The organism is Massilia aurea (assembly GCF_024753205.1).
GTDB lineage: Bacteria > Pseudomonadota > Gammaproteobacteria > Burkholderiales > Burkholderiaceae_D > Telluria > Telluria aurea.
Map to the genome: position 1 here is coordinate 400554 of NZ_JANUGZ010000002.1, position 461373 is coordinate 861926.

Consider the following 461373-nt stretch of genomic DNA (forward strand, 5'->3'; position numbering starts at 1 on the left):
CGGGCCTTGGCCTGCTCGCCTGCTGGCGCGGACCGGTCGAACAGAAGCCGCTACGCATCGGCGCCCAGATCGTGCTGCTGACCTATTGCCTGATCGCGGTGGAAGCCGGCATGCGGCACGTTGCGCCTGTCGTTGGCCAAACGGCAGGCGTGAGCAGCAGCGGTAGCGTCAGCAGCGCTGATGACGAGTCCGTGCCCGCCGCCGATGCCCGCGTGCTGCGCTACCGGGAACAAATCGCACGCAGCACCGAAGAACGCGTCGTGCTGACGCAGGGCAGCTATCCGGATGCAGTAGCGATGCGGTTCAGGCAGCTGGACGAACGCATGGTGGACGAAATCGGGTTCTCGGTATTGCTGGTGGGCGTGTTCCTGATCGGCGTCTGGTTCGTGCGATCGGGTGTGATCGCACGCGCACCCGATCACAAGCCGCTGTTCCGACGGCTGGCAATCGTCGGCATCCCACTGGGCGTCGGACTTGGCCTGCTTGGCAGCCTGATCGCGACGGGCCGGCCGCCTGGGGTCGACGATGGTGGCCATGATCTCGCCCACGCCCTGCTGTCGCTCGGCAGCTTGCCCGCTGCGCTTGGCTATATTGGCGCAGTCATGCTGATGTTGCACAGCCGTAGCGCGCTGGCACGGATCCGCCTCCTGGCACCGTTCGGACGCATGGCACTGAGCAATTACCTGATGCAATCGCTCGTGTTCTCACTGTTGTTTTATGTCCACGGAATGGGACTCTGGGGCATCGGGCGGACAGCGCAAATGGGCATTGCGCTGGGATTGTGCGCGCTACAGATCGGCCTGAGCCACTGGTGGCTGGCACGTTACCAGTACGGCCCGGTCGAATGGCTCTGGCGCGCGCTGACATATCTGAGCTGGCCTCCAATGCGCATGAAAAGCCGGGGTCAGGTCTGACATTCGGACACGATCTCGACAGTCAGGTAGGTCAGGTAGTCGAGTAGTCGGAAATAGCTGGCTTCGCGTCACGCATGAAAAGCCGGGGTCAGGTCTGACATTCGGACACGATCTCGACAGTCAGGTAGTCAGGTAGTCAGGTAGTCGGGTAGTCGGAAATAGCTGGCATCGCGTCATGCTAACAATGGGGCAAGACACCGTTAGAAGTGGCTAAAGCTGAGGTCGTGTCCGAATGTCAGACCTGACCCCGGCTGTGGTGTGCGAAAGCGGTCAAATGCAAAACGGCTCCCGAAGGAGCCGTTTTTTAATCCGCTGATACAGAATCAGGCATAGGTGCGCAGGCGCAGTGAAAAATCCTGCAACGCCTTGATGCCCGACGCCTCGGCGCGGTTGCACCAGTCCTGCAACTGATGCAGCAACTGATCGCGGGTGTGGTGCGAACGTTCCCAGATCGCGCCCAGTTCCACGCGCATCGTGTGCATAGTCTCCAGCGCCTTGCTGTGCTGGAACAGCTCGACCAGCTGCTCTTTCTGCGACAGCTCCAGCTTGGCCGGCTCGCGCTGCATCAACTTGCGTGAGCTTTTCAGGAAACGCGTTTCCAGGCCACTGGCATGCTTGCGCTGCTCGAATTCTTCATGGAACGCGTGACGCACCGATTTCGCATATTTCGCCATCACGTCGTAGCGGTTGGCGATGACCGATTGCAGCGTGTCGAAGTCGGCCTGCTCCTTGTTCTTGGCCAGTTTCGGCTTCGGCGCCACTTTCTTGACCTTGGCCAGTCCAATCATTTCAAGCATGCGGATATAGCCCCAGCCCAGGTCGAACTCGTACCACTTGCTCGACAGCTTGGCAGACGTGGCATACGTGTGGTGATTGTTGTGCAGCTCTTCGCCGCCAATCAGGATGCCCCACGGGAAGATATTGGTCGCGGCATCGCTGCAATCGAAATTGCGGTAGCCCCACCAGTGGCCAAGACCATTGATGATGCCGGCAGCGGTGATCGGAATCCACATCATCTGCACGGCCCAGACCGACAAACCGATGATGCCGAACAGCGCAACGTTGATTACAAGCATCGCGACGATACCCATCATGCTGCGGCCGGTATAGACGTGACGCTCGATCCAGTCGTCCGGGGTGCCATGGCCATACTTGTCCATGGTTTCCTGAACCTTGCTCTCGGCACGGTACAGCTCGGCGCCTTCGAACAGCACCTTGCGGATGCCGCGCGTTTGCGGGCTGTGCGGATCTTCTTCGGTGTCGCACTTGGCGTGGTGCTTGCGGTGGATCGACGCCCACTCTTTCGTGACCTGACCGGTGGTCAACCACAGCCAGAAGCGGAAGAAGTGACTTGGAATCGGGTGCAGTTCAAGCGAGCGGTGCGCTTGATGGCGGTGCAGGTACACAGTGACGCTGATGATGGTGATGTGCGTGACCACCAGCGTGTACAGCACGACTTCCCATGCCGAAAAATCCAGCAGGCCGGTCGACAAGAACGACAGCACAGCGTGCAAAGTGTCGTTAAAGAAATTCATTCAGTCTCCAATGCAGGGCTTGTATGACGTCGATCAGGAAGATCGCACATGCATAACCCTTGCATTTTACGTGTTTCTACTGCCGCACGGCAGCAGCACGTCTTCAATTTTTGCCTAAATCCGCGCCAGTCTGTTTTACGCCACCTTCGGTAGCGTCTGACGCACCCTCCGGGATGCGCGCCATCATCGACGTGATGTGCGCGTCGAGCAGGCGCGTGTCCATCGAAGGATGGCCGAGCTTGATGGCGCCCGTGTGCACCAGCGCGTAAATCTTGCGGTTGACTTCCGAGATCGGCCCGCCCTGCCCGTTTTCCGGATCGCCCAGGAAGAACCCGACCTCCAGCTCATAGCCATCGGCGACAAACGCCGTCAGCAGCACGTTCGGCGCCGGCGTCTCCAGGACGCGGTCAACGCCTTTCGGTTGCTCTTCCAGCAACGGCATCACGACCGCTAGATCGCTGTCATACGACACGACCAGCTTGGTGACGGCGCGCACGTTCTTGTTCGTCACCGACTGGTTCAGCACCACGCCGGTGATCAGCATTTCGTTCGGCAACAGGGTCTGCGTACCGTCGGCGCTACGCAACACCGTGTAGCGCGTATTGATGCGCGAAACCTTGCCGGAATACTTGTCGAGCGTGATCGGATCGCCAATCGCCAGGCTGCGCTCGAACAGGATGATGAAACCGGACACATAATTACTGGCAATGCGCTGCATGCCCAGACCGAGACCCACACCAAGTGCGCCGCCAAACACCGACAGCACGGTCAGGTCGAGGCCCGCCAGCGACAGGCTGAACAATACAGCGACGAGGATCAGCGCAGCACGGCCCACGCGCGCCAACGCGACGCGCAGCGACGAGTGCATGCGCTCGACATGCATCAGCCGTTCTTCGAGCGCAGCGCCCGCCCACAGCGCCACGATCATCAGCACGACGATCGAGACGATGCCCTGCAACAGGTCGAGCAGCGAGGTTTTCTTGGCCCCGACCGGCAACATGGTCGTCTCGAGCGCACGCAACACGTCCGGCAGGATGCCGGTCAGGTGCAGCGCCACGATGATCCAGGCCGTAAAGGCAAACACGCGTTCGAACGTCTGCAACGCCTCGCCCACCTGGCCACGGCGCGCAAACGCGCGGCGCAGCAGGTAAAAGAAGGTGCGGATGACCGCCAGCGACACGAACAGCGGCAGCGCTACGCGCAGCAGGTTCACGGTCTGGAAGTGTTCCAGGATGACCTTGCTCAGCGACAGCAACGCGACCGTCAACAGCGGCCCAAGCACACGGGCAACGCCGCCCAACCCGACTCGCATCAAGCGGCCCTGTTCGTCGCGGTTCTTGAGCAGCGAGCGCCCGATCAACCCTGCCAACCCCCAGCCCGCCGCCACGCAGACGACAAGGGCAATCGCCTGCCACAACAGGGCCGGGTTGCGGATGTCGACAATCATGACATTCCAGAGGTCGGACAAGGGCATCGCAGGGTTCCTTATTCTTCGTCGGTCGCCGTCACGTCGGCGTCAACATCAGCATCTGCCTTGACTGGTGCTGCCTTGACCAGCGCCTTGCGTTGCAGCACGGCGGCGAAGAAGCCGTCGGTCTGGTGCTTGTGCGGCAAGAGCTTGAGGTACTTGTCCATTTCGAGCGGAATCTTTTGCTCGGCCAGCACTTGGCTCATCGGCACCAGATCGAAGTCCGGGTGCGTTGCCAGGAAACCTTCGACGATGACGTCGTTTTCTTCATTCAGCAGGCTGCAGGTGGCGTACACGAGGCGGCCACCGTTCTTGACCAGGCGCGCAGCACCGTCCAGGATCGCGGCTTGCTTTTCCTGCATCTCGGCAATCGCGCCCAGTTGCTGGCGCCATTTGACGTCCGGATTGCGGCGCAAGGTACCCAGGCCCGAGCATGGCGCATCGACCAGCACACGGTCGATCTTGCCGGCCAGGCGCTTGACCTTGGCATCGCGCTCGTGCGCGATGAGCACCGGATGCACGTTCGACAAACCGCTGCGCGCCATGCGTGGCTTGAGTTTGGCCAGGCGCTTTTCGGACACGTCGAATGCGTACAGGCGACCGGTGTTGCGCATCAGCGCGCCCAGTGCCAGCGTCTTGCCGCCGGCGCCGGCGCAGAAGTCGACCACCATCTCGCCGCGGCGTGCGCCGACGATCTGCGACAGCACCTGGCTACCCTCGTCCTGCACTTCGATCGCGCCTTCCTTGAACAGCGGCAGATTCTGCAGCGCAGGCTTTTGCTTGACGCGCAGACCCAGCGGCGCATACGGCATCGGCTCGGCGACGATCGGCGCTTCGAGCAGCGTGGCGATCACGGCGTCGCGCTCGGCCTTGATCGAATTGACGCGCAGGTCGAGCGGTGCCGGCGTGTTGAGCACGGCGGCCAGTTCCAGAGCTTCGGCTTCGCCGAACTGGGCCACCAGCTTGTCGTACAGCCATTGCGGCAGGTTGGCTTGCACCGGACCTGGCAACAACGTGCGATCAACTTCCTTGATACGGGTCAGGAAGTGGGTTTCATCTTCGGTAAGGCCACCGATCGAATCGATGCCAGCCGTTTCGGCCAGACCCAGCAGCGCCAGGCGGCGCATCGATGGCGTGCTGCCATGGCCGGCGAAATCGGTGAAGAACGACTTGTTACGCAGCACCGAATACACGGCTTCGGCAATCACGCCACGCTCACGGCCGCCAAAACGCGGATTGTCTTTGAAGAAACGCGACAGGGTGACGTCGGCTGGGGAGGTAAAACGGAGAATCTCGCGCAGGACTTCTTCGGTCTTGGCGACGATCGCTGGAGGCAATCTCATGTAAATCCTTGGGTTGTAAACTGCTTACTTAAAACAATGCGTTTTAAATACTAATGGCGTCAAAGCCAGGCTCGACGATGCGCACCGCACCGTTCTCGACGACCAGACGGTCTTCAACGAACAGGCGCACCGCGCGCGGATAAAGCTTGTGTTCTTCGACCAGCAGGCGGGTAGCCAGCGTGGCTTCGGTATCGCCCGGCAGCACGGGAATGCGTGCTTGCAGGACAGCCGGGCCGTGATCGAGTTCGGCCGTGACAAAATGGACCGTCGCGCCATGCTCGACGCAACCGGCGTCGAGCGCCTGCTGGTGCGTGTGCAACCCCGGAAACAGCGGCAACAGCGACGGGTGGATATTGAGCATCCGGCCTGCATAATGCTCGACGAACGGCGCCGTCAGGATGCGCATGAAACCGGCCAGCACGACCAGGTCGGGCTCGAAGACGTCGATGGTTTCCTGCAGCTTGGCGTCGAATTCGGCGCGGGTGGCGAACGACTTGCTCGGCACCACCGCAGTGGGAATGCCGCGCGCCTGCGCAAACGCCAGGCCACCGGCTTCAGGTTTATTGCTGATGACGGCGGCGATACGGGCTGGCCAACCTTCGGCATCAAGCGCTCGCACGACCGCTTCCATATTGCTTCCGCGGCCCGAAATCAGGATCACGATATTTTTCATAGGCGGCATTGTACCGTAACGACGGGCACCAAATGCTGCCTGAAATGACGACCTTGACCCTCGCTCAGGCGGTCGGCGGCACCGTCGCGAACGAGTAGAACACGCGGAACGGCACCTTCTTTTCGGCCCAGAATTCGGCCGCATCGCGAAATACGTCCAGCAGGTTTTCGCGCGCTTCCTTGTCGAACTTCTGGGCGCTTGGCAGCTGCTCCAGCACCACGATGAAGCCCGGCTGCGGGCCCGCTTCGTGGACGGTTTCGGTCAGGCATTTACGCAGCGCGTCGAAGTTCTTGCTACACGGCTTGGGGAAATAAAATTGTTCGCCGATGCGGGCGCAGACTTGTTGTTTGGTGAGCGTGTTGGCGCAATGTGCGTACAGAAAATGATGTCCGAGTTGCCCCGCCTCCTGTTGCAGATCGCCAACGTTAAACGCGCGGATCGCTTGCACAATATTCGGCGCCACTCTCATCAACAAACTCATTTTTTCCTCAAGTTGACCTGTCAATAACGCGCCATCGCGCAACCTGTCGCGACGCCATGGGGCGTTGCTGCCGCTTACCTCGCTGTCGTTGCTATACGCCAATAAGTCCATGATTTGTGTAAGGGTAACGTTTTGTGGTATTGGAAGCAACCCAAATGTGCATTGCGAATAGTCATTTGTAAGAATCGGTATGCGCGTGCCTGCCGCAAAAACAGGGCGGATCGGGCTGATTCATTCTGGCGTGCTTCAACCGCCTGGCAATCCGCTGTTACATTTTGTTGCCATGGAGACTCGATGCTTTTTTACGATCGGCGTACTATCAAGACTTGAGCGCATTCTGTATTTATTGTCTTAACCAACGTCGCACCATTCAACGAGGACCATCATGAAATTCCAAGCCAAACTGATCATCGCAGCCCTGGGTGTGGCCACCCTGCCGCTGGCGCAGGCTGCCGACTTTGAAGATTTCGGCCGGGTGGTGCGCGTCGAGCCGCGTCTCGAACAAGTCCGTACGCCGCGCCAGGAATGCCGTACCGAATACGTGCAAGTGCCCGTGCAGCAAGAACGCAATGCGGGCGGCACGATCGTCGGCGGTATCGCCGGCGCCCTGCTCGGCAGCCAGATCGGCGGGGGCAACGGTAAAGTTGCCGCGTCGGCCGCCGGCGCTATCGCTGGCGCCATGGTGGGCGATCGCGTCCAGAACAACGGCCGCCAGGGCAGCAGCGTGCAGGAGCAAGCGGTGCAGCAATGCCGCACCGTGGAAGCGGTCGAATCGCGCACTGCCGGCTACAACGTCACTTATGAATACCGTGGTCAGAATTACACGTCGCTGATGCGCAATGACCCGGGCAACCGCGTGCGCCTGCGCGTATCGGTCCAGCCACTGGACAGCTACGACGACGGCCAGGCCTACAGCCAGTATCAGCGCTAAGATTCGTCATTCAGGAACGACAACGCGGCCCCGGTGGCCGCGTTGTCGTATGCAGGGTGCGGATCGTGGACCGAGCTTGCGCTGCGGGAACGCAACCGCCGATAATAGGGCGATTCCATCAGGCAGTCTTATGCTCATCAAACGCAAATCCATCGAACAGGCCGAATCGTCGCGCCGCCCTTCCCGCAAACCCAAGTACGCGCCCGTCACGCTATCCGAACAGGAGGGCGTGCGCTATCTGCATTTCGGCACCGAATGGGTCCAGGGCGCCATGCGCATCCGCAAGCCCGACTGGCCGGAACTCGAGTACGCGCAGCAGATGATGGCCTGGATGCTGTTCATCGAGTCGCCACGCGCCATCGTCCAGCTCGGCCTGGGCGCGGCGACGATGACCAAGTTCTGCTACCGCCAGTTTCCCGAGGCAACCGTCACCGCCATCGAACTGAACCCGTCGGTGATCGCCATCTGCAATTCGATGTTCAAGCTGCCGGGCCTGGACGAGCGCCTGACCGTGCTCGAGATGGATGCGCTGGACTTCGTCGAAGACGCGGAACACCACAACACGTTCGACGTGTTCCAATGCGACCTCTACGACGCCACCGCGCGCGGCCCGGTGCTCGACACCCCCGAGTTCTACGTCGCCTGCGCCAATTGCCTGACCGACGACGGCATCATGACCGTCAACTTGTTTGGCGACCACCCGAGCTTTGCCAAAAACCTCAAGGCCATGAAGTTCGCCTTCGACCACGTGCTGTGCCTGCCCGAGGTGCACGATGGTAATGTGGTCGCGCTGTGCTTCAAGACCCGCCCCAAGCTCGACCAGACCGCACTGACCGCGCGCGCGGCGCAGATCACCCTCCAGACCAAGCTGCCCGCCGCGTCCTGGGTCAAGGGATTGTTCACCACCGATTGATTTGCCAAGGGCCACCGTGAACGCCATCCCGCAAAAACCAGCCAGTCTGCGCAAGCTCGACCTGCAATCGATTTTTTCGTGGCTGCTGGCCGACGGGATCGTCACGAAGGACAACGTCAAGGCTCAATTCGCCCAGGCCCAGGGCATTCTCAAGAATGCGCCAGGCTCGATGCACCCGCTCACGGCGGTGGCGCAATGCAAGCTGGTTTCCGAACTGCCCCCCAATCGCCTGCTCACGCTGGACGTGCTGACCGAATGGTGCGCCGCCAAGGTCGGCCTGCCCTTCATCCGCATCGATCCGCTCAAGATCGATTTTACGAAAGTGGCCGATGTGATGTCAGCCGGCTACGCGGCGCGCTTCAATATTCTGCCGGTGGAAATGACGGCGACGACGCTCGTGGTGGCCACGGCCGATCCGGCGCTGACCGAATGGGAAGCCGAAATCGCGAAAGTTGCCCGGCGCCGCATTGAACTGGTGCTGGCCAACCCGCTCGACATCGCCCAGTACATTTCGCAATTTTTCGCGCTGGCCAAATCGATCCGCGACGCCAACCGCAGCAGCGGGCAAGACGTCGCGATGCGCAACAACTTCGAGCAGCTGGTCGAAATGGGCAAGGCGAACAAGCAATTCGACGCCAATGACCAGCACATCGTCAATATCGTCGACTGGCTGTGGGGTTACGCCTTCGAGCAGCGCGCCTCGGACATTCACCTGGAACCCAAACGTGAATTTGCTGTCGTACGGTTTCGCATCGACGGCGTACTGCACCAGGTCTACCAGGTGCCTGCCGTCGTCATGATTGCGATGACGGCGCGGATCAAATTGCTGGGGCGAATGGACGTCATTGAAAAACGCCGCCCGCAAGATGGCCGCATCAAAACCCGCACCGCCGGCGGCCAGGAGGTCGAATTGCGCTTGTCGACGATGCCCACCGCGTTCGGGGAAAAGCTCGTGATGCGTATTTTCGACCCTGAAGTCGTCGTCAAGACATTGCCCGAGCTGGGCTTTCCGGCTGACGACGCCCTGCGCTGGGATCGCCTGACCAAGCGCCCGCACGGCATCATCCTCGTGACCGGCCCGACCGGCTCGGGCAAGACGACCACGCTGTACACGACGCTCAAGGCGCTGGCGACAAGCGAAGTCAATGTCTGCACGGTGGAAGACCCGATCGAGATGGTCGAACCGGCCTTCAACCAGATGCAGGTGCAGCCGGGGATCGATTTGTCGTTCGCCGATGGCGTGCGCTCGCTGATGCGCCAGGACCCGGACATCATCATGGTCGGCGAGATCCGCGACCTGCCGACGGCCGAGATGGCAATCCAGGCCGCGCTGACCGGGCACCTGGTGTTCTCGACGCTGCACACGAACGACGCCCCATCGGCGGTGATGCGCCTGATCGAACTGGGCGTACCGGATTATCTGCTCGAGGCGACATTGATCGGCGTGATGGCCCAGCGCTTGGTGCGCACGCTCTGCCCTGCCTGCAAGACGCCCGGTGGCGAGTTGAACGACGATGTGTGGGACAGCGTTGGCGGTGCGTGGAAGATTCCCAAGCCGGCGGTTGTGTACCGGCCCATTGGTTGCCCAGAATGCCGGCAGACCGGGTATCGGGGGCGGACCGGGATTTATGAGTTGTTGAGCGTGAGTGAGGGGTTTGGCAAGCTGATGCGGGGTGCGGGCGATCTGGTGGCGCTGCGCCAGCAGAGTGTTCTCGATGGCATGAAGCCGCTGCGCATTGCCGGCGCCATGAAGGTGGTCGAAGGCGTGACCACGGCGGACGAGGTGCTGAAGGTGACGTCGGCGTTGTCTTGACTAGTTCTTCGCAGAAATTTATGCGACAGGCCTAGCGCGATGCCGGATCGCCGGCTATAATGCTGCCTCCTTGGGTCGTTAGCTCAGCTGGTAGAGCAGCGGACTTTTAATCCGTTGGTCGCAGGTTCGAATCCCGCACGGCCTACCAAGATATCGCAGAGAAGCCCACGAATTTACGTTCGTGGGCTTTTTTGTTTCTGGTCGCTCTCTGGTCGCAGAGAAATCAGTCCTTCGCCCGTCCCTCCCAAACGGTAAGCTGCCCCGCCACCACGATCAAGCCTGATCCCAGCGAAATGAGGCGCCTTAGCTTGCGTAGAGATCCTCATGCAATTTACTATTCCTCAGCGCCATAAGCACCACTAGGAACGCATCCAAGAAGTCTTGCACGAACGTGAGGAGCCCCTGACATGGCTGCACAGGGAGGTAGGCGTTAATCACATTGGCACATTCGATAGCGCGGAAACGATGCGAAAGCCTTGGGCTTATCTAGAAGAATTCGGCTGGAAACGGGTCTCGGCGAGATCGTTCGCAAAGACTCGCATCCTACTTCATAGTGGAAGCTCAGACGGAAAGACCTATTGGAGCACCCACAGCAAAGGCCATCGCAAGCGCATGCACCACGTGAACCGCAGTTCGATGCCCCACTTCCGCTACAACGACTCGTCAGACGAAAACACTGGCGGACCAGGTGAGTCTCTCTCACACCGGCTATTCAAAGAAGCCATTGCTGCTACCGCGCAAACACGCCTAAGCCTGGGTAAATTCGGTAACCATCGAATCTTCGTTACCGTTAGCGAAATCGAAACGGCAATCAAGCATTCAGAAACAAACCTACTACAGCGACATAATCCTGTGGTTTGAGTTGAATACAGATCTCGCGTTCAAATGGGGCGGCAACGTTCACGTCGAGGTGTTCAATACGCATTTGGTCGGTCCCAGAAAGCATGAGCACGTTAGAGACCTGCGAATAGCCATGATCGAGATCCCGATCCATGAGAAGCTAGCCTATGAGTACACGGAAGAGGAAACGACCGATGAACGCGAAACCGCCTATATCGAGCGGATCAAGACTTGGCTTGAAGGCGAAAAAGGGTTCCTTGCCGGCACAGTGCTCAGCGACCCATGCTCGCTCGGGTATCTGGAAAGAGAGCTGAAACAGAGAACATCCGAGCTTGCCCAGTCTGAACGGAAGCGCTTTGAGTTGGAAGCGAACGTCGCGACCCTGTCCGACGCACTACTTGAGAAAGACCAGGCTGTCAAAAAGTCAAATTTCCTTCTCGATGCCACAAAGGAGAGATTGAACGCTTTCGAAACACAGGCCAAGCAGTCTAAGGCAGAATCAGCACAGTTTAAGAAGCAGTTGGAAGAACTGATACCCGAATTGAAAGATTATCGTGATAAGGACAACGCATGGATGGTTGATACGAGGTGGGTTATGGTGATGATTGCAGGAACCGTGCTCGCTGCCATACTTCTGAATGCGTGGCTTGGATAACGCCGGAACTGGACTATGGTTTTTATTAATGAAGCCGACTCGTCCCGACTGGCAGGTGTGCAGGTATAAGTGGCTCGTCGCCACGATCTGCGTGAAGAAGCAAGGCCAGAGGCGCAGCCAGCGCGGCGCCTGCCATGCCACGCTTACGTGATCAGTAAGAATTCGGTGTCGCCGATGTTTTCGCTTAGTTCTTCGCGCCAGTAGTGAGGGACATTCACTGCACGCCATGACACTCCCTGCGGCGGGGCCCGGCGATTCGCGTGGAATCGCCCACGCATGGTGACGACAACGCTGCCCGGATGGGGCCACCCAGTATCCGAGATCGAGACAATCCAGTTGCCAGCCGCGAGCTCCTTGATCAGAGCGCTGCGCAGTCCGGCGGGCAGGCGCCATGCCAGGTTAAGCCAGCCGCGCTCATCCGTTGGTCCCCCTTGTTCCAGCAGGGCGATCATGGCTGAACGTTCCTTGACAAGGCGCGAGGGCTGCCAAGCGTCTGGCGGCGTACAGTCGAAAATCTGGGAATCGCCTACGCTTTTGTTTTTCCACATACGAGTTCCGCCACTGTCGATGTGTTCTCGGTCGAATTCTGCCCCGCAATCGGTCACGTTATCCATTTGCTTGATAGCGCAAAGATAGCATCTCAATCAGTTTTACTACTGACGACCTTACTTCATGGTGAACCGGTGTGCAGGTGTGCAAATGTGGGCACTTTTCATCAAGCACAGTCTGACTCGCGCGCTGCGCAAAGAAAAATGCCGTCTGGTCGCTCTCTGGTCGGGACCACGTCCAATAACGTCCGGGATTGTCCATCACCGTCAAGGTTTGGGCAATTCGCAGGAGACGTTGCCGATCAGCGATAGCTCTGACGGGTAAAGGACATACCGGGCGGGACGATTTACGATCGCCCAACGAAGCCGGTACAATAGCGTCCGGTTCAGGCACTTTTAATCCGTTGGTCGCAAGTTCGAATCCCGCACGGCCTACCAAGAATTATCGAAAGCCCACGAATTTCGGTTCGTGGGCTTTTTGCGTTTTGGTCACGCTTTGGTTGCTTTGGATAACGTCTGGCCTCGCCAAGTTCCAAGTAACCTGGATGCCCTTCGGGTAAGCCGATCCGCATGAGCCTCTGTTAGTACTGTTTCGCAGCTCCTGTCGCGTCTTCTTACTGCAGGCATCGGCGTAAATTCCCTAAATAAACACTGTGCAAAAATCCGATGCCCGTAGGCCATGGGGGTTTGCCTATGCGTGACCCAAATTGGGCAATCCATCGTCAGGTCAGAACATCTCTGTATCTAAATCATTGTCAAAATTACGGCTACCGTGGCCTATATAAAAAAACCTGACGTCAATGGGATAAGAACACCTTTCCGAGCCACTCAGCCGAAGATAATAATTAATTAATACGACGGATAAGCATGCGCAGGTTTTAACAATCATGCAATTTTCTATGCAAAATGGCTCATGCAGGATTATGCCAGGCGAACTTTAACGCCTCTCCTACCTGGGAAAATTAGAAATATATCCATGTAGACTTTTATATTTCCATAAAAAAATCACAAAATATCACTTGATCAAAATCTGGATTGGCTCACCCGCAGCGCTCATAGAATTCATTTATCAGAACTTAGTAAGCGATTTAGAAAAAGAAGATATCTGAAAGTTGCCAAACGTTAATCGATGCATTTAATCGAGAAAATGACATTACTTTCTGTGATGATATTGAATATTATCGGTTAGAATCCGGCGGATTCCATTTTGCAAAAAAAATATGCCAAAATATTCCGCAGCCATTGTTCTGATCGTCATGAGCCTTCCTTTGGTCGCCTGCAAACCCAAAGCATCCTCGCCAAACTCAGACGCCTCAGCTACCACAGTGACCTCATCGCAAGGTTCGAATGGCACGACTGCCGCACCGGTTACCAGCGGCGCACCAGCATCCCAGGCACAATTCGATATCGAAAAAGTCCCAGTCAGCAGCGGTGTAATGCCACCCTTCCCGTATCTCGAATATCCTTCAGGTCTCAGTGAGGAGGGACGCTTTACCAACAAGGCGAATTTTGACTCGCTCCATGTAGTCGTTGGTAAGCAACTCAGGAAAGTGGAAGGTCGTGTCGAATCCCACAAGTTTTACCTCAGTGATGTCAACATGAGCGAAGCGGAAGCGCGACGAAACTACGAAAACCTGATCGCACAGATGGGCGGTGTGAAGGTCAACAGTGCGACACCTTCCGAACTGGCTCCCGCCTTAAGCGCGGAGAATACGGCAAACGAGCAGAAAACCCGCTTCGCGGACCTGGGTATGACCTACGACGTTTATCTGGTACGGAAACCCGACCAGCTAGTGTGGATCGTGCTCATGTCGGGCAGAAGCGCTGTCAGCACACTCGTCGTAGCCGAACAGCCATTCAAGCAGACGATCGCCTTTGTCACGGCCGATGCAATGCAAAGCCAACTGGCTTCGGCCGGCCACGTCGCCCTATATATCAACTTCGATACGGACAAGGCCGCCATTCGCCCGGACGGCCGGCCGGCTGTAGACGAGATCGCCAAACTCCTGGAGAAGGACCCTTCCCTCAAGCTGACCATCGAAGGCCATACGGATAATGTTGGCGATCCGGCCCACAACAAGGCGTTGTCACAGCAGCGAGCGGACGCCGTGATGGGATCACTGCTTGCCGGGGGCATTGCCAAGGACCGCCTCAGTGCCGTGGGTCTGGGCGATGCCAAGCCCGTGGCTGATAACCAGGACGATACGGGACGTGCCAAAAACCGACGCGTCGAACTGGTCAAACGTACCTGATGCGCGGGCAGACAAACTGCCCCCATCCATTCCAGAAGCTCTTCATCAAAGGAACGACATGAAACACGGATTGAAACTCGCCGGCATGATCGCTGCCATCGCCCTGCATCTTCCCGCCCACGCAGATGAGAAGTTGGACATGCTGAAGAAAGTGAACATCGATGGATGCATGAGTGTTATCCAGATAGACAAAGATGCGCCCAAGGATCCCAAGCTGGCGAAGCCTTATTGCACTTGTGTCTATGAGACCCACTTCAACAACTTCACCAAGCCAGAACTTAACAGCATGTTTCTGGGTACGCCGGCGCCCCCGAACATGGACAAGAATGTGCAGATCCGCCTTCAGGCAGCCATCAAGGAGTGCCGCAAGAAAATCGGCGCCTGATCGTCGCAGTGTTCCGCCACACTGCGGGCCCGCAGCATCGACGCCTGGCAGGCCGATGTCGCACGGGATGACGTCATAGGATCACTACCGCGTCGCCGCCAAGCTGCCTGCCAAAATTTGTTGTTGCAATGAGGGCGTTACGAGAAATCGTGACGCCTTTTTTGTTTTGGCTCGTCCGATTTTCACAACGCTTCCACCATGCCGTGGTAGGGCCTCAGGGCTCGGCATACCCACCTTGGCTACTACGCGGCGCAACGTCGCACGGCCTTGCGTCTCGTCAGAGAGTTCCTGCAACTCAATAACTACAGTCAGAAATTCGTCGTACGTTCAAGCGCGCTTAGGTCACCATGCGCGCATCCCGACGTCAACAATCCGCAGCTCAACCGATGAGCGAGACGATGACTGACTTGCACGCCCTGCTGGACGCCCACCAGAACACCCGCCTGCTGCGCATGGCGTTCCCGGAGAACGACGGCCCACAAGCCACGCTGATGGTGAACCAATTCGTCGGCACGGAATACGTGTCGCGCGACTTCGCCTACACGGTGGAACTCCTGAGCGACGACGCCAGGATCGAACGCGAGGCGATCCACGGCAAGCTGCTGTGCATCTCACTCGTACAGGCTGACGGGAGCCTGCGTCCCTTCACCGGTTATGTGAGTTCGTTCAAACTGGTCAAGACGGACGGCGGCGTCGCGTTCTACGAAGCCGTCCTGCGGCCATGGCTGGCGTATACGCGCCTGCGCCGCAACAACCGCTTGTTCCATAGGCAAAGCGTGCGCCAGCAAACGGAACGGATCTTTGCCGGCTACGGCAGCCTGCCGGACTATGACTGGAAGGTCGCCGGTGAGCAGCCGCAGTTCACGATGGCCACGCAGTGGGACGAGACCGATCACAACTACCTGTGCCGGCGCTGGGAAGCCGCCGGCTACAGCTATTGGTACGAGCATACGGGCGACGGTCACGTGCTGAAGGTCTGCGACGACACGCGCACCGCAGACCCGATCGACGGGCCGTCGCCCGGCATCCGCTTTCATGGCGCCGGTGGCGCAGTCGAAGAGGACGCGTTCAGCGACTGGAGTGCCTTGCGCCAGTGGGCGTCCGGCCAAGCGACGGTGAGCGGCTTCGACTTCAAGCATCCCTACCCGGTCCACGCCGGTACCGTCACCATTGCCCAGCAGGGCGATGTACCGAAACTCGAGGTGCACAGCTACGAGGGGCATTACGGCTTCCTGCACCACCCGGGCGCCTCCCGGCTTTCACGGTTGCGCATGGAGGAAATCGAAGCCCGCGGCGAGCTGTACGAAGCACGCGGCAATAATCGGCGCGTCGCCGCCGGCAGGTGGTTCAAGCTGCTTGACCATTTCAGTGAAAGCGAAGACAGCGAATTCCTGATTCTGGAAGTGCATCACGAAGCTAGCAACAACTATTTGCAAGGCAAGAATGTACTTGCCGAGTACAAGAATCGCGTGCTTTGCCAGAGCAAGACCGTGCCTTGGTTTCCGGGACGCGGCTTCAACAGCACGACGACCAGGCTGCTGGCCCTGCAGACCGCCATCGTGGTCGGCCCGGAAGGCCAAAGCAGCCTGAATGTCGACCAGTACGGCCGTATCCAGGTCAGGTTTCACTGGGACCGGGACGAAACCAGCAGTTGCTGGGTACGGGTAGGCAGCAACTGGGCCGGCGGCGAAAAGGGCCTGGCCAGCCATCCGCGGGTCGGCTCGGAAGTCATCGTGCAATGGCTCGACGGCAATCCCGATCACCCGATCGTGACTGGCTCCGTCTACAACCAGAACACTATGCCGCCGTGGAAGCTGCCCGGACAGCGGGCGTTGACGGGGATCAGAAGCCGCGAGCTGACCACCAGCGGTGGCAACTCGCCTGGCGGGCGCAGCAACCATGTGGTGCTGGACGACACAGAAGGACAGATCCAAGCGCAGATCAAAAGCGACCATCTGGCCAGCCAGCTCAGCCTGGGCCATATCAACCGCATCGACGATAACGCCGGCCGCAAGGGCCCACGTGGCCAGGGATTCGAGCTGCGCACCGATGGCCATGGCGCGCTGCGCGCACAGCAAGGCCTCTTGATCAGCACCGAAGCCCGGCCCAACGCCCGCGCCCATATCACCGACATGGCCGAGACGCTGGCACATATGGCGCAGGGCCAGGCATTGCACGACAGCCTGTCGCAGGTCGCGCAGCAGGCGCAGGCGCATCAGCCGGGCGACCAGGACCAGGTCGCCGCCGCTCTGAAATTGCAGGTCGACGCCGTCAAGGGCCAGGGCGGCCAGCCTGCACAAGGTGAATTCCCGGAATTTCAGGCGCCTCACCTGGTTTTGGCAAGCCCCGCCGGCATCGAAACCAGTACGCAGGGTTCCACGCATCTGATGAGCATGGAGCACACCGCGCTGACCAGTGGCGGCCATGCCAGCCTGAGCGCAGGCAAAAGCCTTCTCGTCAGCGTCAAGGAAGCGGTGCGCATGTTCGCCTACAAGGCCGGCATGAAACTGGTGGCGGCGGGCGCCGACATCGACATCACTGCCCTGAAGGACAGCGTCAACATCCTGGCCAAGCTCAACATCACCCATACCGCCAACCGGATCACAATCACGGCGAAAGAAGAAGTGGTGATCAACGGCGGAACCAGCTTCAGCCGCTGGAACGCGTCCGGCATCGTCCATGGCACAAGCGGCGTCTGGCGCCAGCATGCGGCGCAGCACAACCTCGATCCTGGCAAGAGCGAAGGCACGCCGGCGTTGCCGCAGACAGTGAAGCTGCCGCTGGGGCAGCTCGACCTGCTTCACCGGTATGTGAACCAGGAAGGCAGCAAGAAGCAAGGCGTCGGGCAAGGCGAATACACCGTCGTCGACGCCGAAGGTGGCGTCCACCAGGGGACGCTCGATAGCGAGGGCATTGCCAGCGTGGCCGGTCTGCCGATGGGAATGGCCACCGTCAGCTATGGGAGGGACCCGCGCGACCCGTGGGACGAAGGCAGCTACTTCGGTGAAGGAACCGAATGGCCGGTCGCGGCGCAGTCCGAGGCGGGCGCCGACACGGCGACGGGTAGTCCAGAGGACACAGCCGACAAATCAGGCGCGGTCGCGCAGCTAGCAAAGCAAGGGGCGAGCGCGGTGCAGTCGTTGAAACAGGGCGGCGCGCAAGCGTTGCTGGCGCAGGCCGGCCAGGCAGCCGTGGCCCATGTTGCGGGCAAGCTCCCGGGCGGCGTGGCGGCCATCGGGTTGCCCGGATCACTGCCGCGCATTGGCGCCGACGTCGTGACCGCGGCCCTGAAAAAGTCCTTTCAATAGAGGGCCACCATGACCGAACCCGCGCAAGCCTCGTCCAAGCCCGCCCAACGCGCGCCAGAAGTTGCGGTGGCGCCACTCGACACCATCGACCAGCAAGACGTCAGTGCCGGCGCTGCCGCCTTCGACAAATGGCTGCGCAAGTTCAGCCACGATTACATCACGCTGGAGCGCTTGATCACCGTGGCCGGCAGCTTGCCGGTGATTGGCAACATCATGGCGTTGATCGACGCCGTCATGGACATCGTGGGGGTGATCCAGAAGCTCATCAACAAGAAAGAAATCGAATTCCTGCAGTGGGTCAGCCTGGGTATCAACCTGATCGGCGTGGTCCCAATACCGCCTGCCATGAGCGCGGCGCGCATGACCCTGCGGCCGACACTGCATCTGGTCCGGCAAAAGCTGGCATCGGGTGTCAAGGATCTCGGCAGCGCGCTGATCGAGGTGCTGATCGTGCACCTCAATGCCAAGCTGGCCGGCGAGATCGACACCTTTGTCGATAAAGCGATGGACAAGCTGCCCAGCATTCTGAGTGAATGCGCCACTACTGCTGACGGCGTTGCCGATGACCTGATCAAGGTTCTCAATAGCTGTATCGGCAAGGAACCGCTGTTCGACGTGGCCACCCCTGCGGACGTGGAGACGAGGCTGCACGACCCCAAGGCAACGAGCAGCTGGCGGCGCATGCTTGGCGCACTTGGCCAGGAGTACAAAAAGAGCGCCAACTATATTGTTGCCGTGGCAGCTCGTCACCTGCCGCAAAGCGCCCTAGAGGGCGTGAGCGGCATGGTCAACCACCTGACCGACTTCAAGCCGATGTTTCGCGGCAAGCTCGCGGCACTGGCCGACGAACAGGCGAAGATGAGCATCCGCTGGATACTGATGCGGCTGCGCGATGCGGTTAAAAAGCACAAGAAGCGCTATCCGGCACTGGTCCCGTCAAGCAAGGGCGCGCAGCACCAGAAGGACAATCCCGGCCACGAACTGGGCGCCACCGGCAGACAAGTTCCGGCCAAGGGTGACGCCAATGCCTGCAAGCTGTGCCCGGCAAAAGGCGGCACCGCGCACTCGATCAGCTTTGCCACGGGCGCCGAAACCTTCACGCATACCGACTTCGTACTCGATGCGCCGCTTCCCATCGAATGGAGCCGCACCTACCGCAGCCAGCTGACCGCCTATGACCACGGCCATCTCGGCGCGCGCTGGCTCACCCCGTACAGCACGCGCATCGACGTGATTGGCCAGGGCAAGAGCACCGCCCTGCTCTATCACGCCGCCGATGGTCGCAGTCACCGCTACCCGTGCCTTGACATCGGCCAGCGGCACCACGATCCGGTCGAGCTGATCACGCTCACCCGCATCAGTGTCTCCCTGCTCGCCCTTGACTTCGGCAAGCCCCTGCCAGAAGGCGAAGCCAGCGCCTGGCGTGAAACGTACGAGCTGGTCGACACCGTACGCGCCAAGGCCGCCGAGATGGGCAAACAGCATTTCAGACTGATCGCGCTGCATGCCCGCGACGGCGCCGCCCTCGGCCTGCGCTACGACCACGTCGTTGCCCATGGTCCCCATGCCGGCGAAGCGGTGCTCAGCGACATCATCAGCAAGCAAGGCGAGGCCATCGTTGCCCATGCCGGCACCCAAATCGACGCCAATAGCGGCCGCATCCGCGCCCTGTGGGAGATCCGGGACGGCAAGCTGGTGTGCCAGCTCGCCGCCTACGACTATGACGACGAGCACAGCGACCTGGTCCGTGCCCAGGACGACAACGGCGCTACTTGGCAGTACGGGTACGACCGTCATCTCATTACCCGCTACACCGACCGGACCGGGCGCGGCATGAACCTCGCCTACGATACCAGCATCGACAGCGGCGCCAATGCGAAGGCGATCCGCGAATGGGCTGACGATGGCAGCTTCGACACCCGGCTAGAGTGGGACAAGAACATTCGCCTGGCCTACGTCACCGATGCGCTTGGTCAAGAGAGCCGCTACTACTATGACATCGCCGGCTACACCTACCGCATCGTGTACCCGGACGAAGGCGAGGAATGGTTCTATCGCGACGCCGCCAAGAACGTCGTACGCCACATCGACACCGACGGCAGCAGCGAGCATTACCGTTTCGATGCCCATGGCAATCTGCTTACGCATACGCGCGCTGACGGCAGCCAGGTCCACTTCGAGTATGACAACCAGCACCGCGTTACCGGCATCCGCGATGGCGAAGGTGGCACCTGGAAGCGTGACTACAATGTCCAGGGCCATCTGGTTGAAGAGACAGACCCGCGTGGGAACAAGACGCAGTATGCGTACGACAAGCGCGGCCAACCCATCGAGATCCTTGACGCCAAGGGTGGCATCTCGAAACTCACGTACACTCCGGACGGCGGACTCGCCAGCCATACCGACTGTTCCGGACACAGCAGCCATTGGGAATACGACGACCGCAAGCGCTTGATCAAGCGCATCGACGCCGCCGGTAACGTTACCCGCTACCGCTACACACCTCTTAGCGCCGACACGCTGGCGCAAGCCCGCAATGACGGCAGCGACCGGGGCAACCATCCCGGACAGCTCGAAGCCGTCATCTACCCGGACGGCAAGCAAGAGCAGCTGCTCCATGACGCCGAAGGCCGGCTGCTCGCACACACTGACGCGCTCGCCCGCACCACCACCTACCGCTACACCGCAGCCGGATTGATCGCCAGGCGCATCGACGCCCTTGGACACGGCCTGCACTACAGCTGGGATGCGCTAGGTCGCCTGGCCGCGCTGGAAAACGAAAATGGCAGCGTCTACCGCTTCCGGTATGACCCGGTCGGCCGCCTGTTGCAGGAACAAGGTTTTGACGGCAAGGTCACCGAGTACCGTTACGACGACGATAGCGGCGTGCTGATGGAGACCGTCGACGCCGGCGTGACCACGCGCCTCGACTTTGACGCCATGGGCCGGCTCGTGCAACGCCGGGCCGCGGCCCCCGGCCAGCCGGAGCAAACCGAAACCTTTGCCTACAACGCCAACGGCCAACTGGCCGAAGCACAGAACGAACACGCCAGGCTGCAATGGTTCTACGACCTCGCCGGCAACCTGACGCGCGAGCACCAGCACTACCAGGGGCCGTTCCATCCAGATAAAGGTACCGCAGTCTGGCACCACCAGCATGACGAATTGAACGGCCGCATCGGCACGGTCCGTCCCGATGGCCACCGCACCGAATGGCTGACCTACGGCGCTGGCCACGTGCACGGCCTGCTGCTCGACGGGCAAGAGTTGGTGGCCTTCGAGCGCGACGCGTTGTACCAGGAAACCAGCCGCACCCAGGCCAACGGCCTGCGGCAAACGATGAAATATGACCTGGCTGGCCGCCTGATCGAACAGCAGCTCGGCCCCATCGCCCAGGTCGGCCAGAAGGATCGGTTGTTCTACCCCGATACGTACCGTCCCGACGTTCAGGTCGGCATGCGCGCCGCAATCGTCCGCCGCTACCGTTATGACCCGTCCGGCCAACTTGCCAGCGTCGAAGACAACCGGCGCGGCCACATTGAATACCGCTATGACCCGGTTGGACGACTGCTGGCGGCAAACAGTGTAATGGGCTACGAAACCTTCGCTTTTGATCCAGCGGGGAACATACAGGTACCCGATACCGCGCAGCAGGGGCCCATTTCCCAACGCGCCCCGTTACCGAAACTGCTCGACAACCTGCTCAAGGAATATGCGGGCGTTAGTTATCGCTACGACAAACGCGGCAACCTGGTGGAACGCATGCAGCACGGCAAGCGGTCCGAGTATGCATGGGATGCGTTCAACCGGATGACCCGCGCCACGACGTCGCAAGGCGTCACCACCTTTGCCTACGATCCGTTGGGGCGGCGCATTGCCAAACACAGCCAGGCACTGGATGGTGGTGCTCTCCGGGAGCCAACTCGGACGATGTATGGCTGGGATGGCGATACGCTGGCGCTGGAAAGCAGTATGTGGGGGGGCCATGCTGCGGGCGAACGGACCGTCCACTATGTGTACGAGCGCGATAGTTTCGTGCCGCTGGTGCAGGCGACTCGAAGCCACGCTCTACGGCTCGTACCCAGCACCGATGTCCAGGCGCTGATCGTTGGGAACTATGGTAAGTACGATATCGAGCTTGATCCGCTGTGGAACGGGGAGCTTGAAAAGGAAGCTGAGCCGTTTGGCAAAGACGAGATCGCATTTTATCAATGCGATCATCTGGGCACTCCGCAGGAGTTGACCGATTACGAAGGCAAGGTAGCGTGGTCGGCACAATACAAGGCTTGGGGACAAGCAAAGGAAGCGATCAGCAAGGCTGCACGCAGATCTGGGATGCGAAATCTCATCCGGTTTCAAGGGCAGTACTTGGATGACGAGACAGGGCTGCATTACAACCGACACAGGTATTAGGATCCCTATACGACAAGGTACCTTACGCAAGACCCTATTGGGCTTCGCGGCAGTGAGAATTTTTATGTATACACGTCTAGTTCAACTGGCTGGGTAGATCCGTTAGGACTCGCTACATGCGCAGGGATGCCAATCAAGAACAACTCTGTAAGGAAGCTTTTAAAAACACGAGGACTATCCAAAAAGCAGCAGCAGGAGGTAGTAGGTAGCTTTGATGGACAAATCTATGCTACCAATGGACACGCGGGAGACAATTTTATAGTTACTGAATCTAGCGTAGGAGATGCATCAGGAGTATTTGTAACACGATGCTCAGGCGGAGCGACACCAGCAGAAAGACGCAAAAACCTTGCGCTTCCACCAAACAATACAGCAGTATTCGAAAGTCCTGTTACGCTGACTCGCGATCAACTTCTACTTGAAGGAGAAGTAGCGCCTCAGCCAAACTGGGGACCTGACAAAATCGGTGGAGGCTGGCAAGTTGTAACGGCAGGAGGAAAATATACAGGAGCAGTGAAACGATGAAAAATTTTTTAGATCTGATTAACAAAATTATCAGCGATTTGAATCAAGCTGGATTTAATAAAGATGCCAATGATTTACAGGAACTCGCCAACCTAGCATTAGATAAAAATCTCTCAACAGATATTCGCAAGGATGCGCTCAAGAAGATAGATTCTCGCTGTCATGTAAAGTGGCTTGGAGATTATTACCTACCCCACCTATCGCAGAAGGATTGGTGGGATAGCCTTGAAAGGCTTAGCAAATCAACAAAAAAAATATGCATTTAATTTAAATTGAATTATCGGTGAAAAAATTAGGCTACCTTGACGAGTTAGTTATTAATAAAGTGATGAATTTTGGGTAATTTAAACCAATGACCGAGAGAAAGTTTTGATTTTACAATGTTTAGATAAGCTTCATGCAATCAACTTCATTTTTCGACCTATCGTTGAGAAAGACACGATCAATTGGTTAACTGCATAAAACCCGAGTTCGCTGCTGTAGTTACTAAAATATTAGTTCGCTGATAAAATCGATCAACGTTTGCTTTCATTTTCATTCCGATCTACACACGGTCGGCCTCTCACTTACGATCCGATCGGATCGCTGGAGAGAATCAGCGGAAATTTGTAATCTTTTGATCCGATCCAGCGTACACAAGGCCATGCAACTGTTGAGCCGATTCTTCACTATACAAAGCAAGGGGATTAGGTCTGCCATTGGGACCACGGGGTCGACTTCGCCAGCAACGGACGGTTCGCGCATTGCATATAGCTAAGCAGAGTCTGTTCGAGATCATATCTTCTGTCGACTCGGTTTTGTTGTAATAGTTCTTGATGCGGCCATTGAAAAGTCCCACCATGCCCCTGGTTTGTCGATGTCTCGGAGGCGCTAGTCGATGCTCGATAGTCGTACTTGTGCGAACCCGGTACAAGACATGATCAGCGCTCGGATTCTTGCCTTTCGTGGAAATGGGTTCGTAAACTCTGATCCGTCATCGAGCAATATATTGGAAATCTTGATAGGCAAAGCCAGAGGCCGCAAAAAATCGAAGCCGCTCTTGTTGGTCATATCGCTATAAATGTGCATGAACATCTAACGAACGATGCGGTCAATGACCATGAAAAGATAATGACATAAAACTTCATCTGGCGTATCTGGAAGGTACTTGGGAACCGATAAAATGGCCCCATACTATAAATACGAAGTCACCAAACCGATTTCCGTGGATTCTGACCCTGCAATACCGTGGCTCGACGAGGTTGGGATGGCTCCTCAATATAAAACAGAAAAATCAGTAGAGCAGTGAATTGCCTCAGGATGCTTAAGGAGAAGCTAATGATTATCGAGCTACCGCAATTAGAATTTGAAAATTCGAATTCAGATTCCTTATCAACTAATTCATTATTCTGCATTCTTCGAGAGTTTCTTGACAAGCAGGGAATAAATAGAATTGAATATGCTCTTGGCAGCCAAATGACTGCCGGTCTTGGCGAATTAGTTATTAATAAAATGAAAGATTTTTGGGTGGTTTACACTACCGAACGAGGAAAGAACTTCGATGTTGCAATATTCTCAAATGAGTTTCATGCAGTGAACTACTTTATTTTTAGACTTACCGGTGAGAAAGAGACGATCGATTGGTCAACTACATGAAAAATGAGTTCTTACTGTAGTTATTTAAAGTCTACGGTCTAAAATTTTAGTTCGTTGATAAGGTCGAGCAGTGACTTACCTGCTGCTTGCCAAGGGATTTCAATTTACCCTGACTAACGGGTGTGCGTCGACATTTAGAACGCGAGATATAAAAGCTTCAGGGCTGCAACAAATCACATCTGTAAAATATGAAAATAACGCTTTCCCTAATTTTTTTAATTGGAATTTTCACGGAAAAAGCGAATTCTGAACCGATGTTTCAGATACCCTCTCCTTCCGTTGTTTTTATAGATGGGAACGCGATGAGAGCATTAAAAATTGCCTATGACGATTTTGTAAAAAGTGGGAAAGCCATCCGTGAATTTACCATCACCATATCTGAAAAACTGAAGAAAACAAAAATGGCTCGAATGAAATCTTCAGCGTGATGTTCATGGGAAAACTCTCACAGGAAAAAGAGGGCTTGGTACCGCGAATCGTGTCCCCGGTTCGGTAACCTACTTTATATCTAAAGAGGAATGGAAAATTATTAAAGAGCAAGGGATTAGGTAGGTGCCACGCTGTAAGCGCAGCGCGGTCAGACACAATATATATTGAGCAAACATTGCTAGCTGCCAAGTATCTCCTGTTCACAAACGCTTTTTACGAATAATTCGGGCTTGGAGTGTTGCAAGTCTTTGAGTAAGTGAATTGACGTTCTCGTGCCAAGGCGTACCGTGAAATGTGGTAGTTATAAATTTTGAGGTAGCTAAGCAGAGTTTGTTAAAGGTCATCTATCCTGGCGAATCCGATTTGTTGTGCTAGCTCGCTGATACGGCAATTGAACAGTCCAACCATGCCGTTGGATGCGGACTGCGACCAAGTCTTGGCATCGATCCAGAAAAAATTTGGCTGTCATTGAGACGCACATATGAAATATATAAAAACTACTAAAAAAACAGGAGTATCGCAATTTCTGGTTAATGAAAACATTAATTTAAATGATTTTAGATCACTAATTAAAGAACTTGCATCAAAATTAAAATCCAATGTCGAATGGATCGCGATGCCAGAAGCAGAGATCGGTAAAATCAAACTAAGTGATGGGGAAATCTACGCAAAACTGGATTTTGAATACGGGTTGGAGCTTGTTTGCGATGGACTTATAAATTATGAGATTATGCAAATTGAGGCAGTTTTATCGAATAAATAAAAAGTTGCAACTTCTTAGGGAGGATATCCTGATAATGAGCCCAGACTGTAGAATAATTTGGTTCCTCAAGACGAACCGTTCAACGGGTATAATAGAAAAGCCTAAAGCATAGTGCAGTAAAATGTCTGGGGGAAGATGCTACTATGACAAAGAAAAATTTGACAATCATAGACATGAATTACTTCGCCGGAACGGCGTTACCAGTTTCGGACCGGACGTTCTACCAATGCGTAAATTGCTGGAGCATTCTAAGATCAAACCCTTCGAATAATGAATACTGCACCTGCGGAAATGTTTCTATTGATATTGATGCTGGAAGGGCTGGAGCTAGAAACGAAAATTTGCTCCGAGTGTTACAAATTGCGATTGCAGACTGATTAGAATTAATATGCACACTAATTGAGGCGGAGAATGTTCCCTGGCCAACCAAACCCGCTGTGCGCGCGAAAAAATATAGTATCTAACCAGAAGCAAAGGCCCGATATAAAAAGTGATAAGTTAGTTGTGATATTTATTCCAGTGCGCAAAGGAATGATGGAGGAGATGAAGACCTTCTATGGTGATGTTCTTAGCTTTACTATCTACGGTAGTGAATTTCTCGTGAACAACATAGCGAATATCCGTGGCCAGTTGCAGTATTCAGAAATCAAGATAGATATAGCCAAGAACTCTCTATTTCAGTTCAATATCGAAAGTGATTTCCCAGAATATTGCATATCGCTCCGCCAGCAAGGAGTATTTTTTAATCTTTTAGCGATGACGCCGGGCGGATACATGGCAGAAATAATGGACCCTTGCAATAACACAATATTAATTGGATGTGACAGTTTTGAAAATAATCGCAATGTTGACATTTCTGATTGGAATGAGTATCGAAGATATTAGTTGGAATACGTTAGGCCATGCAATCACAGACTCAATACCATTGACGGAAAATCTCTGGTCATCTGGGATGGCACTCTCGATTGCCAAGGAAAATACTGCTTACGGCGTGCTATTTCAGAACAGCATCGAAATGGAATGAAACAAACCACTGCGAAGATGGAACATTGACGGATTCAGTGCAGCTGATGCAGCTTCTAAAAATCTGGTCACTATAAAAATATACTTGACGATTAAATATTTATCTATTTATAAACTACTGGCAGAATAACTAGTCAACAACCCCAAAATTTCGCACCTGCGCAACACGTCGACGTTGACTCAAATAATTAGCTACTATGCCACGCGCAAGGAATCGAACCGCGTTTCGATTATCGTGGCACCATGTATTCGGCATCGATAGCGATCAGCGCTTTACATCCAGGCGCATATGCAAAAATATTAAGTGGGTATTTTTTAATCCGAATAAATCGTTTTTCGCTGTCATATGGTAAATATTATTCCAGGAATAATTATGCTTCTTGTCAGTTTGCATTTGAAAGATTGCGGAATTTTTATAGACTCCCGACCTATAATATTTGGAAAAAAATTTTTCCCAAATGCCATTGAAAATCTTTGTTCAACTAAAATTCACCAAGACAAGTTTAGGATACGTTATAAATTCTTACAGAAATTCAATATTTGTGGAAATTTTGCGGATGGCGTGATCGATGTTGAAGAAGACTGTTCAATTGTTTTCACGTTCTTATTCGATTTGATCGAGTTTTTCGATTGCAGCATTCTCCAATCAAAAATAGTAAAAAAATGCGAAAGTTTTGCGGGCGTAAAGTTCATAAGTAACCATCCAAGTTCTGCCTCGCTTGATTCTTGTGACTGGGGGCACGTCACGTTTTTCTATGATGCGAAACAAGGGGATCTAAGCTTGGAAATTAAATTTTATCAACGAATTTAGAATCTTAGAAAAATTAGGCGAAGCTAATACTGAACATGCTAAGCAATTTTCATAATTAATTTTCACAATTCTCAGGCGAAGTCGCCGAATTGCTAGTCGAATTAATCCCAAGACTGGGGCAACGAAAGCGATTTTCAGGAGGTAGGCGACGTGAACCTAGTAGAAATCACACGTGGGCATCTTTGGGTGAAAGTTGAAGGAAAGAGCATCACTATATATGGCGAAGCGTTTTTAAGGGGATACGGATCTCCCGACTTCGTGCTTTATCAGAACAGCATCGAAAAGTGGGATGTGCCAGACGACAAAGAAAATTTGACTCTCATTGAGAAAAAGCAGCTGATTCAATTTCTTAAAGAGGAATTCTCTCGCAGAAAAATGGTTCTGAAAATTGAATAGTAAGTTTATCTTCAACCGGAATCGTCCATTAGCAGTCTAAATCAGCAAGAGTCTACAGGTGAAGCTCATTCCTATCCCTACAGACTCGACTACACATGAACCCCTCTATAGCAGATCGCTATTTATGGCTAGGTAATTTTTTTAGAGCGCGTCTCATCTGAATTTTCGCCATGAAAACTTCTCTAGAATTAGTTATTAAGCGAACGTAACCACGCGCGTCTAGTTAGCGAATAAGACAGGGTCACCTGCTCCTCACGCATGCCCGCCACCCGCTGTCGCACAACGTCCACACCCACCACCTCCTGAACATCGCGAACTCAGCCTTTACTGCTAAAGTCTCGCATCTTTACAACCATCGCTCCCCGTGAAAGCCATAACAAAACTCTTCGAACTCGGTTACGTGTTCATCGTCATCCTGTTCTTCGCCTGCGGCATCGGCCTCGTCGTGCTGGCTGGCGTCGAAATCTGGTCTGCCCTCAGCCCTTCCGCCGATACCGTTGCGCGTGAACGTTTCGACCTCATTCTCGAATGCATCGGCATGCTGACCATCGCCGTTGCTGCTCTCGGCCTTGGCCAGACCGTGCTGGAAGAAGAAATCCAGCGCGAAGCCAACATCAGCTCGCCTACCCGCGTACGTCGCTTCCTGTCGCGCTTCCTGATCGTGGTCGTCGTGTCCCTGTCGGTCGAGTGCCTGATCGGGGTGTTCCAGTTCGTCCATGGCAGCCCGGAATACTTGCCGCACGCTGCGTCGATCGGTATTGCCGCCGCCGCCCTGCTTGCCACTTGGGGCATGTTCGTCCGGATGAACGTCAGCGCCGAAGAACTCGAGCCGCACGCCATGCACGATGTGCAGGCTGAAGACAAGGTCATCGAAGGCGAAGATGTCTCGGAAGAAGGCGAACAACACGCGCAGGAACAGGGCGACGAGTACCACGCTGACATAGACAAAAAGAAAGAATGAGCGGAAGCACTTGGTAAATCTGCCAAGTGCCGCTATAATCTCGTCTTCTTCGGGTCGTTAGCTCAGCTGGTAGAGCAGCGGACTTTTAATCCGTTGGTCGCAGGTTCGAATCCCGCACGGCCTACCAAAGATTCATCGACAACGCCAACCTTCGGGTTGGCGTTGTCGTTTTCGTTGTTCTTTTACTGCGCGCCCCATGCCCCAGACCATTGCCAGCGCCGTCCACCACGAACTGATCATCAAGAAAAGCCGCTTCATCGCGTGCGTGCAGCCGATGGCTGACCGTGCTGGCGCGCAACAGGTCGTGGCGGCGCTGCGTGCGCAGCATCCTGGCGCGGCGCATGTGTGCTGGGCATTGCTTGCCGGCGGCCAGTCGGCGGCGGTCGATGATGGCGAGCCGAGTGGCACAGCCGGGCGGCCGATGTTCGATGTGCTGCGCCACCAGGATCTCGATGGCGTGCTGGCCACGGTGGTGCGCTACTTTGGCGGCGTCAAGCTTGGCGCAGGCGGCCTCGTGCGGGCTTACACCGACAGCGTCGCGCAGGCGCTGCTCGGCGCGCCGAAGATCCCGATCATCAAGCTGCGCCAGCTACGCTGCAGTGCGCCGTATGCGATGGAAGGGATGCTGCGGCGCGAGCTCGACTCCGCCGGCGCCATGCTCGATGAGGTAGCGCATGGCGACGACGTGCAGTTCACGTTCAGCCTGCCGGCAAGCGACGCTGACGGCATCCGCGCGCGGCTGGGCGACGTGGGCCATGGCCGCATCGTGTGGCCACCGGACGACGACGAATTACTGCCCGCTTGAGGCGGCCCATTCGGGCGCCCTATACCTGTCATCACGACTCGTGAGCGGACGTTTAATCGTGCAGCCGGTATAGTGACAGACCCAGCCGCAAATTCCTCCGTCGGCAGGGATCATTTTCCACCGCAGTACAACCACCTCCCCTGTGATCAAGAAAAGCCTACTCCCCCTCGCCCTTGGCGGCTTCGGCATTGGCATGACCGAATTCGTCATGATGGGCATCCTGCCCGATATCGCCCGTGGTCTGCAGATCACGATTCCGCAAGCCGGTTACCTCATCACCGCCTATGCACTTGGTGTCGTGGTCGGCGCGCCGACCCTCGTCACGATTGTCGCCGGCCGTCCGCCACGCACCGTGCTGATCTGGTTCATGCTGATGTTTGCCGTATTCAATGCCATGTCGGCGTTCGCGCCGAACTTCGAGACGATGATGGCGTCGCGCTTCCTGGCCGGCTTGCCGCATGGCGCCTTCTTTGGCGTGGGCGCGGTCGTGGCCAGCCGCCTAGCCGAGCCGGGCAAGACGGCGGCGGCGATGGCCATGATGTTTACCGGCCTGACGCTGGCCAATGTGCTGGGCGTGCCGCTCGGCACCTGGATCGGCCATGCGTTTGACTGGCGCATGGTGTTCCTGATCGTTGCGGTCATTGGCTTGCTGACCATGTGGAGCCTGTACCAGTGGGTGCCGCCGATCGAGCCAAGCAAACGTACGGGCCTGATGCAGGACCTGCGCATCTTCCGGCATCTGGATCTGTGGCTGGCCCTGGGCATCGTCTCGATCGGTACCGGCGGCTTCTTCGCGTGGTTCAGCTATATCGCGCCGCTGCTGACCGATGTCACGGGCTTCAGCACGGGTGCGCTGCCGCTGATCATGACGGCGGTCGGTGTGGGCATGACGGTCGGCGTGCAGTTTGGCGGCTATCTGGCCGACAAGTTCCATCCGCTGCCCGCCCTGTTGATCCTCATGGTGTCGATGGTGGTACTGCTGCTGTGCAATGGCCTGATGGCCGAGTCGAAGATCGCAATGGTCGTGCTGGCCTTCCTGACCGGCGCCAATGCGCTTGCGATTGGCCCACCGGTTCAGGTGCTCCTGATCGAGCATTCGCGCGAAGCCGAGATGCTGGGCTCGTCGCTGGGCCAGGCAGGTTTCAATGTCGGCAATGCGCTGGGCGCCTTGCTGGGCGGGATTCCGCTGACGCTGGGTTTTGCCTACACCGCGCCGCAGTGGGTCGCGGCGGCGATGGCGTTGTGCGGTGTGGTCTTGACGGCATTGATGCTGACACGTCGCCGCTGGAAGGCGCGCGAGTTGGCCCGGACGGTCGAGCGCATGCTGGCCGAGGCACAGCCGGCGACGTCGCCGCCAGCGTAACAGGCAGCTCGATTCAGGCGCAGGCTGCGCGCAGGCGGCGCCTGCGCGAGGCGCCAGCGCCGGCGACACCAACCGCGCCGGCCAGCATCAACGCCAGCGTGCCCGGCTCGGACACCTCGGTTGGCGGCATGTTCTTGACGAGCTCGAAGCCCGCCACATCGACCGGCTTGAAGTAATGGTTCGAGTTCACCTGGACGTTCGAGTTCCAGGTATCGGCAACCACCTGACCATTGATTACGCCCCAGCCATTTTCGACGGTGGCATACGGCGCCAGCACGCTGCCGATGATGCCATTGACGTTGATGGTTTCGGCTTCGTAGAAGTTGAACAGCACGTTGTAGCCGCTCAGTGGATCGAAGCCGATATTGCCGCCATTGAAGCCGCCCTGCTTGCCGCTGATATTGAAGATCAGCGTCTGGCCTGCACTGAGTCCGCTCAGCTTCCAGTTGTCGCCGCCGTTGAAAAAGTCGGCATTCACATTGAATACGTCGACACCGCCCTTGCCGCTGCCAGTGACCTTGTTGGCACTGTACTCGCGCGTGACCGTGCCGGTGGATGCGACGGTGCTCAGGCCGCTGGCGATGTCCTTGAACTGCTGGGCTGCAATGGCAAAGTCGACCGGGCTGACGTTGGTAGCTGGCGTCTGCGCGGCATTGTTCAGGATGGTCGTGCCACCGGCGTAGGTCTTGCCGTTGCTGATCGCGCCATTTTGCAGGAACAGGTTGCCGCCTGCAGCCAGCGCGTAGCTGCCATACGCAGCCTTGCCGTTCTGGTTGACTGCGTAACTGGCGATCGAGACGTTGCCGCCCGAAACGATGGCGCCTTCGACGTCGCTTGAATTGGCGGTGAAATTACCAGCAGTGAAGACATTTGCGCCGCCCATCACCGAACCGATATCGAGCACACCGGCGTGTGCACCCGTCATTGCCAGTAACGCCGTCAGACATACGCCAAGCTTGATCACAATAGTTCCATGTAGAAATTAGTAATGATCAATAGTATCATTACCAACATCGTATTTACATGGAAAATCGGATCACACTAACGAGACACCGCCCATTGCGCGTGCGGTCTCGGCCGCCTCTTCCAGGATCTCGGCCAGCGTGGCTTCATCGAACACGAAGTCGATCGCGTTTTCGCCATGCGGCGGCAATGGCTCGCGCCGGCTGTCGAGTGGCGATGGCACCGGCGCATATTGATTGGCCATCAGCAGCGTATCGAGCAAGGTGGCGGGTGGCATATTGAGCCAGCCGCCGCGCATATCGGCGATGGCATCGGAAACGGCCGGTGGAATCGACAGCTTCTTCATCACTTCGGCGCTGACCACGTCCTCGCACAGTGCGCCCCAGTTGTCGGCATCGTCGTCGAGCAGGCCGGGAAATTCATCGGCCCGCGCCAGCAGGTAGAAAGCGCCCACCTCGTGCACGATGCCGGCAAACAATGCGGTATCAGGATTGACGCCCGTCACGCGGCGCGCCAGCGAATAGGCGATCGCGGCCATGTGGGTCGTGTGCTCCCACAATTGTTCGGCCTTGGCGCGCAGCTGTGGATCGTTGATGCGATTGCCGAACTGGCGCACCACCAGGCTCGCGACCAGCGCCTGCAGGCGGCGGTAGCCAATGCGCGTCACGGCGGTGCGGACATTGGTCACGGGCACCGAGCCACCGCCGCCGAATGCGGCGGTGTTGGCGAGGGCAACCGTGCGCGCCGCCAGCTGTGGTTCGGCCAGCACCAGCCTGATGGCCTCATCGATATGGCAATCGGGATTGTCGAGCGCCTGCTGCAGACGCAGCACGGCGTTGACGCTGGTGGGGAACGTGATTTCGCCGCGAACAGCTTGCGCGGCGATATATCCAAAGGCTTCGAGTTTATTCACCGGGCGATTATAGCGCCCGCCCCCTGCCCCGCCGGGCGTGTCTGCATCCCCCATGCCTGGCGCGTGCCAACTGTGGCGTCAAGACCACACGTACGCCGGATACAAAAACGTCGTCCGCGGAACCAGTCCGGGGACGACGTTTTCATGACAGGCACCAGCCGCAGTGAGGTGCGGCCAGACGCGGGTCAGGAATTACTTGGCCTTGTTGGCGTCGCGTGCTGCATCGCGGGTCGACTTGGCTTGCATTTCGCACTTGTCTTCTGCATCGCCTTTCAGGGCGTCGCATTTTTCGTCAGCCAGGTCGTACTCGGCTTCGATGACGTTACCGCGGGCTTTCATCACGTTGTTGCCGGTGTTGTCGAACTTCATCGCTGCATCGTGCTCGGCCTTTGCGCGCATCAGCTTGGCTTCATCTTCGCAGATGTCTTCTGCGTTGCCGCTCATGGCATCGCACTTGTCTTTGGCGACTTTGTAGTCGGCCTTGGCCTTGTCCATGGCCGTTTTGTGCGCGGCCTTGTTGACGGTCTGGGCGGCTGCAGGTGCGATACCAACGGCGGCGAAGGCAGCGGCGGTGATCAAGGTGGCGATGAACGATTTCATGGTGAAGTCCCTTATTAGGTTGTTGGTGTAGCCATTAAACGTCATCCCTGTAAATCACTCTGTGCGACACCGTACACTTGCAAAAAAATCAATTAAGCAGCTGCGGTTGATAGCTTGATGCCTTCGTTGCAGCGTGTGCACCGGCGGGCGCACCGTCGTTCAGCCGGAAGATGCTCACCAGCTGCGCCAGGCGCTGCGATTCATCCTCTAGCGTGGCCGCTGAGCCACTGGCCTGCTGCACCAGCGCCGCATTCTGGCGCGTGGCTTCGTCGATCTGCGCGATGGCGCCATTGACCTGCTCAATGCCGGCGTTCTGCTCGACCGTTGCATGGCTGATCTCGGCCATGATATCGGTCACGCGTTTGACGCCCGTGACGATTTCGCCCATGGTTTCGCCAGCGCGGTCGACCAGTACGGCGCCCGCGTCCACACGTTCGACCGAGCTGCCGATCAGCACCTTGATTTCCTTCGCCGCTGCAGCCGAGCGCTGCGCCAGATTGCCCACCTCGGTGGCGACCACGGCAAAGCCACGGCCCTGCTCGCCCGCGCGCGCCGCTTCGACGGCCGCATTGAGCGCCAGGATATTCGTCTGGAACGCGATGCCATCGATGACGCCGATGATGTCCACGATCTTTTTCGACGATTCATTGATCGACGCCATCGTGTCGACCACTTGCGCGACAACCTCGCCGCCGCGCAGCGCCACAGCCGATGCCGACTCGGCAAGACTGTTGGCCTGACGTGCATTCTCGGCGTTCTGGCGCACGATGCCAGTCAGTTGGGTGACCGACGTGGCAGTGGCGTGCAGCGTGCCGGTCTGGCGTTCGGTACGGCTGGACAGGTCGCGGTTGCCGTCGGCGATTTCGGTGGACACGGCGCTGATGGCCAGCGTGCCGTTGCGCACTTGCGAGACGATGCGTACCAGGCTGTCACGCATGCCCTGCATCGCAAACAGCAGGCTCGTGTTGTCGCCCGGACGGGTGACGATTGCCACGCCCAGGTCACCACCGGCGATCGCCGAGGCGATCGACGCCGCGTAATCCGGCTGGCCGCCCAGTTGGCGCAGCAGGCCACGGGCCGTGTACCAGGCCGCCAGCGAACCGGCGGCAATCGCGCCCAGGCACAGCAGCGCCATCCAGCCGACGAAGCCCTTGGCCATCGCGCGTGCATCGGCAGCCGCTTCGTTATTCAGTTTTTCTTCCAGGTCGATCAGGCGGTTGATGCTGGCGAGCCAACCGGTAAATGCCGGTGCGGCCGATTGCGACAGCAGCGCGGCGGCCTCGGGGCCCTGGCCGGCGGCGTGCAGCGCGACCACACGCTCGATCAGCGGCTTGGTGAGGTTTTCCTGCGCCTTGATGGCGGCCAGCGCGTCCTTCTCTTCGGGGAGCATGTCGGTGCGCTCGGCGAACAGGGCGTCCAGCGGGCCGGCCGAACGCGCGTAGTTGTCGTCCAGCGTCTTGATCAGCGCGATGGGCGTCGCAGCGCCGGCCGGGTCGGCCGCCAGCACCACATCGCGCAAGGCGATCGCGCGGTCGTGCACGCTGCCGCGGAAATTGATCGCGTAGCGCTGTTTGACGCTGTTCACATCGTTGATGTAATTCAGGACGTTTTCGATGCGCCCCACGCGGCTCGCGCCCAGCGCAACCAGGACAATCATCAGCAAAAAGACGACGCCATAGCCGAAAGCCAGCCGGGCGCCGATCGTGAGGTTCTTGTTTTTCATGGGAGGGGTCGAGATCAGTGGGTCGCAAAGAAAACTGTCTGTTTTCTTTCAGCGAGCGCAAATATATCACCCGATATTGCCCATTGGAATCAAATATGAATCGTGTGCACCATTACGCAACACTTGCCCGTGGTCGGTCGTGACAACCACGGGTCGTCACGTCTCAGCGCACGGTGGCCAGTGCCGCGCCCTGCTCCCAGCCACCACCCAGGGCACGTGCCACCGCCACCGTTGCCAGCAGGCGCTGGGTGCGGATCTGCGCCGCAGCGCGATCGGCAGCCAGCGTGCTGCGCTGGGCGTCGGTCACGTCCAGGTAGGTCGAGACGCCGCGGTCGTAGCGCGCCTGCGCCACCAGCAGCGCGCGCGCCGCCGCCTGTTGCGATTGCGCCTGCACATCGCCCTGCTTCTGGCGCTGCTCGACGTCCGACAGCGCATCTTCCACTTCGCGCAGCGCCGTCAGCAGGCGCGTGTCGTGGTTCGCGCGCGCCTCGTTGTAGCGCGCCTGCGCCAGCGCCAGGTTGGCGCGGTTGCGGCCACCGTCGAAGATCGGCAGCGACAGCGCCAGCGGCCCGGCCGAGAACTGGCGCGCACCGCCGCTGGTCAGGTCGTTCAGGCTTTGCGACGCATAGCCGAAATTCCCGGTCAGCGACAGCGCCGGATAAAACGCGCCTTCGGCCACGCCGATCTGCGCATTGGCCGCCTTCAGCTGGGCCACGCTGGCCGCCAGGTCAGGGCGCTGGCCCACGAGGCTGGCCGGCAGGCCCACCGGAATCGATGGCGGCTGCGGCAATGCGCCCGCCGCCGTCTCGGGCAGCAGCGGCGCCGTGGGCGACGCGCCCACCAGGGTGGCCAGCGCGTGTTCGACCAGGTTGCGCTGACGCTGGACTTCGTGCAGGTCGGCTTCGGCGTTGGCACGCTCGATGCGGGTGCGCGACACATCAAGCTCGTTCGACAGGCCGGCATTGAAGCGCGCTTCGATCAGATCCTGCGACTCGCGACGCGTGGCCAGCGCGTCGCGCAGGATCGCCAGCTCGGCGTCCAGCCCGCGCAACTGCCAGTAGTTCGACGCCACCTGGCCCGAGAGCATCAGCAGCACGCCGTCACGGTCGATCTGCGCGGCCAGTGCCTGCGCGTCGCTCGCTTCGACGATGCGGCGCACGCGGCCCCACAGGTCGAGTTCATACGAGAACGATGCAGCCACGCTGTAGTTGTTGCCTTCGATCGAACGGCCACCGAGGGCCAGGCCCTGCGACGTTTCGCTCGACGTGCGGGCATTCGACACGCCCGCGCCCAACGATACCGACGGCAGCTGCCCGGCGCGTACGACGCCCAGTTGCGCCTGTGCCTGCAACAGGCGTTGGGCTGCCGCTTCGACGCCCGGGTTGTCGCGCAAGGCGCGGGTCTCCAGCGTATCGAGCGTCGCGTCGCCAAATACCTGCCACCAGGTGGCCGGCAGGCGCGCGCCGTTCGTGCTGGCGTCGACGTGGCGGAATGCTGCATCGGCGGGCGCCGGCGGCGCCTTGAAATCCGGGCCCAGCGTGGTGCAGCCGGCGAACAGGGTGCTGATGGCGATCGCAAGGACGCCGTTAAGTACAGGCTTGAACATGGTTTGTCTTTTCAATTGAATGCGGGTTCAGTGGCCACCGCCGCCACCGCCGGGCGACTTGACCTTGTCGGCCATCCAGATCGCCGCGATGCAGCCGAGCAGGATCATGCCGATGATCCAGAAGCCGTCGTTGTAGGCCATCACATACGATTCACGCCGCACGATGCGGTCGACCACGCCCAGCGCCTGGTTGGCCGCAGCCGCCGGGTCGATGCCCTTGGCGATGAAGGCCTGGGTCAGCATGTCGAGCCGCTCCTGCGTGGCCGGCGCATAGGTCGAGACGGCCTCGCCCAGGCGCGCCGAGTGAAAGTGTTCGCGGTTGGTCAGCGTGGTGGCCAGCAGCGCGATGCCGACCGAGCCACCGAGATTGCGCGTCATGTTGAACAGGCTCGAGGCCGAGCCCATTTCGCGCGGCGGCAGGCCGGACATGGCGAAGTTCGACAGCGTCAGCATCACGAACGGCTGGCCGATGGCGCGCACGACCTGCGTCCACATCAGCTGGTCGTAGCCGGTGGTCGCATCCATGTACGAATTCATGATGCACGAGATGCCAAACATGAAGAGGCCAAAGCTGCACAGGATGCGGTTGTCCACTTTCGAGGACAGCTTGGCCGCGAACGGCATCACCAGCAGTTGCGGCAGGCCGACCCAGGCGATCACTTCACCGATCTGCATCGGCGTGTAGCCGGCGATCTGACCCAGGTACAGCGGCAGCAGGTAGGCCGAGCCATACAGGCCCATGCCGATCACCGCCGACAGCGTGGTCGCCACCAGGAAGTTGCGCTGGCCGTACAGCGCCAGGTTCACGAACGGATCGGGGCGCGTAAAACTGAGCGCAATCCAGCCCAGGATACCCGTCAGCGAGAGCGCGGCGAAGGTCACGATGAAGCTCGAATCGAACCAGTCCTTCGAATTGCCTTCTTCGAGGAAGATCGTCAGGCAGGCCAGGCCCATGGCCATCAGCCCGATGCCGAGCCAGTCGGCCTTGATCAGCGTGCGGACGTTGGACTTCTCGGCATCCATCCCCCACATCATGCCGGCGATGAGCAGCACGCCCGGCACCCAGTTGATGTAGAAGACCGACGGCCAGCCATACAGCTCGGTCAGATACCCGCCCAGCGTCGGGCCCATGGCCGGCGCAAGCGTTGCGGTCAGGCCGAAGATGGCCATGCCGGTGGCGCGCTTGGAGGGCGGCAAGCGCGTCATCACGAGCATCATCGCCATCGGGATCAGTGCGCCGCCGGTGAAACCCTGCAGCATGCGAAACACGATCATGCTATCCAGGCTCCAGGCCGCGCCACACAGCGTCGAGAACACGAGGAACAGTGCAGTGGTGCCCATCATGTAGTTGCGCAACCCGAAGGCGCGCGTGAACAGCGCCGTCATCGGGATCACGACGATCTCGGCGCACAGGTAGGCGGTGGAGATCCACGAGCCTTCTTCCTGCGTGGCCGACAGCGTCCCGAGGATATCGCGCAGCGACGAATTGGTGATCTGGATGTCGAGCACCGCCATGAAGGCGCCCAGCATGCCGGCGGCGATCGCGACCCAGGTGCGCAGGTCCACCGCAGCGCCATTCGCGGGTGCGCCCGGCATGCTGCTACCCATCGCGCCCGACGGGGCTGATTTGCTCAAGCTGGTCATGGTGTGCTTAGCGCGCGGCTGCGGTCTGCGTCGGTTTCACGTCCTGGTTCAGCCTGACCTCGGCCACCACCGACATGCCCGGCACCAGGCGGCCCGCGTACTTCTTGACGTCCTGCGGATCGAGCGTGATCTTGACCGGCACGCGCTGGACGATCTTGGTGAAGTTACCGGTCGCGTTATCGGCCGGCAGCAGCGCGAACTGGTTGCCCGACGCCGGCGAGAAGCTGTCCACGCGGCCAACCAGGTGATGGTCGGGCAGCGCATCGACTTCCAGGCTCACGGCCTGGCCCGGCGCAAGGCCGCCCAGCTGCGTTTCCTTGAAGTTGGCGACGACCCAGACGTTGTCTTCGACCACGGCCAGCATGGCCTGCCCCGGCTGCACGCGCGCGCCGACTTCGACGCTGCGCCGGCCGATGCGGCCCGCCACCGGCGCCACGATGCTGTTATAGGCCAGTTGCTGGCGCGCGTCCTTCAGCTGCGCCTGCAGCACCTTGATTTCGGCCTTGAGCACGTCGCGGCCCGCTTCGGCGGCGCCGATCTGTGCCTGCGCTGCGGCGGCATTGTCGCGGCGCGCGGCCACATCGGCCACGGCGCCGGCACGCGCTGCACTCGACGCATCGACTTCGGATTTCGACACGGCTTTCATCGTGTCGTTATATAGCTGGCCGAAACGCTCGGCGTCCTGGCGGGCGCGCAGCAACTGGGCTTCGGCCTGACGCACCTGAGCGCCGGCGGCGCCGGCCTGGGCGCGCACCTGCAGCAGCTGGGCGTCGGACTGCTTGACCTGCTGCTCCATGCTGGCGATCTGCGCCTGGATCTGCTCGACGCGCACGGACTGGTCAGCCGGATCGAGCAGCGCCAGCACGTCGCCTGCCTTGACCATCTGATTGTCTTCGACCAGCACTTTTGTCACCACACCTGCCACGCGCGACGAGACCTGGTGCATGCGCCCGGTCACGTAGGCGTTTTCGGTTTCCACGAAATGGCTGCTGCGATACCACATGCGCCCGCCGGCGCCGATGGCCAGCAGGGCAATCACGCCGACCACGATCAGCACGCGCTTGTTGGGCGGCTTCTTGCCGGCGGGGGCGCCCGCCTTCGGTTGCGCTGCACTCGCCTGCCCTGCCGTGATGTCGTTCTCTGCCATGGTGCTGCTCCGAAATGAAATGAAATGGATTCGTCGCATTATTCGCCATCAATACAACGAAGTCAAGAAATGAAACGGTTGCATTTCATTTTATTTTGCTCTAGAGTCCAGCGTATGAACACAGCACCGACCTGCACCAAATCCGCCGGGCGTCCCAAGGCAGCCGATATCGAAACACGGAATCAGAAACTGATCGAGGCCGCCGGCCGCCTGTTCCGGAAAAACGGCTACACGCGCACCAGCCTGGAATCGATCGCGCGCGAAGCGCGGGTTGCCGTGCGCACCATCTATGTGAAGTTCGGCGGCAAGGCCGGCTTGCTCAAGGCCGTGCTCGCCTCGCGGCGCGAGCGCCTGTTTGCCAAGCGCAATATGGAGCTCGATCCACGTCCGCTGCGCACGATCCTCGATGAATTCGCGCGCGATTTCTACGCCCTGCTGGTGGAGCCCGATGCCCTTGCACTGCAGCGCGTGGTGATCGCCGAGGCAGGCACCAATCCCGAACTGGCGGAAGCGTTTTATGAAGGCGGACCGCGCATGACGCGCGAGATGCTGGCGCGCTTTTTCGCGCGCCCCGATATACGCCTGCAGCTACGCGACGACGTGCCGTCATCCATCATCCTGACGCACCTGATCGGCTGCATCAACGGCGACCCGGTCGGGCGCTTTCTGTTCCCTGATGCCGAACCGTCGGGCGAGGAAGCGCGGCGCCAGCTGGCAGCGCGCATGGAACTGTTTTATAGCAGCGTGCTCAAACCTGGCTGAACTTTCAGCATATAGCCTGGTGGAAAGTTCGGTGTGCCATCGTACCGACTATTACCAATAAACTGTGTCATTATGTAAATGTTCACAACAGGTGTCGTGAATTCAAATAAGAGCGGTGTGACCGCGAGGAGGAAACATGAGCAAGTCGTCCAGATATGAATGGCGTGATCAGGCAGCTGCCCTGCAAGAGCGTATGAAGAGTTTTATCGAAAATCCGGGTGATGACCAGCTGGAAGCGGTCATCGCTGACATGCGTACCTACGCAGCAGCCGCCAAGAATGGCGCAATCGATATTCCGGAGCGTTTCGTCAGCTTCGCCTGAAGCCTGCGATACATCTCCATCCATGCCGCCCGGTGCAAACCTGGCGGCATTTTTTTTGTGCGCCGCCGTCAAACGGCCGACAGCGGAACTGGCCGGCCCTGCTCTTCGACCTCGTGCACGCGGGTCAGGAAGTGCATCTTGTGTGGCGCGCGGTGACGTTCGTGGAGTACACGCGTGACCACCTCGACGCGGCGCGGTCGCAGGGCAAGCTGGCATGGATCGGCTACGCCGCCACCGCCCGGTATGGCATCGGCCAGTTGCTGCGCCAACGGCTGGGCCACGGTGCCGGTGATGACGGTGGCTGCGCCATGAAGCACCGTGTGGAGTTCGAATGCGTGCGATTGCGGCAGCACGTATACGGTGCCGATGTATTCATTGCTGTACTCGTCCATATGCCCTCCGGCATGTTGCGAGAAAGGCGGCGACGCTGCTACCGCCACATCAATACATCTTAGACCTTTGGCGGCGTGCTGCAAGCGGCGCGCATGCTGCGCACGCCCAAAAAAAACCGGGACCATCACGGTCCCGGTTTCGCTTGCCACGTTGCCGGTCAGCGCTTGCGCGGTGGCGGCAAATCGGTGCAGACACCTTCATACGCCTCGGCTGCCATGCCGATCGACTCGCCCAGCGTTGGGTGCGGGTGGATCGTCTTGCCGATATCCACGCCATCGGCGCCCATCTCGATCGCCAGCGCGATCTCGCCGATCATGTCGCCGGCGTGCGTGCCGACGATCGTGCCGCCGATGATGCGGTGCGTTTCAGCGTCGAACAGCAGCTTGGTGAAGCCCTCGTCGCGGCCATTGGCCACGGCGCGCCCGCTGGCGTTCCACGGGAAGTGACCCTTCTCGACCTTGATGCCCTGCTGCTTGGCTTCGTCTTCGGTCAGGCCCACCCATGCCACTTCGGGATCGGTGTACGCTACCGATGGAATGACCTTAGCGTCGAAGTGCGTCTTCTTCTCGAAGGCCGCCTCGGCCGCCACGTGCGCTTCGTGCACCGCCTTGTGCGCCAGCATCGGCTGGCCCACCAGGTCGCCGATGGCGAAGATGTGCGGCACGTTGGTGCGCATCTGGCTGTCCACGGCGATGAAGCCGCGATCGCTCACCAATACGCCGGCCTTGTCGGCAGCAACCTTCTTGCCGTTCGGGCTGCGGCCCACGGCCACCAGGACCAGGTCGTACAGCTGCGGTTCCGGTGCAGCTGTACCCGCTTCGGCTGATTCGAACGTGACCTTGATCCCTTCCGGCAGCGCTTCCACGCCAACGGTCTTCGTCTTGAGCATGATATTGTCGAAGCGGTGCGCGTTGTACTTCTGCCAGACCTTGACGGCCTCGCGGTCCGCGCCCTGCATCAGGCCATCCATCATCTCGACCACGTCGATGCGCGCACCCAACGTCGAATACACGGTCGCCATTTCCAGGCCGATGATGCCGCCACCGATGACGAGCATCTTCTTCGGCACCTGGCGCAATTCCAGCGCGCCCGTCGAATCGACGATGCGCGGGTCTTCCGGCACGAACGGCAGCTTGACCACCGACGAACCGGCTGCGATCACGGCCTTCTTGAAAGCGATGACCTTCTTGCCGCCATCGGCTGCCGTGACTTCGATGTGGTTCGGGCTCAGGAATGCGCCCACGCCCTGCACCGTGTTTACCTTGCGCGCCTTGGCCATGAAGGCCAGGCCGCCGGTCATCTTCTTGATCACGCCATCCTTGTAGCCGCGCAGCTTGTCGATGTCGACTTCTGGCTTGGCAAACGCCACGCCCAGGTCGGCCATGTGCGCCGTTTCATCCATGACGGAGGCCACGTGCAGCAGCGCCTTCGACGGGATGCAGCCCACGTTCAGGCACACGCCGCCCAGCGTTGCGTACTTTTCGACCAGCACGGTGTTCATGCCCAGGTCGGCCGCGCGGAACGCAGCGGAGTAGCCGCCGGGACCGGCGCCCAGCACCATCATGTCGCACTCGATGTCGACCTGGCCGCTGTAGCTCGATGCGGCCGGCGCCGGCGCTGCGCCCAACTGGGCTGCCGGCGCCGGATGGGCCGGTGCGTACGAATCCGTTGGGCCCGTGGCCGCCGTTGGTGCGACGGCTTGCGCGCCGATCTGCGCGGCCGGCTTGGCATCGGCTGGCTTGGACTCGGCCGGCTTGGCCTCGGCTGGCTTGGCTTCGGCGGCAGGGCTGGCTGCGCCCTCTTCCACCGTCAGCAGCAGCGTGCCTTCGTTGATCTTGTCGCCGACCTTGACCGTGATCGACTGGACCACGCCCGCGTGCGTCGACGGGATTTCCATGCTGGCCTTGTCCGATTCAACGGTGACCAGCGACTGGTCGACCTTGATCGTGTCGCCGGCCTTGACCATCAACTCGATGACTTCGACGTCCTTGAAGTCACCGATATTCGGGACTTTCACTTCAACAGTGCTCATCAGTGCGCTCCAATCACAGAAGGGTCTTGCGCAGGTCCGCCAGCACTTCGCCCAGGTAGGCGGAGAAGCGCGCGGCGCCGGCGCCGTCGATCACGCGGTGATCGTACGACAGCGACATCGGCAGCATCAGGCGCGGCTGGAAGGTCGAACCGTCCCACACAGGCTTCATCGCCGACTTGGACAGGCCCAGAATCGCCAGTTCAGGTGCGTTGATGATCGGGGTGAACGCAGTACCACCAATACCGCCCAGCGACGAGATGGTGAACGTTGCGCCCTGCATCGCGGTTGGCGGCAGCTTGCCGTCGCGCGCCTGGGCCGACAGTTCGCCCATTTCAGTAGCGATCTGCGAGATGGTCTTCTTGTCCGCATCTTTCACGACAGGGACCACGAGGCCGTTCGGCGTGTCGGCCGCGAAGCCGATGTTGTAGTACTGCTTGGTGATCAGGGCTGCGCCATCGCCCGACAGCGACGCGTTAAATTGCGGGAATTTTTTCAGCGCGGCGACGCTCGCCTTGATGACGAAGGCCAGCATGGTCAGCTTGACCGCCGACTTCTGCTTGGCCAGCGACACGTTGGTATCGACGCGGAACTGCTCCAGGTCGGTCACGTCGGCTTCGTCGAAGTGCGTCACGTGCGGGATCATGACCCAGTTGCGATGCAGGTTCGGACCCGAGATCTTCTTGATGCGCGACAGCGGCACCGTTTCGGTCGGACCCAACTTGGAGAAGTCCAGCGATGGCCAGGCCAGCAGATCCAGACCGACGCCACTGCCGCCGGCTTTTGCCGGTGCTGCAGCAGGTGGCGCTGCCATCACGCCCTTGACGAAGTTCTGCACGTCCTGCTGGGTGATGCGGCCTTTCGGACCGCTGCCCGGCACACGGCCCAGGTCCACGCCCAGTTCGCGCGCGAACTTGCGGATCGATGGCGAAGCGTGGGCTTTCGAACCGGTCACGCCTGGTGCGGCTGGTGCTGGTGCGGCGGCTGGTGCAGGTGCTGCGGCTGGTGCCGGCGCAGGTGCAGCAGCAGCAGGTACCGGTGCAGCAGCGGCTGGCGCAGGCGCGGCTGCAGGTGCGGCAGCCGGTGCGCCGCCAGTCGCTTCCACGACCAGCACGAGCGAATCCTTGGCCACCTTGTCGCCAACCTTGACCTTGATTTCCTTGACCACGCCGGCATGGCTCGACGGGATCTCCATGCTGGCCTTGTCCGATTCGACGGTCAGCAGCGACTGGTCGACCTTGATCGTGTCGCCCACCTTGACCATCAGTTCGATGACTTCGACTTCTTTGAAATCGCCGATGTCCGGTACGGTCACGTCGACCAGGCCGCCGGATGCAGCGGGTGCAGCAGCTGGCACTTCGGCAGCCGCCGGCGCAGGGGCAGCCGGTGCAGCAGCAGGTGCAGCTTCGGCAGCCGGAGCGGCAGCAGGTGCGTCAGCCGCGCCGCCCGCTTCTTCGAGCAGCAGCACGAGCGAACCTTCGGCAACCTTGTCGCCGACATTAATCTTGATTTCCTTGACCACGCCGGCATGGCTCGACGGGATCTCCATGCTGGCCTTGTCCGACTCGACGGTCACCAGGGACTGGTCCACCTTGATGGTGTCGCCCGGCTTGACCATCAGCTCGATCACTTCCACTTCCTTGAAGTCGCCGATATCAGGGACTTTGACTTCCACAATGCTCATAGTGTTAGCTCCGTTATTTTTTGAGTTAGCGTCCGAGCCGTCGTTCCAGCGAAGGCTGGAACCCAAGTTTGCCTGCATCCAGGCGAGCGCGAATGAATCGGCTGTACAAAGGACTTGGGTTCCCGCCTGCGCGGGAACGACGGTTCATGAGCATTACTGGGTCACCGGATTCGGCTTGTTCTGGTCGATGCCGTACTTGGCGATCGCCTGCGACACGATGGCGCGGTCGATCTTGCCTTCGTCGGCCAGTGCGCGCAGCGAAGCCACCGTGATGTAGTAGCGGTTCACTTCGAAGAACTCGCGCAGCTTGACGCGCGAATCCGAGCGGCCAAAGCCGTCCGTGCCCAGCACTTTATAGGTGCGGTCCTTCGGCATGAAGCCGCGGATCTGCTCGGCGAACATGCGCATATAGTCGGTCGTCGCGACGATCGGGCCGCTGGTAGCGCCCAGCATCTCGGTCACGTACGGCACGCGCTGTGGCAGTTCGGGGTTGACCATGTTCCAGCGTTCGCAATCGTTGCCGTCACGTGCCAGCAGGGTCAGCGACGGTGCCGACCACACGTCTGCATCGACGTTCCAGTCGTTCTTGAGCAGTTCTGCTGCAAACATCGACTCGCGCAGGATGGTGCCGCAACCGATCAGCTGGACGCGTTGTGCATTGTCCTTGCCGCCTTCTTGCAGCAGGTACAGGCCCTTGAGAATGCCCTCTTCCTGACCAGGCTTCAGGCCCGGCTGCGGGTAGTTCTCGTTCATGATGGTGATGTAGTAGAACACGTCTTCCTGTTCTTCCACCATGCGGCGCAGACCGTCCTGAATGATGACCGCGACTTCGTGACCGAAGGTCGGATCGTACGGCAGGCAGTTCGGCACGGTTGCGGCGATGATGTGGCTATGGCCGTCTTCGTGCTGCAGGCCTTCGCCGTTGAGCGTCGTGCGGCCGGCGGTGCCGCCCATCAGGAAGCCGCGGGCACGGATGTCGCCCGCCAGCCAGACCAGGTCGCCCACGCGCTGCATGCCGAACATCGAGTAGAACGTGTAGAACGGGATCATCGTGCGGTTGTTCGACGAGTACGACGTCGCTGCAGCGATCCACGAGCTCATGCCGCCCGCTTCGTTGATACCCTCTTGCAGGATCTGGCCTGCCTTGTCTTCGCGGTAGTACATCACCTGGTCGCGGTCGACCGGCTCGTACAACTGGCCCTGCTGGTTGAAGATGCCGATCTGACGGAACAGGCCTTCCATGCCGAAGGTACGCGATTCGTCGACCAGGATCGGCACGATACGCTGGCCGATGCTTTCGTCCTTCAACAGGCTCGTAATCACGCGCACATACGCCTGGGTCGACGAAATTTCGCGGCCTTCAGGAGTTGGCTCGAGCACGCCCTTGAACGACGCCAGTGCCGGCACCGTCAGCTTTTCGTCCGACTTTTCACGGCGCTGTGGCAGGTAGCCGCCCAGCGCTTTGCGGCGCTCGTGCAGGTACACCATTTCGGGCGCATCGTCGGCCGGCTTGAAGAACGGGATGTCGGCCAGCTGGTCGTCGGGAATCGCGATATTGAAGCGGTCGCGCATGTCGCGGATCGCCTGGTCGTCGAGCTTCTTGGTCTGGTGCGCGGTGTTGCGCGCCTCGCCCGACTTGCCCATGCCGAAGCCCTTGACGGTCTTCACCAAGAGGACGGTTGGCGTGCCCTTGTTTTCCTGCGCGTTCTTGAATGCGGCGTAGATCTTGTGCGGATCGTGGCCGCCGCGGGTCAGACGCCAGATGTCGTCGTCGCTCATCTTCGACACCATCTCGAGCAGCGCCGGATCCTTGCCGAAGAAGTGCTTGCGCACGTAGGCGCCGTCCTTGGCCTTGTAGTTCTGGTATTCGCCGTCGACCGATTCCATCATCACGCGCTGCAGGATGCCGTCCTTGTCCTGGGCCAGCAGCGGATCCCACTGCGAGCCCCATATGACCTTGACGACATTCCAGCCGGCGCCGCGGAAGTCGGCTTCGAGTTCCTGGATGATCTTGCCGTTGCCGCGCACCGGACCGTCCAGGCGCTGCAGGTTGCAGTTGACGACCATGACCAGGTTGTCGAGCTGCTCGCGTGCGGCCATGCCGATCGCGCCCATCGATTCCGGCTCGTCCATCTCGCCGTCGCCGCAGAAGACCCAGACCTTGCGGTTGTCGGTCTTGGCGATGCCGCGTGCGTGCAGGTACTTCAGGAAGCGCGCCTGATAGATCGCCATCAGTGGGCCAAGGCCCATCGACACGGTCGGGAACTGCCAGAAGTCCGGCATCAGTTTCGGGTGCGGGTACGACGACAGGCCCTTGCCGTCGACTTCACGGCGGAAGTTGAGCAGCTGTTCTTCGGTCAGGCGGCCTTCGAGGAAGGCGCGTGCGTAGATGCCTGGGGACGAGTGGCCCTGGATGTACAGCAGGTCGCCGCCGTGGTCTTCGGTCGGGGCGTGCCAGAAGTGGTTGAAGCCCGTGCCCAGCATATTGGCGAGCGAAGCGAACGACGAGATGTGGCCACCGAGGTCGCCGTCAGCGCGGTTGGCCTTGACCACCATCGCCATCGCGTTCCAGCGCATCCACGAGCGCAGGCGCTCTTCGTATTCGAGGTTGCCGGGCGAGTTCTGGTTCAGGTGCGCGGGAATCGTGTTGACGTACGCGGTATTGCTCGAGAACGGGACGTGCGCGCCGCGACGGCGCGCCAGGTCCACCAGGCGCTCCATCAGGTAATGGGCGCGTTCCGTTCCTTCATGTTCGATCACCGCCTCCAGCGCATCGAGCCATTCCTTGGTCTCGATTGCATCCGGATCGTTGGCGGTTTGCGAGGTCAACTGGTCGAGTTGAGCTGCCATGTCATGCGTCTCCTAGTGTGGTACGCCCCATCCGATCCCTGCGCAGGCTGGCGGCGGTTGATGAAATTCGAACTATCTTTTAGCTAAACCATCAGATTCTAACAGTGGACTTCCCCATTTTCAAACTATGATATTCGATTTCATAATGTGAAAACCTATGCTGCGACTGCACAATTTGTATAGGGAAATGTTGAACTTCCTGCCACCAATCATCGTATACCGAAGCGTCTGAAACACGGCAGAAAAGGGTATTTTCAGCTATCCGGAACGGGCGACAGCGAACGGCAACCCAGGCGCGGGCCGTATAATTCTGTTTTTGCCCAGGACGAGCCTCCCACCATGCCAGCCCAACACATCGACGGAATCCTTCTTTCCCAACAACTGCGCACCGACATCGCCGCGCGCACTGCCAAGCTCACCGCAGCCGGCAAGCAGCCCGGCCTGGCCGTGATCCTGGTCGGGGAAGATCCCGCCAGCCAGGTCTATGTGCGCAACAAGGTCAAGGCCTGCGGTGACGTCGGTTTCCACTCGGTGCTCGAAAAATACGACGCCGACCTGAGCGAAGCTGCCCTCCTTGATCGCATTGCAGCATTGAACACCGATCCGGCCATCCACGGCATCCTCGTGCAAATGCCGCTGCCGAAGCACATCGACCCCAATAAAGTCATCGAAGCGATTTCGACGGCCAAGGACGTCGACGGCTACTCGGTGCTGTCGGCCGGTGAACTGATGACGGGCCTGGAAGGCTTCCGTCCATGCACCCCGTACGGCTGCATGAAGCTGATCGAAACCACGGGTGTCGACCTGCGCGGCAAGCACGCTGTGGTCATTGGCCGCAGCAACACCGTCGGTAAACCAATGGCCATGCTGCTCTTGCAAGCCAATGCCACCGTGACCATATGTCATAGCGCGACCGCGGATCTGGGCTACCACACCCGCCAGGCCGATGTCGTGGTGGCCGCCGTCGGCCGCCGCAATACCCTGACCGCCGATATGGTCAAGCCGGGCGCGATCGTGATCGACGTGGGCATGAACCGCGACGACGCGGGCAAGCTGTGCGGCGACGTCGATTTTGCCGGCGTGCGTGAAGTGGCTGGCCACATCACCCCGGTACCGGGCGGTGTGGGCCCCATGACGATCACGATGCTGCTGCAAAACACGGTGGAATCAGCGGAACGCGAACTGAAGAATCAACGCTAACGAATCTGGAAGGACTATTGATGACGAACGAAACGAGCAATCCCCTCCTCGACTTTTCCGACTTGCCGCGCTTTGACGCGATCAAGCCCGAACACGTCACGTCCGCCATCGACAGTCTGATCGCCGAGGCGAACGCCGTCGTGGCGCAGCTCGAGGCGCCGCTGGATGAGGTTACCTGGGCCACGCTGGCCCCGCTCGACGAGGTCAGCGAACGCCTGGGCCGCGCCTGGGGCGTGGTCGGCCACCTGAACCACGTGGTCGACACGCCCGAGCTGCGCGCCACCTACAACGAGAACCAGCCGAAGGTCGTCGAGTTCTCCACCGCGCTGAGCCAGAACGAGGCGCTGTTTACCAAGTACAAGCAGTTGCGCGAAAGCGCCGGTTTCGAGGCGCTGAGCGACACCCGCAAGCGCATCGTCGAAAACGCGCTGCGCGACTTCCGCCTGGGCGGCGCCGAGCTGGCCGCCGACAAGAAAGAACGTTTCGCCGAGATTCAGGAACAGCAGTCGCAACTGTCGACGCGCTTTTCGGAAAACGTGCTCGACGCCACCAACGACTACAAGCTCGTGGTCGACAGCGAAGCCGAACTGGCCGGCCTGCCGGACGACGTGAAGGCCGCTGCGAAAGCCGCTGCCGAACGCGATGGCAAGACCGGCTGGCTGTTCACGCTGCACTTCCCGTCGTACTTCCCGATCCTGCAGTTCAGTACCAACCGCGCGCTGCGCGAAACGATCTACCGCGCCACCGCGACCAAGGCGTCCGACGCCGGCATCATGTTTACCGATGTCGCGAAGTGGGACAACTCGTCGAACATCGTCAAGTTGCTGCAACTGCGCAATGAAGAGGCGAAGATGCTCGACTACGGCAGCTTTGCCGATGTCTCGCTGGTGGCCAAGATGGCGCAAAGCCCGCAGCACGTGATCGAATTCCTCGAAGACCTGGCGCGCCGCGCCCGCCCGTATGCCGAGAAAGACCTGGCCGAGCTGCGCGCGTTTGCGCGCGACGAGCTGGCAATCGACGACCTGCAATCGTGGGACGTGGCCTTCGCCTCCGAAAAGCTGCGCGAGCAGCGTTACGCGTTCTCGGCCCAGGAAGTGAAGGAATACTTCCCCGAGCCGAAAGTGGTCGCCGGTTTGTTCGGCGTGATCCAGGAGCTGTTCGGCGTGACCGTGCGCCCGGACGACGCGCCAACCTGGCACCCGGACGTGCGCTTCTTCCGCATCGAGCGTGACGGTCAGCTGGTCGGCCAGTTCTATCTGGACCTTTATGCGCGCGCCGGCAAGGCGCAGGGCGCGTGGATGAACGATGCGCGCGGCCGCCGCCTGCTCCACGGCGGCACCGTGCAAACGCCAGTGGCATACCTGGTCTGCAATTTCACGCCGCCGGCAATGAAAGATGGCGTGCTGCAGCCGTCGCTGTTCACGCACGACGAAGTAACCACACTGTTCCACGAATTCGGCCACGGCCTGCACCATATGCTGACCGAAGTCGAAGAACTGTCGGTGTCGGGCATCTCGGGCGTTGAATGGGATGCGGTGGAACTGCCATCGCAGTTCATGGAAAACTTCTGCTGGGAGTGGGACAAGCTGCAGCAGATGACGGCGCATGTCAAAACCGGCGAGCCGCTGCCGCGCGCGCTGTTCGACAAGATAACGGCCGCAAAGAACTTCCAATCCGGGATGCAGACGCTGCGCCAGGTCGAGTTCTCGCTGATCGACATGCACCTGCACTACGATTTCGACGCGCACAATGGGCAAGTCCAGGCGCTGATCGATGACGTGCGCCGCAACTTCGCGGTCATCACGCCGCCGTCGTTCAACCGCTTCCTGCATTCGTTCAGCCACATCTTCGCGGGCGGCTACGCGGCCGGTTACTACAGCTACAAGTGGGCCGAGGTGCTATCGGCCGACGCTTATGCGGCATTCGAAGAAGCGGTCGAAGGTGGCGGCGCCGATCTGTTTGAAACGGGCCGGCGCTTCCAGCGCGAGATTCTGGCAGTGGGCGGTTCGCGCCCGGCGCTCGATTCATTCAAGGCCTTCCGCGGTCGCGAGCCCTCGATCGATGCCTTGCTGCGCCATAGCGGCATGAATGCCTGACCAATTGGATCGACCCTGTCGGGAGTGCAAGCGCACTCCCGATTTTCCATAAGCGCCCATGACCCGCATCGACTTTCATACCAATATCCCGGATAAGCTGGCCTATGCCTGCCGCCTTGCGCGCAAGGCATATGGCGCGCGCGCCAAAATCGTCGTGCTGGCCGATAGCCCCGAACAAGCCGACGCCTTGAATGCCGCCATGTGGACCGTGTCGGATACTGATTTCATTCCGCACGTGATGGCCGGCGACCCTCTGGCGGCGCAAACGCCGATCGTGATTACCGATAATGAAGACAGCGAACTGCCGCACCACGATATGCTCGTGAACCTGACGCGCCGCAGGCCGCGCAACTTCACGCAATTTGCGCGTGTGTTTGAAATTATCTCGATCGATGAAGAAGATGCCGCCGAAGGCCGCAAACGCTATATCGCGTATAAAAAAGAATCCTATCCGCTGACCCACTTCGTTGCAGGACAATCATGAGCCACGATCCCGCTTTCGATGCCAGTATTCCCGTGTTGACCGAAGTATTCGCGGAACCAACCGCGCCGGGCACGCCGCTGGCGCAGCCGGCACCGGTGGTCGAAGCAGAGACCCCGCCGCCGCCTGCGCCCGTGGTGGCCGCGCTTGAGGATGCGCCAGAAGCGCTGGAACGGCGCGCCGTCGATCATTGGAGCGGCGAGCAATGGAGCGTGATGGAGCGCCGCGTTACCGAGCGCATCCTGCAGCAATTGCAGGGCCGGATCGATTTCGTGCTCGAACAGCGCCTGCGCGACGGTATTGCCGAAGCCGTCGACAAAGCAATGACCAGTTTCTCGGCCGATATTCGTAACAGCCTCGGCGATACGCTGAACGATGTCGTGACACGCGCAGTTTCACAAGAAATTGCACACATCAGAATGCTGGAAAAATAAACCCGCACCACATGCCGTTCTGCCTTCCGTTTGATTCGAAATTAACCCCGCGCACGATTGTCATTCCAAATTGGCGATTCAATAGTAAAATCCCTGCGCGGCTCTTCGAAACGAATCGAATCACCTAATCAAGGAAGAAACAAAATGGCAAACATCAATCTGTCGGGTTATAACCTCGCCGAACTGAAAGGTCTTCAATTCGATATAGAAAAGGAGATCAAAAACCGCCAGCAGCAAGACGTCAAGAAAGCGCGTGAGCAAATTCTCGAGATCGCCCAGAATATGGGCATCTCGGTCGAGGAACTGCTGGCCAAGGGCGGCAGCACCAAAGCCAAGAAGGCGGGCGGCGGCGCGAAAGTCAATCCGCAATATCACAACCCGGCTGACAATACCCAGACCTGGACCGGCCGTGGCCGTCAACCAAAGTGGGTTGTCGACGCACTGGGCAAGGGCAAGTCGCTGGACGACCTGCGCATCTAAGCCTCGTAGTACCACGCAAGACCTGCACGCCGCCGTGACCTTCGTCCGGCGGCGTTCGCATTTCCGCCCGGCCCATCCATTCACGTGTTTCGGCTAAGATTGCAACTTCAGCAATCAGCCGGTCGTCGTCGTGAAACGCACTCCCCTCATCGCAGCACTCGCCGGCGCCGCCATCCTGGCCGTCGGCACCGTCTTCTGGTTCACTGACCGGGTCGAACCCCACAGCGGCGCCACCCCGGTACTGACCGCCCCGGTCGCCAAAACCCAGCCATTCTGGCCTGCCCGCGTGCACCTGCTGGCAGGCGACGGCCAGGACGGCGTGCTCGATGGCGCAGCACCCGCCAGCCGCTTCAGCGATCCCTACGGCGTGGCCATTGGCCCGCGCGGCGCAATCTATGTCGCCGACGGGGGCGAAGCCAACCGCATCCGCGTCGTCCGGCCCGATGGCGCGGTCTCGACGCTGGCCGGTGGCAAGGAAGGCTTTGTCGATGGCCTGGGTGCGGCCGCCGCGTTCAACACGCCGTCCGCCATCGCGCTCGACCACCTGGGCAATCTGTACGTAGCCGACACGGGCAACCATGCGATCCGCCGCATCGCGCCGGGTGGCGCCGTGACGACGCTGGCCGGCAACGGCAGTCCTGGCTATGTGGATGGCATCGGCCGCGCCGCCCAGTTCAACGGCCCGGTCGGGATCGCGGTGGATGACGCCGGCATCGTCTACGTGGCCGACACCTACAACGACCGCATCCGCCGCATCGCCCCGGATGGCACGGTGACCACGCTGGCCGGCACTGGCAAGCCGAACCTGTTCGACGGCCCTGGCACGGCCGCCGCCTTCGATACCCCGAGCGCGCTGGCCGTCGACCACGACGGCAACCTGTACATCGCCGACACCGGCAACAACGCGGTGCGCCGCCTGCGCCCCGACGGCACGGTCGACACGCTCGCGCTGCCGCCCGAGGCCGAGCGCCGGCCTGCGCTACGCCGTCCGGTGGGCCTGGCCGTCACACGCGACGGCTACCTGTACATCGTTGCCAGTGCCGGCGGACGCATCCTGCAGATGACGCCAACGGGTGAATTCCGCCCGCTGGAGGACACTGACCACCCGCTCGAGCCGAACGGTTTCGGCAGCGACGGCACCGTGCAGCTCAACGGCCCGCGCGGCATCGCGGTTGCGCGCGACGGCAGCCTGGTGGTGGCCGACGCCAACGCCCATCGCCTGCACCGCATCGCGCCGCCGCGCGCAGGCGAAGCCGCGCCCGTGCTGGCGTGCCCGCCGCTGCAACGGCGCACGGAACCGATGCCCTGGCCGCTTGGCCCGCAAGACACGGTCCATGAAGTCGTGGGCGTGATGGGCGAAGTGCGCGGCACGTATGGCGGCGACAGCCGCGACCATTTCCACGCGGGCCTGGACGTACGCGGCGACGTCGGCGCAACCGTGCTGGCGATCCTGCCGACCAAGGTGACCGATCCGTATGCCAATTGGGGATTCAACAACCTCGGCGAAGGCATGAGCGTGGGGCCGCTGTCGTACATTCACATGCGCGTGGGACGCGATCCCCAAGGCCGTGCGCTCGATCCGCGCTTCCAGATCCAGCGCGAAGAAACCGCCAATGGCAAACCCAATGGCAAGGCCGTGCGCGTGCGGGTGCCGCGCGGCACCCGCTTTGCCGTCGGCGACAAGCTCGGCACGCTCAATGCGCTGTCGCACGTGCACCTCGATTACTACCAGGGCGGATCGCTCGTCAATGCGCTCACACTGCCGTTCATCGGCTTCGTCGACACGGTGACGCCGACGATCTCGCGCATCGCGCTGTACGACACTGCCGGCAAACGCATCACGGCGAGCAAGGGCCAGCCCCTGCGCCTGGAGCGCACACTGGGCGAGCTGCAGATCGTCGTGAATGCCTATGACCAGGTGGACGGCAACCTGGCGCGGCGCAAGCTGGGCCTGTACAAGCTGGGCTACCAGGTGCTGCGCGCCGATGGCACGCCACTGCCCGGCTTCGAGCAGCCCGTCATCACGCAGGTCTACGACCGCCTGCCGCGCAATCCTGACGCCGTGAAAGCGGTGTATGCACCGACCAGCGGCATCACGGTCTACGGCAGCGCATCGACCCAGTTCGACTATGCGCTGAACAACCGCCTGCGCGATGGCAGGATCGAGACGGGCAGCTGGCGCATCGCCGACCTGGCGCCGGGCGAGTACCTGCTGCGCATCCACGCCGCTGACTATGCGGGCCAGGTGGCGCAGAACGGCCGCGACCTGGCGTTCGTGATCGAGTAGAGCGCCTGGCAGCGAGCCGCGCATGGCTGGTGGGCGTGCAGAAATTCGTGCAGGGCGTGGACGTGATTTACCGGATCGGCAAGTAGGCCAGCCTGCCTTGCCGTGCGCCATGTCACGCGCCTGTCATCGAGACGTGAACGGATGAGTGCTCAGGCGTATGATGGACTCATCCACTGTCCACGAGAGGCACCAGCATGAGCAAGCACCATAAAACGAAGCACCTGACGCCCGAGGTCGCGGCGGTCGCGACGCCCGATCTGACGCAGGCAATCACAATCACAGAGGCAACCGAGACGACCGAGGCGACCGAGGCAGCCGACGAACCGCAAACGGACCAGCCGCTGCCAGCAGAGCCGGCCCCCGACGTCAAAGAAGCGCCGATCGGCGCGGTCAAGGCCGAACCGGTCCACCTGCGCGGGCGCATGACGCTCGAAGACGCGTTCCAGGCCATTGGCCTCAATTGTGTGGCGCAGATCGAAGCGAACGTGCCGGGCGTGCTGAAACAGCATGTCGAGAGCCTGCACCAGATGCGCGTGGGCCTGCGCCGCCTGCGCGCGCTGCTGGCGATGTTCGAGGAACTGGCGCCGCCGCCGGTGCCGCTGCATGCAAGCATCGAGTGGCTGTCCGGCGAACTCGGTCCTGCGCGCGACTGGGATGTGCTGGCCGATTCCACCATCAAGCGCGTGCCGGGCATCGATGCGCACGCGCTGCGCCAGGCCGCGCACGACCGCGCCACGGGCCACCACGCGCAGATCCTGCACGTGCTGCGCGATGCGCGCTATACCGAATTGATGGCGCAACTGAAGGACTGGCTGGGCGAGCGCCGCTGGCAGCCTGAAGGCGGCCTGCCGAAAGATTCGCCGCTGCTCGAACGCGCCGCGAAAAGCGCCCTGCCCCTGCTGCGCACGGCCGAGAAGCGCCTGGCCAAGCGCATCGACGGGCTGGATGAATCGGATGCACCGGGCCGTCACCGTGTGCGCATCGCGGCCAAAAAGGCGCGCTATGCGGCGGAATTCTTCCGCGACCTGCTGCCGGCGCAGCGCGTCAAACGCTACCTCGGGCATCTCGAAAAGCTGCAGGATCGCCTGGGCGCGCTGAATGATCTCGCCGTGGCTGACCAGTTGCTCGAAGAACTCAAGGGTGGCAGCAGCCAGGTCGCCAAGCAGGCGGCCTATGTGCGTGGGTATATCGCGGCAACCGGGCAAGCCGATGCGCAGGGGCTGTCGAAGGTGCTGGCCGACGTTGCCAAACGCCGCATCACGCGCTGATTTGCACCGGCGAGGCTGAAAAGAAAAAGGCCCGGGATTCACCCCGGGCCAGACTACAGAGTTACTTCACGTCGAAGCGGTCCAGCTCCATCACCTTGGTCCAGGCCGCCACGAAGTCCTTCGCGAACTTCTGGCCGGCGTCGGCGCTGGCATACACCTCCGAGATCGAACGCAGCTGCGCATTCGAGCCGAACACCAGGTCCACGCGTGACGCCGTCCACTTCTTCTCGCCGGTCTTGCGATCGCGGCCTTCGAAGCGTTCGACGCCCTGGCCAGGCCGCGTGGCAGGACGCCATTCGGTGGCCATGTCGAGCAGGTTGACGAAGAAGTCGTTCGTCAACGCGCCCTTCTGCTGCGTGAGCACACCATCGGCGCTGCCGCCCGTATTGGCGCCCAGAACACGCAGACCACCCACCAGCACTGCCATTTCCGGCGCCGTCAGCGTCAGCAACTGGGCGCGATCGATCATCAACGATTCAGCCGGGATGCTGTACAGGGCTTTCTCGAAGTTGCGGAAGGCATCCGCGACCGGTTCCATCGCATGGAACGATTCCACGTCGGTCTGCTCCTGCGACGCATCGGTGCGGCCCGGCGTGAACGGCACGGTGATGTCGTGGCCCGCCGCCTTGGCTGCCGCCTCGACGCCTGCATTGCCGGCCAGGACGATCAGGTCAGCCAGCGAGACCTGCTTGCCGCCCGTCTGCGCCCCGTTGAACTCGCCCTGGATGCTTTCGAGCTGCGCCAGCACGCGGCCCAGCTGTTCCGGCTCGTTGGCGGCCCAGTCCTTTTGCGGGACCAGGCGGATGCGGGCACCGTTGGCGCCGCCGCGCTTGTCCGAACCACGGAAGCTTGCGGCCGAGGCCCACGCCGTCGACACCAGCTCGCCGATGGCCAGGCCGGATGCCAGCACCTTCTCTTTCAGTGCTTTCGCATCGGCGTCGTCAATCGCCGCGCCTTGGGCGGCCGGCACCGGATCCTGCCAGATCAGCACTTCGGCCGGGACTTCCGGGCCGAGGTAGCGGGCACGCGGACCCATGTCGCGGTGGGTCAGCTTGAACCAGGCGCGGGCAAAGGCGTCCGCAAACTGGTCCGGGTTTTCCAGGAAGCGACGCGAAATCGCCTCGTAGGCCGGGTCCATGCGCAGGGCCAGGTCGGACGTCAGCATCGTCGGACGGTGACGCTTGGCGGCGTCATACGCATCCGGCACGGTGGCATCGGCGTCCTTGGCAATCCACTGGTGGCCGCCTGCCGGGCTTTTCGTCAGTTCCCACTCGTGGCCGAACAGGTACGTGAAGTAGTCGTGGCCCCATTGGGTTGGCGTGCTGGTCCAGGTGACTTCGAGGCCGCTGGTGATCGTGTCCGGGCCCTTGCCGCTGCCGAAGCTGTTCTGCCAGCCGAAGCCCTGGGCATGCAGGCCGGCCGCTTCCGGCTCTTCCTTGACGTGCTCGGACGGACCGGCGCCGTGGGTCTTGCCGAAGGTGTGGCCGCCGGCGATCAGCGCCACGGTTTCTTCGTCGTTCATGGCCATGCGGCCGAACGTGTCGCGGATGTCGCGCGCCGATGCGACCGGGTCGGGCTTGCCGTCCGGGCCTTCCGGGTTCACGTAGATCAGGCCCATCTGCACTGCCGCCAGCGGGTTTTCGAGGTCGCGCGAATGGGTGATCTCGCTGTCATCGTCCTTGTCGATGACACCGCGGCCTTCGACGCCGGGCGAACCCACCGTGTAGCGCTCGTCGCTGCCCAGCCACTTGTTCTCGCGGCCCCAGTACACGTCGAGATCGGGTTCCCACACGTCCTGGCGACCGCCGGCAAAGCCGAAGGTCTTGAAGCCCATCGTTTCGAGGGCGACGTTACCGGTCAGGATGATCAGGTCGGCCCACGAGATTTTCTCGCCGTACTTCTGCTTGACCGGCCAGATCAGCCGGCGTGCCTTGTCGAGGCTGACGTTGTCGGGCCAGCTGTTCAGGGGCGCGAAGCGCTGCTGGCCGCGGCCGGCGCCGCCGCGGCCGTCGCCGATGCGGTAGGTGCCGGCGCTGTGCCATGCCATGCGCACGAACAGGCCGCCGTAGTGACCGAAGTCAGCCGGCCACCAGTCCTGGGAATCCGTCATCACCTTGGCCAGGTCGGCCTTCACTGCCTCGAGGTCGAGGCTGTTGAAGGCAGCGCGGTAATCGAAGTCGCCACCCATCGGGTCGGACTTGGCCGAATGCTGTGCCAGCAGATCGAGACGCAGCGCCTTTGGCCACCAGTCGCGATTGGTCGTACCGGTGCCGGCTGCGCCGCTGAACGGGCACTTGGCCGGGATATTGTCCACACTCATTTGTTTCTCCTGTCTGATCGGTAAGATTTGACAAATTATAGAAAAACTTCGTGTACTCGTGGATTGGCAATGTTGATGGGTGCGATAGCGGATGTCGTACGGCCGGATGCAGCGCGCATCTTTGACCCGCTCCAATTTTCCAATCGGCAACATTACATCGACAACCGCTTTGTGGCGCGCTATCGTTCTTTCTTTCCAATAAGAAAGAAATCTTATCATGTCGATCAATCAACTCGTGTACGTCAGCCAGGCCACCCGCAAGATGTCCCCTAGCGACCTGGCAGGAATCCAGGACACGGCGAAGAATAACAATGCCCCACTCGACGTGACCGGAAGTTTGTTCTACAACGGCGGCTGGTTCCTCCAGGTGCTGGAGGGTCCGGTAGAAACGCTCGACAAGCTGTACCACAAGATCGAACTCGATCCGCGCCACAAGAATTCGCGCGTTCTCTATAACGAACCAGCCAAGTTTCGCACATTCCCGCGCTGGAGCATGAACATGATCAACCTGAATGATCGTCAGGCCGACAAATACGATGAACTGGTCGAGGTGCTGGAAGCTGCGCAAGCCAACCGGCGCATCGGCTCGGCCGCCCCGGCAGTGGCTTTACTGAAGATGTTTGCGAGCTGAGACTGCGCCGGCGCTCTACCAGCGGTCGAGCGTGACGAAGTCACCCAGCGTCCCCCGCTGGGCCCAGCCTTCCAGTTCGAGCATCGGCTTCGGATAGAACTCCGCCACATGCCCCAGGCACAGGATCGCCACCGGCTTGGCGCCTTCCGGTATTCCGAGCAAGGCCGCGAGCTGGTCGGGGTCGAACAGCGACACCCACCCCATTCCCACCCCTTCGGCACGCGCGGCCAGCCACATGTTCTGGATCGCGCAGGACACCGAGGCCAGGTCCATCTCGGGCAGCGTGCGGCGCCCGAACACGTGGCGCTCGCGCCCGTCCATCAGCGCCACGACCAGTACCTCGCCGCATTCACGCAGTCCCTCTACCTTCAGGCGCATGAATTCGGCGCCGCGCTCGCCCAGAGCATCGGCAGTGGCCTCGCGCTCCGCTTCAACGAGCGCGCAGATCTGTTCACGCAATGGCGTTGACGCGATGCGGATGAAGCGCCACGGCTGCATCATGCCGACGCTGGGCGCCTGGTGCGCCGCCGTCAGCAGGCGCAGCAGCACCGCCTCGTCGATCGCGCCGGGGATGAAGTGGCGCACATCGCGCCGCTCGGCGATGGCGCGGTAGACGCCCTCGATCTGGGCGTCGTCGAAGCGGTGCGCCATCGGCGTCACGCCTCTGCGCCCGCCTGGTGGAACACCAGGTCTTCCACGCGTTCGCCCTTGCACAGGTGCTGGTCGATGATGCGGTCCATATTGTCTAGCGTGACGTTGTAGTACCAGGTGCCGTCCGGCTGGACGCAGACGATCGGCCCGCCCTTGCAGGCCGCGAAGCAGCTCACCCGGCTGCGCTTGACGCGCAGCGGGCCGCCATCCAGGCCGCTGGCCTTGAACTTCTCGCCCAGGCTGTCGAACAACGCCTGTGCAGCGCCATCGGCATTGCAGCGAGGGCCGGTGCACACGAGCAGGTGGCGGCGGTAGACGCCGATGGTGGGCTTGACGACCTGGCGGGGCGTATCGGGTACGGGGGAATCGAGGGTGGTCATGCTTTGGTCAGGTGGCAAAGGCGGGAGAATAGCCGGCGATCTTACACCACGCGCCCTGCGGATCGCCCATAAAAAAGCGCGCCTTGCTCACGCAGGCGCGCTTCATGACGTGCAGCAGCCGGATGGCTTATTTCGTTGCGAGCACCCACTTGACCAGCGAGCGCGCTTCGGCTTCGCTGACCTGCGGATTGGCCGGCATCGGGATCGGGCCCCAGGTGCCTGAGCCGCCCTTGAGCACCTTCTGCACCAGCTTGTCTTCGGCGCCCTTCTGGCCCGCGTATTTTTCGGCGACGTCCTTGTAGGCCGGGCCAACCAGCTTGGTGGCCGACGTGTGGCAGGCCATGCAATTCTTGGCCTTGGCCAGGTCGGCCTGGGCCAGGGCGCTGCCGGATGCAAACGCCGACAGCACGACACACAACAACAGGGACCGCTTCATGGAATTCTCCGGATTAGTGATTGAGTGAATTTTACCGGCAATCCCCTGGGCCATCTGCAAGCGATACACTCTGTAACGCGATCACCACATTTGCTCATACGGTGTAACAGGAAACTGTTAAATTTGCCCATGAGCATCATTTACGCCGTAAGATGTGTGGCTACAAGGAGTTTTTACCATGCCCCTGATCCTGTTGATCGCCCTGCTTGCCGCCCTACGCGGCTTCGAAGTCTGGCGTTTTGCCGACCTGTCCTGGTGGTACATCATCGGCCTGATGGTGGTCGCCTTCATCTGGTTCGAGTACATCGAAAAGGCGCTGGGCCTGGACAAGCGCAAGGCGCACGACGTCGATGAACAGCGCCGCAGCGACCGCGTGAAAAAGTCGCTGGAAAAACGCCGCTGACCAGACCCCGGCGCTGTCGTCGTTGTGCTGTGATACATTGGACAACTCACCGAGCCCTGTCCATTCACACTTCCATCAATGCATCCCGAACTGCGCCAGCTCCGCCATTTCGTCGCCGTGGCTGAAGAGCTGCATTTCGGCCGCGCCGCGCAGCGCCTGCACATGACGCAGCCGCCGCTCTCGCAAAGCATCGCCAATCTCGAAGACCTGCTCGGCGCGCCGCTGTTTTTGCGCAACCGCCGCATGGTCGGCCTGACAGCGGCCGGCAGCGCGCTGCTGCCCGAAGCACGCCGCATCCTCGACGAGGCTGGCGCGCTGCCCGAACTGGTGCGGCGCGCGGCCAGCGGCGAGGCGGGCCGCCTGGCGCTGTCGTTTGTCTCCACGGCCGGCCTGGGCATGCTGCCCGACGTGCTGCGCCGCTACCGCGCCGCGTTCCCGGGCGTGCGCCTGGTGCTGCACGAGGCGACGTCCGACGTGCAATTCGACGACCTGCTGTCCGGCCGCATCGATGCCGGCTTCGTGATCCCGCTGCAGCCGGGCGCGCCGGCCGGCATGGCCGATCCTGCGCTCGACTACCGCAAGCTGCTCGACGAACCCTTGGTGCTGTGCGCGCCCAGCGGACTGGCGGCGCTGGCCGCACCGGGGCCGGTGTGGCTGCGCGACCTGCCCCCGCTGCCGCTGGTGATCTTCCCGCGCACGGTGGCGCCCAGCCTGCACGATGCGATCCTCGCGTGCTATCGCGCCGCCGGCGTGCTGCCCACGATCGGGCAGGAGGCAATCCAGATGCAGACCATCGTCAGCCTGGTTTCCGGCGGCATGGGCTTGGCACTTGTGCCACAATCCGTCTCGAACCTGATGCGCCCCGGCGTAGAATACCGTGCCCTGCGCGACGCCGCGCCGCTGGCCGAAACGGGCCTGGCATGGCGGCGCGATAACGATTCGCCCGTCCTCAAGGGCTTCCTGGACCTATTGAAGAAAGACTGATTATGCTGATTCATCCGCAGCCGGACCCGATCGCGCTCGCGCTCGGGCCGGTGCAAATCCACTGGTATGGCCTGATGTACGTGGTCGCCTTTGCCCTATTCATCATGCTGGGCCGCGTGCGCATCCGCATGCCGCACGTGGCGGTGCAGGGCTGGACCAAGGATGATCTGGACGACATGCTGTTCTACGGGATGCTCGGCGTGATCCTCGGCGGCCGCCTGGGCGAAGTGCTGTTCTACCAGCCGCTGTACTACCTGGCGCACCCGCTCGAGATCTTCATGATCTGGCGCGGCGGCATGTCGTTCCATGGTGGCTTCCTGGGTGTGCTGATCGCGATGGCGCTGTGGGCCCGCAAGCGCCGCCGCAACATCCTCGACGTCTACGACTTCATCGCGCCGCTCGTGCCGCTGGGGTATGCCGCCGGCCGCATGGGTAACTTCATCAACGCCGAACTGCCGGGCCGTCTGGCCGATCCGAGCCTGCCGTGGGCCATGCTGTGGCCGGGCGTGACCGGCCCGCGCCATCCGTCGCCGCTGTACCAGGCGCTGATCGACGGCGTGCTGGTCTTCATCATCCTGTGGCTGTTCGCACGCAAGGCGCGTCCGCGCCTGGCCGTGGGCGCCATGTTCACGCTGCTGTATGGCTGCGCGCGCTTCTTCACCGAATGGTTCCGCGTGCCGGATTGGGAAACCACCGTATTCGGCTTGCCGATCACGTCGGGCCAGGTATTGTCGCTGCCGATGATCGTTGGCGCGCTGGCCATGCTGGCGTGGGCGTATCGCAAAGCGCCGGCGCGCCCCGTGACGGCATAAGTACCCCCTGGGTGGGCGAACGCACAGAGCGCCCACCCTTGCTGCATCCACAATGGGCCTCCCCGACACGGAGTCCCGATGGTAAAAATCCGGCGCAAACGACATATCGGCTGGTGGCTGCTGCTCGCAGCCGTCATCGTCGCCAGCGGCATCGCGTTTGCCATCATGTGGCGTCCCGCACTGGCGCCGCAGTCCACACAACCATCCTTCGACACCACCCGCATCGGGCGCGGCGCCAACCTGGCGCGCCTTGGCATGTGCGCCTCGTGCCACACGCCGGATCTGTCGCGGCCCTTCGCCGGCGGCAAGCCGATGAACACCCCGTTCGGCACGGTCCACAGCACCAACATCACCCCCGACGCCACGACCGGCATCGGCGCCTGGAGCGAAGCAGCCTTCACGCGCGCGATGCGCGAAGGCGTCGCACGCGACGGCCACCTGCTCTATCCCGCCTTCCCGTACAACCACTATGTACGCATGACGGACGGCGACATCCAGGATTTATACGCCTACTTCATGACCCGCCCCGCGATCGTGGCGCCGGCGCGCGAGAACCGGATGACGTTCCCGTTCGGGTTCCGCCCGCTGGTCGCGTTCTGGAATGTGCTGTACCTGGACGATGCGCCATGGCAGCCGGTCGCCGGGCAATCGGCCGAATGGAACCGCGGCGCGTACCTGGCCGACGCGGTTGCACACTGCGCCGCCTGCCACACGCCGCGCACGCTGCTGGGCGGCCCCGATCTGAAGAAGCAGCTTGGCGGCGGCGAAGCCGATGACTGGTACGCGCCAGCGCTGAATCAGGATTCGCCCTCGCCCCTGCCGTGGACGCGCGACCAGCTGCACGCATATCTGCGCACCGGCGTCGCGCACGACCATGCGATGGCGGCCGGGCCGATGCAGGATGTGGTCACGCACCTGGCGCAAGCCGACGAGCGCGATGTGGCGGCGCTGGCCGCCTGGACCCACAGCCAGCTGGCCAAGGCGCCGCCGCGCGCAACGCCGGCGCAGCAGGCCGGCCCGCTGCCCAAACCGGGCAACGACGACCCCGACCTGCAGCGCATGACGCTCGGCTACGCCGTGTATGCAAATTCGTGCGCACGCTGCCACGACGCCGGGCGCGACGCAAGTTCCGGCACCGCGCTGCCGCTGCAAAAAGCGATCGCGCTATACGACCCCGATCCGCGCGACCTGATTCACATCACGCTGGATGGCATCACGCCGCCCGATGGCGAGCCGTCGCGCTTCATGCCGGCCTTTAAAACGATCCTGACCGACGAACAGACCGGCGCCCTCGCGGCCTACCTGCGCAAATATGGCGCGAACCAACCCGTGTGGCCCGATCTGGACAAGGCCGTGCGCAAAGCGAGCAAAGAATGACGACCTACCGCCTGCAGGTAAACGGCAAGGTGCACGCCGTCGACCAGGATGCCGACACCCCGCTGCTGTACGTGCTGCGCAACGACCTGGAACTCAATGGCGCCAAGTTCGGCTGCGGCCTGGGCCAGTGCGGTTCGTGCACGGTGCTGCTGGACGGGAAGCCGGCGATGTCGTGTATGGTGCCAGTGTCCGTCGTCGGCCAGCGGCCGGTGCGCACGGTCGAAGGCCTGGGCAATGCCACCACCCCGGGCGTACTGCAGCAAGCGTTCATCGACGAGCAGGCCGCCCAGTGCGGCTACTGCATCGCTGGCATGCTGATGCAGGCCACGGCGCTGCTCGAAAGGACGCCGGCGCCGACCGACGCCCAGATCCGCGCCCACATGTCGCCGAACCTGTGCCGCTGCGGCACGCACATGCGCATCCTGCGCGCCGTGCGGCGCGCCGCCAATACGCTGGCAGCGAAGGGCAAGCCATGACGATCGATACCGGCCGCCGCGCATTTCTCGCTGGCGGCGGCGCCCTGACGCTGTCGTTTGCGATGCCGGCAAGCGCCTTTGCCGCCCCGGGCGAACTGCCCAAGAGCCTGGACAAGTCGCCATGGCTCGACGCCTGGATCCGCATCGAGGCCAATGAACGCATCACGGTATTTACCGGCAAGGCCGAACTGGGCCAAGGCATCAAGACTGCGCTGCTGCAGGTAGTGGCCGACGAACTGCGCCTGGCCCCTGGCCGCCTGCAGCTCGTCACCGCCGACACGGCGCGTACGCCGGACGAAGGCATCACCGCCGGCAGCAACTCGATGAAGGACAGCGGCACGGCGCTGCGCCATGCGGCCGGCCAGGTACGCATGCGCCTGGGCGAACTGGCCGCAACGCGGCTTGGCGTGCCCGCAAGCACCCTGGCGCTCAAGGATGGCGCGTTCAGTGCGGGCGGCCGGCGCGTCACGTTCGGCCAGCTGGTCACCGGCCAGGAACTGCACCTGCGCGCCACACCGACGCCGGCGCCACCCCCGCCAGGTCCGCGCACGGCAATCGGCAAGTCGGTGCCGCGCGTCGATATCCCGGCCAAGGTCACGGGTGGCGCGGCGTACGTGCAGGACCTGCGGCTGCCGCAGATGGTGCATGCGCGGATCGTGCGGCCACCGTCGCAGGCCGCGCGGCTGATCGCTGTCGATGTCGCCGCGATCGAACGCCTGCCGGGCGTGCTCAAGGTGGTGCAGGACGGGCGCTTTCTCGCCGTGATCGCCGAGGGCGAGTACCGCGCCGTGAAGGCAGCGACCGCGCTGGCGCGGGCCACGCGCTGGGAGACGCCGGCGTCGCTGCCGGTGCATCCCGACGTGAATACATTCATCCGCGCCCAGCCCGCCGAGGCGCTGCCGATCCTGGCGCGGGGCGCAGCAGGATCGGCCGGCCGCAAGTTCGCCGCGCGTTACACGCGCCCGTTCCAGCTGCACGCGTCGATTGGCCCCTCGTGCGCTGTGGCGCAGCTGGTCGATGGCCGCTACACGGTCTGGACCCACGCACAGGGCGTCTACCCGCTGCGCACGGCCCTGGCCGAACTGATCGCCGTGAACGAAGACACGATCCGCTGCATCCACGTCGAGGGGTCGGGCTGCTATGGCCACAACGGCGCCGACGATGTCGCGGCCGACGCCATCCTGCTCGCGCGCGCCCTGCCCGGCCGGCCCGTGCGCGTACAGTGGATGCGTGAAGAAGAACACGCGTGGGAGCCGTTCGGCGCGGCGATGGTGGTGCAGGTGGCCGCTACGCTCGACAGCACCGGCCGCATCGCCGACTGGCAGCACGACGTCTTCACGCCGCCGCACAACACGCGCCCCGGCAAGGCCGGCAATCTGCTGGCGGCCACCCACTTGGCGCGCCCGTTTGCGCCACCGGTCGCCAAGCCGGCACCGCAACCTGAAGGCAGTGGCGACCGCAATGCGATCCCCTATTACGTGCTGCCCAATGCGCGCGTGGTGCACCACTTCCAGCCAAAGCCGGTCCTGCGCTCGTCGGCGCTGCGCGGCCTGGGCGCCTACTGCAATGTGTTTGCCATCGAAAGCTTCATGGACGAACTGGCGCGCGCCGCGAACAGCGACCCGGTCGCGTTCCGGCTGCGGCATCTGGACGATCCACGCGCGCTCGACGTGGTCAAGCTTGCGGCAGCAAAGTTCGGCTGGGATGGCTACCGGCGCCCTGCCCGGCGCGGGCGTGGCTTCGCGTTTGCACGCTATAAAAACCTGGCGTCGTACTGCGCTATTGCGGTGGAAGTCGAGGTGGCGCGCGAAACAGGCCTGGTGCGCATCACGCGCGCGGTGAGCGCCGTCGATTGCGGCGAGATCGTCAGCCCGGACGGCGTGCGCAACCAGATCGAGGGCGGCATCATCCAGTCGGCCAGCTGGACCCTGCTGGAACAGGTGCGCTTCGACGCGTCGCGCGTCCTGACGGTGGACTGGGCGTCGTACCCGATCCTGCGCTTTGCCCAGGCGCCGGAACAGATCGACGTGCACCTGATCGACCGTCCCGGCCAGCCGTTTTTGGGCACCGGCGAAGCAGCGCAGGGCCCGGCTGCGGCAGCCATCGCGAATGCGGTGTTCGACGCCTGCGGCCTGCGCATGCGCGACCTGCCACTGGACCGGGCACGAATGCGCAAAGCGTAGGTGCAGCCTAGTTAAAAGCCTTCCAGAACATGTAGGCGGCCAGCGCGCACAGGATCACGCTGAAGATGCGCTGCAACTGCCGCACCGGCATCTTGTGCGCGGTACGCGCGCCAAGCGGCGCCATGGACACGCTGGCCAGCACGATGATCGCCAGCGCCGGCAGATAGATGAAGCCCAGCGACCAGGGTGGCAAACCGGGTTCGCCCCAGCCGAAATAGACATTCGACAGGGTGCCCATCAGCGCAACCGGAAAGCCGATCGCCGCGCTGGTGGCCACGGCATTATGAATGCGTACATTACAGCGCGTCATGAACGGCACCGAGACGAAGGCGCCACCCGCACCCACGAGCCCCGCCAGGATGCCGATCACGCTGCCCGCTGCAAACATGCCCGGTTTGCCGGGCAGCTCGCGCGCCGCCGCCGGTTTTTTCCCGATCAGCATCTGGATCGCCGAGTAAGCCACGAAACAGCCGAAAAAGAAGGCCAGCACCGGGGTGTTCATCTGCTTGCCGATCCAGGGCCCGATCCACGCACCGAGCAGGATGCCGGGCGTGAACAGGCGTACGACATGCCACAGCACCGCGCCGTGCTTGTGATGCGCACGCACCGACGACAACGAGGTAAAGAAGATGGTGCCCAATGAGGTGGCGATCGCCATGTGCACCACGAGTTCTTCGGGGAAGCCGCGCGCCGTGAAGATCATCGTGATGAACGGCACGAGGATCATGCCGCCACCGACGCCAAGCAGGCCGGCCACGAAGCCCCCGAATGCGCCCATTGCCAGCAGGGCCAGGATCAACAGCGGATCGAATGCGGGCGCCATCATCAAGCCCCCTTGCCGCGCACCAGCGCAACGATGGCCGTGTACTGGGCTTTCGTAACGGGCGAGATCGACAGCCGGCTACCCTTCTGCAGCAGCACCATGTCGTCCAGCGCGGGAACCGTGCGCAGTTCGGCCAGCGGCACGAAGCGGCCCGCTTCGACTGCCTTGACGTCGACCGATACCCAGCGCGGGGTCTCCGGCGTGGCCTTCGGATCGTGGTAATGGCTGGCGGTGTCGAACTGGGAGGCGTCCGGGTATGGGCCACTGACGATTTCGGCGATGCCTGCCACCCCCGGCAGCTTGCCGCCCGAGTGGTAGAACAGCACACCGTCGCCGACGGCCATGGCGTCGCGCATGAAGTTGCGCGCCTGGTAGTTGCGCACGCCAAACCAGGCCACGGTGGCGCCGGGGGCGGCCAGAACGTCGTCGAAACTGACTTCGTCGGGCTCGGATTTCATCAACCAATAGCGCATCGCGCTGTTCTCCCTGCCAGCACACGATGCACCGGAAGCATCAGTGAACGCGCACATAAAAAAAGCGGCTGCGTACCGAGTGCGCAACCGCTTGTATGTTTAGTCCCCGCCTGTGCCGTTTTTGCCGGCATCCTGAACCACAACGGTTCAAGGCGGTCACGGTCAGATCAATTTCGGGTTCGTCGGACTAGCGACGCTCACACCCATCGAACTTGTTCCACGACCTATGCGTAAGAATGGTTCAAGGAATATATGGCAAATCTCGAACACCGCAGGGCAGGAACAAGTTTACTCCTTTGACCAGCCCTGTCAAACGGATTCGGCCTTTCAGGCCAGATTTTCCTGGTCAGCCAGGACGCGGTCCAGCACCGTATGCATCGACTCGAGTTTTTGCTTGACCTCGAGGATCGACATGTCCGACAGCGGTCCCTGCGGCGACTTCACCGACAGGAATTCGGCAGCCACGCTCAGCGCCGCCATCACGGCGATGCGGTCGGTGCCCTTGACCTTGCCCGAATCGCGCAGCTGGCACATCTTGCCATCGAGGTAGCTCACCGCTTCGCGCAGCGTGCGCTGTTCGCCGTCGCGGCATGCCAGGCGGTAGGACTGGCCCATGATATGGACGTCGAGATGGATCATAGTGCCCCCTGACGGTGCGTGTGGGCGAGCTGAGGCGACACCGATGCATCGGAATCAGGCGGCGCCTCCTGGAGGGGCGCGTCTGTGCCAGGTTCTTCTTCGGCATCCGACGCATCCGGCGGCTTCGGCAATTCGTCGAGCAGCGCTTCAACGCGGCGCTGCGCCTCGATCAGGCGTTCCTTGAACGCGAGATTTTCTGCACTGAGCAAGGTATTGGCCTGGCGCAGCAGGTAATTCTCGGCGCGCAATGACTGGGTCAGTTGCGCAAGCCGGTCGATTTTGTCTGAAAGGTCTTGGAATTCGGAAATCATCCGACACTATAGGATCGAGTTGCTTTTTCCGTCAACCGGTGCTCATTGCCGTGCGGCAGTAATAGCAGACTAGCGTGCGGCGTCAATCTGGTCAGCGGTGTACGCTGCCGGCCTTCCGTCATTCCACGAGCGGCGGACAAACTGCGGCAAACATTGCGAATATGCCAATGTCATCATTGCGCTATATCACATGTTTAAAATGATTTCACCATCATGCGCCTTGAAAAGGCAGGTTATCGTCCCTATAATTAGCACTCGTTAGCTGAGAGTGCTAACAACTCTTTGCAGACCGGCGCAGCATTCACAAGCTTGCTGCGACGGTGTCAAAAACGCCAGTTAAACCATTGAATATTAAGGAGTTTTGCATGAACCTTCGCCCTCTGCACGATCGCGTAATCGTGAAGCGTCTCGACCAGGAAACCAAAACTGCGTCCGGCCTGATCATCCCTGATGCCGCGGCAGAGAAGCCGGACCAAGGCGAAGTTCTCGCCGTTGGTAACGGTAAAGTGCAAGATAACGGCCAGCTCCGCCCTCTGGAAGTGAAAGTCGGCGATCGCGTGCTGTTCTCCAAGTATGGCGCTCAGACCGTCAAGATCGATGGCCAGGAACTGCTGGTGCTGCGCGAAGAAGAAATCCTCGCGATCGTCGCACTGTAATTTCTGACCCCATTCACGAACATTTCGGAGAAACAACAAATGGCAGCTAAAGAAGTAGTATTCGGCGACGCAGCGCGCGCCAAGATGGTCGAAGGCGTCAACATCCTCGCCAATGCAGTCAAAGTCACCCTGGGCCCGAAAGGCCGTAACGTCGTGCTCGAGCGCTCGTTCGGCGCGCCGACCGTCACCAAGGATGGTGTCTCGGTCGCAAAAGAAATCGAACTGAAAGACAAGCTGCAGAACATGGGCGCGCAGATGGTCAAGGAAGTTGCTTCCAAGACCAGCGACAACGCCGGTGACGGCACCACCACCGCGACCGTGCTGGCACAAGCCATCGTGCGCGAAGGCATGAAGTTCGTTGCCGCCGGCATGAACCCGATGGACCTGAAGCGCGGCATCGACAAGGCAGTTGCTGCCACCGTCGAAGAACTGCGCAAGATCGCCAAGCCAACCACCACCACCAAAGAGATCGCACAAGTCGGCGCCATTTCGGCCAACTCGGAAACCTCGATCGGTGAGCGCATCGCTGAAGCGATGGAAAAAGTGGGCAAGGAAGGCGTCATCACCGTGGAAGACGGCAAGTCGCTGAACGACGAGCTGGACATCGTGGAAGGCATGCAGTTCGACCGCGGCTACCTGTCGCCGTACTTCATCAACAACCCGGACAAGCAAGTCGCTGTGCACGAAAATCCATTCGTCCTGCTGTGCGACAAGAAAATCTCGAACATCCGTGACCTGCTGCCGGTACTGGAACAAGTCGCGAAAGCTGGCCGTCCACTGGTCATCGTCGCTGAAGACATCGACGGCGAAGCGCTGGCGACCCTGGTCGTCAACAACATCCGCGGCATCCTGAAGACCGTCGCTGTCAAGGCCCCGGGCTTTGGCGACCGTCGCAAGGCCATGCTGGAAGACATCGCTGTCCTGACCGGCGGCCAGGTCATCGCTGAAGAAGTCGGCCTGACGCTCGAAAAGGTCACGCTGGAAGAGCTGGGCCAGGCCAAGCGCATCGAAGTCGGCAAGGAAAACACCATCATCATCGACGGCGCCGGCCAGGCTGAATCGATCGAAGGCCGCGTCAAGATGATCCGCGCCCAGATCGAAGAAGCAACCTCGGACTACGACCGCGAAAAACTGCAAGAGCGCGTGGCCAAACTGGCCGGCGGCGTTGCCGTGATCCGCGTCGGTGCAGCTACCGAAGTCGAGATGAAAGAAAAGAAAGCACGCGTCGAAGATGCACTGCACGCTACCCGCGCTGCCGTGGAAGAAGGCATCGTTGCCGGCGGCGGCGTGGCCCTGCTGCGCGCTCGTGCCAACATCACCGTCAAGGGCGACAACCCTGACCAGGACGCTGGTATCAAGATCGTCCTGCGCGCAATGGAAGAGCCACTGCGCATGATCGTCCAGAACGCCGGCGAAGAGCCATCGGTCGTCGTTGCAGCAGTGTTGGCCGGCACCGGCAACTACGGCTACAACGCAGCCAACGGCACCTACGGCGACATGGTCGAAATGGGCGTGCTGGATCCAGCCAAGGTCACCCGTTCGGCACTGCAGAATGCAGCGTCGATCGCCGGCCTGATGCTGACCACCGACTGCATGGTCTCGGAACTGTCGGAAGACAAGCCAGCCGGCGGCATGGGTGGTATGGGCGGCATGGGCGGTATGGGTGGTATGGACGGCATGATGTAATTGCCGGGGCAGTCCGGGCGAAGCGCGCTGCATGCTTCGCCCATACTACCCACGATAAAAAACCCGCGAGGTTCACACCTCGCGGGTTTTTTGTTGTCTGCGTTTTTTGCGTCTCAGCGGGCGCGCGGGCCCTTGCGACGCAGCCACAGCAGCGCGGCCAGTGCGATGCCGCCGAGCCACAGCGTGCCTGGTTCAGGCACTTCGGTTGGCGCGAGCGGGTCGACCACGGTATTGCCCGGCGGCGTCGGGGCGGCTGGCGTGGCCGGCGTGGCAGGAAGCGTGACCGGCGTATCGGCACCAGTGCCTGGCGTTGGCAGTGACGGCGTGGCAGGGGCTGGCAGATCGGCACCGCTACCGTCCGGTACGGCGACCGGGAGCGGATCCGGGCTGTCGCCAGCACCGACTGTCGGGCTGTCGCCTTCCGGCACCGCTGGTGCCGGCACGTCAATGACGGTGTCGTCGTTGTCGATGATACGGCTGGCGGGGCTCAGCACGCCGCCACGGTAGATCGGTGCGTTATACCAGTCCGGCATGCCAGGCGCCTGACCCGCGCGGGACGGCGTCGGCGCCGGTGTCGTATTTGCCAGCGTCAGCAAGCCGGCGCCGTTCGGGAAGCCGGTCACGTCGTAACGCTGCCCCACCGCTTCGCCGTTGGGCAGGTCATCCATGCCCACGGGCAGCACGCCGCCCTCTTCACCGGGCACACCAGCCATGTCGGATGGGGCGCCGACAGCGAGCACGGTATCAAGCTCGGCTTCGCTTGGTCCATGGGGTTCGACCGGATACTGCGGCACGTCCGAGATGCGGTTGGCACAGCGGGCGCGGATCTCGTGCTCGCCGTCGGTCAGGAGGGTCTCGCCCTGCTCGAGCATGACCTTCTTCGAGGTCCAGTAGATCTGGTCGTTCTTGCGGTACGAGACATACACCGCGCGCGGCGCCGTCACCGTCACGGCGCGCGCATTGTCGACATTGAAGGTTGCGTAGTGCGCCGCTACGAGCCGGTCGGTTCGCAAGATCTGCGCCAGTTCGACCTTGTCCGCTACGCCACCCGGCACGACCGAATGGCGGTAGATACGACGCGCCGTGGCTGCCTGCTGCGCTGTTGGCGCAGTCGGGCTCAACGCATGCGCCGGCGCTGCGGTGGCCGCTGCCACGTTCGATGCCTGCCCGAACGTCGGCCAGCCCATCGACGGCGATGGCAACACAATGCCGGCCACACCAGCGGCAACGCCCAGCACGGCAAGCGCCATCAGGCGTTTTTCGCGGTGCAAGCTGCGTTCGAGACGACGTTGATAAGTAGCGCGGGTGTCCATTGCGGTGTACCGACTGGTAGGAGTGATCCTACAGAATATCATTACTTGCACTAACTAAATCAAATGCCACCACGAAACACATGAGGAGCGTGGTGTAAACCACGAAAGCATTTCCATGCGGAAATAATAACGTTTGTATGGACGCTGTGAACGCATCATTTGCCGCTAAAACAGGCATGGTTTAGTATGGCCGTCTCGTCTCACGGAACCTGCCATGTCCCCACGCCCCGCTGCCTTCCCTGCCCTGCGCACGATCCTCGCCGCGCTTGCCGTGTGCTGCGCGGTCGCTGCCTGCCAGCGCGCCGACCGGCCGGCGCCCTCACCCGCCCCGGCGCCGGCCATACCCGCCGCCCAGGCGCCTGCGCAGAGCAAGGAACAGGCAATGGCCGCATTGCTGGCACTACCGGAACTGAAGGCCTGGTCGGCGCAGATCGAACGGCGCACGGACGGCAAGGCGCACGGCGCCGTGGTTGAGGACAACCCGACGCCGCGCGAAGTGAATGGCAAGACCTACTACCAGCTGAGTTTTGTCGAGAACCGCGCGCAGGACGCGCGGCGGCAAGAGAGCTTTCTGGTCGCACAGGACGGCAGCGAGATCCTGGTCGAGGATACCGAGTCCGACACCCTGCTGAGCCTGCAGGAATGGCGCCGCACGATCGCGCGCGTCAACCTGAAAAGCGCAGATTAACTATCAAGGTGCGAGATCAGCAGCCGGCGCGGATCCTGGCCCGGCGCCGGTCCATGCTGGCCATCGACCGAGATCCCGACAGCCATGATGTCGATCAGCAGCAATTGCAGAATGCGCGAAATCATCGACAGGAAACTCGTGCTGTCCTCGGCGTGATCGACCGCCAGGCACACACTGGCCTTGCGCGCCAGCGGCGACTGGCTGTTGCTGATCGCAATGACGTCGGCGCCAGCTGCGCGCGCGATGTCCACCGCCTCCAGCAGTTCGGGCAAGCCACCTGAATTCGACACCGCAATCACCACGTCGCCCGGCCCCAGTAATTCGGCGGCCAGCGTGAACAGGTGCGCGTCGCCATACAGCGCAGTAGGGATGCGAAAGCGGAAGAACTTGTGCTGGCCGTCCAGCGCCACCGCGCGCGAATTGCCCATCGCGTAAAACTCGACCCGCTTGGCGCGGCTGACCATCTCGATCGCACGGTCCAGCGAGCGCACGTCGAGCTGGTCGCGAAAACGCAGGATCGCCGACACCGTATTGTCGATCACCTTGGCCGACAGATCGTGCGTGCTGTCGCTCAGGCGCACCTGGCTGTGGCGCACGGGGATCGAGCCGGTCAGGCTGCTGGCGAACTTGAGCTTGAAATCGGCCAGGCCCTGGAAGCCCAGCGAGCGGCAAAACCGGATCACGGTCGGCTGGCTCACGTCGGCCAGGCGCGCGATCTCGGCGATCGGTTCATTGAGCACCATGCGCGGCTGGTCGATCACGAGACTGGCCACGCGCCCTTCGGCGGGCGAGAGCTCATGGCGCAGCTGCGTGATGCGCTCCATCAGCGTGTTGGCGCCGCTGCGCCCGCGCAGGTGTTCGGCCAGGATGGTGGCCACGCCATGGAAGGCGGGGTTCGGCGTCGTGATCACCCAGGTCGGAATGTCGGCCAGGTAGTCCGAGAAGCGGCCCTTGGCTTCGAAGCGCGCGCGAAACGGCGAGCTGGCAAACCACTCGCCCAGGCGCGGCACGATGCCCCCGCCGATGTACACGCCGCCAAACGCGCCGAGCGTGACGGCCAGATTGGCTGCCGCGCCGCCCAGCATGCCGCAGAAGCATTCGAGCGTTTCCAGGCACAGCGCATCGTTCTGTTCCAGCGCGCCGGCCACGATCGTCGCGGCCGTGCGCGGCGCGGCATCGACGCCATTGCGGTCGGCCAGCGCGCGGTAGATCACTTCCATCCCGGGCCCGGAAATCAGGCGCTCGTTCGACACGTGCGGCCACTCGCGCCACGCGTATTGCAGGATCGCGAATTCGCGCTCGTCGAACGGCGCGAAGTTCACGTGCCCGCCCTCGCTGCCCAGCGTGACGAAACCGTCGGCGGTCGGAATGCCGCCCGAGACGCCCAGGCCCGTGCCCGGCCCCAGCACGCCGATGACGGCGCCCGGCACCGCCTTGCCCGGGCCGACCTGCATCAGGTCGTCGCGCGCAAAATTGGGCAAGGCCGTGGCCAGCGCCGTGAAGTCATTGACGATCAACAGCGTGGCCAGGCCCAGCTCGCGCCGCACCGCATCGGTGGAAAACTCCCACGCGCGGTTGGTCATGCGCACATAGTCGCCGCTGATCGGATTGGCCACCGCAAAGGCGCCGTGGTGCAACGTGACGTCCTGGTGGTCGAGCAGATAATGGCGCAGCAGCGGCACGATGCCGGCGAAGTCGTCGCAGCGCAGCACTGCCACGTCGCGAAACACGCCGGGCGCGCATTGCAGCGCGAAGCGCGCATGCGTGGCGCCAATGTCCGCGAGCAGGCGCGGGCCATCGGCAAACGCCGTGCGCGCGAATTTCTCGGGCTGCGCGCCGGCCATCAGCGCTTCGCCGCCACGGTGCCGAACCAGGCGCCGAAAGGCGCCAGCGTGACGCGGCCCTGCTGCGCGCTCCCCTGCAGACCATCGACCGGCATCTGCGCCACGCCGTCGGTTGCCGGCCAGTCGAAGCTGACTTCCTCACCCGACAGGTTGAACGCGGCCAGCACGCTGTCATGCCCGGCCAGGTCGCGACGCAGGGCCAGGACCGGCTCGGGCGCATCGAAGAACGCGATCTCGCCGCGCGTGAGTTGTGGCAGGCTGCGGCGCAGGGCGATGAAGCGGCGCTGGAAGTTCAGCATCGAGTCATGGTCGCGGTCCTGCAGGTCGACGGCCGCCTTGACGTGCGCGGCGTCCACCGGCAGCCATGGCTGGCCGTCGGTAAAGCCCGCATGCGGAGCGTCGGCGACCCAAGGCATCGGTGTGCGGCAGCCATCGCGGCCCTTGAACTCGGGCCAGAAGGTCTTGCCGTACGGGTCCTGCAGCAGTTCGTACGGCACATCGGCCTCGGTCAGGCCAAGTTCATCGCCCTGGTACAGGCATGGCGTGCCCTTGAGCGAGAGCTGCATCGCCAGCACCAGCTTGGTGAAACCAGGGGCCGGGTTGACGCCGCCCCAGCGCGTGGCCACGCGGATCGCATCGTGGTTACCGACCGACCAGGACGCCCAGCCATCCTTGACGCGCTCGTTGAATTCCTCGACCTGGCGGCGCACGTGCGCGGCCGTGAAGACCGGCGTGAGCAGGTTGAAGCTGTAGGCCATGTGCAGCTTGTTGCCGCCTTCGGTGTATTCGCTCATCTGGGCCAGCGCGTCGTCCGAGCTGATTTCGCCGATCGACACGGCGCCGAATTCATTGAGTTGCGCGCGCACGCGCTCGAGGAACGCGATGTTCTCGGGCTGCGTCTTGTCGTACAGGTGCGCCTGCATGCCGTACGGGTTCACGTCCGTCACGGTCGACGTGTCGCGCACCAGCGCCGGCGGGTTGCTGCGCAGCTGGCGGTCGTGGAAGTGGAACACGCACGCATCCATGCGCACGCCATCCACGCCGCGCTCGAGCCAGAAACGCTGCGCATCGAGGTGCGCCTGCTGCACCAGCGGGTTGTGGAAGTTCAGCTGCGGCTGGCTCACCAGGAAGTTATGCAGGTAGTACTGCTTGCGGCGGGTGTCCCATTGCCACGACGAGCCGCCGAACACCGACAGCCAGTTGTTGGGCGGGTTGCCGTCCGGGAGCGGGTCGGCCCACACATACCAGTCCGACTTCGGATTATCGCGGCTGGCGCGGCTTTCGACGAACCATTTGTGCGTGTCGGCCGTGTGCGACATGACCTGGTCGATCATGATCTTCAGGCCCAGGCTGTGCGCCTTGGCGACCATGCGATCGAAATCGGCCAGGTCGCCGAACAGCGGATCGACGTCACAATAGTCTTCGATGTCGTAGCCAAAATCGGCCATTGGCGACTTGAAGAACGGCGACAGCCAGACGATGTCCACGCCCAGGCTCGCGATGTAGTCGAGCTTTTCGGTCACGCCGTTCAGGTCGCCGACCCCGTCACCGTTCGTGTCGAGGAAGCTGCGCGGGTACACCTGATAGATGATGGCTTCGCGCCACCAGTTCGGGTTGTCGGTCGTCGAGATCTGGGTCATTGGCTGGTCCGGGCGGATACATGATGTGGAATTCTAGGCAATATACATCAGGCGAACCTTCTTGACAATTCCGGCCAGTCAGCAATAAATCACATTTAGTCTTTTGATTTCAATGACTTGAGATGTTATAGGCGATTGTGCCAATTCTTCATCCGTACCTAAACTACGTATGCATGTTGCCACTTTGTTTCTAGTTTGTTTCACGACAATTTTTATGTTGCAAAGAGAGGCGTCCCCGTCATAGCATCGCGTCTGTTTGCCAATTCAAGGAAGCGGTTCGATGACAACTCTCGCAAAACCAGGCACCGGGCGCATGCCCCGGCAAATCCCCTACATCATTGCCAATGAGGGGTGCGAACGCTTCAGTTTCTACGGGATGCGCAACATCCTGACGCCCTTCCTGATTACGACGCTCTTGATGTTCTTGCCGGAAGATATGCGCACCGGCGAAGCCAAGCACGTGTTCCACACCTTCGTCATCGGCGTCTATTTCTTCCCGCTGCTGGGCGGCTGGCTGGCCGACCGCTACTTCGGCAAGTACAACACGGTGTTCTGGCTCAGTCTCGTGTACTGCCTGGGTCACGCCTGCCTGGCCATGTTCGAGGACAACGTCAACGGCTTCTACTTCGGCCTGTTCCTGATCGCGCTCGGCTCGGGCGGCATCAAGCCCCTGGTGGCCAGTTTTGTGGGCGACCAGTTCGACCACACCAACAAGGACAAGGCGAAAGTCGTCTTCGACGCCTTCTACTGGATCATCAATTTCGGTTCGTTCTTCGCCTCGCTCCTGATGCCGCTGCTACTGCGCGACTACGGTCCGGCCTGGGCCTTCGGCGTGCCCGGCATCCTGATGTTCATCGCGACCATGGTGTTCTGGAGCGGCAAAAAGAAGTACGTGCACGTGCCGCCAGCGCCAGCCAATCCGCACTCGTTCATGCGCGTGGCAAAAAGCGCGCTGCTGGCCAGGCAGCCCGGCCAGGGCCGTCCGGGCCTGAACCTGGCCTTGCTGGGCGCCGCCGGCGCATTGGCGTCGCTGGCCATGGCCGCGCAATGGGGTTTCGTGATCGCCGCCTGTACCGCCCTGGTGCTGTTGATGGCCTTTGGCGGCATGGGCACGTCGATGCAGCTGGACCGCGCACGCGGCCTGCATCCGGACGACGCCGTGGACGGCGTGCGCGCCGTGCTGCGCATCCTGATCGTGTTCGCGCTCGTCACCCCGTTCTGGTCGCTGTTCGACCAGAAGGCCTCGACCTGGATCGTGCAGGCCAACACGATGACCACGCAGGTGAACCTCCTGGGCTGGACCTTCGACGTGATCCCGGCCCAGATGCAGGCGTTGAATCCCCTGCTCGTGATGCTGCTCATCCCGATCAACAACATCGCCCTGTTCCCGCTGATGCGCAAGATGGGCGTGGAGCCCACGCCACTGCGCCGCATGACGGCCGGTATCGCACTGTCGGCTGCGGCCTGGATCGTCGTGGGCAATCTGCAGGTGGCGCTCGACGCCGGCGACGCCGTCTCGATCGCATGGCAGATCGCGCCGTACGCGCTGCTGACGCTCGGTGAAGTGCTGGTCTCGGCCACGGGTCTTGAATTCGCGTACAGCCAGGCGCCAGCCTCGATGAAGGGCGTGATCATGGCCCTGTGGTACCTGGCTGTCACGGTCGGCAACCTGTGGGTGCTGATCGTCAATGCCAGCGTCAAGAATGAATCGGTGATCGCGTATATCGAAGGCTCGGGCGTCGGAGTGATGGCGTTCCAGATGTACTTCTTTGCCGCGTTCGCGCTGCTGTCGGCGGCGGCATTCGGCTGGTATGCGACGCGCTATCGCATGGTCGACCACTATCGCACCAGCGTCGCGGGGTAAGCGGTCCATGAAACGTCACCTTGTCCTGCTTGCAGCATCGCTGTCCTCCAGCGCGTATGCTGCTGTTCCTCTCGCCACCTGCGACAGCCCGGCCTTCCAGGAGGTGCTCAGCGCCTCGGCCACCAAACTCGATGCGCGCGCCGTCTGGCTTGACCGCCGCCTCGTGCGCTGGCCCGGCGCCTCTGGCGATGGCGTATACCGCCTGTACCACTCCCCTGTCGGCGGCATCCAGGCCACGGCGGGCAGCAAGGTCGCCGGCAGCGCCGGTTCGATCACGCTGGCCGTCTCGCGCGTCGCGGTGCCGCAAGCCGCCGCCACGCGCTTCAAATGGGTCGCCAGCGGCCCGACCCTGAGCGTGCAGGAAGCCGACCTGGCGCGCCTGCCTGCCTTGCACCGCGAACAGCTGGTGCTGGTCCACGAAAGCCCCGACGGCACCGTGCGCGACGCAACCCGCGTGCAAGCGGCCGGCGCGCTCGACGACCTGTATGCGGCAGCCGAACGCATCCCGGACCTGGGCGCGACGCCAGCCGGCAACCAGACCGCCTTCAAGCTGTGGGCGCCGACCGCGCGCGATGTGGCGGTGTGCACGTATGACAGCGCAACGGGCCGCGCCAACGCCGTGCTGCCGATGGCACTGGACGCACGCACCGGCGCCTGGGCTGCCAGCGTCCCGCGCGATTTGTCCGGCACCTATTACAAGTACGCGGTCGATGTCGTCGCCGATGGCGCCGGGCTGGTACGCAACCTGGTGACCGACCCGTATTCGGTCAGCCTGAATGCGGACTCCAAACGCAGCTACATCGCCGACCTGGATGCGCCGAACCTGAAGCCGGCCGGCTGGGACGCCACGCAGCCACCGGCCACGGTCAAGGCGCAGACCGACATGGTCATCTACGAGCTGCATGTGCGCGACTTCTCGCTGATCGACCAGACGGTGCCGCCGACCAAACGCGGCAAGTACGGCGCGTTTGGCGAAGCCAATTCCAACGGCATGCGGCACCTGCGCGCGCTGGCACAGGCCGGCCTGACCGACATCCACCTGCTGCCCGTGTACGACATCGGCAGCATCCCTGAAGTCGCGTGCGCGCAGCCCGCCCCTGCCGGCGCGCCGGATGGCGAGAGCCAGCAGGCGCTGGTCGTCAAGACCGCGCACACCGATTGCTTCAACTGGGGCTACGACCCGCAGCACTTCAACGCCGTCGAAGGCAGTTACGCGAGCGACCCGCAGGACGGCGCGCGCCGTATCGTCGAGTTCCGCCAGATGGTCATGGACCTGCACAAGGCCGGCCTGCGCGTGGGCACCGACGTCGTCTACAACCACACCTTCATCGCCGGCCAGGAAGAAAAATCGATCCTCGACCGCGTGGTGCCGGGCTACTACCATCGCCTGAACGCCATGGGCGGCATCGAAGCGTCGACCTGCTGCTTCAACACGGCGACCGAGAACACGATGATGGCCAAGCTGATGATCGATTCGTCGGTCCTGTGGACGCGCCAGTACAAGATCGATTCGTTCCGCTTCGACCTGATGGGCCACCAGCCGCGCGAGGCGATGGTGCGCCTGCAGCAGGCCGTCGACGCGGCGGCGGGCCGCCACGTGCAGCTGATCGGCGAAGGCTGGAACTTCGGTGAAGTGGCCGACGGCGCGCGCTTCGTGCAGGCCTCGCAGCTATCGCTGAACGGCACCGGCATCGGCACCTTCAGCGACCGCGCGCGCGACGCCGTGCGCGGCGGTTCGCCCGGTGATTCGGGCACGCCGGTCATCAAGCAGCAAGGCTATATCAATGGTCTGGTGTACGACGCGAACGCCCTTGGTGGCGATGCAAAAAAGGCTGACCTGCTGCGCGCCGCGGACCTGATCCGCGTCGGCCTGGCCGGCTCGGTGCGCACGTATCCGATGCAAGGATTCGATGGCCAGGTGCGCCAGTTGCAGGCGATGGTCTACGGCGGCAACCAGCCGGCCGGCTACGCGAGCGAGCCGGGTGAAGCGGTCAACTACGTCGAGAACCACGACAACCAGACCCTGTACGACATCAACGTGCTCAAGCTGCCGGTGGCAACGAGCAGCGCGGAGCGCGCGCGGGTTCAGGTGCTGGGGATGGCGATCAATGCGTTCAGCCAGGGCGTGGCGTATTACCACGCCGGCATCGACACGCTGCGCTCGAAATCGCTGGACCGCAACAGCTTCAATTCGGGCGACTGGTTCAACCGCATCGACTGGACCTACCAGGACAACTTCTTCGGTACCGGCCTGCCACCGGCGCCGGACAATGCGAAGGACTGGCCGCTGTTCAAGCCGTTGCTGGCCAATGCCGCGATGAAGCCCACGCCCGCCGACATCGCATTCGCGCGCGACGCCTTCCGCGACCTGCTGCGCATCCGCGCCAGCAGCACGCTGCTGCGCCTGCGCACGGCCGACGACATCAACACGCGCCTGCGCTTCTTCAATACGGGGCCGCGGCAGGAACCGACCGTGCTGGCCGCCTGGCTCGATGGCAAAGGCTATCCGGGTGCGGGCTTTGCCGGTATGGGGTATCTGGTGAACGTCGACAAGCGGGCGCACACGATCAAGGACGCCACGCTGCGCGGCAAGCGCCTGAAGCTGCATCCGGTGCACAGCGCACCTGGCGCGGCCGACAAGCGCGCGCTCAAGGCGCGCTTCGACAGCGCCAGCGGCACCTTCACGGTGCCGGCGCGCACGGCCGTGGTGTTTGTCGACATGTGAAAACGCGATTCTCGCGACGGCGCGCTGCTGACCTGAAGACCGTCATTCCAGCGAAGGCTGGAATCCAGGTCTGTTGCGGGCCGCTGTCGATGTTGCGGCAAAGGTGCTGAACTTGGGTTCCAGCCTTCGCTGGAACGACGTTGTCAGGCCAGCACGGACGCTTGCTCCGGCGCCGCCACCATCGCCAGCCGCGCAATCGCAAACGTATTGCGCCCCTTGTCCTTGGCTTCATACAAGGCGCTGTCGGCCAGCTCGCTGATCGTCAGCGCCGTCACGCCCGGTGCGTCGGCCAGCGCAATGCCGATTGTCGCGCTGACGGAAATCGGCTGGGAGCCGACCATGAACGGCGCTTCCATGACCTGCATGATCTTCTTGGCCACCAGCTCGACGTCGCGCGGCGAATTGACTTCGTCGAGCAGCACCGTGAATTCGTCGCCGGCCAGACGCGCCACCATGTCGGAGCTGCGCACCACCTTGCGCACGCGCCGCGCAAATTCGACCAGCACCATGTCGCCCACTGCGTGGCCGTAGGTGTCGTTGATCCGCTTGAAGAAATCGATGTCGAGATAGAACAGCGCAAAGGCGCGCTCGCGCTGCGGCGCACGTTCGACGGCTGCCTGCAGCGCCAGCTCGAACTGGCGCCGGTTCGGGATGCCGGTCAGCGCATCGGTGTGAGCCAGCGCGTGCAGGTTCCGTTCGTGCATGCGCGCAGCAGTGGCATCGGTCGTCAGGATATACACGCCCACCACCTCGCCGTCGCGCAGATGCGGCAGGAAAGTCGAGTGGACGATGCGGATGTGCTTCTTGCGCACGATGTCATGCTCGCACTGCGATGCCTTGCCCAGCCAGGCGTCGTCCAGCGCTTCCTTCTGCTGCAGATAGAAATCTTCGCCAAAGGCTTCGACCATGGTCTGGCCGACGACCTGATCGGACGCCTTGCCGAGCCACGACTGGTGCACTGCATTGGCGAACATGTAGCGGTGATCCTGGTCGAGGTGCGCGATCAGGACCGGCAGGTTGTCGGTAATCGTGCGCAGGCGCTCTTCGCTGTCAGCCAGGCGGTCGCGCGATGCTTTCAGTTCGGTGATGTCCTTCATCGCCACGACCGCGCCGAGGGTCTTGCCCTGGGCGCTGCGCAGCGGACGGCCGCTGGCCAGCAACGTGTACGGCGCGCGGCCGGCCGGTGCGACGACCATCGCGCCGTCGCGCACGACTTCGCCCTTGAGTGCGCGCACCAGCGGCACGTCGTCCATCGCCATCGGGGTCTGGCCATCGCCGTGGTACAGCGAGTAGAACAGCGGCCATTCCGATGGCGCGATGGCCTTCAGGTCGTGACCATGCAGGGCGCGCGCCGTGCGGTTGAACAGTGTCAGGTTGCCGACGGCGTCGCAGGCGACCACGCCGACATCGATCGATTCGAGCACCGCGTCGAGCAGTTCCTGTTTTTCTTCCAGCTGCTGCTGGGTGCGGATGCGCTCCGAGATGTCATTGACGAAGGCGCCGATGTAACGCGCGCCGTTCCATTCGTGGGCCGCCACCGTCATCTGGATCGTGATCTGGCGCCCGCTCTGGGTCAGCGCCGGCAGTTCGACGTTCTGGTTCAGGTACGGGCCGGCGCCGGTATCGAGCAGGCGGCGGATGTTCGCGTCATGCGCTTCGCGCTGCTGCGCCGGCATGACCAGATCGGACAACTGGCGGCCGCGCGCGTACTCGCCCGACCAGCCGAAGATGCGCTCAGCCGACGTGTTCCACGCCACCACCACGCCGTTGCTGTCAGCGCCAATGAAGCCGCTGAACGACGAATCGATGATCGTGCGGTTCCAGGCTTCGCTCTCGCGCAGCAGCGCTTCGGCCGCTTCGCGCTGCGTCACTTCGCGCGACAGTTGCTCGACCTTGTCTTCCAGTTCGGAGGTGCGAGCGACGATGCGCGCTTCCAGATCGGTATTGAGCGACTTGAGCGCCTGCTCGGCGAGCATGCGCGCGGTGACCGCCTTCAGGTGATTGATTTCGACTTCGACCAGCCCGGCCAGGTCGGCCAGCACCTGGCGCTGCTCCTGGTTCAGGCGGCGCGGGGCGCGGTCGATGATGCACAGCGTGCCCACGGCTTCGCCATCGCTGTAGACCGGCTGTCCGGCGTAGAAGCGGATATGCGGCTCACCGGTGACCAGCGGGTTTTCGGCAAAGCGGGGATCCTGCGCCGCGTCTTCGATCACGAGCAGCGCGCGCGCCTGCACCGCGTGGCTGCAGAACGACAGCGAGCGCGGGGTTTCCGACATGTCCAGGCCATGGTGCGACTTGAACCACTGCCGCTCCGCATCGATCAGCGACACCAGCGCGATGGGCACGTCGAACGTCATGGCGGCCAGGCGGGTAAAGCGGTCGAAGCGGGTCTCGGCAGGGGTGTCGAGAATCTGCAGTTCGGCCAGCGCAGCAAGGCGGGCCTGTTCAATTAACATTTGGCTGACGATGATAAAACCTCTTCCATGGTCCGGAACGAAGACGACAAGGCAGGACGGCCCTGTCGACACGGCGCCGGGAATTGGGGGAGCCACATGAAATGGTAGCACGCAGTGCCGTGCGGAAACTACACGTTCCGTCCCGTGCGTCGCGTAGCGTTGACGTTTTTTTGACAACTTTTAGCGATACATCGGTACAAAAGCACGCGCACAAGCCATTCTTGACCCGATGCCGCCCATTCTCGTCAGCGTGCATGACACGCGCGTGACATGTGCGTGAATGCCCTGTCAGATATCCAGGTGCGAGATCAGCAGCCGGCGCGCATCGATGTCGCCCTGATGGTCCGGACTGCCCTCCCCTTGCGCGCCCAGGGAAATCCCGACCGACATGATGTCGATGAGAAGCAGTTGCAGGATGCGCGAAATCATCGACAAAAAGCTCGTGCTGTCTTCGCTGTGATCCACCGCGAGGCACACGGAGGCCTTCTTTGCCAGCAGCGAGCGGCTGGCCGTGATCGCAATGATGTCAGCGCCGCGTGCGCGCGCCGTGTCGACTGCCTCGAGCAGCTCGGGCAACTGGCCGCCGGTGGAAATGGCGATCACAACGTCGCCAGGCCCCAGCAAACCGGCCGCAAGATTGAGCAGGTGTGAATCGCCATAGGATGCCGCCGGAATGCGAAAGCGGAAGAACTTGTGCTGGCCGTCGAGCGCCACAGCACGCGCATTGCCCAGTGCGTAGAACTCGACCCGGCGCGCGCGCCGCAGCAGCTCGATGGCGCGGTCGATCGCGTGGACGTCGAGCGCATCGCGAAACTTCAGGATCGCGGAGACCGTGTTGTCGATCACTTTGGCCGACAGGTCATGCGTGCTGTCGGTCATGCGCACCTGGCTGTGGCGCACGGGGATCGTGCCGGTCAGGCTGCCGGCGAACTTGAGCTTGAATTCAGCCAGGCCCTGGAAGCCCAGCGAGCGGCAGAAGCGGATCACGGTCGGCTGGCTCACGTCGGCCAGGCGCGCGATCTCGGCGATCGGCTCGGACAGCATCTTGCGCGGATGCTCGATCACGAGCGCGGCCACGCGCTGCTCGGCCGGCGAGAGCTCGTGCAGCAGTTGCTGCACACGGTCGGTGAGCGTGTTGGCGCCGCTGCGCCCGCGCAGGTGCTCGGACAGGATCGCCGAAACGCCGTACAGCGCCGGGTTGGGCGTCATGATGATGTAGGTCGGAATCTGCGCGATGTAGTCTCGAAAACGCCCCTTGGCTTCGAAGCGCGCACGAAATGGCGACTGCGCGAACCAGGCGCCCATGCGCGGCACGATGCCGCCCCCGATGAACATGCCGCCAAACGCGCCCAGCGTCACGGCCAGGTTCGCGGCTGCGCTGCCCAGCATGCCGGCGAAGGTCTCCAGCACTTCGAGGCACAGCGCGTCGTGGGCATCGAGCGCCGCGCTGACGATGTCGGCGGTGCTGCGCGCTGGCGCCGCGACGCCGTTGCGTTCGGCCAGCGCGCGGTAGATCAGTTCGATGCCGGGGCCGGAAATCAGGCGTTCGTTCGACACGTGCTTCCACTCGCGCCACGCGTACTGCAGGATCGCAAATTCGCGCTCGTCGCTCGGCGCGAAGTTGACGTGGCCACCCTCGCTGCCGAGCGTGACGAAACCGTCGATGGTCGGGATCACGCCCGAAACGCCAAGGCCCGTACCTGGCCCCAGCACGCCCGACACGGCATGCGTCTGCGGCGCGCCGCCGCCGATCTGCAGCAGGTCCTTCGGCTGAAAGCCCGGCAGCGCCATCGCCAGCGCGGTGAAGTCGTTGACGATCAACAGCGTCGACAGGCCCAGCGCGCGGCGCACGGCATCGGTCGAGAACTGCCAGTCGCGGTTGGTCATGCGGATGAAATCGCCGCTGATCGGATTGGCCAGCGCAAAGGCCGCGTGGTGAATGCGCCCGCCCGGATGCTGCTCGAGGTAGGCGTGCAGCAGCGGGATGATGCCGTCGAAGTCGTCGCAGCGCAGTACGGCGACCTGGCCCAGCACGCCGGGCGCGGTCTCCAGGCCCAGGCGCGCATGGGTAGCGCCGATGTCGGCCAGCAGGCGCGGGCCGTCGGCAAAGGCTGCGCGCGGGGGTTTGCTTTTTGGATCAGGGTCTTCCGTCATACCACAAGGATACCATTGACCCAATGACAAGAGAATGGGCCCTGGTCAGCGCACGAGTCCCTTGAGCAGCGCCTTGTGGAACTGTACCGGGTCCTGCATCTGCGGCGCGTGCCCCATCTCGGGGAACGTCACCAGCACCGAGCCCGGGATTGCTTTGCGCGTGGTCTCGGCCAGCACCTTGTAGTTGCCCAGTGTTGGGCGCACGTCAGCGGGCGCGGCGTCCTTGCCGATCGCGGTCGTGTCCTTCAAGCCCATCAGCAGGAAGGTCGGCGTTTTGATCAGCGGGAATTCATGCACCACGGGCTGCGTGTAGATCATGTCGTAGATGAGCGCCGAATTCCAGGCCACGAGCTCCTTGCCCTTGCCACGGTACATCCCGGCCAGCATCTGCACCCACACTTCGTATTCCGGCTTCCACTGACCGTTGTAATAGGTCGTGCGCTCGTACTCGCGCACGCGCTCGGCCGACAGTTTCAGCTCGCGCTCATACCACTGATCGACACCCAGCGATGGCACGCCCAGGTTCTTCCAGTCTTCCAGGCCGATCGGGTTGATCATCACCAGCTGGTCTGTCAGTTCGGGATACATCAGCGCGTAACGCGTGGCCAGCATGCCGCCAGTCGAGTGACCGATGATGATCGCCTTTTTCACGCCGATCGAGGCCAGGAGCTTGCGCGTGTTGTCGGCCAGTTGCTGGAACGTGTACTGGTAGTGCTGCGGCTTGGTGGACTTGCAAAAGCCGATCTGGTCGGGCACCACGACGCGGTAGCCGGCGTCGCTCAGTGCCTTCGTGGTGCCGGCCCAAGTCGCGCCGCAGAAGTTCTTGCCGTGCATGAGGACGACGGTGCGGCCGTTCGGGCTGGCCGGCTTGACGTCCATATAGGTCATCTGCAGATCGACGCGCTGCGACGTGAAACGGTATTGCTGCGTCGGTGCAGGGTAGGCGAATTCTTCGAGTTCGGCGCCGTAGACTGGCGCGGCGGCCGATTGTGCCTGCGCCGGGGCCAGCGCGAGGGCAAGACTCAGGCCCGCGATGGCGCGGGCGATGTGCGTAAAGTAGGACATGAAGGCGGGCAGACTGGCAGCCGGAGAGTTAACGGAACGGCCAGTCTACCCCGGAACCCGGTCAGTCCTGCGCGATCAGCGCCACCTGTGCGGCCGTTGCGAACCGCACCTTGCCGTCCTTGACCACGGCGGTGTTGCCGGTGTACCAGTCGCGGACCGTGGCGCCGTCGTTGAAGACGCCGCCCACCGAAATCGCCACCGGCTGCTGCGTCGACAGGCCCAGCGCGACGACCACGCGGTCGCTCACGCCATTTTGTTCCCACGTGCGCTTGAACGTGTACGGGCTCGATCCGATCATCTGGTGCTTGCCGGCGCCGACGGCCGGATGCGCGGCGCGGAAGCGCCCCAGGCGCGCCCAGTGGGCGCGGATATCGGCCACGCGGTGCAGGCCGCGTTCGGCGTTTGACGCCAGCTCGTCCCAGTTCATGAAGGTGCGCAGATTGGCGTCGCCCTCGGCGCCATCGAACTTCAGGACACGCGCCGTTTCGTCGCCGTAGTAGATCTGCGCCGCGCCGGGCGCCAGCAGCAGCTTGTTGGCCGACTCGAACGGCTTCTGGCGCAGCGGATCGAACGGGCTGCTGTCGTCGTGCGAGCTGATGTAGTTCAGCACCGAGAAGCCTTTCATGTCGCCATGCAGGATGGTCGAGTATTCCGAGAACACCTGTTCGTACGGGCGCTTGGCGTCGCTGCGCAGGCTGAAACTGATCATGCTGTCGAAGCCCTGGTCCAGGTAGTCGACGAATTCGCCGCCACCCAGATCGAACTTGCGCGCGTGCTTGATCTCGTAGTTATAGACCTCGGACACCATCCAGAACGGCTTCTGGTCGAGGGTCTTGGCCGGGTTGGCGCGCTTCCAGTCCGCCAGCGCCAGGCTGGCTTCTTGTTTCAGTTCCTTCCACAGGCCAGGCTCGGTGTGCTTGACGGTATCGGCGCGGAAGCCGTCGATACCGAACTTGCGCACCCAGTCGGCATGCCATTTCATCAGGTAGTAGCGTGGTGCGCGCGGGTAGCCGGTGCGCTTGAAGAACGCGTCGAGCTCCTTCACCTCACGCTCGTAGCGCCCTTCCTTCTTCCACTTGGCCACCAGGTGCGGCGGCAGGTCGACCGGCTTGTCGCTACCGGTCAAGAAGTCCGGCAGGTTCGCCACCAGTGTGCAATCGACCGTCGTGCGCGCATCCTTGTAGGTGCAGGTCGGACCCGTGCGCACCCACGACGCCGGCCAGACTTTATCCTGCGGCGTGACGGGGCCGGTGTGGTTCATCACCACGTCGAACACGATGCGGATGCCATTGGCGTGCGCCGTGTCGACCAGCGTGCGCAGTTCGTCCTCGGTGCCAAACGCAGCGTCGAGCGCCGTGAAGTCCTTGGCCCAGTAGCCGTGGAAGGCGTAGCTCTTGCCGGTGCCTTCATCGGTCGCGCCGTGGATCTGTTCGATCACGGGCGTCAGCCAGATCGCGTTCACGCCCAGGTCGGTGAAATACCCTTCCTTGATCTTGGCCGTGATGCCGGCGATGTCGCCGCCCATGAAACCGCGCAGTGGCGCTGCGTCGTCCTTGCGCCCGTAAGCCTTGTCGTTGGCCGGGTTGCCGTTGTTGAAGCGGTCCGTCAGCAAAAAGTAGACGGTCGCATTCTCCCAGACGAACGGCTTGGCGGCGGGCGCCGGGCCGGGCAACTGGGCGCTGGCAGAGGCCATCGCACCAAAGGCGAGCAGCATGGCGGAAGCAAGGACGGGTAGTTTCATGCGGGGTTCCTGTGTGGTGAAGGGGTCAGGTGACGACCGTGGGTTCGCTGCGGCCGGTGCGCTGGCGCAGATCGGACAGGCTCTCGGCCAGATCGATCAGGCCTTGCAGCGCGGCCTGCGTATCGAGGTTGTGGTGCGCCGGATCGGCTTCGTAGCGTTCGAGGTAGACCCGCACGGTGGCGCCTTCGGTGCCGGTGCCGGACAGGCGGAACACGATGCGGGAGCCGTCCGCCATGATGATGCGGATGCCCTGCTTGGTAGAGACCGAGCCGTCGACCGGGTCGGTATAGGCAAAGTCGTCGGCCAGCGCGATCTGGTGGCCGGCCAGCGTCTGCCCTGCCAGCTCGGGCAGGCGCGCACGCAGCGCGTCCATCATGGCGCCGGCAGCGCCGGCATCCACGGCTTCGTAGTCGTGGCGCGAATAGTAATTGCGGCCGAAGCGCGCCCAGTGCGCTGCCAGCAGCTGTTCGACCGTCTGGCCGCGCACGGCCAGCAGATTGAGCCAGAACAGCACGGCCCACACGCCGTCTTTTTCGCGGATGTGGAACGAGCCGGTGCCATAGCTCTCTTCGCCGCACAGCGTGACGAGACCAGCGTCCATCAGGTTGCCGAAGTACTTCCAGCCGGTAGGCGTCTCGAAGCAGGCGATGCCCAGCGCTTCGGCCACGCGGTCGGCCGCCATCGACGTGGGCATCGAACGGGCGATGCCTTTGATGCCGCCCGCGTAACCCGGCGCCACGGTAGCGTTGGCCGCGATGATGGCCAGGCTGTCCGATGGCGTGACGGCGATGCCGCGCCCGACGATCATGTTGCGGTCGCCGTCGCCGTCCGAGGCGGCGCCGAAGTCCGGCGCGTCGGGCGCGGCCATCGCCGCGATCAGCTCGGCAGCGTTGACAGGATTCGGGTCGGGGTGCCCGCCGCCGAAGTCTTCACTCGGCACGCCATTGACGACCGTGCCGGCCGGTGCCCCGAGGATGCCTTCGAGGATCGTGGTGGCATACGGGCCGGCCACTGCGTGCATCGCGTCAAAGCGCATCCGGAAGCCGCTCGCGAACAGGCCGCGGATTGCGTCGAAATCGAACAGGCCCCCCATCAACTCGGCGTAGTCGGCCACCGGGTCGATCACCTCGATCAGCATGTTTTCGAGACGCGTGGTGCCCAGCACGTCGAGGTCGACGGCCGGCGCGTCGCTGATGCGGTACTGCGTGATCGTCTGCGTGTGCGCGAAGATGGCGTCGGTGATTTTCTCGGGCGCCGGGCCGCCATTGTCGATGTTGTACTTGATGCCGAAGTCGCCGTCCGGGCCGCCCGGATTGTGGCTGGCCGAGAGCACGATGCCGCCCTGGGCGCCGTGCTTGCGGATCACGCAGCTGACGGCCGGCGTGGACAGGATGCCGCCCTGCCCCACCAGCACGCGCTCGACGCCGTGCGCCGCCGCCATGCGCAGGATGGTCTGGATCGCGTCGCGGTTGAAGTAGCGGCCATCGCCGCCGACGACCAGGTGACGGCAGGCGCCTTCGCCCAGCGTCAGGAAGATCGACTCGACAAAGTTTTCAAGGTAGCCGGGTTGCTGGAACTCGGTCACTTTCTTGCGCAGGCCCGAGGTGCCGGGCCGCTGGCCGGCGAACGGGGTGGTCGCGACGGTCTGGATGGTCATGCTTTACTCCTGTCAATGTAAGCGTTCACAACACCGCCGGACAGAGCCGGACAATGTTGATAAAACGTTACGATACGACAGACGCCGGATTCACGGCGCGCACACGCGTACCGTGCGCGCCTGGCGCCCCAGCAGTTACACGGCAGCGCGTACCGGCGCCGCCTTGTCCGTCACCAAGAGGGTCAACAGTGCGGCGATGAGCATGCAGACGCCGCCCAGCACGAGCGTGAGCACCGCGTGGCCATCGAACAGGTGCTTGGTCACGAAACCCAGCAGCAGGCCGCTGACGATCTGCGGAATCACGACGAAGAAGTTGAACAAGCCCATGAAGTAGCCCATGCGCTTGGCGGGCAGCGAGCCAGCCAGGATCGCGTACGGCATCGTCAGGATCGACGCCCAGGCAATGCCGATACCGATCATCGGCACCACCAGCATGTTCTTGTCGGTGATGAGGAATACGCTGGCCAGGCTCAGGCCGCCAATGGTCAGGCACGTCGCATGGACGACCTTGCGGCTGGTCATGCGGGCAAACACGGGCAGGATGAACGCGGCCAGCGCCGACACGCCGCTGTACACAGCGAACATGATGCCGACCCAGCTGCCGGCGTCCTGGTAAGCGGTCGACTGCGCGTCGGTGGTGCCATAGACGCTGTCGGCAATGGCGGTGCCGGTGTAGATCCACATCGCGAACAGCGCGATCCAGGTGAAGAACTGCACGAACGCCAGTTGCACCATCGTGCGCGGCATCTTGCCAAAGCCGCCGAAGATCTCGGCGATGGCCACGCCCACGCTGCGCGAGGCGGCGCGTTCCTTGTTGAACGCTTCCATGTCGGGCGGCGGCAGCTCGTCGGCGGACACCACGGTCCAGGTCACGGCAAGGAAGAACACGAGGCCACCAGCATAGAACGAGTAGCGCACGGTGTCGGGGATCACGCCGCCGATGACGGCGTTCGACACGCCCATGCTTTCAAAGAACGTTGGCAGGAGCGATGCGATGACCGCGCCGCAACCGATGAAGAAGGTCTGCATCGCATAGCCGGCGGTCTGCTGCGACGGATCGAGCTTGTCACCGACAAACGCGCGGAATGGCTCCATCGACACGTTGATCGCGGCGTCCATCATCCACAGCACGGCTACGGCCATCCACAGCGCGGTGGAGTTGGGCATCAGGAACAAGGCAATGGCAGCCAGCACCGCGCCGATGAAGAAGAACGGCCGGCGGCGGCCCCACTTCGGGTGCCAGGTGTTGTCGCTCAGGTAGCCAACGATCGGCTGGATCAAGAGGCCAGTAACGGGCGCAGCGAGCCAGTACAGGGAAAAGTTTTCGGGGTCGGCGCCGAGCGTGGCGAAGATGCGGCTGGTATTCGCGTTCTGCAGTGCAAAGCCGAACTGGATGCCGAAGAAACCGAAGCTCATGTTCCACAGCTGCCAGAACGACAGGCGTGGTTTGAGCACGGTCGATTGCATATCCATGTGTGTCCCCAATCTGGCCCGACACGGGAGCGGGCGCTGTTATGTGAATGCGCGGCGCACTGGTGGTGCGCGCCGTTGATGCAAAGGCGTGCCGGAACAGACAACAGTCCTGCCAGCGTATCTGTAGCAAAATAACATGGGGTTATCGGGGTGTCAATCGTGGAGATCTCATAGTGAGATCAGGACTATACCCACAGAGCATGTGGCGTTTTGTAGTCAAACAACATCAGCAAGCGCGCTCGTTATTTGACGTGCAGATGCAAAAACGTCGCTCCTGCTTGCGCGGGAACGACGTTTTTCAGCCTACGGTGAAACGATCAGTCCTTGCTACCCTCGCCCTTGCGATGCGGCTTCTTGCCCGGCATCGGCTTGTCGGTCACGCGGCGGTCGGCGCCGCTCTTCGTGAACGGCTTCTTGGCGCCGGCGGCTGGCACGGCTGGCGTTTCGCCGTCACGCGTGATCGACAGCTGGCGGCCGGCGACCCAGATCGACTTGAGCTGCGTGAACAGCTCGGCCGGCATGTCCGATGGCAGGTCGAGCGTCGAGTAATCGTCATAGATCTCGATGCGGCCGATCTGCTTCGACGGGATATTTGCTTCGTTGGCGATTGCGCCGACGATATTGCCCGGCTTGGCGCCGTGGGCAAAGCCCACTTCGATGCGGAACGTTGCCATGCCTGGCTCAGGGTCACGCATGACGCGCTCTTTCTTGAAGCCTGGCTCGCGCGCAGGGCGCGCTGGGCGCTCTTCCCAGTCACCGCGCGGCTCGCGTGGCGCACGCTCGTGGCTGCCGCCAAATTCGCGCTGCGACGGCATGCTCTCGGGACGCACGTCGCGGTCAGGCTTGGTCAGCAGCAGCGGCTCGTCGCCACGTGCCATCTTGGCCAGGGCGGCGGCGATGTCGATCGCCGGCACGTTGTCGTCGCGCTCGACGTCTTCGATCAGGGCGCGGAAGACTTCGAGGTTGCCTTCGGCCAGCGTGGCGCGGATCTGGTCCTTGAAGCGCGTCATGCGCACTTCGTTGACGGCCTTGACGGTCGGCAGTTCGAGTGGCGACACCGGCTGGCGGGTCGTGCGCTCGATCAGCTTGAGCAGGCTGCGCTCGCGCGGCGTGATGAACAGGATCGCTTCGCCGCTACGGCCCGCACGGCCGGTACGGCCGATGCGGTGGGTGTAGCTCTCAGGGTCCGACGGCACGTCGTAGTTGATGACGTGGCTGATGCGCTCGACGTCCAGGCCGCGTGCGGCAACGTCGGTCGCGACCAGGATGTCGATCTTGCCCTTCTTGAGGTTATCGATCGTGCGCTCGCGCTGCTGCTGGGCGATGTCGCCGTTGATCGCAGCAGCCGAGAAACCGCGCGCCTGCAGCTTGGTTGCCAGTTCTTCGGTACCCAGCTTGGTGCGCGCGAAAATGATCATGCCGTCGAAGGCTTCGGCTTCGAGGATGCGGGTGAGCGCGTCGAGCTTGTGCATGCCGGCCACCAGCCAGTAGCGCTGGCGGATATTGTCGGCGGTGCCGGTCTTGGCCGCGACCGTGATCTCTTGCGGCTCGCGCAGGTAGGTCTTGGCGATGCGCTTGATCGCTGGCGGCATGGTGGCCGAGAACAGCGTGGTCTGGCGCGTGGCCGGGGTCTTTTGCAGGATCTGCTCGACGTCGTCGATGAAGCCCATGCGCAGCATTTCATCGGCTTCGTCCAGCACGAGGGTCGTCAGCTTCGACAGGTCGAGCGAGCCCTTCTGGATGTGATCGATGACGCGCCCTGGCGTACCGACCACGACGTGCACGCCGCGGCGCAGCGACGACAGTTGCGGGCCATAGCTCTGGCCGCCGTAGATCGGCAGCACATGGAAGCCCTTGATGTGGGCCGCGTAGCTCTGGAATGCTTCGGCGACCTGGATCGCCAGTTCGCGCGTCGGCGCCAGCACCAGCGCTTGCGGCGCGGTCTGCTTGACGTCGATGTTCGACAGGATTGGCAGTGCGAAGGCGGCGGTTTTACCGGTACCGGTCTGCGCTTGTCCCAGCACGTCGCGCCCTTCCAGCAACAGGGGAATGGTGGCTGCCTGGATCGGCGACGGCGTTTCGTATCCGACGTCTTTCAATGCTTTCAGGACAGGCGCCGAAAGATTGAGGTCGGAAAACGATGGGATTGGGGTGTCTGACATAGAGGAAGTTGCTCTTATTAAGTAAGTACGAATGCGACAGTTTACACCGTTGCTTCGTTGGGGGCGCTAAATACAATGGACCGGGCGGCCGAAACCACAGAATCCGAACAATGAAAAATGCCCTTGCAGGCACACCTGCAAGGGCATTGGCGATCGCGACAGCGCCCCGTTGGGTGGCGCCACCTTCGCTTGATACCGGATTACAGCTTGTAGTTCAGGCCGAACAGCATCTGGCGGCCATACTTGGCATAGCCGCGCGGACGGTCTTCGGTACCAGCGTAGCTGCGGAAGGCGGTGTCGGTCAGGTTGTTGACCTGGAACAGCACAGACAGACCTTCGACTTGCTTGAAGTCATAACCCAATTGCAGGTCGACTACTTTATCAGCTTTTACGTAAGTCAGCTCGGTTGCACCACCAATTCCGCCGATTTCACCCACATAATCGCTGCGATAACGCTGGCTGATACGTGCCGAGAAGCCATCTTTCTCGTAATACGCCGTCACGTTGAACACGCGCTTCGACAGGCCCGGCAGCGGAATCGCGACATTGCCGAAGCGCTGGTCGAGAATCGAGATCTCGCTGTTGGTGAACGACGCGTTGGCGGTGATGCCGAAACCGTCGAGCATCGGGTGGATCATGTCCAGCGGGGTCGATGCCGCAAACTCCAGACCGCGCAGACTACCGCCCTCGCCGTTACGCGGCTGGGTGATGGTACCGATGTTGGTCAGGGCGCCCTGCAGGTTGAACTCCGAGAAGTCACGCGGCACGGTCACGCTGTAAATGTACGAAGACAGATCCTTGTAGAAACCAGCCGCCGAGATATAGCCCTTGTTGCCGAAGTACTTTTCATACGACAGGTCGACCTGCTTGGCGCGCCATGGATCGAGCTGCGCATTGCCGCCGTTGCCGTACGGGGTGCCGGTGGTCTGGGCGGTCAGGCCTACTTCCAGCGCCGCGTTCAGCTGGTTCAGCTTGGCGCGGGCCAGCGTCTTGCCGGCGCCAAAGCGCAGGAATTGCTGGTCAGGCAGGCTCCATGCCAGGTTGATGCTTGGCAGGTAGTCGGTGTACTTCTTGCCGTCGGTCAGTGGCACCAGGTCGGCGAACGGCCAGGCGCGCAGCGTGTTCGCGGTCGAGCTCTGGTCGGTTTCGATGACTTGCATGCCGATATTGCCGCGCAGTGGCATCGACATCAGTTCGGTGTCGATGTTCAGCTTGGCGTAACCGGTTTTGACCTTCTCTTCGATCGTCCAGTTCTTGGTCGCGCCCCATGGCACCAGCACGGCTGGCGTGAATGGGCCGAAGTTGTTGGCCAGCACGCCGTCGATGTCCCAGCTCAGGCTGTTCTGCAGGCCGTACAGCGCTTGCGAATCGTTCAGCACATTGGCGCCAAAGGTGCCGTTGCCGATCTTCGAGAAGCCCGTTTCCAGGTGCGCCTTTTCTTTTTCGCGCTTCGAGTAATTAAAGCCCAGTTCCAGGCTGTTGAAGTACGCGTTGTCGAACTTGCGCTCGATGCTCGTGCGGAACGAGGTCATCTTGTCGGTCATGTTCGGGGCGTTGACATAGCCTTCGCCGAACTGGCCGCCAATGGCGATCTGCGACGGATCGTCGTAGGTGCCCGACAGGCCCAGCACAGGAATCGTGCCACCGTTGTAGCTGTAGTTCAGCGTCTGGCGCGCAGCGCGGCCGGCGTTGATCTCGATCAGCTGTTCCTTGTGGTCAGCCTTCGAGCGGCTGATGTCGACGATACCGACCCAGTCGCCCGTCGTGTAGCGGTTGTTCCAGCCGAAGGCGGTCAGCTTGTCGTCGCGCGTCAGGCGGTTGTTGCGCACCACCGGATTGACGTTGTTGGCGGCGCCACTGATCATCGTGCCGTTCACGACGGTCGGGTTCGAGAAACTGACTTGCCCGTCGTCCTTGAGCGGCATTTCGATGCCGCGACGGATTTCTTCCTGGTCGAAACGCGAGTGGTAGACGTCGAAGGTCGAGCTGAAGTTGCGGTTAGGACGCCATTCGAGCACACCCATCAGGCCGTCGCGCACCTGGTTGCCGGTCGTGGCAATCGCCTTCATGCCCTTTGGCACTTTGACGGTCGAGCCTGGCACGACATTGGTGTCGTCCACCCAGTCCCACGTTTCGAACTGTTCGCCGACGTTCGGCTTGTCCTGACGGGCGTAGCCGATGGCCACACCGATCGTGCGGTTGGCAAACTGGTCGATGTACGACGCGCTGACGCGGCTGCCGGTGTCCGGCGAGCCGGCGCTGATTTCGCCTTTGGAATTCTTTTCGCCGCGCACATTGACGGTGACGACGCGTTCGCGCAGCGACAGCGGCTTGATGGTTTGCAGGTCGACCGTGCCCGACAGGCCCTGGCCGATCACGGCGGCGTCGCCGGTCTTATACACGGTGACGGCGCTGATCAGTTCGGATGGGTACTGGTCGTATTCGACGGTACGGTCCGAGCTGGTGGTGACTTGTTCGCGGCCGTTGAGCAGCGCGGTCGACAGGTCGCCCGAGGTGCCGCGGATGCTGATCGACTGGGCCTGGCCGTTGACGCGCTGCGCCGACAGACCTGGCAGGCGGGCCAGCGATTCGGCGATCGACACGTCCGGCAGCTTGCCGATGTCTTCCGACGAAATGGCTTCGACGATGCCGGTCGATTCGCGCTTGACGGCAATCGCGTCTTCGATGGCGCGGCGGATACCGGTCACGGTCACGGTGGTGACCGGTGCATCGCTGATGGCGGTGTCAGTCGTCGTGGCGGTTTGCGCCTGCGCGCTGCCGGCCATGATGGTGACAAAGATGGCGCACCCGGCGGCCACTGGGCTCAGCTGGAATGCGGAACGCTTGTTGGCGAAAGTTTTCATGATCTCCTCAGAACGACGTAATTTCCCTAGAGCAGCTTTCGACCGCCATGTTCGGGACTTTGTTATGACACGCCTCAACATCAACGCTCGGCGGGATTCTGTATTAAAACTAGATGCACTGTCAACGGGAGTAGGTTTCAAACGAACTCAGGTCTCAGCAAGTGAATATAGTCAATAAAAACAGTGACTTGCCAACTGATGAGCACCACGCGCGTGGTTTTTCACGCGTGTAGTCGTGCTACAAACACTCTAAAAAGCAACAATTTATGCTCAATTGCACCGAATCAGTGCGCAGGATGTAGTAAAACAATCAGGCCCTGAAACCCAGCTTGTAACTTCACTACGTGAATTTTGTATTTTTACAACAGACGAAAAAAATCCCCGGCAGCCTTTCGGCTGTCGGGGATCGCTTGATGTGGTCTGGAGGCTGCTACACAGCCTCGCCAGTCATCAGAACTTGTAGTTGGCGCCGAACTGGTAGGTGCGGCCGTAGTCGACGCGACGGGTGATCGAATCGCTGCTGTTCGTGTACTCCTGGTACGGCGCGTTGTTCCAGTTGTTGGCCTGGGCAAACACCGACAAGCCCTTGGCAAAGCCCGACTGGATTTCATACGACAGCTGGAAGTCGACGATCGTCTCGCCCTTTACGAACGTGTACTGCAGCGTGTCCGAGAAGTCCGGCGACTGGCCCAGGAAGTCCGAACGCTTGCGCGCTGCGGCAGCGATCTGGAAGCCGTACTTTTCGTAGTACACGCGCAGGTTGCTGACCTTGCGCGACAGGCCCGGCAGCGGGATCGACTGCGCCGACGTCTGCACATTGCCAAAGCCCAGGGCCGGGATATCGATCGCCGAGCTGGTGAACGAGTGGTTGGCCATGATGCCGAAGCCGTCCAGCCACTCGCTCGCCATGTTCAGCGGAATATTCACTGCCAGCTCGTAGCCCTTGATGCTGCCACCGTTACCGTTTTCAGGACGGTTCAGCACGCCAACGGTCGAGCCGGCGAAGTCGCCGGTGGTCGGCAGCGGCGTGGTCGAGGTCGTCCATGGCGCGAAGTCGTATTCCGACGGCGTGCGCAGGATGAACGTGTCGAGCTTCTTGTAGAACACGGCCGCGCTGACATAGCCCTTCTTCGCGAAGTACTTTTCGTACGACAGGTCGAACGCCTTGGCCTTGAACGGCTTGAGCCCCGGGTTGCCGCCGCCACCGCTGATGAACGGGTTGGTCACGCCGGTGTTCACGCCAAAGCCGATGCCGCCGCGCAGGTCGTCCAGGTTCGGACGCGACAGCACTTGCGCCAGACCCATGCGCAGCACCTGGTCATTCTTGAGGTCGAACGACAGGTTCAGGCTTGGCAGCACGTCCCAGTAGCTGACGCTGTCGACAACGCGCACGGCCGGGCACGCATCGGCCGTTTCGCCGGTGCAGTTGCCGCTGTTGTAGCCGCCGCCCGTCTGCTTCGTGTGCACGAACTGCGTTCCGACGTTGCCGCGGTATTCGAAGCCGAACAGCTCGCCGTTCAGGTCGCCCATCAGGTAAGCGGTCTGGACCGTTTCCTTGACATCCCAGAACTTGGTCAGGATGTCGGCGTTGACCTTCGTGGCCAGCTGGTACACGGTGCCGAGCGAGCCGGACGGATTCCACGTGGCGATCGGAAGACCGGTGGTGCCGGCAACGCCGGTACCCGTGCCCGGCATCGTCTGCGCAGCGAACTGGGCGCCGCCCAGGATCTCGAGACGGCCTTCTTCGCCGCTGCGCGCTTTTTCGCGGTCGGTGAAGTTGTAGCCGAACTGCACGGCCGACATTGGGCCCCACTCCACCGGACGCTTGGCGTTCAGGCGGATCGCCTTGAGCGTGTCTTCCACGTACGGCTGGGCCAGGTAACCGGCTTGCGGCAGGATGTTGGTGGCGGTGCCCGACCAGCCGTTCACGTCGGTCAGTTGCGCAACCGCGCGGTCCGAATAGTTCAGGCCAGTGCGCCAGGCGACGTCGGTGAAATTGCCGCCGTTAAAACCGGTCCACGAGATCGTGTCCAGCGGATTTGCATTGCCCGGCAGGCCGGCGGTGGTTTCGTAGCGCGCGCTCAGCTTGGTCGCTTTCGACCAGGTGATGTCGGCGCTGGTGCTCCAGTCACCCAGCTTGAGCTCGTTCTTCCAGCCGACCGTCTTCAGGTCGTCTTCCGACGTCTCGACGTGGTTACGCACCACGCCCTTGTAGTTGGTCAGCGTGCCGCTGGTGGCGACACCGTTCTGCACGACGACGTTCTGCAGCACGCCGGCCGGGTCATACAGGCCCGACGTGTTCGAGCCGACCGCGCCTTCGAAACCGCTGCGCTTCAGGCCAGTCTCACCGGCCGAATAGAACAGGTCGAGGGTCGAGCGGAAATCGCGGTTCGGACGGAACTGCAGCGACATGAAGGCGCCGTCACGCTTGTGCGACGTCGATTCGGTATCCGCAGTAAAGCCCAGTGGCACCAGGACATTCTGGCCGTTGAACGGCAGGGCTGCCGTGTTGCCGCCCCAGGCGTCGAACTTGCGCTGCTCGCCGCCGGTTTCGTCGTACGACGTGATGCCCAGTGCGATGCCAAACTTGCGGTCGGCGAACTGGTCGATGTACGAGAACGAGACGCGGTCGCCGCTGCCTTCTTCGGCAGTGCGCACACCCAGGCGGCTGCGCTTGTAGTTGGCGGCAATAACGCGCTTGCCGAAGTCCAGCGGCTGCACGGTTTTCAGGTCGATCGTCGCGGCCAGGCCCTGGCCGATGACGCTGGCGTCCGGCGTCTTGTAGATCACGACGCCGCCCATCAGCTCGGACGGGAACAGGTCGAATTCAGGATTGCGGGCATTGCCGGTCGAGGCCATTTCGCGGCCGTTGAGCAGCGTGCCGTTGAAGCTTGGCGACAGGCCGCGCACCGAGATTTCCGATGCACGTCCCGAACCGCGGCTACGCTGGGCAGTCACGCCCGGCAGGCGCGCGATCGATTCGGCAACCGACGTGTCCGGCAATTTGCCGATGTCTTCGGCCGAGATCGCTTCAACGATCGAATTCGAATTGCGCTTGATGGAGATGGCCGCTTCGATACCGGTACGGATACCGGTCACGGTCACTTTCGACACGGCGCTGTTCGGGAACGCGGTGGGTGCGGCGGCCGGCGCTTCTGCCGGCGTTTGCACCGTGGCGGCTGCCACGGGGGTGTTCGGTGCGACGGGGGTGGCTTCTTCGCTGCCCGAGGCTTGCGCATACGCGTTACCTGCCAGGACCGACAGCAGCACGGCGCAACCGGCGGCGAACGGGTTCAACGGGAATGCAAAAGTGGCTGCAGTACGGCGGCGGGCCTGGGTGGCCCGGGTGGCGGTGGCGTTCATGTGTCTCCTCGGTTTTTCTTAACTGCCCGTTACGACTCTGTACTAAAACTAGAGCCTGAATGGGCAGCAATGTGTGGCGAGGATCATGGCACGCTTTGCATGGCAACAACATTGTGCACGTTGTACTTGAGCTACACATTTAGAGGGTTTTCAGGCCCTCCAAACAACTTTCGCATCGAATCTGAAGACAATCTGAAGGTTCACCCATCACGCGACTATGTAGTCGGGATGAAATCGAATGCGCCCCGCATGATTGTTGGGCCGCAGGGTTTATAGTAACCTTCCATCAACACAACAATTACCGGCCCCGCGTTCCACCGTTGACATGCCGACCTTGTAGTTCAACTACGTCAGCAGTATCACGACTGGCACCAGCCCCAGAACTCATGAGACAACTCCTCGCCACCATCGTGCTCGGCAGCGCTTCGCTTGCCGCCTTCGCCCAGGCCCCCGCCATCGACCGCATGGAGCCGCCATTCTGGTGGGCCGGCATGCACGACAACAAAGTCCAGCTGATGGTCCATGGCGAGGCGATTGGCGACCTGACGCCGACGCTGACCTACCCCGGCGCGCGCATTGCGTCCGTCACGCGCACACCGAACCGCAACTACCTGTTCATCGACCTCGTGCTCGATGCGAAGGTGGCGCCCGGCACGTTCGACATCACGTTCAGCGGCGCCGGCCGCACGACCACACACGCCTACCGCCTGCTGGCACGCGACGCAGGTTCCGCGACGCGCCAGGGCTTTTCCAGCAAGGACGCGATCTACCAGATCATGCCGGACCGCTTCGCCAATGGCGACCCGTCCAACGACAACGTCGCCGGCATGCTCGACAAGGCCGACCGCAAGGGCGGCCTGGGCCGCCACGGTGGCGACATCCAGGGCGCGATCAACCATCTCGACTACATCGCGGACATGGGCTTCACGCAGCTGTGGCCGACGCCGCTCATCGAAAACAATATGCCGGGCTACTCGTACCACGGCTATGCGGCCACGGACCTGTACAAGATCGACCCGCGCTACGGCAGCAACGAAGACTTCGTGCGCCTGTCGACCGAAGCGAAGAAGCGCGGCATCGGCATCATCCAGGACGTGGTGCTGTCGCACATCGGTTCGCATCACTGGTGGATGAAGGATGTGCCGGCGCCGGACTGGATCAACTACAACGACAAGTTCGTCCCGACCCAGCACTATCACACGGCGGTGCAGGACCCGTACGGCTCAAAAGAAGACGCCGACAACTTCACGCGCGGCTGGTTCGTCAAGAGCATGCCCGACCTGAACCAGTCCAATCCGCTGCTGGCCAACTACATCATCCAGAACAACATCTGGTGGATTGAATACGCGAAGCTCTCGGGCCTGCGCATCGACACCTTCGGCTATTCGGACAGCGCGTTTTTGTCGGAGTACACGCGCCGCATCATGGCCGAATACCCGAACCTGAACCTGGTCGGCGAAGAGTGGAACACGAAGGTGCCGGTCGTGGCGCGCTGGCAGCGTGGCAAGGACAACTTCGATGGCTACCGTGCCTACATGCCGAGCATGATGGACTTCCCGGTAGCCGAGGCGATGCGCACTGCGCTGGCGGATAAAAAAGGCGGCAATGTGTTCTCGGACGTGTACGAGACGCTGTCGCTCGACTACCTGTATCCCGAGCCAGGCAACCTGGTGCTGTTCGCTGACAACCACGACATGTCGCGCATCTACAGCGTCGCCGGCGAAGACTTCGACAAGTACAAGATGGCGATGGTGTTCATGATGACGGCGCCGCGCATCCCGCAGTTCTACGTGGGCGACGAGCTGCTGTTTACCAGCCCGACGAAAGACCGCGACGACGCCAGCTACCGCATCCCGTTCCCGGGCGGCTGGGCCGGCGACAAGGTCAATGCCTTCACCGGCACGGGCCTGAAGGACAAGCCGCGCGCGGCGCAGGTGTTCGTACGCAAGCTGGCCAACTGGCGCAAGGGCCAGCCGGTGATCCACAGCGGCCGCATGATGCATTACGGGCCGCAGAACAATACCTACGTCTACTTCCGCTACAACGCGGACAAGAAGGTGCTGGTCGCGTTCAACAACAACGCGAAAGAAATGGCACTTGATGTCGACCGTTTCCGCGAAATGCTCACGGGCGTGACCAGCGGCGTGGATGTCCTGACCGGCAAGACGTTCGACCTGCGCTCGACGCTGACCCTGCCCCCACGTGCTTCGGTGATTCTGGAGCTGGAGACGCCGCGATGATGCGCAGCGCCATCGCACTGGCCGCCCTCCTCGCCTGCGGCGCCGCCCACGCGCAGTCAGATGCCGCGTTGTTCGTGCGCGGCGCGTTCAATGGCTGGGGGACGGCCGATGCGCTGGCGCCCAAGGGCAAGGGGATCTACCAGGCCGACATCGCCGTCGCGCCGGGCAACCACGCCTTCAAACTCGGCAGCAGCGACTGGGCTGCCGAGTGGGTGATTGATCCGGACAAGAGCGTCAATGTGGCGCCCGACACCGCGTACCAGCTCGAACGCCTGTCCGGACCCGAGACGTTCCTGTTCGTGCGCACCTCCGGCACTTACCGCTTCACGCTGGACGCGAGCGATCCGGCCAAACCTGCCCTGAAGGTCACGCGCCTTCCCGATGCCGACCGTGCCAACGCGCCCGATCCGCATGCGGGCCACGCTGCCGTCGCCACGCAAGCCTGGCCAACGTGGGACGGCAAGACCGAGACGGTGCGCTACTCGACGCCGGATGCACAGTCGCCGCTACGCCAGTACGTCCAGTCGAGCACGATGAGCCTGCGCGATCCCGGTCCGCAGCATGTCGCCTACGCCGAGCAGGAAGGCTTGCCGCGCGTCCGCACCGGCAACCTCGCCTTCGACGCGCTGTTCGCGCTGGCCGGCACCGAGATGCGCCTCAATTCGGTCAGCCAGATCAAGGACGGCAACTACAACGGCGGCAACGCCATCGATTGCGACTGCTTCTCCACCGGCGAGAAGTGGGCGTATGTGTGGACGCGCGACCTGTCGTATGCGGCCGACCTGGGCCTGGCCCTGCTCGACCCGCAGCGTGTGCGCAATTCGCTCGACTTCAAACTCTCTGGCTGGCGCGCCGGCGTCACGCCGGTGGCGCAGATTCCTGCCACGGCGGACGGCCTGCAGATCGTGCAGGACACCGGCAGCGGCGGCAGCTGGCCGGTCAGCACCGACCGCCTGACGTGGGCCTTCGCAGCCGAAGAAACGCTGCGCACGCTGCCGGCTGCCGAGCGCGCGCCGTTCGCCAGCAAGGCCTTGAAGGCACTGTCGAACACGCTCGAGATCGATCGCGTGGCGGCGTTTGACGCGGCCACGGGCCTGTACACGGGCGAAGAATCGTTCCTCGACTGGCGCGACCAGACCTACGCCGCGTGGATGCCGGGCGACCTGGCGTCGATGGCCAGCTCGAAGGCGCTGTCGACCAACGTTGTCATCTTCCAGGCGCTCAAGCTGGCGGCGCAACTGGCGCGCGAACAGCGTGATCCGACGAACACCGCGCGCTACACGCGCTGGGCCTCGGAGCTGAAACGCGCAATCAACAAGGAACTCTGGCTGGCCGATGAAGGCATGTACAGCAGCCTCACCGCCGGCCACCTGGACGGCGCGCCGCTGCACAAGTTCGACTGGCTCGGCCAGGCGCTGGCGATTGTCAGCGGCGTGGCCGACGACAGGCAGACGGCGTCGATCCTGGCGCGCTATCCGCATGGCCCGATGGGCGCGCCCGTGATCTGGCCGCAGCAGATCGGCGCGCCGGTGTACCACAACCGCGCCATCTGGCCCTTCGTCACCGCGTACGGCTTGCGCGCCGCGGTGCATGGCAAGAACGCGGCGGTGGCCGACGCCGCCTACGCAACGCTGATGCGCGGCGCAGCGGTGAATCTGTCGAACATGGAAAACCTCGAATGGTTGTCGGGCCAGCCGCTGCTGCTCGACGAGAAGACCCCGGCGCTGAGCGGCCCCGTGATCAACTCGCGCCGCCAGTTATGGTCGGTCGGCGGGTATCTGGGCATGGTGATCGACAATGTGTTCGGCGTGACCGTGCAGGACGACGGCATCGCGCTGCGCCCGTTCGTGACGGCCAAGCTGCGGCGCGAGACCTTTGGCGCGACGAACGAGATTGCCTTGCACGACCTGCGCCTGCACGGCAAGCGCATCGACGTGGTGCTGCGCCTGCCGCCAGTGGCCGAGGGCGATGGCTATCACCGGGTCGAGCGCATTCTGTTGAATGGCAAGCAGGTCAGGGACATGCTGCTGTCCAGCGATTTGCAAGCCGAGAACCGCATCGAGATCGTGCTGGGCAAACTCGTCGCCGGGGCGCAAGGCATCCGCCGCGTCCAGGCCAATCCGTATGAAGAATCGTCCGTCACGTTCGGTCCGCGCGAACCGGTGATCGAGGCGCTGACGCGTGCATCGTCCGGCGCCGTGGGGTTGACGATCGGCGCGAATGGCAATGCGGGGAATGTGACCTACCGCGTCTACCGCGACGGCAAACTGGTGGCCGACAAGCTGCCGGCCGGCGCCTGGACCGACGACAAGGCCGGTGTGGCGTCGTGCTATGCGGTAGAGGCGCGCTTTGCCGACAGCGGCAATGTCAGTCACCACAGCCAGCCGCGCTGCATCGACGGGGTCGCTGGTGCTGGCATCGACATTGGCGTGACCGACCCGCGCGTGACGTCGAACCTGACGGCCACGGCGCCGGATGCGCGCTTTTCACTACCCGCGATCCGCGACTGGGGCCGGCCGCAAGACCGCTTCGCCGTGGATGGAATTCGGGTTGAAAGCGCAGGCGACTACCGGGTCCAGGTGCGCTATCACAATGGCGCGAACCAGGTGAATCTGGGGATCAGTGGCGGTGTGAAGTGGCTGGCATTGAAGAACAGCGCGGGCAAGGTCGTGGCCCAGGGCGTGATCCAGTTGCCGCATGCGCCGCTGTTCAAGGGCGCGACGCCAACCGTATATTCGACGCCGCTGGCCGCGCGCCTGACGGCCGGCAGCTACCGCCTGGAGATGACGGACTTCTACAATATGAGCTACCTGGAGAGCAACCGGACCTTCACGGGTGCCGGTGGCGCCGAACCGGCCAACCGGTTCGACATCCATGGCGTGCGCTTGCTGCGGGTGAAGTAAGCCGACTGGCTCAGGCAGCGTCGCCAGGTGTGGCAGCGGCTGCCTGTGGCGGGGCCAGCAGCAGCTTGAGGCGCCCTTCCAGCACCCGGAACTCGAACGGCGTCGCCATCTTGCTGACCTCGCCATCGACGGCGACCTTCAGGCGCTTGCGCCCGTATAGCGACGGCGTGCGCACGGTCATGCGTTTGAACGAAAACGCCACGACGTCGTCGGCGCCACCCAGCTTGCCAAGTGCACCGCGCACCAGCAGGCCCAGCAGCCCAAGTTTACCCATCGGCTTGGGCGCCAGCGCCGCCAGCTGGCCATCCTCGACCGCATCGGTCAACTGTTCCATGCCGACCTGCTCCATCTGCAGGCGATTGTTCCCCACGAACAGCGTCGTCGTGCGCAAACGCTGCTCTTTACCATCGAGCTCGAGCCGGATCTGCAGGTGGCGATGCGCCCGTAGCGTCATCTTGATGGCCGACAGAAACGCGACCACGCGGCTGCGTCCGAACTCGCGCTTGTCGTGCTCGCGTTCTTCGAGCAGCGCCGGATACAGGCCGACACTCGCATTAACCAGGAAGATCTTGTCGTTGAGCATGCCTACCTGCACTGGCTTGATCTCGCCGCGCAGCAGCGCATGCACAGCCTCGGCCAGGTCTTCCGGAATCCCGTGGGTGCGCCCGAAGTAGTTGAAGGTGCCTTGCGGCAGCACGCCAAACGCGCACCCGGCCAGCACCGCCTGGTGCGCGACCGTGTTGATGGTGCCATCGCCGCCAGCGGCCACCAGCACGCCCCCGCTGGCGACGGCCTTGGCCGCCATGTCCTTCGCGATCTGTTCGATGCGCTCGGGCTCGTCCACTACTTCCAGATGGCACACGCGGCCACCGGCGTCCATGACCTCGTTGATCGTGGAGATGCGCATCTCGGTTTCGGAATGACCCGATCCCGCGTTCAGAACAATGAAGAAAGGAGCGTCAGGTAGCAACTCGGTGGCTGGCATCGCAAGGTCGATTCGGTAAGAGTGGTTGATCGAGAATGCAGCCATCGTATCACCGGCATTGAAGCCGCTGGGTGCGTTACACAACGCTCGCGTGCAGGGGCCAGGACCCTGAGCGCAGGATGCGAAGCATGAGCGAATTTCATCGTTGGATGAGATAACATCACTTTTATTCAATCGACTGGCTGGTCATAATCGACGGACCGGGCACACACAGGTGTGCTCTCAATCCCGGAGCAGCTGGCTATGATGAATGAAGATTTTACGTTTGCGATCAAGACCGTTCGGTTCGATGAACATTACCGTCCGGCCGATGGCACGCGGATCACGACCAATTTCGCGAACCTGGCCCGGGGAGAACATCGGCAGGACAATTTGCGCAAGGCCCTAAACATGATGGACGCGCGTTTCAATGCGCTGGCCCAGGCGGACAATCCCAGGGGCGATCGTTACGCCCTCGAACTCGACATCGTGTCGGTCGAGATGGCGTTGTCGGCCGAAGGCGGTGGTGATGCGTTCCCGCTGATCGAAATCCTGAAAACCACGATCGTCGATCGCGAGACCAATCAGCGCATCGAAGGCATCGCGGGAAATAATTTTTCCTCGTATGTGCGCGATTATGATTTCAGCGTCCTGCTGTCGGACCACAACAAGGACCGGCAGGAATTTGGCGTCCCGGAGAACTTTGGCGACCTGCACGGAAAGCTGTTCCAGTGCTTCATCGCGTCGGCGGCGTACAAGGAACATTTCGGCAAGCCGCCGGTGATCTGCCTGAGTATTTCAACCAACAAGACGTACCACCGCGCCGACCGTCAGCATCCTGTACTGGGCGTGGAATACGTCCAGGATGAACCTTCCCTGACCGATCAATACTTCAGCAAAATGGGATTGAAGGTGCGCTACTTCATGCCGCCCAATAGCGTTGCGCCACTGGCCTTCTATTTTGTCGGCGATCTGCTGGGCGACTACACCGATCTGGAACTGACAGGCACGGTCAGCACGATGGAGGCGTTCCAGAAGATCTACCGGCCCGAGATCTATAACGCCAATGCTTCGGCAGCGAAACACTTTCAGCCGAAATTGAAACACCAGGATTATTCACTGACGCAGATCGTGTACGACCGGGAAGAGCGCAGCCAGCTCGCCGTCAAGCAGGGGAAATTTGCTGAAGAACATTTCATCAAGCCATACCAGCCAATCCTCGAGCGCTGGGCAGCCAGCTACACCTTCTGAAGACCAAACACGCAAAGCGATCTGACATGAAAAAATTATTGCCCACTTCAACCGCCGGCAGCCTGCCAAAACCCGCCTGGCTCGCAGAACCAGAGACCCTTTGGTCGCCGTGGAAATTACAGAACGAAGAACTGGTCGAGGGCAAACAGGATGCATTGCGCTTGTCGCTCGAAGACCAGCAGCAGACGGGCATCGATATCGTCAGCGATGGCGAGCAGACCCGCCAGCACTTCGTCACGACCTTTATCGAACACCTGAGCGGTGTCGACTTCGAAAAGCGCGAGACGGTCAGGATCCGCAATCGTTACGATGCCAGCGTCCCGACCGTGGTTGGGGCCGTGAGTCGCCCAAAGCCGGTATTCGTCGACGATGCCAAATTTTTGCGCCAGCAAACGAACAAGCCGATCAAATGGGCCCTGCCCGGCCCGATGACCATGATCGACACGCTCTATGATAGCCACTATAAAAGCCGTGAAAAGCTGGCCTGGGAATTCGCAAAAATCCTGAACCAGGAAGCGCGCGAGCTGGAAGCAGCCGGTGTCGACATCATCCAGTTCGACGAACCGGCCTTCAATGTGTTTTTCGATGAGGTCAATGACTGGGGCATTGCCACGCTGGAACGGGCCATCGAAGGCCTCAAATGCGAGACCGCGGTCCACATTTGCTATGGCTACGGCATCAAAGCCAATACGGACTGGAAAAAGACGCTGGGCTCGGAGTGGCGCCAGTACGAATCCATCTTCCCGCAGCTGCAAAAATCGAACATCGATATCGTCTCGCTGGAATGCCACAACTCGCATGTTCCGATGGATTTGCTGGAACTTATTCGCGGCAAGAAAGTAATGGTTGGCGCGATTGACGTGGCCAGCAATATTATCGAAACGCCGGAAGAAGTTGCCAATACCTTGCGCAAGGCACTGAAGTTCGTCGACGCCGACAAGCTGTGCCCTTGCACCAATTGCGGAATGGCGCCGTTGTCGCGGCACGTAGCGAAAGCCAAGCTGGCTGCGCTGAACGCAGGCGCAGAGATCATTCGGCGGGAACTGTCAGCCTGATCCAGGTAACGTTGCAGGGCCATGCAGGCCGAGTGTAGACAGTGCAATCCTACATTCGCGCCAGCTTCGGGACTATTCGTGCGCCGCAGATACCTGACTATCATGAGGCCATATTTCATGACGAGGAGATCAGCATGGCCATGCAAAATAAAGACAATGACGTCAACGCACATCGTGATCAGCAGCGTATGGGTGACGGCACAGGCAACGACGACACCGCAAGCGAGCCGGCCGCAACTGAAGACGACCAGCAGGCCGCGATGCCGCCAAGTGAGACTGACGACGACCAGTACGACCAGGGGACCGTGAAGCGAGAAAGCTGAGCGTCGTTCTTCAGATGGAGGCGGCCAGATAGCCGCTACCAGATGCCTGTAACAGCATCCGTATCACCCGCCACCCACACGGCGCGTCGTCAGCTGTCGGCCAGTGATCCGGATCCTGCAGCAACTGATACATCACGTAAGCATCGATATAGCCCAGGCGCTTGTGGCGAAACGCCTTGGTCAGTGTGCCGACCATCGAAACCCATAGTTTCTTCCGCAGTCCGATAGCCGGCCCATTCATGCTGACCACTCCGCCCATGCAATGCCGGGGTTCCAATCGGGGTCAGGTCTGACATTCAGACACGAGCTCAACGATAGGTCTATCCGCAACACTCCTTTTGCTTACCCAGAGTTTAGTGTTGCGTCGATCGGTTGAATCCGAGGCCAAACACAGACATTGGGATTATTGTATCGGGTTGCCAAGATTGAAAATGCTACGAATGACCGGTTTCTGCCCGAGAGACACATGCAACCGCATCCGCAGCACCCTTCACCCGCCCGGCGCGTCGTCAGCCGTCGGCCAGTGATCCGGATCCTGCAGCAACTGGTACATCACGTACGCATCGATATAGCCCAGGCGCTTGTGGCGAAACGCCTTGGGCAGCGTGCCGACAATGGAAAACCCGAGCTTCTTCCACAGACCGATGGCCGGCCCATTGGTGCTGACCACATGGTTGAATTGCATCGCCAGATAGCCGCGGCTGCGCGCTTCATTCAAGCTGTGCTGCCCCATCGCGCGGCCCACGCCTGCCCCCTGCGCCGCCGGATTGACCATGTACGAGGCATTGGCCACGTGGTGGCCGCGCCCGACCTGGTTCGGCACCAGGCGGTACATGCCCAGCACGCGGCCGCCCGGGCTCACCGCGACAAAACTGCCCACGCCCTCGCCCAGCCAGTAGTGGTAACCGGCTTCGCGGGACGTCGCCGTGCTGAAGACATAGGTTTCACCCGCCTCGATATGGGCGCAAAAAATAGCCCAGATCGACTCGAAATCGGATTCGAGCGCAGGGCGGATAACAAGGTCTTTCACAACAATCTACGGGAGTGCCAGGACAGGGCGGTCCGCTATTTTGCCTGAAAGTACACGAATTATCACGCGCTATATTGACAGTTTAGCCACGGCCGAGGCGGAAGTCGGCGCTGCCTGGCCGGCCCTGCAGATGCAGGCGGCTGGCGGCCGCTGGCGCTTCGGCCACGACCTGGCCGCGCCGCAACACGAGGCGGCGCGGAGCGCGCAGGCGGATCGCTTCCACCGTCGAGCCGGCATCGAGGATCACCAGATCGGCGTGACAGCCCGGCGCCAGGCCGTAGCCGTCGAGCCCGAGGATGCGCGCGGGCGTCTCGGTGATGGCGGTAAAGCACGACTGCATCGCTTCGAGGCCCGTCATCTGCGCCACGTGCAGGCCCATGTGCGCCACCTCGAGCATGTCGCCCGAGCCCATGCCGTACCACGGATCGAGCACGCAATCGTGGCCGAAGGCGACATCGACGCCCGCTGCCATCAGCTCGGGCACGCGCGTCATGCCGCGCCGCTTCGGGTAGGTGTCGTTGCGACCCTGCAGCGTAATGTTGATGAGTGGATTGGCGATCGCTGCCACGCCACTCTCGGCGATCAGCGGAATCAGCTTGCTCACATAATAATTGTCCATCGAATGCATCGACGTCAGATGCGAGCCGGCCACCCTGCCCTGCAGCCCCAGGCGCTGCGTTTCATATGCCAGGGTTTCGATGTGGCGCGACATCGGATCGTCGCTCTCGTCGCAGTGCATGTCCACGCGCAAGCCCCGCTCGGCCGCGAATTCGCACAGCAGGCGGACGGATTCGGCGCCCTGCGCCATCGTGCGCTCGAAGTGAGGAATGCCGCCGACGACGTCGACGCCCATGTCGATCGAGCGCTTCAGGTTCTCGAACGCGTTGGCGCTGCGCAGCAGGCCGTCTTGCGGGAACGCGACCAGTTGCAGGTCGAGATACGGCGCCACACGGCGTTTGACTTCCAGCAGCGCTTCGACCGCCAGCAGCCGGTCGTCGCAGACGTCAACGTGGGTGCGGATCGCTAGCAGGCCGCGGGCCACCGCCCAGTCGCAATAACGCAACGCGCGCTCGATCAGCGCATCCTGGCTCAGCTGCGGTTTCAGCTCGCCCCACAGCGCGATGCCTTCCAGCAAGGTGCCGCTCTGGTTGACGCGCGGCAGGCCGTAGCTCAGCGTGGCATCCATATGGAAGTGTGCATCGACGAACGGCGGGCTGACCAGGTCGCCGGCGGCGTCGATCTCGCGTACGCCCCGTGCTGCCAGTTGCGGCGCCAGCGCCGCGATGCGGCCGTCCAGAATGCCGATGTCGATGCCGGTGCGGCCATCGGGCAGCGTGGTATTGCGGATCACGAGGTCCATGGTGACTCCATTGAGTGGTTGTCCGATTGTAGCAACTGTGGCACAACCGTATGGCAATGCTGCAACGCAATATCATCCTCGCCGAATAAGCGACCGACGTTCATTGCACCGGCCAACAATCGTGGGTACACTGACTTTATTGCAGCGCGCCATACTTGATAGATAGGAAACTTCATGACCTCACTCTCCGAGCAGTTGTCCGCAGCACCCAACAATTACTTGACTGCACCGATGAACGCTCAGCTCACGGTGCTCAATGCACTGGCCACTCAGGCAATCGACAGCGCCAGCCGCATCACGGCGCTGAATCTGACCACGTCCCAGGAAGTCCTCGAGCGCTCGGCGCAGACCGCCCGCCAGCTGATCGGCGCGCGCGATGCGCGTGACCTCGCCGTGCTGCGCAGCCATGCCGAAGAACAGGTGCACAGCCTGTTTGCGTATAGCCGCGAATTGCTCGGTATCGCTGTCGGCGCCCAGCCATTCCTGCTGCGCAGCGCAACGCCTGCACCTGCCCCAGCGCCGGTAACGGCGCCGGTCGCCGAGATGGCGCCGGTCGCCGACATGGCGCAGGCCGTCGTCGATGCCGGCAAGGCCACCGCCGACACCGTACAGGCAGCGGCCGAGCGCACGCTCGATGCGGTTGCAGCGGCGCCGTTGCCAGAACCCGTCGCCGTCGCTCCGGCGCCGGTTGCCGAAGCGCCCGAGCCGGAAGTCGAAGCAGCGCCACAGGCAGAGGCGGCGCCCCAGCCTGCCCCGACCATCGACGCCGTGGCCAGCGTGCTGCAGGAACCAGCACCCGATGAGGTGGCACTGGATGTACTGTCCAGCCCTGCGGCGGCCAAGCCCACGCTGATCGCCCAGGCTGCCGGCAACGGCGCCGTCATGGCCGCGACGCCACCGGCGCCAGCGGCCGCGACGATCGAGCGACGCGACCCGGACGCCCCTGCCACGGCGGCCACCCCACGCCGGCGCCGCAAGTAGCACTGGGAAGGCGCCATCGCCAGAGCGCAGCAGACAACGGCCCCAACCACGGTGCCGCGCTGCGCCAACTAGGCAAAACGACTACACTAGCGGGCTCTGGCCCGCTTTTTTTTCGGGCGCAACCGCAAGGAATTCGAATGAGTTTGTCCAGGCTGATCGGCGGCTTCGTGCGCCGTCATTGGCAATCCTATGCCTCGTCGGCCGTGATGCTCGTCGGCGTCGCGATCTGTACGGTTCTCATCCCCCGCAAGGTCGGCGCACTGGTCGACGCGCTCGCCAACAACCGCCTTGGCGAGCAGGACCTCCTGCTCGGCATCGCCCAGGTTCTCGGCCTGGGCGTGGCCATCTACGTGCTGCGCGTGTGCTGGCGCATCCGCCTGTATTCGGCCGCTTACCAGCTCGGCGTCGAGCTGCGCACGCGCCTGTATGCGCGCCTGGCCGCGCAAGGCCCCGCCTTCTATCAGCGCCAGCGCACCGGCGACCTGATGGCGCTGGCCACCAACGACATCGACGCCATCGAAATGGCCGCCGGCGAAGCCCTGCTGGCCGCGTTCGACGGCACGCTCACGCTGGTGATGGTCCTCGGGATCATGACGCTGGGCGTGGACTGGCGCCTGGCGCTCGTCGCGCTGTTGCCGTTCCCGCTGATGGGGCTCGCGTTCTGGTACATCTCGACCCACATCCAGAAGGCCGAGGGGGATGCGCTTAAAGGTTTCTCGAAGCTGAACGACCATGTGCAAGAGTCGCTGTCGGGCGTGCGCACGCTGCGCGCCCTGGGCCTCGAAGCGCGCAGCAGCACCCAGTTCGGCGTGCTGACCGCCAACGCGGCCGAGGCCAGCCTCACCGCGCAGAAATGGGAAGCAGCCTACGAGCCCGCCGTTGGCCTTGCACTGACTGCCGCCACCGGCCTGACGCTGGGCCTGGGCGGCTACCTGGTCTGGCAGAACGAGCTGACGGTCGGCGCGCTGACCAGCTTCACGATGTACCTGGGCCAGCTGATCTGGCCCATGTTCGCCGCCGGCTGGGTGGTCACGCTGATCGAACGGGGCCGCGCCGGCATGGCGCGCCTGCAGCCGCTGCTCGAGGCACCGCTGTCGGTCGAAGACGCCGGCACGATCGACCAGGTGGGCCAGGGCCCGCTGGTACTCGAAGGCGTCACGTTTACGTATGGCGTGAACGGTGCCAGTAAAGACGGCGCAGCCGCTGACGACACGGCGCAGGCGCCCGCCCTCTCCGGCGTGTCCGTCACGCTCGAACCCGGCCAGACGCTGGGTCTCGTCGGCCCGACCGGCTCGGGCAAATCGACGCTGCTGCGCGTGCTGCTGCGCCAGGCGACGCCGCAACAGGGCCAGGTGCGCTGGGCCGGGCAGCCGCTCGATGCCTATCGCCTGAGCGCCCTGCGGGGCGCCACCAGCTGGGTGCCGCAAGAGTCATTTTTGTTTTCGTCCACGATTGCCGAGAACATCGCGCTGGCCCGACCCGACGCCTCGCGCGCCGAGATCGAAGACGCGGCGCGCATGGCCGCCATCCACGATGACATCCTGCGCTTCCCGTATGGCTATGACACACCGGTCGGCGAAAAAGGCATCACGCTCTCGGGCGGCCAGCGCCAGCGCGTCGCGATTGCCCGTGCGCTGCTGGCCGATAATCCGCTGCTGCTGCTGGACGACGCGCTGTCGGCGGTGGACACCGGCACCGAAACGCGCATCCTCGAACACCTGGCCGAACTGCGCCGGGCACGGCCCGAACGCGCCGCCATCATCGCCAGCCACCGCCTGTCGGCAGTGGTCGGGGCCGACCACATCGTGGTGCTGCGCGCCGGGCGCGTGATCGAAGCCGGCACGCACGACGAACTCTTGCTGCTGGATGGCTGGTATGCCAGCCAGTGGCGCTATCAACAACTGGAGGCCAGCCTTGACGCAACCTGAAGCAACGCTGGACACAGCCGACGCATCCACCACCACGCCGCCGCCCACGACCGATAACAGCCTGGAACGCGGCGTGATGCGCGACCAGGCCAAGTTGGCCACGCGCCTGCTGCGCCGCGCCGCCGCGCCCGAACAGCGCCACCTGATCATCGCCACGCTGTGGCTGATCCTGGCGGCGGCCTTCGAAGTGGTCGGCCCGCTGCTGGGCAAGGCGCTGATCGACGACCACCTGCTGCCGCGCCATCTCGACTGGCCGCAGATGGCCCTGCTGCTGGGCGGCCTGGTCGTCACCGGCTGGGTCTCGAGCTGGGTGCGCTACCTGCAGCTGATCCGCCTGTCCGGCGTGGCGATGCGCTCGGTGCAGCGCCTGCGCGAATGGGTCTATGGCCACGTGCTGCGCCTGCCGATGGCCTTCTTCGACCGCGCCATCACCGGTCAGCTGGTCAGCCGCGTGACGAACGACACCGAGGCCGTCAAGACGCTCTATATCCAGGTCCTGTACGTCATGCTCGACAACTCGATCGTCCTGATCGGCACGATGGTCGCGATGGCCTGGCTCGACTGGCGCCTGATGCTGATCGTGCTGTTGCTGGTGCCGGCGGTGGTCGGCATCGTCTGGCTGTACCAGCGCCTGTCGGCGCCGGCAGTCACCCGTGCGCGCGCCCTGCGCAGCGACATCAATGCGCAGATGGCCGAGTCGATCGGCGGCATGACCGTCCTTCAGGCCAGCAATGCCGAGCTGCGCTTCGGCGAACGCTTCCTCGTCACCAACCGCACCCACTACACGGCGCGTCTGGCCGAGCTGCGCGCCAACGCCTTCCTGCTGCGTCCTGCGCTAGATCTGCTCAACGTGGCCCTGCTGGCGCTGGTGATCTTCGCGTTCGGCCAGCGCGAGATCGGCGCGGTCGAAGTGGGCGTGCTGTACGCGTTCGTCAGCTACATCGCGCGCGTCGTCGAGCCGCTCATCCAGATCACGATGCAGTTCAGCGGCCTGCAGCAGGCGGTGGTCGCGGCCGCGCGCGTGAACACGCTGCTCGACGAAGCCGGCGCGCCCGAACATGACGTGGACCGCATCCACGGTCAGAATGCGTTCTCGCCCGACGCACCGGCAGTGAGCGTGCGCAATGTCGAATTTGCGTATGTGCCCGGCCAGCCGGTGCTGCACGACCTGTCGCTGGACGTCCCGCAAGGCGCGTTCTTCGGCATCGTCGGCCACACGGGCAGCGGCAAGTCGACGCTGCTGTCGCTGCTGCTGCGCTACTACGTCGTCGAACAGGGCAGCATCGACATCGGCGGCGTGCCGCTGGCGAAGATCGGCAACGAGCGCTTCCGCAACGAAGTGGGCCTGGTGCCGCAAGACCCGTTCATCCTGGCCGCCAGCGCGCGCGAAAACATCGACATGGGGCGCGGCCTGCCGCTCGAACGCCTGATGGATGCGGCGCGCGCGGCGCATGCGCACGATTTCATCAACGCGCTCGAACAGGGTTACGACACGCAGCTGGGCGAAGGCGGCTCGCGCCTGTCGTCGGGCCAGAAGCAGCTGATCGCCATTGCCCGCGCACTGGCAGGCGAGCCGCGCATCCTGCTGCTCGACGAAGCGACGTCGCGCATCGACAGCGCCACCGAACAGGTGGTGCAACAGGCACTCGAAGAACTGCGCGGCAAGGTGACCATCATCGCCATCGCGCACCGCCTGTCGACGATCCGCGACGCCGACCGCATCATCGTGCTCAACCACGGCCGGATCACCGAAGCCGGGCCGCACGAAGAACTGATGCGCATCGAGGGCGGCCTGTACCAGCGCCTGTATCTGCTGCAGCAAATCGCCCTCTAGGACGGCATGCACCGACTGTGCGTCCGATTTGCCCGCCCCGGCTTATGATGACGGTTCATCATCACTGCGCGCGATCATGACCTTACAACCGGCTGCAGTTCCGTCGTTCAACCAGCCGGGCCGCATGGCCCGGCGGCTGCGCGAGCACGACTGGAGCGTCTCGACGCTGGGGCCGCGCGCCACCTGGCCGCACAGCCTGAACCTGGCCCTGAACATCTGCCTCGACTCGCATTTCCCGATCGCGGTCTGGTGGGGGCCCGACCTGATCCAGTTCTACAACGATGCCTACCAGCCGATCATCGGCGACGACAAGGACGTCACGGGCTTCGGCGGGCCGGCCTTCGACTCATGGCAGGAAATCTGGGACACCATCGGCCCCATGGTCGAGCAAGTCATGCAACAGGGCGAAGCCGTCCGGGGCGAGGATCTGCCGCTCTGGATCCGCCGTAATGGCGTGCTGGGCCTCGCGCATTTCACGTTTTCGTACAGCCCGATTCGCGACGACAGCGGCGCCGTGCTCGGCATGTTCACGGCGGCCGTCGAAACCACGGCGCGCATGGACCTCGAACGGCGCCAGGCGTTTCGCCTGAAGCTGGCGCAGGACCTGCGCCAGATGCCGGGCCCGGACGCCGCGATGCAGGCGGCCAGCCTGGCGCTGAGCGACTACCTGGGGGCGCCGTTCGTGCGCCTGGGCGCCATCGACGCGGCCACGCGCTGCCTGGTCCTCGAACCGGCCACGCCGGACGGCGCCGCGCTGACGATTGCGCTGGACGGCCCGCTCGCCGCCTGGCACACGGCGCTCGATGCCGGTGCGCCCGTGCGGCTCGACGACCTGCGCGATCAGGCGCCCCTGCCCGGCATCGCCTCGCTGCTGATCCTGCCGGCCATCGAGGATGGCAGCGTCGGCACGGTGCTGGCCGTCGGCAAACATGCGCCGTACCGCTGGACCGATGGCGACGTGCTGTCGGCCCGCGAAAGCCTGGACCAGATCGAGGGCGTGCTTAGTCGCCTGCGCGCCGAGCAGCTCGTGCGCCAGAACCTTGCCACCGAAATCGAACGCCTGCGCCACATGTTCGACCAGGCGCCCAGCTTCCTGGCCGTCACGCAGGGTCCGCAGCACGTGTTCGACCTGGCCAATGCGGCCTTCGGGTCCCTGGTGGGCGAGCGCGACATCCTCGGCCTGCCAGTGCGCGCCGCACTGCCCGAGCTCGGGGGCCAGGGTTTCTTCGACCTGCTCGACGAGGTGTATGCAACGGGCGTGCCGTTCATCAGCCGGGGCACGCCAATCAAGCTTCAGCGCACGCCGGACGCACCGCTCGACGAACTGATGGTCGATTTCATCTACCAGCCGGTGCTGGATGCCGAAGGCACCGTCTCCGGCATCCTGATCGAAGGCACCGACGTCTCGATGCAGTACAGCGCCCAGGCCGAACTGGTGCGCGAGCGCGACCTGAGCCAGCACGTTTTGTCGAGCATGAAGGAAGGCTTTGCCATTGTCAGCAGCGACCTGACGGTGCGCCAGGTGAACGACGAAGGCGTGCGGCTGGCGCAGCGCCCGCGCGAGGCGATTGTCGGCATGCCGGCCGGCGCGGTCTGGCCCTGGCTTGATGGCGACGCGACCGACGCGCTGTCCGGGCGCGTGCTGGCCAGGCACGCCGCCGAGATCCGGGACGTGCCGTTCGCGTGGCCGGACGGGCGCCAGGCGTGGATGGAGCTGCGTATCTACCCGTCGCTCGACGACAGCATGGCGCTGTTCTTCCGCGACATCACCGAGCGCAAGGTGGCGCAGCGCCAGCTGCGCGACGCCGACAAGCGCAAGGACGAATTTCTGGCCATGCTCGCGCACGAGCTGCGCAATCCCCTCGCCCCGATCGGCGCCGCGGCCGACCTGCTGCGCATGGCGCAACTCGATGAAGCGCGCCTGCGCCAGACGAGCGGCATCATCACCCGGCAGGTCAGGCACATGACAAGCCTGATCAACGACCTGATGGACGTCTCGCGCGTCACGCGCGGCCTGATCACGCTGGAGCACGACATCCTCGACGCGAAAGCGCTGATTGCCGATGCCGTCGAGCAGACCAGGCCCCTGATTGCCGCGCGCCGGCACAGCCTGGACGTGCACACGCCGCACGAACCGGCCTTCGTGCGGGGCGACCAGAAGCGCCTCGTACAGGTGCTGGCCAACCTGCTGGGCAATGCGGCCAAGTACACGCCGGAAGGGGGCGAGATTGCCGTGTCGCTGGAGGTACGCGGGGCGCTCGTGCGCTTCACAGTGCGCGACAACGGTATCGGCATGGCGCCGTCACTGATTGCCAGTGTGTTCGAACTGTTCATGCAGGGGGAACGCACGTCGGACCGCTCGCAGGGCGGTCTGGGCATCGGCCTGGCCCTGGTGCACAGCCTGGTCGAGCTGCATGGCGGCGCCGTGTCGGCGCACAGCGCAGGTCTGGGCCAGGGCAGCGAATTCACGGTCGTGCTGCCGGCCGTGGCGAGCGATGTCGATGCGCTGCCCGCGCCGGCGCACCGGTTGCCGGCGCCCACCGGACCGCGCCTGCGCATCATGGTCGTGGACGACAATGTCGATGCGGCGCAGATGCTGTCGATGTTCCTCGAGGCGGCCGGGCACGACGTGGTCACCGAACACAGTCCGTATGCGGCGCTCGAACGCGCGCGGGTCGACACGGTCGATGTGTTCCTGCTCGATATCGGGCTGCCCGACATGGACGGCTACGAACTGGCGCAGCGCCTGCGCCAGCGCGCCGGTGGCGCAGGCGCTACCTTCATCGCGATCACCGGCTACGGGCAGGAGTCTGACCGCGGCTCAAGCATGAACGCGGGCTTTTCGTACCACTTCGTCAAGCCGGTCGACACGCTGGAACTGGCGCGCCTGCTGGCGACGCTGGCTGAAAAGCCGGCCAGGTTCAAGGCCGGCTCCAGTTGATGCAACCGCCAGGCGCGCCCGCCCCGCTCACCAGCAGCGCGCCGTGCCGGTACAGGGTCAGGTGATCCCGGGTCGGGATGGCCATCACGACCACGCCCATCGCGCGGTCGCTCCAGACCAGGCGTCCGTCGACGGCGTCGAGCGCGGCGAATACCTCACGCGGTCCGGCGCCCGGATGAAACACGACCGTGGTGAGGTTCTGGCCGGGTGGCGGCACCAGCGCCCAGCCACCGAGGGCCGCGCTGCCGGCGGCCAGCAGCACCAGGCCGGCCACCGAACCGCGTGCGCCCGTGCCACCAGCGCCCGGCCGGCGCAGCCAGCGCAGGCCCAGCACCAGTGGCGCGATGCCGAACACGACGAGCCAGGCCAGGTCCCACAGCAGCGGATCGGGACTGTCGACGCGGATGCGGTGGATGCCCAGCAGCCAGTGCGACAGCAGCGCATCGATTGCATGCCATGACCCGAAGCCGGCCAGCATGGCGCCCGCCAGTGGCCGGCCCCAGTGCATCGCGCCGCGCCGCTGCGCGCGCCACAGGCCCGCCAGCCCCACGATCGCGACCACGTACATCAGCAGGTGGAAGTAACCGTCCCACAGCACCTGCAGGCGCAAATCGTCCATCCCGGGCACGAGACTGAACAGATGATGCCATTGCAGGATCTGGTGCAGCAGGATGCCGTCGAAAAACCCACCCAGGGCAAAGCCCAGCGTACCGCCCCACCTGACCCACGGTGATTTCCACATGACCGACCTCTACCGGGTTAATTGTCCGGCCAGTATAGGTCGATGGTTCGGCGGCGCACGCACGCTTGCCTGCGCCACGTGGGACACTTGGAAACGATGTCGCTGTGTCATTTTCAGAACATTTCACGACAAACTGAATTTCTTCTTTGCAACAGCAATATAATATTTCAAACCAACTTCCGCCGGCCTACTCCCGGTGCGACGAAAACCACGGCATGTTCGCTATCCTGCATCGCGCCCTGTTGCGCTCCCGCTTCAACGCCGTGGCCTTGTCACTGTGCGTTGCGTCGGCCTGCGCGCTGGCCAGCGACAGCCCGGCGCTCGACGCGCGCTTGGCCGAGATTCGGGAAGCCAACCGCATCGTTCCCGAACGCGCCCTGCCAATGCTCGAAGCCATCGAAGACGAGGCGCGCGTTGCACCGCTGCCGCAGCGAATCGAATTCCTGAACCAGATGGCCTCGGCCCGCCACGGCATCGGCCAGCATGCCCAGGCCGTCGCGCTGGCCAACGAGCTCATTGCGCTGGGCCGCCAGCACGATCACACCGGCGCGCTGGCCAAGGGTCTGCTGATGCAAGGGTATTCCGCGTTCGCCCAGCACCGTCCGGGCGAAGCACACCGCCTGATCTGGGAAGCCGAAAAACTGGCCAACACCACGAACGATATCGACCTGCGCGTGCGCGCCGCGATTTCGTCGGGTGAATCGTATGCCGAGGAAGGCAATCTGCCGCGCGCCCTGCAGGGCCTGCAGGGCGCTGCTGCGCTGGCGCGTTCGAACGGCGATCCGGTCCATATCGTGATGGCGCTGTACTCCCTGGCGCGCCTGTACACCCAGATGCGCGAACCCGAAAAAGGCTTCGACGTGCTGGACGAGGCCTACGCCGCTGCGGCCAGTGCCAACTCGCCCGGACGCACGGTGCTGCTCAAGCGGATCGAATATGGCCTGGCAATGGACACCGGCCAGAACGAGCGCGCCCTGCGCGCGCTGCAGGACGGCCTCGCGCTCGAGCGCAAGATCGGCGCCACCAGCCGCATCGCCGGCACCCTGGTCAACCTGTCGGACTGGTATCTGAAGATGGGCGACTACCGCAACGCCGTCGTCTACGCGCAGCAGGCGCTCGACGCGCTGAAAACCCTGAACGATCGGCGGCTCGACGCAATCGCGCACCTGAACCTGGGCCAGGCCTTTCTGGCCACCGGCCGCCTCGTCGAGGGCAAGCGCCATATCGAGACCGGCATTGCCGGCTTCGAGGAAATGGGCGACAAGCCCGAACTGCAAACGGCACTGGTGGAATACGGCGTGGCGCTCGAGCGCGTGGGCGACCTGCCAGGGGCCCTGAAGGCCTACCACCGCGAGCGCACGCTGTCGAACGAACTGTTCGAAAAGCGCCGCCAGCAGGCCATGCTCGAGCTGCAGGAGAAGTACGAGGCCGAACGCAAGCAGCGCCAGATCGAACTGCTGCGCAGCGAGAACACGATCAAATCGGCCGAACTCGACAACCGCCGCCTGCAACAGCGGGTGTGGTGGCTGGTGCTCGCCGTGATCGCGCTGGCGGCCATCGTGGTGGGGCTGTTGTACCGCAAGGTGCGCCACGCGAACGCGCAGCTGCACGCCAAGAACTTCGAGCTGAAGCAGCAGAGCGTGCGCGACCCGCTCACGGGCCTGTACAACCGCCGCCACTTCCTCGAGTACATGCGCGCGCTGCCCCAAGCGACGCCGTCAGCGGCCGGGGCGGACGGCGTCGGCGCGCTGTTCCTGCTGGACGTCGACCACTTCAAGCACATCAACGACACCCACGGCCACGCGGCCGGCGACACGGTGCTGACCACGATCTCGGCCAGCCTGGCCGAGATCCTGCGCGAGACCGACATGATCGTGCGCTGGGGCGGCGAAGAGTTTCTGGCCTTCCTGCCCTCGGTGCCGCGCCACCGGATGGACGAAGTGGCCGCGCGCATCCTGGGCGGCATCAACGCCACCGTCATCGATCATGCCGGCGTTGAGATTACCGTGACCGTGTCGATTGGCTTCGCGCCGTTCCCGCTTGCCATCGGCAAGCAGGCGATGGCCTGGGAGCGCGTAGTCAACCTGGTGGACATGGCCCTGTACATGGCCAAATCGCATGGCCGCAACCGCGCTTACGGCGTGCGCGGGTTCGCCGATGGCGAACGTGTGAACCTGGATGTGATCGAGCAGAACCTGGAGCACGCGTGGCGCTCGGGCCAGGTCGACATGGCCATCGTGTACGGCGATCCGGACATGCCGCGCGCCGCCAGCGCTTAAGTCGGCGCGGGCGATTTCCGGGTTCAGCGCGAAGGATCGGCCAGCGGGTGGTCGCGCCGGCCGGCATCGATGCGCGCCTTGACTTCGCGCGTGCGCGCGTCCTCGCCCCAGCGTTTGGTAAACGTGGCCAGGCGGGTACGCGCCTGTTCGAAGCTGCCCGTATTCAGCAGGCGCTCAATGGCATTGTTCGCGGTAGTCCACGCGGCGCGGCGCTGCCCGGCGCGCGTGCAGGCCGCGGCCGCCGTATTGAGCGCACTTTGCACCTGGCGCAGCTGCTCGGGCGTCGCACGCGTCTTGCGCAGCGCAATCAACTCGTCCTGCGCGTCCTCCGGCTTGCACTCCTTGGCCAGGGCGACGGCCGACGCCATGCGGCGCTCGATGCGGGCCGCGGTCGGCTTGGTCAGCATCCAGGCCAGCCACAGAAGGCCTAGGCCAATGAGCCACCAGCGCAGGCGGATCGGTTTGCGCGTCGGAGCAGCCGGGCGTGGTGCGGGATTGGCGCGCACGGGTGGCACCGGCGGCGCTGGTGGTGCCGGCGCCGGAATCGGCTTCGGCGCTGGCGGCGGTTGAACGACTGGTGCCGCGATGACCGGCGCTGGCGGCACGGGCGGCGCGGGTGGCGCGGGTGTTACGGGGAGTACGGGAAGCACGGGCTGCATCACGACCGGCGGCGCCGGCACGGCGCTGAGCGGCCGCTGCGCCGTTCCGCACCACGGACAAAAATCGACCGGCTGTGGAAACGCGCGGCCGCAGCCGGGATTGATGCAGGAATCGTTGTGTGCCATGGTGCCCCGTATTTCGCTGTTGCCGTACATGCCGAAAAACGGCCTGCCAACCGCTGTCTTGATCGTGATGGAAGGCCGCATGATAGCGCCCCGCACGGCCACGCGTCGCGCTGTTTGCCCGGTAGCGCCGCCTGCTCCCCCACGGTGCAACGGAACGTATAATGGCCGCTTCCCTCTTCCTTTCTGTGCGCCGATGACCGCTGCCGCCCCCATTCTTTCCGACGACGACCTGCCCGCCACCGTGGTGGACGCCGCGACCGCGCATCTGGCAGCGGTGCTGTCGATCGCCCTCGAACACGGCCCGGCGCACAAGGCGCTGGTCGTGTACGACACGCGCACGCCGCTGGCGCGCGCCCTGCTCGCGGGCTACCGGTGCAATCTGCCCGACGCCGCTTTTGTGGACTTCGACAGCGTGACGCCCGATGCGGTGCTGGCGGCGTTTCGTTCGATGGCCGCGCACGACCTGGTGGTGCTGGTCCAGTCGACCAACTTCCGGCTCGACGGTTTTCGCATCCGCGTCGAGCTGTTCAAGCTCGATTTAAAAGTGATCGAGCACGTGCACCTGTCGCGCATGCCCGGCATCCAGGGCGAACACTATGTCAATGCGCTGGCCTACGACCCCGCCTACTTCCGCGGCACCGGGCGTGCGCTCAAGGCGCTGATCGACAGCGCGCCGCATGGCCGCGTGATCGGCGGCGGCGAGACACTCACGTTCGCCTCGCCGTTCGAAGCGGCCAAACTGAATATCGGCGACTACAGCGAGATGAACAATGTCGGCGGCCAGTTCCCGATCGGCGAAGTATTCACCGAAGCGCAAGACCTCGAAGCCGTGCATGGCCGGGTCCAGATCCACGTGTTCGGCGATACCAGCTACCGCTCGAACCATCCCGACGTACCGGTCACCTTGATCATCGAAGCGGGTCGCGTGACCGGCACCGAGAACGCCACACCCGCCTTCGAGCAGGTGCTCGAGAACATCCGCCTCGAGGAAGGCGAAGTGTGGGTGCGCGAGCTGGGGTTCGGGCTGAACCGCGCCTTCACGCGCGACTTGCGGGTGGACGATATCGGGACGTATGAGCGCATGTGCGGCATCCACCTGTCGCTCGGCGCCAAGCACGGCGTGTACACGAAGCCGGGCTTCAAGCGCAAGGATGCGCGCTTTCACATCGACGTGTTCGCGGTCACCGATGCGGTGTTTCTGGGCGACGTGCAGGTATATGCCGATGGACGCTGGCTGGCCTGAGCCGGACCACGCCGGCCTGCCGGTGGTATGATTTCGACCTCATTCACCGAGCTACCATGATGCCAGACACCGTCCCCCAGCATGTCAGGGAAATCCAGGCCATTGCCGCCGTACCGCGCGTACTCGAAACCGTGGCGACCATGACCGGGCTGGGGTTCATCTGCATCGCGCACGTCACCGACACCACCTGGACCACCTGCGCCGTGCACGACGAGCTCGGGTTCGGCCTGCAGGCAGGCGACCCGCTGGACGTCACCACGACGCTGTGCCAAGAAGTGCGCGCGACGCGCCAGCCGATCGTCATCGACAGCGTGCGTGACAGCGATTCGTACCGCGACCACCACACGCCGCGCCTGTACGGGTTCCAGAGCTATTTTTCGATTCCGATCTTCCGTCCCGACGGCGACTACTTCGGCACGCTGTGCGGCCTCGATCCCGAGCCGGCGGCGCTGAGCGAGGGCGCCACGGTGTCGGCGCTGACGCTGTTCGCCGAACTCATTTCGCGCCAGCTCGAAACCGAGCGCTCGCTGCGCGCTACCCGCTCGGACCTGCTGTCCGAACGCGAAACGGCCGAACTGCGCGAACAGTTCATCGCGGTACTGGGGCATGACCTGCGCACGCCGCTCAGCGCCATCCTGACCGGCGCCGAACTGCTCAAGCGCCGCAGCACCGATCCGGCCACCGACAAGATCGTCGAACGCGTGCGCAGCAGCGCCATGCGCATGGCCGGCCTGGTCGACAACGTGGTCGATTTCACGCGCGGGCGCATGGGCTCTGGCCTCGCGCTCGAACTGTGCCAGAACGCCGACGTCCACCTGATGCTCGACCAGGTGGTCGACGAGCTGCGCGGCGTGTACCCCGACCGCGTGATCCGGTCCGACATCGCGCGTGACATCGCGCTGCGCAGCGACCCGCAGCGGCTCGCCCAACTGCTGTCGAATCTGCTCAAGAATGCGCTGCTGCATGGCGACAGCGGGGAACCGATCCACGTCGAAGCGCGCATCGACGGCGCCAGTTTCGTGCTCGCCGTGAGCAACGCCGGCCCCGATCTGAGCCAGGCCGTCATCGCCCAGCTGTTCAAGCCCTACTGGCGCGCCACCTCGCGCGCCGGCGACGAAGGCCTGGGACTGGGCCTGTACATCGTCGACCAGATCGCGCGCGGCCACGACGGCGCGATCGGCGTCACGTCAACGGACGGGCGCATCACGTTCACCTTCAGCATGCCGGCGGCATAGCTTTCTTTCGGTCCTTGCCGGCCTGACTGCGGGTGCCCATACTGTTTGCCATTTGTGCAACCATGTCTGGAGAAGAAGATGCGTTCTGCCCTGCCCCGCCGCCACTCCCATGTTGTGTATCTCGCCGCCTGCATCGCAATGCTGGCCGCTGCCGGCGCACACGCCGATGACAGCGCCGACGACAGCGCCGCCATCGCCCGCATCGAGTCCGGCCTGCGCCCGGAAGTCGCCCTGGCCGATGTGCCGGTAGCGCCCCTGGCCTTGACCGACGAAATGAAACGGCTGAACGTGCCGGGCGTGAGCGTGGCCGTGATCAAGGACGGCAAGGTGGCCTGGACGCGCGGCTATGGCGTGGCCTGGACCGGCGGACCGGCCGTCACGCCGCAAACGCTGTTCCAGGCCGCCTCGCTCAGCAAATCCGTGTCGGCCATGGCAGCGCTGCGCATGGTCGAACAGGGCAAGCTCAATCTGGACGCAGGCATCGACCAGGCGCTCACTAGCTGGACGCTGCCGAAGGGTGACGGCATGCCGAGCCTGCGCCAGCTGCTGTCGCACACCGGTGGCATGAGCGTCTCGGGCTTTCCCGGTTACGCGGCCGGCAAGAGCGTGCCGACGCTGCAGCAGGTGCTCGATGGCGCCAGCCCCGCCAACACGAAGGCGATCCGTGTCAACGCCGCCCCGGGATCGGCATTCCGCTACTCGGGCGGCGGCTACACCGTGGTGCAGCAGGCGATGATCGATCGCGCCGGCCAGCCATTTGACGCGACCATGCAGACGCTCGTGCTGGCGCCGCTGGGCATGACCGCCAGCACCTATGCCCAGCCACTGCCGCCAGAGCTGGCGCCCAACGCCGCGCGGCCGCATGACGAGGACGGCAAGCCGTTCCCCGGCGGCGCTTACACCTATCCCGAGCAGGCTGCCGCCGGCCTGTGGACCACGCCGCACGACCTGGCGCGCTTCGCGATCGCGATCCAGCAGGGCGCGGCCGGGGCGACGGGCGGCGTACTCACGCCCGCCATGGCGCGCACGATGCTCCAGCCAGTGAAGAACGACTATGCGCTCGGCTGGCAGATACAGGACCACGGCAAGGGCTTCAGCCACGGTGGCAGCAACCAGGGCTTCAAGGCGGTGATCTACGCTTCCGTCGCTGACGGCAGCGGCGCGGTCATCCTGACCAATGGCGACAATGGCATCGACGTGGCGGCAGGTCTGATGCGCGCCATCGCCTACGAGTACAAATGGGACACCAACCAGACCAAACTGCGCAAGGCCGTCGCGCTCGCGCCGGAAACGCGGCGCACACTGGTGGGCCGCTACCAGCTCGACGCCGTGACGGACTTCGAGATCGCCGAGCGCAAGGGTGAGCTGGTGCTCAGGCAGCGCGGCGGCCAGTGGGAACCGCTGTACGCCGAATCGGACAAGGTTTTGTTCGTATTGTCACGCGACCTCGAACTGCACCGCTACGACGCCGACTTTGGCAAGATCGTGCAGGGCACGTGGGCGCGGGGGTATGCGCGCGTGACAAACATGTACTGAACCATGGAATAAGCATGCAGGCGCCGCCATTGGTGTGGCGCGCGCCACATGTATCCGGATTTTTACAAATACGTTAAGCAATTGACGGATATCAACGATAGAATTCCTGTCATATTTCCAACAACAAATCCAGGGGAATCATGTTTCGTTTGCCAATCGGCGTAGCAGCTCTATGCCTCGCAGCATCATCGTTTGCCGCAGCACCGTTCGACGACAAGTTCCGCCAGCTCGATGAGCTGCTGCCGACCCCAGGCACGATCCGCACCGCCTCCGGCGCCCCGGGCCACGCCTACTGGCAGCAACGCGCCGATTACACGATCCGCACCACGCTCGATGAAGCCAAACGCGCGCTCTCCGGCGCCGGCACGGTCACCTACCACAACAATTCCCCGGATACCCTCAAATACCTGTGGGTGCAGCTCGACCAGAACATCTACAAGACCGATTCGGATGCGCGCCAGAGCGCCATCCTGCCGTCGCGCGATGCGTGGGCCAACGGCACCCAGACCACCGGCCTGAAATACGATGCCCTGCGCACCGTGCTCGAGGGGCGCACCTTCCCGGGCGGTTTCGACATCCTGGCAGTCAAGGATGCGAGTGGTCGCCCGCTGCCGTACACCATCAACAAGACGATGATGCGGATCGACCTGCCGCAGCCACTCAAACCGGGCGCGAAGGTGACCTTCGGCATCGACTGGCGCTACAACATCAATGAGCAGAAGGTGCTGGGCGGGCGCGCCGGCTACGAAACCTTCGACGACAAGAACGACCTGTTCGAAGTCGCCCAGTGGTTCCCGCGCATGGCCGCCTACTACGACGTGTACGGCTGGCAGCACAAGCAGTTCCTGGGCTCGGGCGAATTCACGCTGGAGTTTGGCGACTACGACGTGCGCATCACGGTGCCGGGCGACCACATCGTCGCTTCCACCGGCGAGCTGCAAAATCCGGGCGAGGTCCTGACGGCCGCCCAGCGCGATCGCCTGCAACAGGCGAAGACGGCGAAAAAGCCGGTCATCATCGTGACCCAGGCCGAAGCCGAAGCGGCCGAGAAGGTGCGTAGCACGGCCATGAAGACCTGGCACTTCAAGGCGAAGAACGTGCGTGACTTCGCGTTCGCGTCGAGCCGCAAGTTCATCTGGGATGCGCAGGCGGTCAAGAGCGGCAAGCAGGACGTGCTGGCGATGTCGTACTACCCGAAGGAAGGCAATCCGCTGTGGGAGAAGTACTCGACCCAGGCGATCATCCACACCATCGAGCAATACAACAAGTACTCGTTCGACTACCCGTACCCGACCGCGATCTCGGTCAACGGTCCGGTGGGCGGCATGGAATACCCGATGATTTCGTTTAACGGTCCGCGGCCGAGCAAGGACAAGAAGACCGGCGAACTGACGTACTCGCAGCGCACCAAGTATGGCCTGATCGGCGTGATCATCCACGAAGTGGGCCACAACTACTTCCCGATGATCGTCAACTCGGACGAGCGCCAGTGGACCTGGATGGACGAAGGCCTGAACTCGTTCGTGCAGTTCCTGGCGCAGGAAGCCTGGGAAGCCAACTGGCCGGGCGGCCGCGGCGACCCGCGCGCCATCACCACCTACATGAAGAGCACGAATCAGGTGCCGATCATGACCAACTCGGAATCGGTTCTGCAGTTCGGTAACAACGCCTATGCCAAGCCGGCCACCGCGCTGAACGTGCTGCGCGAGACGGTGCTGGGCCGCGAGCTGTTCGACTTCGCGTTCAAGGAATACGCCGAGCGCTGGAAGTTCAAGCGCCCGACACCGGCCGACTTCTTCCGCACGATGGAAGACGCGTCGGGCACGGACCTCGACTGGTTCTGGCGCGGCTGGTTCTACACCACCGATGCGGTGGACGTGAGCGTCGACGGCATCACCGAGTACACGGTGTCTTCCAAGGACCCTGAAGTCGAGAAAGCCATGGCGCGCGCACGCCGCGCCGCCGAGCCGGTGTCGATCACGGACCAGCGCAACAAGGGCATGCCACGCCGCGTCGATGCGCACCCGGAACTGAAGGACTTCTACAACGAGAACGACGAGTTCACCGTCACCAACAAGGACCGCAACAAGTTCGCGGAGACGACGGCCGAGCTGGAAGACTGGGAAAAGGCGCTGCTCAAGGAAGGCAAGCACCTGACGCTGGTCGACTTCTCGAACGTGGGCGGCCTGGTCACGCCACTGATCGTGGAACTGACGCTGAAGAACGGCCAGAAAACCATCGAGCGCATCCCGGCCGAGGTGTGGCGTTATTCGCCGACGAAGATCACGAAGCTGTTCGTCACCGATGAACCGATCGTCGGCCTGACGCAGGACCCGAACTGGGAAACGGCCGACGTCGACGTCAGCAACAACAGCTGGCCACGCAAGGCGACGCCGTCGCGTCTCGAACTGTTCAAGACCGAACGCGATCCGAACAACCTGATGCGCGACTTCAATTCGAAGCTCAAGACGAAGGATGCGCAAGGCACGCCGGCGCCGGAGGCGGCGCCAACGCCAGCGGAATAACGCAGCATCCGGCTGGTTCATTACCCGGGCGGAGCGATCCGCCCGATGTCATTTTTTGGGTACCACGATCATGAAACTCCCCCACCTGCACGCGGCCTTCGCGACCCTCACCCTCGGCGTTGCGATGACTGCCGGCGCGGCCGGTCCGGCCTTCGATGACAAGTTCCGCCAGCTGGACGAGCTGCTGCCGACACCCGGCGTCACGCGCAACGCGGCCGGTGCGCCGGGCCACGCTTACTGGCAGCAGCACGCCGACTACAAGCTGCGCGTCACGCTCGATGAAGCCAGTCGTGCGATCAGCGGCGCCGGCACGGTCACGTACCACAACAACTCGCCCGACACGCTGTCGTACCTGTGGGTGCAGCTGGACCAGAACATGTTCCGCAGCGACTCGGACAACCGCAAGATCACGACGCTGCCGTCGCGCAGCGCGTGGCAGGCCAGGGGCAACGATGGCGTGAAGTTCGATGCGCTGCGCTTCACGCTGGAGGCAGGCAAGTTCGCCGGCGGCATCGACATTCAGAGCGTAACCGGCAGCGACGGCCGCGCGCTGGCGCACACGATCAACAAGACGATGATGCGGATCGACCTGCCGCAGCCATTAAAACCAGGTGCAAAGGTGTCGTTCAACGTGGCCTGGCGCTTCAACATCCCCGAGACGAACGTGCTGGGCCGACGCATGGGCTTCGAGCGCTTCAAGGATGGCAACGACATCTACGAAATCGCGCAGTGGTTCCCGCGCATGGCCGCCTACTACGACGCGGCCGGCTGGCAGAACGCGCAATACCTGGGCGACGGCGAATTCACGCTGGAATTTGGCGACTACGATGTGGCGATCACGGTGCCGAGCGACCACATTGTGGCCGCCACGGGCGAGCTGCAGAACGCGGGCGACGTCCTGACCAGCGCCCAGCGCGGTCGCCTGCAGCAAGCGAAAACCGCGGGCAAGCCCGTGATGATCGTGTCGCAGGCCGAAGCGCAGGCGACCGAAAAGGGCCGCGCCACCGGCAACCGCACCTGGCGCTTCAACGCCAAGAACGTGCGCGACTTCGCGTTCGCGTCGAGCCGCAAATTCATCTGGGATGCGCAGGGCATCAAGAGCGGCAAGCAGGATGTGATGGCGATGTCGTACTACCCGGCCGAAGCCAATCCGCTGTGGGAAAAATACTCGACGCCGGCCGTGATCCACACGATCGAGCAGTACAACAAGTACTCGTTCGACTACCCGTATCCGGTGGCGATCTCGGTCAACGGCCCGGTGGGCGGCATGGAATACCCGATGCTGTCGTTTAACGGCCGCCGCCCCGTCAAGGACGCGAAGACGGGCGCGCTGACCTACTCGCAGGCCGCCAAGTATGGCCTGATCAGCGTGATCATCCACGAGGTGGGCCACAACTACTTCCCGATGATCGTCAATTCGGACGAGCGCCAGTGGACCTGGATGGACGAAGGGATGAACAGCTTCCTGCAGTTTTTGGCCGAGCAGGCGTGGGAAGAGAACTACCCGGCGCGCCGTGGCGAGCCGCGCGACATCGTCGACTACATGCGCAGCACGAACCAGGCACCGATCATGACGAATGCCGAGTCGACGCTGCAGCGCGGCGCCAACGCCTACGCCAAGCCGGCCACCGCATTCAACATCCTGCGCGAGACAGTGCTGGGACGCGAGCTGTTCGACTTCGCATTCAAGGAATACGCCGAGCGCTGGAAGTTCAAGCGCCCCACCCCGGCTGACTTCTTCCGCACGATGGAAGATGCATCAGGCACGGACCTCGACTGGTTCTGGCGCGGCTGGTTCTACACGACCGACGCGGTGGACATCAGCGTCGACGGCATCAGCGAATACACGGTGTCGTCGAAGGACCCGGAAGTCGAAAAAGCCTGGCAGCGCGCGCGCCGCGCCGCCGAACCGGTGTCGGTAACCGACCAGCGCAACCAGGGTATGCCGCGCCGCGTCGATGCGCACCCGGAGCTGAAGGACTTCTACAACGAACACGACGAATTCACCGTCACCAACAAGGACCGCAACACCTTCGCCGAAACGACGGCCGGGCTGGAAGACTGGGAAAAGGCACTGCTTAAGGAAGGCAAGCACCTGACGCTGGTCGACTTTTCCAATCGCGGCGGCCTGGTGATGCCGCTGATTGTGGAGCTGACCTTCAAGAGCGGCAAAAAATCGATCGAGCGCATTCCGGCCGAAGTGTGGCGCTATTCGCCCAAAAAGATCACGAAGCTGTTCGTCACCGACGAACCGATCGTCGGCCTGACGCAGGACCCGTACTGGGAAACGGCCGACATCGATGTCAGCAACAATAGCTGGCCACGCAAGGTGACGCCGTCGCGCCTGGAGCTGTTCAAGACCGAGCGCGATCCGAACAACCTGATGCGCGACGCGGCCACGCCGTTGAAAGCGGCACCAAAGGCAGCCCAATGAACGTGCGCGGATTGAAATCGCTGCTCCTGGCGCTGCTGCTGTGCGCCAGCACTGCGGCCAGCGCGCACCGCTTCCACTTCGGCATGACCGACATCTCGTACAACGCGCGCACCGAGAGCACGGAAATCGTCCACACCTACACGGCGCACGATATCGACGCGCTGCTGCTCAATCTGTACGGGCGCCAGTTCGACCTGAGCGACGTGGAAGACCAGGCGGTGCTGCGCACCTACATCGAGCGCCACTTCTGGCTCGCCGACAAGAACGGCAAGAAGCTGCCCGTGACCTGGGTCGGCATGACGGCCGATGCGCAAAGCGTCGTGATCTACCAGGAGCTGGCCGCCACCCCGCTGTCGGCAGCGGCCGTGATCCGCCAGGGCGTCCTGGTCGACTTCATGGCCGAACAGGTCAACACCGTGAACCTCAACGAAGGCGGCGCCGTGCGTTCGCTGACCTTCATGCGCCAGACGCTCGAACAGCCTGCGCGCTGAACCCTTACTCTGAAATTGCCATGCTGCTTCGTCCGATGCCTCTTCGCCCAATCGCGTGCGTGCTCGCCGCGCTGTTCGCCTCATCACATGTCCATGCCGATGATTTCCAGCTCCAGCGCGTGCTGGTCGAAGGCGCCCGCGCCAGCCAGCTCGGCATCGCCGATTCGGCCGGCGCCGGCAGCGCCGGTGCGAAGGACCTGGCCGGGCGCATCGCGTACCGGCCGGGCGAGCTGCTCGAAGTCACGCCCGGTCTGATCGCCAGCCAGCACAGCGGCGAAGGCAAGGCCAACCAGTTCTACCTGCGCGGCTTCAATCTCGACCACGGCACCGACCTGGCCACCTGGGTCGACGGCATGCCCGTCAACCAGCGCAGCCACGCGCACGGCCAGGGCTGGACCGACCTGAATTTTTTGATCCCCGAACTGGTGGGCCGGCTCGATTACCGCAAGGGTCCGTACTCGGCGCGCGAAGGCGATTTCTCGTCGGCCGGCGTCGCCTCGCTCAGCTATGCCAATCGCCTGGTGAAAAGCATCGCGTCCGCGACGGTCGGCCAGGACGGCTACGCCCGCACGATGCTGGCCGGTTCGCCCGAGGTTGCCGGCGGCAGTCTGCTGTACGCGCTGGAGCTGATGAAGAACGACGGCCCATGGACGCGCCCCGACGGCTACCGCAAGGTCAACGCCGTGCTGCGCTACAGCCAGGGTTACGCCAACAATGGCTGGAACGTCACCGCGATGAGCTACAGCGGCCACTGGAATTCGACCGACCAGATTCCGCTGCGGGCCGTCGAGGATGGCCGCATCGGCCGCTTCAACCTCATCGACGACAGCGATGGCGGCAAAGCGCGCCGCCAGAGCATCTCGGGTATCTGGCGCAGCACGGACACCGATTCGGCCTCGAAAGTGAGCGCCTACGTGATCCGCAACGAGCTCGAACTGTTCTCGAACTTCACCTACTTCTTGAACGATCCGGTGAACGGCGACCAGTTCGCCCAGCCCGACCGGCGCGTGACGACGGGCCTGGACGCAACTCACACCTGGCACATGCACCGCAGCGACACGCTGTCGTCCGACCTGATGGTGGGCGCGCAACTCCAGAACGACAATATTTACAACGGCCTGTACGACACCCGCAGGCGCGCACGCATCGCCACCACGCGCGAAGACCACATCGTCGAGACGAGCGGCGCGGTGTTCGTCGAGAATGCCACGCGCTGGAGCGATGCGCTGCGCACGGTCGTTGGTGTGCGCGCGAATAACTACCGCTTCCGCGTCGATGGCGACCGGCCTGAAAACGCCGGCAAGGCGCACGACACCCTGGTCACGCCGACGCTGAACATCGCCTACGGCCCGTGGGCCTCGACCGAGCTGTATGCCAACTACGGCCACGGCTTTCACAGCAACGATGCGCGCGGCACGGTCGCCACGGTCGATCCGAAAACGCTCGATGCGGTGGATCGCACGCCAGGCCTCGTGCGTTCGCGCGGCGTGGAGTTCGGCCTGCGCACCGAAGCGATCCCGAAGATGCAGATGTCGCTGGCCGTGTACCGCCTCGACTTCGATTCCGAGCTGACCTATATCGGCGACGCCGGCAACACCGAGGCGGGCGATCCGAGCCGCCGCTACGGCATCGAGTTTTCGAACTACTACCGGCCCTACAAATGGCTGTCGGTCGACTTCGACGCCGCCTGGGCCCGCGCGCGCTCGCTGGGCAACCGGATCCCGGGCGCCATCGAAGGCGTCGCGCAACTGGGCGTGACGGTCGACCGCAGCGGCCCGTGGTCGGGTTCCCTGCGCCTGCGCTGGTTCGGCCCGCGCCCGCTCATCGAGGACGACAGCGTGCGCTCGAAGGCGAGCGTGACGCTCAACGGGCGCGTGGGTTACCAGCTGGCGAAGGACCTGCAGCTGGAACTCGAAGCGTTTAACCTGACGAACCGGCGCGCCTCGGCGATCGACTACTTCTATGAGTCGCAACTGGCGGGCGAATCGGCGCCGGTGGCGGACGTGCACTTTCACCCGATCGAACCGCGCTCGCTGCGCCTGACCCTGGTCAAGACCTGGTGAGGTCTGGCCCGGCGCGGGTGAAAGTGCTAGGCTAGAGGGATGACCACACCGCCCCTGCCCTATCTCGATCCGTCGCACCTGACGGCCGCACTGCGCGACACCGGCTACGCCCTGCTGCGCCCTGACGACGTTGCGCTGCTGGCCGGCTGCAGCCTGCAGGAGCTCGCCACGCTGGTACCGAGCTGGGACCGGCTCGAACTCGACGACTACCTGAAGGATGGCGGGCGCTATCGGCGCCGGCGCCACTCGTGCTTCATCGACGATGGCGCCAGCCTGGTGCAGACGCCGCACCGGGCGCACTGGCAGCCGGTCGAGTACAACGCGCTGCACGGCGGCATGCACCGCCTGTTCGCGCCGATGGAAACGGCGACCGTCGCCAACCCGGCCTGGGAACGCCTGCTGCGCGCGCTCGGCGCGGCCTGTTCGGCGGTGACGCCGGTACAACCGTGGTTTGTCGAAGCGCACCAGTTCAGGATAGATACGGCGGACGGCATCGGCCGCCCGACACCCGAAGGCGCGCACCGCGACGGCGTGAACTTTGTGGCCGTGATCATGATTGGCCGCCACGGCATCAAGGGCGGGGAGACGCGCGTGTTCGACGCCGACGGCCCCGCTGGTCAGCGCTTCACGATGACCGAACCGTGGACGCTGCTGTTGCTGGACGACGCCGCCGTGATCCACGAATCGACACCGATCCAGCCGCTGGGCGAGCATGGTTACCGGGATACGCTGGTGCTGACCTGGCGCGCCGGGTCATTCCAGGGCGAAAACGTCTAAGCCGACCAAAAAAAACGCCCGCAGAACCTGATGGTTGGCGGGCGGCAAATCCAATTTTCGGAGAAAACTGGAGGAGACAGTTCCAATATATCTCTTTTTATTGTGCAGTGCAATACGGTAGATCTACTGTTGTAAATTTGTAGAACGCCCTGCCAAACCGCCCATTTTTCCGCACTGCACTATTTGTAATGACACCCGTGCAGCCCTGCCGGGGGCGTCACATTTGCTACACTCAGTTGCTTGCCGGAGCGCCGGATTGCCGGATTGCTGGACCAGGCCGCGATCACCCAGACACCATGAAAACCATTCGACATCCACGTGCCCTTGCCATCGCCCTCGGGGCTGCGTCGCTGTGCGCCGTCATTGCGCTGGCGACGATCAACCGCGCCGACGCCAAGGAAGAAAAGGCCGCGCCGCGCCCTGCCCTGAGCGTCACCACCACCCGTCCCGCTACCGCCAGCCTGCCAATCAGCCTGACTGCCAACGGCAGTATCGCCGCCTGGCAGGACGCAGTCATCGGCAGCGAATCGAACGGACTGCGCCTGAACGAGGTGCGCGTCAATGTCGGCGACGTGGTCAGGAAGGGCCAGGTGCTGGCCGTGTTCGCGGATGAAACCGTGCGCGCCGATATCGAGGGCGCGCGCGCCGCGCTGCTCGAAGCGAAGGCCAATGCCCTGGAATCCAAGGCGAATGCCGACCGCGCACGGGCACTGGAAAGCTCTGGTGCCCTCAGCGCCCAGCAGGTCACGCAATACGTGACGGGCGAGCAGACTGGCGCCGCGCGCGTCCAGTCGGCCCAGGCCACGCTGACGCAGCAGCAGCTGCGCCTGAAGTACACGCAAGTGACGGCGCCCGACAGCGGCGTGATCTCGGCGCGCGGCGCCACCGTTGGCGCCGTCGTCGGCGTGGGCACCGAACTGTTTCGCATGATCCGCCAGGGCCGCCTTGAGTGGCGCGCCGAAGTGACGGCACAGGACCTGGGCCGCATCAAGGCGGGCACGCGCGCCATCGTGCGCGGCGCGAGCGGCCTCGAAGTCACCGGCAAGGTGCGCGTCGTGGCGCCGTCGGTCGATCCGCAGACCCGGCTTGCGCTGGTCTATGTCGACCTGCCGCCGGCGCTGTCGGGCGACATGCCGCTCAAGGCCGGCATGTTTGCCAGCGGCCGGTTCGAACTGGGCACGTCGAACGCCCTGACCGTACCGCAGCAGTCGATCGCGGTGCGCGACGGCTTCAGTTATGTGTACCGCCTGAATGCGGACAGCCGCGTGAGCCAGCTGAAGGTCACCACGGGCCGCCGCCTGGGCGACCGGGTCGAGATTGTCGGCGGCCTGGCGGCCGACGCGCCCATTGTCGTCACCGGCGCCGGGTTCCTCAATGACGGCGACCTGGTACGCAATATTGCCGCGCCCGCAGCCGCGCCGGGACCTGTACCAGCAAAGGCTGCACGATGAATTTCTCCGCCCTGTCGATCCGCAATCCGATCCCGGCGATCATGCTGTTCGTCCTGCTCACCGTGGCGGGGCTGATGGCCTTCAATGCCAGCAAGGTGCAGGACTTCCCCGACATCGAACTGCCGATCGTGACCGTCACCGCCGTCCTGGACGGCGCCGCCCCGGCGCAGCTGGAAACCGAAGTCGCGCGCAAGATCGAGGACTCGGTCGCCACCCTGCAGGGCATCAAGAACATCTACACGCGCGTGCTCGACGGCGTGGCCACCGTCACGGTCGAATTCATCCTCGAGCGCGATTCGGCCGAAGCCGTCAACGACGTGCGCGACGCGGTCTCGCGCGTGCGCGCCGACATGCCAGCCGAGCTGCGTGAACCGACCGTGACCAAGGCCGCCACCGCCGGGCGCGTCGTCTCCACCTTCACGATCGCCGCGGCTGAAGGCTCGGGCCTGGACGACCAGGACCTGAGCTGGTTCGTCGACAACGACGTCGCCAAGCGCATGCTGGGCGTGCCGGGCCTCGGTGAAATCCGGCGCGTGGGCGGCGTGACGCGCGAGATGCGGGTGGAGCTCGACGACCAGAAGATGGCGGCGCTGCGCGTCTCGGCGCTCGACATCTCGCGCCAGCTGCGCAATGTGCAGCGCGAAGCGCCGGGTGGCCGGGGCGATGTCAGCGGCGTCGAGCAATCGGTGCGCACGCTGGCCACCGTCGGCACCGCGCAGGCGCTGGCCGCGATGGAGATCCCGCTGCCGGACGGGCGCCACGTGCGCCTGGACCAGGTAGCGCGCGTGCTCGACACTGTGGAAGAGCCGCGCGCGCTGGCCGAGCAGGATGGCCGCCGCGTCGTCGCCTTCGAAGTGTTCCGCACACGCGGGGCCGGCGAGATCGATGTCGCCACCGGCGCGCGCGCCGCGATGGAACAGCTCAAGAAAGAAAACCCGAAGCTGATCGTCAATGAAGTGATCGACAACTCGGTGTCGGTCGACGAGAACTTCGACGCCTCGATGCACATGCTGTACGAAGGCGCGCTGCTGGCGGTGCTGGTCGTGTGGTGGTTCCTGCGCGACTGGCGCGCGACGCTGATCGCTGCGGCCGCCCTGCCGCTGTCGGTGATTCCGGCCTTCCTGGGCCAGTACCTGTTTGGCTACACGCTCAATATGGTCACGCTGCTGTCGCTGGCCCTTGTGATCGGCGTGCTGGTCGACGATGCGATCGTCGAGATCGAAAACATTTCGCGCCACCTCCACATGGGCAAGTCGCCGATGCAGGCCTCGCTCGAAGCGGCCGACGAAATCGGGATGGCGGTCATCGCCACCACGTTCGCGCTCGTGGCCGTGTTCCTGCCGACCGCCTTCATGGGCGGCATCCCGGGCAAATTCTTCAAGCAGTTCGGCTGGACCGCCGTGCTGGCGATCCTGGCGTCGCTCCTGGTGGCGCGCCTGCTCACGCCGATGATGTGCGCGTACCTGCTCAAGGCGCCGAAGAACGCCGGCGTGGCCGGTCACGAGCCGCAGGACGGCGCGATCATGCGGCGCTACCTGGCCGTGATGCAGTGGTGCCTGCGCCGCCGTGGCCTGACGATGCTGGGCGCGGCCGTGTTCTTCGCGGGCTCGCTGGCGCTGGTGCCGCTGCTGCCGACCGGCTTCATGCCGCCGGCCGACCGCTCGCAGACGCAGGTCAATGTCGAACTGGCGCCGGGCGCCACGCTGGCCCAGACCCGCGCCGTGGCCGAGCAGGTGCGCCTGGAACTGATGAAGGTCGAAGGCGTGACAAGCATCTTCAGTTCGATAGGTGGCGGCTCGAGCGGTGACGCGTTTTCGCCCGGCGCCGCTGCCGAAGCGCGGCGCGCGGTGCTGACCGTGAAAACGGTGGACCGGAGTGACCGCGACGTGAAGCTGGGCGTGATCGAAAACACGATCCGCGAACGCGTGGCCGCCATTCCCGGCGCGCGCTTCACGGTCGGCATTCCCGACGCCGGCACCAAGATGCAGCTGGTGCTGCGCAGCGAAGACGCCAATGCGCTGAGCACCGCGGCGCGCCAGGCCGAGCGTGAACTGCGCGGCCTCCCCGGCATTGGCAACGTCAGTTCGAGCGCCTCGCTGGTGCGCCCTGAAATCATCGTGCGCCCCGACTTTGCCCGCGCGGCCGACCAGGGCGTGACGGCGGCGGCGATTGGCGAGACGGTGCGCGTGGCCACCGCCGGCGATTATGAACAGTCGCTGGCCAAGATGAACCTGGACGAGCGCCAGGTGCCGATCCGCGTGAAACTGCCGGATGCCGTGCGGGCCGACCTGGCGGCGATCGGGCGCCTGACGGTGCCCGGCAAGAACGGACCGGTGCTGCTCTCGACCGTGGCCGACATCACGATGGAAAGCGGCCCGGCGCAGATCAACCGCCTGAACCGCACCCGCAACGTCACGCTCGACGTCGAGCTGTCGGGCCGCTCGCTCGGCGAAGTCAATACCGCGGCGCGCGCGCTGCCCGTGTTCCAGTCGCTGCCGTCGTCGGTGACGATCGCGGAGCTGGGCGACGCCCAGGAAATGCAGGCGCTGTTTGCCAGCTTCGGCCTGGCGATGCTGATCGGCGTGCTGTGCATCTACGGCGTGCTGGTGCTGCTGTTCTCGGACTTCATGCAGCCGGTGACGATCCTGGCCGCGCTGCCGCTGTCGATCGGCGGCGCCTTCGTGGCGCTGCTCGTCACGAGCAATGCGCTGTCGATGCCAACAATGATCGGCCTGATCATGCTGATGGGGATCGTGACCAAGAACTCGATCCTGCTGGTCGATTACGCGATCCTGGCGCGCCAGGCAGGCATGAACCGCTTCGACGCGCTGGTCGACGCCTGCCACAAGCGCAGCCGGCCGATCGTGATGACGACCATCGCGATGGGCGCCGGCATGCTGCCGCTGGCGCTTGGGTTCTCGGGTGATCCGAGCTTCCGCTCGCCGATGGCGGTGGCCGTCATCGGTGGCCTGATCACGTCGACGTTACTCAGCCTGCTGGTGGTGCCGGCCGTGTTCACGTATGTCGACGATTTCGAGAATTGGCTCAAGCGCACCGGGCGCAAGATGCGGCGCCAGCCGGCGCGGGCCGTCGAGGTGGACAACAGCCCGGCCTGAACGCAGCGTCGTCTCAGCGAGGTTCTTCGACGCCGGCAGCCTGCAGCAGTTGCCAGAGCGCGAAGACCTTCGCGCCATCGTTGGCCGGGCAGTGCAGCAACAGCGCTGCCCTGCTGTGTTCATCCATCGCATCGACAATCCGCCCGATCAGCGCCGCATCGTCGTCACCCACGATGGCCAGCGGATGCGCCCAGCGCGGGCGGCCCGGTTCGCGGCCGAACAACCACACCGGCAGCACGCCCAGCAATAGCAGCGGGCACGCGACGGGAATCAGATAGGTCCACCAGGGCGACCACAGCGCGCCGACCACGCCGGTGAGCGCCAGACTGGCCACGATGGTCGCGCCGTATAGCTGCGCGCCGCAGCGCTCGAGCCAGTCCGGCGGATAGGCCCTTGCCAACCGGTGCACCACGCCCTGCAGCCGGACATGGTCGCCGCGGGACAGGGCTCGCCGGGCAGGATCGACGACGGTGCGGAGCATGCTCATGATGGCCTGCCCTGCAGGGTGGCGATCAGCGCCACGACGATCGTGCACGCGATCCAGATCGACCACAGCGTATGCGTCATGAAATGCGCGCCGCGCAGTTGCTGCAGATAGCCGACCGTGGCACCGGCGCCGATCGCCAGCAAGGCGGCGGCGCGCGCCCGCGATGGCCGCGCCGGCAGCCAGCAGACGGCCAGCGCCACCAGCCACAGGGCGCTCGACGCATGGCCGGCAGGCAGGCACTGGCCCGGCAGCGTGTCGGCCGGGAACGCGCCGAACAGGCGCACATAGGGCTGCTCGCCGCCATAGCGCAGCAGATCCCATGGGCAGTGCGATGCGCTCAGGTGTTTCAGGGTACTGGTCACGGCCGGCACCAGGATGGCGGCCAGCGCAACGATGCGCAGCTGCACGCGGCCAAGAGCGCCCAGCGCGGCGCGGGGCCGCCAAGCGTCGACCAGTGCGTAGCCGACGACGCCCACGGCAAGCAGCATCAGGAGCTGCTTGACGATCACGTGGTTGAACGTGACGGTCAGCCACGTATCGCGCCAGGGAAAGACGCGGCGCTCTACGTCGAACACGGCATCGGCCAGCACCAGGTCGAGATCCGTATAGCGGCCCAGCCACAGGATGGTCAGCGCGCCCGCCGCCAGCATCATGGCCAGGCGCCGCAGGGCGTGCGCCGACAGCAGCGGCGCATGCAGCCCAGGCTCGGCCCGCATCTGGTGAAGCTCACGCATTTCAAGCATCTCACGCATTTCATGCATGTCACGCTCCCCGCACGCACGCATGGAACAGGTCCAGGCGCGGATTGAGCACGGCCGTGTTCACGTCGAGCATGCCGAGCACCGAGTGGAACACATTGTCATGCGACAGCGGTTCGTTGCGCCGCGCGGCCAGGCAGCGCCGGTCGATGCGGAACCGCTCGCTGAAGCTGTCGGACATCCACAGCATCATCGGCACCTCGGTCTGCTCGCGCGGCGCGAACATGTACGGCGCGCCGTGCAGGTACACGTTGTTTTCGCCGAGCGACTCGCCATGGTCCGAGAAGTACAGCATGGCCGTATCGGCGTCCTGCGCGGTGGCAATCGCGCGCAAGCCGTCGATGGTCTTGCTCAGGAAGTAGTCGGTGTACAGGATCGTGTTGTCATAGGCGGCCCGGATCGAATCGCGCGAGCACGTGTCGAAGTCATTGCTCGCGCACACCGGACCGAAGCGGCCGAACCCTTGCGGGTAGCGGCTGGCATACGCCGGGCCGTGGCTGCCCTTCTGGTGCAGCACCACGACCAGGTCCTTGCTGCTGTTGGAGAGCAAGTCCGGCAAGCCATCGAGCAGGCGCTCGTCGTAGCATTCGTCGCCGCTGCAGTGCACATTCCTGCCGTCGGGCCGCGACAGGTCCTCGTACCCGACGCGGTTGCAGACGCCCTTGCAGCCCGAATTGTTATCGCGCCACAGCACGGCGAAACCCGCATGCGTCAGCACGTCGAGCAGGCCTTCCTGGCTTGCTGCTTTGGACTGGCTGTAATCGTTGCGCCCGAACGCGGAAAACACGCACGGCACCGATACCGCAGTCGCCGTGCCACATGAACTGACACGCGAGAAATTGATTAAACCAGCTTGCCGCGCCAGCAGCGGATTGGTCTCGCGCGCATACCCATCCAATGAAAAATTCGCCGCGCGCGCCGTCTCGCCCACGACGATCACCGTCAACGTTTTGCGGTGATGGCCGGCCCAGGCAGCGCCCTTCACGGCATCGCGGCCCAGTGGTGCGACCACGATCTGGGCTGCCCAGCGGCTGCGCAGATACCCATCCACGGCCTGGATGAAATTGGTGGGCGTAAGCAGGAAGCGCAGTTCGCGGTGCTCGTGCAACGTCGGCGCCAGGCTCTTGAACAGCAGCGCCAGCAGGACAAACGCCAGCAGCAGCGAGCCGCCCGCATTGCTGCTGCGCTTGAGCAGCCCTTTCACGCCACTGGGAAACTGGATATTGGCGCGGGCGATCCACAGCGATGGCAGCACGCCCAGCAAGCCGATCCTGGCGGCCATCTGCCAGCTGATCAGTTCGGTCGCTTCACGGGTATCGGTCTCGAACACATTCTGGATCATCGCCTTGTCGATGACGATGCCGTAGGCGGCGATGAAGTAGCCTGCCGCGGACGCCACCAGCACGAGGGCGATCAGCACCGGCTTGGCGAGGTAGCGAAAGCTGGCCAGCGTCAGGCAGGCATTGAAGAACAGGACGACAATCAGGAACGTACCGGTAAGCGTGGGCAGGCTGGCCAGCGATATGCCACCGGTCGCACGAACCAGCACGCTCCAGAAGGTGACGTTGCCCAGGCTGGCCAGCAACAGCGCCACGACCAGCACAAGCAGCGATGCATCGATCCGTCTTGTAAACAGTTTATCCATTTCACACCCTAGTCAACATTGCAGCAACCATCGCTGCAGTGCTTCAAGGATAGAAAGGATGATGGCAAGCCACCGTCAACGCGGCGTTAGGATGGCGTGAACGTCACAGGAAAAATGATCGTGAAGCGGCTGCCGCCGCTCGGACGGTTTTCGTACACGAGCGATGCACCCAGGTATTCGCAGATGCGCTTGACCAGCGACAGGCCCAGCCCGGTGCCGGCCGAGCCGCTCGACGGAATCGGGCGTGCGCCCTCGCCCAGCGTCTGCCGTACCGCGTCGGGCAAGCCGCGCCCCGTGTCTTCGACCGTGATGCGCCCCGGTTCGATGACGACCGTTACCTCGCCCTGTTCGGTGTACTGGCAGGCGTTGCGAATCAGGTTGGCGATGGCTGACACGCACAGTTCGGCAGGCGCGCAAATGCGAAACGCGGCATCGCCGACACAGCGCAGCGTGACGGGCCGGCCGGTCACCATGGCCTGGTAGCGCTCGGTTTCGCGGCGCGCAATCTCGTTGACCGAGACGGGCGAAAACAGGGCGAGCTGGGGTGCGCGCGCCAGCACCAGCAGCACCGTCACGCACTCCGTCGCTTCCTGCGCCGCCCGGTAAATGCGCTGCGCCGGCGCCTGCACCGCGGGGCTCCTGCCGTTTTCGACGAGGATCTCGGCCGCGCCCATGATGACGGTCAGCGGTGTGCGCAGCTCGTGGCTGACGTCGCCCGTAAACAGGCGTTCACGGTCAAGGTATTCGCGCAACTCACGCGTATGCGCGGCCAGTGCGCGCGCCAGGGTTCCCAGCTCGTCGGCCCGTTCGGTATGCGGCAAGGCAAATGCACCCTGCCCCACCGCGTCGGCCAGTTCGCGCAGCGGCGTGACGATGCGCCTGCCGACAAAGCGGCCAAGAAACAACGCCAGTGTGACGAAGCCGGCAAAAAAGGCAGCGAACATCGAGTACACCAGTATCTCGATCTCTTCGTAATCGCTTTCATGGTCGACCACCACATACGGCCCCCGTTCGTCGGCGCCGGCCAGCACATGCAGGCCGATGCCATCGACCTCGGCCTCGGACACGCCGGCCGGCAGCGCGCGCAGCGAGAGCGGGATATCGTCGCCCCGGTGAAAGCGCAGGCCGGCCGGCAGGTCGGCCGGCAGCCCGGCGGCAGCCCTGGGGCGCGCCCACTTTTCGACTTCGGCCAGGCGCTCGTCGACCAGGTGGACTTCGATGCCCTCGACCACCAGCGCGGCCAGCACCGCGAAGAACAGCGACAGAACGACGCCGAACAGGATGAAGGCGCCGACGATCGGCCGGCTGAGCGAACTAGCCGGGCGCATCGGGCATCGCCAGTTTGTAGCCGACGCCGGCGATGGTATGGATCAGGGGTGAGGCAAACGGCTTGTCGACCGCCTGGCGCAGCGCATGGATGTGCGTGCGCAGCGCATCGCTCTCGGGGCGGTCTTCGCCCCAGACCGCCTGCTCGAGCGCCTCGCGCGGCACGATGCGAGGCGCCGCCGCCATCAGGCAGCGCAGCAGGACGTACCCGGTCTTGGTCAGCACGATCCTGACGCCGTCACGCGAAGCCTGTTGCTGGTCGGGATCGAATACGAGCGGGCCGAAACGCAGGACGCGGCTGAATGCATGCTGCCCACCGGCACGGCGCGCCAGCGCTTTCAGGCGCACGTCGAGTTCGACCAGGGAAAACGGCTTGACCAGATAGTCGTCGGCGCCGCTGTCGAAGCCCTGCACCTTGTCCTGCAGGCTGTCGCGCGCCGTCAGCATCAGCACCGGCGTCGCGCTGCTCAGATCGGTGCGCAGCTTCTGGCACAGCTCCAGGCCGCTCAAGCCGGGCAGCATGACGTCGAGGATGATGACGTCGTAGTTGTTTTCGGACGCCAGCGCCAGGCCGCCATAGCCGTTGCGCGCCGAATCGACGGCGTAGCCCTTCGGCTCCAGGAACCCGTACAGGTTGGCCAGGATGTCCGGGTTGTCTTCGACGATGAGGATGCGCATGCTGGTCATTGTAAGGTGAATCGGTCGCCGTTTTCAGCGCGGGCGATAGCGCTGCTCGCGGTACAGGATCGACGGCAGGATCACGTGCGCCATCGCCTTGTCGACCTGCGCCTGGGTCGGGCTGCCGCTGCCCGGGCTGAAATGCCCGCTGGCGGCGTCGTACCGGCCCGCCAGCGGCGATTGGCCGGGCCGCAGTACGGTGGCCGAGGTGCCTTCGAGGTAGGCAAAATAATCGTTGAACTGGATCAGCGCGCGGCCCGGCGTCGTGCTGTCTTTCGCGAGATCGCGCCCGATCATCGGGTGCGTGCTCGACACACCCAGCAGCGACAGCAGCGTCGGCGCCAGGTCGATCTGGCTGGCGATGGTCGCAATGCGCCTGGGCTCGATGTCCGCGCCCAGGATCAGGCCCGGGATGTGGAATTTCTTGATCGGCACGAGGCTGTCGCCATACACGCGGTTGTCGTGGTCGGCGACGATCAGGAACACCGTGTCTTTCCAGTAGGCCTGTTGTTTGGCTGCGCGGATGAACTTGCCCAGCGCGTAGTCGGCATACTTGACCGCGTTGTTGACGGTTTGCTTGTCGCCGTCATGGAGCGCGATTTTACCGTCCGGGAATTCGAACGGCTCGTGGTTCGACGACGTGAAGATCAGGCTGAAGAATGGCTTGTTCGCGGCGTGCAGGGTATTGAGGCGCTCAAGCGACTTGTCGAACAGGTCTTCATCCGATGCGCCCCAGCTGGCGACGAACTTCGGTTTCATGTCGCCGATGTCGACGATCTTCTGGAAGCCATTACCGGTGAAGAAGCTGCGCATATTGTCGAAGTGCGCCTCGCCGCCATAGACGAATTCGGTGTGGTAGCCCTGGTCGCCCAGGCCGGCCGCGAGCGTATAGAAATTCTGCTGCGACAGCGACAGCTTGACCGTACTGCGCGCGGGCGTGGGCGCATAACCGGCAACCACCGCCTCGATGCCGCGCACCGAGCGGGTGCCAGTGGCGTACAACTGCTCGAACCACCAGCCCTCGCCCTTGAGTTTTTCGAGCTCCGGCGTGACGGCCAGCCCGCCCAGCGACTCGACGAACGTCGCGCCCAGGCTTTCCTGCAGCACGATGACAAGATTGAGTGGCTTGGCGCGCGTGACGGCCGCGCTCTGGTAGTGCCGCGTCGGCTGCTCAGGGTTGGCGAACTGATAATCGCGCAGCCATGGCGCCGCCTTCACTTCGGCAAACACCTTCGCGCGCGGGAAGTCGCCATAGATATCGGACGACTTGGCCTCGTTGTCCATCGAGCGCATCGCGTCGAGCACCGACCATGCCGAATTGATGACGAGCGAATTGACCATCGCATCGCCCGTCAGCGCGAACATGGCCGGATTGGCGGGCCGGTGACCGGTGGTCGAGCGGATCTGCATGAACACGAGCAGGCACAGGACGGGCCACGCCAGCAGCATCCTGCGGCCCGGCCACATCGGCATGCTGGCGGAGGCGCTTTTCAGCAGGCGCACCAGCGCGACACCCACGAGCACGGTGACCGCGCAGCCCAGCATCACCGCCGTGCGGAAACCGTGCCACAGCGTGGAAAAGACTTCCCGCGGATTGTTCAGGTATTCGATGAACAGGCGGTTGGGGCGCACGTCGTACTGCATGATGAATTGCGGCGACGCGACTTCCATGAACAGGATGAAGATCAAGGCCAGCATCGTCCAGCCCAGCGTGAAGCGTTGCCACAGGCGGGCCGTACGGCGATAAGCCAGCAGCGGCGCGGCCAGCAATGGAATGGCCAGGCAATAGCCAAGCAGAATCAGATCGGCGCGCACGCCCTGCACGATGATGTCCAGCACGGCGCCGGTGGCATGCACGCGCTCCCATTGCCAAGCCAGCATTGCCAGCCGAAAGCCCGAGAGCAGCACGAGGCCAATAAGCAGCATCTGCACCAGCGGTGCGAAGGGGCCGGCGATGCGCGTGCTGCGTGCCAGCCAGGAAGATGCAGGGCGTGTCTGGGCGGTGGCCGCCCGGTGCAGGTAGAGCTCGTCAGTCTTCATGAATCCGTCGGATGGGCCGGGCCATGCGCTGCCCGACGATGAATCGATCACGCGGACCTGAATCCAACGCGCTTTCTGATGCGGTATGGATGCTAGATTGCCCACCGTCATCGTCACGTTAATCAGACGTTAAGAAAGCGTTAAAGCTCAGAATGAAAAAAGCCCGGCCAGCAGATGCTGGTCGGGCTTTCGATCGGCACATCGATGATGCGCCGGAATCAATCCACAGTACTAGACCGTGGAATTAATCGCGGTACGAGTTGTAGTCTTTGCGGTAGTCGTTGCGATAATCGTCACGATAGTCGCTACGGTCGCTCGAGCCGCCCAGCAGCTTGGCCAGGATGAAGCCGACGCCGACTGCAGCCAGCAGTGCGCTGCCTGGGTTGTTCTTGACGTATTCCTTGCCCTGTGCCGACAGATCCGAGTACTTCTCGGTGATCTGGGTCGAACGGTCGCCGAATTTTTCTTGCGCGGTGCTGATCAGGCCAGTGACCTTTTCGACGCCTGCGTGTGCTTTCGAAGCGATGTTGTCGACGACTGGCTGAGCAGCTTGCGCTGCCTTGTCGATGGCGCCGTGTGCTTTCTCAGGCGTGATCGACGACATTGCTGCCTTGATGCCACCAGCGGCGTTTGCTGCGGTGTCGCTGATCGACGATGCGGTCGACGAAGTCGACGAGGTCGATGGCGTCGATGGGGTCGACGACGAACCGGTGGTCGAACCCGACGTGTTGCCGGCGCCGGTGCTGGCGCTGCTGCCGCTGTTGCCCAGACCGCTGTTGCCGGTCACGGTGCTCGTGCCCAGCGAACCGGTGCCCGAACCTGGGTTCGAACCTGCGTTGGTTGCGTTGATGCCTTTACCTTCGGTAGACTTTTGATTATCCATGATGTAACCCTCATAAAATAGTGATCAACGCGGAGTAGAACGAAATTCGACTAGCACCACATCTTTGATTGAATAAGTCCGATACAACAAGCGGGAACGATCTTGTACTGCGCTACATCAACATCGGTTCGACCCGGCGTCTCTGTATATTTTCTTTGCGTCCCATCCCGGTTGGCCGCCTTGCGGCAACTTTCCGAGTCGCAGTATCGGATTCACTGCGTCGCGATACAAAAAATACAATGGGCACCCTGCGCAGACCGTGCGCTGACTAACAGAACCATCACATCGGTTCATAAAGCGGTCATTTTGGGTGATTTAGGCGCACTTTACGGCAGCTGGCAGTACCATACGCCCCCTCATCACAGACAGGAACGCCTGACATGGCAGTAGAGAAGGACCCGGGCGCCGCGCGCCTGCCACCGCTGCGGCGCACGGACGTGGCGCAGGCAGAACAGGATGCGGCAGCACGCGCGCAGCGCGATGCGCAGGTGCGTGGGGTGGACTCGATTCCGGCGATGCGCGAAGCCATCAAAGAGGCGGCGCGGACGCTGCCCCCGTTCACGCACGTGCCACGCCTTGCGCGCCTCGATGCGGCGGCATTCCGCACGCATGCGCTGGCCGGCATGCCGTTTCTGGTGACGGACGTGGTCGGGCGCTGGCCGATCGTGCAGCTGGACATCGCCACCTTGCGCGCCCAGTACGGCCACCTGCCCGTGCGTGCGCGCGTGGGCGACTACGTGCACACCGCGTTCGCGCCGGACCGGGCCATGCAGGACATGCTGCTGCGCGACTATCTGGATTTGTCCACGCCGCCCGAATCGGGATTGCCGCCGTATGTAGGCAACCTGGCGCTGCGCGAACTGAACCGGCTGTGCCACTGGCCGGCATACTTTGACAAGATGGGGCCGCCCCGCTTCTGGATCGGCCCGGCGCGCACGATCACGCCGCTGCACTGCGACTACGACGACAATATCTTCGCTCAGATCCGCGGCGTGAAGCGGATCTTCCTGGCGCCGCCCCATCACGATGCGTTCTTGTATGCGCGGGAAGCCAATCCGCTGCTGTTCGGGTCACCCGTCGACCCCGAAGCGCTGGACGACGGGCGCTTTCCGCTGGCGCGCCAGGCGGCGCTAGTAGAGGTGATCGTCCGGCCGGGCGACATGCTGTATGTGCCGGCCGGCTGGTACCACCAGGTGCGGGCGCTGGAGTTTTCGCTGTCGTCGAACCGCTGGGCGCGTGGGCTGCCGCTGGCGCTGGCGCTAGCGGACCAGCAGCCCGGCTAGGCGGCCTTCTTCGGTCGTTCGACTGCCGGCTCGGCCGCCTTTTCCTCGCCCAGCTTCAAAAACTGCGTGGAAGGCCGGCCATCGGCATTGTGCTGCACGATGCGCTCGGGCCGGCCCTTCGCATCGAGCCAGACCTGGCCGATGCCGGAACCGTTCCACAGGCGCTCGCCGTGCTTGCGCTGATCGGGCAGGTGCGGCGTGATCGACATCGCGCGCCGCTTGGTGAACCAGTTCAGCGGCGAGCGCGGCGAATACAGCCAGCGATTGAGGCGGTCGAGCCAGTTGAGCAGATCTTCGGGGAATTCGTTCTTGAAGCCGCTACTGGTGATCTGCCAGATGTGCGGCGGCCGGGTGTCGTCGCGCACCTCGACGTCATAGGCGAACGAATAGTGCACGTCGCCCGACAGGATCACGTAGTTGCCCGGTGTGCGCGAGTGGCGGAAGATATTCAGCAGGCTGCGGGCCGCGCCGCGGTGCGCCATCCAATTCTCGGCGTCGACGGTCAGGGCCTGGCCCATCAGCGTGGCGATCTTCTGCACCACCTCGATCAGCTTCACGCCGAACATCGGCGCCGCCGACACGATCACTGCCGCCGTCTCATCGAGCAGTTCATGCTGGAATTCGGTCAGCGATTCCCAGTCCATCAGGCCGGACGGATGGCTCGGCCGGCGCTGGTTGCGCCAGCGCCGCGTGCGGGTGTCGAGCACGATGACAGCCGGCTGCGTGCGCAGCATGTAATCCCACTGGCGGAACGTCAGCAGCCGCTCGATCAGCGCGCCATGCGGTTCGGGTTCGAGGCGGTTCCTGTCGTCGGGCCCGGCCGCCATCGCGGCCATGTCGTCCAGCACCTCGCCGAAGACGTCGGGCCGGTTGCCCCAGCCCTGGCACAGCATGTAGGCCACCAGCGCATTGCCCATGATGCGGCGCGAGAAAGGATGGCCGTAGGCGGTCTTTTCCCACTTGTACGACAGGTTCCAGTCATCGGTGACGTCATGATCGTCGAAGATCATCAAGGTCTGCACGTGCGCCATCAGGCGCGCGGCGCGCGGCAATTCGTCGCAGAATCCGTGAATGATGCCGGCTTCCTCGTGCCAGCGCTCCTGGTGCTTGGGGTCAAGCTCGGGCATCGCGATCTCGCCAATCACCTGCCACGGCACCGGCGACCAGACCAGCAGGTACATGGCCAGTACTTCGCCCAGCGTCATCAGGTGGTTGTCGGCGTTGGCCGTCGTGAAGATCGGCTTTTCCACGCCGCCGAAGAACTTCTCGCGCAGCGCCTCGCTCGACTTATGGGCCGGCAGCAGGCGCTGGCGGCCATAGTAACCGTCGGGATGGGCGTACAACTCGTCGCTGTCGGCGACGACAGCGCCTTCGACGCATTCGCCGAACAGACCCAGACGCTCGATCAGCGCATGGGTCGCGCCCAGCATCGGACCGGCCACGTCGTCGGCATACACCTGATCGCCGGCCAGTAGCAGCATCGACGGCCGCTCGCCGGCCTGATCCACGTGTCCGGCAATCAGATCGTCGCCCCGCGCCAGGCCGTCGCGCGACGGGTGATGCGGCTTGCGGCACGAGCCATACAGGATGTTGTCGGAGCGGCTGCGCAGCACCATGTTCGGCCTCGCGGCGCCTTCGTGCACCAGATGCGGTGCCCACGCCGCGATGCCCTGTTCGACGCCTTCGACATCCGTCAGCAACAGGTCGTAGTCGATCAGCGTGTCCTGCGGCAGTGGCTCGGGCAGCGTGAAATCGATAAAGTGAATGTGCGCATCGCGCCCGATCGGAATGATGCGGCACGAATTCTCGTCCACCACCAGCTGCTGCTTATTGCCGCCATGTGGTTCCAGCACCAGGGTGAAGGACAACGGCGTGCTGCCGACCAGCCAAAGGACAAGACGGCCAGGTTCGAGGCGGCGCAACAGGGGACCGACGAGGACGGATGGGAGGCCGTTGGGGGTGTGTATGTGGATCACGCGGACGACGGCAGGCTGTGAAAAAAGTCGGGTCAGTGTAACAGAGCCATCTGGAAATCAAAGTTGCTTATCCATGCGCGCTGGCGTGCACGATCACGTCAGATACGTTGTCGGAAAGATTAAGGGGGTTGTAAATTCTGCTTGCACGGCGCGCAGACTACGATAGAATAAATGAGAATCATTATCATCTGATGAGGAGCACTGCCCTCCTCTGCCATTCTCTGTGCCAAAGGATTTGCCATGTGCGACAAACATGCTTCGACCGTACCCTGCTCCAACGATGGCGCGCAGAGCTCGCGCCGGCGGCGCGTCTGGGAGTTGTCGCATGCGTCGCATTGTCCGCTGGTGGGCGTGGGGTTGCCGTTGAATGGCTTGCGCAAGCTGGTCGAGAAGGTGACCGGTGGGAAGGTGCTGCATGATGATTACGATATTCACGTCGGCACCGTCAGCGAATGCGCATTGCGCACGCCTGTCGCCGATGCGGTTCAGAAAGAGCTTGAACGTCGCTATGCGCAGCATATCCAGCGCTTCCGCGCGGCCAAGACCACCGAGCAGGTCGAGGCCATGTGGGCGGCGGCTGTTGCTGCCGGCGATGTGGCTGGCGCATTCTGGGCTGGCCTGTCGCATCCCCGCTGCACGGTAGCGCTCGAAGAGAAGATGTGCCGCGATATCCACATGGTGCAGCACCAGGCCGGCGCCTGCGCCCGCGCCGATCTCAACAAGTTCAATGCAATCGTTGCCGACAATTCCCGTCTCGAACGCGAGGTCGTTCGCCTGCAGGAACGCTGCAACACGCTGGCGCACGAAAAATCACTCGATGCCGAGCGCCACGAGCAGCTCCTGATGACGGCGCGCGCCGCCACCATTGCCCGGGATGGCGATGTCGCCACCCTGCGCGCCGAGCTGGCGCGTCTGCAAGCCAGCATCCCCGAGCTCGACACCCGCGAGCGCATGGCCGAACGCATCGCGCAACTGGAAGCGCGCGAGCAAGCCCTGCGCGCGCAGGTTGTTGAATTGAAGACATTGCGTGCGGTTGTGCCGGATACCGAGCCGGCCCCCGCAGCGGCAGCGGAACCTGTTGCCGTGCCCGTTGCGATGCCGGTACGGCTGCACAACCGCGCCGTGCTGTGCGTGGGCGGCCGCAGCAGCAGCGTGCCGATCTATCGCACGATGATCGAGCGCGTCGGCGCCCAGTTCGCGCACCACGACGGCGGCCTGGAAGACAGCAGCAGCCAGCTCGATGCCAGCCTGGCCGCGGCCGACCTGGTGATTTGCCAGACCGGCTGCATCAGCCACAGCGCCTACTGGCGCGTGAAGGACCATTGCAAGCGCCATGGCAAGCGCTGCGTGTTCGTCGACAATCCGAGCGTGTCGAGCCTGGCGCGCGGGTTGCAGGAAGCCGCGACTGAAGAGACCCAGGCTAGTTAACGGCATACGTCGCTAATCTATTGCGCGCTCACAACCCTTGTTGCTGTCGTTAGTAAAGAATAACCGATGCACTCAACCCATCGGAGACAGCACATGGCACTCGACGCATATCTACAAATTGACGGCATCAAAGGGGAGTCGGCTGATTCAGCGCACCAAGGCTGGATTGAAATCGCCTCGACTCACTGGGGCGTAACGCAACCCAGAGTCACCAGCGTGTCGACCGCAGGGGGCCACACGGCCGGGCACTGCGAGCATCGCACCCTGTCGCTCACCAAACTGGCCGACCTCGCCTCGCCGGTCCTCATGCAGCACTGCTCGATGGGCAAGACCATCCCAAAGGCCAAGCTGGAGTTCATGCGTGCCGATAGCGACGGCAAGCCTGTGAAGTACTACCAGGTCGAACTGGAGAACGTGCTGCTGTCCCATATGGACCAGGTGATGCATGATGGTGGCCTGCTTCAGGATGAGATCGGGCTATGCTTCTCCAAGGTCAAGTGGACCTACGTCCAGCAGAAGATCGGCGGGGGAGCCAGCGGTAGTACGTCAGGGGGTTGGGATCTCGCCGCCAAAAAGTGTGCATGAGGCCGGACCATGCCGATACCCATTCAACCAAGGGATCAACTTGGCCACTTCATGCTCCCGCAAGCGCCGGAAGAAGCAGGTTACTACGTGTATGGCAATATCAAAGGCGTGCCCGGCACTGGTCATCTGGCCCAATATGCCCACCCGAATATGCTGACCGTTATATTTCAGGTTGAACGCGAGTGGCAGGCAATCGATGACCGAAAATTTGGCATCGGGAACATCAGTGTGGCGGGTGGACTCAGGTTCGACCATGCCACGCACATGAAGGGCATCGACATGGATATCCGCCCGGTCCGCAAAGACAAGCTGGTCGGTCAGGCCGCGCGGTGCTCGTACCGGGACGCGATCTACGATCAGCCAGCTACGATCAAACTGGTCAGCCTGTTTTTGCGACACCCCCTCGTCAAGCTCATCTACTTTAACGACGCCAAAGTACGCGAGGTGTGCGGTCCGCTTGTAAAGCCATGGCGTGACCATGATGATCATCTTCACATCGGACTTTGGGAGCGGCCATGAACATTCGCCTGGCGTGTCTTGCCGGAGCCGTTGTGCTGGCTTCAGTCGCCTCTGCTGGCGATAGCAAGAGCCAAAGCCGGTACCTGGCCAAACCGCTCACCGGAGATTTTTACATGTACGGCGGCAGCCTTGGCGACTCCACCCCTCCGACGGAGAAGGACAGAAAATTATCGTTGATGGTGACAGGGCCGCTTGCCAGGGATTTGTTCGACCATCTTGGCCCCGACATCAAGGACGCCTGTGGCGCCGGACCCGATCAGCGGCAACGTGGCAAAGGCGATCTTAGCTGCATCTGGACGAAAATCGAAGGGTACTCGTGCTACGTCGGCCTTGATGTTCGGACAGGAAAAAGCATGCGAGGGCTGACTTGCTGACCGATTGGTTACACGATCAGACGAAGTGCAGGGAAAAGAAAAAAGGGTTACCAGCCGAAGCCTGTAACCCTTTTTTCTGACTAACTAATTTTGGTGCCGCTGACCGGAATCGAACTGGTGACCTTCGCATTACGAATGCGCTGCTCTACCGACTGAGCTACAGCGGCGAAACCTGTGCTTCGCCTTCCATCGTGCCCGACAAACAAGCCGTCGCTCACGAAAGAGCCGTATTCTAGCAAACAAACCGGCAACCTTGCTAGTGTGTATCGCATCACTTTCGCAAGATTTCCGGTTTGCCTAATTTATCAGCACGCCATCAGGCCCGCCATCAGGCCGCGTGATAGCCCGTAACAACATCCACTTCTTCCTTCGAACCCAAAAACACCGGCACGCGCTGGTGCAGCTTGGTCGGCTGGATATCGAGGATGCGGCTCTGGCCGTCGGTGGCGGCGCCGCCGGCCTGCTCGACGATCATCGCCATCGGATTGGCTTCGTACATCAGGCGCAGCTTGCCTGGCATGCTGGTGTCGCGCAGGTCGGCCGGGTACATGAAGACGCCGCCGCGGGTCAGGATGCGGTGCACGTCGGCCACCATCGAGGCGACCCAGCGCATATTGAAGTCCTTGCCGCGCGGGCCGGTGGAGCCTGCCAGCAGCTCGTCGACGTAACGCTGGACCGGCGGGTGCCAGTGGCGCTGGTTCGACATATTGATCGCGAATTCCTTGGTCGCTGCCGGAATCTGCATATCGCTCTGGGTCAGCACCCACGAACCCTGCTCGCGGTCGAGCGTGAAGCAGTGCACGCCATTGCCGGTCGTGAGCACCAGCATCGTCTGCGGGCCGTACACCGCGTAACCGGCGGCCACCTGCGTGCTGCCTGGTTGAAGGAAGTCCTGCTCGGTCGGGTCCTGCATGCCTTCCGGCGCTTTGAGCACCGAGAAGATCGTGCCGATCGACACGTTGACGTCGATGTTCGACGAGCCGTCCAGCGGATCGAACAGCAGCAGGAACTCGCCCTTCGGATAGCGGCTCGGGATCTGGCGGATGGTTTCCATTTCTTCGGACGCCATCGCGGCCAGGTGACCGCCCCACTCGTTGGCTTCGAGCAGGATCTCGTTGGAGATCACGTCGAGCTTTTTCTGCACTTCGCCCTGGATGTTTTCAGTGTCGGCACTGCCGAGCACTTCGCCCAGCGCGCCCTTGCTCACCGAATAGCTGATGCGCTTGCAGGCGCGGGCCACGACTTCGATCAGCAGGCGCAACTCCGCATTGATGCTCTGGTGCTGGCGTTGTTCTTCCACCAGGTACTGCGTCAAACTTACGCGTTTCATGGGTTCCTCAGGTTGTGTTGAATGTGTTTAGTTGGCCAGCGCCTTGCCGACGATCTCGCGCACGTCGTTCGACAGCTTGACCTGCCCCGCCACCTTCTGCAAGGCTTCGCGCATCTGCCACTGCAGGGCGGGCGCGTAACGGCGCCAGCGGTCCATCGCGCGCGCCAGGCGGCTGGCCACTTGCGGGTTCAGTGCATCGAGTGCGATGACTTGTTCGGCCCAGAAGGCGTAGCCGCTGCCGTCCGGCGCGTGGAACTGTACCGGATTGTTCACGCAGAACATCGCCACCAGGCTGCGCGCGCGGTTCGGGTTGCGCAGCGTGAAGGCCGGATGCGTCATCAGCGCGCGCACGGCGGCCAGGTCGGTGGCTGGGCTTGAGGCCTGCATCGCGAACCATTTGTCCACGACCAGCGCCTCGTTCTGGAATTCGTCATAGAACACGGCCAGCGCATCGGCCGCCTGCGGCACGCGCGCGGCGACCAGGGCAGAAAGCGCTGCGGCGCGGTCGGTCATGTTGTCGGCTTCATCGAACTGGCGCTGCGCCAACGCGACGCTGGCGGCGTCCGGCGCGGCGTTCAGGTAGGCCAGCGCCAGGTTCTTCAGGGCGCGCTTGCCGGCCGAGGCGGCGTCCGGGCTGTAGGGGCCGGGCGTGGCGTTGGCTTCGTACTGCGCCATGAGCTCGCTGCGCAGGCGCGCGCCGAGGTCGGCGCGCACGAACTGGCGCGCGATGTGCACGGCCAGCGGATCGACGCACTCGAGCTGCTCGGCCACCATCGATTCGGATGGCAGCGTCAGGCACTGCTCGCGGAAGGCCGGATCGAGCGTCTCGTCGACCAGGATCTTGCGCAGCGCCTCGATGAAGGTCTCGTCCAGGTTCAGGCTGGCGGCGGCATCGTCCTTGGCGCCCGCTTCACCGGTGAGTTTCAGCAGGCGCTCCATGGCCAGGCGCTGGCCCGCTTCCCAGCGGTTGACCGGATCGCTGTCATGGCTGAACAGGTGCAGCAGGTCGGCATCGGTGTAGCCGCCCTGCAGGATGACCGGCGCCGAAAAGTCGCGCAGCACCGAGGCCACCGGCTGCCCGGTCACGCCCGTGAAGACGAAGGTCTGCTCGGCTTCGGTCAGTTCGAGCACGGCAGTCGTGCCGCGCTGCTGGCCATCGACAACGAGCGGCATGTCGGCGCCGGCGGCATCGAGCAGGCCAACGGCCACCGGGATGTGGAATGGCAGTTTTTCGGGCTGGCCGGGCGTGGCCGGGCACGACTGGAACAGCGTGAGCGTGTAGGTCTGGGCGGCTTCGTCCCAGCGGCCTTCGAAGCGCAGCACCGGCGTGCCGGCCTGGCTGTACCAGCGCTCGAATTGCCCCAGTTCGCGGTTGTTGGCGTCGGCCATCGCGCGGCGGAAATCGTCGCACTCGACGGCTTGCTCGTCATGGCGCGCGAAGTACAGGTCCATGCCCTTGCGGAAACCGTCGACGCCGAACAGCGTCTGGTACATGCGCACGACTTCGGCGCCTTTTTCATACACCGTCACGGTGTAGAAATTGTTGATCTCGACAAACGAGTCGGGCCGTACCGGGTGCGCCATCGGGCCCGCATCTTCCGGGAACTGGGCCTGGCGCAGCGTGCGCACCTGGTCGATGCGGGTGACGGCGCGCCCGGTGGCGGTGCCGATCATGTCGGCCGTGAATTCCTGGTCGCGGAACACCGTCAGGCCTTCTTTGAGCGACAGCTGGAACCAGTCGCGGCAGGTCACGCGGTTGCCGGTCCAGTTGTGGAAGTATTCGTGCGCCACTACGGCCTCGATGCCCTGGAAGTCGATGTCGGTCGCCACGCGCGGGTTGGCCAGCACGAACTTGGTGTTGAAGATGTTCAGGCCCTTGTTTTCCATCGCACCCATGTTGAAGTCGCTCGTGGCGACGATCATGAAGCGGTCCAGATCAAGCTCAAGCCCGTATTTTTCTTCGTCCCAGCGGATGCTGTGCTTGAGCGACTGCATCGCGTAATCGGTCTTGTCCAGGTTGCCGTCCTCGACCCACACCTGCAGCAGTGCGTCACGGCCATCGGCCAGGCGGAAGGTTTCTTCCTGGCAGACCAGTTGCGCGGCGACCAGGGCAAACAGGTACGACGGTTTCTTGAATGGGTCTTCCCACAGTGCATAGTGGCGGCCATCGTCCAGATCGCCTTCTTCGATCAGGTTGCCGTTGGACAGCAGCACCGGATAGCGGGCCTTGTCGGCGCGCAGCATCACGGTGAACTTGGCCATCACGTCCGGACGGTCCGGGAAGAACGTGATGCGGCGGAAGCCCTCGGCTTCGCACTGCGTGAAGAAGTTGCCATTGGACACGTACAAGCCGCTCAGCGTCGTGTTTTTATCCGGTGCACACAGCGACTCGATCTCGAGCACCACCTCGTCCGGCGCCGAGCGGATCGTCAGCAGGTTGTTGGCCAGCGTGTAGTCGCGCTTGCCCAGCAGCTTGCCATTGAGGCGCAGCGCGACCAGCTCGATGTCTTCGCCGTGCAGTTCGATGCCGCGCGTGGTAGCGGCCGGGTTGCGCCGCAGCGTCAGGCGGCTGGCCACGACGGTACGCGCCGGGTCCAGGTCGAAGCCCAGTTCGACGGTATCCACCAGATAGCTGGGCGGGGTATAGTCCTTGCGGAAGATGGTCTGGGGCGTATCGGTGCGCATGGTGGGCTCGGGCTGACACAGTGGATGAGGGGCTTATTTTACCAACAAGCTTTTGGATCGCCGCCGACGAATTGCCATGTATCGCTTTGTATGCACGGTAACCGGGTGTAAAAGTGGCTCCCCTGAATCTCAACAAGGGGTAATCTTGAAGATCGGGGAAAGACCGACAAGACAAACGGGAGATTTGCATGAAACGCTTCATCACCATCGCTCTGGGTACCGCGTTCGCGTTGCTGCTGGGCGGCTGCGCGACGAGCATCCGCAGCGATGTCACCACGTTCCACCAATGGCCGGCGCAGATTGCCGACAAGACCTATGTGTTTGAAGTGCCGTCGCCGCAGGACGATACGCTCGAGTGGCGCAGTTACCAGGACCTGGTGCGCGGCCAGCTGGCGCGCCAGGGCTTCCGCGATGCCAACGGCGCCACGCCGGCGCTGACCGTGGCGATGCGCTTTACCACCACCGAAGTACCGGTGCGCGTGATCGAACCGTTGATGACGCCGTATTTCTATCCGAGCGCGCGCTTCGGCTACGGCGGCTACCGCGGTGGCTTCAACCGCCGCTACTGGGGCGGCTGGTACAGCCCGTTCTACGACCCTTTCTGGGGCCCATATCCGTCGTATCAGACGTCGATCGAGAACCAGTACCGGCGCGAGCTGCAGGTGGCAATCAAGTCGTCACGCGACGGCAAGCGCCTGTTCGAAGTGACCGTGCATAACACGAGCCGCAATATGTCGACACCCGAAGTCATGCCTGCGCTGGTGCAAAGCGCGTTCGAAGGCTTCCCTGGCCAGTCGGGCGTGGCGCGCCGCGTAGTGGTGACGAAGGAACCGGGCGCCTGACCATGCCTTGAAGAGGGACCCGAAAGCCAGGCAACACTGCCTGGCTTTTTTTACGTCCGTCGATTTACCGCTAACTGAAATACGCCTCCGACCCGAACGTGATCGCCACGACCAGCAGCAAGGCCAGCACCAGCACGATCAACAGCCGCCCGAACTTCGGCGTGCCATCGCCCGTTGGCCGCGATGGCGGCGTGAACGGCGCCTCGTCGCGGGTGTCCCTCATGGCAGCAGCACCGTTGAGCCGGTGGTGCGGCGCGATTCCAGCGCGCGGTGCGCGTCGGCCGCTTGCGCCAGCGGGAAGGTCTGGTTGACGTTGATGATCACCTTGCCGCTCGTGACCATCTCGAACAGCTCGGCCGACATCGCCTCGGCTTCCTGCTGATTGGTCATGTAGTCGAACAGGGTCGGGCGCGTGATGTACAGCGAACCGCGTTTGGCCAGCTCGCCAGGCGTGAACGGTTCCACGGCGCCCGAGGCATTGCCGAAGCTGACCATCAGGCCGCGACGCTGCAGGCAGTCGAGCGACGCCGCAAACGTGTCCTTGCCCACCGAGTCGTAGACCACCGGCACGCCGGCCCCGCCCGTGATCTCTTTCACACGCGCGACGATGTCCTCGTCGTTGTAGTTGATGACGTGCGCGGCGCCATGCGCCAGCGCCAGTTCGCCCTTCTCTTTCGAGCCGACGGTGCCGATCAGTTGCACGCCAAGGGCGCGCGCCCACTGGCAGGCGATCAGGCCCACGCCACCGGCCGCAGCGTGGAACAGGATCGTCTGACCGGCCTGCAGTGGGTAGGTCGAGCGAAACAGGTATTGCACCGTCAGGCCCTGCAGCATCATGGCCGCCGCCGTCTCGAACGAGATCGCGTCAGGGAGCTTGACGACGACCGCGGCCGGCATCACGCGCAGGTCGGCGTAGGCGCCGTTGGGCCCGCCCGCGTACGCCACGCGGTCGCCCGGCTGCACGTTGGTCACGCCCTCGCCCACCGCCTCGACCACGCCCGCGCCTTCCTTGCCCAGGCCGCCGGGCAAGGGCTGCGGGTACAGGCCGGTGCGAAAATACACGTCGATGAAGTTCAGGCCGATCGCGTGCTGGCGCAGCAGGATCTCGCCCGGGCCGGGCGCGCCCACGTCGACATCGACATACTCCATGACCTCGGGACCGCCATTGGCGGCGATGCGGATTGCTTTGGCGTGCATAAGTTCTCCTTTGTGTGCACCAAGAATACCGTATTCGTGCTCGCCGGCGGCGAAAGCACCAGCACGCCAGACTGTTGTTTCCATGCCGATTCGCGCCCCCTGCTTGCAGGCCCTTGGACCTTTTTGCAAGGGGGCGCTATGCTAGAATGTCGGCCACTCTTGCATACCGTCTAAGGAATTCTCGACATGGCTGGACACAGCAAATGGGCCAATATCAAGCACAAAAAGGCCGCAACTGACGCCAAGCGCGGCAAGATCTGGACGCGCCTGATCAAGGAAATCACCGTCGCCGCGCGCATGGGCGGCAGCGACATCCCGTCCAATCCGCGCCTGCGCCTGGCAGTCGAGAAGGCGGCCGATGCGAATATGCCGAAAGACAACGTCACGCGCGCCATCCAGCGCGGTTCGGGCGAGCTCGAAGGCGTGAACTACGAAGAAGTGCGCTACGAAGGCTACGGCATCGGCGGCGCGGCGATCATCGTCGAGTGCCTGACCGACAACCGCGTGCGCACCGTGGCTGAAGTACGCCACGCGTTCAGCAAGAACGGCGGCAATATGGGCACCGAAGGTTCGGTCGCGTTCATGTTCCAGCACACGGGCCAGTTCCTGTTCGCGCCGGGCGTCGACGAAGACAAGCTGATGGAAGCGGCGCTCGAAGCCGGCGCCGACGATGTCGCGGCCGACGATGAAGGCGGCTTCGAAGTGCTGTGCGATCCGCACGCCTTCGCGTCGGTGAAAGAAGCGCTCGAAGCGGCTGGCTTCAAGGCCGAAGTGGCCGAAGTCATCATGAAACCCGCCACCGAAACGGTGTTCACGGGCGACGACGCGATCAAGATGCAGAAGCTGCTCGATGCACTGGAAAACCTGGACGACGTCCAGGAAGTGTTCACCAACGCCGTGATCGACGAATAACCTGGTAGGCAATATGAAAATTCTCGTAGTCGGCTCGGGCGGCCGCGAACACGCTCTGGCGTGGAAACTGGCCCAATCAGAACGCGTGCAGACGGTGTTCGTCGCTCCCGGCAACGGTGGCACCGAGCTCGACACGCGCCTGGTGACGGTCGACCTGCACGAGCCGCAGGCGCTGGCCGACTTCGTCGTGGCCGAGCACATCGCGCTGACGCTGGTAGGCCCTGAAGTACCGCTGGCCGCCGGCATCGTCAACCTGTTCCGCTCGCGCGGCCTGAAGATCTTCGGCCCTACCCGCGAAGCCGCGCAGCTCGAGAGCTCGAAGGATTTCGCCAAGTCGTTCATGCAGCGTTACGGCATCCCGACCGCGAAGTACGAGACCTTCTCGGACGCCGCTGCAGCCCACGCCTACATCGACGCCAATGGCGCCCCGATCGTCATCAAGGCCGACGGCCTGGCGGCCGGCAAGGGCGTCGTCGTGGCGATGACGCTCGACGAAGCGCATGGCGCGGTCGAGCACATGCTGGCCGATAACGCCTTTGGCGACGCCGGCGCGCGCATCGTCATCGAAGAATTCCTGGCCGGCGAAGAAGCCAGCTTCATCGTCATGTGTGACGGCAAGAACGTGCTGGCACTGGCCACGAGCCAGGACCACAAGCGCCTGAAGGACCACGATCAGGGCCCGAACACGGGCGGCATGGGTGCGTATTCGCCGGCGCCGATCGTCACGCCGTCGATGCATGCGCGCGTGATGCGCGAAATCATCAACCCGACTATCCAGGGCATGGCGCGCGACGGCATCCCGTTCACGGGCTTCCTGTACGCCGGCCTGATGATCGATGCCGACGGCAATCCGCGCACGCTGGAATTCAACTGCCGCATGGGCGACCCGGAAACCCAGCCGATCATGGCACGCCTGAAAAGCGACTTCGCTACGGTGCTCGAGCACGCCTGCAATGGCACGCTCGACACGGTCGAACTGGAATGGGACCGCCGCACCGCCGTGGGCGTCGTGATGGCCGCTGCCGGCTATCCCGACAGTCCGCGCAAGGGCGACGTGATCGACGGCATTCCGCCCGAAGCGCCGGAATGCGTCACCTTCCACGCCGGCACGCGCGTCGTGGGCGGCACGCTGCAGGCCAGTGGCGGCCGGGTGCTATGCGTCGTGGGTCTGGGCGACAGCGTCAAGATGGCGCAGAAGCGTGCCTACGAAACGGTCGAGAATATCCACTTCAATGGCGCGCAGTACCGGCGTGATATTGGCTGGCGCGGGATCAAGTAAGCGGGGTTGAACTTGGGTTCCCGCCTACGCGGGAACGACGGACTAACAGCCGCCTTGAATATCACGTCAGCATGTTTGCACGTCGTTCCCGCGCAGGCGGGAACCCAAGCCACGCCGACCAGCCTCAGGCGCCAACCGCCTTACAACGAACCACCACGTGCGCAGGTGTACAATCTGCGCTCATTTCATTTCCCGACCGCGATCGTTCCATGCCTTCCCTCCATAGCGCAGCCATCAAGGCCTGGTTGCTCGACCTCCAGGCGCGTATCGTCCAGGACCTCGAACAGGTCGATGGCAAGCCGTTCCTGCGCGATGCGTGGGAGCGGCCCGAAGGTGGCGGCGGCATCTCGCGCCTGATCGAAGAAGGCAATGTGTTCGAACGCGGCGGCGTGAACTTCTCGCACGTGATGGGCGCTGCCCTGCCCCCGTCGGCCAGCGCCGTGCGCCCTGAACTGGCGGGCCGCGCCTGGGAAGCGATGGGTGTGTCGCTGGTGCTGCATCCGCGCAATCCATACGCGCCGACGGTGCACATGAACGTGCGGTTTTTCGAAGCGACCGCAGCCGGCGAAGAGCCGGTCTGGTGGTTCGGCGGCGGCATGGACCTCACGCCGTATTACGGCGATGAGGCCGATGCACGCCACTTCCACCAGAGCTGCCACGACGCGCTGGCGCCGTTTGGCCCGACGCTGCACCCGCGCTTCAAGAACTGGTGCGACGAGTATTTTTATCTGAAGCACCGCAAGGAAGCGCGCGGCGTGGGCGGCATCTTTTTCGATGACCTGAACGAACTGGGTTTCGAGCAGTCGTGCGCGCTGATGCAAAGCGTCGGCAACAGCTTCACCACGGCCTACCTGCCGATCCTGGCGCGCCACAAGGACCGCCCGTACGGCGAGCGCGAGCGCGATTTCCAGGCCTACCGGCGCGGCCGCTATGTCGAATTCAACCTGGTGTGGGACCGCGGCACGCTGTTCGGCCTGCAGTCGGGTGGGCGCACCGAGGCGATCCTGATGTCGATGCCGCCGATCGTGAAGTGGCGCTACGACTGGCACCCCGAGCCGGGCAGCCCGGAAGCGCGCCTGACGACCGACTTTTTGCCGCACCGGGACTGGCTCGCGCCGTGACGGCCTGCATCGCCGTGCTGGGCGGCAGCTTCGATCCGGTGCACCTCGGCCACGTCGCGCTGGGCCAATTGTTTTGCGGCTTGCTGCAGGCGGACGAATTGCGCATCCTGCCTGCCGGCCGCCCCTGGCAAAAGAACGGCATGGAAGCCGGTGACGCACATCGCATCGCGATGCTCGAACTGGCGTTCAGGCCACTGAACAACGACAAGCTGAACGTCGTGTTCGACCTGCAGGAAATTGAACGCATGACGCCAACTTACACGGTCGAGACCCTGCGCGCGCTGCGCCGGGAACTCGGCCCGCAGGCATCGATCGTATTCCTGATGGGCGCCGACCAGCTGCGCAATCTGGATACCTGGAATGAATGGCGCGAACTGTTCGCGCTGGCCAACCTGGGTGTGGCCACGCGCCCGGGTTACGACCTGGCGCAAGAAACCTTGCCACCACCGGTGGCACAAGAATTGTCGACGCGCCTTGCGACGCCCGACACCGTGCGCGCAAGCAGCCACGGAAAAGTTTGCCTCGCACCGACGCTGGACGTCGACATTTCGTCAAGCCGCATTCGTGCGGCCTTGCACGCGGGCCTCGAAGCGGACGCAAACGCGCTCGCGATGGCGCAAGTGCTAGACTATATTCAACAACATAACCTGTACAAAAACTAATGGATCTCAAGAAACTTCAAACCCTCGTCGTTGACGCCCTGGAAGATGTCAAGGGCCAGGACATCGTCATGTTCGACACGACGCACCTGACCAGCCTGTTCGACCGCATCGCCGTCGTCTCGGGCACCTCGAATCGCCAGACCAAGTCGCTGGCCGCATCGGTGCGCGACAAGGTCAAGGCCGCCGGCGGCGACGTCATCGGCATGGAAGGCGAGGATACCGGTGAATGGGTGCTGGTCGACCTGGGCGACATCATCGTCCACATCATGCAGCCGGCCATTCGCCAGTACTATCGCCTCGAAGAAATCTGGGGCGAAAAGCCGGTCAAGCTGGGCGCCGCCAAGCGCAAGTCGACCGCCGAAGGCGCGGAAGCCGACGAAGCCAAGCCGAAGTCGAAGCACCTTGCCGCCAACCAGGACAAGGTCGAGGCCAAGCCGGTCAACGAACGCAAACCGGCCGCCAAGCGCGCTGCCACGGTCGCCAAGACCATCGCTGCCGAAGGCCCTGCTGCCGCCAAGAAGCCGGCTGCCAAGAAGGTTGCCGCTAAAGCTGTCCCAACCGGCAAGACCGTGAAGGTCAACCCGAGCAAGACCGAGACCGCCGCTGTCGAAGCGACCAAGGCCAAGCCGCCAAAGCGCGCCGTGAAAGCTGCCGCGCCGAAAGAAGCGCCAGCGGTCGAAGCGCCGGCCAAGAAAGTGATCCGTCGTATCAAGAAGGATGCCGAGTAAGCGTCCATGCAATTGATCATTGCCGCGGTCGGTCACAAGATGCCGGCCTGGATCGAGTCGGGTTTCACTGAGTACACGAAGCGCATGCCACCCGAGCTGCGCATCGTGCTCAAGGAAATCAAGCCGGTCGAACGGTCGGGCAGCAAGACCGCTGCCACGGCGATGGCCCTCGAACGCGAGCGCATCGAAGCGGTCTTGCCGAAGGGCGTACGCATCATCGCGCTCGACGAGCGTGGCCGCGACCTGACCAGCGTTGGCCTGTCGCAGCAGCTGGAAACCTGGCAACGTGACGGGCGCGACACCGCGTTCCTGATCGGTGGCGCCGATGGCCTCGATCCCGAGCTCAAGGCGCGCGCCGAGGGCCTGATCCGTATTTCCAGCATGACGCTGCCGCACGGTATGGTGCGGGTGATGCTGGCCGAGCAGTTGTATCGTGCCTGGTCGATCACCCAGAACCACCCTTACCACCGGGTCTGAATTTTGCTTGTTCAGTAATTCTTTACCTGCCTGACTGCTTTGCCAGATCGTCCGATTCGATGAGAAACAACCAGAACAAGATTTACCTCGCTTCGAAAAGCCCGCGTCGCCGCGAATTGCTGCGCCAGATCGGCGTCGACTTCGAGCTGATGCTGCTGCGCAGTGATCCGGCCCGCGCGGTCGACGTCAGCGAAGACGTGCTGGCGAATGAAGACGTGCACCATTATGTCGCGCGCGTTGCCAAGGAAAAAGGCGCGTTTGCCTTTAACCTTCTGCTGCAACGGCGCCAGCCGCTGCGCCCGGTACTGACGGCCGACACGACCGTCACGATCGATGGCGAGATTCTCGGCAAGCCAGCGGATAACCGAGAGGCGATCGCCATGCTCGAGCGCCTCTCGGGTCGTACGCACCAGGTGCTGACGTCGGTTGCCGTGCATGCCGAACGTGTGGCCGAGCAAGTCACGCAAGTGTCGAACGTGCGCTTTGCCAAGCTCACGCCGGAACAGATCCGCGCCTATTGCGCCACGCCCGAGCCGTACGACAAGGCCGGCGGCTACGGCATCCAGGGTCCGGCGGCGCTGTTCATCGAGCACATCGAAGGCAGCCACTCCGGTATCATGGGCCTGCCCCTGTTCGAGACCGCCAGTTTGCTGCGCAAGGCGGGCCTGACGGTCTGAATTGATCGCCTTCCCGCCCCGGCGATGCCCCGTGAGCGTGTATCATGATCACCCTGAACAATACGTGCGGCAGGGTCCATGAACGAAGATATTCTCATCAACATCACGCCGCAGGAAACACGCGTCGCGCTGGTTTTGCAAGGCGCGGTGCAGGAACTGCACATCGAGCGCACGCTCACGCGTGGGTTGGCGGGGAATGTCTATCTGGGCAAGGTCGTGCGCGTGCTGCCAGGCATGCAGTCGGCCTTCATCGACATCGGCCTGGAGCGCGCCGCATTCCTGCACGTGGCAGACATCTGGGAAGCGCGCAGCCACGACGGCAGCAACGTGCCCCCAACTGCGATTGAAAAACTGCTGTTCGACGGTCAGGTACTGACCGTCCAGGTCATCAAGGATCCAATCGGCACCAAGGGCGCACGCCTGTCGACCCAGATTTCCATCGCCGGCCGCATGCTGGTGTATTTGCCGCAAGACCAGCATATCGGCATCTCGCAGAAGATCGAAAAGGAAAGCGAACGCGAACGCCTGCGCACGCGCCTGCAAAGCTTGCTGCCGCCCGACGAAAAAGGCGGCTACATCGTGCGCACAATGGCTGAAGAAGCGCCGGACGACGACCTGGCCGCCGACGTCGACTACCTGCGCAAGACCTGGGGCGCCATCGTCCAGGGCGCCCGCACCCGGCCACCGACCACCCTGCTCTATCAAGACCTGTCGCTGGCCCAGCGCGTGCTGCGCGACTTCGTGCATGACGAAACCGCCACCATCCAGGTCGACTCGCGCGAAAACTACCTGAAACTCGTCGAATTTGCGCAGGTCTACACACCGAGCGTGCTGTCGCGCATGGCGCACTACACGGGCGAGCGGCCGCTGTTCGACCTGTATGGCGTCGAAGAAGAAATCCTGCGCGCGCTCGGGCGCCGTGTCGACCTGAAATCGGGCGGCTACCTGATCGTCGACCAGACTGAGGCGATGACGACCATCGACGTCAACACGGGCGGCTACGTTGGTGGGCGCAATTTTGCCGACACAATATTCAAAACGAATCTGGAATCGGCGCACGCCATCGCGCGCCAGCTGCGCCTGCGCAACCTGGGCGGCATCATCATCCTCGACTTCATCGACATGGAGAACAACGAGCACCGCAACCAGGTGCTCGCCGAGCTGAAGAAAACCCTGGCACGCGACCGCACCAAGGTCTCCGTGAGCAATTTCTCGGCGCTGGGCCTGGTGGAAATGACGAGGAAGCGCACGCGCGAATCGCTGGCCCACATCCTGTGCGAACCGTGCCCGGCCTGCTCCGGCAAGGGCCAGGTGAAAACCAGCCGCACGATCTGCTACGAAATCCTGCGCGAACTGCTACGCGAAGCCAAGCAGTTCAACCCGAGAGAGTTCCGCATCGTCGCCTCGCAAGAAGTGATCGATTTGTTCCTGGAAGAAGAGTCGCAACACCTGGCCATGCTGGGGGACTTCATCGGCAAGCGCATTTCGCTGCAGGTCGAGAAGGGGTATCACCAGGAACAGTATGATGTGATTTTGATGTAGCCATGGACTTGCTGCCCGCCCGCTGGCTCACAACCTGGGCAGCCCTGAACCTGACCCCACCCACCGGCTTGTGCGAGCAATTACTGCGCGCGTGGGACGAACCCCAGCGCCATTACCACACCCAGCAACACCTCAACGAATGCCTGGCGCTGTTCGACACGCTGCGCGCGCATGCCGAGCAGCCTGCCGACATCGAGCTGGCCCTGTGGTTCCATGACGCCATCTACGACGTGCAGGGCCACGATAACGAAGCACGCTCGGCGCACTGGGCCATTGACGCATTAAAGGCCGGCGGCGTCGATGCGGCGCGCTGCCAGCGCGTGCATGACCTGATCATGGCCACCTGCAACACCGCCCTGCCCGCCTCGCCGGATCAGGCTTTGCTGGTCGACATCGACCTGGCCATCCTGGGCGCGCCCGCTGCGCGCTTTGCCGAGTACACGCGCCAGATCGGCGCCGAATACGCGTGGGTGCCGCCACAGGTCTACGCCGTCAAGCGCCGCGCCGTGTTGCAGGGCTTTCTCGCCCGCGAACACATCTACTCCACGCCGGTCGTCGCGCAGCGCCTTGAGCAGCGCGCCAGAGACAATCTGGCCAAGGCCATTTCATCGTTCTGAACAACGATCCATCAACAGGCAACAAGATTGATCCAGATCGATTGCAGCCTGCTTGACGAACGCGCCTGCAAACCTATTGAGATCCAGTCCATCCAAGCTGCATGGTGCGCCGTTGCTGCCACCCGCGAACAGACACGCAGCCAACATGCGCGCGTGATTTTGCGTACGTTCTCATCGGTTCCGCTTGACTTGCGTCAGCAAAATACTTAGCGTCTCACAACAGGCAGCAGGAAACTCATCCCTTTTTGGCGCGTGAACCACAGGTGATTGCCATGCGAACCCGACTCCGCAATCGTCACAGCAAAGCACCGGACCAACTGCGCGATGCCTTGGCGCCGTCGCGCTATGCCGATGTGGTTGCCGATGACGGACTCGAAGCATCCATGCGACAGCTGACCGAAGGGCAAATGCTCGTCAACCAGGCACTGGTCGAAAAAATCATCGCCTGCCAGCATTCCGAAGCATCGTTACGCGCGTCCGAACAGCAACTGCATTCATTACTGGCCCACCAGCGCGCCAGCAGTGAAGCCGAGCGCAAGCGGATCTCGCGCGAGATCCACGATTGCCTTGGCCAGAACCTGCTGGCCTTGCGGCTCGACATCGTCTCCCTGCACCAGCAAACGGACGACCAACGTGGCCGTCTGCACGATTGGGTGAGCGCGGCGCTGGGCAATGTCGATGAGACGCTACGCACCGTCAAGCACCTGCTGAGCGAACTACGGCCTGCCGGCCTTGAGCTGGGCGTCGTGGCCACGCTGGAAATCGAGGCGCGCAAGTTCACCCGTGCGAGCGGCATCGCCTGCGACGTGCAGGCTGACGGGCGTCTCGACGATCTGCAGATCGATGAAGATATCCTGATGAGCTTGTACCGCGTGCTGCGCGAGTCGCTCGACAATGTGTGTCGCCATTCGCTTGCCAGCCGGGTTCAGCTACACTTGGTCAGCGCGGACGGCATGCTTGAACTGAGCATCGGCGATAACGGCGTCGGGTTCAACCCGCAGACGCCACGCAAGTCCGGCAGCTTTGGCCTGGCGACGCAGCAAGAGCAAGTCGCGGCACATGGCGGCACACTGGTCATCAATAGTGCCCATACGCAAGGCTCTCGCCTCATTGTGCGCCTGCCATTGATGGCGCAACAAGCCGGTATGAAGCGCGTTGATCGGTTGACGTAGTGGCTTGCTGACACCCTTATTGCGAAGCCGCACTGTGTCCTCCATGCAGATCAATGCCGCACGACTATCTTGTTTATTTTGGAGCAAGCCAACGATTGAAAATCCTGATCGATATCATAGGAATAATTAAATACTGATCTTCCTGTGTGTGTGTGTGAACTCACAGTGGAGGTCTAACGTGCTGGGCTATGTTATTGGGAGTTTAATTATCTCTACAACAAACAAGGAACAGCATGCCAACATCAAAGCACCCCAGCTCATTCGATGGCGCCGGATCGGTCCTGAGCACGGTAGCCGGTCCATCCGATGCCAAGCCGCCACAGAGCCTTGGCGTCAGCAACCCGATCGCGGATCGTCTGCTCGATAAAATCCCTGCTGAGCAAGAGCTCGCAGCGGCACGTCCATTCAATGCCAACAAGGCCAGCGAGTATGGCGATGCGTCGCGTACGCCAGCAGTCGGTGAGACCTTCAAGCCGTCGACCCACGCCGCCACCGGCAGCACGACGACTGAAATCATCGCCAATGACAAAGTTGGCGACGGCAACCCGCCAAAAGGCGAAAACGCCACCGTCGATCCACTCGACCGCGTGCGCGTCGACCCGGCCGACCGTCACCTGACGACCAATCAGGGCGTCCCGGTCTCGGACAACCAGCATTCGCTGAAGGCCGGCCTGCGTGGTCCGACCCTGCTCGAAGACTTCGTCCTGCGCGAAAAGATCAGCCATTTCGACCATGAGCGCATCCCTGAGCGCGTTGTGCACGCACGCGGTTCGGCTGCCCACGGCTATTTCGAATCCTACGACAACTTCAGCGCGCTGACCCGCGCCATCCCGTTCGCCAAGAAAGGCAAGCGCACGCCAGTGTTCCTGCGCTTCTCGACCGTGGCCGGTGAGCGTGGTTCGACCGACACCGCACGCGACGTGCGCGGTTTCGCAGTCAAGTTCTATACCGAAGAAGGCAACTGGGATCTGGTGGGTAACAACATCCCGGTGTTCTTCATCCAGGACGCCATGAAGTTCCCTGACCTGGTGCACGCAGCCAAGCCGGAACCGCATCACGCGATGCCGCAGGCGGCTACTGCCCACGACACGTTCTGGGATTTCGCCTCGCTGTCGCCGGAAATCGCGCACATGCTGATGTGGACGATGTCGGACCGCGCCATTCCGCGCAGCTACCGCACGATGCAGGGCTTCGGCGTGCACACGTTCCGCCTGATCAATGCACAGGGCGAAGCGCGTTTCGTGAAATTCCACTGGACGCCAATGCAGGGTACGCACTCGCTGGTGTGGGATGAAGCTGTCCGTATCTCGGGCGCCGATTCCGACTTCCACCGCCGTGACCTGTGGGAAGCCATCGAAGCCGGTAACTTCCCTGAATGGGAACTGGGCCTGCAGATCTTCACCGAAGAACAGGCTGCCAGCTTCCCGTTCGACGTGCTCGATTCGACCAAGCTGATCCCGGAAGAACTGGTGCCACTGACCCCGGTCGGCAAGATGGTGCTGGACCGCAATCCGGATAACTTCTTTGCCGAGACCGAGCAAGTCGCGTTCTGCACATCGCACGTCGTGCCGGGTATCGATTTCTCGAACGATCCGCTGCTGCAAGGTCGTAACTTCTCGTACCAGGATACCCAGCTGACCCGTCTGGGCGGCCCGAACTTCCACGAGATCCCGATCAACTCGCCGATCGTCCAGATCCAGAACAACCAGCGCGACGGTTTCCATCGCCAGGCCATCAACCGTGGCCGCGTGAATTACGAACCGAATTCGCTGGGCGGCGGTGTGCCATACCAGGCTGGTCCTGCGGGCTTCACCAGCTTCCCTGAGACGATTGCAGCGGACAAAGTGCGCGGCAATCCGGAACTGTTTGCTGACCACTACTCGCAGGCGCGTCTGTTCTGGCAGAGCCAGACCACGGCCGAGAAGAACCACATCGTCAACGCATTCCGTTTCGAGCTGACCCGCGTGCAGACGCCGGCCGTGCGCGAGCGTGTGCTGGCGCTGCTGGCCAACGTCGATGACGTGCTGGTGTCCCGTGTGGCCGAAGGTCTGGGCATGGATGTGCCGGCACCGCTGCCACTGGCAACCAGTGCGCCGATTCCAACCTATCCGCCATCGCCAGCGCTGTCGCTGATGAGCCGTCCAGGCGTCACCGGTATCAAGGGCCGCCGCGTTGCCGTGCTGATCGCGTCGGGCGTCGACGACAAGGCAGTCAAGAGCCAGTATGGCAGCCTGCTCAAGGATGGCGCCGTGCCACGTATGGTCGGTAACATGCTGGGCAAGGTCAAGGCGCTTGACGGCGACCCGATCGACGTCGAGATCTCGGTCGAAGCCGGCCCATCGGTCATGTACGACGCAGTGATCGTGCCGGATGGCGACCAGGCCGTGGCCACGCTGGCCAAGAACGCACAGGTGCTGGAGTTCCTGCGCGAGCAGTATCGTCACGGCAAGCCGATCCTCGTGTTCGGCGCCGGTTCGGACCTGCTGACCAAGGCCATGATCCCGACCACGCTGCCAGACGGTTCGGATGACCCGGGCCTGATCATGGGTGATGCTGCCAATGCCGATGCGGCCCTGGCAGCGTTCAAGGCGGCCCTGGCCGGCTTCCGTGTGTTTGCGCGCGAAACCGATCCACCATCGGTGTAAGTCAACCCAGCCCGTCTGCCATCACGTTAGTGGCAGACGGGCCTGATGACACCGCAGCAAGATAAAAGACACCAACCGGTGTCTTTTTTTTATTGATTTTTTGTAACTGATCTATTTACTGAAACAAAATTTTGGCGTAACCTATTGGTTGTTATTTTGTTACCAACTGGTATGTACACGCTGTGAGCTGCCTTTGGATGACCCACCCAGCACGTATCCGAAAGGCGCTCGATGACCCTTGGCCATGCAACCGGTGACCGTATCGCATTTTTACGAATTGTCATGATTTTCGGTGTCATTATGTTGCATACGCCAGCATATGTGCCCATGTCGGCCATTGGCGATGGCTGGTTTGACCTGACAAAGGCCTTTTTCCAGCTTGCAGTATTTCGCGCCAGTGTGCCGGTCTTGACCGTGATCTCGGGTTATTTGCTCTTCAGGTCCTGCATCGATCAGGAACCGGTACGCTGCATGACCAAAAAGGCACGCACGATCCTGATTCCCTTCCTGTGCTTTAACCTGCCGCTGGCGCCTGTGGCCCTGGGTGCAGAGATGTTTGGCGGCATGCACTTGTCGGCCAATCTGTGGCCCTTCGATGCGACCGGCTGGTTGAATGCGGCGTTCGGTCTGACTGACTCGCCAATCAATTACCCGCTCAATTTTCTGCGTGATCTGATTGTATTGATCCTGCTGGCGCCCCTGTTTGGCTGGTTGCTGCGCAAGGCCGCCTGGCCTGGCCTGGTCCTTGTGTCGGTCATCTTCATGGGCGATTTCGACGGGCATCTGCTGCAGCGTAATCTGATGGCCCTGCAGTTCTATGTCGGCGGGATGGCGGCGGTGCGCGCGTGGGACTTGCGCTGCCTCGACCGCCATGCCGGCATCCTGTTCGCCGGCTTCGTGCTCGCCTGCCTCGCCGTCCTGCATTTCCGGATGGAAGACACGACCTACCTGCGCCTGGCTGCGCCGTTCCTGCTCTGGCCTGCAACCGCCTGGGCAGCCGGCACGCGCTTCGGCGCGTGGCTGGCAGGCATGAGCAAATACAGCTTCTTCCTGTTCCTGGGACATGCACCGATTCTCATGCTGACCTGGATCCTGTACGGCCGCTATGGCAGCGCCATTCCCTACCCGGTCTACTGGGTAATGGCGCCGCTGGTCGTAAGCGCGATACTGCTGGTGGTGTATCAACTGGCCATCGCCACGGTACCGCGTGTCTTTACCGCCATGATCGGCGCCAGCACGCGTCATGGCGCCGGCGCCAGGCCGGCAGCCGCGCGTGATCAGCAGCGCGCTGCGACACTGGCACACACGACCATCAAGATCTGATGCGTGGAATTGGGTGAGACTCCCGCGGTGCCACGATTGCTATCATCGTCCTGCGGCATTGACCGGGCGCAGCATTGCGCCCTCCCCCACCCTCACGAAAGCCTTCCATGTTCTGTTCTCATTGCGGCGCTCCGATGGCGCCGGATGCTGCTGCTTGCGCCGTCTGCGGCAACGCGGCAGCAGTCCTCGCAGCGCCCGCAGTCCGCCTCGACAAACCATCGCCTCGCGGCGCCAGCGGTGACATTCCCGATGGCGTGAAAGGGTGGAGCTGGGGCGCATTTTTCCTGAACTGGATCTGGGCCATCGGCAACCGTTCCTGGATTGGCCTGCTGGCGCTGGTGCCGTACGTGGGCTGGCTCATGGTGTTCTGGCTAGGGTTCAAGGGTCGTGAAATGGCCTGGAAAAACAAACAGTGGGACAGCCTGGAGCACTTCAACCGCGTCCAGCGGAAATGGTCGCAATGGGGTGTCGGCATCATGCTGATTGCCTTGATCGTCGGCATCCTCGGCGCCATCGCCGCCCCTGCGTATCAGGACTACACGACACGCGAGCAGGACGTGCAGCGCGCTGCCGACCAGGCTGTAGAGTCCGCGCCGCTCGCCGGTGGCGTTGTCGTCGACAGCAATGCCGACAACCTGCCTACGTCACTGCGCACCGTGGCCGGGCTGCTGGAACGCAAGACGGGCACCGATGGCAAGGGCGCGCTGCTGCTGGACGGCCAGGCGCTGTTTACGGGCGAAGATGCACGCTGGCAGTTCCCGCTGCGCAGCTTCAAGCTCTCCGGCGGCAAGGAAGCGATCCTGATCGCCAGCAGCGGCGGACGTGGCAACAGTTGCGAGACGCTGTTCTACTTTTTGCTCGCCGACGCATCCGGCGTCACGCCCACGCCGCTGTTCGGCACCTGCGCCGCGCAAGGCAGCATCGCGCAGCGTGGCGACATCGTCACCATCAAGCTACCGGACGTGAACCGCGCGTCGACGATCGTGCTCGAGAACGGCGTCGTGCGCGCCGATGGCCAGGTCGTGAGCCTGACCGGCATGAACGATCCGTCGCGCTAGCTGCGCCGTTTCTTCCAGTTGTAATCGGCGCCGGTGACGTCCACACCGGGATGGCCCACGACGTCCGGATGCTCCGAACACATGGTGATGAAGCGGATGCCTTCGCCTTCACGCTGGCGCTTGCGCAGCGCTTCCATGAACCCCATGGCCGGCACCATCTCGGCCGTGTCGAAGCCCTGCGCATGCGCGCTCGTGGCCGCGCCGTCCACCACCGTCCAGTAGACCATGTACATTGGATTTCCCCCTGCGTTGTGAAGAAAGACATTGTCGCCTGAATAGATCTGCTCTGCAGAAGTGCCCACGCTACCCAAAAAACCGCCGCCAGGAGGTAGGACTGGTCCGAAAACTGCCTGCTATGTTAACCACTTAACATAGTGACTGCCCGGTGACCGTTAGTCTGTTGTCATGTTCACTACGCAGGTAAGCCTTCATGACTCTTCGCACCGATTCCCAGCCCGACCTCGCCCTTTGGGGCGGGCTCGAATGCACGGTTAACCGCGTACGCGACGACTACTTCAGCCAGATGGACCGCAACGGCCACGCTGGCCGCCTGCAAGATATTGAACGCTTCGCATCGCTGGGCATCCAGGCGATCCGCTACCCGGTGCTGTGGGAGCGCACGGCGCCCGACGGCATCGACAAGGCCGACTGGTCATGGGCCGACGAACGGCTGCCGGCGCTGCGCGATCTCGGGGTCAACCCGATCGTCGGCCTGATCCACCACGGCAGCGGCCCCCGTCACACGAGCCTCGTCGATCCCTCCTTCCCCGACCAGCTGGCAGAATACGCCGGCGCCGTGGCCGCCCGTTATCCGTGGGTCGAGCACTACACGCCCGTCAACGAAATCTGCACCACCGCGCGCTTCTCGGGTCTGGCCGGTGTCTGGTACCCGCATGGCGGCGACGAAGCCACGTTCATCCGCGCGCTGCTGATCCAGTGCCGCGCGACGGTGCTGTCGATGCGCGCGATCCGCGCCGTCAATCCAAGTGCAAAACTGGTCCAGACCGACGATCTTTCCAAGACCTACGGCACGCCCGAGATGCAGGACATCGCGAACTACTTCAACGAGCGCCGCTGGCTGGCCTGGGACCTTCTGTGCGGCATGGTCGATACCGGCCACAAGCTGTGGGACTACCTGCTCGACTCGGGCGCCACGGCCGACGAGCTGCGCTGGTTCCGCGACAACCCGTGCCCGCCCGACGTGATCGGCGTGAATTATTACGTCACCAGCGAGCGCTGGCTCGACCATCGCCCCGAGCGCTATCCCGAGAGCCACCGCCACATGTACCGGGGCGTGGCGCACGCCGACATCGAGGCGCCGCGCGCGCTGGCCACGCCCACGCCCGGCATTGCCCCGCTGCTGATGGAAACATGGGAACGTTACGGCATACCGATCGCGATCACCGAAGCGCACATCGACGCCAACCGCGAAGACCAGCTGCGCTGGCTCGTCGAAATCTGGAACGCCGCCCTCAAGGCGCGCCAGCAGGGCGCCGACATCCGCGCGGTCACGGTCTGGGCGCTACTGGGCTCGTTCGACTGGAACAGCCTGGTGACCGCCTGCCACGGCTACTACGAGCCGGGCCCGTTCGACGTGCGCTCGCCCACGCCCCGCCCCACCGCGCTGGCAACCCTGATGCGCGAACTGGCCAGCAAGCGCGCGCTGTCCAATCCCGTGCTGCAGGGCGAAGGCTGGTGGCGCCGGCCGGGCCGCTTCTGGTGCAAACCGGTGGCTACCCGCACGGCAGTGGCCGATATCGCCGTGCGCAGCCAGTTCAAGTCAGCGCCCGTGCAGCCGATCCTGATCACGGGCGCGAGCGGCACGCTGGGCGCGGCCTTCAAGCGCATCTGCGAAGCGCGCAACCTGGCCTGCCACGCACTCACGCGGCAAGAGATGGATATTACCGACCCGGCCTCGGTCGACGCGGCAATCGTGCGTTTCAAGCCGTGGGCGATCATCAATGCGGGCGGCTTCGTCCGCGTTGACGACGCCGAAACCGACAGCGAGCGCTGCATGCGCGAAAACACGCTGGGCCCGACCGTGCTGGCGCTGGCCTCTATGCGCCATGCGCTGCGCTTCATGACGTTCTCGAGCGACCTGGTGTTCGATGGCGCCAAGGGCGCGCCGTATGTCGAATCCGATGCGACCAATCCGCTGGGCGTATACGGCCGCAGCAAACTCGACGCCGAAACCCGCGTGCTCGATGCCGATCCGCAGGCCCTCGTGATCCGCACCAGCGCATTCTTCGGGCCATGGGACCGGCACAACTTCGTGACCCAGGCGCTGGGCGCGCTGGCCAATGGCGAACCGTTCCAGGCGGCGGGCGACATGATCGTCTCGCCAACCTATGTGCCGGATCTGGTGAAGGTGGCGCTCGACCTGATGATCGACCGTGAGCGCGGCATCTGGCACCTGACCAACGGCGACGCGGTGAGCTGGGCCGAACTGGCGCGGCGCGCGTGCGCGGCAGCGGGCATGTCAGCCGATGGCTTGCAGGAGGTCGCGACCGATGCGGTGGATTATCCGGCGCAGCGGCCGGCATTCAGTGCGCTGGGCAGCGAACGCGCCCTGCTGCTGCCGTCGCTGGACGATGCATTGCAGCGCTATGCGCATGCGGTGCAGGAAGCTGCCGGCGGCGCCGGCATTCGGCAGGCCGGAGAAGCGGCGCATTACGCGCGTTGAGGCTGTCGGCTTGATGCCGCTGCCAACCATCACCGCGTGGACGGCGTAGGGTGGACGGGTCTCCCGTCCACGCGGCGATCGTTACCGGTGCCGCTTTCGTGCCGGATGATCTGGCTGCCAACCATCACCGCGTGGACGGCGTAGCCGTCCACCCTACGGGGAACTCGCCGCACGGACGGCGCAGCAGGCTAGACTGCCTGTTTCTTCTCGGCCGTGAACTGCAGATAGTACAAATTCGCGTACATGCCCTTCATGGCCAGCAGTTCGTCGTGCGTGCCCTGCTCCACGATGCGCCCTGCTTCCATCACCACGATGCGGTCGGCCCGCTCGATCGTCGATAGGCGGTGTGCGATCACGATCGTAGTGCGCCCGGCCATCAGCGTGTCGAGCGCCGACTGCACCGCGCGTTCACTCTCGTTGTCGAGCGCCGATGTCGCTTCATCCAGGATCAGGAGCGGCGCATCCTTGTAGATCGCGCGCGCGATCGCCACGCGCTGGCGCTGGCCGCCCGACAGGCGCGAGCCGTTTTCGCCGATGCGCGTGTCGATGCCATCCGGCAGGCGCGCCACGACGTCCGTCAGGTGCGCCGCGCGGATCGCGCCGGCCAGGCGTTCTTGGTCGATGTGCTCGGCCCCGTAGGCGATGTTGGCCCCCAGCGTGTCGTCGAACAGCACGACATTCTGGCTCACCATCGCCAGCTGGCTGCGCAGCGATGCGAGCTTGATGTCGGTGTATGGCACACCGTCGAGCAGCACGCGCCCTGCTTGCGGATCATAAAAACGTGTGACCAGGTTCACGAAGGTCGACTTGCCGCCACCCGAGACCCCCACCAGCGCCACGGTTTGCCCCGGCAACACCTCGAGCGAGACATCGTCGAGCGCCGGACCAGCCGCATTCGGGTACTGGAACGTGACCCGTTCGAACACCAGGTGGCCGTTGGCGCGGCCCAGTTCACGGCTGCCGGTATCGAGTTCGGGCTCGGCGTCGATGATGCCGAATACCGTCTCGGCGGCCGACATCCCGCGCTGCATCGGGCCGTTCACTTCAGCCAGGGACTTGAGCGGCGTGAGCAGCATCAGCATCATGGTGACGAACTGCGTGAATTCGCCGACCGTCATGTCGGCCTGCATCGCCAGCACGACCACCAGCGACAGCGCCAGCGAGGTCGCGATCTGCGTGATGGGCGTGGTGGCGGCAAACGCCACCGTCATGCGCTGCGAAAAGCCGCGCAGCGCGACGCTGCGCTGATGGAAGCGGCGGCGCTCGTAGGCTTCGCCGGCAAACACGCGGATCACCTGATGGCCGCGCGCAGCCTCTTCAACCACGCCGGTCATCTCGGCAGTCACGCGCTGGCTTTCGCGATTCAGGTTGCGCAGGCGCTTGGTGGTCGTGCGCACGATGACGGCGGTCAGCGGGATCACGACGATGGCGATCAGCGTGAGCTTCCAGTTCAGGTACAGCAGGCTGCCGAGCAAACCGATCACGACCAGCACGTCGCGCACGCAGGCGACGAACACCGACTGGATCATGTCGACGACCTGGCGCACGTCGTTGACGACCGTGTTGATGATCTTGCCGGTGCTCTCATCCTGATAGCGTGCGACCGGCAGGCGCAGCACGCGCTCGAAGGCCATCGCGCGCATGTCGTTGAGCACGCGCGAGAGCACCCAGTTGTTGAAGTAGGCGGTACCAAAGGTGCCGATCCCGCGCAGCACGAAGATCGATACCAGCACGGCAGGAATCAGCCACAGGCTGAACGAGACGCGCTCTTCGAAGCCGCGGTCGAACAGCAGCTGCATTGCCTTGGCCAGCAGGGGCTGCGTCGCGGCGGTGATCGCCATCGACAGCAGCGCCAGCGCCGCGCGCGATTTATAGGGTTTGACGAGCGCCAGCAGGCGTTTGACGATGACGTTGGTTTCCACGTTGTGGCCTGATTGTCTTTAGGTTCGTACCCAGGCGCGCAGGCGTGCGGCCACGTCTGACGGCGCGATCGACGCCATGCAGATGCAGGTCGCCGTGTCCTTGCAGCCGGCACAGGGGCGGTCGGCGCACAGCACTTCAGCGCGCGTTCCGAGCGGGCCCCAGCGGCCAGGGTCGAGCGGTTTGATCGGCGGGAACAAGCCGAGCGTACGACTGCCCACCGCCGCCGACAGGTGCAGCGGCCCGGTGCTGCTGGCCACCAGGCCATCGCAGCGGCCGATCAGTGCCAGCAGGCTATCCAGGTCAAGCCGGCCGCAGACGTTCCCCACGTTTGGCAGGGCCAGCAAGTCCGGCGCCTGCTGCGCGATCAGGGCGCCCTCTGCTGCGCTGCCGGTGACGAACAGGTGGATCTCCGGGTCCGCCGATAATTCGCGCGCCAGCGCCGTGAAGTGACCAAGCGGCCATTCACGCCCACTGCCGTTCGACTTGGGATGCAGGATGATGTGGCGCCGCCCGCTCTGCAACAGCGCGTCGACGGCAGGCCGTTGCGGTGCGTCGAGACCGTACAGCGCCGGGATCTCGTCAAGGGCCGGCACATGGTCGATTCCGAGAGGACGCAGCAGCAAAAAGTTCAGCTGCGCCTCGTGCAGATTCGACTTGACCCGGCTGAAATGGGCCAACCGGTTGCAGGTGAACCAGTGGTACAGGCGGTGGCTGGTGCCGACCCGCTGCGGCACCCGCGCGCGCCGGGCCGCCGTTGCCAGACGTCGATCGGGGAAGGCGAAGAGTACCGCGTCGTAGCCGCCCTGTTTGAAGAACGCCTCAGGCTCGCCCGCTTCTTCGATGGTGATCACGCGGTCGAGAAAGCGCGAGTGACGCATCGCCGGCGCCACGTAGGCGCGGCACAGCAGGTCAATGCGCGCCTGCGGGAAGCGCGTTTTGAGATAGCCGGCCAGTGGCAGGGTCAGGACGACGTCACCGATGTTGTCGGTGCGACAGATCAGGATGCGGTCAAGTGGTGGACGCATGGCGATCATGTGAAGAAATGCGGGTTACCGGCGCTGGCGCCGGCCTGGCGGCGAGGCAGAAGCCGACCAGTACACCGACCATGGTGGCGTAAAACACTTTGGTCAGCATCAGCCAGAACATGACGTCGGTCAGCCCGAACACGATGAAGCAGATCACCAGCAGGGTGCCGGCCAGTGCCGGGGCGGCGGCCGCCGGCGGACCATTGCGCAGGGTACGCATGAAAAACGTGAACGGGGCAGCGTAGATCAGGAGCAGGAAGCTCAGGTCGAGCAAACCGCCAGTGACCAGTGTATTGAGCACGTCGTTGTGCGGAGTGCTGTAAGTAAGGGCGAGCGACTTCTGCAACCGTCCTTCGCGCTCGAGCGCCTGCAGCTCGCCGTGGAAGGCATCGCGGCCAACGCCGACCAGCGGATGCTCGGCGATCAACATTGCCGATGCCTTCCACAACTCGAGGCGGATACCGACGTTTGTGCTGGCGTCGTTCAGGGTGTTGTAGCGCTCGATGTCGGACACGGCGTCGTTCATCCTGCCCGCCACGCCTGTCTGCGGTGTCATGTAGGCCCCAACGCAGGCTACCAGGATCAGGCCAACGGTATAGCGGATGGTCTTGCCATGCAGGTGGCTGCCGTATTTGAGCATCGGCCACAGCACCACCAGCAGTCCGAGCCAGGCGCCGCGCGAACCGGAAAACAATGCCGCCAGCGCGCCGCACAGCAGCCCCACCACGGGCAGCCAGGCTACACGCGTGTTGCGCAAGTCGTTGAGCGCGCAAAACGACATCACGCCCATGGCCACCGCAATGTCACCAAAGCTGATCGCATGGTGAGTGGCGCCGACCGCGCGCGCTTCGCCAAGCGCGAACCACTGGTAGCCGCCAATCAGCGCGGCCCCGATGCTACCGATGCCCATGCCGATCCAGAACATGCGGATATTCGGACGCAGGATGCCGACGAAGCCGATGCAGCCCAGGGCCAGCAGCAGCCGCGAGGGACCGTCGAGCGTGCCGACGGAATCGCTGAACCAGATCATGCGCAGCAGGGTCACCAGGAAATAACCGCCAAAGGCCAGTGCGATCCATCGGATCTCGCGCGCATGGGCAGCGTAGAACCTTGCCAGGCCGCGCCGCGCCAGGAAGGCGAGCGACAGCACCACGATCAACAGGGTCAGGTGTACGCCAAAGCTGGTGGTCAGAACCGATGCGGGGAACAGCAACATGAGCCAGCTCGCCGCATTGCGGGCGCGACCGCCAGCTGGTTCGGGTGTGTTGTTTTTTTCTGTCATCATTGAACAAGCACGCGAACCGCGTGTGAAAGAGTGCGCATTATAGACGAAAGCATCCGCAGGCCCGACGAAGCCCTGGCGGTGCAATGCCCATCCCTGCCCTGCGCTCACTGCGGGTTCAATACTGACTGCCACTTCCTTCGCGCCCAGCGACGGCGCCAGCACCACGCAGGCGCGCATCGGCCTGCGTGAACATGCTGCCGTCGGCTGATTGGGCCGGCCTTACACGCCCGCCGCCGGCAGCGTCTGCGCAAACTGCGATACGCCGTCAAGATTGAACAGCTCGACCTTCATCGCCTTGCTGCGCGGATCGATATTGACTTCACCAAAAAACTGGTAGCCGGCAAACGGCGAGGAGTTCTGAATCAGCGGGCTTTTCGAAAAGACCGCGGTGGGGCCGAAGGTTTTGTCGAGCACGCCCGGACCGAACGCGCCCGCATTCATCGGGCCGGCAACGAATTCCCAGAACGGCGAAAAGTTCGTGAACCGTGCCTGTGCGGGATCGTAATAGTGCGCGGCGCAGTAATGCACATCGGTGGTGATCCAGACCACGTTCGGGATGGCCTTGATACTGCTGAGCAGGCGGGCCATTTCGAGTTCGCGCCCCAGCGGCACGCCGTCGTTGCCGTTGGCGATCGCTTCCCATACGTCTTCCCCGCGGGCGTTCTTGCCGTCGCCAACGTTCAGGCCGATGGGCATGTCGGCGGAGATGACTTTCCACGTTGCGGTCGAGGCTTTCAAGCCGGCGATAAGCCATTCCACCTGCGCACTGCCCAGAAACGCCGAACTGGCGTCTTCCCCGGTCTGCAGATTCGCGCTGTTCGGACCACGGTAGCTGCGCATGTCCAGGACGAACACGTCGAGCAGCGGGCCGTGCGAGATCGTGCGATAAATGCGCTGCGGTTCGCTCTGCTTGTAGTAGCGCATGGGCGCATATTCGAGGAACGCGCGCCGGCCGCGCGTCGTGAGCGTGGCAATGCTTTTTTCGGTATAGCGGGCGTCGCCCGATAAATCCTTGGCGGCGCTGTAGTTGTTCGTGACTTCGTGATCGTCCCATTGCCAGATCTGCGGCACCTGGGCAGCGAACTTGCGAAAGTTCGCATCCAGCATATTGTAGGCGTGACGGCCACGGTATTCCTTGAGTGTTTCAGCGACCTTGCTGACTTCTTCGGTGACGACATTGCGCCAGACCTGGCCGTTTTCCGCCGTCACCTGGGCCAGGATCGGCCCATCGGCATAAATCGTGTCGCCGTTGTGGATGAAAAAGTCCGGGTCGCGCAAGCGCATCGCTTCATAGATTTTCATGCCGCCAAAGTCGGTATTGATGCCCCAGCCCTGACCGCACTGGTCGCCGCTCCAGTGAAACCGCACGGCACGGGCGCCATCGGCCGCCGGTGTGGTCCTGAACTGGCCCGAGATGGTTTCGCTCTCGATCTTCGAATTATTGGGATCGACATAGCGCACGCGCACAAACACCGTCTGACCGACCGGCAAGCCGCCCAGGTCGACACGGGTCGTGAAATCGGTCGCGTCGGTGGCCGTGGGGCCGACAATGCGGCTGACATTGTTGAAGCGCTCGCTGGTATCGTATTCGACGATCATCTGTGCAGTGCGGTCGCTGCGGCTCCAGATGATCGCCCGTTGATCGGTGATGTCACCGAACTGTATCCCCGACGGCATCTTCGGCCGTTCGTTGTCACTGACGCCGATTGCCGCATGGCTGCTGCCGCCGCAGCCCCCGAGCAGCAAGGTGCCGCCCAATGCCGAACTGCCTACCAATGCCCCGCCCTGGGCCAGGAAAGTGCGACGCGAATGCGATGAAGTCATGCCAGCTCCGTTCATGTAAGAGCCGACAAGCTTATTTTTTCAATATGACGTGGGCATGAAATCGTCAACCGGATCGCGTCAGTCCCTGTTATCGAGTGTCGGGATGCCGCTCTGACGGTCTGCATACGCCGCCTGGAAGCCGGGACGCTGTTGCCAGCGCTGCCAGTAGGCATCCAGGAATTCAAAGCGCTCGTCGAGCGGCGTCGCATTCACGGGGTACTTCGAAAACGCGATTGCAGTTGCCAGCGTGATGTCAGCGAACGTGGGCTCATCACCGCCCAGCAACCAGTGGCGGCCGTCCGCCAGATGCTTGTCGACCAGCGCCGCATGCGCCAGCGCTTCCTTGCGGCAGTGCTCACCCCAGGCCGCGTTGTTCGTCAGTTCGAGCTTGAAGCCAAGGCCGGTGTGCAGGACATGGAACGCGGTGGTGATGCGGTACAGGATGTGGACCCAGATGCGGTCGTCCCACATGGTATCCAGTCCCTGTTCCAGCGGCGTATCGCCCGTGATTTTGCGACCCGGATACGTCTGGTCCAGGTAGCGCACCACGGCAGCGGTCTCGGAAATGAAGCTGCCGTCAGCCAGCTGGAGCGTCGGCGTTTCGCCCCACGGGTTGGTTTTCAGGTGACGCCAACCGCGCTGTTCACCCGCCGACGTCATGTCATAGATGATTTCTTCGAACTGGTCTGCAATACCTTTCTCGTGCATGAACAAACGCAGCCGTTGTGGATTGGGGAAGGCGGATGGAGAAGTGAATACCTTTAACTTGCTCGTCATTGATTCGTTCCTTGAAATAGTCGACAGTCACGCCAAGACGTCTACTCTAACGGCTTGCTTTTGAGAGATAAATGGCTAAAAATCACTTCATTTATTACATGCAGGAACAAACATGGCCCTGAACTCCCTGCAACTCGGCAGCATCGAGCAGTTCTGCAAAGCGGCTGAAACAGGCAGTTTCACGAGCGCGGCGACGATCCTCGGCGTCACGCCGGCAGCCGTAAGCCGCTCGATCAGCCGACTCGAAGAACGCCTCGGTGTGCGCCTGTTTTCGCGGACGACACGCAACGTCAAACTGACGACCGAGGGTGAGCTGTACTGGAAAGAGTGCCAACTGGCGCTTGACCAGATCGTCGAAGCGGAACGTGCCATCACGGGCGCGCAAGTGGTGCCGAGTGGACCACTGCGCATCAGTGTCAGCGCTGCGTACGGCACGTTTCGTCTGCTGCCCCTGATGCCGGCATTTACCGACGCCTATCCGCAAATCGATATCGAGGTCAGTATTTCAGACAAGATCATCGATTTTGTCGAAGAAGGCTTCGACCTCGCGATCCGCCTGGGGATGCCGCAGGATTCGCGCCTGGTCGCGGTGAAGCTCGAAGACGCCATGCTGGGTGTGTTCGCGACCCCGGCCTATCTGGCCAAAAAAGGCACGCCGCGCAGCATCGGCGAGCTCGATGCGCATGATTGCATTCAATATGTATCGCCGAATACCGGGCGCCCGTTGCAATGGCTGTTTACGGACGAGCAAGGACACGCCATCGAACAGCCGATCAAAAGCCGCATGCGTGTACTGAACGATGCATTGGGCTGCGTTGCGTGGGTCAATGCCGGCGGGGGCATTTATCAGACCTACCGGTTTGCGGCGATCGAAGCGGTCAAGCGTGGCGATCTCGTCGAAGTGCTTCAAGAATACGGGGGTCGCTGCCGCCCGTTTTCCATCCTGTATCCACAAAATCGCCACATATCGGCGCGCGTGCGTGCGTTCGTGGACTTTCTACGGTTGGCGGTAAGCGCTTGATATGTTTGGCAGGTACAAACGATGAGCCGGTCCGTAGTCTGCCTATAATGATTTGACGCCATTGTGGAACTTGAGCACTGCTATTTTTTCAGAGCTGTTCAGGTGACGCCTGTTTGATCCACCTTGTCAGGTCTTCAGTTTCGGGAGCGAACGTAATGACTTCACTCATGATGACTCCCAGATCGACTGCTTCATCGTGTTTTCCCCAATCGAACAAAAGATCCAACTGTTGCGACTGGTGTCGGATTGCAGAATACCAGCTCGACATCTTCTGCCACTCAACCCCGCCATAAACATCCGGTCTTGTTTCAAACGTGCTCTCACTTGACGGGGGGGTGTACCAATAAAACTTGCCCCGGTTCTGATTGCTTGCCAGACGCCAGTATGCTACGCCAAGGGGGCATCTTCGATGCATGTGACGAAGTAAAGTATCCTTCGCATCCTCTGCAAGAGCAAGAGCTTCTGCCGATCCTGTCGAAAGACTGCTGACTTTAACTTCAGTCTGGAACCGGACATACACAGCCGTTCCATCGAAACTCGTTCCCGCAAAGTAGAACCAGTTTCTTTCGAAACTCGGAGAAGGAGGGACATAAGAAAATCCGGACCAAGTTCTTTGCGGCCATCCTGCATCGTCGTAATCGCCATACATATCGCTGCCATCATTTCCACCGCCACGACAGTTCCAGTATTCGGAATTATTTGGATTTAATTGATTGCTTCGATTATCGGAGTCTGACTTTTTAGACATTGAGATTCCACTATTTATCAGCACAGGCATGCGCTACCAAAGAATCATACCGCAAGTCTGACGACCGAAAATTTCTCAAATAGTAGGGACTTGGTTGCCCTTATTGTCTGGCGTGATCACACGATCGAGACGGCGGCTGTGACCCATGGCTGGCGCTACCCAGGCACGGGACAGCAGGTCGATCCGCGCCTGTGGAAGCGCTGCTTGAGGTAGCCCGCCAGCGGCAGCGTCAGGACGACGTCGCCGATATTGTCGGTGCGGCAGATCAGGATGCGGCCAAAGGCCGATCTGCCGTCGGTCGGACGCGCGCTAGTACTCAACTGCGACGTCCTTCGCACCCAGCGACATCTCCAGCGCCGCCTTGAGCGTATCGGATGGCGCCACGCGCCAGTCGTCGCCCAGTTGCACGGTGAACGGAATATCCTGCGTCTGCAACCGCAGGCTCACTGGCATCCCGTCATGCACCCGGTGCGGCTGCAGGATCTCGGCCAGGCGCGCCGCGCTGACCGATTTATCCAGGTCCATCTCGAGCTTGTGGCCATACTGGATGCGCGCCGTGGCCAGGTCGAACACCTTTTCGGCCGTGATGCGCAGGCCGCCGTTGAAGCGGTCTTCGGACACCTTGCCGACCACGAGCAGGAATTCGTCTTCCTTGAAGGCGTTCTTGTTGGCTTCGAAGACTTCGCTGTAGACCGTCACCTCATGCACGGCGGTCTTGTCGTCCAGCGCCACGATCAGGATCTTGCCGCGCTGCGTCATCTGCGTGCGGATGCCCGAGATCACGCCGCACATCATGCGCGGGTCGCGCGACGGCTCCAGGTCTTTCATGCGCGTCTTGGCAAAGCGCCGCACTTCTTGCGCGTACGAGTCGAACATATGGCCCGACAGGTAGTAGCCCAGCGCGATCTTTTCTTCGGACAGCTTCTGGCGGTCGGTCCACGGCAGCGCCTTCACGTACTCGGGCGGCGCGACCAGGTCGGCATCGTCGCCGCCGAACAGGCTGACCTGATTGATGGCGGCCGCGGCCTGGCCGGCTGCTTCCATCGCGAACGACACCGACGCCAGCAGTACCGAGCGATCCACGCCGAACGCGTCCATTGCGCCAGCGCGGATCAGCGATTCGATCGTGCGGCGGTTGATCTGCTTGCGGTCGACCCGGTTGCAGAAGTCGAACAGGTCCTTGAACTTGCCGCCCGCCGTGCGCGCGGCGATGATCGCTTCAATCGCGCCCTGCCCCGCGCCCTTCACGCCGCCCAGGCCGTAGCGGATATTGGTGACCGGCTTGCCCGTTTTCGAGCGCGCCTCGCCCTCCGGCGTGAAGCGGAACTGCGATTCGTTGACGTCCGGCGGCAGGATCGTGAGCTTGCAGACCTCTTTTGAATCCTCGACCAGGATCTTGATCTTCTCGGTGTCTTCCATCGCCAGCGACATATTGGCTGCCATGAACGCGGCGGTGTGGTGCACCTTCAGGTACGCGGTGTGGTACGACAGCAGCGCGTAGGCGGCGGCATGCGACTTGTTGAAGCCGTAGCCCGCGAACTTTTCCATCAGGTCGAAGATCTCGTCGGCCTTGGCCGTGGTGAGGCCATCCTTGGCCGCACCGGCGCGGAAGATCTCGCGGTGCTCGGCCATTTCTTCGGCTTTTTTCTTGCCCATCGCGCGGCGCAGCATGTCGGCGCCGCCCAGCGAGTAGCCGCCGACGATCTGCGCCATCTGCATCACCTGCTCCTGGTAGACCATGATGCCGTAGGTCTCGGACAGGATCGACTCGGTGCGCGGATCCGGGTAATCGAACTTTTCGCCGTGCTTGCGCTTGCAGAAGTCGGGGATCAGGTCCATCGGGCCCGGACGGTACAGCGCGACGAGCGCGATGATGTCCTCGAAGCGGTCGGGCCGCGCATCCTTGAGCATGCCCTGCATGCCGCGCGACTCCAGCTGGAAGATCGCGACGGTCTTGGCGTCCGACAGCAGTTTGTACGACGCGCGGTCGTCCAGCGCCAGCTTGGCGAGATCGAATTCGCTCTCGGCCGGGTCGAGCTGCTTGATGTACTTGACCGCGCGGTCGAGGATCGTCAGCGTGGTCAGGCCCAAAAAGTCGAACTTGACCAGGCCCACGGCCTCCACGTCGTCCTTGTCGTACTGAGAGACCACGCCGGTATCGCCGCCAGCCGTGTAGAGCGGGCAGAAGTCGGTGAGTTTGCCCGGCGCGATCAGCACGCCACCGGCGTGCATGCCGATATTGCGCGTGATGCCTTCGACCTTCTGCGCCAGTTCGAGCAGCGTCTTGACCTCTTCTTCGTTCTCGAGGCGCTCCTTGAGCATCGGCTCTTCTTCGATTGCCTCGGCAATCGACACCTGCTTGCCCGGCTTGAACGGAATCAGCTTGGAGATGCCGTCGCAGAAGTTGTAGCCGAAATCGAGCACGCGGCCGACGTCGCGGATCGCGCCCTTGGCCGCCATCGTACCGAAGGTCGCGATCTGCGACACCGCATCGCGCCCGTACAGGTCTTTTACGTGCTGGATGACGAGTTCGCGCTTTTCCTGGCAAAAGTCGATGTCGAAGTCGGGCATCGATACGCGTTCGGGATTCAGGAAACGCTCGAACAGCAGGTTGTACTTGAGCGGATCGAGGTCGGTGATCTTGAGCGCATACGCCACCAGCGAGCCCGCACCCGAACCGCGACCCGGGCCGATCGGCACGTCGTTGTTCTTGCCCCACTGGATGAACTCGGCCACGATCAGGAAGTAGCCGGGGAACTTCATGTTGATGATCGTCTGGTTCTCGAAGTCCAGGCGCGCTTCGTAGCGCGGGCGTTCGCGTTCACGCTCGGCCTCGTTCGGGTACAGCTGCAGCAGGCGGTCTTCCAGGCCTTTTTTGGTCTCGGCGATCAAAAATTCATCGATCGTCATGCCCGGGGTCGGGAAGTTCGGCAGCTGCGGCTTGCCCAGCGTGAGCGTGACGTTGCAGCGCTTGGCGATTTCAACGGAGTTGGCCAGCGCGCCCGGCAAGTCCCTGAACAGCTCGGCCATCTCGGCCTGGGACTTGAAGCACATATTCTCGTTGAAGCGGCGCACGCGCTTGGCGTTGGCCAGCATCTCGCCCTCGGCGATACAGACGCGTGCTTCGTGGGCAATGTATTCGTCCTTGTCGAGGAACTGCACAGGATGCGTCGCCACGACGGGCAAGCCGAGGCGCCCGGCCAGCGCCACCGAATGGCGCACCTGCTGCTCCTGATTGAGCTGGCCGGCGCGCTGGATCTCGATATAGAAGTGGCCCGGGAACACGCGCGCCCAGCGCGCGGCGTTGGCTTCGGCGCGGGCGATGTCGCCGTTCTCGATGGCCTGGCCGATGTCACCGAAGTGCGCGCCCGACAGCACGATCAGGCCATTGGCCTGCGACTGCTCGGGGTTGAGCGTGGACGTGGACGTGGCCAGCGCTTCGAGCCATTCGGCGCGCAGTTCGGCGCGGCCCTTGTGCTGGTTGGTGAGCCAGGCACGCGCCAGCAGGTCGCACAGCTGCAGGTAGCCGGTGTGATTCTTGGCAAGGATCAGCAGGCGGTGCGGCTTGTCGCGGTTGTCGTCGTTGGTGATCCAGGCATCGACCCCGACGATCGGCTTGACGCCCTTGCCGCGCGCCTCTTTATAGAAGCGCACGAGACAAAAGGTATTGGCCAGATCGGTCACGGCCAGCGCCGGCTGCCCATCCTTGACCGCCGCCTTGACCAGCTCGTCAATACGGACCAGGCCGTCGACGATGGAGTATTCGGAGTGGATGCGCAGATGGGTGAAGGTGGGGGAAGTCATCCCCGTATTTTACCTTGCCGGACCGGTGCGCTGCAGGCATCACCCCGGCCACGGATCGTGAACTGGAAATGGCTGACCAAAAAAGAAACAACCCCGCAGGCGCGTGCATGCGGGGTTGTTCAGATCATGCCTGCCCTGGCCGCAAGCGCGACCGGGCGGGGCAGAATCAGGCGCGCTTGCGGCGCACGATGCTGCCCATGCCTGCCAGTGCCAGGCCCATCAGCGCCAGGGTGCCTGGCTCCGGAACTTCGTTCACATTCAGCTGGTTCACCGAAACTGCCAGGCCCTTGTCAATGGTGTTGGTACGAATGCCGACCGTGTTGAACGACGTCAGGGACGACTTGCCATAGGTCGTTGCATCAGGGTTGAGGAACTTGCTCATTTCGTTTTCGGTCGGGTTCAACCATGCATCGAAACTGTCGTAGGTGTCGCCGTTCTTGCCGCTCTTGTACAGATGGCCGAACACGTGATACGACGTGCCTGCTTCCAGAGCACTGCCGGCAAGGAACTCGCCGCCCACGCCGCTGGTACGAATGTACAGGTCATTGGTGCAGCTGCTGACAGCGCTGTCGAGCGAGCCGCAATTGGCCTTGAAGCCGATGCTTGGTCCTTCGTAGGCCTTGGCATTGCCAGCGTTACCGAACCATACGCCCAGATAATCGTTGTTGTCGACCGTGCCCGTGTACGAGAACTTGAAATCGATCACGATGGCGCCGGACTGGCTTTCGCCCAGCGAGTAGACAGCAGCCGTATTGGAATTGGTGGTGAACGTGCCGTTCTTGTTACTGATCAGGTTACCGTCGGTGGAAACAGGCGCTGCAGCAGCAAAACCGGTGGCAAGGGCCAGAGTAAGGAAAGCGATAGGACGAATCATCAAGTGTCTCATTCAAGGTGGATGGAATTGAATGACAGTTAAGCAATTGTTATGCCACATGCAAACTATTCTTACTAATCAATGACTTGAAGGTAATCTTTTGTAAACTAACGTTGCCTATGTAAAAATTTTCGACACGGATTAATTCTCTAAGTAAATATTATTTTTATGTGATTCATCATTTTTAGTGTCAAGGCGCAACTGACGAGGCTACCCGGCAGCACGGGGTGATGCTGCCTTATAATCATGCTCTGTTCCCTACCCCTGCCGACGACTTCCAGACCGGCATTTTTCCGCCACCATGAATTCCCCCTGCTTTATCTTGCGCCCGGCAAGCCTGCCAGCGTGCCGCTTCCGATGACGTATAACGGCGCCACCCTGCTTGACGTGCTGACCACCACGCCGCACGCCACCGCGACGCGGACAGCCGACGGCTGCGCCCTTGTCGTACTGCCGCCTGCCATGCCGCCGACCGTTGCGGTACCGGGCGCGGCGCCCGACGGTCAGCGCAAGGCAGCGCCCCATTTGAGGCGCATGCTGGTCACACCGCTCATGCTGACGGCGCGCATGGTCCTGCGCCGGCCCTACATCAGGCGGCTCGCGCTGCAGTTGCTCAAGCGTTCGCCGCTGCTGTACCGGCGCGCCTACGCGATGATGATGACAACGGGCAGCGTCGCCGCGCCGGTCCAGCCTGACCCGGACCATGTCGCTGCGCTGTCGCCGCGCGCCAACGCCATCCTGCGCGGCCTGCGCACGCTTGACGGCAGTGCGCCACGACCGCACGGCGGCAAGCCGCGCCTGGCGTTTGTCACGCCACTGCCGCCCGAACGCACCGGCGTGGCAAGTTATGCCGTCGAACTGCTGACCGAGCTGTCGGCACATGCCGACATCGAGCTGATCATGGCGCAGGACACGGTCACATTGCCGCCAGCCCTGGCCGGCCTGCCGCTGCGCAGCAGCGCCTGGTTCGCCGAGCACGGCGCCGGCTATGACCAGGTGCTCTACCAGATCGGCAACAGCCCCTACCACAGTCATATGTTCGCCCTGCTCGAACGCCATCCCGGCGTCGTGGTGCTGCACGATTTTTTCATTGGCGGCGTGCTCGCGCAGGCGCAGATGAGCGGCGCCGCGCCGCAGGCCTGGTCCGAAGCACTGTTCGTGTCGCACGGCTACAGCGCCGTGCACGCAACCGAAACCCCGGCCGGCCGGGTCCAGGCACACAAGGACTGGCCCTGCAGCCTGCCAGTGCTCGCCAACGCGACCCGCGTGATTGTTCATTCGCGCCACGCCCGGCAGCTGGCCGCCGACTGGTTCGGCGAGCGCGCCACGCGCCATATCGACGTCATCCCGCATCCGCGCACGCCGCCTGCCAGCGTCGACCGCGCCGCGGCCCGCGCCATGCTGGGCATCGCCCCCGACTGCTTCCTGGTCTGCAGCTTCGGATTCATTGCACCCCACAAGCTGACCCACGAACTGCTGCGCGCCTGGATCGGCAGCACGCTGCATGCGGACCGTGCCTGCACGCTCGTGCTGGTCGGGGCGAACCACGACAGCCCGTACGGTGTCGAGGTCGAAGCGCTGATTCGCGGTGCGGGCGCCGGCGCCCGGATCCGGATTGCCGGCTGGACCGACGAGGCGGTCTATCGCCAGTATCTGCAGGCCGCCGATGTCGGCGTCCAGTTGCGCAGCGAGGCCAAGGGTGAAAGTTCGGGCGCGGTCCTCGACTGCCTGAACTACGGCCTGTCGACGATTGTCAACGCCAACGGTTCGATGGCCGAATTCCCGGCCGATACTGTCTGGCGCCTGCCCGACATCGTCGACGTTGCCGAATTAAGCACCGCGCTCGAGACCCTGCGCGCTGACCCGGCACGCCGCAGCGCCCTGCGCGCCCGCGCGGTGGCGCTGCTCGATGCCGCGTTTCGCCCCGCCGCCTGCGCGCAGCTGTACCTCGCCACGCTCGCGCATGCACGCGCAGAAACCGCCACGCGGGATGCGGCGTGGCGCACGGCGCTGGCGCACGATGGCGCGGACCATCAGCCACCCGACACTGCGCTGCCGGCTCTGGCGGCGGCGCTGGCGGCGAATGAACACGGTGTACGGCGCCAGTTGCTGGTCGACGTCAGCGACTGGGCTGCCCCCGGCGCCACCCCCGATGCACTGGCTGCCGGCGAGCTGCGCGAACTGCTCGGGCAAGTGCGGCCCGACCTGCGCGTCGAGCCGGTGTACCTCGAGCACACCGGGGGTGCGCCGCGCTACCGGCAGGCGCGCAACGCAGTCGGCCGCCTGCTGGGCCTTGGCTGGCTGGCCCAGGCCGAGCCCGTGGTGGACATGCATGCCGGCGACATCTATTACGCAAGGGCCGCCTCGCCGGCTGTCGCGGCAGCGCGCGATGCCGGTCTGCTGGCGGCCTGGCGCGCCCGCGGCGTGACCGTGGCCCTCGCCGTGCATACGGCGGCGGATGCCGCTGCCGCGCAAGGCATGGACGCCGACCGCCTGCTATGCGGCTCGGCCGCGCTTGCACAGGCGCTGGCAGTGCCGCCCACTGGCGCTGCCGCCACCACCGGCGATGCGATTGGACGCACGTCCAAGCGCTTATAATACGGGCTGAACGAAATCGATTTTCTTGGCAATCATGCAAACCACACCCCACCAGGCGCCCGTCACGACGGACGCCGTCGATGTCCAGGCCGGCGCCGGCCGCTACGTCAATATCGCCGCCTACAAATTCATCACCTTCGATGATACCGAGGCCATGCGTCCGCGTTTTCAGGCCGTGTGCCAGGAGCGCAAGCTGCGCGGCACCATCCTGCTCACGCCGGAAGGCATCAACATGTTCCTGTCGGGCCTTCCGGCCGACATCGATGCCTACCTGGCCTGGCTGCGCGCCGACCCGCGCTTTGCCGACATCGACGTCAAGTACAGCTATTCCGAAGAGCAGTCGCACAAACGCATGCTGGTCAAGATCAAGAACGAGATCATCACCATGCGCATGCCGCTGATCAAGCCCGAGCTTGGCCGCGCACCATCGGTAGACCCGCGCACGCTCAAGCGCTGGCTCGATCAGGGCCATGACGATGCCGGCAAGCCGGTCGTGATGGTCGAGACGCGCAATGATTTCGAGGTCGACGTTGGCACCTTCGACAACACGGTCGACTACCGCATCGCCAAGTTCACCGAATTCCCGGACGTGATCGCCGCCCACAAGGAAGACTTCGCCGGCAAGACCGTGGTCACCTTCTGCACCGGCGGCATCCGCTGCGAAAAAGCGGCCATCCACATGCAGAACATCGGCTACGACAACGTGTATCAGTTAGAGGGCGGGATCCTGAAGTATTTCGAGGACGTGGGCGGCGCCCATTACACGGGCGACTGCTTCGTGTTCGATTACCGTACGGCGCTCAACCCCAGACTCGAACCCACCGTCACCACGCAATGCTTCGCCTGCCGCGCCGTCGTCACGCCGCGCGAGCAGTTGTCGCCGCAGTATGTGTATGGGGTGGCGTGTCCGCATTGCGCCGATACGGCGCCGGCCGCATGACGGTCGGGCGCGGCCGTGCCTGGGCACGGCAATTGGCAAAGGCCGCCGCGCTGCGTGCAATCACCTTCGTCGTGGCGCGCCCGCGCCTCGACGACTTTCTGCGCCGCCAGATTTACCGCTTCCCGGGCCTGGCCGGACGCGTGCGCGGCGCCGTTGCGCTGTCGCGCCGCGCGGATTGGCAAAGCCTGCCGATCCTGCTCTCCGACGAAGCCGAGCTGACCGACAGCGCGCGCCAGGTGCTGGCCGACCTGCGCCGCGCGCTTGACCACGAACCAACCCCGTAAGGCCCCATGCGCATCATCCTCGACCTGCAGGCATGCCAGGCGTCCAGCATGCATCGCGGTATTGGCCGCTATTCGATGGCGCTGGCGCTGGCAATGGCGCGTAACAGCGCCGGGCACGAACTTCGTCTTGTCCTCAACGAAGATTATCCCGACAGCGTTGCCAGCATCAGGCAAGCCTTTGACGGCCTGGTGCCGGCGTCGCACATCCACACCTTCGTGACACCCGTGCCGGCAGGCGAAGTCGATGCGCGCAACGCATGGCGCGTGCACGCCGCTGAACGCATTCGCGCACACTACCTGGCGGGCCTGCGCCCGGACGTCGTGCATATCGCAAGCCTGTTCGAAGGGCTGGGCGACAACGTCATCGCGTCGGTGCCTGCTACGGGTAACAGCTTCGACACCGCCGTCACCTTGTACGACCTGATACCGCTGATGCGCAAGGAGCGCTATCTGGGCGACCCGAACATGGCGGCATGGTATTACCGCAAGCTGGAGAGCATGAAGAGGGCCGACCTGCTGCTCGCCATTTCAGGCTCGGCACGCCAGGAAGGCATCGACCTGCTGCAGCTGCCGCCCGAGCGCGTCGTCAATATCTCATCGGCAGTCGACCCGATCTTCCGCCCGCGCGTGCTGGCGCCCGATGAACGCGCTGACCTTCTGGCCCGCCATGGGGTAAAGCGCGACTTCATCATGTACACGGGCGGCATCGACTACCGCAAGAATATCGAAGGCCTCATCGAAGCCTACGCAAAGCTGCCGCCCCAGCTGCGCCACCAATACCAACTGGCCGTGGTCTGCAGCATCCGGGACCCCGATCGCTTCCGCCTCGAGCGGCTCGCGGCAAAGTCCGGACTCGCAAAGGACGATCTGGTACTGACCGGCTACGTGTCCGACGACGACCTGATCTCGCTGTACAACTGCACCGCGCTGTTCGTGTTCCCTTCGCTGCACGAGGGCTTCGGCCTGCCGGCGCTGGAGGCCATGGCCTGCGGCGCGCCCGTGATCGGCTCGAACAACAGCAGCATCCCGGAAGTGATCGGCCGTGCCGATGCGATGTTCGATCCCACCAGCGTCGATGCCATCAGCGCCAGCATGGCGCAAGTACTGCTCGATCCGGCGCGCGGGACGGCGCTGCGGGAACAGGGCCTGGCGCAGGCCAGCTGCTTCTCGTGGGACGTCTGCGCGCAGCGCGCCATTGAGGCGTTCGAGGAAACGCATGGGCGTCGCAGCGCGGCAAAGCGCACGACCGTCGCGTTCGCCCCCGTCTCTTCAGAACGCAAGCCACGCCTGGCGTATGTCTCGCCGCTGCCACCGGTCCGCTCGGGCATTGCCGGCTACAGTGCCGATTTGTTGCCGGCCTTGTCGCAGCACTACGATATCGAACTGATCCTGGCACAGGACAGCGTTGACGATCCGGCCCTGGGAACCTTCCCGCAGCACGACAGCGCCTGGTTCGATGCCAATGCGCATACATTCGACCGCATCGTCTATCAGTTCGGCAATTCAGCCTTCCACGCCCACATGTTCGGCTTGCTGGAACGCCATCCCGGCATGGTCGTGCTGCACGATTTCTACCTGAGCGGCGTGATCAGCCATGCTGAACCAGACCACCACTTGCCCAATCATTACTGCCGCTCGCTCTACCTGGCGCACGGCTACGGCGCGCTGGCAGAAGAAAAGCAAGGGGAGCGCGCGGCTTCCGTCATGGCCTATCCATGCAACAAGCAGGTGCTCGACCGCGCCACTGGCGTGATCGTGCATTCGCACCATGCGGTCGACCTGGCCAGGCACTGGTATGGACCGGATTACGCCGCAAGCTGGCGCGTGCTGCCACTGGTGCGCCTGCCGCCTCGCACGGACACGGCCGACCGGGCGCAGGTGCGCGCACAACTCGGCTTCGCTGCCGACGACGTCATCACGTGCTCGTTCGGCATTCTGTCGGCGCCGAAATGCAATGACAGACTGGTGAAGGCCTGGATCGACAGCGCCCTCGCCCACGATCCGCGCTGCCATCTGGTGTTCGTCGGCGAGATCGCGCCCGGCCGCTTCGGCATCGCGCTGCGTGACCTGATCGCCAGCCACCCACGCATCCACGTCACCGGGTATGCCAGTACGACGCAGTACCAGGACTATCTGGCGGCAGCCGACATGGCGGTGCAGTTACGCGCCAACTCACGCGGCGAAACCTCGGGCGCCGTACTCGACTGCCTCTCGTACGGTGTGCCGACCATTGTCAATGCCCATGGCGCGGCAGCGGAAGTGCCCGCACATGCGTGCGTGCGCCTGGACGACGCATTCACCCAGGATGCGCTGCGCGGTGCGCTGGAAGCGCTGCACGGCGACCCCGTACTGCGCGCCCGCCTCTCCCGTGCCGGCGCCGCATACATGCAAGCGACCCATTCGCGCGAACACTGCGCCGCGCTGTACCGGGATGCCATCGAAGCGTGCATGCGCGACGGCGCACCGGCTGCCGAACAAGCGCTGATCGCGTCGATTGCCGCCATTGATGCCAAGGTTGCAGATCCGGATCTGCTGCAGGCGGCGGCGGCGATTGCCACGAATCGGGCATGCGGCAGCACCCGGCAAATTCTCGTGGACATCGACGCGTTTGCGCTGGTGGACGGCGCAGCGCAGCGCGAACGGGACGTCCTCATGGCGATGATCAGTCAGGCGCCGGAAGGATGGCGTGTCGAACCCGTGCGCCGCGATGGTACGGGCTACCGGTATGCGCGGCGTTACACGCTCGATTTGATCGGACGTGCCGATTTGCAGCTCGAGGACGCTGTGGTGGATGCGAAACCGGGGGACGTGTTCCTGTCACTGGGTAGCGATACAGCACGCGCGATAGCGATACCCCCACGCTGGATCGCACGGGGCGTGCAGGATCGCTGTCTTGCATTCGATGGCGCCATGATGCCCATGAATCTGAAGGAACGCTTGCTGGCCGCGCTGGTATAACGGCTCAAGCGGCCGTGTCACCCTGTTTGAACACCCAGTACTTGCTCAACAAGTACCCGTTGACAGCAACAAATGGCAGCGACACCAGTTTTCCGATGATTGGCTGTTGAAATAGCGCGACCGCTACGGCAACGAAACCAAGCGTCATCAGGTAATTGAGTGCGACGACACAGAGAAACCGCATCAGTTTGGCGAAGGTGCTGACATTGTTGAAAGTCACCTTCGCATGAAAAGCATAATTCACGCATAGTCCGGCGGCGAATCCTGCCGACGCAGCAAGCAGTGGATCAACCCCTTTGAATACAAGAATTTGCAACAGACCAATATCAATCAGTGCAGTGAGTACCCCGCCGGCCACATATACCAGAAATTGCGGACTGGCCAGCGTCATTCGGGACATGGCAGGCGCCAGGCGCGGGTCTTCTTGTGCAGTGGCCGCTTGGGCACGCTGGCAATATCATTGGCCAGGAATGCGAGAATCAATTGCATGCCCATCAGTAGCGGGACTGCTGCCAGCATGACTGTGCCAGCCGGCGTTTCGACGCCCGCGTGTGCCGAAGACACCCAGTGCACGGCACCATACACAGCCCCCAGCACGAACAAAATAATTCCCGCAGGCAACTCAATCGAAGCAAGCGACATATTACGCAAATAATAGTTGTAGAAAATCCGTTTTCCGAAATTACGAACATGCTTGACCATGAATTCGGTAACAATTTTCGAAATCTTCAGATTACTTACTTCATCCCCGTAGCTAGCGTCCATTGGCACGTCCACAACCACTGCCTGCAAGGTGTTTAGCCGAAACAACATGTCAGTTTCAAAGAAATAGCGACGGCTGATTTTATTGAACGGCAAATGTTTTGCTGCATCAGCGTGAATGGCAGTGAAGCCATTGGTGGGATCAAACAGGTCCCAATACCCCGAAGACAATTTCGTCATCAGCGACAATACTGCATTGCCAAACAGCCGCATTGGCGGCATTGCACCGATTTGTTCAAGGTCGAAAAACCTGTTGCCCTTCGTATAGTCAGCCTCGCCGCGCAAGATCGGCGTGACGAACAGCGGAATCAAGCGCGCATCCATTTGCCCGTCACCATCGACCTTGACAATAATGCTCATGCCATCGGCGATGGCAGCCCGGTATCCGGTCATGACGGCACCGCCAACTCCCTGGTTCTGCTCGTGCTCGATCACGGTCACCCGAGCATCGACACAGGAACTGCGAACCAGCGCACCCGACCCATCCGGGCACTTGTCGTCAACCACGTAGATGCGTGACACTTCAGCGCCGATGCCGGCGATGACGCCCAAAATATGCCGGGTGACACGGTAGCTCGGAATGACTACTGCGATACCACTCTGATGAATCGTGCTCATGTGTATGCTTAACAAGGGAAGGTACTATTATTGCTCGAAGACAGCCGAAATGCCAGTCAATGAAGGACCAGAGCATATCGAACAGCATGATCGCGGACCCTGGCCCACCGACGCAACACTCAGCTGACGCCATAGGCGGCGCCATGCTTCTTTCCCCTCAGAGGGCGGTCCGTTCGAATTATCGCGATGTTATAATTATTGATTACGTCATACCCTGACTGGCGCTGCGCCTGACCTTTCGCAACGACAGCAGATCGACGCGCGGCTTCCCAGCCGCTACCCCACTGATGCCAATATGACCAGTTTCCACTTTCTCCATGCCGCATCCGTTGTTGATGTGACTACTCAACAACAACCGCAAAAAACATGATCTCTTTATCAATGTTTGCCAGCGTTTGGCGCTACCGCGGGTTCATTGGGGGCAGCGTCAAGCGCGAATTCCAGATCAAGTACCGCAATTCGCTGCTCGGTGCAGCCTGGACAATCCTGAGCCCCTTGTCGATGATCCTGGTCTACACCATGATTTTTTCGCAAGTGATGGGCACCCGATTACCTGGCACCAGCAGTACATTTGCCTACAGTATTTACCTGTGTGCCGGGGTCCTGACTTGGGGCTTGTTTGCCGAGATCACAACGCGCAGCCAGACGGTGTTTCTTGAAAATGCGAGCCTGATCAAAAAGCTCCAGTTTCCACGTCTGTGCCTGCCCGTCATTGTTGTTCTCAACGCGGCGATCAACTTCGCCATCATCTTCGGCCTGTTCAGCATATTCCTGGCGATCTCGTCCAACTTCCCAGGCTGGATTTACCTCGCTGTCTTTCCAGTGCTGGCGGTGCAAATCATCCTGTCGATCGGGATCGGGATGATTCTGGGCGTACTCAACGTTTTTTTCCGGGACGTCGGCCAGTTTTTTACGATTCTTCTGCAATTCTGGTTCTGGTTCACGCCGGTTGTCTATCCTGTGGCCGCGTTGCCTCCTGGCGTACGCGAGTGGCTGGTCTGGAATCCGATGGCGGGTGTAATCGGGGCATATCAAAGCATTCTGGTGCATGCTCAGGCTCCCGACTGGAGCTCGCTGATCCCGGCGATTCTGGTGGGCGTGGCCTGCTGCGCAATCGGCTTGCAACTATTCCGCAAACGAGCAGGTGAAATGGTGGACGAACTCTGATGGGCAGCATTCGCGTCAACAAGCTAGGCAAAGCCTACAAGCAGTACGACAACCGCTGGAGCCGTTTGGCCGAGTGGGTCCTTCCGGGCAGCAAGATTCGCCATCGCCTGAAATGGGTCCTGCAGGACATCAGCTTCCAGCTCGCCGCGGGTGAAGCCGTTGGCATCATCGGCATGAACGGCGCTGGCAAGAGCACCTTGCTGAAGATGATCACAGGGACATCCCATCCAACCACAGGCAGCGTCATCATGACCGGCCGTATCGCGGCACTGCTCGAATTGGGCATGGGTTTCCACCCCGATTTCACCGGACGGCAAAACGCCTATATGGCTGGCCAGTTGATCGGGCTGGGGGTCGATGAAATTACGGCACTGATGCCTGCGATCGAGTCGTTTGCTGATATCGGCGAATATATCGACCAACCAGTCCGTGTTTATTCTTCCGGCATGCAAATGCGCCTGGCCTTCAGCGTGGCTACTGCAAAGCGGCCGGACATCCTGATTGTCGACGAGGCACTCTCGGTTGGCGATGCCTACTTCCAGCACAAGAGCTTTGATCGCATCCGCGAGTTCCAGAAATTGGGAACGACCCTGCTTATCGTCAGCCACGACCGTGCGGCAATCCAGTCGATCTGCGACCGTGCCATCCTCCTGGACCATGGCGGCATTGCCAAGCAGGGCTCGCCCGAGGAAGTGATGGACTATTACAACGCGATCATCGCCGACCGCGAAAACTCGAGCCTCGATCAGGTTGTCACCGCCGAAGGGCGGGTACAGACTACGTCAGGCACGGGCGAGGCAACCGTAACAGAGATCGTGCTGGAAGACGAACAGGGCAATCCGCTCGAAGTGGTCAATGTCGGCACCCAGGTAACGCTGCGCATTCGCGTGAAGCTGAATGCCGATGTCCCGCGTCTCGTGCTCGGTTATATGATCAAGGACCGCCTTGGCCAGCAGATGTTTGGCACCAACACGCACCACATGGAAGCCCCTCTCGAGAGCCTCAAAGCAGGCGATACGGTTGAATATGCTTTTAATTTCCCGCTCAACATGGGCCCGGGCAGCTATTCGATCACGACGGCCCTGACCAGCAGCGATACGCATCTGGCCCACAACTACGAGTGGCGCGACCTCGCGTTCCTGTTCATCGTCATGAACATGAACAGGAAAGTCTTCGTCGGCACCAGCTGGCTCGAACCCACTGTTGAGATCACCAGATGAGCGATTCGTTTTACCGGGCATTTGAAGACCGTCATCGCGGCTCGCGCGAGCTGATCAAATCGCGCCTTGCAGCCTACCTGCCTTTCCTGGTGCCATTGACAACATCACGCACGCCTACGGCCCTCGATCTGGGCTGTGGCCGCGGCGAGTGGCTCGAGCTGCTGGGTGAATCGGGTTTCGTGGCGTCCGGTGTGGATCTGGACGAAGGCATGCTGGAAGCTTGCCGCGACCGTGGCCTCAACGTGAAGACCGAGGATGCCATCACCGCCCTGCGCGCCCAGCCGGATGCCAGTCTTGCACTGATCTCGGCCTTCCACCTGGTTGAGCACATCCCGTTCGACTCTGTACAGGAACTGATTTCGCAAGCCCTGCGTGCATTGGAGCCAGGCGGCATCCTGATCATGGAAACGCCGAATCCAGAGAACCTCGTAGTGGCTACCTCTGGCTTCTATATGGATCCGTCCCATCTGCGGCCGATCCCGCCGATGCTGCTTGAATTCGTGGTTGAGTTTGCAGGGTTCGCACGTCAACGCATCGTCCGGTTGCAAGAATCGCCCCAGCTGCATCAAGCCACTCATCTCGATCTGATGAATGTGCTCAACGGCGCCAGCCCGGACTACAGCGTCGTGGCACAGAAAGCAGCCGAGCTTATAGTCAGCGCGCCTTTCGACCCTGCCTTTACGGCCTCGTACGGTCTGGACCTTGCCACCCTCGCCCAACGTTATCAGGCGCAGCAGGATGCACTGCGCAGCCAAAGCCAGGCCGGATTGGCTCAGATCACGGAACGAATTGCCGCAGCAGAATTGAGCGCAAGCGGGCTGTTCCAAAGGACACTCGAAACAATTAGCGAAGCACAGGCTGCCACCAGGCAAGCGCAGTCCGAACTGAACAACACGCAACAGCGGGAGCGTGCGCTCGAAGCGGCTGTTCATGCACAAGCGCTGAAGGACGCGGAAACCCGCGCTGCCGCTTACCTGAGTCAGGCTCAGGAGGCAAGTGCTCGCGCCATGGCGGCAGAGGAACTTGCGCGCGAGGCAAACCGCCTTAGGGCCGAACAGGAAGCCAGCGCTCACGCGATGGTTGCAGAGGAACTTGCGCGTGAGGCAACACGACTTCGAGCTGAACAGGAAGCTAGTGTTCACGCCATTAATAAGTTAGAAGAACTTACGCGCGAGGTAAACAGCCTTCGAGCCGAACAGGGAACAGTTCATGAGCGCCATGCATCAGAGATCCGCCAACTGATCGACGAGCATGCGCGGCAAACAGCGATAGCGCATGAGCGACTTACGTCTACCGCCTCGAGCGAGACCGAGGAACTGAAGCGCTATGCCGAAAATACCGAACAATCGCGTGCGGCAGCTGAAGCCCATGCACAGCACCTGCAGTGGCGTCTCAACGAGATGACCGTGCGCCTGATGGCGACCGAACAGCATATATCCGATGTGTTGGCAAGCTCGTCATGGCGAGTAACCCGCCCTATGCGCGTAGCGATGACGTTGCTGCGTCGGCCGTTAGGCAAGGCTGATGTTCAGCGCATGGTCGAGAAACGCAGCAAGGCACGCCCAGGCAATCTGGTCGTGCCGCTACTGCGCGTTGTGACAGGCACCCCTGCGACACGTGCATTCGCTTTGCGCACGCTGGCCCATTTCCCGCGACTTGAACGACGGCTGCGCGCACTTGCGCAACCGATTCCCGAGGCCGTAGCGCCGGCACCGACACTGCCGGCCTCGGCCGAAGCTCTGTTGCAGCCGGGACAGTCGGCAGTAACGCCCCCACCAAATATCTCGCGCTCGGCACAGAATATCCTGGCCCAGTTGCAGCGCCGCATCGATGCCGGCGACCATACGGAAACCTGACCGATGCGCCTCGTACTAGACCTTCAGGCCTGCCAGGCCAGTAATCGCTCGCGCGGCATCGGCCGCTATGCCATGTCGCTGGCCATTCACATCGCACGGCTGGCCAGCGGTCCCGGCCGTAGCCATGATGTGCGTATTGTTCTCAACAGCCGGTTTCCCGACAGTGTTGAAGCGATACGACATGCCTTCGACGGTCTTGTGCCACGCGAACACATCCGTGTATTTGACGTGCCGTCCAACGTCGCAGGGGCGGATCCGGCAAATGACTGGCGCATGCAGGCCTCCGAGCGCATGCGTGAACACTATCTCGCCGATCTGCAGCCTGATGTCGTTCACGTAGCCAGTCTGTTCGAAGGGTGGGGAGACGATGCCGTCAGCTCGATTGGCAACGGACCGGCTGGTGCAGGCGTGAGTGCCGTGACGCTTTACGACCTGATTCCACTGATACGGGCGCAAAACTATCTGTCCAACGATCGCATGCGTGACTGGTATTACCGCAAGTTGCAGTCGCTCAAGAGTGCCGACTTGCTCCTTGCGATTTCCGGCTACAGTCGCGATGAGGCGATCGGTGCCTTGCACATGCCTGCTGAGCGCGTGATTAATATTTCTTCTGCAATCGACTCGACGTTCGGGCCGCGCACACTGACTGCTGACGACGCAGGCGCCATGCGCCAGCGCTACGGCCTGACGCGCCCATTCCTGATGTATACAGGTGGTATCGATTTTCGTAAGAATATCGAAGGCCTCATCGAAGCCTTCGCCAGACTGCCTGGGCCGGTGCGCAAAGCGCATCAATTGGCCGTCGTGTGCAATGTCGGCGATGCTGACCGCCAACGCCTCACGGCGCTCGCAGCGCGCTGCGGCCTGCGCGGCGATACACTGGTATTGACTGGCTACGTACCGGACGAGGATCTGGTATCACTCTACAATCTCGCAACCGCATTCGTATTTCCATCGCTACACGAAGGCTTCGGCCTGCCGGCGCTTGAGGCGATGGCATGCGGCACCCCGGTAATCGGTTCGGATGCGAGCAGTATTCCTGAAGTCATCGGGCGTGCCGATGCGCTCTTTGATCCGACAGACACGGCTGCCATGAGTGCGAAAATCGAACAGGTGCTGGTCGATGACGCCATGCGCGCCAGCTTGCGTAGCCATGGCCTGGCCCAGGCACGGCAATTTTCGTGGGATGCCAGCGCCGAGCGCGCGCTCACCGGATTCGAGCAGTTGCATGCCAGCCGCGCCGTACATGTGCCATTGGTGCCGGGGGCACACCTGGCTGGCACACCGGCACGTCCGCGCCTGGCTTTCTTGTCGCCACTGCCGCCTGACAAATCGGGTATCGCCGACTACAGTGCCGATCTGATTGCCGAACTGATCAGCGATTACGATATCGATGTCATTGTCCAGTCAACGGTGATCGACCCATGGGTCCAGGCCAATTGCCGAATCCGGTCAATCGACTGGTTTGAACGACATGGCGATAGTTTTGACCGGATCATTTACCATTTCGGCAATTCCGCTTTCCATGAACACATGTTCGGGCTCTTGGCACGGTTCCCGGGTGTCGTTGTCCTGCACGACTTTTTCCTCAGCGGGATCATCAACCATCTCGACTATATCGGACTGGCACGAAACGCCCTCGTGCACGCGTTGTACGACTCCCATGGCTACGCCGCCCTGATTGCCGACCAGCGCACGGGCCGGATGGCGTCGATCTGGGGTTATCCATCGAACCACCAGGTTTTGAACGACGCCGCAGGCGTGATCGTGCACTCGCGCTTTGCGCAGGAGCTGGCGCAGTCGTGGTACGGTCCCGAGGCAGGCAAGGACTGGGTGATCATGCCTTTCCCGCGCGCGCTCGGTCAGCCCGACCGCCAGGGCGCGCGCAAGCGCCTGGGACTCGACGATGATGTATTCGTCACCTGCACTTTCGGCCTGCTCGGCCCCACCAAGCTCAACGACAGATTGCTCGATGCATGGCTGCAGTCGCCCATGGCGGACGATCCGCGGTGCCGACTGGTTTTCGTGGGCCAGAACGATCCGGGACCCTACGGTCAGGCATTCAGCCAATCCATCGAAAAGAGTGGCCGTGCGAAGCAGATCACGATCACTGGCTTCGCTTCACGCGAAGTCTATCTCGACTATCTTTCCGCTGCGGACTCGGCGGTTCAGTTGCGCGGCAAGTCGCGTGGAGAAACATCGGCTGCGATCATGGATTGCCTCGCGTTCGGCGTCCCGACCGTCATCAATGCCAATGGGTCTGCCGCAGAATTGCCTGACACTGCGCTGCTGAAAATCGACGATGAATTCACTCAGTCGATGCTATGCGATGCGCTCAGTCTGCTTTACAAGGAACCGGGCCGCGCGCGCGAGTATTCAGGGCAGGCCCGAACCTACCTCGCCAGCCAGCACGATCCTTACCGCGTCGGCCGCAAGTACCGAGATGCAATCGAGCAGTTTTGTATGAGCAGCCCGGCAGCCAATCGCCGCAGACTACTGCAAGGCATTGCCCAAATCGACACACGCGTTGCGCCGGCGATCGAAGATTGGACGGGCATTGCACGCAGCGTCGCGCTCAACCTGGCGCCGCCATTCGGGCCGCGTCAGCTATTGGTCGACGTATCGGAACTTGTCCAGCGCGATTCCAAATCGGGCATTCAGCGTGTTGTGCGCAATGTCCTCGAAGCCTTGCTCAACGAACCGCCAGCAGGCTATCGGGTCGAGCCGGTGTATGAATCCGGAGGGCAGTACTGGTATGCCCGCCGCTTCGCGTGCGAGATCCTTGGTCTTACCGATATTCCCTTGCAGGACAGCTTGCTGGAAACGTTCCAGGGCGATCGTTATCTGGGGCTTGACCTGTTGCCGCATATCGTTCCGCAAAATGCTGCGCTCTACACCGGGTTGAAAAACCGTGGGGTCGAAGTGTTCTTTGTCGTCTACGATTTACTGCCAATTTTGCGCCCCGACTTTTTCTTTGCGCAAGCTGATGAGATATTCGGGCAATGGCTCAAGACAGTCACATCCGTGGCCGACGGGGTAATCTGCATTTCGCGTGCGGTGGCCGATGAGCTGTGCGGCTGGGTTGAAAAAAATGCGCCTGCCCGCCACGCGTCTCTCAAGGTCGATTATTTCCATCTTGGCGCAGATATTCGTCCGCTTGCCAGCACCGCAGCCGACAGTGATGCCGATACCGTGCCAGCCGCAATGAGCAATGCAGCCAGCATTCTGATGGTCGGCACGCTCGAACCGCGCAAGGGCCATGCACAAGCCCTCGATGCCTTCGAAATTCTTTGGCAACAGGGCAGTTCTGCCAATCTTGTTATCGTCGGGAAAGCCGGCTGGATGGTCGATTCGCTGATCGAGCGCTTGCGTTCGCATCCTGAGAATGGACGACGGCTGTTCTGGCTCGAAAGTGCAAGCGATGCCGCTCTGGTCAAAATATATGCAGCTGCGTCAGCCCTGTTGGCAGCCTCGGAAGGGGAAGGTTTCGGCCTGCCATTGATCGAGGCGGCACAGTACGGCATACCAATCATCGCGCGCGACCTGCCAGTGTTCCTGGAAGTGGCTGGAGACCATGCCTTCTATTTCAATGGCAGCACACCGCAAGCACTCGCCTTGCGGTTGAACGAGTGGTTTGAACTGCATACCAATGGCGGAGCGCCATCCTCGGCAAGCATGCCTTGGCTGACCTGGCGCGCTAGCGCAAAGCAACTTATTGACGTCATATCGCTCGCTGACTGGTATCGCTCAGTTTGAAATTGACCCGTAACAGAATTATCCGGCAGCCTATCTAACCATTTCCAAATGATGACCAGCAAACAAAACCTTGTGTTAAGTACAAACGAAATGGGCCGGAAAAATCGTATTTTTATCTGTTTCACAGTAATGTTGCTGGTCATTGGCTGGTTATACCGACTGCAGATCTTAAACGGCTTCACGATTCTGGCTGGCGACCGGTATGACGGAGTTATCTCCACCACGATTCTTGAGCATTGGTATAACGTTTTTCGTGGCCAGTCAAATTGGGCTGAAGTTGGCTACTTTCATCCATATACCCGTGTAATCGCGCAAACCGACGCTTACTTCATACTCGGGGTGTTGTATACGCCGTTTCGTCTTCTGGGGTTTGACCAGTTTATCTCGGCCGAACTTGTTAACATGATCATGAAAGCAATAGGCTTTATCGCGGCCTATGTCATGTGCCGGCGGGTCTTCGCTTTTTCTTTTTATGGAGCTCTTCTCGCGGCAGCTCTGTTCACGCTGTCGAACGGGATGACTGTACATAGTTCGCGTTCCCAGCTAAGCACTGTCGCCCTCGCTCCGGTAATGGTAATTCTGTTCTGGCATGCCTATCATGCGATGATTTCAGATCAGGTACGCAGGCTGCGAAAATACGGAATTCTCAGTGCATTACTATTCGGCGCCTGGTGCCTGACCTGTTTCTATGCAGCGTGGTTCTTCTCTTTCTTCATGCTCGTGCTCCTGATCGTAGCAGCGGTTCGAGGTGGGCGCTCAGGATTGATTATCGCCTGGGGACATATATCCAGGCATTATCTTTCCCTAGTCTTGATTCTCACAGTCACACTGCTGGCAATGGTGCCGTTCTTGTATGCATATTTACCAAAGGCACAGGAATCGGGCGTTCGAAATTATAGCGAAGCATTGATGTATGCAGTACCTTTAGAAAATGTTTTGCAAGTAGGGAATGAAAATCTTTATCTAGGCAAATTGTATAACGACGTACTCCTTGACATTCAGCCTGACTACAAGCCACAGCACGAGTATTACAACACAGGCTTTGCCATTGTCCTGTTTGGACTATTTCTTCTGGGCGCATTTCATATCTATCGTCACCGGCGCGAGAATCGAATGTTTCTGCTGGTCTGCATTATGTTTGCATCGCTGATTTCCTGGATGCTGACGCTGAAATGGCATGGCTATAGCCTTTGGTATCTACCGTTCCACTTCATTCCTGGCGGGCGAGCACTGCGCGTCGTAGCGGCTTACCATATCTTCGTTGCCCTGCCAATCATTGTGATTGCAGTGCGTTATTTGACGAGCCTCAAGCTTCCCCGGCTGGTCGTGATGATTATTGCTGCCGTCCTGATTGTCGAAGAATTCAATACGCCAGGCCTTGGCCTGGACCGCAAGGCCGAGCTCGCTCGCATTGATGTGCCAGTAAATCCACCTGCGGCATGCAAAGTCTTCTATACGTCTGCGTGGGACAACCAGAATACTCTTGCAGGTCCCGCCGACATTTACGCACACAATGTCAGTGCAATGCTCATCGCCCAGCAGCTTTCCATGCCAACGGTAAATGGCGTGGCCTCGTTCCAGCCGCCGGATTGGGACTTTGCCAAGCCTCAAAAACCCGATTACGATGCGCGCGTGGCCTCCTACGCGAGTAAACATCAACTTACGGGCCTTTGCAAATTCGACCTCGATGACAAAACGTGGAGTGTCGTTCCGCAAACTGCCATCCGACGCGCGCCGCGGGATATCAACTTTTTCAAGAAGAGCGAATGGACTGGCGGAATTTCGGAAATAAGTGGAATGTCCGGGGAAGAAGCTTGGGGCGCATGGTCAAATGATGACGTCGTGCAAATGGAATTTACCGAGCCGTTACCAAGCCGTTTTGAACTGCACATTTCAGCTCAGGCCTTTGCGCATAACATCGGCAAGCCGTTTCTGATTAGTTTCGGTAAAAAAGCAGCCAACGACATCATCGAATCTGCCGCTTCTGGACAATTGATTTTGAATGCCGACCCTGAGTCGCGCGTCATCACAATCGATAACCCCGGCAAGGAAAGCACTATTTCGATCAGGGTCCCCCAACCAGTATCACCAGCCGAGCTGGGCGCTACCGATACTCGACGCTTGGGGATTGGCATTCACGCGCTGACCATCGAACCGGTCAACGCAAAAATAACCACCACTAAATAATTTTTTGGTGTCTCGGCAAGCGGTTTTTCGGATGAAAACCGCTTCCGCGGCGCGTGAGCTTGGCATCCGGAGAAATCCGGATGATGGGTCACCACATCCAGACAGTGCCTCGGGCGGGATGTTATAGCGGTAAAGCCCTACTGCGAGAAGAGTTGGCTGGAATGGATCGAGTGCGGGCGTTCGCGCCTGCAGACCTGTCGACACGGGTCGCGATCGGCCAGTCGAAACAAGCGCCGGGATCGGACCTGCGCGGCGACGACATGCATGGGCTGATCAGGCCCTGTCAGATCCACGATCTGCCAGACCGGATCAGGGCAGCCCCGGGAAGCACAGCCTGATCCGATAACCCTCTTTTTACTTCGGCCCGCCACCCAGCAAAAACGCGAGCTTCTGCTTGCCCGGCTTGGCCGGTGCGTTGACCGGATCGGGATCCTTGCGCGGGCTGCTGGTTGGCTCATAAGGCTTCAAGAACCACGGATCGACGCGCTCGCGGCGCGAACCCGGGCCAGGCCCGGTGCGCGGCGTGCGTGGCGCGCCGCGACCGGCATCGAGATCACGGCGCGGACCGCGTTCTGCATCGCGCGGGGCTGCCGCATCACGGCTGCCGTCGCGCACGAATTCACGACTGGCGTCACGCGGTGGACGGCCCGCGTCACGGGCAGATTCGCGGCCCGCGTCACGGCCCGAGTCACGGCCAAATTCACGACCACCAGCCGCATCACGGCCACGGCTGGCCGGCGCGACGAAGCCGTCGAGCGTGCCGCGCGTGATCGTCTGCTTGATCAGCTTTTCGATGTCGAGCAACAGGCGCTCGTCTTTTTCGGAATACACCGACAGCGCATCGCCCGAGGCGCCGGCGCGGCCCGTGCGGCCGATCCGGTGCACATAGTCTTCGGCGTTGTACGGCAGGTCGTAGTTGATCACGGCCGGCAGGTCGGTGATGTCCAGGCCGCGGGCAGCGACGTCGGTCGCGACCAGCACTTCGACACCGCCATCCTTGAACGCGTCCAGGGCCGCCATGCGCTCCTGCTGCGTCTTGTCGCCGTGGATCGCCGAGGCCTTGATGCCGCGCTTTTCGAGGTGCGTCGACAGGCGCGAGGCGCCGATCTTGGTGTTCGAGAAGATGATCACCTGCTTGAGGTTGCGCGAGCGGATCAGGTGCTCGACGACATCGCTCTTCTGGCCTTCTTCGACCTTGTAGACGATCTGCGTGACCTTGTCGGCGGTGGCATTGCTGCGCGCGACTTCGATGGTCAGCGGATTGTTCAGGAAGGTGTTGGCCAGCTTCTTGATCTCGGGCGAGAACGTGGCCGAGAACATCAAGTTCTGGCGCTGCTTCGGCAGCAGGTTGATGATGCGCTGCAGGTCGGGCAAAAAGCCCATGTCGAGCATGCGGTCGGCTTCGTCCATCACCAGCATCTGCACCTGGCCAAGGCTGACGTTCTTTTGCTCGATGTGGTCCAGCAGGCGGCCCGGCGTGGCAATGACGATCTCGACACCGCCGCGCAGGATTTCGGTCTGCGGCTTCATGTCCATGCCGCCAAAGACGACGGTGGCGCGCAGCGGCGTGTGCTTGGCGTAGGCCTTGACGTTTTCGGCCACCTGCACCGCCAGTTCGCGGGTCGGCACGAGAATCAGCGCGCGCACCGGGTGGCGCGCCGGCGACATGCTCGGGTTGGCATGCTGCATCAGCAGCTGGATGATCGGCAGCGAGAAGCCGGCGGTCTTGCCGGTGCCGGTCTGGGCCGCGCCCATGACGTCACGGCCCTGCAGCACGACAGGAATGGCCTCGGCCTGGATCGGTGTCGGGTGCACATAGCCCTGGTCCGTCAGCGCGCGCAGGATTTCCGGCGCCAGGCCGAAATCGGCAAAGCGCACGACCGGAATGGCGTCGGCGGCGACCAGCACATCCACGTCTGGCGTGACAGCGACTTCGGTATTGTTCGGGGTATCAGACATAGTTTTTTCGGGAAATCATTCGTTCAGCTCTACGATCGGGCAGGTTGACCCATCGCGATCGGCAGTACGCAGCGAGGGGTGACAACGGAAACCGGACGCCGGCGCAAGGCGGCGGGACCGGAAGATTGGCCTGCAAGCGGGCCGGGGAAAGCGGACGTAGAGACACTTTTAGCGGGTGACAAGATACCTGAAATCGGCACCCCTGTATATGCCCGCCACTTTTTTAAGCAGTTTATCAGAAGAAACACCAGCAAGCGTGCAGCGCGCAGCGGTGCCATCCTCACCGGATCCAGCCGCGTTGCTGGGCAGCGCGTTCGGCGGCCGGGTCGAGCGCGTTGCCGGCGATGCGGGCCTCGATGGCGGCGCGCACGGCAGGGGGCGGGATCGTGCCGTCGAGCCAGGCGGCGCCGGCCGTGCCCTGGGACAGGACCGGAATCGTCCAGCGCCCACGGCGCAGGCAGGCCAGGCCGGCCGTGGTGTCGACCACGAAGCTGCGGCAATAGCCGCCATCCTTGGCCACGAACGTGATGCCGATGCGCACGCCGCTGTCGGACGGGCCCGGCGTGGCCAGTTGCTCGGCCAGGGCCGACACCAGGGCGCCGCGCGCGATCAGCACGCCATTGTCATGGTCGAGCACGGCCACGCCAGTGCCCTGCCCCAGGTGATGCCAGCCGACCGCGCCCAGTATGGCGCTGCCCAGCAATGCCGCAGCCAGCGTCACCCAGTGCAGGCCGACGACGCGGTTGGGCGCGGGGGCTTGCGGCATTGGCATCGGGCGCCCGGGGCGCAGACTGTTCAGGTGCACCACCTTGGCCCCGTGCGGCATGGCGCGCTGCGCGCCGGGACTGCCATCGTGGCCATTGGCCGAGACGCCGATGCTGCGCCCGTGCCCGCGACGTAGTTCAGCCCGGTGCTGGGCCACGCGCGCCGCCAGGACCGGATCGGCCCGTGCGGCCCGTTCGACCGCCGCACGCGCCGGCTCGGCAAGATCGCCGTTGATGTACGCAATGAGCAAGTCGTCCGAGAATGTCATGCTGGCTGGACCCCGATGAGCGGCTAGGAAGTGATCAACCCATGTTCGTCGAGGACATCGTGCAGCAGTTCGAGCCGGATCACGGGGTTATCAAGCATCAGCATATTGTGCTTTTGCTGGTTGGGCAATGGCAATAGCTCGCACCAGCGATTGGCGACCCAGCCACAGTCGTCCAGCCGGAACGGCGGCTGCACCGGCCAGCGATGCTGCGGGACTTCGTGCAGCGAATTGAGCACGCGGTCGAGCGCATCGGCGGCGCCCTGCAGCTCGGACGGAATGCGCACGATCTGGTCGTCTTCGGCCAGTTCGGCTTCGGCCACCCACAGGCCGTTGACACGCTGCTCGGCGGTGACGACATTGAAACGCGCCCCGCCCCGGCACAGCACCTGCAACAGACCCGGGGTTTCGGCGGTAGTTTCAGTAACCGAGGCGATGGTGCCGGCGGCCACGAAGCGCTCTTGCCCGGCGTCGGCTTTGCGCACCTCGTGCCCACTGGTGAGCAGGACGACGCCGAACGGCGTGCCGTCGACGATGCAGCGGCTGATCATGTCGAGGTAGCGTACCTCGAACACCTGCAGCGGCAGCACCCCGTCCGGAAACAGCACCGTACTGAGCGGGAACAGTGGCATGGAAATCGTCGACATGGGTTCATGATGACAGAATCGCCGCTAACGCGAGACACGATTGCCCTGGCCCAAGGCTGCTGCGGATTACCCTGCCTTGGAGCCCTCGCCGCAGCCCATCAGTCTTGCGGCGAACGCAGCGGCAGATAGCGCACCCACTGGCGCAGGCTGCCCAGGCGCCAGACCAGGCGCGCCCAGCCGGGCCCGGGTGCGGTCACCACGCGTACGCGCACCACCTTGCCCAGCACCGGCGGGCAGACGTACTCGAACACGCCTTCGTCACTGAATGGCAGGCGCACGTCGCGCCCGGGCGCGATCTTGAGCGGACCGAACACGATCGGCACCCGGTCGCTGTTGCGTAGAAGCAGCACATCCTGCATGCCCCGCGTCAGGCGGATTTCACCCGGGACGGCCATGCCACTCACCGTCACGCCGGGTGGAAACGCCAATAGTAACTGGTGACTGCCACCCTTGATCGGCGCCAGCATGCTCCACAGCACGGTCAAGCCAAGCGCTGCAGCCAGCACCGTCAATGGCAGATGGCGATACAAGAATTGCCTCATACCGCACCCTGATACTTACAAGAAAGAAGATTCCGGCTAGAATGTTTCATAAAATAAATTAACAAGCGATGAGCCCGGCTGGCGTGGTTCATTAACAAATTAGCAAAGTTGCGTGCGCCCCGTGAATGCGAGGGTGCGTATCCTGTGGTGACCCTACCGCTCCCATCTACTGCGCCACCACGGCTGCACTACACAAGGACATGCAGCACACCCCCACCCGCCCTCCTGCCTCACCGCCGCCGCCCGCCGCCGGCCACGCGCCATTGTTGATGGCGCTGCTGGTGTTCGTGCTGACGCTGCTGGTGACCTGGGCGGCCTGGTCGAGCGCGCAGCGCAGTGCCGAGGCACAGCTGCGCGAAGCCTTCGATTATCGCACCCGCGCGATGACCTACAACATCAGCCGGCGCATGCTCGTCTACGAGCAGGTGCTGCAAAGCGCGCGCGGCTTCCTGCGTGGCTCGGTCGATCTGCCGCGCGCCGTGTTCGGCGAGTATTACCAGAGCCTGGACCTGGTGCAGAATTTTCCCGGCATCGGTGCGCTGGGCATCGCCACCCGGCTGGCGCCGGGTGACGTGGCGGCGCACGAGGCGCAGGTACGCGCCGACGGCTTTCCCGATTACCGTGTCCAACCGGCGCCGGGCAACCCGGCGTCGGGCGTGCTGCTCGCGGCGGTCTCTCACATCGAGCCGTTCAATGCGCGCAACCTGCGCGCGTTCGGCTTCGACATGGCCAGCGAACCGGCGCGCCGCGCGGCCCTGCTGGCAGCGCGCGACAGTGGCCAGGCGACCCTGAGCGGCAAGGTGGTGCTGGTGCAGGAAGACGATGGCAGCGCCGAATCCGGGGTGCTGATGTACCTGCCCGTGTATCGCACGGGCCGCCTGACCGACGACGTCGCGCAGCGCCGCGCCGCCCTGACCGGCTGGATCTACGCGCCGTTTCGCATGAATGACCTGATGCGCCGCGTGGGCGGCGTCAGCGCGCCCGACCTCGATGTCACGATCCACGATGGCGACACCAGCTCGCCGGCCACGCTGCTGTACCAGTCGGCCGGCGTCGCCACGCACACGGCGCCGCGCCTGTCCACAACCACCCGGATGATGATCGCGGGCCGCGTCTGGACCGTGCGGATGGGTTCCGGCGCCACGCTGGAAGCCACGCTTGACACCGCCCGCCCGCGCATGATCGCCATTGCCGGCATCGTGCTAGGCGCCCTGGCCAGCCTGATCGTCTGGCTGCTGGCCAGCTCGCGCCGGCGCGCGCTGGAACTGGCGCACGCGATGACGCTCGAACTGCGCGAGTCGCACGACCGCATCGCCGCCGACGGCCGCCGCACCCGCGTGATCCTGGAAACCGCCTACGACGGCTTCGTTGCGCTCGACCGTCAGGGGCGCGTGACCGACTGGAACGCGCAGGCGTCGCAGATCTTCGGCATGGAAGCCGAAGACGCCATCGGCCGTCGGGCCGAGGAATTGCTGCCTGCCGAAGGCCATGCGGCCTTCCGCAACGCGTTCGACGCGTTTGCCAAAAGCGGCGTGGGGCCGCTGCCGGGCCAGCCGGCCGAAACCGAGGTGCTGCACACGAGCGGCCGGCGCGTGCCGGTCGAACTGGCGGTGGCGCTGTTGCCGCCGTCGGACGGCGCCGGCGCCACCGTGTTCGTGCGCGACATCACGTCGCGCCGCGCGGCCGAAGAGCGCGAACTGCAGCGCCAGGCGCGCCTGGTCGAAGCGCGCATGGCGCTGCACCGCGCGCAAAAGCTCGAAGCGGTCGGCAAGCTGACCGGCGGCGTGGCGCACGACTTCAACAATATCCTGCACATCATCAGCGCCAACGTGCAGCTGATGCTGCGCGCCGATGGTCCGCCCACGCGCAAGCGCCTGCACAACGTGCTCGATGCGGTCGAACGCGGCTCGAAGCTGGCCGGCCAGCTGCTCGCGTTCGCGCGGCGCCAGCCGCTGCACCCAAGCGTGGTCAACGTGGCCGAGCTGCTCGACCGCAGCGACAGCCTGCTGCAGCGCGCCGCCAGCGACGCCGTCACCCTTGAGCGCAGCAGTGCGCCCGACCTGTGGCCGACGCTGGTCGACCCGAACCAGCTCGAGCACGTGCTGCTCAACCTGATCATCAATGCACGCGACGCAATGGACGGCGGGGGCCACATCGCGCTGCGCCTGGAGAACGTGACGATCAGTACCGCAGCCGACCAGCTCGACGCCGAGCTGGCGCCGGGTGACTACGTGATGATCACGGTGGCCGACACGGGCCACGGCATGCCGCCCGAGGTGATGGAGCACGCGTTCGAACCGTTCTTCACGACCAAGCCGGAAGGCAAAGGCACGGGACTGGGACTCTCGATGGCGCACGGCTTCGTGCGCCAGAGCGGCGGGCAGATCCGGCTGGCCAGTAAGCCGGGCGCCGGCACCACCGTGACCATCTACCTGCCGCGCCATACAGCGCATGTGCTGCCGACGCAGGCTGCGCCGGACATGGGCGCGCTGCTGTGATGCCGGCCGGCGGCTGTCAGCCGACGCGGGTGCGGTAGCTGCCCGAGATCCGGTTGCGCCCGTGCGCCTTGGCATCGTACATCGCCAGGTCGGCGCAGTGCAGCAGCGCTTCGCCATCGTCGCCGCAATCGGGATACATGGCGTAACCAATGCTGCCGGAGATATGCAGTTCGCGCGGACCGTCGATGAACGGTTGCTCCAGGCAGGCCAGGATGGCGGCGGCCACGCGCTCGGTGTCCTGGGCCTGCGCGCAGCGCGGCAGCAGCACGGCGAATTCGTCGCCGCCCACCCGCGCCAGCGTGTCCGATTCACGCAACACCCCGCGCACCCGCTCGGCCACCATGCACAGCAGACGATCGCCCACCGCGTGGCCGTAGGTGTCGTTGACCGGCTTGAACTTGTCGAGATCAAAATAGATCAGGCCCACCTTGTGGCCGTCGCGCGCCGCGACCCGGATCGCCTGGCGCATGCGGTCGTCGAGCAGCACACGGTTGGGCAGCTTGGTTAGCGGGTCTTCATGCGCCATGCGCCGCATGCGCTCTTCTTCCTGCTTGCGCGCGTCGATGTTCGAGAACGTGCCGACCATGCGCAGCGGTTCATTGCGCTCGCCCCGCTCGGTGACGGTGCCACGTGCCTCGATCCAGCGCCAGCTGCCATCGCGCATGCGGATCCGGTGCACCATCGCGTAGTCGGGTGTGATACCGTCGATATGATCGCGCAAGGTCGTGCGCACGGCATCGATGTCGTCCGGGTGCACCAGCTCGGCCATGCCCTTGCTGCCGAACCAGGAGACGGTGGCGTGTTCGCTGTCGAGGATGCGCTGCGCACTGGGTGAGAGCAACGCCGTACCCCGCGTGACATCACAATCCCAGACGCCGTCGCCGGCAGCGTTCAGCGCCAGCTTCCAGCGCGCCTCGGCCGCCGCCAGCGCCCTGAGCGCGCGCCGGCGCCGGTCGGCAGCGCCGATCGCTGCCCACCCCAGCAGGCCCAGCACGAGCGAGACGACCACGCCCACATTGCGCATCATCGCGCTTTGCTGGTTGAAGCGCGCTTCGGCGTCGTGCACGGCCTGGCCGACCGTGACCACGAGGCCATAGTCCGGCATCTTGTACCAGGCAAAGATACGGTCGATACCATCGAGTATGCTGACCTTGCGGAACATACCGCTGTTGCCTTTGGCGCGAATATGCGGTGCCTGCGCCATATTGATGCCCATGTAGTGTTCGCCGTCAGGGCGCGAGCTGCGCGCGATGATGGTGCCGTCCAGGCGCATCAGGCTCACAGCGGCATCCGGACCCAGATCGATACTGTCGTAAAAACGCAGGAAATACGATGGCGGAACTGCGGCAGCAATCACGCCCGTCAGGCGCCCGCCCGCATCGCGGATCGGGCGCGTAAACTGGATCGACCACTGGCCGCTGACGCGATGCTTCTCGGGACGGCCGATATACAACCGGTCGCCGGCCTGCGTGCGGTGAATGGCGAACTCGGGCAACTCTCCCAGCGCCAGCCCCGGCGGCCCCGCACCATCATTCGTGTACAGCAGACGGCCAGCGGCATCGGTGACGGTGAAATGGATGGGTATGCGCAGATGTCGCGCGTGCTCGGCCACGCCCTGGGCGAAATCAGCCGGGTCGCGCTGCCACGTGCCGCGCAGCTGGACCAGCGACAAATCGATCAGCCCGACGGTGGCCTTGACCTCTTCCGAAAACGCGCGCGACAGGTTCTGGACATTGCTCTTGCCGCCGGTTTCGGCCAGCTCGGCAAAGCGCGCCTGTTCGACCGCGACCAGGCCCCAGACGACCAGCAGCATCAGCGCCAGGTACAGCAGCAGGTGACGTAGTACGCGGCGCTTGACGTAGCCGCCGAGCATGGCAACCAAACGATTGGACGAAGTGGGGTAAGGCATGGAAGGTGGCCGGATCGAGCCAGGCAACAGGCGGACAGCAACTGGAATGGATAGCCGGGCGTCACAACAATTCCGGATGCAGCCCAATGAACGCGCCCGTCGTTGGACTCACCATTATACTGATATGTATGTATAAAGTTGCCTTTAAGAATTTAAAGTTGCGTAATAATATCCGGTTCAACCACGTTTCATGGATGCGGGTTGCAAACAATGCATGCTGAATAGTCATTTCGACAAGTTTGATCCGACGGTGCTAGAGTAACGCCATGAAAGTTTTCTATAACGTCCTCGGCGTGCTGGCTGTACTGCTGGGCATCCTTGGCATCTTCCTGCCACTGCTGCCGACGACGCCCTTCCTGCTGCTGGCCTCGGCCTGCTTCGCGCGTGGCTCGGTGCGCCTGCACCGCTGGCTGATCGGGCACCGGGTGTTCGGCAAGTACATCGCCAATTTCGAGGCCGGCCACGGCATTCCGCTCAAGGGCAAGATCGTGGCGACGGTGATGCTGTGGGGCTCGATGGCATGGTCGTCGCGGCACTTCGACAGCATCGCGATCCTGATCATGATGGGCGTGATCGGCGCCTGCGTGAGCACGTATATGTGGTGGTATCTGCCGACCCTGAAGCTGCCGCCCGCCTCTGCCACACCCGCCGAACCCATCGTTTCCCGCACCGAGCTGCCGTAAATCGCTGTTTTTTTCAGCACCTCGTGATCTGCTGCACGTTTTTGTACTATCATTAGTTACATGAAACGCGACAGCAAACTCTCTTCTGTCCTCCACGTGCTGCTGCACCTGGCCCACAGCGACCGCCCGATGACGTCGGAGCAGATGGCCGGCATGCTCGGCACCAATCCAGTATTGGTGCGGCGCGTGCTGGCTGGCCTGCGCGAACGCGGCTACATCAGCTCCGAGCGCGGCCATGGCGGCGGCTGGACCGTGACGTGCGACCTGGCCAAGGTCACGCTGCGCGATGTCTACGATGCGGTCGGCGCGCCCACCGTGTTCGCGATGGGCAACCGCAACGAGCACAGCGAGTGCCTGGTCGAGCGCGTTGTGAATGCGTCGCTCGAAAGCGCGTTTGCCGACGCCGAGGCATTGCTGGTCGAACGCCTCGGCCAGGTGAGCCTGGCCGACCTGTCGCGCGACTTCAACGGACGTTACGACAATCACCTTCATACGAGGCCAAAGCATGAGCACGACTGAACCGACACCGGCATCACCATTACCCTACGACGCCATCATCATCGGCGGCAGCTACGCCGGCCTGTCGGCTGCGCTGCAACTGGCGCGCGCACGGCGGCGCATCCTGGTGGTCGACGCGGGCCAGCGCCGCAACCGCTACGCCGCCAATTCGCACGGATTTCTGACGCGCGACGGCCAGCCGGCCGCCGACATCGCCGCCGAGGGCCGCGCCAACGTCGCCGCCTATCCCAACGTGGACTGGCACGACGGCACAGCAACCTCGGCCCGCCAGGATGGCGATGGGTTCGTCGTCGAACTCGATGGCGCCGACACCGTGCGCGCTGCGCGCCTCGTGCTGGCCACCGGCGTGCGCGACGACCTGCCACCCATCGACGGCCTGGCCGAGCGCTGGGGCAAGAGCGTGTTCCACTGCCCGTACTGCCACGGCTACGAACTGAACGAAGGCCGCATCGGCGTGCTGGCCAGCGGCCCGCTCTCGGTGCACCAGGCGCAGATGCTGCCGCACTGGGGCCAGGTGACGTTGTTCACCAACGGCGTGTGCCCGCTCGACGACGCGCAACGGGCCGACCTGCAGGCCCGCGGCGTAGAGATCGATGAGACGCCCGTGCGCCGCCTGGTGAATGTCGCCACGGTCGTGCTGGAAGACGGGCGCCAGGAAATCATGACGGGCCTCTTCACCTACGGGCGCCTGCACATGGCCAGCCCGATCGCGGAGCAACTCGGTTGCGCATTCGAACAGGGGCCGCTGGGGCCATTCATTCGCACGGACGACAGCCGGCAGACCACGGTGCCCGCCGTGTTCGCCGCTGGCGACGCCATGCGCGCCGCCAGCACGGTGGCGCTCTCGGTGGCCGATGGCGCCATGGCGGGCGTCGGCGCGCATCGCTCGCTGCTGTTTGGCGTGACGCCGTTTGCGGCGCCGATGATCCCTGCCGCGGCATCGTCGGCGCCCGTGGGCGCACGCGAATGAGCTTCTGACCGTTGGCGTTGGCGTGACGGATAATGGCCACGTCACTTCACGGGAACCGCATATGGAAATCATTGTTCTGGGGACGTCGGCCGGCACGCCGACCCGGCAACGCAATATGTCCGGCCTGGCGCTGCGCCTGCGCGGCGCAAAACAATGGGTGCTGGTCGATTGCGCCGAAGGCACGCAGCACCGCATCCTGCGCACGCCCCTGTCCGTCATGAGCCTGCGCGCCGTGTTCATCACCCACCTGCACGGCGACCATTGCTACGGCCTGCCGGGGCTGCTCGCCAGCGCCGCCATGGCGGGCCGCAGCGACGCCTTGACGGTCGTCGGCCCGCCGCCGCTGCGCGGCATGATCGAGGCCATCATGGTGGCGAGCCAGCTGAGTCTACCCTTCCCGCTCGTCTGGCTGACGCCAAGCGATCTGGCTGGCGACTTGGCTGGCGACCCGGCCGGCGCACCGCTCATGCCCGAACTGGCGGTGGATGCAACGGCGTTGTCACACGGTCTTCCGTGCTGGGCCTATGGATTCACGGAGGCGGCCATGGCGCGTCACCTGGACACGGAGAAATTGCGGGCGGATGCCGTGCCCGCGTCGCCGTTGTGGGGCGATCTGCAAAAAGGGCGCGACGTGACGCTGGCCGACGGGCGCGTCATCAAGGCGACGGACTACCTGCTGCCGCCACGCCGCGCGCGACGTATCGTCGTCGCCGGCGACAACGATCGGCCAGAGCTGCTGGCCACCGCAGCGCATGGCGCGGACGTGCTGGTGCACGAGGCGACCTATACCGAAGACGTGCTGCAAAAGATCGGGCCAGGGCCGCAACACACTTCAGCAATGCGGGTAGCGCGCTTTGCTGAAGAAGCAGGCGTGCGCAACCTGGTGCTGACGCATTTCAGTCCGCGCTACCAGGACCGTGGCGCGCTGCCGATGGCGCTGCTGGAGGATGAGGCGCGCGCGCAGTACAACGGCAATCTGATCCTGGCGCGCGACCTGGATCATTATGTGCTGGACCGCAGCGGCGCCCTGGCGCGCATGGAGCAAACGCCCGCCAGCGCCAGGGCGGTGCCGTCAACGTCCGACAGACAACCGCGTTGAACTGACACCGTATTACGCTGTTTCGCCAAATTCGGTTCTGGCGGCCTGCACCCGTTTCATGGCGGTATCCGGATCGATGCCCGCCATGATCAGGTTGACGATTTCCTGCTTGTCCTCCTGCCCGATCCACGCGCACTCCTTGCGGTGCGAGCAGAAATAGGCGTACCACGACACGTCGGCGGGCCGCTCCTTGCGCGGCTTCAGGCGTGCCGACACGGCGGCGCGTGCGGTCGCAGCATAGTTGGCAAGCTGCGCGTCGATGGCAGACCAGTCGAACGCGGCGACGGCGCGCAGGTCAGCATCCCAGTCGCCCCCATACTGCGCCGGCGGCCGCATGGTTGTCGGCCCGACGGCAAGGGCTGCGAGGTTGGGCAAACCATGGGCCGCGCAGAATGCTTCGACGAACCGGAGTTTGGCACCGATACCAACCTGCACTGCGCGGTCGAGGATCAGGTCTTTGGGATACAGAAGACGGGCCAGCCTGAGCAAGTCCTTATAGACGATGGGCACGCCCTGGGCAGCGCCCGCGTGGTGCCGCAGAGCGTCGACCAGGCGCACGCCGACGTCGATATCATTGTGCGTACGCTGTGTATCTGCGGCGGTATGGATGACCATGCGAATCTTGTCAGAGGAATCTGGCCGTGGGCCCAATCCGTCATTATGCATGGCTTTGCATGCCCGATGAATAGCGCTCGACCAGATTCCCGGTGGCGCGGCCTGCGCCTTCCTGCAAGCAACTATGCCATATGAATGTTTCGCAGAACGCTGTACTCCGGTGATTTCGCCCTACAATGGGGCGGATAACGTTCTGACAAACAGTACTCACACCGATGGAGGCTGCAGGCGTCTTGCCTGGGAGGCTGACCATGATGTATGAGTTTCTGTCCAACAATGCGGACGATCTGATTCAGCGGTGTATCGACAAGGTGAACAAGCGCCCTCAACGGAACGCATCCAGAGAGCAACTGCGTACTGGCATACCCATGTTTTTGGAGCAGCTAACGAAAACGCTGTACGCCGAAGAGAACATTGACACGGCCGCTGCAATCGCCATTTCCGGCGCCTCCGGGGGCGAGCGAAAGGACGCATCGGAAATGGGTGCGACAGCTGCCGCGCATGGCGCCGCGTTGCTTGCGCTGGATTACACAGTGGACCAGGTGGTCCACGATTATGGCGACCTGTGCCAGGCGATCACGGATTTGGCCGTCGAGCGCGATGCACCGTTCCCAGTGGATGAATTTCGTATCCTCAACCGCTGCCTGGACAATGCCATCGCCAGTGCGGTCACTGAATTTTCTTTCCAGCGTGACTGCGCCATCTCTGATCGCTACGCCTCGGAAACCAACGAGCGCCTTGGTTACCTGATGCACGAGCTGCGTAATTCGTTGAGCGTAGCCACCATGGCGGTCGCCGCGATGGAAGTTGGCCAGCTATCCATTTCGGGCGCCACCGGCGCCTTGCTCAAACGCGGGCACGCAGCGATGCAGCGCCTGATCAACCTGTCACTGGAAGATGTGCGGGCCGAGGGCGCAGCAGCGGGGCAGAAAGGCATTTTCTCGCTCGCCGATTTCATTCACGAAGCACGTGATTCGGCGCAGCTTGAAGCTGACAAGCGTGGCTCGGCGCTCGTTGTTGCTGAGGTCGACAAGCTGCTGGCCATTCAGGGCGACCGGGATCTGTTACTCGCCGCACTGGCCAATCTGCTCAATAACGCGCTGAAGTTTACACGCGCGCATACCGCCGTCTCACTGACAGCGTATGCGCAAGGGCAACGTGTTCTGATCGTTGTGAGGGACCACTGTGGTGGTTTGCCAGCGGGGAATGCAGAAAAAATGTTTTCACCGTTCACGCAACGTGGTGATGATCGCTCGGGGCTGGGGCTGGGACTGTCAATTGCGCGCCAGAGCATCTCGCGCAATGGTGGCCAGCTGTCGGTGGAGGATTTTCCGGGTGTGGGGTGTGCTTTTACGATGAATTTGCCGCGGCATCTGGCGCTGGATGGGATTCCGCCTGCTGAACAGGCGCATTGAGTGGCGACGTGGGGTGGTAATCCCCCACGACATCTGCATGCCTGGAAGTAGGACTCTCTGCTTTAACACAGCCAGCACTGCGGCCCCGCGAGCGAGCATCGGAAGATAGTTTTCCTTAGTCGTTAACGCTTTGCGGCATCTTGCTTCTGCGGCCCATTCCCTTTCAAATCAAATTTTTACGTCATCAGAGCAACTGGTAGCAACCAGGCGTAAAGACCCGCTTGGGTATAAACGCGGTTGGTGAACAATTCAGGGCGTGCGGCCTGCCATTATTTAAATACGTAAATCGGAATCAAGCTGCTGTTGATCTCGGTATAGCCGCTGATGAGCCTGTCTTGACCGTGTCGAAACGAATGTCGTTGCCGGCCGTGATCACAGCGCTACCCGCGCTGAGCTTGCCCGCAAGGTCGGTCAGGTCGCGCCCGGCGTCGATGCTCAGGGCGCCCGTGGTGACGATGCTGGCGGTGTTCGACAAGGCTGTGGTACTGCCGCTGTTGTGCTGCGTTGCCCAGCTGTCCTTGGCCACCAGCGACTCGTTCCTGATGTCGCGCCCGGCCTGCAGGGCGACGCTGCCGCCGGCAATCGCGCCGCCGCGGTTGACGATGTCCTCTCCCACCACCAGCACCGTGCGGCCATTGCCGCCGTCGATCACGCCGCCGATGTTGGCGATGCTGTCGGTGACGTTGATCGTCATGCCGTTGCCGTGACCGGCGCCCGCCCGGCGTGAGCGCTGCCTTGCTGGCGTGCGCCACGTACACCTTCGGCACCAGCACCGTTTCGATGCGGCCATCCGGCAGTTGCACGGTTTCGCTCACCAGCCAGACAATGTCGCTCGTCAGGCGCGCGACCTGCTCGGCGCTCAAAGCAACCCCGGGGCGCAGGCCGAATTCATGCGCGGCGCTCACGCCGCTCGTGAGCAGGTTCTTGTAGATGGTGTCGTCACTCGAGCCCTTGTTCGATGCGCTGCCGGTCAGCCCGGCCAGTTGCTCGCGCACCAGGCGCTGCTCGTAGAAACCGTCGCCCAGGCGTTTTTGGGTCAGGGCCGGGTCGCGGGCGAGCTGGTCGAGCAGGAAGTCGCTGCTGGTCCATTGATCCTGTTTGGCGAATTGCGGGCGCGTTTGGAACAGGTAGTCGCTTGACGAGTTCTGGTTCTGCAGGAACAGGCCGCCGGGAGCGACTTTTCTTGTTTCGCCGATAGCACAGTCCATGGACGAAGGCGGCGTTCTTCAATAAGTTAGCCAAATTGCCATACCACAGAAACTCAACGAAGTAGACCAGCGATTTTCGGGCGCCAAACATTGGCTCATTGCGTATGATCCAACGAGTTCAGACAAATATGATCTTGCAACTCTCTGAATTTAACCTCTATTGATTTTGATAATCAAAATTCGCTTCAAATTTTTTCCCTCCTACATCAATAAAAAAATTGAATGCGCACCATTTGCCCTGCTCCTTTTTTATCATAAATTCACGAAGCTCCAAACAAAGATCGCCGATTTTTGATGGCACCCCAACTACGCCTATATCGAACCAATTTTCATATCCTTGTGTATCTATGTAGTCGAAATAGAATCTTTCCACCCCCCCGCCGGAATTTGCCTCCACCTCCATAACGAATTTTAATTTAATAATGGCCGAATCTCTTGGGGCATGGGCGTATAGTATCGCCGCTAACTCATTATATATCTGAATGTCATTTTTCATCATACTCCTCCCGGAGAGTTCTTTAGTCGGAGAGTAACCGTTCTGCCGCCGTCAATTCGGTATCTTACCTCAAAATTGCTCGGTCTTTCCGACAAGCCGTCGTACACCGGGCTGATTTCAACTTGAACGTTCTTATTTTCCTTAAGCGCGGTTACCCATTCATTCTCGATCTTCTTCCACTCACCTTTATTTAGATTTCCGTTCATTGGTACGATATTCAACTTCTCACCAGGGCCAGAAAATATTGACGCAATCAAATGTCCACCTTCGTCGTCTACTGACCCGCACTTTCCGGCCAAACATTGTTGATACTTGTTCCTATCAAAAGTCTCCAAATTCAAGTTACCTTTGACGTTACCCACCCTACCAGAAGCATCAGTTTTATAAAAATATCTATCATCAACATTATGTAGCGTGTCCGGCTTAGGATTATTTAACTCCTTTGTCCACTTCCACTTCTCCCCGGATGCCAAGCTGACTACATTGTTTGCAGCATCTTGGCTTGGCTTAGCAAGTGAAGTTGCACTCGCAATTTTTACTGCGTCCTGAGCCCTCACTCCTTGCTTGATCAAATCTCCAGTTTTAGCAATGACCTTTCCAGCCCCTGGAACCAGATCAAGCACATTTGTAGGAAACAACACTTCATTTGCAGCGTATAAAATCGCAAGAGCAGCAATCTGAGGCTCAGTCAGATTCCCTTTGCCTGCTGCATCATTCAAAAACCTCTTGATTAAATCTTGTTTTTCTAAGAGTGTTTTTACCTCTAGTTTTTCGAGCAGATTTCCAACGCTCTCTAAACTTTTCTCTCCATTTTTCGATACAAAATCTTTTGCTTTCTTCAGCGCGTCATCAACCGCCTTGCGCACATTCGAGTTGTTTTCCAGTTCGATCAGCGCCGCAGTGTTTGCTACATCAGCTTGCGCGCCGGCCGCTACTGCCGCCCCAACGATCAGTGTCTGAACCAGTGCCGCGCGCGTCTCTTTTTGTTCGTTACTCAGGGCATCATTGTCCTGCGCTGAAAGAAGCGAGCTGATCAAAGTGGCACCCGCCGCTGCTACGGCAGCGGTTCCACAGTTCGCCCCCGCAGCACCGGCACCGGCGCAGGACGACACTGCATGTAACGCCGCGTGCGCAGGCGTTCCCTCAGCGATGCCGTAGTCTTCGGCCAATTGCTTGATGCCGCCTGCAGCATTGCCCTGTGCCCAGTTCACCAAACCACGTTGTATAAATTCACCCGTGGCGCCGCTGATATTTCCGGACGCTGCGGCTGTCAGCGCAGTCACAACCTGGCGGTACGTGCCGCCCGCCCCCCACTGCTCGTCAATTGTATTGGCTTCAACACGTGCAGTAACGGCTGCGCCCCGAAGTGCATCTGCCTCAGCGAGTTTAGCCGATCTTTCCAGTCCTTCCGGCAGCGCGTTCGCCTCCGCAATCAGCCGATCGGCGCTCCCGTCCGCTTTTTCGGCATCACGTCGCGCCTGGTCCGTCGCGCGTGCCTTGTCCGCCAGGAAGGTCGATACCTGCCCGGAAAGTGCGCCTACGACTTCGAAGCCGGCCTGGATCGACGCCTGGTCAAATTTGTTCTCGATCTTGCCGCTCGTATCGCGCTCGTTCGACACATCGCGGTTCAGCTCGGCCAGTACCTGCCCTGCACTCATCCCGGTCAGCGCCTGTTGTTGCTGACCGTTGGTGATGCTGACAAGGCCCGCACTGATACCGCTGTGCGTCATACTCGACGCGCTGCCCCCCGCCCCCATTGCGATCGGCGCGTTCATGCCGGTCCCGCCGGTCTGCATCATCTTCCAGCTATTGCCCGCCACGCCGGCGGTATTCGGCGCTGCATCTCGGCTGTCGCCCTTGCTGCCCACGCCGCCGCTCAGGCCAACGCTGTGCCCTTTGTAGTCGGCATGATTGGCGACGTCACTGGCAGTCAGCGTGCCTGTCGAAAGGCTGTTCTTGCCGTTGGCAATTGCCTCTTGCGAACTGCTGACGACGCCACCCTTCAGGTCCGTATTTCCGTCGACAATCACCTGGAACCCACCGGCGCCGGCCCGGATGCCGCTTTGTTCCTGCACACTGGCGTAATCACTTTTGAGCTTGCTGTCGCTGAAGCTTCCGCTCACGCTCACACCCGTACCGACGGTACCGCTCGCGCTCAGGCTCTGGTTCTTGCTGTCGAAGGTAGCTGTGTCTTGCAGGCTCTCCATATTGAGGTCGCCGCCGACTTTCGCCACGACTTGCTTGCCGGTTGCAACAGCGCCTCTGATGTTCGTATCGCCGCCACTGTCGATGACAAGCCCGTTGCCGGCCGTAACGTGGGTGTTGAGCTGCGTCGTTCCCTTGCCATCTTCCTTGCCTTTACCCACGCTCACGCTTGCAGTAAAGCCAATCGATGTTCCGCTGGTGCCGAACGACGCGCCAACACCGGCGGCCGCGCTCATGCTGCTGCTGTCGGTATGCTGGCTCTCCGTGTCCTGCGCCGCGATCAGGTTGACTTCGTTATCCGCTTTGAGCTTGACATTGCCACCGGCGGTCACGTCGCTGCCGACGATATTGATGTTGCTGGCCTCGCCACCGCCAGTGGCGACGATCTTGATATCGTTACCGGCCTTGAGTGTGCTGCCAGCATTGCCCGAACCACCACTGGTTTTGCTCGTGTGCGATTCCGAATGTCCCACTGTCAGGCTGACGCTGACGTTCAGACCGTTCTGCGCGATGTCATTGGCAGTGTTCTTCGCTGCCAGAGCAGCGGTTGCCGCCGCAAGTGCCTGGACCCGGCCATCCTTGGACTGCGATGCCGCGTCCTTCATCGCGTGCATGGTCTGCAATGCGCCAACCACCGAGCCGCCCACGGCCAGCGTCAAGCCGTCCTGCACCGTACTCTGCTCGAACTTGTCGCGCACATTGTCGCGGCCCGAATCCACCGTGACACTCTTGCCTTCGAGTGTCATGTCGCGTCCCGCATGCAGATCGCTGCCGCTGACCTTGATTGCATCCCCGGCAGTGATATTCAGGTTGCCGCCGAGCGAACCAACCATGCTGCGCGACTGGCCGCTCTGGGTCGTGGCGTCGCGCGCCTGGTCGGTCGTGGTCGTGCGTTCGCCATAGCTGATGCCAAAACCGCCACCACTGAGGAAGCCGCTTTCCTTGACTTCCTTGTGGTGCCTTTCGGTCAAGGTGCTCGTGGCCGCAATGATGTTGACCGAGCCTCGTGCGGACAGGTCGACATCACCCTCGCTTGCGATCGCGCTGCCGCGCACATTGATGTCCTTGCCTGCGATGATATCGATCGTCTTTCCGGACAGGCTGCTCGCGATTGCCTAGCTGCCCGCCACATAGTCGGCCAGCTGGGTGGTTGTGCCCCGCAGCAGGCTGCTGGAAGAGAGCGTGCTCGCTGTGTCGGACAGGTGTCGCTCCAGTTCGATCGCTTTATTCGGCTGGACACCCGACTACACTTCCGGTGTTACAAAACGACCTATAAATAGCGTCAACTCGGTCTGCGCCGTATTTGCTCAACAAAGCTCACCGCTGCACGGGTCCATTTGTGCAATAAAACCTTCACCACTTTCAACATAAAATCAATAATTATCTTCTTTTCAAAGAGACGCTGCCAAATACGATCTATCTCATCAAATTTTATTGTCTTAAAAAGCGATCTGAATTCCTGCATGTTGAATTTTCTTTTGCCTTCGGAAGTGAACATATCCCCTTCCATCCATCCTCACGTACGAAACCCTCGCGGAACATGCACTCCTCAGCAGATGCCATTTCTTCAACACTTGCATATACACCATTGAAACCGGCGGCACTTGGGAAGCCACATTTAAACATTCCTTCCTTTACTTGATTTTCTGACAGTTTACCTTTAGTCCACATTGCGAACTCAACAGGCGTAGGCTGAAAAGGTTTAGCACATCCTACTATTATTGCCAAAGAAAAAAATATTCCATATATGGTTTTAGTCATGCCTACCTCCATAAATATTGATTGGTCATCATTGGGGGGCACATCGTTAGGGGTCGCACATCGTTGGGAGTGAGGTCTGACATTTGGACACATCCTCAGCTTTTTACTATCAAAGTCACGCGTCCTGATTCAGACTTGGTATCCTGACCTGATTTTAATTTTAGATAAGGGCAATTTCAAAAGGCAAATTTTCTTGGAGATACAACCGAAATAACGAATGAGTTGGATTACACAAGAATTCGTGTCCAAATTTCAGACCTGACACCGAGTGCTACTGGCAATGTGAATATATAACCCAAACGAAGAACGGGCTGCTTGGCTCTCAGAAATATTTCCAAGAACTCGTTCACGAATGGCCGCTTGCTCCGCAACGTTATTTGCCCTAATCGGTGGCGCTCAAATACCTTCCTCAGTAGCTCCGATGAAGATTAATTACTGTGCCATCATCAAGATTTAGGTGACCGGTCTCTTCTTTCCACACTGCATCAATTTGAAACCCTAAAGTAGCCTCTATATCTCTATTATTCTCCAGAACTTCGCCAAATTGCGCATTTTTCCCCAAAGTGGGTGCTGCAATCGTCTGTTGATGTGTGCCGTCGTACGAATACAAGAGAAGATTCGCTGAACCAAATTCGTCAAAATCTCCGACTACCGCAATCAGTTCACGGCTCTGAAGGTGAGAAACCGCAACTGGAGGTAATTTCATTGTGACACTTGCCAAAATCCCGTCACAAATCCAAGAAACAGTGGGATTTCGATCCCAAATGGACCAATTAATTTTCAAAGTATGTGGGCCAGTCGACATAATATTTTCCATTATTTTCTTAGCGGCACTGGTGTGCCAATAGGTTTCAAATACTGCATTCTTTGATTCCAGGGTAATTGGAGATCAAGTTGCCAAGTCGTTTTACTGCCTCCGAGAAGACGGCCAGTGACTTGGTCAATTTGAGGGCCAATCGGTCCTTCGAGCGCCTTAAACGGTTGAACAACCTCGTAGCGCTGGAGGAAGGATATGTCACTCTTGAATTGCTCTGTTATCGCAAGCGTATCCCGTGCAAAGGACTGATTTGGAATGTCTGAGAAAGTCCCGAATCCGCCCGGTCCTCGCAAGCCTTGAGCTTGGTTCGCATCAATTACCATGTTGAATTGTTCTCCCGCCGCCATTGGCCTTGCGGATGGCGTGTATCCGAGAGGCCACGGGGATTGCTTAGCGGCTAGCGCTTCGTTAACCAACCCTTCCCGTCCAGCGAAAGTGCCAAAATTGCTGGACGCATTTCCGACACGGCTTGCTTCGCTGTTGGCAAGAACCGTTTCGCGTATCGTGCTATTTGCCCCAACGACTTTTACAAATCCATTCTGCCCAATAGCTTTGTTCGCAACCGAAGCCGCCTTCGCAACCGACCCCATCCCCAGCGCCGCCTCCATCCAGCCAGCAGCCTCTGGCGACATCCCGAGCGTCTGTAGACTCTGGCTGAGATACGTCTCCTGAGGTCGCCCGTACACAAGCTGTTTGGCTCCGGTAGAAACCTGATCCGCCGCGAGTACCGCACCCATACCGCTTGCATAGCACCCAATTCCGGTAGCACAAGATGCTGGCACCGTCGCTAAAATGCCTCCCAAGCCTACCGCACCAAATAGCATCTGCCCGGCGCCGACACCCCGCGTAACAACCTGGTAAGTGTTGTTCAATGCCTTGAGCGCATCCCGATTTGCGTCATTAATTACGCCGTCCGTACTGTAACCGAAGATGCCAGCCTGGTTTGATAGCTGCATGCGCTCCACCGCATAGGTGTCGCTCGCGCCCAGGGCGGCCACTTGTTTGAGGCTGCGGTATTCTGGACTATCTTCTGCGAACTCGGCATAACACTTCACGAGCGCACATGCTGCTGCAGTAAGACGCGCTTCCTTCTTCGGATCGCCACCAGCCAGTTTTTCGATGCGCGTCTGTTCCTTCTGGTGCAACTGCCGATTATTCGTATCGGTCGCCAACCCGGTCGCCGCACCTGCCTCACCACCGACCGCAGCACCCAGACCAATCGCCGTGGCCTGCGCCAGCGACTGCGCCATCGCCCTCGCAGCTTCAAGACCGACACCTTGCTCTAGCAGCGCCATTTCAACATTCTTTTGCAGTGTCTCCAGCGCTTCGGCAGACCCGGCGACAACGCCTGCGCCAAGCGCACCGCCCAATCCGCCAGTCAAACCACCGCTGACCCCATGCAGCGCAGTCCGGTAAATACCGCCTTCTTTCCACTTCGCGATCTCGTCCGGGCTCGCTCCTTGTGCTTCTAGTTCAGCCGCTTTCTTGTTCGAAAAATCGGCAATCTCTTTCGGCGCAATCTTGCTGAATTTCTCCGTGATCGCCACCTGCGCATCGACATCCTTCTGCAACTGCTGCGCATCCCAATCCTTGGCCAACGCACCTGCGCTCTGAGACGATGCCGACGTCACCTCACGATCCAGTCCGGCCAGCACCGCCTGTGCACTCTTGCCCGTCACCAGCTGCTTGTCCTGATCGGCGATCACAACAACACCGCCACTGATGCCGCTATGGGTGACACTGTCCTGGCTACCGCTGACAGAACCGATGCCGCCGCTTGCCGTCGGCTTGCCAGCTTGCTGGGCCGCGTCTTTCTGCGCCTCAGTCAGATTCCCCGGCCTGCCCGACTGGTCTCCCAGCAGGCCGCTGACCGAACCGGACAGCGAGAAGCCACTGGCGCTGTGCTCGTCCTTGTTGATCAGGTCCGATGCGCTCAAACTGCCGGTCAACAGCAGATTCTTGCCCTGGTAGATCGCCGCCTGGCTACTGCCGAGCACGCCGCCTTTGAGATCGGTATTGCCACCGACCGATACCTGGAAGCCCCCGTCGCCGGCCTTGATGCCGCTTTGCTCCTGCACCGACAGGAAGGCGCCGTTGACAGCCGACTTGGCGAAGTTGCCGCCGGCCGTGCTGGCGCCGTAGCAGAATGGTGGAAGGCACAGGCTGGCATTCAAACCCGCACTCTCTTGCTTGCTCTCGAACGTGCTGCGGTCCTGCAGGCTTTCGATGTTCAGGTCGCCACCGATGTCGGCAATCACGTTCTTGCCGGTGATCACACCGCCTTTGAGCGTGGTGTCGCCGCCACTGATGACCGTCACGTTCTGGCCGCCATTGACGTGGGTATTCGTGTAGGTCACGTCCTCGCCGTCTGCATTGCCGCGCGCCTTGTTCACGGCCAGGTCGATCGTGAAACCGTTGGAGGCGCCGCCAATGCCGAAGCCCACACCAATGCTGCTGCCGCTCGACTTGTTCGTGCTGTGCTGGCTTGCCGTGCTTTCCGCCGCCACCAGGTTGACCTTGTTGTCGGCCGCCAGGGTGACGCTGTCGCCGCCGGTGATCTGGCTGCCGATGGCGCTCAGGTTGCTGGCCTGGCGCGCGCCCGTGGCGATGATCGCCACGTTGCCGCCGGCCTTGATCGTCGAGCCCACGGCGATGCTGCTGGCCGAGTTGGTCGTGCTTTCGCTTTTCGTGTTGCTCAGGCCGATGCTGACGCGGATGCCGGCCTTCTGGATGGCATCGACCGAGGTCGGCATCTCGTTGATCGCGGAGGCAGCGTTGATCGCCGCCAGCGCTTTCAGGCGCGTGTTGCCTGTGTCCTTGGCCGCCTCGGCCATGCTCGCCACAGTGCGCACCGCCTCAAGTAGCGGCGCGCTCACCGTACCGCCGATGGCGGTCTTGCTGTAGCTGGAATGGTCGCTGCCCCGGGTAGTGTCCTGCGCCGCAGTGATCAGCACGTTCGCAGCGCCGATGGCGATATCGCCGCTCTGCGTCAGCACGTCGCTCGCCGTCTGCGTGTAGGTGTTGCCGGCCGTGAGCGTGACGTTGCCGTCCAGGCTGGCGAGCTGGCTGCCCGACTGCGTGACGGCCTCGCGCGTGCCATCCTGCTTGTTCTTGACGGTGCCGATCGATGACTGGAAGAAGCTGCCGATCATGCCGGACTGCTTGCTGCTGGCCGAGTCTTCGCTCGCGCTGTTCTGGGCACTGACAATGGCCAGATTGCGCCCGGCGCTGATGGCGATGTCGTCGTCGGCCACGACGGTGCTGCCCTGAATGACGGTGTCGCGTCCGCTGGCCGTCGTCACATTCGCGCCGGTCAGCACGCTGCCCACCTGCGTGACCGACTCGCTGCCGCTGGCCCGCTGCTCTTGCCCCTTGCTGTAGCCGATGCCGCCGGCACTGACCGAAAAGCCGCTTTTCTTTTCTTCCAGCGTATGACGCTCGGTGCTGGTTGTCGCTGCCGTCGTGACAATCAAATCGCGGCCCGCACCCAGTACCAGCGCATCGGTCGCGGTCAGTTCGCTCGCGCCCACGGTGATGTCGTTCTTCGCCGCGATGCTCAAGTTATTGCCGCTGATGCTGCTGCCGATGGTCTGCGTCGTGGCGCTGTAGTCGGCCTTTGTGGAACTGCTTTTCTTGAAGGTGCTGCTCGACTCGCGATGGGTTGCCACATCCGACAAGTGGCTTTCGGTCGTGCTCGCGATGTTGACGTTGTTGGTCGACGACAGGGCCACGTTGCCCCCGCCTGCCAGCGTGCTGCCCGTCACGTTCAGGTCAGCGCTGCCGCCAACGCCTGCCCGCACGGTCAGGTCGCCGGCAGCGGCCACGCCGGCGCCAACCACGGTTTCGTTCCGGTGCACTTGCTTGTCATGCGTCTTGCTCGACGCGTCGCTTATGACCGATGAATTGGCCTCGTTCTTGACCGCAGCGGTCAATATGATTTCACAATGGAAATATTTGCGAAACGAAGACGTTCCATGCCCAATCTGCTACTGCAAAATCAGATTTATGCAAGAAAGCAGGTCCTGCAGTCAGTTGTAACAGTCAAGTTTTATTGCAAGCTAATATGCTAACAGAATATTTTTGCGAGCAAATTCCTCCGTAACCGTTTTTCTTCTTAAATCCGGCTTTAAACATACACTGCTCTGCAGCCGCCGCTGTCTCTGCACTAACGTTCCTCACCCCCTCGAAACCGGCTGCATTCGGGTATCCACAATTGACCATATTTTTGATAACCTCATCCTTAGACACGCCGCCCATGGCCCAGGTTGTATATGAGATTGGTGGAGGTTGAAAAGGCTTGACACACCCATTGATCAGCGCAAAGATTGAAAACACAAAAGCTATATTTTTATTCATCATTTATTTCCTAGATTATTTTCCAAGCCATTTGTCTTAACCGGCAAACTAATCTGACCACCCCAATACATTCTACATTCCTCGACTGCTGCACAATAGCAATTGTGCTCTGCATTATCTCCAAAAATTACTTTTAATCTTTCAACAAAGATAGAATTTTCTTGCGACATAGTTCCACCTGCAATTGGATTTTTACCATTAAAAGTCGCCTCAGGATCAAGATAATATATTCCAAGCGGGAAATGCCTTCACGTTTGAGTAATCGAGCAAGGCGAGGACGGGAAACTTTTGCATTATGTACTGCCGGATGATATACAGCAGATCGTCAAGAGGCAAGTACAGCGACTGACGCAGTGACAAGTCCACTGCCTCATAGGCTGCGCTCAGCGTGGTATTCAGCTTATGCGCACGATGGGACCGGCCTTGCACATCGTTGGAGTCTGACATTCGATGTCAGACCTGACCCTCAACCCGCAGACCCTCAATCCGCACGTCAGCCTCGATGTGCTGGTGTTCGATGAAAGCGAGCGCGGACCGTCTGACGATTTGGTGTTGCAGTTCTAGGCGGTCAGCAATATGCCCGACGATGAGCGCCGCATCATCAAGGCGCTGCTTGATGGCATGATCATGAAGTACCAGACGCGCAAGATGGTTGACAGCCTGAGCAGCTAAGAGAGGGAAACGGTGCTGGCCCAGGCCAACGCTTAGCGCTCTTTCTTAGCAGCTAAAAAAGAAGCCGTACCCGGAACCCGCGCGAACAGCAGCGGGTTGGGGACGGTTTTTTTATTTAAAAGACATGGCAGCGGCAGACCGCGTTTAACACGGACCGCCTTCAACGGCGGGCGCGACGGCCGATTTCCGCGCCAAGCGTTAAACGTAGAATGCGGTAGCGTTGAACGCGCAAAGCCCGCAACGGCGGGCTTTGCGCCACCCCGAAGGGTTGCGTGATGTGTGAGGGATCGGCAGGGGTGGCGGGGACTCCCCGCGCACCCTGCCCATTACAGCTTCTTGCTGCGGCTGCCGTACCAGGGCGGCTTTTTCCGCAGTCCGAATGGGATACGACTAGGATACGAGCAGGCTACGGCCAGACACAAACGGGATACGAACGGGATACGAGCAAGTTACAGCCGAAATCACCTGGCGCTGACGCGGCCAACTTGCTATACAGCTCCGTTCGTATACGCTTGCCGTCACTGATCCAGTTTCCGCACAGCTCTCAAGATCACGCTTCAATTTGATGGCCAACAATCGTGAAGTTCAGCCTAAGCTGAAACTCGTCAGGTACGTCAAGATTGGTTGCTTGATAGCCGTGCTCAACCTCTAATCTCCATACGGCGCCGTTAGACGACCGAACACGCAAAGACACAGGGAATGCCGCAAGAAACTGAGTTACCACGCCATTTTTTTCGTGTTGATCCGTTTTCACTTTTGTTTCAAAGTTTGGCTTTGCTTTACAGTTTACGGACAGGAGCTGCGAATTTGCATCCTGTGCGTACAGCTCGGTTTCAATATCATTGACAACGAACTGGCGGAAGTCCCTGCCTTTTCTCATCCATTCAAGCATGTGAACACTATCATCCGCGGCCTCGAACCCTGATACTTCAATCCGTTCCGGCACGTGTTGGGACTCAACGAAATTTCTGCTGTTTTCTGACTTTTCCATTCGATCACTCTATGATTTTTTCTAAATTACCCGGGGCACACCAGGGACTCTATCGCTATGGCATTCGCCCCGAAGAATGAGGTCAAAGGTCAATTCAAGCTGCTCCGCCATCTTGACAAGCATGGCGGACTGGTCTTTGACGTATGGTGCTTCCGCGCGCAGTATCCTCGCTGCTGTATGCAATGCGTTAAGCAACGATTTCGAAATTAATTCTCTATCTTTAAGGATGCGAGCCAATAGTCTCGCTTGCGCATCCACCTCCTGAAACGCCTGAGAATCAATAGTCTTCATCGTCTGGACTGACAGGAGAAAGTCACCGACCTTCTCCTTAAAGCTCTCTTGAGCCGAATCTAAATCACTCATTTTTTTCCGGGGACCTTAATAATTGCGCTCTGCGGTATTTCTTGGAAAATTGTCACTTCCTGTGCCCAAATTGACCGGTGGTAAGGAAGACCCGCAACTCCGTTCACCCTCGGCGCAGTCTGCCAAACCTCAGCCTGGAACGATCCGACCTTGCTCAGATCAATGCCAACTATGCCATTCCCGCCTTCGTATCCTTTAGCAACATCAAGCAATCGAGTCGTAGATATCCAAGGACTATTGGCTGCCGCGCCACCAGCGCCAGGGCCCGCATTCGCTACATGTTCGGCCGCTGTCCATGTTCCATTTTGTGCTTTTGCGGCAAGGCCAGTACCAGCTTCAATCGAAGCCGCATCAGCAGGCGTAAGCGCACGGTAAACAATATTTGACCCTGAGCTATTTGCCCCAACCACTTTTACAAATCCATTCTGCCCAATAGCTTTGTTCGCAACCGAAGCCGCCTTCGCAACCGATCCCGTCCCCAGCGCCGCCTCCATCCAGCCAGCAGCCTCTGGCGACATCCCGAGCGTCTGTAGACTCTGGCTGAGATACGTCTCCTGAGGTCGCCCGTACACAAGCTGTTTGGCTCCAGTAGAAACCTGATCCGCCGCGAGTACCGCACCCATACCGCTTGCATAGCACCCAATTCCGGTAGCACAAGATGCTGGCGCCGTCGCTAAAATGCCTCCCAAGCCTACCGCACCAAATAGCATCTGCCCGGCGCCGCCACCCCGCGTAACAACCTGGTAAGTGTTGTTCAATGCCTTGAGCGCATCCCGATTTGCGTCATTAATTACGCCGTCCGTACTGTAACCGAAGATGCCAGACTGGTTTGATAGCTGCATGCGCTCCACCGCATAGGTGTCGCTCGCGCCTAGTGCGGCCACTTGTTTGAGGCTGCGATATTCTGGACTATCTTCTGCGAACTCGGCATAACACTTCACAAGCGCACATGCTGCTGCATTAAGACGCGCTTCCTTCTTCGGATTGCCACCAGCCAGTTTTTCGATGCGCGTCTGTTCCTTCTGGTGCAACTGCCGATTATTCGTATCCGTCGCCAACCCGGTCGCCGCACCCGCCTCCCCACCGACCGCGGCACCCACACCAATCGCCGTGGCCTGCGCCAGCGACTGCGCCATCGCCCTGGCCGCTTCAAGACCGACACCCTGCTCTAGCAGCGCCATTTCCACATTCTTTTGCAGCGTCTCCAGCACTTCGGCAGACCCGGCGACAACGCCTGCGCCAAGCGCACCGCCCAAGCCGCCAGTCAAACCACCGCTGACCGCATGCAGCGCGGTTCGGTAAACACCGCCTTCTTTCCACTTTGCGATCTCGTCCGCGCTCGCTCCTTGTGCTTCTAGTTCAGCCGCTTTCTTGTTCGAAAAATCCGCAATCTCTTTCGGCGCAATCTTGCTGAACTTCTCGGTGATCGCCACCTGCGCATCGACATCCTTCTGCAACTGCTGCGCATCCCAGTCCTTGGCCAACGCACCCGCGCTCTGGGACGATGCCGACGTCACCTCACGATCCAGTCCGGCCAGCACCGTCTGGGCACTCTTGCCCGTCGCCAGCTGCTTGTCCTGATCGGTGATCACAACAACGCCACCGCTGATGCCGCTCTGGGTGACACTGCTCTGGCTACCGCTGACAGAACCGATGCCACCGCTTGCCGTCGGCTTGCCAGCTTGCTGGGTCGCGTCGTTCTGCGCCTCAGTCAGATTCCCCGGCCTGCCCGACTGGTCTCCCAGTATGCCGCTGACCGAACCAGATAGCGAAAAACCACTGGCGCTGTGCTCGTCCTTGTTGATCAGGTCCGATGCGCTCAAACTGCCGGTCAACAGCAGATTCTTGCCCTCGTCGATCGCCGCCTGGCTACTGCCGAGCACGCTGCCTTTGAGATCGGTGTTGCCGCCCACCGATACCTGGAAGCCCCCGTCGCCGGCCTTGATGCCGCTTTGCTCCTGCAACGACAGGAAGTCGCCGTTGACAGCCGACTTGGCGAAGTTGCCGCCGGCCGTGCTGGCGCCGTAGCAGAATGGTGGAAGGCACAGGCTGGCATTCAAACCCGCACTCTTTTGCTTGCTCTCGAACGTGCTGCGATCCTGCAGGCTTTCGATGTTCAGGTCGCCACCGATATCGGCAATCACGTTCTTGCCGGTGATCACACCGCCTTTGAGCGTGGTGTCGCCGCCACTGATGACCGTCACGTTCTGGCCGCCATTGACGTGGGTATTCGTGTAGGTCACGTCCTCGCCGTCTGCATTGCCGCGCGCCTTGTTCACGGCCAGGTCGATCGTGAAACCGTTGGAGGTGCCGCCAATGCCAAAGCCCACACCAATGCTGCTGCCGCTCGACTTGTTCGTGCTGTGCTGGCTTGCCGTGCTTTCCGCCGCCACCAGGTTGACCTTGTTGTCGGCCGCCAGGGTGACGCTGTCGCCGCCAGTGATCTGGCTGCCGATGGCGGTCAGGTTACTGGCCTGGCCCGCGCCTGTAGCGATGATCGCCACGTTGCCGCCGGCCTTGATCGTCGAGCCCACGGCGGTGCTGCTGGCCGAGTTGGTCGTGCTTTCGCTTTTCGTGTTGCTCAGGCCGATGCTGACGCGGATGCCGGCCTTCTGGATGGCATCGACCGAGGTCGGCATCTCGCTGATCGCCGAGGCAGCGTTGATCGCCGCCAGCGCGGTCAGGCGCGCGTTGCCCGTGTCCTTGGCCGCCTCGGTCATGCTTGCCACAGTGCGCACCGCCTCAAGCAGCGGCGCGCTCACCGTACCGCCGATGGCGGTCTTGCTGTAGCTGGAATGGTCGCTGCCCCGGGTAGTGTCCTGCGCCGCAGTGATCAGCACGTTCGCAGCGCCGATGGCGATATCGCCGCTCTGCGTCAGCACCTCGCTCGCCGTCTGCGTGTAGGTGTTGTCGGCCGTGAGCGTGACGTTGCCGTCCAGGCTGGCGAGCTGGCTGCCCGACTGCGTGACGGCCTCGCGCGTGCCGTCCTGCTTGTTCTTGACGGTGCCGATCGATGGCTGGAAGAAGCTGCCGATCATGCCGGACTGCTTGCTGCTGCTGGCCGAGTCTTCGCTCACGCTGTTCTGGGCACTGACAATGGCCAGATTGCGCCCGGCGCTGATGGCGATGTCGTCGTCGGCCACGACGGTGCTGCCCTGAATGACGGTATCGCGTCCGCTGGACGTCGTCACGTTCGCGCCGGTCAGCACGCTGCCCACCTGCGTGACCGACTCGCTGCTGCTGGCCCGCTGCTCTTGCCCCTTGCTGTAGCCGATGCCGACCGCGCTGACCGAAAAGCCGCTTTTCTTTTCTTCCAGCGTATGGCGCTCGGTGTTGGTCGTCGCTGCCGTGGTGACAATCAAATCGCGGCTCGCACCCAGTGCCAGCGCATCGGTCGCGGCCAGTTCGCTTGCGCCCACGGTGATGTCGTTCTTCGCCGCGATGCTCACGTTATTTCCGCTGATGCTGCTACCGATGGCTTGTGTCGTGGCGCTGTAGTCGGCCTTCGTGGCACTGCTTTTCTTGAAGGTGCTGCTCGATTCGCGGTGGGTTGCCACATCCGACAAGTGGTTTTCGGTCGTGCTCGCGATGTTGACGTTGTTGGTCGACGACAGGGCCACGTTGTCCCCTCCTGCCAGCGTGCTGCCCGTCACGTTCAGGTCGGCGCTGCCGCCAATACCGGCCCGCACTGTCAGGTCGCCGGCAGCGGCCACGCCAGCGCCAACGATCGTCTCGTTCCGATGCACCTGCTTGTCATACGCCTTGCTCGACGCGTCGTTCATGACCGACGAATTGGCCTCATTCTTCACCGCCGCGATGTTGATCGCGCCACCGGCGGAAATGACGCCGTTGCCCTTGCCTCCCGTGCCCACCGCCACCTGGGTGCCGGTCAGGTTCAAATTGCCGCCTGCTTTCATCGCCAGGTCGCCACCGGTACTCACCTGGCTCAGCTGATGCGTCACGCTGCTGTTGCTCTCGGTGTAGCCGCTGATCAGCGAATCGTAGGTGCTGCCCGTCTTGACCGTGTCGAAACGAATGTCGTTCCCAGCCGTGATCACGGCGCTACCCGCGCTGAGCTTGCCGGCAAGGTCGGTCAGGTCGCGCCCGGCATCGATGCTCAAGGCGCCCGTGGTGACAATGCTGGCCGTGTTCGACAAGGCAGTCGTGCTGCCGCTGTTTTGCTGCGTGGCCCAGCTGTCCTTGACCACCAGCGACTCGTTCCTGATGTCGCGCCCGGCCTGCAGGGCGACGCTGGCCCCGGCAATGCTGCCGCCGCGGTTGACGATGTCCTGTCCCGCCACCAGCACCGTGCGGCCGTTTCCGCCGTCGATTACGCCGCCGATGTTGGCGATGCTGTCGGTGACGTTGATCGTCACGCCGTCACCCGTGACGAGCGCGCCGCCCGGGGTGAGCGCTGCCTTGCCGGCATGCGCCACGTACACCTTCCGCACCAGCACCGTTTCGATGCGGCCATCGGGCAGTTGCACGGTTTCACTCACCAGCCACACGATGTCGCTCGTCAGGCGCGCGACCTGCTCGGCGCTCAAAGCAACCCCGGGGCGCAGGCCGAATTCGTGCGCGGCGCTCACGCCGCTCGTGAGCAGGTTCTTGTAGATGGTGTCGTCGCTCAGGCCCTTGTTCGGTGCGCTGCCGGTCAGCCCGGCCAGTTGCTCACCCACAAGGCGCTGCTCGTAGAAGCCGTCGCCCAGGCGTTTATGCGTCAGTGCCGGGTCGCGGGCGAGCTGGTCGAGCAGGAAGTCGCTGCTGGTCCATTGGTCCTGTTTGGCGAATTGCGGGCGGGTTTCGAACAGGTAGTTGCTTGAGGGGTTCTGGTTCTGCAGGAACAGGCCGCCGGGGGCGACCTAGCTGTCTAGACTCGTGGGATCATGTACCCATCCGTAGCTGGCCGCTCTTCAAGGCCAGACACGTTTTGCGTACACTGTTCCAATCCGACTTTTCACTGGCCACTCGATGACCCAGGCACTGCACAGCCAAGCCCGCGCTACCCACCTGATCCGTGAGGAAATCAGAAACTCGACGCTCTCGCAGGCCAAACTGGCGAGGATGTACAACGTCACCCGCCAGACGATCCGGAAGTGGCAAAACCGCGAGTCTCCTGAAGACAAGTCGCATGCTCCGTGCAAGATGTACACGACGCTCACGCCTGAGCAGGAGCTCATCGTGGTGGAGCTGTGCACAACCTTGCTGTTGCCTAATGACGACCTGCTGGCGGTCACGCGCGAGTTCATCAATCCAGCCGTCTCACGAGCTGGCCTGGGGCGCTGCCTTCGTCGCCACGGTGTGTCTGACTTACGCGACTTGGTCAAGCAAGACGATGGCGCGCCGGCGACGAAGAAAACCTTCAAGGACTACGAGCCCGGCTTCATCCACATCGATACCAAGTACCTGCCGCAGATGCCCGACGAGACGGCAAGACGCTACATGTTCGTTGCGATCGACCGTGCCACGCGCTGGGTTTTCATCGAGCTCTATGCCAACCAGACCGATGGCAGCAGTGTCAACTTCCTGAGCAAGGTCCAGCAGGCCTGTCCCGTCAAGATCGTCAAGCTGCGGGCTGACAACGTCAGCCAGTTCACCGATCGCTTCACGGCCGGCGGCAAGAAGAAAGAACCCAGCGGTACGCACGTGTTCGACCGACTGTGCAAGCAGCTCGGCATCGAGCACCGCCTTATTCCGCCGCGCCATCCACAGACCAACGGCATGGTAGAACGCTTCAACGGCCGCATCAGCGACATCGTGAACCAGACTCGCTTCGGCTCAAGAGCCGAGCTGGAGTCGACGCTGCGCAATTACGTCAAGATTTACAACCATAGCATTCCGCAACGAGCGCTCAGCCACAAAACGCCTGTTCAGGCACTCAAGCAGTGGTATGAGAAACGTCCCGAATTGTTCAGGAAACGCGTATATTACCAGCCGGGTCTTGACAAATAGGAGCCGTCTAGGATAAAAACAGGCTACGACCAGATAGAAAAAGGATACGGCGCCCCCATCACTTGCGCCGATGCGGCCAACGGTCCCATACAGCTCAATCCGCATCTATTTATCAGCACTGCCCCGCCCGTTGGCAGCCGGCCTTCGTCATTCCTGCTCAATTGCCTCCCTTAACTCGTCCCCAGACTGGAATCTGGACAGCTCCAAGTTAAAGCTGTAATCCATATCAATAACGTGCAACGGCGGCTCTGGCAAAGACTGTTGCAGTTTAATAGCAAAGTCTGTCGCCTCCTCACCAAGCCCCTCGACAGTAACTGTCTCCAGGTCGTTGCTGATTCGAACAACTGTTGTCCTACGAGCGCATGAGTAATCGCATTCAAATACCGCACCGATAAAATTTCCTTGGCGAACGTTGGAGACACCGTCAATTGCTGCAATAGCTGCTGCGGTGCGGCTCAAGTCGAAACATTGGCCTTCACCAATGTAGATTAATAGTTTACTCATCTTGACCCCGGGACTTTCTTTGGTATCTGAGTTGGTACAACCTTAACGGTACCTGGCGTATTAAATTGATCCATTAAAGATTGGAAATAAGGAACAGCTCTTGGTTCGTTAGTAAGCACTTCAAGTCGATTGAACGGAACGGTCGGATCGTTTATCGCTGCTTTATACCGCTCAAATTCCCACTGTTGCTCGTTCCGAATTTTATCTCGCAAGAACGATGGCACGTTTGAATTTTCTATGTAAGGACTATTGGCGGGCTTTTCAACGAATTTTGCGTCAAGCATTGTTGTGCCCTTATAGCCATCTATGTCGATCGTTGTATTACCTGCAGGTACGCGATAGTTGTAAGGGCCGGTCTGTTCGACCTCAAATCTACCGCTGGCTTTGCCGGTCGGCGTTTCTAATTTATACAACCCAGATACATAGGAGTCTACTGAGCTATTTGCCCCATCAGCACGTGGAGCTGTATCGGAATTACCTGCCCCCTCCCCACCTGAGTCCGACAACAACGCATTGCTGGGAACATAACCCGGCGTACCCGGAGTAGCCACAGGTACCGATACAAGTGCACAAACTGGCGGCACGCACATTGGCACTGGTATCACCGATACTGTAGCACCTCCAGGTCTCGGTCCGTTCGAATCATCAAACAGATCAGGCGGCGTCTGTGCATTCCCGAATGGTCCATGCGTCGCAACTTGATAGCCTAAATTAACTGCACCACGCCCTGCACTTTTCAGTTGATCAGCCAACCCGTCAGCAGCCCAACCGATGATATTGAAGACTGCTTCTGATCCTCCATTAGTTGCTGTGCGCGTCGCCCGATCGAACGCGTCAATTGCCTTGTGCACAGGGCTATACGCAAACTCGCCAGTCTTTAATAGCAACGATTGTTCAGCAGTATATTGCTGCCCACGCTTTTCCTGTGCCTGCAAGGCGTCTTTCACTGGCCCATCCATCAAGCCAGCCGAGCACCGCGTGAGTGCACAAGCAGCGTCGGCCAGTCTCTGCTGCCCAGCAGGGCTCTTCCCCTTCTGCAATCTCTCAAGCAGAGTTATTTCTTTACGGTCCAATTGCCGATTGTTCGTATCCGTCGCCAACCCGGTCGCTGCCCCCGCCTCACCACCGACAGCAGCACCCACACCAATCGCCGTAGCCTGCGCCAGTGACTGCGCCATCGCCCTAGCAGCTTCAAGACCGACACCTTGCTCTAGCAACGCCATTTCAACATTCTTTTGCAGTGTCTCCAGCGCTTCGGCAGACCCGGCGACAACGCCTGCGCCTAGCGCACCACCCAAGCCGCCAGTCAAACCACCGCTGACCCCATGCAGCGCAGTCCGGTAAATACCGCCTTCTTTCCACTTCGCGATCTCGTCCGGGCTCGCTCCTTGTGCTTCTAGTTCCGCCGCTTTCTTGTTCGAAAAATCGGCAATCTCTTTCGGCGCTATCTTGCTGAACTTCTCCGTGATCGCCACCTGTGCATCGACATCCTTCTGCAACTGCTGCGCATCCCAGTCCTTGGCCAACGCACCTGCGCTCTGGGACGATGCCGACGTCACCTCACGATCCAGTCCGGCCAGCACCGCCTGGGCACTCTTGCCCGTCGCCAGCTGCTTGTCCTGATCGGCGATCACAACAACACCGCCACTGATGCCGCTCTGGGTGACACTGCCCTGGCTACCGCTGACCGACCCGATGCCGCCACTTGCCGTCGGCTTGCCAGCTTGCTGGGCCGCGTCTTTCTGCGCCTCAGTCAGATTCCCCGGCCTGCCCGACTGGTCTCCCAGCATGCCGCTGACCGAACCAGATAGCGAAAAACCACTGGCGCTGTGCTCGTCCTTGTTGATCAGGTCCGATGCGCTCAAACTGCCGGTCAACAGCAGATTCTTGCCCTCGTCGATCGCCGCCTGGCTGCTGCCGAGCACGCCGCCTTTCAGATCGGTATTGCCGCCGACCGATACCTGGAAGCCCCCGTCGCCGGCCTTGATGCCGCTTTGCTCCTGCACCGACAGGAAGTCGCCGTTGACATTCGACTTGGCGAAGTTGCCGCCGGCCGTGCTGGCGCCGTAGCAGAATGGTGGAAGGCACAGGCTGGCATTCAAACCCGCACTCTTTTGCTTGCTCTCGAACGTGCTGCGGTCCTGCAGACTTTCGATGTTCAGGTCGCCACCGATGTCGGCAATCACGTTCTTGCCGGTGATCACACCGCCTTTGAGCGTGGTGTCGCCGCCACTGATGACCGTCACGTTCTGGCCGCCATTGACGTGGGTATTCGTGTAGGTCACGTCCTCGCCGTCTGCATTGCCGCGCGCCTTGTTCACGGCCAGGTCGATCGTGAAACCGTTGGAGGTGCCGCCAATGCCAAAGCCCACACCAATGCTGCTGCCGCTCGACTTGTTCGTGCTGTGCTGGCTTGCCGTGCTTTCCGCCGCCACCAGGTTGACCTTGTTGTCGGCCGCCAGGGTGACGCTGTCGCCGCCAGTGATCTGGCTGCCGATGGCGGTCAGGTTACTGGCCTGGCCCGCGCCTGTAGCGATGATCGCCACGTTGCCGCCGGCCTTGATCGTCGAGCCCACGGCGGTGCTGCTGGCCGAGTTGGTCGTGCTTTCGCTTTTCGTGTTGCTCAGGCCGATGCTGACGCGGATGCCGGCCTTCTGAACGGCCTCGACCGACGTCGGCATCTCGCTGATCGCCGAGGCAGCGTTGATCGCTGCCAGCGCGGTCAGGCGCGCGTTGCCCGTGTCCTTGGCCGCCTCGGCCATGCTTGCCACAGTGCGCACCGCCTCAAGTAGCGGCGCGCTCACCGTACCGCCGATGGCGGTCTTGCTGTAGCTCGAATGGTCGGTGCCCATGGTGGTGTCCTGGGCCGCTGTGATCAGGACGTTATTGGCGCCGATGACGATATCGCCGGTCTGCGTCAGCACGTCACTCGCCGTCTGCGTGTAGGTGTTGCCGGCCGTGAGCGTGACGTTGCCGTCCAGGCTGGCGAGCTGGCTGCCCGACTGCGTGACGGCCTCGCGCGTGCCGTCCTGCTTGTTCTTGACGGTGCCGATCGATGGCTGGAAGAAGCTGCCGATCATGCCGGACTGCTTGCTGCTGCTGGCCGAGTCTTCGCTCACGCTGTTCTGGGCGCTGACAATGGCCAGATTGCGCCCGACGCTGATGGCGATGTCGTCGTCGGCCACGACGGTGCTGCCCTGAATGACGGTGTCGCGTCCGCTGGCCGTCGTCACGTTCGCGCCGGTCAGCACGCTGCCCACCTGCGTGACCGACTCGCTGCCGCTGGTCTGCTGCTCTTGCCCCTTGCTGTAGCCGATGCCGCCGGCGCTGACCGAAAAGCCGCTTTTCTTTTCTTCCAGCGTATGGCGTTCGGTGTTGGTCATCGCTGCCGTCGTGACAATCAAATCGCGGCCCGCACCCAGTGCCAGCGCATCGGTCGCGGCCAGTTCGCTCGCGCCCACGGTGATGTCGTTCTTCGCCGCGATGCTCACGTTATTGCCGCTGATGCTGCTGCCGATGGCCTGCGTCGTGGCGCTGTAGTCGGCCTTTGTGGCACTGCTTTTCTTGAAGGTGCTGCTCGACTCGCGATGGGTTGCCACATCCGACAAGTGGTTTTCGGTCGTGCTCGCGATGTTGACGTTGTTGGTCGACGACAGGGCCACGTTGCCCCCGCCTGCCAGCGTGCTGCCCGTCACGTTCAGGTCGGCGCTGCCGCCAACGCCTGCCCGCACGGTCAGGTCGCCGGCAGCGGCCACGCCGGCGCCAACGATCGTCTCGTTCCGATGCACCTGCTTGTCATACGCCTTGCTCGACGCGTCGTTCATGACCGACGAATTGGCCTCATTCTTCACCGCCGCGATATTGATCGCGCCACCGGCGGAAATGACGCCGTTGCCCTTGCCTCCCGTGCCCACCGCCACCTGGGTGCCGGTCAGGTTCAGGTTGCCGCCTGCTTTCATCACCAGGTCGCCACCGGTACTCACCTGGCTCAGCTGATGCGTCACGCTGCTGTTGCTCTCGGTGTAGCCGCTGATCAGCGAATCGTAGGTGCTGCCCGTCTTGACCGTGTCGAAACGAATGTCGTTCCCAGCCGTGATCACGGCGCTACCCGCGCTGAGCTTGCCGGCAAGGTCGGTCAGGTCGCGCCCGGCATCGATGTTCAAGGCACCCGTGGTGACAATACTGGCCGTGTTCGACAAGGCCGTCGTGCTGCCGCTGTTTTGCTGCGTGGCCCAGCTGTCCTTGACCACGAGCGACTCGTTCCTGATGTCGCGCCCGGCCTGCAGGGCGACGTTGCCGCCGGCAATCGCACCGCCGCGGTTGACGATGTCCTGTCCCGCCACCAGCACCGTGCGGCCATTGCCGCCGTCGATCACGCCGCCGATGTTGGCGATGCTGTCGGTCACGCTAATCGTCACGCCGTCGCCCGTGACGAGCGCGCCGCCCGGGGTGAGCGCTGCCTTGCCGGCGTGCGCCACGTACACCTTCGGCACCAGCACCGTTTCGATGCGGCCATCGGGCAGCTGCACGGTCTCGCTCACCAGCCAGACAATGTCGCTCGTCAGATGCGCGACCTGCTCGGCGCTTAAAGCAACGCCGGGGCGCAGGCCGAACTCGTGCGCGGCGCTCACGCCGCTCGTGAGCAGGTTCTTGTAGATGGTGTCGTCGCTCAAGCCCTTGTTCGGTGCGCTGCCGGTCAGCTCGGCCAGTTGCTCGCGCACCAGGCGCTGCTCGTAGAAACCGTCGCCCAGGCGTTTTTGGGTCAGGGCCGGGTCGCGGGCGAGCTGGTCGAGCAGGAAATCGCTGCTGGTCCATTGATCCTGTTTGGCGAATTGCGGGCGCGTTTCGAACAGGTAGTCGCTTGACGGGTTCTGGTTCTGCAGGAACAGGCCGCCGGGGGCGACTTTTCGTGTTTCGCCGATGGCGCTGCCCTGGACTCTGGTCGCGCCCTGGCCGGCAGCGCCGCCGAGACTGCGCACATCGCCGGCGCCGATCTGGTCCGCGCCGGCATGCGCGATCACGGTGGTCTGCCCATCGTTGCGTACGCCGCTGGCGCCGGCTGCGCCGTGCACGCTCAGGCCGTTGCCTGCACCGCTGCCGCTGACATTACCGCTGGCGCCTGCGCCATTGGTCACGCCGCTGGCGCCGGTCGCGCTGCCGCCGGCAAGCTGATTCTGTACGCCACTGGCGCTGCTCCGCCCGGCGGTGGCCAGGCTGCTGCCGTTGCTGGCGGATTGGGCGCCAGCAAGTACAGCGCCGGTGCCGCCGCCACTGCCAGTGACGTGGCCCAGGACCGCGCCGCCGCCGTTGCCGCTGGCCGCATTCGCGCCGGCACTGCCGGCGCCGGACTGACCGCTGCCGATCACCTGCACCGAATCCCGGATATTGCCGACCGTGCCGGCGGTGACGTCCACGTTGGTGAAGCTGCGCCCATTGATGAAGACGCCCTGGGCGCCTTCAATGACGCCCCTGGCCGAGCCGATCACCTCCGAGATGCTGTCCTGCTTGTAGTAAGTCTTGGTGTTGTCGTAGGTGTACCAGTAGCCATCGAATGTGTGCGTGCGGTAGAGCGTTGCGCCTGTATTCACGATTGCAGCGGTACCGGTCATCCACAACTGCCCGCGCGCCTTGATGTCGCCGTACTGATTGTCGATCACGTCGCGCACCGCCAGCGTCATGTTCCCGCCCGACAGGATCTGCGACTGCGCACCGGCGCCTGCGGCGACCCGGTTTTCCACCGCCACGTGATGCGCATCACGCTTGAGTTCCTCTTTTTCGTGTTGCGGCGCCAGTTGCCTGAGCGTCTGGCGGATGATCGTGTTGCGCGGATCGTCATAGCCTGGCTGGGTCACCAGCCGGATGCAGTCGGTGCTGCAGGTACCGTAGGCGCCCGAGAACGTCACCTGCTCGGCCCACTTCTTCATCCCCTCGCGGCCATCGAGGATATTGCCCTGCGGCCCACCCTGGTCGGGATTGGCCATGACGGAGCGCCCGAAGTAATAAATGACCTTGGTGCCGTCCGTATTCCGGATGCGCTGCTGGGTGCCATAGGCGCCATACTCGCCGCTGCCTGCGACAAAGAAAGCCGAATCATTGGCATGGGTGCGGATCACGGCGCGCGTGATCATATGACCATCCGGCGTGACAAAGGCCGTTTCTTCCAGAATGTCGTTGGGGTTGACGAAATACAGCTCGTGCGGGTTGTAGTTGGATGATTTCGGATCGTAATAATCGTGGTTTCTGCCGTTCTCGCGCCAGGAAGGCACCCGCATGTTGACGGTTTCGTCCACCGTCGTCACCTGCTCGATCCGTACATTGTCGCGCACGTTCGTGAGCGTGCCGGCATTGAGCGCCAGGTCGCCGGCCGCCTCAATGGTCGACGAGTGATTGTTGACCAGGCCGGTCGAGCCGCCCCCCACGCCGCCGATGGCCATGTTGCCGGCGCTGTAGAGCGTGGCGCCATCCGTATTGTTCAGCGTGCCGTCCACGCCCAGGTGCAACGACTCGGTGGCGCCGATCAGTGCGGCGCTGCCGGTGTTGTCCAGGTTGCCGGTCGACAGCGTTACCGCGCCGCCGGCCACCACGCCGCTGTTGCGTACCGACGCCGCCGCGATCTCGAGCGTGCCAGCGCCCTGGATCTCGCCGGCATTGGTCACGTCGTCGGTGGCGCGCAGCGACAGCGCCTGCGCTTCGATCACGGCGCCGGCGCCGTTGCTGATCTGCCGGCCCGACAGCGTCAGCTTGCCCGCTGCCTGGAATGCGGCGTTGTTGGTGATGGTGCCCGTCACGGCCAGGCTCAGGTCGCGGTTCGAGCCGATCTGCCCGGCCTGGCCATGCACATAATCGCCGTCCATCGACAGCGCCAGGTCGCGCCCGGCAAACAGCTGGCCCAAGCCGCTCAGGGCACGGGTGCTCACGTGCAGGTCGCGGTCCGTGGCGATGCGCGCGCCGCCGTTGCTCAGCTGCCCGGTGATCAAGGTGAGGCTGGCGCCGGAACCATCGCCGGTGCCCAGGCGTCCGCCGCTGTTGTCCACCTGCGCTGCCCGGATCAGGACGTCGCCGCCCGCCATGACCTGGCCGCTGTTGACAAACACGGCGCCGGCCTGGTCGAAGGTCAGCGCGCCGCTGCTGTTGACGTTGCCCCGGTTGGCCCACTGACGGTTGATTGCCAGCGTCATGTTGCCGCCGGAAGCGATATGGCCAGCGGCGCCGTTTTGCAGCGTTTGCCCGCCCAGCAGCAAGTTGCCCATGGCGGCGATCGTGCCGTTGTTCGAGATGTCGCCCTGACTGGCCAGGCGGGTCTCGCCCCGGCCAAGATTGGCGATGCGGCCGCTGCCGTTGTCGATGGTCCCGGCATCGATACTCAGGGCGGCGTCCGCGCCGATCGCTTCGATGACGCCGCCATCGTTGCTCAGTGCGCCCGCCGCATTCAGCACCAGGCCGCTGCCGGCCTGCAGTGTGCCGCCACGGTTGTCGAGCGCGCCGTTGATGCCCAAGCTGGCGCGGCCGTCGGCCAGGATCGCCCCGTTGCGGTTGCTCAGCCAGGGGGCAGTGATGCTGATGTCGGCGCCCGATCCCTTCACGGTCGAGATCCGTCCGCCGTCGTTGTTGAACGATGCGGCCACGAAGCTGGCGCGCCCGCCGGCATCGATCGTGCCGCTGTTGGCAAGGCTGGCCGCGGCCTGGTCGAAGGTCATGCTGCCGGCGCTGCTGATGGCGCCCGCGTTGGCCAGCTCGCGGCGCACGTCCAGCTGCAGCGCGCCGCCGGCGCCGATCTGGCCGCCGGTCCCGTTGTGCAGGCTCTCGGCGGCGATGCGCAAGCTGCCGTTGCCGGCAATGGCGCCGCTGTTGACGATGCCTGACTGGCTGGCGATGGCGGTGTCGCCGCTGCCGCCGTTGACGATGCGTCCGCTGCTGTCGATCGAGGCGGCGCGCACCTCGAGTGCGCCACTGGCCGCTTCGACCACGCCGCTGCCGTTGACGAGTGCCTGGCCGGCGCCCAGCGCCAGGCCACGTCCGCCATGCAGGGTGCCGGCGTCGTTGTACACGGCGCCGCTGGCGCCAATGTCCAGGCGGCCGTCGGCAGCCACCTTGCCGCTAATATTGCGCAGGGCGCCAGTTGCCAGCGTGATCGCCGCGCCCGAGCCGGCTGCCGTGTACAGTTGGCCGCCGCCGTTGTCGATGCCGGCGGCGCGGATGTCGAGGGCGCCGCCGGCGCCGATGCGGCCGCTGTTGGCGAACGTGGCGCCGGCCTGATCGAAGCGCAGCGCGCCGCCGCTGCTGATGCTGCCACCGGCATTCTCCAGGCTCTGGCGGATCGCCAGTTCGAGTGCCGAACCGGCGACGATGACGCCGGCAGCGCCGTTGTACAGGGTCGCCGCGGCCAGGTCGAGCGCGCCGTTGCCGCCGATGGTGCCGGTATTGACGATGCCCGCGCCGCTGGTAATCGTGGTGCTGCCCGCGCCGCTGTTGACGATGCGGCCCGAGTTGGCGATGGCGGCGGCGTCCAGCGCCAGCGTGCTGCCCGCGCCGGTCGCTTCCAGCGCGCCCGCCGTGTTCTCCAGCGCGCCGCCGGCGCTTACCTGCAAGCGGCCCGGTGTCTGCACCCGGCCGCCGCTGTTGTCGATGGCGCCGCCGGCGCTCAGGGTCGCGTTGCCGGCGGCGGCGATGGCGCCGCTCCGGTTGCTCAGGACGTGCATGCTGTCGAGCGCGATGTCGGCGCCGTTGGCGGTGGCGATCTGGCCGCTGTCGTTGACGATCGAAGCGGCGCGCAGCGTCACCTTGCCGCCAGCGGCCACCGTGCCACGGTTGGCGATGGCCGCCTGCTTCTGGTCCACCGTCAGTGCCCCTGCGCTGCTGATGCCACCGGCGTTGTCGAGCAGGCGGCCGGCCTGCAAGTCCATGGCCGCGCCAGCCGCGAGCGTGCCGGCGGCGCCATTGGCGAGGCTGTCGGCCTGCACCAGCAGCGCCCCGTTGCCGCCGACCATGCCTTGGTTGCTCAGGTGCGTGGCGGCCACGATGCGGGTGGCGCCGTTGCCCGCGTTCACCAGGCGGCCGCTGCCGTTATCGATGGCCTGCGCCGTGATGTCCAGCGTCGCCGCCGCGCCGCCCGCTTCGATGCCGCCCTCGTTGTTCGTCAGGCTGGCCGCGACCGCGATGGCAAGCGCATCGCCGGCGCGGATGGCGCCCTTGGTGTTGTCGAGCTTGCCGTTAGCGTCGATCCGCGCGCCGCCGGCAGCCACCAAGGCGCCGCCCGCGTTGACGATGTCGCCGCTGCGCAGCACCAGGTCGCCGCCACCGGCGGCGGTCGTGACGACCTGGCCGCCGCTGTTGTCGAAGCTGCCCGCGTCGAGCGTTACGTCGGTCCCGCCGACGATCTGCCCGCTGTTGCGCACGCTCGCCGCTGCGGCGCGCAGCACCAGCGCGTCATGACTGCTGAGCGCGCCGGCATTGTCCATGGCGCTGCCGGCGTCGATGCCCAGCCCACGCCCGGCCGCGATCGTGCCGCCCGCGCCGTTGTCGATGCGCCCGGCGGCGATGGTGACCTGGCCATTGCCGGCAAGCTGGCCCCGGTTTGTCAGCGTGCCCACCGCGATCGTGGTGTCGCCCGTGCCCACGTTCACCAGCCGTCCGCTGCCGTTGTCCAGCGCCTGCGCCCGCAGCGCCAGCGTGGCGGCCTGGTCCAGCGTTTCAATCAGGCCGGCGTCGTTGCGGATGCCCGCGCCCGCGTCCAGATCGAGCGAGCCGGCCGCCTGCAGCGTGCCGCCATCGTTGTCGATCCCGCCGGCGCTGGCGATGGCCGCTGCCGCATCGGACAGGATGATGCCCTTGCGGTTGCTGATATCGACAGCGTCGATGCGCAGCGCCGCGCCGGACCCCTTGGCCGTGGCCAGCTGGCCGCCGTCGTTGTCGAATGCACCGCTGTCGAGCGTCAAGGCGCCGTTTGCGGTCACGACGCCGCTGTTGCGCACGCTGGCGTCGTGCGCGGCAATGGCAAGCGCGCCGCCACTGTTGACGGCGCCGGCGTTCCCGAACGTGGCGCCGATGGCCAGCCTCATGGCCGCGCCCGATGCCAGCGTGCCCCTGGCGTCATTGCGCAGCGTGGCGGTGGTGATGTCCAGGCCGCCATTGCCTGCGATCAGGCCGTTGCTGGCGATCGTGCCGGCAGTGATGGCGGTCGCGCCGCTGCCGACGTTGACGATGCGTCCGCTGCCGTTGGCGAGCGCCCCGGCCTGCAGCGCCAGTTGCGCCTGCGCGCCGGTCGCTTCGATCAGGCCGGCGTCGTTCTCCAGCGCGGCGCCGGCGTCGATGCCCACCGCCGTCACGCCTTGCAGCGCGCCCTTCGTGTTGTCGATGGCGCCGGTCACCTTGAGCACCAGTGCGGCGTCGGCATGCAGGCTGCCGTCCCGGTTCGTGAGGCTGGCCGCCGTCACGTCCAGGCGCGCGCCCGAGCCGTCAGCGCTGGCGATCTTTCCACCGTCGTTGTCCAGCACGCCGGTGCGGATCGTCGCATCGGCGCCGGCCACGAGCGTGCCGCGGTTGGTCAGCGCCGCCGATTCCAGCGCGAGCGTGGCGCGGCTGCTGATGGCGCCGGCATTGTCGATGCCGTCCTTGGCCGTGATGGTCAGCGCCGCACCGGATGCAATGCTGCCGCCAGCGCTGCTGCGCATCGTGTGCGCTGTCACCGCGAGCGCGCCATTGCCTGCGATCAGGCCGCTGCCATTGTCGAGCGTGCCATCCACATGCAGCGTGGTCGCGCCGCCGCCGGTGTTTACGATGCGGCCGCGGTCGTTTTGCAAGGCGGCCGCATCCACCTGCAGCGTGCCGGCTGCGGCCAGCGTCTCGATCGCGCCGCCGCTGTTGTCCAGCGCGCCGCCCGCTTCCAGCCGCAGGTCTTCCCTGGCCTGGACCAGGCCGCCAGCGTTGTGGATGCCGTCTGTTGCTGCAAGCATCGCGTTGCGTTCGGCCATGATGGCGCCGCCATGGTTGACGATGCGCGCAGCGCTCAGCACCAGGTCGGCGTTTGCACCGCGCGCATTGGCGATATTGCCGTTGCTGTTATCGATTTCGCTCACTGCCAGTACGATGTCGCGCCCGGCGACGACGGTGCCGCTGTTGCGCAGCGCGGCGCCAGCCTGCTCCATGCGCAGGCCGGTGGCGGCGCTGATGGCGCCGCTGTTATCCAGCCGTTGGCTCACTTGCAGCGCCAGCGCGCCACCAGCGCGCAGCTCGCCGCCGGTCTGCATCGTGCGCGCCGCCAGCGTCACGTCGCCATTGCCGGCGATCAGGCCGGTGCTGGCAATGTGACCGTCAGCGCCGATCAGCGTGGCCCCGTTGCCGACATTGACGATCCGCCCCGCCGTGTTGTCGACCGAGCCGCTCTGCAGCCGCAGGGAGGCGTCTGCGCCGAGCGCTTCGATCACGCCTGCGGCATTGTCCAGGTGCGTACCGGCAGCCACGGCGAGCGCGCCGGCAGCCTGGATGAGGCCCTGTGCGTTGTCGATGTTCGCGCTGATGTCGAGCCCGGCCGCGGATCCGGCCATGATTCGTCCCGCGCGGTTGTCCAGGGTATTGGCCGACAGCGCCATGGCGCCGCCGTCCGTCGTGAGCATTGCGCCGCCTGCGTTGTTGATCCGGTCCAGGTGCAGATCCAGCGCGGCGCCCGCGATGATCACGCCGCTGTTGTCCAGGACGGCGCCACGCGCGTCATGGGTCAGCGCCCCCGTGCTGCTGATGCGGCCGGTATTGACCACGCGGGTGTCGACATCGAGGCGTAGCGGGCCTTGCGCGGCAATGTCGCCCTGCACCCCGTTATCCAGCACGCGCGCGGCCAGCACCAAAGCGCCACCGGCGCCGATCGCGCCGCCATTGGCGATGGTGCCGGCGGCTTGCACGATGGCATCGCCGGCGCTGACGATGCGGCCGCCATCGTTGCCGATATTGGCGCCTTCGACCACGATGCGTTTGCCGAGAATGGCGCCCCGCGCGTTGCCGATGTCGCCAGCGGCGCGCAGCAGCAGGTCGGTCCCGGCCGCGATCGTGCCGCCGGCGTTGCGCACAGCCTGCGCCACCACGATGCGCGCACCGGCATCGGCTTGCAGCGTGCCGGCGTCGTTGTCGAGGCGCCCGGCGTCGACTGCCAGTGCACCCTTGTCACCGCTGGCGGTGGCGATCGTGCCCTGGTTGGCCAGCAAACCACGGACGGACAAGCGCATGTCGGCAGCCGACACGATATGCCCGCCGCTTGTGTTCGCCAGCTGGCCGGCGGTGATGCCAAGGCCACCGTTACCCCCGATCAGGCCGCTGCTGCTGATGCTGCCGGCGTCGATGCTGGTGGCGCCGGCCCCGGCGTTGACGATCCGGCCGGCCGCGTTGTCGATCTGCGCCGCCCGGAGTGCGAACGTGGCGCGTCCACCCAGCGCTTCGAGCGTGCCCGCGCTGTTGCGCAACTGACCATCGACGCCGACGTCGAACCCGCCTTGTGCCTGGATCAGGCCGCGCGTGTTGTCGAGCACCCCGCCGGTTCGAATGCTGGCGGCGGCTCCGGCCACCAGCTTGCCGCCGGTGTTGTCGAGGTTAAAGGCAGACAGTGCCAGAGCTCCGCCCACACTGATGGCGCCGCCGCTGGCGTCCAGGTCGCCGGTGTCGATGCGTGCGTCGCCGCCCACACGCCAGCTGGCCTGCGCCGCACTCGTCGCACCGCTGCGCACATCCAGGTCGCCCGTCACGTTCAGTACGCCGCCTGCCCCGCTGATCTGCCCGGCCCGCAGCGCCAGCGAACTGGCGCTGTCGATGCTGCCCTTCTCTTGATGCAGCACGCCATCGACCGTGAATGTCGCGGGCGCCGCGCCGGTGTGGCGCAGCGCGCCGCCGCTGTTGTCCAGCGCACCGGTCTGCAACGTCAGGTTGGCCGCTTGCAGCAGGCCGCCGCTGTTGTCGAGCGTGCCGGCGACAATCTGCGCCGTCGTGCCGGCCAGCACCTTGCCGCCAACGTTGCCGAAGTGGTCAAGGGTAACGCTCAGTGCGCGCCGCACCTGCAGCTCGCCGCCGGCGTTGTCGAACACCGGCCCGGCCACGCTCAGCTGCTCCAGGTGGGCTTCGCCGCCGCGATTGGCAAAGCTGGCGCTGGTGGCGTGCAGACCGCCGCTGGCGATGATCAGGCCGCCGTCATTGTCGAGCACCGTCGCCCTGATCAGGCCAGCAGGCTGAGCCGGTGCCGGCGTTGGGGCGGACACCGGCGCGGGCGCGGGCGCGGGTGTCGCGGCGACCGGCAGTGCCGGGACCGTGGTTCCGGCATCGGGGGCGGCGGCGCCATCCGGTGCGGGCGTGGCTGCCGGCGCAGGCGCCGCCTGCCCCAGCCGGCCATTGTTGTTCGACATGTCCCGCGCCGCCAGGTCCAGCGCCATCGCGCCGGTCTGGGCGATGCGTCCGTCGCGGTTGACCAGACTGGTGGCCGTGAGCTCGATCCGGTCGGCCTCGATGCTGCCACGATTCTCGAGACGGCCGCTGCTGGTCACCACCAGCTCGCCGGCCGCAGCGCCGATCTCGCCCGCGTTGCGCACGCCGACCCCGGCCTCGGTGCCGACCAGCCAGATGTGATTGGCGTACATGCCGCCCAGCTGGGCCACGTCGATCGCGAATTCGGGCGCGCCGGCCCCTTCGGCCGGCGTCACGCCCGGCCTGGCGTTCGCCGTCTCGCCCAGCGAGATCCGGTTGACGCCGGTGACGACATCGAGCTGGCTGGCCCACAGGCCCGCGTTGACCTGCACCGAGCGCGCGATCAGTGCGGTGTAATCAGTCTCGCTGCCGTTCAGGCCAGCGCCTTCGATCGCGATCTGGCCGCGCGTCACATCAAAGCCGGTGAGCCGGCCATCGGTCAACAGCGGATTGCCGGTGGTGAGCGTGGCACGGCTGACGTTGATGAAGCCGCCGCCATCGACGACGATGCCGGCCGGGTTGGCGATGACGGTCTCGGCGCGCTGTCCCGCCACCTCGATGAAGCCCTTCAGCCGGCTCGGGTTGCTCGAATTGACTTCGTTCAGGATGACGCGTGCAGCACCGGTTTTCAACCATGGATTGGCCTGGACCCAGCCGCCCAGCCGGGTCTGCACATCGGTGCGCGCATTGTTGAGGATCGCGCCGCTGTTGGGCACGTCGAACTGTGTGTACTTGTTGCGCGACACGCCGGCGGCGCTCGGCGTCTGGATGTTCACCTGGATCACGCCGTTGGCTGCATTCAACACCGTGGGCCGCTCCGTACCCGGTGCATTCGGATCGGCCACGACCTGCGCCAGCGCGGCGCCGGACACCAAGATGCCGCCAAAAGCGCCCGCCACCAGCACGGCCAGTTGCCGCAAGCCGGGTGATCCCCGGCGCGTGCCGAAACCGGCCGGCGCGGCAGACTCGCCCGGTCCCTTGACGTGGCTGCGGGCGGTTTCCCCGACCGCCATCAGCATGCCACGGGCCTGGTTGAAGACGAGACGGTAACGAAGCTTGTTCATGGTTGGCAGTCGGAGGGTCAGTAGTTGAAGTTCAGGTTGAAGCCGGTGGTCACGCGGGCCGTGCGAAAACCGTCCGGCCTGGAGATCGGCGCGCCGGCAAAGACGTCGCCCTGCAAGCGGCCCCATGCGAACAGCCAGCCGAGCGCGGCGCCGCTCAGGCGCGTGCCGCGCAGGTCCGCCGCGCCGGGACCGGACACGTGGCCGACATCGAGCGCGGCATACAGCCGCTGGTCGCTGCCGGGGATCGACCACACCAGATCGTTGCGCAGCAGCGAGCCGCGCTCGGCCGACAGGCTCGATTCGCCATCGAAGCCACGCACGGTGTAGCGCCCGCCGATGGCGAAGCGGTCTTGCGGCACCAGCGGTGTGCGGTTCCACTGGCCGCGCCACGAAGCCGACCAGGCCAGCGAAGAGGTGAGCGGCAATTGCAGCGCCAGGTCCGCATTGAACATGCGCGGGCGCGCGGTGCCTTCACCGAACAGTTCTTCCGGCGCCGGCAAGGCGCCGAAGTGACCGGTGCCGATCTTCCAGCCCAGGTTGACGTCCAGCGTGGCGCGGCCGATGAACTCACGGTGCCCCAGGCCAAGGACAAAGCCGGCCATGCGGCGGCGCTGCACCTCGACTTCGGTATCGTCGATGAAGTTGTGGCTGCGGCGCTGGAAGGCGCGCACCGAGACGGTCGTCTTGCGAGCGGCGTCGCGGTACACCAGGCGCGTTGCCTTGATCTCGCTGTTGACGCTGTCGCCGCTGTAGATATAGTCCTGGCTGGCGCCGGCGACGCTCTGGTGATAGCGATAATCGTTGATCTGGGCCGAGAACAGCCAGTAGCGCCACGGGATCGAATAATGCGCAGCGTAGCCGCGCGTGCCGTAGTCACCCGACGGGCTGTCGCCTGGCAGGTTGCGGTTGAGCGTGACGTAGAACAGGTCCTGGAAGCCGAGCGGATTGTCGACCGACAGCGTCATCCCGCCCTGATAGGCGCCGGTGGACTGGCTGCCACTGTCGTCGGCCGACAGGCTGAAGCGATATGCCCGGCCACCCTGCCACTGCACCTGCAGATCGCTTTCGCCGGGGTGCTCGGCCGGCACGATCCTGATGTCGGCCGCGGCGCCCGGCACGCGCTTGAAATTCTCCAGCCCCTGCTCGATGGCGCGCAGGTTGAGCAGATCGCCAGGCGCGGCCGGCAGCGCCGCCGCCCAGTGCCCGGGCTCAGCCCCGGCGAAGCGTACCGCGTGGATCTTTCCGGGAACCAGGGTCAGCACCAGCTGGCTATCCTGCAGGTCTTGCGATGCGGCGACTACGCGGCTGGTGACATAGCCGCGCGCCACCAGCGCGTTCTGGATCTGCCCGACCAGGACGTTGATGCCATCCGACCCCAGGCAGCGCCCGCGTGCGGGCGCCGCAGCGCGCAGGGTCCATTGGAAGTCGCGCGCCCCCTCGCCTTCAAGCTCGATCGTGTTGATGACGAAACAAGGCGATTCGGCAGCCGGATAGCCGGCCAGCGGCGGCTGCGGCGCCTGCAGACGCACGTCGGGAGCTGCCTCGTCTTGCTGGCGCCGCGCCTCTTCGCGCTGCTGTTGACGCTGCAACTGCTGCCCGGCGATCGTTGACAGGTCTTCCTGTGCAATGACAGGGGCACACAGAAGGCTGGCGGCCAGCGCGACAGCGCAACGACCGAAGAACAAAGACACGATATTTCCCATAGACAACTAAATGAACAAAGTATAGATGTTCAATTTCTATAGGGAAATAAATTAAGCCCGATATGTCATCCCAATAGGTGCTGGCGCCAAATAATGTGTCTTTTAGGCGACGCTCCCGTGACAATTGGAGAGATTGCCTGAGTCGCCGGCAGGATGGCGCTTATTCTGGGAAAACGCCGCCCTCGCAGCCATTTCTGCGCACAGCGGCGCCTTAGCCGAATCGCGGCAGACTGCACTCGAGCGGCTTGAATTCGACAGGGGTTGGCGCTGCTGCATCGGTAATGTCCTGCACGGACTGGCCACATTTGCCGGCAGCGAATTCGAACAGCGCCAGATAGGTGTGCCCGGCCTGCGGCGTAAATTGCTGCGTGAATGGCCCGCATTGCCCGGAAGACCACGACTTGCCGATCTTGTCCGACCATTTGGATTGGCCGAACACCTGCAACGGCACGCCGGCTTTGACAGTCTGCTTGCCTTCGGGGAGGACGTCGACAGCGGCGTTCGCCTTCTGTTGCAGCTTCGCAATGAACGGCAGGAGCTTTTCACGCAGGAGCTCGGCATCATAAATGCCGGCCGCCCGGGTCAATCCTTCGCATGACTGCTCACTCGTACTCGTGTGAAAAACGACGTGCATCGCGTCGCCGCGCGATTTGAAAATCAGGGTTGCATCGTCGGATGGGACTTCTTGCGCAATGGCAAGAACGGGGATGGCAAGCAGTATGGCGATGATCGAATTTTTCATTGGAATGCTCTGATGAGGAGAAGGCTGACCATTCAGGATCGCCAACCAGATACTAGAATAAAGTTCCAGAGGGCAACTAAATGACGTCGCAGTCTACATGATCAATGCGTCCGATGACACCTGTTTGCAGAAACAGGCACAACCGCCATCATGCGTCTGCGTCTGCGTCGGGCGCGGCATTCGCCTGCCGGCATCTGCTCGAGCACCATTGCCGGGCTGGCGCATTGTGGCCGGATTGACGAGCATGCAGGGCAGATGGGCATCGTCACCGGTAGCGCGGAATGCTTCGATGAATTGCAGTTGCATCGATGCCGTTGGTGGTCAATGGCATCCGGCCCACAAAAGCAAAAGGGTTACAGACAATGCGCTGTAACCCTTCAATTTGGCTGGTAGGCCTCCCGTGAGTCGAACACGGCACCAACGGATTATGAGTCCGCTGCTCTAACCAAGCATGAGCTAGAGGCCCAGAAACTGGGATGATGGCAAACAACTCGCCACCTGCTCATCAAGGAAGATGATGGGCGAAGTGGCGAGAGCATATTGCCTTTAGTACAGGCGCGTCAAGCCCGCATCAACAATCAGCTGTTGTTCTCGAGGAAGCTCTTGAGCTTGTCCGAGCGCGACGGGTGACGCAGTTTGCGCAGCGCCTTTGCTTCGATCTGGCGAATCCGCTCACGGGTGACGTCGAACTGCTTGCCGACCTCTTCCAGCGTGTGGTCGGTCGACATCTCGATGCCGAAGCGCATGCGCAGCACCTTGGCTTCGCGTGGCGTCAGCGAGTCGAGCACATCCTTGACCACGCCGCGCATCGAAGCGTGCAGCGCGGCGTCCGATGGTGCCAGCGTGTTGTTGTCTTCGATAAAATCGCCCAGATGCGAATCGTCGTCGTCACCGATCGGCGTTTCCATGGAAATCGGCTCTTTCGCGATCTTCATGATCTTGCGGATTTTATCTTCCGGCATTTCCATCTTGATCGCGAGCGTGGCCGGGTCGGGCTCAGCGCCGGTCTCCTGCAGGATCTGGCGCGAGATCCGGTTCATCTTGTTGATCGTTTCGATCATGTGCACCGGAATACGAATCGTGCGCGCCTGGTCGGCGATCGAACGGGTGATCGCTTGGCGGATCCACCACGTTGCGTACGTCGAGAACTTGTAGCCGCGGCGGTACTCGAACTTGTCCACCGCCTTCATCAGGCCAATATTGCCTTCCTGGATCAGGTCGAGGAATTGCAGGCCGCGGTTCGTGTACTTCTTGGCAATCGAAATCACCAGGCGCAGGTTGGCCTCGGTCATTTCGCGCTTGGCCTTGCGCGCCTTCATTTCACCGGCCGCCATCTGGCGGTTGATGTTGCGCAGGTCAGGCAGCGGCAGCACGACGCGCGCCTGCAGGTCGATCAGGCGCTGCTGCAGTTCCTTGATCGTCGGAATATTGCGGCCCAGGATCGCGCTGTAGGCGTGGCCGGCGTTGACTTCGCCATCCACCCATTCCAGATTGGTTTCGTTGCCCGGGAAGACCTTGATGAAGTGGGCGCGCGGCATGCCGCAGCGGTTCACGGCCACGTCGAGGATTTGCTTCTCGATGTGGCGCACTTCGTCGACCTGGCCGCGCAGCGTGTCGCACAGCTTTTCCACGACCTTGGCCGTGAAGCGGATGCCCAGCAGCTCGTTGGAGATCGTGTCCTGCGCCTTGACGTAGGCTTTCGAGTTGTAGCCATCCTTTTCGAACGCCTTGCGCATCTTGTCGAATTGCTGGGCAATCTCGGCGAACTTGGCCAGGGCCGTGACTTTCAGCGCTTCGAGCTGCTCGGCCGAGTAGCCAGCAGCGCCCGAGTTGCTTGGCGCTTCTTCTTCTTCCTCTTCGCCTTCGGCGTCGTCTTCGTCTTCTTCGTCCTCGTCCGACTCGCTGGCGACAGGCGCGGCGACCTGCGGCGTGTTGTCTTCGCCTTCCTGATCGACCAGACCGTCGACGATTTCGTCGATCTTGATTTCGTCGCTGTCGATCTTGGCGGCGGTGCCGATGATCTCGGCGATCGTGACCGGGCAGGCCGAGATCGCTTGGATCATGTCCTTCAGGCCGTCTTCGATGCGCTTGGCGATCTCGATTTCGCCTTCGCGCGTGAGCAGCTCGACCGAGCCCATTTCGCGCATGTACATGCGAACCGGATCGGTGGTGCGGCCGAAATCGGAGTCGACCGTCGACAGCGCAGCTTCGGCAGCCGCTTCGGCTTCATCGTCGCTGGTGGCGTTGGGAACGTTGTCGGACAGCAGCAGCGTCTCGGCATCGGGCGCGTGTTCATAGACCGCGATACCCATGTCGTTGAACGTGCCGATGATGCCTTCGATCGCTTCCGGATCGACGATGTTTTCGGGCAGGTGGTCGTTGATCTCGGCGTACGTGAGGAAGCCGCGCTCCTTGCCCGACTTGATCAGGGCCTTGAGCTTGCTGCGGCGCAGCTCGAGTTCTTCTTCGCTGGCCTCGGTATCGGACGAGAACGCATCCTTGAGCAGCGCCTTCTCTTTGGCCTTGCGGTCCTTGGCCTTGGCCTTGTCCGCAGCCTTGAGCTCGGCGCGCTCGACCGCGTTCAGCGCGGCGATCTCGTCGTTTTCAGGGGTGAATTCTTTTGGCTTGCGACCGCGCCGGCCCGGCACTTTGACAGACGGCAAGACGTAGCCCGACGTGTCGATGGCGGCAAGCGTGGCCGCATCGGTCGTCTGGTTGACAGGCGCCGAGGTCGCCGTGCGCACCTCAGCCTTGTCTTGCGCGTTGTCGGCCTTGGCGGCGGACGTTCTCGTGGTCGTGGCAGCCACGTTGGTTTCGGGTTTCTTGGTTGGCACAGGCGCTTTCGATGTCACAACGACTAACTTTACGGTGGTTAAGAATAAAGTTTTGTTACCTTCATCATCCTGCAGGCACAAATCCATGCCCCGCTAACTAATACTCCACGCACGCAATTGAACCAAGAAGTGTTTCAACAGTTGCAATAGTTAGCGTTTTATTATAGCACGCACCCTTTCTTTTTCCAGTCGTGAGCGCCTTGGCCCATGGGGAGAAAGCCCGTGTTCATCGGGGTGCCATCGCCGCGGTGGCTTCGCGTTCCAGAAGGTCCAGCTGGGCAGTAATCTCGCGATAGCGAGTACTGACCTGATCTGGGGTCAAGCCGGCAGAAAACAACTGGTTCAATTCTTCTCGTAACGAATCCATCTTGATTTGGCGCACTGAACTGAGCAGGACGATGCGATCGCCATCGACTTCGTTTTCAGGTTCGGCGGCAATTTCAGCAATCATGCCATCATACTCGTTAGTGACTTCATGCAACTGTTGTGACAGTGCGGCAAACGTGCCGTGCTGGCCCAAGGCCTGCGCGGTGTCGATCAGATGCCGCAGGCGATCCGCGCCCTCTTCGCCGAAATAGTCGAAGGCGCTCAGTGCGACCTCGTCGAGTTCCAGCGCCAAGTGCGGATGCGCGACCAGGATGCGCAGCATCTTGCGCTCCAGGCCCACCGGCTCGGGCCGGCCCTGGCGCGGCGGCGCGCGGCGCGCGGTGGCCACTGGCTTGGACAACTCGAACAGGCTTTCGATCTCCGCCGGCGTCGATTGCGTCATGCTGGCCAGGCCGCGCACGATCTGCAGGCGCAGGCTCGACGGCGTCATCGATTGCAGCAGCGGCTTGGCGTCGAACTGCGATTTGGCGCGCCCTTCCGGCGTATCGAGATCGTGCTCTTGCGTGACTTCGCGCAGCAGGAATTGCGACAGCGGCATTGCATCGGCAATTTCTTGCTCGAATGCTTCGGCGCCGCGCTCGCGCACGAAGCTGTCTGGATCGTGCTCTTGCGGCAGGAACAGGAACTTGATGGTCTTGTTATCGCTCACTTGCGGCAGGCACGCTTCCAGCGCGCGGCGCGCGGCCTTGCGGCCGGCCTTGTCGCCATCGAAACTGAAGATCACGTCGTCGGTCTGGCGCAGCAGCTTTTGCACGTGGGTACTGGTGCAGGCGGTGCCGAGCGTGGCCACTGCTTGCGGGAAGCCGAGCTGGGCCAGTGCGACGACGTCCATATAGCCTTCGGTTACCAGCACATAGCCGGCGTCGCGGATTGCCTGGCGCGCCTCGAACAGGCCGTACAGCTCCAGGCCCTTCTGGAACAGCGGGGTTTCGGGCGAGTTCAGGTACTTCGGCTCGCCGCTGTCGAGCACACGTCCGCCAAAGCCGATGACCTGGCCCTTGGTGTTGCGGATCGGGAACATCACCCGTTCGCGGAAGCGGTCGTAGCGTTTGTGGCGGTTGCCCTCTTCGTCGACCTTGTCGATCACGAGACCCGACTCGACCAGCACATGCGCCTCGTACTCGGGGAACACGGCGCGCAGGCTGTCCCAGCCGGCCGGGGCGTAGCCCATGCCGAAGCGGGCGGCCACTTCGCCGGTCAGGCCGCGGTTCTTGAGATACGCGATGGCGTCCGGCGCGTCGCGCAGCTGGGCGCGGTAAAACGCGCAGGCTTGCGTCAGCGCATCGGTCAGCGCCAGGGATTGCGCCTGCTGGGCAGCGCGCTGGGCCGGCGGAATCTTGTCGTCGACGTCGGGCACGATCATGCCGACGTTCTGGGCCAGGTCTTTCACCGCATCGACAAAGCCCATGCCCGAGTATTCGATCAGGAAGCCGATCGACGTACCATGGGCGCCACAGCCGAAGCAGTGATAGAACTGCTTGGTCGGGCTGACCGTGAAGCTGGGGGACTTTTCGTTGTGAAATGGGCACAGGCCCATGAAGTTCGCCCCGCCCTTCTTGAGCTGGACGTAGCGGCCCACGATATCGACAATGTCGACCCGGTTGAGCAAATCGGTGATGAAAGTTTGCGGAATCACTTGAGCTTACACAGTGTTTGTCTAGGGCCAGACTATACCGCAGCGCCTGCTGCAAATTGATATGCAACAAGTTGTGGTCCCTGCCCGAGGGTGGGCAGGGACGACGCGTTGCAGGTGACGCTTATGGCGTTTATGCGCCAGCCAGGGCTTTCTTGACCAGGCCGGAGACCACGGTCATGTCGGCGCGGCCAGCCAGCTTCGGCTTGAGCACGCCCATCAGCTTGCCCATGTCCTGCGGGCCGGTCGCGCCGGTTTCGGCGACGGCAGCAGCGACTTCGGCGGCGATCTCTTCGTCCGACAGGCCAGCCGGCATGTACGCCGACAGGATGACCATCTCGGCCTTCTCGATGTCGGCCAGGTCGGGACGGTTGCCGGCTTCAAACTGGCTGATCGAATCCTTGCGCTGCTTGATCATTTTTTCGATCACGGCCAGCACCTGGGTATCGTCCAGCTGGGTCTGCTCGTCGAGTTCCTTGCGCTTGACTTCGGAAATGATCAGGCGCACCGCTGCCAGGCGGCCGGTTTCCTTGGCGCGCATGGCGCTTTTCATGTCTTCGGTCAGTTGTTCTTTTAAGCTCATGGGATCTCCGTATTCAAAAGGGTGAAACGACAAAACCCGCTGCGGCGAAACCGAAGCGGGTTTGCGGACTTCAGCGACTCGCCGGGACTGGCAATGCCGTCACCGGGTCTTGGCCGTCTGAACTGTCTTAGTACAGTTTCTTCGGCAGTTGCTGGCTGCGGATGCGCTTGTAGTGACGCTTCACTGCTGCTGCCAGCTTGCGCTTGCGTTCTGCGGTCGGTTTTTCGTAGAACTCGCGTGCGCGCAGTTCCGTCAACAGACCGGTCTTTTCGATGGTGCGTTTGAAGCGACGCATGGCGACTTCGAACGGCTCGTTTTCTTTAAGGCGGATAGTGGTCATGTAAAAATCAAACCGTTGGATTTAGGGAAGAACGAAATTCTAGCATCGTTTGCAGTTCGGTGGAAGCTTTAATCACGAAGTGGTGTTTTCAAACGTCAACTATTTGCCACCGCCAGACCGGCCGCCACGCCCGATGCCCAGGCCCACTGAAAGTTGTAACCACCGAGCCAACCGGTCACGTCGACCGTCTCGCCGATGAAGTACAGGCCGGGCACATTGTTGGCCATCATCGTCTGCTGCGACAGGCCCTTGGTATCGACGCCGCCCAGCGTGACCTCGGCCTTGCGGTAGCCTTCCGAGCCGGTCGGGACGATGGCCCAGCGGTTGATTGCGTCGCCCAGCGCGCGCAATTTTGCATCGGCCATGTCGGCCAGGCGCGCAGTAGCGTCAAAGCCATTGGCCGCGAGCAAGCCTTCGGCCAGGCGCGCGGGCAGCCACTGTATCAACACATTGCCCAGCTGCTTTTTCTCGGTTTTCTTCAGGCCGATCAGCGTGTCGGCCACGTCCATTTCAGGCAACAGGTTCAGCACGATCGGCGTGCCCGGCTGCCAGTAGCTGGAAATCTGCAGGATCGCCGGACCCGACAGGCCGCGATGCGTGAACAACAAGTCTTCACGGAAGTGGCCACCCCGTGCGCCCTTGCCTTTGCTGCTGCCCGTGCTGACCTCGACCTCAAGCGCGATGCCCGCCAGCGGCACGAACGGTTCCCAGCTCGGACCGTCAAACGTCAGCGGCACCAGACCCGGGCGGGTCTCGATCAGTTTCAGGTCGAATTGCGTGGCGATGCGATAACCGAGATCGGTCGCGCCGATCTTCGGGATCGACAGGCCGCCCGTGGCGACCACGACACTTTCCACCAGCAATTCGCCGGCGTCAGTGTCGATGGCAAAGCCATCATCGTTCTTGCGCACACCGGCCACCTTGCACGGCATGCGCCACTCGACGCCGCCCAGGTCGCACTCGGCGCGCAGCATCGCGATGATCTGCTCGGCCGAATCGGTGCAGAACAATTGGCCGCGGTGCTTTTCGTGGTGCGCAATCCGGTATTTCTTGACCAGTGCCAGGAAGTCCTGCGCCGTGTAGCGTGACAGCGCGCTGCGGCAGAAATGGGGATTGTTCGACAGGTAATGCTGCGGCCCGGCATTGACGTTGGTGAAGTTACAACGTCCGCCGCCCGAGATGCGGATCTTTTCGGCCAGCTTGGCCGCGTGGTCGACCAGCACCACGCGCTTGCCGCCCTGCGCCGCCACGGCCGCGCACATCATCCCGGCCGCGCCCGCGCCGATTACCGCCACATCGAATTGATTTGCCATGCCTGCCACCACCTTTGCTCAACCCGCCATTGTAAGGCAGTGGCGGATTGGCGAACAGCGGCGCGGTAAGCCTTTACTCGGCCACTGGCAGGCTGCGGGCGCGGATCTTGCGCGAGACTTCGACGCAGTACGCCACCTGCGTGGCAATCGATGGCGGCACCGGCACCTCGCCACGCAGCGCAGCGCCGATCCAGGCGGCGGTGGTGGCCGCATCGCGGCCGTCGGGCACGATGGCCAGGTCGTCGGTAGGCGCGTCGCGCTCGACCAGCAGGGCGCGCTGGCCGGCGTGGAACCAGTCGATGCGCTGGGCGCGGTGCGGGTGGGCGACGGTTTCGCCCTCGGTGCCGCGCATCAGGAATGCGTCGCCCCGGGTTTCGCTGTCGACGCCTTCGAAGTACTCGCCCAGCGTTACCAGGTATTCAGGGTGCGTGTACGAGACCAGGCGCAGCGCCGGACCGTCGAAGGGTTGCAGGATCTTGACGATGGTGTGGGTCGAATTACGCACGCCCAGCACGCGGCGCAATTCGAGCATGCGCGCCAGTTCCGGGGCCAGATGCTCGATCGGCATGAAGGCCACGCGGCCATGGACGAATTCGTTGTGGACTTCGGCGCCGGTGGTCGCGTCGGTCACGCCCAGCTCGTGCAGGATTTCCGCGGTGGTGACGCGCCCCGGATCGTTGCTCACGCCATGCACCAGCACCGGCACGCCTTCGCGCGCCAGCAACAGCGCCAGCAGTGGCGTCAGGTTGGCCAGCTTGCGCGAACCGTTGTAGGTGGGAATCGATACCGGCGCGAATTCGCCGCGCGGCGCGGGCAGCGGCGTGAACGCGGCGCTCGCTGCATCCATGAAGCCGGCCAGCTCATCCACCGACTCGCCCTTGATACGCATGGCAAGCAAAATGGCGCCCAGTTCGAGGTCGGACACGCGGCCCTCGAGGATGGCCGCGTACAGCCGGTGCGCGTCGTCGCGCGTCATGCTGCGTGCCCCTTTTACGCCGCGGCCGATTTCCTTGATGAAGGGGGCAGCGACAAAGCGTTCGATATCGGTAGTCATGACAAAAGGATACACGGGAACGTCGCGCTGCGGCAGCACGCACGGGTGCAGAGCACAGCGAGACGCCGCCCGACGCCGCCATTTGGGGCTGCGCATGTGCACATACAGCAATTTCCGCTTACACTGATCCATCCCCCAAAAGAAATATAGATCGCATCATGACCAGTACGCCACAAATCGAAAATACCAACGTCAGCTCGTTCGCCCGCATGCCAACGCCGGTCGAGCTGCATACCTCCCTGCCGCTGAACGACCGCGCCTATGCCACCGTGATGCAGGGCCGCGAAACGCTGCGCAATATCCTCGACCGCAAGGACAAGCGCCTGTTCGTCGTGGTGGGCCCGTGCTCGATCCATGATCCCGAAGCCGGCCTCGACTATGCGCGTCGCCTCAAGGCGTTGCAGGACGAGGTGAGCGAGACGATGGTGCTGGTGATGCGCGTGTACTTTGAAAAGCCACGCACGACCACCGGCTGGAAGGGCTATATCAATGACCCGTTCATGGACGATTCGTTCCGTGTCGAGGTTGGCATGGAGCGTGCGCGTCAGTTCCTGCTGGACGTCTGCGAAATCGGCTTGCCGACCGCGACCGAAGCGCTCGACCCGATCTCGCCGCAATACCTGGGCGACCTGATCGCCTGGACCGCCATCGGCGCGCGCACCACCGAGTCGCAGACGCACCGCGAAATGTCGTCGGGCCTGTCCACGCCCGTGGGCTTCAAAAACGGCACCGATGGCGACGTGAGCATTGCGATCAATGCGGTGCTGTCGTCGTCGAACCCGCATGCGTTCCTAGGCATCAATGGCCAGGGTTCCGTATCCATCGTGCGCACCAGCGGCAACGCCTATGGCCACGTCGTGCTGCGCGGCGGCGGCGGCCGGCCGAACTACGATTCGGTCTCGGTAGCCATTGCCGAACAGGCGCTGACCAAGGCCAAGCTGCCGGCCAACCTGGTCGTCGACTGCTCGCACGCCAACAGCTACAAGAAGCCGGAACTGCAGCCGCTCGTCATGTCCGATGTCATCCAGCAAATCCGTCATGGCAACAAGTCGCTGGTCGGCGTGATGATCGAGTCGAACATCGTCAGCGGCAGCCAGTCGATTCCGAGCGACCTGTCGCAGCTGACGTATGGCTGCTCGGTGACCGATGGCTGCATCGGCTGGGAAGAAACCGAAACCATGCTGCGTGAAGCGCACAAGGAATTGCTGCAGCGTCCGTAATAAACCGCGCAACATCCGCAGGGTGGGCGGCGGCGCCCTCCGCCCTGCGGTAGAATGCCCGGTTCCGCTCAATCCACCTGGCTTTCCACATGATCGTTCTCGGCGTCGAATCCTCCTGCGATGAAACCGGCTTTGCTCTGTATGACACCGAGCGCGGCCTGCTGTCCCACGCCCTGCATTCGCAGGTTGCGATGCACGAAGAATATGGTGGCGTGGTGCCCGAACTGGCGTCGCGCGACCATATCCGGCGCGCCATTCCGCTGCTGGACGAGGTGCTCAAGCGCGCCAATCTGCCGGCCTCGAACATCGACGCCGTCGCTTACACGCAAGGCCCTGGCCTGGCCGGTGCGCTGCTGGTCGGCTCGTCGGTGGCATGCAGCCTGGCGCTCGCGCTCGACAAGCCAGTGCTGGGTGTGCATCACCTCGAAGGGCACCTGCTCTCGCCGCTGCTTGCATCGGAACGCCCGGACTTCCCGTTCATTGCGCTCCTCGTCTCGGGCGGTCACACGCAGTTGATGCGCGTCGATGGCGTGGGCAGCTACACGCTGCTGGGCGAAACGCTGGACGATGCCGCCGGCGAAGCGTTCGACAAGTCGGCCAAGCTGCTGGGCCTGGGGTATCCGGGCGGCCCGGCGATCTCGCAACTGGCCGAGCGTGGCGATCCGGCGGCCTACAAACTGCCGCGGCCAATGTTGCACAGCAAGGATTTCAACTTCAGCTTTTCGGGCCTGAAAACGGCGGTGCTCACGGTCGTCAAGAACCACGACGTCAAGGTGATTGCGGATATCCCCGAACAGGACAAGGCCAATATCGCGCGCGGCTTTGTCGATGCGATTGTCGACGTGCTCACCGCCAAGTGCGTGAGCGCCATGAAGCACACGGGTTTGAGCCGCCTGGTGATCGCGGGCGGCGTTGGCGCCAACAAGCAACTGCGCGCGTCGCTCAATGCGGCCGCGGCCAAGCGCAAGTTCAAGGTCTATTATCCGGAGCTGGAATTTTGCACCGACAATGGCGCGATGATCGCGTTTGCCGGTGCGATGCGTCTTGAGCGCAACCCTGCGCTGGCGCAGCGCGATTACGCGTTCAATGTGCGTCCGCGCTGGCCGCTGGACGAGCTCGAAGCGGCCTGAATACAGTTCCATAACCAGCTTTAAGCCACGAGAAACAGCCTGCCGCCAACATTGAACTTGCCTGTCTGACACCGATCCTACGGTGTGACCGTTGCCATTAAAACGGTGGCAATATCCGTCGATCAAGTTTTACGGAGGTGAGCAATGCGCGTAGTCAGCTGGAATATTCATTGGGGTTGTGGCAAGGACGGTCGGATCCGCATTCACGCGATGATCGACGTGCTGCGCCGCTTGAACCCCGATGTGATTTGCCTGCAAGAGGTGGCTGCCAATCACCCCGAGCTCGAAGGCAGCGCCAGCGCCAACCAGTTCAAGCAACTCGCCGGCGCCTTCGGCGGCTACCATGCGATGGAGCATGCGCCGAGCGAGATTTACCAGAACAATGTCCCGCGCCTGTTTGGTAACCTGATCCTGTCCAAGTACCGCATCTCGCAAGTGCACCGGCACCTGCTGCCGTGGCCGGCCGACCCCGACCATGCGGCCGGCATGCCGCGCGGCCTGCTCGAAACCGTTGTCGAAGCACCTGGCGGCAAGCTGCGCCTGCTCACGACGCACCTCGAATATTATTCGCCCGTCCAGCGCATGGCGCAGGTCAACCGCATCCGCGAACTGCATGCCGAGGCCAGTGCCCGCGCCCTGCTGTTCCAGCCCGATCCGAACCTGGACGCGCCGTACCAGCTTGGCTTTCGGCCCGGCTCGGCAATCCTGTGTGGTGATTTCAATTTCGCGCCCGATGCACCGGATTACGCGGCGCTGCTGGCCCCGCCGGAAGGCAGCGCCATGGCGCTGGTCGATGCCTGGCGCGTGGTGCACGGCGACATGGCGCGCGCGCCAACCACCGGGCTGCACGGGTATCCGTGGCCCGAGCGGCCTGAATGCTACGATTATTTCTTCGTGACCGACGATCTGGTGCCGCGCCTGACCGCCGTTGACGTGCAGTCCGAGACAGCGGCGTCGGACCACCAGCCGGTGGTCCTCGATCTGACTTAAACGACGGCGTCGGCCGGCGTTTCCAGGCCTGGAATCTCGCGCAGCGCGCGCTCGAATACTTCAGGCAACTGGCCGCCGGAAATCAGGTGCTTCTGGTTGATGATCACAGCCGGTACCGACTTGATGCCGGCATTCAGGAAGAACTGCTCGCGCTCGCGCACCTCGTCCTTGTACTCGTCCGACGCCAGGATACGCGCCGCCGTCTCGCGCTCCAGGCCCACACTCTCGACGGCGCGCAGCAGCACGGCGTGGTTACTCGGGTCTTCACAGCGGGTGAAATACGCTTCGAGCAGCGCGACCTTGAGCTGGCGCTGCTTGCCTTCTTCTTCAGCCCACGACAGCAGGCGGTGCGCGTCGAAGGTGTTGTAGATGCGGCCGCGCCGCTCCATGTCGAACGTGAAGCCCACGGCGGCGCCGCGCTCGCGGATCATTTCGCGGCTGGATGCCTGCTGCTCGAGGCTGGCGCCATATTTTTCAGTGACGTGCTCGACGATGTCCTGGCCTTCCGGCGGCATGTTCGGATTCAGTTCGAACGGCTGGAAGTGCAGGTCGACGCGCACGTCGTCGCCTAGTGTCAACAGTGCCTGTTCGAGCGATTTGAGACCGACTGCGCACCATGGGCACGAGACGTCCGACACGAAATCAATCCTGAGTTGCTTGGTCACGGCGTACCACCTTTCTGTCCGGCGCGGCACGAATGTGCCGCTATTGCCGACCATGGTAACGCCTCGGCAAAAAAGCCGCGCACGCTGCCCTGCTTTGCCTTATTTTGCCTTTTTGGCCGCGCCCGACTTGCTGCCGAGCTTGGATTCCTTGCCCGCGATCAGGTTGCCGATATTGCCGCTGTGACGCCACACGAGGAGTGCGCTCATGACGATCACGGCCAGCAGAATGGCATCGACGCCGAACAGCAGGCCGTAGTACAAGGGCGCGAAGACCGCAGCCACCAGCGCAGCCAGCGACGAGTAGCGAAACGCATAGGCAATGATGACCCAGGTAGCCAGCGTCGCCAGGCCCAGCCATGGATTGATGCCGAGCAGCACGCCCAGCGCGGTGGCCACGCCCTTGCCGCCGACAAAGCGGAAGAACACGGGCCACAGGTGGCCGATGAACACGGCGATGGCGACCAGCGCGATGCCGGTATCGTCCAGCCCGTAGTCGTAGCCATAGCGCACCGCCAGCCAGACGGCCAGCCAGCCCTTGGCCGCGTCGCCGATCAGCGTGGCAATCGCGGCTTTCTTGCTGCCGCTGCGCAGCACATTGGTGGCGCCGGGGTTTTTCGAACCATACGTGCGCGGGTCGGACAGGCCGAACGCGCGGCTCATCACGACCGCGAAGGAAATCGAACCGAGCAAATACGCGGCAATGGTGGCAATCAGGGTGTTCATCGTGTCTCTTTCGTGGGCGCCGGTATCGGAGTCATTTTTCTACCGGAAATTGGTGCGTGAATATACACCATCGGCTGCGTGCGGCGAAGCTACTCGGCGATGGCGCAATTCACCGGCTGGGCCTGCAGCACATCGACCAGCACGCGCGGATCGATGCCTACCAGATAGCCGCGGCGCCCACCGTTGATGTAGATCTTGTCGAGCTGCAGGATGCTTTCCTCGACATACACCGGCATCACCTTGCGGATGCCGAACGGCGATGTTCCACCAACCAGATACCCTGAATGGCGCTGGGCCACATCCGGCTTGCATGGTTCGACCGACTTGCAAGGGATGGCGCGGGCCAGATTCTTGGTCGACACCTTGCAATCGCCGTGCATCAGTACGATCAATGGCCTGGCTGCTTCATCCTGCATGACCAGGGTCTTGATCACGTCATGTTCCGGCACGCCCAGCGCGCCAGAGGAGACCGATGTACCGCCGTGCTCCTGGTACGCATACGGATGCTCGGAAAACACCACGCCATGCTTGCGCAGGAATTGGGTGGCGGGAGTCTCGGAGACGTGCTCTTTCTTGGCCATGCGTGTTACGCTAAAGACGAACAATAGGGGTTTCTATTATGCAGGAAGAACTTCGGTTTGCCACCTTCAACACTTTCAATCTGGCACCGCCCGGTGCACGCTTGTACGACAATCTGGCACCCACCACGGCCGACGAATACGAAGCCAAGCTGGACTGGACGGCGCACCAGCTCGACCTGATCAATGCCGACGTGATCGGCTTCCAGGAAATTTTCTCGCAGAGCGTGCTGGCAGAAGTCCTGCAGCGCACGCGGCGCTACCGCGACGCGCACCATGTCGGCTTCGATCCCGACCCGGGCGCGGCGCGGCTGACGCCCAGCGTGGCCCTGGTCTCGCGCCTGCCGCTGGCCGAACCGGGCACCGAACTGGGCAAGTTTCCGGCCAATGTCACGATGCCACCGGGCAGCCGCGACCCCGATCGCTTCACGCGCGCGCCGCTGCATGCGGGCGTGATTGCACCGTCGGGCGTGGTGATCGACGTGATCGTCGTGCATTTAAAATCGCGCCGGCCCGATTACCGCTCGAGCGACAGCGGGGCCGACCCGCACCTGTACGCGCTGGCGTGCCTGCGCTCGCTGATCCGGCGCGGCACCGAAGCCACCGCGCTGCGCGTGCTGCTGACGGATATGGCGCACGCGCACCGCCGCCCGCGCATCGTGCTGGGCGACTTCAACGATGTGGCCGATGCGGTGACGACCGAAATCGTGCTCGGGGCGGGCACGCCGCTGGCCGAGCGCCTGTATGACGCGAGCCAGGTGCAGCGCCGGCTCGATCACCAGCGCCATGTGGGGTATTCGATCCTGCACGACACGCGCCATTCGACGATCGACCATATCCTGGTGTCGCCAGAATTCAATCCGGCGCTGCCCGAAGCGATCGGCGAGGTGATCGATGTGGTGTATCTGAACGATCACCTGAATCTGGCGTTGCCCGAGTCGTCAGACCACGGGCAGGTGCTGGCCAGGATCCGGCTGTTCGACTAGGGCCACCGCACTAGGGCCGCATATGCCGGGCCCGGCGTGGATTCAGGTTCGGCCGTGTACTGGCCGCGCTGGCATAGAACCCCTGATAATCGTCACACCCATGCCGGCGCAGGAATTCGAGCTGCTCGGCGGTTTCCACGCCCTCTCCCACCACCCGCAGCTGCAGGCTGCGCGCCACCGCAATGATGGCCGGCACCATGGCGGCATGCACCGGATCGTGCACCACGTCGCCCACGTAGCTGCGGTCGATTTTCAATTTGGTCAGCGGAAAGCGCCGCAATGCTTCCAGGCTCGACAGGCCGGTGCCGAAGCGGTCGATGCTCAGCCGCACCCCGCGGGCACGCAGCGCCAGCGCCGTGGCGCGAAACGCCGGCTCGCCCCGGCTCAACGCATCTTCTGCGATCTCGAGTTCGAGCGCATCCGGCGGCAGGCCGGCGCTCTCGAGTGCGGCGTCGATTGCCGGAAGCAAGCCGTCATGCGCCAGCTGGACATCGGACAGATTGACCGCCACCGTGGCGGTCGAACCGCCATGGCGCCATGCGCGGGCCCGCCGACACGCGGCGCGCAGCACCCATTCGCCGATCGGGACGATCAGCCCGGAATCTTCGGCCACCGGCAGGAATTCGTGCGGCAACAACAACCCCCGTTGTGGATGACGCCAGCGCAGCAACGCCTCAACCGACGTCACGCGCCCGGTCGCCACTTCGATTTCAGGCTGGTATTGCAGCATGAATTCGTTGCCGTCGAGCGCCTGGCGCAAGCGGTTTTCCAGCTCGACGCGCTCGATCACGTGGGCGTTCATGGCCGGGCTGAAAAACTGGAAGCTGCCGCGCCCGTTCTGCTTGGCGTGGTACATGGCGACATCGGCGTGGTGCAGCAGGGTATCGACTTCGGCGCCATCGTCCGGGCACAGCGCGATGCCGATCGAGGCCGATAGCGTCACTTCCTGGCCGCCGATGTCGATTGGCAGCGCCACGGCCTGGGTCACGGCGACGGCCACGCAGGCAGCCTGGTCGGCGCCCTTGATGTCGGCCAGCAGCACGACGAACTCGTCGCCGCCCAGCCGGCTGATGGTGTCGACCTGGCGTACGCAGGCACGCACGTGCAGCGCCACTTCGCGCAGCACGATGTCGCCGGCCTGGTGGCCGTGGGTATCGTTGATGGCCTTGAACTTGTCCAGGTCGAGGAACATGACGGCGCAGCGGCTGCCCTGGCGGCGCCAGGTGGCCAGTGCCTGGTGCAACCGGTCCAGCAACAGGATGCGGTTGGGCAGGCCCGTAAGGGCGTCATGCTCGGCCTGGTGGCGCACCTGCTCCTCAATGCGCTTGCGCTCGCTGATATCGGACAGCATCGCCATATAGCCCGAGACGTCGCCATGCGCATCGCGAATGGCCGTGAGCGCGACGCGTACCGGATAGCGCTCGCCATTGCTGCGCGCGCTGGCCAGTTCGCCTTCCCAGTGGTCGGCCCCCTCGAGCCCAGTCCAGATGCGCTGATAGAAGTCGTCGTCGACGCCCCAGCCGAGGCTGGCCAGCGGCTGGCCGATGATCTGCTCGGGGGCATGCCCGGTGATGGCGGTGAAGGCGCCATTGACGGCGCGCACGCGGTACCCGGTATCCATCATGATGATGGCATCGCGCGCATTCTGGAACACTTGCGCGGCCTGCTCGAGATTGGTCTCGGCCTCCTTGCGCGCCGTGATGTCGATTTCCATGCAGAACACTTCGTGCATCACGTCGTCGTGCTTGACGGGGTAGTGGCACGAGTAGACCCAGTGGCGCCGGCCCGTCATCGATTGCACCAGCCAGTCGCTTGCCTGTGGCGCCTGGCCGGTGCGCCAGATGGTGGCGATGACGTCCTCGAATTCGCTCTGGCGGTCGAGGTGGAACACCAGGTCGCGAAACGCGCGGCCGACGGCGTCGCCTGACGCGATGCCATGCAGCTCTTCGCTGGCGTGGTTCCAGAAGCGGATGATGCCGGCGCGGTCCATCGAGTGCACGGCAACGGCCGGCGCCAGCTCGAGGGCCGTGACGAAATGGTAGAGCCAGTCGAAGGCTTGTACGCCGCCCCCGGATGGGTCAGCCGCCGGACGACCCGGGGAATCTGGCAGTAGCTTGCTCACGGCAGCGCCTTTCGCTTGGGCGGTGACAGCAATCAGGAAGACAAGCCTGTCAGTGGCATGCTGCGAGACACGCTTTGTGTGCGAAGCGGCACATGGCGCGCTGGCAAAAAATCGGGGAGGTAAGAAGGCAATTGCACCCTGCCATCAACTTGGGCAGCCAGCTGACCGCTTGTCGCTTTCAGATGGCTCAGACCGCAATTGCCGCGGTTAGTTCAATGATGGGTTCAGGCCGGGCTGGCAGGCACGGCTGCCGGAGCAACGGCGTCGCTGTCGGTATTGTTGTCGCTGTCGGTACTGCTGTCGCTGTCGCTGTCGCTGTCTTGCACGATGGCGTTGCCATCGGCATCGACGTCATTCTTTGGTTCGAGCTTGCGCTTGGCCTTGTCGTCGGCCTTGCGCTTCTTGTCGAGTTCCCGTTGCCGTTTTTCGTATTGAAAATTATTCCGTGCCATAGTCACCTCGATATGATGGAGCGGTAGGGGTACCGTCCTGACCGGCCATTATGGACTACCGCGCCGATCCCGGCTTGCCTTAACGCTAACCGCGGGGATGGTGCTCGGTGTGCAGGCGCTTGAGGCGTTCGCGCGCCACGTGGGTATAGATCTGGGTGGTCGAGATATCGGCGTGACCCAGCAGCAGTTGCACCACGCGCAGGTCGGCGCCATGGTTGAGCAGGTGTGTGGCGAACGCGTGGCGCAGCGTGTGCGGCGACAGCGGTCCGGTGATGCCGGCCTTCTTTGCGTGCTTCTTGATCAGGATCCAGAACATCTGGCGCGTCATCGGGCCGCCCCGGCTGGTGACGAACAGGGCGTCGTCCATCTGGCCATTGAGGATGATGCCGCGCGCATCCTTCAGGTAGCGCTCGATCCAGCGCCGCGCCTCTTCGCCGAACGGCACCAGGCGCGTCTTGCTGCCCTTGCCCGTCACCCGCAGCACGCCATCGTTCAAGCTCACTTCGACCAGCTTCAGGGCCACCAGTTCCGACACCCGTAAACCGCTGGCATACATCAGCTCGAGCATCGTGCGTTCGCGCAGGCCCAGCGGCGTGGCCACGTCGGGCGCAGCGAGCAGCGCCTCGACCTGGCTTTCGTTCACCGTGTGCACGAAACGGGTCGGCTGGCGCGCCGAGGCCATCTTCAGGCACGGGTCGACGTCGATCCGGTTGCGGCGCAGCGCCAGGCCATAGAAACGCTTGAGCACCGACAGCCGGCGGTTAGCCGTGCTCGGGCGCGAGTCGGGATGGCGGTCGGCAAAATAGGCGGCCAGGTCGTCCGCGCCGACGGCCAGCAGGCCGCGCTCGGGCTGACGCGCGTGCAGCCAGGTGGCGAACAGGCGCATGTCGCGCCGGTAGGCGTCGAGCGAGTTCTTGGCCAGGCCCTGTTCCAGCCAGAGCGTGTCGCAGAACTCGTCGATCAGGGCCAGATCGACTGTTGTTGCCATGGGCTTGCGGTGGCGCCTTCGTGGCGCAGCAACCAGCGTTTGACGGACAAATGGAAGCCGTTTTCGTCATCCTGGTTGGCAAAGCCGCCCAGGCCGCCGGTGGCGGTGACGCGATGGCACGGGATCACGAGCGGGAACCGGTTGGCGCCGCAGGCCTGGCCGACGGCGCGCGGGGCCGAGCCAATCACGCGCGCCACGTGCCCGTAGGTGTGCACGGCGCCACGCGGGATCGCGTGGATGTGCTGCCAGACCTTGCGCTGGAATTCGGTGCCGGCTTCCAGCAGCGGCAGGTCAAACACGAAATCAGGATCCTGCAGATAACGCGCAACCTGCTGCGCGGCCCGGTCGGCAAGCACGCTGTCGGCGCTTTTTTCGGCAAACGATGGCGGCAGGTAGACCAGCTCGCATACCTTGTCGTCGGCCGTGCGAATGCCCAGCGCGCCAAAGGGCGCCGGTACGATGGCGTTGAACAACAGGGAGGCGCGATCTGGCTTCATGGCGACGGTTGGCAGTGCGCGGCAACGGGACCATCCCGCTGACAGGCACTCCGGCATCTTACCCGCCGCAGCGCGTGTGCGGCCAGTCGTTTGGCATCAGGAAATAAAAAACAGGCAAAAAAAAAGCGCACCATCTGGTGCGCTCCAATTCGGGTCACGTTCCCGGTCGTTTGGCAGTGCCAACGACTTCTGTAAAACGTGGTGTCTCCTCGAATATTCTCCGGTACGAGTACCGTTCTTATAGCAATGCTCCCCCAAAACCTGTACTGCTTGTTGCTGGCCCTGCACCGCACCACTTCAGTGCGTATGAGCGCCATGATAACGCAAATGCTTATAGAAAATGTATCTTTTAGGTCACAAAAACAGAAAATTGTTTTACTTATAAACAAAATGCCTTGGTGACCAGGAACTGGCGCTTACCGTGCAACTTCGCGCAGGATAGCATGCACGGTCTCCTTGCCGATCCTGTTTTCCATCTGGCCGTACACCGGCTGCAATGCGCGACGCCATTCGGCCTGCTGGGCCGGATTGAGCGTATGGATCACGGTCGTGCCGGCCCGCCGGATTTTTTCCATCGATTCGTCGTTGGCGCGCTGGGCGATCTGCTTTTCGTACACGGTCGCTTCGCGCATCGCCCGCGCCAGAATTGTGCGGGTCGCTGCCGGCAAGCCATCCCAGAATTTCTTGTTGACGATCACGGCGTAACCCAGGTAACCGTGGTTCGACACGGTCAGGTGTTTCTGCGTTTCGTGCATGCGCTGCGTGTACATGTTCGACGGCGTGTTTTCCGTGCCTTCGACCACGCCATCGCGCAGCGCCGGGGCGGCTTCGGAAAACGCCAGCACCATCGGCTGCGCACCCAGCGCACGCATCTGCGCGTCGAGCACCATGGAGGCCTGGATACGCATGCGCACGCCGTCGAAATCCTTCAGCGCGACCAGCGGCTGGTTGGCCGACATGATCTTGAAACCGTTGTCCCAGAACGCCAGGCCGGTGATGCCCTTCGGTTCGAGCTTGCGCAGCAGCTCGCGCCCGATGCGCCCTTCCGTCACCTTGTACAGCGCCGCCTTGTCCGGAAAAATATAGGGCAAGTCGAACGCTTCGAATTCGCGCACGCCCAGCGGCGAAAACTTGGCCAGCGACGGCGCCAGCATCTGCACGGCGCCCAGTTGCAGCGCCTCGAGCTCTTCGCGGTCCTTGTACAACTGGCTGTTTGGATAGACTTCCACCCTGACCTGGCCGCGCGTCATTTGCTCGGCCAGCGCCTTGAACCGCTCGGCGGCGCGGCCCTTGGGCGTATCCGGCGCCACCACGTGACTGAACTTGATCACGATCGGCCCTTGCGCCCAGGCATTCATGCTGGCGGCTGCGGCCAACGCGGCACACAGCGCGCGCACGGCCAGGAGATTGAGTTGCATGACGGTTCGATTCTTCCTGATGAAACGTTACACTGGCGGATGCCGCATTGCCCGCCATCGCGGCGATGCCGCGATGCGCCCGACAGTGTAACCAAAACAGGACCTTGCATGAAATTTCCATTCATCCAGCCCGGGGCGACAGACGATCTGGACGCCGAGCCCGAGCCGCGCGCGCGCTCGCGCGGCTGGCGCTTCCTGCGCTGGATGGTGCCGATCCTGCTGGTCCTGCTGTTTTTGGCCGTGCTGATCTGGCTGCCATGGCAGGCGCGCCAGATGGAAAGCAACGATCGGCAAGAGCAATTGATTGCCGATACGCTGTGGGTCGAGCAGACGCTGCGCTTCGAACTGGCGCGCAGCGAGGAAGCACTGGCTGCGCTCGGCGCCGACCTCGTCGTCGCGCCGCTGCCGCCGGCCAAGCTGACAGCGCGCTTCCGCCAGATGTTCACCAATGGCCCCGAACTGGTGCGCGTGGTCTGGAGCGATGCCGACGGCGTTCAGCAAGCCATTTACGGCAGCGACCTGCCTGCCGCCGGCCTGCCCGCGGCCACCGTACTGGCCGGCGAAATGGCGCGCTCGATCCGGCGCGGCCGCTACAGCGTGCCGTATGGCGCCACGGCCTCCACCCACGGCGTGATCGATTACTACCTGCCACTGTTTCGCGGCGGTCAGTTCGCCGGCAGTCTGGTGGCGACCTACAGCCTGCAGGTGCTGCTGGATGAAACGGTGCCGTGGTGGTTCGCGCAGGACAATGCGCTGACGCTGCTCGACCGCAACGAGCTACCAGTGGCGCGCCGCGCATCGGGCGGCCCGGGCCGCAACGTCTACACCCACCAGCGCGAGCTCGACCTGCCCGGCGCCCAACTGGTGCTGTCGACCAATAGCGTCAAGCGCGCGCCGCAATTGCTGCCCAATCTGCTGGTCGGCTCGGTGATCGTGCTGGCGCTTGGCTTGTTGATGAGTCTGGCGGCGCTGTGGCGCCACATCTCGCGCACACTGGCGGCCGAAGCTGCGCTACGCCAGCAGATGGCGTTTCGCACGGCGATGGAAAACTCGCTGATCACGGGCTTGCGCGCGCGCGACCTCGAAGGCCGCGTCACGTACGTCAACCGCGCCTTTTGCCAGATCGTCGGCCTGTCGCAGGAAGAATTGATTGGCAAGAAGCCGCCGATGGCGTACTGGGCGCCGGAAGCGATGGCCGAATACGAAGACCGCTTCCAGGGCATCCTGTCGGGCAAGGTCACGCCGCAGTTCGAGACCGTGTTCCAGCGGCCCGACGAAGTGCGCGTGCCGGTGCTGGTGTTCGAGTCGCCGCTGGTCGATGTCGACGGGCGCCATACCGGCTGGATGAGCTCGGTGCTCGACATCACCGACCGCAAGCGCGTCGAAGAACTCAACCGCCAGCAGGAAGAAAAGCTGCAGGCCAGCGCGCGCCTGGCCACGATGGGCGAGCTGTCGTCGATGCTGGCGCACGAACTGAACCAGCCGCTGGCCGCCATCTCGAGCTATACCGTTGGCGCGCTGAACATGCTTGACCGCGCCGCCGGCGCCGGCCAGGAAGTCAAGCCGGGCATGCTGCGCCACGCACTGGAACAGGCGCGCCAGCAAGCTCAGCGCGCCGGCCACATCATCCGCAGCGTGCACGAGTTCGTCAAGAAACGGGAACCGCTGCGCCAGGAACTGACGATCCGCAGCGTCATTGCCAGCGTGCACGCGCTGATCGAATTGCAGGCACGCCAGGCCGGCGTCGTGCTGCGCGTGCACTTGCCGCCGGGCTTGCCATCAGTGCTGGCCGACCGCGTGCTGCTCGAGCAGGTGCTGCTGAACCTCACGCGCAACGGCATCCAGGCCATGCAGGACACCGTGCCGGACCAGCGCGTGCTGCGCATCGAGGCAGCGCACATCGACGACCAGGTGGCTGTCTCGGTGATCGACCGCGGCCACGGCATTTCGGCCGAAGTGGCCGAGCGGCTGTATTCGCCGTTCTATTCGACCAAGGCCGAGGGCATGGGCATGGGGCTGTCGATTTGCCGCACGGCGATCGAGTTCCATGGCGGCACGCTGAGCCACGCGCCGTACCCGCCCGGGGGCACCGTGTTCACATTTTCGCTGCCGGCGCAGGCGGCAAGCCGGGCGGTCGGCTAGAATCGCGTGCGGCGCCCTGCCCGACTATTACGGAGACCCCCATGCTGCACATCGTCGACGACGAAGAAGTCATACGCGATTCGCTCGCCTGGCTGGCGCAATCGCGCGGCCTCAACGCGCGCAGCTATCCCGGCGGCCAGGAATTTCTCGACGTCATCAAGGACCTCGACGTCAGCGGCGACTGCGTCCTGCTCGACGTGCGCATGCCGGGCATGAACGGCATTGCCGTGTTTGACCAGTTGATCGGCCGCGGCCTGCTGCCGCGCCTGCCGGTGATTTTTCTGACCGGCCACGGCGAGGTGCCAATGGCGGTCGACTCCCTCAAGCGCGGCGCTTTCGATTTCTTCGAGAAACCGTTCAACGACAATGTCTTGATGGACCGCGTGGAAGAAGCGCTGGCCGCCTCGCGCAAGGCGGCCACCTCCGCTGCAGTGCAGGCGCGGCTGGCGACGCTGTCCACGCGTGAACGCGAGGTGCTCGACCTGATCCTGGCCGGCATGATGAACAAGGTCGTGGCCGACAAGCTCGGCATCAGCATGCGCACGGTCGAGGTGCACCGGGCCCATATCTTCGACAAGATGCAGGTCAAGACGGCGGTTGAATTGGCCGGCCTGCTCAAGTAACTACCGGCGGCGCGCTCGCGCTGTCTTCACACTGTCTTCATTTCCTGCGCGTCGAGGGTCTGAAGGGTGCGCAACAGCCTTGTAAAATAAGGCGCAGTCAGCATTATCTGTTGATGAAGCTGATAGCAATGCGGAGCAATTGTTCCGGCGAAATGATCCGCTGACCATCCAGCGCCCAGCTCCAGCCCAGGTAATTGGGCAGGTAGCGCGACGCCACGCCATGAAAGCCCTGTAACCAGGCCTTGAAGCGATGGTGGTAAGCGTTCACGTTCTGCACATGGATGGCAAGGCTGCCCAGACGCCTCACACGCACACTTGCGCGCACATTGACCGTCTCGTGCGCGATCCTGTGCTTGCGTGCAAAAGCGCGGTACGCGGCATGGCTGTCACTGACCAGCAACGCCTGCCTGTTGAGCCTGGGCAGCAAGTCACGAGCGAGTTGCGCAGCGGTGAGTGCGCCGCGACCCGTGACGGCGTCGACCGTGCGTCCCTCGCGGTCGCGCGCGACCAGGATGCAGTCGAGTTCGCTGGAAATGCCCCGTTTGACCGCATGGCCGCCACGGTGGCGCGGTGGCCGATCGAGCGTGCGCGAACCCTTTTGTGATTCAAGCAGGAATGTTTCGTCAGCCTCGACGATGCCGTTGAGGACTGCGGGCCGGTCGAGCTTGACCCAATGCAGGAAGCGGTGGCGCCAGCGAAAGGCGGTGTTGCGGTGTACGCCGACCCGATCTGCGGCCTTGCGGACGGGGAGTGAATCGAGCATCACCTGCGAATACGCGAGCCATTTGGCCTTGAGCCTGAGCCGTGCCAGCGGCGTTCCGGTCAGGTCGTTGAAGGTGCGGCCGCAGGCACAGCAGCGGTAGCGCTGCAAATCATTCGCGAACCCGTGCCGGTAGCAGCGTTCGTTGCCGCATCTGGGGCAGCAGCGGCTTGGCGCTCTGACCTCGCTGATGAGCGCGACTACCTGATCGAGCCCGGCTGCAGGATACAGGGCATCAAGCAATTGCCGGCGCTGGGGTTGGTTCAGCGAAGGCAGTTTTGCAAACCAGCCCTTGAAACGTGGCGCTTTCATGATCGACTCCTGACGCTGAGGACAGGGGTTGGACCACTGGACTGATCATCAGTTCAAAGCGAGTCTCTATTTAACGTTGACTGCGCCTAAAATAATGTCTGAACGCGCCGCGGCCAGGGCGCCGCGATGCACAGGCTTTTTCAGGAAACGCGCATGAACGAAAAGACAGTTGCAGACAAGATGTTTCTACGCACAGCGACATCGATGCTCGTGCTCAATGGCCAAGCCAATCCAACCGTGACGGCGCAGCTGCCGGCCGACATCGTCAAACAAGGGAACGGGCCGTTCGACGTCATCCTGATGTTTTGCCTGGGTCAGAACGACCTCGCGCATTACCTGCCGCTCGCCAAACAACAGTTAGGTGACACCGGCTCGCTCTGGATCGCGTACCTGAAGCAGACGGCCTCGAAGGCAACCGACATCAACCGTGATTCGATCAATGCCTATGCCAAGGAGCATGGCATCACCGGCGTGGCCATGATTTCGATGGATGGTGACTGGTCGGCGCTGCGCCTGAAACGCATTGCAGTCTAGTTGGCCGAATCGGGCCCGGCGCCGTGGCGCACCAGCGCCCACGCCACATGCTCGCGTACCAGCTCGGATGGATGCTCGGCCCGCGCTTGCAGCGCCGCGACGATGGCCGCATCGCCAGGCAACTGCTGCGCCGCATTGCCCAGCCCCACAGCCAGATTGCGCAACCAGCGCTCGTGTCCGATGCGCCGGATCGGACTGCCTTCCATGCGCCGGTTGAATTCGGCTTCTTCCCAGGCGAACAGGCCGATCAGGTCGCCCTCGCCCAGGCCGTTGCGCTCGTCGAAATCGGGCACCTGTGCCCGCTGCGCGAACTTGTTCCATGGGCATGCGACCTGGCAATCGTCGCAGCCGTAGATGCGGTTGCCGATCAGCGGGCGCAACTCTTCGGGGATGCTGCTTTTGAGCTCGATCGTCAGGTACGAGATGCAGCGCCGCGCGTCGAGCTTGCCCGGGCCCAGGATCGCGCCGGTCGGGCACATGTCGATGCAGGCCGTGCAGCCGCCGCAATGTTTGCCGGTGGGCGGGTCGACCGGCAGCGGCAGGTCGATCAGGATCTCGCCGATGAAGAAGGTCGAACCGGCCGCGCGCGACAGCAGCAGCGTGTGCTTGCCGCGCCAGCCCAGGCCGGCTTTTTCGGCCAGCGGCAATTCCATCACGGGCGCCGAGTCGGTGAACACGCGAAACCCGAATGGCCCGATGTTCTCCTGAATTTTCTCGGCCAGCGCCTGCAGGCGGTTGCGCAGCACCTTGTGGTAGTCGCGGCCCCGCGCATATACCGACACGACGGCCGCGTTCGGGTCGGCCTGGCGCAGGCGTTCGCCGGCGCGCCAGTCGCCCTGGCGTTCGGTCGGCAGATAGTCCATCCGCACCACGATCGCGCGCACGGTCCCGGGCACGAGTTCGGCCGGCCGCGCACGCTTCATGCCGTGGGTTGCCATATAATCCATCTCGCCGTGGTAGCCCGCATCCAGCCAGGCTTGCAGGCCTGCTTCGAGGTGCCCCAGATCGACATCGGCAATACGCACGTCGGCAAAGCCCAGCCCCACGCCCCATCCCTTGATGGCGCGCGCTAGCTGGGGCAGATCGACGGATGAGGTTGGGGAATCGGACATACCAGGGTGGGAACACCACAAGAAAAGAACGCAGCAAAATTCAGTAAAACCACGCTATTTTATGCCATGCAGCCCATCAAAGCGCACCAGCACCACTATTTGCCGGACGAGTCGGCCACCAATGCACTGGGCGGCGCGCTAGCCCGCGCGCTGGCGCCGGGCCTCGTCATCTACCTGCACGGCGACCTGGGCGCCGGCAAGACTGCCCTCACCCGCGCCCTGCTGCGCGCGCTGGGTCATACGGGCACGGTCAAGAGCCCGACCTACACGTTGTCGGAGCCGTACAACGTGATGCTTGACGACAATCCGCTGAGCGTGATCCACTACGATCTGTATCGCATGTCGAGTCCGGAAGAATTCCTGGACGCCGGCTTTCGCGAAGATTTTGACGGCCACAACGTCTGCATCGTCGAATGGCCCGAAAAAGGCGAGCCCGTGTTACCGCCGCCGGACATCCGTTTACTGCTGAGCGTCAGCGGAAACGGCCGTGCTGTAGAATTGCAAGCGTTGTCTGAATTAGGCCTGCTATGCCTCGATCGTCTCGCTTTCCTCCCGCCGCCCCAGTAACCACTGCGTCCGCACGCCGCCGCGTCATGCTCAAGGCCGGCGGCACGCTGCTGCTGTCCGTCGTCGCGCCGTTGCCCGCCAGCGCCAACCAGATCCTGGCGGTGCGTGTCTGGCCCGCGCCTGAATACACCCGCGTCACGCTCGAAAACGATACCAACCTCAAGACCGAGCACTTCCTGATTCCCGATCCGCCGCGTCTGGTCGTGGACATCGACGGCCTGGGCTTGAACCCCACGCTCAAGAGCCTGGTCGCCAAGATCGAATCGAACGACCCGTACATCAAGCAGGTGCGCGTGGGCCAGAACCGGCCGAACGTCGTGCGCCTGGTGTTCGACCTCAAGGCCGAGGTCAAGCCGCAGGTGTTTACGCTCGCGCCCGTGGCCGGCTACCAGCACCGCCTGATCTTCGACCTGTATCCGGTCACGCCGGTCGACCCGATCGCGGCGATGATCGAAAGCGGCGAATGGAGCACCGGCCCGACCAAGACCGTGGCAGCCGGCACGCCGGCGCTGGGCGATCCGGTGTCCGGCCCGCCGGGCGCCACGATGCCGGCCACCGTGCTGCCGCCGTCCGGGGCCATCGGCCCGGGCACGGCCGCAGCAGCAGGCGCCATCGTCGCCGCCACGCCGCCGGTACAGATCCCGACGCCGCCGCCAGTGGCGCCGCGTACGCAGCCGAACGCCGCGCCCGATGCCATTGCCCGGCTCGAATCCGAAATCTCGGGCCTGCGCGGTACACCGCCGGCCCAGGCAGTGCAGCCCACGCCCGGCAGGGCCAGCGCGCGCCAGCCCCAGAAAGTGGCGCGCATGGTCACCATCGCGCTCGACCCGGGCCACGGCGGCGAAGACCCGGGCGCGATCGGCGCCAACGGCAGCCGCGAAAAAGACATCGTGCTCGAAGTGGCCAAGCGCCTCAAGACCAAGCTCGAACAATTGCCCAACACGCGCGTGATGCTCACCCGCGACGGCGACTTCTTCGTACCCCTGAACACCCGCGTGCAGAAGGCGCGCAAGGTGCAGGCCGACCTGTTCGTGTCGATCCACGCCGACGCCTGGGTCTCGCCCACGGCGAGCGGCTCATCGGTGTTCGTGCTGTCCGAAAAAGGCGCCAGTTCCAGCGCCGCGCGCTGGCTGGCCAGTGACCAGAACCGGGCCGACCTCGTGGGCGGCGTGAACCTGGCTGGCGGCAGCGCCGACAAGCAGCTTGCCAGCGTGCTGTTCGACCTGTCGACGACGGCGCAGATCAACGACAGTCTCAAGCTCGGCAAGGCCGTGCTGCGGGAAATCGGCGGCATCAACCGGCTGCACAAGGCGTCGGTCGAGCAGGCCGGCTTTGCCGTGCTCAAGGCGCCGGACATTCCGTCGATTCTTGTGGAGACCGCGTTCATCTCGAATCCACAAGAAGAAGCGCGCCTGAACGACAACGGCTACCAGGATCAACTGGCCAACGCCATCACGAACGGCATCCGCCGTTATTTCGCCGACAACCCGCCGATGGCCAAGAGCCGCCAGACCTGACATGGACCACATTACTTTCGGGCAGCTGCCCGCGATCCGCATAACGGCGCCCGACGGCGCCACCGCCGTCGTCACGCTGTACGGCGCGCACCTGGTCTCGTGGCATGGCGCCGACGGCGGTGAGCGCGTGTTCCTGAGCGCCCGCTCGGCGCTCGACGGCAGCCGCGCGATCCGTGGCGGCGTGCCGGTCATCTTTCCGCAGTTCGCCGAGCGCGGCGACGGCATGCGCCATGGCTTTGCGCGCGTGTGCACCTGGCGCCTGGAAGACAGCGGCGTCGAGGATGGCGCGGCGTGGGCCGTGTTTGGTTTGAACGAGGCCGATCTGCCGCCAGCCATGGCGGGCGCGTGGCCGCACCGGTTCGCGCTGCAACTACGCGTGGCCGTGCGCGCCAACGAACTGATCATGGCGTTGAATGTGCGTAATACAGGCGACGCAGCGTTTCCGTTTGCGGCGGCGCTGCACAGCTACCACCTCGTGCCGCACCTGGCCGACGTACGCATCGAAGGACTCGAGGCGGGCACGCTGTCGATCGCCGACAAGCTCGACGTGGTGTACGAACAGGTCGACGACACCATCTTCCTGGGTACCTGGGCGCGCGTGCTGACCCTCGAGCAGGAAGGCTTTTCCGATGCGGTCGTGTGGAATCCGGGCGCAGCCGACACGGCGGCGTTGCCGGACATGGAAGATGAAGAGTATCAGCGCTTCGTCTGCATCGAACCGGCGCAGCTGACGCCGGTGCAGCTCGAACCCGGCGCGGCCTGGGAAGGCCGCTACCGGGTCAGCTGAGCGCCATTACATAGCGCAGTTACATTGATTCCTTGATCATCCGTCCATTGCTCGGCTGCACAGGCCGCGCATTGTACGGATAGAGGCGCGAGAACAGCGCCATCTGCTGCGGCGAGGCCGTCATCGGCTGCTTCATCACGATCCACAGCACGTTCTCGGTACAGGGCGGCTCGCTCAGCGAGCCCATGTACGTGAAGTAGTCGCGCCGCGCCGGCAGGATCTCGTTCACGTTCAGCACGATCGATGGCGTCACGGTGGTCAGCTTTTCCAGCGGCAGGTTGTTCCACACGGTCTGGATCATCGGATTGGCGTCGCCACGCTCGAGCGGTACCGCCAGCACGGCGATCTTGTTGTCGTAACTCTTGTGCACCAGGTGCACCACCATCTCGGTGCCGCGGCCATTCACGCGTTCTTCCCCCGGCCGGTGGAAGTGAAACTGCTGCAGCTCATACGTGGTGCCGCCCACGGTCAGGAAGTTCCCGCCCGCGACATTGACTTGCACCGTGTGGCCATTGTCGATCTCGTTGAACGAGCTCGGCTGATAGTCGAACGTGATCTGCTCGAGGTTGACCTTGATGCCATCGCGCAGGTCGATCGGCGACTGGCGATTGCCCGCGTTGCAGGCTGCCCATGCCGTATTAATCTTCGACCAGTTCTCGGGCCCGAACTCGCCGTCATAACTCCAGTGCGTACCGTTCTTCGGTTTGGCCGTTTCGACGGCCACGGCCGCCACCATCGCGGCTTCCTTCTTGCGGCGCGCGTCGGCCGCCTTGCGGGCGCGCGCGGCTTCTTCGGCGCGCAGCGCCTGTTTGGCGCGCAGCTCGGCGAGCTTTTCGGCAATGCGCACCGACAGGTCGACCTCGGTATCCTCTTCGGATTTCGCGGGCGTAGCGGCGGCGGCAGCAACAGGCGCAGCAGGGGCAGCAGCAGCGGGCTTGAGGTTCGGCCGGATCGACGCGATCGCAGGCTTGGCCGGCTCGGCCACGGGCTTGGCAGTCTTCGGTGTCGGTTCGTTCGCCTGTGCCAGGGCGATGACCAGGCCCAGCGTACATAGTGCGATCAGGTTACGCATGTGATTTTCGGATAGTTTGATTCTCTCCATCCTTTATCGGACCGGGGGCGAGTAACTTGAGTGCGCTGCGGCAACATCGGCCATTTAATGTCCAGATCGGCTGGTTTGCTGGCCTGCGCGACAACACCTCATACCATCCTTGCATCACCAGCCCTGCGCGCTTTCCCCTCGATTACAATTGCCCGATACTTATAAGGCGGCGCCGCCGCGACAGGGAGAGCAGATGCAGGCAGTGTCATCAAAAAAGAACACGATCCACGCAACCGTCGGCGCAGCGCTGTGCGCGCTGCTGAGCATCGCCAGCGCGCACGCCGCAGCGGCCAAGGCCAGGCAGGAATTGCCGCCCCGGCTGACAGTGGCCGAGTGGCGCGCGCTCGACCCCGAGAACACGATGTACATCGAGCTGCCAACGGGGCGCGTCGTCATCGAGCTGGCGCCGCGCTTCGCGCCGAACACGGTGGCCAATATCCGCGCGCTGGTACGCGAGCGCTACTTCGACGGCTTGTGGGTGATGCGCGCGCAGGATGGCTTTGTCGTGCAATGGGGCGACCCGGATGAAGAAAAGCCGCGCCCGTTCAAGGCCGCCAAGACCGTCGCCGCTGAATTCACCGTGCCGTATACGAAGAACGACAGCTTCACGCGCCTGAAGGAACGCGACGTCTACGCGCCGCAGGTCGGCCACGTCGATGGCTTTCCCGTCGCGCGCAATCCGGCGACCAGGCAAACCTGGCTGCCGCACTGCTACGCGATGATCGGCGTGGCGCGCGACAACGACGCCGATACCGGCAATGGCTCGCAGCTCTACACGGTGATCGGCCACGCGCCGCGCCACCTGGACCGCAACATCACGGTCGTGGGCCGCATCGTGGCCGGCATGCCGCTGCTCACCGTCATGCCGCGCGGGACCGGCGCGTCGGGCTTCTACGAGAAGGCCGAACAGCGCACGCCGATCGCCAGCGTGCGCATGGCGGCCGACGTGCCGCCTGCCGAGCGCAGCAAGCTCGAAGTCATGCGCTCGGACAGCGCCGCGTTCCAGGCCGTGATCGACGCCCAGCGCAACCGCGGCGGGCCGTGGAGCAAGGTCGCCGCCGGCGCGATCGACCTGTGCAACGTGCCGATTCCGGTGCGCGAGCAGCCTTGATATCACAGGGGCGGCGCAATTTGCAGCCGGGGACGATCCGGGTCTTTTTCGACGGGCTATAATCTGCGGATGAACGCCCCTGCCCCGACCATCCGCCCCATCCAGCAGCTTCCCGACCAGCTCATCTCGCAGATCGCCGCCGGCGAAGTGGTCGAGCGGCCCTCGGCCGTCGTCAAGGAGTTGCTGGAAAACGCGCTCGACGCCGGTTCGACGACGATCACCATCCGCCTGGAAGAAGGCGGCGTCAAGCGCATCGCCATCACCGACAACGGCCGCGGCATCGCACCCGAGCAGCTGCCCCTCGCACTGTCGCGCCACGCGACGTCCAAGATCGCTTCGCTGAGCGACCTGGAAAACGTCGGCACGCTGGGCTTTCGCGGCGAAGCACTGGCCTCGATTGCATCGGTCGCCTCGGTGCGCGTGACGTCGCGCACGGCCGACGCTGCGCACGCATTCGAGATCGTCGGCTCGCATGAAGGCGTGGTGGCGCCATCGTCGGGCGCCTGTGGCACCACGATCGACGTGCAGGACCTGTACTTCAATACGCCGGCGCGGCGCAAGTTCCTCAAGTCCGAACAGACCGAATACGCGCACTGCGCCGAGGTCGTGCGCCGCATCGCGCTGTCGCGCCCCGACGTGGCCTTCAGCCTGTCGCACAACGGCCGCACGATCGACCACTGGAACGTCAGCGAAGCGGCCAAGCGCAGCGCCCACATCCTGGGCAACGATTTTGCCGAGGCGCGCCTGGCGCTCGACGAAGCGGCCGGCCCGCTGCACCTGCATGGCTACGTCGGCCTGCCGACGGCCTCCAAGGCGCGCGCCGATGGCCAGTTCTTCTACGTGAACGGGCGCTTTGTGCGCGACAAGGTGCTGGTGCACGCGGTCAAGGCGGCCTACCAGGACGTGCTGCACGGCGACCGCTTCCCGGCCTATGTGCTCTCGCTCGACCTCGACCCGGCGCTGGTCGACGTCAATGTGCACCCGTCGAAGACCGAGGTGCGCTTTCGTGACAGCCGCGCGGTGCACCAGTTCGTGTTCCACGCGGTGCAGCGCACGCTGGCGCAGACGTCGGCCACCGCGCACGGCAGCGTGCCGGGGCCGATGACGGCGGCCGAGGTGCGCCCGAGCGGCACGCCGCTATGGCAGTTGTCGCAGTCGCCATCGCAGCCGCAACAGCGCCCGCACGAGCAGACCTCGTTCGGCGCGCAGCTCACGCAGACCTTCTCGCCATCGCCGTATGCAGCGGGCAGCCGCTGGGACGATGCGGCCACCGGTGGCGGCGTGGCCCAACGCCTTGAATCCTACGGCGCGCTGTTTGCGTCCGATGCGGCCAGCAGTTCGTCTGGCACTGCATCAAGCCCGGCGCTGATGCCGGTACCGGTGCCCATGACGGCGGCCGACAAGCCGCTGTCGAACGACGACTTCCCGCTCGGCTTCGCGCTGGCCCAGCTGCACGGCATCTACATCCTCGCGCAGAACACGCGCGGCCTGGTGCTGGTGGACATGCACGCGGCCCACGAGCGCATCCTGTACGAGCAGATCAAGAATGCGCTCGACGCCCAGGCACAGGGCCAGGAAATGCAGGTGCAGGCGCTCCTGATCCCGGTCACGTTCTACGCGGACGCGATGGAAGTCGCCACCGTGCACGAGCACGCGGACACGCTGGCAACGCTGGGCTTTGACATCGCGGCCCTGTCGCCGACGACGCTGGCGGTGCGCAGCGTGCCGACGCTGCTCAAAAACGCCGATGCGCAGACGCTGGCGCGCGACGTGCTGCGCGACGTGCGCGAGTTCGGCGGCTCGCGCGTGCTGATCGAACGGCGCAACGAGCTGCTGGGCACCCTGGCCTGCCACACGGCGGTGCGCGCCAACCGCATCCTGAGCCAGCCCGAAATGAACGCGCTGCTGCGCCAGATGGAAAGCACCGAGCGCGCCGACCAGTGCAACCACGGCCGCCCGACCTGGGTGCAGCTCGAAATTTCTGCGCTCGACAAGCTGTTCCTGCGCGGTCAATGATGGGTAACATGAACCAACCGCTGGCCGTGGCCATCATGGGCCCGACCGCCTCCGGCAAGACCGCAGCCGCCCTGCGCATCGCCCAAACGCGCCCCGTCGAAATCATCTCGGTCGATTCGGCCCTGGTCTATCGCGAGATGGACATCGGCACCGCCAAGCCCACACCCGATGAACTGGCCGCCGTGCCGCATCACCTGATCGACATCCTCGATCCGCTCGATGCGTATTCGGTCATGCAATTCCGCAACGATGCGATCCGGCTGGTGGCCGAGATCACGGCGCGCGGCGCGCTGCCACTGCTCGTCGGCGGCACGATGATGTATTTCAAGGGCTTGGTCGAGGGGCTGGACGATCTACCCACCGCCGACGTGGCGCTGCGCGCTGCGCTCGACGCCGAAGCGGCCCGCATCGGCTGGCCCGGCATGCACGACAAGCTGCGCGCGCTCGACCCCATCACCGCCGACCGGCTGGCACCGAACGACGCCCAGCGCATCAACCGCGCGCTGGAAATCATCGAACTGACCGGCAAGCCGATGTCGGCGCTGCTGGCGCTGCGCACCAGGCCCGTGCTGCCGTTCAGGCTCGTCTCGTTCGGTCTGGAGACCGATGACCGCGCGGTACTACACAAGCGCATCGTGCAGCGTTTCGACGCAATGCTGGGCACGCGCGACGACAGCGGGCTGGTGGCAGAAGTCGCGCGGCTGCGTGCACGGGGCGACCTGTCGCCGCTGCTGCCGTCGATCCGCTGCGTGGGCTATCGCCAGGCCTGGGATTACCTTGACGGGCGCATCGACCGCGCCACGCTGCGCGAGACGGGCATCATCGCCACGCGCCAGCTGGCCAAGCGCCAGATCACGTGGCTGCGCGCGATGCCGGACCGGATCGTCATCGATTGCCTGGGGCCGGATCCGGCCGGCGCGATGCTGGCGCACCTTGCGCTGTTGGAAAAATGACATGTGCGGCGACTATTTGTGACCCACACGCACCAGCGATCTTGACAGCCATCCACTCACGCCGGATAATACTTGCCGTTGCGGTGATATAGCTCAGTTGGTTAGAGCACAGCACTCATAATGCTGGGGTCGGTGGTTCAAGTCCACCTATCACCACCAAAGATTTCAGGCGATGGCCTGGCTCCAACGAGTCAGGCCATTTTGCTTTTGCCCGTTCCGGTGATATAGCTCAGTTGGTTAGAGCACAGCACTCATAATGCTGGGGTCGGTGGTTCAAGTCCACCTATCACCACCAAGCTTCACTCTCGCAACAGAGAGCGCCAGAAACCGCAGTTTCCACCACGGAGACTGCGGTTTTTTTGTGCCCTGCCCGTCCACGGCACGCAATGCCAGAATTTAGTCCCTGCGAATATATGCTCGGCCTGCACCACCGTGCATAATGAGCCGGATAAATAGAAAAAAAGCGGCTCTATCTTATGGCGAACATTCGGCGCTCCCTGTTCATCAACTTTTTTACGTCGACTGGCGGAACGATTGTCCAGTTTGCCGTCACACTGTTTCTTGCACGCGTACTGAGCCCCAGCGATATTGGCATCTATTCGATGACCATCGTATTCATCAATATCGCCCATATTTTTCAGGATTTCGGCGTCGGCAGTTATCTGCAGCGCGAAAAAGAACTGACGCCGGAAAAGCTGCGCGCCGCCACGGGCGTGATTTTCACGACCTCGTGGTTGATTGCTGCAGCCATCTATGCCGGCAGCGACTGGTTTGGCGAATGGTTCAATGAACCCAAGATGGTGCCCGTGATGAAGGTCCTCGCGATCTGCTTCGTCTTCATCCCGTTTGGCTCGATCACCAATTCTCTGCTGATACGGGATTTTGCAGCTGGCAAGCAGGCATGGGTCACGGCAGTGAGTACTGCCACATCGGCAGCCACCTGCATTATTCTTGCTCTCATGGGTTTTGGCGCGCTGAGCATGGCGTGGGCCAATCTCGTCAATATCATCACGTGCGCCATTGCGTACATCCCTTTCCGACCCAAATATCTTCCATGGATGCCCTCTTTCCGGCACTGGCGCGATGTCGTGCATTTCGGGATGAGCTCGCTTCTTACAAATTGCCTCAGCTCGATTAACAATTCGATTCCCGATATCCTTCTCGGAAAACTGGGCAATGCGACCCTGGTCGGCTTTTTCAGCCGGGCCAATTCGACCGTCACGATTTTTTTCCATATCGCCGGCAGCACGGCAAATTATGGCTCGGTGTCGTACATCGCCCAGGCGCACCACCGTGGCGAGTCGGTCGGCACCTTGCTGAACAAGGCAACGTCGCTGCTGACCGGCATTGCCTGGACTGCGCTCGGACTGACGTATGTGTTCGCTGCGGACATCATCACCGTGCTGTATGGCGAAAAATGGCTGCCCTCGGTGCCAGCCATCGACGGCTTGCTGGTGGCCTGCGCCATCGGCACGATCTTCAATTACTACCCTGCGGCCATGACGGCCATCGGCAGGCCGTTCCTGGCCTCGTTCCCGATCGCGGTCACGCTCGCGTCGCGCGTGGCCTTTGCCTTTGCCCTGTTCGACGGCAGTATTCGCAGCTTTTCGTGGGTGATTTGCGGCGCGACCATCGTTGCGATGCCCGTGCTGCTGATCCAGCAGCACATCTATTTCCGTCACCGGCTGTCGACCATGCTGGTGGCTTTATGGCCCAGCGCTGCCGTTGCGATCATTTGCATGGCAGGCGCCGCGTTGCTCAAAATGGCATTTCCCGCCTCATTCACGCCGGTTCTTGTTCTTCTTGCCTCGGCCCTGCCCCTGGCATGCCTCTGGTATCTGTCACTTCGCATCACGGGGCATCCATTAACCCCGGAGATCGATAAAATGCTGTCCGGGTTACGGACGCGTATTGCATAAATACGGGAGAATGCCAAGCTTATTTTCAGGGCATAACGAGTCAGTTGGTTTGCGGCGACAGCGACTTTATTTTGATCTCGATTGGTTCGTCTCAGCTGATATTATAATAACAATTGTCATTGCTGAAAAAACCTGCCGTTATTTATCTTGGCAGACAATGTGAATTGTGTATCGTTTTTTGTGCAATTACACATTCCCCTTTTCCTACCAAGTGCCGTCCCGAATTAATTGGCCAGAATGCCAGACCCTAAACATCCGCTGTCCCAGTACGTTTTTGTCGTATTTGCCGATGATTGGGGCCGGCATCCATCCAGTTGCCAGCATTTATTCCTGAGGATTATTCCGCACGTCCAGGTTATTTGGGTGAATACCATTGGCCTGCGCACGCCGCGACTCAACCTGCATGATTTCAAAAGGACCGTGCAGGTCATTCGTTCGTGGATTCGTCCCGGTGCGCGATTAAAGCGGCGCTTGGGAGACCGGGGACGTCGTGCTGCAAATGCCTGCTTGCCGGCAGTGTCCAGGGACGCCGTTTTCCCGTATATCGTCAATCCTGTCATGTGGCCATCGTTTCAGGGTCCCACATCCACCGCATTGAATCACCACCTTCTCTCGGGCGCTGTGCATGAGGCACTTCGGCATGTGGCGCCAGGCAAGCAACCGATCCTGGTAAGTACGTCCCCCATCGTGCCCGGCCTGTTTCGCGATCATATTTTCAGGCGCAAAATCTATTACTGCGTCGACGACTTCACGCACTGGCATGGTATCAATGGTCCGGCCATGCAACGCCTGGAGCAGCAAACGCTGGATGCGTGCGATCTGATGATCGCCACGTCCACCTCGATTCTCGAAACCCGGTCCCCGTTTGCGCACGCGTCGACCCTGCTGACCCATGGCGTGGACCTGGCGCATTTCTCGCGAGCCCTACCCGACCCTGCCAGCCCCCTGGCTGCCCTGCCCCATCCGTTGGTGGGCATGTTCGGCGTGTTCGACCAGCGTGTCGACGGCCAGGCGCTCAGGGCTGCCGCGCTCCTGTCACCACAGGCGACCTTCGTCGTGCTGGGCCCGATTGTGGATCGCGATCCCGGTGAGTTTTTCGATGTGCCCAACCTTCGCTTCTACGGCGCGGTGCCGTATGCCGACTTGCCCGGTCACGTCGCACACTTCGACGTGTGCATCCTGCCTTACGTGGTCGACGCGTCGACCTGGAACATCAATCCGCTCAAGCTCAAGGAATACCTGGCCACGGGCAAGCCCGTGATCACGTCGCCGCTTCCCGAGGCGATTCGGCTGGCTGCCTACCTGACCCTGGCGGCGTCGGATGCGTTCCCGCAGGCAGTCGCTGCGGCGCTGGCCGCGCTCGAATCGGGCACGGAAGCGTATCCAAGCGATGCCCGCACCCGCCTCGACGACTTTCTCCAAAGCGAAAGCTGGGAGGCAAAAGCAGACCGTTTCCTGGCCGATGTCATGGACAATCTTTAAGCATTTTATGACCGACCGCATCCGCATCCTTTGTATCGCAACCATGTTTCCCAATCCACGGATGCCGGTACATGCCCAGTTCGTCAAGCAACGACTGGACGCGTTGTCGACCAAGGTCGATCTGATCGTGGTCTCGCCCATCCCCTGGTTCCCCGGCGAGCGGTACTTCCCGCGCTATGCCAACCGCAACCAGATTGCGCCGCAGACCGACGCCAACGCGTACCCGACCTATTTCCCGAAATTCTTCTCGATCCCGGCCGTGCTCAAGCCGCTGGAGGGAGTCTTTCTGGCCTTCGCGCTGTGGCGGTTCATCGGCTCCCATGGTCTCAAGGGCAAGATCGACGTGCTCGACTGCCACCTGGCGTTTCCGGAAGGATTTGCGGGCGCCCTGCTGGCCCGCGTCATCGGCAAGCCGTATGTCGTCACCTTGCGCGGCCACGACATCAACGACCTGCCCCGTTTCCCCGTGCGGATCCGGCAAGTGCTGTACGCGCTGCGCCATAGCGCGCGCTACTTCGGTGTCGCCCGGGCGCTGGTAGACGGCGCCATCCGGCTGGGCGCGCCGCCCGACAAGGGCCATGCGTCCACCAATGGCGTGGACACGGCGCGGTTTCGTCCCACGGCAAAGACGGACGCCCGCACGGCGCTGGGCTTGCGCACCGACCGGCGCTACATGCTGTCGGTATCGCACCTGGTGCCACGCAAGGGCGTGGACATCCTGCTGCGCGCCCACGCCCTGCTGCGCGCCGCGGGGCACACGGACCTGTGCTTCATCGTCGTCGGGCAAGGCGGCGAGGAAGGCGACTGTGAAGCCGACCTGCGCGCCCTGGCGACCGAACTCGGGATCGCCGAACACGTCGTCTGGGCCGGCGCCGTGCTGAACACCGACCTGCACGCCTGGTATTCGGCGGCCGACGTGTTTTGCCTGGCCAGCGAAAAGGAAGGCTGGCCCAATGTCGTCCTCGAAGCCATGGCCTGCGCCACGCCGGTAGTGGCCCACCGCACCTGGGGCGTGCCCGAGATCATCACGGGGCCAGACCTGGGCATCCTGGTCGACGCCCGCGAACCGGCGCCGTTCGCGCACGCCATCGGTGTCGCGCTGGAGAATGACTGGAACCCGGCGCGGCTACGGGGCTACGCGCTGGAGAACACTTGGGACAAGGTGGCCGACGGGCTGCTCGCGCACTTCGAGGCGATCGTCAAACCTGCTCAAAAAGCCGGGGTCAGGTCTGACATTCGGACACAAGCTCAGCCGTAGTACCAGTACATTCAAGCTTACAGATAAGGCCGTGTCCATTTGTCAGACCTGACCCCGGCTGTGCCGGCATGGTAGTACCAGAACGTTGAGGCTTGCAGACAAGGCCGTGTCCATCTAACAAAAAGCCGCTGCATCAAACGACGCAGCGGCTTTTTGTTGAGCCGGTACTGCTTTGGCGCGGCATCAATGCTTCTTGCCCCCACCCGAGACCTTGTTCTCGGTTGCCCAGGCGCGACGCTCTGCTTCCTTCTTCCCGACGCCCTTCTTCTCGTACCCTTCTTCAATATGTTTGACCTGGCGCTTCTGCTTGTCGGTGTACGACGATTTATCACCTTGCGGCATGATGATTCTCCTGTCAGCAAATGCGTTGGCCAGCCGGGATGACCGGCCACGACAGCATCAGCCTACGCCGCTGCGGGTTCGCGTTTTGTGCGCCAGACCACCGATGCGGGCACTTGCTCAAGCCACCTCAGGTCGGCGTACGCCACTCGCCATCGGCCGCATCCTCGTCGAGCGCGAAGTCCCCGCGCGCCAGCGCCAGCAGCACCTCGTGCGCCGCCTGCACGTGCTCGGCCGGGACCAGGAGCCGCACGCCGCCCAGCGCTGGCGCCAGCAGAAGGTCGGTCTGCATCAGGTGCGCGTCGGCCAGCATCGCCGGGATGCCCGATGCTTCCAGGCAGCCCTGCGCCAGCGTGGCATCCACGGGAATCATGTAGCGCGCCACGACGTATAAATCGCGCTCGGGCACGGCTTCGATGTCGGGGTGGGCGGCGAGCCAGTCGTTCAGGGAGAGCGTGTGCATCCGGGTTCCTTGGCTTAGCGCAGCAGTACGGGAAGGTGCGACAACAGGTACAGGACCACACCGATCATCCCGCCCACGATGGTGCCGTTGATGCGGATGTATTGGAGGTCCTTGCCGATATTGAGTTCGATCTGGGCCGACATCTCGCGGTCGTCCCATTGCTTGACGGTGTCGGCGATGTGGCGCGTGAGGTAGCCTGCAAATTCGGGCGCCACACCGCGCGCGGCGGCTTCGAGATTGTCTTGCAGCGATTGGCGCAGCTGCGGGTCGTCGCCCAGCGCCTTGCCGATCCAGGCGCCCATGCCGATAATGCGGCGGCGCATGCTCGAATCGTCGCTGGCAAGATCGCGCTTGAGCCATGCCTTCAGCTCGGCCCACAGCGAACCGACGTAGCTGTTGAACGTGTCGTCTTCGAGCAGGTAGCGCTTGACGTCGTCGGCCTTGGCGATGAAGTCGGGGTCGGCCTTCATGCGCTCGATGAAATCGGCCACGTACTCGTCGAAACGTTCACGCAGCGGGTGCGCGGGGTCGGCCGCGACCTTGTTGAGAATCCCCGAGGCCAGGCGCACGGCGATATCGGCACCCTTGCGACCAATCAGTTCGGACGGCAGCATGCGTTCGACCAGCGCGTAGTCTTCCTTGAGCCAGTCGACGATGCCACCCGCGATGGCGCCCTGGGTCTCGGTATTGTCCAGCAGATGGGCGAGCTGGCGGATGCCTTCGTCGAGCAGTTGCTGGTGGCGTCGGCCGCGCGTCAGGCTCTCGAGGATGGCGCCGCCGGACTTCGACAAGTCGACGCTCCCGACCATCGTGTGCACCGCGCGCCGGATGACGTTCTGCACCGGTGCATCCTCGATGAAGTCGAGCATGAAGGTGGCGGCGCGCACCAGGTGCGCGCCCATCAGTTCAGTGTTGGCGGGCTTGGCCAGCCAGTCGGCCAGCAATTGCACCGGGTCGTGGCGGCGGATCAGCTTGAGAATCGACTCGGTGTCGAGGAATTTTTCACGCACGAACAGCGCCAGGTTGTCGGCGATCTTGTCCTTGTTACCGGGGATGATGGCGGTGTGGCGCGAGATGATCGGGATCGGGATGCGCCTGAACAGCGCCACCACCGCGAACCAGTCGGCCAGCGCGCCGACCATCGCGGCTTCGGAAAACGCGCGCAACAGGCCCGTCCACCAGGTCTGCGGCAGCAGCAGGCTGACCACGAACAGCACGGCTGCGCCGACGAAGAAGCCGAGGGCGATCAGTTTGGACTTGCGCAGTTCGTCGTGCTTTTGCATGCGGGGCAGCCCGGCTGTGGCGATGCTGCCATGCTAGCCGACTTTGCCCGCGCGTGACGCGCCGGCTGCCCGCGGCGCATCCTTCTTCCAGAGGAAATCAGGCGCCTTACGCCGCCACTTCTTCCTCACACAAGGTCAGCTTCGCGCAGCGCTGTCCGTGCAGCTGCGGCAGCAGGAGTTCGCTGCGTTCTTCCAGCAGCGCAAACACCTCGTCCTTCGACAGCACATACTGCTCCAACAGCGTGTCCTTGAGCGACTCCATCATCAGCTTGTAGTCGCGGATCGCGTCCAGCGTGTAGCTGTACAAGGCGTCGGCCTTTTCTTCCACCAGCCGCACCGTGTGTTCGCCGCCGATATCCTTCTGCAGCTGGCTGTAGTCGATCTTCGAGCGCGAATACATCGACAGGCGGCTCACCATCAGGTTGAGCATCTTGGTGATCTTCTCGATGTCGTTCTGGCTGCCCACCGAAATACCGCGCGGGCCATAGAACATTTCTTCGGCCGCGACGCCGCCGTACAGGCCTACCACGTCGCGCTCGAGTTCTTCCAGCGTGCGCAGCGACATGTCTTCGCCCGACTGCAGCACATAGCCCAGCGCGCCAATCTTCGACACCGCCTCGGTGCTGATCTTGAGCAGGTGCGAGCGTTCCTTGACTTCGGCCAGCGTCAGACCCTGGCGCAGGAACGGGTCGATCTGCATGAAGAAGTGGCCCAGCTCATGCAGGGCGATCCGCTCGCGCTGCTTGTGCTTGTCGAGCGTCGTGGCGCGGTCGGTCAGGCCGATCGTGGCGCGCTCGTAGGCGCGGAACAGCAGGTTCGTGTTGATGATCGTCTTTTCCTGGATCGACAGCATGCTGGCGCGTTCGACCACGGTTTCCAGCAGCGCCGGGCTCAGGTTCTGGGTGATCTCGGCGACCTGGTCCAGGTTCAGGTCATTCCAGTCGACGAGGCCATCCTTCTTGCGCGACAGGAAGCTGCGCAGCAGTTCGCGGCGCTCGGCCTTGTTCGGCAGGCGGAAGTTGATCTTGACCGAGAAGCGGCGCAGCATTGCTTCGTCCATCTCGGTCGAGCTGTCATCGAAGTTCGACGCGACGATCCAGATGACGCCCGCGCCCTTGTCGCTTTTCACGCCGTCCAGCAGGCCAAGCATCGTGTTGGCGGTGTCGTCTTCCCATTTCTTTTCGCTGCGCCCGCGCGGCATGAAGAGGCTCTGCGCTTCGTCGAGGAAAATGATGCACTTGCCCTTGGCGCAAGCCTTGCGGTGCAAGGCGTTCAGCGCCTTGGAGCCGCCGCCGACATAGCCCGATTCGAGCGCCGAACCGGACGCCGAAATCATCGGCAGGTTCAGGCGCTTGGCCAGGTAGCCAACCAGCTTGGTCTTGCCAGTACCGGCCGGGCCCGTCAGCATCACGTTGAACGGTTTATCGATATTGTGCGACTGGTACTCGGCGCGGTTGCGGATCATTTCTTCCAGGTGCAGCACTTCCTGCTTGATGTCTTCCATGCCGATCAGGTCATCCATGCTGCCCTTGAGCTTGTCCGGCGTGATGACCGATGCGCTCATGCCCGTGCCCGGCATGCCGAATTTGATGAGGTACAGCACCAGCAGCACGATCGCGATATTGAAGGCGTTCTGCTTGAAGAAGGCGCCGGTGCGCGCCAGCGTGCTTTCACCCTCGTCCATCACGGCTTCGTGGGCTGCGAGGAAGTCGTCCTTGGCGATCGAGTACGGAATCGCGTTCTTGAGCAGCACTTCGCGCTCAAGCGACAGGTGCGACGTGCTCGGCACCTTGACCACGTTTAGCGCTGCTGAATCCTTGAACTTGTAGATATAACGCGGCGCTTCGGACAGCGGTTTGGCAATCAAGAGGTATTCCAGCCGGGCTTTCTGGCTGGCCAGCGCGGTAATCTCGGCGATGTTCTGCGAGTGGACTACCGGGCGCGCATCCTGCGGCACATTGGATTTGAAGATCGCCAGCGTCACCAACATGGCCATCAGGATGACGGCAAGGATGCGGACGTAGACGTTCTTGAATGCAATCTGAAGACGGGAAAAATTGGGCATAAGGTGTACTCGTCGAAAATGCGTACAGCAAAGAGAGACTGGGGTGCCATGCCACCGGTAACGATGGCCGGCGTCGGCAATGGGCCGACAAATTCGAGGTGTTGCAGCTTGCTTTTTGATGCTTGGCGGCAAGGGAGTAAGAAGACTATACCTTCAAAAAAAACCGCCGGGAATACCAAAAAGTCAAAAACGTATGCGATTTAAGGCGAATGAAAGTCTTGATAAGAGAATTGATTATCCGACTGACAGCATTCGTGATGAGTGTGTCAAATAAATCGGACATTCTTGCGAGAATGGCATGATGAAATGACTAGAGAACGAAAATCTATATTGCTGAGCGCTGCATATTTACCACAGTCAACTTTTTCAGACTGCATGCAATATGACGCGATCGGTATATAAAGTGATGGCTATTTCTGCAACTGCCCCAGAAAAGGCGTAAAGGCTGGCGCCGACTGCAAAAACCAGCCGGGGAGAATTGAGCAATAAGATGTATTCCGCCAAAGGCGGCAAATGCTTATTCAGACAGGCGTCGGTTAATCGGTGCCAGCGCAGCACAGGCCATGCAACTTGATCATCGTATTCCAGTTGCGCGACGTGGCGCCCTCACCCAGCCGTTTGCCGAGCGCTGCCGCAGCTGCGCTGTCGAGCAAGCCTTGCGGACACCAGACATAGACAGCATGACGTCCAGGCGCCATGCTCTCGGGCGCCCAGTCCTGGCCGCACAAGTCGGCCGCCAACGCGCGTTGCGGCGCACCTGCCAGCAGGAAGACGAACAGGCGCGCATGGTCGGTGGCCACGTGCAACAAGGGATTGTCGTCAACAATCTCGGCCACTTTATCGCTTGCAAACACGAACACGCGCGCACTGACACCCAGATGCAGGGCCATGGCCGCTTCGATCTCTTGCGCCGCATCGACGGGCGGGACCACGGCGTCGAACACGATATTGCCGCTATTGAGCAGACTGCGCACGCCTGTATAGCCGAGGTCTTCGACCAGTTTGCGCAGGTCGGCCATCGCAATGCGTTTGGCGCGGCCAACGTTCACGCCGCGCAGCAGGGCAATGTAGCGCGACCGCGGCGTGGTGTCGGCCTCCATGCTATTGCAACCCTTCCTGGCGCAACGCTTCCTGCACCGCAGGCAACGCCTTGATGCGCGCATGATAGGCCTGCAGTGCCGGCCAGTTATCCAGCGAGAAGCTGGTGAACCCCACCCAGTTCAACACGGTAAACAAGTAGGCATCGGCTACGGTGAAACTGTTCCCGATCAGGTAGCCGTCGTCACCGATCTGGCCCGCCACATAGGTCAGTGGCTCGGCCAGCGCGGCCCAGGCGGCTTCCTTGGCATCGCTCGACGCGCCCGGTGCGAAGATGGGCGAAAAGCGCTTGTGCAGCTCGGTCGATGTCCACGCCAGCCATTCCATCGATTCGTAGCGTTCAAATGTGCCGGGTGCAGGCGCCAGCGCGCCTGCCGGAGCCTGGTCTGCCACGTATTGCAGGATGACCTGGCTCTCGGTGAGCAGGTGGCCATCTTTCAGCGCCAGCGCCGGCACATAGCCCTTGGGATTGATGGCCCGGAAATCGTCGCCGCCTTCGGTCAGCTTGGTGCGCAGGTTGACGCGCTCGCTGTCGAACGGCAGGCCGGAGGCGATCAGGGCGATACGGGGCGCAAGCGAGCAGGCGCCGGGACTGAAGTAGAGTTTCACGGGGTTCCTGAAAATAATGATGGGTGGCAAAAGCCTACAGCATTTTGGCACTGCCCTCCAGCCACAAGTCGTGCGGCATGAAAGCGACATATTGCGTCGCCGCCGTGATCGGCCTGCACACCGGTGATACCATCTCCTGAGTATTGAATGGAGGAAACTATGAGCGACGATCACGAGCTGGTCCCGGTAGCCAGCGCCCTGCCGGGCATGGTGCTGTCGGACGAACTGCTCGACAGCCACGGCCTGGTCTTGCTGGCCAAAGGCACGGTCTTGAGCGAGGCGATCATTGCGTCGTTCGCGCGCCATCAGATCGACGTGGTGCCGGTGGCGCGCGTCGAAGCGCACCGCGCGCCGGATGCAGCCGCGGTGCAAGCGCGGCTCGACTTCCTGTTCCGCCGCCACGACCGCGACGACGACAACGACTGGGCCGGCAACCTGCTGCGCCGCTACGTCGAGGATTACCGGCTCGAACGGCAGGTGGCGCCATGACCCTCGATGAATTGACGGCCGGCCTGGACGACCTGCCCTCGCTGCCGGCTGTCGTGATGGAGCTGCTGGGCAGCATCGACCAGGAAGATGCCGATCTGGCCTTGCTAGCGAAAAAGGTGGCGCTCGATCAGGCACTGACTGCCAAGACACTGCGCCTGGCCAATTCGTCGGCCTTCGGCCTGCAGGTCAAGGTTACGACGATCCAGCAGGCATTGACGTTCCTGGGCGTGCAAGCCACGCGCAACCTGATCATGGCGGCATCGATCACCGGCTGCTTTCCCAGCGGCCGCTGCCCGGCGTTCAACGACAAGGCCTTCTGGCGCCTGTCGATCGCCACCGCCGCCTGCGCGCGGGTGCTGGCGCGGCACATGCACTTCAATCCCGACGTGGCGTTTACGGCCGGCCTGTTACACGGGATCGGCCGCCTGGTGCTGGTGACGCGTTACCCGGAACAATACGACGCCGTCCTGCGTGAATGCGAGCGCGTCGATGGCGATCTTCTCGAAATGGAGCGCGCCATGCTGGGTGTTGACCACGTACTGGCAGGCCGGGCGCTGGCGGAGCACTGGCAATTTTCGGATACGCTGCGCCAGGCCATCGCATTCCATGGTCAGCCGGAGATGCCGGGTGCGGGTTTCCTGGCCACGATCGTGCATGTGGCAAGCGCGGTCGCGCATGCGCTCGATCTGGCGGGCTATGCGAACGAAGTAGTGCCGACGGTGTCGAGTGTCGCCTGGACGGCGCTGGGATTATCCGAGGAAGCGTGGTTGCAGGAGTTCCGCGAAACGGAGCTGCAATTTGAAGAGATGACCGCCATCCTGTTGGCGTAGGCCGCAGGACGGAATCAACGGGTGGGAATCAGGTAGTACGAGAAGAACTGCGACGAGGAGAACTGCGGTGCGGCGCCACTCAGGCGGCGCCGCGGCACGCCAACAACGAAGGCATGACAGAAACGTCTGCCATGCCCACGATTTCAGTGCGCATAATTACCGGTTTTTGGCGTCACGTCGCCCGACTGGTTTGCCTGACCCTGTGCTGGCTGACCTGCCTGCTGGGCTGCTGCGGCAGCGGCTGCTGCTGCTTTTTCTTCTGGCTTCGGACGGCCTTGTGCATCCGACAGACGGTACTTGGTGCGGCGATCGCCCATCAGGTCACGCAGGTCACGGATGCTCATGCCCGTCACTTCGTGCATGCGGATCAAAAGCGACGCGCCAACTGGCAGACGATGGTGACGAATCTTGCTGATCACGGGCGGCGCCACCTCGAGCATGCGCGACAGCGCAGCGTCGTTCTTCAGCTGCATCTTGCCCAGTAGAATGTCGAGCAGATGGTTCGGGTTGTAACTCTCTTGCGACGACAGAGCGTGATGTTGTTGTGCCATGATATTACCTCACGAGTTGGTTAAAATAGTTCCCTTGTGAACCTTAGTAGAAGACAACATGTCTTCAACTTAAGTTCCCGGAACGTGTTCAGGAATTAAACAGGGCGAATCTGAGTAGTTCCTTAAGGATTCCGGTCTTGCCGTGCACTACGTCGTTTCTGCATGCGCACTTGTCTTTCAAACAAATTATGGCGGCGTGCGCCGGACCGAGGCCGACCCTGCGCACGTGACTCCTTGTCAGAAATCAAGCTAACGTATGGAAAGCTTGTCACGTTTGCATTTCAGCACATGGGGCCACATTGTGGCGCACGCAAGAGATTTCCCTGATAAATTTTTCCAATCAGAATGATCACGGAACTCTTTGATTTACATAGAGAAATACTTGGTGCATGCGGCGCCATAGCGCGACGAAAATAAAGTATGTTCGCTAGCGGACATTTAACATTGTAAATAAAAAGATAATTACTTTAGGTAAAGAAACTAAGAATTCCTTTTGGAACGATTCCTTCTGTCCTGTCCGTGTTTTTATCGGGTCAATACCGAATTACGGTAAACTGATTCCCCTGCCTTGTCGGCACAGCAATTCGTCCCCAACTACCCTCTCCATGCAGAAAAAAGTCTTTATCAAAACCTTCGGTTGCCAGATGAACGAGTACGACTCGGACAAGATGGTCGATGTCCTTGGCGCCTCGGATGGGTTGGTACGCACCGACAAGCCGGAAGACGCAGACGTCATCCTGCTCAACACGTGCTCGATCCGCGAAAAAGCGCAAGAGAAAGTGTTCTCCGATCTTGGCCGCCTGCGTGAACTCAAGCGCAACAAGCCGGACCTCGTCATTGGCGTGGGCGGCTGCGTTGCTTCGCAAGAAGGCCAGGCCATCATCAAGCGCGCGCCGTTCGTCGATGTCGTGTTCGGCCCGCAAACGCTGCATCGCCTGCCCAAGCTGATCAGCGACCGGCGCACGTCCGGCGTGGCCCAGGTCGACATCGCCTTCCCCGAGATCGAAAAGTTCGATCACCTGCCGCCGGCCAAGGTCGACGGCCCGGTGGCGTATGTGTCGATCATGGAAGGTTGCAGCAAGTACTGCAGCTACTGCGTCGTCCCGTACACCCGTGGCGAAGAAGTCTCGCGCCGCTTCGAGGACGTGCTGACCGAGGTGGCGGGCCTGGCCGCGCAAGGCGTCAAGGAAATCATGCTGCTGGGCCAGAACGTGAATGCGTTCCGGGGCACCATGGAAAACGGCGAGATCGCCGACTTCGCGCTGCTGCTCGAATACATCGCCGAGATTCCCGGCGTCGAGCGCCTGCGCTTCGTGACCAGCCACCCGAAGGAATTCAGCCAGCGCCTGATCGACGCCTACGCCAAGATCCCGCAACTGGTGAACCACCTGTACCTGCCCGTGCAACATGGCTCGGACCGGATCCTGGCAGCCATGAAGCGCGGCTATACGGGCCTCGAATACAAATCGATCATCCGCCGCATCCGCGCGGTGCGTCCCGACATCACATTCTCGTCCGACTTCATCGTGGGCTTTCCCGGTGAAACCGAGGCCGACTTCGAGGCGATGATGAAACTGGTGGCCGACGTCAATTTCGACAACAGCTTCAGCTTCATCTTCAGCAAGCGCCCCGGCACGCCGGCCGCGAACCTCGACGACGACACGCCGCACGAGGTCAAGCTGGCGCGCCTGCAGCGCCTGCAAGCCCTGATCGATGCCAACACCCGCAAGCACAGTGCCGCCATGGTCGGCACCGTGCAGCGCGTGCTGGTCGAAGGGTATGCCAAAAAAGATGTAACCCAGCTCCAGGGCCGCGCCGAGAATAACCGCGTGGTTCTGTTCCCCGTGGATGCAGCCAGTGTCCAGCTCATCGGCCAGCTGGTCGATGTACGCATCAGCGCCAGCCACGATTATTATTTGCGCGGCGAACTCGTCGCCAACCTTGATACGATTGCCATCGCCAGTTGAAAACACAGCCAACCCAGCCCTCGTACTTCATTCCTGAGCCGCTCGACAACACGCGGCTTGCCCACCTGTGCGGTCCACTCGATGAAAACCTGCGCCAGATCTCGGCCGCACTCGACGTGACCGTCTTCCGCCGTGGCGAGAAATTCATCGTCACCGGCGACAATGCCGAGCGCGCCGTCGAATTGCTCGAACGCTTCTACGCGGTCGCCAACAAGGTCGTGCCGATCGAAGAAGTGCAACTGGCCCTGGTCGAGCAGCGCGCCGGCATCAAGCCGCGCAGCCTCGAGGCGCCGGGTGGCGAGCCGCGCGCCATCAAGGGCGTCAAGGCCGTCAAGGCCGTGCCCGACGTGGCGCAGGCCGACGCGCAGGACGACGTTGCACCCAACGACACCGACAGCCCGGCCCTGAGAACCCGCCGCAGCGACCTGCGCGGACGCACGCCGCACCAGATCCAGTACCTCAACGATGTGCTGAACCATGACATCGCCTTCGGCGTGGGCCCGGCCGGTACCGGCAAGACCTACCTGGCCGTGGCCTGCGCGGTGGACGCGCTCGAGCGCGACGCCGTCAAGCGCATCATCCTGACCCGCCCTGCAGTCGAGGCCGGCGAGCGCCTTGGCTTCCTGCCGGGCGACTTGGCGCAAAAGGTCGATCCGTACCTGCGTCCGCTGTACGACGCGCTGTACGACCTGCTCGGCTTCGACCGCACGCAAAAGCTGTTCGAAAAGCAGATCATCGAGATCGCCCCGCTGGCGTACATGCGCGGACGCACGCTGAACCACGCGTTCGTCATCCTCGATGAAGCGCAGAACACGACCGTCGAGCAGATGAAGATGTTCCTGACCCGCATCGGCTTTGGCAGCAAGGCCGTGATCACCGGCGACGTGACCCAGGTCGACCTGCACAAGAACCAGCGCAGCGGCCTGGTCGACGCCATGCACGTGCTCAGAGATGTGCGCGGTATCGCGTTTTCCCAGTTCTCGAGCGTGGACGTGGTGCGCCACCCGCTGGTCGGGCGCATCATCGATGCCTACGAATCCGACAATTCGGTACAGGAACTGGCCGATCTCCCCAAACCGATCCCGGTGAAAAATGCAAGAAAAAAAACATCCGCTTGAACTCGAGGTGCAGTTCGCCGACCCGCGCCTGGAAAGCCTGCTGCCCGAGGCCACCTTGCGTACCTGGGTCGAGTCTGCCCTGCTCGGCCCGGCCGAACTGACCATCCGGTTTGTCGATGCGGCCGAAGGCCAGGCGCTGAACCTGGCCTATCGCGGCAAGGACTACGCGACCAACGTCCTCACCTTCGCCTACAACGAAGATGAAGACCTGGCCGAGGACGATCCGGTCAAGGCCGACATCGTCCTGTGCACCGACGTGCTGCAACGCGAAGCCGACGAGCAAAAGAAAACCGTCGAGGAACACACGGCGCACCTGGTCGTGCACGGCGTGCTGCATGCGCAGGGCTGGGACCACGACAACGATGACGACGCCGAAGAAATGGAACAGTTCGAGCGCGACATCATGGAAGTGCTGGGGTTCCCCGATCCGTACGCTGACTGAGTGAAAATGGCTTGAACGTCAGCCTGACCTGAGCGGCGGCGCGCCCGCCGCCCAGGCCGCACGCCTGCATCAAAAACAGGCAATGTGCCTTTTGGTGTATCCTACGCCCATCGCAACAACGGCTTCTCGCCAACTATGCCCGAGTATCCCAGTGACGTCCGTCCGGACGCCAAACCCCATCGGTCCCTGCTGGAAAGGTTGACCGCATTCATCTCCCCCGAGCCTGAAAACCGCGCAGAGCTGCTTGAAGTGCTGCACGACGCCCACGAACGCAACCTTCTCGATGCCGACGCCCTGTCGATGATCGAAGGCGTGTTCCAGGTGTCCGACCTGTCCGCGCGCGACATCATGGTGCCCCGTTCCCAGATGGACGTGATCGATATCACGAAGCCCATCGAAGAGTGGATGCCCTACGTGCTTGAGACCGCCCACTCCCGCTTCCCGGCCATCGAAGGCGAACGCGACAAGGTCGTGGGTATCCTGCTGGCCAAGGATTTGCTGCGCTATTACGCCGAAGAATCGTTCGACGTGCGCACCAAACTGCGCCCGGCCGTGTTCATTCCTGAATCGAAACGCCTGAACGTGTTGCTGCGCGACTTCCGCGCCAACCACAATCACATGGCGATCGTGGTCGACGAGTATTCCGGCGTGGCCGGCCTGATCACGATTGAAGACGTGCTCGAGCAGATCGTCGGCGACATCGAGGACGAATACGATTTCGATGAAGAAGAAGACAATGTGATCTCGATCCGCGAAGGCCAGCTTGGCCCGCGCTGGCGCGTCAAGGCGCTCACCGAGATCGAACAGTTCAACGACGAAGTCGGCACCAACCTGCCGGACGACGACGTCGACACCGTCGGCGGCCTGGTTGCCAGCCACCTTGGCCACATGCCGCACAAGGGTGAAGTGGTCGATCTGCACGGTGTGCGCTTCGAAGTGCTGCGCGCCGACGCGCGTCAGATCCACGTCCTGCTGGTCGAAAAACTGCCATTGGCGGACGACGAACACGACTGATGCTGCGTCGCCGTACCTCTCCAGCCGCAGCGCCGGTCCCGGCGCTGCGCGCCAACAAGCCTTCGGCCCTGCTGCTGCTGGGCGCCGCACTCGCCGGCGCCTCGTCCCTGCTGTCATTCCAGCCTGTTGGCTGGTGGCCACTGCAATTTCTTTCCCTCGCCTGGCTGTTCTATCAGGTCGGCATAAGCCCGTCCGTCAAGCGTGCCACGCTGATCGGCTGGGCCTTCGGCTTCGGCTGGACGCTGGCCGGCGTGCACTGGCTGTATGTCTTCATGACCGATTTCGCCCACTTGCCGGCCGTGCTGGCGGTGGTGGGCTTGACGCTGCTGTGCCTGTACATGGGCTTGTGGGGCGCCTTCACGGCGGGCGTGGCCACCTGGCTGCGTCGCCGCTGGTCGCTGCCGGTGGCCGCCTTCCTGCTGCTGGTGCTGCCCGTGACCTGGGGCGTATCGGAATGGCTGCGCGGCTGGGTATTCACCGGTTTTCCATGGGCTTCGTCCGGCTACGCACATGATCTCGCGCCGCTGGCTGGTTACGCGCCGCTGATCGGCGTGTACGGCATGGGCATCGTCGTGGGCATCATCGCCGGTTGTTTCGCCATGCTGACCCAGCGCGCGCGCTGGCCGGCCATGGGTTTGATGGCTGCCCTGCTGCTGGGCGGCGCAGGTCTGCGCACGGTCGAATGGACGCAGGATGTCGGCCAGCCGATCAGCGTGCGCCTGCTGCAAGGCAATATCGCGCAAGACCGCAAGTTCGACGCCGAATTCCTGAACAGTATCCTCACCCGCTACCAGGGCCTGATCACGGCCGCACCTGCCGACCTGATCGCCACGCCCGAAACAGCGATCCCAACCTTCCCGCAACATCTGCCGGACGGTTACCTGGCGGGTCTGCAGCGCTACGCGACCACCAGCGGCAGCACGCTGGCCGTTGGCATGCCGCTGCTGGACGGCCCGGGCAAGTACGGCAACAGCCTGGTCACGCTGACGCCGCAGCCCCATGCCACCGTGTACCGCTACGACAAGGCGCATCTGGTGCCGTTCGGCGAATTCATCCCGCCGGGCTTTCGCTGGGTGACGGACATGCTCGACATTCCGCTGAATGACGCCACCCGTGGCGCCGCGCTGCAGGCGCCGTTCGCCGTCAAGGACCAGCTGGTGCTGCCGAACATCTGCTACGAAGACGTGTTCGGCGAAGAAATCGCCTACCAGCTGCGCAATGCGCCGCAACCGGCGACGCTGCTGTTGAACGTGTCGAACCTGTCGTGGTATGGCCAGTCGGTGGCGATCCCGCAGCACCTGCAGATTTCACGCATGCGCACGCTGGAAACGGGCCGCCCGATGCTGCGCGCGACCAATGACGGCGCCACCGCTATCATCGACCGCCGCGGCAATCTGACGCACGCACTGCCGTTCTACACCGACGGTGTGCTCGCCGCCACCGTACGCGGCGCGACCGGCATGACGCCGTTCATTCGCCTGGGGAGCACATCCTTCCTGCTGCTGGGGGCCTTCATGCTGGCCGGCGCCTGGTTTGCCGGGCGGCGTCGCATGGGGCGGACGGCTTCGTGAACCTGCGCGTTTGTTGACGTTATCGATCACCACGACAACGTAGGGTGGATGGCTCCGCCATCCACGCGGTGATGTTTACCCGTCGATCAATGGCGGACGACATCGAAGGCGGCTTCGTGAACATCCGCGTTTTGTTGACGTCAACAATCACCGCGTGGACGGCGTAGCCGTCCACCCTACGCAAAACAGCTCCCAGAGGTGGCAAGAAATTCAGTAGAATTGGCCATTTGGCAAACATACCGCGTTCACGGTCCACGGGCCGCGTTCCACTCGACATGCTCACATTCCAGCAAATCATCCTCACCCTGCAGTCCTATTGGGACAAACAGGGTTGCGCACTGCTCCAGCCCTACGACATGGAAGTCGGCGCCGGCACCTTCCACACCGGTACCTTCCTGCGCGCGATCGGCCCGGAGCCATGGCGCGCCGCCTATGTGCAGCCATCGCGCCGCCCGAAGGATGGCCGCTACGGCGAGAACCCGAACCGCCTCCAGCACTATTACCAGTTCCAGGTCGCGCTCAAACCGGCGCCCGAGAATATCCTCGACCTGTATCTCGGTTCGCTCGAGGCATTGGGCCTGGACCTGAAAAAGAACGACGTGCGCTTTGTCGAGGATGACTGGGAAAGCCCGACGCTGGGCGCCTGGGGCCTGGGCTGGGAAGTCTGGCTCAACGGCATGGAAGTCACGCAGTTCACCTATTTCCAGCAAGTGGGCGGACTCGATTGCAAGCCGGTGCTGGGCGAGATCACGTACGGTATCGAACGCCTGGCCATGTACCTGCAGGGCGTCGAGAACGTGTATGACCTGGTCTGGACCGAGTGGCAGGAAGACGGCAAGACCAAGAGCCTGAGCTACGGGGACGTGTTCCACCAGAACGAGGTCGAGCAGTCGACCTACAACTTCGAACACTCCAATACCGAGATGCTGTTCCAGGCGTTTGCGAACCACGAATCGGAAGCCAAGCGCCTGGTCGAACTGGCGCTCACGCTGCCGGCCTACGAGCAGATCATGAAGGCCTCGCACAGCTTCAACCTGCTGGACGCGCGCGGCGCGATTTCCGTGACCGAGCGCGCCGCCTACATCGGCCGCGTGCGCACGCTGTCGCGCCTGGTGGCGCAAGCGTATTACGACTCGCGCGAAAAGCTGGGCTTCCCGATGGCGCCACAAGCCAAGCCAGCCGAACCAGCCGCTGACCAAGCCGCAGCCTGAAAAGAACAGAACAGACCATGAACCAAACACTCCTCGTCGAACTGCAGACCGAAGAACTGCCGCCGAAGGCGCTTGTCAAGCTGGGCGCCGCCTTTGCCGCCGGCATCGCGAACGGCCTCAAGGCGCGCGACTTCCTCGAAGCCGACAGCGTCGTCACCACGTACGCCACGCCGCGCCGCCTGGCCGTCTCGATCACGAATGTGCGCGATACGTCACCGGACAAAGCAATCCGCGAAAAAGTGCTGCCGGTGACGGTGGCGCTGGACAAGGAAGGCAATCCAAGTGCACCGCTGGCCAAGAAGCTGGCCGCACTGGGCTTTCCCGACCTGACGATCGACCAGCTCGAACGCGCCCCCGACGGCAAGACCGAAAGCTTCTTCTATACCTACACCGCCGCTGGCAGTGCGCTCACCGGCGCGCTGCAGGACGTGCTGCAGGACGCAGTGAATAAGCTGCCGATCCCGAAGCTCATGAGCTACCAGCGTCCGAACGGCGACACCGTGCAGTTCGTGCGCCCGGTGCACCGGCTGCTCGCGCTGCACGGCGAGCAGGTGCTGCCACTGACGCTGCTTGGCTTGACGGCCGGGCGCGAAACCGCCGGCCACCGCTTCCTGTCGCATGGCGGCGCGATCACAATCGCACATGCCGATCAGTACGCGAACACGCTGGAAACCGAGGGCAAGGTCATCACGTCGCCGCAGGCGCGCAAGGACAGCATCCGCGCCCAGTTGCTGGAGCAGGCCGGCGCCGACCAGGTCCTGATGCCCGAGTCGCTGCTCGATGAAGTCGCGGCCCTGGTCGAATGGCCGGTCGTCTATGAATGCCGCTTCGAAGAAGAATTTCTGGCCGTGCCGCAGGAATGCCTGATCCTGACGATGCAGACGAACCAGAAATACTTCGCGCTGACGGATGCCGACGGCAAGCTGCGTTCGCGCTTTCTGATCGTGTCGAACATCGCGACGGACGACCCGTCCGCGATCGTCGGCGGCAACGAGCGCGTCGTGCGCCCGCGTCTGTCGGATGCAAAGTTCTTCTTCGAGCAGGACAAGAAGAAAACCCTCGAGTCGCGCCTGCCGGCACTCAGCAACGTCGTGTACCACAACAAACTGGGCTCGCAGGCCGAACGCAGCGAGCGCGTGACCAAGCTGGCCATGTACATCGCCACGCGCCTGGGCTTTGACGCGTCGCTCGCCGAACGCGGCGCGCGCCTGTCGAAGGCCGACCTGCTCACCGACATGGTCGGCGAATTCCCGGAACTGCAAGGCATCATGGGCACGTATTACGCGCGCCACGATGGCGAGCACGATGAAGTGGCGCGCGCGGCGTCCGAGCACTACCAGCCGCGCTTTGCCGGCGACACCCTGCCGACCACCGATACCGGTCTGGCCGTCGCACTGGCCGACAAGCTCGAAACCCTGGTGGGCATCTGGGCCATCGGCCTGCAGCCAACGGGCGAAAAAGACCCGTTCGCGCTGCGCCGCCACGCGCTGGGCATCATGCGCATGCTGGTCGAAAAGCGCCTGCCGCTCGAACTGTCCGACATGCTGCGCGATGCGGTCACGACGTTTGCCGACCAGCCGGCGTTCAAGGACCCGAGCGCAGAGGTGACCGCCTTCATGCTCGACCGCCTGCGCGGCCTGCTGCGCGACCGCGGCTTCTCGCCGAACGAAGTCGAAGCCGTGCTGGCCCAGAACCCGGACCGCGTCGACGACGTGGTGCAGCGCCTGGAAGCCGTACAGGCCTTTGCCGCGCTGCCCGAAGCCGCCTCGCTCGCCGCCGCCAACAAGCGCATCACCAACATCCTCAAGAAGAACGAGGAAGCACTGGCGCAAGCCGGCGCGGTCGATCCGGCCTTGCTGCAGGACCAGGCCGAGAAAGACCTGGCCGCTGCCGTCACGCGCGTGCAGCCGGCGGTCGATGCGGCGTTTGCCGCAGGCGACTTCGCCGGCACGCTCAAGACGCTGGCAGAGCTGCGCGAGCCGGTCGACGCGTTCTTCAACGACGTGATGGTGATGGCCGACGACATCGCGCTGCGCAACAACCGCCTGGCGTTGCTGGCGTCGTTGCACGGCATGATGAACCGCGTGGCCGACATCTCGAAGCTGGCAACGTAAGCACCGCATGCAGGCACCCCCGATGAAACTCATCATTCTCGACCGGGACGGCGTGATCAACCACGACTCGCCCGACTTCATCAAGTCGCCGGCCGAGTGGATTCCGATCCCCGGCTCGCTCGAGGCCATCGCCCGCCTGAACCAGGCGGGGTATCGGGTGGTGCTGGCGACGAACCAGTCGGGCATTGCGCGCGGCCTGTTCGACATTGCCACGCTCAACGCCATCCACGCCAAGATGCACGCGGCGGCGCAGCTGGTGGGCGCCGACATCGACGCCATCTTCTTTTGCCCGCACGCGGCGCTCGATGCCTGCGACTGCCGCAAGCCCAAGTCGGGCATGTTCGAAGAAATCGGCAAGCGCTTCAAGATCAACCTGAAAGGCGTGCCGACGGTGGGCGACTCGCTGCGCGACCTGCAGGCGGGCTTCAACCGTGGCTGCACGCCCTACCTGGTCCTGACCGGCAAGGGCGAGCGCACGCAGATGACGGGCGGCCTGCCGCCCGGCACGAAGGTCTACCCGGACCTGGCCGCGATGGTCAGCGCCCTGCTCAAGCCCGCCGGCGCCACTGGTGCTGGCGCTGCCCAGGCGTCATAATCAATACAACACCACGATAAGAATAACCAGATCGTTTTGTCCGGAGTCCCTTTGCGTAATTTCAGTCTGTTTCTGCGTTCCCTGCTGTTCACGGTCGTCATGATGGTGGCGACGATCATCTGGGCTTCACTGTGCTTCCTGGCAGCCCCCCTGCCCTACAACCAGCGCTTCTGGTTCACCTCGCGCTGGAACGTCTTCATCATCTGGTGCGCGCGTGTCATCTGCGGCATCCGCTACGAATTCAAGGGCTACGACAACCTGCCCGACGCGCCGGCCATCGTGCTCTCGAAACATCAGTCGGCGTGGGAGACGATCTTTCTGCTGCCGAACCTGACGCGTCCCCTGGTCTACGTCTTCAAGAAGGAAATCCTGTACATCCCGTTCTTCGGCTGGGCCATGGGTTTGCTGCGCATGATCCCGATTGACCGCAAGCAGGGCAAGAACGCGTTTTCGCATGTGGTGCGCCACGGTAAACGCCGCCTGGCCGATGGCCAGTGGATTATCATGTTCCCCGAAGGTACCCGCATCCCGGTGGGCCGCAAGGGCAAGTACAAGAGCGGTGGCGCGCGCCTTGCGGTTGAGACCCAGGCAGTGGTGGTGCCGATCGCGCATAATTCGGGCGAGTGCTGGCCCAAGAATTCGTTCATCAAACGGCCCGGAACGATCACGGTATCGGTCGGCAAACCGATATCGCCGCAAGGCCATACCCCTGACAGCTTGATGCAAGAGGTAGAAAATTGGATAGAATCGGAAATGCGCGTCATTTCGCCCCACGCCTACAAAGGTGGTTGAGCGACGTTAGCACCCAGATCAGGAATTCGCGTCCGCAGCAAACGGCGGCGTCGTCGAAGATCGACGGCGACCAGCTCGAGCTGTTTGCACAGGAATTCTTTGCGGCGCTCAAGCCTTCCGACAGGCCGGCGCCGCCGTCCCAGCCATTGTTCAAGGCGCCGCCGGCGCCGCCCCGCACCAGGCTTCCTTCGCCGCCCGTCGGCCCGCAAGACCCTCCCCTCAAACGCATCGCGCTCGGCCAGCACTACGTCGACTATGCGCTGCGCCGCTCGTCGCGCCGCTCGATCGGCTTCATGATCGACGACGACGGCCTGCGCGTGACCGCGCCGCGCAGTGTGACGCAGGACGACATCGAGAACGCGCTGCGCGCCAAGAGCCGCTGGATCATCACCAAGCTGCTCGAACGGGGCAAGCGGCGCGAATTGCGCCAGCAACGCGCGCCGGTCGTGTGGGTCGATGGCGCGCTGCTGCCGTTCATGGGCGGCGAGATCACGCTGCGCCTCGAACCGGCCACGCGCAGCCATTGCCGGTTTGATGAAGCCACGCGCGAACTGGCGATCGGCGTGGTGCCCCGGCTGGCCGAATGGCAGCTCAAGGAACGGGTCAAGCTGTGGTTCCAGGCCGAGGCCAGGCGCGTGTTCACCGAGCGCCTGGACCACTACGCGCCGCGCCTGAACGTGCGCTATAAAACCTGCACGCTGTCGTCGGCCGGTTCGCGCTGGGGTTCGTGCACGGTGGGCGGCAGCATTCGCCTGAACTGGCGCCTGATCCACTATCCGCTCGCGCTGATCGACTACGTGGTGGCGCATGAACTGGCGCACCTGCGCGAGATGAACCACAGCCCGGCATTCTGGGCGACGGTGGCCGAGGTGTATCCGGATTACGATGGCGCGCGTCTGGCGCTGCGCAAGCAGTCGCACCAGATGCCGGTCTTGTTTGAGGAGTAAGCAGGCGAGCAGGCAGGCCGCTGGCCTGCCGGGTTCACGCCGGTCAGCGCCGGCGCAGTGTCATGATCAGTGCAGACTCAATGCATGGCGCGCTGCCGCCAGATCGCGCATGGTGGCGGTCTGTTGCTGCGACAGGCAGCGAAACGGGATCGGCAGCGTGCCCCGCTTGAGCACCATCATGAAGCCGCGCGAGTAGGTCCGCACGGCTGCCACGTCGGCCCATTCGATCAGCGTGACGCCGCCACTGGTGCGCACGATGCCGTGGGCATCGATGGTGAATTCATAGGTGCGGCGCCCGCGTCCGAGCAGCACGAAGTTCAGCCCCGCGCTCAGCGTGCTGCGCAGGCGCAGCAGAAAGCTGGCAGGCCAGCGCACGCGCCGGCGACGGATCAGGAAGCCCCCGTGCTGCCACATGAAGCTGACGTATTCGCTCAGCGAATAGCGGACGAAAAAATGCAATGCATCGAGCGGCAGCACGCTTGCCGCTTGCTGCTTTGCCGGTGCGTGGTCGGCCAGGCCTGAGCCCAGGATCGTTCCCAGCGTGTCGACTACCCCTTCCTGGACCCGAAGAGACACTGGCTCTCCATCACTGCCCGGTGTCGCGCGATTCAATGACAACATGGCGCATCCCCTATAGTTTTGTAGCGTGCAGATGGGAATGGTAACAAAACCTACCCAATAAGCCGTTGCACGAGTTCAACAGTGCGCAGGGTCGCGCCGCGGTGGCGGCCGGCAAACGCCAGTGCCCTGGCGCCCATCGCCGCGCGCGCCGCATCGTCACGCAGCAGCCGCGCGGCTTCCCTGACGAGCGCGTCGGCGTCCGCCACGCGCAAGGCGGCGCCGCCATCGACCGCGTCGATCGTCGCGTCCAGAAAATTGAACGTGTGTTCGCCCACCAGCACCGGCTTGCCCAGTGCGCAGGCTTCGATCAGGTTCTGGCCGCCCAGCGGCAGCAGGCTGCCGCCGATATAGGCGCAGTCGCAGGCGGCGTAATAGGCGAACATCTCGCCCATCGAGTCGCCGAGAAGAACATCAGCATCAATAGCGTCGTCATGACCTAGCTGCGAGCGGCGCGCAAGCGTCAAACCGCCGGCCTCCACCAGCTTCGCCACATCGTCAAAGCGCTGCGGATGGCGTGGCACCAGCAGCAGGAGTGCGTTCTGCGGCTTGTCGCGGTTCTGCCGCCACGCGTCCAGGATCAGCGCTTCTTCGCCTTCGCGCGTGCTCGCGCACAGAAACACTGGCCGGCGCGCTGCGCCATCGATGCGCATGCGCAGCCAGGCGCCCTTCTCCAGCGCGCTGGGCGGCGGCACGATGTCGAACTTGACGCTGCCAGTGACGATGACGTTCGGCGCCCCCAGCGACGCAATACGCGCCGCATCGGCGTCGGTCTGCGCCGCCACCAGCGTGAACGAGCGCGCGGCCTCCAGCATCACAGCGCCGGTCTTGCGGCCCCGTTTGAGCGAGCGTTCGGACAGGCGTGCATTGGCCAGCACGACCGGCACGCCCTGGCGCGTGCAGGCGTGAATCAGGTTCGGCCAGACTTCGGTTTCCATCAGGATGCAGGCGCGTGGACGATGACGGCGCAGGAAGCGCGTCGTCATCCATCCCGTGTCGTATGGCAGGTAGGCCTGCACGACACGCTCGCCGTGGCGCGCAAACAGGTCGCGCCCGGTGGCGCGGCCGGTCGGCGTCATGTGGGTCAGCAGGATGCGGCAATCGGGATACGCCAGCAGCAGCGCATCGATCAGCGGCTCGCTGGCGCGCGTCTCGCCCACCGATACCGCATGCACCATGATCGTGGGCCGCTCGCCGGCCGCAGGGCCGCCAAGGGACAGGCGTTCATCCCAATGCGCGCGGTAGCCCGGCTCCTTGCGCCCGCGCCACCACAGCCGGCCCAGCACGGCCGGCATGGCCAGCCACCAGAGGCCTGAGTACAGCGTGCGGTTCATGTCATGCCGGCGCCAGCAGGCGCTGTGCTGCCGCGATGACGTCGCCGCTTGACGGCGGCGCACCCAGGTCGCCCAGGTTGACGATGCGATCGGACCAGTTGCCTTCGGTTTTCCACTTGGGCGAATCGCAGTAGATTTCGATCGTCGGGCGCACGAAGGCGGCGGCGATATGGGTCAGACCCGTGTCGACGCCCACTGCAAGGCGCGCATGCTGGGCCAGCAATACCGCGTCCATCATCGACAGTTTTGGCAGCACGCGGGCATTGGGCATGGCTGCCGCCAGGGCCTGGGCATCCTCGTGTTCGGCCTGCGAGCCCCATGGCAGCAGCACCGGCATCGGTGCGAGCGCTGCGCCCAGTGCGATCCAGTTGGCGTCGGCCCACTTCTTGGCCGCGCGCGCCGTGCCATGGAAAAAGACCGCGTAGTCGTCGTGCGGCAAAAACGCCGGCCGCGTGACTGGCGTCGGCGCCGGTAGCCCGAACTCGGGGGCCGAGTCGACGCTGTAGTCGAGCGCAGCACCCGCGACCATGCGCCCGCGCGCCACGGCGTGCGTGCGCGGATTTAACGGGATACTGTCGGTATGGAAGATGCGCGAGATGCCTTCATAGCCCGAGCCTTCGCTGCCGTTGGCCAGGCCGACTTTCTTGCCACCCTTGCGCACGCGCGCCGCGCCCATGATGATGCCGGTCTTGAGCAGACCCTGGGTGTCGAACACATAGTCGTATTCGTCTTCGCGCAGCGTGCGGAAGAACGCGCGGATTTCAGCCCGCGTTTCTTGCTTGCCCAGGCTCTTGCGCCAGCGGCGCAACGACCACGGGATGATCTTGCGCACATGGGGATTCAGGCGCACGAGGCTCACGTACCCTTCTTCGACCACCCAGTCGATCGTGGCGCCCGGATGCTCGCGCAGCAGGTCGGCCACCATCGGCAGGTTATGCAGCACGTCGCCCAGCGACGACACGCGCACGAGCAGGATCTTCAAGCGCGTATCCTCAGAACGGCAGGTCGGCGTCCGGCTTGGCCGCCAGGATCACGGTCTTGAACTCGGCCTGGATGCGCGCCAGTGCTTCCGGCGATTCGCCTTCGAAGCGCAGCACCACGACCGGCGTCGTGTTCGACGAACGGGCCAGACCGAAGCCATCGGCGTACTCGACGCGCAGGCCGTCGATGTCGTTGATTTTTTCGGAGGTCGGGAACGTGGCGTTGGCGCGCAGGTGGTCGATCAACGTGAAGTTCTCGCCCTCTTGCAGCTGCAGGTGCAGTTCTGGGGTGCTGCTGGCCATTGGCAGGCTGTTGAGCAGCGCCGACGGATCCTGCTGCTTGGTCAGGATCTCGAGCATGCGCGCGCCGGCATACATGCCGTCGTCGAAGCCGTACCAGCGCTCCTTGAAGAAGATATGGCCGCTCATCTCGCCGCCCAGCGGTGCGCCGGTTTCCTTCAGCTTGGCCTTGACCAGCGAGTGGCCGGTTTTCCACATCAGCGGCTTGCCGCCATGCTGCTCGATGTACGGCGCCAGGTGGCGCGTGCACTTGACGTCATACAGGATCTCGCCGCCCGGGACGCGCGAGAGCACGTCGGCCGCGAACAGCATCATCTGGCGGTCCGGGAAGATAATCTGGCCATCCTTGGTGACGATGCCGAGACGGTCGCCGTCGCCGTCGAAGGCCAGGCCGATTTCGGCGTCGGTCTCTTGCAGCGCGCGGATCAGGTCCTGCAGGTTTTCCGGGTGCGCCGGGTCAGGATGGTGGTTCGGGAACGTGCCGTCGACCTCGCAGAACAGCTCGACCACTTCGGCGCCCATGCCGCGATACAGGTCGCCCGCGAACGCACCGGCCACGCCGTTGCCGCAGTCGACCGCGATCTTGATCGGGCGCGCCAGCTTGACGTCGCCGATGATGCGCTCGAGGTAGGCGGCGCGGATGTCGTGGGTGCTGTAGCCGCCGCGCTGGGCTGCGATCGCGCCATCATATGCTGCAATGCTGTCGTGCAGACCGGTGATGGCGTCGCCATAAATGGCTTCGCCGGCCAGGACCATCTTGAAACCGTTGTAGTCGGGCGGGTTGTGGCTGCCGGTGACCATGATGCCCGAGCGGGTGTCGAGCACGTTGGTGCCGAAATAGACCATCGGTGTCGCGACCATGCCCAGGTCGATCACGTCGACGCCGGCGTCACGCAAGCCTTCGCTCAAGGCGCCGGCCAGTTCAGGGCCGGACAGGCGGCCATCGCGGCCGATCACCACCTTGCTCTCTCCCTTGGCCAGCGCGGCGGCGCCGAAGGCACGACCGATGTGACGCGCGATGCCGGCGTCCAGGGTCTTGTCGATGATGCCGCGAATATCGTAAGCCTTGAAAATCGTTTTGGAGAGAGCGACCATTTTGTTTCCTGGAATATTGGAGGATTGATAAGTAACCACTATTGTAACGGCAAGCGCGGCTGGCGTGGGAATGGTACGCGCGCGTGCAAGCCTGGCCGGATGCCGAACGAAAAGAACAAGAGGAGAATCAGAAAAGTATCAGGGAATAGCGATGGCCGCCAATGCGCGCCAGATTCGATGGCACCACGCCACCAGCGCCGGCGCTGGGGAAGCGCGCGGCGCATGCTCCGCGTGGCGGAGCGGTGCAGGCTGCTTAGACGCGCAGGTCGTCGATCGACTTGCCGCCATCGACCCATTCCTTGACCCACTTTGGCTGACGGCCGCGGCCGGTCCACTGCTGGCTGGAATCCTGCGGATGACGGTAACGCACGGCGACGGTCGCGCCTTTCGAACCGCGGCCGGTAGCAGCCATCAACTCTTTCAGCGGCATGCCGACGCTTTGCGCGATGGCCAGGATTTGTTCGCGTGCTTTCTGCACTTCCTGGGTTTCACGCGTTTTCATTTCCTGCTTGATTTGTTCTTGCAGGTTGCGCAAATCGCCTACCGACATATTCGAAAGATCCATCATCGTTCCTCGTTCGTTAAAAAATTGAATGCAGATTCAGCAATTGCTGACTATCGGCGAATACTCACCAAATGTCGCAATATACTACAACAATAATATCCGGTCAGTCTTTCTTGCTTAAAAAAAGCCAGCGCGGCGACTTGAATCGAACGATACGCCCATACAACCACAGGTAACTGATTATGAACAACAGACAGAACACCATCAACGTGCCGGTGCTTTCCCAGAACACGGTTGCCGGTATCACTGCCAGCAATGAAATCAGCCATAAATAAGGCGAGGTGCGGGCATTGCGTTTCATCAGTGCGCGTGCCTCGCGCGGACCCACGGTCCATTGCACGATGCGCCGAAAAATTAAACTGTGCAAGTGAATACCATCGGGCAGCGTCGGTGATTTACCACGGACAAACATGCGGCGATAGGCAGAGAATAAGGTTTCAAACGCAGGGTAAATCAGCAACAGCGCCGCATACCAGGTCGACACGGCAGGATTGCGCATCACCAGCAGCAGGGCCAGCTCGCCCAGCAGGAAGCCAAGGAAATACGCGCCGCCATCGCCCAGGAAAATTAGGCCGACCGGATAATTCCAGATCAGAAAGCCGGCCGTGGCGCCCGCGACAATCAACGCTGCCACCAGCACGAACATATCACCCACCTGCAGAGCCACGTACGATAGCGAGATCAGCATGAAAATACTGATCACGCCGGCCAGGCCGTTGAAACCGTCGATGATATTGATGGCGTTGGCAACGCCGGCAACGGCGAGCAGTGTCAAAGGCAGCGCAATCCAGAGTGATTCAATGGGCACCACCATCCACGGCAGATCAAGCCGCCCGACACGCGCATCGAGAAGCCAATAACCAAAGCCTGCAGCGAGCATCGTCAGGAACAGGCGACGGCCAGGCGAGACCTTCCCCGTATAGTCTTCGGCAAGGCCGCCGGCCAAAGCAATCGTGGCACAGGCAATCAGGGTTGCCAGCCACGCCGCTATTTGGGGCTGGCGCAAGATCGATAAACCAGACGCCACCACCACCGCCAAAAAGATGGGAATGCCGCCAACGCGCGCTACTGCATGCGTATGGTTTTTCTGGATGCCGGTGAAATTACCATCGAGTCCCAGGCCATGTTTTCGCGCCGTCTTGATGACCAGCAGCGTGAGCAAGGCGCAGGAAAGGAAACTGACAAAAAACGAGAACATTATTGTTTTCTTTCGGTGCTATTCTTGTGAAGCGCTTCGCGAAGGAAGCGAATTGGAGCAGCCACAGCACGCAATTCATCAAGGGAAGCCGGTCTCATTGTACCGGCTGGGCGCGCTTGTCGGGCCTCGTATTTATCTTTTCGCAAGCTTGCGCGGTGACGCGAAAACACCGGCTGCGCGCAAAATCATTTAGTATCCGCCAAGGCATCACATACCACCTCTTTCATAACGCCAGGCCACAGGACCACGAGGCCCTGCCAGAACAAGAATATGACGACCTACGCCATTGGCGACCTCCAAGGCTGCGCGCATGAAGCGCAGCTGCTGCTTGACCGCATCGCCCTCGTGGCGGGCGACGACGCGCGCATCCTGTTCGTGGGTGACCTGATCAACCGCGGCCCCGAATCACTGACGGCGCTGCGGCGCATGAAAGCGCTCAACCAATCGAGCGGCGGGCGGGTCGATGCCCTGCTGGGCAATCACGACCTGCACCTGATCGCGGTAGCCGGCGGCGCGCAGCGCCTGAGCCGCTCCGACACCCTTGACGAGATCCTGGCCGCCCCCGACCGCGACGAACTCATCGCCTGGCTGCGTGCGCGGCCGCTGGCGATGTTCGTCGACAATCACCTGCTGGTGCACGCCGGTGTGGCGCCGCAATGGGATGCGGCGCAGACAATGGCGCTGGCCGGCGAAGTCGAACGCATGCTGCAGGGCGATGGCTGGCTGGATTTCCTGAGCCAGATGTACGGCAACCAGCCCGACCGCTGGGACGACAGTCTGACGGGCATCGAGCGCCTGCGCTGCATCGTCAACACCCTCACGCGCATGCGTCTGTGCGCGCCCGATGGTGCGATGGATTTCAAGCACAAGGAATCCGACACCGGCCCGGTCGGCAGCGACCTGCTGCCATGGTTCGACCTGCCGGCGCGCCGCACGCAGGATGTGACGGTGGTATTCGGCCACTGGTCGGCACTGGGCGTGGTGCAGCGGCCCAACCTGATCGGGCTGGACAGCGGCTGCGTCTGGGGTGGCAAGCTGACGGCCGTGTGCCTCGATGACCGCACGCTGCTGCAGGTGGATTGCCCCGAGTACCGGGAGCACGGCGGCAAGCAGCGCTGAATCAGCGCGGGACTGCGTTGGCTGCCGCGGTTGCCACCGCAGTTGCCACGGCCTCCTGCGACGCCTGCGCCAGTTCGCGCCGGTGCGCGCCGTAGCTCTCGAGGGGCGCCAGACAGGTCAGGCGCGCCGCGACTGGCGGCCCCTGCAAAATCCGGAACAGGCTGTCCACAAAGGTGGTCTCGCCGACGTACTCGATCGACGGATGATGCGCGCCGTCGGCGCCGACATAGGCCAGCGCATATGGTTGCACCCGCACACCGGCATCGATGGCCGCTTCGAACAGGTTGGCGTGGAACGGCAGCACCTGGCCTTGCAGGCCGGTCGTCCCTTCCGGGAACAGCGCCACGCGCTCGCCGTGTTGCAGCACATCGACCAGTCCCTTGAACACATGGCGCAACTCGCGCCGGTTGCCCCGCGCGATGAACACGGTGCCGGCGCCGGCAGCCAGGCGGCCCATCACGGGCCAGGCGCGAATCTCGGCCTTGGCCACGAACCGGCACGGGCTCAAAGCATTGATGACGAAGATGTCGAGCCACGACACGTGGTTGGCCACCACCAGCGCATGCGCGAGCGGCGCTACACCGCCGTCGCGGGCGACGCTCACGCGGCACAGGCGCAGCAGCTGGCTTGACCAGCGCCGCGTGATCCGCGCGCGCAGTGCGGGAGACGAGAAGGGAAACACCAGCGCGCAGGTCGCCAATCCTTCGCACAGATGGACGGTAACGCGCGCGAGGCGCCAGGCAAGCCGGATATTCAAAGTGGTGGGCGCCGTGAAGGCGCGCGCTTCAGGCGAAGCGCGCGCGGTGGTTGGATCAACGCTGGTAAGCCACGCGGCCGCGCACGACGGTCGCGCGCACCTGCCCGGCCAGCTCGTAGCCGAGGAATGGCGTGTGCTTGCCCTGGCTGGCCAGCGCCTTGCCGTCGACCAGCCAGCGCGCAGCCGGGTCGAACAGCACGACATCGGCCGCTGCGCCCACGCCCAGCGTGCCGGCCGGCAGACCGGCAATGCGCGCCGCTTCGCAGGTGACCTTGCCAAGTGCCAGCGCCAGCGCGCCCTGTGCATCCTGTGCGCCGTGCGGCTGGTCTTGCGCCCACTTGAGCGTGAGCGCCAGCAGCAGCTCGAGACCCGTGGCGCCGGGCGAGGCTTCGCCGAACGGCAGCAGCTTTTCGTCGTCATCGACTGGCGTGTGGTCGGAGCAGATCGCATCGACCGTGCCATCGACGAGCGCGGCGCGGATTGCGTCACGGTCGCGCTGCGAGCGCAGTGGCGGCGTGAGGCGCGCGTTGGAATCGAAGAAGCCGATGTCGGCGTCCGTCAGGTGCAGATGGTGCACACCCACGTCGACCGTCAGGTTCAGGCCTTCTTTCTTTGCGGCGCGAATCAGGTCCAGGCCCGCAGCGGACGAAATCCGGCACAGGTGCACGCGCGCGCCGGTGGAGCGCATCAGCTCGAAAATCGTGTGCAGCGCGATGGTCTCGGACATCACCGGCACGCCGGACAGGCCGAGGCGCGAGGCCAGCGGGCCGGCATGGGCCACGCCGCCGCGCCCGATGTGCGCGTCCTGCGGGCGCAGCCAGACGGTGTAGTCGAAGGTCTTGGCGTACTGCATCGCGCGCAGCAGCACATTGGTGTCGAGGATGGGTTCCTCGGCCTGCGCAAAGCCGATGCAGCCGGCTTCGGTCAGTTCGGCCATCTCGGTCAGCGCCTGCCCCTTCAGGCCCACGGTCAGTGCGCCCAGCGGGTGCACATTGGCCTGGTCGACGATGCGCGCGCGGTGCTTGAGCATTTCGACCAGGCCTGGTTCGTCGAGCACCGGGTCAGTGTCGGGCGGGCAGACCAGCGTGGTTACGCCGCCCTGCATCGCCGCCTGCAGCTCGGATTCGAGCGTGGCCTTGTATTCGTAGCCCGGCTCGCGCAGGCGCGCCGACAAATCGACCAGGCCCGGGGCGACCACGAGGCCGCTCGCATCGATGCTCTGATCGGCCGTGAAGCCTTGGGGGGCGACGCCGAGCGCCGCGATCTTGCCGTCGACGATGAACAGGTCTTGCAGGGCGTCGACGCCGTTCGCCGGGTCGATCACGCGCCCGTTCTTGATATGGAGTTTCATGCGTGGGTTCCTGCCAAAATGCTCATCACTGCCATGCGTACCGCGATCCCGAACGTCACCTGCGGCAGGATCACTGCCTGGCTGCCGTCGGCCACCGCCGAGTCGATCTCGACGCCGCGGTTCATCGGGCCCGGGTGCATCACGATCGCGTCCGGTTTGGCCAGCGCCAGGCGCTCGGGCGTCAGGCCGTAGCTCTTGAAGTATTCCTGCGCCGACGGCAGCAGTGCGCCGCTCATGCGCTCGTTCTGCAGGCGCAGCATGATGATCACGTCGACGTCCTTCAGCCCCTCATTGATGTTGGTGAAGGTGCGCACGCCCATCTGGTCCAGGCCGCCCGGCAGCAGGGTGTGCGGGCCGATGGCGCGCACTTCGGGAACGCCCAGCGTGGTCAACGCGTGGATGTCCGAACGGGCCACGCGGCTGTGCAGGATGTCGCCGACGATCGCCACGCGCAGGTTGGTGAAGTCTTTCTTGTAGTGCCGGATCGTGTACATGTCGAGCAGGCCCTGGGTCGGGTGCGCATGGCGCCCGTCGCCGGCATTGACGACGTGGACATCCGAACGGGTCCGGTTCAAGTGCTGCGCGATCATGTACGGCGCGCCCGACTGCGCGTGGCGCACCACGAACATGTCGGCGTGCATCGCGGCCAGGTTGTCGATCGTGTCGAGCAGCGACTCGCCCTTGGTGGTCGACGAGGCCTGGATGTTCAGGTTGATGACGTCGGCCGACAGGCGCTTGGACGCGATCTCGAACGTGGTGCGGGTGCGCGTCGAATTTTCGAAGAACAGGTTGAACACGCTCTTGCCGCGCATGAGCGGGACCTTCTTGACTTCGCGGTCGGAGATCCCCACGAAGCTCGATGCGGTGTCGAGGATGTGGTCGATGTGCGACTTCTTGAGGCCCTCGATGGTGAGCAGGTGCTGCAGCTCGCCGTTTTTGTTCAGTTGCGGATTATTGTGCAGGATCGGCATTGTCTTGTTCGATGGTAAGCGAAAGTTGGCCTGTCTCATCGCGCTGCAGGCACAGCGACTCGTTGGCTTCGAGCACGGCGTGGGCGCCGACGAAATCGGCAGCCACCGGCAGCTCGCGCCCGCCCCGGTCGGCCAGCGCGGCCAGGCGGATGCAGGCCGGACGGCCGTAGTCGAACAGCACGTTGATCGCCGCGCGCGTGGTGCGGCCGGTCTGCAGCACGTCGTCGACCAGCACCACGGTGGCGCCGTCGACCGCGAAGCGGATGTGGGTCGGTTTCACATCCGGATGCAGGCCCTTGCGCGCATAGTCGTCGCGGTAGAACGAGACGTCGATGGAGCCGAGACGGTGCGTCAGGTCGAGGTCGCGCGCAAGGCGCTCGGCCAGCCAGGCGCCGCCCGAATGGATGCCGACGATGGCCGGCTCGGCGACGCCGTCCAGGCCTGCGCGGACCTGGGCCAGCAGCTCGCGGTAGAGCGCTTCGGCATCGAATGCGTGTTTGTTGGTGGGCATAGGGTTAGCGTGATGCGTCAAAATACTGTTGCAAAATGATGGCGGCCGCCTTGTCGTCGATGACGTCGCCGCGCTTTGAGGCGATCACGGCCGACGAATAGCGTTCATCGACCAGCTCGACGGGCAGGTTGAAGCGGCCATGCAGCTGGTTGGCGAAGCGGCGGCTGCGCAGGGTCATGTCGTGCTCGGCGCCATCGGGATGGCGCGGCTCGCCCACGATCAGGCGCGCCGGCTGCCATTGGGCGATCAGCTCGCCAATGATCTGGAAGCGGGTGGCGTTGTCGATCGCACTGACGACTCTCAAAGGCTGGGCCTGCCCGGTCAGGGTGTTGCCCATGGCAATGCCGATCCGCTTGATGCCGAAGTCGAAGCCCAGAACGATATCAACCATGCAAACGTTTCTTGTACGGGAGCGCCTTACGCATGGCCGGCTTCGGTGGCGAGCATCAGCGGATCGATGCCCAGCAGCTTGATGGCAGCGTGGTAGCGCTCTTCGATCGGCAGGTCGAACAGCACGCGCGCGTCGGCGCCTACCGTCAGCCAGCCATTGCGCGAAATTTCTTCTTCGAGCTGGCCCGGGCTCCAGCCGGCATAGCCGATGGAGACGAGCATGCGCGCCGGGCCACCGCCATTGGCGACGGCCTCGAGCACGTCGATCGAGGTGGTAAACGAGACGTCGTCGGTGACGGTCAGCGACGACGAATAGCGCCCGCCCGGCGAATGCAGCACAAAGCCGCGGTCGTCCTGCACGGGGCCGCCAAACATGATCGGCTCGTCGACGACGGTGGCGCGCAAGCCTTCGGCCAGCTTGAGGTCAACGCGGTCGAACAGGGTTTCCATCGTCATGTCGGTCGGCTTGTTGATGACCACGCCGAGCACGCCCTTGTCGTTGTGCTCGCAGACATAGACGACGGTGCCACCGAAGACGGGATCCTGGATCGACGGCATGGCGATCAGGAAGTGGTTTGCCAGGTTCAGACCGGATGCTGCCGGGCCCGCCATGGTGGGGGAGCCACCCTGCTCACGGGGCATGCCCGGCATGGGAAGAGTTTGGCCAAATTTGGTTTTTTTCATACGATTGCTCTCAAAAGGCGCACTCTCGCGTTGTTACTTCTGTTGAACGGCTGCCAAGTATCTGCAGAACAACCTTACGCTTTTCGACAGTTTACACCCATTTGCCCCTGAGGCCATTGGAAGCATTCCTCGGGCGCCACACGTTTCGATGATGGGCAGTAAAATCTGGATCCGCCTTGACCCCGCACACGATGATGAATTTAAGCAAGTCTTTAGTCTGGTTCCGCCGTGACCTGCGCACGTTCGACCACGCACCCCTGCACCACGCCCTGCGTTCGTCGCAGCAGGTCTATTGCGTGTTCGTGTACGACACCGACATCCTCGATGAGTTGCCAAAGGATGACCGGCGTCTGCGTTTCATCCATGCCAGCCTGGCCCAGCTCGACACGGAACTGCGTCGCCTTGGAGGCTACCTGATCGTGCGCCACGGCAGCGCGCGCGATGAAGTCGCGGCTTTAGCGGAAGAACTCGGGATCGATGCCGTGCATGCCGGCACCGACCATGAACCGTCGGCCATTGCCCGCGATCTCGCCGTGGCCGAACAACTGGCCGGGCGCGACTGCGCCTTCCATACCTACAAGGACCAGGTCATCTTCGAGAAGCAGGAAGTGCTCACGCTCGCCGGCGGCGTGTTCTCGGTGTTTACGCCGTACAAGAACGCCTGGCTCAAGCGCCTGGCCGCGCATCCCGAGACCCTGGCCACCTACCCGGTCGACGCCCATGCGCACGCGTTCGCGCCGCCCACAGGTGCGCCGGCCGCCCTGCCGGCCCTGGAAGAGATCGGGTTCACGTCGGGCGAGCCGCCACTGCCGGCCGGGATGGATGGGGCCGAGGCGATGTTCGAGGCGTTTGTGACCGAGATGGCCGACTATGGCCGTGCGCGCGACTTTCCGGCCGAAGAAGGCACGTCACGGCTGTCGGCCCACCTGCGCTTTGGCACCACGTCCATCCGCCATCTGGTGCGCAGCGCGCGCGACATGGTGCAGTCGGGCACCGGCGGGACCGGTGCGTCCGTGTGGCTGTCGGAACTGATCTGGCGCGACTTCTACGCGATGGTGCTGTCGCAGAACCCGCACGTGGTCGAACGCTCGTTCAAGCCGGCGTTCGATGCGGTCACGTGGGACACCGGGGCCGAAGCCGACGCACTGTTCGCGGCCTGGTGCGAGGGCCGCACCGGGTATCCGCTGGTCGATGCGGCGATGCTGCAGCTGAATCAAACGGGCTTCATGCACAACCGGCTGCGCATGGTCACGGCGAGCTTTCTCACCAAGGATCTCGGGATCGACTGGCGCCGCGGCGAGCGTTATTTCGCGCGCCAGCTCAATGACTATGAGCTGGCCTCGAACAATGGCGGCTGGCAGTGGGCGGCGTCGACCGGGTGCGACGCGCAGCCGTGGTTCCGGATCTTCAATCCGGTCACGCAATCGACGCGCTTTGACGCGCGCGGAGAGTTCATCCGGCGCTACCTGCCGCAACTGGCAAAGCTCGATGGCAAGCAGATTCACGCGCCGTGGCTGGTGAAGTCCGATGTGCTGGCAGAGCGCGGTGTCGTGCTGGGACGGGATTATCCGGCGCCGGTCGTGGAGCACGACGCGGCGCGGCAGCGCACGCTGGAGCGCTTTGCGGTGGTGAAGAAGGTGGTGGCGGAGACGGTCGACGCGAAGGACGACGCGAACGACGACTGAACGCCGTCGTTACGCCATTACGCTGCCTCGCGCCCCAGCAAGCCCTCGATCGCCGCCAGCAGCACCGTCTCCTGGTACGGCTTGCCGAAGTAGGCATTTACGCCCAGCCCGAGCGCCACGTTGCGGTGCTTGTCGGCTGTGCGCGACGTGATCATGATGATCGGGATCGCCTTCGTTGCCTCATTGCCCCGCACATTGCGGGTCAGGTCGAAGCCGTCCATGCGCGGCATCTCGATATCGACCAGCATCAGGTCGGGTGCGCCCTGCCCGATCAGTTCCAGCGCCTCGATGCCGTCCTTGGCCAGCACTACGCGATAGCCTTCGCGTTCGAGCAGGCGCTGCGTCACGCGCCGCACCGTCAGCGAATCGTCGACCACCATCACGGTGGGGCGCCGCACCTGCAGCGCGACGGCCTGCTTCACACGCGCCTCACCTTGTGGTTGCTGCGCCAGCGCCAGCGGATCGAGGATCAGGACGATCTCGCCCGAACCCAGGACCGTGGCGCCGTCGATGCCCGGCATGCGCGCCAGCTGGCGGCCGATGTTCTTGACCACCACCTCGCGGTTGCCCAGTACCTCGTCCACGCGCAGCGCGATGCGGCGGCTGCCGCCATTCAAGACCAGCACCGGCGTCGAACGCTGCGTCGTGATGCGCTCGTCGTCGTCCATGCCCAGCAAATCAGGCAAACCATACAGCGCCAGTTCGTGGCCAGCCAGGTGGATGTTGCCGGCGTCGATCGCAGCGGCCAGGTCGGCCTCGCGCACCTGCTGCACCGCCTCGACCAGCGTCGACGGCACCGCGTGAGTGCGGCCACCGGCCACCACCAGCACGACCTGAGCGACGGCCAGCGTCAGCGGCAGCGTGATCGTGAAGCGCGCGCCCTGCCCCGGCTCGGACGCCACCGCGACGCGCCCGCCCAGCGCCTGGGCTTCGGAGCGCACCACGTCCATGCCGACGCCACGCCCGGCCAGTTCGGTCAGCGTGTCCGCTGTCGAAAAGCCCGGTGCGAAAATCAGGTCGGTTACCTGCTCGTCCGGCGCCTCGTCGCCTTCGGCAATCAGGCCGCCGGCCAGCGCCTTGGCGCGGATGCGTTCGAGGTCCAGCCCCGCGCCGTCATCGCTGAAGTTGATCAGGACTTCGTTGCCGTGCTGGCTGACCTGCACCAGCAGCTCGCCCGTTTCGGCCTTGCCGGCAGCCTGGCGCCCCGCGCGCGGCTCGATGCCGTGCACGATCGCGTTGCGCAGCAGATGTTCGAACGGCGCGGCCATCTGTTCCAGCACACCCCGATCGATTTCGACGGCGCCGCCCCGGATATCCAGGTTGACGCGCTTGTCGGTTTCTTTGGCCGTCTGGCGCGCGACGCGGAACAGGCGCTCGGACAGGCTGGCAAACGGCACCATCCGCACCCGCATCAGGTCGCGCTGCAGGTCGCGCGTCATGCGCGCCTGGGCTGAGAGTTCTTCGTTGGCCGAATCGACGGTGCGCGCCAGGCTTTCCTGGAACGAGGCGACGTCGTCGACGCTTTCGGCCAGCATGCGCGTGAGTTCCTGCAGGCGCGTGAAGCGGTCGAATTCGAGCGGATCGAATTCGCGCTCACCGGCGATCGACAGGCGTGAAGCGATCTGCGATTCGGCCTGCATCTCGATCTCGCGCAACTGGCGCCGCAGGCGGCCCACGTTGTCCGAGAAGTCGCCAAGCGACGATTTGAGTATGCCAACCTGGTTTTCCAGACGCGAGCGCGTGATCGACACCTCGCCCGCCTGGTTCACCACCCGGTCGAGGATGTCGGCGCGCACGCGCACCAGCGGCGCGCGGGCTGGCTCGGCCGGCGCGGCCGCGGGGGCATCCACTGAGGCTGGCTCCGAGGCGCCGCCAGCCGGCTGCTGCAAGCCCTCGAACAGCAGCATCGCGCTGTCGTAGTTAGCGAGCAGCTCGTCGAACGCGGTCGGCGGCAGCGTCGAGGTGCCGGCATGGACCATGTTCTCGATCTGCGTTTCCAGTTCGTGCGCGTGCTGACCCAGGCGCATCGCGCCGGCCATGCGCGCGCTGCCCTTGACCGTGTGCAGGTCGCGCTGCATGCGCTGCGCGACACCGGCGTTGGACGGCTCCTGCTGCCACTGGCGCAGGTCGTGCCCGATGCGCGGCAGCAGGTCGCTCGCTTCTTCGAGGAAGACCGGCAGCAGGTCGGCGTCGATCTCGTCAACGTACCCGCTGGCGCCAACCAGCTCGGGCTCATGCAGGTCGTCGAGCGCCAGCTCGGGTTCCGCTGCAGGTTCTGGTTCTGGTTCTGGTTCGGGTTCGGGTTCGGGTTCCGGCGCCGGTTCTGACGCAGCCTCGACCAACACCGCTTCATCCGGCGTCACCGCCACGAAGCCGGCCTCCCCCGGCTCTGGGGCGGCCTGCTCCAGGGCTGGCGCTGCGAACGGGTCGTCACCGAATGCGCTGAAGATGTCGTCGATATCGTCCGAGGCTGCTGCAGGCGCGGCCTCGCGAGGCGCAGGCGCCGGCGCCATGAATGGCGGCGGCTCGGCCAGCAACTGCTTGTAGGCGTCGGCAAACAGCGTATCGAGCCGGCTGGCCAGCGCTGGTTCGAGCTTGTCGAACGGCGATGTGCCCAGGCGGGCGCGCAGTGCGGCCAGCTGTTCGATCAGGTCCGGCTGCGCCGGGGCCAGTTCGCCCAGCGTGAACACGTGCAGCATCGCGCGCATGCGCGCCAGCGTCGTGTCGAACAGGCCCAGCCCATCCTCGTCCAGGGGAGCGCCCGGCACGGTGAGCTTCTCGAGCGTTCTTTCCAGCGCATGCGCCAGTTCACACAGGTCGGTGTAGCCGACCGTGGCCGAGGTGCCGGCCAGCGTGTGCGCGGCCGTGATCGCATCGGCGGATGCACGCTGCGCCGGGTCCTGGCGCAGCGCGGCGAACGCGTCTTCCAGCGTGGCGCACAGTGATTCGGTTTCGAGCAGGTAGACGTCGTGCAGCGCCTGGCCGATGGTCAGGTCACCCACGCGCCGCACGCCATCCTCGCCGGGCGGCGTGATCTGGACGTCGAGTACCGGGATATCATCGAACTGCGCGTCAAACTGCTCGTCCAGCTGCACATCCAGCTGGGCATCGGCCGGCGGCTCGAACGCGCCGCCCTCCTGCACCCGCGCCGCCGCCTCGATCAGCGCCGCGCCATCGCGCTGCGGCGCCTGGCCGGCGGCCAGTTCGGCCACCCACGCATCCAGTTCGGCATAGGCGTGCGCGAGCAGCGCCAGCAGGTCGGCGGTGGCCGCGCAGCCGTCGGCCAGCCAGATGTTCATGACCCGCTCGATGCTGGCGGCGGTCGCGCCAAAGGCTTCCAGGCCCACCATGCGGCTGCTGCCCTTGAGCGTGTGGAAAGCACGGCGCAGGGCGGTCAGCGTTTCCTGGTTGCCCGGCTCGTCGGCCGCGCGCGGCAGCGTCTCGACCACGACGCCAAGCACTTCCTGCGCTTCGGCGATGAAGATCCCGAGCAGTTCGGCGTCGACGTCGTCCTGTGCGCTGGCTTGGGCGACAGGCGCCACCGGCGTCTCGGCGGCGGCAGCAGCCTCAGTGAACTCGAATGGCAGTTCGCGCAGCAGCTGTTTCTCGGTGTCGAACGTGAAGCGGCCACGCGCCAGCGTGCTGTCCTGCGCCAGCAGGTCGGCAAAGAACCCCAGGGCGCCGATGTTCTGCGCAATATTATGCAGCGACGCGTGCTGCGCGGTGACATCGCTGGCGCTGTCGGCCAGCGTGCGTACCGCGTCCTCGACGTGGCGCACGGTCAGTACGGCCTGCTCCTGGTCGAGAATGGCAAACGCGCCCTGCAAGCCATGCAGCACCGGCCCGGCCTGTTCCAGCACCTGGCGTTTGGACGGGTCGTCGTAATAATCGTCGAGCAGTTTTTCGATCTGGCGCAGGCCGGCCTTGACCTCGCCCGCCAGCACGGCCACGGTCTGGCCCTGCTGGATCTGGCGCGCCAGTTCACCCTGCCACTGCGGCGCATCGGGCGGGGTTTCGCCCGCGGCCAGCGCCAGCAGGCGCGCGCCGACGGCTTCGGCGTTCTGCGAAAAATCGTCGGGCAACTGGCGCAGCTGGTCCAGGCTGTTCTCGACGAACAGCATGGCGGCGGCCATCTCCAGGCCAAACTGGTCGTCGCGGCCCGACTGCACCGAGTCGCCCGCCGCGCGGCCCAGCTCACGCAGCAGCTGCGCGAGCGCCGGGGCGCCCAGCTTGTCGCTGGCGCCGGCCAGGCGTGCCAGCGCATCGTTGAAATCGTTCTCGACCGCGGCGTCGGGCTTGCCGTCGCCGGCAATCAGGTCCCAGTCCGACTTGGTGCGGGCCAGCGCTTCGCGCGCATCCTTCAGCGCCTGCGGATCGAGCTTGCCGTAGCGGCGTTCGGCGTAGTCGTGCGGCACCGCGCCGTCCAGGTCCAGAGCCTGACGCAGCGCGCCTGCCTCAGGGCCCGGTGCGCAGGCGGCGGCCACGAAGAACAGCGCGTCGCGCAGCATCGTCTCGGGCGAATCCTGCTGGCCCTTGGCCAGGCGCCGCAACTGCAGGTTGATCTGCCCAAAGAGCTGTTTGACATACAGATCGCTGGCGATCTGGCCATCGGCCACCACGGTGGCAAACGCATGCAGCGCCTGCCAGAACAGGCGCGCGCGTGCGCTCTCCTGCGCGCCGGCGATCGGCGCGATCGCCGCGGCCATGTCGTGCGCCTGCGCGCGGCGCGCGGCATCGTCGTCGGCCTTCAGATAGGGCAGCAGGGCTTTTTCGAAGTGCGCGCGGCAGGCCGCGATGTCGACCTCGCCCACGGCAGTGCCCGTGGCCGGCAACTCGGGCAGCACCGACAGATCAAGGGGCAGCAGGTCGGCCGGATGGACCTTGGTCTCACCCTGGCGTTCGACCATGTCGCGGTAATACGGGAACAGGCGCGCCGGCTGTTGCGGGGCGCCGCCCAGGAGTTCGTCGAGGTATTCGCCCAGCGCACCGAAGGCGTCCAGCACCACCTGCACGCTCTCGGCGTTGCAGGCCAACTGGCCGTCCTTGAAACGATCGAGCACCGCTTCGGCGGCGGCGGTGAACACGCCAACGCCTTCGACATCGACCATCTGCAAGGCGCCGTGCGCCTGGTGCAGATGCGATTTCGCATGCAGCAGCAAGGTTGGCTGCGCCTCGGGCGAGCGGCCCGCGGCGTCGCGCAGGGACGTCGCGGCGCGCGTGAGGGCGTCGCGGATTTCGCCAATGACCCAGGACAGCGGGCCGGTATCAAAACTGCTGGAGCGGTTCAAGGTCGTCATCGCCCGGTCAGGATACCACGCGGAAGCGGGACACCGAATCCTTCAATTCCTGCGCCAGCGTGGCCAGTTCCTGAATGGACAGCGCGGTCTGGCGGGTACCCTGGCGGGTCTGTTCGGTCACGGCGAGAATCTGCTGCATCTTGTCGGCCACGCCGGTGGCCTTGGTGGCCTGGCGTTCGGTGGCGGTCGACATGTCGCCGATCAGGTCACCGAGGCGGTTCGAGACGCGCGAAATGTCCGACAGCGCAGCGCCGGCGGCGTCCGACAGGCGCGCCCCCTCGACCACACCCTGCGTCGATTTTTCCATTGCCGCCACCGCGTCGTGGGTGTCGGTCTGAATGGTGCGCACCAGCGCGCCGATCTGCTTGGCCGCGTCGCCCGAGCGTTCGGCCAGGCGCTGCACTTCTTCGGCCACGACCGAGAAGCCGCGCCCTGCTTCGCCGGCCGATGCGGCCTGGATCGCGGCGTTCAGCGCCAGCACGTTGGTCTGCTCGGTAATGTCCGAAATCAGTTCGGTGATCTCGCCGATCTCCTGCGACGATTCGCCCAGGCGCTTGATGCGCTTGGAGGTTTCCTGGATCTGCTCGCGGATCTCCTGCATGCCCTCGATCGCATTCTGCACCGCGGTCGAGCCCTGCGCCGCCGCCGCCACCGACTGGCGCGCCACGTCGGCCGATTCGAGGGCCGAGCGCGACACGTCGGTAATCAGGCCGGCCAGGCGCAGCGTCGTCGTCGACGCATCCTGAATCTCGCGCGACTGCTGCTCGGCCGCGCCCAGCAGCTCGGTCGAGACGTCCTGCGCACCGTTCGATGCGCGCGCCACCTGCTCGGCCGTGCGGATGACCCGCACGACCAGCTCGCGCAGTTCTTCAACCGTGTAGTTGACCGAGTCGGCAATCGCACCGGTGATGTCTTCCGACACCGTCGCCTGCACCGTCAAGTCACCGTCGGCGACGTCCTGCAGTTCGTTCATCAGGCGCAAAATGGCGGCCTGGTTCTGTTCATTGGTGGCCTTGGCTTCTTCTTCCTTGGTCTGCGCGAGGTGGCGCATCGCTTCGGCCTCCTGGCGGCGCCCTTCGGCGCCAGCGGCCCGTTCACGCGATTCCTGCAGCATGGCCCGGGTGGTGCCCAGCGTGGCAAGCAGCGTGAACACGCCGGCGCTGATGGCCAGCCAGAACCACGGGCTGATCTCGGCCTGGTCGCGCTGGTAATCCATGTGCAGCTTGGCGAGCATCACGCGCAGCGGTTCGCTGTCGCGCGAGATCAGGCGCTCGGCGGCGCGCGCCCCAGCGTAGCTGGTCAGGTTGCCGATCAGCGGCGTGACGGTCTTGACGTATTCGCGCAGGCTGTCGCGGGTGCGCGACAGGCGCACGCGCATTTCGAGGTCCGTCAGCGGGGCCAGGCCATAACGGCCGCCGCCATCGAGCAGGCCGTCGACGAGTGCTTCGAGCGAGGCGATGTCGCCCAAAATGTAAGTCACCGCGTTCTGGGTCGAACCCGGCGTGTTGAAGGTCTGGGCGCCGGCCGTCAGGCGCTGGGTCACCGACAGCAGGCTCAGAGCTGCCATCTGACGCCGCGCGTCGGCGGACTCGTCGCGCTGCAGGCGTTCGGCAATGGCGATCAGTTCCGGGCCCACTTCTTCGTACTGGGCCAGGCTCCCGCCGAAGGCGATCAGGTTGCGCCGGTTGCCGAGAATGTTGGCAGCGGCCTTGGACGAGCGGTTCCACAGCACGATGGCTTGTTGCAGATCGTCGGCGCGCTCGCCGCTGGCAGCGGGAATGCGGCCGGTCGGCGACTGGCCGCCACGCGCCAGCAGATCGAGTTCGCGACCCAGCTCGGTGCGGCTCTCTTCCAGCTGGAAGAACGCTTGCGCATCGCCGCGCAGCGCGATCGGCGCCGCCTTGGCGAAACGCTGCGAGTGCATCACGGCGTCGCCAGCAACTTGGCTCTGTCCCGCCAGGCGGGCGTCGCTGGCAGCGTTCTGCCACATGGCCAGCACGGTCAGCACCGCGCCGGCAGCGACGGCGCCCAGCAACAGGCGCAGGCGATTCGGCTGGAAGCTGCCGCCCATGAGCGTCGCGCGCATGTCGCCCGCGCCATCGGCGACGGCGTCGTCACGGCCACGAAAGCCGCCCAGGCGCCGCGCCGCTGCGGCAGCCGAACCACTGGCTGCCCCGTCAGGCGCAGCAGCATCAAGAACGGGAACCGGCGTGACCGGGCGCACCGCGTCATCGGCTGCGCCACTCCTGGCGAAGACATTCATGGTCAATTTCGAGGCGAATCCCATTCCGGCTCCCTGTGCTGCAATTAGTGTGTTCGGTTAGCGTGCAATGTGCAGGAAGCGCTCTTCGCGCACCAGCGCCGCCAGCGACAGCGGCATCCATGTGTTGCCATCGGCATCGCGCAGGGCGTCGCCGTCGCGCGTCATCGTCCCGGCATGGCGCAAGCCATACACCGCGGACGCGAGCAGCGCGCAATTCAAGCCCAGGGCTGGCGCGAACACCAGCAGGCGTGGGGTGCTGCCAGGGACCGCCGCTGCGGCCACGTGCCCGTCATCGAGATAGCGGGCCAGGTCAATCACGCCCAGCAGGCTGCCGCGCACATTGGCCAGCCCCAGGTACCACGGGCGGGTCAGCGGCACGGGCGTGACCGGCACGGGCGCGACGATCTCGCCCACTTCGGCCAGGTCGACCAGGTAGCGCGCGCCGCCGATGGCCAGGCCCAGCTGCGCGACGCTGGCGCCGGCGCCGTTTTTCGCTGCCTGCATCCGTTCGAGCAGCTGTTCCTGGTACAGGCGCAGGCGGGTGCGCCGCGCCGCGGGATCGCGGCGGCCTGCACGTTCGTCCGCGCCGCCGGTGGTCATGCCTTCACGCTGCCGGCTGCGTCGCCCGGCACGGCCAGCGCCGCAATGGCTGCCAGCAGGCGCGCCGGATCGACCGGCTTGACCAGGTATTCCTTGGCGCCCTGGCGCATGCCCCAGATACGGTCGGTTTCCTGGTCCTTGCTGCTGCAGATGATGATCGGCAGCGCCGCCAGTTCCGGATCACGCGAGATGGCGCGGGTCACCTGGAAGCCGTTGGTGCCGGGCATGACCACGTCCATCAGGATCAGTTGCGGGCGCTCGGCGCGAATGCGCTCGATCGCTTCGTCGCCGCTGACGGCGGTGCATACGGTAAAGCCGTTCTTGACCAGGATGTCGGTCAGGTACAGTCGTTCGGTCGGCGAATCGTCGACGATGAGAATCTTTTGAATGGCCACGCAGGGCTCCAGCGTTGGTTGAATCGTCAGCCTGCCGCCGGCGCATGCTCGCGCACGGCCGCCAGCAGGCTGTCTTTGGTAAAGGGTTTGGTCAGGTAGGCGCTGGCGCCGACCATCGCGCCGCGCGCGCGGTCGAACAGGCCGTCCTTGGACGAGAGCATCAGCACCGGGGTCGCGTGAAACCGCACGCTCTTCTTGATCAGCGCGCAGGTCTGGTAGCCGTCGAGGCGCGGCATCAGGATGTCGCAAAACACGAGCGCAGGATGGTGGTCGTTGATCTTGGCGAGCGCGTCGAAGCCATCGTCGGCCAGCACCACGTGGTAGCCCGCCTGGGTCAGGAAGATCTCTGCTGACCGGCGGATCGTGCTGCTGTCATCGATCACCATGATGGTCAGGCTTGATGATTGCGGCGATGTCGTCATGGTCGTTTCACTTCGGCTTGAAGTGCCACGATAGCATAACGAATCTTTCTTGTGCGCAAAGTGTTGCAGGGAGTCAACTACACGTTTGCGATGGCATCAGGGGGTTATCCGGATGCCATGCAGGCACAACAACAGGTGTTATATCGCTGTCATTTCAAAGTCGTCCTTGCGTGCGCCGCACTCGGGACAGGTCCAGTTCATCGGTACGTCGGCCCAACGGGTGCCCGGCGCAATGCCGTCCTCCGGTGCGCCGGCAGCTTCATCGTAGACCCAACCGCAGATCAGGCACATCCAGGTCAGGAACGGGGCGGTGGATTCAGTACTCACGGTGTTGATCCTTGTATCTAGTAAAATGTGGAATCAGAATCCGGCATCTTAATCTACCCGTCGTGCAAAACCAACCGTTACCCCTCATCCTGAGTTTTGGCGTCTGCGATCCCGTCGGCGCGCTGGGCGTGCAATCGGACGTCGCTGCCTTTGCCGCCCTCGGGTGCCACGGGCTGTCGGCCATTGCGGGTCTGCTGGTGTCCGACAGCGCCCGTGTCGAGCACATGTATGAGCTCGACAGCGACTGGATGGCCGAACAGGCGCGCGCGCTGCTCGAAGACATGCCGATCGCCGCCTTCAAGGTCGGCGCCGTGGGCACCGCGCTGCACCTGGCCGCCATTGCCGAGATCGTATCCGACTATCCAGACGCGCCGCTGATCCTCGACCCGTTCCTGTCGGCCCTGCCCGACGCCGGCATGGGCGACGAAGAAATGCTGATGGCCCTGCGCTCGATTCTGGCGCCGCAAGCCACCGCCCTGATCCTGTCGCAGGCCGAACTGGGCCGCATGGCCGAGCTGTGGCGCGATGGCGGCGATGCCGATCCCGGCAACCTCGATGAAGACGTGGCCGAACTGACCTCGTCCGGCCTGCAGTATGTGCTCGTCACCGGCACGCGCGACACCGCCGGCGCCTGCTCGAACCGCCTGTTCGACACCAGCGGCGAAGTCGCGCGGGTCGACTGGCAGCACCTGCCCGGCCCGTTCCTGGGCGCCGGCAACACCTATTCGGCCGCGTTCACCGCCCTGATGGCGCGCGGCATGGATGCGCCGACCGCGCTGGCCGTGGCGCAGGAATACACCACCGGCGCGCTCGAGAACGCACAACGCTTCGGGATGGGTAAATTCATTCCCGCCAAATTCTTCCGTCCCTGAGTTTCAAGCGCGCTGCGCGGGACGGTCTTTCCTCTTCTTGAAACGTCAACATGACCACTGAACAAGCCACCTCGCGTAACGACACCCTGTTTGCCCGTGCCCAACTGACCACGCCCGGCGGCGTCAATTCGCCGGTGCGCGCCTTCCGCTCGGTCGGCGGCACCCCGCGCTTCATCACGCGCGCCCTCGGCCCGCACTTCTGGGATGCCGACGGCAAGCGCTACATCGACTACATCGGCTCGTGGGGCCCGGCCATCCTGGGCCACGCCCGCCCTGAAGTGGTATCGGCCGTCCAGGCCGCCGCCGCCAACGGCCTGTCGTTCGGCGCGCCGACCGAAGGCGAAATCGAGATCGCCGAAGAAATCTGCCGCCTGCTGCCATCGATCGAGCAGGTGCGCCTGGTCTCGTCCGGCACCGAAGCGACGATGAGCGCGCTGCGCCTGGCGCGCGGCGCCACCGGCCGCGACAAGATCGTCAAGTTCGAAGGCTGCTACCACGGCCACGCCGATTCGCTGCTGGTCAAAGCCGGCAGTGGCCTGCTCACCTTCGGCAATCCGACCTCGGCCGGCGTGCCGGAAGACTTCGTCAAGCACACGCTCGTGCTCGACTACAACGACGTGGCGCAACTGGAAGACGCGTTCGCGACGATGGGCGACGAGATCGCCTGCGTGATCGTTGAGCCGGTGGCCGGCAACATGAACCTGATCCGCGCCACGCCAGAATTTTTGCAGAGTATGCGCGACCTGTGCACGAAGCACGGCGCCGTGCTGATCTTCGACGAAGTGATGTGCGGCTTCCGCGTGGGCCTGCAAGGCGCGCAGGGCATGTACGGCATCCAGCCCGACCTGACCGCACTGGGCAAGGTCATCGGCGGCGGCATGCCGGTGGCTGCGTTCGGCGGGCGCGCCGAACTGATGCAGAAGATGGCGCCGATCGGCCCGGTGTACCAGGCCGGCACGCTGTCGGGCAATCCGGTGGCGGTGGCGGCGGGCATGACGACGCTCAAGCTGATCCAGGAAGCCGGGTTCTACGAGCGCCTGAGCGCCACCGCGAACCGCCTGGTGGCCGGCCTGACCGAGGCCGCGCGCGAAGCGGGCATCGACTTCTGCGGCGACGCCGTGGGCGGCATGTTCGGCATGTACTTCTCGAAGGAAGTCCCGGGCAGCTACAGTGAAATGATGGCCGGCGACAAGGAGCGCTTCAACCGCTTCTTCCACGGCATGCTGGACGAAGGCGTGTACTTTGCCCCGGCGATGTTCGAGGCCGGCTTCGTGTCGATCCAGCACGACGACGCGGCGATCGACGAGACCATTGAAGCGGCGCGGCGCGTGTTCAAGCGGATTGGGTGATCCGCAGGACTGGCTGGCTTACTTCAGCCAGCCACGCCTTCTGAAATACCACAACGGCGCCACGCCGCAGCCAATCATCAACAAAATAGCCAGCGGGTAGCCGAAGCGCCATTGCAGCTCGGGCATCACGGTGAAGTTCATGCCGTAGACACTGGCGATGAGGGTCGGCGGCAGGAACGCGACCGAGGCCACCGAGAAGATCTTGATGATCTTGTTCTGGTTGATGTTGATGAAGCCGACCGTGGCGTCCATCAGGAAGTTCACCTTGTCGAACAGGAACGAGGTGTGGCCGTCGAGCGACTCGATGTCGCGCAGGATCTGGCGCGCTTCCTCGAACTGGTCCGAGTTCAGCAGGCGCCCGCGCATCAGGAAGCTGACTGCGCGGCGCGTGTCCATCATGTTGCGGCGGATGCGGCCGTTCAAGTCTTCCTCGTGCGCGATCGCGTTCAGTGCAGCGGCCGCGTCCTGGTCGGTAAATTCTTTCTGCAGCACGCGGGTCGAGACTTCTTCGAGGCTTTCGTAGATGCCCTCGAGCGAGTCGGCCGAATACTCGGCGTCGGTCGCGTACAGGTCGAGCAGCACGTCCATATAGTCTTCGATCGAGCCGGGCCGCGAACGGGCGCGCATGCGCACCAGACGGAACACCGGCAAGTCGTCGTTGTGCACCGAGAACAGGATCTTGCCCGACAAGATGAACGCCACCGTGATCACGCGCGACGGCCCGTCTTCTTCTTCCAGCAAAAAGTCGGTGCGCAGGTGCAGGTCGCCATTTTCGGCTTCGTAGTAGCGCGCCGATGCTTCGATGTCCTGGACTTCGTCTTCGCCCGGCAGGATCACGTTGTACTTGGCCTTGACCCAGACGCGCTCTTCCTCGCTCGGGTCGGTCAGGTCGACCCAGACCGGCGCCACGCTCTCGAGTTCCTCGCGGGATTCGATCGTGACCTGGTTCAGGCGGCCGTTCTGTAGGACGAATACATTGATCATGCGCTGGGTCTCGCTATTCTTGGCCGGTCGACAAAAGTAGCGCAAGTGTAACCGTTTGCCCGCCGCGGAGCCAACTCCGGCGCCACAAACGCGCGTTTATGGCCGCTCGTCCGCACGTGGCACGTCGGCCGACGGGATCCGGCGCTGGATCGTGCTGGTGCGGCGCTCCAGGTAGCGGGTCGAGCGGTTCTTGTCGTAGAAGCGCGGATTGGGCAGCATCACGGCCAGGCGCGCGGCTTGCGCCGTGCTCAGCTTGGCGGCGGATGTCTTGAAGTAGTAGCGCGCCGCCGCTTCGGCGCCGAACACGCCACGGCCGAACTCGGCCACGTTGAGGTAGATTTCCAGGATGCGCTGCTTGCTCATCACGGTCTCGAGCATCAATGCGATGATCGTTTCCTGGCCCTTGCGCAGATAGCTGCGCGAGCCGGACAGGAACAGGTTCTTGGCCAGTTGCTGGGTGATGGTCGAGCCGCCACCGGCCAGCTTGCCCCGGCGTTCGTTGCGCTCGTAAGCCCTCTCGATGGCTTTCAGGTCCACGCCGTAGTGCTCGTTGAAATTGGCGTCTTCGGACGCCACCACTGCACGTTTCAGATTGTACGAAATGCGCTCGTACGGCACCCATTCATGCTTGAGGGTGGCGTCGGGATTCGTTTCGCGCAGTACCGACAATTGCGCGCGCATGAAGCTGGTCGAGCCCGGATCGACCTGGGCATACCAGCACACCATCAGGAAGAAATACAGCTGGACCAGCAGCACGATCAGCAGCGGCCCCAGAAAGAGCCACTTGATCCAGCGCCGCTTGGCTGGCGCCTTCGCTGATCCCTTCGCTGGTGTCTTCGCTGTTCCCTTGTTCTGCGATGTAGCCACGGGTTACCCCTGTTATTGTGATTGTCGCATCGATGCCAGCACGTGCGCCGTGCCCGGCCGCTTGCCCCGCCACAGCGCGAACGCTTCGGCGGCCTGCTCCACCAGCATGCCCAGGCCGTCGCGCACGGCGGCGCCGTGGCCTGCAGCAAAGTCCATGAACACGGTAGGCTTGTTTCCGTACATCATATCCAACGCCAGCGTGTCCGGGCCGAATACGCTCGCCGGCACCGGCGGCACGGCGGCGTCCAGGCTGGCCGACGTCGCATTGATGATCACGTCGAACGGGCCGTCGACATCGGCGAAGCTGCTGACCGCCAGGCGCGCCGCATGGCCGGCAAATTCCGCCACCAGCGCCTCGGCGGTGGCGAGCGTACGGTTAGCAATCACGATCTGGCGCGCACCGGCGTCCAGCAACGGCAGCAGTGCGCCGCGCGCGGCGCCACCGGCGCCCAGCAGCAACACGCGTTTGTCCGTCAGCGAGACGCCGGCATTGCGCACGATGTCGGCCACCAGGCCCACGCCGTCCGTGTTGTCGCCGACGATTTCGCCACCATCGAACACCAGCGTATTGACGGCGCCGGCCGCCTGCGCGCGCGCTGTCAAACGTGTGGCCAGGCGCGCTGCTTCCAGTTTGAATGGCACGGTGACGTTGGCGCCCTTGTAGCCTTCGCCGACCAGGCGCGCCACCGTGGCGGCAAAGCCATCGACGGGCGCCAGGCATTGTTCATACTGGAGATCCTCGCCCAGCTCTGCGGCATATTGCGCGTGGATCCGGGGCGACTTGCTGTGGGCAATCGGGTTGCCGATAACGCAGTAACGGTCGGTCATGGCGAGGCATTCCCCAGGGTTGCGCGCAGACTGTCTTCGCGGGTGAACTGGAAGCGCGTAAACACTTCCCACAAATCGTCCTTGCCCTTGGTGCGCATATTGGCCGGGAACGCGCCGTATGGCGCCGAGCGGCGCACGATGTCGAGCGCCGCCTTGTCGAGCGCAGGATTGCCCGAGCTGCGCTCGACCTTCGGACCGCCATCCTTCAGGTACAGCGTGCCATCCTGATAGACGGGGATGTACACCACCAGCTCGCCATACAGCTTCTTGCCGGCCTGCTGCGGGAAATTGAGCGTGCCGACTTCCTCGATCCGCTTCTGCATCGCCTTGTAGTACAGCGCATAACCGGCCTCGCGCGTGCTCGGCGTGATCTTCGTGCGTTTCGGACGGCGGTTTTCTTCTTCGATGCGCTCGAAGATTTCGGCGGCGCTGCGCGAGATGGCGCGCGACGTATCGAGGTTGTCCTCGCCCGTGCGCGACGGGTCCGGCTTTTCCCGTTCGGTGACCGGTGGCGCGGTGAAGCTCGACGTGCGGGCGCGCGTGACGACGTCCTGCTGGATCTGCTCGAGCGCAGCGATACGGCGCTGCAGGGCCTTGATGCTGTCGCCATCCTCGACCTTGCGCAGATCGGGCAGCGGCGACTTGGCGCGCCCTGCTTCGGCGGCGCCGCCACCGTCCAGGTTCGCCTGAGCCAGCGCGTCGGCCTTGGCCGGCGCCCGGTCGTGTTTGGCGTTGACCAGAATGACCTCGAGCCCCGGGTCGGCCGGGGTCTGGCGAAATGTTTCAGGCGCAGCAAAGCGCACCGCCAGCAGCGCCGCGTGGGCTGCCACCGATACGGCCAGGGCAATGATCAGGGGACGGTTGTGTAGGAGAGACTTCACGCGCTGCGGGTGAGAATTGAATCGGAGAATTGATTCATTCTAACCTGAGGCGAACCCATAGGGGGAGGTGGAATTGGCGTGCGACACAACGTGGCACGTCTGACAATATCAGTCGGATAACAGGCGTTGTCGTCCAGTCATGCATCGACCCATGATCCTGGCATTTGGCAGGAGACAAGTCCTGGATAATTCCCCATTTCTGGCGAAGAGATTATCATCTGATCGCTCTTTCTCAAGTAACTTTGCAAACGAGCCAAAATCGTCATCAGCCTGGCTGCAATTGGCGCCAGAGAGAGAGACGTACTTCTCGAATTTATGGTTTGCGGATAAGATGACGTTAGTTACTTGCTGATCGAGATGCACCACGAAAATTCAGTTTTAGATTGAATCCGGGACAGAAAATATTCGACAGCAATCAAAGAATTTACCAATAAAATTGGAGAATCCTCAGGAAGATTCTTCTTTACAGTCTGAAGAGCGGGAAAGAAAATGGGCGTAATCATCTATGAACTGAACGAAGTACCAATAAAGCTGTTTGACTTTTATGCAAGCTCTCACCCAAAATCTGCATTTGCAAAATTAAGAAACCATAGTTCGCTATTTCAAACCCACACTGCAGATGTAGGCAATCTGAGCCCCTGGATCACCTGGCCCACCATGCATCGTGGGGTTTCAAACGTGCATCATGAAATAAGTGACTTGGGCCAGGACCTAACACAGGTCAATAAAGAGTATCCAAATGTATATAACCTTTTAGCTCAGCAAGGCGTAAAAGTTGGGGTTTTTGGCTCACTTCAAAGCTACCCTTTGCCAGTCAATCTGGACAATTTCGCGTTTTATGTCCCTGACACTTTTGCCGCAGGCGATGAGTGTTTTCCAGAAAAATTGAGCGCTTTTCAGGCGTTTAATTTGTCGATGGTCCGTGCCAATGGTAGGAATGTCAAATCAGGTATCGCAATGCGGGAAGCGACTCGATTTATTCAGAACGCCCTGCATCTGGGCTTGACTACCAATACATTTTTGAAGTTATCAAACCAGATCGTCAGCGAACGTCTGAATAGCAATCGTATTGTCAGACGACGGGTATCCCAGGTCGAGATTGCCTTTGATATTTACATAAGGCAACTTATTCAGACCAAGCCCGATGTCAGCTTCTTCTTCACGAATCATGTCGCTTCCAGTATGCACCGGTATTGGCCCACTATGTTTCCTGAGGATTATGACTCAGGAAAGTTTGACGAGACGTGGAGAACGCAATGGTCAGGAGAGATACCACACGCAATCAAGGTTGCAAATTATCAACTTCAGAAATTGCTTGATTATTGCGATGCAAGCGGATCAGAGCTGATTATTTCCTCCAGCATGGGGCAAGGCGCTGTCAGCAATGCAGAACCTACCGAGAGAGAAGTCTTGATAACGAACTTGAAGAGCCTTATGGGCTACTTGGGATTGAAGACTGATGACTATGAACCAAAATTGGCCATGTCGCCTCAGGTTGTACTGTCCCCAAAAAGCGGCGCAGTGAAAGCAGCATTGAATAAACTGAGCAATATTTTTATCAATGGTAAAAATATCAACGTCTTTGAAACAAGCACTGGCGATGTAAGATTAGAAATAAGCCTGATCAATCAAAATTCATTGTCTGTTTTCGATGGAAATATGCAGATCGATCCAAAGAAGATTGGGGTCGATAACGTGCATTTACAGGATGCCTCCAGTGCCTATGCCTACCACATCCCTGAGGGGATCTTATTGCATTACAAATCCGGCCATAAGGCCGAGAAAGATAACATCAAGACGTGGCAAGCAGTGAGCGCCCTGGACTTTGCGCCTTCACTTCTTAAAAAGTTCGGCAAGCAAATTCCATCGTACATGCAAAAAGAAAATTTATTCTTGCTGTAAAAAAGACTGCTTGATCGGCCCGCAACAAAAGAGGTCAAGCGGCAAGCCTCGTTAAGGTGCCCCTGTCAATTCCCCACAAAACAGGCCGCATCCTGCATACAGCGTCCTCATCAGCCGTACACAGAACGCACACGGTTTCAGATAGCGGCCGTGTCCACGGCCTTTCCCCTTTTGTTTATCATGGAGCCGGCGTATCCGACGTCACCGGCGGCGTCGCTTGTGACAAGTCAGCCGTGTCCACCACCGCAACGGCGCCTTCGGCCTCCACGGCTTCGGCCACCGCTGCTTCACCGGTATCGGCGTCGTCTTCCTCCTCGAGCGCGGCATCCGATGCCGCATCCGGCGTGCTGCTTGCCACTTCCAGCAAGCGCGCCTCGAGGTTCAGTTCGATCTCGTCCCAGCGGACGATGTCGAGCTTGACCTGCGCACCGCGCGCCACCTGCGACATGCCCGGCAAACGCACCACCAGCGGCACGTCGGTCAGGCGCACGAGCTCGTCCTTGAGCACGACGGCATCGACCATCTTGACGCCCTCCTGCCCCAGCCAGCGCAGGCACCAGTAGCGCTCCATGTTCTGCTGGAAGTCGTTGTAGGCCGCATACGCCGCGTCGAAGCTCGACACGATCGAGAACAGCGTCGCGTCACGGTGCTTGAACGGCGCGACCAGTGGCGCGGTGACGCCGTTTTCGGCCGCCGCGATGATCTGCCACTGGTTGACCAGGTCGGTGTAACGGCGCAGCGGCGACGTGCTCCATGCGTACTGGTCCACGCCCAGGCCCTGGTGCGGCGCGGCGTGCGTGACCATGCGCACCTGCATCTTGGCGGCCCAGCCGCCGGCACCCGGCCCTTGCGAGCGGTAGATGCCCGGCACGCCCGAGTCGTGCAGCAGCTTGCCCCAGGTGCTGTTGGCAAAGATCATCAGCTCGGCGACGATCTTGTCCAGCGGCGCGCCGCGCTTGCGGCGCACGATCGAGACCACGTCGTCTTCGACATAGAAATTGAAGTCCATGCGGTTGGCCTGCTCGGGCTTGAGGCCAAACGCTTCGCGCTTTGCCATGCGGCCGGCTTCGAGCTGCAAGGCCCACTGCCACAACTGGCCCAGTTCTTCCTTGTGCGGATACTCGCCTTCGCCGCTGGCCAAGGTTTCTTCATTGACCAGGTCGTCCAGGTCGTTGTGGCGCAGATTGCTCTTGATCGGCACCAGCTCGGCGCGCGTCGTCGTCGAGATGACGCTCCAGTCTTCGGGATTCAAGACGGCATACAGCGACAGCGCCGGGCAATCGTTGCCCTCGGCCAGCGTGAACGCATTGACCACCTCGTCCGGCAGCATCGTGATCTTGTCGCCCGGCATATACACGGTCGACATGCGCGCACGGGCAATCTTGTCGATCGCGTCGTCCGGACGAACGGCCAGGCCCGGCGCGGCGATGTGGATGCCCACGCGGACGGTGCCATCGTCCAGCTTGACGACGGAGAATGCATCGTCGATCTCGGTCGTGGTCACGTCGTCGATCGAGAATGCGGCGACGTCGGCGCGCGGCAGGTCGGTCGGCGCTTTTGGTACGTCCACCGGCGCAAAGCCGGCGCCGCGCGGGAAGTTCTCGAACAGGAAGCGGCCCATGTGCAGGTCTTTGGGCGAGGCCAGCCCGCCGACGTCGAGCATCAGGCGCGCCGCACTCACCTTCAAATCATCAGCCGCAGCCTCGAACGCCTTGTATTCGATCGTGTTCTTGTCCGGCTTGAACAGCAGCTGGTGCACGAGCGGCTGCATCGATTCAGGCAGCTTGCCGGCTTTCAGCTCATCGACATAGCCGGCCTGGATGATGGCCTGCTGTTTTTTCTTTTCGATGCCTGCCAGCGCAGCCTTGAGCGACGCTTCCGGCGCAGCCTTGTAGCGGCCACGGCCCTTCTTGTAGAAGTAAATCGGCGAGCCGTGCAGCGTCAGCACGAGGCCGGCTGCTTCGTGCGGCAGCGGCGCGTGGCCAAAGTATTCGGCGCCCAGCTCGGCAAAGCCGAACTCGTCTTCGCCCGCGACTTCCCACAGGAACTCGAGGTCGACGTCGGCCGCCACGGCCTTGGCCGCGTCCATCAGCTCTTGCGGGCCGGGCTTTTCAAATTGCAGCAGGACGTCACGCGTCTTGACCTTGGTGCGCTTGCCGCTGGCCAGTTCGACCTGGTATGCCTCGCCGGCTTGCGACAGGATGGCGCCGACCTTGAAGTCGCCCGATTCCTCAAAAAATACATTCATGATTATTCTGTGTTGTTCGTGGTTGCGCCCGCTCCCAGGCTGAGCACCGCCGGCAAGAATACCTCGGTGACCAGGAGCAGGCCTTGACGGCGGCGATAGACGCAGCGCCGCGCATGGTAAATCGGCTGTTGGGCGCCCGCGCCGCCAATAGCCGCATGTGCACGGCGCACGAGCGGATGGTCGGCGCCCAGGCGCGCAAATTCAAGTGATCCGCGCCGCACGAGCGGATCGTAAAACAGGGTCGAGCCGAGCGAACGTTCGCCCAGCGCCGAAAACAGCGGCCAGTCGCTCGCGTTGGCATCGGGCGGCACGACCGTGTGGGCAAAGACCACCGGCGTGCCGTCGCAGACGAGCAGCACTTCGCGCTCCCACACGCGCTGTGGCCGTGCCAGGCCAATCGCCGCCGCTTCGTCAGCCAGGCACACGGCGCCGTGCTGGTGCAGGCGGCGCACGCGAAACGCGTCGCTGCTAGCGACCAGGCGCGCGGTCAGCGAGCCGGGCGTGACGAGCCAGTCGTGCATTGGTGGAGAAGCACGCACGGCGCGCGCGTGCGGATGCCAGGCGGCCAGGCGCAGCGAACGGTTCCTCACCGCGTTCCGTCCCCGACTGCATCCATCCCGCAGAACGCCAGCACCTCGTCGACATACATCGGAAACTCCGACACCGCATGGTCGCTGCCGTAGATCACGTGCTGGCGCGCGCCGGCATAGTGCGCCACCATGTCGCGGTAGTCGAGCACTTCGTCGCCCGTGGCCGCCAGCAGAAAATACCGTTCGGGCTGCGTGATGGCCGCGACGCGCAGCGCCTTGAGTTCATCGATGTACTCAGGGCGAAACTCGAACGGTTCGTCCGAATGCCAGTTGGTCGTAACGCCCACGTGGTGTTCGAGGTTGCGGGTCGGGTCGACCGACGGATTGATGACGACGGCCGGCACGCCCAGGCGCTCGGCCAGCGCGCACGCATAGAAGCCGCCCAGCGACGAGCCGACGATCGCGAGATTGCCCGGTGCATGCTGCGCGGCCAGGTCCAGCGCCAGCGCGAACGCGGCCTTTGGGGATGCCGGCAATTGCGGGCAGATCAGGCGGTCGAGCAAGCCGCGCTCTTCGAGCGCCGCCTGGACGACGCGCGCCTTCATCGATTTGGGCGACGAGCGAAAGCCGTGCAAATAAAGAAGATACGGTGGCAACTGCGGCGCCGACGTCATGGGGCCAACGCGTCCAGCAGCTTCTGGTGCACTCCCCCGAAGCCGCCATTGCTCATGACCAGGATATGGTCGCCCGGTTGCGCCTGCTGCACGATGGCTTGCACCATATAGTCGATCTGGTCGAAGCTGTGCGCGATCGTGCCCATCGGCTTGAATGCATCGGCCAGCGACCAGCCCAGCGCCTGCTGGCTGCCGAAGCCGAACACCAGGTCGGCATCCTTCAGGCTGCCCGGCAGCGCATCCTTCATCGCGCCCAGCTTCATCGTGTTCGAACGCGGCTCGAGCACGGCCAGGATGCGGCCGGAACCTTGCGCGCCCAGCTTCTGACGCAGGCCGCCGACCGTGGTGGCAATCGCCGTCGGGTGGTGCGCAAAGTCGTCGTAGACGGTGATGTTATTGACCACGCCGCGCACTTCCATGCGGCGCTTGACGTTCTCAAAGCGGGCCAGCGATTCGATGGCCTGCGCGACCGGCACGCCGACGTGGCGCGCGGCGGCAATCGCGGCCAGCGCGTTCGAGCGGTTGTGCTTGCCAGTCAGGTCCCAGTGCACGGTGCCTTGCGGCGCGCCCTTGAAGATGACGTCGAAGCTGGCGCCGCCCGGATGCTCGACCATCGTCCAGTCGACACCGTCGGCGCCGCCGAAGCTTTCCTTCTCGCTCCAGCAACCGCGCTTGAGCACGCGCCCGATCGACGCTTCGTCGCCATTGACGACCAGGCGGCCCACGCCCGGCACCGTGCGCACCAGGTGGTGGAACTGGGTTTCGATGGCGCCGATGTCCGGGAAGATGTCGGCGTGGTCGTATTCCAGGTTGTTCAGCACGGCCGTTTTGGCGTGGTAGTGCACGAACTTGCTGCGCTTGTCGAAGAACGCCGTGTCGTATTCATCGGCTTCGATGACGAAGAAGTTCGATGGCTTGTCGCCATGCAGGCGCGCCGAGACGCCGAAGTTCATCGGCACGCCGCCGATCAGGAAGCCCGGCGCATAGCCGGCATCTTCCAGGATCCAGGCCAGCATCGACGTCGTGGTCGTCTTGCCGTGCGTACCGGCCACCGCCAGCACCCATTTTTCGCGCAGGATGTGCTCGCCGATCCACTGCGGCCCCGACATATATGGCAGGCCGCGGTTCAGGATTTCCTCGATCAGCGGATTACCGCGCGTCATGACATTGCCGACCACATACAGATCGGGATTCAGCGACACCTGCTCCGGGCCATAGCCCTGGATCAGCTCGATCCCCTGGGCTTGCAACTGCGTGCTCATCGGTGGATAGACGTTGGCGTCGCAACCGGTCACGCGGTGACCGGCTTCCTTGGCCAGGACCGCCAGGCCACCCATGAAGGTGCCGCAAATGCCGAGAATATGAATGTGCATGGGAAGGTGCGCGGGTGCGATGTAAATTGACGAAACCGGGATTCTACCCGAGCCGCAGCTGTTTTCCGTTCAGAGTATGATCTCGATCATGATGCCGAACTTGAACAACGATCTCATTCAATTGCGCGCCGAGATCGCCCTCGTGGCTGCGCGCATGGTTGCCCAGGATGGCGCCGACATCGATACTGCGCGCCGCAAGGCGGCCCGCCAGGTGCTCGGCGTGAACCAGCCTGTTCCCAATATGATGCCCGACGACATCCAGGTCGAAGACGAAGTGCGCAAGTACCTGGCACTGTTCGGCGGCCCGGACCACAGCAAGCGCCTGGCGCAACTGCGCGCCACGGCGCTGCAGGTGATGGAGGCGCTGGCCGACTTCAATCCCTACATCACCGGCCCGGTGCTGCAAGGCACGGCTGGCGAGCACGACGATATCCACCTGCAACTGTTCGCCGACAGTGCGAAAGAAGTGCAGATCTATCTGCTGAATCGCAATGTTAATATCGAGATCTCGGAAACCCCGCATTTCAAGGGGGGGCGCCATGCGCCTGTCGAGACCGTCAGTTTCCCGTGGATGAAGGAAACTGTGCATGCGCAATTGTTTGAATACCAAGACCTGCGCGGCGCGCTCAAGCCGCGCGCAGATGGCCGCCCGCAACGTCTCGACGCTGCCGGCCTGCGCGCGCTGATCGCTGCCGACTCAACACTGGAACAGAACGAATGAACAAGAAACATCTGGCCACCTATGTGGCAGTGGCCGCGCTGTTCGGCGTGATGGGCGCCGTCGTCGCGCTCTATAAAAAAGCGCCGGCACCGGCCTCCCCCCAGATCAGTACGACTGCTGGCGCTGGCGCGGTGACCAATGCCGTCACCAACCTGTATGCGCAGTCGCTCAACAATCTGGCCGGTGAACCGCAACCGATGGCGCAGTGGAAGGGCAAGCCCCTCCTGGTGAATTTCTGGGCGACCTGGTGCGGGCCATGCGTGCAGGAAATGCCGGAGCTGTCGCACCTGGCGGGCGAAGACAAGGGCAAGCACTTCAATGTGATCGGCATCGGGATCGATTCGCCGACCAATATGAGCGAATTCGCCGCCAAGCACCAGATCGCCTATCCACTCTACGTGGCCGGTATGGGCGGGACCGAGCTGTCGAAGGAATTGGGCAACACGATGGGCGGCTTGCCGTACACTGTGCTGATCGGCGCCGACGGACAAGTGCTCAAGACGTATATTGGCAAGCTCAAGTTCGACGAATTGCGCGCTGACCTGGCCAAATTGAAGGGTTGATCGCGCTTTTAACGAACGATCGTACGATTTGCAATTGCGGCCAATTTCGGCTAAACACCAGCAATTTTACCGCTTGCCAACAGCCGAGCTAGGCGGCACAATGCCTGACTTTCGGGCTACCAGACTCTCATTATGGCGAAAAAGCTACTGCTTCTCAACGGCCCCAACCTCAATTTATTGGGGACGCGCGAGCCTGCGGTGTACGGCATGACGACCTTGGCCGACATCGAGAACGCAGCAGTTGCACAAGCCACGAACGCCGGCGCAGCACTGGAGCATTTCCAGAGCAACCATGAGGGCGCCCTGATCGATCGCATCCAAGCCGCACGCACCGAAGGCGTGGATTTTATCGTGATCAATCCTGGTGGCTTGACCCATACCAGCGTAGCACTGCGCGATGCGTTCGCGTCGGTGGCCATTCCATTCGTCGAGGTGCACGTGTCGAACGTGCATGCCCGCGAATCGTTCCGGCAGCACTCCTATCTCTCTGGCATCGCGCGTGGCGTGATCTGCGGACTGGGGCCGGACGGATACAGGTTTGCCATCGACTTCGCACTTAAATAGCGTTAATCTACGTCAACTTCATGTATCAGCGGCTGCGCGGCCTGTTTGAGGCGCCGGCCTGCTCTCTAAAACGAATAATTCCAAGGGGTTTCACATGGATCTACGAAAACTCAAGACCTTGATCGACCTGGTCGCTGAATCGGACATCGCCGAACTCGAAGTGACCGAAGGCGAAAGCAAGGTCCGCATCGTCAAGTCGTCCGCTGTTGGCCAAGGCCAGATGATGATGATGCCGCAACAAGGCGTGCAACAATTCGCGGCGCCAGCCCCGGCCGCCGCGCCTGTCGCTGCAGCACCGGTCGTGGCCGCCGAGCCAACCGGCCACGTCGTCAAGTCGCCGATGGTCGGTACCTTCTACCGTTCGTCCGCACCGGGCGCTGCTGCGTTCGTCGAAGTCGGCTCGAACATCAAGGAAGGCGAAACGCTGTGCATCATCGAAGCGATGAAGCTCCTGAATGAAATCGACGCCGATGTCTCGGGCGTTGTCACCAAGATCCTCGTGGAAAACGGCCAGCCGGTCGAATTCGGCCAGCCGCTGTTCGTGATTGGCTAAAGCCTCAAGCTGGGCGGCAGTCCTGCCACCAGCTCACCCATGACGTGTCCGGCGCCGCTTGTCTTTCAGCTGCGCCGGTTTTCACTGAACCACCGGACCAACCATGTTTGAAAAAATCCTCATCGCCAACCGTGGTGAAATCGCGCTGCGTATCCAGCGCGCCTGCCGCGAGCTGGGCATCAAGACGGTCGTCGTGCACTCCGAGGCCGACAAGGACGCCAAGTACGTGAAGCTGGCGGACGAGTCGGTCTGCATCGGCCCGGCACAATCGAGCCTCAGCTATCTCAACATGCCCGCGATCATCAGCGCGGCCGAAGTGACCGACGCCGAAGCGATCCACCCGGGCTACGGCTTTCTGTCCGAAAACGCCGACTTCGCCGAGCGCGTCGAGAAATCGGGCTTTGTCTTCATCGGTCCGCGTTCCGAATCGATCCGCCTGATGGGCGACAAGGTCTCGGCCAAGCAGGCCATGATCCGCGCCGGCGTGCCGTGCGTGCCAGGCTCGGACGGCGCCCTGCCGGACGACCCGAAAGAAATCGTGCAGACGGCGCGCCGCGTCGGCTACCCGGTGATCATCAAGGCTGCCGGCGGTGGTGGCGGACGCGGCATGCGCGTGGTGCACACCGAAGCGGCCCTGATCAACGCCGTGGCGATGACCAAGACCGAAGCCGGCGCCGCCTTTGGCAATCCGGAAGTCTATATGGAGAAGTATCTGGAAAATCCGCGTCACGTGGAAATCCAGATCCTGGCCGACGAACACAAAAACGCCGTCTGGCTCGGCGAGCGCGATTGCTCGATGCAGCGCCGCCACCAGAAGGTCATCGAAGAAGCGCCGGCGCCGGGCATCCCGCGCAAGCTGATCGAAAAGATCGGTGACCGCTGCGCCGAAGCCTGCCGCAAGATCGGCTACCGCGGCGCCGGCACCTTCGAATTCCTGTACGAGAATGGCGAGTTCTACTTCATCGAAATGAACACGCGTATCCAGGTCGAGCATCCGGTCACCGAGATGATCACCGGGATCGACATCGTCCAAGAACAGATCCGGATCGCCTGCGGCGAAAAGCTGCGTTTCCGCCAGCGCGACATCATGCTGTCGGGCCACTCGATCGAGTGCCGCATCAATGCCGAAGACCCGTTCAAGTTCACGCCATCGCCAGGGCGCATCACCAGCTGGCATCCGCCGGGTGGTCCTGGCATCCGCGTCGACTCGCACTCGTACGCCGGCTACTACGTGCCGCCGCACTACGACTCGATGATCGGCAAGGTCATCGCGTATGGCGCCACGCGCGAGCAGGCGATTCGCCGCATGCAGATCGCGCTGTCGGAAATGGTGGTCGAGGGTATCCTGACCAATATTCCGCTGCACCGCGAACTGATGGTCGACGCCCGCTTCATCGAAGGCGGCACCAACATTCACTACCTGGAGCAGAAACTGGCCGCCAAGCCCGACCTGCCGAAGGAAACGGCGCTGTCCGCCAAATCCGAAGTCAAGGTGAACGAATGAGCTGGACTGAAGTCGTCATCGAACTGGCGCGCGAACACGCCGAAGCGCTGTCGGACGCCCTGATGGAAGCCGGCGCGCTGTCGGTGTCGGTGGAAGACGCCGACGAAGGCACCGAGGACGAAAAACCGCTGTTCGGCGAGCCGGGCATGGAGCCGACCGAAGCGGCCTGGGATCACAGTCGCGTTGTCGCTTTGACCGATGCCGATGCCGACCAGCTGGCGATCGTCACCGAGGCCGCGCAAGCGATCCGTCTGCCCGTCGTGCCGGCGTTCACCACCCGCAAGGTGGAAGACGCCGACTGGGTGCGCCTGACGCAGTCGCAGTTCGAGCCGATCCACATCGGCACCAATATCTGGGTCGTGCCGAGCTGGCACGTCGCGCCGGATCCAAACGGCCTGATTCTCGAGCTGGATCCGGGCCTGGCCTTCGGCACCGGCAGCCACCCGACGACGCGCCTGTGCATGGAGTGGCTCGAAGCCCATCCTGCGCCGGGCAAGTCGGTGCTGGACTACGGCTGCGGCTCGGGCATCCTGGCGATGGTGGCCAAGAAGCTGGGGTCGCAGGACGTGGCCGGTGTCGACATCGATCCGCAAGCGATCGAATCGGCGCGCGCCAACGCCGAGCGCAATAACGTCGCCATCGACTTCTACCTGCCTGACACGTTTGCCGCTTCCGGCAATGCGCGTCATGCCGGCGGCAAGTTCGACATCGTCGTGGCCAACATCCTGTCGAGCCCATTGAAGCTGATGGCGCCGATGCTCGCTGGCCGCGTGGCCGATGGCGGCTCGCTCGTGCTGTCGGGCGTGCTGGCACGCCAGGCCGACGAAGTGGCTGCAGCCTACGCACCATTCATCAAGCTGGGCGTCTGGGCCGAGCAGGATGGCTGGGTTGCCCTGCACGGCACGCTGGGCCAGGACACACCGCCGGCGCGCACTGCTACTACCGGCTAAAGGCATGGCGCTCGCCACACAATGCCCCCACTGCGGCACGCAGTTCCGCGTCGCCGCGGACCAGCTCAAGCTGCGTGGGGGCATCGTGCGTTGTGGCGCATGCCAGCAGATTTTTGACGGGAACAGCGCGCTGATCGATCTGGCGGCTGGGCCGGCGCCGGTTGTTGCGGCGCCTGCCGATGCGCCGGCTGAAGTTCCTTCTCCTGCTCCCATCGACGAGACGCTCGCACCAGTGAGCGAGCCGGTCGCGCCGCAGGAACCAGAACCAGAACCGGCGCCAACGCCGGCATCGACGCCCGAACCGGACACCCTCCCCGCACCCGAGCCAAGCCGCGAACACACGGCAGACTCGATCGGCCCGCCGACGCTGCTGCTGCGCGAATCGTCGGGCGGCTCGCCGCCGATTGCATCGAACGTGCCTGCCTCGCCGCGCAACCGCGCCGCGGAAGCACGCGCACGCCGCGTCAAGGCCGCAACGCCGCGCATCGACGAGGTGCCCAAACCACCACCGCCACCGCCAAAGCCGAAGCCGGACATCGACGAACCCGAGTTCGTGCGCAGCACACGCCAGCGCGAAGCCTCTGGCAAGACGACGCGCATCGCGCTGGCCGTGGGTAGCGTGCTGCTGCTGATTGCGCTGGTCGTGCAGGGGGCCGTGAGCTTTCGCGACGTGCTGGCGGCGCGCCATCCGGGCCTGCGTCCGGTGCTGGTGTCGACCTGCGCCCTGTTCGGCTGCAGCGTCAACCTGCCGGCGCGGCCCGAGCAGCTGGTGATCGAGACCGGTGAACTCATCACGCTGGGCGGCAACGCCTATACCTTCAGCACCGTGCTGCGCAACCAGGGCGACATGGCGCTGGCCTGGCCCAGCCTCGAACTGACGCTGAACGACCTTGACGATAAGCCGCTGGTGCGCCGCGTGTTCGCCCCGCGCGACTACGCCGGCGCCGCGGCTGCCGCGCCCACCGGGTTCGCCGCACGCGGCGAGCAGCAGGTGCGCATCCATTTCAGGCTGGAGGGCGCAGAGCCGTCCGGCTACCACATCGCAGTGTTCTATCCATGAAAGCCACCCCATGACCAAAACCGCCCTGATCTGCGGCTCGCTCGCGTTCGACAAAATCATGCAGTACCACGGCCGCTTCGGCGACACGCTGCTGGCCGACCAGCTGCACCGCGTGAACGTGTCGTTCCTGGTGCCGACGCTGCGCACCGAATACGGCGGCTGCGCGGCCAATATCGCGTACAACCTCAAGCAGCTGGGCGGCGAGCCTTTGATGATGGGCACGCTCGGCCAGGACGGCGGCGACTACCTCAAGCGCATGCAGGAACAGGGACTCGAGACGCGCGGCATCCGCACGATTCCCGAGGCCTACACCGCGCAGTGCTTCGTCACGGCCGACCAGGACAACAACCAGATCAACGCCTTCCACCCGGGCGCGATGGAATACTCGAACCAGAACAACGTCGCCGACCAGGGCGCAATCCGCGTGGCGATCATATCGCCCGACGGCCGCGACGGCATGATCAAGCACGCGCGCGACTGCGCCGAGCAGAAGGTGCCGTTCATGTTCGACCCGGGCCAGCAACTGCCGATGTTCTCGGGCGAAGAACTCATCACCTTCATCGACCAGGCCAGCTACCTGGCGTGCAACGACTATGAATTCGAAATGGTCATGGACCGCACGGGCCTGAGCCAGGCCGACATCGCGGCGCGCCTGGAGGCATTGATCATCACGCGCGGCGAAGCCGGTTCGGACATCTACGCGAACGGTGAGCACATCAAGATTCCAGCCGTGACGGCCACCAACGTGGTCGACCCGACCGGCTGCGGCGACGCCTACCGCGCAGGTCTGCTGTTCGGCATCACCAATGACCTGGACTGGGCCACGAGCGGGCGCATCGCCAGCCTGCTGGGCGCAATCAAGATCGCCTCGGCCGGTGGCCAGAACCACCACTTCACGCCGCAGGAATTCGACGCGCAGTTCGAGCAGGCGTTCGGCAGCAAGTTCCGTTAAAACGAAGGCGCCGCTGGCGCCGTGCATGACATAAAAAAAGGCCTCTGCATGCAGAGGCCTTTTTTACGATCGGTTGGTTTAAACGTAGCCGAACACCTGCCGCAGCACGAACAGCAGGATCTGGATCAGCACCAGCGCCACCAGCACCGACAGGTCCATGCCGCCAATCGGCTTGACGACACGCCGGATCGGGCGCAGCAACGGCTGATTGAGCGCGTGCACGAACGGCGCCAGCGGCGCATTGGGATTGACCCAGCTGAAGATCGCTTCGATGATTAACAGCGCCAGGAAGCCGTACAGGATCCACGTCAGGAAACGGTGCAGCGCGTACAGCAGCATCGTCTCGCCGCTGGCGCCGGCCAATAGCAGCACCGTGCTGGCCACCAGGACCACCAGGAAGGCGCCGATGAGGCTTGCCCAGTCGTAGCCGCGGGTGCCAGGCACCACGCGCCGCAGCGGCATCACCAGCCAGTCGGTGATGGTGTGGACGAACTGGCGAATCTGGTCGGGAAGACGCACGCGGATGGCATTCGTCCAGAAGCGCAGCAACAGCACCCCGCCCAGCAGGCCTGCAACGATATCGACGATAAACTGAAGAATGGACAGCACGGACTCTCCTCAAAAAAAAACCGCTGTGCGAAGGATCACACAGCGGCATTCTGCCTGAAGCGCGCCCCACTTGCCATGCTGCGCAAGACGCGCGGCAGGCAGGCAGGACAACGTTTGCGATTACGGACGGCTGCTGGTCGGGAATGGCCAGGCGGTTGGCGCGATCACGCTTTTTGCTGGCGTGGCTGCTGACGCTGCCGGCGCGGCTGCAGGCGTGTCGCCCGCTTTCGCGTCGGTCGCTGCCGGCTTGGTCGCTGCCTTCTTGGCGGCTGGCTTCTTCGCTTCTGGCTTGGCGTCCGCCTTGGTGTCTGCTTTCACGTCGGCTTTTGCATCGGCTTTGACATCGGCCTTCGCGTCGGCTTTGACTTCCGGCTTGGTGTCGGCTTTGATGTCGGCTTTCGTGTCGGCCTTGGTGTCTGCCTTCATGTCCGGCTTCGCAGCGGCTGGCTTGGCGGCGACGGTTTTGGTCGCAGCGGTCTTGGCGACAGCTGGCTTGGCCGTGGCCGTGGCCGTGGCCGTTTTTGTCGCAGCGGTTTTGGTCGCAGCAGGCTTGGTGGCAGCGGTCGTGGTCGCAGCAGCCTTGGTCACGGCTGGTTTGGCCGCGGCGCTGGTGGTGGTCGCTTTTTTCGCGGCTGGCTTGGCAGCAGCGGTCTTGGTGACGGCCGGTTTGGCTGCGGTTTTGGTCACCGTTGCTTTTTGCGCTGCCGGCTTTGCCGTTGCTTTGCTCGTGGCTGCTTTTTGGGCGACTGGCTTGGCGGCTGCCTTGCTGGTGCCCGCTTTTGCGGTGACTGGCTTGGCTGCAGCTTTGGTCGTCGTTTTAGCGGCTGGCTTGGCGGTGGTTTTCTTTACTGCCGGCTTGGCTGCTGATTTAGCGGTCGACTTGGTGGTCGATTTAACAGTCGACTTAGCAGTCGACTTGGTAGCCGATTTAGCAGTCGGCTTGGTGGCCGATTTAGCCGTCGATTTGGTAGCGGCCTTGGCCGACGTTTTCGTGGCGGCAGGTTTGGCTGCTGGCTTAGCTGCTGCTTTCTTTGCAGCCGGCTTGGCTGCAGGTTTCGCTGCTGCTTTCTTTGCCGCTGGCTTGGCTGCCGGTTTGGCGGCTGCTTTCTTTGCCGCTGGTTTGGCTGCTGCTTTCTTCGCTGCCGGCTTGGTTGCTGCCTTAGTTGCTGACTTAGCTGCTGGCTTGGTTGCTGCTTTAGCTGCTGGCTTGGTTGTTGCCTTAGTTGCTGGCTTGGTTGCCGGCTTTACTGCGGACTTGGCAGCGACTTTCTTGGTGACCGGCTTCGCTGCAGTTTTAGCGGCGGTTTTGTTTACCGTTGGCTTTGCTGCAGTTTTAGTGACGGTTTTCTTTACTGCCGGCTTTGCTGACGACTTGGCGGTCGATTTAACTGCGGCTTTGGCTGCAGTGGTTTTGGTCGCCGTGGTTTTGGTCGCAGCGGTCTTGGTTGCAGTGGTTTTCTTTGCAACAGGTTTCGCCATGGTTTTCGTCGCTGGCTTGGTCACTGCCCGGGCTGCCGGTTTGGCTGCTGCCTTGGTGGTGGTCTTGGCAGTGGTTGCCTTTGCCGTGGTGGTCTTGGCGGTGGTGGCCTTGGTCGCGGCTTTTTTCGCGACTGGTTTCTCTGCTGCAGCCTTTGCGGTCGACTTCGTCGTGGACGAAGGCGCGCTCTTCACTGCTGCCTTTACAACTGTTTTTTTAGCGGTTGCCATTTTAATTCTCCTTCATCTGCGATGAGAAATACGCTCAGGGTTTAAAACCCGCCAGGTCGTTGTTGACCGGCGAGTTATTCATCGACGCAAACCGAAGATCGATATGCGCCAATGAATCCGGCACCGGCTGAACTGCTGCAACTCCTCACAGTTGCAGCGCTTCAGCCAACGTCGACAGGCCACCGTTCCAGCGTCGTCACAGCGCTACCCTTGCGGGTGCGAAAAGAAAAAGCCGCCTTGCCTGAGCAATTGGTCAGGCAAGGCGGCTTGTTCTTTTCGCTTCGCTTCCGTGCATACTGTTTGGTTCAGCGCCCTATTATTCGATCGATTTGCCCGATGCCCGCGACAATATCACATCTTCTTGATTTGACAAATTCAATCGCGTAAAGGACGTGCTTTCTTTGTGTGTGCGCAACCGAGAATCGGAAACAAGCCGCGCAATATACGCGGCCAAATAAGCAAGCGTGCCTGAATTGACGGGGGGTCTGCAAATGGCGCCGGATTCACGCGCACCTTTCAACCCAAGGTCGAATCGACTTACACATCGAACGGGCCGAACCAATAGATACTGTCGATCACGCCGCCGCGTTTGGCAATATAAGCCAGTCGAGTTTGGCAATTGACGAATACCGAATGGAACGAGCCATCCATTTGCCGCGCCATTCGCTCCACCGGGTGGCTACCGAGCGGCACCAGGTAGATGGATCGCGGCGCGCTGGCCCTCCGCGCGGCGCGCCTTCCACATAGTCTTCGAGAACCAGCGCCGGCTTGACCGCAGTGAGCGGTGTGCCGGCGCAACCGGCCTGCAAGGCCGCGCCACAAAACGCCAGCCTGAAGCTATTCGGCATCATGAAAGCCCCTGCCAATAGGAGAAGCCCATCCTGGCGCATGCGCGGTCGCGTGTCCACTCGCGCGCCCAGGTCTCGTCAGCGCCCCGGCGCCACGCGCCACAGCGTGCTGCCGGCATCGTCGACCACCAGCAGCGCGCCATCGCGCGCGACTTCGACTGCCGCCGGCCGGCCCCACACATCGCGGTCGCTGACCACCATGCCGCTCATGAAGTCCTGGTACTGCCCGGTGGGCACCCCGTTCTTCATGAACACGCGCACGACCTTGTAGCCGGTGCGCACGCCACGGTTCCATGAGCCGTGCAGCGCCACGAACACATCTCCCTCGTACTCTTTCGGGAACGCGCTCGTCGCGCCCTTGGGCGCGTGGTACGCCACCATGCCGAGCGGCGCCGAGTGCGCCTGCAGCAGCACGTCCGGGGTGATCGTCTTGCCCTTCAGGTCGGGCCGGTGACCCGCCAGGCGCGGGTCTTCGTTGTCACCGATGTAGTACCACGGCCAGCCATAGAAGCCGCCCTGCTTCACACGCGTGAGGTAATCCGGCGGCAGGTTGTCGCCCAACGCATCGCGCTCGTTCACATTGCACATGACTTCGCCCGTGGCCGGCAGTACCAGCAAGCCAACGCAGTTGCGCAGACCGGTCGCGAAGGTGCGGCGGTTCTTGCCGTCCGGGTCGAACGCCATGACGGTGGCGCGGTTCGTCTCGACGCCCCAGGCGCTGCCCACGCCGTGCTCGCGCTCCCACTGCGCCAGCGGCACGGGCGGCGTGCGCCCGATGTCGGCCGCGACGTTGGTGGCCGAGCCGATCGACAGCAGCAGCGTCTTGCCGTCCTTCGAAAACGCCAGCGTACGCGTCGTGTGCCCGCCACTGGTCTCAGACAGTTCGGCAATCACGACCTCCGGCGCGGCGCGTGCCGTCAGGTCGCCGTTGCGGTACGGGATGCGCACGACCGAATTGACGCCGGCCACATACAGATACTGCGGATTGGCGCCGCTCGGCCAGAATGCCATGCCGTATGGGCGCGCCAGGCCAGTGGCGAACACGCCGGCGCTATCGGCCTTCTTGCCATCGCGCGAGCGCAGCACCTTGATCGCGCCGGCGCCGGTCGCGGCCAGGAACACGTCGCCATTCGGCGCGCGCAGGGCCACGCGCGGCTTGTCGGCGTCCTGCGCGAACACGCTGACCGTAAAGCCGGGCATCACGGTCGGCAGCGTGCCGTTGGGCCGCGCCTGCACGCGCGCGCTGTTGCCGGCGCTGTCCGTGGCAAACGGCGCGGCCAGGTCGGTCGGCTTGAAGTGCCAGATCTTGCCGGGCTGGTTTTCAGTCCAGGCACCGGCGCGGGATGCAGCTTGTGCCGGTTCGGGAGCAGCTTTGGCAGCGGCTGGCGCGGCAGTTGCAGCCCCCTGCAGGCTGGCCAGGTAATCGATCAGCGCGCCGCGCTGTTTTGCGTCCGGCACGCCGACCGGCATCATCGTGCCAGGCACGCGCTTGGCCGGGTCGAGCAGGAACACATCGAGTTCGTCGCGCGTCCACACAGTGCCGCTCGCGCCGGCCTTGGCCAGCGCCGCCGAATAATTGAACCCGGCGACACCCGCCGCCTTGCGCCCGACAACGCCGAACAGGCCCGGGCCAGCCAGCTGCGCCATCCCGGTATCGACCGTATGGCAGCTGGCGCAGTTGTTCTGGAAAATGGTGCGGCCAGCGGCCACCTGGGGCGCAGCGTGGGCGACTGAGACAGTGGCCAGGCCGGCGAGCATGAGGGCGTGCAGCAGCGGGGTGCGGGAATTCAAGGGTGTCTCCTGGTCAGGCTTGAAAGACCGCCATCATAGGGTATGCGCGCCGTTACGTCGCGTCGAGAATCGCCTGGTAGTCGCGCAACAACGCTGCCCGCCGCGGCCGAAAGCTCGCGCCCGTTGGCGCGAGCGCCGCGATGCGCTCGGCTCGGAACATGCGAAAGTCCTCGCGCAGGCAGCAGCGTGCCAGCACGACCAGCATCCCGTCGAGATACACGATGGCCAGCGGCCAGATGGTGCGCGTACTGGCCGCGCCGTGGCGGTCGCAGTAATCGATCGCCAGCGCCTCTTCGCGCCAGCAGCAGGCGCGGATCGTGGCCATGTCGGGCAGGCTGGAAAAGCGCTGGCCGAAACGGTGGACCTGCGACACCGCATGCAGCAGGTGCTGCTGGCCGAGCGACGGCAGGGTTGCCGCCACCTTGGCCAGCACCGCGTCGGCCGCACTGGCCAGCGCCGGGTCGCCCATCTGCCGTACTTCGGCCAGGCCCAGTGTCAGCGCTTCGATCTCGATGCGGCTGAACGTACGCGGACGCAGCGTGCCGTCGTCCACCAGCGTGTAGCCGAACCCGCGCTCGCCACCGATCTCGGCACCGCCCGCGCGCAGTGTCTCGATATCGCGATAGACCGAGCGTACCGAGACGCCAGTGTCGTGCGACAGCTGCGCCGCCGTCACGGGTGATGGCAGGCGGCGAAGTGCATCGAGCAGGCGAAACAGGCGCTGTGGGCGGGACATCGGCAACTGACAGAAAGTGGCAGGAGGGATTGCTATCGTAGCACCTGTCTTCTCCCCCTCTTACAAGGAAATTCCCATGTCCGTCCAGGCAGTCACCCATCTCAACTTCCAGGGCCAGGCGCGCGCCGCGCTGGCCTTTTATCAACGTGTCTTTGGCGGCCAGCTGATGCAGTTCACGTACCAGGATGCGGGCCGCACCGCGAACGAGGCAGACCTGAACCTGATCGCCTGGGGCCAGGTCGAGGCGCCCAACGGCTTTCGCATCATGGCCTTCGATGTGACGGGTGACATGCCATGGCAGCCGGGAGAAAACGCGTTCTACGTCTCGCTGCGCGGGGACACGCAGCAAGAGATCAAGGCCCTGTGGGACAAGCTGGTCGACGGTGCGGCGATCGTACAGGGACTTGCGCCCTCCAGCTGGTCACCGATGTACGGCATGCTGAAGGACCGGTTCGGCATCGCGTGGGTGGTCGATGTGGTGGAGCACGCCCACGTCGGCTGACGCGCAACAACAAAAAAAGCCCGGCTGATCCAACGCCGGGCTTTTGTTCGTGGCTGACGCAGGGCGATCGACGCCCCCGCATCAATCCCAGCTCAGCGTGCCGCCAGTCTGGTACTCGGTCACGCGCGTCTCGAAGAAGTTACGCTCTTTCTTCAAGTCGATCATTTCGCTCATCCACGGGAACGGATTTTCTTCGTTCGGGAACAGCGGCTCGAGGCCGATCTGCACCGCGCGGCGGTTGGCGATGAAGCGCAGGTAACCCTTGAACATCGGGGCGTTCAGGCCCAGGACGCCGCGTGGCATCGTGTCTTCGGCGTAGCGGTATTCGAGGTCGACTGCTTCGATGAACAGGGCCTTGATCTCTTCGCGGAATTCCGACGTCCACAGCTGCGGATTTTCCATCTTGATCGTGTTGATCACGTCGATGCCGAAGTTCACGTGCATCGATTCGTCGCGCAGGATGTACTGGTACTGCTCGGCGGCGCCGGTCATCTTGTTCTGGCGGCCCAGCGCCAGGATCTGCGTGAAGCCCACGTAGAAGAACAGGCCTTCCATCAGGCAGGCGAAGACGATGATCGACTTGAGCAGCTTCTGGTCGTTTTCCGTGGTACCGGTCTTGAATTCAGGGTCGGTCAGCGTGTCGATGAACGGGATCAGGAACTGGTCCTTGTCGTGGATCGACTTGACTTCGTTGTAGGCGTTGAAGATCTCGGCTTCGTCCAGGCCCAGCGACTCGACGATGTACTGGTAAGCGTGCGTGTGGATCGCTTCCTCGAACGCCTGGCGCAGCAGGTACTGGCGGCACTCGGGGGCCGTGATGTGGCGGTAGGTGCCCAGCACGATATTGTTCGCGGCGAGCGAGTCGGCCGTCACGAAGAAGCCCAGGTTGCGCTTGACCAGGCGGCGCTCGTCTTCCGACAGGCCGTTCGGGCTCTTCCACAGCTCGATATCGCGCTGCATGTTCACTTCTTGTGGCATCCAGTGGTTGGCGCAGCCGGCCAGGTACTTGTCCCATGCCCATTTGTACTTGAATGGCACGAGCTGGTTCACGTCGGTCTGGCCGTTGATGATGCGCTTGTCGTCGGCATTGACGCGTTTTGCCACTTCGGCGGCAGGCACGATGGCGAGGTTGGCGTCGGCTTGCGGAGCGCTTGGTGCGCTGGTTGGTTCGTCGTCCCAGTTAAGCATGGTGGTCCCTTCTGTGGTGCGCTGGCGCAGCGACTGCGGCCCGGGCACGTTGATGCGTTGGTTATTCGTGTTGTCGGCGACTGGCGCCGTTGTGTTCTTGCCGGAGGGCGAGCCAGCCTTGCAGGCGGCTCGCCTCCTTTTACTTCATTACTGGCAGGCTTCGCATTCCTCGAAACCGTCGTCGCCCGGACGCAGATAGCAGGCGGCGCCGTCTTCTTCGGTCGCTGCTGCTGCCGTATTGGCCGCAGGTGCCGGCGCCGGAGCAACCGGCGCTTTTTCGCCAGCCGACAGGCCACCGGACAGGCCGCCCGAGACCGACACGGCGTTCAGCGCGCCAGTGCGGGTGGTCGACTTTTCCAGGTGCGTCGCGGCGATCGTGCGCAGGTAGTAGGTAGTTTTCAAACCACGGAGCCACGCCAGCTTGTAGGTTTCGTCCAGCTTCTTGCCCGATGCGCCGGCCATGTAGATGTTCAGCGACTGGGCCTGGTCGATCCACTTCTGGCGGCGCGACGCAGCGTCGACCAGCCACTTCGGCTCGACTTCGAATGCCGTTGCGTACAGGTCGCGCAGGTCTTGCGGGACGCGGTCGATTTTCGACAGCGAGCCGTCGAAGTACTTCAGGTCGGCGATCATGACTTCGTCCCACAGATCGCGCGCCTTCAGGTCACGCACCAGGTACGAGTTGATCTCGGTGAATTCACCCGACAGGTTCGACTTCACGTACAGGTTCTGGAACGTCGGCTCGATACAGGCCGAGACGCCGATGATGTTCGAGATCGTCGCGGTCGGGGCGATTGCCACGCAATTGGAGTTGCGCATGCCGAACTGCTTGATGCGCTCGCGCACCGGGGTCCAGTCCATCTTCGACGACGTATCCTGCTCCAGGTACTGGCTGCCACGTTCGTCGGCCAGCAGCTGGATCGAGTCTTGCGGCAGGATGCCGCGGTCCCACAGCGAACCGGTGTAGGTCTCGTAGCGGCCGCGCTCTTCGGCCAGTTCGGTCGAGGCCAGGTAGGCGTAGTAGCAGACCGCTTCCATCGACGTGTCGGCGAACTGCACCGCCCGGTCGGATGCGAACGGGATGCGCATCATGTGCAGGCAATCCTGGTGGCCCATCACGCCCATGCCGACCGGACGGTGGCGCAGGTTCGAGTTGCGCGCTTTTTCGACAGCGTAGTAGTTGATGTCGATGACGTTGTCGAGCATGCGCATCGCGGTGCGGATCGTCTTTTGCAGCTTGACGTGATCCAGGCCATCGCCCTTCATGTGCTGCGGAAGATTGACCGATCCCAGGTTGCAAACGGCGATTTCATCGGCGCTGGTGTTGAGCGTGATCTCGGTGCACAGGTTCGACGAGTGCACGACGCCCACGTGCTGCTGTGGCGAGCGGATGTTGCACGGGTCCTTGAACGTGATCCATGGGTGGCCGGTTTCGAACAGCATCGACAGCATCTTGCGCCACAGGTCGAGCGACTCGATCTTTTTGAAGACGGCCATTTCGCCGCGTTCGGCCTTGGCTTCGTACGCCAGGTAGGCTTGTTCGAAGGCCTTGCCGGTCAGGTCGTGCAGGTCGGGCGTCTCGGATGGCGAGAACAGCGTCCAGTGCGACTTTTCCATCACGCGCTTCATGAACAGGTCGGGAATCCAGTTCGCCGTGTTCATGTCGTGGGTGCGGCGGCGATCGTCGCCCGTGTTCTTGCGCAGGTCGAGGAATTCTTCGATGTCGAGGTGCCAGGTTTCCAGGTAGGCGCAGACAGCGCCCTTGCGCTTGCCGCCCTGGTTGACCGCGACGGCCGTGTCGTTGACCACTTTCAGGAACGGGACCACGCCTTGCGAGCGGCCATTGGTGCCCTTGATGCGCGAACCGAGTGCGCGCACCGGCGTCCAGTCATTGCCCAGGCCGCCGGCAAACTTCGACAGCAGCGCATTCTCTTTGATGGCGTCGTAGATGTCTTCCAGGTCGTCGCCGACCGTGGTCAGGTAGCACGACGACAGCTGCGAACGGCGGGTGCCCGAGTTGAACAGGGTCGGGGTCGAGCTCATGAAGTCGAACGACGACAGCAGGCTGTAGAACTCGATGGCGCGCGCTTCGCGGTCGTCTTCACGCAGGGCCAGGCCCATTGCCACGCGCATGTAGAACGCCTGCGGCATTTCGATGCGCACGTCGCGCACGTGCAGGAAGTAGCGGTCGTACAGGGTTTGCAGGCCGATATAGCCGAACTGCAGGTCGCGGTCGGCGACGATGGCCTTGGCCAGACGCTCGAGGTCGTACTTGCCCAGTTCTTCGTCGAGCAGCTCGTTGGCGATGCCCTTGGCGATGTATTGCGGGAAGTAGGTCAGGTATTCGGCGGCGGCGCCGGCTTGCGCGACTTCGCGGCCGAAGACTTCCTTGCGGATCGTGTGCAGCAGGATGCGGGCCGTGACCTGGCTATAGGCCGGGTCTTTTTCCATCAGCGCGCGCGCAGCCAGGATGGCCGACTTGTGCAGCTCTTCGACCGGCACGCCGTCGTACAGGTTCTTCATGGTCTCGGCCAGGATCGCGTCGGCATCGACGTGCTTTTCGAGGCCGGCGCAGGCGGCGCCGATCAGACCGATGACGGTGTTGATGTCCAGCAGGCGACGCTCGCCGCCATCGACAACGTGGATCTGCGGTGCGACGACGGCGCCACCGCCACCAGCGGCTTCTTTCGCGGCGCGGCGCTCTTCCATGCGCTTGGCGCGGTACAGCACGTATTCACGCGCGACATCGTGTTCGCCCGAACGCATCAGCGACAGCTCGACCTGGTCCTGCACATCCTCGATGTGGAACGTGCCGCCGTTCGGCTGGCGACGCACCAGCGCGGTGACGACGTTGTTGGTCATCTGCTCGACCAGCTCGCGGATGCGCGCCGACACGGCGCCCTGGCCGCCGGCGATTGCCAGGAAGGCCTTGGTCATCGCGACCGAGATCTTGTGCGGCTCGAACGCCACCACCGAACCGTTGCGGCGGATGACGCGGTAGTCGCCACGGGCGACGATGTCGGCCGGGGTGGCGCCGGCGGGTGCCGATCCTGGGGTGACATGTTGGTTGATCGAACTATTCTGTGCTGTTTGCATTGCGCCTCCAGGAGCGGTCGGACCGCCGTTGTTTACATGGCAACCGTGTTGCCGTATTGCGCAAACCCGGTCCGTCAACAAATTAAAAAACGATGCCCTGCCAGCCGGTGGCCTGTGGTGGCAAACCAGAGAAGCAGGGTAAGAATCAGTAAATAATGCGTGTCGACAAGTGCTTAATTAACCGATCGATGGATAAGTTTGTGTGCAACTTGTGGACAACGTATGAACAACTCGCCGCAGCCCCCAATCCTGGTGCCTTTTCAGTCACTACCACTATATCTAGTGCCAGGCGTTGATATCAGACTAATTGTAGTACCTCGTTTGCGGTACAGGCAAGCAAATAAACGTCCAAAATTTTTACTTTTATCGCGTGCGAGCCTTGACTTTCGAGAGTCGCCATAAGGACGGGGAGTACGCGGTAAGCGACTACTAACCTTAAAAAAACCGTGGGGAAATGAGCGGGCGCGCGGGACCGCCGCCCGGCTGCAGACCAGCCGTCAATCGTCCGGCGCGCTGATGTCCAGCTTCTGCATCTGGTAGCGCAACTGGCGGACACTGATGCCGAGCAGGCTGGCAGCCTGGGTCCGGTTGAACTGGGTTTGCTGCAGGGCGCGGCCGATGATGTCGCGTTCGACCTGCTCCAGGTATTCGGGCAGGTTGCCGGGCAATTCGGCAGGGCCGACGCCCGGCGGCGCGGATACCGTTGGCGCGACCGGCGCGGCAGGAGCGACCGGCGCTGCGGCAACGGGCGGCGCGACCGCCGGCGGCGCCAGTTCGGCCCGTGCCGGTTCGATCGGCCGCGCCGCCTTGAGCGACAGGTCGCCCACTTCGATCACGCCATCGTTGGCAAACGCCAGCGCCCGCTCCAGCACGTTTTCCAGCTCGCGCACATTGCCGGGGAACGAATACGCCCGCAGCGCGTCCAGCACCCCGGCCCCGAGCGTGGCCTGCCCTGCCCCGGCCAGGCGCTGCAAGATGCCGCCCACCAGCGGCGCCAGATCGTCCAGGCGCTCGCGCAGCGGCGGCAACCCCAGCTCGATCACGTTCAGCCGGTAGAACAGGTCTTGCCTGAACTTGCCCGTCTCGACGCAGCGCGCCAGGTCCTGGTGCGTCGCGCTGATGATGCGCACATCGACCGGTTCCTCGACCGTCGCGCCGATCTTGCGCACGCGCCGCTCCTGGATCGCGCGCAGCAGTTTCACTTGCATCGCCAGCGGCAGGTCGGCCACCTCGTCGAGCATCAGCGTGCCGCCGTTGGCCGCCTGGAAGAAGCCGTCGCGCTCATCGGACGCGCCCGTAAACGCCCCCTTGCGGTAGCCGAAGAACTCGGCCTCCATCAGCGTTTCGGGAATCGCGCCGCAGTTCACGGCGATGAACGGTTTCGCGGCGCGCGAACTCTGGGCGTGGATTTCGCGCGCGGCCAGCTCCTTGCCGCTGCCGGATTCGCCCGTGATCGAGATCGGCGCCATCGAGCGCGCCAGGCGGGCGATCTGGGCCCGCAATGCCGCCATCGCGGGCGAGCTGCCGATCATGCGCGAGTCGGGCGCAGCGCCGTCGCCAGCCGCCGCACTTTCGGATTGCTTGAGCGCCGCGCGCACCATCACGCGCAGTGCGTCCAGCGCCACCGGCTTGGCGATATAGTCGAACGCACCGGCTTTCAGCGCCACCACTGCATTTTCGGCGCTGCCGTAAGCGGTGATCACGGCCACCGGCGTGCCCTTGCCGGAGGCGCCGATTTCGCGCACCAGTTCGAGGCCCAGGCCGTCCGGCAGGCGCATGTCGGTCAGCACCAGCGCGTAATCGCGCTCGTCGAACAGCGCGCGCGCCTCGCGCAGCGTGGCGGCGCTGTCGACGTCCAGGCCCATCTTGAGCAGCGTGATCTCGAGCAGCTCGCGCAGGTCGGCCTCGTCGTCGAGCACCAGGACGCGCGGCGCGCTCATGACGGCTCCCCGGCCACGTCAGGCAAGGGCAAAGGTGATGACAAAGCGGCCACTGGCCTTGCGCGGGCCCAGCGCGGACGGGTCGAACCGGTATTCATAATCGAGTTTCGCATCGTTGTTGAGGCACAGTTCGCGCGCCAGGTAGAGTCCAAGGCCGGTGCCCTTGCTCGAGGTGGTATAGAACGGCTCGAACAGATGGTCGCGCACTTCGGGCGTGATGCCGGGGCCATCGTCCTGCACATGCAGCTCGCGCCGCCCGGCCGCATCGCGCGCCGGGAAGATGCGGATGCTGGCCGGCTGGCGGCTGGCATAGCGCACCGCGTTGTTGAGCAGATTGAGCAGGACTTCGTGCAGGTGCAGCGGATCGAACCGTACGGCGCTGCCGCCCGGATCGCCGATATAGACTATATCACCGGCCAGGCCGTGGATTTCGCAGAACTCGGCCTTGAGCTGTTCGAGAAAGGCGCCCAGCGGCACCGGCTCGCCGTTGGGCTGGGCCTTGCGCGAGAGCTGCAGGATGTCTTCGACCATGCGGTTCACGCGCGCCACATTGTCGCCGACGATTTTCAGCAGCCGCACTTCGGCCGGGCCGTGCAGGTCTTCGGCCAGCAGCGCCGTCGCGTGGCCAATGGCAGACAGCGGGTTGCGCACCTCGTGCGCGATGCTGGCCGTCAGGCGCCCCATCGACGCCAGCTTGAGTTGCTGCGCCTGGTTTTCGATGGCGCTCACGTCCTGCATGAAGATCACGCTGCGGCTACCGCCCTCGCCTGCCGCATCGGCTGGCGCGGCGACACGGGCAAAGCGCAGCTTGACGTGCACCGGCTGGTCGCGCCGGCCGCGCACGTCGCCGGCGCCATCGCCCTCGCGGTAGGGCTTGACGGTAACGAAGGCGGTATCGTTCTCGGGCGCGGCGAGCCAGGCGTCGAAGGCTTCAGCGAGCGGCTCGAAGGCCGGGGCCGCGTGCAGCAGGAAGCCCGACGTGTCAGCCTGCAGCCCGAGCATCCGGCGCGCTGCCGGGTTCCCGGTAAACACCACGCCGTCGGCGCCCACCACCAGGATGCCGTCGCCCACGTCGGCGATCACGATTTCATTGATCGCCTGCTGGATGCGCAGGTCGGCGCCGCGCTGGGCCGCCAGTTCTTCCTGTCCCAAAAGGCGCGCGGCCATGCGGTTGGCCACCAGCACGGCGGCAAAGAACGCTGCGCCGAACAGGCCCGCCTGCATCAGCGGCGGATCGAACCCTTCGACCAGTTGCCACACGCTCAGGCCAAGCAAGAACAGCGTGGCCACCGCCGCCGCAAACAGCGCCAGCAGCAGGGGCGCGAGGATTGCGGCGCCGGCCAGCGGGAACAGATACAGGATGCCAAGGCTGCTCCGCAAGCCGCCGGCGGCCAGGTACAGCAGCGAAATGACCAGGAGATCGAGCGCAACCTGCACCCCGAGCTGCACCAGGAAGCGCCGCTGGTGGCGCGCGGCAAACGAGAACACCAGCGCCATGATCGCGTAGCCCAGGCAGATCTGGGCGACCTGCTGCGTGATGCGCAGCGCGCCATTCTCGAAGTCGACGCCGAAATACAGCAGCAGCACCAGCGCGATGACGATGCGCGTGAGCGTGAAGGTCTGCAGCGAGCGCCACAGGGCGACGCGCGCTTCGCGCGACAGGATGCGGCGCTGCGTCAAGGCCGGCCTGCGCCTACGGCGGCGGCAGGCGCACGTGGCCTGGCGAACAGTAGTCGTGGCCGTCGGCGCGCACCGATTCGGACGCCGGGAAATACATGCCGCAGTGGGTACACTGGGCCATCGCTTCGATCTGCACCGGCGCCTTGGCCGCGCCGGGGCGCGCCTGCGGCGGTACGGCCGCACGTTTGCTCATGGCGCGCAGCTTGTTGCGCACCGCGAAGACGACGAGGGCGATGAAGGCAATCCAGAATAATAGTCGCATCAGATGGTTCCCCGGTGCAGGATAACTTCGAGCACGAAACGGCTGCCGACATAGGCCAGCGCCAGCGTGGCAAACCCGGCCAGCGTGAAGCGCAGCGCGGTCTTGCCGCGCCAGCCTCGCCAGCGGCGCCCCGCCAGCAGCGCCGCGAACAGCCCCCACGACAGCAGTGCGAACACGCTCTTGTGGTCGAGCAGCAGCGGCCGGCCGAACACCTGTTCGGAGAACACGAAGCCCGACAGCACCGTCAGGCTGAGCAGGATGAAGCCGATCCAGATCACCCGGAACAGGAGCTTTTCCATGGTGAGCAGCGCCGGCAGCTGGTCGAGCGCGGCGCCAAAGCGGCCGCCACCGGCAGTGCGGGTATGCAGCCGCGCTTCCTGCAACGCCATCAGCACGGCGTGGAAGGCGGCGATGGTCAGGGTGCTGTAGGCCAGCACTGCGACCGCGATATGCCACCCAAAGGCCGGCGACTTGCCGGCCAGCGGCGTCAGGGTGCCGGGGAACAGCAGCGGCAGCAGCGCAGCCACGGCGGCAAACGGCATCACCAGGCGGCGCATGCCATCAAGGGCGAAATTGCGGTTCTCGAGCCAGTAGGCGGCCACGGACACCCACAGCGCGGACGAGAGCATGATGGCGAAACCGACGCGCAGCCGGCCCGGCACCATCACGTCCATGCCGAGCGAGACACCGTGCAGCGCCCATGCGCCGGCCGTCACGGCCGAGATGGCCGGCGCGCGGCGCGATGGCAGCAGGGCGCATACCGCGTACAGGAAAGCCGCGGCAAGGAAGAGGAAATTCTGCATGACGGGAGTCTACACCATTGCATGCTGCCGCCGTGGGGTGGGCGGATTTTTCGCCCACCTGGCATGCGAGCGACGCCGCCCGCGCTTTCCTCCCGCGCAAAACGCCACGGTTTGCTGAAAAAATGTGCGCCTGCCGTCCGCCGGAAGAACCAGCAGCACCTGCGCAAGGTAAAATGCCGCTTTGGCGGCGCTCGCCCACCGGCATTTCGCTTGGGACCGCGCGTCCGATGTGCCCTTACTAATTAGGTTGAACATGCTAGATAACCTCACCCAACGCCTTGCCAAGGTCGTCAAGACCATGCGCGGCGAGGCGCGCCTCACCGAGGCAAACACTGCAGAGATGCTGCGCGAAGTGCGCATGGCCCTGCTCGAGGCCGACGTGGCGCTGCCGGCGGTGCGTGAATTCATCGCCAAGGTCAAGGAAAAAGCCCTCGGCGAAGAAGTCGTCGGCTCGCTCAGCCCGGGCCAGGCGCTCGTCGGCGTGGTGCAGAAGGAACTGGCGGCCCTGATGGGCGCCGACCTCGGCCCCGAGGCCAGCCAGCTGTCGTTCGCCCAGCAACCGCCGGCGATCATCCTGATGGCCGGTCTGCAGGGTGTCGGCAAGACCACCACCACCGGCAAGCTGGCCAAGTACCTCAAGGAACAGAAAAAGAAGAAGGTCCTGACCGTCTCGGCCGACGTGTACCGCCCGGCCGCAATCGCGCAGCTCGAATCGGTGACCAAGCAGGTCGGCGCCGACTTCTTCCCGTCGACCGCCAGCGACAAGCCGGTCGACATCGCGCTGGCCGCGCTCGACTGGGCCAAGAAGCATTACCACGACGTCCTGATCATCGATACCGCGGGTCGCCTCGGTATCGACGAAGCGATGATGCAAGAGATCGCGGCCGTGCACGCCGCCGTCAACCCGATCGAGACGCTGTTCGTCGTCGACGCCATGCTGGGCCAGGATGCGATCAACACCGCCAAGGCGTTCAACGACGCCCTGCCCCTGACCGGCATCGTGCTGACCAAGCTCGATGGCGACTCGCGCGGCGGTGCGGCGCTGTCGGTGCGGCACGTGACGGGCAAACCGATCAAGTTTGCCGGTGTCTCCGAAAAACTCGATGGCCTCGAAGCCTTCGATCCGGCCCGCATGGCCAACCGCGTGCTGGGCATGGGCGACATCCTGGCGCTGGTCGAAGAAGCGCGCAAGGGTGTCGACGCTGAAGCCGCAGCCGAACTGGCCAACAAGATCAAGGTCGGCGGTCGTTTCGACATGAACGACTTCAAGTCGCAGCTGACGCAAATGAAAAAGATGGGCGGCATGGCCGGCCTGATGGACAAGCTGCCGGCCCAGTTCCAGCAAGCCGCGGCAGGCGCGAACATGGGCCAGGCCGAGAAATCGGTCCAGCGCATGGTCGGCATCATCGATTCGATGACGCCGCTCGAGCGCGCGAAACCCGAACTGATCAAGGCCAACCGCAAGCGCCGCATCGCGGCCGGCGCCGGCGTGCAGGTGCAGGAAGTCAATCGCATGCTCAATCAGTATGACCAGATGCAGACGATGATGAAAAAGCTCAAAGGCGGCGGCCTGATGAAGATGATGCGCGGGATGAAGGGCATGATGCCCGGCATGCGCTAATCCATCGTTTTCCGCCCGAAGAACCGCGCAACGTATCGCTTTGCGCGGTTTTTTTACGCCCCTTGTCGGCGTTTTATCGTTCCCGTGCGTTGTTGTGTGCGATAGCGCCCATTTAGCCGCTTGTCAGAGTGAAAAAGTTTGGAAAAAGACTTGCATGAACAGTAAAACGCTACCAATATAGGCGTGCGATAAATTACGCATTTTTCCATGTGTTCGTTTTAGGAGGCTCGAAGATGGCAACAGCCAAAAAAACCACTGCAGCACCAGCAAAAAAAGCAGCTGCCAAGCCTGCTGCAGCGGCCAAGCCCGCAGCAAAAAAGGCAGCAGCACCAGCGAAAGCAGCCGCTAAAACGGCTGATAAAACAGCTGACAAATCGGCTGACAAATCGGCCGCCAAGCCAGCAGTTGCACGCAAGCCAAACGCCGCGTTCATGAAAGCCATGACCCCGTCGGCCACGCTCGCTGCAGTCGTTGGCGACAAGCCGCTGCCACGCACCGAAGTGACCAAAAAGGTCTGGGATTACATCAAGTCGAAAGACCTGCAAGATCCGGCAAACCGTCGCATGATCAATGGCGACGACAAGCTCAAAGCAGTCTTCGGCGGCAAAGAGCAAGTGTCGATGTTTGAAATGACCAAACTGATTTCGGATCATCTGAAATAAGTTCAGGTTATATTCACTCGGCGTCTCGCTGATTAAAAAAGCCCCGGATTCAAACCCGGGGCTTTTTGTTATCCAGCTGTAAATAACCTGAATCTGCACTTACAAGCCGCCGGCAGCCTTCATCAGTTCGAACACGCGGGTATTCTCCATCGTGCCTTTGAATGACGCCGAGCCGGCGCCGGTCGCATACAGTTTCACGTCGCCGCCGCCATGGGTTTCGGACGACTTGTGCACGCCTGTCTCCTGGTGGTAATCGTCGCCCTGCGCAATCACGCCATCGACATCGGCGCGCGCGTCCGGCCGGTTCGGACCATTGCCGAACACCAGCGTGGTGAATGTCTTGCCATCCGCATCCTTCTTCGGCTCGCCCGTCGCGTAGTCGCGCACGATATCCAGGATCGGGTTGCCGCGCTTCGGGTAGCCGTTGATCTGCATCGTGTGGTCATGGTCGGCGGTGAGCACGATCAGCGTGTTCTGCAGGCCCGGATCGATCGCACGCATGCGCTCGACCGCCAGCTGCAACGCATCGTCGAACGCCACCGTCTCTTCCAGCGCGTGCCTGGCGCGGGTGTCGTGCAGCGCATGGTCGATCTTGCCGCCTTCGACCATCAGGAAAAAACCGTTCGGATTGGTCGACAGCAGGTCGATTGCCTTGCCCGTCATCTCGGCCAGCGTTGGCTGCTCGGGGCGGCGCTGGTACGCATAATCGAGGTGGCTGGCCGCGCTGTAGATGCCGATGAACTTGCGCCCCGCCTTCGCCGACATCATGCCGGCGCGGGTACCGGCCACGTAATAGCCGGCGCCGGCAAATTCGGCCATCAGGTCGCGTCCATCCGGCCGGCCCTTCGGATTGAGCGCCGTGTCGCGCGGCGTGAAGTGATTGCGCCCGCCGCCCATCAGCACATCGACGCCATCGCCCAGCGCCGCGTTGTAGCCGGCGCCGCCCGGCACCAGTTGCTGCGCGATCGTGTAGGCCGCATCGCGGCTGCAGGTGTGCGCGAAGGTCGACGCCGGCGTGGCGTGCGTCAGCTCGGTTGTGGTGATGGCGCCGGTGGCGCGGCCCCGCGCCTTGGCCAGTTCGAGGATCGTCACGGCAGGCGTGCCGTTGTTCGCGCCGCACTGGTCGACGCCGTCCTTGGTCGGGTTGATCGTGCGGGCGCCGGCTTGCGAGATGACGTCGTTATTGAGCTTCATGCCGGTCATGTACGACCCCATCGACGGCGCGCTGTCGGTGGTCTGGTAATCGAGCGAATAGGTCTTGATGCGCGCGGTGCGCTCCATCAGGCGCTCGAAGTGCAGCAGGCTGTCTTCGCCGCCGCGGTAGATGCGGGCGGCGGTGGTGACGGACGGGCCCATGCCGTCGCCAAGGAAGAAGATGATGTTCTTCGCTTTTTGCTGGGCCGAAGCCGTTGCCGGCAGCGCTGCACCGAAGGCGGCGGCCAGCAGCAGCGGGAGAATGCGTCGTGAAGTCATGGTGGATTTCTCGTGCTTACAGACCGGCTGCGGTCTTGATCAGATTGAAGACGCGCGTGTTGTCGATGGTCCCGCGAAACAGCTCCGCGTTCGCGCCGGCCGCGCCCAGGTAGACGTCGCTGCCGCCATGCGTCTCGGCGCCCGCGCGCGTGCGCACGGCCGCTTGCTGGTGGTAGTCGTCGGCCGTCACGACGGCGTCGGTCAGCGGCGTGGTGCGCCCGCCCTGGTGGCGATTTTCGCCCGTGCCGAAGCCGATGATCGTGTACGGCATGCCCTGGCTGTCGAGCGTCGGCTTGCCGTCGGCCGTGCGCACCAGGCCCAGGACGCCCGGATTGGCGGGCGTGGTCTTGCCGGTGCGCGCTGCATAACCGTTCAGCAGCAGCGTGTGGTCATGGTCGGCGGTGGCGACGATCAGCGTGTTCTTCAGGCCCGGGTCAAGCGCTTCCATGCGCTCCAGCGCCGCCTGCAGCGCGGCGTTGTACGTCACCGTCTCTTGCAGCGCGCGTTTGCCGAGCGTCGCGTGCAGCGCATGGTCGATCAGGCCGCCCTCGACCATCAGGAAGAAACCACCACGGTGCGGCGCCAGCAGGTCGATCGCCTTGGTTGTCATGGCCGGCAGCGCCGGTTGGCGGGCGGCGTCGCGGATCGCGTCGAAGTCCATGTGGTTGGCGGCGAACAGGCCAACGACTGGCGCGCCTGGCGTCAAGGCGTTGAACCCGGCGGTGTCGCCCACGACCCGGAAGCCCTTGGCCTTGAACTCGGCCTGCAGATCGCGGTTGTCGGCGCGCTTGCCGCCACGCGCGAATGGCGTGAATTGCTGCGCGCCGCCACCGAACAGGACGTCCAGGCCATTGGCGCCCAGCGCCCCGTTGTAGCCGGCGCCGCCGGGCACCAGGCTGGCGGCGATGTCGGTTTCCAGCTTGCGATGGCAGGCGTGGGCATAGGTCGCGGCAGGCGTGGCATCGGTGACGCTGGTATTGGTGACCACGCCCACGGCCATGCCACGCTTGCGGGCCAGTTCGAGCAGCGTGACGGCTGCTTCGCCGTTCTCGCAGCGGCTCACCAGGCTGTTGCCGTTGGCATCCTTGCCGGGCGCAATCGAGCGAGTGCCGGCCGACATCGAGATCACGCCGTTGTTCTGCTTCACGCCGGTCATGTAGGCGGCCATCGAGGCGGCGCTGTCGGTGACCTGTGCATCGTTGGAGAAGGTTTTCACGAACGCCGATTCGGGCAGGCGGTCAATCGCCAGTTCGCCCTCTTCGCCGACGGCAAAGATGCGCGCCGCAGTCAGCGTATTGACGCCCATGCCGTCGCCCAGGAAGAAGATGATGTTCTTTGCGCGCTGGTCGACCGGGTTGGCCGTCAGGGCGGGGGTTGCGGTCGCTGGCGGGATCGCTGTCTGGGTTGAAATCGGCGGCGTGGCCGCGCAGCCGGTGAGCGCCGCCAGCAGTGCGCCAGCGGTGAAAAGAATGGGTCGCATGCAGTCCTCACTGGGGAAAGCGGGAAGTCTACACTGCGTCGATGACGGCGTGGTGGATTGCTATGTTAGGGTTTTGTACAAGGCAGGAACGCATCACGCCCCCGGTTTGAATTCCCAGTTCTTCCAGGCGGCCAGCACCGCGTTCGGGTACTTCGGCTTGCCCCGGCTGCCGTTGTAGCGGCCCAGCGCCAGGTACAGGTCGCCCCGCTCCATGTCGATATACATGCGCAGAATCGCGCAGCCATAGCGCAGATTGGTCTGCATGTGGAACAGGCGGCGGCGGTCGCCATCGCCGATTGCCTTGGTCCAGAACGGCATCACCTGCATGTAGCCGCGCGCGCCGGCAATCGAGATCGCGTACTTGCGGTACGCCGATTCCACCTGGATCAGGCCCAGCACCAGCCCCGGATCAAGGCCCGCGCGGGTCGCTTCATACCACGCGGTCTCGAGGAACTCGGTGCGGGTCTGGACGTCGGGCAGGCGCCTGGCCAGGCGTGGCGACATCTGGTCGAACCACGCCTGGTAGCGCGCCCGCCCCGCCTCGGTGCGGAAGGTCGGGCGCGGCGGACGCGCGTCGGCGATGGCGTTGGCCAGCGCCAGACGCACCGAATCCGACAGCGCTTCTTCTTTCTGGTTACCGGCATGCGCCGGCGCCGCCAGACCGAAGGCCAGCGCCAGCAGCACGCCTCCGGTCCGGGAGGCCAGGCGCAACGCCATCACTTGCCCAGCTTGGCCTTGATGAAGCCGACCATCTCGCCCACGGCGACGCTGCTCGCTTCGGCATCGCGGCGGCCCTGGTATTCGAGGTTGCCCTCTTTCAGGCCACGCTCGCCGATCACCACGCGATGTGGCACGCCGATCAGTTCCCAGTCAGCGAACATCGCGCCTGGGCGCAGGCCTCGGTCGTCGACGATGACGTCGATGCCCATGGCCGACAGCGACGCATACAGCTGCTCGGTCGCGTCCTTGACCATCTCGCTGCGGTCCATGCCCATCGGGCACAGCACCACTTCGAACGGCGCCAGCGCGTCCGGCCAGACGATGCCCTTGTCATCGAAGTTCTGCTCGATCGCCGCGCCCAGGATGCGGGTCACGCCGATGCCGTAGCAGCCCATCTGCAGCGGCGCAGGCCGGCCGCCGTCGTCCAGGAAGGTCGCGCCCATCGCCTGCGAGTACGCGGTGCCGAGCTGGAACACGTGGCCCACTTCGATGCCGCGCTCGATCGCCAGCACGCCCTTGCCGTCTGGCGACGGATCGCCCTCGACGACGTTGCGCAGGTCGGCCACGATTGGCTCGGGCAGATCGCGCCCCCAGTTCACGCCGATGTGGTGGAAGTCTTCTTCATTCGCGCCGCAGACGAAATCGGCCATGTTGGCGACCGTCCGGTCGGCCACGACGGTGACCGGCACTTTCGTGCCGACCGGACCGAGGTAACCCGGCACGGTGCCGAACACCTCGAGGATTTCGGCTTCGCTCGAGAAGCGGTAGCCGGTCAGGCCCTCGACCTTGCCGACCTTGATCTCGTTGAGTTCATGGTCGCCGCGCAGCAGCAGCACCCAGTAGCTCTTCTTGCCGTCGTTCTCGACCGTCAGGGCGATGGTCTTGACGGTCTGCGCCAGGTTCACACCCAGGAGCGCAGCGACGGTCTCGCACTTGGTCGTGCCCGGGGTTGGCGTCTTGGTCAGCGTTTGCGTGGCAGCGGCGCGCTCGCCACTGGCGACGGCTTCGGCCGCTTCCATATTGGCCGCGAAATCGGACGTCGGGCAGTAGACCAGCGCGTCTTCGCCGGTGCTGGCGATGACGTGGAATTCATGCGAGCCGGTGCCGCCGATGGCGCCGTTGTCAGCTGCCACCGCGCGGAACTTCAGGCCGAAGCGCGTGAAGATGCGGGTGTAGGCATCGAACATGGTCTGGTACGACGTCTGCATGCCGGCGACGTCGCGGTCGAACGAATACGCATCCTTCATCGTGAATTCGCGACCGCGCATCAGGCCGAAGCGCGGCCGGCGCTCGTCGCGGAACTTGGTCTGGATGTGATAGAAGTTCACCGGCAGCTGGCGGTACGACTTGATCTCGCTGCGCACGACGTCGGTGATGACTTCTTCGGACGTCGGCTGGATCGCGAAGTCGCGGCCATGGCGGTCTTTCACGCGCATGAGCTCGTCGCCCATCTTGTCCCAGCGACCTGTCTCTTGCCACAGTTCGGCCGGTTGCACGAGCGGCATCAAGAGTTCGATACCACCAGCGCGATTCATTTCTTCACGGACGATCGCTTCGACCTTGCGGATGACGCGCAGCCCGACCGGCATATACGTATAGATGCCGGAACCCAGGCGCTTGATCATCCCGGCGCGCATCATCAGCTTGTGGCTGACGATCTCGGCATCGGAAGGCGCTTCTTTCAGAGTTGAAATAAAAAATCGTGAGGCACGCATATCTGTGAATTCTTTTTAAAAAGAGAGGGTTATAATCGACCTAATTTTAAAGGATTAGCCGGCTGATGCGTCCAATCTTTCTACAAACAGGGTCCGGAACCAGCATCATCGACCGCGCAAGCGGTGCGGAAACCCCTTGGGCATGACAATACGTAAGTAAAAATACAAGGGTACCGAGTGCCCGCAAGAGGGAACGTCCGCCGGCAGAAAGTATCGAGGTGCACTTATGCTCGACCGTGAAGGGTTTCGGCCCAACGTCGGCATCATCCTGCTGAACGCTAACAACGAGGTCTGGTGGGGCAAGCGGGTGCGAGAGCACTCATGGCAATTTCCTCAAGGGGGAATCAAGTACGGCGAAACACCCGAGCAGGCAATGTACCGCGAGCTCGAGGAAGAAATCGGTTTGCGTCAGGAGCACGTCAAGATCGTGGGTCGCACCCGCGATTGGCTGCGCTATGAAGTGCCCGATCATTTCATCAAGCGTGAAATTCGCGGGCATTACCGTGGCCAGAAGCAGATCTGGTTCCTGCTGCGCATGGTCGCGCGCGACAACGAAGTCAATCTGCGCCTGACCGACCACCCCGAGTTCGACGCCTGGCGCTGGCACGACTACTGGGTGCCGCTTGACGTCGTGATCGAGTTCAAGCGCGACGTCTACCAGCGCGCGCTGCAGGAGCTGTCGCGCTTTCTGAGCTGGCCGGCCAAGGGCCAGCACGGCGAGCGGCGTCACACTGCGCGCTACCTGCGCCAGCCGCATGGCCGCGCGCAGCCTGGCGCCAAGCCGGGGCAGGACATGCTCGGGGCGGCCGGGCCGGGCAATCCGGCGGCGCCCGATGCACTGGTGCTGGCGCCGAACAAGTAGGCGTCAACAACGCATCGATACCGGAGCTGGCGCACGAGCGCCAGCTCCGGCATCCCGCTTATTCCTCGCAGACGCCCCGCCATTTCATGCACAAAGCATTGTTTTCACGGCAACATTCGCCGGTACAATGCTTGCATGACTACGCCTACCGCCCGCCTGCATCTGCTGCTGCTACTCCTTGCCCTGAGCGCCGTGCCCACTGCCCATGCTTGGCAGGCCGAGCCCAAGCGTTGTCAATTAACCCAGCTCGCGACGCTGCCCGTACGCTATACCGGCCCGGACCTGAACCTGACGATCGAAGGGCGGATCGACGGCACGCCGGCCGACATGCTGGTCGACACCGGCGCCAATGGCACGATACTCACGCGTACCGCGACCGAGCGGCGCGCGCTGACCCTGCGCCCTACTGACGGGCGTGCCTATGGCATTGGCGGCGCGGCCCGCATCTACAGCGCGCAGATCAAGGAATTCAAGGCCGGGCCGGCGGCGATCACCAACAGCCGCGTACGGGTACTGGGTGACTTCGGCACCGCGCCATCGTTCGAAGCGATTCTCGGCGCGCCCTTCCTGCTCCAGTCCGACCTCGAGATTTCCCTGGCCACCAAGGAAATCAAGTTCTTCAAACCGACCAATTGCGATAGCGCGCACCTGGCCTACTGGGACGAGAACGCGATCAAGATTCCTTTTCGCTGGACCAGCTCGCGTCAGGCCAATCCCGAATTCAAGGTGCTCCTGAACGGCAAGGAGGTCACGGCGGTGATCGACAGCGGCTCCGCCAGCACGCTGATGACGCGCCGGGCCGCGGAAAAAGCGGGCCTGAACATGAACTCGCCAGACGTCGGACGCGCTGGCGAAGTGGGCGGCGTCGGGGCCATGCGCATCGCACGCTGGAACGTGACGCTGGACAAGCTGCAGATCGGCCGCGAGACGATCAGCAATGCCGACATCGGCGTGATCGACACGAATGATCTCGACGTCGACCTGCTGCTCGGCGCCGACTTCCTGCGCTCGCACCGCGTCATGTTCGCGATGAGCCAGAAGAAGCTGTACTTTACCTATGTCGGGGGCGACGCACTTGGCCAGCGGCGCCGCATCGAACCATGGCTGCAGCAGGAGGCCGACGCCGGCAATGGCGACGCGCAGATGATGGTGGCCGCGATGCACCGAAGCGGTCATGGCACGCCGCCTGACATGGCGCAGGCGCTGGTCTGGCTCGACAAGGCGGCCGCCAGCGGAAACCCGCGCGCCAACCTGGTCGTCGGCCAGCGCCTGATGAAAGAACGCCGCTATACCGAAGCGGTGGTGCGGCTGCGCCAGGCGCTCGACCGCATGCCGGGCGAGCGCTCCGGCGCGCTGATGCTGTACACGGCGCGCATGCACAATAAAGACCCCGAGCTGGCGCGGCGCGAACTGGCCAGCGCCTTCACGCACGACCTCGATGAATGGCCTGGGCCGATCGCCGATTTCTATCTCGGCAAGCTCGATGAAGGCAAGCTGCTCAAGCTCGCTGGCGAAGAATCGGCGCATGCGCTGCGGCGCACCTGCCAGGCGCGCTTTGCGATCGCCGAGCGCCATCGGTTCACGGGCGATGCCGAGCAGGCCACGCGGGTGCTGGACGCGGCGCCCGAGTGCCGCCAGGGGTCGAAAGAGGCGTCCTGAGGCCGGCCCCGCGCCGGATCGGCGGCTGCGCTACAATGCCCGCTCTCCCCTTTTTTCGCCCCCTCCTGCCATGTTCACTCCGTCCTCGCACGACGTGCGCCGCTTTTTCTGCGACGCCTATCGCAAGCAACGCAATGGCGAAATCCTGACGCCGATGGACGCCATCGCGGCCGACTGGATCGTGCAGCATCCCGAATACCACGACCAGTTCGAGGACATCGAGGCGGCGATTGCGCGCGACTATTCGGTCGAAGGCGGCAAGCCCAATCCGTTTTTGCACCTGTCGATGCATCTGTCGATCGCCGAGCAGATTTCGATCGACCAGCCACGTGGCATCCGCGCCGCGCACGACATGCTGGTGGCCAAACGGGGCGAGCACGATGCCCATCACGAGATCATGGAATGTCTGGGCGAGATGATCTGGGCCTCGCAGCGGGGTGGCGTGCCGCCCGATACCGAGGCGTATATCGAATGCGTGCGGCGCCGCGCGTTTGCCTGATTCAAGCGAGTTTGTCGTCCGCGACCCGGTAACGCGGGTCTTCCACCAGATTCACCTCGATCATGTCCTGCGCCTTTTCCAGCAGCTCGCGGCAGTCGGGGCTCAGATGGCGCAGATGCAGGCGCTTGCCCAGCAGGCGGTAACGCTCGGCCAGCGCGTCGATCGCCTGGATCGCCGAATGGTCCACCACGCGCGCATGCAGAAAATCGATCACGACATCCTGCGGATCGTCCTTCGGCGTGAAGATGCCCTGAAACGCACTCACTGACGCAAAGAACAGCGTGCCGTCGAGCGCATACACCTTCCAGCCTTGATCATCGACCGCGACCGCCGCCTTCACCTGGCGCGCATGCTGCCACGCGAACACCAGCGCCGAGACGATCACGCCGGTCAGCACCGCCACCGCCAGGTCGACCAGCAGCGTGATTGCCGCCACCAGCACGACCACGAACAGATCCGCACGCGGCACGCGCCCGGCCAGGCGGAACGTGCCCCATTCAAAGGTCTTTTCGCAGACGACGAACATCACGCCGATCAGCGCCGCCAATGGAATCGCCTCGATCCAGCTGGAACCGAACAGGATGAAGCACAGCAGGATCACCGCCGCCGCGATGCCCGACAGGCGCCCCGTCGCGCCGCTGTTCACATTGATCATGCTCTGGCCAATCAGCGCGCAGCCGCCCATGCCGCCAAACACGCCGCTGACGACGTTGGCCGCGCCGAGCGCCAGCGATTCGCGGTTCGGCTGGCCACGGGTGTCGGTGATTTCGTCGATCAGCGTGAGCGTCAGGAGCGATTCGATCAGGCCCACACCCGCCATCACGAGCGCGTACGGGAACACGATGCGCAGCGTGTCCCACGTCATTGGCACGTCGGGCAGCGCGAAGCTGGGCAAGCCGCCGGCGATGGAACCGAGGTCGCCCACGGTGCGCGTCTCGACGCCCAGCAGCGCGCAACCGACGCTGGCCACCAGGATGCCCACCAGCGTGGACGGCACGGCTTTGGTAATTCGCGGCGTCAGGTAGATCACCGCCATCGTGATGGCGATGATGACACCCATCGTGACCAGCTGCGCGGCCGGCATCCATTGCGGCGTGCCGTCAGGGCCCGCCACCTTGAAGTGCCCGAACTGGGCGAGAAAGATCACCAGCGCCAGCCCGTTGACGAAGCCGAGCATCACCGGATGCGGCACCATGCGAATGAATTTACCGAGCCGCGCGGCGGCAAACAGCAGTTGCAGCACGCCCATGAGCACCACGGCCGCCAGCAGGTACTGCGCGCCATGCTGCACCACCAGCGCGATCATCACGACGGCCAGCGAGCCGGCGGCGGCCGAGATCATGCCGGGCCGCCCGCCGAATGCAGACGTGATGAAGGCGACCAGCACGGCGGCGTACAGGCCGGTAAGCGGCGACAGGTGGGCAACCAGGGCGAAGGCAATCGCCTCGGGCACGAGGGCCAGGGCGACCGTCAGGCCGCTGAGCAGGTTGGTTTTGAGATAAGCGGGGGAGAGAGATGACACGAAAAGCTCCGGCGGGTGACGCGGCAAGGGGCTCGCATGTTACCAGGGAGTGCCTTGCGCGTCTGGCGCCGGGCTTATTTCTTGGTCACCAGCTGGCCCGGCAAACTGCCCAGGTACGCGCCGAGATCGGCCATGTCGCGGTTCGACAGCGGTTGCACCAGCGCTGACATGATCGGGTTCACGCGCCCGTTCGGGCCGGCCCCGCGCTTGTAGGCGCGCAGCGCCGTCGTCAGGTAGTCGGCGTGCTGGCCGGCCAGTTTGGGGTAGCTCGGGTCGATCGGCTTGTTGAAGTCGGCCCCGTGGCATGAGGCGCAGTTGTGCGTCTTGGCGAGCGCAGCGCCGCGCGCGACGTCGGCGGCCGATGCGCTTGCGCCCAGCGCGCCCAGCACCATTGAAAAGACAATCCGTTGCATGGCGTGGTTCATCGCGTGGCCACCGTCTGTTGGGAGTAATAGGCCGCCACGTCGGCGATGTCCTGGTCGGTCAGCGACTTGGCGATATTGACCATCGACGGATGCTTGCGGTCGCCCTTGCGGTACGCCTTGAGGGCGGATTCGAGATATTTGGCGGACTGGCCGCCGATCATTGGCACCCGGTAGACTTCGGGAAACGCCGTCTTGTAGCCGCCTTGAATGCCGTGGCAGCCGATGCACATCTCGACCTTGGCGACGGCCGCCTTGGGATTGCCGACGACTTCTGCGGCCGTGGCGACGGCGCTGCCGGCGGTACAGGCGCATGCTGCCAGTACCAATGGTGCCAAACTTGTTTTCATGGGCGTCTCGTTAGTTGTAATTCGAAAACCGCAACCGCATAAAAAGTTAGCAAAGGTCTACCAACGGGCCGATTCTATCTGAAGACTTGACACCAGTCTACAAACCGGACGGGGGCGGCGCGCCCAGGGTTATGGCGTATACTTCCTGCCACCGACCGACTCGACAAAGCACCCGCCATGCATGCTGCTCCCCGCTTCGAAGGCAGCGACAAATACGTCGCCACCGCCGACCTGAAACTGGCCGTCAACGCGGCCCTGACGCTGGGCCGTCCGCTCCTGATCAAGGGCGAGCCGGGCACCGGCAAGACCATGCTGGCCGAAGAAGTCGCGGCCAGCCTGAACATGCCGCTGCTGCAGTGGCACGTCAAATCGACCACCAAGGCCCAGCAGGGCCTGTACGAATACGACGCCGTCTCGCGCCTGCGCGACTCGCAGCTGGGAGACGAGCGCGTGCGCGACATCCAGAACTACATCGTCAAGGGCGTGCTGTGGCAAGCCTTCACGGCGCCCGAACCCGTCGTGCTCCTGATCGACGAAGTCGACAAGGCCGACATCGAATTTCCGAACGACCTGCTGCGCGAACTCGATCGCATGGAGTTCTATGTGTATGAAACGCGCGAGATGGTCGTGGCCATCCACCGCCCGCTCGTGATCATCACGTCCAACAACGAGAAGGAGCTGCCGGACGCGTTCCTGCGCCGCTGCTTCTTCCACTACATCCAGTTCCCGGACCGCGAGACGATGGCCGACATCGTCGGCGTGCACTTCCCCAACCTGCGCCAGGATTTGCTGGCCGCGGCGCTGCAAAGCTTCTATGCCATGCGCGATGTACCCGGCATCAAGAAGAAGCCGTCGACCTCCGAATTTCTCGACTGGCTCAAGCTGCTGCTGGCCGAGGACGTGCCGGCCGAGGCCCTGCGCGCCAGCGGCGAAGCCAAGGCCGGTATTCCGCCGCTGCACGGCGCCCTGCTCAAGAACGAGCAGGACGTCGGCCTGTTCGAGCGCCTGATGTTCATGGCGCGGAATAACCGGTGATGGTGGCGCCAGCCCCCTCGATGCGATGCTGATCGATTTTTTCCGCGCCCTGCGCGAGGCCCGCATCCCGGTCTCGATCCGCGAATTTTTGACGCTGCTCGACGCGCTGCAACGCGGCGTGATCGCCCCGTCGCTCGACGACTTCTACTACCTCGCGCGCCTGACGCTGGTGAAGGACGAAGCCCACTTCGACAAGTTCGATCGCGTCTTCGGCGCCTGGTTCCGCGGCGTCGATGCGGTATTCGACGAGAAGTCCGAGATTCCGCTCGACTGGCTGATCAAGCGCTTCGAGCGCGAGCTCACGCCCGAGCAAAAGGCGCAGCTCGAAAAATTCGGCTACGACAAGCTGCAACAGCGCCTGCAGGAGCTGCTGAAAGAGCAGAAGGAACGCCACGCGGGCGGCAGCAAGTGGATCGGCACCGGCGGCACGTCGCCGTTCGGGCATGGCGGCACCAACCCTGAAGGCATCCGCATCGGCGGCGAGAGCCGCAATCGCACCGCCGTGAAAGTGTGGGACCAGCGCACCTACCGCGACTACGACGGCGAGCGCGAACTGGGCACGCGCAACCTGAAGGTGGCGCTGCGCCGCCTGCGCCGCTTCGCGCGCCAGGGCGCGGCGGATGAACTGGCACTGGACGACACGATCCGCGCCACCGCCAGCAACGCCGGCTGGCTCGACATCCGCATGCGGCCCGAGCGCAAGAACCGGATCAAGGTCGTGATGCTGTTCGACGTCGGCGGCTCGATGGACGACCATATCGAACGCATCGAAGAACTGTTCTCGGCCGCCAGCAGCGAATTCAAGAACATGGAGTTCTACTACTTCCACAACTGCGTCTACGACTACCTGTGGAAGAACAACGCACGCCGCCACAGCGAGCGCTTTGCGACCTGGGACGTGCTGCGTAAATATCCGGCCGATACGCGCGTGCTGTTCGTCGGTGACGCAACCATGAGTCCCTACGAAGTCATGGCGCCCGGTGGCTCGGTCGAATACAACAACGACGAAGCGGGCGCGGTCTGGCTGGCGCGCTTCATGACCGCGTTTCCGAAATGCGCCTGGCTCAATCCCGAGCCCGAGCACCTGTGGCAGTACCGGCAATCGATCGCGCTGATTCGCCAGGTGATGAGCAACCGGATGTTCCCGATCACGCTGGAGGGCCTGGAACGGGCCATGCGCTTGTTAAGCAAGTAGTGTTAGCACGGACACGGACGCGGGCTGCCGGGCGCACTAGAATCGCGCAACGATAAGAAGAAGGAGACCGCATGCCTGACCTGTTGTCCGTATTGACGAGCCTTGCCTGGCCCCTGGCGATTGCGCTGGCGTGGCTGGCCGGTGAATTTGGCCAGCGCTGGACCGGCCTGCCCCGCATCAGCTTCTACGGCCTCGTCGGCTTCGCGCTGGGCAGCTCGCAGATCGGCGTGCTGCCCGCGGCCGATCTGGGCCCGGTCGCGCTGCTGGCCAATATCGCCTTCGGCCTGGTCCTGTTCGAACTGGGCAACCGCATCAATCTGCGCTGGCTCGTCAACAATCCGTGGATCGGCGTGGCCGGCCTGGTCGAGTCCAGCCTGACCTTCGTGCTCGTCTACCTCGTCGCCATCGCGTTTGGCGCGGCCCAGATTACGGCGCTGCTGATGGCGGCGCTCTCCATGGCCACCTCGCCCGCCACCGTCGTGCGGGTCATCAACGAGCAGAAAAGCTCGGGCCAGATGACCGAGCGCGTGCTGCACCTGTCGGCCCAGAACTGCGTGCTGGCCGTGTTCGCATTCAATGCCATCATCGGCGTCTGGCTGTTCCACACGCAGGACGCCGTCAGCGAGGCACTGTGGCAAAGCCTGGTCATGCTCGCTGCGTCGATCGTGGCCGGCGCCGTGTTCGGCTTACTGGTGCCGGCGCTGCTGCGCGCGATCGGCAATGCGCAGCAGGACACCACCGTCGCATTCGCCCTGGCCGTGATCCTGCTCGTGTCGATGTGCGACGTCGGCGGCCTGTCGCCGGTCGTCGCAGCGCTGGCCTTCGGCCTGACCGTGCGCTCGCGCCGCGTGACCTTTACCCAGACCCAGCGCAATTTCGGCGCGCTGGGCGAAGTGCTGACCGTGCTGCTGTTCGTCTACGCCGCTTCGACCCTCGACTGGCGCCTGGTGGCGGCCGGCGGCGTGATGGCGGTGGTCGTGGTGCTGGTGCGGCTGCTGGCCAAGACCGCCGGCGTGGCCGCGTTCTCGCACCTGTCGGGCGTCACCTGGCGCAAGGGCGCCCTCACGGGCCTGGGCCTGGCGCCGCTGGCCGTGTTCGTGATCCTGATGCTCGAACATGCGCGCTATGCCGGCCTGAAAGTGGTCGACGACCTGCACGCGATGGCCGCGGTGGCGATGCTGCTCGAAGTGTTTGGCCCGATCATCATCCAGCGCGCCCTGATCTGGGCGCACGAAGCACCGGAGTCCCATCATGCCGCTTGACGCGTTTACCCCGTCCACGCCGCTCACCTTCGGGGTCGAGCTCGAACTGCAACTGGTGAACCTGTCGGACTTCAACCTGACCGCCGCCAGCCCCGACCTGATGCATCTGCTGGAGCGCAAGCCGTTCCCGGGCAACGTCACGCCCGAGATCACCGAGAGCATGATCGAGATTAATTCGAGCGTGCACACATCGTATGGCCCGTTGCTGGCCGAGCTGACCGAGATCCGCGACACGCTGGTCGCGGCCAGCGACACGCTCAATATCGGCATCGCCGGCGGCGGCACGCACCCGTTCCAGCACTGGTCCGACCAGCGCATTTCGGCCAAGCCGCGCTACGAATACCTGTCGCAGCTGTACGGCTACCTGGCCAAGCAGTTCACGGTATTCGGCCAGCACGTGCACATCGGCTGCGCCAACGGCGACGATGCGATGTACCTGCTGCACGCGCTGAACCGCTACCTGCCGCACTTCATTGCGCTGTCGGCGTCGTCGCCGTTCGTGCAGGGTCACGACAGCCTGTTCGAATCGGCACGCTTGAATTCCGTGTTCGCGTTTCCGATGAGCGGCCGTGCGCCCTTCACGCTCAGCTGGCAGGAGTTCACCGACGTGTACTTCGCCAAGATGGAACGCACGAACATCATCAAGAGCATGAAGGATTTTTACTGGGACCTGCGACCCAAGCCCGAATTCGGCACGATCGAACTGCGCGTGTGCGACACGCCGTTGACGGTGGAGCGGGCCGCCGCGCTGGCCGCCTACCTGCAGGCGCTGTGCCACCATCTGCTCGAGCGCAAGGACGAGGCGCCTGCTGAAGACGACTACCTCGTCTACAACTACAACCGCTTCCAGGCCTGCCGCTTTGGCCTGGATGGCAGCATCACGCACCCGAAAACCTACGACAGCATCGTGATCCGCGACGATATCCTGGCCACGCTCGAACGGATGCTGCCACACGCCGAAGCGCTGGGCAGCGTCGAGGCGCTGCAGCACTTGGCAGCAGCCGCGCGCGGCGGCAGCGACGCGGCGATCCTGCGTCGGCACGCCGAGCGCGAAGGCTCGGTCGAAGGGATGGTCAATGCGGCGATCGGGCACTTCCGGGGTGACCGCAGCGCCTGATCGGGCAACCGCTTACCCGGCCACCGGCACGCCCTTGCCGACCCAGCCCGTCTTCATGAAGCGCGCCAGCAGCGGCTGTTTGGCAGGCGCCGGCGCCGACAGCCTGGCGTCGACCACGTTGGCCCACTGGTCAGCCAGCTGCTCGCAGGTGGCGCGCAGCACCGGGTCGATCGTCGGCAGGCGCGCCAGCGCGCACAGGTGGCGCTCGATCACGGATGCCAGCTTGACGCACGGCGGCTCGCCATCGCCCTTGGCGCTGTAATGCGACATCAGGTGCAGGAGCGAGGCGACCAGCAGCGTGTCCTGGTTACGCGGCTCGCCCGCTGTGGATGGCGTGGTAGGTGTGGGGGAAATCGTCATGCGAAGCGCTCCATGGACCAGAACAAGACAATGAGATGAGAATGATTCTCATTCATTATTCCCGTGTCACACGGCGAAAGCAAGCGATTTCGTGCTACAGCCGCGTCTCGCGCGCAGCACGCAAGAACTCGTCAAGCACCGGCGTGCAGTCGAGCAGATCGACCCCGCCCGCGCGGTGGAACTCGGGGTGCCACTGCAAGCCCATGACGAAGTTGGCGCGCTGGTAGCGGATCGCCTCAATGATGCCGTCCGGCTCGGACATGGCTTCGATGCGGATATCGCGCCCCAGGTCCTTGACGGCCTGGTGGTGGATCGAGTTGACCACCGCCTGCTGGACGTTGGGGAACATGCGGCCGAGCGACGAGCCCTTGGGGAACACAACCGCGTGGCGATGCGCGTCATACAGGTCGTGCACGTGCGCCAGCGCATCGGGGCGGTCGGTGGCGACGTCCTGGTGCAGCGTGCCGCCAAAGGCGACGTTGATCAGCTGGCAGCCACGGCACACACCCAGCACGGGTTTGCCGGCGTCGACGAATTCGTGCAGCAGTTCGAGCTCGTACACATCGCGTGCGCGGTCGCCGCTCCATTCGGGACGCGTAGGCGTTTCGGAATAGGTTTGCGGGGCGACGTCGGCCCCGCCCTGCAGCACGAGGCCATCCAGATGACGCGCATAGTGGCGCAGTGTGATGTTGCTGGGGTGGAGCAAGCCGTTGGTATTGACCGTCGGGATCATGAACACCAGCACGTCGCGCGACATGACCCACTGGGCAATGGATTCCTCGAGATACTGCAGGTTCTTGCTCAGCAGCCCCTTGGCGCCCGCTTCGGGATGAAAGATACGGGCCGAGACGCCGATGTGCAGCGTGCGCTGCATGATGTCGCGACTGAAGCGTTCACGCAGCGAGCGAAAGCGCGACGTGATGACCCGGCCGGCCAGGGCCACCGGGTTGTCGCCATCGCGCAGGTAGCGCGCCGGCCCGCGTGCGTGCTGGCCGCCGCTGGCGCGCCGGTCGGGCACGCGCACACGCGTCTCGCGACGTTCATCGATATCCGCCTCGGGCGAGGGGTCGTGTGGCTTGCGCTTGATGGGGTCGTCTTCAGTCATGTCATTAATATAACTTCGGCAATGCTGCGCACGATTCAAAGTTGTTACAAAAGGTCGCCATGCGCTCAGACCGGCACGTCGAGCAGCTTCTGGAAGGTCAGCACCAGGTGGCGCCCTGCCACGGGTGTCTCGAGCAGGCCGCGCGCGCCGGCCAGCCGGGCGCGGGCACTGTCGTACTGAAACGATGGCGCGACCATGAAGACGACCGGCGTGCGCCCGGCGCCGGCCTGCGCCTTGATCGATGAGCACAGCGCATACGGCTCGATGCCCGGGGCGGCCGTGTTGATCAGAACCAGCGCCACCGGCGTCTCGTCGCACAGGCGCACGGCGGCGGCCCGGCTGTCGGTCCATTCGACGCCGATCCGGCGCGGCCCGAGCACCTGCGCCACCCGGTTGCGCAGGTTGCACGCCTGATCGACGATCAATACCGGGCCATCGACGGGGCCACGGCGCAGTCGCGTGTAGAATGCGGGCGTTTCAAGATCCGGCCCCAGGCGCGGACGGCGGCGGCGTTCGGCCAGCACGCGGCGCGCACGGGCGCCGTGCTGGGCCAGCGCATGCACGCGCGTGTCGAGCAGTTCGGCCAGCTGCCCATGCAATGCCCGTTGGTCAAGCGGGCGGGCGACGGTTGGCCAACAGGTGTTGCCACTGCCGCCGATGACCAGTGCCGGTTGCAGCGCATCGGGTGGCCGGCACGCCAGTTGCGCCAGCGCAAACGGGCTGTCACCGTTGGCAACCAGCAGATCCGGCTCTTGCAAACTATCGGCATGCAGGCAAGAATACGACGGCCCGGCGTCCGGCGCGTCTTCGAGCAGCGCCGCCAGCCGGGCGGTTTCAACTGGATCAAAGCCGATCGGACGCACGGTGAACAGACAATGGGATCGCTGCATCGGGCCCCACCCTTCTTGCATCGATTATGTATTTACAGCGTAATCTAGCACAAAGGTGCAAGGCGAAAAGCACGACATAAGCGCAAAATACTGTATATTTATACAGCTAAAAAGCATTTCCTTTTCCGCTCGACAAGATAGAATGCCAACGCATTCTACAAATACTCTTCAAGATGGCCTCCAAGAAACCCGCTCCAGACTACAGCGAATCATCCATCCGCGTCCTCAAGGGACTCGAACCTGTGAAACAGCGTCCGGGCATGTACACCCGCACGGAAAATCCGCTCCACATCATCCAGGAAGTGATCGACAACGCCTCCGATGAGGCGCTGGGTGGCTATTGCAAGAACATCAGCGTCACGATGAACCCGGACGGCTCGATCACGGTCGAAGATGACGGCCGCGGCATCCCGGTCGGCATCCACCCCGAAGAAGGTGTGTCCACGGTCGAGATCGTGTTCACGCGCCTGCACGCCGGCGGCAAATTCGACAAGGGCTCGGGCGGCGCGTATGCGTTCTCGGGCGGCCTGCACGGCGTCGGCGTGTCGGTTACCAATGCGCTGTCCAAGCGCCTCGAGATCGAGGTCTGGCGCAAGGACGATCAGGGCAACGGCCAGCACAAGCTGGTGTTCGCTGCCGGCGATGTGATCGAGCCCCTCACCTCCGCGCCGTTCGAGCGCGGCGGCAAGAAGAACGGTACGCGCGTCACGGCCTGGCCGGACGGCAAGTACTTCGATTCGCCGACCATCCCGATGAACGACCTGCAACGCCTGCTGCGCTCGAAAGCCGTGCTGCTGCCGGGCGTGACGGTCACGCTCACGAACGCCAAGGGCGAAGTCCAGACCTGGCGCTACGACGAGGGCCTGCGTGGCTACCTGACCGAAGCGCTGGCGCAAAGCTCCACCGGCGAAACGCTGATCCCGCTGTTCGAAGGTGCGCAGTACGCCGCCGCCGGCGACGACAGTTTTGCCGAGGGCGAAGGCGCGGCCTGGGTCGTGGCCTGGACCGAAGAAGGCGGCGTGGTGCGTGAATCCTACGTCAACCTGATCCCCACCGTCAGCGGCGGCACGCACGAAGCGGGCCTGCGCGACGGCCTGTATGGCGCCGTCAAGAACTTCGTCGAGCTGCATGGCCTGCTGCCGAAAGGCGTCAAGCTGCTCCCCGAGGACGTGTTCGCGCGCGTCTCGTTCGTGCTGTCGGCCAAGGTGCTGGACCCGCAGTTCCAGGGCCAGACGAAAGAGCGCCTGAATTCGCGCGACGCGCTCAAGCTGGTCTCGACCTTCACCAGGCCGCCGCTCGAGCTGTGGCTGAACCAGCACGTCGAATACGGCAAGAAGCTGGCCGAACTCGTGATCCGCCAGGCGCAATCGCGCCTGCGCTCGCTGCAAAAAGTCGAAAAGAAAAAATCGTCGGGCGTGGCCGTGTTGCCGGGCAAACTGACCGATTGCGAATCGAACGACATCACGCGCAACGAGCTGTTCCTGGTCGAGGGTGACTCGGCCGGCGGCTCGGCCAAGATGGGCCGCGACAAGGAATTCCAGGCCATCCTGCCGCTGCGCGGCAAGGTGCTCAACTCGTGGGAAACCGACCGCGACCGCCTGTTTGCCAACAATGAAATCCACGATATCTCGGTGGCGATCGGTGTCGACCCGCACAGCGCGGGCGACTCGCCCGACCTCACCGGCCTGCGCTACGGCAAAATCTGCATCCTGTCCGACGCCGACGTCGACGGCTCGCACATCCAGGTGCTGCTGCTCACTTTGTTCTTCAAACACTTTCCGGCGCTGTTCGCGAACGGGAACATCTGCATCGCGCGCCCGCCGCTGTTCCGCGTCGACGTGCCGGCGCGCGGCAAGAAGCCGATCCAGAAGCTGTATGCGCTGGATTCCGGCGAGCTGCTGGCGATCGAAGACAAGCTGAAAAAAGAAGGCCTGAAGGAAGGCGTGTGGAGCATCTCGCGCTTCAAGGGCCTGGGCGAGATGAACGCCGAGCAGCTGTGGGAAACGACGATGAACCCGGACACGCGCCGCCTGCTGCCCGTGTTTTTGGGCGACTACGACCATGCCGAATCGTCGGCACGCTTCAATATGCTGATGGGCAAAGGCGAAGCCGCCGCGCGCCGCGCCTGGATCGAAGAACACGGAAACGAGACCGAGGCCGATATCTAATACGCCGCACCGGCCATCCGCCCCGCGCGCAACAGAACAGACACCATGACGAACCAACCAAGTCTCTTTGAACAGCAACACGAGCCGTCCGACGTCGAGACGCTCACCCTCTCCACCTTCGCCGAGCGCGCCTACCTCGACTACGCCGTCTCGGTGGTCAAGGGCCGCGCGCTGCCGGACGTGTCGGACGGCCAGAAGCCGGTCCAGCGCCGCATCCTGTACGCGATGAATGAACTGGGCCTGGGCCCGACCGCCAAGCCGCGCAAGTCGGCGGCCGTGGTCGGCGACGTGCTCGGCAAACTGCACCCGCACGGCGACCAGTCGGTGTACGACGCGCTGGTGCGCATGGCGCAGGACTTCTCGCTGCGCTACCCGCTGATCGACGGCCAGGGTAACTTCGGCTCGCGCGACGGCGACGGCGCCGCCGCAATGCGCTACACCGAAGCGCGCCTGACGCCGATTGCCCGCATCCTGATGGATGAAATCGACATGGGCACGGTCGACTCTCAGCCGAACTACGACGGCTCGACGACCGAGCCGCGCACGCTGCCGGCGCGCCTGCCGATGGTGCTGCTCAACGGCGCGTCGGGCATTGCGGTCGGCCTGGCCACCGAGATCCCGTCGCACAATCTGCGCGAAGTGGCTGCCGCCGCCGTCGCCATGATCCGCAATCCGAAGATGTCGCACGCCGAGCTGATGACCATCGTGCCCGGTCCCGACTTCCCGGGCGGCGGTCAGATCATCACCCCGGCGTCCAGCATCGCCGACATGTACGCGGTGGGCCGCGGCTCGATGAAGGTGCGCGCGCGCTGGAAAATCGAAGAACTGGCGCGCGGCCAGTGGCAGGCGATCGTCTACGAACTGCCGCCGGGCTGCTCGTCGCAGCGCGTGCTCGAAGAAATCGAAGAACTCACCAACCCGAAGGTCAAGGCCGGCAAGAAAGCGCTGCTGCCCGAGCAGCTCGCGCTGAAGAACACGGTGCTGGGCGCGCTCGATACGGTGCGCGACGAATCGGGCCGCGAAGCCGCAGTGCGCCTGGTGTTCGAGCCAAAGTCGAAGAACCAGGACCAGAACGAATTCATGCTGATGCTGCTCGCGCACACGTCGCTCGAGTCGTCCAGCCCGATCAATATGGTGATGATCGGCGGCGACGGCCGCCCGCGTCAAAAAGGCCTGGGCACGATCATCCAGGAGTGGATTGATTACCGCTTCACGACCATCCGCCGCCGCACCGACTTCAAGCTGGCCAAGGTCAACGACCGCATCCACATTCTGGAAGGCCGCGAGACCGTCCTGCTGAACATCGACAAGGTCATCGCCATCATCCGCAACTCGGATGAACCGAAGGCCGCGCTGATCGAGGAATTCCGCCTGAGCGAACGCCAGGCCGAAGACATCCTCGAGATCCGCCTGCGTCAGCTGGCGCGCCTGGAAGCGATCAAGATCCAGCAAGAGCTGGCGGATCTGCGCAGCGAGAAGGAAAAGCTGCAGGACATCCTCGAGAACCCGTCGTCGATGAAGCGCCTGATCATCCGCGAAATCGAAGCCGACGCCAAGCAGTTCGGCGACGAGCGCCGCACCGTGATCGAAGAAGCGCAGCGCGCGGTGGCCGAGCAAAAGGTCGTCGATGAACCGGTGACCGTGATCGTGTCCGAAAAAGGCTGGGTACGTGCCCGCACCGGCATCGGCCACGACCCGGCGCAGTTCGCGTTCAAGGCTGGCGACTCGCTGTACAAGGCGTTCGAATGCCGCACGGTCGACCATCTGCTGGGCATTGGCGACAACGGCAAGGTGTATTCGGTGCCGGTGGCGGCGCTGCCTGGTTCGCGCGGCGACGGCGTGCCGATCACGACGCTGGTGGATCTGTCGGGCGGCATCCGCATCCTGCATTATTTCGCTGGTAATCCCGAGACGCGCCTGCTGCTGTCGACGTCGGACGCCTTTGGCTTCATCACCAAGGCGGGCGACATGGTCAGCCGTCTGAAAGGCGGCAAGTCATTCATTACGCTGAACGACGGCGCAACGCCACTGCCGCCACGGATCGTGACCGACAGCTGCGGCGCGATCGCGTGCCTGTCCGAAAAGGGCCGTGTGCTGGTGTTCGGCATCGACGAGATGAAGGTGCTGACCAATGGCGGCCGCGGCGTGACGCTGATGGAACTCGAGCCGAAAGAAACCATGCTGGCAGCGCAGCCGATCAACCAGAAAGGCCTGAACGTGATCGGCACCTGGGCCGGCGACAAGGCGCGCACCGTGGAACTGTTCGCATCGGGCCTGGAACCGCACTTCGGCAAGCGCTCGCGCAAGGGCAAGGCTTTGTCGGCGCGCATGAAGGCGCATGATCTGGGGATGCGGGCAGCCGAAACGGATGCCGTGAAAACGTAACGCGACCACAAAGCCGCTCAGTAACACAGCTGGCACAGCTGGGGTCAGGTCTGACATTCGGACACGACCTCAGCTAAGCCATTTCCCTAGCCGGGGTCAGGTCTGACATTCGGACACGACCTCAGCTAAGCCATTCTCAATGGCGTTTTTCCCAGTATTAGCATCGCGCGGTGCCAGCCAGTTTTGACTAACCGACTGTCGAGATCGTGTCCGAATGTCAGACCTGACCCTCGCTTTTGCTCGTGATATCTGGACGAAAAAAATGCCGGCTGAGCCGGCATTTTTCATTGGAGCTACTTGCTTAGTGCTTGGCAGCAGCCTTGTGCACGTCAGCCTGGGCTTCAGCGCGGACCTGTTCGGTCTTGGCAGCAGCGGTTGCCTTGTCGGCAGCAGCGTCGACCTGTGCTTTCAGCACTTTCTCGTCAGCCTTGATCATTTTCTTCTCGGCCTTCAGGTTCGCATCAGCGACTTTGCCTTCGGCCTTGGCCATTGCCTTGGCGCGGTCTTCAGGATCGGCCTTGGCGACGTTGGCAGCAGCGTCGGTGTGGGTCTTGACCAGCTTGGCGTGTGCGTCGCCCTTGGTTTCGGTAGCCTTGGCCACGGTCTTGTTCAGCTTCTGGTCAGCCTTGACTGCGGCCTTGATTTCTTTTTGTTCTGCCTTGATGACGTCTTTCTCGGCGCTGGCTTCAGCCTTCACGATGCGGTTGTCCGCAGCGGTGGTGGTTGGTGCGGTGGTCTGGGCGTGAGCAGCGGTAACCATCAGGCCGGCGATAAGGGTTGCGATCAGTTTGTTCATGATAAGTTTCCTTTTGGTGGTCGCTGTACAGAGCGGGTTGCCCGTGCAGTCGTTGTTGTTGTTCAGTGATTCCAGAATACGGCGTCAAGACAGTCTGGTCTGTTAGCCACCACACGCAGAAATTGTCAGAGTTGTAAGCAAAGATTACTGACGAACAGAGCCCGCATACAAGTCAATGATGTCCGTGACCCCATCGCGGCACACCAGGCAGAACGCATCGCTGCGGTCGAACATCAGGCACTGCATCGCGGGGCGGTAGTAACCACTGGCCTCGTAGTTGGCGCCTTCAAAAGCGCCGACCGCGTGGCGGTGCGGCTGCCGGTCGAACAGCGCGTTGGTCTGCTTGAGGTCTTCATGAAACAAGGCGCTCATTTCGGACTCCGGCCGGTTGGCCTCGCGCAGCGCGGCGCGCTTCTTTTGATAAGCGCGCGACGCGGCTTCGTACTCGGCCTTCGGCCATGGCGTCGGCAACGGCGTACCGGCCGTCACATGACGCTGCCATTTGAGCCTGGCCGGGTCACGCAGCGCCGTGACGTTCGGTTCCCACGGCTCCATCCGTCCGCTCGCTGCGGCGTAGGCCACGGGCGATGTGTAGTACTCGTCGGCCAGGCCCGCGAAGTGGTGCCCGAATTCGTGCACGAACAGGTAGTCGGCCCAGTCGTTGCTGGCTGCCGCCGTGCTGAACTGACCGAAGATTCCGCCACCGCCGTAGGTTTCGTTGTTGACCAGGATTTCGATGAATTCATACGGCGCATGCTGGGCGATGTCGCGCAGCGCGCGGTTGTCGAGCGTGAGCACATAACGCTCGCTGCCGAAGATGTCGTAGCGCGTGCCCAGCGCCGAGGGATGATGTACGCCGGTCGATGGCCGGCTGATGCCTGATTGCCCGGTCGGCACGGCCATCGCCCAGACATTGAAGTCCTTCGCGCGCTCCTTGAACGGCGAGACCGAAAACAGATGCGCCGACAGGCGCCGCGCATCCTGCTCGAACTTGGTCATCTCTGCCTGCGTGTAGCCATCGCCCAGGATCAGCAGGTCGACCTTGTCGGGCGACGGACCGCTGACCCGGATCGGGATCGGCTTGGCCACTGGCGGCGGCTGACGCTTGACCACGTCGGGCGCGTTCGGATCGACGTCGATGCTCCAGGCGACCGAGAACTGATTGCGCTCGTCGCGCTTCAGGATGCGCACGCGCACCGGCTGCGCGAACTGCGGAAAGCGCACCGACTCGCTGAAGCTGCGGCTGATGCGTCCTGCTTCCTCGGTCGTGCGCCACTCGCCAAACACGGTGGAGAAACCGCGCGAGTACAGCACGTCGCCCGTTTTCGGATCGACGACTTCGACGCGGTTCTGGCCGCGGTTGGTGTCGTCCAGATTGCGCGCGGCGCTGCCCGGCCAGGGCAACGGCTCGATGACGACGCGGTCGATCGCGTAGCTGTCCGCCAGCGCATTGCCGCTGTGTGCGTAGTCCAGGCGGACCGTGGCCGGCTGCACGGCGTGGGCAAGTGAAGCGAATGCGCCAAGCAGCAGCGCAGCAAAGGAGTGAAACAGGCGCATTGCGAATCCCCGACAAGTAGATCGCGCTATTCTAAGCCGGTGGTCTGCAGGTGCGTCAGCGATATTGATACAGCGGCCGTTGCACGACAATCGGCCGGATATCGAGCCGCACGTTGTAGACCGAATAGGCTTCGCTGTACGCTGACTGGTAGCCGACCGTCTCGTTCACGCGACCGAGCTTGAACTCGAAGCCGAGGTCGGGCCGGTCGGCATTCGGGCTGTCGAGCGACAGGCCGATTGCATCCGGCTGGTCGCTGTCGACCAGCTTGGACATCAGGTCGACCACCGTGCCGTTGCCGAGGATATCGGCCGAGAACAGCGGCCCGCGCCAGTACGGCTTGTTCGCATCGAGCTTGCCGCGCACTTTCTCTGGCGCCGGCGTGAACACCTTGCTGTCCAGGTTGAAGCGGTCGCCGTTATCGAGATAGCTCAGGCGGCCGTTACTGAGGTTGAAGGTGCCGTCGCGCGTGGCGGCGTTGCTCAGGTCAACCAGCAGCGCGCCGCGATAGCCAAGCACTTCGACGTCGCGCTTTGGGCCCACGACCATCGCCGTGTTTTCGTCGATGCCCAGGCCGATGTTGTAGCCCTTGGCCAGCATCGCCGGCAGCATGCGCGCAAAGCGCCCGCGCACCAGGAGGTGCTGGTCGATGAAGACGTCGTCGCCGATGAAGCCCAGGCCGCGCGTGATCTGGCGGCCATCAGCCACGCCATGCTGCAGCGTGCCCAGCACCGAGCGTGGATGGCCGAACATCGTGGCGCTCATGATGGCGGCGCCGGCGCTCGAACCGGCGATGACGCCGCCGCGCCGGTACATGTCCCACAGCGCATCGAGCAGTTGCGTGTTGCTGCCATCGGGCCGGCGCAGCGCGTTCGTGATGCGCGCCTGGTCGCCGCCCGAGAAGTAGGCACCGCCGGCCGAACGCACCGCCTCGACCAGCGCCGGATCTTCGGCGGCGGCGCGCACATCGGAACCATCAAGGCGTTCGGCCACGGGGACGAAGAAGGCCTTAGCACCGTGCTGGTCCAGCCGTTCGATCAGATAGTTGCCAGCGCGTTCGGGGCTGGCCGAGGCCGAGGCGAACACTGCGATGCGGGCGTTCTTGCCGCCGGCAAGCTGCACGATGCGCGTCCAAACGGCGTCATTGTCATCGCGCAGTGCGCCGCCGATGATGACGAGCGAGCCCTTGGGCTGCGGTGATGATGGCATGGACGGCGACTCGGCCGCGTGGCTAGAGACGCTGGCGGCGACAGCCAGCGCGAGCGTGGCATGGACAACAACACGGACGACAGATTGGAACATGCGGCTTCCCCCGATAAGTCATCAGCGTAAGCCTGATTCCAGTTTCACGTCGCCATGTTGAGTGCGCTCAGGATAAGTAGATGTTGGGAAAGTAACGCTCCATCAATGTCTCTGGACGCAACGGTGGGGTGAACCCGAAGCGTTCGTACAGGCCGTGGCAATCCGACGTGGCCAGCGTAAAGCGGCGCAATTGCTGCAGGCTGGGATGTCGCATCACCACACCGATCAATTGCTTGCCATAACCACAGCCACGCGATTCCGGCACGACGAACACATCCACCAGATTGGCGAAGGTGGAAAAATCGGTGATCACGCGCGCAAAGGCGATCTGGCGACCATCAAGGTAGCCGCCAAAGCACAGCGAGTTTTCAATGGCGCGCTCGACGACGGGCCGAGAAATGCCCACGGCCCAGGTGGACTGCTCGCTGAGGAAGCGGTAGATCATGGGAATGTCGAGACGGGTCTGGTCGGTGCTGACCTCGAAGCTGGAATCGTTCGTCATCATGGCCTGGACAAGGTGACAAAAAGTCATTCTAGCGCCGATTGGTACCAACGCAAGCGGCGATGTGGCATGCCGCACCGGATTTCGCCAGCCCCCGCACGGAAGTCTGTCCGCGAGCCTGCCTGCGAGCCCGGGCAGCCATGCCGCATGGCACACGGGCAGCGCAGTTTATAATCGAAGGATCCCCAACCGGAATCCCACCATGACCGAACAATTCTCCAAAAAAGCCGAAGCGTGGTCTGCCCGCTTCTCCGAACCTGTGTCGGATCTCGTCAAGCGCTATACCGCATCGGTCTTCTTCGACAAACGCCTGGCCCCGCACGACATCGAGGGCTCGCTCGCGCACGCCGAGATGCTGGCCGCACAAGGCATCATCAGCGAACACGACCGTGCTGAAATCGAACGCGGCATGACGCAGATCCGGGCCGAGATCGACGCCGGCACCTTCGAGTGGCTGCTCGACCTCGAAGACGTGCACCTGAACATCGAAAAGCGCCTGACCGAACTGGTGGGCGACGCCGGCAAACGCCTGCACACGGGCCGCTCGCGCAACGACCAGGTCGCAACCGACATTCGCCTGTACGTGCGCGCCGCGATCGACGATATCGTCGCGCTGCTCGCCAGCCTGCGCGGCGCCCTGACCGACCTCGCCGAACGCCACGCCGACACGATCATGCCGGGCTTCACGCACCTGCAGGTGGCCCAACCGATCACCTTTGGCCACCACATGCTGGCCTACGTCGAAATGTTCGGCCGCGATGCCGAGCGCATGCTCGACGCGCGGCGCCGCGTGAACCGCCTGCCGCTGGGCGCCGCCGCACTGGCCGGCACCACCTTCCCGATCGACCGCCTGCGCGTGGCCAAAACGCTCGGCTTTGACGACGTGTGCCACAACTCCCTCGATGCAGTGTCAGACCGCGACTTCGCCATCGAGTTCACGGCCGCTGCATCGATCTTGATGATGCACATCTCGCGCATGTCCGAAGAACTGGTCATGTGGATCAGCCCGCGCATCGGCTTCATCGACATCGCCGACCGCTTCTGCACCGGCTCGTCGATCATGCCGCAAAAGAAGAATCCGGACGTGCCGGAACTCGCCCGTGGCAAGACCGGCCGCGTGTATGGCCACCTGATTGGGCTCCTGACCCTGATGAAGGGCCAGCCGCTGGCCTACAACAAGGACAACCAGGAAGACAAGGAACCGCTGTTCGACACGATCGACACCGTGATGGACACGCTGCGCATCTTCACCGACATGGCCTCGGGCATCACGGTCAAGGCCGAGAACATGCGTTCGGCAGCGCTGCAGGGCTATGCCACGGCCACCGACCTGGCCGACTACCTGGTCAAGCGCGGCCTGCCGTTCCGCGATGCCCATGAAGCGGTGGCGCATGCCGTGCGCGCCTGCGACGTGGCCGGTTGCGACCTGTCCGAGATGTCGCTCGAGACGCTGCAGACGTTCTCTCCGCTGATCGAAGAGGACGTATTCGCGGTGCTCACGCTCGAAGGTTCGGTGGCCGCGCGCGACCACGTGGGCGGCACCGCGCCGAACCAGGTCCGCATCGCCATCGAGCGCGTGCGCAAGCAGCTGGCCGAGTAATCTCGCACCCCGAAGCGGGCCGGCGCTGCTGCAGCGCCGGCCCGCTTTTCCATGCCCCTTTTAGATTGATGACGCCATGACCGCACTGCCTGCACGCGACTACGCCGCCTTCCTGTTCGACATGGACGGCACCATCCTGACATCCATCATCGCCGCCGAGCGCGTTTGGGCCGACTGGGCCCGCAGCCACGGGCTGGACGTCGACGTATTCCTGCCAACGATCCACGGCAAGCGCAGCGTCGACACCGTGCGCGGCCTGGGCCTGCCCGATATCGACGCGGAAGCAGAAGCGCACCGCATCACGCTGGCCGAGATCGAGGACGTCGACGGCATCGAAGCGATTGCCGGCGTGGCTGCTTTCCTGGCCACGCTGCCAGCGGAGCGCTGGGCGATCGTGACGTCGGCGCCGCGCGCGCTGGCCCAGGCACGCATCGCCGCAGCCGGCCTGCCGCTGCCGCCGGTGCTGGTCGCAGCCGAAGACGTCAAGCACGGCAAGCCGGCGCCGGATCCATTTTTGCTCGGCGCCGAGAAGCTGGGCATGCGCCCGGAAGAATGCCTCGTGTTCGAAGACACGCTGGCCGGCCTGCAATCGGCTGCTGCCGCCGGCATGGACAGCGTGATGGTTACCGCCACGCACAAGCATCCGGTCGAAACCGACGTGACCGGCGTGCCGGATTACGATGATTTGCGGGCGATTCGTACGGGTGAAGGCTTGCTGCAGCTGCAGCGCACGCGCTCGTAATTTTTTCAAGCCGTTCGACGCATGTTGAACGCGTGGACGGGGAAACCCGTCCACCCTACGATCCTATGCTTGAACACGTAGGGTGGACGGCTGCGCCGTCCACGCGTTCAAACCGTTCATCACTGATCGATCAATGCCGCGCCGATTCGTCCACTGCGCGCTTCTGCACCAAGGTCAAAATGTCATAACTGGCCACCAGCTCATCGCGCTGGTTGGTCACCTGCACATCCCACGCCACCACGCCCTGCCCCCGTCCCTGCTCGTCCGTCCGGTTGCGATCGACCTTGCGCTTGCAGGTCAGGCGCGCGCGGATCGTGTCGCCGATCGCTACTGGCGCCACGAAGCGCAGGTTGTCCAGACCATAGTTGGCCAGCACCGGTCCCGGCGCGGGCGAGACAAACAGGCCCGCGGCCGCTGACAGCACGAAGTAACCGTGCGCGATGCGCTGCCCGAACTGCGTGTCCTTGGCCGCGATGGCGTCGAAGTGCATGTAGAAGTAGTCGCCCGAAACACCGCCGAAGTTGACGATGTCCGCTTCGCTCACCGTGCGCCGGTGCGTCAGCAACGAGTGCCCGACTTCCAGGTCCTCGAAATGCCGGCGGAACGGATGCAGGTCGCTTTCCTTGACCGCGCCGCCGCGCACGTATTCGCCCGTAACGGCGCCGAGCATCGTGGGCGAGCCCTGCACCGCCGCGCGCTGCAGGAAATGCTTGACGGCCCGGATGCCGCCCAGTTCTTCACCGCCACCGGCGCGCCCCGGCCCGCCGTGCTTGAGTTGCGGCAGCGGTGAGCCATGGCCGGTGCTGTCCACGGCCGCCTCGCGGTCGAGGATCAGCACGCGGCCATGTGACGCCGCCACGATCGGCACCGCGTACGCGGCCAGCGCCGGGTCCTTGGTGGCGAACGTGGTGACCAGGCTGCCCTTGCCGCGCGCCGCCAGTTCGAGGGCTTCATCGATGTCGGTGTAGGTCATCAAGGTGCTGACCGGGCCGAAGGCTTCCACGTCGTGCACGGCGTCGTTGACCATCGCATTGCGGCACAGCAGCAGCGTGGGCGAGAAGAAGGCGCCGCTGGCGACGTTCTCGCCCACCGGCTTGAACCCGTCGCCTGCACCGAACAGCACCTCGTTGCCTTGCGCGAGCAGTTCAACCCGCGCGCTCACGTCGCGGTGCTGGTCCATCGACGCCAGTGCGCCCATGCGCACGCCCTCGACTTTCGGGTCGCCCACCGTGATCTTCGCCAGCCGCTCGCGCAGCCGCTCGCCGACCGTGTCGACCAGCGCTTCCGGCACGATCACGCGCCGGATCGCCGTGCACTTCTGGCCCGCCTTGCCGGTCATCTCGCGCGCGACTTCCTTGATGAACAGGTCGAACTCGGGATCGGAAGGCAGCACGTCGGGCGCCAGTACCGCGCAATTGAGCGAGTCGGCTTCGGCGGTGAACGGCACCGATGCGCGGATCAGGTTCCCGTTCGCGCGCAGCATGGCGGCCGTGTCGGCCGAGCCGGTGAACGTGACGGCATCAAAACCACCGAGGCGATCGAGCAGGTCGCCCGTGCTGCCGATCACGAGCTGCAGCGCGCCATCGGGCAGCAGGTTCGAGTCCACCATCATCTTGACCACCGCGTGGGTCAGGTAGCTGGTGGCAGTGGCTGGCTTGGCGATGCACGGCATCGCAGCCAGGAAACTCGGCGCAAATTTCTCCAGCAAGCCCCAGATCGGGAAGTTGAAGGCATTGATGTGCACCGCCACGCCGCCGCGCGGCACCAGGATGTGGGTGCCGGCAAAGCCGCCCCGCTTGCCCAGCGCGATGGCCGGGCCCTCGTGCAGCACGTTCGACGACGGCAGCTCGCGCGAGCCCATGCTGGCGTAGGCGAACAGCGTGCCGATGCCGCCTTCGACGTCGACCCAGCTGTCCTGGCGCGTCGCGCCGGTCAGGTGCGAGATGGCATACAGTTCTTCCTTGCGCTCCATCAGGTACAGCGCGAGCGCCTTCAGCACGGCGGCGCGCTCCTGGAACGTCTGGCGCATCAGCGCCTTGACGCCCGTCTTGCGCGCAAAGGTGAGTGCTTCGTCGAAGTCGATCTTCTCGGCGTGCGTGTGATAGATCAGGGTGCTGTCGAGCGCGCTGTGCAGCGGCGTGTGCGATGCGGCGCCGTGCCAGCGGCCGGCGATCAGGCTTTGCAGTGTCGGGATGTGGCCCATGTAATCTCCAGTAGGTTCAGGACTTCGGCGTGTGCAGCGCGCTCGTGTCGAATGCAATGCGGCCCCGGTCCGGCGCCACGGCGGTGTCGGCATCGACTTCGCGCATCGTCTGCAGCGAGCGCACGGCCAGCTCGTGGTACTGGCGCGTGCCGAAACTCTTCCACGCGACGTCGTCATCGCTCAAGGCGCGCACCACCTTGGCCGGCGTGCCCATGACCATCGAGCGCGGCGGGATCACCATCCCGGCTTTCACGAAACTCATCGCGGCGACGATCGATTCCGCGCCGACAACCGCCTTGTCCATCACCACCGCGTTCATGCCGACCATCGCATTGCGCCCCACGCGGCAGCCGTGCAGCACGGCGCCGTGGCCGATGTGGCCATCGACTTCGACCACGGTGTCTTCCAGCGGAAAGCCGTGCATCACGCATGAATCCTGCAGATTGGCGCCTTCTTCCAGAATCAGGCGCCCGAAGTCGCCGCGCAGGCTTGCGCACGGGCCGATATAGCAGCGCGGGCCGACGATCACGTCGCCGATCAGCACGGCGGAAGGATGCACATAGGCGCTCGGATGCACGACGGGCCGCACACCATCGATTTCATAGACTTTGACCATCGTGCTAGACCCGCTCGACGATCAGGGCGATGCCCTGGCCGACGCCGATGCACATCGTGCACAGGGCGTAGCGCCCGCCGGTGCGGTGCAGCTGGTTCACAGCGGTCATGACGAGGCGTGCGCCGGACGCGCCCAGCGGATGGCCCAGCGCGATCGCGCCGCCGTTCGGGTTCACGTGCGCCGCATCGTCCGGCACGCCCAGGTCGCGCAGCACGGCCAGGCCCTGCGCGGCAAAGGCCTCGTTCAATTCGATCACGTCCATCTGGTCCAGCCTCAAGCCCGTCTGCGCCAGCAGCTTCCTGACGGCCGGCGCCGGGCCGAAGCCCATGATGCGCGGCGCCAGGCCGCTTGTCGCCATGCCGATCACGCGGGCGCGCGGGGTCAAGCCGTGGCGCGCGGCGGCCTCGCCAGAGGCCAGCAGCAGCGCGCAGGCGCCGTCGTTCAGGCTCGAGGCATTGCCGGCAGTGACCGAGCCGTCCGGGCTTACCACGCCCTTCAACTTCGCCAGCGCCTCGAGGCTGGAATCGGCGCGCGGCTGTTCGTCGGTATCGACGATGCGCGTTTCCTTCTTGCCCTGGAGCGTGACCGGCACGATCTCGTCCTTGAAGACGCCAGCGGCGTGCGCCTGCGCCCAGCGCTGCTGGCTGCGCAGCGCGAACGCATCCTGGTCGGCGCGGCTCACATTGAATTCGCGCGCGACGTTTTCGGCCGTTTCGGGCATCGAGTCGATGCCGTACTGCGCCTTCATGCGCGGATTGACGAAGCGCCAGCCGAGCGTCGTGTCCTCGATTTTTGCGGCGCGCGAAAACGCGCTGTCGGCCTTGCCCATGACGAACGGCGCGCGTGTCATGCTCTCGACACCGCCCGCGATCACCAGGTGCGCTTCGCCGGCCTTGATCGCGCGCGCAGCGGTGCCAATGGCGTCCATGCCCGAGCCGCACAGGCGGTTGATCGTGTTGGCCGGCACGTCCTGCGGCAGCCCGGCCAGCAGCGCGGCCATGCGGCCGACGTTGCGGTTGTCTTCGCCCGCCTGGTTGGCGCAGCCGTAGAACAGGTCGTCGACCTGGGTCCAGTCCACACCGGGGTTACGGGCCATCAGCGCGGCGATGGGCAGCGCGGCCAGGTCGTCGGCGCGCACGGTCGAGAGCAACCCGCCGTAGCGGCCGAAGGGTGTGCGGATGGCGTCGCAGATGAAAGCGTCAAGCATGCTGGTTTCCTTGTTCATTGTTTGGGACGGCCGTCGACCACACGCCGGGCCTTGCCGGTCAGCGTGCGCTCGATGCCTTGCGGCGGCAACAGGCGCACGTGCGTGGTCACGCCGACATAGGTCTTGATGCAGTGCTGCAGTTCACGCGCCTGCGCCTCGACGGCATCAGGCGCGAGCAGCGTATCGCGCAGTTCGCACAGCACCTCGAGCGTGTCGAGGTGGCCGTCGCGCGCCACGACCAGCTGGTAGTGCGGCGCCAGCGCCGGCATGCGCAGCACCAGTTCCTCGATCTGGCTGGGGAACACGTTCACGCCGCGGATGATCAGCATGTCGTCCGAGCGCCCCGTGATGCGGCCCATGCGGCGCATCGCCCGCGAGGTCGGGGGCAGCAGGCGTGTCAGGTCACGCGTGCGGTAGCGGATGATCGGCAGCGCTTCCTTGGTCAGCGAGGTGAATACCAGCTCGCCCTCCTCGCCATCGGGCAGCACCTCACCCGTGTCGGGGTCGATGATCTCGGGGTAGAAATGGTCTTCCCAGATCACGGGACCGTCCTTGCTCTCGATGCATTCGCTGGCCACGCCCGGGCCCATCACTTCTGACAAGCCGTAGATGTCCACTGCATCGATGCCGGCGCGCGTCTCGATCTCGCGCCGCATCGCGTCGGTCCACGGCTCGGCGCCGAAGATACCGACCTGCAGCGACGACGCTGCCGGGTCGAGCCCCTGGCGCGTGAACTCCTCGACGATGTTGAGCATGTACGACGGCGTGACCATGATGATCGACGGTTTGAAGTCGCAGATCAGCTGCACCTGCTTCTCGGTCTGCCCGCCCGACATCGGCACGACCGTGCAACCGAGGCGCTCGGCGCCGTAGTGCGCACCCAGGCCGCCGGTGAACAGGCCGTAGCCGTAGGCGATGTGCACCAGGTCGCCCCGGCGCCCGCCGGCGGCGCGGATCGAACGCGCGACGATGTTGGCCCAGGTGTCGATATCGTTCTGCGTGTAGCCGACCACGGTGGGCTTGCCGGTGGTGCCGGACGACGCATGCACGCGCACCACCTGCTCGCGCGGCACGGCGAACATGCCGAACGGGTAGTTGTCGCGCAGGGCCTTCTTTTCGGTGAACGGAAATTTCGCCAGGTCGGCCAGCGTCTTGAGATCGGCCGGGTGCACGCCGGCGGCGTCGAACGCAGCCCGGTAATGCGGCACGTTGTCATATGCGTGCTGCAGCGTCCATTGCAGGCGTTGCAGTTGCAGCGCCTGCAATTCGTCGCGGCTGGCGCGCTCGATCGGTTCCAGGTCGCCCGCTGCGGGAAGGTGTTGGACCATCTGTCGACTCCTTGTGGTTCAGGCGTCCACGGGCGCCACGGTGCCGCTGATGCGATGCGATTTGCCGCGAAACAGCGCGATGGTGCGCCCGTCCGCGGTCTTCACCGTGACGTCGTAGACGCCGGTTTTGCCCTGCAGCGCCTGCTCGGTGGCTTCGGCCACCAGCACGTCGCCCGCGCGGCCAGGGGCGAGATAATCGATCGTGCAGCCGGCGCCCACGGTGCTGAGATTGTGCGAGTTGCAGGCGAAAGCAAAGGCGCTGTCGGCCAGCATGAAGATGTAGCCGCCGTGGCAGGTCGAGTGCCCGTTGAGCATGTCGGCGCGCACGGTCATCGTCATGCGCGCATAGCCGGGCCGGATGTCATCCAGCACCATGCCCAGCGCCTGGCTGGCCGGGTCGCGTTCGAACATCGTGCGCCCGGCCAGCTCGGCCAGCGCCTGCGCCTGCGCCTTCTGATCCTGACCATCAAACATGAAAGCGCGCCCCCTGCGGATCGGCAGCCAGCTTGCGGCGCAGCAGCGGCGAGACGCGGTAGCGGTCTTCGCCATACGAGGCGGCCAGGTTCGACAGCACGGTCACGACCTGCCCCATACCGATCGCATCGAGCCAGGCCAGCGGCCCGCGCGGATAATTCACGCCCTTCTGCATCGCGATGTCCACGGCGCGCGCGCTGCACACGCCCTGGTGAACGGCGTCGGCCGCTTCGTTGGCCAGCATTGCCACCGTGCGCATCACGGCCAGGCCCGGGACGTCGTCCAGGCGCGTGACGACGAAACCGGCGGCCTGGAACAGGCCGACCGCCGCGCGCCAAGCGTCATCGCTGCACCCGTCAGCGCGTGCGAGCGCGATGCGGGGCGCCGTGGCCGCATCGAACAGCAGGTCGAACACGATCGTGTCACGCCCGTTATCCGCCTGCGCGCGCTCGGTGGCGCTGCGCCCGTCAGTGAGATGGATCGCTGCGCCGCCGCAGTACAGGCCCGGCGCCGCTTCGATCTCGGTCAGCTCGATGCCGGAAGCCTTCAACCGCGCAACGAGCGCATCGACGCCGCCGGGCGCGCCCGCGTACTTGATCGCCGCCGGCCGATCGCAGGCAGCTTCGGACTGCACGACCGGCGTTTCCGCCCCGTCGCCGTAGCGATAGAACCCGTGCCCCGTCTTGCGGCCCAGATAACCCGCGTTGACCAGCTCCTGCTGCAGCACCGAAGGCGTGAAGCGCGGGTCGCCAAAGTACGCCGCAAACACCGACTGCGTGACCGAGAAATTGACGTCATGCCCGATCAGGTCCATCAGCTCGAAGGGCCCCATGCGGAAACCGCCGCACTCGCGCATGACGGCATCGAGCATGGCAACGTCGCCCGCCTGTTCGAGCAGCAGACGCAGGGCTTCGCCATAGAACGGGCGCGCCACGCGGTTGACGATGAAGCCGGGCGTCGATTTCGCATGCACGGGACTTTTGCCCCATTTTTCGGCGGTCGCATACACGACCTGCGCGACCTCGCGCGCGGTCGCCAGGCCGCTCACCACTTCCACCAGTGCCATCAGCGGCGCCGGATTGAAGAAGTGCATGCCGACCAGGCGTTCGGGATGCGCCAGCTGCGCACCGATCGCCGTGACCGAGATCGATGACGTGTTGGTCGCCAGGATGCAGTCGCTGGCGACGACGTCTTCGAGTGCAGCAAACAGCGCGCGCTTGACTTGCAGGTCTTCGACGATGGCCTCGATGACGAGCACCGCACCGGATGCTTCGTGCAAGGCATCGATGCGGCGCAGGCGCTCGCGCGCGAGATCGGATTCGACCGCGCCCATGCGGCCCTTCGCGACCAGGCGCGCATAGGTGGCGCTGATCTGCGCGATGGCATTGTCGGCGGCGCCGGTGCGGGTATCGAACAGCAGGACCTGATGGCCGGCCGTGGCCGCGACCTGGGCAATGCCCGCGCCCATTGCGCCGCTGCCGATGACGGCAACCGTCGAATGCGGTGGCAGTGACTGCATCCTCACCCCCCCTTGAACTGCGGCGCGCGCTTGGCCAGGAACGCGGCGACGCCTTCGCGGTAGTCGTGGCTGTTACCGAGTTCGCGCATCATGTCGGCTTCGAGCTGCAGCTGCTGCTCGAGCGTATTGGCATAGCTGGCCTGGAAGGCGCGCTTGGTGAATGCCAGGCCCTTGGTCGGCGCCGCGGCAAAGTGTTTTGCCATGGCCAGCGTTTCGTCTATCAGCGTCTCGTCCGGCACGCAGCGCCAGATCAGGCCCCAGGCTTCGGCTTTTTCGGCACTGAGTTTTTCGCCCAGCATGGCCAGGCCCATCGCGCGCGCGGGGCCGATCAGGCGCGGCAAATGCCAGGTGCCGCCGGTGTCCGGAATCAGGCCCAGTTTGCTGAAGGCTTCGATGAAGCTGGCCGATTTCGCGGCCAGCACGATGTCGCAGGCCAGCGCCAGGTTGGCGCCGGCACCGGCGGCCACCCCATTGACGGCGCAGATGACGGGCATCGGCAGGTTCTTCAGCGTGAGCACGAGCGGCGCGTAGAACTCTTCGACCGAGGCGCCCAGGTCAACACTCGGGGCGCCCGGGTCGACGGCGCGGTCGGCGAGATCCTGGCCGGCGCAAAAACCGCGGCCGGCCCCGGTCAGCACCAGCACGCGCACGGACTGGTCGGCCTGCACGCGGGCGAGCGCGTCGCGTACTTCGAGGTGCATGGCGCGGGTAAAGCTGTTGAGGCGATCGGGGCGGTTCAGGGTCAGGATGGCGACGCCGCCTTCTGCCTTGAACAGGATGCTGTCGTAGTTCATCGTGGTCTCCGTTTTTGTTCTGGTTGCGCGGTTATTCGGCGATATCGAAATCCACCACCACCTTGTCGGTCACCGGGAAACTCTGGCAGCTGAGCACGAACCCGCGCGCGACTTCATAGTCTTCCAGCGCGTAGTTCACGTCCATCTCCACTTCGCCATCGAGCACCTTGCAGCGGCAGGTCGAGCACACGCCGCCCTTGCACGAATAGCGCATGTCGATGCCCGCGCGCAGGCCCGCATCCAGCAGCGATTCGGTGTCCCGGTCCATCGTGAAGCTGGCGGCGCTGCCGTCCATGATCACGGTCACTTCGGTGTGCTGGCGCGCGCTGGCAGCAACCGCGCGCGGCGTGCGCTCGCGGGTCGGCGCGCTCGCGGCAAACAGCTCGATGCGGATCTGCTCCTTGGCCAGCCCGGCCGCCTGCAGCGCGCGCGAGACGCCATGCATCATGTCTTCGGGCCCACAGATGAAGGCGACATCGATCGCCTTGATATCGATCCACTGGCGCAGGAATTGCGTGCACTTGTCTTCGGTGATGCGCCCGTTAAAGAGTTCAATGTCCTGCTGCTCGCGGCTCATCACGTAGACCAGGCGCAGGCGGTCCATGTACAGGTCCTTGAGGTCGGTGAGTTCGTCGCGAAACAGCACGCTCGACGAAGCACGGTTGCCGTACACGATCGTGAAGCGGCTGCCCGGTTCGGCCAGCAGCGTGGTCTTGACGATCGACAGGATCGGCGTGATCCCGCTGCCGGCGGCAAACGCCAGGTAGTGGCGAGCGCTGGCGGCGTCCAGCGGCACATTGAAATTGCCGCTTGGGGGCATGACGTCGAGCTGCGCGCCCGGCTGCAGGCTGTCGTTGGCCCAGCTCGAGAACTGGCCGCCGGGCGTGCGCTTGATCGCCACGCGCAGCTGGTCGTCCTGCACTGCCGAACAGATCGAGTACGAGCGGCGTACCTCGTCGCCATCGATCGTGGTGCGCAGCGTCAGGTACTGGCCCTGGCGGAAGGCGAAGGTCTCTTTCAATGCCGGCGGCACGTCGAACGTCACGCACACGGCGTCGCGCGTTTCGTGTTTCACCTTGCTGACGGTGAGAGGATGGAATTGGCTCATGCTGGGCTTTAATGACACTTGAAGTAATCGAACGGCTCGCGGCAATCGAGGCACTTGTAGAGCGCCTTGCACGGGGTCGAGCCGAATTCGCTGGTCAGCTGGGTGTGGGCCGAACCGCAGTGCGGGCAACTCACTGCCGGTGCAGCGCGGCGGCGGATGCCGGCGTGCAGGCCGCTGATGTCGATCGCCTGCTGCACGGGCGGCGCGATGCCGTAGCCGGTGAGCGCGGCCTTGCCGGCAGCGCTCATCCAGTCGGTGGTCCAGGCGGGTGCCAGGCGCGTCGCGATGCGCACGCGCTCGAGGCCATGCGCGCGCAGTGCGTCGCCCACGCTGTCGGCGATCACGGTCATGGCCGGACAGCCCGAATACGTGGGCGTAATCGTGACCACCCACGTGTCGTCGTCCAGCGCCACGTCGCGCACGATGCCCAGGTCGACGATCGAGATGACGGGGATTTCCGGATCGGCGACTTCGCCCAGCCAGGCCCAGACCTGCTCGACCGAAACGGCCAGCGCAGTCATCACCAGGCCGCGCCCGGATAGGCGCGCTGCAGGAACTGCATCTCGGCCAGGATGAAGCCGAGGCGCTCGCTGTGCCGGCCCTGCTTGCCGCCGCGCTGCATCCAGGCGTCCGGCGATGGCATGGTCAACGTCGCTTCGGCGAATATCTCGGCCAGGTGGCTCAGGTAGGCTTCACGCAGCGGCCCGACGGCCGGCGCGACACCCTGCGCCACCATCGCCTCATCGACTGCGTCGTACAGGAACATCTCGCCGCTGTACATCCACAGGTCGTCGAGCGCGGTCTGCATCATCGCGTGGCTGGTGGCCGTGCCGTCGCCCAGGCGCACCACCAGGTCGCCGCTGCGGCGCAGGTGGTAGGTGACTTCCTTGAGCGACTTGGCCGCGATCTCGACGATGCGTGGGTCGCTCGAGCGGGTCAGGCCATCCATCAAAAAGTAGTGCCACGCATCGAACAGGAACTGGCGCATGACGACGTCGGCATAACTGCCATTGGGCTGCTCGAGCAGGATGCAGTTGCGGTACTCGCCGCTGTCGCGCAGGAAGGCCAGGCGATCTTCGTCGCGGCCCTGGCCTTCGAGTTCGGCGGCGTACGAGAGCCACATGCGGGTCTGGCCCAGCAGGTCGAGGGCCACGTTCGACAGCGCCATGTCTTCTTCGAGTGCCGGGCCCTTGCCGCACAACTGGCACAGTTGCTGCGACAGGATCAGGGCGTTGTCGCCCTGGCGCAGCAGGTAGTCGATTTTTGCATCCATGGGATTGGTCTCCGGCGCGCTCACAGGTTCTTGACTTCTTCCGGCATCGGGAAGAACGTCGGATGCCGATACACCTTGCTGTTGGCCGGCTCGAACAGCGATGCTTTGTCGTGCGGGCTGCTGGCGACGATGTCGGCGGCGCGCACGACCCAGATCGAGACGCCTTCGTTGCGGCGCGTGTAGACGTCGCGCGCGTTGTTGACGGCCATCCCGGCGTCAGGGGCGTGCAGGCTGCCGACATGCTTGTGGGCGAGGCCGTGCTGGCTGCGGATGAAGACTTCCCACAGGGGCCATTCTTTGCTCATTATTGTCTCCGTATTGCCATCGCATCGTGTGAGTGTGCGAATGTGCGGTGGAATCAGGCGGCCACTTTTTTTGCGGCCTGCTTGTCGGCGTGCGCCACCAGCGCGTCGCGGAACCATTCGCCATCGTCCCAGGCTTTGACGCGCGTGCGCAGGCGCTCGCGGTTGCACGGGCCGTTGCCCTTCAAAACGTCGTAGAACTCGCTCCAGTCGATCGCGCCGAAGTCGTACGAGCCGCGTTCGGCATTCCATTTGAGGTCGGGATCCGGCACCGTCAGGCCCAGGTACTCGGCCTGCGGCACGGTCTGGTCGACCATGCGCTGGCGCAGTTCGTCGTTGGAGAACAGCTTGATGCGCCAGGCGCTCGACTGCGCGCTGTTGACCGACTCGGCATCGGACGGCCCGAACATCATCAGCGACGGCCACCACCAGCGATTGAGCGCATCCTGCGCCATCGCCTTCTGCTCGGGCGTGCCCTTCGCCAGCGCCATCATGATGTCGTAGCCCTGGCGCGCATGGAACGATTCTTCCTTGCAGACGCGAACCATGGCGCGCGCATACGGCCCATACGAGCAGCGGCACAGCGGGATCTGGTTGATGATCGCCGAGCCGTCGACCAGCCAGCCGATCGCGCCCATGTCGGCCCAGCTCAGGGTCGGGTAATTGAAGATGCTCGAATATTTGGCTTTGCCGGCATGCAGGGCCGCCAGCAGCTCGTCGCGCGAGACGCCAAGGGTCTCGGCGGCGCTGTAGAGGTACAGGCCGTGGCCGGCCTCGTCCTGGATCTTGGCCAGCAGCACCGACTTGCGCTGCAGGGTCGGGGCGCGCGTGACCCAGTTGCCTTCCGGGAGCTGGCCAACGATCTCGGAATGAGCATGCTGCGAGATCTGCCGGATCAGCGTCTTGCGGTATGCTTCCGGCATCCAGTCCTTCGGTTCGATCTTGATCCCGGCGTCGATGCGCGCCTGGAATGCCTGCTCGTCAGCGCTCATGTCCTGTTCTGTGCGGACTTTATTGAGGCCTGTCTCCACCATTTGTGCGTACATGGATCTCTCCCGTTGCAAAATCTGTGCGAATCATAATACGATACAAAAAATCGGAAGTACACAATAATTTTGAATCATATCGAGCCCGATCGTGAATGACATGACCAGCACCCAGTGGATCGCCCACAGCCTGGCCACCGATCCGCCACGCCACAAGTCGCTGGTGGTGACGATCTGCGGCGACGCGATCGCGCCCCACGGCGGCGCCTTCTGGCTCGGCAGCATGATCGAGCTGCTCGCGCCCTTTGGCGTGAACGACCGGCTGGTGCGCACCAGCGTGTTCCGGCTGGTGCAGGAAGGCTGGCTGACGGCCAGCCGCGAAGGCAGGCGCAGCCGCTATGCGCTGGCGCCGACGGCGCTGCCGCGCTTTGAGCGCGCCAACCGCCGCATCTACGCCGCGCCCGGACAGGACTGGGATGGCCGCTGGACGTTCGTGCTGGCCACCAACGGCAGCATCGACAGCGACCTGCGCGCGCTGGTGCGCAAGGAACTCGAATGGGAAGGCTTTGCGATGCTGGCCAGCGGCGTGATGGCGCATCCGGCGCCCGACCGCGACCTGCTGCGCGACATCCTCGCACGCACGGGCGCCGAAGGCCGCGTGTTCGTGTGCCAGGCCGATGAGGTGCCGGACGCCGGTTCGCGCCCGCTACCCGAACTGGTGGGCGACTGCTGGAACCTCGATGCGGTGGTGCTCGGGTACCGCGGCTTCATCGAGACGTTTGCCCCGCTGCCGGCCTTGCTGGCGCGCGGCGACGTCAGCCCGGCGCACGCGTTCGCGATCCGCACCCTGCTGATCCACGCCTACCGCCGCGTGCAGCTGCACGACCCGATGCTGCCCCTGCCCCTGCTGCCCGACCCGTGGCCGGGCGCCGACGCGTATGCGCTGGCACGCACCATTTATCAACTGAGCCACGAACGCGCAGAGGAGCACGTGCTGGCCATGCTGCGCGTCGAGGATGCGGCCACGCCCGAAGCAGATGCGGCGTTTCGCGGCCGCTTCGGCGGGCTGGCGCCACGGTAGCGCGGCGAAAGCGGTATCATTTCTTCTTCGACGTCTTCCCAACACAGGACAACACCATGTCTATCAAGATCAGCAGCCAATTCGACGCTGGCGCCATCGAGGTCGTGAACGCCACGAGCGCGAACGCCATCGACCTGAACATCCGCAAGGATTCGCACGCCGACATCATCCAGTGGTTCTACTTCCGCCTGCAGGGCGCGCAAGGGCAAGCCTGCACCATCCGCCTGCTCAATGCCGGCAAGGCCGCCTATCCGGCCGGCTGGGAAAACTACCAGGCGATGGCGAGCTACGACCGCGTGAACTGGTTCCGCGTGCCGACGTCGTTCGACGGCAGCGTGCTGGCCATCGAGCACACGCCCGGCATGGACAGCGTGTATTACGCCTACTTCGAGCCGTATTCGTTCGAACGCCACCTGGAACTGCTCGACCGCGCCCAGATGGCCGAAAACGTGCGCATGCTCGACCTGGGTTCGACCGTCGACGGCCGCGATCTGAACATGCTGGTGATCGGCGAGCCGGCCGAAGGCAAGAAGAAGGTCTGGGTCATCGCGCGCCAGCACCCGGGCGAGACGATGGCCGAATGGTTCGTCGAAGGCATGCTCGACGCGCTGCTCGATCCGGCCAACCCGTTCGGCCGCCAGCTGCTCAAAGAGTCGGTGTTCTACGTGGTGCCGAACATGAACCCGGACGGCTCGGTGCGCGGTAACCTGCGCACGAATGCCGCCGGCGCCAACCTGAACCGCGAGTGGCTCAATCCGAGCATGGAGCGCAGCCCGGAAGTCTTCCTGGTGCGCCAGAAGATGCACGAGACGGGCGTGGACGTGTGCCTCGACGTGCACGGCGACGAAGGCTTGCCATACGTGTTCGTGGCCGGCAGCGAGTCGCTGCCGAACTTCACCGCCGAGCAAGGCGCGGCGCAGGCCAGCTTCATCGCCGACTTCAAGGTCGCCAGCCCGGACTTCCAGGACGTGCACGGCTACGGCAAGACGCCGTACACCGACCAGACCCTGACCATGGGCTCGCCGCACATCACGCACACCTTCGGCGCGCTGTCGCTGACGCTCGAGCTGCCGTTCAAGGACAACGCGAACGACCCAGATCCGCTGGTCGGCTGGGACGGCGCACGCAGCGCACGCCTGGGCGCAGCCGTGCTGCAGCCGGTGCTCAAGGCAATCCGCGCGCGTAAGTAACAGCTCGCCGCGCAATGCAAAGCGCCGTCAGATCGACGGCGCTTTTTTTATGGCGGCTGCACGGAGCACATCAACCGTACGGCTTACAGGCCCGCAGCTGAACAGCTGGGGTCAGGTCTGACATTCAGACACAACCTCAGCCTTAGCTACTTCCAATGGTATTTTGACCAGTATCAGCGCGGCACGGTGCGAGCTAGTTCTGACTGCCCGACTGTTGAGATCGTGTCCGAATGTCAGACCTGACCCCAGCTTTTCGGAACGAGGCCGCGCAATGGAAAGCGCCGTCGGATCGACGGCGCTTTTTTTTATGGCGGCTGCGTCGAGCGCATCAACCGCGCGGCTTACAGATCGACGCCCAGATGCGCCTTTACCCAGGCGTTGGCGTCGCTGCTGCTGTCGAAATGCAGGGTGGCGATCGCGGTTTTATCCGGCGCCAGGAAAGTGGCATACACCTTGCGGCTGTCCCCGCTCGAGCTGAGCAGATCGGATTGTGGGGCGAGCTCGACGGTGGCTACCAGGTCGAGGTTCAGCAGCACCGTCTTGGGGCTGCTTTCCTTGTCGATGCGAACGAAACGGGTCATGCGTTTTCCTTAGTTGCCGGCAATGACCATGTTCTCGATCAGGATCGAGCCCGTGGTCTTGTTGCCGCGAACCAGCGTGTCGGTGCCGACGGCAACGATCTGCTGGAACATATCGCGCATATTGCCGGCGATCGTGATTTCTTCGACCGGATACTGGATCACGCCCTGCTCGACCCAGTAACCGGATGCACCGCGCGAATAGTCGCCGGTGACGTAGTTGACGCCCTGCCCCATCAGTTCGGTAACCAGGAGGCCCGTGCCGAGTTTGCGCAGCATGCCCTCGAAGTCGTCGGTGCGGCGGGTGGCCGTCGAGACGATCTCGAGGTTGTGCGCGCCGCCGGCGTTGCCGGTCGTTGGCATGCCCATCTTGCGCGCCGTATACGACGACAAGAAATAGCCTTGCAGCACGCCATCGCTGATCACCTTGCGGCGCACGGTCTTGACGCCTTCGTCATCGAACGGGGCCGAGCCGACGCCGCCGATCAGGTGCGGGTCTTCGACCACCTGGATATGCGATGGGAACACCTGCTTGCCCAGCATGTCCAGCAGGAATGTGGACTTGCGGTACAGTGCGCCACCGGAGACGGCTTGCACGAACGCACCCAGCAGACCCGAAGCCAGCGGCGCTTCGAACAGCACCGGGCAGGTGCGGGTGTTGAGCTTGCGGGCATTCAGGCGCGCCAGCGCGCGCTCGGCGGCGTAGCGGCCGACTTTTTCAGGTGCGGCCAGTTGCTTGGGATCGCGCGACGAGGTGTACCAGTCGTCGCGCTGCATCCCGTTGCCCTTGCCGGCAATCGGTGCGACCGAGATTGTGTGGCGCGAGAACGGGTAGCCGCCAAGGAAGCCGCGCGAATTGGCGGCGACGAAGTGCGACTGCTGCACGTAGACGCTGGCGCCTTCGCTGTTGGTGATGCGCTTGTCGACGGCGAACGCGGCGGCTTCGCAGCGCTGGCCCAGCTCGACCGCTTGTTCAGTGGAGATCGGCCACGGGTAGAACAGGCGCAGGTCGCGCGGCGCGGTTTCGATCAGGTCGGCGTCGGGCAGGCCGGCGCAGTCGTCCTCGGCCGTGAAGCGCGCGATGTTGGACGCGGCTTCGACCGTGGCCTTGAGCGAATCGGCGGAAAAATCGGACGTGCTCGCGTTGCCGCGGCGCTGGCCAAAATACACGGTGATGCCCAGGCCCTTGTCCTTGTTTTGCTCGATCGTCTCGATATTGCCTTTACGCACAGAAACCGACAGCCCGCTCCCTTCACTGATTTCGACCGCTGCATCGGACGCACCCTGCTCGCGCGCAAGCGCCAGCATGTCGCGCGCCAGCTGTTTCAGCTGATCCTGGGTGTGGGTAAAAGGGGTGTCATTCATGTGTGTTTTTCGTGGCCGTCCCTAAAACAGTTATCATAGCAGCCGTTTACTGTTTTCACTGATCGGCCCAGCGCCAATCAAATCATCCAAATCATGCCTAATCCAAATCGCGGCTCGGTGGGCTTCCAGTCCAACGAGTTCGAACCAGAGTACGACCGTCCTTCCAAATCTGAGCTCAAGCGCCAGTCGAACGAGTTGCAGAAGCTCGGCGAGCAGCTCGTCGAAGCGGCGCGCGACCGCGTCAAGCGCGTCGAGATGCCGGAGGACGTGCGCGATGCCATCCTCACGTGCCAGAGCATCACCAACCACGAAGGCCGGCGCCGCGCGCTGCAATTCGTGGGCAAGAAAATGCGCACGCTGAACGAAGAAGAAGTCGCCGTCATCCAGCGCACGATCGACAGCTGGAAAGGCGCGTCGAAGGCTGAGACAGCATCGCTGCACGCGCTCGAACGCCGCCGCGACAAGCTGCTGTCGGACGACACGGCGCTGACCGTGCTGCTCGAAGAAAACCCCGAGCTCGACGTCCAGCACCTGCGCACCCTGATTCGCAACGCGCGCAAGGAAGTGGCCGAGTCCAAACCGCCGAAAGCCTTCCGCGAAATCTTCCAGATCCTCAAGGACCTGCAAAAGAAGAAGAAAGCCGATGCGGCTGCCGCTGCCGACGACGAAGAAGCGAACGATGACGAGTCCGACGACGAGTAACGCTGTGGCTGACGATGTGCTGGTGATCGGTCTGGTTTCCGTTTCCGACCGCGCCAGCGGCGGGGTCTACGAAGACAAGGGCATCCCGGCGCTGAACGACTGGCTGGCCAGCGCGCTCACGACGCCGTACCGGATCGAGACGCGCCTGATCCCGGACGAGCGCGCGGCCATCGAAGCCACGCTGATCGAGCTGGTCGACACGGCGCGCTGCCACCTGGTGCTCACCACCGGCGGCACCGGCCCGTCGCGGCGCGACGTCACGCCCGAGGCCACACTGGCGGTTGCCACCAAAGAGATGCCGGGCTTCGGCGAGCAGATGCGCCAGATCAGTCTGCGCTTCGTGCCGACCGCGATCCTGTCGCGTCAAACAGCCGTGATCCGTGAAACCGCAGACCATGCGGCCCTGATCATGAACCTGCCGGGCCAGCCCAAGTCGATCAAGGAAACGCTTGAAGGCCTCAAGGACGATGCCGGCGCCACGATCGTCGGCGGCATCTTCGCGGCCGTGCCCTACTGCATCGACCTGATTGGCGGCCCGTACATGGAAACCAATCCGGCGGTCAGCCAGACCTTCCGCCCCAAATCGGCATTGCGAAAGACACCATGACCCAGCTGCTGGACAATATCGAAATCGAGACCGCCCCGAATCCGACCATCGCCGTCGTCTGGCTGCACGGCCTGGGCGCCGACGGCAACGACTTCGTGCCGCTCGTGCGCGAACTGGACCTGACCGGCCTGCCGGGCATCCGCTTCGTGTTCCCGCATGCGAACACGATGCCGGTGACGATCAACGGCGGCTACGTGATGCGCTCGTGGTACGACATCGTCGCCACCGACCTGACGCGGCGCGAAGACGAAGGCGGCCTGCGCGCATCGCAGTTGCAAGTCGAGGCGCTGATCGCCCGCGAAAAAGCGCGCGGCATCCCTGCCTCGCGCATCATCCTGGCCGGCTTCTCGCAGGGTTGCGCGATGACGCTGCAAACCGGTTTGCGCCATCCCGAGAAACTGGCGGGCATGCTGTGCCTGTCGGGCTACCTGCCGCTGTCCAGCGTCGCCGGCGCCGAGCGCAGCGAAGCGAGCCTGGGCACGCCGATCTTCATGGCGCACGGCGTGCAGGATCCCGTGGTGCCGTTTGCCCGCGCCGAAGAGTCGCGCAAGGTCGTCGAGGCGCTTGGCTACCAGGTCGAGTGGCACGCGTATCCGATGCAGCACACGCTGTGTCTCGAAGAGGTGCAGGACATCTCGGCCTGGATTCGCAAGGTCGTGGCTTGATTTGACGTGACTGGTGTGCGGGGCTGACTTGGATTCCCGCCTTCGCGGGAATGACGTGCATTGGTAGCCGACTACGGTCATTCATCTTGGCCACGTGCCTGAAAAAACGTCGTTCCCGCGAAGGCGGGAACCCAAGTTTCGAAGCGCACCACCAACGCCACATCAGCCCACGATCGCCGCCTCCACCGCATCAGCAAGCCGCGACACGATCTCCGACAACTCCCCCGGCGTCACGATGAACGGCGGCGCCAGCAACACATGGTCACCCAGCTGACCATCGATCGTCCCGCCCATCGGATACACCAGCAAACCGCGCGCCATCGCCTCGGCCTTGATCGCCGCATGCAGCTTCACCTCCGGCGCGAACGGTGCCTTCGTCTCGCGGTCCCGCACGAATTCCAGCGCCAGGAACAGCCCGCGCCCGCGGATATCGCCCACGTGTTCATGCGCGCCAAACGCATCGCCCAGCATCTGCCGCAGCAGCGCGCCGCGCCGCTGCACTTGCGCCAGCAGGTCGTCACGCTCGATCACCTGCTGCACCGCCAGTGCCGCCGCTGCCGCCACCGGGTGGCCGATATACGTGTGCCCGTGCTGGAACATGCCGCTGCGCTGGCGTAGCGTGTCGACGATCGCCTCGTGCGCGAGCACCGCGCCGATCGGCTGGTAGCCGGCGCCCAGGCCCTTGGCCACGGCCACGATGTCCGGCGCCACGCCCTCCTGCCCGATCGCGTACATGCTGCCGGTGCGGCCCATGCCGCACATGACTTCATCGGCGATGAACAGGATGCGGTGCCGGTCGCAGATATCGCGAACGCCCTGGAAGTAGCCGGGCGTGGGTGGGATCGCGCCGCCGGTGGCGCCCACCACCGGCTCGGCGACAAAAGCGATGATGGTGTCTGGCCCGGCCTTGATGACAGCCGTTTCAAGTTCGTCGAGCAGGCCGGCCGTGTAGTCGTCGAGCGACATGCCCTCGTTGCAGCCCCGGTAGGCGTAACAGGGCGCGACCCGCAGCGCCTCCTTCAGCAGCGGGGCAAAGGCGCGCTTGCGCCACTCGTTGCCGCCCACGCCCAGCGCGCCCAGCGTGTTGCCGTGGTAGCTCTGGCGGCGCGCGATGAATTGCGTGCGCTGCGGCTCGCCCGCTTCGACCCAGTACTGGCGCGCCAGCTTGAGCGCGGTCTCCATCGCTTCCGAACCGCCCGAGACGAAATACACGCCGCCCATGTCCTGCGGCCCGCCGGCGATCAGGCGATCGGCCAGTTGCTCAGCGACTTCGGTGGTGAAGAACGCGGTGTGGGCGTAGGCGCAGCGGTCGATCTGGCGGTGCATGGCCGCAATCACGTCCGGGTGGCCATGGCCCAGCGACGACACGGCTGCGCCGCTGCTGGCGTCGAGGTAAGTCTTGCCGCTGCTGTCGCGCAGCACAATGCCCGCGCCGCCAACCGCCGTGGGCGGCATCTGGCGCAGGTTGCGGTGGATGATGTTGCTCATGGACGGCTCCCTCGGCGGTGGCTGCAACGCTTGACGATAAGCGTGCTCCGAGGCACTTCTTTTGATTTTTAGCGCGGGCCGTGCGAATATTTTCCGGCCTTCAATTTCGATACAACAGGCGGGTATGCTCGATGAATGAACGTCTCGGCCCCATCCCCGATCACGCGCTGAGCGCTGCCCAGCGCGCCGCCGCGCAGGAGATCATCGACGGCCCGCGCGGCGCCGTCTACGGCCCGTTCGTGCCGCTGCTGCGCAGTCCCGAACTGATGCTGCATGCGCAGCGCATGGGCGAGTACCTGCGCTACCGCAGCGCGCTCGGCGTGCGCTTGTCGGAGCTGGCGATCCTGGTCACGGCGCGCCAGTGGGACCAGGCCGTCGAATGGACAATCCACGCGCCGATCGCAGCGCAGGCGGGGATTCCGGCATCGGTGATTGCAGCGATTGCAGCACGCGAGCGGCCTGCCGACATGCTGGTCGACGAGGCGGTGGTGCACGACTTCTGCATCGAGCTGCACGAGACAAAAGCGGTGTCAGACCGCGTGTATGCGGATGCGCTGGCGCTGTTCGGTGAACAGGGGGCGGTCGATCTGATGGGGATCTGCGGCTACTACACGTTGCTGGCGATGGTGATGAATACGGCGCGCACCGCCGTACCGGATACCGGCGAGCCGCGTGGCGGCCCGCCTTGATATCCCTTACTTCGGATACGCCACGACGTCGGCCTGCTGCTCGCCAAGACCGGCGATCCCCAGGCGCAGCTGGTCGCCCTTCTTGAGGAAGCGCTGCGGCTTGCGGCCCATGCCCACGCCCGGTGGCGTGCCGGTGGTGATGATGTCACCCGGTTCGAGCGTCATGAAGCGTGACACGTAGCTGACGAGCTGCGCGACGCTGAAGATCATGCTGGCCGTGTTCCCGGTCTGCATGCGCTTGCCGTTCAGTTCCAGGTACAGATCGAGGTCCTGCACGTCCAGGATGTCGTCGCGCGTGACGAGGAACGGACCAACCGGGCCGAAGGTATCGCAGCCTTTGCCCTTGTCCCACTGCGAGCCCATCTCGAACTGGAAGGCGCGCTCGGTCACATCGTTGACCACGCAATAGCCGGCGACGAACTTGAGCGCCTCTTCTTCGCTCACGTACTGGGCGCGCGTGCCGATGATCACCCCGAGCTCGACTTCCCAGTCGGTTTTCTTCGAGCCTTTCGGCAGCTGGATCGGATCGTCCGGGCCGTTCAGGGCGCTGATCGCCTTGGTGAAGAAGATCGGTTCGGCCGGCACCTCGGCGCCCGTTTCGCGCACGTGGTCCAGGTAGTTCATGCCCACGCCGATGAATTTGCCGATGCCCTTGACCGGCACGCCCAGGCGCGGATTGCCGCGCACGAGCGGCAGGGTTTTCTGGTCGAGTTTGGCGAGTTTGCGCAGCGCCTTGTCGGACAGCTGCGATGGATCGATGTCGTCGATGATCCCGGACAGGTCGCGCAGGCGCCCCTCTTCATCGAACAGGCCCGGCTTTTCCTTGCCCGGGCGGCCATAGCGGACCAGTCTCATGATGTCATTCCTGTAGAAAAACGCGAATGATACCAATGAATGGGATCAATGAATGCGCTAGTGGCTCAGCAGGTAGGCGCTGATGTCGACCGCATCGCGCTCGCTCACGCCCATATTCGGCATCGCATTGCCGGGATCGATCGCCTGCGGATCGCGGATCCAGCGCACCAGATTGGCCTGGGTGTTGGGCAGCTTGCCCGCGATGTAGCGCTGCTGCGCGAGCTCGTCGAGCGGCCGGCCCACGCGCACGTCGGAGCCTGGCACGCCCGGCACCACGTGGCAGGAATGGCAGGCGTATTGCGCGGCGGCGATCTTGCCGCGCACCGGGTCGCCCACGATGCCGGGGGCAAGTTTCGGGCCGCAGCCGGCCAGCAGCGCGGACACGCCAAGGAGGATGGTAATCGTGGATTTCATGGCTGGCCTTCCTGACCCTGCTGTGCGCGGCCCGTTGCTGTCTGCTCGACATGCGGCGGAACCGCACCGCCCGCTGTCATGCGTTTGAAGTCCTGGCTCGTCATGCCCGGCATGGCGCCCACGAACGCCACCACTGCCCACATGTCCGGCTCGCTCAGGTGATATTCCCAGGCCGGCATGCCGCTCATCTTGATGCCGTTGCGGGTGATCCAATACAGCTCGCGCGTCTTCCAGTTGACATCGGCATCGACCAGCGGGCCCGGGGCCGGCTGCATGCTCATGCCGATCGTGCTGGGCGCGACGCCCGGCCCGCCGTGGCACTGCACGCAGTTGGCCTGGTAGACGAGCGCGCCGCGCTGCAGGCGTTCGGGCGTGTTCAGGTTGGGTGGCACCACGATGTCGCGCGCATGGTTCTGCACCGAATACTGCATGCCCTCGCCAAGCACCCGATAGACGATCGCGTAGTGCTGCGTAATCGCGCTCAGGTCATAAAAGCCGCCGCGCAGCACGATCAGGCCACCGACGGCGCCGATCGTGGCGGCGCCCAGCAGGGTCAGCACCATGGTCTTGACAATAAGTCGTGCGCGATTCGATAGCATAGCCTAGGGCGTCCAGTTGAAAGAATGACATCTACTTTCCTTGTATTATAAAAGCCATCGCTTTTTCACGAAAAATCAACCGTGCGCAACCCATCTCGTCAATATCAAGGCCTGTCTTCTGTGCTGAGGGCATCCCTCCCTACGCGCCTGACGACGGGCGCCCTGCTCTGCGCCGCAGTCCTGGCGAGCGGCTGCGCGAAAGAAGAACCCGCCTCGCGCGTCTCCGGCGGCGATCCCGAACGTGGCCGCCTGCTGGTGCAGCAATACCAGTGCGCCGCCTGCCACTTCATCCCTGAAGTACAGGGTCCGAACGGCGATGCCGGTCCGTCGCTCGAGAGCATGGGCCGCCTGAGCTATATCGCCGGCAGCATCCCGAACCAGCCCGAGAACATGATCCGCTTCCTCCAGAATCCCCCTGCCGTGAAACCCGGCACCCTGATGCCGGCGCTCGGCATCACCGACGACGAGGCGCGCCACATGGCCGCCTTCATGTATTCGCTCAAATAATATGACTCCCTTGAGCGACATCCAGTCCGTCATGCATCCGGCCGGCGCCGACGCGGCCATCATCTACCAGTTTACGTGGGTCCTGTTCGTCGGCGGCACGGTGATCTTCGCCATCGTCATGGGCCTGCTCGCGCTGGCCATGCGGCGCCAGGCGCGCCCGATCACACCCGGCGTCTGGATCCTGGGCGCCGGCATTGCGTTCCCGGTCATCGTGCTCACCGCGCTGCTCAGCTGGAGCACCTGGCGCACCGGGCAACTGGTGCCGCAAACCTCGCACAAGGCACTGACCATCTCCGTCACCGGCAAGATGTGGTGGTGGGAAGTGCGCTACCGCGACCCGACAAGCAACCGCGAAATCATCAGCGCCAACGAGATCGTCATTCCGGTCGGCGAATCGGTGTATCTGGGCTTGACCGCATCGGACGTGATCCACAGCCTGTGGGTGCCGTCGCTGGCGGGCAAGCGCGACATGATCCCGGGCCGCGTGACGGGCCTGAACCTGCGCGCCGACAAGCCGGGCACCTATCGCGGCCAGTGCGCCGAATACTGCGGCGAGCAGCACGCACGCATGGCGTTCCACGTGATCGCCCTGCCGCGCCCCGAGTTCGACGCCTGGCTCGCGCGTCAGGCCCAGCCGGCCGCGCCGGCCGACACCACGGTGTTGCAGCGCGGCCGCGAGGCATTCCTCGCGCAGCAATGCCAGACCTGCCACACCATCCGCGGCGTCACCGATGTCGCGCCGCAGCTGGATGCCCGGATTGCCGATGCCCCGCGCCTCGGTCCTGACCTCACGCACATCGGCAGCCGCCGGCACATCGCCGCCGGCACGCTGCGCAACCACCGCGGTACGCTGGCCGGCTGGATCGCCGACCCGCAAGCCATCAAAACGGGCGTCTTCATGCCGCCCTCCCCGGACCTGGACGGCGAGACCCTGCGCGCACTGGCCACCTACCTTGAGCACCTGAAATGACGCGCGACGCAACCTTACCCAACTCCGCCCCACGCCCGCCAGAGGAGCTGGAAAAACTGGAGGCCGTGTGGAAGACGCCATCCGGTCTGGGCTTCTTCAAGTCGGTCAACAACACCAATATCGGCCTGCTGTACATCGGCACCGCGATCCTGTTCTTCATCCTGGCCGGCATCCTGGCCCTGATCATGCGGGTGCAGCTGTCGGTGCCGGACAACGACCTGGTCTCGGCCGGCACCTACAACCAGATCTTCACGATGCACGGCACCGTGATGATGTTCCTGTTCGCGATTCCGATCGTCGAGGCGATCGCCGTTTATCTGCTGCCGAATATGCTGGGCGCGCGCGATCTGCCGTTCCCGCGCTTGTCCGCGTATGCGTTCTGGTGCTACGCCTTCGGTGGCCTCGCGTTCTTCTGCACGCTGTTCTGGGGCCTGGCGCCGGACGGCGGCTGGTTCATGTACCCGCCGCTGACGGGCATGAAGTATTCGCCTGGCCTGAACGCCGACTTCTGGCTGCTGGGGATCGGCTTCATCGAGATTTCCGCCATTGCCGGCGCCATCGAGCTGATCGTCGGCATCCTGTTTACCCGCGCGCCGGGCATGACGCTGCGCCGCATGCCGGTGTATGCGTGGGCCATGCTGGTCGTGGGCGTGATGATCGTGATCGCCTTCCCGGCCGTGATTGCCGGCACGGCGCTGCTCGAACTCGAGCGCGCGCTGAACCTGCCGATCTTCGACCCTGAACGCGGCGGCGACCCGATCATCTGGCAGCACCTGTTCTGGTTCTTCGGCCACCCCGAGGTCTACATCATCTTCCTGCCGGCCGCCGGCATGATCTCGACGATGATCCCGACCATCGCCGGCAACCGCCTGGTAGGCCGCCGCGCGATTGTCGTCGCACTCGTTGGCGTGGGCATCTTCAGCTTCGGCCTGTGGGCACACCACATGTTCACGGCGGGCCTGGGCGTCATTGAAATGAGCCTGATCTCGGCGGCCAGTATGGCCGTGGCGATCCCCACCGGGATCCAGGTGTTCGGTTGGATCGCCACGCTCTGGAGCGGCCGCATCAGGATGAATGCGCCGACGCTGTTCATGCTCGGCTTCATGTTCATCTTCGTGCTGGGCGGCCTGACCGGCGTGATGGTGGCCGTGATCCCGTTCGACTGGCAGGTGCACGACACCTACTTCATCGTGGCCCACCTGCACTATGTGCTCATCGGCGGCATGGTGTTCCCGGTGTTTGCCGCGATCTACTACTGGATCCCGCTCATCAACGGCAACACGATGTCCGAGCGCCTGTCGAAGTGGACCTTCTGGCTACTGTTCGGGGGCTTCAACATCAGCTTCTTCCCGATGCACATCACGGGCCTGTTCGGCATGCCGCGCCGCGTCTACACGTATTCGAGCGAGATGGGCTGGGACGCCCTGAACATGATCTCGACCCTGGGTTCGTTCCTGTTCGCGCTCGGCATCCTCTTGATGATCGTCGACGCCACGCGCACGCTGCGCCGCCCGACCAAAGACGTGGGCAATCCGTGGAATGCGGCCACGCTCGAGTGGCTGCCGTCGGAAGACTACGGCAACCGCAGCATCCCGATCGTCACGTCGGACGACCCGCTGTGGGACCAGCCGACGCTGTCGAAGGAAGTCGCCGAAGGCCGCCACTACCTGCCCAACACCGTCACCGGCCGCCGCGAAACCATCTCCACCAGCCCGGTCAGCGCCAGGCCGACCTACCTGATGATCCTGCCGGGCGACAGCTGGCTGACCGTGCTGGGCGCCTTCGGCACCGCCGGCTTCTTCCTGCTGCTGACCGTCAAGGCCAACGTGCTGGCGACCATCTGCGGCGTGATCGCCATCGGCTCGATCATCGCCTGGCTGTGGCAGTCGGACCAGAAGGTACCGATGCGCGAAGCCGACATCGGCGGCGGCGTCACGCTGCCGATCGGCGCGCGCGGCACGGCGTCGCACTCGTGGTGGGGCACGTTCATCATGCTGATCGTGCTGTTCCTGATCTACTGCTCGTTCGCCTACGTCTACATCCACACGTCGATGCGGCTGCAGATCTGCCCACCGCCGGGCGCATCGCTGCCAGCGTGGTCGTGGACGCTGCTATCGGCCGCGCTGCTGCTGGGCGGCTCCGCGCTGGTGTGGCTCAGCGACCGGGTGTCGAACAAGCTCACGCCGTGGGTGCTGATCGTGGCGCTCGCCTGCACCGCCGGCGCCTTCGGTGTCGACGTCTACAGCTGGCGCCTGGTGGACCTGGACGGCACGCGCGACACGTGGAGCGCATCGATCTCGATCCTGCTCGGCTTCCAGGGCATCATGCTGTTCGTGCTGCTGCTGGCCGCGCCGTACCTGTGCGTGCGCGCCTGGCGCGGCATGATCGTCCCCGAGAACCGTGCCACGCGCGACAATATCGCGCTGATCTGGCATTACGTGACGCTGCAGGGCTTCGCCGGATTCCTGGTGATCCGCGGCCTGCTGCTGGTGATGGAGTGATGCGATGAGCGACCATTTCTTTTCGCGCGCCACGCGTGCTTCGCTGCCCCTGCTGATCTGGGGCGCGCACTTCGCGTTCGCGTACATCGTCGCAGCGAGCCAGTGCACGCCGGGCGCGCTGCGCGCTGCGGGTCCTAATCCGTGGCTCTTGGGCGGTGCGACGCTGCTGTCGATGGCGGCGTGCGTGTGGGTCGGCGCCCTGGCCGGCAAGCGCCTGCGCCAGGGGTCCGACGAGTTCGTGGATTATGTGGGTGCGGCCAGCGCGGTGCTGGCCGTGGTGGCGGTAGCGTGGACCGGGATTCCGGTGCTGCTGGTCACTGGCTGCGCCTGAAACACGTCGTTCCCGCGGAGGCGGGAACCCAAGTTCTTCGCGGTGCCAGTAACGCAAGCACACTTGGGTTCCAGCCTTCGCTGGAACGACGTGGGGACGTCTTGGTATTACCCGGCGTCCGGCACCACCCGCCAGATCACATTGCCGACATCGTCGGCCACCAGCACCGCGCCCTTCTTGTCCACGGCAACCCCCACCGGCCGGCCCTGCGCCTCGCCATCCTTGTTGACGAAGTCACTGAGGATGTCGACCGGCTTCCCGTTCGGCATGCCATCCCGGAACGGAATGAACACGACGTTGTAGCCCGAACGCGGCTTGCGGTTCCATGAACCGTGGTTGCCGATGATCGCGCCGTTGCGGTACTGGGCCGGCAGCAGCGTGCCTTCATAGAACGTCAGGCCCAGCGCGGCCACGTGCGCGCCCAGCGCGTAGTCGGGCACGATCGCCTTGTCCACCAGATCAGGCCGCTGCGGCTTGACGCGTGCATCGATGTTCTTGCCGTAGTAGCTGTACGGCCAGCCATAGAAGCCGCCCTCCTTCACCGACGTCAGGTAATCGGGCACCAGGTCGCTGCCGATTTCGTCGCGCTCGTTCACGACCGTCCACAATGCGCCCGTCTGCGGATTCCACGCCATGCCGTTCGGATTGCGCAGGCCGGACGCGAACACACGCGTGGCACCGCTGGCCAGGTCCACTTCGAGGATCGCGGCACGGTTCTTTTCGGCCTCCATCCCGTTTTCGGCGGCGTTGCTGTTCGAGCCGACCGTGGCGTACAGCTTCTTGCCGTCCGGGCTGGCGATGATGTTCTTGGTCCAGTGGTGATTCAGCCCGGCCGGCAGCGGCGCGACCGGCTGCGCGGCTTCCGTGATTTCAGTGGCGCCTTCCTTGTAGTTGAAGCGCACGATGGCATCGGCATTGGCCACGTACAGCGTGTCGCCCACCAGCGCCATGCCGAACGGCGAATGCAGGTTCTTCAGGAAGACCGTTTTGAGTTCGGCCACACCGTCGCCGTCAGCATCGCGCAGCAGCGTGATGCGGTTCGCGCTCGGTACACCGGCGCCGGCGCGGGCCATCACCTTGCTCTGTATCCAGTTGCGAATTCCGCCGGCCTCCGGCTTGGCCGGGGCATTCGACTCGGCCACCAGCACGTCGCCGTTGGGCAGCACATACACCCAGCGCGGATGGTCGAGCGCCGTGGCAAAGGCGTTCACGTCCAGGCCGGCCGCCGCCGTGGGCATCACGCCCGCGGGCCAGCCAGTGGCCTTTGCGATGTTGACCGTCGGGATCAGGGTCTTGTTGGGCGCCTTGAGCTCGGGCTGCGGCCCGATGTCGGCGCCTTGCGGCAACGTCGACTTGTCGCCGCAGGCGGCCAGCAACAGGAGAGTGGCGCCGGCGCACAGGCGCGGCAGATGATGTCGCATGGTGTTCCCCCAAAATACAGAATGGGGAATCTTATATTGACAAAACATTACACCACGTACGTTACGTGGCAGCAATCTCAGGTCGCCGGCAACGGTACGCCCCGGCGGCGGCGCGCGTACTGCCACAAGCCGGGCACCTGGATCAGCACCAGCAGCGCGAACGCACAGCGGTAGGCGGCGGGGGGCGCGTGGCCCAGCAGGTCGGGCTGCCACAGCCCGATCACCACGCCAAAGCCCGCCTGCACCAGAAAGGCGCCGATGAAGATCAAAAGGTTCAGGAAGGTGGCGGCGCGCCCGGTCAGGGCCCGCGGCATCGACTGGGCCACGATCGCGTAGTCAATGCCGGTGACCGTGCCGGCCAGCGTGAACATCACCGACAGCCACGGGAAGCTGGGCCGGTAGCCGATCACGAATGCGGCCTGGATCAGCACGAACATCGTGATGCCGGCGGCCGCCACATCGAGCGGCGGCATGCCGCGCCGTCCGGCCCATTCGGTGATCATGCCCACCGCGATGGCGCCGAACACCACCGCCGCCATGCCCAGGTACAGCAGGTAGGCCACGGCGTCTTCCGGGTACAGCGCCACATCGGCCAGCCAGCGCCCGATCCACAGGCCCTGCACGCCGAAGAACACTGCGTGCGGCGCCAGCACCAGCGCCACCACGGCGCGAAAGCCGGGCGCGCGCCAGACCTCGCGCAGCGCCGGCAAGAGCGGTGATAACGGGCTCCGGGCGGGCGCCGTATCGTCAAGCTTCGGGTACAGCAGCGCGATCAGCAACCCGGTGCAGGCGACCAGTCCGGCCAGCAGCACGAACAGGCCGCGCCAGTCGGTGTACTCGAGCATTGCGCGCACCGGCATCGTGGCGCTGGCCGCGCCCATGCCGCCCACGGCGATCAGGTAGCCGTGCACCGACGGCAGCCGGCTCGGTGCGATCCAGATCGACACGGCCTTGACCGCCGCCATGAAGCAGCCGCCCAGGCCGCACCCCATCACGGCGCGCGCCGCGAGCAGGCTCCAGAAGCCACCGCCATGCGCAAACAGCACTGCGCCGCAGGATGCCACCAGCAGCATCGCCACCTGCACGCGGCGCGGCCCGTAGCGGTCCAGCGCCATCCCCACCGGCAGCTGGACCAGCGCGAACGCAAAGAAGAACGCGCTGGTGAGCAGCCCCAGTTGGCCCGGCGTGAGCGCGAGCGCGCTCGCCAGTTGCGACGCCAGCACCGCGTTCACGTTGCGCAGCAGCGAGGACAGGTAATGCCCCAGCGCGAACGGCACGAACACGTACACGAACACCGCCAGGCCGGACAGGCGCGGCGTAGCGGGAGACACCAGCGTGGCAGCAGGTTGCATGGCGCAGGATCCGACCAAGCGTCGACCGGTTATGCCGCGTCGGGCTGGGCGTGGCCGCGCTGGCCTGCCGGCACCAGCGGAATCACGCGCCCGCCCGCGCCGCGCAGCGGGCCGCCGCTTTCCGTCTCGAAGAAGAAGCGATCGCACCCGAACGCGGGTTTCAGGTGATCGAGCCAGGTCGCCGTGGCGTCGTATCTGGCAAAGAATGGCCGCCGCACCCATTCCGGATTGCGGGCCTGCAGGAACTGCAGCGCGAACAGCTTTTCGCCATTGATGGTGACGACGCCGTCGATCACGACCTTGCCGGGGAATGCACTCATCGACGGCCCGCGCACGGTGCGCGACAGGCCCGAGACCATCGAATAGGCTTCCTGGAAGATCTCGTGGGCGCGCGCCAGCGGCAGCGCGAAGTAGTCGCGCGGGCCGGTGTCGCGCTCGACGAACATATAGTAGGGAATCGCGCCCAGGCGCACGCCCGTCGTCCACAGCTCGGCCCAGCTTTTCGGGTCTTCGTTGATGTGGCGGATCAGCGGCCCCTGCATGCGCAGCGTGGCGCCGGTGCCGACGATGCGCTTGACCGCCTGCTGCGCGATCGGTGCGCGCAGTTCGACCGCGTGGTTGTAGTGGCCCATGATGGCCAGGTTCTTGCCGCTGGCGACCACCTTCTCGAACAGGCGCATCAGGTCGTCGCTGTCCTTGTCCGACACGAAGCGCTGCGGCCAGTACGCGACCGACTTGGTGCCGATGCGGATGTTCTGGATGTGGGCCAGTTCGGGGATCAGGAGCGGCTCGAGAAATTCGGCCAACGAGCGCGTATTCATGATCATCGGGTCGCCGCCGGTGATCAGGACGTCGGTGACCTCGGTGTGCACCTTCAGGTAGTCCACCAGTTCGCCGCACTCGCGCGCATCGAACTTCAAATCGTCCATGCCGACGAACTGCGGCCAGCGAAAGCAAAAGGTGCAATAGGCGTGGCAGGTCTGGCCGGCGCTGGGGAAGAACAGCACGGTTTCCTTGTACTTGTGCTGCAAGCCCTTGAGCGGCGCATCGTTCACTCGCGGCACGTTGTGCGTCATCTGGCCGGCCGGGTGCGGATTCATGCGCATGCGGATCGCGTGCACCAGGCGCGCGATCGCGGCGTCGTCTTTCTTGATCAGCACCAGGTCGCGCAGCTGCTCGTATTCGGCGCCCGGGAGCATGTCGCGGTGCGGAAACGTCAGGCGGTAGATCGGATCGTCCGGCACCCGCGACCAGTCGATCAGCGTATCCATCACATACGCATTGGTGCGAAACGGCAGCACGTGCGAGACCACCTGTACGGCTTCCTGAAGGTCGGGCGTGAGCCACTCCCATTGGCGCGCGGTCACGATCGACTGGCGCGTGAAGGGCTTGAACTTGGTGGGCGTCGTTGCAGTCGTGTTCACGAAGATCTCCAGAAGAAGACGATGGGAAGGCGGCGGATTGCCGGAAAGAACCCATCTTAGGGAGGCCAAATGGACAGCAATTGCCATCAATCAATGAGATGGTGTCTGACTGCGTGAATAGGACAATCACGGGCTGTTGTAGGAAAAAGTGCGGCATCGGCGCAACGGCGACCGCGCGATTTCCACGCGCTTGTGCGTGCGCAATCCGGCTCGGGCACGCGCCGCTAGAGTAGTGAATGCACTTAAGCAATATTTCCGAGGCATTTACCGCGAAAGGAAGCACCACCATGAAACTGATCGCTACCGCCGCCGCCCTGTGCCTGGGGCTGGCCTCGACCGCCGCCCTGGCCAATGAACCGACCGAGAAAGACGCCGTCGCCATGGCCGAGCGCGGCGCCGCCCTGATCAAGGCCAAGGGCAAGGATGAAATGATGAAGCGCATCAATGCCAAGGACCCGGATTTCGTCCAGGGTCCGCTGTATATCGACCTGCGCGATGTCAAGACCGGCATCGTGCTGGCCCACCCGTACAACCCGTCGATCGTCGGCAAGGACCTGACCGACGTGCCCGATGCGAACGGCAAGAAGTACCGGCGCGAGATCATCGAACTGGCCGCGGCCAAGGGCAAGGGCTGGGTCGACTACCAGTACAAGAATCCCACCACCGGCAAGATCGAACCCAAGACCACCTACATCCTGCTGGTCGATGGCGTGGTGCTCGAAGCGGGCATCTACAAGAAATAAGCCTGCGCCGGCCTCGCGCATCCCCTGCTGTCGCTGCCGTCGCCCTGCCCGCGATGGCAGCTTTTTTTGTGGAGTGACCCATGCTGAACAAACTGCGGATCGGCCAGAAACTGCTGCTGGCCCCGGGCCTCGTGCTCGTGCTGCTGACCATGCTGTCAGGCGCCGCCTACTATGGCATGGTGCGCCAGAACGCCTCGCTCGAACACATGGTGCAGGTGCGCGCCGCGCGCCTGCAGGCGGTGGCCGATGTCGCCGGCGAGGCGCGCTTCGCCCACGCCAACGCCTACCAGTTGCTGGCCTGGACCAACGGCAGCTTCGCCGAGAACCGCTTGCGCGCACTGACGGCCGACATCGGCCGCCGGCACGTCGCCATCGGCGACAAACTGGGCAAGTTCGCGCACGCCGCAGAGCGCGAAGAACGCGCGCCGGTCGCGGCCTCGCAGGCGGCGCTGACGCGCTATCGCAAGGCGATCGGCGAGACCATCGAGATGGCGGCCGTGGACCAGTCGATCGCCACCAATGCGATGCAGAAGGCCGAGCAGCAGTTCGGCGCGCTCGACGCCGCGCTGACGCAACTGGCGCAGATCGAAAAAACGATGAACCAGGAAGCCTACGCTGCTGCGAGAGCTGAATTTCGCATGCTGGGCTGGACCATGGCCGGCCTGGTGCTGCTGTCGATCGCGCTGTCGCTGGCGGTGACGATGCTGGTGCGGCGCGCGATGCTGGCCGGGATCCACTCGATCGCGCATACGGTCGGCGAACTGGCCGAGGGCCGGCTCGACGCGCCACCGGTGGACGCGCAGGGCCGCGATGAAATCGCCGATACGGGCCGCGCGCTGGATCACACGATCGCGCGCCTGAATGCCGCGCTGCGCAGCGTGATGACGGCGGTGCGCTCGATCGACACGGCGTCACGCGAAATCGCCACCGGCAATATGGACCTGTCGAGCCGCACCGAGATGCAGGCCAGCTCGCTCGAGCAGACGGCCAGCACAATGGAGACCTTGACCACGGCGGTCAAGGACAACGCCACCAACGCGCGCCAGGCGTCCGAACTGGCGGCCGAAGCGGCGCAGCTGGCCGCGCGCGGCGGTCAGGCGGTGCAAGGGGCGGTGACGACGATGGAATCGATCCAGGCCAGCTCGCGCAAGATCGTCGAGATCATCGGCGTCATCGACGGCATCTCGTTCCAGACCAATATCCTGGCCCTGAACGCAGCGGTGGAAGCAGCGCGCGCCGGTGAACAGGGACGCGGCTTTGCCGTGGTGGCGTCCGAAGTGCGCACACTGGCGCAGCGCTCGGCGGCAGCAGCCAAGGAAATCAAGGGCCTGATCGCGGACTCGGTCAGCATCATCGAACGGGGCAACGCGTCGGTCAGCGAAGCCGGCGCCAGCATGGGCGATATCGTCTCGTCGGTGCGCCAGGTGAACGACATCATCGGGCGCATCAGCATCGCCAGCACCGAGCAGGCCGACGGCATCGCCGACGTCAATCGCGCGGTCGGGCAGATGGACAGCATGACGCAGCAGAATGCGGCGCTGGTCGAACAGGCCGCAGCAGCGGCCGAAAGCCTGAACGAGCAGACGGTCAATCTGGCGAAGGCCGTGGCGATCTTCCGCATCGCACCGGGTGACGACGACGTCGAAGAGGTGGAAGAAGCGCACGACGACGCGCCGGCGGTGGGCTTCCAGGGCGTGGCCGATCGCCGCAGCCGCGCCAGCACGATGCGCGCGAAGCCGGTACCGGCCCTGCCGCCGGCGACAACGCGCCGGCGCGGGTCGGCTTAATTGCGGATTGGCCTAGCTACGGATTGGCCGGCTCAGAAAGCGCGAGCCGGCCAGGCCGAAGCGCCACGGCACGTCGACCGCCTTTGAAATGCCGATGCGGATGCCTTCCACGACGACCAGGCCCGCCTCTGCCGGCAGCAAGGCAAACGACGCCCCCTCCAGCGCCATCCCGTCGTGCGCACGCGTCACGCCCAGCGCCTGGCACAACTTGCCCGGCCCCGAACACAGCGCGCGCTCGTCCTGTGCATCGCGCCGCGCGCGCATGACATCCAGCCCCGCCACCGGCTCCAGCGCACGGATTAATACCCCGGCCCCGTGCCCCGCCTCGCGGCAGACGAAATTCAGGCACCAGTGGATCCCGTACGAGCGATACACGTAGGCATGCGCGGGCGGACCGAACATCGAGGCATTGCGCTCGGTCTCGCCGGCAAACGCGTGCGAGGCCGCATCTTCGCGGTCATAGGCTTCGGTCTCGACGATGCGCCCGCCGACGCCGCCCAGCAGCACCGTCACCCCGATCAGCTGGCGCGCCACGGTGGCGGCGTCGGCTGAAAAATCAATTCCTGCAATTGTCGAAATAGCCATGGCGGGATTCTAGCGCGCACGCCAGTGCCTTGGCGCTATGGTGGAATTGCCACGTTAACCAGATGATTTGCACATTGCCTTGCTGCAATATTTTGGCGGCTGGAGTATAGTGACACGTTCCCCCGCAACGTCCGAGATGCCCTCTCGCGCCCCGCCATTTCATGAATACCGTCGTCGAATCCGCCCCCCAAACCGACCAGGTCGATGCCCTGATCAAGTCGATCCGCATTCCACCGCGGCCGAGCCTGCTCGCCGATCTGCAGCGCGAGCTGGGGGCCGACGATCCGTCGCCCGACGCCATCGGCCGGATCGTGGCGAGCGACGTCGGCATGTCCGGCGCCCTGCTCAAGCTGGCCAATTCGGCCGTCTACGGCGGGCGCCGCAAGGCCAAGTCGATCGAGCAGGCCATCCTGTTCCTGGGGATTAACCAGGTCGCGGCCCTGATGACCGGACTGCTGGCGCGCCAGGCGATTCCCGTCAACAGCGCCGCGCTGGCCAGCTTCTGGGACATCTCGACCCGCCGCGCGCACGCAATGGTGTTCCTGACGCGCCGCCTGCGTATGGGCGAGGCCGACGTGGCGCACACGTTCGGCCTGTTCTGCGACACCGGCGTGCCGCTCCTGATGGACCGCTTCAAGGATTATGAAGCCACCTACGGCGCGGCGTCGATGGAAGCCCATCGCCCGTTCACCGACCTCGAGAACGAACGCCATGCGACCAGTCACGCGGCGATGGGCTGCCTGCTGGCCCGCAACTGGGGCCTGTCCGACCACGTCGCCTGGGCCATCCTGCACCATCACGACTTCGCCGTGATCGACGATGCCGCCACCGCGGGGCCGGTGCGCTCGCTGGTCGCCCTGTCACTGCTGGCCGAGAACGCGATCTCCCGCTACCAGGGCCACGCCGAGTCGAACGAATGGAACAAGGGTGGTGCTGCGGCCTGCGCGTATCTGGGCCTGTCGGATGAAGAAACCGCCGAGATCATGGACGAACTGCTCGAGGCGTTTCACGAAGAATGAGTTGTGAGGCGCCTGCCGTCAGATCATGACGGCAGGCGCGCAGGCGGCACAGCCGCCCGCCCCCCCGAAGCTAGCGCGCCACTTTCACCAGGCGTGCCTTGATGCTGGTCGACAGGCTCACCTCGAAGCTGCCGCCGGCCGGCAGCGTCTTGATATCGACGCTGGCGCTGCCACCACGCAGGTTCTTGGCCAACAACATGCGGTTGCCATCGTCTGCCACATACACCACCGTGGCTGCCGGTTCGGCGCCGGCATTCCAGGTCAGGTTCAACTTACCGTCGCTCACTTGCGCAGCGAAGCTGGGAGCACCGCCTGCAGCCGCGTTCCTGGCGGCCGGCTGGACCAGCCTGGCGCCTTTGTAGAGCACCTCGATACCGCTTACCTCGCCCGGGTTCGGCAGGCTGACGTTGAAGTGGCGCAGACCGGCCTCGCCGTCACCGACCCGCATGGCGTCAAAGGCATAGTCGAACGTCTGGCCAGCGGCGGTTCGCACGCGCAAGGTGTAGTCATGATTCGTGCCGATCGCCGCTGCATAGCGTCGCTGGCTCGAGGCATCCGCCGGGTCGAGCCTGACCGTGCCACCGCTGATCGAGCCCGATACAGTCAGGTAGTCACCGGCGCTGCGCTCGGCCGCCAGCATGCGCGGGGCTGGATAGATGGCGCTGCGTGCTTCCGCAAACGTCTGCGCCGCTGCGTAGCTGTAATCGGACAACCAGGCGCCGTCGGCACAGTACGTCATGACATCCTTCATTGGCGTGTTGAACGTGCCATACACTGCCTTTTTCAACCCGCCCGGCACCACGCCGGCATACAGGCTGTTATAGACAGGCATCGGACCCAGTGCGCCACCGCTGTACGGATAGGCCGGATCGGTCGAATCCGGATTATCGCAGCCGGCCACGTGTTCCAGCGAATGATTATGGCCCACTTCATGCAGCATGGTGGCTAGCCAGGCTGGCCACAGATTGCCAAACGGGTCGTTGATGCTGCCAACCGAATTATCCGCCTCGATACCAATGGCCGAAGGAAAGCCGGTACCAGTATTGCGGTCGTTGACATAGCCCAGGCCGACGATGCCGGCATTTGCATCCTTGTGGACTAATCCATAGTAGACGCCGCCTGGCTGTTCGGCCGAGCGTGCCGTTTCGAGCTGGGTCAGCGCATCGTCCCACCACGCCGAATCAGCGGTGCTGCCGGAACCCGTCACCACCAGGGGCGCACGCAGACTGACGACGACATCGTTGGGACCATACGGATACGTACGCAGGAATGCATCTTTCACCGACTGCAAGCTGCCGGGTGGCTTGCCGATCACACCGTTATAGCTGATCGGCACCAGGTACAGATGAATTTTGGTATTGCTGCCAATTGCCGGGACATGGGTCGGGCCTGTCGCAACATGATTGTCGGCACCGGTGGCCGAGACCGCCAGTTTGAGGCCGCGCCTGACCCAGGTATCGGGCACCACCACCGAAAAGGTATTGGCCAGATCATATTCGTCACGGCTGGTCGGCAACCTGGCCGGGCCACTCATCGTCAGCGAACCAAGCATGGCGCCCGCACCGGAGACGCCGGTCAGCCTGACGGTCGGGCTGTCAAGATTAGCGCTCAATCCCAGCACCGAGGCCCGTACCAGCATGGGCCGGCCCGGCGTGACTTTGAGAGCGGTATTGCTGATATTGCGGCTGAATACCTGTGCCACATCCACCGTACCGATCGTGTAATTCTGCGCCGCGACCGCGCCAGCGCTCAGGTCGCCGGCTGGCGAGGTCAGCACCACGGTGCCCGACGTTCCCAGCGCCACCGTCAAGATCATCTCGGAGGCGCTGGCCTGGTTGATGACAGCGGGCACGTTGCCAACCCTGGCGCTGGTCACGCCGTTCAGGTTGGTGCCCGATACCGTCACGCGCAGCACGCTGTCGCTGCTCGACGAAATGGACGTGACTGTCACGGATGGAAACACGGTAAAGCTGCTCGTACTCGTTTCGCGGTAAGGGCTCACCAGTACGATGGCGCCGCTGGCGGCCCCTTCCGGCACGACAAAGCTGAGACTCGTGTCACTGTGTGGCTGCGTTACGGCAGCCGTGCTGCCATTGGAAAAACGCACCTGGCTGACCGTGCCAAGGCCGGTACCGGTCACCACGATGGTGGCGCCGGCCGCGGCCGACGCTGGTGCATAGCCAGCGACAGTCAGGGTCGGATACGCTGTCAGACTGAAACCGGTGGCCGTACTGGCGCCATTGACCGTCAATGTCAGCACACCGCTCGTGGCCGTATCCGGCATGGCCAGGGTGGCGCTGCCCGGGCTGACAGCAACGATGCGCAGGCTGACGCCATTGATGGTAAAACTGGTAACGCGGTCCAGATTGCTGCCGGTGACGGTCAGCGTCTTGCCGACCTCGACGCTGGTGCTCGAGACACTGTTGACGGCGGCCGTGGCTGCGACGTTGATGGCAGGTGCGGCATCGCTCCCACCGCCGCCACCGCCGCAGCCAGCCAGGGCGACGAGCAGACATGTGGACGCGGCAGTGCGTACAGAGAAGGGACGGCGAAGATGGCGCGTGGCGCGGCGAACGGAAAGGCTTTTCATGAAGGTCTCTTCAGATCAATAGCCCATTGTCTCCGAATAAGTGCAGCATGGAAACTTTTACAGCATCAAATTTTCGTGCTTGTAGGCAAGGATGCACTATATTCGTGCAAAGAAACAACACGTATTGACGGTGTCAGCCTGGCGCCGGATCGACGATCTTTTTCCAGATACTCAACTTGTTATCGAACGACATCTGCGCATTGGCTGGCGATGATGACGGCAATACAAGGGTATCGAAGCCTGCCGTGCGAAAACGCTGCTCGGATTTTCCGGAGGTTTTGCCGTTGAAGCAGACGCGCACGAGGTGCGGGCAGTGACGTTCCAGAATGCTCAACTCATTGGCCTGTGCCTGGCGAATGGCGGTGTCCAGACTGCCCTCACGCTTGCAGGCAGCAACGGTATCCCACAAGCCGATCCGGTGAGCAAGCAGGCGCACCAATCGTTCATCGTAACCGGTATCGGCGAAAGGCTCGCCAGTCACTGCGGACATCAGCCGCCAGAACTGATTTCTCGGATGGGCGTAATACTGCTGTGCTGCGAGTGACGCCGCACCGGGGAAACTTCCGAGAATGACAATACGGGTCCGTTCATCAACAACGGGAGGCAAGCCAACTAGCATAGGGTACGGCTTCGTTCGATTGAATTGGCAGAGGTAACACGTGGCTGACAGGTGGAAGGCGGGTGAGCACGCTGGCGCACCCGCCACGGCTGCATTGTAACGGTGCCGCGCGCACGCTGCAGCGCAGCGGCGAACAAGCAACCGGCCGCTGCCGCTGGCGGCCGGTCTACCGACAGCGCAGGCCTACTTCATCCACACTGCGTAATTGCTGCCCGACGTCTGCAGCACCCAGCCCGTGCCGGCCGGGCTCCAGGCGTTCGGCCCGATCTTCATCGCGAGCTGGCGCGTGTTGCCCGTGACGACTGCCGCATACAGTCCCTGCGCCGCCTGCTGGATCGCCACCGGCGACGTCGACGTCACCCCGGCCGCCCGGCGCGCCGCCATCAGTGCAGCAATCGGCGTCTTCAGGCCCCAGTTGTAGATGTGCGGGTAGTAGACCGTCGGAATGCCCGGATGGCTCAGCACGTAGGCATAGCCTTCCATCACCGAACCGCATGGCACCGCCCAGTGGTTCTGGCCGTTGCCGCAGCTTTCGGATGGACCCGTGTCGTGGTTGTCGACGAACGTCACCGCCATCGCCGGCCACCAGCCGATCGCGCCCTGTGGCTTGCCGGCGGCATCCTTCAGGCGCCAGTAATTGCCGTTGGCCAGCGCGTCGTTGAGCAGGCCCTTGGTGGTGAAGTCGAACGCGCCGCAGCTGTTGCTGGTCCCGTTAATCCAGTTCATGATTTCCTGGCGGTGCGCATCGACGTTGTTCAGGTTCAGGTCGTTCCACAGCTCGCCGACGCAGAATTCGGCGTTGAAGGCATTGGCATACTGCCCGACGTAGCTGGGGCTGAAGCCGCGCACGTAGTCCACCCGCATGCCGGTAAAGCCCACCGGTTTCAGTGTGTAGTTCAGCCACGTGGTGATGCCGTTCTGGACTTCGCCGACGTTGCGGTGGTCGATGTCGCGCCCGCCGTTGAAGCCGAGCGCCGTATCGGCGCTGCCCAGGCCGCAGTTGCACTCGTCGTTGTTGACGATCGAATACGTGGTCCAGTTGGGATTGGTGAAGTCCGACCAGCCGGTGGTGCCGACGCGGTGGTTGACGACGACGTCGGCCACCGCCTTGATACCGCTGTTCGTGAACGCGCGCACGACGTTGGTGAGCTCGGCCGAGCTGCCGTAGGCGGAATTCAGGTTGTTCAGCTGGCGCGGCAGATAGCCCTGCGAGGCCGCCGAATCGGATGGCGGCGGGAACCAGACGTGGCTAAAGCCCATGGTCTTCAGCTCACCCACATTGCCCTGCAGGGTGTTGTACCAGTTCGGGCTCCTGGCGCTCGACGAGTTCCAGTGGAAGCCCTGCAGCAGCACGGCTGAACTGTTACCTGCCTGGGCAGGCGGGGTGGCGGCCAGGGCCGGGTTACTCAATGCCACAACGCTGGTGGCAAGCATGGCGATGATGCTCTTCTTCATTTTGTCTCCTCCGGTGTAATTGATGTGTTTCAGTCCTTCAGGACATCGACGGACGTACTGTTGGTCACGTAGATAAACTACGCAGCCGGTTGCCGTGGTCTCTGAGCGGACACTTTCGGCCCACAGATTCTGTTCTTGTCGTTTAACCGAGTCAATTGAATCTGAATATTTTTGTAGTTTTGCTACACCGACGAAAAAAAGCGGCGGTGCGTTCACACGCACCGCCGCAAAGGGCAAACAATTTTTATACGAGGATCAGCGTTGCGCCACCGCCGCATTCACCGGCTGCGTCGCATCCCAACCGCCGCCCAGCGCGCGAATCAGCGCCACCGTCGTCAGTGCGCGCTCACCGCGCAACTGCACCGCCGTGCGTTCCACGACCGCCAGGTTGCGCTGCGCGTCGAGCAGTTCGAGATAGCTCGAGCGGCCGGCGTCGTACAGCTTCTGCGCCAGATCGGCTGAGCGGCGCGCCGACACCACGGCCGCGTCGATCTCACCGGCCTGCCCTGCCAGGATGCGCAGGCCGGCCAGGTTGTCCTCGACCTCGGCGAACGCCACCAGCACGCTCTGGCGATAAGTGCCCACCGATTCTTCGAGCACCGCTTCGCTGCGCACGATGTTGTTGCGGTTGCGGCCACCGTCGATGATCGGCATCGAGGCCAGGGCCCCGAGCACCCACGAACGGCTGCTCCACTTGAACACTTCTGAGAACACGCCGCCCACGCCGCCGCCATCGGCATTGATGGTCAAGGCCGGGAACATCGCCGCGCGCGCCACGCCGATGCGGGCGTTCGACGCCTCCATCGCGCGCTGGGCGGCGACGATATCGGGCCGGCGCTCGAGCAGCGACGATGGCAAGCCAGCAGGAATCGCCGGCAGCAGGCTCGCATCGAGCAGCGGGCTCGGGCCAGCCACGTAATCGGCCGCCGGTTTGCCCAGCAAAACCGCCAGCGCATGCTCGGTCGTGGCGCGCTGGCGCTGCACGCCGATGGCTTCGGCGCGCGCCGTGGACAGCTCGGTACGGGCCCGCGACAGGTCGAATTCGCCAATGTCGCCCAGGTCGAAGCGGCGCTGCGTGACCTTGATGCTTTCTTCACGCAGGCGCACCGTGTCGGCCAGCGTCACCAGTTCGGCATCGAGCGCGCGCAGCCTGAAATAGGTCTGCGCGACGTCCGCCTGCAAGGCCAGCAGCACCGAGCGGAAGTTGGCTTCGGAGGTCGCCGCATCGCCCCGCGCCGCCGATACGCCGGCTGCCACGCGGCCGAACAGGTCGACTTCGTAGCTGGCCGACAGGCGCGCGTTGTAGCTGGTGTACGCGTCAGTCCCCACGCCTTGCGGCAGGTTCGATTCACGTGGCGACAGGCGCGCACGCTGGGCGCCGATGCCCACGCCCACCTGCGGGATGCGGTCCGCTTCGGCGATACCGGCAATCGCGCGCGCCTGCCTGACGCGACTGGCCGCGACCGACAGGTTGGCGTTGTTGGTGGCGGCTTCGTCGATCAGCGCGGTGAGCGCCGGGTCGTTGAAGGCCAGCCACCACTGGCCGCGCGGCTGCTGCTCGGCCGGCTGCGCCGGCTTCCAGCGCGCGCCGTCGATGCCCGCCACTTCCGCGGCCGGCACTGGCGCCTGCGACTCGCGGAACGCCTCCGGCGTGGCGATGTGCGGCTGCACGAAGTCGGGCGTGGCGCAGGCCGTCAGCAGCAGCGCCGCCAGCAAGGGCGCGACGCCCTTTGCAATCATCGTATTCATCAGTGCACTCCTTCTGCGCTGTGCGCCACCGCAGGCGCGGTGTGCACGGGTTTTTCAAAACGCTTGGCCAGCGAGCGCAGCAACACGTAGAACAGCGGCGTGAGGAACAGGCCGAAGAAGGTCACGCCCAGCATGCCCCAGAACACGGCGACACCGATGGCGTGGCGCATTTCGGAACCCGCGCCGCTCGAGAACACCAGCGGCACCACGCCGGCGATGAACGCGATCGACGTCATCAGGATCGGCCGCAGACGCAGGCGGCTCGCCTCCAGCGCCGCCTCGACGACGCTGCGGCCATGGTCTTCCAGCTCGCGGGCAAATTCGACGATCAGGATCGCGTTCTTCGACGCCAGGCCGACCAGCACGAACAGCGCGATCTGCGTGAACACATTGTTGTCGCCACCGGTGAGCTTGACGCCGATGAGCGCGCACAGGATCGACATCGGCACGATCAGGATCACCGACAGCGGCAACGTCCAGCTTTCGTACTGGGCCGCCAGCACCAGGAACACCAGCAGCACGCACAGCGGGAACACATAGATCATCGTGTTACCCGACAGGACGTCCTGGTAGGTCAGTTCGGTCCATTCGTATGACACGCCCTTCGGCAGCACTTCTTTCGCGATGCGTTCCATCGCCGCCTGCGCCTGGCCGGACGACACGCCGGGCGCTGCGCCGCCATTCATCTCGGCCGAGACGTAGCCGTTGTAGCGCGTCACGCGATCCGGACCATAGGTGTCCTTCACACGCATCATCGACGACAGCGGAATCATTTCGCCCGTATTGCTGCGCACCTTGAATTGCTCGATCTGCTCGCGCTGCGAACGGAACGGCGCGTCCGCCTGCACCCGCACCTGATACGTGCGGCCGAACTGGTTGAAGTCGTTCACGTACAGCGAGCCCAGGTTCACCTGCAAGGTCTGGTTGATGCTCGCCAGCGGCACGCCCAGCTGCTTGGCTTTCACGCGATCGATGTCTGCGTACAGCTGCGGCACGTTGATCTGGAAGCCCGAGAACACGCCCGCCAGTTCCGGCGTCTGCGCGGCCTTGGCCGTCAGTGCCTGGACTGCCTTGTTCAGCTCTTCGTAGCCGACGTTGCCGCGGTCTTCGATCATCATCTTGAAGCCGCCCGTCGTACCGAGGCCATTGACCGGCGGTGGCGACAGCACCATGACGAACGCATCTTCGACCGCGCCCATGCGCTTGTTGATCTCGGCGGCGATGGCTTCGGCGCTTTTCGCCTTGTCCTTGCGCTGATCGAACGACTTCAGGCCGACGAACACGATGCCGGCGTTCGGCGCATTGGTAAAGCCATTGATCGACAGGCCCGGGAAGGCAATCGACGATTCGACACCGGGAATCTCCTGGGCGATCTTCGACATCTGGCGGATCACGGCGTCGGTGCGGTCGAGCGACGCGGCGTCCGGCAGTTGCGCGAAGCCGATCAGGTAGGCTTTGTCTTGCGGTGGCACGAAGCCCGGCGGCACTGCCTTGAACATGAACACGCCGGCCACGGCCAGCGCCAGGTAGACACCAATCGCAGCGCTCTTGCGGCGCAGGACGCCTTTCACGCCGTGTTCATAGCGCACCGACGAGCGGCCGAAGAAGCGGTTGAAGGCGCCGAAGAAGCGGCCCAGCACGGCGTCGATCATGCGCGTCAGGCGGTCTTTCGGCGCGTTGTGCGGTTTGAGCAGCGCGGCCGACAGGGCTGGGGCCAGCGTCAGCGAGGCGAAGGCCGAGATCACGGTCGAAATCGCGATCGTCAGTGCAAATTGGCGATAGAACTGGCCGGTCAGGCCCGACACGAACGCGATCGGCACGAACACGGCGCACAGCACCAGCGCGATGGCGATGATCGGTCCGCTGACTTCCTTCATGGCCTGGATGGTGGCGTCGCGCGGATTCAGGCCATCGGCGATATTGCGCTCGACGTTTTCCACCACCACGATCGCATCGTCGACCACGATACCGATGGCCAGCACGAGGCCGAACAGCGACAGCGTGTTGATCGAGAAGCCAAAGGCCAGCATCACGGCAAAAGTACCGACCACCGACACCGGCACGGCCAGCAGAGGAATGATCGAGGCGCGCCAGGTCTGCAGGAAGATGATCACCACCAGCGCCACCAGCACCACCGCTTCGAACAGCGTCACGATGACCGAGTTGATCGACTCGCGCACGAACTGGGTCGGGTCATACACGATCGAATACTTCACGCCTTCCGGGAATTCCTGCGACAGCGCTTCCATCGTCGTGCGCACGTCGGCCGAGAGTTGCAGGTCGTTCGCGCCTGGAGCAGCGAAGATCGGGATCGCGACGGCCGACTTGTTGTTCAGCAGCGAACGCAGTGCGTACGAACTCGAACCGAGCTCCATGCGCGCGACATCCTTGAGCAGCGTGGTGCCGCCTTCGGCATTGGTCTTCAGGACGATGTCACCGAATTCGTCGGTGCTTTGCAGGCGCCCTTGCGTGTTCACGGTGAGCTGGAAGTCGGCGTCCTTGGCCGGACCCTGGCCGATCACGCCGGCTGCGACCTGCACGTTCTGTTCGCGGATCGCGTCGATGACATCACCCGCGGTCAAGCCGCGCGCGGCGACCTTCTGCGGATCGAGCCAGATACGCATTGCGTAGTCGCCCGAGCCGAACAGCTGGACTTCGCCCATGCCCTTGATGCGGGCCAGCTGGTCCTTCACGTTCAGCACCGCGTAGTTGCGCAGGTACAGGTCGTCGTAGCGGCCGTCCGGGGAATTCAGGTGGACCACCATCGTCAGGTTCGGCGACGACTTCACGGTCGTCACGCCGATCTGGCGCACTTCTTCGGGCAGCCGTGGCAGCGCGCGCTGGACCCGGTTCTGCACCGCGGTCTCGGCCTGCTCGACATCGGTGCCGATTTTAAACGTGACGGTCAGCGCCAGTGCGCCGTCGGACGTGTTCTGCGACGACATGTACAGCATGTCTTCGACGCCGTTGATCTGCTCTTCCAGCGGCGTGGCCACCGTTTCGGCGATGACCTTCGGGTTCGCGCCCGGATACTGGGCGCGCACCACCACGGATGGGGGCGTGACTTCGGGGTACTCGGAAATCGGCAGCATGAAGATCGAGATCAGGCCGGCGACAAAGATGATCACCGACAGCACGACCGCGAAGATCGGTTTGTCGACAAAGAATTTAGGGAAGTTCATGGTGACTTATGCTCCCGTTGCAGCCGCTGGGGTGGCCGGTGCTGCAGTGGCTACCATCGGCACGACCTGCGCCGCGATCGGGGCGCCCGGGCGCACGCGCTGCAGGCCGTTCACGACGATCTTTTCGCCTGGTTTCAGGCCTTCGCGCACGATGCGTAAACCGTCGTCCAGCGGCCCCAGTTTGACGCTGCGGTATTCCGCCTTGCCGTCCTTGTCGACGACGTAGACGAACTTGCGGTCCTGGTCGGTGTTGATGGCGCGGTCGACGATCAGGATCTGCGGGGTCGGCGCGCCGCCGGCGATCTGCACACGGGCAAAGAGGCCCGGCGCCAGCGCGCGGTCGGTGTTGGCCAGCGTGGCGCGCATGCGCACGCTGCCGCTGCGGCTGTCGAGCTGGTTGTCGACGAATTCGAGCTTGCCGCTGTGCGGGAAGCCTTCTTCACCGGCCAGGCCCACCTTCACGTCCACCGGCTGGCCGGCGTTGGTGCGACGCGACACGCGCAGGTAGGTGGATTCATCGCCATCGAAACTGGCATAGATGCGTTCGAGCGAGACCACTGAGGTCAGGACTGCGGTGGCGTCCACCAGGTTGCCCAGGGTGATTTCGGCCTTCGACACGCGGCCGTCGATCGGCGACGTGACGCGGGTGTAGGCCAGGTTCAGGCGCGCCGTTTCGTGCTCGGCCTGGGCGGCGCGCACGCTCGCATCCAGTTCCTTCTGGCCGGCCGAACGTTCGTCGAATTCGCGCTGGGCGATGGCCTTGTCGGCCAGCAGGCGCTCGGCGCGCTGCAATTCCAGACGGGCCAGGTCGGCGCGTGCCTGCGCGGCAGCGGCGACGGCCTTCGTGCGGTCGGCCTCGGCCTGATACGGCCGTGGATCGATCACGAACAGGACCTCGCCCTTTTTCACTTCGGCGCCCGGTTTGAAGTTGACGGCCGTGATGTAACCCGACACGCGGGGACGGATTGCAACGACTTCGATCGCTTCCAGGCGACCGGAGAATTCCTGCGTTTCCGTCACGGCGCGCTGGATGACGACCGCGCTCGTGACTGGCGGCGCACTTGGCGCTGCCGCTGCCGGTGCGTCGTCGCTGGTGGCGTCCGCGCAGCCGGTGATACCGGCGCCCGCGAGACCTGCGATTGCCAGCGCGGCGATGATGACGCGCAGTTTGCCCATCCCTGATTGGTTATTCATGATTAACCCTTTTATTAGAAACGATGAAATACGACGATGAAAAAAAAGACAATAGAACCCCGTCCCGCGTCGCTGGCATGTCGGCCAGACGAAACGCAGGCAAAACGAATCCCCTTCCGCGCCGGGGCGTGGAAAAAATTTCTGTTATCTGATGTAGAGCCGGTGGCTTAGTCCGGCGGGTGGCCGTGTGTTATCTGCGAGGCAGGTACTGCGACTGGGCGCTTTGATTCATTTGCACTCTCTTATTGTGATGGACTATTACTTACCTGTACGAATGCGTAGGGTGGACGGCTACGCCGTCCACGCGTCCAACGAACGATGGCGTGCGGTCGGAACAACCCGACAGAATCAAGCCCCCTGCCGCCCCTCCAGCCGTGCCAGGAAGTTGGCAATTTCGCCCATCGCCTGCCATTTGCAGGCGCATTCATTGCGACCGTTCGGGTCTTGCAGATCGGCGGGCGCCATGCGCCGCACTGTGGTGCAGATGCCCGCATTGATCAGTTTTGCGCCATACAGCTCGGCTTCGTCGCGCAGCGGGTCGTCTTCGGCCGACAGGATCAGCGCCGGCGCCAGGTTCTTCAGGCGACTCGAATGCAGGGGCGCTGCATACGGATGCGAGCGGTCGGCTGCATGGGGCAGATAACCGCGATAGGCTTCGGCGCAGATCGTGGCGGCCTTTTCGCGGTCGGAGCATTGCGTGAGCTGGCGCATCGAACCGGTGCTCAGGGCCGGATCGAGCATTGGCATGACCAGTATCTGGCCAGCGAGTGCCGGACCACCACGATCACGCGACATCAGCGCGCACACGGCCGCCAGGTTGGCGCCGGCTTCGATGCCAGCCGTTACCAGGAGCTTGCCGTTCCAGCCAAGCTTGGTCTTGTTCTTCTTGGCCCACTGCAGGACCGCGTGGGCATCCTCGACCGCCGCCGGGAACGGACTGACGGTGGCCAGCGTGTAGCTCGGCGCCAGCACCAGCGGCAGGTGATCGCATTCGGCCAGCGAGCGCAGGAAGTCATCCGCCTCATCGAGGTCGCCGCTGTCAAAGCCGCCGCCGTGGTAGAACACGACCAGCATGTCGCGCTTGGCAGACGGGCCGGCGGCGTACAGGCGTGCCGGCAGCGGGCCGGTGGCGCCCGCGACCTCGAGGTCGCGTACTTTCAGCGCGCGCTCTGGCAGATCGCCCACGGCGTTCATCGCGGGACCTGCCCGAGCTCGAGTTCGACGATGCGCTCGTCGACGACGGCGCAATCGCCCACGCAGCTCATCTGCATCTGCATCGACAGCGCCCGCACACCGCGTGCTTCGGCGCCGGCGGCGCGGGAGTAAGCATCCGTGCAAAGCAATCCCGCCAGCGCGACGCCGCTAAGCGTGACTGCAACCGTGGTAAAAATGCCATCTCGAATACTCATGTCCTGCTCCGTCTTCTCAAGTAAATACTTTGTTGCGATGCACACATAATAGTCTTGATCCCGAATCGGATAAAGATGACAATACCGAATTGATTGTTCAGATTCCTGAACAATAGCGTGATTTTTTAGTCAAAATCCAGATGAACAAGCTGCAAGCCATGGAAGTGTTCGTGCAAGTCGTCGATGCGGGCAGCTTTACGCGCGCTGCTGACACGCTGCAAATGCCCAAGGCGACGGTCTCGACACTGATCCAGGCGCTCGAAACGTCGCTCGCCTCACGCCTGCTGCACCGTACGACCCGCCACGTGTCCGTGACGTCCGACGGCGCCGCCTATTACGAGCGCTGCGTGCGGATCCTGTCGGACGTGCGCGACGCCGAAGAATCGCTCACGCGCCACCGCTTCAGCCCGAGTGGCCGGCTACGGGTGGATGCGCCCACGGGCCTGACCTGCGAGATCCTGATCCCGGCCCTGCCCGATTTTTTTGCGCGCTATCCCGATATCACGCTGGAGATGGGCAGCACCGATCGCCCGGTCGACCTGGTCGAGGAAGGCGTCGACTGCGCCGTGCGCGGTGGCGACCTGATCGACAACAACCTGATTGCGCGCCGCGTTGGCGTAATCAATTTCGTCACCTGCGCGGCGCCATCGTATATCGAGCGCTTCGGCATGCCGCTGCATCCGAACGATCTGGAGCGCCATCGCTGCGTCAATTATTTCTCGTCCAAGTCGGGCAAGGTCAGCGGCTGGGACTTCACCCGCGACGGCGAGCGCATCGAGGTCATGCTGCCCGGCGCCATCGCGCTCAACGACTCGAATGCCTATATCAAGGCGGGCCTGGCAGGCCTGGGCGTGATCAATATGACCGACTATCTTTTGTCCGAGCAGCTTGCCACCGGCAAGATGGTGCGGCTGCTGCCGGATTGGCGCTGCGATCCGATTCCCGTTCATGTCGTCTATCCGCACAACCGCCATTTGTCTGCCAAGGTGCGGGTATTCGTCGAATGGATCGCCGAGCTGTTCGCGAACCATGCCCATCTGCGCGTGCAGCCGGCCGACACCATGGCGCCCACGCCGGCGCTGCCGCCACGATAGGCTGCCGCACTGGGAACAGCGGCGGTAGAATCGTCCTTACAACAATACAGGGAGACGCCGCCATGTACACCGCATCCACGCCACGCGCCATCGATGTCCTGCTGGCGCGCTATGGCGAAAGCCACTGCAATCCCGTCAATGAACTGATCCACATCGTCTGCATCCCGGCAATCGTGTTCAGCCTGCTGGGCATCCTGTGGGCGCTTCACCCGGCGGTGGCACTACTGGTCGTGGCGGCGGCGCTGGCGTATTACGTCACCCTGTCGCGCACCTTCGCCCTGGGGATAGGCGTGATGGCCGGCGCGATGCTGCTGGTGCTGGCGATGCTGCCGGACGGGACCGTGCTGCCGACGTCGATCGGCGTGTTCGTGGCGGCCTGGCTCGGCCAGTTCGTCGGCCACCATATCGAGGGCAAGAAGCCATCGTTCTTCGACGATCTGCGCTTCTTGCTGATCGGGCCGCTGTTCGTGCTGAGCATCCTGTACCGGCGTATCCGGGTCGCGTGGTAATGTTGCATTTCTACTACATCGGCCGCGCGGGTCGATGAACTGATGCCGACAGGACCTTGGCGGGCCATCTATACTCCCGCGATGTCTTCCCCCATCCTGTTTACCATCGCGTCCCTGATCTGGGGCTCGACCTTCTGGGCCATCACCCTGCAACTGGGGCACACCGCACCGGCGGTGTCGGTGGCCTACCGCTTCTTCCTCGCTGCCGCTGCCCTGTTCGCCGTCTGCATCGCACGCCGCGAACGCCTGAGCCTGCCGTGGCGCACGCACCGCTGGATGGCGCTGCAGGGCGGCCTGACCTTCGGCATCTCGTATATCTGCACCTATCACGCGGAGCAGCATGTCGTCTCCGGCCTGGTGGCCGTGATGTTTGCGCTGATGGTGTTCTGGACGCCCATCTGGAGCCGCCTCTTTTTCGGCACCGCCATCAACCGCCGTACCTGGACTTGCGGCGCGGCCGCCACGGTGGGCGTCGCGCTGCTGTTCTGGCACGCCATTGGCGACGCCTGGCAGGCGATCCAGGCCGGCGGCAACGGCCACTTCATTGCCGGCGTCGTGCTGGCGCTGGCCGCGACCATGGCCAGCGCGGGCGGCAGCGTTGTCGTTACCAAGGTCAAGCAGCAGTGCGCGAACCTGCCGCTGACGATGGCGTGGTCGATGCTGTGGGGCGCGTCGATGGTGACGCTGTGGTCGCTCGCGAACGGCGACGCCTTCACGCTGCCCGACAGCGGCACCTACTGGGCTGGCCTGTTTTATCTGTCGATCTTCGGCTCCGTCATCGCCTTCTTTGCCTACTTCACGCTGATCGCCCGCATCGGCGCCAACAAGGCCGTGTACGTCACCGTCGTCACGCCCGTGCTGTCGGTGCTGCTGTCGGTGCTGCTCGAAGATTACCGGCCCGGCGCGCTCGAATTTCTCGGCATGATCGTGTGCCTGGCGAGCGTGGCCTGGGCCGTGCGTGCGCCCGCACCGAAAATCGTCCAATCCGCTAACCTGAACAATCCCATCGAATCGCCATGACCGCTGCCCCATTTTCCATCCGCCCTGCCCGCCCGGACGACGTCACCCACATCCACGCCATGATCGTGGAACTGGCCGTCTTTGAAAAACTCGAACACATGGTGGTGGCTACCGAAGCGCTGCTGCACGAAGGCCTGTTCGGTACCCACCCGTCGTGCGAAGCCATCGTCGGCGAAGAGAATGGCGAGGTCGTCACCTTCGCGCTGTTCTTCCATAACTTCTCGACCTTCCTCACCAAGAAGGGCTTGTACCTCGAAGACCTCTATGTGAAGCAAGCACATCGCGGCAAGAACATCGGCACGCGCATGCTGCAACGGCTGGCGCAGTTGGCGGTCGAGCGCGGCTGCGGGCGTTTCGAGTGGTCGGTATTGGATTGGAACGAGCCTGCAATTAATTTCTACAAGGCGATGGGTGCTGACGTGATGCCCGAATGGCGCATCTGCCGCGTGACGGGCGAGAGCCTGACGGCGCTGGCCGATCGCAGCTGATTCGGCTGACTTCGGCTGATTTCGGCTGACGCTAAACCCGACCGACAAAGAAAAACCCACGACGCGTTGGCGCCGTGGGCAAACCCATTTTGGCAAATGGGGAGGGGAGAAGTTGAATCACGAGAAGGACTATAGCCAGCGATCCTTAACGATTGATTAAGCCTTACATTTGCTTACGGCCGTCGCTGCTTTTTTTCTACACGCCGCGAAATTCATCTTCTCCGAAACGCAGATGACAGCCTTGCGGGCCGTCAAGAGTTCAGCCGATGGTGCGCAAGACGCCGCCATGGATGACGGCCCGGCAGGGATTCAAACCCATCGCATAGGCAAGATCGGCAGGTCGCGCGATGTTCCATAACGCCAGGTCGGCGCGCTTGCCGACCGTGAGCGTACCGATCTCGTCCTGCAGACCGAGCGCGCGCGCCGCGTGCGCGGTCACGCCCAGCAGCGCTTCCTGCGGCGTGAGGCGCCACAAGGTGCACGCCATGTTCAGCGCCAGCAGTAATGACGTCAGTGGTGAGGTGCCTGGGTTGCAGTCGGTGGCCACGGCCATCGGCACGCCGGCAACGCGCAAGGCGGCGATCGGCGGCATTACTGTCTCGCGCAAATAGTAATAGGCGCCCGGCAGCAGCACGGCCACCGTGCCGGCGCGCGCCATCGCGGCAATGCCCTCTTCGCTCAGTTGTTCAAGATGATCGGCGGACAAACCGCCATGGCGCGCCACGAGTGCGGCGCCGCCCTGGTCGGACAACTGCTCGGCATGCAGCTTGACGGGCAAGCCCAGTGTCCCTGCCTTCTCGAACACGCGCGCGGTCTGCGCGTTGGTAAAACCGATGCGCTCACAGAACGCATCGACTGCGTCCACTAAGCCCTGCTCTGCCAGTGCGGGCAACATGACGTCACAGACGTTGCTAATGTAGTCATCCGGACGCCCTGCGAATTCAGGCGGCAGCGCGTGCGCGCCCAGAAACGTGGTGACCACGCGCACCGGCAGCAGCTCGCCGATACGGCGCGCCGCGCGCAGCATGCGCTCTTCGGCGTCGGGCGCGAGACCGTAGCCCGACTTGATCTCGAGCGTCGTCACGCCTTCCGCCAGCAAGGCTTTTACGCGCGGCAGGCTGGCCGCGACCAGCGCATCGATATCGAGCGCGCGCGTAGCGCGCACGGTGGCCATGATGCCGCCGCCCTGGCGCGCGATGTCTTCATAGGAGGCGCCGTTCAGGCGCGCTTCCCATTCGTCACTGCGGTTGCCGCCATGGACGATATGGGTGTGGCAGTCGATGAGGCCGGGCGTGAGCCAGGCGCCGCCGCAGTCGTGTTCGTGCGCGGCTGGCGGCGCATCATGTCGCGCGCCGATCCAGGCGATGCGGCCATCCTTGATCGCCAGCGCAGCGTCGTGCAGCAGGCCGTAGCCGTTGTCCATCGTGGCCAGGTGCCCGTTGGACAGCAGCAGGTCAGTCATACATCCCCATGTCGTCATCGTCGTCGGAATAATAGTGAACGTCGACGATATAGATGGTGGCCTGCCCCGCCTCGAGCGTCCAGACAGTGCCCTGGTCGAGCACCACCGCGTCGTAGCGCACGAGGCCAATGCGCTCGTTGTCGCTGGCCAGCTGCAGGCTGTCGCCTTCGGCCAAAAACAGCACCGTGATCTCGGCGCGCGCGATGAAGGTCGAGTCGCCGCTCAGGCGCCGCCGGCCGAACTGGTGATAACAGCGCTCGCTGCGCGACATCACATTGAAGTCGGTCGTCGGTCCGCGATTGAGCTTGGCCCGCACTTCCGAGCTGCCGTCGAACGCCACCACCGGTTCGGCATGCGTGATCAGGGTCGGCTCGCCATCGATCTGCAAGGTCATGCCGTGCCCGTCGACCAGCGCCAGCGTGCGGTCGACACCCTCGAACTGCGAGAACGCGCCGTCTTCGGCGATGGTGGCGAGGCTGACGCGCCAGTCGAAATCGTCAAAGCCAGCGTCGAGCGGGCCGATCGCGATCTCGGTCGTGTTGCCGCCGCCGTTCTTCCACGGTACCGGGGCCAGGCCTGCAAACGGAATCAAGACAGTCATGTGGTCACCTTTCTAAGAACGCAAATCCCGCAGCGCCTGGCGGTAGCGCGCCGCAATCGCCTCCTGCGCCCGGTGGCGGCCGCCCTGCACCACCCAGCGTCCGCCGCACAGCACGTCGCGCACGAGGTTATCGTTACCGCAAAATACCATGCGGCCAAGGACCTCGGCGTGGTCCACGCCATCCAGGTTCGGATGCTGGGCATCCAGCACCAGCAGGTCGGCGCGCCGCCCTGCCGCCAGTGCGCCCACGCGCCGGCCAGTGGCTTGCGCGCCGCCGGCCAACGCAGCTTGCCACAAAAAGTCGCCGACACTGCGCTGCGCTGGCACGTGCGCCACATTGCGCTGCCGGTGCTGCAGGCGCTGGCCATATTCGAGCCAGCGCAATTCTTCGACAGGGCTCTGCGATACATGGCTGTCGCTGCCGATGCCGAAGCGCCCGCCGGCGGCGATGTACGGCGCCAGCGGGAACAGGCCGTCGCCCAGATTCGCCTCGGTGGTCGGGCACAGGCCGGCGACGGCGCCGCTGGATGCCAGCGCCGTCACTTCCGCCGCATCCAGGTGCGTGGCGTGCACGAGGCACCAGCGTTCATCAAGCACGAGCTGCTCCAGCAGATAGGCAACCGGCCGCCGGCCCGTGTGCGCGATGCACTGCGCCACTTCGGCCTCTTGCTCGGCGATGTGGATGTGCAGCGGCCGCGCGGCGGGCAAGCCGGCCGCCAGCGCGCGGATCGCATCGATGCCGGCCGCGCGCAGCGAGTGCGGCGCGGCGCCCACTTCGAGCTGGCCGCCCCGCAGCGGCGCCAATGCCTCGACGATGCCAAGCACGTCATCGACGTCGGTGCGAAAGCGCGCCTGGCCCGGCGTGAGCGGCTGCGCGCCAAATCCGGCGTGGCTGTACAGCACCGGCAGCAGCGTCACACCCATGCCGGCCAGTTGCGCGGCTGCGGCCACGCGTTCGGCGGTTTCGGCGGGGCGCGCATAACTGGCGCCATCGACAGCGCGCTGCAGGTAGTGAAATTCGCAGACCGATGTATAGCCATGGCGCAGGCACTCGGCAAACAGCTGCGCGGCGATGGCTTCGATCCCCTCCGGCGTGATGCGCGCGGCGAAGCGGTACATCAGGTCGCGCCAGGTCCAGAAGCTGTCCGGCCCTTCGCTGCCCGTTTCGGTCAGGCCGCCCAGCGCGCGCTGGAACGCGTGCGAATGCAGATTGACCATCCCCGGCAGCACGTACTCGGCGCGCGCCACATTCAGCGGCGGGCGCGCGCCGGGCGCCACCTGCGTCAGGTCGCCCCCGCTGTCCCATTCGAGCAGTACGTCGCGCTGCCAGCCCTGCGGCAGCAGCGCATGGCGCGCGAACAGCGCTGTCATGGCCGCACCCAGTCGACGGCGGCGCCAATCATGTCGCGCAGCAGCGGCTGCAGCGTAGCGGCCACCGCTGGCCGGTACTCGAACGGCGGCGCTTCGTTCATGTACAGGTATTGGCATTTCTCGAGCTGGATTGCGTGCACGCCCGATGCCGGCTGACCGTAGTGGCGCGTGATGTGGCCGCCCTTGAAGCGGCCATTGAGCGCGATCGAGAAGCGCTCCTGCGCGCGCGCCACGTCCAGCACCGCGGCTTCGAGGCCCGGGGCGCAGGACTTGCCTTCGGCCGTGCCGAAGTTCAGGTCCGGCAGCTTGCCGTCGAAAAAGCGCGGGACGACCGAGGCGATGGAGTGCGCTTCCCACAGCACCACGCGCCCGTGCTCCATCTTCAGGCGGTCGAGCTCTGCGCGCAACTGCGCGTGGTACGGCTGCCAGTAGCGCGCCAGGCGCCGCTGCACTTCGGCCCCGTCGGGTTCCATGCCATCGCGGTACAGGCGCTCGCGCCCGAACGTGTCGAGCGGGCACAGGCCGGTGGTGTCCAGGCCCGGATACAGGTTCGTGTCTTCGGGCGGGCGATTCAGGTCGATCAGGTAACGCGACCAGCGCGCCGAGATGGTCGAGATGCCCATCTCTTCGAGAAAACCGTACAGCTCGGGCAGGTGCCAGTCGGTGTCGGCGCGCGCAGCGGCGCACGGCGCCAGCGTGTGCGCCACCTCGTCGGGAATATCGGTGCCTGCATGCGGCATCGATACCAGCATGGGAAGCCTGCCTGCCTTGAACCGGAACGCCATCGCAACTCCCTCGTTGATTTACGGATGCAGCGCCGTGAACAGCGTCTTGCACGAGGCCGACAACGCGCCCTGCCACACCATCGTGCGCGCCGCCTCGATGTCCGGCGCAAAGAAGCGGTCGGCATCATATGGCGCAACCTGTTCGCGCAGCTGCGCGTGGACCGATTCCAGCGTCTGCGAACTGCGCAGCGGCCGGTGGAACTCGATGCCCTGGCATGCGGCCAGCAACTCGATGCCGACGATCACGCAGGTATTGTGCGCCATCTGGTGAAGACGGCGCGCCGCAAAGGTGGCCATGCTGACATGGTCTTCCTGGTTGGCCGACGTCGGCAGGCTGTCGACGCTGGCGGGATGGGCCAGCGACTTGTTTTCGGAGGCCAGCGCCGCCGCCGTCACGTGCGCGATCATGAAGCCGGAATTCAGGCCCGGCTCGCGCACGAGGAAGGCCGGCAGGCCTGACAGGTTGGCATCGATCAGCAGCGCGATGCGGCGTTCGGCCAGCGCGCCGATTTCGGCGATGGCCAGCGCCAGCGAATCGGCGGCAAACGCCACTGGCTCGGCGTGGAAGTTGCCGCCCGAGAGGATGACGCTGCCCGCCTCGCCGTCGGTGAACAGCAGCGGATTGTCGGTGACGGCATTCGCCTCGATCAGCAGCGTGCGGCCGGCATTGCCGATCAGGTCCATCACGGCGCCCATCACCTGCGGCTGGCAACGCAGGCTGTACGGGTCCTGCACGCGCTCGTCGCCGACCAGGTGCGAGGCGCGGATCGCGCTGCCGGCCACCAGCTCGCGGTAGATGGCCGCTGCCGCGATCTGGCCCGGCTGACCGCGCACGGCGTGGATGCGGGCGTCGAACGGTGCATCGCTGCCACGCGCGGCGTCGACCGACAATGCGCCGGTGACCATCGCGGCTTCGAGCAGGCGCTCGGCCAGGAACAGGCCGTGCAGCGCCAGCGCGGTCGACACCTGCGTGCCGTTGATCAGTGCGAGTCCCTCTTTCGCGCCCAGCACGACCGGCGCGATGCCGGCCGCCGCCAGCGCATCATTGGCCTCGACCAGCACGCCGTTGTGGCGCACCTGGCCCACGCCCAGCATGGCCAGCGTCATGTGCGCCAGCGGCGCCAGGTCGCCCGATGCGCCGACCGAGCCCTGCACGGGAATGGCCGGCATGATGTTGGCGTTGTACAGGGCAATCAGCGTCTCGACGATGAGCGGGCGCACGCCCGAGTAGCCACGCGCCAGGCTGCCGATCTTGGTCAGCAGGATCAGGCGGACAATCTGGTCGTCGATCAGCGGCCCCGTACCCACCGCATGCGACAGGATCAGGTTGCGCTGCAGCGTGGCCAGTTGCTCCACCGGGATATGGGCCTTGGCCAGGATGCCGAAGCCCGTGTTGATGCCGTAGGCCGGATCGCCCTTGGCGACGATGGCGTCGACGGCCGCACTGGATGCGGCGATGTCGCGCCAGGCCCCGCTGGCCAGGGTCAATGGTGCGTGCGCGCTCCAGGCGGCGCGCAGGTCGCCCAGGGTCAGCTGGCCGGGGTGCAGAGTGAATTCGTTCATGGATTTATTTGATCATCGGAAGATTGAGGCCATTGCGCCGGGCGCAGTCGATGGCGGTGTCGTAGCCGGCGTCGGCGTGGCGCATGACGCCCGAGCCGCAGTCGTTGACCAGCACGCGCGCCAGGCGCTTGGCGGCGGCGTCGGTGCCGTCGGCCACGATGACGACACCGGAGTGCTGCGAATAGCCCATGCCCACGCCGCCGCCATGGTGCAGCGAGACCCAGGTGGCGCCGCCGGCAGTATTCAGTAACGCATTCAGCAGCGGCCAGTCGGATACAGCGTCGGTCCCGTCGCGCATCGCTTCGGTTTCGCGATTCGGGCTGGCGACCGAGCCGGTGTCGAGGTGATCGCGCCCGATGACGATCGGCGCCTTCAGTTCGCCCGTGCGCACCATCTCGTTGAACGCGAGGCCCGCCAGATGGCGTTCGCCCAGGCCCAGCCAGCAGATGCGCGCCGGCAGGCCCTGGAACGCGATGCGGTCGCGCGCCATGTCGAGCCAGCGGTGCACGCGCGCGTCGTGCGGGAACAGTTCCTTTATTTTCGCGTCCGTCTTGTAGATGTCTTCGGGGTCGCCCGACAGCGCCACCCAGCGGAATGGCCCGCGCCCTTCGCAGAACTGCGGCCGGATATACGCCGGCACAAAGCCAGGAAAGTCGAACGCATCCTGCACGCCTTCGTCCTTGGCCACCTGGCGGATGTTGTTGCCATAGTCGACCGCGTGGCAGCCCATCGCCTTGAAGTCGAGGATGGCGCGCACGTGCTGCGCGCAGGATGCCGCCGCGTCGCGCGTCAGGCGCGCGTGCTGCGCCGGATCGCGCTGCGCGGCCTGCCATTCGGCCACGCTCCAGCCGCTTGGCAGGTAGCCGTTGATCAGGTCATGGGCCGAGGTCTGGTCGGTCACCAGGTCGGGCTTGATGCCGCCGGCCCGGGCGCGCCGTACGAGCTCCGGCAGCACGTCGGCGGCATTGCCAAGCAGGCCAATGGAGACGGCCTCGCGCTGCGCCGTGTGCTGCTGCACCATTGCCAGCGCCTCGTCGATGTCGCGCGCCTGCTTGTGGAGGTAACGCGTGCGCAGCC

The 461373-nt window shown here is 63.4% G+C and carries 370 protein-coding genes, 6 tRNA genes, 1 other RNA gene and 2 pseudogenes (2 of these 379 running past the window's edge); 177 read left to right on the forward strand and 202 right to left on the reverse strand.

All coding sequences use genetic code 11. The features are described from left to right. Nucleotides 1-914: the 3' portion of a DUF418 domain-containing protein gene (locus tag NX775_RS07465; protein WP_258835423.1), read on the forward strand. The gene continues 685 nt to the left of window position 1, outside the view; the window shows 914 of its 1599 coding nt (coding positions 686-1599); the start codon falls outside the window, past its left edge; it ends in the stop codon at nt 912-914. A 323-nt stretch (nt 915-1237) separates the two neighbouring features. On the opposite strand, the gene NX775_RS07470 is transcribed toward NX775_RS07465, so the two are convergent. The 5 genes from NX775_RS07470 to NX775_RS07490 all read right to left on the reverse strand — a co-directional run bounded on the left by NX775_RS07470 (nt 1238) and on the right by NX775_RS07490 (nt 6525). Then, nucleotides 1238-2449: a DesA family fatty acid desaturase gene (locus NX775_RS07470; RefSeq protein WP_258835424.1), complete on the reverse strand. Its 1212-nt coding sequence runs from the start codon at nt 2447-2449 to the stop codon at nt 1238-1240. Between the two features lie 103 nt (nt 2450-2552). Further along, nucleotides 2553-3923 carry a mechanosensitive ion channel family protein gene (locus tag NX775_RS07475; RefSeq protein ID WP_258835425.1) on the reverse strand — a complete coding sequence of 457 codons (1371 nt, stop codon included), beginning with the start codon at nt 3921-3923 and terminating at the stop codon, nt 2553-2555. An 11-nt stretch (nt 3924-3934) separates the two neighbouring features. Further along, the gene (locus NX775_RS07480; RefSeq protein ID WP_258835426.1) at nt 3935-5260 is read right to left on the reverse strand and encodes an RsmB/NOP family class I SAM-dependent RNA methyltransferase; all 1326 of its coding nucleotides are present in this window, start codon (nt 5258-5260) and stop codon (nt 3935-3937) included. Nucleotides 5261-5303: 43 nt separating this feature from the next. Continuing rightward, nucleotides 5304-5933, reverse strand: a complete 630-nt coding sequence (gene purN, locus NX775_RS07485; protein WP_258835427.1) for a phosphoribosylglycinamide formyltransferase — start codon at nt 5931-5933, stop codon at nt 5304-5306. 64 nt (nt 5934-5997) lie between these two features. Further along, entirely contained in the window at nt 5998-6525 is a 528-nt protein-coding gene (locus tag NX775_RS07490) for a barstar family protein (RefSeq protein ID WP_229424794.1), read from the reverse strand. Nucleotides 6526-6799: 274 nt separating this feature from the next. On the opposite strand from NX775_RS07490, the gene NX775_RS07495 reads away from it, so the two are divergent. The 5 genes from NX775_RS07495 to NX775_RS07515 all read left to right on the forward strand — a co-directional run bounded on the left by NX775_RS07495 (nt 6800) and on the right by NX775_RS07515 (nt 11566). Next, complete coding sequence (locus tag NX775_RS07495; protein ID WP_258835428.1) at nt 6800-7345, forward strand: glycine zipper 2TM domain-containing protein; 546 nt, start codon at nt 6800-6802, stop codon at nt 7343-7345. 130 nt (nt 7346-7475) lie between these two features. Next, nucleotides 7476-8258 (forward strand): spermine/spermidine synthase domain-containing protein, encoded by a 783-nt coding sequence (locus NX775_RS07500; RefSeq protein ID WP_258835429.1) that lies wholly within the window; start codon nt 7476-7478, stop codon nt 8256-8258. Between the two features lie 16 nt (nt 8259-8274). Then, nucleotides 8275-10071 (forward strand): type IV pilus assembly ATPase TfpB, encoded by a 1797-nt coding sequence (gene tfpB, locus NX775_RS07505; RefSeq protein ID WP_258835430.1) that lies wholly within the window; start codon nt 8275-8277, stop codon nt 10069-10071. 72 nt (nt 10072-10143) lie between these two features. Continuing rightward, nucleotides 10144-10219, forward strand: a tRNA-Lys gene (locus NX775_RS07510). Between the two features lie 825 nt (nt 10220-11044). Beyond that, nucleotides 11045-11566 carry a coiled-coil domain-containing protein gene (locus NX775_RS07515; protein WP_258835431.1) on the forward strand — a complete coding sequence of 174 codons (522 nt, stop codon included), beginning with the start codon at nt 11045-11047 and terminating at the stop codon, nt 11564-11566. Between the two features lie 143 nt (nt 11567-11709). Here NX775_RS07515 and NX775_RS07520 read toward each other — a convergent pair whose 3' ends face one another. Beyond that, nucleotides 11710-12018, reverse strand: a complete 309-nt coding sequence (locus NX775_RS07520) for a hypothetical protein (RefSeq protein ID WP_258835432.1) — start codon at nt 12016-12018, stop codon at nt 11710-11712. 1316 nt (nt 12019-13334) lie between these two features. On the opposite strand from NX775_RS07520, the gene NX775_RS07525 reads away from it, so the two are divergent. The 16 genes from NX775_RS07525 (at nt 13335) to NX775_RS07595 (ending at nt 31183) form a co-directional block, all read left to right on the forward strand. After that, complete coding sequence (locus NX775_RS07525; protein WP_258835433.1) at nt 13335-14366, forward strand: OmpA family protein; 1032 nt, start codon at nt 13335-13337, stop codon at nt 14364-14366. Nucleotides 14367-14424: 58 nt separating this feature from the next. Next, nucleotides 14425-14751, forward strand: a complete 327-nt coding sequence (locus NX775_RS07530; RefSeq protein WP_258835434.1) for a hypothetical protein — start codon at nt 14425-14427, stop codon at nt 14749-14751. 386 nt (nt 14752-15137) lie between these two features. Beyond that, nucleotides 15138-18059: a type VI secretion system Vgr family protein gene (locus NX775_RS07535; protein ID WP_258835435.1), complete on the forward strand. Its 2922-nt coding sequence runs from the start codon at nt 15138-15140 to the stop codon at nt 18057-18059. A 9-nt stretch (nt 18060-18068) separates the two neighbouring features. Next, entirely contained in the window at nt 18069-22472 is a 4404-nt protein-coding gene (locus tag NX775_RS07540) for an RHS domain-containing protein (protein WP_258835436.1), read from the forward strand. 126 nt (nt 22473-22598) lie between these two features. Next, complete coding sequence (locus tag NX775_RS07545; protein WP_258835437.1) at nt 22599-22997, forward strand: hypothetical protein; 399 nt, start codon at nt 22599-22601, stop codon at nt 22995-22997. After that, complete coding sequence (locus NX775_RS07550; RefSeq protein ID WP_258835438.1) at nt 22994-23263, forward strand: hypothetical protein; 270 nt, start codon at nt 22994-22996, stop codon at nt 23261-23263. Before NX775_RS07545 ends, NX775_RS07550 begins: the two co-directional genes overlap by 4 nt. A gap of 896 nt (nt 23264-24159) precedes the next feature. Next, nucleotides 24160-24285 (forward strand): glycohydrolase toxin TNT-related protein, encoded by a 126-nt coding sequence (locus NX775_RS24155; protein WP_370660570.1) that lies wholly within the window; start codon nt 24160-24162, stop codon nt 24283-24285. Between the two features lie 29 nt (nt 24286-24314). After that, a complete protein-coding gene (locus NX775_RS07555; protein WP_258835439.1) occupies nt 24315-24632 on the forward strand; it encodes a hypothetical protein in 318 nt (105 codons plus the stop codon). A gap of 188 nt (nt 24633-24820) precedes the next feature. Then, nucleotides 24821-25060, forward strand: coding sequence for a hypothetical protein (locus tag NX775_RS07560; protein ID WP_258835440.1), 240 nt, complete (start codon nt 24821-24823; stop codon nt 25058-25060). 482 nt (nt 25061-25542) lie between these two features. Beyond that, on the forward strand, nt 25543-25824 hold the full coding sequence (locus tag NX775_RS07565) for a hypothetical protein (protein ID WP_258835441.1): 282 nt from the start codon (nt 25543-25545) through the stop codon (nt 25822-25824). Nucleotides 25825-26235: 411 nt separating this feature from the next. Continuing rightward, nucleotides 26236-26709 (forward strand): hypothetical protein, encoded by a 474-nt coding sequence (locus tag NX775_RS07570; RefSeq protein ID WP_258835442.1) that lies wholly within the window; start codon nt 26236-26238, stop codon nt 26707-26709. A 1099-nt stretch (nt 26710-27808) separates the two neighbouring features. Further along, entirely contained in the window at nt 27809-28054 is a 246-nt protein-coding gene (locus NX775_RS07575; protein ID WP_258835443.1) for an Imm74 family immunity protein, read from the forward strand. A gap of 364 nt (nt 28055-28418) precedes the next feature. Then, complete coding sequence (locus tag NX775_RS07580) at nt 28419-29015, forward strand: hypothetical protein (RefSeq protein ID WP_258835444.1); 597 nt, start codon at nt 28419-28421, stop codon at nt 29013-29015. Between the two features lie 51 nt (nt 29016-29066). Continuing rightward, nucleotides 29067-29142, forward strand: a tRNA-Lys gene (locus NX775_RS07585). A gap of 69 nt (nt 29143-29211) precedes the next feature. Further along, a complete protein-coding gene (locus NX775_RS07590; protein WP_258835445.1) occupies nt 29212-29820 on the forward strand; it encodes an IMPACT family protein in 609 nt (202 codons plus the stop codon). Nucleotides 29821-29962: 142 nt separating this feature from the next. Further along, nucleotides 29963-31183, forward strand: a complete 1221-nt coding sequence (locus tag NX775_RS07595; RefSeq protein ID WP_258835446.1) for an MFS transporter — start codon at nt 29963-29965, stop codon at nt 31181-31183. Between the two features lie 13 nt (nt 31184-31196). On the opposite strand, the gene NX775_RS07600 is transcribed toward NX775_RS07595, so the two are convergent. From NX775_RS07600 to NX775_RS07635, 7 genes are all read right to left on the reverse strand, one after another. After that, complete coding sequence (locus NX775_RS07600; protein WP_258835447.1) at nt 31197-32108, reverse strand: choice-of-anchor A family protein; 912 nt, start codon at nt 32106-32108, stop codon at nt 31197-31199. Nucleotides 32109-32219: 111 nt separating this feature from the next. Beyond that, a complete protein-coding gene (locus NX775_RS07605) occupies nt 32220-33113 on the reverse strand; it encodes an HDOD domain-containing protein (protein WP_258835448.1) in 894 nt (297 codons plus the stop codon). Nucleotides 33114-33251: 138 nt separating this feature from the next. Further along, the gene (locus tag NX775_RS07610) at nt 33252-33659 is read right to left on the reverse strand and encodes a cell envelope biogenesis protein TolA (protein WP_258835449.1); all 408 of its coding nucleotides are present in this window, start codon (nt 33657-33659) and stop codon (nt 33252-33254) included. A gap of 88 nt (nt 33660-33747) precedes the next feature. Continuing rightward, nucleotides 33748-35382: a methyl-accepting chemotaxis protein gene (locus NX775_RS24045; protein WP_307732146.1), complete on the reverse strand. Its 1635-nt coding sequence runs from the start codon at nt 35380-35382 to the stop codon at nt 33748-33750. Nucleotides 35383-35545: 163 nt separating this feature from the next. Next, nucleotides 35546-36988: an efflux transporter outer membrane subunit gene (locus tag NX775_RS07625; RefSeq protein WP_258835450.1), complete on the reverse strand. Its 1443-nt coding sequence runs from the start codon at nt 36986-36988 to the stop codon at nt 35546-35548. Nucleotides 36989-37015: 27 nt separating this feature from the next. Then, the gene (locus NX775_RS07630) at nt 37016-38632 is read right to left on the reverse strand and encodes a DHA2 family efflux MFS transporter permease subunit (RefSeq protein WP_258835451.1); all 1617 of its coding nucleotides are present in this window, start codon (nt 38630-38632) and stop codon (nt 37016-37018) included. Nucleotides 38633-38639: 7 nt separating this feature from the next. Then, nucleotides 38640-39779, reverse strand: a complete 1140-nt coding sequence (locus NX775_RS07635; RefSeq protein ID WP_258835452.1) for an HlyD family secretion protein — start codon at nt 39777-39779, stop codon at nt 38640-38642. Nucleotides 39780-39893: 114 nt separating this feature from the next. Here NX775_RS07635 and NX775_RS07640 point away from each other — a divergent pair, with 114 nt between their 5' ends. Next, nucleotides 39894-40541, forward strand: coding sequence for a TetR/AcrR family transcriptional regulator (locus NX775_RS07640; RefSeq protein ID WP_258835453.1), 648 nt, complete (start codon nt 39894-39896; stop codon nt 40539-40541). A 136-nt stretch (nt 40542-40677) separates the two neighbouring features. After that, complete coding sequence (locus tag NX775_RS07645) at nt 40678-40863, forward strand: hypothetical protein (RefSeq protein ID WP_183555857.1); 186 nt, start codon at nt 40678-40680, stop codon at nt 40861-40863. Between the two features lie 68 nt (nt 40864-40931). On the opposite strand, the gene NX775_RS07650 is transcribed toward NX775_RS07645, so the two are convergent. From NX775_RS07650 to aceE, 4 genes are all read right to left on the reverse strand, one after another. Continuing rightward, entirely contained in the window at nt 40932-41255 is a 324-nt protein-coding gene (locus tag NX775_RS07650; RefSeq protein WP_258835454.1) for a hypothetical protein, read from the reverse strand. Nucleotides 41256-41413: 158 nt separating this feature from the next. Further along, entirely contained in the window at nt 41414-43288 is a 1875-nt protein-coding gene (gene lpdA, locus NX775_RS07655) for a dihydrolipoyl dehydrogenase (protein WP_258835455.1), read from the reverse strand. A 13-nt stretch (nt 43289-43301) separates the two neighbouring features. Further along, nucleotides 43302-44969, reverse strand: a complete 1668-nt coding sequence (gene aceF, locus NX775_RS07660; RefSeq protein ID WP_258835456.1) for a dihydrolipoyllysine-residue acetyltransferase — start codon at nt 44967-44969, stop codon at nt 43302-43304. Nucleotides 44970-45122: 153 nt separating this feature from the next. After that, a complete protein-coding gene (gene aceE, locus NX775_RS07665) occupies nt 45123-47819 on the reverse strand; it encodes a pyruvate dehydrogenase (acetyl-transferring), homodimeric type (RefSeq protein ID WP_258835457.1) in 2697 nt (898 codons plus the stop codon). A 339-nt stretch (nt 47820-48158) separates the two neighbouring features. Between aceE and folD the strand changes: the two genes are divergently transcribed. The 7 genes from folD to NX775_RS07700 all read left to right on the forward strand — a co-directional run bounded on the left by folD (nt 48159) and on the right by NX775_RS07700 (nt 56065). Continuing rightward, nucleotides 48159-49019 (forward strand): bifunctional methylenetetrahydrofolate dehydrogenase/methenyltetrahydrofolate cyclohydrolase FolD, encoded by an 861-nt coding sequence (gene folD / locus NX775_RS07670; RefSeq protein ID WP_183555862.1) that lies wholly within the window; start codon nt 48159-48161, stop codon nt 49017-49019. Between the two features lie 20 nt (nt 49020-49039). Continuing rightward, nucleotides 49040-51115, forward strand: coding sequence for a M3 family metallopeptidase (locus NX775_RS07675; RefSeq protein WP_258835458.1), 2076 nt, complete (start codon nt 49040-49042; stop codon nt 51113-51115). A 58-nt stretch (nt 51116-51173) separates the two neighbouring features. Further along, a complete protein-coding gene (locus NX775_RS07680) occupies nt 51174-51599 on the forward strand; it encodes a DNA polymerase III subunit chi (protein WP_183555864.1) in 426 nt (141 codons plus the stop codon). Then, nucleotides 51596-52030: a DUF2486 family protein gene (locus NX775_RS07685; protein WP_258835459.1), complete on the forward strand. Its 435-nt coding sequence runs from the start codon at nt 51596-51598 to the stop codon at nt 52028-52030. The genes NX775_RS07680 and NX775_RS07685 overlap by 4 nt, the downstream gene beginning before the upstream one ends. A gap of 144 nt (nt 52031-52174) precedes the next feature. Continuing rightward, on the forward strand, nt 52175-52510 hold the full coding sequence (locus tag NX775_RS07690; protein WP_258835460.1) for an H-NS histone family protein: 336 nt from the start codon (nt 52175-52177) through the stop codon (nt 52508-52510). Between the two features lie 130 nt (nt 52511-52640). Beyond that, nucleotides 52641-54797 carry an NHL repeat-containing protein gene (locus tag NX775_RS07695; RefSeq protein ID WP_258835461.1) on the forward strand — a complete coding sequence of 719 codons (2157 nt, stop codon included), beginning with the start codon at nt 52641-52643 and terminating at the stop codon, nt 54795-54797. A gap of 194 nt (nt 54798-54991) precedes the next feature. Next, nucleotides 54992-56065, forward strand: coding sequence for a CHAD domain-containing protein (locus NX775_RS07700; RefSeq protein WP_258835462.1), 1074 nt, complete (start codon nt 54992-54994; stop codon nt 56063-56065). Between the two features lie 61 nt (nt 56066-56126). Here the strand turns inward: NX775_RS07700 and katG are convergent, their stop codons facing one another. Beyond that, nucleotides 56127-58385: a catalase/peroxidase HPI gene (katG, locus tag NX775_RS07705; RefSeq protein ID WP_258835463.1), complete on the reverse strand. Its 2259-nt coding sequence runs from the start codon at nt 58383-58385 to the stop codon at nt 56127-56129. A 217-nt stretch (nt 58386-58602) separates the two neighbouring features. Here katG and NX775_RS07710 point away from each other — a divergent pair, with 217 nt between their 5' ends. Then, nucleotides 58603-59016, forward strand: coding sequence for a BLUF domain-containing protein (locus NX775_RS07710; RefSeq protein WP_258835464.1), 414 nt, complete (start codon nt 58603-58605; stop codon nt 59014-59016). Nucleotides 59017-59031: 15 nt separating this feature from the next. Here the strand turns inward: NX775_RS07710 and bluB are convergent, their stop codons facing one another. From bluB to NX775_RS07725, 3 genes are all read right to left on the reverse strand, one after another. Beyond that, on the reverse strand, nt 59032-59667 hold the full coding sequence (gene bluB, locus NX775_RS07715) for a 5,6-dimethylbenzimidazole synthase (RefSeq protein ID WP_258835465.1): 636 nt from the start codon (nt 59665-59667) through the stop codon (nt 59032-59034). 5 nt (nt 59668-59672) lie between these two features. Further along, nucleotides 59673-60047, reverse strand: coding sequence for a (2Fe-2S) ferredoxin domain-containing protein (locus NX775_RS07720; protein ID WP_258835466.1), 375 nt, complete (start codon nt 60045-60047; stop codon nt 59673-59675). 127 nt (nt 60048-60174) lie between these two features. Then, the gene (locus tag NX775_RS07725) at nt 60175-60483 is read right to left on the reverse strand and encodes a c-type cytochrome (protein ID WP_258835467.1); all 309 of its coding nucleotides are present in this window, start codon (nt 60481-60483) and stop codon (nt 60175-60177) included. A 178-nt stretch (nt 60484-60661) separates the two neighbouring features. Here NX775_RS07725 and NX775_RS07730 point away from each other — a divergent pair, with 178 nt between their 5' ends. The 6 genes from NX775_RS07730 to NX775_RS07755 all read left to right on the forward strand — a co-directional run bounded on the left by NX775_RS07730 (nt 60662) and on the right by NX775_RS07755 (nt 66718). After that, nucleotides 60662-60886 carry a TIGR04438 family Trp-rich protein gene (locus NX775_RS07730; RefSeq protein ID WP_258835468.1) on the forward strand — a complete coding sequence of 75 codons (225 nt, stop codon included), beginning with the start codon at nt 60662-60664 and terminating at the stop codon, nt 60884-60886. Between the two features lie 78 nt (nt 60887-60964). After that, the gene (locus tag NX775_RS07735; RefSeq protein ID WP_258835469.1) at nt 60965-61870 is read left to right on the forward strand and encodes a LysR family transcriptional regulator; all 906 of its coding nucleotides are present in this window, start codon (nt 60965-60967) and stop codon (nt 61868-61870) included. Nucleotides 61871-61872: 2 nt separating this feature from the next. Then, nucleotides 61873-62682, forward strand: a complete 810-nt coding sequence (lgt, locus tag NX775_RS07740; protein ID WP_258835470.1) for a prolipoprotein diacylglyceryl transferase — start codon at nt 61873-61875, stop codon at nt 62680-62682. A gap of 78 nt (nt 62683-62760) precedes the next feature. Then, complete coding sequence (locus NX775_RS07745) at nt 62761-64059, forward strand: c-type cytochrome (protein ID WP_258835471.1); 1299 nt, start codon at nt 62761-62763, stop codon at nt 64057-64059. After that, on the forward strand, nt 64056-64535 hold the full coding sequence (locus NX775_RS07750; protein WP_258835472.1) for a (2Fe-2S)-binding protein: 480 nt from the start codon (nt 64056-64058) through the stop codon (nt 64533-64535). The genes NX775_RS07745 and NX775_RS07750 overlap by 4 nt, the downstream gene beginning before the upstream one ends. After that, nucleotides 64532-66718, forward strand: a complete 2187-nt coding sequence (locus NX775_RS07755) for a xanthine dehydrogenase family protein molybdopterin-binding subunit (RefSeq protein ID WP_258835473.1) — start codon at nt 64532-64534, stop codon at nt 66716-66718. Before NX775_RS07750 ends, NX775_RS07755 begins: the two co-directional genes overlap by 4 nt. A gap of 7 nt (nt 66719-66725) precedes the next feature. On the opposite strand, the gene NX775_RS07760 is transcribed toward NX775_RS07755, so the two are convergent. From NX775_RS07760 to NX775_RS07780, 5 genes are all read right to left on the reverse strand, one after another. Continuing rightward, entirely contained in the window at nt 66726-67541 is an 816-nt protein-coding gene (locus NX775_RS07760) for a sulfite exporter TauE/SafE family protein (protein ID WP_370660571.1), read from the reverse strand. 2 nt (nt 67542-67543) lie between these two features. Beyond that, nucleotides 67544-68014 carry an EVE domain-containing protein gene (locus NX775_RS07765; RefSeq protein WP_258835475.1) on the reverse strand — a complete coding sequence of 157 codons (471 nt, stop codon included), beginning with the start codon at nt 68012-68014 and terminating at the stop codon, nt 67544-67546. A 99-nt stretch (nt 68015-68113) separates the two neighbouring features. After that, a non-coding RNA gene (gene ssrS, locus NX775_RS07770) (6S RNA) lies at nt 68114-68295 on the reverse strand. A gap of 46 nt (nt 68296-68341) precedes the next feature. Further along, nucleotides 68342-68653, reverse strand: coding sequence for a cell division protein ZapA (locus NX775_RS07775; RefSeq protein WP_258835476.1), 312 nt, complete (start codon nt 68651-68653; stop codon nt 68342-68344). Next, a complete protein-coding gene (locus NX775_RS07780; protein WP_258835477.1) occupies nt 68650-68964 on the reverse strand; it encodes a hypothetical protein in 315 nt (104 codons plus the stop codon). Before NX775_RS07780 ends, NX775_RS07775 begins: the two co-directional genes overlap by 4 nt. Before the next feature lie 365 nt (nt 68965-69329). On the opposite strand from NX775_RS07780, the gene groES reads away from it, so the two are divergent. Further along, nucleotides 69330-69620, forward strand: a complete 291-nt coding sequence (gene groES, locus NX775_RS07785; RefSeq protein WP_183555885.1) for a co-chaperone GroES — start codon at nt 69330-69332, stop codon at nt 69618-69620. 39 nt (nt 69621-69659) lie between these two features. Continuing rightward, on the forward strand, nt 69660-71306 hold the full coding sequence (gene groL / locus NX775_RS07790) for a chaperonin GroEL (RefSeq protein ID WP_183555886.1): 1647 nt from the start codon (nt 69660-69662) through the stop codon (nt 71304-71306). Nucleotides 71307-71419: 113 nt separating this feature from the next. Here groL and NX775_RS07795 read toward each other — a convergent pair whose 3' ends face one another. Next, nucleotides 71420-72619 carry a PEP-CTERM sorting domain-containing protein gene (locus NX775_RS07795; protein WP_258835478.1) on the reverse strand — a complete coding sequence of 400 codons (1200 nt, stop codon included), beginning with the start codon at nt 72617-72619 and terminating at the stop codon, nt 71420-71422. Nucleotides 72620-72833: 214 nt separating this feature from the next. Between NX775_RS07795 and NX775_RS07800 the strand changes: the two genes are divergently transcribed. Beyond that, nucleotides 72834-73307, forward strand: a complete 474-nt coding sequence (locus tag NX775_RS07800) for a hypothetical protein (RefSeq protein ID WP_258835479.1) — start codon at nt 72834-72836, stop codon at nt 73305-73307. Here the strand turns inward: NX775_RS07800 and NX775_RS07805 are convergent. After that, nucleotides 73304-75151, reverse strand: coding sequence for a glucokinase (locus NX775_RS07805; RefSeq protein ID WP_183555889.1), 1848 nt, complete (start codon nt 75149-75151; stop codon nt 73304-73306). The two genes, NX775_RS07800 and NX775_RS07805, sit on opposite strands and share 4 nt — an antisense overlap. After that, nucleotides 75151-76791, reverse strand: a complete 1641-nt coding sequence (locus NX775_RS07810; protein WP_258835480.1) for an alpha-amylase family glycosyl hydrolase — start codon at nt 76789-76791, stop codon at nt 75151-75153. Before NX775_RS07810 ends, NX775_RS07805 begins: the two co-directional genes overlap by 1 nt. Nucleotides 76792-77071: 280 nt before the next feature. Between NX775_RS07810 and NX775_RS07815 the strand changes: the two genes are divergently transcribed. Both NX775_RS07815 and NX775_RS07820 read left to right on the forward strand, forming a co-directional pair. Next, nucleotides 77072-78655 (forward strand): POT-type proton-dependent oligopeptide transporter, encoded by a 1584-nt coding sequence (locus NX775_RS07815; protein ID WP_258835481.1) that lies wholly within the window; start codon nt 77072-77074, stop codon nt 78653-78655. A 7-nt stretch (nt 78656-78662) separates the two neighbouring features. Beyond that, nucleotides 78663-81380, forward strand: coding sequence for an alpha-1,6-glucosidase domain-containing protein (locus NX775_RS07820; protein ID WP_258835482.1), 2718 nt, complete (start codon nt 78663-78665; stop codon nt 81378-81380). Between the two features lie 143 nt (nt 81381-81523). Here NX775_RS07820 and NX775_RS07825 read toward each other — a convergent pair whose 3' ends face one another. From NX775_RS07825 to NX775_RS07865, 9 genes are all read right to left on the reverse strand, one after another. Further along, nucleotides 81524-83836: a sensor domain-containing diguanylate cyclase gene (locus NX775_RS07825; RefSeq protein ID WP_258835483.1), complete on the reverse strand. Its 2313-nt coding sequence runs from the start codon at nt 83834-83836 to the stop codon at nt 81524-81526. 288 nt (nt 83837-84124) lie between these two features. Beyond that, on the reverse strand, nt 84125-85990 hold the full coding sequence (locus tag NX775_RS07830) for a glucokinase (RefSeq protein WP_258835484.1): 1866 nt from the start codon (nt 85988-85990) through the stop codon (nt 84125-84127). 45 nt (nt 85991-86035) lie between these two features. Continuing rightward, nucleotides 86036-87055, reverse strand: coding sequence for an alpha/beta fold hydrolase (locus tag NX775_RS07835; protein WP_258835485.1), 1020 nt, complete (start codon nt 87053-87055; stop codon nt 86036-86038). 61 nt (nt 87056-87116) lie between these two features. After that, on the reverse strand, nt 87117-88796 hold the full coding sequence (locus NX775_RS07840; protein ID WP_258835486.1) for an alpha-amylase family glycosyl hydrolase: 1680 nt from the start codon (nt 88794-88796) through the stop codon (nt 87117-87119). 25 nt (nt 88797-88821) lie between these two features. Next, the gene (locus NX775_RS07845) at nt 88822-90453 is read right to left on the reverse strand and encodes an alpha-D-glucose phosphate-specific phosphoglucomutase (RefSeq protein ID WP_258835487.1); all 1632 of its coding nucleotides are present in this window, start codon (nt 90451-90453) and stop codon (nt 88822-88824) included. Between the two features lie 135 nt (nt 90454-90588). Continuing rightward, a complete protein-coding gene (locus tag NX775_RS07850) occupies nt 90589-91926 on the reverse strand; it encodes an MFS transporter (protein WP_258835488.1) in 1338 nt (445 codons plus the stop codon). Between the two features lie 317 nt (nt 91927-92243). Beyond that, nucleotides 92244-94088 (reverse strand): DEAD/DEAH box helicase, encoded by a 1845-nt coding sequence (locus tag NX775_RS07855; RefSeq protein WP_183555899.1) that lies wholly within the window; start codon nt 94086-94088, stop codon nt 92244-92246. 200 nt (nt 94089-94288) lie between these two features. Next, on the reverse strand, nt 94289-96952 hold the full coding sequence (locus NX775_RS07860) for a TonB-dependent receptor (RefSeq protein WP_258835489.1): 2664 nt from the start codon (nt 96950-96952) through the stop codon (nt 94289-94291). A gap of 450 nt (nt 96953-97402) precedes the next feature. Further along, nucleotides 97403-100315: a TonB-dependent receptor gene (locus NX775_RS07865; protein WP_258835490.1), complete on the reverse strand. Its 2913-nt coding sequence runs from the start codon at nt 100313-100315 to the stop codon at nt 97403-97405. 386 nt (nt 100316-100701) lie between these two features. Here NX775_RS07865 and NX775_RS07870 point away from each other — a divergent pair, with 386 nt between their 5' ends. Both NX775_RS07870 and NX775_RS07875 read left to right on the forward strand, forming a co-directional pair. Continuing rightward, the gene (locus tag NX775_RS07870) at nt 100702-102555 is read left to right on the forward strand and encodes a glycoside hydrolase family 13 protein (RefSeq protein ID WP_258835491.1); all 1854 of its coding nucleotides are present in this window, start codon (nt 100702-100704) and stop codon (nt 102553-102555) included. After that, a complete protein-coding gene (locus NX775_RS07875; RefSeq protein ID WP_258835492.1) occupies nt 102552-105458 on the forward strand; it encodes an alpha-L-rhamnosidase-related protein in 2907 nt (968 codons plus the stop codon). The genes NX775_RS07870 and NX775_RS07875 overlap by 4 nt, the downstream gene beginning before the upstream one ends. 10 nt (nt 105459-105468) lie before the next feature. Here NX775_RS07875 and NX775_RS07880 read toward each other — a convergent pair whose 3' ends face one another. After that, nucleotides 105469-106443 (reverse strand): diacylglycerol/lipid kinase family protein, encoded by a 975-nt coding sequence (locus NX775_RS07880; RefSeq protein ID WP_343829051.1) that lies wholly within the window; start codon nt 106441-106443, stop codon nt 105469-105471. 246 nt (nt 106444-106689) lie between these two features. Here NX775_RS07880 and NX775_RS07885 point away from each other — a divergent pair, with 246 nt between their 5' ends. The 3 genes from NX775_RS07885 to NX775_RS07895 all read left to right on the forward strand — a co-directional run bounded on the left by NX775_RS07885 (nt 106690) and on the right by NX775_RS07895 (nt 109051). Next, nucleotides 106690-107673, forward strand: coding sequence for a DUF1852 domain-containing protein (locus tag NX775_RS07885; protein WP_258835984.1), 984 nt, complete (start codon nt 106690-106692; stop codon nt 107671-107673). A 26-nt stretch (nt 107674-107699) separates the two neighbouring features. Then, on the forward strand, nt 107700-108728 hold the full coding sequence (locus NX775_RS07890; protein WP_258835494.1) for a methionine synthase: 1029 nt from the start codon (nt 107700-107702) through the stop codon (nt 108726-108728). Between the two features lie 134 nt (nt 108729-108862). Further along, the gene (locus tag NX775_RS07895; protein WP_258835495.1) at nt 108863-109051 is read left to right on the forward strand and encodes a hypothetical protein; all 189 of its coding nucleotides are present in this window, start codon (nt 108863-108865) and stop codon (nt 109049-109051) included. A 10-nt stretch (nt 109052-109061) separates the two neighbouring features. Here the strand turns inward: NX775_RS07895 and NX775_RS07900 are convergent, their stop codons facing one another. From NX775_RS07900 to NX775_RS07910, 3 genes are all read right to left on the reverse strand, one after another. Continuing rightward, nucleotides 109062-109292, reverse strand: coding sequence for a hypothetical protein (locus NX775_RS07900; RefSeq protein ID WP_258835496.1), 231 nt, complete (start codon nt 109290-109292; stop codon nt 109062-109064). Nucleotides 109293-109541: 249 nt separating this feature from the next. Beyond that, nucleotides 109542-110081: a GNAT family N-acetyltransferase gene (locus NX775_RS07905; protein WP_258835497.1), complete on the reverse strand. Its 540-nt coding sequence runs from the start codon at nt 110079-110081 to the stop codon at nt 109542-109544. A gap of 82 nt (nt 110082-110163) precedes the next feature. Continuing rightward, the gene (locus NX775_RS07910; RefSeq protein ID WP_258835498.1) at nt 110164-111441 is read right to left on the reverse strand and encodes an amidohydrolase family protein; all 1278 of its coding nucleotides are present in this window, start codon (nt 111439-111441) and stop codon (nt 110164-110166) included. A 174-nt stretch (nt 111442-111615) separates the two neighbouring features. On the opposite strand from NX775_RS07910, the gene NX775_RS07915 reads away from it, so the two are divergent. The 4 genes from NX775_RS07915 (at nt 111616) to NX775_RS07930 (ending at nt 119125) form a co-directional block, all read left to right on the forward strand. Next, nucleotides 111616-112422: a phasin family protein gene (locus tag NX775_RS07915; RefSeq protein ID WP_258835499.1), complete on the forward strand. Its 807-nt coding sequence runs from the start codon at nt 111616-111618 to the stop codon at nt 112420-112422. 137 nt (nt 112423-112559) lie between these two features. Further along, nucleotides 112560-114350, forward strand: coding sequence for an ABC transporter ATP-binding protein (locus tag NX775_RS07920; protein ID WP_258835500.1), 1791 nt, complete (start codon nt 112560-112562; stop codon nt 114348-114350). Nucleotides 114351-114426: 76 nt separating this feature from the next. Beyond that, complete coding sequence (locus NX775_RS07925; RefSeq protein ID WP_258835985.1) at nt 114427-116184, forward strand: ABC transporter ATP-binding protein; 1758 nt, start codon at nt 114427-114429, stop codon at nt 116182-116184. A gap of 76 nt (nt 116185-116260) precedes the next feature. Then, a complete protein-coding gene (locus NX775_RS07930; protein WP_258835501.1) occupies nt 116261-119125 on the forward strand; it encodes an ATP-binding protein in 2865 nt (954 codons plus the stop codon). On the opposite strand, the gene NX775_RS07935 is transcribed toward NX775_RS07930, so the two are convergent. Continuing rightward, entirely contained in the window at nt 119106-119867 is a 762-nt protein-coding gene (locus NX775_RS07935; protein ID WP_258835502.1) for a DUF2243 domain-containing protein, read from the reverse strand. The genes NX775_RS07930 and NX775_RS07935 overlap by 20 nt on opposite strands. A gap of 215 nt (nt 119868-120082) precedes the next feature. Here NX775_RS07935 and NX775_RS07940 point away from each other — a divergent pair, with 215 nt between their 5' ends. Beyond that, on the forward strand, nt 120083-122146 hold the full coding sequence (locus NX775_RS07940) for a tetratricopeptide repeat-containing diguanylate cyclase (RefSeq protein ID WP_258835503.1): 2064 nt from the start codon (nt 120083-120085) through the stop codon (nt 122144-122146). A 23-nt stretch (nt 122147-122169) separates the two neighbouring features. On the opposite strand, the gene NX775_RS07945 is transcribed toward NX775_RS07940, so the two are convergent. Next, complete coding sequence (locus tag NX775_RS07945) at nt 122170-123012, reverse strand: hypothetical protein (RefSeq protein WP_258835504.1); 843 nt, start codon at nt 123010-123012, stop codon at nt 122170-122172. 112 nt (nt 123013-123124) lie between these two features. Here NX775_RS07945 and NX775_RS07950 point away from each other — a divergent pair, with 112 nt between their 5' ends. The 10 genes from NX775_RS07950 (at nt 123125) to NX775_RS07995 (ending at nt 139802) form a co-directional block, all read left to right on the forward strand. After that, the gene (locus NX775_RS07950) at nt 123125-124174 is read left to right on the forward strand and encodes a hypothetical protein (RefSeq protein WP_258835505.1); all 1050 of its coding nucleotides are present in this window, start codon (nt 123125-123127) and stop codon (nt 124172-124174) included. Nucleotides 124175-124230: 56 nt separating this feature from the next. Then, nucleotides 124231-125409, forward strand: a complete 1179-nt coding sequence (locus tag NX775_RS07955) for a GAF domain-containing sensor histidine kinase (RefSeq protein ID WP_258835506.1) — start codon at nt 124231-124233, stop codon at nt 125407-125409. A gap of 78 nt (nt 125410-125487) precedes the next feature. Next, nucleotides 125488-126945, forward strand: a complete 1458-nt coding sequence (locus NX775_RS07960; RefSeq protein WP_258835507.1) for a serine hydrolase domain-containing protein — start codon at nt 125488-125490, stop codon at nt 126943-126945. A 140-nt stretch (nt 126946-127085) separates the two neighbouring features. Next, nucleotides 127086-129470, forward strand: coding sequence for a M1 family metallopeptidase (locus NX775_RS07965; RefSeq protein WP_258835508.1), 2385 nt, complete (start codon nt 127086-127088; stop codon nt 129468-129470). A gap of 70 nt (nt 129471-129540) precedes the next feature. Next, nucleotides 129541-131904, forward strand: coding sequence for a M1 family metallopeptidase (locus tag NX775_RS07970; protein WP_258835509.1), 2364 nt, complete (start codon nt 129541-129543; stop codon nt 131902-131904). Beyond that, the gene (locus tag NX775_RS07975) at nt 131901-132395 is read left to right on the forward strand and encodes a DUF6702 family protein (RefSeq protein ID WP_258835510.1); all 495 of its coding nucleotides are present in this window, start codon (nt 131901-131903) and stop codon (nt 132393-132395) included. The genes NX775_RS07970 and NX775_RS07975 overlap by 4 nt, the downstream gene beginning before the upstream one ends. A 35-nt stretch (nt 132396-132430) precedes the next feature. After that, a complete protein-coding gene (locus tag NX775_RS07980) occupies nt 132431-134458 on the forward strand; it encodes a TonB-dependent receptor (RefSeq protein WP_258835511.1) in 2028 nt (675 codons plus the stop codon). Between the two features lie 39 nt (nt 134459-134497). Continuing rightward, complete coding sequence (locus NX775_RS07985) at nt 134498-135235, forward strand: 2OG-Fe dioxygenase family protein (RefSeq protein WP_258835512.1); 738 nt, start codon at nt 134498-134500, stop codon at nt 135233-135235. 296 nt (nt 135236-135531) lie between these two features. After that, nucleotides 135532-136686 (forward strand): efflux RND transporter periplasmic adaptor subunit, encoded by a 1155-nt coding sequence (locus NX775_RS07990; protein ID WP_258835513.1) that lies wholly within the window; start codon nt 135532-135534, stop codon nt 136684-136686. Further along, entirely contained in the window at nt 136683-139802 is a 3120-nt protein-coding gene (locus NX775_RS07995; protein WP_258835514.1) for an efflux RND transporter permease subunit, read from the forward strand. The genes NX775_RS07990 and NX775_RS07995 overlap by 4 nt, the downstream gene beginning before the upstream one ends. A 13-nt stretch (nt 139803-139815) precedes the next feature. Here the strand turns inward: NX775_RS07995 and NX775_RS08000 are convergent, their stop codons facing one another. From NX775_RS08000 to NX775_RS08030, 7 genes are all read right to left on the reverse strand, one after another. Continuing rightward, nucleotides 139816-140289 (reverse strand): hypothetical protein, encoded by a 474-nt coding sequence (locus NX775_RS08000; protein ID WP_258835515.1) that lies wholly within the window; start codon nt 140287-140289, stop codon nt 139816-139818. Next, nucleotides 140286-141050 carry a phosphatase PAP2 family protein gene (locus NX775_RS08005; RefSeq protein ID WP_258835516.1) on the reverse strand — a complete coding sequence of 255 codons (765 nt, stop codon included), beginning with the start codon at nt 141048-141050 and terminating at the stop codon, nt 140286-140288. Before NX775_RS08005 ends, NX775_RS08000 begins: the two co-directional genes overlap by 4 nt. A gap of 1 nt (nt 141051) precedes the next feature. Next, nucleotides 141052-142692: a phosphoethanolamine transferase gene (locus NX775_RS08010; protein ID WP_258835517.1), complete on the reverse strand. Its 1641-nt coding sequence runs from the start codon at nt 142690-142692 to the stop codon at nt 141052-141054. 86 nt (nt 142693-142778) lie between these two features. Next, the gene (locus NX775_RS08015) at nt 142779-144020 is read right to left on the reverse strand and encodes a sensor histidine kinase (RefSeq protein ID WP_258835518.1); all 1242 of its coding nucleotides are present in this window, start codon (nt 144018-144020) and stop codon (nt 142779-142781) included. After that, on the reverse strand, nt 144007-144696 hold the full coding sequence (locus NX775_RS08020; RefSeq protein WP_258835519.1) for a response regulator transcription factor: 690 nt from the start codon (nt 144694-144696) through the stop codon (nt 144007-144009). The genes NX775_RS08015 and NX775_RS08020 overlap by 14 nt, the downstream gene beginning before the upstream one ends. A gap of 33 nt (nt 144697-144729) precedes the next feature. Beyond that, entirely contained in the window at nt 144730-146736 is a 2007-nt protein-coding gene (locus tag NX775_RS08025; protein ID WP_258835520.1) for an LTA synthase family protein, read from the reverse strand. 244 nt (nt 146737-146980) lie between these two features. Beyond that, on the reverse strand, nt 146981-147619 hold the full coding sequence (locus NX775_RS08030) for an ElaB/YgaM/YqjD family protein (protein WP_258835521.1): 639 nt from the start codon (nt 147617-147619) through the stop codon (nt 146981-146983). A gap of 380 nt (nt 147620-147999) precedes the next feature. On the opposite strand from NX775_RS08030, the gene NX775_RS08035 reads away from it, so the two are divergent. Then, nucleotides 148000-148902: a cupin-like domain-containing protein gene (locus NX775_RS08035; protein ID WP_258835522.1), complete on the forward strand. Its 903-nt coding sequence runs from the start codon at nt 148000-148002 to the stop codon at nt 148900-148902. On the opposite strand, the gene NX775_RS08040 is transcribed toward NX775_RS08035, so the two are convergent. Further along, complete coding sequence (locus NX775_RS08040; RefSeq protein WP_258835523.1) at nt 148899-150824, reverse strand: metallophosphoesterase family protein; 1926 nt, start codon at nt 150822-150824, stop codon at nt 148899-148901. The two genes, NX775_RS08035 and NX775_RS08040, sit on opposite strands and share 4 nt — an antisense overlap. A 294-nt stretch (nt 150825-151118) precedes the next feature. Between NX775_RS08040 and NX775_RS08045 the strand changes: the two genes are divergently transcribed. The 4 genes from NX775_RS08045 to NX775_RS08060 all read left to right on the forward strand — a co-directional run bounded on the left by NX775_RS08045 (nt 151119) and on the right by NX775_RS08060 (nt 153784). Then, nucleotides 151119-152306 carry a DUF2325 domain-containing protein gene (locus tag NX775_RS08045; protein ID WP_258835524.1) on the forward strand — a complete coding sequence of 396 codons (1188 nt, stop codon included), beginning with the start codon at nt 151119-151121 and terminating at the stop codon, nt 152304-152306. Nucleotides 152307-152399: 93 nt separating this feature from the next. Further along, entirely contained in the window at nt 152400-152891 is a 492-nt protein-coding gene (locus NX775_RS08050; RefSeq protein ID WP_258835525.1) for an Hcp family type VI secretion system effector, read from the forward strand. A gap of 9 nt (nt 152892-152900) precedes the next feature. Continuing rightward, nucleotides 152901-153410, forward strand: coding sequence for a penicillin-insensitive murein endopeptidase (locus NX775_RS08055; protein ID WP_258835526.1), 510 nt, complete (start codon nt 152901-152903; stop codon nt 153408-153410). Next, a complete protein-coding gene (locus NX775_RS08060; RefSeq protein WP_258835527.1) occupies nt 153407-153784 on the forward strand; it encodes a hypothetical protein in 378 nt (125 codons plus the stop codon). Before NX775_RS08055 ends, NX775_RS08060 begins: the two co-directional genes overlap by 4 nt. Before the next feature lie 91 nt (nt 153785-153875). Here the strand turns inward: NX775_RS08060 and NX775_RS08065 are convergent. The 3 genes from NX775_RS08065 to pepN all read right to left on the reverse strand — a co-directional run bounded on the left by NX775_RS08065 (nt 153876) and on the right by pepN (nt 157799). Next, a tRNA-Thr gene (locus tag NX775_RS08065) sits at nt 153876-153951 on the reverse strand. Between the two features lie 161 nt (nt 153952-154112). Continuing rightward, entirely contained in the window at nt 154113-155114 is a 1002-nt protein-coding gene (locus tag NX775_RS08070; RefSeq protein ID WP_258835528.1) for a class 1 fructose-bisphosphatase, read from the reverse strand. A gap of 27 nt (nt 155115-155141) precedes the next feature. Continuing rightward, entirely contained in the window at nt 155142-157799 is a 2658-nt protein-coding gene (gene pepN / locus NX775_RS08075) for an aminopeptidase N (protein WP_258835529.1), read from the reverse strand. 188 nt (nt 157800-157987) lie between these two features. Between pepN and NX775_RS08080 the strand changes: the two genes are divergently transcribed. Beyond that, nucleotides 157988-158641: a DUF4136 domain-containing protein gene (locus tag NX775_RS08080; RefSeq protein ID WP_258835530.1), complete on the forward strand. Its 654-nt coding sequence runs from the start codon at nt 157988-157990 to the stop codon at nt 158639-158641. 70 nt (nt 158642-158711) lie between these two features. Here NX775_RS08080 and NX775_RS08085 read toward each other — a convergent pair whose 3' ends face one another. Both NX775_RS08085 and NX775_RS08090 read right to left on the reverse strand, forming a co-directional pair. Continuing rightward, nucleotides 158712-158864: a hypothetical protein gene (locus NX775_RS08085; RefSeq protein WP_258835531.1), complete on the reverse strand. Its 153-nt coding sequence runs from the start codon at nt 158862-158864 to the stop codon at nt 158712-158714. Beyond that, nucleotides 158861-159838 (reverse strand): quinone oxidoreductase family protein, encoded by a 978-nt coding sequence (locus NX775_RS08090; protein ID WP_258835532.1) that lies wholly within the window; start codon nt 159836-159838, stop codon nt 158861-158863. The genes NX775_RS08085 and NX775_RS08090 overlap by 4 nt, the downstream gene beginning before the upstream one ends. 186 nt (nt 159839-160024) lie before the next feature. Here NX775_RS08090 and NX775_RS08095 point away from each other — a divergent pair, with 186 nt between their 5' ends. From NX775_RS08095 to NX775_RS08155, 13 genes are all read left to right on the forward strand, one after another. Continuing rightward, on the forward strand, nt 160025-160750 hold the full coding sequence (locus NX775_RS08095) for a YebC/PmpR family DNA-binding transcriptional regulator (protein ID WP_183556443.1): 726 nt from the start codon (nt 160025-160027) through the stop codon (nt 160748-160750). Between the two features lie 13 nt (nt 160751-160763). Next, nucleotides 160764-162029 carry a phosphoribosylamine--glycine ligase gene (gene purD, locus NX775_RS08100; RefSeq protein WP_258835533.1) on the forward strand — a complete coding sequence of 422 codons (1266 nt, stop codon included), beginning with the start codon at nt 160764-160766 and terminating at the stop codon, nt 162027-162029. 209 nt (nt 162030-162238) lie between these two features. Next, nucleotides 162239-163150 carry an oxygen-dependent coproporphyrinogen oxidase gene (gene hemF / locus NX775_RS08105; RefSeq protein ID WP_258835534.1) on the forward strand — a complete coding sequence of 304 codons (912 nt, stop codon included), beginning with the start codon at nt 162239-162241 and terminating at the stop codon, nt 163148-163150. Next, complete coding sequence (locus NX775_RS08110; RefSeq protein ID WP_258835535.1) at nt 163147-163812, forward strand: nicotinate-nucleotide adenylyltransferase; 666 nt, start codon at nt 163147-163149, stop codon at nt 163810-163812. Before hemF ends, NX775_RS08110 begins: the two co-directional genes overlap by 4 nt. After that, complete coding sequence (gene rsfS / locus NX775_RS08115; protein WP_183556439.1) at nt 163812-164540, forward strand: ribosome silencing factor; 729 nt, start codon at nt 163812-163814, stop codon at nt 164538-164540. Before NX775_RS08110 ends, rsfS begins: the two co-directional genes overlap by 1 nt. A gap of 6 nt (nt 164541-164546) precedes the next feature. Continuing rightward, complete coding sequence (rlmH, locus tag NX775_RS08120) at nt 164547-165017, forward strand: 23S rRNA (pseudouridine(1915)-N(3))-methyltransferase RlmH (protein ID WP_183556438.1); 471 nt, start codon at nt 164547-164549, stop codon at nt 165015-165017. Nucleotides 165018-165076: 59 nt separating this feature from the next. Further along, on the forward strand, nt 165077-165694 hold the full coding sequence (locus NX775_RS08125; protein ID WP_258835536.1) for a Maf family protein: 618 nt from the start codon (nt 165077-165079) through the stop codon (nt 165692-165694). Between the two features lie 78 nt (nt 165695-165772). Continuing rightward, nucleotides 165773-167236 (forward strand): ribonuclease G, encoded by a 1464-nt coding sequence (rng, locus tag NX775_RS08130; protein WP_258835537.1) that lies wholly within the window; start codon nt 165773-165775, stop codon nt 167234-167236. Nucleotides 167237-167238: 2 nt separating this feature from the next. Further along, the gene (locus tag NX775_RS08135) at nt 167239-167853 is read left to right on the forward strand and encodes an HD domain-containing protein (protein ID WP_258835538.1); all 615 of its coding nucleotides are present in this window, start codon (nt 167239-167241) and stop codon (nt 167851-167853) included. Between the two features lie 272 nt (nt 167854-168125). Then, entirely contained in the window at nt 168126-169025 is a 900-nt protein-coding gene (locus NX775_RS08140; RefSeq protein WP_258835539.1) for a sensor histidine kinase, read from the forward strand. A 233-nt stretch (nt 169026-169258) separates the two neighbouring features. After that, nucleotides 169259-171670 carry a catalase gene (locus NX775_RS08145; protein WP_258835540.1) on the forward strand — a complete coding sequence of 804 codons (2412 nt, stop codon included), beginning with the start codon at nt 169259-169261 and terminating at the stop codon, nt 171668-171670. A gap of 231 nt (nt 171671-171901) precedes the next feature. After that, the gene (locus NX775_RS08150) at nt 171902-172993 is read left to right on the forward strand and encodes an acyltransferase family protein (RefSeq protein WP_258835541.1); all 1092 of its coding nucleotides are present in this window, start codon (nt 171902-171904) and stop codon (nt 172991-172993) included. Nucleotides 172994-173100: 107 nt separating this feature from the next. Continuing rightward, nucleotides 173101-174051, forward strand: a complete 951-nt coding sequence (locus tag NX775_RS08155; RefSeq protein WP_258835542.1) for a hypothetical protein — start codon at nt 173101-173103, stop codon at nt 174049-174051. Here NX775_RS08155 and NX775_RS08160 read toward each other — a convergent pair. Beyond that, entirely contained in the window at nt 174048-174284 is a 237-nt protein-coding gene (locus NX775_RS08160) for a hypothetical protein (protein WP_258835543.1), read from the reverse strand. The genes NX775_RS08155 and NX775_RS08160 overlap by 4 nt on opposite strands. A gap of 197 nt (nt 174285-174481) precedes the next feature. Between NX775_RS08160 and NX775_RS08165 the strand changes: the two genes are divergently transcribed. Continuing rightward, nucleotides 174482-176734 carry a family 1 glycosylhydrolase gene (locus tag NX775_RS08165; RefSeq protein WP_258835544.1) on the forward strand — a complete coding sequence of 751 codons (2253 nt, stop codon included), beginning with the start codon at nt 174482-174484 and terminating at the stop codon, nt 176732-176734. 188 nt (nt 176735-176922) lie between these two features. Here NX775_RS08165 and msbA read toward each other — a convergent pair whose 3' ends face one another. The 5 genes from msbA to NX775_RS08190 all read right to left on the reverse strand — a co-directional run bounded on the left by msbA (nt 176923) and on the right by NX775_RS08190 (nt 183568). Then, nucleotides 176923-178656, reverse strand: coding sequence for a lipid A export permease/ATP-binding protein MsbA (gene msbA / locus NX775_RS08170; RefSeq protein WP_258835545.1), 1734 nt, complete (start codon nt 178654-178656; stop codon nt 176923-176925). An 18-nt stretch (nt 178657-178674) separates the two neighbouring features. After that, nucleotides 178675-179682 carry a glycosyltransferase family 9 protein gene (locus NX775_RS08175; protein ID WP_258835546.1) on the reverse strand — a complete coding sequence of 336 codons (1008 nt, stop codon included), beginning with the start codon at nt 179680-179682 and terminating at the stop codon, nt 178675-178677. Continuing rightward, nucleotides 179666-180898, reverse strand: coding sequence for an O-antigen ligase family protein (locus NX775_RS08180; protein ID WP_258835547.1), 1233 nt, complete (start codon nt 180896-180898; stop codon nt 179666-179668). The genes NX775_RS08175 and NX775_RS08180 overlap by 17 nt, the downstream gene beginning before the upstream one ends. Before the next feature lie 288 nt (nt 180899-181186). Beyond that, entirely contained in the window at nt 181187-182791 is a 1605-nt protein-coding gene (locus tag NX775_RS08185; RefSeq protein WP_258835548.1) for an alkaline phosphatase D family protein, read from the reverse strand. Nucleotides 182792-182869: 78 nt separating this feature from the next. Continuing rightward, nucleotides 182870-183568, reverse strand: coding sequence for a glutathione S-transferase family protein (locus NX775_RS08190; RefSeq protein ID WP_258835549.1), 699 nt, complete (start codon nt 183566-183568; stop codon nt 182870-182872). Between the two features lie 112 nt (nt 183569-183680). Here NX775_RS08190 and NX775_RS08195 point away from each other — a divergent pair, with 112 nt between their 5' ends. After that, the gene (locus NX775_RS08195) at nt 183681-184589 is read left to right on the forward strand and encodes a LysR family transcriptional regulator (RefSeq protein ID WP_258835550.1); all 909 of its coding nucleotides are present in this window, start codon (nt 183681-183683) and stop codon (nt 184587-184589) included. Between the two features lie 88 nt (nt 184590-184677). Here NX775_RS08195 and NX775_RS08200 read toward each other — a convergent pair whose 3' ends face one another. From NX775_RS08200 to NX775_RS24050, 4 genes are all read right to left on the reverse strand, one after another. Beyond that, complete coding sequence (locus NX775_RS08200; protein ID WP_258835551.1) at nt 184678-185337, reverse strand: hypothetical protein; 660 nt, start codon at nt 185335-185337, stop codon at nt 184678-184680. 155 nt (nt 185338-185492) lie between these two features. After that, complete coding sequence (locus NX775_RS08205) at nt 185493-185657, reverse strand: hypothetical protein (protein ID WP_258835552.1); 165 nt, start codon at nt 185655-185657, stop codon at nt 185493-185495. Then, nucleotides 185647-189141 carry a DNA polymerase III subunit alpha gene (gene dnaE / locus NX775_RS08210; RefSeq protein ID WP_258835553.1) on the reverse strand — a complete coding sequence of 1165 codons (3495 nt, stop codon included), beginning with the start codon at nt 189139-189141 and terminating at the stop codon, nt 185647-185649. Before dnaE ends, NX775_RS08205 begins: the two co-directional genes overlap by 11 nt. A 166-nt stretch (nt 189142-189307) precedes the next feature. Then, the gene (locus NX775_RS24050) at nt 189308-190015 is read right to left on the reverse strand and encodes a PEP-CTERM sorting domain-containing protein (RefSeq protein WP_307732147.1); all 708 of its coding nucleotides are present in this window, start codon (nt 190013-190015) and stop codon (nt 189308-189310) included. A gap of 357 nt (nt 190016-190372) precedes the next feature. On the opposite strand from NX775_RS24050, the gene NX775_RS08220 reads away from it, so the two are divergent. Genes NX775_RS08220 through NX775_RS08235 form a run of 4 tightly spaced genes read left to right on the forward strand, consistent with a single transcriptional unit; the run spans nt 190373 to nt 196795 of the window. Further along, the gene (locus NX775_RS08220; RefSeq protein ID WP_258835554.1) at nt 190373-192613 is read left to right on the forward strand and encodes a glycosyltransferase family 4 protein; all 2241 of its coding nucleotides are present in this window, start codon (nt 190373-190375) and stop codon (nt 192611-192613) included. 34 nt (nt 192614-192647) lie between these two features. Beyond that, nucleotides 192648-193553, forward strand: a complete 906-nt coding sequence (locus tag NX775_RS08225; protein ID WP_258835555.1) for a sulfurtransferase — start codon at nt 192648-192650, stop codon at nt 193551-193553. Then, complete coding sequence (locus NX775_RS08230; protein ID WP_258835556.1) at nt 193550-193837, forward strand: hypothetical protein; 288 nt, start codon at nt 193550-193552, stop codon at nt 193835-193837. The genes NX775_RS08225 and NX775_RS08230 overlap by 4 nt, the downstream gene beginning before the upstream one ends. Nucleotides 193838-193843: 6 nt before the next feature. Beyond that, nucleotides 193844-196795: a glycosyltransferase gene (locus NX775_RS08235; RefSeq protein ID WP_258835557.1), complete on the forward strand. Its 2952-nt coding sequence runs from the start codon at nt 193844-193846 to the stop codon at nt 196793-196795. 4 nt (nt 196796-196799) lie between these two features. On the opposite strand, the gene NX775_RS08240 is transcribed toward NX775_RS08235, so the two are convergent. Both NX775_RS08240 and NX775_RS08245 read right to left on the reverse strand, forming a co-directional pair. After that, on the reverse strand, nt 196800-197195 hold the full coding sequence (locus NX775_RS08240; protein ID WP_258835558.1) for a GtrA family protein: 396 nt from the start codon (nt 197193-197195) through the stop codon (nt 196800-196802). Then, on the reverse strand, nt 197183-198175 hold the full coding sequence (locus tag NX775_RS08245; RefSeq protein WP_258835559.1) for a glycosyltransferase family 2 protein: 993 nt from the start codon (nt 198173-198175) through the stop codon (nt 197183-197185). The genes NX775_RS08240 and NX775_RS08245 overlap by 13 nt, the downstream gene beginning before the upstream one ends. Before the next feature lie 366 nt (nt 198176-198541). On the opposite strand from NX775_RS08245, the gene NX775_RS08250 reads away from it, so the two are divergent. Genes NX775_RS08250 through NX775_RS08270 form a run of 5 tightly spaced genes read left to right on the forward strand, consistent with a single transcriptional unit; the run spans nt 198542 to nt 208361 of the window. Then, nucleotides 198542-199342 (forward strand): ABC transporter permease, encoded by an 801-nt coding sequence (locus tag NX775_RS08250; protein ID WP_307732148.1) that lies wholly within the window; start codon nt 198542-198544, stop codon nt 199340-199342. Continuing rightward, on the forward strand, nt 199342-200562 hold the full coding sequence (locus NX775_RS08255; protein WP_258835560.1) for an ABC transporter ATP-binding protein: 1221 nt from the start codon (nt 199342-199344) through the stop codon (nt 200560-200562). Before NX775_RS08250 ends, NX775_RS08255 begins: the two co-directional genes overlap by 1 nt. Next, the gene (locus NX775_RS08260; protein ID WP_258835561.1) at nt 200559-202418 is read left to right on the forward strand and encodes a methyltransferase domain-containing protein; all 1860 of its coding nucleotides are present in this window, start codon (nt 200559-200561) and stop codon (nt 202416-202418) included. Before NX775_RS08255 ends, NX775_RS08260 begins: the two co-directional genes overlap by 4 nt. Nucleotides 202419-202421: 3 nt before the next feature. Next, nucleotides 202422-206174, forward strand: a complete 3753-nt coding sequence (locus NX775_RS08265; RefSeq protein ID WP_258835562.1) for a glycosyltransferase — start codon at nt 202422-202424, stop codon at nt 206172-206174. Between the two features lie 48 nt (nt 206175-206222). Next, entirely contained in the window at nt 206223-208361 is a 2139-nt protein-coding gene (locus tag NX775_RS08270; RefSeq protein ID WP_258835563.1) for a DUF7024 domain-containing protein, read from the forward strand. 354 nt (nt 208362-208715) lie between these two features. On the opposite strand, the gene NX775_RS08275 is transcribed toward NX775_RS08270, so the two are convergent. The 4 genes from NX775_RS08275 to NX775_RS08290 form a co-directional block, all read right to left on the reverse strand. Continuing rightward, the gene (locus NX775_RS08275) at nt 208716-210320 is read right to left on the reverse strand and encodes a DEAD/DEAH box helicase (protein WP_258835564.1); all 1605 of its coding nucleotides are present in this window, start codon (nt 210318-210320) and stop codon (nt 208716-208718) included. 280 nt (nt 210321-210600) lie between these two features. Beyond that, entirely contained in the window at nt 210601-211353 is a 753-nt protein-coding gene (locus NX775_RS08280) for a hypothetical protein (RefSeq protein WP_258835565.1), read from the reverse strand. A 23-nt stretch (nt 211354-211376) separates the two neighbouring features. Further along, complete coding sequence (locus NX775_RS08285; RefSeq protein WP_258835566.1) at nt 211377-211997, reverse strand: LON peptidase substrate-binding domain-containing protein; 621 nt, start codon at nt 211995-211997, stop codon at nt 211377-211379. Between the two features lie 98 nt (nt 211998-212095). Continuing rightward, on the reverse strand, nt 212096-212539 hold the full coding sequence (locus tag NX775_RS08290; protein WP_258835567.1) for a hypothetical protein: 444 nt from the start codon (nt 212537-212539) through the stop codon (nt 212096-212098). Nucleotides 212540-212739: 200 nt separating this feature from the next. On the opposite strand from NX775_RS08290, the gene NX775_RS08295 reads away from it, so the two are divergent. Then, on the forward strand, nt 212740-215037 hold the full coding sequence (locus tag NX775_RS08295) for a CHASE domain-containing protein (protein ID WP_258835568.1): 2298 nt from the start codon (nt 212740-212742) through the stop codon (nt 215035-215037). Between the two features lie 16 nt (nt 215038-215053). Here NX775_RS08295 and NX775_RS08300 read toward each other — a convergent pair whose 3' ends face one another. Further along, complete coding sequence (locus NX775_RS08300) at nt 215054-216946, reverse strand: bifunctional diguanylate cyclase/phosphodiesterase (protein ID WP_258835569.1); 1893 nt, start codon at nt 216944-216946, stop codon at nt 215054-215056. A 266-nt stretch (nt 216947-217212) separates the two neighbouring features. Here NX775_RS08300 and NX775_RS08305 point away from each other — a divergent pair, with 266 nt between their 5' ends. The 4 genes from NX775_RS08305 to NX775_RS08320 all read left to right on the forward strand — a co-directional run bounded on the left by NX775_RS08305 (nt 217213) and on the right by NX775_RS08320 (nt 220217). Beyond that, the gene (locus NX775_RS08305; protein ID WP_258835570.1) at nt 217213-217629 is read left to right on the forward strand and encodes a YbaN family protein; all 417 of its coding nucleotides are present in this window, start codon (nt 217213-217215) and stop codon (nt 217627-217629) included. 60 nt (nt 217630-217689) lie between these two features. Continuing rightward, complete coding sequence (locus NX775_RS08310; protein ID WP_258835571.1) at nt 217690-218148, forward strand: Rrf2 family transcriptional regulator; 459 nt, start codon at nt 217690-217692, stop codon at nt 218146-218148. Further along, entirely contained in the window at nt 218135-219118 is a 984-nt protein-coding gene (locus NX775_RS08315; protein WP_258835572.1) for an NAD(P)/FAD-dependent oxidoreductase, read from the forward strand. The genes NX775_RS08310 and NX775_RS08315 overlap by 14 nt, the downstream gene beginning before the upstream one ends. 61 nt (nt 219119-219179) lie before the next feature. Next, nucleotides 219180-220217, forward strand: coding sequence for a ribonuclease Z (locus NX775_RS08320; protein ID WP_258835573.1), 1038 nt, complete (start codon nt 219180-219182; stop codon nt 220215-220217). Nucleotides 220218-220229: 12 nt separating this feature from the next. Here NX775_RS08320 and NX775_RS08325 read toward each other — a convergent pair whose 3' ends face one another. Further along, a complete protein-coding gene (locus tag NX775_RS08325) occupies nt 220230-220832 on the reverse strand; it encodes a hypothetical protein (protein WP_258835574.1) in 603 nt (200 codons plus the stop codon). Between the two features lie 251 nt (nt 220833-221083). Here NX775_RS08325 and NX775_RS08330 point away from each other — a divergent pair, with 251 nt between their 5' ends. Continuing rightward, nucleotides 221084-222247 carry a sensor histidine kinase gene (locus NX775_RS08330; protein ID WP_258835575.1) on the forward strand — a complete coding sequence of 388 codons (1164 nt, stop codon included), beginning with the start codon at nt 221084-221086 and terminating at the stop codon, nt 222245-222247. Between the two features lie 292 nt (nt 222248-222539). Here the strand turns inward: NX775_RS08330 and NX775_RS08335 are convergent, their stop codons facing one another. Further along, nucleotides 222540-222941: a hypothetical protein gene (locus NX775_RS08335; RefSeq protein ID WP_258835576.1), complete on the reverse strand. Its 402-nt coding sequence runs from the start codon at nt 222939-222941 to the stop codon at nt 222540-222542. Between the two features lie 49 nt (nt 222942-222990). Between NX775_RS08335 and NX775_RS08340 the strand changes: the two genes are divergently transcribed. Next, complete coding sequence (locus tag NX775_RS08340) at nt 222991-223386, forward strand: hypothetical protein (RefSeq protein ID WP_258835577.1); 396 nt, start codon at nt 222991-222993, stop codon at nt 223384-223386. A 226-nt stretch (nt 223387-223612) separates the two neighbouring features. Here NX775_RS08340 and NX775_RS08345 read toward each other — a convergent pair whose 3' ends face one another. The 7 genes and pseudogenes from NX775_RS08345 to NX775_RS24240 form a co-directional block, all read right to left on the reverse strand. Next, nucleotides 223613-223954, reverse strand: coding sequence for a hypothetical protein (locus NX775_RS08345; RefSeq protein ID WP_258835578.1), 342 nt, complete (start codon nt 223952-223954; stop codon nt 223613-223615). Then, nucleotides 223951-227268: a hemagglutinin repeat-containing protein gene (locus NX775_RS08350; protein WP_370660572.1), complete on the reverse strand. Its 3318-nt coding sequence runs from the start codon at nt 227266-227268 to the stop codon at nt 223951-223953. The genes NX775_RS08345 and NX775_RS08350 overlap by 4 nt, the downstream gene beginning before the upstream one ends. A gap of 319 nt (nt 227269-227587) precedes the next feature. Beyond that, nucleotides 227588-227917 (reverse strand): hypothetical protein, encoded by a 330-nt coding sequence (locus tag NX775_RS08355; protein WP_258835579.1) that lies wholly within the window; start codon nt 227915-227917, stop codon nt 227588-227590. A 409-nt stretch (nt 227918-228326) separates the two neighbouring features. Next, on the reverse strand, nt 228327-228734 hold the full coding sequence (locus NX775_RS08360; RefSeq protein ID WP_258835580.1) for a hypothetical protein: 408 nt from the start codon (nt 228732-228734) through the stop codon (nt 228327-228329). Next, on the reverse strand, nt 228734-232666 hold the full coding sequence (locus NX775_RS08365; protein WP_258835581.1) for a hemagglutinin repeat-containing protein: 3933 nt from the start codon (nt 232664-232666) through the stop codon (nt 228734-228736). Before NX775_RS08365 ends, NX775_RS08360 begins: the two co-directional genes overlap by 1 nt. A 109-nt stretch (nt 232667-232775) precedes the next feature. Beyond that, the gene (locus NX775_RS08370) at nt 232776-233093 is read right to left on the reverse strand and encodes a hypothetical protein (protein ID WP_258835582.1); all 318 of its coding nucleotides are present in this window, start codon (nt 233091-233093) and stop codon (nt 232776-232778) included. A gap of 217 nt (nt 233094-233310) precedes the next feature. Further along, a pseudogene (locus tag NX775_RS24240) lies at nt 233311-233525 on the reverse strand (IS481 family transposase); the annotation flags it as partial. 54 nt (nt 233526-233579) lie between these two features. On the opposite strand from NX775_RS24240, the pseudogene NX775_RS24055 reads away from it, so the two are divergent. Then, nucleotides 233580-233762, forward strand: a pseudogene (locus tag NX775_RS24055) (helix-turn-helix domain-containing protein); the annotation flags it as partial. A 550-nt stretch (nt 233763-234312) separates the two neighbouring features. On the opposite strand, the gene NX775_RS08375 reads toward NX775_RS24055, so the two are convergent. The 3 genes from NX775_RS08375 to NX775_RS08385 are packed head-to-tail and all read right to left on the reverse strand — an operon-like array spanning nt 234313 to nt 239705. Then, nucleotides 234313-234753, reverse strand: coding sequence for a hypothetical protein (locus NX775_RS08375; protein WP_258835583.1), 441 nt, complete (start codon nt 234751-234753; stop codon nt 234313-234315). Nucleotides 234754-234774: 21 nt separating this feature from the next. Then, entirely contained in the window at nt 234775-235116 is a 342-nt protein-coding gene (locus tag NX775_RS08380) for a hypothetical protein (protein WP_258835584.1), read from the reverse strand. Next, nucleotides 235113-239705 carry a hemagglutinin repeat-containing protein gene (locus NX775_RS08385; protein ID WP_258835585.1) on the reverse strand — a complete coding sequence of 1531 codons (4593 nt, stop codon included), beginning with the start codon at nt 239703-239705 and terminating at the stop codon, nt 235113-235115. The genes NX775_RS08380 and NX775_RS08385 overlap by 4 nt, the downstream gene beginning before the upstream one ends. Nucleotides 239706-240087: 382 nt before the next feature. Between NX775_RS08385 and NX775_RS08390 the strand changes: the two genes are divergently transcribed. Further along, complete coding sequence (locus NX775_RS08390) at nt 240088-241068, forward strand: IS481 family transposase (protein ID WP_258835586.1); 981 nt, start codon at nt 240088-240090, stop codon at nt 241066-241068. 147 nt (nt 241069-241215) lie between these two features. Here the strand turns inward: NX775_RS08390 and NX775_RS08395 are convergent, their stop codons facing one another. The 11 genes from NX775_RS08395 to ybiB form a co-directional block, all read right to left on the reverse strand. Continuing rightward, the gene (locus NX775_RS08395; RefSeq protein WP_258835587.1) at nt 241216-241572 is read right to left on the reverse strand and encodes a hypothetical protein; all 357 of its coding nucleotides are present in this window, start codon (nt 241570-241572) and stop codon (nt 241216-241218) included. Next, the gene (locus tag NX775_RS08400; protein ID WP_258835588.1) at nt 241569-256073 is read right to left on the reverse strand and encodes a hemagglutinin repeat-containing protein; all 14505 of its coding nucleotides are present in this window, start codon (nt 256071-256073) and stop codon (nt 241569-241571) included. Before NX775_RS08400 ends, NX775_RS08395 begins: the two co-directional genes overlap by 4 nt. A 17-nt stretch (nt 256074-256090) precedes the next feature. Then, nucleotides 256091-257764 (reverse strand): ShlB/FhaC/HecB family hemolysin secretion/activation protein, encoded by a 1674-nt coding sequence (locus NX775_RS08405; protein WP_258835589.1) that lies wholly within the window; start codon nt 257762-257764, stop codon nt 256091-256093. Nucleotides 257765-257987: 223 nt separating this feature from the next. Beyond that, on the reverse strand, nt 257988-258563 hold the full coding sequence (locus NX775_RS08410; RefSeq protein WP_258835590.1) for a hypothetical protein: 576 nt from the start codon (nt 258561-258563) through the stop codon (nt 257988-257990). Nucleotides 258564-258905: 342 nt separating this feature from the next. Further along, nucleotides 258906-258984 (reverse strand) — tRNA-Ile (locus NX775_RS08415). A 112-nt stretch (nt 258985-259096) separates the two neighbouring features. Further along, a complete protein-coding gene (rpoD, locus tag NX775_RS08420) occupies nt 259097-261352 on the reverse strand; it encodes an RNA polymerase sigma factor RpoD (protein WP_343828846.1) in 2256 nt (751 codons plus the stop codon). A 226-nt stretch (nt 261353-261578) separates the two neighbouring features. Further along, nucleotides 261579-263375 (reverse strand): DNA primase, encoded by a 1797-nt coding sequence (gene dnaG / locus NX775_RS08425; protein WP_183556375.1) that lies wholly within the window; start codon nt 263373-263375, stop codon nt 261579-261581. A gap of 130 nt (nt 263376-263505) precedes the next feature. Next, a complete protein-coding gene (locus NX775_RS08430; RefSeq protein ID WP_183556374.1) occupies nt 263506-263955 on the reverse strand; it encodes a GatB/YqeY domain-containing protein in 450 nt (149 codons plus the stop codon). 127 nt (nt 263956-264082) lie between these two features. Then, nucleotides 264083-264295 (reverse strand): 30S ribosomal protein S21, encoded by a 213-nt coding sequence (gene rpsU, locus NX775_RS08435; RefSeq protein ID WP_005665410.1) that lies wholly within the window; start codon nt 264293-264295, stop codon nt 264083-264085. Between the two features lie 95 nt (nt 264296-264390). Continuing rightward, entirely contained in the window at nt 264391-265608 is a 1218-nt protein-coding gene (locus NX775_RS08440) for a BaiN/RdsA family NAD(P)/FAD-dependent oxidoreductase (RefSeq protein ID WP_258835592.1), read from the reverse strand. A 73-nt stretch (nt 265609-265681) separates the two neighbouring features. Continuing rightward, a complete protein-coding gene (gene ybiB, locus NX775_RS08445) occupies nt 265682-266662 on the reverse strand; it encodes a DNA-binding protein YbiB (protein WP_258835593.1) in 981 nt (326 codons plus the stop codon). Between the two features lie 158 nt (nt 266663-266820). On the opposite strand from ybiB, the gene NX775_RS08450 reads away from it, so the two are divergent. The 3 genes from NX775_RS08450 to NX775_RS08460 all read left to right on the forward strand — a co-directional run bounded on the left by NX775_RS08450 (nt 266821) and on the right by NX775_RS08460 (nt 270002). Then, nucleotides 266821-267882, forward strand: coding sequence for a 3-deoxy-7-phosphoheptulonate synthase (locus tag NX775_RS08450; RefSeq protein ID WP_258835594.1), 1062 nt, complete (start codon nt 266821-266823; stop codon nt 267880-267882). Between the two features lie 89 nt (nt 267883-267971). Beyond that, the gene (gene tsaD, locus NX775_RS08455) at nt 267972-269012 is read left to right on the forward strand and encodes a tRNA (adenosine(37)-N6)-threonylcarbamoyltransferase complex transferase subunit TsaD (protein WP_258835595.1); all 1041 of its coding nucleotides are present in this window, start codon (nt 267972-267974) and stop codon (nt 269010-269012) included. Between the two features lie 144 nt (nt 269013-269156). Then, a complete protein-coding gene (locus tag NX775_RS08460) occupies nt 269157-270002 on the forward strand; it encodes an endonuclease/exonuclease/phosphatase family protein (RefSeq protein ID WP_258835596.1) in 846 nt (281 codons plus the stop codon). On the opposite strand, the gene NX775_RS08465 is transcribed toward NX775_RS08460, so the two are convergent. The 3 genes from NX775_RS08465 to NX775_RS08475 all read right to left on the reverse strand — a co-directional run bounded on the left by NX775_RS08465 (nt 269999) and on the right by NX775_RS08475 (nt 271971). Next, nucleotides 269999-270667 carry a DsbA family oxidoreductase gene (locus tag NX775_RS08465; protein WP_258835597.1) on the reverse strand — a complete coding sequence of 223 codons (669 nt, stop codon included), beginning with the start codon at nt 270665-270667 and terminating at the stop codon, nt 269999-270001. The genes NX775_RS08460 and NX775_RS08465 overlap by 4 nt on opposite strands. A 99-nt stretch (nt 270668-270766) precedes the next feature. After that, complete coding sequence (gene plsY, locus NX775_RS08470; RefSeq protein ID WP_258835598.1) at nt 270767-271390, reverse strand: glycerol-3-phosphate 1-O-acyltransferase PlsY; 624 nt, start codon at nt 271388-271390, stop codon at nt 270767-270769. Between the two features lie 89 nt (nt 271391-271479). Beyond that, nucleotides 271480-271971 (reverse strand): aminoacyl-tRNA deacylase, encoded by a 492-nt coding sequence (locus NX775_RS08475; protein ID WP_258835599.1) that lies wholly within the window; start codon nt 271969-271971, stop codon nt 271480-271482. A 38-nt stretch (nt 271972-272009) separates the two neighbouring features. Between NX775_RS08475 and NX775_RS08480 the strand changes: the two genes are divergently transcribed. Beyond that, nucleotides 272010-272954, forward strand: a complete 945-nt coding sequence (locus tag NX775_RS08480; RefSeq protein WP_258835600.1) for an endonuclease/exonuclease/phosphatase family protein — start codon at nt 272010-272012, stop codon at nt 272952-272954. Between the two features lie 10 nt (nt 272955-272964). On the opposite strand, the gene NX775_RS08485 is transcribed toward NX775_RS08480, so the two are convergent. From NX775_RS08485 to NX775_RS08505, 5 genes are all read right to left on the reverse strand, one after another. Continuing rightward, entirely contained in the window at nt 272965-275076 is a 2112-nt protein-coding gene (locus NX775_RS08485) for a putative bifunctional diguanylate cyclase/phosphodiesterase (protein WP_258835601.1), read from the reverse strand. A gap of 224 nt (nt 275077-275300) precedes the next feature. Beyond that, on the reverse strand, nt 275301-275528 hold the full coding sequence (locus NX775_RS08490; RefSeq protein ID WP_258835602.1) for a hypothetical protein: 228 nt from the start codon (nt 275526-275528) through the stop codon (nt 275301-275303). 85 nt (nt 275529-275613) lie between these two features. Further along, nucleotides 275614-276516 carry a site-specific tyrosine recombinase XerD gene (gene xerD, locus NX775_RS08495; protein ID WP_258835603.1) on the reverse strand — a complete coding sequence of 301 codons (903 nt, stop codon included), beginning with the start codon at nt 276514-276516 and terminating at the stop codon, nt 275614-275616. Further along, nucleotides 276489-277013 (reverse strand): methylated-DNA--[protein]-cysteine S-methyltransferase, encoded by a 525-nt coding sequence (locus tag NX775_RS08500; RefSeq protein WP_258835604.1) that lies wholly within the window; start codon nt 277011-277013, stop codon nt 276489-276491. Before NX775_RS08500 ends, xerD begins: the two co-directional genes overlap by 28 nt. A 416-nt stretch (nt 277014-277429) precedes the next feature. Further along, a complete protein-coding gene (locus NX775_RS08505) occupies nt 277430-278416 on the reverse strand; it encodes a TRAP transporter substrate-binding protein (protein WP_370660573.1) in 987 nt (328 codons plus the stop codon). 123 nt (nt 278417-278539) lie between these two features. Between NX775_RS08505 and NX775_RS08510 the strand changes: the two genes are divergently transcribed. Both NX775_RS08510 and NX775_RS08515 read left to right on the forward strand, forming a co-directional pair. Further along, nucleotides 278540-280573, forward strand: a complete 2034-nt coding sequence (locus NX775_RS08510) for a two-component system sensor histidine kinase NtrB (protein ID WP_370660564.1) — start codon at nt 278540-278542, stop codon at nt 280571-280573. Nucleotides 280574-280614: 41 nt separating this feature from the next. Next, nucleotides 280615-281196, forward strand: coding sequence for a response regulator transcription factor (locus NX775_RS08515; protein ID WP_183556360.1), 582 nt, complete (start codon nt 280615-280617; stop codon nt 281194-281196). A gap of 103 nt (nt 281197-281299) precedes the next feature. On the opposite strand, the gene NX775_RS08520 is transcribed toward NX775_RS08515, so the two are convergent. Continuing rightward, entirely contained in the window at nt 281300-282268 is a 969-nt protein-coding gene (locus NX775_RS08520; protein ID WP_258835606.1) for an IS1595 family transposase, read from the reverse strand. Between the two features lie 153 nt (nt 282269-282421). Between NX775_RS08520 and NX775_RS08525 the strand changes: the two genes are divergently transcribed. Continuing rightward, nucleotides 282422-282802 (forward strand): DUF3052 family protein, encoded by a 381-nt coding sequence (locus NX775_RS08525; protein ID WP_258835607.1) that lies wholly within the window; start codon nt 282422-282424, stop codon nt 282800-282802. Here NX775_RS08525 and queG read toward each other — a convergent pair. Then, nucleotides 282799-283914, reverse strand: coding sequence for a tRNA epoxyqueuosine(34) reductase QueG (gene queG / locus NX775_RS08530; protein ID WP_258835608.1), 1116 nt, complete (start codon nt 283912-283914; stop codon nt 282799-282801). The genes NX775_RS08525 and queG overlap by 4 nt on opposite strands. A gap of 66 nt (nt 283915-283980) precedes the next feature. Between queG and tsaE the strand changes: the two genes are divergently transcribed. From tsaE to NX775_RS08545, 3 genes are read left to right on the forward strand one after another with little or no spacing between them, the layout of a single operon-like run. Continuing rightward, complete coding sequence (tsaE, locus tag NX775_RS08535; protein ID WP_258835609.1) at nt 283981-284481, forward strand: tRNA (adenosine(37)-N6)-threonylcarbamoyltransferase complex ATPase subunit type 1 TsaE; 501 nt, start codon at nt 283981-283983, stop codon at nt 284479-284481. Further along, nucleotides 284442-285998 (forward strand): N-acetylmuramoyl-L-alanine amidase, encoded by a 1557-nt coding sequence (locus tag NX775_RS08540; protein ID WP_370660565.1) that lies wholly within the window; start codon nt 284442-284444, stop codon nt 285996-285998. Before tsaE ends, NX775_RS08540 begins: the two co-directional genes overlap by 40 nt. Nucleotide 285999: 1 nt before the next feature. Further along, nucleotides 286000-286785 (forward strand): D-hexose-6-phosphate mutarotase, encoded by a 786-nt coding sequence (locus NX775_RS08545; protein WP_258835611.1) that lies wholly within the window; start codon nt 286000-286002, stop codon nt 286783-286785. A gap of 19 nt (nt 286786-286804) precedes the next feature. Here NX775_RS08545 and NX775_RS08550 read toward each other — a convergent pair whose 3' ends face one another. After that, nucleotides 286805-287857, reverse strand: coding sequence for a carbonic anhydrase (locus tag NX775_RS08550; RefSeq protein ID WP_258835612.1), 1053 nt, complete (start codon nt 287855-287857; stop codon nt 286805-286807). Nucleotides 287858-288080: 223 nt separating this feature from the next. Here NX775_RS08550 and NX775_RS08555 point away from each other — a divergent pair, with 223 nt between their 5' ends. The 8 genes from NX775_RS08555 (at nt 288081) to NX775_RS08590 (ending at nt 296626) form a co-directional block, all read left to right on the forward strand. Further along, on the forward strand, nt 288081-288998 hold the full coding sequence (locus NX775_RS08555) for a peptidylprolyl isomerase (protein WP_258835989.1): 918 nt from the start codon (nt 288081-288083) through the stop codon (nt 288996-288998). 69 nt (nt 288999-289067) lie between these two features. Then, nucleotides 289068-291014, forward strand: coding sequence for a DNA mismatch repair endonuclease MutL (mutL, locus tag NX775_RS08560; protein ID WP_258835613.1), 1947 nt, complete (start codon nt 289068-289070; stop codon nt 291012-291014). After that, nucleotides 291014-291967 carry a tRNA (adenosine(37)-N6)-dimethylallyltransferase MiaA gene (miaA, locus tag NX775_RS08565; protein WP_370660574.1) on the forward strand — a complete coding sequence of 318 codons (954 nt, stop codon included), beginning with the start codon at nt 291014-291016 and terminating at the stop codon, nt 291965-291967. Before mutL ends, miaA begins: the two co-directional genes overlap by 1 nt. 82 nt (nt 291968-292049) lie before the next feature. After that, nucleotides 292050-292126, forward strand: a tRNA-Met gene (locus tag NX775_RS08570). A 59-nt stretch (nt 292127-292185) separates the two neighbouring features. Beyond that, nucleotides 292186-292262 (forward strand) — tRNA-Met (locus NX775_RS08575). A gap of 181 nt (nt 292263-292443) precedes the next feature. Beyond that, on the forward strand, nt 292444-293886 hold the full coding sequence (locus NX775_RS08580) for an oligosaccharide flippase family protein (RefSeq protein WP_258835615.1): 1443 nt from the start codon (nt 292444-292446) through the stop codon (nt 293884-293886). A gap of 237 nt (nt 293887-294123) precedes the next feature. Next, nucleotides 294124-295368 carry a glycosyltransferase gene (locus NX775_RS08585; RefSeq protein ID WP_258835616.1) on the forward strand — a complete coding sequence of 415 codons (1245 nt, stop codon included), beginning with the start codon at nt 294124-294126 and terminating at the stop codon, nt 295366-295368. 43 nt (nt 295369-295411) lie between these two features. Continuing rightward, on the forward strand, nt 295412-296626 hold the full coding sequence (locus NX775_RS08590; protein WP_258835617.1) for a glycosyltransferase: 1215 nt from the start codon (nt 295412-295414) through the stop codon (nt 296624-296626). Nucleotides 296627-296809: 183 nt separating this feature from the next. Here the strand turns inward: NX775_RS08590 and NX775_RS08595 are convergent, their stop codons facing one another. The 6 genes from NX775_RS08595 to gstA form a co-directional block, all read right to left on the reverse strand. Then, entirely contained in the window at nt 296810-296968 is a 159-nt protein-coding gene (locus tag NX775_RS08595; protein ID WP_211524545.1) for a hypothetical protein, read from the reverse strand. Nucleotides 296969-297095: 127 nt separating this feature from the next. Next, nucleotides 297096-297428: a putative signal transducing protein gene (locus NX775_RS08600; RefSeq protein WP_258835618.1), complete on the reverse strand. Its 333-nt coding sequence runs from the start codon at nt 297426-297428 to the stop codon at nt 297096-297098. Between the two features lie 14 nt (nt 297429-297442). Then, nucleotides 297443-298711, reverse strand: a complete 1269-nt coding sequence (locus tag NX775_RS08605; RefSeq protein ID WP_258835619.1) for a DUF445 domain-containing protein — start codon at nt 298709-298711, stop codon at nt 297443-297445. Nucleotides 298712-298817: 106 nt separating this feature from the next. Further along, nucleotides 298818-300776 (reverse strand): AAA family ATPase, encoded by a 1959-nt coding sequence (locus NX775_RS08610; protein WP_258835620.1) that lies wholly within the window; start codon nt 300774-300776, stop codon nt 298818-298820. 536 nt (nt 300777-301312) lie between these two features. Next, entirely contained in the window at nt 301313-301876 is a 564-nt protein-coding gene (locus NX775_RS08615) for a DUF1697 domain-containing protein (protein WP_258835621.1), read from the reverse strand. Nucleotide 301877: 1 nt separating this feature from the next. After that, entirely contained in the window at nt 301878-302483 is a 606-nt protein-coding gene (gene gstA, locus NX775_RS08620) for a glutathione transferase GstA (protein ID WP_258835622.1), read from the reverse strand. 159 nt (nt 302484-302642) lie between these two features. Here gstA and NX775_RS08625 point away from each other — a divergent pair, with 159 nt between their 5' ends. Further along, the gene (locus NX775_RS08625) at nt 302643-302972 is read left to right on the forward strand and encodes a hypothetical protein (RefSeq protein WP_258835623.1); all 330 of its coding nucleotides are present in this window, start codon (nt 302643-302645) and stop codon (nt 302970-302972) included. Continuing rightward, nucleotides 302969-303802 (forward strand): HDOD domain-containing protein, encoded by an 834-nt coding sequence (locus NX775_RS08630; RefSeq protein WP_258835624.1) that lies wholly within the window; start codon nt 302969-302971, stop codon nt 303800-303802. Before NX775_RS08625 ends, NX775_RS08630 begins: the two co-directional genes overlap by 4 nt. 143 nt (nt 303803-303945) lie before the next feature. On the opposite strand, the gene NX775_RS08635 is transcribed toward NX775_RS08630, so the two are convergent. Beyond that, the gene (locus NX775_RS08635) at nt 303946-304353 is read right to left on the reverse strand and encodes a hypothetical protein (RefSeq protein ID WP_183556342.1); all 408 of its coding nucleotides are present in this window, start codon (nt 304351-304353) and stop codon (nt 303946-303948) included. A gap of 605 nt (nt 304354-304958) precedes the next feature. Here NX775_RS08635 and miaB point away from each other — a divergent pair. The 10 genes from miaB to NX775_RS08685 all read left to right on the forward strand — a co-directional run bounded on the left by miaB (nt 304959) and on the right by NX775_RS08685 (nt 316124). Then, complete coding sequence (miaB, locus tag NX775_RS08640) at nt 304959-306320, forward strand: tRNA (N6-isopentenyl adenosine(37)-C2)-methylthiotransferase MiaB (RefSeq protein ID WP_258835625.1); 1362 nt, start codon at nt 304959-304961, stop codon at nt 306318-306320. Further along, nucleotides 306317-307438 (forward strand): PhoH family protein, encoded by a 1122-nt coding sequence (locus tag NX775_RS08645; protein WP_183556340.1) that lies wholly within the window; start codon nt 306317-306319, stop codon nt 307436-307438. Before miaB ends, NX775_RS08645 begins: the two co-directional genes overlap by 4 nt. After that, entirely contained in the window at nt 307413-307880 is a 468-nt protein-coding gene (gene ybeY / locus NX775_RS08650; protein WP_183556339.1) for an rRNA maturation RNase YbeY, read from the forward strand. The genes NX775_RS08645 and ybeY overlap by 26 nt, the downstream gene beginning before the upstream one ends. 135 nt (nt 307881-308015) lie before the next feature. Then, nucleotides 308016-308894 carry a CorC family transporter gene (locus tag NX775_RS08655; RefSeq protein ID WP_183556338.1) on the forward strand — a complete coding sequence of 293 codons (879 nt, stop codon included), beginning with the start codon at nt 308016-308018 and terminating at the stop codon, nt 308892-308894. After that, entirely contained in the window at nt 308894-310465 is a 1572-nt protein-coding gene (gene lnt, locus NX775_RS08660) for an apolipoprotein N-acyltransferase (RefSeq protein WP_258835626.1), read from the forward strand. Before NX775_RS08655 ends, lnt begins: the two co-directional genes overlap by 1 nt. 275 nt (nt 310466-310740) lie before the next feature. Next, nucleotides 310741-311676 (forward strand): glycine--tRNA ligase subunit alpha, encoded by a 936-nt coding sequence (gene glyQ, locus NX775_RS08665; protein WP_258835627.1) that lies wholly within the window; start codon nt 310741-310743, stop codon nt 311674-311676. 17 nt (nt 311677-311693) lie between these two features. Continuing rightward, the gene (gene glyS / locus NX775_RS08670; protein WP_258835628.1) at nt 311694-313790 is read left to right on the forward strand and encodes a glycine--tRNA ligase subunit beta; all 2097 of its coding nucleotides are present in this window, start codon (nt 311694-311696) and stop codon (nt 313788-313790) included. Nucleotides 313791-313812: 22 nt separating this feature from the next. After that, a complete protein-coding gene (gmhB, locus tag NX775_RS08675; RefSeq protein WP_183556334.1) occupies nt 313813-314385 on the forward strand; it encodes a D-glycero-beta-D-manno-heptose 1,7-bisphosphate 7-phosphatase in 573 nt (190 codons plus the stop codon). 51 nt (nt 314386-314436) lie between these two features. Next, a complete protein-coding gene (locus NX775_RS08680) occupies nt 314437-315177 on the forward strand; it encodes a lysophospholipid acyltransferase family protein (RefSeq protein WP_258835629.1) in 741 nt (246 codons plus the stop codon). Further along, nucleotides 315174-316124, forward strand: a complete 951-nt coding sequence (locus NX775_RS08685) for a M48 family metallopeptidase (RefSeq protein ID WP_258835630.1) — start codon at nt 315174-315176, stop codon at nt 316122-316124. The genes NX775_RS08680 and NX775_RS08685 overlap by 4 nt, the downstream gene beginning before the upstream one ends. Nucleotides 316125-316190: 66 nt before the next feature. Here NX775_RS08685 and NX775_RS08690 read toward each other — a convergent pair whose 3' ends face one another. The 6 genes from NX775_RS08690 to NX775_RS08715 all read right to left on the reverse strand — a co-directional run bounded on the left by NX775_RS08690 (nt 316191) and on the right by NX775_RS08715 (nt 322214). Then, a complete protein-coding gene (locus tag NX775_RS08690; protein WP_258835631.1) occupies nt 316191-316700 on the reverse strand; it encodes a YcxB family protein in 510 nt (169 codons plus the stop codon). A 95-nt stretch (nt 316701-316795) separates the two neighbouring features. After that, complete coding sequence (gene waaA, locus NX775_RS08695; protein WP_258835632.1) at nt 316796-318076, reverse strand: lipid IV(A) 3-deoxy-D-manno-octulosonic acid transferase; 1281 nt, start codon at nt 318074-318076, stop codon at nt 316796-316798. Nucleotide 318077: 1 nt separating this feature from the next. Continuing rightward, nucleotides 318078-319058, reverse strand: a complete 981-nt coding sequence (gene waaC / locus NX775_RS08700) for a lipopolysaccharide heptosyltransferase I (protein ID WP_258835633.1) — start codon at nt 319056-319058, stop codon at nt 318078-318080. Between the two features lie 10 nt (nt 319059-319068). Then, entirely contained in the window at nt 319069-320451 is a 1383-nt protein-coding gene (locus NX775_RS08705; protein ID WP_258835634.1) for a phosphomannomutase/phosphoglucomutase, read from the reverse strand. Between the two features lie 253 nt (nt 320452-320704). Then, on the reverse strand, nt 320705-321016 hold the full coding sequence (locus NX775_RS08710; protein WP_258835990.1) for an H-NS histone family protein: 312 nt from the start codon (nt 321014-321016) through the stop codon (nt 320705-320707). A gap of 103 nt (nt 321017-321119) precedes the next feature. Next, nucleotides 321120-322214, reverse strand: a complete 1095-nt coding sequence (locus NX775_RS08715; RefSeq protein ID WP_258835635.1) for an MraY family glycosyltransferase — start codon at nt 322212-322214, stop codon at nt 321120-321122. Nucleotides 322215-322484: 270 nt separating this feature from the next. Here NX775_RS08715 and NX775_RS08720 point away from each other — a divergent pair, with 270 nt between their 5' ends. After that, complete coding sequence (locus tag NX775_RS08720) at nt 322485-323333, forward strand: symmetrical bis(5'-nucleosyl)-tetraphosphatase (RefSeq protein ID WP_258835636.1); 849 nt, start codon at nt 322485-322487, stop codon at nt 323331-323333. 1 nt (nt 323334) lies between these two features. Here NX775_RS08720 and NX775_RS08725 read toward each other — a convergent pair whose 3' ends face one another. From NX775_RS08725 to NX775_RS08750, 6 genes are read right to left on the reverse strand one after another with little or no spacing between them, the layout of a single operon-like run. Further along, the gene (locus tag NX775_RS08725) at nt 323335-324090 is read right to left on the reverse strand and encodes a lysophospholipid acyltransferase family protein (protein ID WP_258835637.1); all 756 of its coding nucleotides are present in this window, start codon (nt 324088-324090) and stop codon (nt 323335-323337) included. 55 nt (nt 324091-324145) lie between these two features. After that, entirely contained in the window at nt 324146-325441 is a 1296-nt protein-coding gene (locus NX775_RS08730; protein ID WP_258835638.1) for a dihydroorotase, read from the reverse strand. Beyond that, the gene (locus NX775_RS08735) at nt 325438-326412 is read right to left on the reverse strand and encodes an aspartate carbamoyltransferase catalytic subunit (RefSeq protein WP_183556324.1); all 975 of its coding nucleotides are present in this window, start codon (nt 326410-326412) and stop codon (nt 325438-325440) included. The genes NX775_RS08730 and NX775_RS08735 overlap by 4 nt, the downstream gene beginning before the upstream one ends. After that, nucleotides 326393-326923 carry a bifunctional pyr operon transcriptional regulator/uracil phosphoribosyltransferase PyrR gene (pyrR, locus tag NX775_RS08740; RefSeq protein WP_258835639.1) on the reverse strand — a complete coding sequence of 177 codons (531 nt, stop codon included), beginning with the start codon at nt 326921-326923 and terminating at the stop codon, nt 326393-326395. The genes NX775_RS08735 and pyrR overlap by 20 nt, the downstream gene beginning before the upstream one ends. A 4-nt stretch (nt 326924-326927) precedes the next feature. After that, entirely contained in the window at nt 326928-327314 is a 387-nt protein-coding gene (gene ruvX / locus NX775_RS08745; protein WP_258835640.1) for a Holliday junction resolvase RuvX, read from the reverse strand. A gap of 26 nt (nt 327315-327340) precedes the next feature. Then, the gene (locus tag NX775_RS08750; RefSeq protein WP_370660566.1) at nt 327341-327997 is read right to left on the reverse strand and encodes a YqgE/AlgH family protein; all 657 of its coding nucleotides are present in this window, start codon (nt 327995-327997) and stop codon (nt 327341-327343) included. 194 nt (nt 327998-328191) lie between these two features. On the opposite strand from NX775_RS08750, the gene NX775_RS08755 reads away from it, so the two are divergent. Next, nucleotides 328192-329682, forward strand: a complete 1491-nt coding sequence (locus NX775_RS08755) for a cryptochrome/photolyase family protein (protein ID WP_258835992.1) — start codon at nt 328192-328194, stop codon at nt 329680-329682. 17 nt (nt 329683-329699) lie between these two features. On the opposite strand, the gene NX775_RS08760 is transcribed toward NX775_RS08755, so the two are convergent. From NX775_RS08760 to NX775_RS08785, 6 genes are all read right to left on the reverse strand, one after another. Next, a complete protein-coding gene (locus NX775_RS08760; protein WP_258835641.1) occupies nt 329700-334979 on the reverse strand; it encodes a hybrid sensor histidine kinase/response regulator in 5280 nt (1759 codons plus the stop codon). A 7-nt stretch (nt 334980-334986) separates the two neighbouring features. After that, nucleotides 334987-337242 (reverse strand): methyl-accepting chemotaxis protein, encoded by a 2256-nt coding sequence (locus NX775_RS08765; protein ID WP_258835642.1) that lies wholly within the window; start codon nt 337240-337242, stop codon nt 334987-334989. A 57-nt stretch (nt 337243-337299) separates the two neighbouring features. After that, on the reverse strand, nt 337300-337842 hold the full coding sequence (locus NX775_RS08770) for a chemotaxis protein CheW (RefSeq protein ID WP_183556318.1): 543 nt from the start codon (nt 337840-337842) through the stop codon (nt 337300-337302). Continuing rightward, nucleotides 337839-338237 carry a response regulator gene (locus NX775_RS08775; protein ID WP_343828813.1) on the reverse strand — a complete coding sequence of 133 codons (399 nt, stop codon included), beginning with the start codon at nt 338235-338237 and terminating at the stop codon, nt 337839-337841. The genes NX775_RS08770 and NX775_RS08775 overlap by 4 nt, the downstream gene beginning before the upstream one ends. Nucleotides 338238-338263: 26 nt before the next feature. Further along, a complete protein-coding gene (locus tag NX775_RS08780; RefSeq protein ID WP_183556317.1) occupies nt 338264-338659 on the reverse strand; it encodes a response regulator in 396 nt (131 codons plus the stop codon). Nucleotides 338660-338797: 138 nt separating this feature from the next. Then, nucleotides 338798-338950, reverse strand: coding sequence for a rubredoxin (locus NX775_RS08785; RefSeq protein WP_036170087.1), 153 nt, complete (start codon nt 338948-338950; stop codon nt 338798-338800). A 98-nt stretch (nt 338951-339048) separates the two neighbouring features. Between NX775_RS08785 and thiD the strand changes: the two genes are divergently transcribed. After that, nucleotides 339049-339858, forward strand: a complete 810-nt coding sequence (thiD, locus tag NX775_RS08790) for a bifunctional hydroxymethylpyrimidine kinase/phosphomethylpyrimidine kinase (RefSeq protein WP_258835643.1) — start codon at nt 339049-339051, stop codon at nt 339856-339858. 50 nt (nt 339859-339908) lie between these two features. Beyond that, nucleotides 339909-341207: a glutamate-1-semialdehyde 2,1-aminomutase gene (gene hemL / locus NX775_RS08795; RefSeq protein WP_258835644.1), complete on the forward strand. Its 1299-nt coding sequence runs from the start codon at nt 339909-339911 to the stop codon at nt 341205-341207. Between the two features lie 18 nt (nt 341208-341225). Here hemL and corA read toward each other — a convergent pair whose 3' ends face one another. The 4 genes from corA to NX775_RS08815 all read right to left on the reverse strand — a co-directional run bounded on the left by corA (nt 341226) and on the right by NX775_RS08815 (nt 344767). Then, a complete protein-coding gene (corA, locus tag NX775_RS08800) occupies nt 341226-342191 on the reverse strand; it encodes a magnesium/cobalt transporter CorA (RefSeq protein WP_258835645.1) in 966 nt (321 codons plus the stop codon). 96 nt (nt 342192-342287) lie between these two features. Continuing rightward, complete coding sequence (gene mtgA, locus NX775_RS08805) at nt 342288-343058, reverse strand: monofunctional biosynthetic peptidoglycan transglycosylase (RefSeq protein ID WP_370660567.1); 771 nt, start codon at nt 343056-343058, stop codon at nt 342288-342290. Between the two features lie 12 nt (nt 343059-343070). Continuing rightward, the gene (aroE, locus tag NX775_RS08810) at nt 343071-343886 is read right to left on the reverse strand and encodes a shikimate dehydrogenase (protein WP_258835646.1); all 816 of its coding nucleotides are present in this window, start codon (nt 343884-343886) and stop codon (nt 343071-343073) included. Further along, nucleotides 343883-344767, reverse strand: a complete 885-nt coding sequence (locus tag NX775_RS08815) for an energy transducer TonB (RefSeq protein ID WP_258835647.1) — start codon at nt 344765-344767, stop codon at nt 343883-343885. The genes aroE and NX775_RS08815 overlap by 4 nt, the downstream gene beginning before the upstream one ends. Before the next feature lie 489 nt (nt 344768-345256). On the opposite strand from NX775_RS08815, the gene NX775_RS08820 reads away from it, so the two are divergent. Next, on the forward strand, nt 345257-346669 hold the full coding sequence (locus tag NX775_RS08820; protein WP_258835648.1) for a hypothetical protein: 1413 nt from the start codon (nt 345257-345259) through the stop codon (nt 346667-346669). Nucleotides 346670-346847: 178 nt separating this feature from the next. Here NX775_RS08820 and NX775_RS08825 read toward each other — a convergent pair whose 3' ends face one another. From NX775_RS08825 to mpl, 4 genes are read right to left on the reverse strand one after another with little or no spacing between them, the layout of a single operon-like run. Continuing rightward, nucleotides 346848-348917 carry a ribonuclease catalytic domain-containing protein gene (locus NX775_RS08825; RefSeq protein WP_258835649.1) on the reverse strand — a complete coding sequence of 690 codons (2070 nt, stop codon included), beginning with the start codon at nt 348915-348917 and terminating at the stop codon, nt 346848-346850. A gap of 2 nt (nt 348918-348919) precedes the next feature. Then, nucleotides 348920-349507 carry a chorismate--pyruvate lyase family protein gene (locus NX775_RS08830; protein WP_258835650.1) on the reverse strand — a complete coding sequence of 196 codons (588 nt, stop codon included), beginning with the start codon at nt 349505-349507 and terminating at the stop codon, nt 348920-348922. Further along, entirely contained in the window at nt 349504-350121 is a 618-nt protein-coding gene (locus tag NX775_RS08835; RefSeq protein WP_258835651.1) for a YqiA/YcfP family alpha/beta fold hydrolase, read from the reverse strand. Before NX775_RS08835 ends, NX775_RS08830 begins: the two co-directional genes overlap by 4 nt. Next, nucleotides 350118-351494: a UDP-N-acetylmuramate:L-alanyl-gamma-D-glutamyl-meso-diaminopimelate ligase gene (mpl, locus tag NX775_RS08840; RefSeq protein ID WP_258835652.1), complete on the reverse strand. Its 1377-nt coding sequence runs from the start codon at nt 351492-351494 to the stop codon at nt 350118-350120. Before mpl ends, NX775_RS08835 begins: the two co-directional genes overlap by 4 nt. An 88-nt stretch (nt 351495-351582) precedes the next feature. Between mpl and NX775_RS08845 the strand changes: the two genes are divergently transcribed. The 8 genes from NX775_RS08845 (at nt 351583) to NX775_RS08880 (ending at nt 358361) form a co-directional block, all read left to right on the forward strand. Next, nucleotides 351583-352215: a hypothetical protein gene (locus tag NX775_RS08845; protein ID WP_258835653.1), complete on the forward strand. Its 633-nt coding sequence runs from the start codon at nt 351583-351585 to the stop codon at nt 352213-352215. Next, the gene (locus NX775_RS08850; protein WP_258835654.1) at nt 352212-352778 is read left to right on the forward strand and encodes a TlpA family protein disulfide reductase; all 567 of its coding nucleotides are present in this window, start codon (nt 352212-352214) and stop codon (nt 352776-352778) included. The genes NX775_RS08845 and NX775_RS08850 overlap by 4 nt, the downstream gene beginning before the upstream one ends. A 132-nt stretch (nt 352779-352910) precedes the next feature. Then, nucleotides 352911-353342, forward strand: a complete 432-nt coding sequence (gene aroQ / locus NX775_RS08855) for a type II 3-dehydroquinate dehydratase (RefSeq protein ID WP_258835655.1) — start codon at nt 352911-352913, stop codon at nt 353340-353342. Between the two features lie 94 nt (nt 353343-353436). Continuing rightward, nucleotides 353437-353895, forward strand: a complete 459-nt coding sequence (gene accB, locus NX775_RS08860; protein WP_258835656.1) for an acetyl-CoA carboxylase biotin carboxyl carrier protein — start codon at nt 353437-353439, stop codon at nt 353893-353895. 103 nt (nt 353896-353998) lie between these two features. Further along, nucleotides 353999-355399 (forward strand): acetyl-CoA carboxylase biotin carboxylase subunit, encoded by a 1401-nt coding sequence (accC, locus tag NX775_RS08865; protein WP_258835657.1) that lies wholly within the window; start codon nt 353999-354001, stop codon nt 355397-355399. Continuing rightward, on the forward strand, nt 355396-356349 hold the full coding sequence (prmA, locus tag NX775_RS08870) for a 50S ribosomal protein L11 methyltransferase (protein WP_258835658.1): 954 nt from the start codon (nt 355396-355398) through the stop codon (nt 356347-356349). Before accC ends, prmA begins: the two co-directional genes overlap by 4 nt. 4 nt (nt 356350-356353) lie before the next feature. Beyond that, entirely contained in the window at nt 356354-357409 is a 1056-nt protein-coding gene (locus NX775_RS08875; RefSeq protein ID WP_258835659.1) for a DUF3426 domain-containing protein, read from the forward strand. Nucleotides 357410-357419: 10 nt separating this feature from the next. Then, the gene (locus NX775_RS08880; protein WP_258835660.1) at nt 357420-358361 is read left to right on the forward strand and encodes a carbohydrate kinase family protein; all 942 of its coding nucleotides are present in this window, start codon (nt 357420-357422) and stop codon (nt 358359-358361) included. Nucleotides 358362-358439: 78 nt separating this feature from the next. Here NX775_RS08880 and NX775_RS08885 read toward each other — a convergent pair whose 3' ends face one another. Both NX775_RS08885 and NX775_RS08890 read right to left on the reverse strand, forming a co-directional pair. Further along, the gene (locus NX775_RS08885) at nt 358440-358970 is read right to left on the reverse strand and encodes a YggT family protein (RefSeq protein ID WP_258835661.1); all 531 of its coding nucleotides are present in this window, start codon (nt 358968-358970) and stop codon (nt 358440-358442) included. A gap of 120 nt (nt 358971-359090) precedes the next feature. Beyond that, nucleotides 359091-359657 (reverse strand): histone, encoded by a 567-nt coding sequence (locus NX775_RS08890; protein WP_258835662.1) that lies wholly within the window; start codon nt 359655-359657, stop codon nt 359091-359093. On the opposite strand from NX775_RS08890, the gene NX775_RS08895 reads away from it, so the two are divergent. Further along, nucleotides 359623-360702: a hypothetical protein gene (locus tag NX775_RS08895; RefSeq protein ID WP_258835663.1), complete on the forward strand. Its 1080-nt coding sequence runs from the start codon at nt 359623-359625 to the stop codon at nt 360700-360702. The genes NX775_RS08890 and NX775_RS08895 overlap by 35 nt on opposite strands. A gap of 550 nt (nt 360703-361252) precedes the next feature. Here NX775_RS08895 and NX775_RS08900 read toward each other — a convergent pair. The 3 genes from NX775_RS08900 to NX775_RS08910 form a co-directional block, all read right to left on the reverse strand. Continuing rightward, the gene (locus NX775_RS08900) at nt 361253-361528 is read right to left on the reverse strand and encodes a hypothetical protein (RefSeq protein ID WP_258835664.1); all 276 of its coding nucleotides are present in this window, start codon (nt 361526-361528) and stop codon (nt 361253-361255) included. 75 nt (nt 361529-361603) lie between these two features. Next, nucleotides 361604-363316, reverse strand: a complete 1713-nt coding sequence (locus tag NX775_RS08905; protein WP_258835665.1) for a PQQ-dependent sugar dehydrogenase — start codon at nt 363314-363316, stop codon at nt 361604-361606. A gap of 52 nt (nt 363317-363368) precedes the next feature. Beyond that, complete coding sequence (locus tag NX775_RS08910; RefSeq protein WP_258835666.1) at nt 363369-364052, reverse strand: helix-turn-helix transcriptional regulator; 684 nt, start codon at nt 364050-364052, stop codon at nt 363369-363371. A 76-nt stretch (nt 364053-364128) separates the two neighbouring features. Between NX775_RS08910 and NX775_RS08915 the strand changes: the two genes are divergently transcribed. Further along, a complete protein-coding gene (locus NX775_RS08915) occupies nt 364129-364554 on the forward strand; it encodes a VOC family protein (RefSeq protein ID WP_258835667.1) in 426 nt (141 codons plus the stop codon). An 81-nt stretch (nt 364555-364635) separates the two neighbouring features. On the opposite strand, the gene NX775_RS08920 is transcribed toward NX775_RS08915, so the two are convergent. The 6 genes from NX775_RS08920 to NX775_RS08945 form a co-directional block, all read right to left on the reverse strand. After that, nucleotides 364636-365742 carry a ribonucleotide-diphosphate reductase subunit beta gene (locus NX775_RS08920; RefSeq protein WP_258835668.1) on the reverse strand — a complete coding sequence of 369 codons (1107 nt, stop codon included), beginning with the start codon at nt 365740-365742 and terminating at the stop codon, nt 364636-364638. Nucleotides 365743-365889: 147 nt separating this feature from the next. Further along, nucleotides 365890-368838, reverse strand: a complete 2949-nt coding sequence (locus NX775_RS08925) for a ribonucleoside-diphosphate reductase subunit alpha (protein ID WP_258835669.1) — start codon at nt 368836-368838, stop codon at nt 365890-365892. 497 nt (nt 368839-369335) lie between these two features. Further along, entirely contained in the window at nt 369336-370778 is a 1443-nt protein-coding gene (locus tag NX775_RS08930; RefSeq protein ID WP_258835670.1) for a sigma-54-dependent transcriptional regulator, read from the reverse strand. Nucleotides 370779-370796: 18 nt separating this feature from the next. Continuing rightward, nucleotides 370797-372458, reverse strand: a complete 1662-nt coding sequence (locus NX775_RS08935; RefSeq protein WP_258835671.1) for a sensor histidine kinase — start codon at nt 372456-372458, stop codon at nt 370797-370799. Nucleotides 372459-372471: 13 nt separating this feature from the next. After that, entirely contained in the window at nt 372472-372720 is a 249-nt protein-coding gene (locus tag NX775_RS08940) for a PP0621 family protein (RefSeq protein ID WP_258835672.1), read from the reverse strand. Continuing rightward, nucleotides 372720-373523: a cytochrome C assembly family protein gene (locus tag NX775_RS08945; RefSeq protein ID WP_258835673.1), complete on the reverse strand. Its 804-nt coding sequence runs from the start codon at nt 373521-373523 to the stop codon at nt 372720-372722. The genes NX775_RS08940 and NX775_RS08945 overlap by 1 nt, the downstream gene beginning before the upstream one ends. A gap of 253 nt (nt 373524-373776) precedes the next feature. Between NX775_RS08945 and ffh the strand changes: the two genes are divergently transcribed. Both ffh and NX775_RS08955 read left to right on the forward strand, forming a co-directional pair. Next, complete coding sequence (gene ffh, locus NX775_RS08950; protein ID WP_258835674.1) at nt 373777-375144, forward strand: signal recognition particle protein; 1368 nt, start codon at nt 373777-373779, stop codon at nt 375142-375144. 233 nt (nt 375145-375377) lie between these two features. Then, the gene (locus NX775_RS08955) at nt 375378-375806 is read left to right on the forward strand and encodes an SWIB/MDM2 domain-containing protein (protein ID WP_258835675.1); all 429 of its coding nucleotides are present in this window, start codon (nt 375378-375380) and stop codon (nt 375804-375806) included. A 99-nt stretch (nt 375807-375905) separates the two neighbouring features. On the opposite strand, the gene NX775_RS08960 is transcribed toward NX775_RS08955, so the two are convergent. The 4 genes from NX775_RS08960 to NX775_RS08975 form a co-directional block, all read right to left on the reverse strand. Beyond that, the gene (locus NX775_RS08960; RefSeq protein ID WP_258835676.1) at nt 375906-377279 is read right to left on the reverse strand and encodes an alkaline phosphatase; all 1374 of its coding nucleotides are present in this window, start codon (nt 377277-377279) and stop codon (nt 375906-375908) included. Nucleotides 377280-377295: 16 nt separating this feature from the next. Continuing rightward, nucleotides 377296-378690 carry an alkaline phosphatase gene (locus NX775_RS08965; RefSeq protein ID WP_370660575.1) on the reverse strand — a complete coding sequence of 465 codons (1395 nt, stop codon included), beginning with the start codon at nt 378688-378690 and terminating at the stop codon, nt 377296-377298. Nucleotides 378691-378852: 162 nt separating this feature from the next. Next, nucleotides 378853-379476: a lytic transglycosylase domain-containing protein gene (locus NX775_RS08970; RefSeq protein WP_258835678.1), complete on the reverse strand. Its 624-nt coding sequence runs from the start codon at nt 379474-379476 to the stop codon at nt 378853-378855. Continuing rightward, on the reverse strand, nt 379476-381194 hold the full coding sequence (locus NX775_RS08975) for a proline--tRNA ligase (protein WP_258835679.1): 1719 nt from the start codon (nt 381192-381194) through the stop codon (nt 379476-379478). The genes NX775_RS08970 and NX775_RS08975 overlap by 1 nt, the downstream gene beginning before the upstream one ends. 226 nt (nt 381195-381420) lie before the next feature. On the opposite strand from NX775_RS08975, the gene NX775_RS08980 reads away from it, so the two are divergent. The 3 genes from NX775_RS08980 (at nt 381421) to NX775_RS08990 (ending at nt 384214) form a co-directional block, all read left to right on the forward strand. Then, nucleotides 381421-382056 (forward strand): RNA pyrophosphohydrolase, encoded by a 636-nt coding sequence (locus NX775_RS08980; RefSeq protein WP_258835680.1) that lies wholly within the window; start codon nt 381421-381423, stop codon nt 382054-382056. A 135-nt stretch (nt 382057-382191) separates the two neighbouring features. Continuing rightward, nucleotides 382192-383715, forward strand: a complete 1524-nt coding sequence (locus NX775_RS08985; protein WP_258835681.1) for an aspartyl protease family protein — start codon at nt 382192-382194, stop codon at nt 383713-383715. Between the two features lie 70 nt (nt 383716-383785). Beyond that, entirely contained in the window at nt 383786-384214 is a 429-nt protein-coding gene (locus tag NX775_RS08990; RefSeq protein ID WP_183556282.1) for a DUF1841 family protein, read from the forward strand. A gap of 1 nt (nt 384215) precedes the next feature. On the opposite strand, the gene NX775_RS08995 is transcribed toward NX775_RS08990, so the two are convergent. The 3 genes from NX775_RS08995 to NX775_RS09005 all read right to left on the reverse strand — a co-directional run bounded on the left by NX775_RS08995 (nt 384216) and on the right by NX775_RS09005 (nt 386508). Beyond that, nucleotides 384216-385736 carry a SulP family inorganic anion transporter gene (locus tag NX775_RS08995; protein WP_258835682.1) on the reverse strand — a complete coding sequence of 507 codons (1521 nt, stop codon included), beginning with the start codon at nt 385734-385736 and terminating at the stop codon, nt 384216-384218. A gap of 74 nt (nt 385737-385810) precedes the next feature. Then, complete coding sequence (locus tag NX775_RS09000; RefSeq protein WP_258835683.1) at nt 385811-386149, reverse strand: c-type cytochrome; 339 nt, start codon at nt 386147-386149, stop codon at nt 385811-385813. 8 nt (nt 386150-386157) lie between these two features. Continuing rightward, nucleotides 386158-386508 carry a c-type cytochrome gene (locus tag NX775_RS09005; protein ID WP_258835684.1) on the reverse strand — a complete coding sequence of 117 codons (351 nt, stop codon included), beginning with the start codon at nt 386506-386508 and terminating at the stop codon, nt 386158-386160. Nucleotides 386509-386685: 177 nt separating this feature from the next. Between NX775_RS09005 and NX775_RS09010 the strand changes: the two genes are divergently transcribed. The 4 genes from NX775_RS09010 (at nt 386686) to NX775_RS09025 (ending at nt 391117) form a co-directional block, all read left to right on the forward strand. Further along, nucleotides 386686-387543: an AAA family ATPase gene (locus NX775_RS09010; RefSeq protein WP_258835685.1), complete on the forward strand. Its 858-nt coding sequence runs from the start codon at nt 386686-386688 to the stop codon at nt 387541-387543. A 25-nt stretch (nt 387544-387568) separates the two neighbouring features. Continuing rightward, the gene (locus NX775_RS09015; RefSeq protein ID WP_258835686.1) at nt 387569-388738 is read left to right on the forward strand and encodes a vWA domain-containing protein; all 1170 of its coding nucleotides are present in this window, start codon (nt 387569-387571) and stop codon (nt 388736-388738) included. Between the two features lie 71 nt (nt 388739-388809). Next, nucleotides 388810-390000 carry a cation:proton antiporter gene (locus NX775_RS09020; RefSeq protein WP_258835687.1) on the forward strand — a complete coding sequence of 397 codons (1191 nt, stop codon included), beginning with the start codon at nt 388810-388812 and terminating at the stop codon, nt 389998-390000. Further along, nucleotides 389990-391117, forward strand: coding sequence for a YbdK family carboxylate-amine ligase (locus tag NX775_RS09025; RefSeq protein ID WP_258835688.1), 1128 nt, complete (start codon nt 389990-389992; stop codon nt 391115-391117). Before NX775_RS09020 ends, NX775_RS09025 begins: the two co-directional genes overlap by 11 nt. A gap of 12 nt (nt 391118-391129) precedes the next feature. Here the strand turns inward: NX775_RS09025 and NX775_RS09030 are convergent, their stop codons facing one another. The 3 genes from NX775_RS09030 to NX775_RS09040 all read right to left on the reverse strand — a co-directional run bounded on the left by NX775_RS09030 (nt 391130) and on the right by NX775_RS09040 (nt 393472). Then, complete coding sequence (locus NX775_RS09030; protein WP_258835689.1) at nt 391130-391477, reverse strand: hypothetical protein; 348 nt, start codon at nt 391475-391477, stop codon at nt 391130-391132. A 94-nt stretch (nt 391478-391571) separates the two neighbouring features. Beyond that, nucleotides 391572-392582: a gamma-glutamyl-gamma-aminobutyrate hydrolase family protein gene (locus NX775_RS09035; protein ID WP_258835690.1), complete on the reverse strand. Its 1011-nt coding sequence runs from the start codon at nt 392580-392582 to the stop codon at nt 391572-391574. Between the two features lie 65 nt (nt 392583-392647). Next, nucleotides 392648-393472, reverse strand: a complete 825-nt coding sequence (locus NX775_RS09040; protein WP_258835691.1) for a response regulator — start codon at nt 393470-393472, stop codon at nt 392648-392650. Between the two features lie 173 nt (nt 393473-393645). On the opposite strand from NX775_RS09040, the gene NX775_RS09045 reads away from it, so the two are divergent. Together NX775_RS09045 and parC are read left to right on the forward strand one after the other, a co-directional pair. Further along, nucleotides 393646-395640, forward strand: a complete 1995-nt coding sequence (locus NX775_RS09045) for a DNA topoisomerase IV subunit B (RefSeq protein WP_258835692.1) — start codon at nt 393646-393648, stop codon at nt 395638-395640. A 45-nt stretch (nt 395641-395685) separates the two neighbouring features. Beyond that, nucleotides 395686-398025, forward strand: coding sequence for a DNA topoisomerase IV subunit A (gene parC, locus NX775_RS09050; protein WP_258835693.1), 2340 nt, complete (start codon nt 395686-395688; stop codon nt 398023-398025). Nucleotides 398026-398326: 301 nt separating this feature from the next. Here the strand turns inward: parC and NX775_RS09055 are convergent, their stop codons facing one another. From NX775_RS09055 to NX775_RS09070, 4 genes are all read right to left on the reverse strand, one after another. Further along, nucleotides 398327-398821, reverse strand: a complete 495-nt coding sequence (locus NX775_RS09055; protein WP_258835694.1) for a hypothetical protein — start codon at nt 398819-398821, stop codon at nt 398327-398329. A gap of 144 nt (nt 398822-398965) precedes the next feature. Beyond that, nucleotides 398966-400378, reverse strand: coding sequence for an IgA Peptidase M64 (locus tag NX775_RS09060; protein ID WP_258835695.1), 1413 nt, complete (start codon nt 400376-400378; stop codon nt 398966-398968). Nucleotides 400379-400433: 55 nt separating this feature from the next. Next, nucleotides 400434-401678 carry a cyanophycinase gene (locus NX775_RS09065; RefSeq protein ID WP_258835696.1) on the reverse strand — a complete coding sequence of 415 codons (1245 nt, stop codon included), beginning with the start codon at nt 401676-401678 and terminating at the stop codon, nt 400434-400436. Nucleotides 401679-401745: 67 nt separating this feature from the next. Beyond that, on the reverse strand, nt 401746-402183 hold the full coding sequence (locus tag NX775_RS09070) for a GNAT family N-acetyltransferase (RefSeq protein ID WP_343828794.1): 438 nt from the start codon (nt 402181-402183) through the stop codon (nt 401746-401748). A 199-nt stretch (nt 402184-402382) separates the two neighbouring features. On the opposite strand from NX775_RS09070, the gene argH reads away from it, so the two are divergent. Further along, nucleotides 402383-403780, forward strand: a complete 1398-nt coding sequence (gene argH / locus NX775_RS09075; RefSeq protein ID WP_258835698.1) for an argininosuccinate lyase — start codon at nt 402383-402385, stop codon at nt 403778-403780. Nucleotides 403781-403856: 76 nt separating this feature from the next. Beyond that, nucleotides 403857-404522, forward strand: a complete 666-nt coding sequence (locus NX775_RS09080; RefSeq protein WP_258835699.1) for an HAD-IA family hydrolase — start codon at nt 403857-403859, stop codon at nt 404520-404522. Nucleotides 404523-404652: 130 nt separating this feature from the next. Here NX775_RS09080 and paaZ read toward each other — a convergent pair whose 3' ends face one another. The 12 genes from paaZ to paaA are packed head-to-tail and all read right to left on the reverse strand — an operon-like array spanning nt 404653 to nt 416392. Continuing rightward, complete coding sequence (gene paaZ / locus NX775_RS09085; RefSeq protein ID WP_258835700.1) at nt 404653-406725, reverse strand: phenylacetic acid degradation bifunctional protein PaaZ; 2073 nt, start codon at nt 406723-406725, stop codon at nt 404653-404655. A 16-nt stretch (nt 406726-406741) separates the two neighbouring features. Further along, nucleotides 406742-407341: a phenylacetic acid degradation protein PaaY gene (locus NX775_RS09090; protein ID WP_183556256.1), complete on the reverse strand. Its 600-nt coding sequence runs from the start codon at nt 407339-407341 to the stop codon at nt 406742-406744. Between the two features lie 4 nt (nt 407342-407345). Continuing rightward, nucleotides 407346-408548, reverse strand: coding sequence for a 3-oxoadipyl-CoA thiolase (pcaF, locus tag NX775_RS09095; protein ID WP_258835701.1), 1203 nt, complete (start codon nt 408546-408548; stop codon nt 407346-407348). 14 nt (nt 408549-408562) lie between these two features. After that, nucleotides 408563-409876 (reverse strand): phenylacetate--CoA ligase PaaK, encoded by a 1314-nt coding sequence (paaK, locus tag NX775_RS09100; protein ID WP_258835702.1) that lies wholly within the window; start codon nt 409874-409876, stop codon nt 408563-408565. A gap of 18 nt (nt 409877-409894) precedes the next feature. Further along, the gene (paaI, locus tag NX775_RS09105; protein WP_258835703.1) at nt 409895-410350 is read right to left on the reverse strand and encodes a hydroxyphenylacetyl-CoA thioesterase PaaI; all 456 of its coding nucleotides are present in this window, start codon (nt 410348-410350) and stop codon (nt 409895-409897) included. Then, entirely contained in the window at nt 410343-411869 is a 1527-nt protein-coding gene (gene paaH / locus NX775_RS09110; protein WP_258835704.1) for a 3-hydroxyacyl-CoA dehydrogenase PaaH, read from the reverse strand. The genes paaI and paaH overlap by 8 nt, the downstream gene beginning before the upstream one ends. A 2-nt stretch (nt 411870-411871) precedes the next feature. After that, nucleotides 411872-412663: a 2-(1,2-epoxy-1,2-dihydrophenyl)acetyl-CoA isomerase PaaG gene (gene paaG / locus NX775_RS09115; protein ID WP_258835705.1), complete on the reverse strand. Its 792-nt coding sequence runs from the start codon at nt 412661-412663 to the stop codon at nt 411872-411874. A 31-nt stretch (nt 412664-412694) separates the two neighbouring features. Continuing rightward, nucleotides 412695-413771 (reverse strand): 1,2-phenylacetyl-CoA epoxidase subunit PaaE, encoded by a 1077-nt coding sequence (gene paaE / locus NX775_RS09120; protein ID WP_258835706.1) that lies wholly within the window; start codon nt 413769-413771, stop codon nt 412695-412697. Nucleotides 413772-413779: 8 nt separating this feature from the next. Next, the gene (gene paaD / locus NX775_RS09125) at nt 413780-414292 is read right to left on the reverse strand and encodes a 1,2-phenylacetyl-CoA epoxidase subunit PaaD (protein WP_258835995.1); all 513 of its coding nucleotides are present in this window, start codon (nt 414290-414292) and stop codon (nt 413780-413782) included. Beyond that, nucleotides 414292-415044, reverse strand: coding sequence for a 1,2-phenylacetyl-CoA epoxidase subunit PaaC (gene paaC, locus NX775_RS09130; protein ID WP_258835707.1), 753 nt, complete (start codon nt 415042-415044; stop codon nt 414292-414294). Before paaC ends, paaD begins: the two co-directional genes overlap by 1 nt. Nucleotides 415045-415064: 20 nt before the next feature. Continuing rightward, nucleotides 415065-415349, reverse strand: coding sequence for a 1,2-phenylacetyl-CoA epoxidase subunit PaaB (paaB, locus tag NX775_RS09135; RefSeq protein ID WP_258835708.1), 285 nt, complete (start codon nt 415347-415349; stop codon nt 415065-415067). 53 nt (nt 415350-415402) lie between these two features. Then, nucleotides 415403-416392 (reverse strand): 1,2-phenylacetyl-CoA epoxidase subunit PaaA, encoded by a 990-nt coding sequence (paaA, locus tag NX775_RS09140; RefSeq protein ID WP_258835709.1) that lies wholly within the window; start codon nt 416390-416392, stop codon nt 415403-415405. 100 nt (nt 416393-416492) lie between these two features. Here paaA and paaX point away from each other — a divergent pair, with 100 nt between their 5' ends. Together paaX and NX775_RS09150 are read left to right on the forward strand one after the other, a co-directional pair. Further along, on the forward strand, nt 416493-417413 hold the full coding sequence (paaX, locus tag NX775_RS09145; RefSeq protein WP_307732180.1) for a phenylacetic acid degradation operon negative regulatory protein PaaX: 921 nt from the start codon (nt 416493-416495) through the stop codon (nt 417411-417413). Between the two features lie 56 nt (nt 417414-417469). After that, a complete protein-coding gene (locus NX775_RS09150; protein WP_258835711.1) occupies nt 417470-418603 on the forward strand; it encodes a M14 family metallopeptidase in 1134 nt (377 codons plus the stop codon). 341 nt (nt 418604-418944) lie between these two features. On the opposite strand, the gene NX775_RS09155 is transcribed toward NX775_RS09150, so the two are convergent. Further along, the gene (locus tag NX775_RS09155; protein WP_258835712.1) at nt 418945-419184 is read right to left on the reverse strand and encodes a hypothetical protein; all 240 of its coding nucleotides are present in this window, start codon (nt 419182-419184) and stop codon (nt 418945-418947) included. A 9-nt stretch (nt 419185-419193) separates the two neighbouring features. Beyond that, entirely contained in the window at nt 419194-420546 is a 1353-nt protein-coding gene (gene pmbA, locus NX775_RS09160; RefSeq protein WP_258835713.1) for a metalloprotease PmbA, read from the reverse strand. A gap of 93 nt (nt 420547-420639) precedes the next feature. Between pmbA and yjgA the strand changes: the two genes are divergently transcribed. Genes yjgA through NX775_RS09175 form a run of 3 tightly spaced genes read left to right on the forward strand, consistent with a single transcriptional unit; the run spans nt 420640 to nt 422520 of the window. Beyond that, a complete protein-coding gene (gene yjgA, locus NX775_RS09165) occupies nt 420640-421248 on the forward strand; it encodes a ribosome biogenesis factor YjgA (RefSeq protein WP_258835714.1) in 609 nt (202 codons plus the stop codon). After that, entirely contained in the window at nt 421226-421855 is a 630-nt protein-coding gene (gene mog, locus NX775_RS09170) for a molybdopterin adenylyltransferase (RefSeq protein ID WP_258835715.1), read from the forward strand. Before yjgA ends, mog begins: the two co-directional genes overlap by 23 nt. Further along, nucleotides 421852-422520 carry an alpha/beta hydrolase gene (locus tag NX775_RS09175; RefSeq protein WP_258835716.1) on the forward strand — a complete coding sequence of 223 codons (669 nt, stop codon included), beginning with the start codon at nt 421852-421854 and terminating at the stop codon, nt 422518-422520. The genes mog and NX775_RS09175 overlap by 4 nt, the downstream gene beginning before the upstream one ends. A 162-nt stretch (nt 422521-422682) precedes the next feature. On the opposite strand, the gene NX775_RS09180 is transcribed toward NX775_RS09175, so the two are convergent. Further along, a complete protein-coding gene (locus tag NX775_RS09180; protein WP_258835717.1) occupies nt 422683-424008 on the reverse strand; it encodes an aspartate aminotransferase family protein in 1326 nt (441 codons plus the stop codon). A gap of 131 nt (nt 424009-424139) precedes the next feature. On the opposite strand from NX775_RS09180, the gene NX775_RS09185 reads away from it, so the two are divergent. Further along, nucleotides 424140-424697 carry a carboxymuconolactone decarboxylase family protein gene (locus NX775_RS09185; protein ID WP_258835718.1) on the forward strand — a complete coding sequence of 186 codons (558 nt, stop codon included), beginning with the start codon at nt 424140-424142 and terminating at the stop codon, nt 424695-424697. 6 nt (nt 424698-424703) lie between these two features. On the opposite strand, the gene NX775_RS09190 is transcribed toward NX775_RS09185, so the two are convergent. From NX775_RS09190 to NX775_RS09200, 3 genes are read right to left on the reverse strand one after another with little or no spacing between them, the layout of a single operon-like run. After that, on the reverse strand, nt 424704-425552 hold the full coding sequence (locus NX775_RS09190) for a fumarylacetoacetate hydrolase family protein (protein ID WP_258835719.1): 849 nt from the start codon (nt 425550-425552) through the stop codon (nt 424704-424706). A gap of 57 nt (nt 425553-425609) precedes the next feature. Continuing rightward, the gene (locus tag NX775_RS09195; protein WP_258835720.1) at nt 425610-425966 is read right to left on the reverse strand and encodes a c-type cytochrome; all 357 of its coding nucleotides are present in this window, start codon (nt 425964-425966) and stop codon (nt 425610-425612) included. Further along, on the reverse strand, nt 425963-426529 hold the full coding sequence (locus NX775_RS09200) for a c-type cytochrome (protein WP_258835721.1): 567 nt from the start codon (nt 426527-426529) through the stop codon (nt 425963-425965). Before NX775_RS09200 ends, NX775_RS09195 begins: the two co-directional genes overlap by 4 nt. A 156-nt stretch (nt 426530-426685) precedes the next feature. Here NX775_RS09200 and NX775_RS09205 point away from each other — a divergent pair, with 156 nt between their 5' ends. Genes NX775_RS09205 through NX775_RS09220 form a run of 4 tightly spaced genes read left to right on the forward strand, consistent with a single transcriptional unit; the run spans nt 426686 to nt 430874 of the window. Then, nucleotides 426686-427072 (forward strand): c-type cytochrome, encoded by a 387-nt coding sequence (locus NX775_RS09205; protein ID WP_258835722.1) that lies wholly within the window; start codon nt 426686-426688, stop codon nt 427070-427072. Between the two features lies 1 nt (nt 427073). Continuing rightward, nucleotides 427074-428042, forward strand: coding sequence for a cytochrome c oxidase subunit II (gene coxB / locus NX775_RS09210; RefSeq protein ID WP_258835723.1), 969 nt, complete (start codon nt 427074-427076; stop codon nt 428040-428042). Next, entirely contained in the window at nt 428039-430543 is a 2505-nt protein-coding gene (ctaD, locus tag NX775_RS09215) for a cytochrome c oxidase subunit I (RefSeq protein WP_258835724.1), read from the forward strand. Before coxB ends, ctaD begins: the two co-directional genes overlap by 4 nt. Before the next feature lie 4 nt (nt 430544-430547). Beyond that, nucleotides 430548-430874 (forward strand): hypothetical protein, encoded by a 327-nt coding sequence (locus NX775_RS09220; protein WP_183556231.1) that lies wholly within the window; start codon nt 430548-430550, stop codon nt 430872-430874. Between the two features lie 107 nt (nt 430875-430981). On the opposite strand, the gene NX775_RS09225 is transcribed toward NX775_RS09220, so the two are convergent. From NX775_RS09225 to NX775_RS09235, 3 genes are all read right to left on the reverse strand, one after another. Beyond that, on the reverse strand, nt 430982-432295 hold the full coding sequence (locus NX775_RS09225; RefSeq protein WP_258835725.1) for a PQQ-dependent sugar dehydrogenase: 1314 nt from the start codon (nt 432293-432295) through the stop codon (nt 430982-430984). Nucleotides 432296-432372: 77 nt separating this feature from the next. Further along, complete coding sequence (locus NX775_RS09230; RefSeq protein WP_258835726.1) at nt 432373-433647, reverse strand: MFS transporter; 1275 nt, start codon at nt 433645-433647, stop codon at nt 432373-432375. A 29-nt stretch (nt 433648-433676) separates the two neighbouring features. Further along, nucleotides 433677-435071, reverse strand: coding sequence for a KamA family radical SAM protein (locus NX775_RS09235; protein ID WP_258835727.1), 1395 nt, complete (start codon nt 435069-435071; stop codon nt 433677-433679). A 287-nt stretch (nt 435072-435358) separates the two neighbouring features. Here NX775_RS09235 and NX775_RS09240 point away from each other — a divergent pair, with 287 nt between their 5' ends. Continuing rightward, nucleotides 435359-435814 carry a cache domain-containing protein gene (locus tag NX775_RS09240; RefSeq protein ID WP_258835728.1) on the forward strand — a complete coding sequence of 152 codons (456 nt, stop codon included), beginning with the start codon at nt 435359-435361 and terminating at the stop codon, nt 435812-435814. Nucleotides 435815-435894: 80 nt separating this feature from the next. Next, a complete protein-coding gene (locus NX775_RS09245) occupies nt 435895-437601 on the forward strand; it encodes a methyl-accepting chemotaxis protein (RefSeq protein ID WP_258835729.1) in 1707 nt (568 codons plus the stop codon). Nucleotides 437602-437613: 12 nt separating this feature from the next. On the opposite strand, the gene NX775_RS09250 is transcribed toward NX775_RS09245, so the two are convergent. After that, nucleotides 437614-438186: a DNA-3-methyladenine glycosylase gene (locus tag NX775_RS09250; RefSeq protein WP_258835730.1), complete on the reverse strand. Its 573-nt coding sequence runs from the start codon at nt 438184-438186 to the stop codon at nt 437614-437616. A gap of 161 nt (nt 438187-438347) precedes the next feature. On the opposite strand from NX775_RS09250, the gene NX775_RS09255 reads away from it, so the two are divergent. Next, entirely contained in the window at nt 438348-439205 is an 858-nt protein-coding gene (locus NX775_RS09255; protein WP_258835731.1) for an HDOD domain-containing protein, read from the forward strand. A gap of 70 nt (nt 439206-439275) precedes the next feature. Here NX775_RS09255 and NX775_RS09260 read toward each other — a convergent pair whose 3' ends face one another. The 8 genes from NX775_RS09260 to NX775_RS09295 all read right to left on the reverse strand — a co-directional run bounded on the left by NX775_RS09260 (nt 439276) and on the right by NX775_RS09295 (nt 451403). Then, on the reverse strand, nt 439276-441795 hold the full coding sequence (locus NX775_RS09260) for an IPT/TIG domain-containing protein (protein ID WP_258835732.1): 2520 nt from the start codon (nt 441793-441795) through the stop codon (nt 439276-439278). A 133-nt stretch (nt 441796-441928) separates the two neighbouring features. Beyond that, nucleotides 441929-442414 (reverse strand): DNA-deoxyinosine glycosylase, encoded by a 486-nt coding sequence (locus NX775_RS09265; protein WP_258835733.1) that lies wholly within the window; start codon nt 442412-442414, stop codon nt 441929-441931. A gap of 183 nt (nt 442415-442597) precedes the next feature. Further along, nucleotides 442598-443869 carry a glucan 1,4-alpha-maltotetraohydrolase domain-containing protein gene (locus NX775_RS09270; RefSeq protein WP_258835734.1) on the reverse strand — a complete coding sequence of 424 codons (1272 nt, stop codon included), beginning with the start codon at nt 443867-443869 and terminating at the stop codon, nt 442598-442600. 255 nt (nt 443870-444124) lie between these two features. Then, nucleotides 444125-445618, reverse strand: a complete 1494-nt coding sequence (locus NX775_RS09275; protein ID WP_258835735.1) for an efflux transporter outer membrane subunit — start codon at nt 445616-445618, stop codon at nt 444125-444127. Beyond that, entirely contained in the window at nt 445618-448800 is a 3183-nt protein-coding gene (locus tag NX775_RS09280) for an efflux RND transporter permease subunit (protein WP_258835736.1), read from the reverse strand. Before NX775_RS09280 ends, NX775_RS09275 begins: the two co-directional genes overlap by 1 nt. A 6-nt stretch (nt 448801-448806) precedes the next feature. Then, nucleotides 448807-449994 (reverse strand): efflux RND transporter periplasmic adaptor subunit, encoded by a 1188-nt coding sequence (locus NX775_RS09285; RefSeq protein ID WP_258835737.1) that lies wholly within the window; start codon nt 449992-449994, stop codon nt 448807-448809. A gap of 348 nt (nt 449995-450342) precedes the next feature. Further along, a complete protein-coding gene (locus NX775_RS09290; RefSeq protein WP_258835738.1) occupies nt 450343-451188 on the reverse strand; it encodes an alpha/beta hydrolase in 846 nt (281 codons plus the stop codon). Next, nucleotides 451185-451403 carry a hypothetical protein gene (locus tag NX775_RS09295; protein ID WP_258835739.1) on the reverse strand — a complete coding sequence of 73 codons (219 nt, stop codon included), beginning with the start codon at nt 451401-451403 and terminating at the stop codon, nt 451185-451187. The genes NX775_RS09290 and NX775_RS09295 overlap by 4 nt, the downstream gene beginning before the upstream one ends. A gap of 140 nt (nt 451404-451543) precedes the next feature. Between NX775_RS09295 and NX775_RS09300 the strand changes: the two genes are divergently transcribed. From NX775_RS09300 to NX775_RS09315, 4 genes are all read left to right on the forward strand, one after another. Beyond that, nucleotides 451544-452497, forward strand: a complete 954-nt coding sequence (locus NX775_RS09300) for a LysR family transcriptional regulator (RefSeq protein WP_258835740.1) — start codon at nt 451544-451546, stop codon at nt 452495-452497. A gap of 62 nt (nt 452498-452559) precedes the next feature. Then, nucleotides 452560-453006, forward strand: a complete 447-nt coding sequence (locus NX775_RS09305) for an Mpo1 family 2-hydroxy fatty acid dioxygenase (protein WP_258835741.1) — start codon at nt 452560-452562, stop codon at nt 453004-453006. A gap of 81 nt (nt 453007-453087) precedes the next feature. After that, on the forward strand, nt 453088-454026 hold the full coding sequence (locus NX775_RS09310; RefSeq protein WP_258835742.1) for a DMT family transporter: 939 nt from the start codon (nt 453088-453090) through the stop codon (nt 454024-454026). After that, nucleotides 454023-454514, forward strand: coding sequence for a GNAT family N-acetyltransferase (locus NX775_RS09315; RefSeq protein ID WP_258835743.1), 492 nt, complete (start codon nt 454023-454025; stop codon nt 454512-454514). The genes NX775_RS09310 and NX775_RS09315 overlap by 4 nt, the downstream gene beginning before the upstream one ends. A gap of 259 nt (nt 454515-454773) precedes the next feature. Here the strand turns inward: NX775_RS09315 and hutI are convergent, their stop codons facing one another. The 6 genes in view from hutI to hutU are tightly spaced (at most 18 nt apart) and all read right to left on the reverse strand, a layout consistent with a single transcriptional unit that may run on beyond the window. Beyond that, nucleotides 454774-455976, reverse strand: a complete 1203-nt coding sequence (gene hutI / locus NX775_RS09320; RefSeq protein ID WP_258835744.1) for an imidazolonepropionase — start codon at nt 455974-455976, stop codon at nt 454774-454776. Further along, nucleotides 455969-456577 (reverse strand): HutD/Ves family protein, encoded by a 609-nt coding sequence (locus NX775_RS09325; protein WP_258835745.1) that lies wholly within the window; start codon nt 456575-456577, stop codon nt 455969-455971. Before NX775_RS09325 ends, hutI begins: the two co-directional genes overlap by 8 nt. A gap of 12 nt (nt 456578-456589) precedes the next feature. Then, nucleotides 456590-457948, reverse strand: coding sequence for a formimidoylglutamate deiminase (locus tag NX775_RS09330; protein ID WP_258835746.1), 1359 nt, complete (start codon nt 457946-457948; stop codon nt 456590-456592). Then, nucleotides 457945-458733, reverse strand: a complete 789-nt coding sequence (gene hutG / locus NX775_RS09335) for an N-formylglutamate deformylase (protein ID WP_258835747.1) — start codon at nt 458731-458733, stop codon at nt 457945-457947. Before hutG ends, NX775_RS09330 begins: the two co-directional genes overlap by 4 nt. Nucleotides 458734-458751: 18 nt before the next feature. Next, a complete protein-coding gene (hutH, locus tag NX775_RS09340; protein ID WP_258835748.1) occupies nt 458752-460296 on the reverse strand; it encodes a histidine ammonia-lyase in 1545 nt (514 codons plus the stop codon). Between the two features lie 4 nt (nt 460297-460300). Further along, nucleotides 460301-461373, reverse strand: partial view of a urocanate hydratase gene (hutU, locus tag NX775_RS09345; RefSeq protein WP_258835749.1) — the 3' portion only. 637 nt of this gene lie beyond the right edge of the window; the window shows 1073 of its 1710 coding nt (coding positions 638-1710); the start codon falls outside the window, past its right edge; the stop codon is at nt 460301-460303.

Coding starts and splice junctions, on each gene's coding strand:
- NX775_RS09185 (WP_258835718.1), top strand. CDS start 424,140: ATGAATGAACGTCTCGGCCCCATCCCCGATCACGCGCTGAGCGCTGCC.
- NX775_RS08765 (WP_258835642.1), bottom strand. CDS start 337,242: ATGAATGTCTTCGCCAGGAGTGGCGCAGCCGATGACGCGGTGCGCCCG.
- NX775_RS08630 (WP_258835624.1), top strand. CDS start 302,969: ATGACCCTCGATGAATTGACGGCCGGCCTGGACGACCTGCCCTCGCTG.
- paaE (WP_258835706.1), bottom strand. CDS start 413,771: ATGAGCCAATTCCATCCTCTCACCGTCAGCAAGGTGAAACACGAAACG.
- aceF (WP_258835456.1), bottom strand. CDS start 44,969: ATGAGCATTGTGGAAGTCAAAGTCCCTGATATCGGCGACTTCAAGGAA.
- NX775_RS08750 (WP_370660566.1), bottom strand. CDS start 327,997: ATGAAAAAAACCAAATTTGGCCAAACTCTTCCCATGCCGGGCATGCCC.
- NX775_RS08135 (WP_258835538.1), top strand. CDS start 167,239: ATGGACTTGCTGCCCGCCCGCTGGCTCACAACCTGGGCAGCCCTGAAC.
- NX775_RS08270 (WP_258835563.1), top strand. CDS start 206,223: ATGATGACCAGCAAACAAAACCTTGTGTTAAGTACAAACGAAATGGGC.
- queG (WP_258835608.1), bottom strand. CDS start 283,914: ATGTCCGATTCCCCAACCTCATCCGTCGATCTGCCCCAGCTAGCGCGC.
- aroQ (WP_258835655.1), top strand. CDS start 352,911: ATGGCGAAAAAGCTACTGCTTCTCAACGGCCCCAACCTCAATTTATTG.
- NX775_RS09305 (WP_258835741.1), top strand. CDS start 452,560: ATGTACACCGCATCCACGCCACGCGCCATCGATGTCCTGCTGGCGCGC.
- NX775_RS09040 (WP_258835691.1), bottom strand. CDS start 393,472: ATGCAGCGATCCCATTGTCTGTTCACCGTGCGTCCGATCGGCTTTGAT.
- NX775_RS07915 (WP_258835499.1), top strand. CDS start 111,616: ATGACCTCACTCTCCGAGCAGTTGTCCGCAGCACCCAACAATTACTTG.
- NX775_RS07495 (WP_258835428.1), top strand. CDS start 6,800: ATGAAATTCCAAGCCAAACTGATCATCGCAGCCCTGGGTGTGGCCACC.
- NX775_RS08085 (WP_258835531.1), bottom strand. CDS start 158,864: ATGAGGGACACCCGCGACGAGGCGCCGTTCACGCCGCCATCGCGGCCA.
- NX775_RS09240 (WP_258835728.1), top strand. CDS start 435,359: ATGAAACTGATCGCTACCGCCGCCGCCCTGTGCCTGGGGCTGGCCTCG.
- NX775_RS07480 (WP_258835426.1), bottom strand. CDS start 5,260: ATGAGATTGCCTCCAGCGATCGTCGCCAAGACCGAAGAAGTCCTGCGC.
- NX775_RS09175 (WP_258835716.1), top strand. CDS start 421,852: ATGACCCAGCTGCTGGACAATATCGAAATCGAGACCGCCCCGAATCCG.
- NX775_RS08610 (WP_258835620.1), bottom strand. CDS start 300,776: ATGCCCAATTTTTCCCGTCTTCAGATTGCATTCAAGAACGTCTACGTC.
- NX775_RS08960 (WP_258835676.1), bottom strand. CDS start 377,279: ATGACTTCACGACGCATTCTCCCGCTGCTGCTGGCCGCCGCCTTCGGT.
- NX775_RS07730 (WP_258835468.1), top strand. CDS start 60,662: ATGCCCCTGATCCTGTTGATCGCCCTGCTTGCCGCCCTACGCGGCTTC.
- NX775_RS08025 (WP_258835520.1), bottom strand. CDS start 146,736: ATGAAGACTGACGAGCTCTACCTGCACCGGGCGGCCACCGCCCAGACA.
- NX775_RS08360 (WP_258835580.1), bottom strand. CDS start 228,734: ATGGAAAATATTATGTCGACTGGCCCACATACTTTGAAAATTAATTGG.
- NX775_RS07570 (WP_258835442.1), top strand. CDS start 26,236: ATGTTCCCTGGCCAACCAAACCCGCTGTGCGCGCGAAAAAATATAGTA.
- NX775_RS07690 (WP_258835460.1), top strand. CDS start 52,175: ATGGCAAACATCAATCTGTCGGGTTATAACCTCGCCGAACTGAAAGGT.
- NX775_RS07840 (WP_258835486.1), bottom strand. CDS start 88,796: ATGAAACTACCCGTCCTTGCTTCCGCCATGCTGCTCGCCTTTGGTGCG.
- NX775_RS08155 (WP_258835542.1), top strand. CDS start 173,101: ATGTTCTGTTCTCATTGCGGCGCTCCGATGGCGCCGGATGCTGCTGCT.
- NX775_RS07625 (WP_258835450.1), bottom strand. CDS start 36,988: ATGTTCAAGCCTGTACTTAACGGCGTCCTTGCGATCGCCATCAGCACC.
- NX775_RS08290 (WP_258835567.1), bottom strand. CDS start 212,539: ATGAGGCAATTCTTGTATCGCCATCTGCCATTGACGGTGCTGGCTGCA.
- NX775_RS08970 (WP_258835678.1), bottom strand. CDS start 379,476: ATGGCGTTGCGCCTGGCCTCCCGGACCGGAGGCGTGCTGCTGGCGCTG.
- NX775_RS07920 (WP_258835500.1), top strand. CDS start 112,560: ATGAGTTTGTCCAGGCTGATCGGCGGCTTCGTGCGCCGTCATTGGCAA.
- NX775_RS09045 (WP_258835692.1), top strand. CDS start 393,646: ATGGCCTCCAAGAAACCCGCTCCAGACTACAGCGAATCATCCATCCGC.
- NX775_RS09000 (WP_258835683.1), bottom strand. CDS start 386,149: ATGCAACGGATTGTCTTTTCAATGGTGCTGGGCGCGCTGGGCGCAAGC.
- NX775_RS08585 (WP_258835616.1), top strand. CDS start 294,124: ATGCCAGACCCTAAACATCCGCTGTCCCAGTACGTTTTTGTCGTATTT.
- NX775_RS08280 (WP_258835565.1), bottom strand. CDS start 211,353: ATGACATTCTCGGACGACTTGCTCATTGCGTACATCAACGGCGATCTT.
- NX775_RS08990 (WP_183556282.1), top strand. CDS start 383,786: ATGTTCACTCCGTCCTCGCACGACGTGCGCCGCTTTTTCTGCGACGCC.
- NX775_RS07955 (WP_258835506.1), top strand. CDS start 124,231: ATGATGCCAGACACCGTCCCCCAGCATGTCAGGGAAATCCAGGCCATT.
- NX775_RS09025 (WP_258835688.1), top strand. CDS start 389,990: ATGCCGCTTGACGCGTTTACCCCGTCCACGCCGCTCACCTTCGGGGTC.
- NX775_RS07500 (WP_258835429.1), top strand. CDS start 7,476: ATGCTCATCAAACGCAAATCCATCGAACAGGCCGAATCGTCGCGCCGC.
- NX775_RS07855 (WP_183555899.1), bottom strand. CDS start 94,088: ATGTCAGACACCCCAATCCCATCGTTTTCCGACCTCAATCTTTCGGCG.
- NX775_RS07865 (WP_258835490.1), bottom strand. CDS start 100,315: ATGAACGCCACCGCCACCCGGGCCACCCAGGCCCGCCGCCGTACTGCA.
- NX775_RS08240 (WP_258835558.1), bottom strand. CDS start 197,195: ATGTCCCGAATGACGCTGGCCAGTCCGCAATTTCTGGTATATGTGGCC.
- NX775_RS08450 (WP_258835594.1), top strand. CDS start 266,821: ATGACCAGTACGCCACAAATCGAAAATACCAACGTCAGCTCGTTCGCC.
- NX775_RS08480 (WP_258835600.1), top strand. CDS start 272,010: ATGCAGGAAGAACTTCGGTTTGCCACCTTCAACACTTTCAATCTGGCA.
- NX775_RS08190 (WP_258835549.1), bottom strand. CDS start 183,568: ATGACGAGCAAGTTAAAGGTATTCACTTCTCCATCCGCCTTCCCCAAT.
- NX775_RS08655 (WP_183556338.1), top strand. CDS start 308,016: ATGCCCGAGTATCCCAGTGACGTCCGTCCGGACGCCAAACCCCATCGG.
- NX775_RS07950 (WP_258835505.1), top strand. CDS start 123,125: ATGACCGCTGCCGCCCCCATTCTTTCCGACGACGACCTGCCCGCCACC.
- groES (WP_183555885.1), top strand. CDS start 69,330: ATGAACCTTCGCCCTCTGCACGATCGCGTAATCGTGAAGCGTCTCGAC.
- NX775_RS08300 (WP_258835569.1), bottom strand. CDS start 216,946: ATGCCTTACCCCACTTCGTCCAATCGTTTGGTTGCCATGCTCGGCGGC.
- NX775_RS07985 (WP_258835512.1), top strand. CDS start 134,498: ATGACCACACCGCCCCTGCCCTATCTCGATCCGTCGCACCTGACGGCC.
- NX775_RS08705 (WP_258835634.1), bottom strand. CDS start 320,451: ATGGTCGCTCTCTCCAAAACGATTTTCAAGGCTTACGATATTCGCGGC.
- NX775_RS07745 (WP_258835471.1), top strand. CDS start 62,761: ATGGTAAAAATCCGGCGCAAACGACATATCGGCTGGTGGCTGCTGCTC.
- NX775_RS08160 (WP_258835543.1), bottom strand. CDS start 174,284: ATGTACATGGTCTACTGGACGGTGGTGGACGGCGCGGCCACGAGCGCG.
- NX775_RS07925 (WP_258835985.1), top strand. CDS start 114,427: ATGCGCGACCAGGCCAAGTTGGCCACGCGCCTGCTGCGCCGCGCCGCC.
- NX775_RS09080 (WP_258835699.1), top strand. CDS start 403,857: ATGACCGCACTGCCTGCACGCGACTACGCCGCCTTCCTGTTCGACATG.
- NX775_RS07700 (WP_258835462.1), top strand. CDS start 54,992: ATGAGCAAGCACCATAAAACGAAGCACCTGACGCCCGAGGTCGCGGCG.
- NX775_RS09200 (WP_258835721.1), bottom strand. CDS start 426,529: ATGGTGCTGACCCTGCTGGGCGCCGCCACGATCGGCGCCGTCGGTGGC.
- NX775_RS08285 (WP_258835566.1), bottom strand. CDS start 211,997: ATGTCGACGATTTCCATGCCACTGTTCCCGCTCAGTACGGTGCTGTTT.
- NX775_RS07650 (WP_258835454.1), bottom strand. CDS start 41,255: ATGGACGAGTACAGCAATGAATACATCGGCACCGTATACGTGCTGCCG.
- NX775_RS08940 (WP_258835672.1), bottom strand. CDS start 372,720: ATGCGACTATTATTCTGGATTGCCTTCATCGCCCTCGTCGTCTTCGCG.
- NX775_RS07710 (WP_258835464.1), top strand. CDS start 58,603: ATGTCGATCAATCAACTCGTGTACGTCAGCCAGGCCACCCGCAAGATG.
- NX775_RS08755 (WP_258835992.1), top strand. CDS start 328,192: ATGAATTTAAGCAAGTCTTTAGTCTGGTTCCGCCGTGACCTGCGCACG.
- NX775_RS09260 (WP_258835732.1), bottom strand. CDS start 441,795: ATGAAAAGCCTTTCCGTTCGCCGCGCCACGCGCCATCTTCGCCGTCCC.
- mpl (WP_258835652.1), bottom strand. CDS start 351,494: ATGCACATTCATATTCTCGGCATTTGCGGCACCTTCATGGGTGGCCTG.
- NX775_RS08145 (WP_258835540.1), top strand. CDS start 169,259: ATGCCAACATCAAAGCACCCCAGCTCATTCGATGGCGCCGGATCGGTC.
- paaK (WP_258835702.1), bottom strand. CDS start 409,876: ATGGTCCAACACCTTCCCGCAGCGGGCGACCTGGAACCGATCGAGCGC.
- paaD (WP_258835995.1), bottom strand. CDS start 414,292: ATGACTGCGCTGGCCGTTTCGGTCGAGCAGGTCTGGGCCTGGCTGGGC.
- NX775_RS24050 (WP_307732147.1), bottom strand. CDS start 190,015: ATGATTCGTCCTATCGCTTTCCTTACTCTGGCCCTTGCCACCGGTTTT.
- NX775_RS08880 (WP_258835660.1), top strand. CDS start 357,420: ATGACCAAAACCGCCCTGATCTGCGGCTCGCTCGCGTTCGACAAAATC.
- NX775_RS08045 (WP_258835524.1), top strand. CDS start 151,119: ATGTGCGACAAACATGCTTCGACCGTACCCTGCTCCAACGATGGCGCG.
- NX775_RS07530 (WP_258835434.1), top strand. CDS start 14,425: ATGAAACACGGATTGAAACTCGCCGGCATGATCGCTGCCATCGCCCTG.
- NX775_RS07995 (WP_258835514.1), top strand. CDS start 136,683: ATGAATTTCTCCGCCCTGTCGATCCGCAATCCGATCCCGGCGATCATG.
- tsaE (WP_258835609.1), top strand. CDS start 283,981: ATGCAGCCCATCAAAGCGCACCAGCACCACTATTTGCCGGACGAGTCG.
- NX775_RS09325 (WP_258835745.1), bottom strand. CDS start 456,577: ATGACTGTCTTGATTCCGTTTGCAGGCCTGGCCCCGGTACCGTGGAAG.
- NX775_RS08050 (WP_258835525.1), top strand. CDS start 152,400: ATGGCACTCGACGCATATCTACAAATTGACGGCATCAAAGGGGAGTCG.
- NX775_RS08180 (WP_258835547.1), bottom strand. CDS start 180,898: ATGTTGCTGTTCCCCGCATCGGTTCTGACCACCAGCTTTGGCGTACAC.
- NX775_RS08955 (WP_258835675.1), top strand. CDS start 375,378: ATGGCAACAGCCAAAAAAACCACTGCAGCACCAGCAAAAAAAGCAGCT.
- NX775_RS24155 (WP_370660570.1), top strand. CDS start 24,160: ATGGCCCCATACTATAAATACGAAGTCACCAAACCGATTTCCGTGGAT.
- NX775_RS08165 (WP_258835544.1), top strand. CDS start 174,482: ATGACTCTTCGCACCGATTCCCAGCCCGACCTCGCCCTTTGGGGCGGG.
- paaX (WP_307732180.1), top strand. CDS start 416,493: ATGACCAGCACCCAGTGGATCGCCCACAGCCTGGCCACCGATCCGCCA.
- NX775_RS09015 (WP_258835686.1), top strand. CDS start 387,569: ATGCTGATCGATTTTTTCCGCGCCCTGCGCGAGGCCCGCATCCCGGTC.
- hutI (WP_258835744.1), bottom strand. CDS start 455,976: ATGACTGACCTGCTGCTGTCCAACGGGCACCTGGCCACGATGGACAAC.
- NX775_RS09035 (WP_258835690.1), bottom strand. CDS start 392,582: ATGACTGAAGACGACCCCATCAAGCGCAAGCCACACGACCCCTCGCCC.
- miaA (WP_370660574.1), top strand. CDS start 291,014: ATGGGTAACATGAACCAACCGCTGGCCGTGGCCATCATGGGCCCGACC.
- NX775_RS07935 (WP_258835502.1), bottom strand. CDS start 119,867: ATGTGGAAATCACCGTGGGTCAGGTGGGGCGGTACGCTGGGCTTTGCC.
- NX775_RS08555 (WP_258835989.1), top strand. CDS start 288,081: ATGCAGGCAGTGTCATCAAAAAAGAACACGATCCACGCAACCGTCGGC.
- NX775_RS08095 (WP_183556443.1), top strand. CDS start 160,025: ATGGCTGGACACAGCAAATGGGCCAATATCAAGCACAAAAAGGCCGCA.
- corA (WP_258835645.1), bottom strand. CDS start 342,191: ATGATCAATGTATTCGTCCTACAGAACGGCCGCCTGAACCAGGTCACG.
- paaA (WP_258835709.1), bottom strand. CDS start 416,392: ATGTACGCACAAATGGTGGAGACAGGCCTCAATAAAGTCCGCACAGAA.
- NX775_RS24045 (WP_307732146.1), bottom strand. CDS start 35,382: ATGAAAAACAAGAACCTCACGATCGGCGCCCGGCTGGCTTTCGGCTAT.
- NX775_RS08980 (WP_258835680.1), top strand. CDS start 381,421: ATGCTCGACCGTGAAGGGTTTCGGCCCAACGTCGGCATCATCCTGCTG.
- aroE (WP_258835646.1), bottom strand. CDS start 343,886: ATGACCGACCGTTACTGCGTTATCGGCAACCCGATTGCCCACAGCAAG.
- NX775_RS09285 (WP_258835737.1), bottom strand. CDS start 449,994: ATGAATAACCAATCAGGGATGGGCAAACTGCGCGTCATCATCGCCGCG.
- NX775_RS08600 (WP_258835618.1), bottom strand. CDS start 297,428: ATGCACACGCTCTCCCTGAACGACTGGCTCGCCGCCCACCCCGACATC.
- xerD (WP_258835603.1), bottom strand. CDS start 276,516: ATGGCAACAACAGTCGATCTGGCCCTGATCGACGAGTTCTGCGACACG.
- NX775_RS07775 (WP_258835476.1), bottom strand. CDS start 68,653: ATGATCCATCTCGACGTCCATATCATGGGCCAGTCCTACCGCCTGGCA.
- NX775_RS08015 (WP_258835518.1), bottom strand. CDS start 144,020: ATGCGCCCGGCTAGTTCGCTCAGCCGGCCGATCGTCGGCGCCTTCATC.
- NX775_RS07735 (WP_258835469.1), top strand. CDS start 60,965: ATGCATCCCGAACTGCGCCAGCTCCGCCATTTCGTCGCCGTGGCTGAA.
- NX775_RS07825 (WP_258835483.1), bottom strand. CDS start 83,836: ATGTTAATTGAACAGGCCCGCCTTGCTGCGCTGGCCGAACTGCAGATT.
- pyrR (WP_258835639.1), bottom strand. CDS start 326,923: ATGCCCACCAACAAACACGCATTCGATGCCGAAGCGCTCTACCGCGAG.
- NX775_RS08185 (WP_258835548.1), bottom strand. CDS start 182,791: ATGACTTCATCGCATTCGCGTCGCACTTTCCTGGCCCAGGGCGGGGCA.
- NX775_RS08295 (WP_258835568.1), top strand. CDS start 212,740: ATGCAGCACACCCCCACCCGCCCTCCTGCCTCACCGCCGCCGCCCGCC.
- NX775_RS08595 (WP_211524545.1), bottom strand. CDS start 296,968: ATGCCGCAAGGTGATAAATCGTCGTACACCGACAAGCAGAAGCGCCAG.
- paaI (WP_258835703.1), bottom strand. CDS start 410,350: ATGTTTGATGGTCAGGATCAGAAGGCGCAGGCGCAGGCGCTGGCCGAG.
- NX775_RS08920 (WP_258835668.1), bottom strand. CDS start 365,742: ATGCTTAACTGGGACGACGAACCAACCAGCGCACCAAGCGCTCCGCAA.
- ybeY (WP_183556339.1), top strand. CDS start 307,413: ATGCAAGAAAAAAAACATCCGCTTGAACTCGAGGTGCAGTTCGCCGAC.
- lgt (WP_258835470.1), top strand. CDS start 61,873: ATGCTGATTCATCCGCAGCCGGACCCGATCGCGCTCGCGCTCGGGCCG.
- dnaE (WP_258835553.1), bottom strand. CDS start 189,141: ATGACTTCCCCCACCTTCACCCATCTGCGCATCCACTCCGAATACTCC.
- NX775_RS07760 (WP_370660571.1), bottom strand. CDS start 67,541: ATGGCGCCCGCATTCGATCCGCTGTTGATCCTGGCCCTGCTGGCAATG.
- rng (WP_258835537.1), top strand. CDS start 165,773: ATGAACGAAGATATTCTCATCAACATCACGCCGCAGGAAACACGCGTC.
- hutG (WP_258835747.1), bottom strand. CDS start 458,733: ATGGCGTTCCGGTTCAAGGCAGGCAGGCTTCCCATGCTGGTATCGATG.
- rpsU (WP_005665410.1), bottom strand. CDS start 264,295: ATGACCACTATCCGCCTTAAAGAAAACGAGCCGTTCGAAGTCGCCATG.
- prmA (WP_258835658.1), top strand. CDS start 355,396: ATGAGCTGGACTGAAGTCGTCATCGAACTGGCGCGCGAACACGCCGAA.
- NX775_RS09005 (WP_258835684.1), bottom strand. CDS start 386,508: ATGAAAACAAGTTTGGCACCATTGGTACTGGCAGCATGCGCCTGTACC.
- NX775_RS08320 (WP_258835573.1), top strand. CDS start 219,180: ATGGAAATCATTGTTCTGGGGACGTCGGCCGGCACGCCGACCCGGCAA.
- NX775_RS07895 (WP_258835495.1), top strand. CDS start 108,863: ATGGCCATGCAAAATAAAGACAATGACGTCAACGCACATCGTGATCAG.
- NX775_RS07885 (WP_258835984.1), top strand. CDS start 106,690: ATGAATGAAGATTTTACGTTTGCGATCAAGACCGTTCGGTTCGATGAA.
- parC (WP_258835693.1), top strand. CDS start 395,686: ATGACGAACCAACCAAGTCTCTTTGAACAGCAACACGAGCCGTCCGAC.
- NX775_RS08785 (WP_036170087.1), bottom strand. CDS start 338,950: ATGTGCCTGATCTGCGGTTGGGTCTACGATGAAGCTGCCGGCGCACCG.
- NX775_RS09090 (WP_183556256.1), bottom strand. CDS start 407,341: ATGGTCAAAGTCTATGAAATCGATGGTGTGCGGCCCGTCGTGCATCCG.
- NX775_RS08035 (WP_258835522.1), top strand. CDS start 148,000: ATGGCAGTAGAGAAGGACCCGGGCGCCGCGCGCCTGCCACCGCTGCGG.
- NX775_RS09195 (WP_258835720.1), bottom strand. CDS start 425,966: ATGAAATCCACGATTACCATCCTCCTTGGCGTGTCCGCGCTGCTGGCC.
- NX775_RS08930 (WP_258835670.1), bottom strand. CDS start 370,778: ATGAGCGCGCCGCGCGTCCTGGTGCTCGACGACGAGGCCGACCTGCGC.
- NX775_RS09295 (WP_258835739.1), bottom strand. CDS start 451,403: ATGAGTATTCGAGATGGCATTTTTACCACGGTTGCAGTCACGCTTAGC.
- NX775_RS07890 (WP_258835494.1), top strand. CDS start 107,700: ATGAAAAAATTATTGCCCACTTCAACCGCCGGCAGCCTGCCAAAACCC.
- NX775_RS09060 (WP_258835695.1), bottom strand. CDS start 400,378: ATGCGCCTGTTTCACTCCTTTGCTGCGCTGCTGCTTGGCGCATTCGCT.
- pcaF (WP_258835701.1), bottom strand. CDS start 408,548: ATGCTTGACGCTTTCATCTGCGACGCCATCCGCACACCCTTCGGCCGC.
- ffh (WP_258835674.1), top strand. CDS start 373,777: ATGCTAGATAACCTCACCCAACGCCTTGCCAAGGTCGTCAAGACCATG.
- NX775_RS07880 (WP_343829051.1), bottom strand. CDS start 106,443: ATGCCAGCCACCGAGTTGCTACCTGACGCTCCTTTCTTCATTGTTCTG.
- NX775_RS07820 (WP_258835482.1), top strand. CDS start 78,663: ATGAAACGTCACCTTGTCCTGCTTGCAGCATCGCTGTCCTCCAGCGCG.
- NX775_RS07975 (WP_258835510.1), top strand. CDS start 131,901: ATGAACGTGCGCGGATTGAAATCGCTGCTCCTGGCGCTGCTGCTGTGC.
- NX775_RS07960 (WP_258835507.1), top strand. CDS start 125,488: ATGCGTTCTGCCCTGCCCCGCCGCCACTCCCATGTTGTGTATCTCGCC.
- NX775_RS08305 (WP_258835570.1), top strand. CDS start 217,213: ATGAAAGTTTTCTATAACGTCCTCGGCGTGCTGGCTGTACTGCTGGGC.
- NX775_RS07685 (WP_258835459.1), top strand. CDS start 51,596: ATGAGCCACGATCCCGCTTTCGATGCCAGTATTCCCGTGTTGACCGAA.
- NX775_RS07980 (WP_258835511.1), top strand. CDS start 132,431: ATGCCTCTTCGCCCAATCGCGTGCGTGCTCGCCGCGCTGTTCGCCTCA.
- NX775_RS08520 (WP_258835606.1), bottom strand. CDS start 282,268: ATGAAAGCGCCACGTTTCAAGGGCTGGTTTGCAAAACTGCCTTCGCTG.
- NX775_RS08820 (WP_258835648.1), top strand. CDS start 345,257: ATGGGCGTAATCATCTATGAACTGAACGAAGTACCAATAAAGCTGTTT.
- NX775_RS07545 (WP_258835437.1), top strand. CDS start 22,599: ATGCCAATCAAGAACAACTCTGTAAGGAAGCTTTTAAAAACACGAGGA.
- mog (WP_258835715.1), top strand. CDS start 421,226: ATGACGAGTCCGACGACGAGTAACGCTGTGGCTGACGATGTGCTGGTG.
- NX775_RS09220 (WP_183556231.1), top strand. CDS start 430,548: ATGAGCGACCATTTCTTTTCGCGCGCCACGCGTGCTTCGCTGCCCCTG.
- NX775_RS09315 (WP_258835743.1), top strand. CDS start 454,023: ATGACCGCTGCCCCATTTTCCATCCGCCCTGCCCGCCCGGACGACGTC.
- NX775_RS07605 (WP_258835448.1), bottom strand. CDS start 33,113: ATGGGGGATGCAGACACGCCCGGCGGGGCAGGGGGCGGGCGCTATAAT.
- NX775_RS07565 (WP_258835441.1), top strand. CDS start 25,543: ATGAAATATATAAAAACTACTAAAAAAACAGGAGTATCGCAATTTCTG.
- NX775_RS08440 (WP_258835592.1), bottom strand. CDS start 265,608: ATGGCAAATCAATTCGATGTGGCGGTAATCGGCGCGGGCGCGGCCGGG.
- NX775_RS07970 (WP_258835509.1), top strand. CDS start 129,541: ATGAAACTCCCCCACCTGCACGCGGCCTTCGCGACCCTCACCCTCGGC.
- NX775_RS08005 (WP_258835516.1), bottom strand. CDS start 141,050: ATGCATGAAATGCGTGAGATGCTTGAAATGCGTGAGCTTCACCAGATG.
- NX775_RS07930 (WP_258835501.1), top strand. CDS start 116,261: ATGACCTTACAACCGGCTGCAGTTCCGTCGTTCAACCAGCCGGGCCGC.
- miaB (WP_258835625.1), top strand. CDS start 304,959: ATGCAGAAAAAAGTCTTTATCAAAACCTTCGGTTGCCAGATGAACGAG.
- NX775_RS09180 (WP_258835717.1), bottom strand. CDS start 424,008: ATGAGCAACATCATCCACCGCAACCTGCGCCAGATGCCGCCCACGGCG.
- NX775_RS07965 (WP_258835508.1), top strand. CDS start 127,086: ATGTTTCGTTTGCCAATCGGCGTAGCAGCTCTATGCCTCGCAGCATCA.
- NX775_RS07525 (WP_258835433.1), top strand. CDS start 13,335: ATGCCAAAATATTCCGCAGCCATTGTTCTGATCGTCATGAGCCTTCCT.
- folD (WP_183555862.1), top strand. CDS start 48,159: ATGCCAGCCCAACACATCGACGGAATCCTTCTTTCCCAACAACTGCGC.
- NX775_RS08325 (WP_258835574.1), bottom strand. CDS start 220,832: ATGGTCATCCATACCGCCGCAGATACACAGCGTACGCACAATGATATC.
- NX775_RS08140 (WP_258835539.1), top strand. CDS start 168,126: ATGCGAACCCGACTCCGCAATCGTCACAGCAAAGCACCGGACCAACTG.
- NX775_RS08315 (WP_258835572.1), top strand. CDS start 218,135: ATGAGCACGACTGAACCGACACCGGCATCACCATTACCCTACGACGCC.
- NX775_RS08060 (WP_258835527.1), top strand. CDS start 153,407: ATGAACATTCGCCTGGCGTGTCTTGCCGGAGCCGTTGTGCTGGCTTCA.
- NX775_RS08195 (WP_258835550.1), top strand. CDS start 183,681: ATGGCCCTGAACTCCCTGCAACTCGGCAGCATCGAGCAGTTCTGCAAA.
- NX775_RS08235 (WP_258835557.1), top strand. CDS start 193,844: ATGCGCATCATCCTCGACCTGCAGGCATGCCAGGCGTCCAGCATGCAT.
- NX775_RS09020 (WP_258835687.1), top strand. CDS start 388,810: ATGCCTGACCTGTTGTCCGTATTGACGAGCCTTGCCTGGCCCCTGGCG.
- NX775_RS07515 (WP_258835431.1), top strand. CDS start 11,045: ATGATCGAGATCCCGATCCATGAGAAGCTAGCCTATGAGTACACGGAA.
- NX775_RS08070 (WP_258835528.1), bottom strand. CDS start 155,114: ATGAAACGCGTAAGTTTGACGCAGTACCTGGTGGAAGAACAACGCCAG.
- NX775_RS09290 (WP_258835738.1), bottom strand. CDS start 451,188: ATGAACGCCGTGGGCGATCTGCCAGAGCGCGCGCTGAAAGTACGCGAC.
- tsaD (WP_258835595.1), top strand. CDS start 267,972: ATGATCGTTCTCGGCGTCGAATCCTCCTGCGATGAAACCGGCTTTGCT.
- NX775_RS07870 (WP_258835491.1), top strand. CDS start 100,702: ATGAGACAACTCCTCGCCACCATCGTGCTCGGCAGCGCTTCGCTTGCC.
- NX775_RS08020 (WP_258835519.1), bottom strand. CDS start 144,696: ATGCGCATCCTCATCGTCGAAGACAACCCGGACATCCTGGCCAACCTG.
- NX775_RS08720 (WP_258835636.1), top strand. CDS start 322,485: ATGACGACCTACGCCATTGGCGACCTCCAAGGCTGCGCGCATGAAGCG.
- groL (WP_183555886.1), top strand. CDS start 69,660: ATGGCAGCTAAAGAAGTAGTATTCGGCGACGCAGCGCGCGCCAAGATG.
- NX775_RS07845 (WP_258835487.1), bottom strand. CDS start 90,453: ATGACCATCCAGACCGTCGCGACCACCCCGTTCGCCGGCCAGCGGCCC.
- mutL (WP_258835613.1), top strand. CDS start 289,068: ATGAACGCCCCTGCCCCGACCATCCGCCCCATCCAGCAGCTTCCCGAC.
- NX775_RS08835 (WP_258835651.1), bottom strand. CDS start 350,121: ATGACGTCGGCGCCGCAGTTGCCACCGTATCTTCTTTATTTGCACGGC.
- NX775_RS08875 (WP_258835659.1), top strand. CDS start 356,354: ATGGCGCTCGCCACACAATGCCCCCACTGCGGCACGCAGTTCCGCGTC.
- NX775_RS07830 (WP_258835484.1), bottom strand. CDS start 85,990: ATGACGGAAGACCCTGATCCAAAAAGCAAACCCCCGCGCGCAGCCTTT.
- NX775_RS08475 (WP_258835599.1), bottom strand. CDS start 271,971: ATGGCCAAGAAAGAGCACGTCTCCGAGACTCCCGCCACCCAATTCCTG.
- ruvX (WP_258835640.1), bottom strand. CDS start 327,314: ATGGTTGATATCGTTCTGGGCTTCGACTTCGGCATCAAGCGGATCGGC.
- NX775_RS07860 (WP_258835489.1), bottom strand. CDS start 96,952: ATGAAAACTTTCGCCAACAAGCGTTCCGCATTCCAGCTGAGCCCAGTG.
- NX775_RS08730 (WP_258835638.1), bottom strand. CDS start 325,441: ATGAAACTCCATATCAAGAACGGGCGCGTGATCGACCCGGCGAACGGC.
- NX775_RS08975 (WP_258835679.1), bottom strand. CDS start 381,194: ATGCGTGCCTCACGATTTTTTATTTCAACTCTGAAAGAAGCGCCTTCC.
- NX775_RS09010 (WP_258835685.1), top strand. CDS start 386,686: ATGCATGCTGCTCCCCGCTTCGAAGGCAGCGACAAATACGTCGCCACC.
- NX775_RS08055 (WP_258835526.1), top strand. CDS start 152,901: ATGCCGATACCCATTCAACCAAGGGATCAACTTGGCCACTTCATGCTC.
- NX775_RS08260 (WP_258835561.1), top strand. CDS start 200,559: ATGAGCGATTCGTTTTACCGGGCATTTGAAGACCGTCATCGCGGCTCG.
- katG (WP_258835463.1), bottom strand. CDS start 58,385: ATGAGTGTGGACAATATCCCGGCCAAGTGCCCGTTCAGCGGCGCAGCC.
- NX775_RS07720 (WP_258835466.1), bottom strand. CDS start 60,047: ATGACCACCCTCGATTCCCCCGTACCCGATACGCCCCGCCAGGTCGTC.
- paaZ (WP_258835700.1), bottom strand. CDS start 406,725: ATGGGCCACATCCCGACACTGCAAAGCCTGATCGCCGGCCGCTGGCAC.
- NX775_RS08825 (WP_258835649.1), bottom strand. CDS start 348,917: ATGAATGTATTTTTTGAGGAATCGGGCGACTTCAAGGTCGGCGCCATC.
- hemF (WP_258835534.1), top strand. CDS start 162,239: ATGCCTTCCCTCCATAGCGCAGCCATCAAGGCCTGGTTGCTCGACCTC.
- hemL (WP_258835644.1), top strand. CDS start 339,909: ATGACCACTGAACAAGCCACCTCGCGTAACGACACCCTGTTTGCCCGT.
- paaG (WP_258835705.1), bottom strand. CDS start 412,663: ATGAACTACGACAGCATCCTGTTCAAGGCAGAAGGCGGCGTCGCCATC.
- NX775_RS07610 (WP_258835449.1), bottom strand. CDS start 33,659: ATGAAATCGTTCATCGCCACCTTGATCACCGCCGCTGCCTTCGCCGCC.
- NX775_RS08925 (WP_258835669.1), bottom strand. CDS start 368,838: ATGCAAACAGCACAGAATAGTTCGATCAACCAACATGTCACCCCAGGA.
- NX775_RS08000 (WP_258835515.1), bottom strand. CDS start 140,289: ATGAGCATGCTCCGCACCGTCGTCGATCCTGCCCGGCGAGCCCTGTCC.
- NX775_RS08010 (WP_258835517.1), bottom strand. CDS start 142,692: ATGGATAAACTGTTTACAAGACGGATCGATGCATCGCTGCTTGTGCTG.
- glyQ (WP_258835627.1), top strand. CDS start 310,741: ATGCTCACATTCCAGCAAATCATCCTCACCCTGCAGTCCTATTGGGAC.
- NX775_RS08250 (WP_307732148.1), top strand. CDS start 198,542: ATGATCTCTTTATCAATGTTTGCCAGCGTTTGGCGCTACCGCGGGTTC.
- NX775_RS08265 (WP_258835562.1), top strand. CDS start 202,422: ATGCGCCTCGTACTAGACCTTCAGGCCTGCCAGGCCAGTAATCGCTCG.
- NX775_RS07800 (WP_258835479.1), top strand. CDS start 72,834: ATGTCCCCACGCCCCGCTGCCTTCCCTGCCCTGCGCACGATCCTCGCC.
- NX775_RS07520 (WP_258835432.1), bottom strand. CDS start 12,018: ATGATCGCCCTGCTGGAACAAGGGGGACCAACGGATGAGCGCGGCTGG.
- argH (WP_258835698.1), top strand. CDS start 402,383: ATGACCGAACAATTCTCCAAAAAAGCCGAAGCGTGGTCTGCCCGCTTC.
- NX775_RS07490 (WP_229424794.1), bottom strand. CDS start 6,525: ATGGACTTATTGGCGTATAGCAACGACAGCGAGGTAAGCGGCAGCAAC.
- NX775_RS08985 (WP_258835681.1), top strand. CDS start 382,192: ATGACTACGCCTACCGCCCGCCTGCATCTGCTGCTGCTACTCCTTGCC.
- NX775_RS07535 (WP_258835435.1), top strand. CDS start 15,138: ATGAGCGAGACGATGACTGACTTGCACGCCCTGCTGGACGCCCACCAG.
- NX775_RS07810 (WP_258835480.1), bottom strand. CDS start 76,791: ATGACCCAGATCTCGACGACCGACAACCCGAACTGGTGGCGCGAAGCC.
- NX775_RS08275 (WP_258835564.1), bottom strand. CDS start 210,320: ATGTCTGATACCCCGAACAATACCGAAGTCGCTGTCACGCCAGACGTG.
- lnt (WP_258835626.1), top strand. CDS start 308,894: ATGCTGCGTCGCCGTACCTCTCCAGCCGCAGCGCCGGTCCCGGCGCTG.
- NX775_RS08710 (WP_258835990.1), bottom strand. CDS start 321,016: ATGGATCTTTCGAATATGTCGGTAGGCGATTTGCGCAACCTGCAAGAA.
- paaH (WP_258835704.1), bottom strand. CDS start 411,869: ATGCAGTCACTGCCACCGCATTCGACGGTTGCCGTCATCGGCAGCGGC.
- NX775_RS07940 (WP_258835503.1), top strand. CDS start 120,083: ATGTTCGCTATCCTGCATCGCGCCCTGTTGCGCTCCCGCTTCAACGCC.
- NX775_RS08550 (WP_258835612.1), bottom strand. CDS start 287,857: ATGCGTAACCTGATCGCACTATGTACGCTGGGCCTGGTCATCGCCCTG.
- NX775_RS08225 (WP_258835555.1), top strand. CDS start 192,648: ATGCAAACCACACCCCACCAGGCGCCCGTCACGACGGACGCCGTCGAT.
- NX775_RS07725 (WP_258835467.1), bottom strand. CDS start 60,483: ATGAAGCGGTCCCTGTTGTTGTGTGTCGTGCTGTCGGCGTTTGCATCC.
- NX775_RS09330 (WP_258835746.1), bottom strand. CDS start 457,948: ATGACAGCGCTGTTCGCGCGCCATGCGCTGCTGCCGCAGGGCTGGCAG.
- NX775_RS07750 (WP_258835472.1), top strand. CDS start 64,056: ATGACGACCTACCGCCTGCAGGTAAACGGCAAGGTGCACGCCGTCGAC.
- NX775_RS08390 (WP_258835586.1), top strand. CDS start 240,088: ATGACCCAGGCACTGCACAGCCAAGCCCGCGCTACCCACCTGATCCGT.
- NX775_RS09055 (WP_258835694.1), bottom strand. CDS start 398,821: ATGAACAAACTGATCGCAACCCTTATCGCCGGCCTGATGGTTACCGCT.
- NX775_RS08490 (WP_258835602.1), bottom strand. CDS start 275,528: ATGGCACGGAATAATTTTCAATACGAAAAACGGCAACGGGAACTCGAC.
- NX775_RS08735 (WP_183556324.1), bottom strand. CDS start 326,412: ATGCCGATCCTGCACAATAATCCGCAACTGAACAAAAACGGCGAGCTG.
- NX775_RS08715 (WP_258835635.1), bottom strand. CDS start 322,214: ATGTTCTCGTTTTTTGTCAGTTTCCTTTCCTGCGCCTTGCTCACGCTG.
- NX775_RS08615 (WP_258835621.1), bottom strand. CDS start 301,876: ATGGAGGCCGACACCACGCCGCGGTCGCGCTACATTGCCCTGCTGCGC.
- NX775_RS07850 (WP_258835488.1), bottom strand. CDS start 91,926: ATGGATATGCAATCGACCGTGCTCAAACCACGCCTGTCGTTCTGGCAG.
- pmbA (WP_258835713.1), bottom strand. CDS start 420,546: ATGAATGACACCCCTTTTACCCACACCCAGGATCAGCTGAAACAGCTG.
- NX775_RS07555 (WP_258835439.1), top strand. CDS start 24,315: ATGATTATCGAGCTACCGCAATTAGAATTTGAAAATTCGAATTCAGAT.
- NX775_RS08125 (WP_258835536.1), top strand. CDS start 165,077: ATGAGAAACAACCAGAACAAGATTTACCTCGCTTCGAAAAGCCCGCGT.
- NX775_RS07910 (WP_258835498.1), bottom strand. CDS start 111,441: ATGGACCTCGTGATCCGCAATACCACGCTGCCCGATGGCCGCACCGGC.
- NX775_RS09190 (WP_258835719.1), bottom strand. CDS start 425,552: ATGAGACTGGTCCGCTATGGCCGCCCGGGCAAGGAAAAGCCGGGCCTG.
- NX775_RS07640 (WP_258835453.1), top strand. CDS start 39,894: ATGAACACAGCACCGACCTGCACCAAATCCGCCGGGCGTCCCAAGGCA.
- NX775_RS08030 (WP_258835521.1), bottom strand. CDS start 147,619: ATGGATAATCAAAAGTCTACCGAAGGTAAAGGCATCAACGCAACCAAC.
- NX775_RS09065 (WP_258835696.1), bottom strand. CDS start 401,678: ATGTTCCAATCTGTCGTCCGTGTTGTTGTCCATGCCACGCTCGCGCTG.
- rlmH (WP_183556438.1), top strand. CDS start 164,547: ATGCAATTGATCATTGCCGCGGTCGGTCACAAGATGCCGGCCTGGATC.
- NX775_RS09280 (WP_258835736.1), bottom strand. CDS start 448,800: ATGAACTTCCCTAAATTCTTTGTCGACAAACCGATCTTCGCGGTCGTG.
- NX775_RS08090 (WP_258835532.1), bottom strand. CDS start 159,838: ATGCACGCCAAAGCAATCCGCATCGCCGCCAATGGCGGTCCCGAGGTC.
- aceE (WP_258835457.1), bottom strand. CDS start 47,819: ATGGCAGCTCAACTCGACCAGTTGACCTCGCAAACCGCCAACGATCCG.
- NX775_RS07470 (WP_258835424.1), bottom strand. CDS start 2,449: ATGAATTTCTTTAACGACACTTTGCACGCTGTGCTGTCGTTCTTGTCG.
- NX775_RS07475 (WP_258835425.1), bottom strand. CDS start 3,923: ATGCCCTTGTCCGACCTCTGGAATGTCATGATTGTCGACATCCGCAAC.
- NX775_RS07805 (WP_183555889.1), bottom strand. CDS start 75,151: ATGGCCGGCGCGCAGCCCGAGAAATTCGCGCGCACGGCGTTTGCCGAT.
- NX775_RS08335 (WP_258835576.1), bottom strand. CDS start 222,941: ATGACGATCAACGTCACCGACAGCATCGCCAACATCGGCGGCGTGATC.
- NX775_RS07540 (WP_258835436.1), top strand. CDS start 18,069: ATGACCGAACCCGCGCAAGCCTCGTCCAAGCCCGCCCAACGCGCGCCA.
- ybiB (WP_258835593.1), bottom strand. CDS start 266,662: ATGACTACCGATATCGAACGCTTTGTCGCTGCCCCCTTCATCAAGGAA.
- NX775_RS08380 (WP_258835584.1), bottom strand. CDS start 235,116: ATGAGTGATTTAGATTCGGCTCAAGAGAGCTTTAAGGAGAAGGTCGGT.
- NX775_RS08945 (WP_258835673.1), bottom strand. CDS start 373,523: ATGCAGAATTTCCTCTTCCTTGCCGCGGCTTTCCTGTACGCGGTATGC.
- NX775_RS08580 (WP_258835615.1), top strand. CDS start 292,444: ATGGCGAACATTCGGCGCTCCCTGTTCATCAACTTTTTTACGTCGACT.
- glyS (WP_258835628.1), top strand. CDS start 311,694: ATGAACCAAACACTCCTCGTCGAACTGCAGACCGAAGAACTGCCGCCG.
- paaC (WP_258835707.1), bottom strand. CDS start 415,044: ATGGATGCAAAAATCGACTACCTGCTGCGCCAGGGCGACAACGCCCTG.
- NX775_RS08625 (WP_258835623.1), top strand. CDS start 302,643: ATGAGCGACGATCACGAGCTGGTCCCGGTAGCCAGCGCCCTGCCGGGC.
- NX775_RS07600 (WP_258835447.1), bottom strand. CDS start 32,108: ATGACGGGTGCACACGCCGGTGTGCTCGATATCGGTTCGGTGATGGGC.
- NX775_RS08540 (WP_370660565.1), top strand. CDS start 284,442: ATGCCTCGATCGTCTCGCTTTCCTCCCGCCGCCCCAGTAACCACTGCG.
- NX775_RS09300 (WP_258835740.1), top strand. CDS start 451,544: ATGAACAAGCTGCAAGCCATGGAAGTGTTCGTGCAAGTCGTCGATGCG.
- NX775_RS08780 (WP_183556317.1), bottom strand. CDS start 338,659: ATGACGACATCGCCGCAATCATCAAGCCTGACCATCATGGTGATCGAT.
- lpdA (WP_258835455.1), bottom strand. CDS start 43,288: ATGAGCACTGTTGAAGTGAAAGTCCCGAATATCGGTGACTTCAAGGAC.
- rsfS (WP_183556439.1), top strand. CDS start 163,812: ATGGATCTCAAGAAACTTCAAACCCTCGTCGTTGACGCCCTGGAAGAT.
- plsY (WP_258835598.1), bottom strand. CDS start 271,390: ATGAACACCCTGATTGCCACCATTGCCGCGTATTTGCTCGGTTCGATT.
- NX775_RS07835 (WP_258835485.1), bottom strand. CDS start 87,055: ATGTCCTACTTTACGCACATCGCCCGCGCCATCGCGGGCCTGAGTCTT.
- NX775_RS08605 (WP_258835619.1), bottom strand. CDS start 298,711: ATGCAAAAGCACGACGAACTGCGCAAGTCCAAACTGATCGCCCTCGGC.
- NX775_RS07645 (WP_183555857.1), top strand. CDS start 40,678: ATGAGCAAGTCGTCCAGATATGAATGGCGTGATCAGGCAGCTGCCCTG.
- NX775_RS08900 (WP_258835664.1), bottom strand. CDS start 361,528: ATGATGCCGAATAGCTTCAGGCTGGCGTTTTGTGGCGCGGCCTTGCAG.
- NX775_RS09070 (WP_343828794.1), bottom strand. CDS start 402,183: ATGATGACGAACGATTCCAGCTTCGAGGTCAGCACCGACCAGACCCGT.
- accC (WP_258835657.1), top strand. CDS start 353,999: ATGTTTGAAAAAATCCTCATCGCCAACCGTGGTGAAATCGCGCTGCGT.
- NX775_RS07635 (WP_258835452.1), bottom strand. CDS start 39,779: ATGGCAGAGAACGACATCACGGCAGGGCAGGCGAGTGCAGCGCAACCG.
- NX775_RS09225 (WP_258835725.1), bottom strand. CDS start 432,295: ATGCGACATCATCTGCCGCGCCTGTGCGCCGGCGCCACTCTCCTGTTG.
- NX775_RS09155 (WP_258835712.1), bottom strand. CDS start 419,184: ATGACCCGTTTCGTTCGCATCGACAAGGAAAGCAGCCCCAAGACGGTG.
- purN (WP_258835427.1), bottom strand. CDS start 5,933: ATGAAAAATATCGTGATCCTGATTTCGGGCCGCGGAAGCAATATGGAA.
- NX775_RS07680 (WP_183555864.1), top strand. CDS start 51,174: ATGACCCGCATCGACTTTCATACCAATATCCCGGATAAGCTGGCCTAT.
- NX775_RS08355 (WP_258835579.1), bottom strand. CDS start 227,917: ATGACTAAAACCATATATGGAATATTTTTTTCTTTGGCAATAATAGTA.
- hutH (WP_258835748.1), bottom strand. CDS start 460,296: ATGAACGAATTCACTCTGCACCCCGGCCAGCTGACCCTGGGCGACCTG.
- NX775_RS08200 (WP_258835551.1), bottom strand. CDS start 185,337: ATGTCTAAAAAGTCAGACTCCGATAATCGAAGCAATCAATTAAATCCA.
- waaA (WP_258835632.1), bottom strand. CDS start 318,076: ATGAACCGCACGCTGTACTCAGGCCTCTGGTGGCTGGCCATGCCGGCC.
- NX775_RS08770 (WP_183556318.1), bottom strand. CDS start 337,842: ATGACCACCGGCGGCGCGGACGAACGTGCAGGCCGCCGCGATCCCGCG.
- NX775_RS07755 (WP_258835473.1), top strand. CDS start 64,532: ATGACGATCGATACCGGCCGCCGCGCATTTCTCGCTGGCGGCGGCGCC.
- NX775_RS08245 (WP_258835559.1), bottom strand. CDS start 198,175: ATGAGCACGATTCATCAGAGTGGTATCGCAGTAGTCATTCCGAGCTAC.
- coxB (WP_258835723.1), top strand. CDS start 427,074: ATGACTCCCTTGAGCGACATCCAGTCCGTCATGCATCCGGCCGGCGCC.
- NX775_RS07990 (WP_258835513.1), top strand. CDS start 135,532: ATGAAAACCATTCGACATCCACGTGCCCTTGCCATCGCCCTCGGGGCT.
- ctaD (WP_258835724.1), top strand. CDS start 428,039: ATGACGCGCGACGCAACCTTACCCAACTCCGCCCCACGCCCGCCAGAG.
- NX775_RS08525 (WP_258835607.1), top strand. CDS start 282,422: ATGAACGAAAAGACAGTTGCAGACAAGATGTTTCTACGCACAGCGACA.
- NX775_RS08395 (WP_258835587.1), bottom strand. CDS start 241,572: ATGAGTAAACTATTAATCTACATTGGTGAAGGCCAATGTTTCGACTTG.
- NX775_RS09150 (WP_258835711.1), top strand. CDS start 417,470: ATGTCTATCAAGATCAGCAGCCAATTCGACGCTGGCGCCATCGAGGTC.
- NX775_RS08175 (WP_258835546.1), bottom strand. CDS start 179,682: ATGCGTCCACCACTTGACCGCATCCTGATCTGTCGCACCGACAACATC.
- NX775_RS09275 (WP_258835735.1), bottom strand. CDS start 445,618: ATGAATACGATGATTGCAAAGGGCGTCGCGCCCTTGCTGGCGGCGCTG.
- NX775_RS09030 (WP_258835689.1), bottom strand. CDS start 391,477: ATGACGATTTCCCCCACACCTACCACGCCATCCACAGCGGGCGAGCCG.
- NX775_RS08400 (WP_258835588.1), bottom strand. CDS start 256,073: ATGAACAAGCTTCGTTACCGTCTCGTCTTCAACCAGGCCCGTGGCATG.
- NX775_RS09265 (WP_258835733.1), bottom strand. CDS start 442,414: ATGCTAGTTGGCTTGCCTCCCGTTGTTGATGAACGGACCCGTATTGTC.
- NX775_RS08460 (WP_258835596.1), top strand. CDS start 269,157: ATGCGCGTAGTCAGCTGGAATATTCATTGGGGTTGTGGCAAGGACGGT.
- NX775_RS08850 (WP_258835654.1), top strand. CDS start 352,212: ATGAACAAGAAACATCTGGCCACCTATGTGGCAGTGGCCGCGCTGTTC.
- bluB (WP_258835465.1), bottom strand. CDS start 59,667: ATGGCGCACCGCTTCGACGACGCCCAGATCGAGGGCGTCTACCGCGCC.
- accB (WP_258835656.1), top strand. CDS start 353,437: ATGGATCTACGAAAACTCAAGACCTTGATCGACCTGGTCGCTGAATCG.
- pepN (WP_258835529.1), bottom strand. CDS start 157,799: ATGCGCACCGATACGCCCCAGACCATCTTCCGCAAGGACTATACCCCG.
- NX775_RS07795 (WP_258835478.1), bottom strand. CDS start 72,619: ATGGACACCCGCGCTACTTATCAACGTCGTCTCGAACGCAGCTTGCAC.
- NX775_RS07590 (WP_258835445.1), top strand. CDS start 29,212: ATGCCCCAGACCATTGCCAGCGCCGTCCACCACGAACTGATCATCAAG.
- NX775_RS09250 (WP_258835730.1), bottom strand. CDS start 438,186: ATGGCTATTTCGACAATTGCAGGAATTGATTTTTCAGCCGACGCCGCC.
- NX775_RS08080 (WP_258835530.1), top strand. CDS start 157,988: ATGAAACGCTTCATCACCATCGCTCTGGGTACCGCGTTCGCGTTGCTG.
- NX775_RS08845 (WP_258835653.1), top strand. CDS start 351,583: ATGATGCCGAACTTGAACAACGATCTCATTCAATTGCGCGCCGAGATC.
- NX775_RS08760 (WP_258835641.1), bottom strand. CDS start 334,979: ATGACGACCTTGAACCGCTCCAGCAGTTTTGATACCGGCCCGCTGTCC.
- NX775_RS08545 (WP_258835611.1), top strand. CDS start 286,000: ATGGACCACATTACTTTCGGGCAGCTGCCCGCGATCCGCATAACGGCG.
- paaB (WP_258835708.1), bottom strand. CDS start 415,349: ATGAGCAAAGAATGGCCCCTGTGGGAAGTCTTCATCCGCAGCCAGCAC.
- NX775_RS07765 (WP_258835475.1), bottom strand. CDS start 68,014: ATGCGCTATTGGTTGATGAAATCCGAGCCCGACGAAGTCAGTTTCGAC.
- NX775_RS08150 (WP_258835541.1), top strand. CDS start 171,902: ATGACCCTTGGCCATGCAACCGGTGACCGTATCGCATTTTTACGAATT.
- NX775_RS09245 (WP_258835729.1), top strand. CDS start 435,895: ATGCTGAACAAACTGCGGATCGGCCAGAAACTGCTGCTGGCCCCGGGC.
- purD (WP_258835533.1), top strand. CDS start 160,764: ATGAAAATTCTCGTAGTCGGCTCGGGCGGCCGCGAACACGCTCTGGCG.
- NX775_RS08220 (WP_258835554.1), top strand. CDS start 190,373: ATGACGTATAACGGCGCCACCCTGCTTGACGTGCTGACCACCACGCCG.
- NX775_RS08510 (WP_370660564.1), top strand. CDS start 278,540: ATGAAATTTCCATTCATCCAGCCCGGGGCGACAGACGATCTGGACGCC.
- NX775_RS07675 (WP_258835458.1), top strand. CDS start 49,040: ATGACGAACGAAACGAGCAATCCCCTCCTCGACTTTTCCGACTTGCCG.
- NX775_RS08345 (WP_258835578.1), bottom strand. CDS start 223,954: ATGATGAAAAATGACATTCAGATATATAATGAGTTAGCGGCGATACTA.
- NX775_RS08915 (WP_258835667.1), top strand. CDS start 364,129: ATGTCCGTCCAGGCAGTCACCCATCTCAACTTCCAGGGCCAGGCGCGC.
- NX775_RS08590 (WP_258835617.1), top strand. CDS start 295,412: ATGTTTCCCAATCCACGGATGCCGGTACATGCCCAGTTCGTCAAGCAA.
- gmhB (WP_183556334.1), top strand. CDS start 313,813: ATGAAACTCATCATTCTCGACCGGGACGGCGTGATCAACCACGACTCG.
- NX775_RS08430 (WP_183556374.1), bottom strand. CDS start 263,955: ATGAGCTTAAAAGAACAACTGACCGAAGACATGAAAAGCGCCATGCGC.
- yjgA (WP_258835714.1), top strand. CDS start 420,640: ATGCCTAATCCAAATCGCGGCTCGGTGGGCTTCCAGTCCAACGAGTTC.
- NX775_RS08330 (WP_258835575.1), top strand. CDS start 221,084: ATGATGTATGAGTTTCTGTCCAACAATGCGGACGATCTGATTCAGCGG.
- NX775_RS08635 (WP_183556342.1), bottom strand. CDS start 304,353: ATGGCACAACAACATCACGCTCTGTCGTCGCAAGAGAGTTACAACCCG.
- NX775_RS08255 (WP_258835560.1), top strand. CDS start 199,342: ATGGGCAGCATTCGCGTCAACAAGCTAGGCAAAGCCTACAAGCAGTAC.
- NX775_RS09310 (WP_258835742.1), top strand. CDS start 453,088: ATGTCTTCCCCCATCCTGTTTACCATCGCGTCCCTGATCTGGGGCTCG.
- NX775_RS08910 (WP_258835666.1), bottom strand. CDS start 364,052: ATGTCCCGCCCACAGCGCCTGTTTCGCCTGCTCGATGCACTTCGCCGC.
- NX775_RS08375 (WP_258835583.1), bottom strand. CDS start 234,753: ATGGAAAAGTCAGAAAACAGCAGAAATTTCGTTGAGTCCCAACACGTG.
- NX775_RS07550 (WP_258835438.1), top strand. CDS start 22,994: ATGAAAAATTTTTTAGATCTGATTAACAAAATTATCAGCGATTTGAAT.
- NX775_RS09230 (WP_258835726.1), bottom strand. CDS start 433,647: ATGCAACCTGCTGCCACGCTGGTGTCTCCCGCTACGCCGCGCCTGTCC.
- NX775_RS08310 (WP_258835571.1), top strand. CDS start 217,690: ATGAAACGCGACAGCAAACTCTCTTCTGTCCTCCACGTGCTGCTGCAC.
- NX775_RS07900 (WP_258835496.1), bottom strand. CDS start 109,292: ATGAATGGGCCGGCTATCGGACTGCGGAAGAAACTATGGGTTTCGATG.
- NX775_RS07560 (WP_258835440.1), top strand. CDS start 24,821: ATGAAAATAACGCTTTCCCTAATTTTTTTAATTGGAATTTTCACGGAA.
- NX775_RS08370 (WP_258835582.1), bottom strand. CDS start 233,093: ATGATGAATAAAAATATAGCTTTTGTGTTTTCAATCTTTGCGCTGATC.
- NX775_RS09255 (WP_258835731.1), top strand. CDS start 438,348: ATGAATACCGTCGTCGAATCCGCCCCCCAAACCGACCAGGTCGATGCC.
- NX775_RS07875 (WP_258835492.1), top strand. CDS start 102,552: ATGATGCGCAGCGCCATCGCACTGGCCGCCCTCCTCGCCTGCGGCGCC.
- NX775_RS07630 (WP_258835451.1), bottom strand. CDS start 38,632: ATGACCAGCTTGAGCAAATCAGCCCCGTCGGGCGCGATGGGTAGCAGC.
- NX775_RS07780 (WP_258835477.1), bottom strand. CDS start 68,964: ATGATTTCCGAATTCCAAGACCTTTCAGACAAAATCGACCGGCTTGCG.
- NX775_RS08515 (WP_183556360.1), top strand. CDS start 280,615: ATGCTGCACATCGTCGACGACGAAGAAGTCATACGCGATTCGCTCGCC.
- NX775_RS08230 (WP_258835556.1), top strand. CDS start 193,550: ATGACGGTCGGGCGCGGCCGTGCCTGGGCACGGCAATTGGCAAAGGCC.
- NX775_RS07945 (WP_258835504.1), bottom strand. CDS start 123,012: ATGCGGCCTTCCATCACGATCAAGACAGCGGTTGGCAGGCCGTTTTTC.
- NX775_RS07815 (WP_258835481.1), top strand. CDS start 77,072: ATGACAACTCTCGCAAAACCAGGCACCGGGCGCATGCCCCGGCAAATC.
- NX775_RS08500 (WP_258835604.1), bottom strand. CDS start 277,013: ATGAAGCCAGATCGCGCCTCCCTGTTGTTCAACGCCATCGTACCGGCG.
- NX775_RS09270 (WP_258835734.1), bottom strand. CDS start 443,869: ATGAAGAAGAGCATCATCGCCATGCTTGCCACCAGCGTTGTGGCATTG.